The organism is Paraburkholderia sp. PAMB 6770, assembly GCF_057748135.1.
Genome location: NZ_CM173239.1, coordinates 1,999,568 through 2,451,325, shown reverse-complemented (window position 1 = coordinate 2,451,325; position 451,758 = coordinate 1,999,568). Strand labels below are relative to the sequence as shown.

Sequence of the window (451,758 nt, the reverse complement as noted above, 5' to 3'; positions counted from 1 at the left end):
AAATGGCCGTGGAGTCCGCGCCGGTGCCTTGCGCGTCCGGACCGATGGCCGTTGCATACGCGCCGGAGGCCGTCGTGTCGCTGCCGATGGCGATCGCGTGCGTGTTGCCCGCCACCGACTCGACCCCGACCGAGATCGCATTGTTGCCGAGCGCCTGCGCGCCCGGACCGCCGCTCAGGCCGCTGCCGATCGCGACCGCGCCGTTCACCGTCGCCTGCGACGACACCCCGATCGCCACGGTGTCCAGCGACGTCGCCGCCGCACTCGTGCCGACCGCGATCGCGCTTTGCCCGGAGGCGGTCGTCGCGACACCGATGCCGACGCCATAGGTGCCCGACACCACGGCCTGGCCGCCGATCGCGACGCCGTTGGCGCCCGAGGTGACCGCCTGGTTGCCGAGCGCGAACGCATTGGCTGCCGAAGCCGTCGCCTGGCTGCCGATCGCCAGCGCGTCGTCCGCCGTCGCGGACGCCTTCTGCCCGATCGCAACCGCGCCGCCGCTGGACGTGCCGTTGGCCTTCGCGCCGCTGCCGAGCGCGACGTTGTTCGCGCTATTGCCGCCCGCCACCGCCGCCGCGCCCGCCGCGCCGCCCGAGTTGGCGGCCGTGTTGCCGGTGCAGTTCGCGGCAAGGCTGGCGCTATTGGACGCGTTATCGCCAATCGCGATATTGCACGCGATCGCCTGCATGCTGGCGCCCGCCAGAACGGCGAGCGCGACGACCGTACGCACGCTCTTCGCGCCGTGCCGGCCTTTGCCCGATGCCGTGGTGTTTTCCGCCGCGGCCACCCACGTCCCGGACGCCCCGTTCCATATGGATTTAAAACTCTTGTTCATCGCTCGATTCCCGAATGCATGCCGTTCGTCGGCATCGTTAAAAAATAATCAGGCAGTGTTAAATCGGATGTTTATTTATGAATTTGCCTGGCCAGGCGAGCGGTTGAAATTTCCGCTGGTCAATACGGCTCTGCGGCCGGAAGCCCAAAAAATCGGGCAAAAATACGTCCACAGGCCTGCCGCCTGGATGCGACAGGAACTGAACGATGAAAACCTGATGGAATCGGGCGCCTACCCGCCCGATCCGTTGCGCCGGAACGGTTGCGTCCTACGCTGGCCGTGCCGGCAGCCGCCGCGCGGATGGCTCCGCCCCACAGCCGCTCGTCCCGGCAACGGGCCCGCTTTTTTTCCCGATGATACGGACAGGTCTGAATATCATGGCAGTCTCACATCCGGTTAATACCGGTATTGGGGTCTGCGGGTTTAATGCGAGCGCAGTGTAACAGCCTGATGAAAAAATGAAATCGCCCTGGCAATATTTAACATCAATTACCCGGGTGCTTAATGATTGTCCGGCCGATTTAAAGATATGAAGATAAGGCGAAAACCGGGTGCGCACCGGATTCAAAACCGGCGGATACGGCGGAAAGGGCGCAGGCGGGAAAAGGGAAAAGGGGAAAAGGGGAAAAACAGAAAAGGGAAAAACAGAAAGCAGGAAAGCAGAAGGGATGCCGGCGCGGTCGCGCCGGCATCAGAGGGCTTCGACGAGCCGCGGGTCGCTTCTTGCGCAATATTCGTGGCACGCGGCGCGCGCGGCGGTTGCCGCCGCATGGACGAGGCGCGACGCGTCCGTGCGGCGCGACATCGACACGACGATCGACGGCGGCGACGGCTGCAGCGGCAACTCGACCACCTCGCCGCTCGCGATCAGCGCATCGACGAACAGCCGCGGGATCGCGGCGACGCCGAAGCCGTCGCGCACGAGCTGCACGATCACCGAGATCGACGGCGAACCGGTGATGCGCGTCTGCGCGAGCGGCACGCCATTCGCGCGCGCGAGCGTCGTGACGATGTCCTCCAGCGCGCGATGCGGCGCGGTGCCGCGGCCGAACGTGAGGACCGGATGTTCGAGCACGCGCTTCGCGAGCCCGCTGCGCGCGAGCGGTACGAGACCCGCGCGGGCGATCCAGTGCACCGGATAATTCGCGAGCGCGTCGCAGACCACGCTCATTTCGTCGCTGCCTTCGACGCGGATGATCAGGTCGAGCTCTCCCGCCATCAGCCGGCGCTGCAGTACGACGCTCACGTCGACGTTCAGGTCGATGTCGAGCAGCGGGTAGTCGGCCGACAGCCGCGTCATGTACTGCGGCAGCCAGCTATGCACGACCGTCTCGATCACGCCGAGCCGCAGCTTGCCGCGCACGCTGCTGTCGCTCGCGGCGGCGGCCTGCAGTTCGCGCGTCGCGTCGACCACGGCCTTCGCGTAGCCGAGCAGATACTCGCCGTTCGGGGTCAGGCGGAACGTGCGGCTGTCGCGGTCCACCAGCACCGTGCCCAGTTCGTCTTCGAGCGCCTTCACGCGCTGCGAGATCGCCGCGGGCGTCGCGTGCAGCTCGGCGGCGGTCGTGCGGAAGCTGCGCAGCTTCGCGAGCGTGACGAAGGTGTCGAGAAAGCGGGTGTTCATCGGGGGCGCCCAGCGGGTCGGGTCGAAGGGAAGTGCGTGATAAAAACTTCACGAGATTCGGGAAAACCCGGTATTACGTTAAGAAATTCTATCCATTCGGCCCAATAAAAACTAGGTAGCGTCAACTTTTCGTCTTTTCTATTCTTCACCCTGTTCGATGACGGCTTCGTCATCCCCTCGTCACAGAGATAGCAGCCATGACGCCTTACGAGTTTCGTCACGCCGTGCGCAACGGCACCTTTCGCGGTCCGACGGCCGGCCATTGCGGCGAATTCGCGCAAGCCAACCTCGCGATCCTGCCCGAGGCGTATGCGCACGACTTCCTGCGCTTCTGCCATGCGAACCCGAAGGCGTGCCCGCTGCTCGGCGTCGGCGAGCCGGGCGAATACCGGATCGACGCGCTCGGCCTCGATCTCGACATCCGCACCGACGTGCCCGCGTACAACGTGTATTGCGACGGACGTCTCGTCGAACGCGTGGACTCGCTCATGTCGATCTGGAAGGACGATTTCGTCGTGTTCGCGATCGGCTGCTCGTTCTCGTTCGAGGCGATGCTCGCCCGCGAGGGCATTCCCCTGCGTCACGTCGAGGAAGGCCGCAACGTGCCGATGTACCGGACCACGATCGCGAACCGCCGGGCCGGCGTGTTCGGCGGCGAACTCGTCGTGTCGATGCGGCCGATGCGCGGCGCCGACGCGATTCGCGCGGTGCAGATCACCAGCCGCTTTCCCGGTGTGCATGGCGCGCCGGTTCATCTGGGCGCGCCGTCGGAGCTCGGTATCGCGGATCTGGCGCGGCCGGATTTCGGCGACCCGGTGACGGTGCGCGACGGCGAGCTGCCGGTGTTCTGGGCATGCGGCGTCACGCCGCAAACCGCACTGATGGCCGCGCGCCTGCCGCTGGCCATTGCCCATGCGCCGGGACACATGCTGATGACCGACATCGAGAACCGGTCGCTCGCCGTGTTCTGACCATCACGACGCGACGCCGCCTCGCATCGCGCGGCGTCCACGCTTTCATGATTGTCGCGGCTGCCGGCCGCGACCGGGGATCCGCGCGGCCCGCAGGGGTGCTTGCGTCCTCGACGCAACGCCCGCCCGCCATCGGGCGGTTCCCTCAAGCGCTTTCGACAAGGAGCGAAGCATGGACAGCAAGACTGTGACGGCGTCATCGGCCGACCTCGGGCGGCCCGAGCGGGCCGGCATGTTCGCGTGGTATGCGCACACCGGGCCGCGCGAGCGGCGCGCGTTCTGGAGCTGCAAGGTCGGCTACATGCTCGACGGCATGGATACGCAGATGCTGTCGTTCGTGATCCCGACGCTTGTCGCGAGCTGGGGGATCAGTCTCGCGGATGCGGGGTTCATCGGCACGCTCACGCTGCTGACGTCGGCGGCTGGCGGCTGGCTGGCCGGCATCCTGTCCGACCGGATCGGCCGCGTGCGCACGCTGCAGATCACCGTGCTGTGGTTCGCGGTGTTCACGGGGCTGTGCGGATTTGCTCAGAACTACGAACAGTTGCTCGCGGCGCGCGCGTTGATGGGCTTCGGCTTCGGCGGCGAATGGACGGCGGGCGCAGTGCTGATCGGCGAGGTGATCCGCGCGCGCGACCGCGGCAAGGCGGTCGGGCTGGTGCAGGCCGGCTGGGCGATCGGCTGGGGCGCCGCGGCGCTGCTGTACGCGCTCACGTTTTCGCTGCTGCCCGCCGCCAGCGCCTGGCGTGTGCTCTTTTTCGCCGGGATCGCGCCGGCGCTGCTGGTGCTCGCGATCCGCCGCTACGTCAAGGAGCCGGAAGTCTACCGGCACGCGAAGGCCGCGCAGGAAAGCGCCGGCGACACGCCGGGACTCGCGGAGATTTTCTCGCCGCGGCTGCTGTCGACGACGCTGCGCGCCGCGTTGCTCACGACCGGCGCACAGGGCGGCTACTACGCGATCACCACCTGGCTGCCGACGTTCCTGAAGAGCGAGCGCCACCTGAGCGTGATCGGCACGGGCGGCTACCTCGCGACGATCATCGTCGGCTCGTACATCGGCTATCTGTCGAGCGCGTATCTGACCGACCGCATCGGCCGCAAGCCGAACTTCATCCTGTTCGCGGCGGGCTCGATGGCGATCGCGTTCGCGTACACGTCGCTCAATCTGACCGACCGCTCGATGCTGTGGCTCGGTCTGCCGCTCGGCTTTTTTGCGTCAGGCATCTTCGCCGGCATGGGGGCATTCCTGACCGAGCTGTTTCCGACCCGCGTGCGCGGCTCCGGCCAGGGCTTCTGCTACAACGTCGGCCGCGCGGTCGGCGCGCTGTTTCCGTTCCTGATCGGCGCGCTCGCCAAACACTATGGCCTCGGGGCGAGCATCGGCCTGTTCGCGGTGATCGCGTACGGCGTGCTGATCGTCGCCGCGCTCACGCTACCGGAGACGCGCGGCCGCGAGCTCGAATCGGCCTGACGGCATGGGCCGCCGCGTGCGGCGATGGCTTCTTCTTCCTCCTCTTTTTCCTGTTTCGATTCGATCATCATGTCCGAACCTCTTTCGCATGCCGCACCCGCGGCGCCCCGCTGGCAATTCTGGATCGACCGCGGAGGCACCTTCACCGACATCGTCGCGCGCCGGCCGGACGGCTCGCTCACGACGCACAAGCTGCTATCGGAGAACCCGGAGCAGTATCGCGATGCGGCTGTCGCCGGGATCCGCCATCTGCTCGGCCTCGCGCCCGGCGAGGCGATCACGCCGGAGCAGGTCGAGATGGTGAAGATGGGCACGACGGTCGCGACCAATGCGCTGCTCGAACGCAAGGGCGAGCCCACCGCGCTCGCGACGACGCGCGGCTTTCGCGACGTGCTGCGCATTGCGTACCAGAACCGGCCGCGTCTGTTCGATCTCGACATCGTGCTGCCCGAGGCGCTGTACGGCACGGTGGTCGAAGTGGACGAGCGCGTCGGCGCGCATGGCGAGGTGGTCGAGGCGCTCGATCCCGACGCGGCGCGTACCGCGCTCCAGGCGGTCTACGACAGCGGCGTGCGCGCGCTCGCAATCGTGCTGATCCACGGCTACCGGTATGCGCAGCACGAACGCGCGCTCGTCGACCTCGCGCGGCGCATCGGCTTCACGCAGGTGTCCGCTTCGCATGAAGTCTCGCCGCTGATGAAGATGGTGTCGCGCGGCGATACGACCGTCGTCGATGCCTATCTGTCGCCGATCCTGCGCCGCTATATCGAGCAGGTGGCCGCCGAGATGCCGGGCGTGAACCTGCAGTTCATGCAGAGCAGCGGCGGCCTCACCCGCGCCGACGCCTTCCAGGGCAAGGACGCGATCCTCTCCGGGCCCGCAGGCGGGATCGTCGGGATGGTGCGCGCGGCGCAGGCCGCGGGCTTCGATGAAGTAATCGGGTTCGACATGGGCGGCACGTCGACCGACGTGTCGCACTTCAACGGCGAGTTCGAGCGCGTGTTCGAAACGCAGGTGGCTGGCGTGCGGGTGCGCGCGCCGATGATGAGCATCCATACGGTCGCGGCCGGCGGCGGGTCGGTGCTGACCTTCGACGGCAGCCGGCTGCGTGTCGGCCCCGAGTCGGCGGGGGCGAACCCGGGGCCCGCGTCGTACCGGCGCGGCGGTCCGCTTGCGGTGACCGACTGCAACGTGATGCTCGGCAAGATCCAGCCCGACTATTTTCCGCATGTGTTCGGTCCGCATGCGAACGAGGCGCTCGACCGCGACGGGGTGGTCGCACGCTTTACCGCGCTCGCGGATGAGATCGGTGCGACGACCGGCCGCCGCCACACGCCGGAATCGCTGGCGGAGGGCTTCCTTGAGATTGCGGTCGGCAGCATGGCAAACGCGATCAAGAAGATTTCGGTGCAGCGCGGTCATGACGTGTCGCGCTACGTGCTGACGACGTTCGGCGGCGCGGGCGGCCAGCATGCATGCAGCGTGGCCGACGCGCTCGGGATGACGAAGGTGTTCGCGCATCCGCTCGCGGGCGTGCTGTCCGCATACGGGATGGGCCTCGCGGACCAGACCGCGATGCGCGAGCGGGCGGTCGAAGCGCAGCTTGACGACGCAACGCTCGCGCTGCTCGACGACACGCTCGATGCGCTCGCCGCGCAGGCGGTCGCGTCGCTGCGCGAGCAGGGCGTGCCGGCCGAACGGATCGACACCGTGCGCCGCGTGCATCTGCGCTATCGCGGCACCGATGCAGCGATCGCGGTGCCGGCCGGCAGCGTCGCCGCGATGCGTGCCGCGTTCGAAAGCGCGTGGCGGCAGCGCTACGCGTTCCTGATGGAAGGCACGCCGCTGATCGCGGAACTGGCCTCGGTCGAAGCGATCGGCCGCTCGGATGCACCGCTCGACGTCGCGCGTGTCGCGCGTCGCGCGTCAGGCGCGCCGCAACCGGATGCGAACGTGCGCTTCTATTCGGGCGGCGCGTGGCACGCTGCGCCGCTGTATGTGCGCGACGGACTCTGCGCGGGCGACGTGCTGGACGGTCCGGCGATCGTCGCGGAGAAGAACGGCACCACGGTGATCGAACCGGGCTGGCGCGCGGAGCTGACCGATTCGGGCAATCTCGTGCTGGCGCGCGTCGTGCCGCTGCCGACGCGCCGCTCGCTCGGCACCGATGCGGACCCGGTCCGGCTCGAAATCTTCAACAACCTGTTCATGTCGATTGCCGAGCAGATGGGGCTGCGGCTGCAGAATACCGCCTACTCGGTCAACATCAAGGAGCGGCTCGACTTCTCGTGCGCAATCTTCGACGCACATGGCAATCTGATTGCGAATGCGCCGCACATGCCGGTGCATCTCGGTTCGATGGGCGAAAGCATTCGCACCGTGATCGAGCGCAATCGCGGGCGCATGCGCGACGGCGACGTCTTCATGCTCAACGATCCGTATCACGGCGGCACGCATCTGCCGGACGTGACCGTGATCACGCCGGTGTTTGCGAACGACGCGGCCGAGCCGCTGTTCTACGTGGGTTCGCGCGGCCATCACGCGGATATCGGCGGCATTACGCCAGGCTCGATGCCGCCTGACTCGTCGCACATCGACGAAGAGGGGGTGCTGATCGACAACTGGATGCTGGTGTCGGGCGGCGTGCTGCGCGACGCGGATACGCGCGCGCTGCTCGCGTCGGGGCGCTATCCGGCGCGCAACGTCGAGCAGAACATGGCGGACCTGCGGGCCCAGATCGCCGCGAACCAGAAGGGCGTGGACGAACTGCGCCGGATGGTCGCGCAATTCGGCGAGGACGTTGTGCTCGCGTACATGCGCCACGTGCAGGACAACGCCGAGGAAGCCGTGCGGCGCGTGATCGGCGCGCTGCAGGACGGACACTACCGCTATGCGCTCGACAACGGCGCGGCGATCGAGGTCGCTATTCGCGTCGATACGCAGGCACGCTGCGCGGTGATCGATTTCACCGGCACGTCCGCGCAATTGCCGAACAACTTCAACGCGCCGAAGGCCGTCTGCATGGCGGCGGTGCTGTACGTGTTCCGCACGCTGGTCGGCGACGACATCCCGCTGAACGCAGGCTGCCTGAAGCCGCTGACCGTGATCGTGCCGCACGGGTCGATGCTCAATCCCGTCTATCCAGCGGCGGTGGTGTCGGGCAATGTCGAGACGTCGTCGGCGATCACGAATGCGTTGTACGGCGCACTGGGGCGCGTCGCGTCGAGCCAGGGGACGATGAACAACTTCACGTTCGGCAACGAGCAGCATCAGTACTACGAAACGATTGCCGGCGGCAGCGGGGCGGGCGAGGGCTTTGCGGGCGTCGATGCGGTGCAGACGCATATGACGAACTCGCGGCTGACGGATCCCGAGGTGCTCGAATGGCGCTACCCGGTGCGGCTCGAATCGCACCGCATCCGCAGCCAGTCGGGCGGCGGCGGCCGCTGGCGCGGCGGGAACGGCGCGATCCGGCGGATCCGCTTCCTCGAACCGATGACAGCGTCGATCCTGTCGAACAACCGGGTACATGCGCCGTTCGGCGCGGCGGGCGGCGGCGCGGGCGCGCTGGGGCGCAACTACGTCGAGCGCGCGGACGGCACGATCGTGCCGATCGGGCATGTCGGCGGCGCGCAGATGGCGGCCGGGGATGTGTTCGTGGTCGAGACGCCGGGGGGCGGGGGGTTTGGGGCGGGGGAGTGATCCGGAGCGTTTGCGGCGTGACGTGAAGATGTGACGCGTCACGCACGATCTATGCCGTAGCATTTGAGATCCGGAATATATTGAGATATTCGATCCTGTTGATCGGAGGTGTTGCTTCGGTTACGCTTTCGCCTCGAAATCAACAGGAGAATTGAATGAGCAACACGTATCGGTATGGCGTACATTAAGGACTGACGCCTCCCGAGTTGTTTTTTCTTGTCGCAATTGATGAAGCATGCGAAGAGTGGGGCGTCGATGACATAGGCGCAGTCGCAGCGATTCTTGCAGGTCAGAACTGGATACCGACCCGGGCGAAGCCGCGAGGCGCGACCCCGGGTACGTCTATCGCGTCGAAATTGAGCCGCCGATATCTTGATTTTGATCTGAAATGGAGGATTCTCCCGACCTTGACTAATGCAAGCGTGAGTAGATTGAAAATCATCATGGTGCGCAACATCGGGAAATTCGTGGGCCGTGCGGTTCCCGTTGTCGGTTGGGTGATTGCGGCCCGGGACGTCACGGCGATCGGGATGAATACGGTAAGAAGCTACAATAGGCTGGTCAGAAAAGAAGATCAGGTCTTCTGATGACGAATTCTGCCTGGGAGCAGTTGGAGCCGTTTGTCAGGAAGGAGGCGGGCCTTGGAGCGGGGCAAAGCCTGAACCGGGCACTCGGCCTGGAGACCGATCTGGACATCACCGGCGATGATGCCGACGATTTCATGGGGAAATTCTTTGAAAAATTCAGTGTCGGGCACGGAGACTTTGAGTTCGACCGATATTTTTCCGGGGAAGGGCTGAATCTTTTCGTCATCGTCTGGATGATCTTCTCGAAGCGCGCGCGCAGAAAATACGACAAGGAACCTGTCACCCTCGGGATGCTTGAACGGGCAATAGAGATCGGTGTCTGGGACAGTAAAAGACTTTGTTCTCAAAGGGGCGCAAGCGGGGCGTGACATCGTGTCGAAGACCGGCGCCCCGACTATTTGCCCTGCCCCAGCAACCTGAACCCCCGCCCGTCGAACAGATCGTCATGCGGCCCCACGTCGCCGTGCTCGTTGCGCCGGCCCGATACGACCAGCAGGCGGCTATCCGCGCGATAGAAGAGGGGCTCCGTGACATCCAACGGCCAGTCGGACACGGTAAACGGTAGCGACGTCACGCGCCCGGATTGCGTGTCGATTGCCGCCGCCATCACGCATCCTGCGCCGCAGCCCCATGTCGCCAGCACATAATGTCCCGCGAAATTGACGGACTGCGTGGCCGCCGCCGCAATGACGGTTCGATAGCGCCGGCTTTCGGCGTCGGAAAATCTGAGCGGCGGCGTCTCCTGCCGACTTTCGACCCTTGCGGGGAACCGATCGAACGAAGGCAGTGAGCCGGCATGCGCGAGGCCTGCGACGAGCAACGCGAGAGTGACGAATATTATTCGGTGCATGGGTCAATACCCGTGATGTTGTCGCCAAAATGCCTTTGCTGCGTATGCTGAATGATACCGGCCGTGGATATGGCTTATGAGCGTGGAGGAACGGGCGGCTTCAAGGCATCACTCAGCTTGACTTCAACACTCAGCACGCGCTGGGATTGGGGCCGCTGACGGATGAGGTACACCGCCGGATGTTCACGGGGGAAGATAAGCCCGACGATATTGAGCGTGCATTGATATTCTGCCCTGTGGGGGCTTGCACGCCAGCCCCGGTGCGCTTTGAAAAAATTCGGACTGGAAGTAATTGTTCCAAGGCCGGGGTCGAGGTATAAAGCGAGGCGAATGTGAAAATAGTACCGCATCGCGGCCACTCTTGACTATGCAGTCCTGATGAATGAGGCCGCGCTTCTCGATATAGCCGCATTGAGCCGCGCCGGTTGCGGAGTGCGTGCAAGGAGTTGTTGCCGCGTGATTATTAGCCCCCCGTTTCTCCCGCAACTGGACCCGGCGAAGCTTGATCCCGCCAAACCCGATCCGATGATGGACGCGGTCGATCAGTTCGAACTCACACACGGCATGTATCCGATTGCCTTTGACCGACGCTGGCATTGCGGGCTACATCTCTCGCCCGACTTTCATGGTCCGGTCCATGCGATTGCAGACGGTGAGGTGGTGGCGTACCGGGTCTGCCAGCATGCGATGGATTCCGGTAGAGGCAACGCGGGCTTCGTGCTGCTCAGGCATACCGCCGAGACTGGAGAGGGGCGGACGCTGACGTTCTATTCGCTCTATATGCATCTGCTGCCGCTGGCGGAGTATCACACGTTTGGACGCGATGGGACGGGATTGCCCGAGTTCCTGCGCATGCCTTCCGGGGACGCTCCCAAAGGGGCGGTAACGCCGGCGGTTTCGGGGGGCAAGAATCTGAAGGTCAGGCGCAAGGACATCCTGGGCCTTCTCGGACGCTACGAAGACCGGCCACAGCTGCATTTCGAAATCTTCATGACGCGTGCGGATTTCGATGTGTACTTCGCTCGTACGCAGCTCGGCAAGCCTGCGCCCGCCACGCCAGAGGGGACGGAGTGGTGGGGGCGCGCATACTTCACCATTCCGGCAGGCAGCGATTTTTACAGCCTGCCGCCGGGAACTGACGGTGACAACAAGCTGCACGGGATTGAATTCAAGCCGGAGCAGACGGGCCAGAATACGCTGCCGCTGCACGTCGAGACGTATTTTAGCCAAGGCACGAAGTACACCAATGTCTGGAGCGAGGCCGCGGGCGGGACCTGCACCCTGCTGACGCCCCAGCCGGTGCCGGAAGTCGGTTACGAATATAGCCTGTATGACCGTGCTACGGCACTTTATCCGGCGTGTCCGAGCGACGGTTACGAGCTCCTGCGCGTTGGCCGGATCGTATCTCCAGCAAAAACACTGCCCGCCAATGCGCGCGCTACGTGGATGAAGGTGGCTTGGGCATCGGAAAGGTTTGGGTACATCGATATCAACGCCCAGAAGATCACGAAGCTGTCCGATGTGGATTTCCCGCATTTCATGGGCTGGCAGAAGGTGAGCGACGCCAACACCCCATTTGACCATGACGGACTGTGTGATATCGACGTGCTGAAGAAGATGCTCAGGGACGTGAGCGGTTATGATTCGCTGACCAGTCTGCAGCTTACGGGACCACGCGAGAAGGAAGAAGCCCTGCAGCGCTACCTGCTCCTGACGCCAGGGGTGCGTGAGAAGCTGCGCAGGTTCATCTGTCTCGCGCCGAGCGAATGGGACAGCACGCACAACGACACGCGCTATGCAAAGCTGCTTGACGAGGGGGAGTTCTACCACGGCGACCAGAAGGGATACGACGACTTCCAGAAGTACCTGAAGGAGGTGCAGTTCTGGGACGTGACCGGCCTACCTGCTGGCGAAAAGCTCTGGTTCTTCCATCCGCTTGGCTTCATCCGGCATTTCAGGAAGTGCGGGTGGTTGAGCGAAAACGAGCTGCTTCAGATGGTGCCCTCCAGTGCTATGCGTCCAGCGGCGTATCAGCAGTGGGTGTCCGAGAAAGTTACGCCAGATGGCCAGAATCTGGGTCAATATTACACTCGACTTAATTTGGCTGCGCGTCGTTATGGCATTGTTACACCGCCCAGGATTGCTGCTTTCTATGCAAATGCCATGGTGGAAACAATGTGGTATGGATCTGTCGCTGAGGGAGAGAACAAGCGCGATCCACAACGCTATCTGCCATGGTTGGGTCGAGGCTTTATGCAATTAACGTGGCCGGATAATTACATTAGATACTGGCGATTTATCGGCCGAAATGTGCCGGAAGATGTTGCAAACTCACTTCATGATGCTGCCAAAGAAGCCGATAAGACGCGCAACAATGCCCCGCTGGTGACTTTGGACGCACATCTTCCGGTTAATTTGAAGATCTGGCGTAATGGGTTGAGTGAGAGTCATATGGCCGCGGCGGATAGCGCCGGAGCATACTGGACATGGAGTCGCTGCCCCGAATTTGCCGATAAGCCATCGCCTAATATTTTAGTGTCGCAGCTTGCGAGAATCTCGCGAACTCAAACGGGTATGGTTGCTTACTATGTTAATGAGGCATTCGGGCGAGTGGCTGCGACAGTTAATGTTGGCCATCCTTCCACGGTTTTCCGATCTGTTCATGGTATCGTGGCACGATTTCAGGCGTATGCATGTGCGCAGGTAATTATGTTTGATGTTCCGGCGTTTCCGGATTCAAATAAAATTATGCGGGAAATACCGGCAGGTTATATTCAGAGGAATTTGTGAAATTCATAATATTGGCAATGCTGGTATTGGCTTTTACATTGGCGCCTGATTTTATTGGTGTGTGTTTCGGAGGGGGTGGCATTCCAAAAAAAGGTGCTGGCGGCATAATTTATTCGATTGATGGGTGCCGTTTTAGAATTGGAAATCTGGAGGGTGGAAATTTTAGCGTTTCATTTGGATCCCCGGCTGTAACTGGCGTATATAAGTTCTCCGATTCTGATAAATCTGCAGATTCCGCTCTCGCTGACAATCCTCCGACATTTTACTGTCTTTCCGTGGTCAGTCGGGAGGATTTAAATAATCAGCTTTCCGCTAAAAAAGTCAATGGAAAATGGGTGTCCCTTGATACTAATGAGCAATTTAAGCCGGAGCAACATGTCAGAAATTATTCTCCGGTCGGGAAAAACTGGAAAGGCGAAGGTTTTGCTTATGATGACAAATGGGGGGCGACTGGAATGGTTCGTGCGCTAAACCTCTGTCTTGTCGAAAGCGACCGAAAGCGAGCTCTTTGTGTCAATGCGCCGGTGATGGTTCTCGGTAGTCCTCGATCCGATTTGCTTCCGAAGCTCATGCAGGTGTTGCAAAGTATTGAATTTGCAAGATGAAAAATTGCTTTTTTAAAAATAATTTCCTGATTTTGAACGGATGAAGCATGAACTACCCACCGCCCGCATACATCATAATTGGGCAGCCGTGATCGAATTGTGCGGGCAGGAATCCGACTTGCTGCCGGTGTCTGTATGCACATATCTATGAGGTGGCTTATGAAAACGATGCTTACACGCGGCTTGTTGTCGTGCTGCGTTGCCGTCGCGGCATTGGGGGGCACTCAACTAGCATGGAGTGCTTCTGCAACCCCCACCGTAACACCCTGCGGCCACCTCGTCGGCGCGCAGACCCCCGGCGGCCAGCATGCCGGCTTCGTGCTGCGCAACGGCGAAGCGGTCGACTTCGTCTCTGGCGGCAAGACAACGCATGGCACGCTGCTCGTTCTGCGGGACGGCTCGCTGTATCGCGCGTATTGGCAACCCACCGGCAGTCCGGAAAAATATGTGCTGGCCAACGCGGGTACGGGCAGCGTGCGTCTGATCTCGACGCCGCCGCAAGGCGTGCCTGCCGGCGCGGGCCAGCCCGGCATCGCGGTCGGGCAGTTGCAGGTGCTGTCCTGTCCGGTGCTGTAGGGCGTCCGGCTGCGTTATCCCGGTCGCGCCCGTGGTGGACGCGACCGGCGAGCGTTCGGCGTGCGCCGCCGGCGTGCCTCAGAAGAAATGACGCAGACCCACCACACCGACGAACTGGCTCGGCCCCGAGGAAGGCGTGCCGTTCTGCGAATCGCCGACCACGGCCACCGCGTTCGTGATCGCGCTGCCGTTGGCCGTCAGGATCTGGCCGTTCGCGCGCTGATAGCCTTCGAGGAAGTAGATCGCAGTGCGCTTCGAAAACGAGTAGGTCTGCTCCATCGAAAACTGGTTATAGCTCGCCGAATCCGTGATGCCGTTCGAGCGGCTCGCGCGGGTGTAGCTGTAGCCGGCCGCCACGGCAATCGCCGGTGTGAGCTGATACGTCGAGATCAGGCCGAACGTGTTGAATACCGCGGTGTCGTGGAACGTCGATGACGCGCCCGGCCGATACAGCACGTTGGTGTAGTTCACCCCGACCATCCAGTTGCCCGAGTGGTATTGCGCAGCGGCGCCGACGATCTGGTTGCTCTGCGCGCTCGCGTAGGCAGCGTTGACAGGCGAGTTGTCGGCCACGGTGCCGATCGCGTTGCTGCCCGTCAGTTCGTTCAGGTGCACATAGCCCGCCGCGACGCTGACGTTGCCCACGTCGTAGCGCAAGCCCGCGCTCAGCGTATTGCCCTGCGCGAAGTGGCCGGCGACCCCGCCCAGGCCGTACTGCACGCCGCCTTGCAGTCCAAAAAATGTAGGAGACGTATAGGATAACGAATTATTAAATCGCAGCGTCGTATCGAGCGCGTCGAGGTCGCCCGGATGCGCGCCGGTGGCGCCGGTCAGCACGCCGGTCGGCCCCAGTGCGCCAACATAGTTAAAGTACGGCGTGTACTGGCGCCCGGCGGTGAGCGTGCCCCAGCTTTGACTGCTCATGCCCACGTAGGCCTGGCGGTTGAACTGGTATCCCGCTGACGATTGCGCGCCCGTCTGCGAGTTGAAGCCGGATTCGAGCCGGAAGATCGCCTTCAGCCCGCCACCGAGGTCCTCCGACCCGAGCAGGCCGAACTTGCTCGCGTTCAGGTTGCTCTGGCTCATGTAGAGGTTGCTGCTGCCTTTCTGGTTGCTCACATAAGACAGCGCGTTGTCGACCGCACCGTACAGCGTGACGCTGCTTTGTGCGAGCGCTGTCTGCGAGAAGCCGGCGCCGGCTGCGAACAGCAGCGCGGCCGATTGGCGGATTGCGCTGAATGGCTTGATGCTCATGTCAAGATCTCCACATTTGATTGTCATATGCAGTCCTTATTGAAAAGGAGCGTGCGCTTTATCGCAGGTACTGCGGTTGGGTTACTGCAGTCCGGGGGCGCTATGCGTCCAGCGTCAGCGTGTACCGCTGCCACGCGCCGTCAGGCTGCGGCGCGCACAGGCGACCCTGCGTGGCCTGCACGGGCCGCGTTTCGCCGGCGGGGACCAGCACGTCGATTTCCGGCGTGCGCCATTGCCGATCGCCTTCATACGTGACGGTCAGCGCAATGTGCGTGGCGAACGATTCGGCCGCGAGCTGCCAGTGCCCCTGACTGCCGGTGCGCCAGGCCTCCGACACGCCGTCGTCCTCGACGCAGCGGCCGCGTGCGATCCCCGTGCCGGCGTATGGCGCGACGAGAAAGCCGCGTCGGTCCGCGCGGTGGTCGAAGCGCTGCCCGGCGAGATTCAAGGCGATGGCGTGACCTTCGCGGAGCATCATCGGCGGCTCGCTCAGGGGTGCCGGGACGCGGACGCGCTGGCCGCCTTCGAGCGTTTCGCCGCTCCAGTACGACGTCCAGCGCGCGCCGTGCGGCAGGTAGACGTCGCGCTCGCCGCAGCCGGGTTCGACGACCGGCGCGACCAGCAGCGCCGCGCCCACCATCATGTCGTCGCCGTCCTCGTAGCAGCGCGCGTCGTGCGGAAACCCGGCGAAGGTCGGCCGCAGCACCGGCTCGTATGCATTCGCCGATTGCCACAGCAGGTCGTACAGATAGGGCAGCAGCCGGTAGCGCAGCTTGATCAGGCGGGAGACGTCGCGCGTCACTTCGGGGTGCATCCACGGCTCGTTGACGGTGCCGTCGTCGTTCCACGAATGAATGCTGAAACGCGGCATGAAGACGCCGAACGCGACCCAGCGCGCAAACAGTTCCGGCGACGGCGCGGGACCGGAGAAGCCGCCGATGTCGTGGCCGATATTGGATACCCCCGACAGCGACAGGCCGAGGCCCATCTTCAGGTTGTAGCGCAACGTCTCCCAACTGGTGAAGTTGTCGCCCGACCAGGTCTGCACGTAGCGCTGCATGCCGACGCCGCCCGAGCGCGACACGAGAAACGGCCGCAGGTGCGGCGCGTGCTCGCGCTGCGCATCGCGCGATGCGCGCATCATCAGCGTTGTCTGCAACACCTTCGCTTCGCGGGCCGGGAACGCGTGGCCGAACCCGTGTGCGATGGCGTCAGGCGTCCAGATTTCGAACTCGTTGTTGTCGTTCCAGGTCGCGGCGACGCCGAAGTCGAGCAGCGCGGCCTTCACATGATCCTTCCACCATTGCAGCGTGGCCGGATGCGTGAAGTCCAGGTAGGCGCCGACTTCGTCCCAGAACTGCACCCATGCAGGCGCGCCGTCGCGCGCGCGGACCAGCAGGCCCGCCGCCTGCGCCGCGTCGAATTCCGGGTGATCGCGCAGCAGGCACGGCTTGATGTTCGCGCACAGCTTCACGCCGTGTGCGAGATAGCTGTCCACGAAGCCGCGGATATCCGGAAACTTGTCGCGATTCCAGTTGAACACGTAGCGCTTCGCACCGATCGACGTATAGCCCGAGGACAGGTGGAACGAATCGCACAGGATGTCATGCTCGCGGCAACGCGCGATGAACTCGCCCATCCGCACGTGCGCGTCGGGGGCGTCCGTGTAGGTCATCGTCGAGCCTGAGTAGCCGAGCCCCCAGCGCGGCATCAGCGCGGGCCGGCCGGTCAGCCACGTAAAGCGTCTGACCGCGTGCAGCGGCGTATCGGGCGACGCGATGAAGTAGTAGTCGAGGTCGCCGTGCTCGGCCACGAAGTAGCGATAGGGGCCGTGATAGTTGTCGAGCTCGCGCCCCATGTCGAAGCTGCAGTCCGCGACCGTGTCGTAGAACAGGCCGTAGCCGCTCTGCGCGCCGGGCTGCCACGTCAGGTAAAACGGAATGTGCTTGTAGAGCGGATCGGTGTGGGCGGCGTCGTAGCCCATCGCGTCGATGTTGCGCATTTCGTAGCGTTGACGCGCACGGTCCAGCGAGCCGGCGCGCTCGCCGAGGCCCAGATACATCTCCCCGGCCTCGCGCTGGACGTAGTGATAGACGCGTGCGTCCCAGTAGCCGAGGTTGTACGCCTGCGTTCGCCGGTCCGCGAGGACCGTGCGCCAGCCGCCGCGCGAACGGACCTGCCAGCTCAGCAGACCGGTTGCGAGCGCAACCTCGACGCGGATCGCGCCCGTGTCGATGCGCAGATGCTCGCCGTCCTGCTCCAGCGTATAGGCGGGCTTGCTGTAGCCGTCCAGATCGCGCCGGTCGCGGCCGTCGATCGGGACATCCTCCGCGCCGGGCGCGATGGCCCACGTCTTCGGGTGGCGCCACTGACCGTCGGGCAGCACGACCACGCGCACGATGTCCTCTTCCAGCACGAACAGTTCGAGGGTTGCGCCGCATGCGCTAGCGAGACAGACGCGGTGGTCGGCGTGATCGCGCAGCACAAAGCGCGGAGATTGCAGCAGAGACATCGGCGTTCCTTTCGATCGAAATACCCAGGGCCGCGAGCGGCCCGGTTCATGGCGGGCGTCAGGCCTGCAGCGCTGCCGGCGCGACGCGCGCAACCCGGAAGTGGCCGCGCACGAGGAAGATGAGCAACGTGGCGCCGATGAGGTCGAAGCAGCCGAGCATCGCGAACAGCGGACCGTAGCCGACCGTATCGGCGAGCGCGCCGACCAGCAGCGAGAAGCCGAGACCGCCGGTCCAGGCCGCCATGCCGGCGAACCCCGATACGGTGCCGACGTCCGCCGGGTCGAACAGATCGGCGCTCAGCGTGTTGACGAGCGCGGAGATCATCTGGTGCGCGAAGCCGCCGACGCAGAACAGCGCGATCGCGGTGTATGGCGACGCGACGAGACCGATGCACGCGGGGCCGATCATCATGAACGCGCCGAGCACGACGCCGCAGACGCGCGACCAGATGAGCGGAATGCGGAAATAGCGCATCAGGAACGGCGACAGATAGCCGCCCAGCAGCCCGCCGAGGTCGGCGGCGAGGAACGGCAGCCATGCGTACAGCGCGATCTGCTTCAGGTCCATGTGGCGGGCGGTGGCCAGGTACAGCGGAATCCAGAAGCTGAAAGTCTGCCACGCGGGTTCGGCGAAAAAGCGCGGCAGCGCGACGGCCCAGAAGCCCGGTGTTTTCAGCAGCGCTTTCAGCGAGCGCTTGTGCGGGCCGGAAGTCGCGGGCACGCTCTGCCCGCTGACGATCTTCTCGCGCTCGGCGCGCGACAGGCGCGCGTGATCGCGCGGCGAACGGTAGAACGCATACCAGAGCGCGGCCCACACGAAACCGAGCGCGCTCGTCACGACAAAGGCCGAACGCCAGCCGTAGTGCAGCGAAATGCCGATCGCGAGCGGCGGCGCGATCAGCGCGCCCAGCGAGGTGCCGGCGTTGAAGTACCCGACGGCCACGGATTTCTCGCGATCAGGAAACCATTCGGCGACGGCCTTCATGCCGGACGGGATCGCGGCGGCTTCGGTCAGGCCCATGAGTCCGCGCAGACCGGCAAGCGACAGCCAGCTGCCGACGCCGCCGTGCAGGCAGCCGGCCACGGACCACAGCACCGCGAACAGCGCGAAGCCGATCCGCAGCCCGATCAGGTCGATCACGATCCCGCACACCGGTTGCATGATCGTATAGCCGATCTGGAATGCGCCCACCACGTAGGAATACTGCTGCGTGCTCATGTCGAGGTGGGTCTTCAGCTCGGAAGCGAGCACGCCCAGCGAGTTGCGCGAAATATAGTTGACGATGGTGCCGAGGCACACCAGCGCGATGATCCACCAGCGCAATCCTTTGATTGTCTTCAACGTTCGTCTCCATCGTTATGTGGGTCCGCGCCGTGGGCGCGGCGCGGACCTGGGGCATTCTTTATCAGTCGTCGTACAAGATGCGTGCGCCAATGCCGGGAAAAATGCCGGAAAACTGTCGAATCAGTGCAAATCCGGGCGGTGGCCTATCTTTATAGGATGTCTGATGTCTCAGAGTAAAGCCAAGCATATGTTCGTAAATGAGCGCAGTCAAGCAAAAAAATGTTCGTTCGAACGCCTGGCTGGTTGAATTGGAATTTCCCGGGCGCCACATCCGCGCGACAGGACAGCGGGCGGCGTGGAGAGGCGTGGAGAGGCGTGGAGAGGCCGGAGACCGTTGCGCGTTGCGCGTTGCGCGGACGGGCCGGTTTTCAGGTTCGGCCGGGCGGCGCGATCGCCGCCCCGGTTGGGCGGGCGTCAGCGATGCGGGGCGGGTCGCCGCCGCGGCGGATCAGGCGCGTGCCGGCGGCGGCCGCCTGAACCGTTCGCGATACTGCAGCGGCGTGACGCCGAGACGCTTCGCGAACACGACGCGCATGCGGTCGGCGACGCCGAACCCGCATTCCCAGGCCACCACCTTCAGCGGCGCATCGCCGCTTTCGAGCATCTGCCGGGCCGCATCGACCCGCGCGCGTTCGACGAACTCGTGCGGCGTCACCTGCGTCTGCTGGACGAAAACGCGTGCGAAATGGCGCGCGCTCATGCCGGCGACGTCCGCGAGGCGACTCACCGTGAAGCGGTCGCGGATGTGGTTCATCACGTGCGCCTGCACGCGGGCGACCGGCGACGTGTCGTCCGCGGGCGCGTTCAGGTACGGGCTGAACTGCGATTGGCCGCCCTGCCGCTGGGCGAATACGACGAGCCGCTTGGCGACGGCGAGCGCGACGTGCGCACCGTGGTCCTCCGCGACGAGCGCGAGCGAGAGATCGATGCCGGCCGTCACCCCGGCGGAGGTGACGAGCGGGCCGTCGCGCAGGTGGATCCGGTCGAGGTCGACGTGCGCCCGCGGGAAGCGGGCGGCGAGCTGGTGCGCGTGTTGCCAGTGCGTCGTCACGTGACGTCCGTCGAGCAGCCCCGCATGGCCCAGCGCAAACGCGCCGGTACAGATCGACCCGTAACGCGCGCAGTGTGACGCAACGTCCGCGAGCCACGCGGTGAGCGGCGGGTCCGCAGGCGCGTCCGGCAGCGCCGGTCCGCCGGCGACCAGCGCGAGATCGAAGCGCGGCCCGCGCGCGGCGGGGCCGGCCGCCTGATCGAACCTTGCTTCGAAGGTCGCTTCGAAGGTCGCATCGGGTACGAGCGTCATGCCGTTCGATGCGCGCAACGCGGCTGGCGTCGCCGCGATCAGCGTCACCTCGTAATGGTCCGCCGGTGCGAGAAAGCCATTGGCTTCCGAAAACACGTCGATGGGACCGGCGACGTCGAGCGCCTGCACGCCGGGAAAGATTGCAATAGCGACCGATTTCATGTCTGCGAGGGTCCGGTTCGGGGGGCGGACGGGCGCCGCGCGGAGACACGCGGCGGGTCCGGTTCGCCGTGGCAGCAAACGTCGTGCGTCTGGCCGTGTTCGACGGTCTTCGTGCGTTGCCGTGCACGGCCAGTTCGCGAATACTCGATTGCACCACAACCCCGGCGCGCCGGGGCAGCCGGCGCCGTCATCGCGGGGCCGGCTGCCGAGGCGCCGCCTTTTCGAGGCACCGTTGATCATGAGTACGACAATCGCAGGCATTACGATCCCCGACAGCGCGATGGCGCGCGCCGCCACCGAGTTCGTGCGCGACACCGAGCCGGATCTGCTCTATCACCACTCGCGGCGCGTGTTCCTGTTCGGCGCGCTGACCGGCGAGCGGGAAGGGCTGCGCTACGATCCCGAACTGCTGTATATCGGCGCGATGTTTCATGACATCGGGCTTGTCGATGCGCACAGCAGCCCGACCGAGCGCTTCGAGGTCGACGGCGCGAACGCGGCGCGCGCGTTTCTGGATCAGCATGGCGTGAACGAATACGATATCGAGCAGGTCTGGAATGCGATCGCACTTCATACGACGCCTGGCATTCCGAAACATATGAAGCCGGTGGTCTCGCTCGTGACCGCGGGCGTCGAAATGGACGTGCTCGGCATTGCCTACGATGCGTTCACGGCGGCGCAGCGCAGCCAGGTCGTCGCGGCTCATCCGCGCGTCGCGACCTTCAAGACGGATATCATCGACGCATTCGCGCACGGCACGATCCAGAAACCCGAGACGACGTTCGGCAACGTGAAAGCGGACGTCCTCGCGCTGCGCGATCCGGGCTACAGGCGGGTGAATTTCTGCGAGCTCATTCTCGGTTCGGCCTGGGACGACCGGCACGGCCACGCGCACGGCGCGGCCTGCGGGTGTCACGCACACGACGAGGCGGTCTGATGCGATGTGCGAGCGGCCGTTGCCGCGCGGCCGGTCGCGCGATCCGCCGCGGCACGTTCTGTGCGGGCGTGCGGCCGAACCGGCGACGCATCGGACGCGATGCCCGCGCGCTGCCGCTGCGCGCAGCACGCGCTCAATCGAGCCGGTAGCGGGCGAGCGCGTCGGCGTTCCAGCGCATGCCGTTGCCGGGCTGGTCGGGCACGATCGCCATGCCGTCCTCGATACGCAGCGGCTGTTCGAGCACCGTGTCCGCCCAGTCGACGTATTCGAGCCAGTGCTGGCCCGGCGTGGCCGCGAGCAGCGACGCGCTCACTTCGGGGAACAGATGCGACGACACCGGGCGGCCCGCCGCCGCCGCGAGTCCGCTCGCCATGCGCCAGCCGGTCACACCGCCGATCCGGTCGAGGTCGAACATCAGATAGTCGGCCGCGTCGACTTTCAGCGCGTCGAATAGCGGCGTCACGCCGACAAAATTTTCGCCGAGCTGCAGCGGCGTTCGCGTTGCGGCGGCGATCTTCGACAGGTGCGCGAAATCGTCGTGCCGGATCGGTTCCTCGATCCAGTACACGCCTTCGTCGTCGAGCCGCGGGCCATATTCCATCGCGCTCGCGAAGCTCAACGCCTGGTTGAAGTCCACCATCAGCGCGACGTCGCCGGGGATGCGCTTGCGCACCGCGCGCACGGCGGCGAGGTCGTCGTCGAAGCGGGGGCGCCCGACGCGCATCTTGATCGCGCGCAGGCCGTGCGCAAGCAGCGCTTCGGCTTCGTCCGCGGCCTGCGCGGGCGGCATCAGGCCGAGGCCGTTGCTGTTGTACGCGGGAATCCGCTGCGCGGTCGCGCCGAGCAGGACCGCGAGCGGCAGGTCGGCCGCGATCGCGAGCGCGTCCCACGCGGCGACGTCGATCGCCGACGCGATCATGCACAGCGGCCCATAGAGCCCGGTGAGCCTGAAGTAGCGCGCGAGCGTCTTCGCGAGTTCGACCGGCGCGACCGGCTGCCCGCGCAGAAACGTGCTGAGGTCGTGCGCGACCGGCAGCAGCGATCGCGCGACCGGTTCGAGGTAGCAGAACGCATACGCGTGCCCGCTGATGCCCTCTTCGGTGTCGAGCGTCAGCAGCAACAGCGGCGCTTGATGAATCGACTGCGCACTGGTGCCGAGCGGACGCTTCATCGGAACCGACACCGCGACGGCGGTCAGCGAGCGTATCGTGAGCGGATGAGTCGACATGATCCTGTGACCTGGGGGATGGAACGATGTGCGCCGCGCGTCAATGCGCGGCGCCGTCGGCGTACAGCGCGAGGATGTCGGCGATTGCGCTGTTGCGCGGCGTCGGAATGCCGAGTTGCGCGCCCAGTTCGGCGACGCCGCCGCTCAGCCACGGCAGTTCGAGACGATGGCCGTGCTCCAGGTCGTGATGCATCGATGCGGCCATCGTCGGCGGCAGCGTGTCACAGAACGCGAGCCGGTCCTCAGCGAAGGTCGCCGGGAGATCGACACCTTTGGCGCGTCCGATCGCCACGACCTCGCGCATCACGTCGAGCAGGAACGCGCGTGTGCGCGGGTTCTCCCGGATCGGGCCGATCGGCTTGCGGATCGATGCGGTCGCCCCCGATAGCCCGACGAGGAACACGAATTTCTCCCAGATCAGACGCCGGATATCCGTGCTGATCTCGGACGCGATACCCGCGCGCTGGCAGGCCTCGTGCAATGCCTCGACGCGTGCCGAGCGGGTACCGTCGTATTCGCCGAACACGAGCTTTTGCATCGTGCCGCTGTGCGTGATCACGCCCGGGGCGGAGATCACGGCGGCGATGTAGCTGACGCCGCCGATGATCGCGCCCGCCGGCAGATGCTGCGCGAGAATCTCGTCCTTTTGCACGCCGTTCTGGAACGACAGCACCGCGGCGCTCTGCTCGACCAGCGGCTTGAGCGTCTGCGCGACGGTCGCGGTATCCCAGAGTTTCACCGTCACCAGCACGAGATCGACTTTACCGACCTCGCGCACGTCGTCGACGGCGTTCGGGTGCGCGATCGCCACGTCGCCCAGCGGGCTCACGACACGCAGCCCGTCGCGGCGCATCGCTTCCAGATGCTTGCCGCGCGCGATGAACGTGACGTCGCTACCCGCTGCCGCGAGTCGCGCGCCGAAATATCCGCCTACCCCGCCGACGCCAAACACTGCGATTTTCATATGGAATCCTGATCAAGATGCGTTGTTTATCAACGAACGTATTTCGCGGCCGGGTCATCGCCGGCGAGTCGCGCACACGTCACACACGTGACACATGTCAATCGGCAACGGCGAGGTCCAGGAACGCACGTAACGCCGCGCGGGCCTCTTCGGCACGCGATGTTTTCATCGCGCGGCTCACCGCGAAGCTGCCCTGCACGACGGAGAGCACCATCAGCGCAATCTGCTGGGCGGGCATCGCGAGGCGCACGCGCTTCCTGCGCTGCTCGCTGCCCAGAATGTCGACCAGCCGGGTTTCCAGATGCCGGAAATACTGTTCGAGCGGGCGCCGCAAGCTGTCTTCCTGTACCGCTGCATCCCACACCAGCCGGCCCACCCGGCACCCCAGCAGCGGCTCGGTGTTCTGCGCGATGTATGCCATCAGGCGATCCTTGAACGGCATGTCGAGCGCCATCGCTTTTTCGAAATCGGCGATGCGTTCGTCCACCACCTCCTGGATCGCGATGCACGCGAGCGCTTCCTTGCTTGCGAAGTGGTGATAGAAGCTGCCCTGACCGGCGTGACTTTTCTCCTGGATGTCGCGCGGACTGGTCGCCTCGTACCCTTTCTGCCAGAGCAAGGCCTTGGTGGCCTCGATGATGTCTTCCCGCTTGCCCATGTCGTCCTGCCGCCTTTCCAATGCCGCTTTGCGCGGCTGAGGTGTACAAACTACTAGGTACAATCCGGGTTGTCAAGGCGAGCGACGCCATGCGCGTCCGGGTTCGTCACGCTTCGCCTTCGGCGAGCGCTTCACGCATCCGTTCGCCACGGTTGCGCGCCGGCAGTTCGCGATTCACGAGCCACAGCGCGATGCCGATCAACAGGCCGCCGGCCGCCTGGCGCCACGCAAGCGCCGTCCCGAGCAGCGCATACGACAGCACGACCGTGAACAGCGGCGCGAGGAACAGGTAGCCGCTCGTGCGCGTCGCGCCGCCGCGCTTGAGCGCGACGAACCACAGCCCGAACGAGCCTGTCGACGCCGGAATCGCGAGCCATGCGAACCAGCCCCACTGGAGCGCCGTCGTGCCCGCCGGCCAGTGTTCGCCGCCGGCATACGCGATGGCGAGGATCACCAGCGCGCCGGTCAGCATTTGCCAGAAGCTGAGCGCCCACGCACCGAACCGCAGGTTCGCGCGTTTGTTGACGATCGTCGCCGCCGCCCAGCACAGCGCCGACGCGACGCCGATCAATTCCCCGGCGCTGGCGCCGGACCGCGCGTGACCGGAGATCCCGATCGCCAGCGCCACGCCGGCGATGCCGAGCGCGAGTCCCGCCACGCGCCCGCCGTGCAGCGATTCGCCGAGAAACATCCGGCCCAGCACCGCAACCCAGATCGGATTCGTGAAGAGCAGGATGGCCGCCGTGGACGCCGAAATCGAGCGCATCGCGACGAACAGCAAGCCCATCACCGCGCTGGTCTGCAGCACGCCGATCAGGATCACGAGCGCCGCATCGCGCAGCGTGGTGTCCTTCGGCACGAGCGCGGCGGCCAGCGAACGATGGTCGAGACGGACCAGCGGCAGCGTGGCCAGCGCCGCGGCGAAAAACCGCCAGCCGACCAGCAGCATCGCCGGAATGCCCGCTGAAAGCAGGATCTTGCCGGCCACGAAGCTCGATCCCATCAGGAAGGTCGACGCGATCAGAATCAGAAAGAACGCCGCGTCGGTTCCGCCGCTGCGGGGTGAAGAGGGACTCATCCTGCGCTCCTTGTGTCAGTGTACATACTGATAGGTACAATTTATGGCGATCAAAAAGGCCTTTAAAAAAGCCTTCCGTGAAGCGGGGCGATGCGCCGATCTCATGATTGACCTGCGTTCGTCACCAGTTACTCGGCATACTAGTAGGTACAGAATGTCGAATCAAGCGCTTTTCAGTATCGACTGTGCTGACTTCCGGTGCGCTTCGGCGCCCGATACTCGTCGATTGCCGACCGGAGGGCGGCGCGCTCAGGCGACGTCGACCACGACCTTCTTCTGTGCCGACCCGCTCGCGAGTAGCGCGAAGGCCTGCTCCGCCGACGCGAGACCGAAGCGCTGCGAATCGACGATCGGGGCGAGCTTGCCGCTCTCCACGAGCCGCGTGGCTTCCCGCAGCATCTCCCCGTGGTGCGCGCGCCGCTTGTGCGCGAGCAGCGGATACAGCGTAAAGACGCCCGAATAGGTCGCTTCGCGAAACGAGAGCGGCGCAAGCGCATGCGTGCCCCAGCCGAGCGCGCTGACCACGTGGCCGAAGTGCCTGACCGCGGCGAACGAGGCGTCGAGCGTCGGGCCGCCTACCGTATCGACGACGACGTCGAAGCCTTCGCCGGCGGTATGGGCGGCCACGTACTCATCGACACTGTGCGCGCGGTAGTCGATCGGCGTTGCGCCGAGTGCGCGAAGCCGGTCGTGATCGCGCGCGCCGGCGGTTGCGTAGACGTGTGCGCCGAGCGCGCGCGCCAGCTGGACCGCGATGTGTCCGACCCCGCCCGCGCCGCCCTGCACGAGCACCGTCTGCCCCGCGCGCAGTTGCGCGCGATCGACGATGCCCGCATACGACGTGATGAGGGCGAGCGGCAGCGCAGCGGCTTCGCGCAGGCTGAGGTTGCGCGGCGTGCGCGCGAGCAGGTCCGCATCGACGGCGGCGTATTCGGCGAGCGACCCCTGGATACCGCCGACGCCGCCGGTCATTCCGTACACCTCGTCGCCGGGATGGAATGCGGTGACGCCCGCGCCGAGCGCGACCACCGTGCCGGCCATGTCGATGCCGGGCACGAGCGGCAGCGGATGCCGCGCATGCTCCGCGGCGCCCGCGCGAATCTTGGCGTCGAGCGGATTCAGCCCGCTCGCGGCAACCCGCACGAGCACTTCGCCGGCGGCCGGCTCGGGGCGCGCGAGGGGAGTGAGTTCGAGCGGCCCGTGATGGTGCTTCAGGACGAGAGCGAGCATGGACATGGCGACCTCCTTGTCGTTGATGCCGATACGCGTGACGATGGCGTGAGCATCGCGCATGCCGATTTGAATGTAAATTGACGTATCTGAATAATAGGCAAACAAAAATGCATGACAGCGATCCGGACTGGAGCGACCTGCGCGTGTTCCTCGCCATTGCACGCGCGGGCACGCTCGGCGGCGCGGCAAAGCGCATCGGGCAAACCCAGCCGACGATGGGGCGGCGCCTGCGCGCACTCGAAACCGCGCTCGGCCATGCGCTGTTCCAGCGCACCAGCAGCGGGTTCGTGCTTACCGAGGAAGGCCAGGCGATCCTCGCGCACGCGGAGCGGATCGAAGAGGAGGCGCTGGCGGTGACGCGCACCCTCGCCGGCGCGGACGGCCAGTTCAGCGGCCTGCTGCGCGTCACGTCGTCGGACTGGTTCGGCATGCATGTGCTGACGCCGGTCTTCGGGCGCTTTCTCGCCGACCATCCGCGCGTGTCGCTCGAACTGGTGACCGACGCGCGGCTGTACAGTCTCGCGCGGCGCGAGGCGGATCTCGCTTTTCGCATCACGCCGTTCGAGGAGCCGGACGTCGTCCAGCGCAAGCTGATGCGCCTGCGTTACGCGCTTTACGCGCACGTCGACCTCGATCCGCCGCACGCCGGCGACGGCAGCGGGGTCGCGCTGATCAGCATGGACAGCGCGTTCGGAACGTTGCCCGACGTCGCATGGATCCGGCGGATGTTGCCGGGCGCGCACGTCGCGTTTCGCAGCAATAACCGGGGCGTGCAGGCGCGCATGTGCGCCGAGGGCCGCGGGGTCGCGGTGCTGCCGTGTGCGCTCGGCGACGCCACGCCGGGGCTGCGGCGCGTCGATCTGGGCGAACCGCCGCCGGGGCGCGACGTGTGGCTCGGCTGTCATCGCGATCTGCGTCGCCTTGCGCGGCTGCGCGCGCTGATCGACTTGACGTTTGCGTGTCTCGGCGAGCGCGAGCCGGCGGCGGGAGGCCGTGCCTGAAGCCGTGCGTGAAGCGGGCAGTGGGTGGGCGGCGGGCGATGCTGGCGGCGCGCATCGTGGCCGCTGCGATTCGCCTTCATGAAGCGTCCGGCGAATGATCTACACTACTGACGCACCCCTTATCGTCCGGCTGACCCGCCATGGCGTATCTTTTTTTCGCGGCTTCGATCCAGCGGCACATCGCGACGCCCGAGCGCGAGATCGACGCGTCCACGCTCGCCGAAGCGCTCGAAGCCGCTTTTAGCGCGCAGCCCCGGCTGCGCGGCTACATCCTCGACGATCAGGGCACGCTGCGCAAACACCTGGCCGTGTTCGTCGACGGCCGGCCCGTGCGCGATCGCCGGCATCTGTCGGATGGACTCGGCGATACGAGCCGGGTCTACGTGATCCAGGCGCTGTCGGGCGGATAATCGCGTCCCAGGGGGACAAGGAGACACACGGCATGAGCGATCGTTTGCTGGTGGGTACGCGCAAGGGGCTATTCGATCTGCGGCGCGACGGCGCAGGCGGATGGGCGCTCGGCGAGCCGCAGTTCGTCGGCGAACCGGTGAGCATGGTGCTGCCGGATCCGCGCGACGGGTCGCTCTATGCCGCGCTCAACCTCGGTCATTTCGGCGTGAAACTGCATCGCCGGCGCGCAGAGGGTGCGTCATGGGAAGAGTGCGCGGTTCCCGTCTATCCGCCGCAGCCGGCGGATGCCGCCGGCGATGGCGCGCCCGCTGCGGCGGACGCGTGGTCGCTGCAGCAGATCTGGTCGCTGGAGCCCGGCGGCCCGGACGAGCCCGGCGTGCTGTGGGCGGGCACGATTCCGGGCGGCCTGTTCCGCTCCGCCGACAGCGGCGACAGCTGGGTGCTCAACCGCGCGCTGTGGGACCGTCCCGAGCGGCGCGCGTGGGTCGGCGGCGGCTATGACGCGCCGGGCATCCATTCGGTGCTGGTCGATCCGCGCGACAGCCGGCATGTGACGCTCGGCGTGTCGTGCGGCGGCGTCTGGCAGACCTTCGACGGAGGCGCATCGTGGCAGTTGAGCGCGGACGGGATGGAAGCCGACTACATGCCGCCCGAATTGCGCGGCGAGCCCAACGCGCAGGATCCGCACCGCGTCGCACAATGCGCGGCCGCGCCGGACGTGTTGTGGACGCAGCATCACTGCGCGATCTTCCGCAGCACCGACGGCGCGACCCGCTGGCGACGCATCGAAGCGCAGCCGTCGAGTTTCGGTTTCGCGGTCGCCGTGCATCCGCGCGAGCCGGACACTGCGTGGTTCGTGCCGGCCATCAAGGACCAGTACCGGATTCCGGTGGACGGGCAACTCGTCGTCACGCGCACGCGCGACGGAGGCCGGACCTTCGAGCGTTTCTCGAACGGCTTGCCGTCGGCACCTGCGTACGACCTCGTGTACCGGCACGGACTCGCGGTCGACGACTCGGGCACGCGTCTCGCGATGGGCTCGACCACCGGTGGCCTATGGGCCTCCGACGACGGCGGCGAAAACTGGCAGTTGATCTCCGCGCATTTGCCGCCGGTCTATTGCGTGCGGTTCGGCTGAGCGGCGCAGACCGCTCGTCGGCCCCCGCCGGTTCCGCTTCAGCGCGCCGGGCCGCGCGAACGGCAGGCGGCTTGCGCCTGTGCCCGGGTTTGTGCGTTGGCTTGCGCCTGCCCTTGCCCTTGCCCTTGCCTCCGCGCCCGCGCGGGCCGCCTCGCTAGCCGCCCGCCGAAGACAGCGCCGCGCGCTTGCGCTGCAAGAACCGGCGCACGGCCGGATCGCGTTCGAGGCCGATCGCGAGACCGTATGCGTCGAGCGCTTCGCTGGTCGCGCCGGCCCGCGCCAGCAGGTCGGCGCGCGCGGCCCAGTACGGTTGATAGTCGGCCAGACGCGGATCGTTCGCATACGGTGCGAGCGCGTCGAGCGCCGCTTGCGGGCCGTCGCGTTCGCCGAGCGCGAGCGCGCGGTTCACCGCGATCACCGGCGACGCGGCAATCGCGAACAGCGCATCGTAGAGCTGCACGATCTCCGCCCAGTTCGCCCGACGCGTCCGGCAGCGGTGCACGTGCGCCGACTGCAGCGCGGCTTCGAGCTGAAAGCGTCCGATCGCGTCGAATGCGCTCGCGCGCCGCAACAGCCGGTCGGCGGCGTCGAGCATCGGTGCGTCCCATGTCGCCGGATCCTGCGCGGAGAGCGGCACGTACTCGCCCGCCGCATCGCGCCGCGCGTGACGCCGCGCCTGTGCATACAGCATCAGCGCGAGCAGCCCCAGCGGCTCCGGCTCCTGCGGCAGCCACTCGACCAGCAGTTGCGCCAGAAACAGCGCCTCGCCGACGAGCGCGCGCCGCTCGGTGTCGCCGCCGACCGGGTCGCTCCATCCTTCCGCATACGCCGCATAGACCGCTTCGAGCACGGCGGCGAGCCGGCCGGGCAACGCGTCGTGCTCGGGCACGTCGAACGGAATGCCGGCTTCGCGGATCTTGTTCTTTGCCCGCACGAGGCGCTTGCCCATCGCCGCGGGGGACGTCAGGAACGCGGACGCGATCGTCTTTGCTTCGAGCCCCAGCACGACCTGCAGCATCAGCGGCGTACGGATCGCGGGGTCGAGGGCGGGATGCGTGCATGCGAACAGCAGCGCGAGCCGCCGGTCGGGCAACGCGCCTGCTTCGCGCGCGTCGATTTCGTCGGCGAGGATGGCGAGCTGGCTCGCGACATCGTCGCCGATCCGGCGATGGCGCGCGCCGTCGATTGCACGGCGGCGCGCGACCGTCATCAGCCACGCCTCGGGGTTCGCGGGGCAACCGTGCCGCGGCCAGTCGGCGAGCGCGGCGGCAAACGCGTCGGCGAGCGCGTCCTCGGCCGCGGCGACGTCGCGCGTGCGCATCGCGAGCAGCGCGACGAGCTTGCCGTAGCTGCGGCGCGCGACCGTTGCCGCCATCGCATGCGCGGCGCCGTCAGCTTCACGGCTGCCGCCGCCCGCGCTCATGTGGCCGATCGCGCATCGTACGGAGCGGTCCAGACCGGACGGACCTCCATCACGCCGTGCCCCGCGCCGGGACAGCGCGACGCCCATGCGATCGCGGCGTCCAGGTTGGGCACCTCGATCAGGTAATAGCCGGCGAGCTGCTCCTTCGAATCGGAATACGGTCCGTCAAGCACCTGCGACTTGCCGTCGACGAGCCGCACCGTCGTGCCGGTGTTCGAGTGCTGCAGCCGGTTGGCGCCCACCAGCACGCCTGCCTTGTTCAACGCTTCCGTATAGGCCTGATACGCGGCAACGCCTTGCTGTCGCTCGCCGTCCGTCATCTGGTTCCAGCCGTTCTCTTCCGAATAGATCATCAACAGGTATTGCATACGTGCCTCCGCGATGGGGTGGATTGAGGCGGCCGGTGACTGTGTGCCATCGCGCCGCCATCACAATGACGCGCAGCGTGCAGGCCGACGGACAGAGCGGGCCGAAAAAAATCGCGGACGGCGTCTGGCCGGCTGCGTCCGGCGCCAACGCAGCGCGCGCGAAACAGCGCCGCCATGCCGGCCCGTTGCGCTTTGACGCGCGGCGCGCGAGGCGCGAATCAGGCGCTCACGCAGCGAAACCCCGCGTATACGTACTGATACCGCGGCTGAAACCAGTTGCGGAAGCTCGGCCGCATCATGCATTGCGCGGTGCGCGCGGAGCCGCCCTTCAGCACGTAATGCTCGCCGTCGAAGAAGTTGGCCGAGTAGCCGGGATAGAACGGAAACGCCTCGAATCCCGGTAGCGCGTCGAAGGGGCTCGACGTCCACTCCCAGCCGTTGCCGTATTGGCCATGCACGCCGAACGCGCTGACGTTGGCCGGGTGCGCGTCGACCGCCTGCGGGTTCCACGCGCGGAAGTCGGCGTTGCCGCCGGCATCGTCGGGCACGCCGTGCGCCGCGCGCTGCCATTGCGCTTCGCTCGGCAGCGCCTTGCCCGCCCAGCGCGCGTACGCGCTCGCCTCCGCATGGCTCGCGTAGACGGGCCAGTCGAGCGGCAGCGGGCGCTCGTCGAACATCGTGCGCAGCATCCATGCGCCGTCGCTCGCGCGGCGCGACCAGCCGGCCGGATGCGCGAGATGCGCGGCCTCTTTCCAGCGCCAGTCCTTGTCGGTCCACCAGGCGCGCTGCGTGTAGCCGCCCGCTTCGATAAACGCGCGGTAGGCGCCGTTGCTGACCATGTGCCGCTCGATGTCGAAGGCCGGCACGTCGATCCTCGCTTCGCCGAACTCGTTGTCCCACCCGAAACGCGCGCCGTGGCGCGGCATGCCGAGCCGCACGTCCCCGGCCGGCACGTGGACCATCGGCGCGTCGGCCTGCGGAGGGAGCGCCGCTTCGGCGTCGGCCGCGGGGCTGGCCGGCGGGGCGCTTTTTTGCGCCAGCGGCAACTGATGCAGCATGTACGCGAGCGTTTCCGCATGCATCAGGCGGTGCTCGATCGCGACGTTCAGCAACTGCTGCGGCGAGCCCGTGCGGTTCGCGTCGCCGGCCGCATCGCCGAGGCGCACGCCGGTCAGCGCGAGATCGATCTGCGCGCGCGCCGCGCGCGCGTACGCCCGCACCGCGTCAAGCGCGGGCCAGTCGCCTGGCGCATCGGTGGGCAGGCCGCCGTCGACGGGATCGATGCCGAACGCGAACAGCCGGTCGAGCGTCGCGTCGAAGGCGGGCAGCGCGCACAGGCGTTCGTCGAACAGATTGCGGTCGAAGGCTTCGAGGTGCCCGATATAGAAGACGATCCGGTGCCGCTCGGGGATCGGCCGTTCGTACAGGAAGGCGGGCTGGACGATGCCAAACAGCGCGTCGCTGATCCGGCGCGCTTCGATCAGGCGCTGGACGAGCGGGTGATGCGGGACGGGGTCGCGATGCATGTCGCCGGTCTCCATCGGGGGACAGTGGGAAACTGTACCCGCTCGCAGAAGCCGTGCCAAGGCGTGCGCGGCACGCCGCCGCGTGGCCGCGCGCCGCGCCCGATGCGCGCTAGACCTGCTCCAGCGCGGCGCGATCGACGATGCGCACGTATTTGCCCTGCGTGTCGATCAGTCCGCGCTTTTGAAATCGCGACAGCGTGCGGCTGACGGTTTCGAGCGTCGTGCCGAGGTAGCTGCCCATGTCCTCGCGCGTCATCCGCAGGTTGAACTCGACCGGCGAATAGCCGCGCTGCGCGTTGCGCGCCGCGATGTCGAGCAGAAACGCGGCGACCCGCCCGTCCGCGGACAGCGAACCGAGCACCATCATCTGCGCCCCCTCGCGGACGATCTGCTCGCCCATCAGCCGGTGCAGGCGGTCCTGCATCGCGTCGACGTCGCGGCACAGCTTCTTCAGCGCGCGATAGGGGACGATGCAGACCGTGCTGTCCTCGAGCGCGGTCGCGCTGCACGCGTGCCGGTCGTCGCGGATGCCGTCGAAGCCGAGCGCCTCGCCCGCCAGCCGCAGGCCGGTGACCTGGTCGCGTCCGTCGCGCTGCGTCATCGTGGTTTTCAGCGAGCCGGAGCGTACCGCGTAGAGGTTTTCGAACGCGTCGCCGCCGCGGTACAGCGCCTCGCCGCGCCGCACAAGGCGCGCGCTGCAGATGAGCGCTTCGAGTTTCGGCAACTCCGTGTTCGACAGGCCCTGCGGCATGCAGAGCTGGCGCATCGCGCAGCTCGAACAGCGCGCGGCGCTGCGGGTGGCCGGGCGGCGGGGCAGCGGGGTGACGGTCCGCAAGGGCGGCCGGGGCGGCGCGACAGGCGTCAACATGATGGATCACCGCAGGTGGGAGAGCACGCAACGATTGTCCCACCGCGGCTCACCGCAGGGTTCGCGGCAAAATGACGCGTCGCGCGGCCGGTGCGCGGCCGGCGTGCGGCTGGTGCGCTCCGGCGTATGACGGCGCAGTGCGGCGCAATCCGGCGCAATCCGGCGCAATCCGGCGCAATCCGGCGCAATCCGGGGCAATCCGCCACCTCGTGCCGTTTGCCGTGCACGAGCAGGCACGCTCGCGCACGAGGCGCCGGGCCGGGCTAATACGCGGCGCGTGACGGCGTCGCGCGGCTCATGCAGCCGGTGCCGCCGGTGCCGCCGGTGCGGGCGGCTGTGCGGCGCTCGCCGGCACCAGCAGCACCGGCAGCGCGGCGTGACGCACGCAGCGTTCCGCGACGCTGCCGAGAAACAGGCGCTGCACGCCGCGCCGGCCGTGCGTGCCCATCACCAGCAGGTCGGCGCCGAAGCGGGCCGCCGCGGCGAGAATCACCGTCGACACGTCTTCGAGCGCCGACGATTCCCCGGTGGCCGTCTCGCCCGCCACGCCCTGCGCGCGCATCGCGCGATCCAGTTCGTCGGCGAGCGTCTTGCCCTGCTCGATCAGCCGGTTGCGCAGGATCGATGGGTCGTAGCCCGGCGCGTCGAAGTACATCGGCGCGCTCTCGACGACATACAGCGGCTGAAGCACCGCGCCTTCGGAGCGCGCGAGGCCGAGGGCGGCATCGAACGCGTGCCGCGAGGTCGGGCTGCCGTCTACCGCGACGAGAATGCGTGTGTACATGATGGAAATCTCCCGATGGAATGGTTCTGATAGGGGCCGTGCGCGGGGACGGCCGGCGGGCGCGGCGAGGCCGGATCGCCGGCATCAGTGTGCATGATTGCCCGAAAAACGGGTGCGCAACCTGGATGTCAATCAAACGCTTGTCAAATTTGCCGGGCGCTGTGTTGTGCGGCTTTACGCCGTCCGGCAGGGGCTTGCGCGTGACGCCGGGCGCCGGGCTGGCGAATCCGGCGCGGCGGCAGCGGCTGTTTGCCTTACAATCGAGGTCTATTCTGACAAGCCAATCCGTACTGGTGATGAACGAGCGCAAATCGACGGGCCTGCCCGACAAAATCTACGGCGACATCCTGAACCGCATCCTCGAAGGCGAGTACAAGGAGGGCGAACGGTTGCCGACCGAGCACGCGCTCGCCGAGCGCTTCGAGACTTCGCGGCCGACCGTGCGCGAGGCGCTCGCGCGCCTGCGCGCGGACGGCATCATCGTCACGCGGCACGGGTCGGGCACCACGGTCGCGCGCCGGCCGGATCCGGACGTGCGCCGCTTCGCGCCGCTCGAAACGCTGTCCGATATCCGCCGCTGCTACGAATTTCGCATCGTCACCGAGGGCGGCGCGGCCGAACTCGCGGCCGTGAAGGCGGAGGCCGAGGACATCGCGGCCATCCAGCACGCGTGGGACGAGCTGGAGCGCGTGATCGAGACGCAGGGCATCGGCGCGAAGGACGATTTCTCGTTCCACCTCGCGGTCGCGCGCGCGTCGAAGAATCCGTTCTTCATCACGGTGATGTCGTTCATCGAAGAGCAGATCGTGTTCAGCATGAACCTGTCGCGCAACCTGTCGCTCGTGAAGACGGTCGAGCGCCAGCGTCTCGTGCAGGCCGAGCATCGCGCGGTGCTCGAAGCGATTCGCCGCAAGGACGCGGCGGCTGCCGGCGAGGCGATGCGCATCCACCTGGGCAATGCGCTGCAACGCATGTTCGGTTCCTGATCCCTTCTGTCGCCGGAGCGCGCGCGGCTGGGCGCGCTCCGTTTCCCGCCCGGTCCGCGCGGCCGCGGCTGCGGTTTTTCGCGCGCCACGCGGCGCCTGCCTGAAGTGAACGCTCCCCGTCCCCTGCCGTTCCGTGCGGCGCTGCTTGCGATGCTCGGCATCGCACTCGTCAACATGCTGGTCGCGCTCGACCAGACCGTGGTCAGCACCGCGCTGCCGTCGATCGTCGCCGAACTGCGCGGCTTCGAGTATTACGCGTGGATCGCGAGCGCCTATCTGCTCGCGTCGGTGGTGACCGTGCCGGTGTTCGGGCGCCTCGGCGATTACTTCGGCCGCAAGCGCTTCGTGATCGCGGCGGTCGTCGTGTTCACGGCTGCCTCGGTGCTGTGCGGTCTCGCACCGGGCATGCTGTTTCTCGTCTTCGCGCGCGGGCTGCAGGGCGTCGGCGGCGGCATGATGGTCGGCACCGCGTTCGCGTCGATTCCCGACCTGTTCCCCGACCCGCGCGCGCGGGTGCGCTGGCAGGTGATCATGGCGGCCGCATACGGGATCGGCACGGCAGCGGGGCCGTCGCTCGGCGGCTGGCTCAGCCAGCATTTCGGCTGGCGTTCGACCTTTCTCGTGAATCTGCCGGTGGGGGTGCTCGCGCTCTACTTCATCGGCGCGCATCTGCCGGACTACCGGCGTCCGGCGACCGGCAAGGTCCGCATCGACTGGACCGGGGCCGTGCTCGTCGCGCTGGTGCTCGGCGGCCTGCAGACGGCGATCGAGGCGGTGCCGAAGTCCGGTCTGAGCGGCATGAACCTCGCGCTCATTGCGTGCGTGGCGCTCGGCGCGGCGGCGCTGCTCGTCTGCGAGCGGCGCGCGACGCATCCGATCGTGCCGCTCGACCTGTTTCGCGACGCGCAACTGGTCACGCTGTTCACGCTCTCGCTGCTGTCGGGCTTCGTGATGTTTTCGCTGATCTTCTTCGCGCCGCTGCTGCTGCAAGGCGGCTTCGGCCTGTCGCCGCAGGAGGCCGGCCTGCTCGCGACGCCGATCGCCGCGTGCATCGCGCTCGGCAGCATGATCAACACGCGCATCGTGATCCATTTGCCCAGGCCGACGCTGATCCTGTCGATCGGCTTTGCGCTGCTCGTCGCCGCGTCGCTCGGGCTCGCGCTCGCGACGCGCAGCACGCCGCATCCGCTGCTCGAACTGTCGATGGCCGCGGTCGGCGTCGGGCTCGGATTCATCCTGAACAACCTGAACGTGTTCGGCCAGGAGATCGCCGGGCGCGAGCGCTTCGGCATCACGACGGCGCTGCTGCAGTCGACGCGGATGGTGGGCGGGATGCTCGGCACCAGCATCGTCGCGACGATCGTCAACCGGCGCTATGAAACCGGTGTCGCTAACGCGCTGCAGGTGCTCGGCGAGCCGGTCGCATCGCGCTGGCTGCCGCGGCTTGCCGATCCGCGCATCCTGATCGACCCGGCGCTGCGCGACACGCTGCTCGCCGATCTGAACCGCGCGGGGCTCGCGGGCTCCGCGCTGATCGAGGCGGCACGCCAGACGCTCGTGCAGTCGATCCACCTCGGCGTCGCGCTGACCGGCATCGCGGCGCTCGTGGCGACGCTGACGGTGCGGCGGATCGCGCACATCACGTTCAGCCGCCGCGCCGGCAAATAACGACGCGACCCGACGCGCGAGCGGCAGGCACGGCGCCGCGCGGCACGCCACGGCACGGCACGGCACGGCACGGCACGGCACGGCACGGCACGGCACGGCACGGCACGGCACGGCGCGGCACGGCACGGCACGGCACGGCGCCGCGCGGGGACAGACGTCTCGCGCGTCAGGTGCGCACCTACCTACCTGGATAGGTGCGTCCGGTGGAAGGCTCAAGCAAAATTCAGACGAATAATGCCTAAACCACCTGAGAGACGCACCATGGAATTACTCGAGAATCAATGGAAATCGCCGGTCAGCATTCAAAACCGCGTGGCAGAGGTATCGGAGAAAGCGCCGGCCCCGCTCGACCGTCATCTGATCGTTGCTTTTCGCAAAATGAAACAGGAGAGCCAGCGGCGTTTCTGGGCGCGTTTTGGCGTGACGCAATCGCGCGGCAGCCGCTTCGAGTCGGGTGCGGAAATTCCGCCGCCGGTTTCGATTCTGCTCGGTCTTTACCTGACAAAGGCGGTTTCAGACAGCGATCTGGGACACGCGAGCCACGTGATTAACAGCGGCGAGGCGGCCGAACTGCTCAAGCCGGGTCAATAAGGCCCAGTTGCATCGCGAGGACGGCAGCCGCGCGGCGCGAATTCACGCCGAATTTCGCCCGGATATTTTTTACGTGAAAATTCACCGCGGCTTCCGAGCAGCTCAAAATGTGGGATATTTCCCATGTTGATTTGCCACGCGCGGTCCAGTTCAGGCATTCGCGCTCGCGTGGCGTCAATTGCGGCATCGTCGTGCGCGTGTGCGAGAGCATGTGGCGCTGCCCGGTGTCGATCACGAGGTCGCGCAACAGCACCAGTTTGGGCAGCAGCGCGTCAATCTGCAGCCAGAACAGGCTGCCGGGGTTGATGTCGTTCGCCACGCTCAGCATGCCGACTTCCCGGCCGGGGCCGTGAATCGGCAGCGCGACGCCGCAGCGCAGGCCGTACTGGCTTGCTTCTTCGTAGAGCATGCGCTGCGCGCGCGTCGCGAACAGCTCCGCCGTCCAGACGAGCGGCGTGGCGCGGGTCATGCAATGGCTCACCGTCGGGTCGATCCGCTCATACTCCGCTTCGTCGTAGCGGCGCCGCCATGCGGGCGAATATGTGCTGCGCAGGTACGCCTCCTCAAGTCTCATGCCCGCACGCGGCAGCATGGCGACCAGCACCTGGTCGAAACCCCATTCTCCGACGACATGCGTCAGCGCGCGAAACCACGCGGCCTCATCCGGCGCATTGACGAGTGACGACATTTGTTCGAGTACATGTTGCGGCACGGGTTTCTCCGTCGCAGCGGCCCACTGCGGGTTACGCCGACGCGAACTCGCGATCGGCCTGAGATTGAGCAGCAATTTATCACTATTTATTCATTCGTGAATAAAAATCCGCGCGTGACGTAAGCGGAAATCACTCGTCTTAATATCAAGATAGCGGATGATGCACATTCAAAAAGATGTCATTTAGCAAAAACAGGACAAGACGGATCGTGGTCCGACAAATCGAACGCGTAATTGTTAAATCGTTCGGTGAATTGACACAGTTGATCCGTCTTTGCGTGCCAAGCCAGTGCGCGGGGAGCGTGGGCGTTGTCAATTGTCGAAGCGGACGAAGCACACACGTGTAAAACCGCGCGCGACGCCTGTTCCGATTGCGGCGCTATGCGCATTTGGGCGCACGACCACTGATCAGGCTGAATATCTAAATACCCAAATCGGTCAATTTAACCTGATTAAAGAGTGGAAATAAGTAAAAATGACCTTATTGAATTTCCACACAGGATTTCCAGAAAGGAACGCTGGCGATTGCCCGTGCACTGCGAGCGCATCATGCGGATTCCCGGTGCTTTTCCTCTGCGGCTCGGCAGCGAAGCGGGCGGACGGGGCGGCCCGCATGGTGCCTGCCATGTTGTCATACGAAAATTACACCGATGCAAGGCTCGCGAGAACCGCTCCGACGCCTTGACTGGCGGGCCAAAGAGACCGAATTCGAGGGCCCGCAACGCGCCTTCGCCGCGCCGAGGAAGCGGGGTTGTCTTCGCTGCATGCAAATGTTGTTTGACAACATTGCAATCGGGATGCTACCTTGTCAGCAATTCATCGATTCCGTTTTGAGGTGCCATGAAAGTCTCCCCGATCCTCGACAGCGAGTTCTCTGCCACCGTGATGGCGGTGCCGCCGCTCGCCCGCCGCGCCGACTTCACGCTCGACGCCGCGGAAAACCTGAAGCTGATCCGGCACATCGAGGCAGGCGGCGTGCGCACCCTGCTGTACGGCGGCAATGCAAACCTGTACCACGTCGCGGTGAGCGAATATCGCGAACTGCTCGACATGCTGGCGGACAGCGCTGGTCCCGACACGCGGGTGATTCCGGCCATCGGCCCGGACTACGGCAAGATGCTCGACCAGGCGCGCATTCTCGCGCAGACGCCGTATCGCACGGCGATGGTGCTGCCGCTCGCCGGCTTCACGACCTCGGAAGGCGTCGAGGCGGGGCTTACCCGCATCGTCGACGCGGCGGGCATTCCGCTCACGCTGTATGTGAAGAGCGAAAACTACGTGGATGTCGACACGCTTGCCCGCATGGTCGAGCGCGGCACGCTGCTGGCGGTGAAGTACGCGATCGTCCGCGACGACCCGTCGGACGATCCGTATCTGACGCGCCTGCTGCAAAGCGTGCCGGCGTCGAAAGTAGTGTCCGGCATGGGCGAGCGGCCCGCCATCGTGCATCTGCGCGACTTCGGTCTCGCGGCGTGGACCACCGGCTCGGGCTGTATCGCGTCGAACGCGGTGACGGCGCTGCTGCATGCGATCAAGGCCGGCCGCGCCGAAGAGGCGCAGCGCCTGTACGATGCGTTCATGCCGCTCGAAACGCTGCGCGACGACATCTCGCTGATCCGCGTGCTGCACGACGCCGTGACGTTCTCGAAGATCGCCGACATGGGCCCGATCCTGCCGCTGCTGAGCGCGAGCCCGGCGGAAGATCACGCGGGCATCGATCGCGCGACGCAGGCACTCCTCGCATTCGAGCGCGCGTTCGTTGCACAGGGCGCCGCGCGCTGATCCTCTTCATTCCGACATTCGATGTCGCATGCCGAACGGCCCGACGCAAGTCGCGGCCGTTTGGCGTTTCCAAGGAGTCATTCGATGCACATCACTGGAGACATGCTGATCGGCGCCGCCGCGGTACGCGGCACGGCCGGCACGCTGCACGCGTTCGATCCGGCGGCTAACGCGGAACTCGAACCGGCCTTCGGCGCGGGCGGCGTCGCGGAGGTCGAGCGTGCCTGCCGGCTCGCCGCCGAGGCGTTCGATCCGTTCCGCAGCCAGCCGCTCGAAACGCGCGCGCGGTTTCTCGAAGCCGTGGCCGACAACATCGTCGCGCTCGGCGACGCGCTGATCGAGCGCGCGCATCTCGAGTCGGCGCTGCCGAAGGCGCGCCTCGAAGGCGAGCGCGGCCGCACGGTCGGCCAGCTCAGGCTGTTCGCGTCGCTCGTGCGCGAGGGCCGCTGGCTCACGGCGACGCTCGATTCCGCGCTGCCGGAGCGCAAGCCGCTGCCGCGTCCGGACCTGCGCCTGCAAAAGGTGCCGGTCGGGCCGGTGGCGGTGTTCGGCGCGAGCAATTTCCCGCTGGCGTTCTCGGTGGCGGGCGGCGATACCGCGTCGGCGTTCGCGGCGGGCTGTCCGGTGGTCGTCAAGGCGCACCCGGCGCATCTGGGCACGTCGGAGCTGGTGGGCCGCGCGATCCAGACGGCCGTCGCCGACCTGGGTCTGCCCGAGGGCGTGTTTTCGCTGCTGATCGGCGCGGGCAACGAGATGGGCGCCGCGCTCGTCACGCATCCGGCGATCAGGTCGGTCGGCTTCACCGGTTCGCGGCGCGGCGGCCTCGCGCTGGTCGAACTCGCGTCGAAGCGGCGCGAGCCGATTCCGGTGTTCGCCGAGATGAGCAGCATCAATCCGTTCATCGTGCTGCCGGGCGCGCTTCGGGCGCGCGGCGCGGCGCTCGCGAACGGCTTCGTGGAATCGGTCACGCTCGGCGTCGGCCAGTTCTGCACGAATCCCGGCCTCGTGCTGATGCTCGACGGCCCGGACACCCGTGCGTTCATCGACGCGGCCGCCGACGCGCTCGCGAAAAAGGGCGCGCAGACCATGCTGAGCGCGGGTATCGCCACCGCCTATGACGACGGCGTCGCGCAACGCGCGCGGCAGGACGGCGTGCGGCGCGTCGCCGACGGCGCGGCGACCGGCGCGGCGTGCGCCGCGCGGCCGGTGCTGTTCGAAACCACGGCCGCGCGCTTTCTCGGCAGCGCGGCGCTCGAAGACGAAATCTTCGGCCCGACGTCGCTGATCGTGACCTGCCGCGACATGGCCGAGATGATCGCGGTCGCCGAGCACCTCGAAGGCCAGTTGACCGCCACGCTGCAGATCGAGCCGCCGGACTATCCGCTCGCGCGGCAACTGCTGCCGACGCTCGAACGCAAGGTCGGCCGCATTCTCGCGAACGGTTTCCCGACCGGCGTCGAAGTCACGCATGCGATGGTGCACGGCGGCCCGTTCCCGGCCACCTCGGATGCGCGCGCCACCTCGGTGGGGTCGACCGCGATCGAGCGCTTCCTGCGCCCGGTCTGCTACCAGGATCTGCCGGCCGACCTGCTGCCCGCCGCGCTCGCCGACGACAATCCGCTCGCGCTCTGGCGTCTGCGCGACGGCAGGCTCGTGCAGGGCTGAGCCCGCGGCGCGCGCGTCCCGCGGGCGGAAGCCGTCCGGAGGCGGCGCGCGCGACGAACACGACAGCCGGGGCGGCGTATCCCGGCGCCCTTTCAGGAGACACGCATGACAGGCCGTTTTCGCTGGGTCGTCGCGGCGTTGCTGTTTGCCGCGGGCATGCTGAATTACCTCGACTGCGCCGCGCTGCCGGTTGCCGCGCCATTCATCGGGCGCGACCTGCATTTCGGCGCGGCCGACATGGGCCTGCCGTTCAGCCGCTTTTTCATCGGCTATTGCGTGTTCTGCTTCGTCGGCGGCTATGCGTCGGACCGCTTCGGCCCGACGCGCGTATTCCGCGTCGCGGCGGGCCTGTGGTCGATCTTCTGCGGCGCGACCGCAATCGTCACCGCCTTCGGGCAACTCGTGCTGTTTCGCGTGCTGTTCGGCATCGGCGAAGGGCCGATGGGCTCCATGACGAACAAGGCCATCAACAACGGGTTTGCGCGCCGCGAGGCCGGCCGCGTGGTCGGCCTGACGCATGCCGGGCAGCCGCTCGGCGGCGCGATCGCCGCGCCGATCGTCGGCTTTGCCGCGCGCGCGTTCGGCTCGCGCGTGTCGTTTGTCGTGATCGCGCTGCTCGCGTGCGCGAACCGCTTCCTGCCGATGGCGCCGCAGGCGTGCTGGGTGCTGATTCAGGCGATCGTGTCGCCGGAGCGGGCGGGCGCGACCGGCGGCTTCGTGCATCTGCTGGCGAATCTGTCCGGGCTGCCGGGGCCGGCGCTGACGGGCTTCATCATTCAGTACGGCGGCGGCTACCGGGCGGCGTTTGTGCGCGCGGCATTGACTGCCGCGCTCGGCATGGCGGTGGTGCTGGTCGCGATCCGCCAGCACCGGACGCCGGGCGGCGCAGGCCGACGCGCCGCTGGCGCGGCGCGCGCCGTGAGCGTGAGCGTGGGCTAGGGCTGTTGTGCTGCGACCGTGTGCCGCGACCGTGGCCGGGCCGCCTGACAGTGTGGCGAACGACACGGCAGAATACGTGAACGCCATTCGTGGCGATGCAGGCAGCGCGCACACAGGCACAACGCACGCAGGCGCAACGCACGCAGGCGCAACGCACGCACAACGCACGCACAACGCACAACGCACAACGCACAACGCACAACGCACAACGCACAACGCACAACGCACAACGCACAACGCACAACGCACAACGCGCCCCCCGCGCACGCACCACCCAAAAGGACTCCGCATGACCGATCCGAGCCGCCGCTATCCCGATCCCGCCGTCCGTATCCTCGATCCGCGCTTCAACGCGCTGCGCCTCGCCTCGGCGTCGGTCGAATGCCTGTACCAGGGGGCGCGCTGGTCGGAGGGGCCGGTGTGGTTCGGCGACGGCCGCTATCTGCTGTGGAGCGACATTCCGAACAACCGGATTCTGCGCTGGGACGAGCAGAGCGGCGCGGTGACGCCGTTTCGCCAGCCGTCGAACCATGCAAACGGCCACACGCGCGATCGCGAAGGGCGGCTCGTGAGTTGCGAGCACCTGACACGGCGCGTCACGCGCACCGAGTACGACGGTTCGATCACCGTGCTCGCCGACCGCTACGACGGCAAGCGGCTCAACTCGCCGAACGACGTGATCGTGAAGTCCGACGGCTCGATCTGGTTCAGCGATCCGACCTTCGGCATCGACAGCTTCTACGAAGGCGAACAGCAGGCGTCCGAGTTGCCCGCGTGCGTCTATCGCATCGACGGGCAGAGCGGCGCGATCACGCGGGTGATCGACGACGTGTCCGGGCCGAACGGCCTCGCGTTCTCGCCGGACGAGTCGCTGCTGTACGTGGTGGAGTCGCGCGGCGAGCCGCGCAAGATCCGCGTGTTCGACGTGCACGGCGCGACCGTCAGCGGCAACCGGGTGCTGATCGACGCGGGGCCGGGTACCCCGGACGGCTTGCGCGTCGACATTCACGGCAATCTCTGGTGCGGCTGGGGAATGGGCACCGACGAACTCGACGGCGTGCGCGTGTTCGCGCCGCAGGGGGACGCCATCGGCCATATCGCGTTGCCGGAGCGTTGCGCGAACGTGTGCTTCGGCGGCCGGCACCGCAACCGGCTCTTCATGGCGGCGAGCCACGGCCTCTATGCGCTGTATGTCAATACGCAGGGCGTGAAAGGCGGGTGACGCGCTGCGCGCGATGCCCTATAAGTTGCATGACAAGTATGCCGCCTGCAAGGCGGGCAGACCCGGTTTCAGACGGGAAAATTTCACGTAAATATATGTTTTTGAAGTAATTATTGTGTATTCATGGTGGTTTGCGAGATGCGGATCGGCGCAATAATTTGCTTGACATCAGCGGTGCGTGTTCGCTATGGTTGACCGTATCGCGTGTTCCCCTCTGCGCGACCCCGCCGCGCGACGATACGCGCGGGCGCGCCGCCCGCCGGGCGTGCGGGGAACACAAGCGCCCCGTCCGCGAGCGGCCGCCCGCACATGCGGCATGTTGAACCCCAGGTGTCGCAGCCTGAACGTTGCTGGAGAATTGTTGTGACCAAGAAGAGAAAGACCCCTGAAGAACTGCGCAGCCACCGCTGGTATGGCGTGAACGACCTGCGCTCGTTCGGGCACCGCTCGCGCACCGCGCAGATGGGGTACAGCCGCGAGGAGTATGCGGGCAAGCCGGTGATCGCGATCCTGAACACGTGGAGCGAAATGAACCCGTGCCACACGCACTTCCGTCAGCGCGCGGAGGAAGTGAAGCGGGGGATCTGGCAGGCGGGGGGCTTTCCGATCGAATTGCCGGTGCAGACGCTGTCGGAGCCGTTCCAGAAGCCCACGACCATGCTGTACCGGAACTTCCTCGCGATGGAAGCCGAAGAGACGCTGCGCTCGTACCCGGCTGACGGGGTCGTGCTGATGGGCGGCTGCGACAAGACGACGCCGGCGCTGCTGATGGGCGCGATCTCGATGGATCTGCCGACCATCTTCCTGCCGGCCGGCCCGATGCTCAACGGCAACTGGAACGGCACGACGCTCGGCTCCGGCTCGGACACGTGGAAATACTGGGCGGACCTGCGCGCGGGCAAGATCACCGAGGCCGACTGGCAGGGCGTGGAGGGCGGCATCGCGCGCTCGCCGGGGCACTGCATGACGATGGGCACCGCTTCGACGATGACGAGCGCGGCCGAAGCGCTCGGCTTCACGCTGCCGGGCTTCGCATCGATTCCCGCGCCGGATTCGCGGCACGCGCAGATGTCGGCGAAAACGGGGATGCGGATCGTCGAGATGGTGTGGGAAGACCTGAAGCCGTCGGACATCCTGACGGTCGGCTCGATCGACAACGCGGTGACCACGTGCCTCGCGCTGTCGGGTTCGACCAATGCGATCGTGCACATGATCGCGCTGGCGCGGCGCGCAGGCATCGACCTGACGCTCGCGCGCTATGACGAGATTTCGCGGCGCACGCCGGTGCTGGCGAACGTCCGGCCCACCGGCAAGTATCTGATGGAAGACTTCTACTACGCGGGCGGGCTGCCGGCGCTCCTCGCCGAACTGGGCGAGCTGATCGACCGCACGCAGAAGACGGTGAACGGGCGTACGCTGGGCGAGAACCTGGAAGGCGCGACGATCTTCAATGACGAAGTGATCCGCCGGCGCGCAACGCCGCTGCTGCCGGACAACGGGCTCGCGGTGCTGCGCGGCAACCTCGCGCCGGACGGCGCGGTGATCAAGCCGGGCGCGGCGGAGTCGCACCTGCTGGTGCACACGGGCCGCGCGGTGGTGTTCGAGGACTACAACGACATGGCCGCGCGCATCGACGACGACGCGCTGGACGTGGACGAGACGTGCGTGATCGTGCTCAAGCATGCGGGTCCGGTCGGCGCGCCGGGCATGCCGGAGTGGGGCCAGTTGCCGATTCCGAAGAAGCTGCTGCAAAAGGGCGTACGGGACATGCTGCGGATTTCGGACGCGCGCATGAGCGGGACGAGCTACGGCGCATGCGTGCTGCACGTGGCGCCGGAATCGTTCATCGGCGGCCCGCTCGCGCTGGTGCAGAACGGCGATCTGATCGAACTGGACGTGCCGCAGCGGCGCCTGAACATGCTGGTATCGGACGAGGAACTGGCGCGCCGCAAGGCGGCATGGGTGGCGCCGGCGCCGCGCTTCACGCGAGGCTATGGCGCGATGCACCAGGTGCACGTGCTGCAGGCGGACAAGGGGTGCGACTTCGACTTTCTGCTGCGCGACGGCGCGGGCGAAAGCAAAGGCGAGCCGGAGATTCACTAAGGCGGGCTGCGTCGCCGCTGTCCGGGCGACGCGTGCCGGTCAGGCAGGTTGGTTGTGGCGTGGGGCCCGCGCGTGCGCGGGCCTTTTTTTCATGACGGCGGGATCGGATCGATTCCACGCGATTCCGACAGGCTGCACGGAATAATAAGGAATCCTGTGTGAGTTGACTGCGCTCGCCGTCAATAGCCGACCCGGTACACACGTCCCGTTTGCGCGCCTTCGACGCTGCGCAGATAGGCGAGCGCGGCACGCGGCGCGTCGACGGCCTCGAAGCCGCGAAAGTACGGGGCATAGGCGTCGAGCGATTCGGTCAGCACGGTCGGGCTCACGACGTTGATGCGGATGCCGCGCGGCAGCTCGATCGCCGCACCGCGCACGAATCCTTCGAGGGCGAGATTGACCGTGGTCGCGTTCGCGCCTTCGAGAATCGGCTCGTCCGCGATGATGCCGCTCGTCAGCGTGAACGAGCCGCCGTCGTTCACGTAGGGGTGGGCGGCGAGCACCACGTTGACCTGCCCCATCAGCTTGTCGCGCAGGCCGATCCAGAACTGCGCGGGCGTCGTCTGCGCGAGCGGACCGAAATGCACCTTGCCGGTGGTGGTCACTACGCCGTCCACCTTGCCGAGTTGCGCGAACAGCTTGCCGAGCGCGTCGGGGTCGGTGCTGTCCACCTGGTAGCGGCCGCGCGTCGCGCCCACTTCGATCACCTCGTGCCGTTCGCGCAGCGCGGTGCATACCGCCTGGCCCAGCGTGCCCGTTGCGCCAATCACGACAATTTTTTTCATCTGCGACTCCTGAATGGGGAAAGCGGCCTGTATTGTCCTGCATTCGCTTCGCCGCGCATTTCAAAAAAGGCCGCGGTCTTGCGCGCGTCGCGGCACGCCGTGCGGCGCTCCGGCTAGCGGATGCGCCGCAGTTCGAGCAGGCGCGTCGGCCGCAGATGATTGAGCGCAAGGTGGGCGCGCCCGTCGTCGAGCCGCGGGTCCGCCGCGTGTGGCGTGCGGTGCGGGTCGTTCACGTCATACGCGTGTTCGGATTCGACCATGCCCTTGTCAACCGCGATATAACCCGGTTCGAGCGCAAGCAACAGATGATTGCCGCCGACGCGGCTGTCGAATCCCGCGAAGCCGTCGCTCGCTTCCGGCACGCTGTTGTCGAGCGTTGCATTGCTGGTGGTAATTTCATCCGGCCCGATCGGACTGCGACCGGCGAGGCGCGCCGCCTCGTGGTTCTTGCCGTCGGTGTCGACGGTGCTGTCGTGGGTGCGGTCGTTGTGCTGTTCTGCGCTGCGCGGTTTGCCGGCGCCCGGCGTGCGTCCGGCGAAGCGGGGCTGGGTGGTGTCAAGGCTGTTCATCATGTGTGCTCCTTCGCAGACGACTGGGGCGAACCCGGCGCCAGGACTGGTCCAGCGTGCGCGAGCGTCAGGCGGATGACGTCGCCGGAGACGCGCGCGCAACAATCACATTCTTTTACTAATTTTGCTGAACGCGCATTTTCGACAGAGTATGATTTTACTCTTACGGGAGCGTGGGGGGATTCTTGCGGCGACCGCAAGGCCGCAGCGCTGGCGCAACCCGAACGACATCATGAGGCAGTCAGGGCGGGTGACACAGATGCACTTCGACGCTGCATTCACACATCGCGGCTACTTGCTGAACTGCGCGCCGGCGCGCGCGAGCGATGGAACATGGCAACCCTACGTGGTGATCTCCCGTTCGAGCGACGGCGAGCTCGTCGCCAACCGCTTCTTTCCGACCGAGGCGCGCTTCACCGACGAAGCCGCGGCAATCGCGCACGCGCGCGACTGGGCGGTGCGCTGGATCGACGCGAGCAGCATCGCGGTCTGATGCGGTGCGCCGGCCGCGCGCGACGCGGCTTCGACGGGCTCGCGCAAAACACGGTAATCTCTGGGGACACTTCACTCTGGACCGTGCCTGCCTGATGGCCGCCGCATTTCGCCATGTCAAAGCCGCCTTTTGAGAACTGGGGTCTCGAGCAGATCGTCGCGGATCTGCGCGCGTCGCGCGAGCAACTGCATCGTACCCGCCATCCGCGCGGCATTCGCGAGCTGCCGTCGCGCGAAGCCGTCAACCAGGTCGTCAACGGCCTGCGCGCGGCGCTCTTTCCGACCCACTACGGTGCACCCGACCTGACCGACGAGACCGTCGACTACTACGTCGGCCACACGCTCGACAGCACGCTGCGGCTGCTCGCGGAGCAGATTCGCCGCGCGCTGCGGTTTCTGCCCGACCACGGGCAGACGCCGGACGCGGAACTGGGCGCGCGCGCATTCGACATCGCGCGCGCGTTCGGCGCGCAACTGGCCGGCATCCGCGCGCTGCTCGTGAGCGACATCCAGGCCGCGTATGCGGGCGATCCCGCGGCGCAGCACATCACCGAAATCCTGCTGTGCTACCCCGGTGTGCTCGCGATGACGCACCACCGTCTCGCACATGCGCTGCACCGGCTCGGCGTGCCGCTGCTCGCGCGTTTCATCAACGAGATCGCCCACTCGGCGACCGGGATCGACATTCACCCGGGCGCGCAGATCGGGCCGAGCTTCTTCATCGATCACGGCACGGGCGTCGTGATCGGCGAGACCGCGGTGATCGGCGAGCGCGTGCGCGTCTACCAGGCGGTGACGCTCGGCGCGAAGAGCTTCGCGGCGGATGCGGACGGCGCGCTCGTGAAAGGCAACGCGCGCCACCCGGTCGTCGAGGACGACGTCGTGATCTATGCGGGCGCAACCATTCTGGGCCGTGTGACGATCGGGCGCGGCTCGGTGATCGGCGGCAACGTCTGGCTCACGCACAGCGTGCCGCCGGGCAGCAGCGTGTCGCAGGGCAAGATCCGCGAGGGCGGACGCAACGACGAATCGTCCCGCTGACGCGGGGCCGCCTGGGCAGTCGCTTCGGCAGCCCGGGCTGTCGCTCCGGCCGCCTCAGGTGTTGCTCACCGAGACCGCGCTCGCGTGGCCGACGATCGACAGGAATTCGCGGCGCGTCGACGCGTCGCTGCGAAACGTGCCGAGCATGCGCGACGTGACCATCGACACGCCCGCCTTGTGCACGCCGCGCGTCGACATGCACTGGTGCGCGGCTTCGAGGATCACGCCGACGCCTTCCGGCTGCAGCACCTCGTTCAGCGTATCGGCGATCTGCACCGTCATCTTTTCCTGGATCTGCAGGCGCTTCGCGAACGCGTCGACGAGGCGCGCGAGCTTCGAGATGCCGACCACGCGGTGCCGCGGCAGATACGCGACGTGCGCGCGGCCGATGATCGGCACCATATGGTGTTCGCAATAGCTCTCGAAGCGGATGTCCTTCAGCACGATCATCTCGTCGTAGCCGTCGACCTCGGAGAACGTGCGCGCGAGGATCTCGCGCGGATCGAGCGCGTAGCCCGCGAAGAACTCCTCATACGAGCGTACGACCCGCGCCGGCGTGTCGACGAGCCCTTCGCGGCGCGGATCGTCGCCGGCCCAGCGCAGCAGCACGCGCACCGCCTCTTCGGCTTCTTCGCGCGTGGGACGGACCGCGGCGTCATGGGAGGGGGGCTGCCTCGTCTTGCTGGTCATCCTGGGCTCCTGTCGGATCGGCTCGGGGCGCGGCAGCGGGGCCGCGTGCGTCATTGTTCCACGTTTGCGCGCGCGCCGTGGCGGCCGTGCGGCGCGCGCTTCAGCGCGGCCACTCGTCCAGCGCGTCGTTGAACAGCCCGGCCACCGCGCCGCGCAGCCAGCTCACGCGCGGATCGTTGTGAAACTTGCGGTGCCAGTGCTGCCGCAGATCGAAGCGCGGCAGGTCGAGCGGCGGTTCGACCAGCGTGATCGACGCATGCTCGGTGACATAGGCGAAGCCGATCGCATGCGGCACGGTCGCGATCAGGTCGGTGCGCGCGAGGATGAACGGCAGGCTCATGAAGTGCGAAGTCTCCAGCACCGCCCGGCGCCGGATACGTTTTTTCTGCAGATAGTGTTCGAGCACCTCCTGGCTGCGCCCTTCGGCGCGCACGACGGCATGACCGCAGGCGATGAAGCGCTCGAGCGTGAGCGGCGCGCCGGCGAGCGGATGGCCGCTGCGCATCAGGCAGATGAAGCGGTGCGTGAAGAGCCGCTGCTGGAAGAAGTTGTTGCCCGACAGATCCGGGAAGTAGCCCACCGCGAGATCGACATCGCCGGTTTCGAGCCCGCGTTCGATCTGCGCGGGCGGCAGCGACACCGAACGCAGGTTCGCGTGCGGCGCGCGCTCGGCGAAGAGTTGCAGCAGGCGTGGCAGGAACACGATCTCGCCGACGTCGGAGAGCGCGATCGAAAAGGTCTGTGTGGTGGTGGCCGGCGCGAAGTCCTGCGGGTCCAGCATGCCCTGTCTGATGCGCTGCAGCGCCTCGCGCGCGGACGGAATCAGCGCGAGCGCGCGCGGCGTGGGCTCCATTCCGCGCGACGTGCGCACGAACAGCGGGTCGTCGAAATACGCGCGCAGCCGTCCGAGCGCGGTGCTCACGCGCGGCTGGCTGACGCCGAGCTGCTCGGCCGCGCGGCTCACGTTGCGCGCCTCTTCGAGGGCGACGAGATAAGGGATCAGGTTCAGATCGAGTTCGGTCATGCAAGTCCGGTCGTGCATCGCGGGCGGCATCAATATCTGCATTGCGAATACACGCTAGCGGATCCATCTTCGGATGCGATATTGGGGAAAGCGCTGACGGGCGCGCCGGCCGCGGCGCCGCGCTCGCTGCGGGCGGAACCGAAAAGGCGGATCATGGGATCGCCCGCCTTGACAAGCCGATTGCGCACCTCCGATAATGCGTCAGTGCGTTCGCTTAACGAATCAGTGTTCATGTAACGAACAATCCGCGTGCTGGCCATTGGGGTTCGCGCGCCACGGCGAGGACGGCGAGACCGTCCCGCGCGTCGTCCGGCGCGGGGTGCGCGCTCCGACGTGTCCCGACGGGTCTTTTAGGGAATCCGACATGATCAACAAGATTTTCGAGTCACTCCAGGCGGCCGTCGCCGACGTGCATGACGGCGCCACCGTCATGATCGGCGGATTCGGTACGGCCGGCATGCCCTCCGAACTGATCGACGCGCTGATCGAGCAGGGCGCGCGCGACCTGACGATCGTCAACAACAACGCCGGCAACGGCGACATCGGCCTCGCCGCGCTGCTCAAGGCGAAGCGCGTGCGCAAGATCATCTGCTCGTTTCCGCGCCAGACCGATTCGTATGTGTTCGACGCGCTGTACCGCGCCGGCGAGATCGAGCTCGAACTGGTGCCGCAGGGCAACCTCGCCGAGCGCATTCGCGCGGCGGGCGCGGGTATCGGCGGCTTCTTCACGCCGACCGGCTACGGCACGAAGCTCGCCGAGGGCAAGGAAACCCGCCTGATCGACGGCCGCCACTACGTGCTCGAAACGCCGCTGCACGCGGACTTCGCGCTGATCAAGGCGCTGCGCGGCGACCGCTGGGGCAACCTCGTCTATCGCAAGACCGCGCGCAACTTCGGCCCGATCATGGCAAGCGCGGCGAAGACGGCGATCGTGCAGGTGTCGCAGGTGGTGCCGCTCGGCGCGCTGGACCCCGAGACGATCGTCACGCCCGGCATTTTCGTGCAGCGCGTGATCGAGGTCCCGCAAGCCGTGCACGCCGCCGAACTGGCTGCTGCAAGCGCCGCCTGAGGAGACCGAGATGAAACGACTGACCCGCGATGAAATGGCCCGCCGCGTTGCCCAGGACATTCCTGAGGGCGCTTATGTGAACCTCGGCATCGGCGTGCCGACGCTGGTGGCGAACCACCTTGCCGCCGACAAGGAAATCTTCCTGCACAGCGAGAACGGCCTGCTCGGCATGGGCCCGGCGCCCGCACCCGGCGCGGAAGACGACGAACTGATCAATGCCGGCAAGCAGCACGTCACGCTGCTGACCGGCGGCGCGTATTTCCACCATGCCGACTCGTTCGCGATGATGCGCGGCGGCCATCTGGACTTCTGCGTGCTCGGCGCGTTCCAGGTGTCGGCGAGCGGCGATCTCGCGAACTGGCACACCGGCGCGCCGGACGCGATTCCGGCGGTCGGCGGCGCAATGGATCTCGCGATCGGCGCGAAGCAGGTCTACGTGATGATGGAGCACCTGACGAAGCAGGGCGAAAGCAAGATCGTCGCCGCGTGCTCGTATCCAGTGACCGGCGTCGGCTGCGTGAACCGCATCTACACGGACCTCGCAATGATCGACGTGAGCGCCGACGGCCTCGTCGTGCGCGAGATTTTCTCCGACATCGACTTCGACGCGCTGCACAAGCTGACCGGCGTGCCGATGATCGACGGCACGCGCGCCGCACGCGCCGCGTGACCTTCGCGCGGCGTTCGCGGACAATGGAGTCCGACGCCGCGCGCGGCGCGCCGCCTGTCCGGGGCGCGCGTGACGCTCCGTTCCCTTTCCCATCCGTCTTGCCGAATTCGCCATGCTCGAAGCCAGCGCCCGTCTGACCGGTCTCCTGTGCGGCACGGTGCCCATGAACGACCTCTGGTCGCCGCGCGCGACGCTGCAGAAGATGCTCGACGTCGAGGCCGCGCTCGCGCGCGCGTCGGCCGCGCACGGCGTGATCCCGCTCGCCGCGGTGGCCGCGATCGAAGCGGCCTGCGACGCCGCGCAACTCGACGCCGACGCGCTGGCGCACGACGCGGCGCTCGGCGGCAACCTCGCGATTCCGCTGGTCAGGCAGTTGACCGCGCGCGTGAAAGCCCACGATGCCGAAGCATCGAAATACGTGCATTGGGGCGCGACGAGCCAGGACATCATCGATACCGCCACCGTGCTGCAGTTGCGCGATACGTTCGCGCTGCTGGAGCGGCAGCTCGCGTCCACCTGCGCGGTGCTCGCAACGCTGACGGCCACCCATCGCACGACGCCGATGATCGGCCGCACGTGGCTGCAGCAGGCGCTGCCGATCACGCTCGGGCTGAAGTTCGCGCAATGGCTCGACGCGCTGCAGCGCCATCGCGCACGTCTTGCCGAGCTGCGTCCGCGCGTGCTGGTGCTGCAGTTCGGCGGCGCGGCGGGTACGCTCGCAAGCCTGCGCGATGCCGCATCCGCCGTCACGGCCGCGCTCGCGGCGGATCTCCAGCTGCCCGCACCGCTGCTGCCGTGGCATACGCAGCGCGACCGCATCGCCGAGTGCGCCGCGTGGTTCGGCATGCTGATCGGCACGCTCGGCAAGATCGCGCGCGACATCGCGCTGTCGATGCAGACCGAACTCGGCGAACTCGCCGAGCCGGCCGCGGCCGGCAAGGGCGGTTCGTCGACGATGCCGCACAAGCGCAATCCGGTGGGCTGCGCCGCGGTGCTGACGGCCGCCACGCGCGCACCGGGTCTCGTCGCCACGGTGCTCGCCGGCATGGTGCAGGAGCACGAGCGCGCGCTCGGCGGCTGGCAGGCCGAATGGGACGCGCTGCCGGACCTCGCGCGGCTTGCCGGCGGCGCGCTCGCGCAGATCGAACAGATCGCCGGCGGACTGGAGATCGACACCGGCCGCCTCGCGGCGAACCTCGCGGCGACGCACGGGCTCGTGCTCGGCGAGGCGGTGATGCTCGCGCTCGGCGACCGCATCGGGCGGCTCGACGCGCATCATCGGGTCGAGCACGCGTCGAAGGCCGCCGTGCAGTCGGGCCAGACGCTCTTCGACGTGCTCGCCGCGGACCCGGAGGTCACCCGTCACCTCGACGCCGCGCAATTGCGGCGCCTGCTCGACCCGGCGCATTACGTCGGCGAGGCGCATGCCTTTGTGGATGCCGTGCTCGCGCAGTACCACGCGCGCGCGGCCGGCCGTCCCCTTTCGGAGGAGTAACACCATGCCTTACGCCGCAGTCAACGGCATCGAACTGCATTACCGGATCGACGGCGACCGCCACGGCCACGCGCCGTGGCTGATCCTGTCGAACTCGCTCGGCAGCGACATGTCGATGTGGACCCCGCAGGTCGCCGCGCTGTCGCAGACGTTTCGCGTGCTGCGCTACGACACGCGCGGCCACGGTCATTCGGAGGCGCCGAAAGGACCGTACACGATCGACCAGTTGAGCAGCGACGTGATCGGTCTGATGGATGCGCTGAAGATCGATCGCGCGCACTTCTGCGGACTGTCGATGGGCGGGCTGACCGGCATCGCGCTCGCGGCGCGCCACGCGCAGCGCTTCGGCCGGGCCGTGCTGTGCAACACGGCGGCGCGCATCGGCTCGCCGGAGGTGTGGGTGCCGCGCGCGGAACGCGCCCGCAAGGAAGGGCTGCTCGCGCTCGCCGACGCGGTGCTCGCGCGCTGGTTCACCGGCGAATTCATCGCACGCGAGCCGCTCGTCTACGGTTTTATCCGCGACGTGTTCGTGCATACGGACAAGGAAGGCTACGCCAACAACTGCGATGCGATCAATGCGACCGACCTGCGTCCCGAGACGCCCGGCATCCGCTTGCCCGTGCTCGTGATTGCCGGCACGCATGATCTCGCAGCGACGCCGGCGCAAGGGCACGAGCTTGCGACGGCCATTCCGGGTGCACGCTACGTCGAACTCGACGCCGCGCACCTCTCGAACATCGAACAGGCCCACGTTTTCACGAAGGCCGTGACCGACTTCCTCACGGAGCCGCAATGAACGACGACGAACGCTACGAAGCCGGCATGCAGGTGCGCCGCGCGGTGCTCGGGGATGCGCACGTGGACCGGTCGCTCGCGAACCGCACCGAGCTGACCGAAGGGTTTCAGAACTTCATCACGCGCTATGCGTGGGGCGAGATCTGGACGCGCGAGGGGCTGCCGCGCCATACGCGCAGCCTGCTGACGATTGCGATGATGGTCGCGCTGAACCGCAGCGAAGAACTGGCGCTGCATCTGCGCGCCGCGAAGAACAACGGCGTGACGCGCGCCGAGATCGAGGAGGTGCTGATGCAGACCGCGATCTACTGCGGCGTGCCGGCGGCGAACTCGGCGTTCCATCTGGCCGACCGGCTCTTTCGCGAGGAAGATGCCGCACGCGCGGGCTGACCCGTACCGCGCCGCCCATACCGCGCGCCGCCCGGCGCGGCGGCTCAGTCCGCGGGCGCGTGCACCAGCACGGCCCGCAACACCGCATCCTTGATGACTTCGCGCCAGTGCGCGAGCGCGGCCTTGTCCATCAGCGATTCGCCGAGAAACGCGCCGAGCGTGTACTGGTTCGCGTTATAGAAGTAGCCGAGCGACGCGATCATGATGTACACGTCGCGCGCCTCGACCCCCGGCCGGAACACCCCTTGCGCGTGCCCCGCGTCGAGCAGCTTCTGCACGACGGACAGCGCATAGCCGGAAATCTCGCGCAGCTTCGACGATTTCTTCGCATGCTTGCCCTGGTGCAGGTTCTCGCTCGACAGCAGCGTGACGAACTCGGGATGATCGAGATAGTACTGCCAGACGAATTCGACCATCTGCTGCAGGCCGCGCGCGGGGTCGTCGAAGTCGAGGTCGAGGCGGCTCTCCGCCTCGTTGAACTGCATGTAGATCGTCTCCAGCACCTCGATGAACAACTGCTCCTTGCTGCCGAAGTAGTAGTAGATCATCCGGTCGTGCGAGCGGGCCGCCTTCGAGATGCTTTCGACGCGGCCGCTCGCGTAGCCCTGCTTCGCGAATACGCGGATGGCGGCCTTCAGAATCTTGGCGCGCGTGTCCTGGGCCTGTTTCGCGCGGATGCCGGTGGCGCCGGGCTTGCGGACGGCGGTAGCACTCATGGACAGCCTCGGTTCTCTCAGGGGGTGGCGGGGTCGATGACGGTTGCCCGGCGTCGCGACGCCGCGCGCGGCGGGACGCCATGCCGCCGCGCGCGGGGTTGCTGCGATGATACCGCCCCGCCGCGCTCCGACATAGCTTTGTCAACCCATGCACCTAGTCGAACACCGGCGACGCGACGCCCAATACCTTGTGCAGTTTCGTGCTGGTTGTTGTGTACTGCATAGGAATTTTCCGGTCGGGGAAAACGATCTCCGCCGCCGCGAACGCCGCCAGCGCCGCTTCGTGAAAGCCCGACAGGATCAGCTTCTTCTTGCCCGCATAGGCGTTGATGTCGCCGACCGCGAAGATGCCCGGCTCGCTGGTTTCGAAGCGCGCGGTGTCGACCTTCAGCTGCCTGCGCTCGATATCGAGCCCCCAATGCGCGATCGGGCCCAGTTGCGGCGACAGCCCGAAAAACACCAGCAGGTGATCGAGTTCCAGCGTCCGGGTGACGCCGTCGCCGCCCGTCACCTTGATACGGCGCAGTGCCTCGTGATGCTCCTCGAAACCGCTCACCTGACCGGTCAGGCACTGCATGCGCAATGCGTCGCATAGCGCATGCATTTTCGCCACCGACGCGGGCGCCGCGCGAAATGCCTCGCGCCGGTGCACGAGCACGACGCTTTGCGCGATGTCGACGAGCTTCAGCGCCCAGTCGAGCGCGGAGTCGCCGCCGCCGCAGATCACGAGGTCCCTGTCGCGGAACTGCTCGGGGTCGCGCACCCGATAAAAGAGCTGGCGGCCATGAAAGCGGTCGATGCCGGACACCTTCAGCGTGCGCGGCTGAAACGACCCGACGCCCGCCGCGATGAAGATCGTCTTCGTGACGAATTCGGTCCCCTTGCTCGTGCGCACGAAAAAGCGCCGGTCCGCGAGACGCTCGACGAACTGCACCTCCTGGCCGAGATGAAACGTTGCGCCGAACGGCGCGATCTGTTCGAGCAGATTGTCGGCAAGCTGCTGGCCGGTGCACATCGGCACTGCCGGAATGTCGTAGATCGGTTTGTCGGGATACAGCTCGACGCACTGGCCGCCGACGGCAGGCAGCGAATCGATGACGTGCGCGCGGATTTCCAGCAAGCCGAGTTCGAACACCTGGAAGAGGCCGACCGGCCCTGCACCGACGATCAGTGCGTCGGTCTCGATGGGCGATGGCGGTTCGGCAGCGGTGTCGGCGTGATGGACGGAGGTGGGGCGGTCGGCAACTTCGGTCATCGGGGGCTCCTGCAGGCGGTTGACGGACGAACAGCGAAAACAGCGAACCGGACGCGCATCGGCGCAGCGCTCAGCGCTCGAGCAGAGGCAGCTTGTCGCGCGTGTCTTTCCAGGTGTCGGCGTCGGGCGGCGGGGCTTCGCGTCTCGTCAGCACCGGAAAACGCGCCGCCAGTTCCGCGTTCAGCGCAGCGAAGGTCTGCTGGCCGGCCGGCAGGTCTTCTTCGGCGCAGATCGCATTGACCGGGCACTCGGCGATGCACACCGCGCAGTCGATGCACTCGGCGGGGTCGATCACCAGCATGTTCGGGCCCGCGTGGAAGCAGTCGACCGGGCAGACCTCGACGCAATCGGTATAGCGGCAGCGGATGCAGGCTTCAGTCACGACATGAGTCACGGCGACCCTCCTTCTGTGCGGGGCGCGGCGCATCGGATGGCGCGCCGCAACATCGGAAACGGCGAGGAAAAGACGTTGCGCTGCCGTTTTTGATCGAGTAGATTGCCAACAGAATTGATGTAGCAAATACTACACGAAAGGTGAGTGGCCGCAACATTTTTCAAAATGGCATAGCATGCGGATTGCACGAAAGTGCCCTGTAATGAGGGTGATTTCGCCTGCCGGGCAGGACCGTGACGGATGTGGTCGTAGGGAAACCCACCATGACTGAACATACGAAGGTCGATTTCGGTGCAGATGCCGTCGAGGGAGAAACCGCCTCGACGCCGGGCCCGACCGTGCTCGAAAAAGCCGCGCCGCGCAGCGAGCGGATGGCGGCGAACAAGATCGAATGCAACGCGTGCCCCGTGCTGTGCCAGATTTCGGCGGGCCGCACCGGCGCGTGCGACCGGTATGCGAACGCGGACGGGCGGCTGATCCGGGTCGACCCGGTCGTGTTCCTGTCGCCGGCGCCCGTGTCCGCGCAGTCCGGCGCTGCCGCCGATGCCGGCGCAGTGAGCTGGTTTGGTGCGGCATCCGGCGATCCCCGGTCTGGTGCAGGCGAGCACGACGAGGGTGCGTGTTTCGTGACCGGCGTGGGGGCGTCGTCGACCTATCCGGACTACAAGCCGGCGCCGTTCATCGTGTCGTCGCGGCACGACGGCGTCGACATGGTGACGGTCGTCACCGAAGGCATCTTCAGCTATTGCAGCTTCAAGGTGAAAATCGACACGGACCGCTTCCTCGGGCCGGAGCAGGCCAACGTGCGCTGCGCGGGCGAGATCGTCGGCCACGTGACGACGGCCGAGTACGGCTCGCAGATGCTGAGCCTGGGCGGCGTGCATCATCTGACCGGCGGCAGCCGGAAAGAGGGGCGCGTGACCTGCGACATGATGCTGGCGCTCGGCAACAAACAGGCGGTCGAACTCGCGATCGACGGCGGCGCGAGCCTCGTGATCCGCGCGGGCGCGGCGCCGGTGGTCGACGGCGTCGAGGAGCAGCGCATGCGCGTCGGCTGCGGCTCGGCGACGATCGGCATTTTCGCGAAGCAATGGTTCGGCCACGTCGACGAGGTCGTCGTGGTGGACGATCACATCACCGGTGTGCTGACCGAGCATCAGGCCGGACGCTGCCTCGGCATGACCGGCTCGGGCCTGAAAATCCGCGGCCGCAAGTCGACGCCGGGGCGCTATTTTCAGGTCGCCAATCCGGGCACCGGCTGGGGCGGCACCGATATCCGCGATCCGCTGTCGATCGTCGAAGGCTTCGACCCCGCGTTCGCGCGCCCAGGGCTGCGTCTGCTGATGGTGTCGACCACCGGCGAGCACGCGCAGTGGTACGAGCTCGATGCGCAGCTCGTGCCGCGTCCGGCCGGGATGCCGGACGCGGTCAGGCGTACCGTCGAGCGCATCGGCGAGAACTGCGAGCCGTCGCTTGCCACCGTGCTGTTTCTCGGCGGCGCGGGCGGCAGTCTGCGCGCCGGCGCGACCGAGAATCCGGTGCGGCTCACCCGCGCGATCAAGGCGCGGCAGGTGAACGTGACCTGCGGCGGCGCGCCGGCATACGTCTGGCCCGGCGGCGGCATTACCGTGATGGTCGACGTCGCGCGCATGCCGGACCGCGCGTTCGGCACGGTGCCGACCCCCGCGCTGGTGGCCCCGATCGAGTTCTCGATGACTTACGATACCTATCGTGACCTCGGCGGCCATCTCGACGCGGTGCGCACGCTCGACAGCGTGCTCGCGAACGGCCCCGCGCATCGCGAAGGCGCGCCGCTCGCGCGCCGCACGCTGACGCGTCACCCGGACAACCCCTGGCCGCTCGGCGACACGCCGATGCTCGGATGACGCTCATGACCGCCACACGCGCACGCCTCGACGCTCACCGCTGGCATCTGCAGCACGGGCCGATCGACCTGATCGTCGGCGCCGACGGGGACGCCGCGGCCGTTCAGGCGGCACACGACGCATGCTGGCAGCGCTTCGCACAGATCCTGCCGGAACTGGTCGCGGAACTGGCGCTGCTCAGGCGCGCGCTGAGCGCCGAGGCCCCGCGCAACCCCTGCGCAGGCCCGGTCGCCGCACGGATGTGGGACGCCTGCCGGCCATTCCGCAGCCGCTACATCACGCCGATGGCAGCGGTCGCCGGCAGCGTCGCCGACGAACTGATCGGCGTGTTTGCGCGCTCCGGCGTGACGCGTGCCTTCATCAACAACGGCGGCGATATTGCGCTTTACCTGAGCGAGGGCGAGCATTACCGGATCGGGCTGCTCGCCGATCTCGCGGCCTGCGACGTCGGCGGCGCGCCCGGGATGGCGCCGCTCGACGCGCATTGCGTGGTCGACGCGGCGATGCCGGTGCGCGGGATCGCGACGAGCGGCTGGCGCGGCCGCAGCTTCAGTCTCGGCATCGCCGACAGCGTGACCGTGTTCGCCCGCGACGGCGCACGCGCGGACGCCGCCGCGACGATGATCGCGAACGCGGTCGATCTGCCGCATCCGGGCATCGTGCGCCAGCCGGCGTCGTCGCTGAAGGACGATAGCGATCTCGGCGAATTGCGCGTGACGGTCGACGTGCCGCCGCTGCCGGCGCCGCTCATCGAATGCGCGCTCGCGAGCGGCGTCGCCGAGGCGCAACGTCTGCGCGAGGCGGGCCTGATCGAGGGCGCGGTGCTGTTCCTGCAGCGCCACGCGCGCGCGGTCGGCTGCACGGCCGCGCTGCCGCGCGCGACGAAAGAGGCGAAAGAGGCGAAAGAGGCGAAAGAGGCGAAAGAGGCGAAAGAGGCGAAAGAGGCGAAAGAGGCGGTGCCGGCGGCCGCTGCGGGCGGCGCGCGCGTCGTGGCTCATCTTCACCATCCGATGGAGGTTCCGTGTTCGAAATACGCCGCGTGCTGACGCACGTCGAAGACATTTTTCACGAGTTCGGGCCGTTGCCCGCGCAACCTCTGCGGCGCGGCGCGATTGCGGCCGTGATGACGAATCCGTTCGCGGGCCGCTACGAAGCGCAGATCCAGCCCGCGATGGAGGCGCTCAAGCCGATCGGCGTCGATCTCGCGCAGCGCCTGCTCGCCGCGCTGGCCGTGTCGCACGCGGCGATCGAGGGCTACGGCAAGGGAGCGATCGTCGGCGCGCGCGGCGAACTGGAGCACGGCGCGCTGTGGCACGTGCCCGGCGGGTACGCGATGCGCGAACTGCTCGAAAAGCACGGCGTGCCGACCAAGGCGATCGTGCCCTCCACGAAGAAGGTCGGCGCGCCGTCCACCGCGCTCGACGTGCCGATCACGCACGTGAACGCGAGCTACGTGCGCAGCCATTTCGACGCGATCGAAGTGCGCGTGCCGGGCGCGCCCGCCGCCGACGAGGTCGTCTACATCCTCGCGATGAGTACCGGTGCGCGCGTGCATGCGCGCGTCGGCGGGCTCGCGAAGGAAGCGATCGCCGGCCTCGACGGCCTGCGCTAGGCGCGGGCGAGCCGGTACCCCGCGAATCCATTGACGGAGAGCGACATGACAAGCAAGCTTCGCAAACTGATCGTGCAGGTCGACGAAACCCGCATCGAAATGGGCCAGCCGGTCGAGCCGCCGGTACGCCGCGCGGTCGCGATCGCGGTGATCGAAAACCCGTATGCGGGCCGCTACGAAGCGCAACTCGACGCGCTGATCGAGGCCGGCGAGGAACTCGGCGGCCTGCTCGGCAGGAAGTGCGTGGAGGCGCTCGGCATCGCGCCCGGCGCCGCGCACAGCTACGGCAAGGCGGCGATCGTCGGCGAGGCGGGCGAGCTCGAACACGCGGCGGCGATCCTGCATCCGAAGCTCGGCGCGCCGCTGCGCGCAGCGGTCGAAAAGGGCGCGGCGCTGGTGCCGTCCGCGAAGAAGATGGGCACGCTCGGCACGGCGATCGACGTGCCGCTCGGGCACAAGGATGCGGCTTACGTGCGCAGCCATTTCGATGCGATCGAGGCGCGCGTCGCCGACGCGCCGCGCGCCAACGAGATCGTGGTCGCGGTCGCGGTGACCGCGGCCGGCCGGCCGCTGCCGCGCATCGGCGGGCTGCAGGCAAGCGAGATCAAGGGCGAAGACGGCTTGCGATGACGCTGCCGGCCGGCCGCCGCGACCGCAGCGTGCGCTTCGCACGCTGCGTGCGCCTTGCACGGCGGCGCGCCGGCGCGATGATGCACGAATGGATTGAACGCCTCCGAGGGTGACGATGCTTTCGAATCTGCTGGTTCAACTGATCAACGGGCTCGCCGACGCGTCGACGCTGTTTCTGGTCGCCGCAGGCCTGTCGCTGATCTTCGGCGTGACGCGCATCGTCAACTTCGCGCATGGCTCGCTGTACATGTTCGGCCTGTACATTGCGTACAGTCTCGCAAGCCGCTACGGTGCGTCGACGGCAGGCTTCTGGCTGTCGGTGCTCGGCAGCGCGCTCGCGGTCGCGGTGCTGGGCGCGCTGATCGAACTGGTGGTGCTGCGCCGGATCTATCAGGCTCCCGAACTGTTTCATCTGCTGGCGACGTTTGCGCTCGTGCTGATCCTGCGCGACGCCGCGCTGTGGCTGTGGGGCCCCGACGATCTGTTCGGCCCGCGCGCGCCGCATCTGGCCGGCGCGATCCGCATTCTCGGCCATCCGCTGCCGAGCTACGACCTTGCGCTGATCGTGATCGGGCCGCTCGTGCTGCTGCTGCTGTGGTATGCGCTCACGCGCACGCGCTGGGGCACGCTCGTGCGCGCGGCGACCCAGGATCGCGAGATGCTCGGCGCGCTCGGCATCAACCAGGCGTGGCTGTTTACCGGCGTGTTCTTCGTCGGCGCGTTTCTCGCCGGGCTCGGCGGCGCGCTGCAGGGGCCGCGCGTGTCGGCCAACCTGTCGCTCGATCTGGAGACGATCGGCAACGCGTTCGTCGTGGTCGTCGTCGGCGGAATGGGCTCGATCCCCGGCGCGTTCGTCGCCGCGCTGCTGATCGCGGAGATCAAGGCGCTGTGCATCGGCATCGGCCAGGTGACGCTCTTCGGCGTGGTGTTCTCGCTGAGCCGCTTCACCCTGGTTGCGGAATTCGTCGTGATGGCGGTCGTGCTCGTCGTGCGTCCATGGGGGCTGTTCGGGCGCGCCGCAAGCGCGGTGCGCAGCCTCGCCGCGCCGGATGCCCCGCTGCGGCGCGCCGGCAAGCGCCTGAAAGTGCTGGCGGCGCTCGTGCTCGCGGTGCTGCTGCTCGCGCCGCTTGGCGCGCACGCGTTTCCGTACATGCCGATCCTGATGGTCGAGATTCTGATTGCGGTGCTGTTTGCGACGAGCCTGCACTTCATCATGGGCCCGGGGGGCATGCATTCGTTCGGTCACGCCGCGTATTTCGGGCTCGGCGCGTATGGCGCCGCGCTGTTCCTGGAGGTGCTGAGCCTGCCGATGGAAGCGGCGCTGCTGCTCGGCCCGCTGCTCGCGCTCGGCGGCGCGCTCGTGTTCGGCTGGTTCTGCGTGCGGCTCTCGGGCGTCTATCTGGCGATGCTCACGCTCGCGTTCGCGCAGATCGTCTGGTCCGTCGTGTTCCAGTGGGACGACGTGACCGGCGGCAGCAACGGCGTTCTCGGGCTATGGCCGTCGAACTGGCTGTCGTCGTCGGTCGCGTACTACTACCTGACGCTTGCCTGCGTGGCGCTGTGCGTGTGGCTGCTGCGGCGCATGCTGTTTTCGCCGCTCGGCTATGCGATGCGCGCCGGCCGCGATTCCGTGCTGCGCGCCGAGGCCATCGGCATCGACGTGAAGCGCGTGCAGTGGGCGTCATTCGTGATCGCCGCGGTGTTTTGCGGGCTCGCCGGTTCGCTGTATGCCTTCTCGAAGGGCACGATCTCGCCGGAAGTGATCAGCGTGAGCCGCTCCGTCGACGGCCTCGTGATGGTGCTGCTCGGCGGCCTGCAGACGCTTGCCGGGCCGATCGTCGGCGCTGCGGTGTTCACGTGGCTGCAGGACACCGTGTCGCGCGAGACCGATTACTGGCAGGCGCTGCTCGGCTTCACGATCCTGCTGCTCGTGATCGCGTTTCCGCAAGGCATCGTCGGCTTCATTCGCGAGCGCTTCGGCGACGACGCGCAGCCGCGCAACGGCGACGCCGGCGGTCCATCCGGCGTTTCGCGCGGCACGCCGCCGGCGCAGGCCGCGGCGGTCGAGGAGGGGCTATGAAGGAGGAGCGATGAGTCTGCTGCGCGTGCAGGGCCTGTCCAGATCGTTCGGCGGACTGAAGGCGGTCGACGACGTGTCGTTCGATCTCGAAGCCGGCCAGCTGCTGGCGCTGCTCGGCCCGAACGGTGCCGGCAAGTCGACCTGCTTCAACATGGTGAATGGCCAGCTGCGGCCGTCGTCCGGCTCGATCCGGCTCGACGGGCGCGAGCTCGTCGGCCTGCGGCCGCGCGACATCTGGCGGCTCGGCGTCGGCCGCACGTTTCAGATTGCCGCGACCTTCAACTCGATGACGGTGCTCGAAAACGTGCAGATGGCGCTGGTGTCGCGCGAGCGCAAGCTGTTCGGGCTATGGAAGCCGGCCGCCTCGTGGTACGCGGACGAAGCGATGAGCCTGCTCGATCAGGTCGGCATGGCCGACGCCGCGCAGCGCGCGTGCGGCGTGCTTGCCTATGGCGACGTGAAGCGCGTCGAGCTGGCGATCGCGCTCGCCAACCGCCCGAAGCTGCTGCTGATGGACGAGCCGACCGCCGGCATGGCGCCGCAGGAACGCAACGCGCTGATGGGGCTCACGCGCCGCCTCGTCAACGCACACGGAATCGGCGTGCTGTTCACCGAGCACAGCATGGACGTGGTGTTCAACTACGCGGACCGCATGATCGTGCTGGCGCGCGGCAAGCTGATCGCCGAAGGCGACGCCGCGACGATCCGCAACGACGCGCGCGTGCAGGCCGTTTATTTCGGCACCGGCAAGACCTTCGAGGCGCACGCGGCGTTCGGGCGCGATGGCCGCGGCCGCGATTCCAGCGGCAGCGGTGGCGGCCGTGACGGCGGCCACGACGCGCAGGAGACGCTGCAATGAGCGAGCCGATGCTGCAGGTGCGCGGACTGAATGCGTTCTACGGGCGCGCGCATATTCTCTTCGACGTGAACCTCGACGTGGGCCGCGGCGAAGTCGTCGCGCTGATGGGGCGCAACGGCGCCGGCAAGTCGACGACGATGAAAGCGGTGATGGGCCTGCTGCCGCGCCGTCACGGCGACGTGCGGTTTCGCGGCGCCGATATCTCGGCGCTGGCGCCGTACCGGATCGCGCGCCTCGGCATGGGCTTCGTGCCCGAGGACCGGCGCGTGTTCAGCGATCTCACCGTGATGGAAAACCTCGATGCGGGGCGTCAGCCGCCGCGCGAGGGCGCGCCGCAATGGACCCCGGAGAAGCTGTTCCGGCTCTTCCCGAACCTCGGCGACATGCCGCGCCGGCCCGGCGGGCACATGAGCGGCGGCGAGCAGCAGATGCTCACGGTGTCGCGCACGCTGATGGGCAATCCGTATCTCGTGCTGCTCGACGAGCCGTCGGAGGGGGTGGCGCCCGTCATCGTCGAGCAGATGGCGAACATGATCCTCGAACTGAAGCGCGAGGGGCTGTCGATCCTGTTGTCCGAGCAGAACCTGCATTTTGCGGCGCTCGTGAGCGATCGCGCGTATGTGCTGGAGAAAGGGCAGATCCGCTTCAGCGGCACGATCGGCGAACTCGCGAAGAACGAAACCGTCAGGCGCGCGTATCTGAGCGTCTGAGTCCCGCGATGCCGTGCGGCATCGGTGCGTAGTGGCAACAGGAGAAGCAGATGGCGGCAGAGACGTTGAGCGGATTGTCGGGCAAGGTGGCGGTGACGAATATCGGCTTGCTGCTGTCGGGCGATATCGACCGGCCGATTCTCGATGCGGATACGCTCGTGATCGACGACGGCGTGATCGTCGCGCTCGGCCGCGCGCAGGACTGCGACGTCGAAGGCGCGCGCACGCGGGTCGACTGCAAGGGCACGACGGTCGCGCCCGGACTGATCGATTCGCACGTGCATCCGGTGTTCGGCGACTGGACGCCGCGCCAGAACCAGCTCGGCTGGATCGAGTCGAACCTGAATGGCGGCGTGACGACGATGATCTCGGCAGGCGAAGTGCATTTGCCTGGTCGTCCGAAAGATATCGTCGGTCTGAAGGCACTGGCGATCACCGCGCAGCGCGCGTTCGAGGGGATGCGCGGCGCGGGCGTCGGCGGCGGCGTGAAGGTGCTCGCCGGCGCGCCGGTCATCGAGCAGGGAATGGTCGAGGAGGATTTCCGCGAGCTGGCGGCGGCCGGCGTGAAGCTGCTCGGCGAAGTCGGCCTCGGCAGCGTGAAGGCGGGCGAGGAGGCCGGCCAGATGGTTGCGTGGGCACGCAAATACGGCATTCAGAGCACGATTCACACGGGTGGCCCGTCGATCCCCGGCTCGGGTCTGATCGACAGGGACGTGGTGCTCGCGGCGGATGCGGACGTGATCGGCCACGTCAACGGCGGCCATACGTCGCTGTCGTACCGGCACGTGTGCGACCTGTGCGAACAGTCGTCGCGCGCACTCGAAATCGTTCACAACGGCAACGAGCGGATCGCGCTGCTGACCGCGCGCCATGCCGTCGAGCTGAAGTGTCCGCACCGGATCATCCTCGGCACCGACAGCCCGGCCGGCTCCGGCGTGCAGCCGCTCGGCATCCTGCGGATGATCGCGCTGATTGCGAGCCTGGCGGACGTGCCGGCCGAGATTGCGTTCTGCTTCGCGACCGGCAACACGGCGCGCCAGCGCAATCTGCGCCAGGGGCTGATCGAGGTGGGACGTCCCGCCGATCTCGTCTTCATGGACCGCGCGCAGCACACGGCCGGCAGCACGCTGCTGGAGAGCGTGCAGCTGGGCGACCTCCCGGGCGTGGGCATGGTGATGATCGACGGCCTGATCCGCTGCCGGCGCAGCCGCAATACGCCGCCCGCGGTCGACGTGCCGGCGGTGTCCTGACCGTTCGCCGCGGGCCGCCCCGATGAGACCCCCCGAGCCCCTGACGCTGCATGTCAACGGCGCGCTGCATGTGGTGCGCGCGGATCCGGACACGCCGCTGCTCTACTTGCTGCGCAACGACCTGGCGCTGAACGGCCCCAAATTCGGCTGTGGGCTCGGCGAGTGCGGCGCGTGCACGGTGCTGCTCGACGGCAGGCCGACGCGCGCCTGCGTGAGCACGGCGCGCGTGGCGCTCGCGCGCGAGATCACGACGCTCGAAGGGCTCGGCACGCGCGTGGCGCCGCATCCGGTGCAACAGGCGTTCATCGACGCACAGGCCGCGCAGTGCGGCTACTGCCTGAACGGGATGATCCTGACCGCGAAGGCGTTGCTCGACCGCGATCCGCACCCGTCCGGGGAGACGATCCGGCGCGAGCTGTCGCACAACTATTGCCGTTGCGGCGCGCACGTCGAGATCGTGCGCGCGGTGCAACTCGCCGCGGACCGGCTGGCCGGCGGCGCCGTGCAACCGCCGCCGTCGCCGCGCGGGGACGCCGCATGAAGGCCGCGCACGTCGTGGGCGGGGCTGCGCCGGCATCGCGCCGTGCGCTGTCCGACACGCAGGACGTGCTGCTCGTGATGCGGCCGCCGCTCGAAGCGCGGCTGCCGCGGCCGCGCGTATCCGCGCCGTCTGCGCATGCCGAACCGGTGTGCGTGCTCGCCGTCTGCGGCGACGGCCGTGTGCTCGCATTCGACGATCAGGCCGACCTTGGCGTCGGCGTGGCACGCGCGCGGATCGTTGCCGACGCGCTGGATGTACCGCTCGCGTGCGTTGCGGTCGTGCCCGTGCAGGCGAGCGGCCGAACGCGGGATCCCGTCGCGGGCGCGACCCTGCGCAGCGCCGCGGCGCAGGCGCGTCAGTATCTGCTCGCGCGCGCCGCGCAGGTGCTGGGCGCCGACCCGGCGCGGCTCGCCGTGCGCGACGGCCGTATCGTCCCGCGCGATGACGACGCGGCCGACGGCATCGGCTATGGCGAACTGATCCGCGGGCGTCGCATCGCGCTGATGCTGGCGGCCGACGCGCTGCCGCTCGCGCAGGACGCGGCGTGGCGCGACGCGCCGCCGCCTGACACGCTCGCGCAACCTGGGTGGGAGGGGAGGTGGAACGCGGCGTGGCGCGCCGGACCCGCCGACGCCGAACCCCCGAAGCCGCTCGCCGTGCCCGCCGACGCACGCCTTCCGGTTGACGGCGACGCGCACCGGACGGCGCGCCGCGCCGTAACGGACCCGGCCTCGCAGGCGTATCCGGTCCTGACGTTTCGCGAGGTGCCCGTGATCGAAATGATGACGGGGTTGCGCGACCGTGTGCCGGCGTCGCGCATCGTCGAGCGCTTTCGCTGGCTGCCGTTCACGCGCGGCGCACGCCGTGCCGCGCTCGGCTTCGCGAACGCGCCGGCGGCGCTCGCGCGCCGCCGCGTGCGCGGGCGCTTCGGCTGGCTCGGCGCGTTCGCGGCGAGCGCCGCGGGGGCGGCGGGTGCCGTGGGTGTCGCCGGCGCACTGGGGCTCGCCGGTGCGTTCGCGCTGGCGCCGCGGCCGCTCGCGCCCATCGTGCCGCCGCCGGCGGCTGCGTTCGCGCCGGAGCTGATCGCGCGCGGCCGGCAACTGGCGGCGCTCGGCGACTGCGCGGTGTGCCATACCGCGCGCAACGGCATCCCGAATGCGGGCGGCCGGCCGCTCGATACGCCCTTCGGCACGATCTACGCGACCAATATCACGCCGGACGTCGAGACCGGCATCGGCGCGTGGTCCTTCGAAGCGTTTGCGCGCGCCATGCGCGAAGGGATCGCGCGCGACGGCCATCGGCTGTATCCGGCGTTTCCGTACACGTCGTTTCGTCATGTATCCGATGCCGATCTCGAAGCGCTGTACGCGTACCTGATGACGCAAACGCCGGTGCGCGCGCACGTGCCGGCGACGCGCCTCGCGTTTCCGTTCAACCTGCGCCCGCTGCTCGCCGCCTGGAACGGCGCGTTCGTGCCGCGCGCGACGTTCGCGCCCGACCCGGCGCGCAGCGCGCAATGGAATCGCGGCGCGTACCTGGTGAACGGCCTCGGCCATTGCGGCGCGTGCCATACCCCGCGCAACCGCTTCGGCGCGGAGCGCGGCGGCGGCGCGTTTCTCGGTGGCGGGTTCGCGGAAGGCTGGGAAGCGCCGGCGCTGACGTCGCTGTCGAACGCGCCGGTACCGTGGACCGAGGACGAACTGTTCAGCTATCTGCGCTACGGCGAAGCGCCGCTGCACGGCGTCGCGGCCGGACCGATGGCGCCGGTGGTCGGCGAGCTGGCCGCGTTGCCCGATAGCGACATTCGCGCGATTGCACACTATGTCGCGTCGTTTGGTCCGGCCAGCCCGAATGCGGATCCGCAGGCGCTCGCGCGCGAATACGTCGCGGCCGCCGCGCCGGCGCCGCTCGCGCCCGGCCCCGGCGCACGGCTGTTCGACGGCGCGTGCGCCGCCTGCCATCATGCGGGCAGCGGACCGCTGCTGTTCGGCGCGCAGCCGCAGCTCGCGCTCAACACGAACCTGCATGGCGACACGCCGGATAACCTGATTCGCGTGATTCTGGACGGCATCGATATGCCGGCGCGTCCCGAACTGGGGACGATGCCCGCGTATCGCGACAGCTTCGACGACGCGCAGATCGCCGATCTGCTGCGTTATCTGCGCGCGCAATACGCCGGCGGCAGGCCGCTGTGGCCGCATCTCGAGGCGACGGTGGCGCGCATCCGTGCGGCGCCGCGCGCGCACTGAGCATCACCGGACGCGCACCGCGCGTCCCCGCCGTCCGGCGGGTTGCAGCGCCTTCGCACGCTTTCGCACGTTCTGCAGGATTTGCGGGATTTGCAGGTATCGCAGGATCTGCAGGTATCGCAGGTATCGCAGGTAACGCAGTCCGGGGCCGCAATCGTCCCGGCCATTTTCGCCACTCGCAGCATCACCGCTCACGGAGACTCGCATGACCCCACGCGCACGATGGATCGCTCGCCTGACAGTCGGTCTGACGTTGTCGCTTGCCGCGCTCGCGGCGCGCGCCGACGACACGATCAAGATTGGCGAGATCAACAGCTACAAGGCAGTGCCCGCCTTTCTCGGACCGTACCGCAACGGCTGGAATCTCGCGCTCGACCAGGTGAACGCGGCCGGCGGCGTGCTCGGCAAGAAGCTCGAAGTGATTTCGCGCGACGACAACGCGAATCCGGGCGACGCGGTGCGGGTCGCGCAGGAACTGGTCGCGGGCGAAGGCGTGAAGCTGCTGTTCGGCGGCTTCCTGTCGAACACGGGTCTCGCGCTCACCGATTACGCGAAAGAGCGGCACGTGTTCTACCTCGCCGCCGAGCCGCTCACCGACAAGATCGTCTGGGCCGACGGCAACAAGTACACGTACCGGCTGCGCCCGTCCACCTACATGCAGGTCGCGATGCTGGTTCCCGAGGCGGTGAAGCTGCACAAGAAACGCTGGGCGCTCGTGTATCCGAACTACGAGTACGGGCAGTCGGCCGTGGCGACGTTCAAGAAGCTGATGAAGGCTGCGCAGCCGGATGTCGAGTTCGTCACCGAGCAGGCGACGCCGCTCGATAACGTCGATGCGGGCGCAGTCGTGCAGGCGATCGCCGACGCGAAGCCCGACGGGATCTTCAACGTGCTGTTCGGTGCCGATCTCGCGAAGTTCGTCCGCGAGGGCAACACCACCGGGCTCTTCAAGGGCCGCACCGTGGTGTCGCTGCTGACCGGCGAGCCCGATTACCTCGACCCGCTCGGAGCCGAGGCGCCGACCGGCTGGATCGTCACGGGCTACCCGTGGTATGCGATCCACACGCCGGACAACACGAAGTTCGTGCAGCAGTACGAGGCGAAGTATCACGACTATCCGCGCCTCGGCTCGGTGGTCGGCTACTCGGCGCTGATGTCGATTGCCGACGGCCTGAAGAAAGCCGGCTCGACGGATCCGGACAAGCTCGCCGCCGCCTTCAAGGGCCTGAAGGTCGAAACGCCGTTCGGGCAGATCATGTACCGCCCGCAGGACAACCAGTCGACGATGGGCGCCTACGTGGGCGTGACCGGCCTGAAGGACGGCAAGGGCGTGATGACGTCGTTCCGCTATATCGACGGCGCGAGCGTGCAGCCGTCGGACGCCGAGGTGAAGAAGCTGCGTCCGGCGGACTGAGCGCGCGGGGCGCGGGGCCGGCGCCGTGCGGCATGCGTGCGCGTCCGCGCTCGCGCTCGCGCTCGCGCCGGGCCGCGACGCAGTAGTGCAGTAGTGCAGTAGTGCAACGGCGCAGGAATGCAGCGGTGCAGCAGTGCACCGTTGCAGCGGCAGCGCCCCGTGCTTGCGCGCCTACTCTTCGGCGTCGTGCTCGGCGACGAAGCGCCGCAGGTACGCCAGCACCGCCGCCTCCGCCGCGCGATGATCCGCGCAGCTTTTCGACCCCGCCTGCGCTTCGTCGCCGAACAGCGCAGGCGGCGCGTCGTGCACGTCGATTTCCTGTCCCTCGCGGAAGATGTGGATTTCGTGGAAGGCTTCGTCGTATTCGGCGACCCAGTGAATGCCTTCGATATGGGTGCCGGTGCGTACGGTAGGGATCTTCATGCCGCATCTCCCGGAGTGCCGGGCACAGCGCGCCCGCGCCAGTGTTTACCATACGCCGTCGGCGCGCGGTCCGCACCTGCCGGCGCGGCCGCTTTGCGCGGATCGCGCGGCAGGCCGTGCTCAGGCCACCGTGGCGAGCGCGTCGCGCACGGTGCGGAAGATCCGCGCGATCTGCGCTTCGTCGATGATGAGCGGCGGCGAAAACGCGAGGATGTCGCCGGTGAAGCGGACCAGCACGCCCGCTTCGAAGCATTTGACGAAGGTTTCGTGCGCGCGCGCACCCGGCGCGCCGTTGCGCGGTTCCAGCTCGATGCCGGCGATCATCCCGAGATTGCGGATGTCCTTCACATGCGGCGCGTCGCGCAGCGCGTGCGCGGCCTCCCCGAACGCGGGCGCGAGCGCGGCCGCGCGCTCGAACAGCCGTTCGCGCGCGTACAGGTCGAGCGTCGCGATCGCGGCGGCGGCCGCGGCCGGATGCGCGGAGTACGTGTAGCCGTGGAACAGCTCGATCGCGCCGGGCGCGCCCGCGTCGACGATCGTGTCGTGCACCGCGCGGCGCGCAGCCACCGCGCCCATCGGCACCGCTGCGTTGTTGATCGCCTTGGCCATCGTCAGCAGGTCCGGCGTGACGCCGAAGTATGCACTCGCGGTGGCCGCGCCGAGCCGCCCGAAGCCGGTGATCACCTCGTCGAAGATCAGCAGGATGCCGTGCTTCGTGCAGATTTCGCGCAGCCGCTGCAGATAGCCCTGCGGCGGAATCAGCACGCCGGTCGAACCGGCCACCGGCTCGACGATCACCGCGGCGATCGTCGACGCGTCGTGCAGCGCGACGATGCGCTCCAGTTCGTCCGCGAGATGCGCGCCCCATGCGGGCTGCCCCTTCGTGAATGCGTGGTGTTCGAGGTTGTGCGTGTGCGGCAGGTGATCGACGGCCGGCAGCAGCGCGCCGGAAAACGTCTTGCGGTTCGGCGCGATCCCGCCGACCGAGATGCCGCCGAAGCCCACTCCGTGATAGCCGCGCTCGCGGCCGATGAAGCGCGTGCGCTGGCCTTCGCCGCGCGCGCGGTGATACGCGAGCGCGATCTTCAGTGCGGTGTCGACGGATTCGGAACCCGAGTTCGTGAAGAAAATCCGGTCGAGCCCGTCCGGCATCAGCGCGGCGACCTTCGAGGCGGCTTCGAACGCGAGCGGATGGCCCATCTGGAAGGTCGGCGCGAAGTCCATCTGCGCGACCTGCGCCTGCACTGCCGCGACGATCTCGTCGCGGCAGTGGCCGGCGTTCACGCACCAGAGGCCCGCGCAGCCGTCGAGCACTTCGCGCCCGTCGGTGGTCCGGTAGAACATGCCTTTGGCCGATTCGAGCAGCCGCGGCGCGGTCTTGAACTGGCGGTTGGCGGTAAACGGCATCCAGAAGGACGACAGGTCGTCGACGACGGGGCGCGAAGTCATGGCGGTTCTCCTCGAAGTAGTGGCAAAACTGTAGCGCCCGCGGTTAAATGGCGGACATAAACAGTTGATGCACTGCGCTGCTCACTGTATTGGTGGAGTACCGCAAACTGTGCTGGTACGAACCGCCGTCTCCGCGCATACTCCGGCCACTGCCGTCTGTCCCCGTTGCCATGATCGAACTCGAACTGGATCGCGACCGCCGCACTGCGCCTACCCTCGTCGACCAGATCGTGCAGGGCTTCGCCCGCGCGATCGATGCGCAGTCGCTGCGCGCCGGCGCGCTGCTGCCGTCGGTGCGCCAGCTTGCGGCGAGCCACGGCCTCAGCACCTTCACGGTCACCGAGGCGTACAACCGGCTGGTGTCGATGGGCCTCGTCGTCGCGCGGCGCGGCTCCGGCTACCGGGTCGCGCCGCGCGCGCCGGCGCCGCGTGCGAACGCGGCCGGCTGGCAGCCGCCGAGCCTCACCGCGACGTGGCTGCTGTCGGACGTGTTTGCCGATCATTCGGTGCCGATCAAGGCGGGCGGCGGCTGGCTGCCGAACGAGTGGATCAACGAAAGCGGCCTGCAGCACGCGCTGCGCGCGCTGAGCCGGGTGCCCGGTCCGCGGCTCGGCGACTATGGCCACCCGTACGGCTTTGCGCCGCTGCGCGAGCGCGTCGCGCGGCAACTGGACCGGCACGGGCTGCCGGTCGACGTGTCGAATGTGCTGCTGACCCAGGGCGCGACCCAGGCGCTCGACCTGATCGTGCGCACGCTGCTGCGGCCGGGCGATGCGGTGATCGTCGAGGATCCCGGCTACTGCAACCTGCTGCAGATCCTCAAGCTCGCGGGGCTCGTCGTGCACGGGGTGCCGCGCACGCCTGCCGGCGTCGATACCGCGGTGCTCGAAACGCTCGTCGACGCGCATCGGCCGAAGGCGATTTTCGTCAATACGACGCTGCAGAATCCGACCGGCGCGAGCTTCGGGATGGCGGCGGCGTTCCGGCTGCTGCAGATCGCCGAGCGGGCGCGCCTGTGGGTGATCGAAGACGACGTGAACCGCGAGCTTGCCGCGAGCGGCGCGCCGCTCATCGCGGCGATGGAGGGCCTGCAGCGCGTGCTGTACGTGGGCGGCTTCTCGAAGACGGTCACGCCGGGTTTGCGCTGCGGCTACGTGGTGGCCGAGCGCGACGTGCTGCGCGAACTCGCGCGCACGAAGATGGCGGTCGGGTTGACGTCGTCGGAGACGATCGAGCGGATCGTCGACAAGGTGATGCTCGAAGGGCGCTACGCGCGCCATGTCGAGGCGGTCAACGAGCGCCTGAAGGCGGCGCACGCGCGGGTCGAGGAGCGCGTCGACGCGCTCGGTCTCGAACTGTTCCACCGGCCGCGCGCGGGGCTCTTTCTGTGGGCGCGCCTGCCGATCGATCCGGCGCGCGCGGTGGAGGTCGCGACCGCGGCGCTCGCGCACGGCATCTGGCTCGCGCCGGGCTCCTATTTCAGGCCGGACGATGCGCCGAGCGCGTGGTTCCGCTTCAACGCGCCGTACTCGACGGACGACGCGCTGTGGCGCTTCATCGAACGGGCGGGCACGCTGTGATGCGGCGCGCCGCGCGGCTCAGACGAGCGGCGCGAGCCACCTGGCGAGCACCGGGTAGAGCGTCATCACGAGCAGCGACGCCATCACCAGATTGAAGACGCGCAGCCGTTTCGGATCGGCCAGCCAGTGCCGCATCGCGGTGCCGAAGCCGGCCCACACGCAGATGCACGGAAAACCGACCACGTAGAAGAGCGCCGCCATCAGCATCACGTTGTGCGTGAAGTGCGTGCTCACGTGGATGGTCGTCGCGGCGGTGAGCACCATCATCCATGCCTTCGGGTTGACCCACTGGAATGCGATCGCCTCGACGAAGCGCATCGGCCGGCGCTCGCCGCTGCGCATGCTGAGCGCGCCGGACGTGCCGATCTTCCACGCGAGATACAGCAGGTACGCGACGCTCGCCGCTTCCAGCGCCGTATAGAGCAGCGGGAAGCGGCTGAACGCCGCGCCGAGCCCGAAGCCCACCGCCAGCATCAGCACCACGACGCCGGCGCTGATGCCGAACAGGTGCGGCAGCGTGCGGCGAAAGCCGAAATTCACGCCGGAGGCGAGCAGCATCGCGTTGTTTGGCCCCGGGGTGATCGAGGTGACGAGGGCGAACAGAATGCCGGCGGACAGCGCCGGGAGGGAATCGAAAGGCATCGGGTGCTCCGGTGTCGAGGCGTTTCGATCGAGTGTAGCGACGTTGACCGGTACAGTAACGGTACAGATTGGCGGATGCACTCCGATACAGAATGGGTGGTGGGGGGGGCGCGGGTTTCGTGCGGGTTCGCTAGAATCGCGCCCAACGGACGAGGGGACACATGGCATATCTGCTGGTGGCGGGCGTGGGTTGGCTGGCGGGGCTGGTGAGCGGCGTGATCGGGACGGGTTCGTCGATGATGCTGATGCCGGTGCTCGTGATCCTGTACGGGCCGAAGCAGGCGGTGCCGATCATGGCGATCGCGGCGATCATGGGCAATTTCGGCAAGGCGCTGTCGTGGTGGCGCGAGATCGACTGGCGGGCCTGCGCGGCCTACGCCGTCACCGCGGTGCCGGGCGCGATGCTCGGCGTGCGCACGCTGCTGGCGCTGCCCGCGCACGCGGTCGACGTCGCGCTGGGCGTGTTCTTCGTCGCGATGGTGCCGGCGCGCCACTGGCTGTCGCGGCACGCGGTGCGGTTTTCGCTCGCGCAGCTTGCCGCGCTCGGCGCGGTGGTCGGTTTCCTGACCGGCATCGTCGTTTCGACCGGACCGATCACGGTGCCGGTTTTCCTCGGGTATGGGCTCGTGAAGGGCGCGTTTCTCGCGACCGAGGCGGCTGCCTCGCTCGCGGTCTACTGCGCGAAGATCGTCGTGTTCCGCCATTTCGGCGCGCTGCCGATGCGCGTGATCGTGGACGGGCTGAGCACCGGGGCATCGGTCATGCTCGGGACGCTGGCCGCGCGGCGCATCGTCGCGCGGATGCCGCCGGCGGTGTTCCGGCTCGTCGTCGACGGGCTGATGGTGTGCTCCGGCGCGTCGCTGCTCTGGGCAGCGGTGCGGTAACGCGCGTCGCGCGGCGACCGGCCGCATCCGGGCGCGGCGCGGCGCGGCACGGCCGAGCCGGCCGGCGTCAGAGGTCTCGCGCATTTTCACCCAATCAATCGTACTTGTCTGATTGCGCTTCGTGGCGCGGACATGAGAGGCTCCTGCGTTTTGACCGCGCGCCGTGTTGCCCTGTTCGCACGCGCGCCTCTGCTGTGTCTGCATTTTCCCAAGGCAAAGGATGAACACCATCGATACGCGCGAAGCGCCTCGCTCGTCGCGCCGCGTGCGCGCCGTGCTGCACAAGTATTTCAGTTTGAGGGAAGGCCAGGCCGACCACGACTCCATCGATCGCGATCTGCGCGCCGGCATCGGCCTGCGGGGGACCAATCTCTGGATCCTGATGTCCGCGATCTTCATCGCGTCGATCGGGCTCGACGTCAACTCGACCGCCGTGATTATCGGCGCGATGCTGATCTCGCCGCTGATGGGGCCGATCATGGGGCTCGGCTACGGAATCGGCATTTACGACTTTCCGCTGATCCGCCGCTCGCTGAAGAATCTGGCGGTCGCGACGCTGATCAGCCTCGCGACCTCGACGCTGTATTTCTCGCTCAGTCCGTTGACGGGCGAACATTCGGAGCTGCTCGCGCGTACCTCGCCGAGCATCTGGGACGTGCTGATCGCGCTGTTCGGCGGCCTCGTCGGAATGGTCGGCGCGACGCGCAGCGAAAAAACCAACGTGATTCCCGGTGTCGCCATCGCCACGGCGCTGATGCCGCCGCTGTGCACCGCCGGCTATGGACTCGCTCACGGCAACCTGCATTACTTCGCCGGCGCCTTTTATCTGTTTTCGATCAATTGCGTGTTCATTGCGTTCGCAACCGTGGTCGTCACGTGGGCGATCCGTTCGCGGCTGGCCTCGCAGATCGACGCGGGGACGCAGCGGCGCGTCCGGCGCCTCGTGCTGGCCGCAGTCGTGCTGACCGCGGTGCCGAGCGTGATCCTCGCGTACCGGCTCGTGACGGAAGAGGTGTTCACCGCGCGCGCGGACCACTTCATCAACGCGGAACTCTCGTTGCCGTTTACGGTTGTCGCCAACCGGCAGATCGACGCGACGAAGCGGCGCATCGAGGTCACGCTGGTGGGCCAGCGCGCGGACCAGCAGACGCTGGATGCGCTGTCGGCGAAGCTGCCCGGGTTCGGGCTGCCGCACAGCGAGCTGGTCGTGCGGCAAGCGGGCCATGAGCAGATCGACGCGGCCGCGCTTCAGTCGTCCCTCAAGGCGAGCCTCGCCAGCGAACTGATGTCCGCCAATCAGGCGGCGCATGAGGCGGCGCGTCAGGAATTGAACAGCAAGGACCAGACGATCGCGCATCTGCGGCAGCAGATCGACGCGGCGTCGGCCGACGACGCGGAACTTGCACGCATCGCGCGCGAATTGCATGCCCAGTATCCGCAGGTCAACCGGGTGCTCTACTCGAAGGCATTCGCGTGGGACGCGAGCGCAAGCGAGCCGGATGCCGCGCGTGTCGTGACCTTCGTGGTGTCGACGCCGAAGCCGATTCCGAAAGCGGAACGCCGCCGGCTTGAAGCGTGGTTGAAGGTGCGCATGGAGCCGCAACCGGTGCAGCTCGTCACGGCGAGCTGACGCCATGCAAGGCCGGCGCGGCGCATCGCCGGATCGGCCGCGCCGGCCGCCGGCCCGCGCGGCGTTCCCGACGTGTCCCTTCATGTGTACGCCCGCGCGGCGGCGCGTCGGCAATGCCTCGCCGTGCGCGGAGCGGTGCGTTCAGAGGTCGTGCTTCAGTTCGGTCGCCATGTCCGCCTCGGACAGGTGCGGCGCGAACATCTCGATGAAGCGATACGCGTAAGCGCGCAGGAACGCGCCCTTTCTGAGCCCGACGCGCGTCGTGCTCGCTTCGAACAGATGCTGCGTGTCGAGCGCGACGAGTCCGGTGTCGCGCTCGCGATCGTAGGCCATCGCCGCGACGATGCCCACCCCCATCCCCAGTTCGACATAGGTCTTGATCACGTCCGCGTCGATCGCGCTCAGCACGACCTCGGGTGCAACGCCGGCCTGCGCGAACGCCTGGTCGATGTGCGAGCGACCCGTGAAATCGTGGTCGTACGTGATGAGCGGATAGTCGGCGATCTCGTCGAGCGTGAGGTGTTCGCGGCCCTCCAGCGGATGCCCTTTCGGCACGACCACCGTGTGATGCCACGAGTAGCACGGAAATGTCGCGATGTCCGGAAGCCGGTCGAGCGCCTCGGTCGAGATGCCGATATCGGCTTCGCCGCTCAGGATCATCTGCGCAATCTGCTGCGGGTTGCCCTGACGCAGCGCGAGGTGCACCTTCGGGTAGACGGCGGTGAACTGCCGCACGACCTTCGGCAGCGCATAACGGGCCTGCGTGTGAGTCGTCGCGACGACGAGGTGCCCGCTGTCCTCTTCCGCGTACTGGCGCGCGACGCGCCGCAGGTTATCCGCCTCCAGCAGGAGCCGCTCGATCGTCCGGTGCACCGCGCGGCCGGGGTCGGTGAGCCCGGTCAGGCGCTTGCCGCGGCGCACGAAGATGTCCACGCCGAGCTCGTCTTCGAGATCCTTGATCTGTTTCGATACCCCCGACTGCGACGTGTACAGCACGTTCGCGACCTCGGTCAGGTTCATGTTCTGGCGCACGGCCTCGCGCACGAAGCGCAGTTGCTGGAAGTTCATGGATGGATGGGGTGCGTGCCCGGAGGCGGACGAGGCTGACGACGTCGGATGAGTCTACCGACGCGGCGCGCTATGCAAAAGAAACCATTCATTATGTGGTTATATCGAAAAAAAGATAAGCGATCGGCCGCCAGGCGTCGCCGCCCGGCTGCGGAACCGTTATCGCGCGCAATAGAAACCTAAGCAGGATTCGTTGGTTTCACAACCCTGTCCCGATCCCTACACTGCGTGACCTGGCTGAACAGTATCGCGATCTCGCCGACTGTTCCTTCGGAACCCTTCCTCCGGAACCCGAACAGCAGGAGCACTTATGAAGGTTTTCTGGTTTATTCCCACGCACGGGGATAGCCGCTATCTCGGTACGTCCGAAGGCGCGCGCGCCGCGGACTACGACTACTTCAGGCAGGTCGCGACCGCCGCCGACACCCTCGGCTACGAAGGCGTGCTGCTGCCGACCGGCCGCTCGTGCGAGGACGCGTGGGTTGTCGCGTCGAGCCTGATTCCGGTGACGCAGCGCCTGAAGTTTCTCGTCGCGATCCGTCCGGGACTGTCGTCGCCCGGCCTGTCCGCGCGCATGGCGGCGACCTTCGACCGGCTGTCGGGCGGGCGCCTGCTGATCAACGTCGTCACGGGCGGCGACGCGGCCGAACTCGAAGGGGACGGCGTATTCGCCGATCACGACACACGCTACGCCATCACCGACGAATTCCTGCATATCTGGCGGGGCCTGCTCGGCGCCGCGCACGACGGCGGCAGCATCGATCGCGAGGGGCGCCATCTGACCACGAAAGGCGGCAAGCTGCTGTACCCGAGCGTGCAGCGTCCGCATCCGCCGCTGTGGTTCGGCGGTTCGTCGCGTGCCGCACACCAGATCGCGGCCGAGCACATCGACACTTACCTGACCTGGGGCGAGCCGCCTGAAGCGGTCGCGCAGAAGATCGCGGACGTGCGCGCGCTGGCGGCCGCGCGCGGCCGCCAGGTGAAGTTCGGGATCCGTTTGCACGTGATCGTCCGCGAGACCGAAGCGCAAGCATGGCAGGACGCCGAGCGTCTGATCAGCCGGCTCGACGACGCGACGATCGCGCGCGCGCAGCAGGCGTTCGCGAACATGGATTCCGAAGGACAGCGCCGCATGGCCGCGCTGCATGGCGGCCGGCGCGGCTCGCGCGAAACGCTCGAAATCTCTCCGAACCTGTGGGCGGGCGTGGGCCTCGTGCGCGGCGGCGCCGGCACGGCGCTGGTCGGCAACGCGGAGCAGGTCGCCGCGCGCATGCGCGAATATGCGGCGCTCGGGATCGAGACTTTCATCCTGTCGGGCTATCCGCATCTCGAAGAATCGTACCGGTTCGCCGAACTCGTGTTTCCGCTGATCGGCCATGGCGGACGCGACGCGGGGCGGACTGCCGCGCTGTCGGGACCGCTGTCCGGACCGTTCGGCGAGGTCGTCGGCAATCAGTATCTGCCTCAGGCAAGCCAGAGCTAAAAGCACAGGAGTCCAGATGAATGTGATCCGTTCTGCTTCAATCGATTCTGGGCGCGCCAGCTGGCACCGCAGCGGCTTGCGTGCGTTCGCGCCGTGGATCGCGCCGCTCCTGCTGCTGGCGGCGTGGGAAGTGGCGTCCCGTTCGGGGACGCTGTCCGCGCGCGTGCTGCCCGAACCGCTCGCGGTCGTGCGCGCGGCGTGGACGCTCGTCGAGTCCGGCGAAATGTGGGCGGACGTGAAGGTCAGCGCGTGTCGCGCGCTCGCGGGCTTTGCGATCGGCGGCGGGATCGGGTTCGCCCTCGGATTGCTGACCGGCGTGTCGAAGATCGCCGATCTCGTGCTCGACTCGACGATCCAGATGATCCGCAACATTCCGGCGCTCGCGACGATTCCGCTGGTGATCCTCTGGTTCGGCATCGGCGAGCCCGCCAAGCTGTTCCTTGTCGCGCTCGGCGTGTTCTTTCCGGTCTACGTCAATACCTGTCACGGGATCCGCTCGGTCGACGCGGGTCTGGTCGAGATGGCGAAGAGCTACGGCGTGCGGGGTTTCGCGCTGTACCGCGACGTGATCCTGCCCGGCGCGTTGCCATCGATTCTCGTGGGCGTGCGCTTTGCACTCGGGCTCACGTGGGTCATGCTGATCGTCGCGGAAACGATCTCGGCACAGTCCGGCATCGGCTACATGACGATGAATGCCCGCGAGTTCCTGCAGACCGATGTCGTAGTGGTCGGCATTCTGCTGTACGCGTTGCTCGGCAAACTCGCCGACCTGTCCGCCAAAGCGCTGGAGCGGGTGCTGCTGCGCTGGCATCCCGCCTGGCAATCCGGAGCAAAAGCATGATGAGAGCGATTTCGTCTTCATTGTTCGGGTTGATCCCGGACGGCGACCGCGCGGCCGAACGGGTGCGGCTGCCCGTGCACGGCGGCGATGAACGCGCAGGCATCGAGGCGGCCGCGTCGCGCGATACGCCGCTTCGCGACGGCGGCGGCGCGGCACTGACGCTGCGCGGCATCGGCAAACGCTACGGCGAGCGTACCGTGCTCGACGCGCTGGATCTGTCGATCGAGCGAGGCCATTTCGTCGCGATCGTCGGACGCAGCGGGTGCGGCAAGTCCACGCTGCTGCGACTGATCGCCGGGCTCGAAACGCCCACGAGCGGGACGCTCGTCAGCGCAGACGAAGCCGGCGACGCGCTCGATACGCGCATCATGTATCAGGACGCACGCCTGTTGCCCTGGAAGTCCGTACTGCAGAACGTGATGCTCGGGCTCGGGTCGTCGGCGCGCGACGAGGCGCGCGCGGTGCTCGACGCCGTCGGCCTGCTGGCTCGCGCACACGACTGGCCCGCGCAGCTTTCCGGCGGCCAGCGGCAGCGCGTCGCGCTGGCCCGGGCGCTGGTGCATCGGCCGCAACTGCTGCTGCTCGACGAGCCGCTCGGCGCGCTCGACGCGCTCACGCGCATCGACATGCACGCGCTCATCGAGCGGCTCCGGGAGGCATACCGCTTCACTGCCCTGCTCGTGACGCACGACGTGCAGGAGGCGGTTGCGCTGGCCGATCGCATCGTGCTGCTGGAAGCGGGCCGTGTGACGCTCGATCAGGCGGTCGCGCTCGATCGGCCCCGGACGCGGGGGTCGCCCCGGTTTGCGGAACTCGAAGATCACGTGCTTGCGCATCTGCTCAAGCGCTCCAGTGCGGCGAGCGAGCGCTGCGCCGCGTAGCAGGTGGACGCCGCCCGGCGAAACGACGCGTCGCCGGTTTCCTCTCTTTATTTCCGACCCCTATGACTGTCATCGCCATCTCGGGGAGTCCGTCCCCGCAATCCAGAACGCAGCGCCTGCTGGCGCATGTGCTGTCGCTGGTCGCGCTGCGCGGCCTCGATACGGATCTGTTATCGCTGGCCTCGCTGCCCGCGAATGCGCTGGTGCGGGCCGACAGCACGGCGCCGGAAATCGAAAGCGCATTGCTCGCGATTGCGGATGCCCGCGTCGTGATCGTCGGTACGCCGATCTACAAGGCTGCATATAGCGGACTACTGAAGGTCTTCCTCGATCTGCTGCCGCAAGACGGGCTCGACGGCAAGATCGTCCTGCCGATCGCCACCGGCGGAAGCCAGGCGCATCTGCTCGCGCTCGATTATGCGCTGCGGCCCGTGCTGCAGTCGCTGGGCGCCGATGTCGTGCTGCCGTCCGTATTCGCACTCGACCGCGACGTCGCAACGAATGCGCAGGGCGGCATCACGCTCGACGAGGCGTTGCGCGCGCGCGTGACCGACGCGTCGCGGCAGATCGGCTCCTTCGTCGAGCGCCTGTACGCCCCGGGCTATGTGGGTGCGCACGCCGGCGGTATCGAAGCGTGAGCAGCGGCGCCGAGCCGCCCCTGCGGGTTTTCCTCTCCACGCACCTGTGACGCGGCCTGACGCGCGAAACCGGTGCGCATGATTCGTTCACTCTTTTTTACAGTACTCCTTATGACAATATCGATCTCTGCAGTCCACACGTGGAAGCGCAACAAGACGTCATGGCGGGTCGCGCTGCTGGTCGCGCTATTTTTGGCCTTGTTCCACGTCTGCGCGCATGCCGCTGAGACGAGCATCCGCATCGGCTGGCAAAAAGGCAGCGACCTCGCGGTAATCAAGGCGCGCGGCCTATTCGAGCACACGCTCGGGCAACACGGCATGACGGTGCAATGGACCGAATTTCCAGCTGGTCCGCAGATGCTTGAAGCGCTGAATGTCGGCGGCATCGATCTGGGCGTCGTGGGCGAGACGCCGCCCGTGTTCGCGCAGGCCGCCAGCGGGAATCTGCTGTACGTGGGCGTCGAGCCGCCCGCGCCCGAAGGCGAGGCGCTGCTCGTGCCGAAGTCTTCGACGATCCGCACGCTCGCCGATCTGAAGGGACGGCGTATCGCGCTCAATCGCGGCTCGAATGTCCACTATCTGCTGGTGCGGCTGCTGCAGAAGGCCCATCTGAATTATGACGACGTGAAGGTTTCCTATCTGACGCCGTCCGATGCGTTTGCCGCGTTCGAGAACGGCGGCGTCGACGCATGGGTGATCTGGGATCCGTATGCGGCTGCGGCGATCGCGGAAACGGGGGCGCGCGTGCTCGCCGACGCGCGCGGCGTGGCCGACAATCACCAGTTCTACATCGGGGCACGCAGCTTCGCGCGCGCACATCCCGATACGCTGAAATTCGTGCTGGCGCAGATCAATGACGAGAGTCTCTGGATCGGCCAGCATCAGGAAGAGGCCGCGAAAATCATCGCGCCGCAGATCAACGTGCCGGTCAAGGTGGCGGAAAGCTCGCTCAGCCATGCGTCGTACGGCGTCAAGCCGCTCGATGCGAGCGTGGTCGCAAGTCAGCAGCGCATCGCCGACACGTTCTTTGCGCTGAAGCTGATTCCAAAGCGGATCGACGTCGCGGCGGCGGTCTGGCAACCGGCACACTAGGGTCTGTTTGCATTTAGGAATGTGTGTTTGCATCCTGTCTTTTGCACAGCGAGACAGGATGGCACGAACGTGACTGAGCGACGAAGTATGGGACAAGGTCCGGGCCATCCTGCCGGGCAAGGAAGGTGACCGTGGCCGAACCGCATCCAGCAATCGCCGGTTTTTCGACGCGGTGCTGTGGATTGCCCGGACTGGCAGTCCGTGGCGCGACCTGCCTGCAGGGTTCGGCCGGTAGCATACGGTAGCATACGTTGACATCCGCTTCTCGCGCTGGCGAAGCAAGGGCGTAGGGCAGCGGGTTGTGAATACACGGGCAAGCCAGGCGGAAATCGAGCACGTCCTGTCGATTCGACGATCGTACGCGCACACCAGCATTCGGCCGGGGCTTCAAAAAAGCGGACCGCAAGCGCTCGGTCGTTCCCGAGGTGGACTGAGCACCAGGCTGCATCTGGCGATCGACTCGACGGGGCGTGCGTTGCGACTGATCGTCACTAAAGGGCGGATCGCCGACATCTCGTGTGTGGCACAACGGGTTGAGCATGGGCGCACACGAGCGGTTATCGCGGAAAAGGGCACGATTCCGGTGCCTTCGTGAAAGCGATTCGGGCTACCCGCGCGAAGGCCGATCCTGCCGCGTTCGAATCGCGAGACCGGGCGCCGCCACGACCGTGTGCCGTACCGTATGCACATACCCCGCGAAGACGTTGCCGCCGACCTGATTGCACGGTCGCTTTCAGGCGGTTCTGTCATTGCACCGCCCGAAGAACCCGCGCCGAGCGCTTCGGACTTCACCCGTGCCATGTTCGCCGACGCCCGGCGTGCGAATCCGAACCTTGCCCCGCTCCTGTTGCGATTGCCCGGCGACAGGCCGGTACTGACCCGCGCCCTGGATTCGTGCAACAAAAAAGGCCGTGCGCAATCGCACGGCCTTTGATCGGTTCGGACACTCCCGACTAGCGAAAGTCCGTCGTGTCATCGACCTTCGTTATCTTCCATGCCCCGCCGATCTTTCGCATGAACACAAGAATGCTTACCTGGTCCTTCGAACCGAACGTGACTGGAACAACCGTCACGTCACCAAGCGTCACGACCGGATGCGTAGCGATGTGATTCAACCAGTCCTGTTCATCTTCGTCCTGCACCTTCAGGAAGTAATCGGCATCCGGCAAGGTGTTGTGTCGGTAGTCGGACCGCAACCTGTTGACCGTATCCTTCGCGACGTATTCAAAGATAGCGTTGTCCAGCACCGGGAAGGTCGGCTTCGAACCCGTCTTGATGTACCACGTATAGAAGGCGTTCGCCCTTGCTTCCGGCGCATCTTGCGCGCCTGATGCAAACGTCATCTGACTGAAGACAAGCGCGCATAGCGCCAGTATCGGACGTAGCCGTTTCATAGATCAATCGTGCCTGTACATCTGGTAAGACGGTCTGCGGCTTCGATATTCTGGCCCAGGGTAAAAGCCGTCCGAACCGTAGTGTTGCTTGAAGTCGGATATCCACCTGTGACCATCGTAAATCGCCATGTGCCCGTGTGGATGCCCCGGAATCGACTGAATCATCATAACGTGACCCTGTTGCGCTGGCCCGGAAGCCCGATAAAAACAAGCATGTTCGTAGTCCTTATCATCCCATGCAGGTAAGACAAGAACGCCCCCGGCTTCAATCGCTTGCCGAACGTATCGCGTGCAATTTCCTGAACTGTGTGCTCCTGGTGCGTGACTGAAAGCATAGGCCGCTGCCGCTGCTCTTGTTGCATGCCATCTATCTATACCCCCTGGAAGTGAAGAACCCCACCTCAACTGGCGAGTTGTTTTCTAGCACACGCTCGAAGACAGTCATATTGAAAAGACGGCTCACTTCCCGCTCCGCCGCGCGGGCATGCTCGCAGGAATCGGCAACTTCAGAGAAACAGCAACGCGCCGTTCAACTCGTCTTCGCGACGGGGCCGTTCGAGCCAGCCGAGCTGGACCGGCACGGCATAGAGGCGCCGCGCGCCAAAGCGCGGCCAGAAATGGCACAGACCGGGTACCGCCACCTGCACGACCGGCAGTCCGATATCGGGCCGCGTCTTGTTGACGACCAGCACATCCATCCCGCGGGCGAACAGCGTGTTCGTGACGCGTTCGAGCGCGTCCGTGAGGTGGCGCACGTCGGCCTCCTGCGGGTCGGGGGCGGTCGTGGCGGGCGGCGTCGCGGCGGAGTACAGAAACGCGCTTGAGCGGAGCTTCGCCGCGTCCCAGGGCGGCGGCGAGTCGGCCGCGACGTCGAGCAGCTGGTTCACCTCGGTCAGTGCACGCTGGATCGCGATACGCCTGTCGAGATGGCAGCCGAAGCCGATCGAGAAGCGTCCGCGCCCGGGATGCTCGGCCAGCGCGACGACGACCGGAATCGCGAGGTCGTGGGTGAGGTCGAGCGCCCACAGACGCCAGCCGAGCGATGCGTACTCGGCCACGAGCGCATCGATCCATGCGTCGCGCAGACGCGCCAGATCGATCGCGGGCCGCGGTGTCTGGTTGTACCACCAGATCGCGACGGCATCGCGCTCGATCAGCTCGAACAGCCCCTGCAGGATCGCCTCGCCGATCGATGACCCGGCGGCGCTGCCGTTCGGATTGTGCACGCAGAAGCGCAGGCCATCGATCGAATCGGGCGTGTCGGCAAAGCAATAGGCGAGCGGCAGCCAGTGGCGCGTCCCGGTAAGGAGCGACCACGCGGGCGTCCAGTCGATGACGTCGTCCGGCGAAAAGCGCTGCGGCACCTGTTTGCGCACGTCGTCGGTCAGCGCATTGATCGCATCGCGATGGTCGAACTGGTGCTCGCTGAACTGCTGCAGGTCGTTGACGTGCACCGGCACGTCGTCGCGGTACGGTTCGCCTGCACAGAGCGTGTTCATGCTCGCGCGCACCGACGCCTCGTCCCCCTGGTAGACGCCGCTGAAGCGTTCGAGCGCTTCGCACAGCGCGCTCGCGCGGGCCTGTTCGTCGGTGCGGCCTTTGCCTGAGCAGATGCGATCGAAGCGGTTGGTGCGCGGCGTACCCGGCGGCGTCACCAGATAGCCGGACACGTAGACGTTGCGCATGCCGGCATGGCGTCCGGGCATCGGGTGCAGATAGGCGATTGCTCCGCTGACCGGCGACACGAGATGCCGGTAGCGTTGCAGCACCGTCTGCGCACCGGTCGCGCGGAATCCGCCTTCCGTCGACACGATGCGCGTGCTAGCGGCGAGCGAGGGCGGCTGCATGGCCTGCTCGCGCATCCAGTCGGGCCGGCCGCAGTGCGGACATTGCGGGCGCCGCACCACGCGGTGCGACGTGCTCGCGAGCGTATCCGCCCGCCAGCACAGCACGTGCCGGCGCGCTTCGTCGCGGCGCGCGTCGTTGACGACCAGTTGCTCGACGAGCGCGGCGACGCCCGCGCTCGTCGCGGCGAGGCTCGCCGGCGTATGCGCGGCGCGCGTGTGCATTGCGGCGTCGCCGTGATGGCGCGCGAGCACGGTCCGCACCGGGCGGTTCAGCGCAATCCAGTAGCGCAGGCAGTGCAGGCACGGCACGTCGTGCGCGGAGTCCGAGATGTCGGCGGCGCTCAGCAGCGGCCCAATCAGCGTTTGCACGCCTTCGGGCATCACGGGCAGCAGCAGGCCGCCGCGTGCGAAGACGTGCGCGGCAAGCGCGTCGAGTTCGCGACGCGCGTACGAATCGACCAGCGCAACCGTGAACGCCGCATGCGGCGCCACGGCGATGCCGCCTGCGTCGAATGCCCGGCGCTGCGCGGCGGCGTCGACGCCGAACGCTTCGATTGCCACGCTCATCGACTGCAGGCGGGCGCGGGCGACATCGCCGTCGAGCCCCGTGCGCTCGAAGAAGCCGCGCGCGGCGTCGAGATCGTCGGGCGCATCGGCGCGGACATAGGCGCGGCTCGCCAGATGGTCCAGCGCAGCAAGCACCTGCCAGGCGGAGAAATCCGCCGACAGCGTGGCCATCGTGGCGGCGATCGTCAGACGGTCGCGCAGGCATGCGGCGATGCGCACGTACACCGCGCCGCGCAGCACGGCGCGCCGGAATTCGTCGACGATGAACAAGGTGTCGGGCCCGGCGTCGAGCACCAGCAGATGCGGCTTGAAGCGAAGCACGCGCGAGAAATCGTCGAGCATGGGGGCGAGGGGGGCGAGGAAAACGCGGCGTGGAGCGCACCGGCCCCGCCTGGGGGCCGGTGCGGTCATGCGCTTAACAGCAGGTGAACAGGTAGCACGGCCCTGCGTCGTTATAGGCGGCGAGCGCAATGGCTTCCTCGTCGGACTTCGACGGACGCACCGGCACGCCGAACGTCATCGCGTTCGGCGGCAGCGTCCAGCTCTGGGTAGCTGCGTTCCAGCCGGAACCCGCCGGCGCCTCGCCGATTTTCAGGTTGAGGATCCACGGGCACTGGTAATCGAAGTAGCGCGTGAGCGCGTCGTTCGGATCCTTCAGCAGCGCGGCCTTGAAGGCCGGGTCTTCCCAGGAGAGCGCGATCGCGCGCAGATAGACTTCCTGGAATTCGAGCATCGATTCCTGCGTCGGTACTGCGTTGTTCGTGGCCATGTTATGGAGTCCTTTTTTTATCAGGCGGCGGCGTCGTAGACGCTGATGTGCTTGGCGTTATACGCGGCGAGCGCGACCGCGTACTCTTCGCGCTTTTCCGGCGCCGGCGGGAGCACGAGTTCGAGCACGTTGTTTTCGAGCGTGGTCCAGCCGCCGTTGGTCGCCAGTGTCCACTTCGACGTGTCGAGCTGCACGTTCAGGCCGAGATTGAACGGATAGCGATAGCCGAAACGTTCGAGCAGGGCTTCCTTCGGATTGGCCTTCAGGCGCGCGCGAAACGCCTCGTCATGCCACGCGACCGCGATGGCCTGAATGATGACCGCGCGGTATTCGAGAAACTGGTGGTACGTGGGAAAACTGTTGTCGAGATTACTCATCGCACTCTCCGTTCATTGGAATCATATGGGCGCTGCTTACGTCGGTACTACCCCGGCTGACGAAGACGCGCGAGCAGCTCGCGCGCCTTCGTCGCGGTTCTTGACATGCCCGCCGCGCCCGCGAGGGCGAGCGCCTTGTGGCAGGCTTCGCTGGCCGCGCCATACGATGCGCGCGACGTGGTGTCGATCAGGTACTGCGCTTTCTTCAGCAGCAGTTCGGCCTCGTAGTAGCGCTCGCCGATCTCGTCGCACAGGGCGAGGCACGCGTCGATCTCGCGCAGCGCGGCGCGCGCGTCGCCGCGCGCGGCGTCGATTTCCGCCACGAGCGATGCGTAGTACGTGAGCCCGAGCACGCATCCGGAGCGCCGCAGCGCATCGATGTGCGCGACGGCGGCGTCGCGGTCGTCGTCCGCCCACGCGTGCACGACGGCCGCATAGCGCTCGACGGCGTGGAGTCCGTAAATGCGCGACAGGCGCAGGATGATCCCGGCAGTCGCGCGCGCGCCGTCGCGGTCGCCGGCGCACTGCTGCATGCGCGCGAAGTACATCAGCGTGACGCCGAGCGTCGGCAGATGTTCGGCGCAGGTCGCGCTGTGCACCGCGTCGCGCGCCATCGCGAGGGCGGGTTCGGGATCGTCCTGCATGTTCCACATTACGCTGGCAAGCGCGGACATCGACCATGCGCGGGTATCGAGGCCGAAGACGCGCCGATGGTCCGCGTCGCGCGCGATGTCGTGCGCGGCGAGCGCCGCTTCGAGCGCGGTGCGCGCCGCCGCGTAATGGCCGTCGATCCACAGGCTCATGCCCTGCATCGCGTGCGCGGCCACGCGGATGCCGGGATCCTTCGAGCTTGCCGCGAGGCCGAGCAGCTGGACGACGATGCGTTGCACCGCTTCGCGGTCGCTCGCGACGTGATGCCGCGTGGCGACGGTCCAGAGCACGCTCGCGATGAGCTGCGGGTCGTCGAGGCTGCGCACGCCGGCGTGCAGGCGTTCGGCGTGCGCGGACACCTGCGGGTCGGCCCAGCCGAAGCGGGCCATCATCGCGTGCACGAGCGTGAGGTCCGCGCGGGCCGCGTCGCGCGCCTGACCCGCATAGTCGCAGTGCGCGAGCCATTCGCGCACGGTTTGCGCGTAGCGGATCGCGTCCTCGTGCAGCGCGCGTTCGAGCGCGCGCTGCGCCGCGCGAATGCCGTGCGGGACGGCCTCTTCGAATGCCTGCGCGCGCACGAAATGCTGTGCGATGCTGAAGGTGCGCATCCCGCTGCCGCGCTCGGGCCGTATCCCGAGCGCGCGCGCGACGCGCGCATGGTTGCGGTGCAGGATCGCCGGCGGCATCGATTCGTAAGCGGCATCGCGGATCAGCGCATGACGGAACGCGTACGAGAGGCCGCCCAGCCGGTGCTGCGCGTACAGCACGCGCGCTTCGAGCAGGCGCTTCAGATGGTCTTCGAGCGCGTCGGGCTCGCAGCACGCGACTTCCGCGAGCAGTTGCGCGTCCACTTCGAGCCCGATCGTTGCCGCGAGCTGTGCGATGTCGCGCGCGCCGTCGATCCGGTCGAACGCCAGTTCGAGCATGTCGCGCAGCGTGCCGGGCAGCGGCTGCTGCTCCGGCGTGCCGGACTCGTCGCCGGGCGGACTCGCGTCGAGCGGCGCGCCGCTCACGACAAGCTCGCGCACGATCTCCTCGACGAACAGCGGAATGCCGGCGGTGCGCTTCGTGAGCGCCTCGAGGGCGCCGGTGTCGAGCCCGGGCCGGTCGAGCAGCTTCGCGATCAGCGCGCGCGTGTCGGTGTGCGACAGCCGCCGCAGCGTGGTGCGCTCGGTGCTCGCGCGCCACCGTTCGAGCGATTCGGGGCGCGACGTCATCACGATGCACACGCTGCGGCACGACGGCGCGCGCCGCAGCGATTCGAGGAAGTCCGCGCTCGCCTGGTCGATCCACTGCACGTCTTCGACGACGAACATCACCGGGCCGCCGTCGCCGAGCGAGACCACGATCGCGCGCAGCACGTCGAACAGCGCCTCCTGCTGCCGCGCGCTCGACCACGGCAGCCGGCCGGGCTCGCTCGCGAGCCCGAACCAGGCCGCGAGCGTCGCGCGCGCCGCGGCATGATTGCAGGGCAGCGGCGCGATCATCCGGTCGAGCGCGGCGAGCGCCTCGGCGACGTCGCCGTCGACGTCGATCTGTCCATGCGCGGCCACGAAGCGCAGCACCGGAAAGAGCGCCTGATTGATGCGCTCGGGCAGGCATGCGCACCACGCGAACGCATGCCCGGCCCGCCGCACGGTTTCGCAGAGATCGTAGACGAGGCGCGACTTGCCGATTCCCGGCTCGCCGACGACGAGCCGCGACGAGCGCGGGGGCATCTGCGCGCCGGGTGCGTTGGGTACATGGGGTACATCGAGCGCATCGGGTGCATCGGGCGCATCCGATGCGGCAACGACCGCGCGCCACGCGCGCAGCAGCGTTTCGCGCTCGCGCTCGCGGCCGACGAGCGGCGGGATGTCGCGTTGATCGAGCGCATCGAACGGCACATGCTCGTGACGTTCGCCGAGCAGCGCGAAGACCGGCTGCGGCGGATGTCCCGCCCGCGCGAACCGCAGCGGTGTGCCGCGATAGTGGACGTGGCGCTCGAGCGACTGCCGCGCGCTTTCGCTGAGCAGGATGCTGCCGGGCGTCGCGAGCCGCAGCAGCTTCGCGGCCGCCGCCGCCGTTGCGCCGCCGCCCGTGAGCGGCCCCTGCGCGACGACCGGGCCGACGTGAAGGGCGATCGCGACCTCCACCGGTGCCTGAATGGCCGGCGTGCCCGCGTCGTGCGGCGCGCGGCCCGCTTGCCGCATCATGTCCAGCGCCGCGCGGGCGGCGCGGCGCGCCGGACGATCGATGCCGTCCTGCGTGCCGAAGTAGAAGAGCAGCGTGTCGCCGAGCTTGCCGCAGACTTCGCCGCCGTAGCCGATGGCAATGTCGGCGCAGCGGGTGCGCCACTGCTGCTCGCGCGCTTCGAGTGCGTCGAGAAGCGCGGGGTCCGCGGCCTGCGCTTCGTATGCCGCATCGTCGGCGAAGCCGACGTGGCAGCACAGCGCGGTGACCTGGCGGTAGGCGCCCGAGGCCGCTGCGCCGCTCGCCTGCAGGCGCGCCGTCGAGCCTCGCCGATAATTGAATTCGCCGACCAGCGCCTCGAAGTGCAGCGCGCGGAAGGGCTCGGCGAGCGCTTGTGCCGAGGCGGCGCGCTGCCGCGGGTCCTTGTTCAGCGCGAGCCGCAGCACCGTGCCGAGCGGATGGGCGGCAATGGCCGGCGGCAGCGCGACGTCGACGGGGCTCAACTGCTGATAGAGGATCTCGGCGATGCTCGCGCCCTGCATCACGGCCTGGCCCGTCAGGCATTCGATGACGAGCAGTCCCCAGGCGTACAGGTCGGTGCGGATCGTCGGCGCTTCGTTGCGCAACTGCTCGGGCGCGCAGTACTGCGGCGAGCCGAGGACGTCGCCCGACTGCGTCAGCGTGCGCATGTCGGGTTGGGCCGCGTCCGGCAGCAGCGCGCCGATCCCGAAGTCGAGAATCTTCGCGCACAGGGCGCCGTCGACCGTCGTGATCATCACGTTTTGCGGCTTCAGGTCGCGATGCACGACGCGTTGCCGGTGCGCGACCGCCAGCCCTTCGAGGACCTGCGTCATCAGGTTGCCGGTCGTGACCGCGGACAGCGCGCCTTCGGCCGCGAGCACGTCGCGCAACGTCTTGCCCGCGACGAACTCGAAGACGGCGAACAGTTGTCCGTCGGGCAATTCGCCCTTGTCGAGCAGCGCGACAATGTGCGGATCGTGCAGCGATTCACACAAGCGGGTCTCGCGTGCAAAGCGAGCGCGCGCGCGCTCGCGTTCGGCGGCGCTGCGCACGCTGTCCTCGCGCATCAGCTTGATCGCAACGGTTTGCCCGGTGTCGACGCGTTCGGCCCGATACACCCAGCCGCCGCTGCCCGCGCCAAGCAGCGCGCCGAGGCGATAGCGATGCGTGCCTTGCACCTCGGCGGCCGGCGCGGGGTCGGGCGCGGCGGACGGCGGCGTGCCGGGCGCATCGAGCGTGAGGGTGCGCGTGAGCGCGTGCGAGTCGGCGGCCGTAGCCTCGGTCACGGGGGCCATGACGCGGCTACGAATGCGGCGCGCGCTGCATCAGGGTATCGGATGTCGCGTGAGGAAGGAGGCCGAACGCCGCCTTGAGCGGCAGCCACTGGCATTCGAGCTGGTCGCCGCGAAACACCCGGAACGCGACCGCGCCGAAACGCACGCTGCCGCGGCGGCGCTCGACGACCTCGGCCGTGCCGTTGCCGGGCAGCGCCGCGAACTGCGCGCGTGCGCGATGAATGTGGACATTCACATGCGGCACGTCGATGCCGAGCATGCGGGCGAGCGCATCCACTTCGAGCCAGCCTTGCGAGGTGGCGTCGTGGCCGGCCTGCACGTCCGCGAAGCGCGCGCGCGCCAGCGTGGCAAGGCAGTAGTGATGCGCGCGCTCGCCGAGATCCACGGTGCCGCCGCGCGTATGCAGGACCGCATGCACGTGCTCCTCGTCCTGGCTCACCGCGAACTCGATGCGCTGCGGCGGCGTGGCGAGGGTAGCGGGTTTGGCGAGCGCAAGCGTGAGGTCTTGCTGCGCGAGCAGCAGGCGCCAGCTCAGTTTGCCCGACGACACGAGGTCGCCGTGACGCAGCACGCGCAGCACGCCGCTTTCGTCGCTCAGCCACTCGCCCGCGGACGAGCGCACCACCGTGACCGCGGGCGCTGCGTTGCCCGGCAGCACGTGGGCGACGTCGAGCGCGATGGGGCGAGCAGGCGGGCGCACCGGCCACAGCATGTCGACCGGGTCCGCCAGGTTGTGAACCTGCCAGCCGGGACCGCCGGATTTGCCGAAGTGGATGATGTCGCCTTCGCGCAGCGGCGCATGTTCGCCGTTGCGCAGCAGCGTGCCGCACAGCAGCGTGCCGTTGCTGCTCTGGTCATGCAGTTCCCACCGTCCGTTCCTGAAGCGGATGGACGCATGGACGCGAGAGACGTGGTGGTCCGGAAGGACGGTGTCGCAGCGTGTTTCGTCTCGCCCGAAAACATGCGGCGCCCGCAACAGGCAGAACTCTCCGGACTCGCTGTTCTTTAGTGTTGCCATCGCACATCGCTGAGTGGTTTTCGCTCCATCGTCCGCAGGCGGCGGTCCGATGATCGGCGGGCCGAATGCAGTGAACCGCGGCCAGGACCGCCGTGGCTGACTGTGCTCGATCCAGCAAATTTGTTGGACGTGGATTCAGCCAGATCGCCTCGGACCGGGAATGACCACCCTGTCATCCCGGCGACTTGCTGGCAAACCCTGCGCAACTCCCGCATTCGGCGCGAACGCGGGTCGATGAGCTTCGATGCACGGGGCATAGTGCCCGAGTTTGCAAAGCGGTGCAAGCCGCCGAAAATGCCCATTGGAAAATATCTTACATTCTTTTCAATTATAGCTTCAGCGCTGCCGCCGCTGGCCCGCTTACACGTCTGCCTGCTGAATTAGCGAAACGATGACGCGAGGTCTCGCGTGCGTGTTATTGCATGTAATTGATCGCCCTGGGGCGGCCGACTACCATGCATTCACTTGTAACGCCAGCGCTGGTCTGAACGGTGCGGCGTGTGGCGCCGTTTCTGCAGCGGAGTACCGGATGCTGATGAAACGGGCGCACATGCGAGTATAAAACGCGATTGCAGGTTCGCAATCGCTAACATGGCCGCACGTTGTTTAACCGGGTCGTTTATCGCGAATCCGGCGATTGTTTTGCCAGCATGTCATTGCATGGGGATGACACTGGCTATCCGGGTGAGACTACAGGTCAAACCCACACCAGGAAGAAATACCCACGCGTTGCGCCGAGGCGATGCGATATTCCTGGGCTCATCCGGAGAGAGAAGTTTAAAGGGCCGCAAGAGCTATAACCTGAGAGAAAGCTGTACGTCATTCGAATAACAACGGGAAGTGCTGGTTCAGCCGGATGAGCCGTTCGTGGCGATCCGGTGGTGAAACGAATACGCGCTAAAAAGACACCAGCCGGCTTCCATCGAGGGTTCGGACGATTCGTCTGTCGTCACAAAAAGAACAGGGGCGCATCCGGACGAAAAGCGGGTTGGCGTGGGTGAGGGCCTGTGCGGTCCCGCTGCGGCGCGCCTCCCACGGGGGTGGGAGAGCGTGCGCAGCCGTTTTTCGGCAAAGGTGCGGCATCGCGCCGTCGGTTTTGTACCGACGGCGCGTTTGCTATGGGGCCGCGATCAGGCGCCAGGCGATCAGGCGATCGGGTCCGGTCGGCGTGGACGGGTCTGCACGCCCGGCGACGCGCGTCGACCGGCCTGCGCACATGATCGTCAGCATCCACATGTCCAGTCGGGCGGTTCCAGGCGCATCCCGTGCTGGCCGCTGTATGCCGCGACCGGCGGCGAGGACCAGCCGTCGAGGAGTGGCGGGGCAACGCGGTAGATTTCGACGCCGAGCGGCCGGCAGACGTCGAGCGGATCGCGCGCGTCCGGGCCCCACATCGGCACCGAGAGGTCGCCGCCGGGGCACGTCGACAGCGCGCATAGCAGGTCGATTTCCGCAAAAAACTCCAGATAGTCTCCCTGCTTCGCCGGGCAGGCCTTCATGAAATACTTGTCGTCCTGGTTCAGCCCCGTGCACTGGAACACGTTCAGCACGTCGTGCACGTCATATTCGGTCAAACCGTACGGGGCAATGGCGCGCGTCAGGTTCGAGTGGCAATGGAAATGGAAGTCCTCGCCGGTCAGCATCCGGTTCACGTAAGGGTCGCAGCGGGTGCCGAGCAGATCGTGCACGCGGCCGCCATGCTCGTCGATTCCGTAGTTCGCCAGGCTGTCGCCGGTGATCGTCACCATCGGACGCAGAAAAGGTAGCGTCGACCACAGGCGGTCGAACGTGCTCACATGGGCGGCCTGCAACTGCCGCGTGCGCGATGCCCAGAGCCGTTCGCGCGGATTGTGCCGGTTCCACAGGTTCAGGTCGCCGACCTGCGGGCCTTCGAGCGTGACGATCCGGAACACGTGCCCCGCCGGCACGGTCCACGCACGCCCGGTGCGGATCGGGATGACGATCGACTCGATCAGTTCGCGATCATCCTGCCCGGCGGCAATGCGGCGATAAAACGTCTTGTCGGGATCGAGCGCGGAACCTTGGGTCGCCTGATAGGCGGGAGGGTGATTCAGCATGACGTGCTCCAGTCACTGCCCATGAGGGGGGGCGAAGGGGCGTCCTGTTCCCCGCGGCAGGCTGGATGCGTAGCGGTCCCGCATGGGCGCCGGACGGGCAACCAGCGAGGACGAGGCGAACGCGTACTGCGGGGCGGCGCGGGGCAGTGACGTGCGGCGCCGCCGGGCGCGCGCCGGGCTCCGGTTGTGGCAGTCGTGCTGGTCGTGCCGATTGTGCGCTTCGCACGCGCGCCGGACAAGATGCGTGCGCATTCATGCGTGCCGCACGCTCAGACCGGCAGCGCGTGCGTGGACAGAATCTCCTTGAGCACCATGAAGCTGCGCACCTGACGCACACCGGGCAGATAAAGCAGTTGTTGCGCGTGCAGCCGGTTGAAGCTCTCGTTGTCGCGTGTGCGCACCAGCATGAAGTAATCGAACTCCCCGGTCACGACGTGACATTCCATGCAGCCGGATACCTTCTGGGCCGCTTTCTCGAATGCGGCGAATGCCTCGGGCGTGGAGCGGTCGAGTACGAAACCGATCACGACGAGCATGCCGGCGTCGAGCGCAGCAGGTTCCAGAAGCGCAACGACGCGGCGAATGAGTCCCGCTTCCTTGAGCCGCTCGACGCGCCGCAGGCAGGCGGGCGCGCTCAGCTTGACCTTTGCGGCGAGGCGCACGTTCGAGATCGACGCGTCCTGCTGCAGATGACGCAGGATGGCGCGGTCGATGCGGTCGAGTGCCATGTCGGATGCAGCGGTGGATCGCCTGTTTAATTTCATTGCGTTAAAAATTGGTCTGGCACATCAAAAGTGTGCAAGGTGAGAAAATACGGTAACCAACGTAGGCTACGCCGATTTGTTTTGCAAGCTCATTTCTTGCGATTCTCCCTATCATCGTCGGGTCGGAGTGCGAGTCGCCGGGATGCGCCGGACGCCGCGCGCGCCGATCTCACACGTCGACCTTTCCGGAGATCTTCAATGAACCTGCAACGCTTTGCCCGCTATCCGCTGACGTTCGGGCCTACGCCCATCCAGCCTCTGAAGCGCCTGAGCGATCACCTCGGCGGCAAGGTCGAGCTTTACGCGAAGCGCGAGGACTGCAACAGCGGCCTCGCGTTCGGCGGCAACAAGACACGCAAGCTCGAATACCTCGTGCCCGATGCGCTCGCGCAGGGCTGCGACACGCTGGTGTCGATCGGCGGGATCCAGTCGAACCAGACGCGCCAGGTCGCGGCGGTGGCCGCGCATCTGGGCATGAAATGCGTGCTCGTGCAGGAGAACTGGGTCAACTATCACGATGCCGTCTACGATCGCGTCGGCAACATCGAACTCTCGCGGATCATGGGGGCTGACGTGCGGCTCGTGCCGGACGGCTTCGACATCGGCATTCGCCCAAGCTGGGAGGAGGCGCTGCAAAGCGTGCGCGACGCAGGCGGCAAGCCGTATCCGATTCCTGCCGGCTGCTCCGAACATCCGCTCGGCGGTCTCGGCTTCGTCGGCTTTGCCGAAGAAGTGCGGCAGCAGGAAGCGCAACTGGGTTTCCGGTTCGATTACATCGTCGTCTGTTCGGTGACGGGCAGCACGCAGGCCGGAATGGTCGTCGGCTTCGCGGGAGACGGACGCGCGGATCGCGTGATTGGCATCGACGCATCCGCGACGCCCGAGAAGACGCGTGCGCAAATCATGCGCATCGCGCGGCATACGGCCGAACAGGTCGATCTGGGGCGCACGATCGAGGAGCAGGACGTGACGCTCGATACGCGCTACGGCGGTCCGGAGTACGGCTTGCCGAACGAGGGCACGCTGGAGGCGATCCGTCTCTGCGCACGATGTGAAGGAATGCTGACCGATCCGGTCTATGAAGGCAAGTCGATGCACGGGATGATCGACCGGGTTCGTCGTGGCGAATTCGAGCGGGGTGCGAAGGTGCTGTATGCGCATCTTGGCGGCGTGCCCGCGTTGAGCGCCTATAGCTTCATGTTCCGCAACGGATGACGGTGCGTCGGCACGGCGCGGATCCGGAAGCCCACGCACCTGCCCGGACCGGCGAGGCGCCGTTATCGCAGTGCAACAGAGACGAGCCATGACAGCACGTGTCGCGAGCGCTGTCGCCGCCGTGGCGGTGACGCTGCCCCGAAGCATGTTCGTGCTCACGCGGGACGCGCGGTTAAAAGGAAAATGTAAGAAGATTTTTGACGCGGAGTGTCTACGATTTGGCTCACTCCGAGGGCCGCTGTGCTTATAATGAGGCCCTCTCAGGTTCTAGCTCGGCCCTCGGAATGGCTAGAATCTTCTCGCCGTCCCCTCGGGGACGGCTTTTTTTATTCGTCGTGTATGACATTGGACGGCCTGTCCGCATGGGGTTCGGCTGCATGGAACACGTGTCGGAATTCGATGCATCCGGGACATGCCAGGCAGACCCAGGCAGACCCGGGCAGACCGATACCGCGCATGCGGGTGTTATTTCGCGCCGCGACGGCCGCGACGGCCGCGATCCGGCCGCACAGGTGCGCGGGCCACCATGAAGTCCACGACGCACCGCAGTTTGAGCGGGATCTGCCGGCGGCTCGGGTAATACAGATGAAAGCCGGGCAAGACGGGCACGCAGGCGGCTAGCACGCCGACGAGGCTTCCCTCGCCGCGGCCTCTAGCACGTAGGCAAGACCTAGTCCGTCGCGCGCGCACGCGAGCCTCGCGGCGGTGTCGTTGACGATGACGGGCCCGTTCACCTCCAACTCGACGGGGCGGCTGCCGTCGATGAGTTCCCGGCGAAACATCGTGCCGCTGGCCGGCATGCGGAAGCGGATGCAGTCGTGACGCGCGAGATCCGCCACGCGTGTCGGTGTGCCGCGCCGCTTCACGTAGTCGGGTGAGCCGACGACCGCGACCGGCTCGCGCTCGCTGACCCGCACGCTGATCATGTCTTTCGCGATCGCGTCGCCAAGCCGCACGTCGACGTCGAGTCCTCGCGCAACGATATCCACGAAGCCGTCCTCGAAGCTCAGCTCCAGCCGGGTCTCCGGATAGGCACGATGAAAATCGGCCAGCGCCGGCTGCAGCCAGGCGGCGAACGCAGGCCGCGACACGCCGATGCGCAGCAGGCCCACCGGCTTGTTGCGGAATGCCTGCATTCCCATCCCCGAAACGGAGCGTTGCGCATACCGGCAACGATGAAAAAAGCGGACGCGACCAGCAGCATCAGCGTGTTTCCCCAAAGGCTTCCGAACGTATCGAGCCTGGCGCTGCGCTCCGGGTTTCCTGACGCTATCGAACGATCACGCGATCCCCCGCTTCCTGGGAAATATGGCCGTTCGTGGAGAACCTGACGTTGTTTCCGTTAACGTCCGTGACGACGACATCGGGGTGATGCGGGCCGATCGGTGTCGCGACCACCGCCCCGTCCGCCGTGTGGGTCGAGCCGATATAGGCGAGCGTGCTGCAGGTGGAATACGCAGCCCCGACCGACACTGCGATGCCGACTGTCAATGCCAGGTAGTTGAACTTTGGCATGCTACTTTTCGAGGTTTTCCTTGACGTCGAACTGAGCCGTCACAGCCCCCTTTTAGTCGTTCCCAACTGACCCTGCACGGTGTATTCCTGCTTCACGCGTGCGAACGAAAGCGTCACGCGCTCCCCATACTTCCCCGCAGCCGCAGTCGGGTGGACGCCGGTAGTCACGACGTCGCCCATTGTGATCCTGAGAAATCCGAACGGTAGGCCACCGGCTGTGCGCGTGGTCGGCACGACCTTGGGAATGGGGCGACCCGTCGGACAGCAGCGCATCAGAGTGGGGTTGGCGCGATCGATCGCATGGACGAACGCCGGGTCGTCGATCGTGGCCTTGCCCGCATCGCTACCAGACCTTTAAATAATAAAGGAATGCTTACTGTTTTACCGGAGGCGGCCCGTAACATCAATCTGACCTTGATGAATGCCGTCCTGCGCCTCACCTGCAATGCCGTCAATCTTGATCAAACGTACCCACCCGTTCGGGTGATAAACAGGCGAGTGCACACCAGGCGCAGAGGAATGTCCATCGGCCGCAATCAAAATCGGATCAGTCTTGTGGGGATTTACCAGGAAGCCACTATGGCGCCATCAGCGAGTTCGTTTGACGATCCAGCCCGTCGGGCAATTCGATCCTGTGGCTTTCATAGTCGGACGTCGCGCACATGTCCTTGCTGAGACATGCGCGCGAGCAGAGTCGGCCCATCCTGTTCAGGCAGGCCGGGATCCAACTGGGCGAGCCCGTATGACGTGGTGTGCAAGGCGAGGGCGGCCGCGTTGTCATCCCGGGCCCGGTCCAGCACGAACCTCTCGCCCGGCAGCCCCTGCTGCAAGCCGCTTCCGGTCAGGTCATCGTCGTCTACCTGAAGTATCCGCATGCGGTCGTTTTGCTCGGCTCGTCGTCAGTGATGGCTGTATTCCGCATTCCAGTTGTGACGCGAGAGGGTATGGCCGGACTGCGAAGTGCCAATTGCCATGCTGCCGTAACCCGTGCCTGATTGTGTCGCCACGCGAGCTTCGGCCGCTTGAATGTCCGCAGGGTACTGCGTTTTGTTCGGCTTGTAGCCCGCATGTTCGAGCTGGATCAGTTGCCCTTCCACCTGCGCGCGGGTCAATGAATCGTTTGAGGGTTGCGCGAACGCCATGATCGGCGTGGCAATGGCGAGCGACAGGGCAAGCGCCTTGATGATGGTGTTCATGACAGATACCTCCGTAGTTGGGGCATGCTGGTCTTTGTGTTCCAGCGATTTCAGTCTAGAACGCCATGCTTAAGACGCGGTTAACACGGTGCTTGTGACGCATGGCGATGAGAGTCAATTTGCTCTGCTGAAAATATGCCGGGTCATGAAATGGGGGGGCGTATCCCCTGTCACGGATGCACAAGAGCGCCAGCCAGATCCTGTGCGATGCCTTAAGTCAATCTTAAGGCGGCGAGCATTACATTCGACATCAAGTCCCCAATCGGACTATTGCGCCATTCATATGGCAATGGATCGGTGTCGCACGGGAGAAGAGTCATGAAGACGAATGCATTACAGGCGGTGGTGACCGCGGGTCTCCTCGCGGTATCGACTGGCGCTTTAGCGGTTGAGCCGTCCACTGTGACGGTTCGACTTTCAGATGGAGGAGGCAAGGGGATGTCATTGACACTGATGCCGTCGACAATCCCTGCCGGTCCGGTCGAGTTTGCGATCACGAATGAGTCTCATGCGTTAAAGCACGAATTTTTGATCGCGCCATGGTCTGGCGCTGGCACCGCACTGCCTTACGATCAGAAGACGCAGCAGGTAAAGGAAGCGAGCTTGCGTGCTCTGCAAGGCGTGGAGGACCTCAATCCGCAGGAGACTGTCACGGCACAGTTCGTCCTCAAACCAGGTCGTTATATCGTCTTCTGTAACGAGCCGGGGCACTATCGTGATGCCATGTGGGCGAGGCTCGTAGTTGACGCGGCGAAATGATGGTGTCGAGCGGCATAGAGAATTCTGAGTGTTCGAAGAGGACGACCACACACGTCGCGCGCTGGCGAGATCCTGTGGACGAGCAACGGCATTCGCGCTTGTGAGGGTCGCATTGACCGGTACGCCGTTGGCGTCTACGAGGACGCGGTGCTTCGAACCGGGGCGTGCGCGATCCGTGCGGTTCGGATCCGTTTTCCGGCCGCCCTAACGGCTTGTACCGACGAAGAATCGACGGAGACCTAGCCCGCCTCGCGAAGTTTCGTCAACGGCAGATCGTGCGGGCAGTTCCATACGCCAGTTGTCTGCCCGTCGCGCAGTCGCTGCCAACAGGTTGCTCCTGAGCCGAATCCCAATCGCGTTGGCAAGTGGTTCCCACGTCATCCGGTCTTTGTAGCGAACCGGACGCCGTTGAGAGCCGTGCGGTGCGGCACGCACGGGCGGCCCGGATCGCTCTTCCCTGGAGGTTTCGGTTGTGGCGGTAACGGTTCGATCAGCGTCCAGAAGTCGTCGCTAATGACTGGCGCTTCCATCCTCAGGCTTCCGTTGTTCAGGTACCCAGGATTACAGCTTGCCGGGAGCGCTAATATTCCCCGCAAGGATTATTTGAACGGGTTTCAACGAAGGCGGCATCGAGGCGCTTCGTGCAAGGGCCACGAGACAGCCGGCACAACGGGATGCGGGCCGGTTCGAAGCATTGCGCGTAGCCGTGCTGCAGGGCCCGCCCCCGGCAACGGTTTATACTGCCGCGGCGTGCAACAACGACTGTCCGATGACGCGGGAAAGCGCCCTGGAAGTCCTCTCGTCTTGCATCGGGATCCGGCATCTGCCGCGCGTGATCGCGCTCGACATGTCGCACAACCTGCGCCGCCCGGCGGCGATCTGGCCATCATGATCGCGCGTTGCAACGACGATCCGCGCAACCGGATCGCACCAACAGGAGAGATACGAAGTGACCGGGATATCGCGTGCCGCGGCGAAGGCGGCCGGCAACGAACTGTTCCATCGCGAGGACGTGGCGTCGCTGCGGCGCGACCTCGCGCTCGCGCTGCGCGCTGCCGCGCATTTCGGGCTGGGCGAGGGCGTCTGCAATCATTTCAGCGTCGCGCTGCCCGGCGACGAAGGGCTGTTTTTGCTCAATCCCCGCGGGCTGATGTGGAGCGAGGTGAGGGCGCATGACATCGTCATCGTCGATGCGGCGGGCGGCGTGATCGCCGGACAGCACGCGGTGGAACCCACGGCCATGTTCATTCACGCCGCGATCCACCGGATAGCGGGCCACGCCTGCGTGCTGCACACCCACATGCCCTATGCGACCGCATTGACGCTGACGGCGGATGGCGCGCTCGACACCACGCTGTCGCAGAACGCGATGCGGTTTCACGGCCGCATTGCGCGGGATGCCGACTACAACGGTCTTGCGCTCGACGTCGCGGAAGGGGAGCGCATTGCGCGCACGCTGGCCGGCAAGGACATCGGCTTCCTCGGCAATCACGGCGTGGTGGTGTGCGGCGAGCGGATCGACTACGCGTTCGACGATCTCTACTACCTCGAACGCGCGTGCACGATGCAGGTGCTCGCCTGCTCGACCGGGCGCGCGCTGCGGCCTGCGGCAGCCGACGTCGCGCAGCGCGTGGCCGCGCAGGCGCAGCAGGAACGCCTGCAGTCGGCGCTGTTCTTTGCCGCGCTGCGGCGCACGCTCGCACAGGCGTGAGTGTCGGCGCCGGGATCGCGTCGATGTCCCGCACCGTCCCGGGGGCCGCTACGAAAACAACCGCTCCGCAGACGACCGGAACAGCGACATCCTCAGGAGAGACGAGCGCGCGGATCCGCTGGAACAGCGGCTCCGCTGCGGCGGAGTCGCGGGTACGGCGCCGGCTGGCGGCGGGTCGGAGGTTGTGCGCGCATCGGCTTCAGGTAGGCGCACCGGGCCGCGCGGCGTGGCGCGCGAGGAACCGGTCCAGTTGTCCCGCGAACGTCTTGCCGTCCTGCGACGTGTATGGCGCCGGACCGCCCGTCGCGACGCCCGCGCTGCGCAGCTGGTCCATGACGTCGCGCATCGTCAGGCGTTCCTGGATATTTTCGCGGGTCAACCAGCTTCCGCGCGGATCGAGCACGTGAGCGCCCTTGTCGAGGGCCGCGGCGGCTAGCGGTATGTCCGCGGTAATCACGAGGTCGCCGCTCCCGGCCAGCTCGACGATTCGCCTGTCGGCGGCGTCGAAGCCCGCCGGCACTTGCAGCGCCTTGATGAAACGGGAAGGCGGCGTGCGCAAATACTGGTTCGCGACCAGCGTGACGCACACTTCGGTGCGCCGCGCGGCGCGAAACAGGATGTCCTTGACGACAACCGGGCAGGCATCTGCGTCAACCAGCACTTGCATTGCGGGATTTCCAGAACGGGGGAGCCATCTTACTGCAGTCCCGCGCGCATCGCTAAACTTCGGGCGCGTGTTGCCGATAGACCTCACGTGATCGTCGGTCGGGTTTCCTGCATCGCGCATCGCGGATTTGCCATGACGAACGCCGCGCCGGCCTGCATCGGGCATTGACGTCACCCGACAAAAAAGAAAAGAAACGACAAAAAAATGCCGGATCGGCGTGCAGGCGGGCGTCCGGCGAAGGGCCGGCCCGATGCGGCGCGTCGAATAAATTTCGATATTTGTGCCGCTACACTGGGTAGCCCACTACGCACCCACGCAGGCAGGCAAGGCGATGCGCGAAGCTTCCGGGCACGTGAAGGGTCTCAACGGCGCAAGGGCAGTCGCGGTGACGCTCGTGTTCCTCGCTCACAAGGGTCACGTCGAAAGCGTCGACGTCGGCCAGCTCGGCGTGTGGCTCTTTTTTCTCATCAGCGGCTTTCTGATCATCGGCGAGCTGCATCGCAGCCGGATCCGCATCGAAGCCGCGCGCGAGACGCGGAATGCGGCGATGTGCGTCTTCTTCATGAAGCGCGGGCTGCGCATCTTCCCCGTCTATTACCTGCTGCTCGTCGCGCTCGCGATCGCGCATCGCTTCTTTTACCAGTGCGACGTGGATCTCGGCCTGCCGTGGCATTTCCTTTACCTGTCCGACTACTGGATCGGCTTCGTCCACGATGGCTGGGCGGGCACCGTGTCGCATTTCTGGAGCCTCGCGGTCGAGCAGCAGTTCTATCTGGCGGCCCCCTTCGTGCTGCTGTTTTCGCGCGCGTCGCGGCATGCGGCGCTGTGCGCGGCGTTCGTGGTCGTCGCGGCGGGCGTGCACGTCGCGCTCGATGCGCAAGGCGCGAGCGCGCCGCTCGTCTATGCGTGCTCGCCGTGGAATTTCGCGCTGATCGCGCTGGGCGGCATGAGCGCGATCCTCTGTGCACGGGGGCGCGACGCACAGAGGATCGCGGGCGCCGCGCCGCTACTGGGTCCCGGCATCGCCGGGGTCGCGGCGATTCTCGCGTGGCGCGCCTGGGCGGCGGGCCCGCGCGTCGAAGGCGCGGTGGCGGGCTGGCTCGACATTGGCCTCGCGTTCTCGCTGCTTGCCGTGTTCCTGTCGATCGTGAACCGGCAGGACAGCCGGCTCGTTGCCGTGCTCGAAACGCGGCCGCTCAATTATCTGGGTACCGTCAGCTACGGGTTCTATCTGTTCCACAACCTGATTCCGTCGAGGCTCGGCGAAGCGCCGCGGTGGTATGCGCGCTTTCACGTGCCGCATGGGGTGCAGGTCGCGTTGCCGGTTGTGCTGCAGTTCCTCGTTGCGCTGCTGCTCGCCGATCTGTCGTGGCGGCTGTTCGAAAAACGGCTGCTGGAATGGAAGAAACCGTTCGAAGCGGCGATCCGGTCCCGGCTCTCGATGCGCGCGACAGTGGATTGGCGCAAGCGCTAGCGCCTGCTTGCGCCTGTGCCTGTGCGTGCGCCTGCGCCTGCGCCGGAACGCCCGACGTTGGGCCATCCGGCCGAAGAAACGCCATGCGGCGCCTTCGGTATCCGATCAAGAAAGCCGGTCATCTTCACCACCCTTGCTCGGCGGCCACCGGATCGTAGCGCGGAACATCCGGTTTCATCCGACCGTGTGCGGCACCCGTGCAGGTTTTCGCCCAATACGGGGTGTCCGATCCCGTCACGGGACGCCGGTCGCACCGCACGCGGCCTCGTTCTCCGGGTAACCCCCTATACCCGCGGCATCGGATCGAGCACTAGCATTCGGCCATCTCATTTATAGAACGACGTTCTGTCAGATAGAATAGTCGGAAAGGCTTCCCATGATCCCGCTTCCTCTTTCGGGCGTCCGCGTGCTGGACCTGTCGAATGTCCTGTCCGGCCCGTTCTGCACGTATCAGCTTGCGTTGCTCGGCGCCGATGTCCTCAAGATCGAGAATCCCGATGGCGGCGATCTCGCGCGGCGGCTCGGCGCCGATCCGGCGGCGTCGGCGCGCAACATGGGCGCGTCGTTTGTCGCGGTGAACGCCGGCAAGGCGTCGATGACGCTGAACCTGAAGCACGAGGCCGGCAAGGACATCCTGCGCAGGCTGGCGGGCGAGGCCGACGTGCTCGTGGAGAACTTTCGCCCCGGCGTGATGGAGCGTCTCGGGCTCGGTGCGCCGTCGCTGCTCGCGCTGAATCCGCGCCTTGTCTACTGCGCGATCTCCGGCTTCGGCAACGACGGTCCGCTTGCGCATCGGCCCGCATACGACCAGATCATCCAGGGGATGTCGGGTGCGATGAGCGTCACCGGCGACAGCGACAGCACGCCGCTGCGCGTCGGCTATCCGGTTGCGGATACGGTCGGCGGAATGACCGCGGCGCTCGCGATCTGCGCGGCGGTGCTCGCCGCGCAACGCAGCGGGCAGGGGCGCATCGTCGACGTATCGATGCTCGAAGCAATGCTCTCGACGATGGGCTGGGTCGTGTCGAACTACCTGAACGCCGGCGTCGAGCCCACGCCGATGGGCAACGAGAACTTCACGGCCGCGCCGTCCGGCACCTTCGCGTGCGGGGAGGGGATGCTGAACATCGCCGCGAACGAGACCCGCCAGTTCGTCGCGCTGTGCGAACTGATCGGCCGGCCGGACCTGCCCGAGGACGCGCGCTTTCGCGAGCGCAACAACCGCAAGCTGCATCGCGCCGCGCTGAAGCGTGAAATCGAAGCGGCGCTCGCCGCCGACAGCGCAGCGCACTGGGAGGCTCGCATGATCGCGGCCGGCGTGCCCGCCGGGCTGGTGCTGAGCGTGCCCGACGCGATCGGCCAGCCGCAGATCGCGCGCCGCGCTTTCGTGCACACGTTTGCCGAAGGCGAGCGCGAGCAGCGCGTGACGCGCGCGGGCTTCCGCTTTGCCGACGCCGCCGGCGCGCCGGCGCCCGGCGCGCCGGCGGGACGCGCGCCGTATCTGTCGGAACACACGCAGGCGCGCCTGCAGGCGCTTGGCTTCGACGCGGATGCGATCGCGCAGCTGCACGCCGCCGGCACGATCTGAACGCATGAGCGTCAATGAGCCCACGAGACAGGAGGACAGTTTGAGATCATCGATTACCGCGGCGGCCGCCGATGCGCCGCGCACTTCACCCGCCGGCGCGGCCGTTCGCGAGGAAAGCAGCGAAGCGGTCGCGCGCGGGATCGTCGCGCGCCTCGACCGGCTGCCCGCCACGCGCCATATCTGGAGCATCGTGCTGCTGCTGTCGCTCGGCGGCTGCTTCGAGTTCTACGATCTGTTCATGACCGGGTATATCGCGCCGGGGCTGGTCGCAAGCGGACTCTTTGCGAAGGCGTCGACGTCGCTCTTCGTGATGAACAGCATCGCGGCCTTCGTCGCCGCGACATTCCTCGGGCTTTTCATCGGCACGATGGGGCTCGGTTTTCTCGCGGACCGCTTCGGCCGCCGGCGCATCTTCGTCGTCGCGCTGCTCGGCTATACCGCGGCGAGTGTCCTGATGGCGCTGCAGCACAGTGCGTTCGGCGTGAACCTGTGCCGGCTGCTGGCCGGCATCGGGCTCGGCGTCGAGATGGTGACGATCAACACGTACGTCGCCGAACTGATGCCGAAGGATCTGCGCGGCCGTGCGTTCGCGATCACGCAGATCGTGCCGTATTGCGCGGTGCCGGTGGTCGCGCTGATGTCGTGGTGGCTCGTGCCGCAGCGTCCGTTCGGGATCGACGGGTGGCGCTGCGTGGTGCTCGCGAGCGCGGCCGGCGCGCTGCTCGTGTGGCTGATGCGGCTCGGCATCCCGGAGAGCCCGCGCTGGCTCGTGTCGCGCGGCCGTCATGACGAGGCGGCGCGCATCACGGAGCGCATCGAGCGCATCGTCGAGCGTCAGTGCGGCCATGCGCTGCCTGCGCCCGTGCCGCACCGGCATGCGGCTCCCACCACGCAGCGGCGCTTTGCCGATATCCTGAAGGCGCCGTACCTGAAGCGCACCGTGATGATGTCGCTGTTCAACGCGGTATCGGTGATCGGCTTTTACGGCTTCAGCAACTGGATCCCCGCGCTGCTCGCGAACAAGGGCTTCAACCTCGTGCACAGCTTGCAGTATTCGTTTTTGATGTCCATGGCGCTGCCGCTCGGGCCGGCACTGTTCTTCTGCCTCGCCGACCGGGTCGAGCGCAAGTGGAGTCTGGTCGCGTCGTCCGGCGCGATTGCGGTGCTCGGGCTGCTGTTCGCGCGCCAGACCGGCTCGGCCGGGCTGATCGGATTCGGCTTCGCGATGAACCTCGCGCTGACGATCATGACGTACTCGTTCCAGACCTATCAGTCGGAACTGTATCCGACCGAGGTGCGGGCGCGCGCCATCGGTTTCGTGTATGCGTGGAGCCGCCTGAGCGCGATTTTCTCGGGCTTTCTCGTCGCGTTCTTTTTGCGCGGCTTCGGCGCGACCGGCGTGTTCTACATGATCAGCGGCTGCATGGTGTTCGTGATGCTGCTGATCGGCATCATGGGGCCTGCAACGAAGGGGCTCGCGCTCGAAGACATCAGCCGCTGAGCGGCCGCACGCATTGAATCGGCCGCGCACCGGTGCGCGGCGCGCAGGGAGAAAGCGATGACCGAAGACGAACTGGCGGCGCTGCGCCGCGCATTCCCGCAAGACCTGGAGTGGGCGCGCGAGGCCGCGGCGGCGATGTGCGCCGCGCTGCGCGAACTGGACGACTGGACGCCGCCGGCGCCCCCGCAGCCGGAGGCGCAACGATGAATCCCGACGCCTGCTCCGTGCGCGCGCTCGGCGCACAGCTTGCCGCAGGCCGGCTGAGCGCGGTCGAGCTGGTCCGTCATTACCTTGCGCGCATCGATCGCTGGGAGCGCGACATTCATGCGTTCATCGCGCTCGATCGCGACGACGTGCTCGCGCAGGCGCGCGCGTGCGACGACGCGCTGCGCCGCAGCGGTCCGCGCAGCCCGCTGCACGGCATTCCGGTGGCGCTGAAGGACATGATCGACGTGCGCGGCGTGCCGACCACGTTTCACTCGTCGCTGCTGCTCGATAACGTCGCCACGGCCGACGCCGCATGCGTCGCGCAACTGCGCGAGGCCGGCGCGATCGTGTTCGGCAAGCTCGCGACGCACGAATTCGCGCTCGGCGGCCCGAGCTTCGACAGCGCGTTTGCGCCCGCCCGCAATCCGTGGGACACGTCGCTGCATCCGGGCGGCTCGTCTTCCGGTGCGGCGGCGGGGCTTGCCGCGGGTTTCTTTCCGCTCGCGGTCGGTACCGATTCGGGCGGCTCGATTCGCGGGCCCGCCGCGGCATGCGGCGTGGTCGGCTTCAAGCCGACGCGGCACGCGGTGTCCGTCGACGGCGTGCTGCCGGTCGCGCCGTCGGTCGATCACGTCGGGCCGATGGCGCGCACGGTCGACGACGCGGCGCTGCTGTTCGACGTGCTGCGCGACCGCTCGCGCGCGTGCGATACGCCCGCTGCGCACGGCGCCATCGACGGCGCGCGCGTCGCGTATCTCGACGCGTTTCACCGCGACGACTGCGACCCCGCGATCGCCCGCGTGCTCGACGACGTGGCCGCGCGTCTCGCGGCGGCCGGCGCGCAGGTCGACCGGGTCGACACGCCGCCGCTCGCCGCGATGCGGGCTGCGAATCTCGTGATCATGAGCCGCGAATGCTGGGCGCAATACGGCGACAAGGTGCGTGCGCAACCAGGCGGCCTCTCGCAGACGAGCCGGCGCCGCATGCTGGCCGGCGCGTTTGTCGACGCGCGCGATTATGCGCGCGCGCTCGCCGCGCAACAGCGCGTGACGCAGTTCTTCGATGCGCTCGGCGCGTCGTATGACTATCTGCTTTGTGCCAATTCGATGGCGCTGCCGTGCCGGATCGACGACGCGGCCGCGCTGCACGCGACGATGCCGAAGCAGGCGCGCTCGCCGTTCAGCCTGACCGGCCAGCCCGCCATTGCGATGTGCGGCGGTTTCGCGCCGAACGGACTGCCGGTTTCGTTTCAACTGGCCGGCCGCCGCGCGCACGATTTCGGCCTGCTTGCATTCGCGCAGGCCGTCGAGCGACGGCTTGCCGTTCACCCCGCCTGGCCGCAACCGAAGGAGCCGCACTGATGCCCCCCGAACAGGATTTCACGGCGCTCGCCGCCGACTACTGGAGCACGTCGATCATCGACATTCACCCGGGCTCCATCCGCGTGCGCGGCTACCCGATCCAGGAACTGATCGGCGCCGTGAGCTTTCCGCAGATGATCTGGCTGATGCTGCGCGGCGAGCTGCCCACGGATGGCGAGGCGCGCCTGCTCGAAGCGGCGCTCGTCGCATCGGTCGATCACGGCCCGCATGCGCCGTCGATCGCGATTTCGCGGATGGCCGTGAGCTGCGGGCTGCCGCTGAACGGCGCGATGGCCTCGGCGCTCAACACGCTCGACGACGTGCACGGCGGCGCCGGGCAGCAGGCGGTCGAGCTGTTTCATGCGATCGGGCGCGCGCAGACGCAGGGCGTGTCGCTCGAACAGGCGGTCGAGACCGAGGTCGATGCGTTCGTCGCCGCGCGGGGCAAGTATCTGCCGGGCTTCGGGCATCGCTTCCATCCGGTCGACCCGCGCGCGGGACGCCTGCTCGCGATGGTCGACGAGGCCGCTGCCGCGGGCGTCGTGTCCGGCCGCTACGCGGCGACCGGCCGCGCGATCGAGGCGCTGTTGCGCGCGCGCAAGAGCCGGCCGGTGCCGATGAACATCGACGGTGCGACCGCCGTCATCTACGCGGAACTCGGCTTTGCGCCCGAGCTGGCGCGCGGGGTGTTCTGCCTGTCGCGCGCGGTCGGCATCCTGTCGCATGCGTGGGAGCAGCGCGGCCGCGCGGAGCGCAACAAGGGGCCGATGCCGCGGCAGATGCCGTATCGCTACACCGGCGCGCCGGAGCGCCATCTTCGTCAGCCGGAAGGAGACACGCCGTGAGCTGGAGTGCGCTTGCGCCGGTCGTCACGACGGTTGTTCACACAACGATGCCGGATGCGCTGCGCAGGCACGGCGTCGTGTCGGAGTGGTCGCGCGCGAACAAGGGCGGCGAGCCGGTCGACTGTTTCATCGAAGGGCCGTGCTTCGATCCGCAGGGCAACCTCTACGTCGTCGACATTCCGCACGGCCGCATCTTCCAGATCGCGTCCGATCTGCAGTGGCGCGAGATCGCGGTGTACGACGGCGAGCCGAACGGGCTCGCGTGGCACCCGGAGCACCGTCTGATCGTGGCGGACTACCGCAACGGGCTGATGCGGCTCGATCCGGCGGACGGCGTCGTGCGGCCGCTGCTCGCGCGGCGCAACAGCGAGCGCTTCAAGGGCGTGAACGACCTGATCGTCGCGCGCAACGGCGACATCTACTTCACCGACCAGGGGCAAACCGGTCTGCACGATCCGACCGGGCGTGTGTACCGGCTCACGCCGCAAGGGCGTCTCGACTGCCTGATCGGCAACGGACCGAGCCCCAACGGACTCGTGCTCGACGCCCGGCAGAAGGTGCTGTTCGTCGCGATGACGCGCGACAACGCGGTCTGGCGCGTGCCGCTGCTGCCGGACGGCAGCGCGAGCAAGGTCGGACGCTTTGCGCAGTTCTACGGCGTGAGCGGCCCCGACGGTCTGACGATGGACGAGGACGGCAACCTGTTCGTCGCCCACGCGTCGCTCGGCGCGGTGTTCGTGCTGAACGCGCACGGCGAGGGGATCGCGAAGATCGCATCGTGCGCGGGACGCACGATCACGAACGTGACCTTCGGCGGCCCGCAGCAGCGCACGCTGTTCATCACGGATTCGAGCACCGGCTCGATCCTGCGCGCCGACTGGAGCGTGCCCGGACAGGTCGGGTAAAATCGCGTTCTGTCAGGCATAACGCCGCGCGGGCGCCACGAAGGCGGTGCGCGCGGCGCGCCCGCCTTTTCGTGTGCCGTCCTCGTCATGTTCCCCGCTCATGGCCGCTAGCCGTCCCCCTGCCGCCGCCGCCGCTGCCCCCGCCGTTGCCGCTGCCGCGCCGTCGGCCTCCCCCGACGGCGTCGCCGCGCTCGACCGCGCGTTCGCGATCCTGTTCGCGTTCCGCCCCGACGACAAGGGGCTGTCGCTGGCGGAGCTCGCCGCGCGCACCGGGCTCTACAAGAGCACGATCCTGCGGCTGATCGCATCGCTGACCCATCACCGGATGCTGCTGCGCGCCGACGACGGCCGCTACTACGTCGGCCCGGCGGCGCTGCAGCTCGGCGCGCTCTATCAGCGCGGGCTCAGGCTCGCCGACGTCGTGCTGCCGCTGATGCGCGCGCTGCGCGACCGCTGCGGCGAGAGCGTGTCGTTCTATGTGAAGCAGCAGAACCTGCGCGTGTGCCTGCATCGCGTGGACTCGACCCACGCGGTGCGCGACCATGTGCGCGAGGGCGACGTGCTGCCGATGGACAAGGGCTCGGGCGGGCGCGTGCTCAGCGCGTTCAGCGGCGCGCGCGGGGCGCTCTACGAGCAGGTCCGGCGCGACTGCTGCTACCTGTCGGTCGGCGAACGCGATGCCGACACCGCCGGCGTCTCGACGCCGGTTTTCTCGGCCGCGCAGCCGCTTGCGGGGACATTCACGCTCGCGGGGCCGAGCTCGCGCGTCGACGAGGCGCTGCTGCGCCGGATGCGCCAGCCGATGCTCGAAGCGTCGATCGAGGCGAGCGAGCGGCTGGGCGGCGACGCCACGCCGCTGCGCGCCGCGCTTGCCGCGCTCGCGGGCGAACGCGCGCGCTGAACGCCGCTCCGGCGGCCGGCGGGCACGCCGTGCGCACGCTGCTTCATAATGCGGCCATCACCGTGCCCGGAGCCTGCGTGCATGAACCTGCATCGTCTCGATCTCGTCTCGCTGTCCCTGTTCGCGCTCGTCGTGCGCAGCGGCAGCATCAGCAAGGGCGCCGAGCTGGCGCATCTCGCGGTCGGCGCCGCCAGCAAGCGGATCGCGGATCTCGAAGCGGCGATCGGCACCGGGCTGTTCGAGCGGCACTCGCGCGGCATCACGCTGACCGCCGCCGGCGAGGCGCTGCAGCGCCACGCGCAGCGCATCCTGAACGACATCGACCTGATGACGGCCGACATGTCGGACTATGCGTCCGGTGTCGTCGGCGTCGTGCGGCTGTGGGCGAACACGTCGGCGGTCACGCAGTTCCTGCCCGCCGACATCGCTGCGTTCAACGCGGCCAATCCGGCCATCCGCATCGAGCTCGACGAGCAGAACAGCGAGCAGGTCGCGCTCGCGGTGGTCGACGGCGCGGCGGATTTCGGCATCATGGCCGACCAGATGCCGACCCTCGGGCTGCAGACCGCGCCGTACCGCAAGGACCGTCTGGTGCTCGTCGTGCCGGGCGGGCATCCGCTCACGCAGCGCGCGTCGGTGTCGTTCGTCGACGCGCTCGAATTCGATTTCGTCAGCCTGTCGCGCGACACCTCGCTGGCGAGGCGGCTGCAGGCCGCGACCGCGTTTTCGGGCGGCCAGCTCAAGCTGCGCATCCAGGTGCGCAGTTTCGATGCGATGTGCCTGATGGTGGCCGCCGGGCTCGGCATCGCCGTGCTGCCCGACGCCGCCGTGCAGCCGCACCTGCGCTCGATGCACCTGCACCGGATCGCGCTCGCCGAAGACTGGGCGCATCGCGCGCTGCTCATCTGCGCGCGCGATCTGCACGCACTGCCGAAGCCCGCGCGGCTGCTCGTCAATCATCTGATGCGCGCGACGCCGGATGCGGCGCCCGCGGGTTGACCGGCTGCCCGCCCGCTTTCGCGATCCACGAAGGCTAGGTTCCGCACTGTCGCATTCCGCGCGCGCGCCGGCGGGCGGACAATGCGTTCGTACCGGGAGCCGCCGCATCGTCCCGCCGGCGCTCGCCCGGACCCATGCGGCGAGCGACGCCGGGCCGGCGCGCCGTCCGCGAGCCCCGGCTCCCCGACGAGCCTCTTTTGAATCCGGCCGCAGCACAAGGAGTGTCACGATGAACGGTCCATTTTCCCTGCCGGCCTCGCCGGCCGCGCTCAAGGGCGTGCGCGTGATCGAGATGGGCCAGCTGATCGCCGGTCCGTTCGCCGGCAAGACGCTCGGCGAGTTCGGCGCGGACGTCATCAAGATCGAGCCGCCGGGGGCGGGCGACCCGCTGCGCAACTGGCGTCTGATGAAGGACGGCACGTCCGTCTGGTGGCAGGTGCAGTCGCGCAACAAGCGCTCGGTCGCGCTCGATCTGCGCAGCGCCGAAGGCCAGGAGATCGCGCGCACGCTGATCGCCGAGGCCGACGTGCTGATCGAGAACTTCCGCCCGGGCACGCTCGAAGGCTGGGGCATGAGCTACGCGCAGCTTGCCGCGGTGAATCCGCGTCTCATCATGCTGCGCATTTCCGGTTACGGTCAGAGCGGACCGTACCGCGATCTGCCGGGCTTCGGCTCGATCGGCGAGGCGATGGGCGGGCTGCGTCATCTGACCGGCGAGCCGGGCCGCGTGCCGGTGCGCTGCGGCATTTCGATCGGCGACACGCTCGCCGCGCTGCATGGCGTGATCGGCGTGCTGACCGCGCTCTATCATCGCGATGCGAACGGCGGCCAGGGGCAGGTGATCGACGTCGCGCTTCACGAGGCGGTCTTCAACGTGATGGAGAGCCTGATTCCCGAGTACAGTGCGTTTGGCGTCGTGCGCGAAGCGGCCGGCAGCGCGCTGCCCGGCATCGCGCCGTCCAGCGCGTACCGCTGCACCGACGGCTACGTGCTGATCGCCGGCAACGGCGACAGCATCTTCCGCCGGCTGATGAGCGCGATCGGCCGCTGCGATCTCGCGGACGACCCCGCGCTCGCGAACAACGCGGGCCGCGTCGAGCGGGTCGACGAGCTGGACCGCGCGATCGAAGCGTGGACCGCGCCGCGATCGACCGAGGTCGTGCTGGCCGTGCTCACCGAAGCGCGCGTGCCCGCCGGCAAGATCTACACCGCGCGCGACATTGCGGAAGACCCGCATTACCGCGCACGCGACATGATCGTGCGGCAGACGACGCGCGACGGCTACGAAGTCGACGTGCCGGGCATCGTGCCGAAGCTGATGGGCACGCCGGGGGCGGTGCGCTCGTCCGCGCCGAAGCTCGGCGACGACACCGATGCCGTGCTGCGCGAAATCGGTCTGTCCGAGAGCCGGATCGCAGAACTGCGTGAAAAAGGAGCGATTGCATGAGCATCTGGAACGGTGACGAGCGGCGTGTCTTCCTGCAGGAAGTCGGCACCCGCGACGGCTTCCAGTCCGAGGACGCGTTTGTCGACACGCGGGAAAAGATCGCGCTGATCGACGCGCTGTCCGCGACCGGCATGGCGAAGATCGAGGTGACCGCGTTCGTGTCGCCGCAGGCCATTCCCGCGCTGCGCGACGCGGAGATCGTGCTGCGCGAGATCGCGCGCAAGCCGGGTGTCGTCTACACCGCGCTCGTGCCGAACCTGCGCGGCGCGGAGCGTGCGATCGACGCGCGCGCCGACGAACTGAACCTCGTGATGTCGGCGACGGAAAGCCACAACCTCGCGAATCTCAGGATGACGCGCGAGCAGTCGTTCGCGGGTCTCACGCAGGTCGCCGCGCTCGCGCGCGGGGCCGGGCTGCCGGTCAACATCTCGCTGTCGTGCGTGTTCGGCTGCCCGATGGAGGGCGACGTGCCGAGCGCAACCGTGCTCGGCTGGGTGCAGCGCTTCGTCGATGAAGCGGGCGCGCGCGGCGTCACGCTGTGCGATACGACCGGCATGGCGTATCCGCGCCAGGTCGCGGAGCTGACTGCGCTGTGCGTTGCGCGCTGGCCGCAGACGGAATTCACGCTGCATTTTCATAACACGCGCGGCATGGGGCTCGCCAACGTGCTCGCCGCCATCGACGCGGGCGCGAACCGCTTCGACGCGTCGCTCGGCGGCATCGGCGGCTGCCCGTATGCGCCGGGTGCGAGCGGCAACGTGTGCAGCGAGGAAATCGTGCATGCGCTCGAACTGATGGGCTACGACACCGGCGTCGATCTGGCTGCGCTGCTCGACGCGGCCAGACGTCTGCCGGCGCTGATCGGCCACGATACGCCGAGCCAGATCGTGAAAGCCGGGCGCCGGCTCGATCTGCATCCGCTGCCGGCCGATTTCGCGGCCATCCGCGAGCGCGCGCTGCAGCGCGACGCCGCCGCGCGGTAGCGCGGCCGCGCATCCATCCGGCCCGGCGGAACGACAACGACAACGACAACGACAGGCACAGCGAGCGCCGGGCCTCATTCCCAGGAGACACGACCATGCAGGACACCCCCATCGCGCACACGGCAAAGACGCGCTGGACCGACGGACTGACCGGGACGCACTGGCGCGTGCTGCGCGGCGGCTTCCTCGGCTGGATTTTCGACGGCTTCGAGGCGCTTGCGCTCGTCGTCGTCCTCGCGCCGATGCTCAAATCGGTGCTGACGCCCGAGCAGGCGCTGTCGACGCCGGTCTACGCCGGCGGCGTGATCGGCATCACGCTGCTCGGCTGGGGCGTGGGCGGGCTCGTCGGCGGCATCCTGGCCGACTACGTCGGGCGCCGCCGCATGATGCTGTGGTCCGTGTTCCTGTATGCGCTGCTGTCGGGCCTGACCGCGCTGTCGACCACGTTCGCCGCGCTGTGCACGCTGCGCTTTTTGACCGGCCTCGCGATGGGCAGCGAGTGGAGCACCGGCGTCGCGCTCGTGTCGGAGACGTGGCCCGAACATGCGCGCGCCAAGGGTGCGGGTTTTCTGCAGTCGGGTTTCGGCTGGGGCACGCTGCTCGCAGCGGTGGTCTGGTACGCGCTGGCGTCGACGCATCCGCTCGGCGCGGAGACGTGGCGCCTGATGTTCGTCGTCGGCGCGCTGCCGGCGTTTTTCGTGCTTTACCTGCGGCGCGGCTTGAGCGAGTCGGAGAAGTGGCGCGAGGCGGTGCGGCAAAAGCGCTGGAACGCGACGGCCGAGAGCGCGGCGTCGTCCGCCGTGGCGGACGGCCGCGCCGGGCGGCGGCCGTTTACGCTCCGGCAGCTGTTCACGGAACGCGAAGCGCTGCGCCGCACGCTGCTGACGACGCTGCTGTCGATCGTCGCGACGACCGGCTGGTGGGCGATTTCGAGCTGGCTGCCGACCTTTACCGTGGCGCTCGCGAAGGCGACCGGCGCGGCCAGTCCGCTCGCGTGGGGCTCGCGGATCTCGATCATCTACACGGCGGGGGCGATCGTCGCGTATCTCGCGTCGGGCTTCCTCGTCGACGCATTGGGACGGCGCGCGTTCCTGTGCATGACCTTTGCCGGCTCGCTGGCCGCGACGATCATCACGTACCACTACACGGCGACGCTGGCCGGCATGATCGTGATCGCGCCGATCAACGGCTTCTTCACGCTCGGTTGCGCGTATGCATGGATGGCGATCTATCCGTGTGAGCTGTTCACGTCGACGGTGCGCTCGACGGCGATCAGCTTCGTGTTCAACGCGGCGCGTCTGATCGCGTGGGTCTTCCCGATCCTGTCCGGCTCGATGATCAAGGCGTTCGGCGGCGTGTCGCATGCGGCGCTGATCATGAGTTCGTGCTATCTGCTCGGGATCGTCCTGCCGTGGTTTTTGCCGGAGACGCGCGGCAAGGGCATGCCGGGCTGAGCGGCGCGCGGCGCGCCGGGCGCCGCCGGTTTCGCGCGATGCGTGCCTGACACCTCGCCTAGAAGCGGTAGCCGATGCCGCCGAGATAGATGTCGCTGTCCTTGTCGTAGCTCGTCATCACGCGGTTCCAGGTGGCGCGGATGCGCCAGTGCCGGGTCACCGCATACGAGGCCGACATCGACAGCAGTACCGAAACCCGTCCGCCGGTATCGGAGCCGCCCTTCACGCGGCGCGTGTCGAGCGCGTAGTAGGGACCCGCGCCCACGCCGAGACTCAGCCGGTTATCGAGGAAGCTGCGCCGCAGCCAGACTTGCGCGGCCGCGCCGGAGCGCGTGTCGAGCGGCGTGTGGCCCTCGTTGATCCAGCTGAGCGTAGCGTCGAACAGCGGGCTGAAGCCGTGCCGGTATTCGAAGCCATACGCGAACGCACCCGGCGAGCGCAGGCTGTTCAGTTCGGTATGGCCGGCCATCGCGGTGATCTGGTTGCCGCTCGACGCACGCTCATCGTCGCCGCTGCCGCCGTCGCTGCCGCCGCCCGCCAGCGGGCCGGGTCCGTTCGGCGCGTCGAGTTCGTAGCCGATTCCGAACATCGCGCTGAACGTGTTATAGGTTCGCGGGACGAGAATTTCGTTCAGCCGCACTTCGTAGAACAGGCGCGCGCTCGTGTACCACGTGGCCGATGCGCTGAAGACCGGTGCGAGGCCGTGGCTGTCGACATACGGCTGGTTGTCGGTGGCGGCGATGGTGTCGAAGAAGTAGTAGACGCCCGCGCCCGCGGCCAGCGACAGCCGCCGGTCGAAGAACGTGCCGCGCCGCCAGTATTGCAGCGCGAAGCCGTCGCGGTGGTTGTCGCGGATGTGGCCTTCGTTGAGCCACGAGTAGCTCAGGCCGTCGTGTTCGTCGAGCGCCTGCAGATACGCGAAGCCCCATGCATAGGTCGACTCGCCCGGCAGATCCGAACGCAGCCATCCGCCGAGCACCGACACTTCCTGCGCGTGAAGCGCGCCCGCAAACGCGAGGCCGCCCAGCGCGGCACACCACTTCGACGCGCGGGAGTGCGGCGCCTGCCTGCCGGTCGCCTGAGTCTGCCTGTTCAACGACGTCCCCCGCTCGTTACGCTCCGTTCGCGACGCCCGAAGTCGGGGCGTCATGCGGAGTGTATCGTCGAACAGGCGGCTTCGAGAGAAGGCGTCCGTTGCGCCGTAAACGGTTGTAACCGGATGTGGAGGGGCAAAACGGGGCGGCGGCACGGATGACCCGGGACGCGCCCGTGAGCCCGTGTGCCGCGCGGTCGTATTGTTGCGCGTGGCGAAAATATTCGGTAATCAACCGGGTCGACGGCGCGGCGGAGGGGCGGCCGCGATCGCGGCTGGCGGGCGCGCGACGGCGCTCGCGCAAGGCGTGCCGATACCGCCATGCGGCGCAATGATGAACGGGGGGCAGACGTATCATGAAATGATCTAAACCCGCTATTGGGTCGCATCGCGGGAGGCGCGGCGGCCTTCTGCGCTGTATGCGTGTACCCCTAAAGATTTTCGCGGAATCGTCCGTTATTGCTGCGCAGTGGCAAACCTAATGTGCCGACCAACCGACGGAGTGCCCGTGAAATTGTCCTTCAGCCAGAAGCTCTGGCTTCCCCTGATTCTGAGTCTCGTACTGGTTACCGTGCTGTCGGTGCTCGACGCATGGCGGATCCGCGAAGTCCGTTACGACGAACGGAAAACTGATCTGATTCATGCGACGCAACTCGGGATTGCCACCGTGAAAGCGTTTGCCGACGAAGCGGCGGCAGGCACGATCAGCGTCGACGAAGCGAAAAAGCGCGCACTCGATGCGATTCGTGCCGCGCGCTACGGCACGGACGGCACGGGCTACTTCACCGTGATGGATTTTCAGCCCGTCGTGCTGATGCATCCGTTCCACCCGGAAATGCAGGGCAAGAACGTGGACGGCTATACGGATCCCAACGGCGTGGCACTTTACCGCGAGACTGTCGCAATCGTGCGTCGCGACGGCGGCGGGTTCGTGCGTTATTCGTTTTCCAAGCCCGGCGCGAGCGGAGTCTTTCCGAAGGTATCCTATGCGGCTGCGTTCGCGCCATGGGGCTGGATCTTGCAGACCGGCGCCTACATCGACGACATCGACGCGGCGTTTCGCGCGTCGCTGTACCGCAGTCTCGGCGTGCTGTTGTTCGCCGCCGTCGTGCTCGCGGCGGTCGTGGTGTGGGTCAATCGCGGCATTCTGCGTGCGCTCGGCGGTGATCCTGCATACGCAGTCGATATCGCCAGCCGGATCGCCGACAATGATTTGAGCGTCGTGGTCGAGATCGCGCCAAACGACCAGGCCAGCCTGCTGTACTCGATGAAACGCATGCAGCAGCAACTGGGCGCAATGATCCGCGCTATCCATTTGTCGAGCGAATCGATTGCGTCCGCCGTGTCGCAGATCGCCGCGGGCAACCAGGATCTGTCGCAGCGCACGGAGCAGCAGGCTGCATCGTTGCAGGAGACGGCTTCCAGCATGGAGGAACTGACCTCGACGGTCACGCACAACGCGGACAACGCGCGCGAGGCGAGCCACATCGTGTCGGTGGCGATGGATACCGCGCAGCGCGGCGGCGGCGTCGTGCAGCAGGTGGTCGACACGATGAGCGGCATCAACGCGAGTTCGGACCGGATTGCCGACATTGTCGGCACGATCGAAAGCATTGCGTTCCAGACCAACATTCTCGCGCTGAACGCGGCCGTCGAAGCGGCACGCGCCGGAGAACAGGGGCGGGGCTTTGCCGTGGTGGCCTCCGAGGTGCGCTCGCTTGCGCAGCGCACGGCATCCGCGTCGCGGGAGATCAAGGCGTTGATCGGGGATTCGGTACAGCGTGTGAAGGAGGGCGCGCAGTTCGTCGGCATGGCCGGCACGACGATGCAGGAGATCGTGCAGTCCGTGAAGCACGTGGCCGATATTGTGAACGAGATTGCGGCGGCGTCGGCCGAGCAGAGCAAGGGCATCGGCCAGGTGAGCCAGGCGGTGACGCAGATGGATACCGTCACGCAGCAGAACGCGGCGCTCGTCGAAGAAGCGGCCGCAGCGGCGATGTCGCTCAAATCGCAGGCCGATGATCTGCGTTCGAACGTGACGCGCTTCAGGCTCGCGTAGCGGAGGGCATGGCGTGCGCGTAATGGCGTCGCGCGCAGCGGCTTGCATGGAGAATGCGCGGGGCCGCGCTGCCGCCCGGACAGCGCGTGCAGGCGAAGCACGGTGTTCCCGTTTCCCATCGCCATGTGGACGGTTCCCGTTCCGCTGACGTCAACATGGTTGAGTCAGCAACGGAACAGGACGGGACACTAGCCGTGCCGGTCCTTCTCCATGCGACGCATTCGTTTTTTCAATCTGTGGTTCTGGACCGCCAGTGCGACAAGCACAACGACTGTCGCGGCCGGAAAAAACCATCTCCCGGAGTAATGCAGCACGACCCACGCGAACGCTGCCAGGGCTAATGCCGTGGAGAGCAGCGCTACCGTATCCACAACCTTGTTCATGCCACAGCCTTTCGAGGGACGTAGGCGCGTTGCGCATAGCGTCGCGAGTGAGGCCCTGGGTTGAATACATCAGGGTACAACTGGAGCACCTCGTAAACGTTCGCGGGAATGTCCACATGGTTTCTTGCTGCCCATAGCCTGACAGACTGGCCCACTCCGGCAATGCTGGCTTTGCAGGCGATTTCCGTGCCACTGGCTACCATCAAACTACCCACTACGGCCCCTGCATAGAATGTGGCGCTGATGGCCGCCGCCACCGCCAGCAACTCAAGTCCGGTCGTCGCGCCAATCAGTTCGCCAACGGTAGCATTCGGGCCCAATGTATTGAGCGTGCCAAGGATCGTCGCCAACGTGCCGGTGGCGGTCTGCTAGACATCGAACAGCGAGGTGGGGGCGGGCAGGCCAAGCGCCTGCATGTTTTCCCTGAAGGCGCTGTAAAAGGTTGTACATGTGGCCATGCTGAATCCTGTTGAAGAAAGGAATCCCGGTTTTACCACAGGAAATTTTTGGGGCGGCACCCGGAACGTCACCGAGTGTCCCCCCGTTGTTAGCTTCTGTCCCTGCGTTTGCGCGCGCCGCGCTACCGCCCGGACATCGCGTGCAGGCGAAGCACGGTGTTCCAGTTGCGTGCGGTAGATGTGACGCCGAGCGCGCGATCGACGGCTTGCGTGGTGAACTTGCTGTCCGCGGCGCCGTCCGGCAGATGCAGGTACACCGTGTCGCCGTCCAGATGGAAGCGGTCGCGCCGCGCCGGGTATTTCGCCACGATCTGCGCGAGCGCGTCGATACCCGACGCGGCGGGCGCGGCCGACAGAAACATCGCGTGGACGCGGCTGCCGTCGGCGGCCGCCTGCGCGTCGAACGGATTGCCGGCGATCACGCGCGTCAGCGCGTCATGGGTGCGCACGACGACCGGCACCGGCGTGCCCATGTGTTCGAGCAGCGCGCGCGCCACGGCGCGCTCGACGCCTGCGGCGGCGCCGTTTGCATCGACGACGGCGTTGCCGCTCTGGATATAGGTCTCGACGTGACCATAGCCGAGCCCTTCGAGCAGACGCCGGAAGTCGGCCATCGGGAGTTTGCCGGTAGCGCCGACGTTGACGGCACGCAGCAGGATCACAAAAGCCGGCATGACGGCTCCGCGGAACGAGGATTGACTCGGGACCTTATGTGAACACGCGACCGATTGCAAGCGGGATGCGAGCGGGCTGCAAGCGGGACGACGGACCGCGAGCATGCAGAAAACGCGGCGTCAGGCGATCGCTTCCGAACAGCACGAGCGCGGGAGGCAATCCGCCCTTCGATGTGCGGACGATGCAGACGCTTCGGTCCTGCCGCCGCCAGCCAGATGACGCCGATGACGCCGATGACGCGAGGGCCCTTGTGCGGCGCACGACGAGTCTCTATAATTCGCGCCTTCGACAGGCTCGTAGCTCAGTTGGTTAGAGCACCACCTTGACATGGTGGGGGTCGTTGGTTCGAATCCAATCGAGCCTACCAACGCACATTCCCGATGGACCCAATCCGCGCACCGCTTTCGGTCAACGAAAGCGGTGCGCGGAGCGCATGCCGTCCGGCTCAGTGACGCTTGCGCAGATCCGCGAAGCGGATCGGCTGCGCGCCGCACGCATCGGTAAACGCCGTGTCGTGGCTGCAGAAAAACACCGTCCGTTGACGGCCCAGCGCGCGGAACAGATCGATCAGCGCCGGGCGGGCTGCGGCATCGAGCCCGGCGGTGGGCTCGTCGACGATCACCACCGCCGGCTGGCCGATTGTCGCGGCGCTCAGGAAGAACTTCTTGCGCGTCCCGAACGACATCTGTTCGAAGCGCTTGCTCCGGTGCGCAGCAAGCCCGAAGCGTTCGATCAGGCCGGCCGTCGCGTCGTCGAGGGGCGCGCGCCGCGCGGCGGCCACGCGTTCGAGATAGGCTTGCCCGGTTAGCGTCGGATACGCGATGCAGTCTTCCGGCACGTACGCGAGCAACGCTTTCGCGCGTTCAGACGCGGTGCGCAGCGAATGGCCGTCGATCCAGACATCGCCCGCGTCCGGCGCGCACTCGCCGGCAAGCACGGCGAGCAGTGTCGACTTGCCGCTCCCCATCTCGTCGTTGAGCGCGACGCAGCCGGCGTCTGTCCGATAGTGGAGGTCCTGAAAGACGAGGTGATCGCCGTAGCGTTTGCAGAGATGTTCGAAGCGAAGCATGACGGGCAAGGGGGCGGGTAGAGCGCGCGCCGGCAGGCGCGCGATACCGGCAAGTGTAGCAGTACGTCCGCCCGGCGAAGGCGCGCTAGAACTCCGGCGAACCCGACGCGGCGGCCCGCCCCGGCCGCATCGACATGCTGTACGCGAGCGCGAGCAGCACCAGCCACGCCATGCCGACATACAGCGCGACGCGCGTGTTCTCGAAGTAGCCGAGTACGCCGATCACGCAGACCATGAACGCGATGGCGATGCACGGTCCGAGCGGCCACATCGGCACGCGAAAGCGCAGCTTGTGCGCCTCGGCCGGCGACAGGCGGCGACGCAGCGCCACCTGCGACAGCAGGATCATCAGCCACACCCAGACCGTCGCGAAAGTCGCGATGGCCGCGATCACGAGGAACACGCGCTCCGGCATCACGACGTTCAGCACGACGCCGACGAGCAGCGCGCCCCCCATCGCGAGCACCGTGACCCAGGGCACGCCGTGCTTCGAGGTCTTGCCGAATGCGGCCGGCGCCTGTCCTTGCTGCGCCATCCCGTACATCATGCGGCCAGCGCCGAAGATGTCGCTGTTGATGGCCGAGACCGCCGCGCTGATGACGACCAGATTCAGGATCGTCGCAGCCGAGGATACGCCGAGCCCCGAGAAGATCTGCACGAACGGGCTGCCCTGGTTGCCGATCCGGTTCCACGGGAAGAGGGCCATCAGCACGACCATCGTCAGCACGTAGAACAGCAGGATGCGCCACGGCACCGTGCGGATCGCCTTTGGAATCACCTGCCCGGGGTCTTTCGCCTCACCCGCGCTCATGCCGATCACTTCGATGCCGCCATACGCGAAGATCACGACCGCCAGCGACTCCACGAGCCCCGCGCCGCCATGCGGAAAGAAGCCGCCGTGCGACCACAGGTTGTGCAGGCCGGCCGACGCGTCGATGCCCGAGCGGCCGCCGATCAGCAGCAGCGCGCCGCCGCCCGCGATCATCGCGATCACCGCGGCGACCTTGATGATCGACAGCCAGAACTCCATTTCGCCGAACACCTTCACGTTGCACAGGTTGATGCCGCAAATGATCAGCACGATGCCGAGCACCCAGATCCACTGCGGCACGCCCGGAAACCAGAAGGCCATGTAGATGCCGAATGCGGTGATGTCCGCGATCGCGACGATGACCATCTCGAACGTATAGGTCCAGCCGGTCACGAATCCCGCGAGCGGCCCGAGATTGTCGGTGGCGTATTGCCCGAACGAACCGGATACCGGCTGATGGACCGCCATTTCGCCGAGCGCGCGCATCACCATGTAGACCATCGCGCCCGCGAGCAGATAGGCGAGGATCACGCTGGGGCCGGCAAGCTGGATCGCGGATGCCGAGCCGTAGAAGAGCCCGGTGCCGATGGCCGAACCGAGCGCGAGGAAGCGGATGTGACGCGCGCCCAGATGGCGTTGCAATGCTTTCATCTTGTCTCCACGAAATAACTGTTTCTGACGGCTCGCGGTCTGCCACGGATTGCTCGCAGGCGCGATGGAGATCAAATTGTATAGACAAGATATTGTCAGGATGGCTAATGGATTACCCCTGGTGCGATGCGGGGCGCAAGCGCGGAGTGGCGCGCGCAAGCGTGGACAAGGGTCCGGCGGCCGACGCGATGCGCACTGGATCAATAAAAAGGATAACTGATCATTTTGATTGTGAAAAAATGTTAGCGTGACCGGTTGAGTTTTCGCCTGGCGAGCGGGCGTTCAGCGATGAGCGGGCGTGACGAAGGTTCACCAGGCGAGGCCTGCGGCGAAGAGCATGAACCGGGCGCCGCGCACGTCAGGCGGGCGCGTTTGGGGCGCGTTCGGGGCGCGTGTAGGGCGCGTGTGGGGCGCGCGGCCCGCGACTTTTGCGAGCCGCTCCCCGCCCCCCCTACCGCTCAGCTAGCCGGATTGTCGTCATCCGGCGGCGTCGCCGGGCCGGCCGCGGGCGAGCCGAGAATGCTGATCCGGAAAACGGACGTCGCCGCGAGCGAGATCAGGCTCGGGTCCTCGGGGACCGTCGCGAGCAGCGGCATGATCACCGAGCCGCCGATCACCGCGCGGCGGCTGTTGTCCGCGGGCCGCAGCCCCCACACGTCCTGATAGACGAGCGGCACGACCTGATGGTCGTATGTCGTGGTGCCGAGGTACAGCATCACGTGCCCGCCGATGTAGATCAGCGTGCGCATCGGCACGCCGTGGCGCACCAGATACGCGAGCCGCTCGGGCGGGGTGGCGTCGGACAGGTCGGTCATTGCGCCCGCGCTCATCTGCGTCGACGAGTGACGCGGCAGCCAGACGCCGAACGTGGCGAAGATGCTTTGCAGTTCCGACGAGCAGTCGTTGTAGAACCCGGTGTTGCCCCAGCCGTACGGGCGGCCGATCAGGTTCTTCATCAGCGTGGCCAGGTGCCGCGGCGTCGCGCTCCATGGCGCAAGCACGGCGTCGCCCGCGGCAAGCGGCGCGATGCGGGCAATCGCATGGCCGTCGACGTCGCGCGCCGGCACCATCACGTCGAGTTGCGCGGCGCTGCTGCCGGGCGCAACCGGCAGCAGCGTGCCGGCCGGCGCCGCGAAGCGGAACACGCCATCGTTGTCGCGCACCGGCGCGGATGCCGCGATCACCGCCGCGAGCTGCGCGTGGGCCGCGCCGCGCCAGGTGTCGACGAAGTCATCGCTGACGAGGCCGACCTTGCCGCTCGCCACCCAGCCTTGCACGTCCGGCGTCTGCACGTAGTCCCACGCGCCGTCGACACTGCTGCCGAGCACGTACAGCGGCGTGCCCGGCCGCGCCGCGGAAATCTGCAGGTTGTCGAACGGATAGCCTTCCCCGGCGAGCCGGTGGCTGTAGAACGACGGGTCCATCGTCGGCAGCTCGCGGATCAGCACGTTGCCGGTGGCGATTGCGCGGCGCGCAGGCCGATAGTGCGGATCGCGCTCGAACTGCGCGACATCCATGTTGCGCGCGATCGCATCGATCCAGGCCTGCGTGTGCGGGCGGAAGTTCTGACCGTAGCCGATTTCGCGCGCCGTTTTGCCGGCGTTGGTGAAGCGCTCGATCCGGCGCTGCTGCAGATCGGCGATGTCCTCGCCGTCGCTGCTGTAGACGCGCTGATCGACGTATGCAGGATTCCACGGCGAAGGATCGTGCGCGCCGGTGCCGAAGTAGCGCGCGACGAGCTCCGCATACTGGCGCTGCTGATCGGCGGCGTCGAGAAACGGCGTGTCGTAGCCGGGGCTGGCCGGGTCGAGCCAGTGGTCGACCTGCAGGTCGTCCGGGTTGAGCGGAAAGAGGCCGACCGGGTCCACATAGGGATGCACGGCGGGCGGCTGCGGCGCCGTGGTGCAGGCGGCCAGCGTCGCGGCGCCGAGCGCGGCGGCGCATAGCCGCGCGGCGAGGCGCGCGCGCGCCGTGCGGCTGGGAAAACGGAGCGAGTCGAAGCGGGACGTGGCGGCAACGGACATGAGGTGCGAGTGTGAATGACCGAGGTGCAGATGATACGACGCCGCGCGCCGTTGCCGTTCAAACCGTGCGCCGCTGCGTGCTTGCTGCCTGCTTGTCACCCGTGTGTCACCCGCGTGTTACCCGCTTGTCGCCCGCGTGTCACCTGTTTGTCGACTGTGCTGCCGGCTTGCAGCGTGCTTGCCGCGCGGCGCCTGCGGCCGCGCAAGGCGGTCGTTCGCGCGGGCCATCCGCGCGTGCGTCAACGCCTTCTGCGCACGGGCGGAATTCCCCAGAACGTGAGCAGCACCGCGAGCGCAAAGAGAAGGTAAGCGGCGGTGAACATCCAGCCGGGCAGCGCATGGAACAGCAGGCGGTCCTCCCAGCGCTGGATGCACCCTTCGGTGCCGGTTGACCCGTTGCGCAGCCAGTCTTCGAGCACGGTCAGCGGACACGGAATACCCAGTGCCGACAGCGCGGCGACGCAGCCGATCGCGACGAGGTGCACGCCGCGCAGCGTCGGCTGGCGCACCCAGCGCCAGCCGCGCGCCGCGCCGATCCACACCGCCGGCAGCATCGTCACGATGAAGCCGGCGAGCAGCGCGTGCCCGACGAGCACGGCATCGGCGAGGAGACGGTTCATGGCGGCGGCGTATCGTGGCGTATCGCGGTGTATCGCGGTGTATCGCAAGGCGGGGCAGGCCGGCGCGCACGCCGGCCTGCGTGCGCGCACGCCGCCAGGCCGCGCGGTGCGCGCCGCTACTGCGGCGTCGGCACGGCGCCCGGCGCGCCGGGCGGCGCGGCCCGCGGTGCGCGGTTCACCTCCGCGATATCTTCGCCGAGGCTCGTGCGCAGTGTCGCGATTGCCTGATCGGGGTGGGCGGGCTTCAGTTCCTCGCGCGCCAGTGCGTCATAGACGAAATGACGCAGCATCGGATCCTGCGTCCGGTTCAGCACATCATGATAGACCGCGATCATTTCGCCGTCGCGGCCTGTCATCGCGTACAGCCGGTGCAGTTGTTCGAGATCGTTGACCACCGCGAAGCGCGGGCCGTGCGGCGGCGCGAACCCCGCGCCCGGGGGCGGCGGCATGTGTTCCGGCGGCGCCGGCGGCGCGAGGGGCGCGCCCTGGGCGAAAGCGGAGGTCGCGGCGGCGACGAGAAGGGCGGCGATTGCCGCGTTGAGCAGGTGCTGTTTCATCGGTTCCATCCTGTCGATCGATGCGGGCGCAACGATGCGCCGGCATGAAGACACAATAGTCGCGATGACGGACCGTAGGGTTACCGCAGGCTGGCAGTAACTTACACTGCCTTGCACACGCGCGCGGCGGACGGATCGCGCGCGTGCACCGCGACGGCCGGCGCCGCATGGACGACGCGGTCGCGGCCCGATGTCTTCGCGGCGTACAGTGCCGCATCGGTGCGCAGCATGAAGGCGTCGAGCGTGAGGTCGTCGTCGCTGGCGGTTCCGCAGCCGATGCTCACGGTGAGCGGCGGCAACTGCGCGCCGCCGCTCGCGTGCGCATCGCCGATATCGCGGCGGATCGCCTCGGCTACGACGAATGCGCCTTGCCCGTCGGTATCCGGCAGCACCGCCACGAACTCCTCGCCGCCGTAGCGCGCGGCCGAATCGCCGGGCCGCCGCAGATGCCGCGTGAGCGTCGCGGCGATGTGCCGCAGCGCCTCGTCGCCGATCGCGTGGCCATGCTCGTCGTTATAGGCCTTGAAATGATCCGCGTCGATGAACAGCACCGACAGCGCGCGCCCGGTCCGGCGCATCCGGTGCCATTCGGTCGTGAGCGTCCGGTCGAGCGCGCGCCGGTTGTCGAGCCCGGTCAGCGCGTCGGTCTGCGCCATGTGTTCGAGGCGGGCCTGCATCGCGGTGCGGTCGCGCAGCGCGAACGCGAGCAGCCAGATCACGAGCGCGAACGCCGCGCCGACACACAGCGCCGACGCGCCGACGATCACCGCGCGCTGCCGCCACGTGCGCAGCAAGTCGGTTTCGGCCGGCGCGACGACCGCGACGAGCGGCGTGCCGGGGATGCGGGCGAACGTGAACAGATGCATCAGGCCGTCGGCCGGCGAGCGGGCGGCGAACGCGCCGCGCGGCGCCGCGAGGAGCCGCTGCGCGTCGGGCAGCGTCAGCGGCGCGAACGGACGCGGCGCCGGTACGCCCGCGGTGGCGCCGTGGCCGGCGACGACCATGCCGTCCGTGCGCAGGATGAAGCTGCAGCCATGCGGCCCGAGCGGCAGTCGCGCGAGCAGCGCGCCGAAATAGTCGAGATCCACGGCGATCACCGCAACGCCGGCGAAGCCGCCGTTCAGGCCGTCGATCCGGCGGCTGAGTGCGATCGACGGCTTGCCGCCGCGCAGCCGCGAGTGGTAGGGCCGCGATACGTAGAGCCCCGCGTGCGGATTGCGCTGGTGCACGGTGAAATAGTCGCGATCGGCGAGATTGCCGAGCGGCGGCTCGCCGGAGCCGTATTCGACGACGTCGCCGTGCGCGTTCAGCGCGGACACCGCGCTGACGTAGCGCGCGGTCGTGCTGCGGTCGAACAGCACCCGGCGGCGGATGGCGGGCGCGAGCTTCATCACCGCCGGGTCGCGAAACCCGGCCGCGACGGCTTGCAGCGACAGATCGGCGAGTTCGACGTTGCGCTGGATGTCGCTGCTCAGGATCGCGAGCACGCCGGCCGACGTGTCGCGCGCGTGATCGAGCGCGTCGTCGCGGCCCGCGGCCAGCGTGAGCAGCGTGAGTGCGCAGGCGCCGAATGCGAGCAGCGTGCCGAGCGCCCCGACCGTGAGCGGATGGCCGCCCGCCAGTATCGCCAGACGGCCGATACGTGCGTCGAAGGCACGGCGCAGGCGCGACAGCCGGGGCGCGCGCGGCGAAGGGGCGGGAGGGCGGGTTGGCATATCGTCTGAAGATCGGCGCCCCGTGCGAAGGTCGGGTGGCCGGTTCGGGCGCGGCGCGCGCCGCAGGCTAACGGGCGAGCAGTGTACCCCGGAATCCTTTCATTTCATTACTGGACGCTTTCGATGCGGGCTGCCGGCACGGCACCCTCGGCCCGCACGGTATCAAAGGCGCAATTTGCTTCGTATTGCTGATCATATGGCTTCGCCGCGCTCGGCGTCGACGGCCCGCGCTGGCGCAACCCGGCCGGAACGGGCATGATGAAAGCCTGCGCGGGCGTCGCTCCGGGGTGTGAACGGGGACGCTGCGCAGCCGCCGCCGGCCGCCCGCGGGCGGATAACCGGCCTGTGTTCACACTGAGGGAGGCATCAGCATGGAACGACCCGACGCCGCCAATCCATTTGGCGAATTCACCAGAATGCTGGAGCAGTTCAGGCTACCCGGCTTCGATGTGCCGGCCATCATGGAAGCGCGGCGCAAGGATGTCGAGGCGCTGGTCACGGCCAACCAGGCCGCGCTGCACGGCATGCAGGCGCTCGCGCAGAAGCAGGCGGAGATGCTGCGCTCGACGCTGGCCGAACTGCAGGCGCTGGCCGGCCAGATGGGCACGGCGGGCGGCGCGCCGTCCATGCAGACGGCCGAACTCGTGCAGCAGACGCTCCACAAGGCGCTCGCCGATCTGCAGCAGCTTGCGCAGGCGGCGTACCAGTCGCAGGCGGAGTCATACGCGGTGATCGCGAAGCGTGTCGAGGAAAACGTGCAGGAACTCAAGACACTGCTGCAGCCGAAGTCCTGACGCATCCCGCACGTCGTCGACGTGCGGGCGCCCGCGGACCCTGCCAGCCCGAACGGGACGGCAGGGTCTTTTTGTCTGAGGCAGCGGCGAGGACGCAAGCGGGGCCCCTGGATTTGACATTCGATACCCGTTCTTCCGGCGAAAAAATTCGTTGGGAGTCCAGATTATCTGATGAAGGATTGGCAAGTCGGCCTGGCAATCGTCGGATCAAAGCCGCTTTTTTGAGCACATTTGAAGCGTTTTTTTAAAAGCACGCGGAGTCCGCCGCCCCGGCGCGACTTTTTTTAGGGCCGTCAGCGTGTGTGCACGGGTGTTCGCTTCAAACATCATAAATAAAGAAAGCCGACGCTAAGCCGCTTCAGATGGACGTTGCAGAAGGCGTGTCAAACGGTGCAACGCGCCTGAAGCGTTCATACGCTTCGCAAACGATTGCGACGACGCGTTCTTGCTCCCTAAAGTTTTGCTTCCCCGCTCCGTAGACTGTTTCAAGCGCTCCGGCCCCGCACGCACATTCGCGTTATGCGATGAAGAGCGCGCCCCGATTCGTCGCCCGTGATGACCTTCGATGACCGTCACGGGCGGCTTCACTCCTGAAGGAACACACGTGAACACGACGCTTCAAAAACGCATCGCGCGAGCCGTGCTCGGCGCAGTGTGCGCGCTGCCGCTCGGCGCGCAGGCGGCGCTCGGCGGAAACGTCGCCAGCATCGGGACCGATGCCGCGCAAATGCAGGCCGCCGCCGGCAGCGCCATTTCGCAATCCGCGTACACCGTCTATCCGCTGACGCTGCCATCGGGCACGGTCGTGCGCGAATTCGTCGCGGCCAATGGGAACGTGTTCGGCGTCGCGTGGGCGGGGCCCACGCTGCCCGATCTGCGGGCGACGCTCGGCGCGTCGTTCGACACGTACCTGGCGTCGACCGCGACGCGCCGCGCAACGCCGCTGGCAGTGTCCAGCGACACGCTCGTGGTGTTTTCGGGCGGCCAGTTGCGTGCGTTCAGCGGCTACGCGTATCTGCCGCAGGCCGTGCCGGCCGGCGTGAACGTCAACGTGATCCAGTGAGGAGGACGTCATGGGCGAGTCCAGATCGCTGATCAGGTTCTGCACGGCGGCGCTCCTCGCGTTATGGCTGGCCGCATGCGGCGGCGGGGGCGGCGGAGGCAGCCAGGGCAGCAGCACCGCCAATGCATCGAGCCCGTCGCAGCCGTCGATTGCTGCGCCGACTGCCCAGACGCTCGCGGCCAATGCCGTGGCGGTGACGGTCGATTCGGGCGTGACCGGGGTGCCGAACATGCCGTTCGTCAGCGTGACGGTGTGCACGCCCGGTACTTCGCAGTGCCAGACGATCGATCACGTGCTCGTCGATACCGGTTCGTGGGGCTTGCGCATCTTCGCTTCGCAGTTGCCGGCGTCCGTCGCGCTGCCGCAGGAGCAGGACGGCTCGGGCAACGCGCTCGCGGAATGCATGCAGTTCTTCGACGGCTATACGTGGGGCTCCGTGCGGCTCGCGGACGTGCAGCTCGGCGGCGAGCAGGCATCGTCGCTGCCGGTCCAGGTGATCGATCCGGGCTACAGCGCGACGCCGACCGCGTGCTCCAACGTGGGCTCGGCACGCAATACGCCCGCGACGCTCGCCGCGAACGGCGTGCTCGGCATCGGCGTGTTCAAGCACGACTGCGGTGCGGATTGTGCGCAACAGGCCGTGCCGGCGACGTATTACGGCTGCTCCGGGACGACCTGCACGTCGCTCGCGGTGGCCGAGAATCTGCAGGTGGCCAATCCGATTCCGTACTTCAAGACCGATAACAACGGCTCGGTGCTGATGCTGCCCGCGGTCGATTCGCCGGGCGAGCCGTCGCTCGCCGGGCAGCTCGTATTCGGCATCGGCACCGAGAGCAACAACGGGCTCGGCAGCGCGCAGGTGATTGCGGTGAGTCCGTCCACCGGCACGTTCACGACGGTGCAGAACGGCACGACCTACGCGAGCAGCATCATCGACAGCGGCTCGACCGGCCTGTTCTTCCAGACCGGCGCGCTGCCGGACTGCGCGAGTCCGAACAGCGCGTATTACTGCCCGTCGTCGACGGAATCGCTCAGCGCGATGATCGAAGGCCTGAACGGCGTGACGAGCGCGGTGTCGTTCGATGTCGGCAACGCGACGTCGCTGTCGGAGACCTATCGCGGCGACGTCGTGCTGCCGCTGCTGGCGGGACCGGCGTTCGTCACGTCGTCGATCTTCGACTGGGGGCTGCCGTTCTTCTATGGCCGCAATGTGTACGCCGCGATCGAGCAGCAGCCGACGCCCGGCGGCACCGGACCCTACGTCGCCTATTGACGCGGATGGCCCGCGCGCGGCACGCCGGGGCCGCGCGCGCGGTCTGCGCACGCGTTGCCGTGCCCGCTAGCGTGCGCACCAGTCGCGCCACGCCTGCCGGTAGGCCGCTTCGACGTTCGCGGCGAAGCGCGCGCCGTCCATCAGCGGCGAGCGCTGCATGCGTGTGCGCAGATCGGCGCGCAGACCGGCCACGCGCGGCAGATCCGCGGCCAGCGTCGCCGCGATGCGCGCGAAGTCTTCGTCCGAAGCGGCGGCGAGCGTGCTGAGGCCGAGATTGAACAGCTGGCTGAGCCCGCCCCGGCCGACCGCGGTCGCGCCGCTGCGCGTGACGACCGGTACGCCCATCCAGAACGCGTCGAGACTGGTGGTGTGTCCGTTGTACGGAAACGTGTCGAGGCCGATGTCGATCGCGTGATAGGTGCGCAGGTAGGCGGCGCGCGGCAGGAACGGCTGGTAATCGACCCGCCGCGGGTCGATGCCGTGACGGGCGAGGCGTCCGGCGAGCCGCTGCCTCGCCTCGCCTTCGGGCGCCATCAGCAGCAGGCGCGCGCCGTCGACGGCGTCCAGCACCGGGCCCCAGAGCGCGAGCGTGCGATCGGTCAGCTTGCACGGATTGTTCAGGCATCCGAACGTTACGTACCCGTTGTGCCGCGCGGGCAGGGCGTTGGGCGCCGGCTCGCTCGCGAGCGGGTCATAGCACCAGAACGTGTCGGGCAGCCGCAGCGAACGCTCGCTGTAGGCGTCGTCGGTGCCGGGCGGGTCGAGGCGCGGGTCGGTCAGCCGGTAGTCGATCGCGTCGAGGCCGGTGGTGCCCGGGTACGCGAGCCACGCTATCTGCACCGGCGCGGGCTTGCGCGCGAACAGCGCCGGCCGGCCGTCGGCCATGTGCATCGTCAGGTCGACGAGGATATCGATGCCGTCCGCGCGGATCTGCTGCGCGAGCTGCGCGTCGTCGAGCGCGCGCACCGGATGCCAGACGTCTGCATAGCCGGCGATGCGCTGCGTCATCGCGTCCGGACGCTCGACGCTCGCATAGCCGTGGATCTCGAACTGCGCGTGATCGTGATGCGCCAGCAGCGGGACGGTGAAGAGCGCCTGGCAATGGTCGCGAAAGTCCGCGCCGACATAGCCGATCCGCAGGCGCCGCGCGGCGCTCCGCGAGTTGGCGTGGGGCGCGCGCTGCGCCGCGAGCGGTGCTTCGTGCCGCGCGGCCCAGCGGCGGCATTCGGCGAGCACGTCGGCAGCCTGCTCGGTCTGGAAGGTCAGCGCATACGCAAGATTGCTGTGCGCAACCGCGTTGTGCGGATCGCAGGCGACTGCGCGGCGATAGTGCGCGATGCCTTCGTCGAGCGCCCCGCTGTCTTTCAGCACGTTGCCCAGGTTGCTGTGCGTCACCGCGTGCTGCGGGTCGGCGCGCAGCGCCGCGCGCAGGCACGCTTCGGCGTCGCTCGTGCGGCCGAGCGTGCGCAGCAGGTTTCCAAGGTTGTTGTAAGCGGCGACGAAGCCCGGCCGCGCGGCGAGCGCGGCGTCGAACGCGGCGGCGGCCGCCTCGAATTCGCCGAGCGCCTTGCAGACGTTGCCCAGATTGTTGTGCGCGTCCGCGTGCCGCGGGTCGAGCCGCAGCGCGCGACGATACTGCGCCTGCGCGTCGCGCAGCCGGCCGAGCCCGTAGTGCGCGTTGCCCAGGTTGTACGCGGCGGCCGGGTCGTGCGGCGCGAGATCGGCGGCGCGCGCAAGCAGCGCGGCGGCATCGGTGTAGCGGTGCTGCGCGCACAGCGCAACGCCCAGGTTGACGAGGCAGGCCGGCGAGTCCGGCGCCGCCTGCGCGGCCTGCAACAGCACGTCGACGGCGTCGTCGAGCCGGCCGCGCGCCTGCAGCAGCGTGCCGAGGTTCGTCAGCGCCTGCCCATGCTGCGGCTGCAGCGCGAGCGCGCGGCGGTACGCCGCCTCGGCGGGCTCGGGCGCGCCGAGCTGGCGGCGGCAGTTGCCGAGGTTGTTCAGCGCGTCGGCGTGTTGCGGATCGAGCGCGGCGGTCGATTCGTAGGCCGCGGCGGCGGCCTGCAGATCGCCGCTTGCCTGCAGCGCGCCGCCGAGCGCGAACCACAGGTCGGCCGACGTGGCGTCGAACGCGAGCAGGTTCCGGTAGACGTCGATGGCCGCCGCGAAGCGTCCGAGCGCGGCGAGGACCTGGCCGCGCGCGAAATGGTAGCGGCTTGTCTGCGGCTCGATCGCGAGCGCGCGGTCGAGCCAGGCGAGCGCCTCGTCCGGCGTCCCGCATTGCAGCGCGAGCACGCCGAGGCGGAACATCGCGTCGGCGTGGCCGGGCTCGGCGGCGAGCGCGGCTTCGTAAAGCGCGCGCGCGCCGGCGAAGTCGCCCGCGAGGTGCCGCGCCCTGGCCTGCTCGACCGTGGAGTCGGTGCGCATCGAAGCCCTGCCTCTTTCGGAAAGGTTGCACGTTCGCGAAGCCGCGCCGCGCACGGTCCACGCGATCGGCGAAACGGTCCGCTTCGCAGTGGGTTAACGGCAGCCTGCTTACCAGGCTTTATCGAAACTTACGCGAAATCACCCGAAATTTCTCCGCTGCGATGCCGCGCGGGCGTGCCGGTTTCCGTCACCTTTCAGCGGCAGAATGACGCCGTGCGTGCGCCGCTTTGGTGCGTGAACGCCGCGCGCGGCCGCCGTCTGGCGCGGCGGCGCGGAACGGGACGCACGCTTTGTGTGCGCGAGCGCACGGCCCGCCCGCGCGCCGCCGCAAGCCGCACGTTTTCCCTGTAACGGCATGAAGCTTGCTAAATGGCGGACTGCCCCCTCTCTCGTTCAGGAGTCCGGTGTGTCGATCCGTGTCGCGTTGAATCACGTCACCCATTACCGCTACGACCGTCTCGTCGGACTGTCGCCGCAGGTCGTGCGCCTGCGGCCCGCGCCGCATTGCCGCACGCCGATCCTCTCGTACTCGATGCGGGTGGAGCCGGCGGCGCATTTCATCAACTGGCAGCAGGACGCGTTTGCGAACTATCAGGCGCGTCTCGTGTTCCCGGAGCCCACCCGCGCATTCAAGGTGACGGTCGATCTGGTCGCGGAGATGGCCGTCTACAATCCGTTCGACTTTTTTCTCGAACCCTCGGCGGAGCGCTTTCCGTTCGATTACGCGCCGGACCTCGCGGCCGAGCTCGCGCCCTACCGCGTGACGCGCGCGCGCACGCCGCGCTTTGACGCCTTCGTCGCGAGCATCGACCGCACGCCGCAGCCGACGGTCGATTTTCTGGTCGCGCTGAACCAGCGGCTGCAGCACGAGATCCGCTACCTGATCCGGATGGAGCCGGGTGTCCAGACGCCCGAGGAGACCCTTGCGAGCGGCGCGGGATCGTGCCGCGATTCGGGCTGGCTGCTGGTGCAGACGCTGCGCGAGCTCGGCCTCGCGGCGCGCTTCGTGTCGGGTTATCTGCTGCAGCTCGCCCCCGATACGAAAGCGCTCGACGGCCCGAGCGGCGCCGAGACCGATTTCACCGATCTGCACGCATGGTGCGAGGTCTACCTGCCGGGTGCGGGCTGGATCGGGCTCGATCCGACCTCGGGCCTGCTCGCGGGCGAAGGCCATCTGCCGGTTGCGTGCACGCCGGAACCCGGCAGCGCGGCGCCCATTTCCGGCGCGCTCGACGAGTGCGAGGTCGCGTTCGAGCACACGATGTCGATCGAGCGGGTGCTGGAGACGCCGCGCGTCACGCTGCCCTATACCGAGGACGTCTGGCGCGACGTGCTGGCGATGGGCGCCGGCGTCGACGCCGAACTCGACGCCCAGGACGTGCGGCTCACGATGGGCGGCGAGCCGACCTTCGTCGCCGTGCGCGATCGCGATGCGGCCGAGTGGAATACCGACGCGCTCGGACCGACCAAGCGCAGCTACGCGGTCGCGCTGCTCGACCGGCTGCGCGCGCGCTATGGCGCGAATGGTTTCGTGCACATCGGACAGGGGAAGTGGTATCCGGGCGAGCAGTTGCCGCGCTGGGCGCTGTCGCTGTACTGGCGGGCCGATGGCGAGCCGTGCTGGCAGGATCCGGCGCGCTTTGCCGACGAGCGCGAGCCGCAGCGCTACACGTCGGAGGACGCGCAGCGCTTCATCGCGCATCTGGCCGGCAAGCTCGGCCTCGACGCGCGCTTCGTCCAGCCGGGCTACGAGGACACCTGGTACTACCTGTGGCGCGAGCGGCGGCTGCCGGTCAACGTCGATCCGTTCGATGCGCGTCTCGACGACGAGCTGGAACGGGTGCGCCTGCGGCGCGTGTTCGACGCGGGGCTGTCCGCGGTGACCGGCTACGTGCTGCCGCTCGCGCGCGAGCGCGACGTGCCGCTGCAGGCCGCGCGCTGGATCAGCGGGCCGTGGCATCTCCGCGACGAACGCCTGTACCTCGTGCCGGGCGACTCGTCGATGGGCTACCGCCTGCCGCTCGACTCGCTGCCGTGGGTCGCGGCGGCCGATTATCCGTACCAGCATCCGCACGATCCGTTCGCGCCGCCCGCGCCGCTGCGCGGCGCGGCGCAGTTGCGGCAGCAATATGCGGATGCGGCGGACGCCGGCCGTGCGCAAGTCGCGGCGGGCAATGCGGGCAATGCGGGCAATGCGGGCAATGCGGGCAATGCCGCGGATGGGGACGATGAGGAAAGCGCGGTGCGCCCGGGGCGCGGCGCGGCCGGCGTCGGCGCGGCCGGCTCGGCCGGCGCGGGCGGGGTGCCCGATGCCGCCCGCGCCGCGCTGCCCCCCGCGCGCGGCGAATCGGCGGCCGGCGTGCGGCGCACTGCGCTGTGCGTCGAGGCGCGCGATCCCGCGCGCGCCGCCGGCCCGGCCGTCGAGGCCGCCCGGTTCGGCAGCGGCTGCCGGCTGCTGCACGTGTTCATGCCGCCCCTCACGGAACTCGACGACTACCTCGACCTGCTCGCCGCGGTCGAAGCGAGCGCGGCCGAACTCGACGTGAAGGTCGTGATCGAGGGCTATCCGCCGCCGCGCGACGCGCGCCTGAAGATGCTGCAGGTCACGCCCGATCCCGGCGTGATCGAAGTGAACATCCATCCGGCGTCGAACTGGGACGAGCTGGTCGAGCATACCGAGTTCCTCTATCAGGCCGCGCACGCGTCGTATCTGAGCACCGAGAAGTTCATGCTCGACGGCCGGCATACCGGCACCGGCGGCGGCAATCATTTCGTGCTCGGCGGCGCGACGCCGGCCGACAGCCCGTTCCTGCGCCGCCCCGACCTGCTCGCGAGCCTCGTCGCGTACTGGCTGAACCACCCGTCGCTGTCGTATCTGTTCTCGGGGCTCTTCATCGGGCCGACGAGCCAGGCGCCGCGCGTCGACGAGGCGCGCAACGACCAGGTCTACGAGCTGGAGATCGCGATGCGCGAGCTGCAGCGGCAGATCGACAGGCTCGGCGGGCGCGACGGCGAGCGTTTGCCGGCGTGGCTCGTCGACCGGTCGCTGCGCAACCTGCTGATCGACGTGACCGGCAACACGCATCGCGCGGAGTTCTGCATCGACAAGCTGTACTCGCCCGACGGTCCGACCGGGCGGCTCGGCCTGCTCGAACTGCGCGGCTTCGAGATGCCGCCGCACGCGCGCATGAGCCTCGTGCAGCAACTGCTGCTGCGCGCGCTCGTCGCGCGCTTCTGGCGCACGCCGTACACGACGCGGCTCACGCGCTGGGGTACCGAGCTGCACGACCGCTTCCTGCTCGGCACCTTCGTGCAGATGGATTTCGACGACGTGCTCGCCGATCTCGCGGCGGCCGGCTTCGCGTTCGACCGCGCGTGGTTCGCGCCGCACTTCGCGTTTCGCTTTCCGCTCGTCGGCGAGCTGAACGTCGACGGCGTCGCGCTGACCATCCGCCACGCGCTCGAACCGTGGCACGTGATGGGCGAGGAGGGCGCGGTGGGCGGCACCGTGCGCTATGTGGATTCGTCGGTGGAGCGGCTGGAGGTGAGCGCGCTCGGGCTGAACGGCAACCGTCACCTGGTGACCGTCAACGGCGCGCCGTTGCCGCTGCAGCCGACCGGGCGCGTCAGCGAGCACGTCGCGGGCGTGCGCTTTCGCGCGTGGCGGCAGGCCGCCGCGCTGCATCCGGCGATCGGCGTGCACGCGCCGCTCACGTTCGACCTCGTCGACACATGGACCGGCCGCTCGCTCGGCGGATGCCAGTATCATGTAGCCCATCCGGGCGGGCGCAACTATCTGACCTTCCCGGTCAACGCGTACGAGGCCGAAAGCCGGCGGCGCGCGCGCTTCTTCGCGACCGGCCACACCCCTGGGCCGCTCGCGGCCGAAGCGCCGCGGCGCAGTCTGGAATTCCCGTTCACGCTGGATTTGCGCCACGGCTGAGCCCGCCCAACGATCAACCCGATACGACCTTGGCCTTGCAATCGACCCTGCCGTTCGACGCCGCCGCGCTGCACCTGGATGCCCTCGCGCTGCTGCGGGTGCTGCCGGCGCGCGACGGGCACCGGGACGAACTGCTCGACGCGTCCGGGCTGCTGCGCGCGCCGTGGCGGCAGTTTTTCGAGCGACTCGGCGAGGACGGCATCGCGCGTCTTGACGATAGCCTCGCGTCGCTCGCGCAGCAGATCCGCGACAACGACATCAGCTACAACGTCTATGCCGACAAGGGCGAGTCGCGGCCATGGGCGCTCGACCTGCTGCCGTTCCTGATCGGCGAGGACGAGTGGGCGCCGATCGAGCGCGCGGTGATGCAGCGCGCGCATCTGCTCAATGCCGTGATGGCCGATGTCTACGGCGCGCAGAACCTGCTGACGTCGGGCCTGCTGCCGCCCGCGCTGGTGTTCGGCCACCCCGGCTATCTGCGCGCCGTGAAGGGCTACGTGCCGCCCGGCGGCCAGTACCTGCAGGTCGTCGCGGTCGATCTCGCGCGCGCGCCGGCCGGCGGCTGGAGCGTGGTCGCGCAGCGCAGCGAGGCGCCGTCGGGGCTCGGCTATGCGCTCGAAAACCGCCTGATCGTCTCCGGCCAGTTCGCCGAGCCGTTTCGCACGCTGAACGTGCGCCGGCTCGCGCCGAGCTATTCGCAACTGATCGCGACGCTCGCGCAGGCCGCGCGCGCGGCGATGCGCGACGACGAGGCGGACCGCTCGCCGCACATCGCGCTGCTCACGCCCGGCCCCTACAGCGAAACCTATTTCGAGCACGTGTTTCTCGCGCGCTACCTGGGCGTGACGCTCGTCGAAGGCAAGGACCTGACGGTGCGCGACGACCGGCTCTATCTGAAGACGCTCGGCGGGCTCGAACGCGTGCATGCGCTGCTGCGCCGCCTCGACGACGCGTTCTGCGACCCGGTCGAGCTGCGCGCCGATTCGACGATCGGCGTACCCGGCCTGCTGCAGGTGATGCGCGCGGGCAACGTGATCGTGTCGAACGTGCCGGGCTCCGGCTTCGTCGAGTCGCCGGCGCTGCACGGATTCCTGCCGGGCGTTGCGCGCGCGCTGCTCGGCGAGGAGCTGCTGCTGCCCGGCGTGCCGACCTGGTGGTGCGGCGAAGCGGCCGCGCGCGAGCAGGCGTTCGCGCAGCTCGACGAGGCGTTCGTGCTGCCCGCCTGGCCGGGCGCGATGCCCGACGGCGCGCCGGGTGCCGCGCGCGAACCCCAGCGGCTCGCCGCGTGGCGCGCGCGCATCGAAGCGACGCCGGACGCCTATGCGATCCAGGCGCCGTTGCCGTACGCCTGCACGCCGCGCTACCACGACGGCACGCTCGGCCGCCGGCCCGCCGTACTGCGCGCCTACGCGATCGCCGACGGCGGCGGCGCCTGGCATGTGATGCCGGGCAGCTTCACGCGCCTCGCCGCCGAGCGGCAGGCCACGGTGTCGATGCAGTTCGGCAGCAGCAGCGTCGATACCTGGGTGCTCGCCAGCCAGCCGGGCCCGGCTTTCACGCTGTTGCCGTCGCCGATGCAGCCCGCCGATCTCGCGCGCAAGCATCGCACCGTGTCGAGCCGCGCGGCCGAGAACCTGTTCTGGGCCGGCCGCTATGGCGAACGCGCGGAAAACGACGTGCGGCTGCTGCGGCTGATTCTCGGCTCGCTCGAAGGCAGCGACGCGACCGCGATGTTCGGCACGCTCGTCGAACTCGCGCAGCACTGCGGACTCGTCCAGTTCGGCGACCTCGCCGCCGGCGCGTCGCAGCAGGTGTTCGAGCGCACGCTGGTGGCGAACCTGCACGAGGCGACCGGCGCGGCGAGCATCGGCCAGGTGCTCGCCGCGCAGGCGCGCGCGAACGGCGAAGTCCGCGGCCGGCTGTCGAACGATCACTGGCGCACGATCCTCGCCGCACGCAACGATTTCCGCGACGCGCTGCAGCGGCTGATGCCCGCGGCTGGGTCCGCACCGTCGTCTGCCGCAGCCGGCGGCATGCGCGCCGAGCGGCCGGACCGCTACGACCGGGTGGCGCTCGTCGACGCGCTCGAACATCTGGCGACGCAGCTGTCGGCGATCAGCGGCGCGCAGGGCGACCGGATGACGCGCGACGAAGCGTGGCGGCTGCTGTTTGCGGGGCGGCACATCGAACGCGTGTCGGCGATGACCGCGCTCCTGCGCGTCGTCGCCGACGCCGGGCAACTCGCGACGCCGGCAGGCTTCGACCTGCTGCTGCAGCTGTTCGACAGCACGCTCACCTACCGGTCGCTGTATCCGGGGCGTTTCGAAGTGCCTGCGCTGATCGATCTGCTGGTCGTCGAGCCGACCAATCCGCGCGGCCTGTACGGGGTCTATGCGCGCCTGTGCACGCGGCTCGACGAAATCGCGCGCGCGGCCGGCGGCGCGCGTCACCTGCCGTTTTCCGCGCGGCTGCCGGCGCCCGCCGCGCTGCCGCCGCTCGAACGTCTGTGCGAGACCGACGCGGACGGCCGCCACGCGACGCTGATCCGCGTCTGCGACGAACTGGGCGCGGCCGTCGCCGAGGCGGCGAACGAAGTCAGCGCCCGCTATTTCAGCCATGCCGGTTCGCTCGCGGCGCAGGTGTCGTCATGAAGCCCGCGCAGACCGTGCTGTCGGTGTCGCACCGGACCACCTATCACTACTCGACCTATGTCGAGATCGCACAGCATCTGGCGACGATCCGCCCGCTCGTCTGCGCGTGGCAACGCGTCGTGTCGCATACGGAGACGATCGAGCCGCAACCGTCGTACCGGCATAGCCGCACCGATGCGTTCGGCAACGACGTGCTGTATTTCGCGCTCGACGTGCCGCACGAACGCCTGCAACTGGTAAGCGAAACCACGGTGCAGCTCGCGCCGCGCTGGAGCGGCCTCGACGCCGGGGCGACCCCGCCCTGGGAGCAGGCCGCCGACGCGCTGCGGTTTCGTGCGGGCGGCCCCTACCGGCCCGAGGTCGAGTTCTGCTTCGCCTCGCCGAACATCGCGCTGCAGCCCGCGTTTCGCGCGTATGCGCTGCAGAGCTTTGCGCCGGGCACGCCGGTGGCGGCGGGCGCGATCGATCTGATGCACCGCATTCATCGCGACTTCGCGTACCGGCCCGCGGCGACGATGTTCGACACGCCGGCGGCGCGCGCGTTCGAGATGAAAAGCGGCGTATGCCAGGACTTCGCGCAGGTGATGATCGGCTGCCTGCGCACGCTCGGCCTGCCGGCACGCTACGTGAGCGGCTATCTGCGCAACGATCCGCCGCCGGGGCAGCCGCGGCTGATCGGCGCGGACGCGTCGCACGCGTGGGTGTCGGTGCACTGTCCCGGCAGCGGCTGGATCGATCTCGATCCGACCAACGACGTGCTCGCGGACGTGGACCACGTGACGCTCGCGATCGGCCGCGACTACAGCGACGTGTCGCTGCTGCGCGGAATGATTCTCGGCGGCGGCGCGCATCGCGTCGACGTGGCGGTGACCGTGCTCGCGCTGTGAGCGCCGCGGCGCGGCGATTGCGCAATCTTTGCTACATTCCTCTCATCCAGGGCGCGCGGGCGGTGGCGATCGCGGCGCGCGCCGGCAAACGGAACCGGGATCTTCCAGAGAGGACATGATGCGAATTCTCGTAGTAGGGGCGGGGGCGGTCGGCGGCTATTTCGGCGGACGTCTCGCGGCGGCGGGCCGCGACGTGACGTTTCTCGTGCGTCCCGGGCGCGCGCGGGAACTGCGCGAGGCGGGGCTCGTCATCCGCAGTCCGCGCGGCGATCTCACGCTGCGCGACGTGACGACGCTGCAGGCGGGCGATGCGCCGCCCGCGCCGTTCGATCTCGTGGTGCTCAGTTGCAAGGCCTACCATCTCGACGATGCGATCGCGTCGTTCGCGCCGTTCGTCGGGCCCGCTACCGCGATTCTGCCGCTGCTCAACGGCATGCGGCACATCGACGTGCTCACGCAGACCTTCGGCGCCGCGCGCGTGCTCGGCGGACAGTGCGTGATCGCGGCCACGCTGGACCGCGCACGCGAGATCGTGCACCTGAACGATGCGGCCGGCGTCACGTTCGGCGAACTCGCGGGCGGCGCGTCGGCGCGCGGGCAGGCGATCGGCGCCGCGCTCGCCGGAGCCGGCTTCGACGCGTCGGCGAGCGACGCGATCCTGCTGCGCATGTGGGAGAAGTGGGTGTTCCTCGCGACGCTCGCGGCCGGCACCTGCCTGTTCCGCGGCTCGATCGGCGACATTCTGGGCGCGCCCGACGGCTTGCGCGCGATCGAAGGCCTGCTGGGCGAGTGCCGCGCGATCGCGGGCCACAACGGCTATACGATCGGGCCGTCGTTCGACGGCCGCGCCAACGCGTTTCTGTTCACGCCGTCGCCGCTCACGGCGTCGATGCTGCGCGATCTCGAAAGCGGCGCGCCGACCGAGGCGGATCACATCGTCGGCGATCTGATTGCGCGCGGCGGCGCGGTGCAACGGGACGACACCACGCTGTCGCTGCTGCGTATCGCATACACGCATCTGAAGACGTACGAGACGCGTCGCGCGCGCGGCGGGTAAGCCGCCGCGCAGGCGTGCGGTAGAATCGTGCCGGCATGCCGCCCGTGTGCGGCGCATCTGGCAGGGAGAGCGTGATGCCGAGTCCGACCGGTTCGGTGGTGGCGCTGAGTTCGGCCTCCGCCACGACGTTTTCAATCGGAATTGTCTATCTGGGCTACTGGGGGCTGCATGAACCCGTGCCGTGGCGGTTCGTGGACGGGCTCGTGGTCTTGCTCGCGCTGGCGGGCTTCGCGTGTCTGGGGCTCGTGCCGTGGTTCGCCACGCGTCCTGTCGCGTCCGAAGAGGCCGACGGCGGCATCCGTATCGCCCGGCGCTGCTTCCTCGCCGGCGTCGCGGCGATCTGGCTTGCGGTGACGCTGTCGATCCTTGCATGATCCGCGCGACGGGCGTGCGCCGGTTCGAGCGGTGCGGGGGAAATGTATCGCATTACTGAACGAAGGGCGGCGCGCAGCCGTGCCGCGTTCGAGCCGCTTTGGGACGGATTTCGCGCTGTTTTCATCCTGTTTCCATGCTGTTTCCGTGCCGTTTCCGTGCCGTTCCCCCTCTGTTTCCGGCCGTTTCATAAGCGCTGGAAGACGGCCGGCCGCCGGTCGCATCGCCAAGTGCCGGCGCAAGCGCAGTCGCCGTCTGCGGCGTTGCGCACGTGATCCGCGCGGCCCCTATTGGTGTATTCCCGGAGTGACGCGCCGCGCGCCGCTGAGGAGAATCGCCGGCGCCTGCAGGCCGAACCCCGCAGGTATTTTTTTAACCTCGCACGCAGCGATCCTGCATGCGAATTCCGGCGCGGTGTGTCCCATCCGGACCTCCGTCGCCTACCGGGATCGAACGTTGAAGTCACTTGTCCTGCCTCGTCACGCGTGCGCCTGCCGGCCACGCTGTCCGCGGCCGACCGCTGCGCGCGGACCGGCTGCCACGCCCCTCGCCGCGTCAGCGGCGTCCCTGCCGACGACATGCGCCGCGCGTTGCGGCGCTTGCACGATCGCCTCTGCCATTGCGCGAGATCAATGATGAATTCACCTGTTTCCCGGACCCGCTCGTTTTCGACGGTATTCCTGATCGAGATGTGGGAGCGTTTCGGCTACTACGGGATGGCTGCGCTGCTCGTCCTGTTCATGATCGACAAGCTCGGCTTTGCCGACGATCGCGCGACGCTCACGTGGGGCGCTTTTACGGCGCTCGTCTATGCGGCCCCGTCGGTGGGCGGCTGGATCGGCGACCAGGTGCTCGGTGCGCGCCGCACGATGGTGCTCGGCGCCTGCGTGCTGTGCGGCGGCTACCTGCTCCTCGCGATGCCCGACGACCGGCTTCTCTACCTGTATGGTTCGCTGGGCGTGATCGTGGTCGGTAACGGCCTGTTCAAGGCGAATGCCGCGAATCTCGTGCGCCGCATTTACGACGGCGACGATGCGCGCATCGACAGCGCGTTCACGATCTACTACATGGCGGTCAACATCGGCTCGACGGTGTCGATGCTCGCGACGCCGTGGATCAAGGACCACTGGGGCTGGCACGCGGCCTTCGCGGTCTGCTGCGCGGGGATGCTGCTCGCGGTGCTGAACTACTTCGTGATGTTTCGCACGCTCGCGCACGTGGGCTCCGCGCCGGACGCCGCGCCGGTGCGCTGGCGCCGCGCGATCGCGGTGGCCGCGGGCGGCGTCGCGCTGGCGGGAGCGGCGATGTTCGTGCTGCAGCATCGCGCGGTGGCGCGTGCGTGCGTCTATGCGGCCGGCGTCGCGATCCTCGCGATCTTCGGCTACATGCTCGCGCGCTGCGAGCGCAAGGAGCGCGCCGGGCTCGTGACGGCGCTGATCCTGACGCTGCAGACGATCCTGTTCTTCGTGTTCTATCAGCAGATGTCGACGTCGCTTACGCTATTCGCAGTGCACAACGTCGATCCGCGCTTTGCGCTGTTCGGCGTGCCGCTGTTCACGTGGAGCGCGGCGCAGTTCCAGGCGTTGAACCCGATCTGGATCATGCTGCTGAGCCCGCTGCTCGCGACGCTGTATACGCGGCTCGCGAAGCGCGGCAACGACGTGTCGGTGGCGGCGAAATATGCAATCGGCTTCGTCGTGGTGGCGGCGGGGTTCTTCGTGTACGCGGCGAGCGGCCGGTATGCGGTCGACGGCCGCGTGTCGTCGTGGTTCATGGTGGGCGGCTACGGCCTGTATTCGCTCGGCGAGCTGCTCGTGAGCGGCCTCGGCCTCGCGATGATCGCGCGCTACGTGCCGGCCCGCATGAGCGGTTTCCTGATGGGCGCGTATTTCGTCGCCACCGGCGTGTCCGGCTATCTCGGCAGCGTGGTCGCGAATTTCGCGCGCATGCCTGCAGGCGATCTCGATCCGCTGCAGTCGCTGCCGCTCTACACGAAGCTGTTCGCCGGACTGGGCTGGCTTGCCGCGCTCGGTGCGCTGGTGGCCGTGCTGCTGCTGCCGCTGATGAACCGCCTGTCGCGCGATCATCTGCACGCGGCAGCGGCGGCGCGCGCGGCCGAGCCGGCGGCGGGCAGGCTCGTGCCTGCCGCGGACTGATCCGACGCGAGCGCGCGCCGCGTTGCGAGCAGTGCGCATCCGGGCGCATGTTCCGCAGCGGGTCCAGTGGCGTGCGCCGCGCCGCTGACGGCATGGCGCCGGGCCGCGGCACCGTCGACTAGAATGGCTGCGGTCCGAACCCCCGAGCGCATTCCGATGGATATCCACATCACGGTCGAAGGCCGTCACGATCTGACCGGACAGATCTACCGGCAACTGCGCGCGGGGATCGTCGAAGGACGTCTCGCCGGCGGCACCCGCTTGCCCTCCACGCGCGACCTCGCGGCGCAACTCGGCGTCTCGCGCAAGACCACGCTCGACGTGTTCGAACGGCTGCTCGCCGAAGGCTATCTGAACGCGCGCCCGGGGGCCGGTACGTTTGTCGCGCCCGGACTGCAGCGCCTGCCCGCCGGCGCGCGCGCGTTGCCGGCGCTCGCCGGGCCGCCCGTGCGCGCGGCGCCGCACCCGGCGGTGCATCCCCAACCTGTCTGGACGCAGATTCCCGATGCGCTTTCGCTGCCCCGTCAAGGCGACGCGAACGAGCTGGATTTCATGGGCGGCGTCACCGACAAGACGCTGTTTCCGTTCGACGCGTGGCGCCGCTGCATCCAGCATGCGCTGCGCGTGCAGGCGCGCGGCAGGGGCCGCTATCGGGACGTCGCCGGCGAGCAGGAGCTGCGCCTCGCGATTGCGCGTTACCTTGCGTTCAGCCGCGCGCTGACGAGCCGCTGGGACGAAGTGATGGTCACGCGCGGCGCGCAGCAGGCGCTCGATCTGCTCGCTCGCGTGACGCTGCGGCCGGGCGACGTGGCGGCTGTCGAGGATCCCGGCTATCCGCCCGCGCGCGCCTGTTTTGCGGCGGCCGGCGCGCGGGTGGCGGCGGTCGCGCTCGACGCCGAAGGCATCGTTGTCGAGCGCTTGCCCGAGCAGGCGCGGCTCGTCTATGTCACGCCCGCCCATCAGTTTCCGCTCGGCATGCCGATGAGCCTCGCGCGTCGTGTTGCGCTGCTCGAATGGGCGCAAAAGCGCGGCGCGCTCATCATCGAGGACGACTACGACAGCGAATTCCGCTTCGAAGGCCGGCCGATGGAGCCGCTCAAAAGTCTCGACCGCGCCGGGCTGGTTGCGTATGTCGGCACGTTTTCGAAAACCCTGTTCCCCGAGCTGCGGGTCGGCTACGTGCTGCCGCCCGAAGCGCTCGCCGGCGCGCTGCGCAAGGCGGCGCAGATGAACGACTGGCACGGCTGCACGCTGACGCAGACCGCGCTCGCGAAGTTCATGCTCGACGGCGATTTCGCCCGTCACCTGCGCCGCATGCACAAGGCGTATGCGGCGCGCCGCGCGTGTCTCGTTGCGCATCTGCAGGGCGAACTCGGCCGCTGGTTCGAGCCGCTCGTGCCGGGCGCGGGCATTCATCTGGCCGCTTTTCTGCGCGCGCCGCTCGACGAGCAGACGGTGATCGATGCGGCCCGCGGCGCGTCGATCGGGCTCTACGGGCTGGCCGGTTTTCATCTGCGCGCGCCGGTGCAGCCGGGGTTGATATTCGGTTATGGCGGCATCGGACCGGCACAGATGGAGCGCGCGTTCGGCACGCTGGCGCACATGCTGCCCGCGCTCGCACGCTGATGCGGGTGCGCGGCAACGGCTGCCGGACGCGCGTCCGCGCGCGGCACGTGTGCGTCCATTGCCGGTTCCGAAACCACGCGACAGCGCGTTTACCCCATGAAATACGAGTCGAAATGCGTTGCGAAGTCTGCGTCGCGCAACAAACCGTAACGCTTCTACACAAAAGAGTCGCGCAAAACCGCATAGCGCTTGTAGAATCCGGCCTTGAAGCGTACGCATGACGCGAACGCTTCGTGCACTCACTGACCAACAACAGGTAGGAGAAACATGCCGACTTCCGCAAAAAAGGTGGCCAAGAAGGCTGCTACGGTCCCGACCAAGAAGGTCGCTGCAAAGAAAGTTGCTGCGAAGAAAGCTGTCGCAACCAAGAAGGTCGCCGTGAAGGCGTCCGGCGCACCGTCGCCGATCAAGGACACCTTCACGAAGGCCTCGTTGGCTGCCCACGTCGCAGAACGCGCCGCGGTTGAACCGAAGACGGCGAAGGCCGTGCTGGCCGCGCTCGAAGACACGATCCTCGGCTCGGTCCACAAGAAGGGCGCCGGCGAGTTCACGCTGTCGGGTCTTCTGAAGATCGTCGTGCAAGCGGTTCCGGCGAAGAAGAAGCGCTTCGGCAAGGATCCGTTCACGGGCCAGGAGCGCTGGTTCCCGGCCAAGCCGGCGACCGTGCGCATCAAGGCGCGCGCGCTGAAGAAGCTGAAGGACGCCGCGGCAGGGTAACGCGGACGGGCTGCGCGGCGGTTCGAACGCCGCCGCGTGCGCCCGCATGCGAGACAGCAGGCGCGGCGGGTTCGCGGTCGATGCGCAGTCGGGCCGCGCCCGTTCTGCTGCTGTCCCGCAGTGGTCCGATTGACCGAATGCGGTGTTCGCGACGTGCGATGTCGCGGCACACCCGAATCAGGAATCCTCGCGGGCTCGCGGTCCGCGAGGATTTTTTTTGCCCTTGCCCGGCGCGCGGCCGTCCGGTTGGCGCGGGCATCGATGCACCGGGCTGGCGCATCGTGCCACGCCGCTATACGATGGTGCGAACGCGGCTCGCATCGCGTGCGCCGTTTGGGTGCACGCCGCCGGCGTGGGCCGCGTCCAGCCAATGGCATAACGCTTGCTTGAATGCAGGCGAGTACCGAATGCGCAGCGCATTCGCCTTCCTTCCGACAAGAACACCGGGGCGTGACATGCGATGCTATGACGAGATGCGTGAACCCGATGAAGCCGTGCGCCCTCATTACGCGCGCTTCGAACGCTGGCTCGCGAGACAGGGCAACGAGGCGATCGCGCGCAAGCGCGCCGAGGCGGATCTGCTGTTTCGCCGGGTCGGCATCACGTTCGCGGTCAACGGCGACCTGTCCGGCACCGAGCGGCTGATTCCGTTCGACCTGATTCCGCGCATCATTCCGCGCCACGAGTGGCACACGCTCGAAGCCGGCCTGCGCCAGCGCGTCCAGGCGCTGAACCTGTTCATCCACGACGTCTATCACGAGCGCAATATCGTGCGCGCGGGGATCGTGCCCGCCGAGCAGGTGTACACGAACGCGCAGTACCGGCCGGAGATGCAGGGCGTCAGCGTGCCGCTCGGCGTGTATGCCCACATTGCGGGCGTGGACGTGGTGCGCGCGGGCGACGACGGCGCGTTCTACGTGCTCGAAGACAACCTGCGCGTGCCGTCCGGCGTGTCGTACATGCTGGAAAACCGCAAGATGATGATGCGGCTGTTTCCCGAGCTGTTCGTGCAGAACCGCATCGCCCCGGTCGCGCACTACCCGGACCTGCTGCTCGACACGCTGCGTTCGGTCGCGCCCGAAGGGGTCGACGACCCGGTCGTCGTCGTGCTGACGCCGGGCATGTACAACTCCGCGTACTTCGAGCATACGTTTCTCGCGCAGCAGATGGGCGTCGAGCTGGTCGAAGGCAAGGATCTGTTCGTCGACGACAACTACGTCTTCATGCGCACGACGCAGGGGCCGAAGCGCGTCGACGTGATCTATCGCCGCGTCGACGACGACTTTCTCGACCCGCTCGCGTTCCGCGCCGATTCGGCGCTCGGCGTGCCGGGACTGCTGACCGCGTACCGCGCCGGGCGCGTCGCGCTCGCGAACGCGATGGGCACCGGCATCGCCGACGACAAGTCGATCTACCCGTACGTGCCCGAGATGATCGCGTTTTACCTCGGCGAAAAGCCCATCCTGAACAACGTGCCGACCTACCAGTGCCGCAAGCCGGACGATCTCGCGTATACGCTCGCGCATCTGCCCGAGCTGGTGGTCAAGGAGGTGCACGGCGCGGGCGGCTACGGGATGCTGGTTGGTCCTGCCGCGAGCGCCGCCGAAATCGAGGCGTTTCGCGCGCGGCTCATGGCGCGGCCGGCCGGCTACATCGCGCAGCCGACGCTTGCGCTGTCGGCCTGTCCGACCTTCGTCGAAGCCGGCATTGCGCCGCGCCACATCGATCTGCGGCCGTTCGTGCTGTCCGGCAAGACCGTGACGATGTGCGCAGGCGGGCTCACGCGGGTCGCATTGCAGGAGGGCTCGCTCGTCGTCAATTCATCGCAGGGAGGCGGCACCAAAGACACCTGGATGGTCGACTGAACGCGTCGTGCGCGCCTGCCCGGTCGTCCCGCGGCCGGGCGCGCGCGCTCAGGAAGAGGCCGCCGGCCCGTGCGCCGGCGCCAACGGTTAACCCGCGCGGACCCTCGCGGTCGCGCGCGATCAAACTTGGAACGCTGTCATGCTAAGCCGTACCGCCGACCACCTCTTCTGGATGGCCCGCTACATGGAGCGCGCCGAAAACACCGCGCGCATGCTCGATATCAATCTGAAAGCGCTGCTGCTGCCGCAGACGCCCGAGCAGGAGGCGCGCACGCAGCGCTCGGTGCTGCGCATCTCCGAACTCGAAGCGGCCTATGCGCAGCGCTACGACGACGCGGTGCCGGTGCGCGAGCACGTCCTCGAATTCATGGTCACCGACCCGACCAATCCGTCGAGCATTCACACCTGCCTGCAGGCCGCGCGCGAAAACGCGCGCGCGGTGCGCGGCACGCTGACGACCGAATGGTGGGAGACGATCAACGACACATGGCTCGAATTCAACGAGCGCACCGCGGCGGGCCAGCTGGGCGCAAGCCCGGATTCGCTGTTCGAGTGGGTGAAGTTCCGTTCGCATCTGTCGCGCGGCGTGACGATCGGCACCGCGCTGCAGGACGATGCGTTCTTCTTCACGCAGCTCGGCACGTTTCTCGAACGCGCGGACAACACGGCGCGCATTCTCGACGTGCGCTTCGCCGACCTCGAACCGAACTCGCGCGACGCGGCGCGCCAGCTCGAAGATTTCTACTACTGGACGTCGATCCTCAGTTCGGTGTCGGCGCTGGAGATTTACCGCAAGGTGTATCGCGACGTCGTCACGCCGGCGCGCGTGGTGGAGCTGATGATCCTGAATCCCCAGATGCCGCGCTCGCTCCTCGCGTCGCTCGAAGGCGTGTGCGCGAATCTCGCGATGCTGCGCACGCAGGGCTCCAACCAGTGCGAGCGCTTTGCCGGCAAGCTGCGCGCCGAACTGCTGTATGCCGACATCCGCCAGATCTTCGAAGCGGGGCTGCATGCATGGCTCACACAGTTTCTTGGCCGCGTGTACGAACTCGGCAACCGGGTGGCGCAGACCTATCTGATGCTGCCAGTTGCCTGATGGAGCTTTTCTCATGTACCTGACGATCCGCCACGACACCGCTTATCGCTACGAAGCGAGCGTGCATTATTCGATCCAGCAATTGCGCCTTTCGCCGTCGAGCGGCGCGTCGCAGGTGGTGCGCCGCTGGACCATCGAGGCGCCGGGCAAGCTCGACGCCACCTTCGACGCGTACGGCAATACGCTGCACACGCTCGTGATGAACAAGCCGCACGACGAGATCCGCCTGTGCGTAACGGGCGAAGTCGACACGATCGCGCTCGTCGACGGCCGCCTCGCCGACGACGTCGGACCGGTGCCGCTCGAACACTACACGTGCGCGACGCGCCTGACGGACGCGGATGCGGCGGTGCGCGAGCTGGCGCAGTCGGTGCCCTCGCTCGCGACGCCGCAGGCGCTGATCCGGCTCGCCGAGGAGATCGTGCAGCGCGTGCAGTACCGCCCCGGCGTGACCGAGGTGACCAGCACCGCTGCCGAGGCGCTCGCGCTCGGCAGCGGCGTGTGTCAGGACCATGCGCATCTGATGCTCGCGTGCTGCCGCGCGCGCGGCGTGCCGGCGCGCTATGTGAGCGGCTACATCGAGCCGGGCGAGGTGCCGCACGGCGCAAGCCACGCGTGGGTCGACGTGTGGCTCGACGGCGCCGGCTGGGTGTCGGTGGACGTCACGCACGCCGGATTCGCGAGCGAGATCTATTGCCGCCTCGCCGCCGCCCGCGACTATGAGGCCGCTGCGCCGGTGCGCGGGCGCCGCATCGGCGGTCTCGAAGAAAAGCTGAACGTCGCGGTGAGCGTGAGCGCGCAGTCCATCCAGATTTCACAGTAGTCCGCACGGTTCGTCCGCACGGCGGGTGGAGCGCATTACAATAGCGGCGTTCGCAGCGCTCTGGAAACGCTTTATGACTTACTGTGTGGCGATGTGCGTGGACGAAGGGCTCGTCTTTCTGTCCGATACGCGCACGAATGCCGGTGTCGATCACATCAGCACCGCGCGCAAGATGACCGTGTTCGAGCAGCCCGGCGAGCGGATGCTGGTGCTGCTCGGCGCCGGCAACCTGTCGCTCACGCAGGCGGTGGTGCACGCGCTGAGCGAGCCCGCCGCCGCGGAGCGCCCGACGCTCTGGAACGTGCCGACCATGGCGGAGGCCGCGCGCGTCGTGGGTCAGGCGGTGCGCGACGTGCATCAGCGCGAGGCGCAGGCGCTGCAGGAATTCGGCGTCGACTTCAACTGCAGCTTCATCCTCGGCGGCCAGATCGCCGCAAGCGGGCGCCCGCACCTGTACATGGTCTATGCGGCGGGCAACTTCATCGAATCGTCGGCGGTGAATCCGTACTTCCAGATCGGCGAGTCGAAATACGGCAAGCCGATCATCGACCGCGTGCTGACGCCTGCCACGCCGCTCGACGAAGCCGCGAAGTGCGCGCTGATCTCGATGGATTCGACGCTGCGCTCGAACCTGTCGGTCGGGCTGCCGCTCGATCTGCTCGTGTACGAGCAGGACGCGCTGCGCGTCACGCGCTTCGTGTCGATCGACCAGGACAACGACTACTTCGGGATGATCCACCGGACCTGGGGTGAGCGGCTGCGCCAGGTGTTCGGCGAAATCCCGGACCCCGACTGGCGGGACGGCGCGCATGCGCCGGCGCCCGGCCGCGAGCGCGCGCTGGTGTTGCATCGCGCGCCGTCGGAGGGCGACGCCGGCGCGGCGCGGCCCGCGCAGACGCTTGCGCAGGCGGAGCGCAGCACGCCGCCGCGCTAGCGGGGCGGCGCGCCCTGTCGCGCCGCATGTTCACGCACAAAAGAAAAAACCCGCTGCCGGCGGTCGGCCGGCAGCGGGTTTCGGGGCGCGGCCGCGTCGCGTCGACGCGGCTGGCCCGTTCGATCAGAACTTGTGGCGCATGCCGAAGCTGACGATCTCTTGCGAGTTCGAGTTCGACGGGTACGCGTAGTCTGCGACGGTCGCCGTCACGCCCGTGCCGGATGCGCGCTGGTACGCGCCGACCAGGTAGATGTCGGTGCGCTTCGACAGGTTGTAGTCGCCGCCGAGCGAGATCTGGTTGTACGACGCCGACGGACCGTTGCCCGAGCCATGCGTGAACGTGTAGCCGAGACCGAGCAGCGCAGCCGGCGTCAGCTGGTAGTTCACGAAGCCGGCGCCGACGTTGTACTTCTCGGTCGAACCGAAGCTCGACAGCGCATCAGGCTTGTATTGCGCGTTGCTGTAACGCAGGCCGGCCGTGACCGGGCCGACCACGTACTGGGCCGCCACCGAAGCGATGCCCACCGACTTCGCCGACGCGTACGGCACGTTGATCGAATCGAACGTGGCGCCCGAGGTGGCGCTCGAAGCCCAGCCGCCGTCGCGGGCCGTGGCCGTGTTCGCGTTGTCCATCCGGATGTAGCCTGCCGCGACGCCGAGCGGGCCGTTCGTGTAGCTTGCCGCCAGCGACCAGGTCTGACCCGAGCCGGTCGAGCCGGCCACGCCGCCGAGCGCGTACATGGCTTCGGCCTGGAAGCCCGAGTACGTCTGCGTCGTGTACTTGATCGCGCTGTTGGTGCGCGAGCTGTTGTCGTTGTTGTCGACGTCGCCCGGGGTCGTGAAGGTCGAGCCCCAGTAGTTGTCGGCCGTGAACTGCTGGACCTGGTCGACGACCGGGTCGTACTGGCGGCCGAGCGTGACCGTGCCGAACTGGTCGCTCGCGAGGCCGACGAACGCCTGGCGGCCGAACATCAGGCTACCCTGGCCGAGCTTGCCGGTGTTCGGATCAAAGCCGTTTTCCAACTGGAAGATTGCCTTCAGGCCGCCGCCCAGGTCTTCCGTGCCCTTCATGCCGAAGCGGTTGCCCTGAAGGTTGCCCGAAACCATCCCGATGAAGTCATGGTTCTGCGCGTCGGCGTTGTGCACGTACTGGATCGAATCGTCGAGCACGCCGTACAGCGTCACGCTGCTTTGCGCCTGCGCGGCGCCGGCTGCGCCGAGCAGCGCCAGCGAGAGGGTAGACAGAGCAATTTTCTTCATACGTTTCTCCACGCAATGGTTTGTTTGGTTGTTGCGGAACGGAGAATAACGCGGGCTCGGTAGCGGAAAGAAATGAAAAAAAAGACGTGTCTCGTAAACGGTACACCGGGCTGTCACGCCTGTCTGTCAAGGCTTCGTATGATTATTTCTGATTTGGCAATTATTTTTTGAACAATTTCATTATTGTTGTTTTGTTGATGGCGTTCCGGTTCAAACACTTGATCAAAAGCGACAAACCGAAAGCAAAATGCAATGTTCTTGTCTAGTCTTTTTCCAGGAATGGGTTAGCCGGCTCGATACGCGCGCCGGCGTCCCGATGACGCAGGGACTGGACAGACGGGGCCACTTATGTGCAATTTCGGCGGCCGTCTGTTTGATGCGTTGACGGCTTGCGGGGCGCGCGTGCCGCCGGTTCCGTTCCCGCAGGCGTCGCGGCGGCGCGGCTGCGGCGCCGTCCGGTCAGCGCGGTGACGGCGAGCGCAGTGGCCGCCGCGAGCAGCACGGACTCCCACGGATGACGCCGTACATAGCGGTCCGCCGCCACGGCCTTGCGGCCGGTCTGGCGCAGCGTCTTCGCGGCCGCGCGGGTCGCCTGGGTTTGCGCACGAAGCGCGGCGACCCCCAGCGCGTTGAGCGCGCGCGCATCGACGGATGCCGTCGACGGCCCGCTGCGCGCCGTTGAGGCGCGCGCCGCGCGCGCATCGACGGGCGCCGCGGTCTGCGCGCGACCGGGCTCCGTCAACGGTTTCGCGGCGCCGTCCGCCTGCGGTGGCGGCGTGGCGTGCGACTCGCGTGTCGACACCGCGAGCAGCGACGCAAGCTTGACGCGGCTGCCGGGCGGCGGCGCGTCCGGATGCCCCCACGCGCCGCGCGGATCCTGAAGGCGTGCGCGTGCTGCCGAGAACTCCGCGCCGAGCAGCAGGACGGCGGCCGAGAAGTACAGCCACATCAGCAAGACCGCCAGCGAGCCGGCCGCGCCGAACGAGTTCGCCATGCCGGCATGCGCGAGGTAGAGCGCGAAGAGCTTTTTCCCCGCGGAGAACAGCACCGCCGCGACCGCGCCGCCCACCAGCGCGTCGTGCCAGCGCACCGGCGCGTCCGGCAGGAACTTCAGCAGCGCGGCAAACGCGAACGCGAGCACCAGCAATCCCGCGAACAGCTGCAGCAGGTTGCCGATCACCACGTAAGGCGAGTGCGCCCACAGCCACTGGCCCACGAACGTGATCACGGTATCGAGCACGAGCGACACGATCAGCAGGAACGCGACGCCGAGCACGAGGCCGAACGAGATCAGCCTCACCCGCACCAGCGCGAGCATGTTCGACGCGCGCGGCTGCGTGAGCGGCCATACGACATTCAGCGCATTGTTCAGCGAGGCGAAGGTGGCCGATGCGCCGACCGCGAGCAGCACGAACGAGATGATCGCCGCGATCCCGCCGGCGCTGCCCGCATGGCGCGCGTTCTCGACGATCGTCTGCACGCCGGTGGCGGCCTCGTCGCCGAGCAGCCCGTGGATGTGCGCGAACAGTTCGCCGCGCGCGGCTTGCGCGCCGAAAAACCAGCCGGCGACGGCGATCACCATCACGAGCGTTGGCGCAAGCGAAAACGCCGCATAGAATGCGATGCCGGCGGCGAGCGCCGCGCAGCGGTTCCCGGCGAACTGGCGAAACGCGCCGACGACCCACGACGCCTGGCGGCGCGCGGCCTGGTGCAGCTTGCCGGCGCGAAGCATGTCGATGTCCATAAGGCCTCTTGACGAAAGCGCGATGCGCGATGCATGCCGCAACGTTCGCCGCAGCGGCTGCGCGACGACTTCGTGCACCGCAGCAGGCATGGGTAGCAAACACTATACCGCGGACAGCATCGAGTCAGGGTATGTCCGATGGGTCAGCCTTCTCCCCGTTATAACGAGATATGGGAAACGTCTTATACTGATCAGTACCCCACAACTTTAATGGCCGAGGGCGATCATGCTGCATATGTCCCGGCGTCAGTTCCTGAAGGTCACGGCGTCCACGCTGGCGGGATCGAGTCTGGCCCTGATGGGCTTCTCCGCCGACACCGCGCTCGCCGAAGTCCGACAGTACAAACTGACGCGAACCACCGAAACGCGCAACACCTGCCCCTACTGCTCGGTTGGCTGCGGCATCCTGATGTACGGCCTCGGCGACGGTGCGAAGAACGCGACGGCCAGCATCATCCATATCGAAGGCGATCCGGACCATCCGGTCAACCGGGGCACGCTGTGCCCGAAGGGTGCGAGCCTGATCGACTTCATCCACAGCCCGGCGCGGCAGCAGTTTCCGGAGTATCGCGCAGCCGGCTCCGACCAGTGGCAGCGGCTGTCGTGGGACGACGCGCTCGAGCGCATCGCGAAGCTGATGAAGGCCGACCGCGACGCGAATTTCGTCGCGACCACGGCGGACGGCAAGACCGTCAACCGCTGGCTGACCACCGGCATGCTGGCGGCGTCGGCCGCGAGCAACGAGGTCGGCTATCTGACGCACAAGACCGTGCGCAGCATGGGGATGCTCGCGTTCGACAACCAGGCACGTGTCTGACACGGCCCGACGGTGGCAGGTCTTGCCCCGACGTTTGGCCGTGGCGCGATGACGAACCATTGGGTCGACATCAAGAACGCGGATGTGATTCTGGTGATGGGCGGCAATGCCGCCGAGGCGCACCCGTGCGGCTTCAAGTGGGTCGCCGAGGCGAAGGCGCACCGCAAGGCGCGCCTGATCGTCGTGGACCCGCGCTTCACGCGCACGGCGTCGGTCGCGGACTTCTACGCGCCGATCCGCACCGGCACGGATATCGTCTTCCTCGGCGGGGTCATCCATTACCTGCTGACGAACGACCGGATCCAGCACGAGTACGTGAAGAACTACACGGACATGCCGTTCATCGTCCGGTCCGACTTTGCGTTCAACGACGGTATCTACTCCGGCTACGACCCGCAGAAGCACGCCTACCCGGACCGCACGTCGTGGGACTACGAGCGCGGCGACGACGGCTTCGTGAAGGTCGACCCGACGCTGCAGGATCCGCGCTGCGTCTATCGCCTGCTCAGGCAGCATTACGCGCGCTACACGCCGGAGATGGTCGAGCGGATCTGCGGCACGCCGAAGGACGCATTCCTGAAGGTCTGCGAGATGCTGGCGTCCACCGCGGTGCCCGACCGCGCCGCAACGGTGCTGTACGCGCTCGGCTGGACTCATCATTCGGTCGGCGCGCAGATGATCCGCACCGGGGCGATGGTGCAGCTGCTGCTCGGCAACATCGGCATTGCCGGCGGCGGCATGAACGCGCTGCGCGGCCACTCGAACATCCAGGGGCTCACCGACCTCGGCCTGATGTCGAACCTGCTGCCGGGCTACATGACGCTGCCGATGGAAGCCGAGCAGGACTACACCGCGTACGTCGCGGCGCGCGCACAGCAGCCGCTGCGCCCCAACCAGCTGAGCTACTGGAAAAACTACGGCGCGTTCTTCGTGAGCTTCATGAAGTCGTGGTGGGGCGACGCCGCAACCGCGGACAACCACTGGGGCTACGACTGGCTGCCGAAGCTCGACAAGCCCTACGACCTGCTGCAGGCGGTCGAGCTGATGGACCAGGGCAAGATGAACGGCTACATCTGCCAGGGCTTCAACGTGCTCGCGTCGTCGCCGAACAAGGCGAAGACCGCCGCCGCGCTCGGCAAGCTGAAGTGGCTCGTGGTCATGGACCCGCTCGCCATCGAAACCTCCGAGTTCTGGAAGAATCACGGCGACTACAACGACGTCGACGCATCGAAGATCCAGACAGAGGTGTTTCGCCTGCCCACCACGTGCTTTGCCGAGGAGCGCGGCTCGCTCGTCAGTTCGAGCCGCGTGCTGCAATGGCACTGGCAGGGCGCCGACGCGCCCGGCGAGGCGCGCAGCGATCTCGAGATCATGTCGGGCTTGTTCCTGCGCATGCGCAGCGCCTATCAGAAGGAAGGCGGCGCGTTCCCCGACCCGATCGTCAAGCTGAGCTGGCCGTATGCGAATCCGGCGAGCCCGACGCCCGAAGAACTGGCGATGGAGTACAACGGCCGGGCGCTCGCTGACCAGACCGATCCGAAGGACGCCACGAAGGTGCTGGTGAAGAAGGGCGAGCAGCTCTCCGGCTTCGCTCAGCTGAAGGACGACGGCACCACCGCGAGCGGCTGCTGGATCTTCTGCGGCGCGTGGACGCCGGCTGGCAACCAGATGGGGCGGCGCGACAACTCGGACCCGACCGGCATCGGCCAGACGCTGAACTGGGCGTGGGCCTGGCCGGCCAATCGCCGCGTGCTGTACAACCGCGCGTCATGCGACACGAACGGCAAGCCGTTCGATCCGACCCGCAAGCTGATCGGGTGGAACGGCGCTACCTGGAGCGGCGCGGACATTCCCGACTACAAGGTCGACGAGCCGCCCGCGGACGGCATGGGGCCGTTCATCATGAACCCGGAAGGCGTGGCGCGCTTTTTCGCGCGTAACCAGATGAACGAGGGGCCGTTCCCCGAGCACTACGAGCCGTTCGAGAACCCGCTCGGCTACAACCCGCTGCATCCGAAGAACCCGCTCGCGACCAGCAATCCGGCCGCGCGCGTGTTCGCGGACGACCGCGCGGCGTTCGGCAAGCCCGATGCGTTCCCGCACACGGGCACGACTTACCGGATCACCGAGCATTTCCACTTCTGGACGAAGCACGCGCGGCTGAACGCGATCATCCAGCCGCAGCAGTTCGTCGAGATCGGCGAGGATCTGGCGAAGGAGATCGGCGTCGTCGCGGGCGACCGCGTCAAGGTGTCGTCCAATCGCGGGTATCTGATCGCGGTCGCGGTGGTGACCAAACGCATCCGCCCGCTGATGATCGACGGCCGGAAGGTCCAGACGGTCGGCGTGCCGCTGCACTGGGGCTTCAAAGGCCTGACCAGGCCGGGATATCTGACCAACACGTTGACACCCGTCGTGGGCGACGCCAATTCGCAGACGCCGGAATTCAAGTCGTTCCTCGTGAAAGTCGAGAAGGCATAAGGGGGCGCGAGAACACCATGGCACTGCAATCACTGGATATCCGGCGCGTGTCGGCGACCACCGTGCCGCCGCCGGGCGTGCGCGAGCCGGTCACCGGCGCGGTCGCGAAGCTGATCGATGTCAGCAAGTGCATCGGCTGCAAGGCGTGTCAGACCGCGTGCATGGAGTGGAACGACCTGCGCGACGAAATCGGCACCAACCACGGCGTGTACGACAACCCGATGGACCTGACCGAGCATTCGTGGACCGTGATGCGCTTCGCGGAGTACGAAAACCCGAACGGCAACCTCGAATGGCTGATCCGCAAGGACGGCTGCATGCATTGCGAGGATCCGGGCTGCCTGAAGGCGTGTCCGTCGCCGGGGGCGATCGTTCAGTACACGAACGGCATCGTCGACTTTCATGAAGAAAACTGCATCGGCTGCGGGTATTGCGTGACGGGCTGCCCGTTCAACGTGCCGCGCATCTCGAAGAAGGATCATCGCGCGTACAAGTGCACGCTGTGTTCGGACCGCGTCGCGGTCGGCCAGGAGCCGGCCTGCGTGAAAACCTGCCCGACCGGCGCGATCGTGTTCGGCACGAAGGAAGACATGAAGCAGCACGCCGTCGAGCGCATCGCGGATCTGCAGGAGCGCGGCTTCGTGCACGCGGGCCTCTACGATCCGCCGGGCGTCGGCGGCACGCACGTGATGTACGTGCTGCATCATGCGGACCAGCCGTCGCTCTATCACGGGCTGCCCGACAACCCGCGCGTGAGCCCGCTCGTGCGGCTGTGGAAGGGACTCGCGAAGCCGCTGGCGGTCGCGGGCATCGCGGTCGCGGCGCTCGCCGGCTTTTTCCACTACACGCGCGTCGGCCCGAACGAAGTGAGCGACGAAGACGAGCGCGCCGCGCAGGACGAAGCGCGGCGTCTGCGCGGCGCGCGCGAGGAGAATCGACATGAATCCCCCTGACCCGAATCGCCTCGTGCGCTACACGGCGAACGAGCGGACCAATCACTGGATCACGGCCATTACGTTCGTGCTGCTCGCGCTGTCGGGGCTTGCCCTGTTCCACCCGTCGCTGTTCTGGCTCACCGCGCTGTTCGGCGGCGGGCAGTGGACGCGCATTTTGCATCCGTTCGTCGGCGTCGTGATGTTCGTGTCGTTCCTGATCCTCGCGGTGCGCTTCTGGCATCACAATTATCTGGACCGCGACGACGTGCAGTGGCTGCGCCAGATCGGCGACGTGCTTGCCAACCGCGAAGACCGGCTGCCCGAGATCGGACGCTACAACGCCGGACAGAAGCTGCTGTTCTTCACGATGGTGCTCTGCCTGATCCTGCTGCTTGCGAGCGGAATCGTGATCTGGCGCCGGTATTTCTCGTTCTACTTCCCGATCGGCGTGATCCGTCTCGCCGCGGTCGTGCACGCGGCGGCCGCGTTCGTGCTGATCGTCGGCATCGTCGTGCATATTTACGCGGCGATCTGGATCAAGGGCTCGGTCGGCGCGATGGTGCGCGGCACCGTCACGCTCGGCTGGGCGCGCAAGCATCATCCGAAGTGGTTTCGCGAGAGCGTCAAGTGACCGCGTGCCGCGTGCGGCTGCCGCCGTCGTCGGCTGCACCCGCCTGAGCCTCGACACGCACACCAGATGCGGTATGCTCGTATCCGATGACGACGCTGGTCATCGGGCGGGCATCGCTGCATGCATGTCCCCGGCCTGCGCACAATGACCGTCGTCCGTCTGCGTGACCGATACGCTCCCGGCAAGCCGCCGGGCATGGGCGGCGCGGGCCGATCGCACGGCGCCCCCGGCCGCGCGGCAAACGAGTCCCGCAAAAAGGAACCCGACGTGGTAGACAAGATTCTGGATCCGGCGCAGATCGAAGCGCTCGATCATTCCGCGATTCCCCGCATCCGGCTGCCGGAGCGCACGGCGCTGTTCGCCGCGCGCGCGGCGCGCTTGCGCCAGCTGGCCGGGCATCATCCGATCGGCGGCTATATCCGGCTGATGGCATCGGTGGCGGACGCGCAGCATGCGCTGCTCGCGAGCTTTGCGGCGCAGCCGCCCGCGCCCGGGGCGATCGAGCGGGCGCAGCGCCATGCGATGCCGCTGGTTTCCGCGCAGGCCTCCGACGCGCGCGACCCCGCATGGCGCGACGTGCTGCTGACGCTGCTCGACCGCGTCGAAGCCGCCGGCGCGGTGACGCCGGCGCTCGCGCGCATACTCGACGCGCTGCGGCTCAAGACGCCGGATCAGCTGGATGCACAGGCCGACGCCATACTCGCGCAGCGCTACAGCGAGGTCGAGCCGGCCGGCGCGCCGTTCCTGATGGCGGCGCTGCAGATCGTCTGGACCGATCTCGCGAGCCGGCTCGACCCGCGCGCGGTGCCTTATCTCGACACGCCGGGCGTTTGCCCCGTCTGCGGCAGCCTGCCGGTGGCAAGCATCGTGCGGGTGGGCGGGCAGCAGGAGGGCTATCGCTATCTGCAATGCGGACTGTGCGCGACCGAGTGGCACATGGTGCGGGTCAAGTGCTCGAACTGCGATTCGACCAAGGGCATCGCCTATCACGGCCTCGAAGGCGGCAACGAAGCGCTCAAGGCCGAATCGTGCGACGAATGCCATACCTATCGCAAGATCGGCTATCAGCAAAAGGATCTGGAGATCGAACCGCTCGCGGACGATCTCGCGAGCCTCACGCTCGACCTGCTGATGAACGAAGCCGGCTATCGGCGCAGCGCACCCAATCCGCTGCTCTGGCCGGAAGTGCCGTCGGATACCTGAGCGGAATGAACGACGTGAGCGAAGTGCCGGATCTCGAACGCAACGCATTGCTCGCGCGCCTGCCGGCGGTGGAGCGGCTGCTGTCGGCGGCCGCGATGCAGCCGCTCGTCGGCGTCCACGGGCGCGCCCAGGTCACCGCGGCCGTGCGCGCGACACTCGATGCGGTGCGCGGCGAACTGCTGGCGTCGGCGAGTGCGCGCGACGCGCATGCGGCGAGCGCGGCCGTTGCGGCATGCGACGAGGCGCGCCTCGTCGAACGGGTCGCGGCGGAACTCGCGCGGCGCACGCAAAGCCGCTTGCGCCCGGTGTTCAATCTGACGGGCACGGTGCTGCACACGAACCTGGGCCGCGCGCTGTTGCCGGACGAAGCGGTGCGGGCGGTGGTCGAGGTGCTCACGCGTCCGGCGAATCTCGAGTTCGACCTCGCGCGCGGCGCGCGCGGCGATCGCGACGACCTGATCGACGACCTGATCTGCGAGCTGACCGGCGCGCAAGCCGCCACGGTCGTGAACAATAACGCGGCGGCCGTGCTGCTGAGCCTTGCCGCGCTGGCGGCCCGGAAAGAGGTGATCGTGTCGCGCGGCGAGCTGGTCGAGATCGGCGGCTCGTTCCGCATTCCCGACATCATGTCGCGCGCCGGCGCGAAGCTGCGCGAGGTCGGCACGACCAATCGCACGCACCTGTCCGATTACGAGAGCGCGATCGGCCCGCGCACCGCGCTGCTGATGAAGGTGCATTGCAGCAACTATGCGGTGAGCGGCTTCACGAAGAGCGTCGAGCTTGCCGAACTGGCTGCGCTTGGCCAGCGTCACGGCTTGCCGGTCGTGGTCGATCTGGGCAGCGGCACGCTCGTCGATCTGGCGCAGTGGGGGCTGCCGCGCGAGCCGACCGTGCGCGAATCGATTGCCGCCGGCGCGGATCTCGTCACGTTCAGCGGCGACAAGCTGCTGGGCGGCCCGCAGGCGGGGCTGATCGTCGGGCGGGCGGATCTGGTCCGCGCGATCAAGCGGCATCCGCTCAAGCGCGCGCTGCGCGTCGGCAAGCTGACGCTGGCCGCGCTCGAACCGGTCTTGCGGCTCTATCAGGCGCCCGAGTTCCTGCGCGAGCGGCTGACCACGCTGCGCCTCCTGACGCGTCCCGCGGCGGAGATACGCGCCGTGGCCGAACGCGTGATGCCGGTCCTGCAGCGCGCGCTCGGCGATGCGTACCACGTTGGCGCCGAACCGATGTTCAGCCAGATCGGCAGCGGCGCGCTGCCGGTCGACCAGTTGCCGAGCCTCGGACTCGTCGTGCGCGGGGCCACGGGCAAACCGGGCGGGCGTGCGCTGCTGAAGCTCGAAGCGACATTGCGCGGGTGGCCGCGCCCGGTGCTCGGCCGCATCGCCGACGGCGCGCTGCGCCTCGATCTGCGCTGTCTCGAAGCCGCCGACGAAGCCGCGTTCATCGCGCAGTGCGAGCGTGTGCGGGCATGATCGTCGGGACCGCGGGGCATATCGATCACGGCAAGACGACGCTGGTGCGCGCGCTGACCGGCGTCGACACCGACCGGCTCAAGGAAGAGAAGGCGCGCGGCATCTCCATTGAACTCGGCTACGCGTACGTGCCGCTCGAAAACGGCGACGTGCTCGGAATGATCGACGTGCCGGGCCACGAGAAGCTCGTTCATACGATGACGGCGGGCGCATCGGGCATCGACTTCGCGCTGCTCGTGATCGCCGCCGACGACGGCATCATGCCGCAGACGCGCGAGCATCTCGCGATCCTGCAACTGCTCGGCGTCACGCATGGCGCGATTGCACTGACGAAAACGGATCGCGTCGACGCGCAGCGCACCGCACAGGTGCGCGCGGACATTGCCGCGTGGCTCGCGGCGACACCGTTTGCCGGCGCGCCGCTGTTCGAGACGAACGCGACGCGGGCCGACGACCCGGGCGTCGCCGCGCTGAACGCGTGCCTGCGCGAGACCGCTTCGCGCTGGCAGGCCCGTCGCGACGACGGGCTCTTTCGTCTTGCGATCGACCGCGTCTTCACGCTCGCGGGTCAGGGAACGATCGTCACCGGCACGGTGTGCGCCGGCCGGGTCAGCGCGGGCGATGCGCTGTGGCTGGCGCCGGCCGGCATGGCGGTGCGCGTGCGCAGCGTGCACGCGCAAAACCGTCCGGCGCAGACCGGGCGGGCGGGCGAGCGCTGCGCGTTGAATCTGGCCGGAATCGGCAAGGACGAGATCGCGCGGGGCGACTGGATTGTCGATCCGCGGCTCGCCGCCAGTTCGCCGCGGCTCGACGTCGAACTCGCGCTGCTGCCGCAAGCGGGGGTCACGCTGCAGCACTGGACGCCACTGCATGTGCACCTCGGCACCACGCACCGGGTCGCGCATGTGGCGCTGCTCGACGGCGATACGCTCGTTGCCGGCGAGGTCGCGCGCGTGCAACTGGTCTTCGACGCGCCGGTGTGTGCGTTGCCGGGCGACCGTCTGATCGCGCGCAACGCGCAAGCGGACCGGACGATCGGCGGCGGCCGCGTGCTCGATCCGTTCGGCCCCGCGCGCAAGCGGCGCACGCCCCAGCGTCGTGCATGGCTCGACGCGTTGTGCGCGTGGTTCGAGCGCGGCACGCTCGAACCGCTGCTCGAACAGGCGCCGCAGGGCCTGTCGCGTGCAGTGCTGATGCAACTGACCGGCTTGCCGTCGCACGCGCTGGCCGTGCCGGCCGGCGCGTTGCAGATCGCACCGCCGGGCAGCGCGGACGACGAGGGCGTCATCATCCTGCGTGCACACTGGGCGCAACTGTGCGCGCGCGTCGTCGATGCGCTGCAGGCGTTTCATACGCGTGCGCCCGACGAGCAGGGGCCGGATGCCGCGCGGCTGCGGCGCATCGCGGCGCCGCTGCTGGCGCCGCCGCTGTGGCGCGCGCTGATCGACGCGCTCGCGGCCGACGGCGCGATCACGCGAAGCGGTCCGTGGCTGCATCTGCCCGCGCATACGGTGTCGCTCGATACGGCGGAGCAGGCGCTTGCCGCGCGCCTGTTGCCGCACGTTGCGCAGGGCCGCTTCGATCCGCCGTGGGTGCGCGATCTGGCCGAAATTGAACAGGAATCCGAAGAACGCGTGCGACAACTGCTGCGCAAGCTGGCGCGGCAGGGCGAAGCGTTTCAGGTGGTGCGCGACCTGTTCTATCATCGCGACGTCGTGCGCGAACTCGCGATGCTCGTTGCGACGCTCGCCGCGCAGCAGGGTGGCGCGCTGGGTACGTCCGCGTTTCGCGACGCTAGCGGACTCGGCCGCAAACGGGCCATCCAGATTTTGGAGTTCTTCGATCGCGTTGGGTATACTCGCTTCCATCGCGAGCGGCGTTTTCTGAGGCCCGACAGCCGTCTGCTCGACGGCCTCTGACACAGTGCGGTGCATGCTGTCGCATTGCGTGCGCGAGGACGACAAAGGAAGGCATTCGCATCGGGTGGTGCGGCTGGGCTTCAAACCCAGTAGGGGGCGTCAGACGCTCCCTGGTCGGTTCGACTCCGGCTGCCTTCCGCCATAAGGGTTTTACGGATGTTGCGCGCCCTCAAATTCAACCAAAATCTTTTCCGCAAAATCAGGTCTTTTCCGCAAAATTCTGAGGCGCCGATATCGAGATTGATTGACGCGCTGCCGAATGGCAGGCTGGAGAGGGGTGCAGCGGCATCCGTAGATGCCGCTGGAGTCAGGCTGCGGGCGCGACGCTGAGCGCAGCGATCCGCTGAACGCGGGCCTGCACCGCAGACATGTCGTGGTCGTGGGGATTGTCACCCTCGGGCCATTGCGCGCCCGGGATCATCTGGAACGCGCCGGCGTCGCTCTGCAGCCAGACGTGATCCACAAGCGGCCGGCTTTGCCAGCGCGGATCCCCCAGAGGCCCGACCTTCCACGGCCACGATGCCCACAGGTCCGCACCATTCAGCACGCACACCATGCCCGCGAGCGCCATCGCGTGCGAGACGTAGAAGTCGGCCCCCACGAACTTCGGCGCCTCGAAGCTGTGCAGTTGACCGATCCGCGCCGGCGGCAGATAGAGAGGCGTCAGATGGGTGCGCGACGCGCCGAGCGAGTGCCCGGCGACATGCACGACGTTCCCGGCCGGGACCGCCGCCAGCGCCCAGTCCCAGAGCTGCTGCATCCCCTCGCAGACGCCCGCCGTGACCGTGCCGCCGTCGACCTTCGCCGGATCCAGCGATACGTCGGCTACGACATCCATGACCCGCCACGCGCTCGCGCGCGTGCCGCTGATGCTCAGATGCGTCTCGCCCCGCGCGTCCGCCGACAAGACCGCCTGGTGGCTGTCGTTCGCATACTGGCCGATCCATGTGTCGCCGAGCGCGGCGAACGCCGCTTGAGAGGCGGCCTGGTCGATCGCATAGGCGACGTTCGCGCGGGCGGCCGCCCGCGCGCATGCTGGCCAGTCGATCATTGCAGCGGCGCGCCGGTGAGTGGCGCGGACGCCGCCGCCGGCGCCGAAGCAGCCGCGGGCGCGGAGGCGGCCGGCGCCGCGGCCGTGATGATCTGATCGATCATCTGCTGCACGATCGGACCGAACGTGTTCAGCACGAGGAGAATCGCGGTCTGGTCCGGGATCAGCGGATTTCCGTTCACGATTGCAACCGCCGCCGGCAGCAGACTGTCGTGGAACGCCTTCAGATCGGTCACGTTGAGCTGGCCGCCGGCGGCGCAAATCGCCTTGTTCGCGGTCGCTGCCTTGGCGAGCGCGGTCTGATCGGCCGAGGCGATCAGCGGCGACGTCGAGAGCGTCGTGAGATCGGCCGTCACGATCGGGCATGCTTGCGTGAACTGGGTCTGCAGGCTCGGCAACGACGTGCAACCGCCCAACGCAAAGAGAGCGAGCAGGCACAAGCCTGCGGCGATACGCAGCTTCTTCATGGTGAGTACCTTCGGGAGAGATGCCGCGATCGCGGCGAGTCAGAACTGGTGATGGACCTTCGCTGAGACCGACCAGGCGACCGGACTCTTGTGGACTTCGATGCTTCCGGATGTCGACCGGGACAACTCGAAGAAGGCGACGCAGCACGACGCGTCATCCGTCGTCGGGTTCACGACCGGCAGCAGCTGCACGTGCTCGACGATCGTGCAGCCGGACAGCGCGAGCGCCGCGAGTGCGGCGCGGATCACTGCGCGGGCGGTGCCGGTGCCGCCGGCGATGCGGGCGGCTGCGCGGCCGGTGCCGTGCGCGCCAGCCGAGCCATCAGCGCATCGAACAGCGGCGACAGCACGTTCGAGCCGAGCCAGTGAGCGCCGGCGACGATCGAGACCGCGAGCGAGCCTTCGACTTCGGGCGTCAGGTCGACGTGCACGGCCTGCGCGATACGTGCGATCACCGGCACCAGCAACAGCGTGGCGCCAGCGGCGGTCGCGGAATTCATGGGAGATGTCTGGGGCTGATTCATGCGTGTTCCTCGCGATGAATAACTTCGGTGGGAGTGAACTGGTAGCCCTCGATCGCGTACTTCTGGGCAATCCAGTCCGGAAACGGAAGCATGTGAATGCCGGCGTCCTTCGCCGTGTGGTACTGCGCGCCGAGCAGCAACCCGTTCACGGTCATGTCGTCGACGAACAGGTACGGGTCCGCCGGCACGAGGTAGGTGTAGTCGTCGTGCAGCGGCGTTTCGCCGGCGACAGTCATGGCCTTCGCGCCCGCGAAGAACGCGTCCCAGTCGAAGGCCTGCGCGTGGGCGCCCCACCGCCCCGCCTTGCAATCGGCAGCGAACGCGCTCCAGTCGATGACCTCGGCAAAGCACCGCTCGATCGGATGGTGGTGCGCCTGCAGCGGTGCGCCGAGCTCGTCAGCCGTCATGCCCGAGATGAAGCAGCGGCCGCCCTCGCGCTCGATGAGCAGCTTGCGCGTGCGCTCGAACAGCGCGGTGGTCTGCCGCTGCTCGTGCGCGGGAATATTCACGGCGACCGCGAGCGTCTCGCGTTCGGTGTGCGCCGGCGTGATCTTGCGCAGCCCTTCGGCGGTGCACTGGCTGCAAGGCTGCTCGAGCGGCATGTCGTGACTGCAACGTGTCATTTGTGGCTCCAGGAACGAAAAAGCCGCCCGAAGGCGGCTCTTTCAAAATTTCGAAAATTCGAAAACTCAGGACGACAGATCCAGCGACGTGAGGCTGTGTGTGCGAATGATCTCGGCGATCTTCTGCGCGTAGTCGGGATCGGTGGCATAGCCGGCCGCAGCGATGGCCTGCGCGAAGAGAATGCCGCTCGCGTACGCGAATGCGGGCTGGTAGCGCGGGTTCGTCATCAGGAACCGGGCGTGGTCGCTGATCGAGCCGAGCCAGTCCGGGTACGCGCGAAACTTCGCGTCGACGAACGTCCACACGCCGCTCATGAACTCGCGCGTGCGCTGCACGGTCACGGGGCCCGTCCACGAGGGATCGGCCTTGATACCGAAGAGGTTGAAGCCGGGCGCATGCGCACCCCACCCGCTCTCGAGCGCGGCCTCGGCGACCGTGAAGCTTGCCGGGATCTTCGTCGACTGCATCGACGCGCGCGCGGCCGGCGAAACCGCGGCGATGAAATCTTGAGGTGTCATGGAACGATCGCCATCAGGAACTTGAAGCAGTCCGACAACCAGGGAGGGAAGTGGTGAAACTCGGTGTAGTACCAGAAGCCGTACAGGCCGAGCGCCGGCAACCCCATCGGGATGAGGACCTGCTTCATGAGAAAACGCCACGCGGCTGCGAGGCGACAGAAAAAGCGCACGGCCGTAATGCCCTCGGCCCATGCAGCGCGGATAAAGGCAGTGTCCTCAGCGACCTGCTCGGTGATCTTCGTATTCCCGGCGATCGCGTCATCCTGCTTGTCGAGACGGGCGACGACTGCCCGTCGGAACTCCGGTTCAGGCATGTCCATCATGTCTTTCGCTTCCATGTATCCCCGGAAATGAAAAAGCCGCCTCGATGGGCGGCCTGCGATTATCATTGACGATGTTCCCTTAGGGAACTATTCTGCAGATGTTGGGCGCGCTTCCCGCGACTGCCCGCTACTCCGAAAGGATGATTACCATGAAGACCCCTTTTCGCGCGCGCGTACGGCGCCTGCTCGCCCATGCCTATTCGTTACGAGCCTCCGAGCCCGCAAGACCTGCAGAACCTCAAGAAAAGCCTGAGCTATACCGGCAAGCAGATGGCGGATCTGTTCGGCCTTGCGAGCTCGCAGCAATGGCACAAGTACTGCGGCGGTCACGACCCGCGGCCGATGAGCCTGCCGATGCTATTTCTTGCCGGAGCGCTGCTCAATCGCACCGCGACCGTCGACCAGGTGTTCGACTGGTGCAGAAGCATCGGCGCGGTTATCGACCTGGGTACCGCTGGAGAGCCGCAGCCGTAGCAATGACGCTCGGCTGCACGGCAGCCGCGCTGACGGGCTGCGGCGGCGGTGGCGGCGGCTCCGCGCCGGCCGGCACGACCGCTGCGGCTACGCCGGCCGTCCCCACGAAGCCCTTCGTAATCGCGCTCTTCGGCGATTCGATCGACCGCGGCTGTTCAGATCCAGCGAACCTCACGTGCAGCCCGACATGGGCCTACGCTCCCGCGCTCCTGCTTCAGGCAGATTTCGACCGGCATCCCGAAGTCGGGCCGGTGGTCGTACTCGATCTGGCGGTGCCGGGCAGCACCTTCGACGATCAGGTGAACGGCACGGCGCCGGCAACGCAGACGGTCGCGTCGATCCTCGCGACCGTGAAACCGGACATGGCCGTCTCGAATAGCGGCGTGAACGACCAGTACGTCGAGGGTGAGCAGCCGCCGCAGTACGCGGCCTCCGAGCTCGGTTTCGTCAGCGTCGTGCGCGCGGCCGGCTCGCTGCCCGTGGTCATCGAGCCCACACCGATCTGTCGCAGCGACGCGAACAACGCGCTGTGGACGCAGTTCGTGCAGACCGAGGACGCGACAGCGGCCGCGAACGGCTACTCCGTCATCAAGCTCGCCGCCACGTGGGCCGCAGACCCGAACTGGTGCAGCGACTACATGGGGGCTGATTTCGTGCATCCGACGGCCGCTGGCTACCAGTTCCGGGAAGCGACGATCTTTCCGCAGCTGCTCGCGCTGGTGAAGCAGCAGCGCGGGCTGTGACCGGTGCCAAAGCGGGCCGCGCGCCGACCGGTGTTATAGTCCGCTCCATCTGAGATACGTCAACGGAACGCCATGCTCGACTCAATCAGGAAGCTGGGGGCGCTATTTTCGAAGCAGCCCCAGCTTTCCCCGAACGGCGATAGTGTTGCCTTCCAGCAAGGGCAGCAGGACTTCTACGACGGGGAGCATCTGAACCGCTATCCCGCTGGAACGCAGCAACACGTCGACTGGGCGTGGGGACATGGCCGCGCGGAGCATTTCGAACGCTCCGCCTGGTAGGCTGCTCTCGCGTTGCCGCCATGACCGGCGGCGTCTCTCTTTGAATCAGGGAGTGGGGCTCGTCCATTGGATGGCCTGCACCCCGGCGAGCGTCGCGTCCGACGCGTTGACCTGCGCGAGCAGCGTCGCGAGCTGCTGCTGGCAGGCGTTCAACCAGGACACGAACGAGGCGCAGACGGCCTGCGCTTCGGCCTGCGTGTGTGCGACAAGCCCCCACGCTCCGCTGCCCGACTTGCACCACAGCAAGCCGCCTGACGCCGATGCGGCGACCGACTGCTGGTTCGCCTGATCGGTGAGCGTCGAGGGATACGAAGACGCGCTGCCGAGCGCTGCCGACGAGAATCCGGACACGATCGACGACTGGCACGCAAGAGTCAGCGCTGCGACGCTTTGCGCTTGCGCCTCGGCGAGTGTGAGCGTCGGCGCAACATAGGCGTCGACCGTCACCTCGTTCGCTGCAATGGCCGCCTCAAGCGCCGCATACGCATCCGGAGTCGCGCTCGGGTGGACATGGTATGGCAGTCCATTCCACGTGCCGTAATAGCCGTCGTCGGCTGGCGTCGCCGACGCGGCCGTGACGGTCGAGGAAAAACCCATCTGTTCAAAGGTAATCGTTTCGGTCGTCATTTAGGCAATCCTCCAACAGAAGCCCACGGAACTCGTCAAATTGGTCGGCCCCACAACCGTCGTACCGCCGGCAGAGATGCCCATCGCGCCAGAAGTGCCGCTGTTGACCGCGCACCACCATTGCCAGGTACCGCCGGCGGGCAGCGTCACCGTTCCGGAACTGCCGAGCACGACGGTCATCGTAGTCCACTGTCCGATGCCTGAAGACGTCATCGCACGAGGCGTCGAGCCAGCGCCGGCCGAGCCGCCGATGCCGTTGTACGACACACCGTCGCAGCATAGGACCGCCGTCGAGTTCGGAGGCAATACGATGGACGTACCGACTCCATAGCTGGTGTTGAAATTGCCAGCACTCAGCGTCCAGTTACCGCTGCTTGAGTTGAAGAAATAGAGGAATTTCCCCGCGTTGCCGGTTGCACTCGGCAGCGTGGATGTGAAACCACCAGCAGAGCCGGTAGGAGGCTGGAAAAGGCAACCGAATTGGCTACTCGGAATCGTTGTTGAACTGGAAATGGTGACGATGCCCTGGCTATTTCCAATCTGGCTGAACTGCGCCGCCTGATTGCTCTTCGTTCCCGGCGCAATCTGCAACGCCCCGTCCTGCGCCCACACCAGCACCCAGACGCCCACACCCGCTGACCAGCGGAATTGCGCCATGCCCCCGGCGACGAGCTCGCCTCCCTGCAACGGGACACCATAGAGCCCGTACACATTCTCCGCGCCGAGGCCGTTCAGGTTGAGCGTCGTTGCGCCCGTGTTGGAGTTCGCGATCTTGACCGTCACCGACATGCCATCGGTCAGCGCGGCCGGCGCAGGCGACAGGGCTGCGGTGATAACGTTGGCGGTGTTGCTGGTGTCGGTCGCGTAGACGAGTGAGCCGGACTGGAGTTGGGCGGCCTGAATGGCGTGCTGCGTCTTCGTGGCCGGATTTACCTGAAGGGCACCCCCTGTCTGGCTGTTCAGCACGAACTCGCCCAGAGTCGCGCTGTAGATGGCAGTGTACTGGCTGCCGGCGATGATTTCGCCGCCCTGCAATGCGCCAGCGGCGCCGGTCAGGTTGACGGAGCCACCGCCAGCATTCACCGTGCACGGGCCCGTGTTGCTGTTCGCGGCCTTGAACGTGACTTCCTGCCCATCCGTGTAAGCAGTGATGGGAGGCGTCAGCGCGAGGCTGATCGTGTTGGCGGTCGAACTGCTGTCAACGGCATAACCCGTTGAGCCCGTCTGAATCATCTGCAGCAGGCTCGTGAGTTGCGGCACGCCAGCGGGGATCGAGATGTTGCCCGACGTGACCGTCGACTGGCCGTTCGCCACCGTCACGACTGCGAGAGCCGTCCAGCCGCTGTCAACAGTAGGCGTCGTCTGCGTGCCCGTAGTGGCAGCAATACCGGCCTTGGCCTGGATGACGCAGACACCCTGACGCTCAGTGGGCAGCGTCGCTCCATTCCCGCCCTGACCGTTCAATGGTTCTTGCGGGTTGGCGCTGTTGTAGAAGGGAAGCACGACTGGAGTCGTGTCCTGATCCTGATATTGCGCCTCGATTAGGTAATTGATGCTGTAGCCGGCCGTCGACGGCGCAGGCGTCGAGATCGTCTGTGCCGACATGTTGAGGCCCTGTTTCAGGACAATGTCCGTCGTATCGGCCGGCAACGAACCCCACGAGGTCGCATCCACCTCCACCATCGTGTAAATCTCGCCGAGACCGACGAGCACATTCAGTGCTGCGGGCGAATTGGGCGACACAGCGAGCCCGCGCACGACGGTGTTGCTGCCGAATGCGGCTTGCGAGAGCTTTGCGAGGCCGATCATCGTGGCGCGTTGCGCGAACAGAAAATCGGTGCTGCGACCCTGCTCCTGTGTGTAAACGATAGGGCGATCCATTCAGGCTCCAGAAAAGCAGAAAGCCGCCCGAGGGCGGCTTGAGGTAATGGGGCAGCGGTCAGGGAGTGACCGGGTTATCAGCGATGCGCATCCAGACCACGGTGCCCTTCATGCGCGTCGACTCAACCGCCGCGATGATCGAGGCGTCAGTGACTGACGTGCCCGGTGAGTCCGACCATGCGCCGTATGAGTCCCACGACCAGCGAAACGAATCGAGTTCGCCGAGCGACTGCGCGTTTGTGATGGGCCGATAGGCCGTGACGAAGCTCTGGTAGGGCATCGGTGCGCCCCACTTGCCCACACCGGTATCCCAGTAGAAAGCGCCATCCCAGCCGCCCGAGTCCGTCGTATTGCTGGGCTCGAAGATGTCCGGTGTGCGTCCTGTGATGAGCGTCAGGACAGCCGACATGTTGGCGCGCGTCGGGCCCTTGACGAAGAGGTTCGCGAGGATGCGTGTGCGATATGCGCCGTCCGTCTCATTCGCCAGGCGCGGCAGGCTCGTGCCAAAAAAGTCGTTGGCGATGAGGTCCAGATAGCCATCGGTCGCCGTTGCGATGCGCGTCTGCAGCGTCGCGTAGGTGATCTGGGCATAGATCGTCGAGAGTGCCCACGCTGGCCCATGGAGCGTCGCGTCGAAGTTCGGTGAGAGCTTGAACCACGAACCGGGGATCTGTACCCTCAGCCTCGCGAAGAGGTCGCTGATATCTCCGGTGGCCATCAGTTCACCGTGATCGTGCCGGCCACGATTGTTCCGTTCACGCCTGCGGGCAGATCGGCATTCCCGCCATTGAGCGTCATCGTGTTAGCGACCGTGGCGACGCCCGGAACCCCCCAGATCACCGAAAAGATCTGCGTCCATTCCAGCGTGCCACCGAGCGGGATAGAGGCGATGAAATTCTGGATCGCGGTCTGAACGGCTGCCTCGACATCCGCAAGCGTGTAACCAGCGGATGCAGTGATCGTCGCCGTGACGTTCGCCGTGACCTGTGTCGCTGCGTACACCGCGAACGTGATGGATAGTCCGCGGATCGCGTTGACCGCCGCATAGACAGCGCTTGCAAGCTCCGACGTGTAGGGCGAAATCACCACGTAAAAGAAGCCGTACTGCGTCTGGCCAGCCAGTGTCTGGTTTTCGACGATCTCGTACTGGATACCCTGCTGGACGCCCTCGATCGCCGATTCAACCGCAGAAGCGATGGCCGCGCGCAGCCCCGACACATACGTCTGGAACCGCGCCTGGACCGCAGCGTCGCTTTCCTGATTCACGCCATTGGCAAACGCACTGCTGTTCGTGACCGTATCGACGCCGACGATCGCTGTGGAGATCGTCGTGATGCTTCCTGCGGCGACGTTGCCCTGCGTACCCGCGTTTTGTGCCTGCACCGTGACCTGCGCGCTCGTGACGCCGGCCGGGATGATGTAGGCATTCGCTGCGGCATTCCAGTACGTCTGCGTCGAATCGGGGATGACCTGAAACGGCTGCGTGCCGTCGGCCGTGAGCAGCATCGCGCCCCCGGAATACGATCCACCGGTGCCGCTTGCGTTCGGTGTGTACGTACCAGCCGGAATCGTCGCGGCATTCGTTGGCGTGAAGCGCGAGAATACGACCTGTCCGGTTGCCGACACCGCCGCTTCGCGCGGCGGGCATCCGAAGTCGGCGATGAATGTGTCGATATCGCTACCCGTCGAGGTTGACAGGCGCGTGACGTTCAGCAACTGCATGACGAGTGACTGCAGCCACATCGTGACGGCCGCCACGGCTTCCACGCGTGCGAGCTCGATCGAGCCCACCAGGAAGTACAGAATGCCCCCGACCGCCGTAACCGCCGACTGGATCGCCGCGACCTGCTGCTGGACGATTCGCGTGAAGCTTTGCGTGTTAAGAGCCATACGCCGGTACGTTGAAGGTGAGGGTCTGCGGGACGCTGGTCGGCGCGTAGACGTAATTGATCGTGACGCTCAGCAACCCCGTGGCGTCAGACTGATACGTGTAGGTTGGTGCAGGCTGCTTCTGGACATCAGGCTCGTCTTTCAGGACGCTCTGGATCAGCGATTTGATCTCGGCGAATTGCTCACTCGAAAGCGCGCGGCCTACAAAGCGTCCAAGGCCGGCCCCGTATGTCGGGTGCCAGATGTAGGTGCCGGGTGGCGTCAGAAGTGCGCGGACGATGCGCTGGTTTATTTCCTGAATGCCTGTCGCGAGCAAATCGTCTCCCGAGGCCGAGAACTGGATGTCCTGGCCCCACCAGTGCGAGGTATCGGTCATATTCGGCTTCAGTTCGGCGGCGTCGTAACCGCGTTTGCGCCTTGCGCAGTGTGCGTGTGGTTGTGCACGCTCTTGCCTTCGGCGATGAGGTCGTTGTTGACTGTGACAGGACCGTTGAGCGTGGCCGTACCGCCTTGCGGCCCGGTGCCTTGCGTAACCTGCCCATCCAGTTCGATCTGCGGCGCGGAGACAGTCGCTTCCGTCCCGGCCGTCAGCCCGATCGTCTGGGTTGCCTGCATGGCGATCGTCTGCGCCGAGAAGTACATGCCAGTGGCTGCATTGAAGCTGATCGTCCCGTCGTTGTTCAGCCTGACGTACGAACCTTTGCTATCGACGATCGCAGCCTGTCCCGACTGCACCACAGGCGGCAGCGCCGAATTGTTGAAAAAGCGGCCACCCACGAGCGCCGCTTCGACGCGGCCGTCAACGAAATCGAGCCGCACTGAATCGCCAATCGCCGGCCCGAACACTGCACCGAAGTTGTTGCCCACCCACGGCGCGGCGAGTGGCACAAAGCCCGTCTCCTGCATGGTCGGCATCAGCATGACCTTGACCGTGTAGTTGTCCGGGTTGTATGCGCTGATCTGGCCGTACTTCGTCGGGGTGAAGTTCGCCATGAACTCCGACACGACGCGCTTGATGTAGTCGATCACGCCAGTGTCACCGTTTGTGCGTCCGTCACCGTCTTTCCATGCACCGAGACATCGAACTTCGGTGGAGAAGCCGAGCAGCGGCGCCGGATGCGCGCAGCCTCATAGGTCGTGTCGAACGGCGTTCCCGTTCCCTGCACGACGACGGGTGTCCACGGATAGATGATCGTGTCGCCCGGCAGCACGGCTTCCATCTTCATTTCGTGCTTGCTGATCTGTTCGAGCAGCTGCTGCGCTTTCGCATCGCACTGCGCCTGCGTCAGATCCGCGAAGGTGAAGTGGTATTCCTGCACGCTCTGGGCCAGCGTCGCATCGCGTTCGACGCGCTTTTCTGTCTTGCTGGAGGTCGCGATGGAGGTGTACACCGCATTCTTCATGCCGTGATAGCTCTGGACTTTCACCGATACATCGTTCGCCAGCGTGAGGTCGTGCTCAAACTCAAGGCTCGTCGCGTTCGACTGCGGGTAGGGCGTCTGCGTGGTCGGTGGTGTGTACTGGATCAGGTACGGTTCACTGGACAGCGCACTTCCGAATGCCCCGAAGTACAGCGTGCGGCCCAGCACGAAGCACTGGACTCCCTCGTGCTGGGCCAGATACGTCAGGATCGACCACATCGACTGCTGGCGATGCAGGCTGACGTGGTCGAGCGTGAAGAAGTGCCCGACGAGGTCTTTTGTCGCCTGCACGTTCGGCGTGAGGCCTACCTGCTGCGCGAGATACGTTGCGATCTGGCTGGCCGTCTGATTCGGAAACTTGATATCGATCTTCCTGTCGATGAGCAGCGCCGTGAGATCCCGGCCGATGAGGGTAATGCGCTGCGTCATCGCATCGAGCCGGATGGAATCGATCCGGTACGTCTGTAACAGTGTCAGGTCACTCGCCGTGTAGTTCTGCGGATCCTGCGGGAAACCCACGTACACATCCACGAGGATTTCCGTCTGCTGTGTCCACCACGACCATTTCGGGAAATCACCTGCGACTTCGATCCGGATCGTGCCAGCCTCAAAAATCCCGTTGTGCCCGGCATCCCAGTTCAGCCATTTGATCGCGGTCGCCCCAATCTGCAGGATCGACCGCGGCGCGGCGAGCGTGCCGGCGGTCGGGAGGGTGTTGAGCATGTCAGGGGATTACGAGCGTGTTGATGCCGGTTAGCATCGGGTCCGTCAGGTTGTTGGCCGCCGCGATCTTCGTCCATTGAGAGGCATCCCCGTACTGTTGCGAGGCAATCGTGTACAGGTCTCCACCCCCGACCGTGATCGTTTTCGCGCTGGTCGGCGTATTCACGAGCGGCAGATTCACTTGCATCCGCGCACAAAGGCTCTGCAACTCGTAGAGTTCGGGCAACTGAACCGCCGAGTTCATCACCGCCAGCGAGTTATAGACGTTCGTCGATGCGGGCGCGCCTGCCACCACGCCGGCCGTGTTCGCAACGACGTTCTCTCCACTCGCGATGAGGCCCTGGACGCGGGAAGTGACTGCAAGCAGGGGGCTCGCCAGGGATGCCACCGCACTCTCAACCGTGTTGACAACCTGATCTGCGCAATTCGCCACCCCACTCACGAACGACGTGATTGCCTTCAGCCCGTTCGCGATTGGTTGCGTTGCCGACTGCACGGCACTCAGGGCGCTCCCGAGATCGCCGATCAGGCCGTTTAGCGTCGAATCGCCGATGCAATTCGACAGGGTGTTCATCCTCGACAGGTCAGACGAGATCGACTGCGCCGGCGTGATCGCGGGCACCGAGTCGACCGTGGCCGTCTGGTCCTCGATGACCTCGAACCGGATCCAGTACGGGATCTTGAACGGATACTTGTAGTCGGCGTGAAACTCGGCGACCACCACCGTATAGCGCAGCGCATCCCACGACAGCGTGCATTGCAGCCCTTCGCGGCGCACGCTGTCGAGGAAGCGCGCCCGGTCCAGCGCCGACGCGTACAGGAAGAGACCCGACCATTGCAGGGGCTCGTCATCGGCACCCATCGCGTTGATGCGACGCCGGCCGCCGATCATCTTCTGGACATCGAGAAGATGCGCGCCTCCGAAATTGATCCGTTCCGGAACCTCGGCGCCGGAGAACGTGAACGTGCCGTTCGGCGTTACCAGCGAAAGGGTTGCAAAAGGGTTCACGGATACATTCCCATGCTGGGCGTGTAGGTCGAAGCATCGCCGTTGAAACCGGTCGGCCCGGTCGTCTTGGCTGGCACGAGCCGCTTCTCGACATGGGCGGCGACATCGTGGCTGTCGACTTTCACTGTGACGTGCGTATCCTGCTTTGCCGCCGCCGCGGGTTTCGTGACATTCGAGCCGCCCCCAAAGAGCGGTTCTCCACCAGCAACATCCTGATAGAACTTGAGCTGGTCGCCGGACGTCATTTTCGACGTCACCTTGTCCATCGCATGCTGGATGAAATAGGCAATCCCGCCCAGGATCGCGGTGCCCAGCACGAGTTCGCCGCCGAAGGCAGCGACCGCTGCAGCACCCACTTCCTCGCCTGTGAGGGTTGTTGCCGCATCAGCGATCAGCGTCGCGCTCCCGCGTGCGATGTACTTCGACAGACCGACGATGGCCTTCTCGATGTACCCCACAGCACCCTTCGCACCCTTCCATGCACCGAGACCAGCGACGGCGCCCCCGAGCAGCATTCCGACGTCCAGCGCGCCACCGACGACTCGATGATCCTTCGTAAAGCCTGCCGTTGTACCGAAAAGCGAGCCGAGCGTGCTGAGCGCCGAATTGATGGGCCCCATGAGCGTCTGCGTTCCGTTCATCAGCGTGATGTTGGCGTTGGCGATCGTCTGATCGGCGAGGCCAACAGTGCTCACCTGGGAAATCATCCTGCCGACGTCCATCGGCGGCTGCGAGAAGTTCTTCAGGTCGGCCAGCGCATGCAGGTTGTTGATTGTCGAATCTTCACTGAAGAATGACGCGCCGCGCTGTCCCTGCGTACCAAATGCCATCTTGAGCAGGGCGTTGAATTTCAGCGGTTCCATATGCTCCCGATCACCAGCGAGGATGGCAATCAGGTGCATCAAATCCATGCTGCCGTTCTTGTAGAACATGGACTTGTTGCCGTGATAGAGCCCGAGCGCGTGGAGCGCCTCGTTCTGCTTCTTGTTCGAGAAAAGGCCACTTCCGAGCGTATTCGGCAGCGAATTCATCGCCATGGCATTAAGCCACGTGCCCGACTTCGTGTTCATGATGCCGCCTTGCATCATGGTCGCGACGAGCAGCATTACATCGCTCGAATTGGCTCCGGCCGCATGGAGGGCGGGAAGGGCGTAACTCGCCGCGCGTGCGATCTGGCCAAGCGACGCGTGCGAAGTGAGGGATGCCTGCAGCATCGACTCGTACAGCGGCCTGGCGACATCTGGCGAGTAGGCACCAGCCATGTGCGACAGACCAATAAACGCCTGCGTCGCCTCCGGCATCGACACGCCTTTCAGCTTGGACTCCAGCGCGATGTACGGCATCGCAAAGTCCATCATCTGCTTTTGCTGCGCGGCGGGGAGGGTGCGCATGAGGCGCGCGCCTTCAAGCATCGATTCGCCGAAGGGCTCGATATGCCCACCGGTGGCCCATGCATACCTGCTTGCATAGGCCATCTCGCGATTCCGGAGATCCTCGATTTTCGGCTGCCACTGGTCGAATGGAATCTGTGCGGTTGCCACCGCCTTCACGTTCTGATCGGCCAGGCGAGCATTTTCGTACGCGCCGTAAAGCATCCCGGCCGTCGCGACGCCAGTCGCCGCGCCAACGCTGTCCGAGCGAGCAGGCTCGGCAACCCCCGACGCGTTACCACCCTCGGGCACGCGACCACCCGGCACCCGCATGCCGCCCGCTTCTGTGCGCGCCGCGGCCATGTTCCGCGCCAGATCCGCACTGCTCGCCGCCATCGTGTCGAGCACATAACTCGCGCGCGTGAGACTGCCTGCGCTATCGCCGAGCGCCGTAGCAGAGGTAGCCGCCTTCTCGAAATTACGGGCCATGCCGAGGCCTGCCGACGAAGCCTTGCGCGCGCTTTCGGCAAACGCGAGCATCGCCGTATTGGCCTTGTCGGCCCACTCGGCAATGGCCATCAGACGATTGCTGACGTTATCCGTCAGTTCCGCCGTGACGGCGATCGAATAGGCGTTGATGGTCATTTCTTGCCAGCTATGGTGTCTTGTACGGCCTGACCGATGAGATTCACGACTTCGTCAGTGTCGCGATAGAGCGCTGGGCCAAGTACGGGACGTGGCGGGATCGTCGGTGTGCCCTGCTCCTGCCATTCCATGATCTCGGACTCGCTGCCTACGATGAACTGTTTGGGTCCCGAGTCGTGGTGAATGCTCTCGCGCAGATCACCCTTCACAAGCAGCGGCGTGTTTTCGCCGGCATCAGGGGCAGCTTCACCATCCACGATCGCCTGAATGTGCTGCTGCTTCGTCGCATCCTTCAATTCGGCCCACGGGTCGAATTCACCCATATTCTCGCGCTGGTAGTGGCCGAATTCGGCCTTCGCGGAGGCTTCTACCATGATGGCGCCCGCTTCCATTGCCATGCCGTACGCGACTTCCAGTTCCGCTGCGGCACGCTCCATTGCCCGCGAGAATGCCCCGAATGACTTGTAGGTCTTCATTCAGGTGCCTGCCATTCCATCTGGGACCACGACCACTTGCGGCCCTCCAGTTCGCCTACCGCGACACAGAAGCCCAGTAGTTTCGAGCGGGAGAGCTTCGTCGCGATTTCCCACGGGACGCCCGCTTTCGTCAGCATCAGCACCTGACGAAGACCGGCATCCCGGCTTATTTTTTTGCCTGATCGGCCATCTCGTTTTCGTCGCGCTCGTCGAATACCTTCACGCCGCGTTGCAGGGCTTGCAGGCCCTTGTGACCGAGGCGGCTGACAAGTCCGCGCATCTGGAGAAGCGACGTGCATGGCGAGATCGGCTGCTTGTCGATCGCACTCAGGTAGACGAGCGGCAGGAACATGCGCACGAGGCGACCGTTGTCCGCTGCCTCGGCGCCCATGGCCTGCACCATGTCGTACTGGGCGAGCGGGCCCGGATAGATGAGGGTGAGCGTGCGGCCGTCGCCGACGGGGACGGTGACCGTATCACCGCTGATGACGAGTTCCGGCTTTTCGCCGCTGGTTTCGGTAACGTTCAGTTCGGTCATGGTCAGTTCAGTTGAATGCGGGTGCTGGCAGCGAAGGAAACGCGCTGGATGACGTTCTTCTCGGCTTCGGCTTCACCGGGATCCTCGTAGTAGAGAATCACGCCCTGGAACTGGAACGTGCTCACGGTCCCGGCGACTTCCTGGATGGTTTCCTGAATTACGCCAGCCGGCAGGTTGATACCTGCGTAGTACGCCGCTTCGTTCGAAGCGAAGTAGGAGTCGAGCGTGCCGTCCGCGCGCGAGACGTCGAACGAACCCTCCCAGCCGCCCTCCTGGAAGTTCAGGTTGATCGGGAGCCCGTTGAGCGGCTTGACGGTAATCTTGTGGTTGATCTTCTTGCGCTTGAAATTCAACAGCGTCGGGAGCACGAGGAGACCGGTCGAGGTGTAGACGTCGAACTTGTAGTCGCGCCCCAGATTCAAGCCGTTCATCGGCATGGCTTACTCCAGAAATGAAAAAGCCACCGTGCGGGTGGCCTGAATGGACGAGAGAGAATTACTGTGGTGTGACGGTGACGGTCTGGCCACCTTCGATGTTCACGAGGAAATACCGGACGATGCTCAGATACGTCACCGCCACCGTCGCGACCATGTACCCGAGTGCGACCTGACTGATCGGGTTGTTGTTCGCATCGATCTGCACGGACCAGCCCGGCTGCGTCGGCGCATTGACGTTGCCGATCATGTTGTTCGCCTGCAGGTTCGCGAAGAACGCGTCCATCGCGCCCTTCACGTTACGTCGCAGGTTGATCGTCTGGACCTTCCCCGGCACGTAGCCGAACGCACTCGCGATCGTGAACGCGATGTAGTTCGTCATGCGCGTGTAGTTGTCGCCGTTCGTCGCGCTGTTGCTACTTGCATTGCGGCCGGTGCGCGCCGCGAAGATCGCGCCGGCCGGCGCTGGGTTCGTGATGACTTCGAGGCGTGAGGTCGCAGCAAGGGCAATCTCGGAATCGCTGTAGGGCGAGTTCTGCTGGCTGCGCTGCGTCGCGATGATGCCGCCCAGTGAGGCGTTCAGGATCGACTGTTCCGGGCTCGTCGCAGCCTGCTTGGCCGAGCTGAACGTGGCCGGCGAAACCATCCGGTTCACGCCGTTGACGGTGTCCTGCCAGTAGCACCAGTCCCCCACGAGGCACGCGAAACCGTAGCCATCCACGCCCGCGCTCGCGAGTGCCGCAGCGCTGTTCGTGACGCTAGTCCCCGGCGGATTGGCACCATGGAAGTAGATGCCTTCCTGCAGCCCGAAGGCGAGCTGCGCGGCCCACGTCGTTGACGTCTGGCAGTCGATCAGGTTGCCGACCTGAGCCCCGGACTTGCGAAGCGCATACATGCCGGTGCGCGTCAGGCCATCGGCACCGACCAGCGTCGTATCGGACACGCCTCCGGCACCATCCGTGCCACCCGAGAGCGCGTAGGTGTTGGTGAGGTTCGGCGCATTGACCGACGTGCCGAGCGTCGCAATGCAGTTCTGCGATGGGCCGCGAAGGCCGGTTTGACCGTTGTTCACGGCGTTGACCATGTTCAGCCAGACGCTGACGGTCAACGCGATCGAGCCGCCCGTACCTGCGCCGCCCGTGAGCGTCGCCGTGGCCGAGGTATAGCCCGAGCCGGGATTGGTCACCTTGAACGTGCCAAGACCCCACGTCAGCGTGACGGTGGCGCCTGTGCCAACACCCGACGTCGACGATGGCGCGACCGGGTTCGTCGGGATCGAGCCGGCCGTGAGGGAGCCGGCATTCGTGACCGTGAGCGCAGTGATGGCTCCTGCCGACGCCGTGACGGTGAGAATGACGCCATTGGGCAGCGTGATCGTGTCGCCCGTCACATAACCGGAGCCGGGCGCCGCGATCGCGGCAGATAGCACCTTCAGGCTGATCGAGCCGGTCGCCTGGACGCCGTTGGCCCCCTGTGGAGCGGAAATGCTCAGGCTCGGCACGGAGGTATAGCCCGTGCCAGCCGTGACTGCGCCAGCGCTCACACCCATGCCGATGTTGTCGAACACTTCCGGCGTGAGTCCCGATCGCTGGATCGAGAGCTTGTAGGTGCTCGCCGCAGTACCGGCGACGATGGATGCCGTGATGCCGTTGCCGACGACGCCGGTATAGAAACCGGTGAGCGTCATGCCCGTCGCCGGAGATCCCTGCGTGTCGACCAGATTCGCGCTCGCTGCGGTATCGGTGCCATCCGTCACGCGCACGAGGATGTAGTTCTGGACGCTGTTCTGGTCACCGATCGCAACCGCCGTCGCGATATCGTGCTGCCGGAACGTGACCGGGCCGACCATCTGCTGCGCCTGCGCGCTATTGCCGATGCCCATCATCGGGGCGTCCACCGGCCCCCACGATCCGACGCCCACCAGGCCAAGACCATCGGTCGCGACACCGTTGATGTAGGCGATGCTGGGCGGCTGGATGATGACGTAGAGGTCGGGAGCCTGCAACGCAGTGACGTTCACTTGGCCGGCCTGATAAACGGGCATGTTTTGCTCCTAAAAAGCAAAAAGCCCGCGCGCGGCGGGCCAGAAAAGAAAAAGCCGCCCGAAGGCGGCTCAGATGCGGAGGGGAGAATGGATCAGGTACTTTTCAGCATGTGCGGCGGGATGCGCACGTCAGGCCGGTGGCCGTCGATGAACCGAACCTGAATGCGCCATGCGTCCCGGGCCCAGTCCACGCCGAACTGCTCGCCCATGATCTGGATGAACGTCTTCTTGATGCGCACGCACATGGCAGGAGTGGCCTCCTGTCCGACGAAACGAGCCACGGCCAGCTTCAGTGCTGCGCCAGCGCTGTGCGTGTGATCGAAGCTCATCCGATCACCTTGTGCACGTTGCGCGGATTGCCAGCGAGCACGCGAGCGATTTCCGCCTGATCGCGGATCGCATCCCCCTTGCGGTATGCGTCGAACGCGTGGCGCACCACGAGGTAATAGCCGGGCATATTCACGGGCTGATCGTCAGCCGCGTCGGATTGCGTCTTTGCCATGAGGGCCTCAGATGTTGACGTTGAAGGTCGAGCCGTTTGCTGGCGTGGCCGACACGCCGAGATTCGTCACGGTGTTCTTGATGACCGTTTCAGTGAGTGCGTATTCAACCTCGTAGAGCAGGTTGCGGCGATAGATCTGCGATTTTTCAGCGCCGTCGCTCTGCGTTACGCCGCGGTAAAGCAGTCTGGCCCACGTGTTGTCGGGCATTGTGATGCGCGGTTGCTGTTTGAACGAGAGTTCGAGCGCGCGGGCCGCAGCGTCACGCAGCGCTTCGGTAGTTGCCCATATCGTCACCATGAAAACCTGCGTCTGCCTGCCGATTTCCTGCTGCACCTCGACCGGCACCGAGATAGCCGTCTCGATATCGAAGGCCCCATTGATCTGGATCAGGTAGCCATTCGCCGATGCGCCCGGGATCATGGCAGCCAGGGCTGCCGCTACCGTCTCGATCGTGTCCGTCGCCTGCACCGCATAGCTGTACGGCTGGTAATTCACGCGCAGCGTAGCGGCCTCGCCAGCATTGATCGAGCCGCCGACGGTCACGATGTTGGCGTAAACCGACAGGGTAAGTTTCGCTGCGGGGACGGTCGCTTGCGCATCGTCATCACCGAGAAAGCGCGTCGTGTTCTTGCCCATCCCGGGCATCCCGTAGATGGTGACCATGACATTCCCGGCCGCCATCAGAGCCTTCAATTGCTGGGGGACGGGCCACCCGGAGCGCACTACCGCGACAGTGCCCACTACACTCGGCTGGCTCGTGCCATTTGGGTACATCGCCGCACCTGCGAGACTACCCAAGGTATTGATGACATCCGAAATATCGGCCATTACGGCTCCAGACGTTCGACGAGAAGCGCGTGCCCCAGCGAGTTCCAGTAAGGGGCAGTGACCTGGTATCGTACACCCAGATCATCGGTGATCACGTCGTTGGCCTGGATCAGGCCCAGCGCAGCAGATCCGGCCGGAATGAACACCGTCCAGAATGTTTTCGCTGCAGCATCGCCCGGCAGGTCGGCATCTGGTTTGCCGCGCTCCTTCTTGATCTGGATCGATGCCGGCAAGCCACTGGCAATCGACGTTTCATTCGCAGAGTCAAGGCCGCTGTAGTCCGGCTGGTAGCCGGGCGTCATGTCGCTGGCCGGCCGCGTAACGGAAATGATGCGCGGGTACAGAAAGCTCATGCGTACAACCGTGCGCAATACGGCCGAAGGAGTGCCTTCGTGTCGTCGTCCATCACGAAACTGTTCAGGACGCCAGCCTGTGTGTTGAAACGCTGCATCACCGTATCTCCGGCCTGAAGACGCTGCATCGTACGCGGCAAGCCGGCGGTCGCAGCGATGTTGCCGACGATGTTCGCGCAAGCCTGCTTGACTTCGGCGGGGAGGGTCGCATACGTCCATCCCGCCACGTAATGCATGCGTACCTCGGTGTAGTAGGCGAGCAGGACGCCAGCCGGTACCCAGACAGTGCCCGTCTCCGGGTCGCAACTGTTCGCCTGCGGCGTCCAGACTTCCCACGCTGGCGGACCGCCAAACTTCGACATGACCGCGAGCAGGTTGTATGTATCGATGGAGCCGACGGCATCCTGGCCCCGACGCATGTAGCCATAACGACCGACACCCGAGAGAATCGCCATGATGGGCGTTTGCGCGACCATCGTAATGGGCCGGTCTTCCGGCATAGTCCGCTGCTCGACGATCGTCATCCCTGCACTTAACTGAGCGCCCTGCGCATGCGCGAACTGCACATTCGCGAATGTGATCTGCTGAGCCGTGATGGCCTGCACGACGAGCGCTTCGGTGATGTCAGATGTCGCCTGATCGGCGATGAGCACTGATCCCACCTTCAACATCCCCGTGGGACCGGTCACGTTCACGACGACATTCTGGCCGGGTGCAATCGCGCTCGCCAGAGCCAATGTCAGACTGGGATTCATCCCGGCCATATAGCACGGGTTCCCGTTGCCATCCGGTGCCCAGATCAGTCCCTCGCGGCGCGCGAGGTAGGCATCGATCTGCGTGCTCGCCTGCTGGACCTGGGCGGCTGTCGCATTCGGCACGCCATAGGCGGCAAAATCAGCGCTCTGGAGGTAGGCAGACGGCATTTAGCGGCTCGAAAACAGGCAGCCAACATTCGTCAGCGTGCCGCCGGCAATGGCGACGGTGAATGACTGGAACGGCGCGCCATCGTTGACGTTCAGGACGCCAGCGGTGCCGGCTGTGAGCGCCTGCGTCAGCGCAGGGCCTTGCGGAATGAGGCCGGCCGCGTCGATGTAGCGCTGGACAGTGATCGATCCCGTCGCAGAGCTCGTCGCGCCGATAGCAAGCTTCGGATAGCCACCCGCCATTTGAAGCGGCGACGTACCTGGTGCCGAAAGACCCAATTGTGCGCCCGTCAGGAATGCCTGGACGAGCGGCCCCGAATCAACCGGTGTGTGCGTCAGTACTTGCGACGTTTCCAGCATGGCTGTCTCTCAGTCCGGCACCACAAGGCAGCATCAGCGGCGAGCGCTGTGCGACCTCGTGATTGATCATGTATTCGCCGAGGTTGTCGGGTACCTCGGCGCACCCTGCGCGGAACTCGACCGGGAACATGCGCGCACTTCCGTCGTCGTTGAGCCATTCGGATACGGGAAATTGCCGGCCCGGCTGGACGAAGACGGTATGCCGCGGCACCTCCCGGTCTTGCGGCCGATAGACGCGCATTACGGACGCTGTACGGCCACGACGCCGTGCGCGTATCCGAATGCCTTCGCGACGATGGCGTCGAACATCACGCCAACGAACTGGCCCGATAGGTTCCCGGTCAGCCCGAGCTGGAACAGCAACGGATTCGGGTTGTCGGTCTCGCCACTGACGTATGGCATTTCGATCATGTCCTCGGTGAGGATCACGGCGAAGTAGTTCTTGTTGCCACTGGGGGGGGGCGCGAAGCCGTAGGCGGCACCCGCGGCCGGCTGCAGAAACTGGTCGCCAATGAGCGGCAGATCACCCGCCTGCGTGGCAAGCGCCTTCACCTTGACCCCGGAGACAACCTCCGTTTCGGCCAGTGTGATCTGACCAGCGCGCGCCTCGCGATCGATGTAATCGCCCAGCACCGGGTTCAGGTAGATCGCGGTCGGCTTCGCGACGTACGTCTCGCTCGCGAAGAGTTCCGCAACCGCAGCCTTCAGGCCGTCGATGATCGATGCGCCCGGGGCGATCGTGAACTGCGTCGTGATCTGCGTGAGCAGCCCCACGTATTGAACGGTGGTCGGCGACGACAGACTGGTGTCGTTACCAGCCCATACGTTGGCCGCACGCGCAACATTGATGCCGCTGATGATGTCCTCGATATCGCGCGCGATCACCTCGGCAAACTTCTTCTGTTGCTGGGTGACCATCTTGTCGAACAGGGCGATGTTCGACTGGTTCACGCACGCCTTGATGAACGCCGAGCGCTCGACGCGCGTCGGACTCGACGGGTTGGGGCTGATCGCGGAGCTGCCCTGGCCACCGGTACTCTGGAAGCCCGCGGTCGAGATGGCCGTCTGTTCGAAGTAGCGGTGCGGCTGGCCGGTCGCCGGAACCTGCTTGAAGCGCTGGAGCGCCACCGAACGGCGGCGCACGAGGTCGGTGATGACCGGCTCGTAGTCGTTGACCTCGATGGCACCCGTACCGAGATAATCGGCGGCGGCCTTGAGGGTCATCATCTGTGCTTGGGACATGGCTGGAATCCTCTGGGCAATAAAAAAGCCGCCCGAAGGCGGCTTCTGCTGTTGTGCGGGATGCGGGGCGTCAGGTGTTCGGCTGCATGCGCGACATCGTGATGGCAGCGAGGCGCGCCGTCGTGCTCGCGCCAGCCGCCCTCAGATCGGCATCCTTTGCGCGCGCGTCCGTGTGCTCGGCGTGCACGCCAGGGCGTGCCGCTGGCGCAGCCTCCGTCGGGCGAACGGGGGCGCCGGACGCATGGAAAGCCTTCCCCTTGAGCTCGTTGACCGTCGTCGTGAGTTCGTCGATCTTTGCATTCGCCGCCTTCAGCGCATCGCTCTCGCCCGTGGCGGCCGCTTCCATCCAGTCGTGGTCGCGCCAGAGATGGGGCAATTTGCCCAGCACTGCTTCCGCTTCCATCTTGTCGGCCATGCGCCGGAGCACGGCGACGTGGCCATGGCGCTCGTGACCACCCATGCCGGCGGCCTCCAAGCCATCGGCGCACGCGCGGATGCGATCCGAATGTTCCTTGACCTTGTGCAGCACGTTGGCCGCTTCGAGCTTGCCGGCACTCGCCTTGAGCTCGTTCACGTCCTTCAGGACAGGGGCCATCTCTTCTTTCACGACGTCGCGCACGGCGCCGATCAATTCCTTGATATCCATTTCGGAAATCTCCGTCGAGGCGGACGCCTCAAGTGATGTGGTGGTGTAGGCGGCCTTGTCCTTGAACAGGATCGCGGCGCCAGTAAAAACACAGCTCGTCACCTCGATCGGGTCGCTGTTCCAGTCCTTGATGCCGGTTTGGGCTTCGTACGAGAACCCCAATAGCCGTTTCTTCGACCGAATCTCAGCCACCACGGCCGGAAAGTCCGCGCCGTACAGAAAACCTTCGATGTGGATGCCATCACCTTCCACGGTTGCAGCAGTGATCACGCCGATTTTCTTCGTCGGGTCGTGCCCGCTCAGATTCGGCTGATAGTCGACGCCCATCCCAAGCAGCGATGACAGGGCCTCTTCCGCAACGGCGCGCGGAATCAGGACGCGTTTGCCGTTTGCGCCGCCCACCGGCTGATCGCTCGGCTGATCGATGCGCGTCATGACGCCCGAGAACGGCGCCTTGTTCGGATGGCCCGGCGTTTCCGGCATGTCGAGTGCCATTGCCTCGAAGCGCATTGCGCGCAGACCGCCGTCGTTCGCGCCCGCCGGTTGCATATCCATGCGGGCGGACTGGTGCGCTTCCCACTTCGATGTGTCGAGGCCCAATTCTTTCGCCCGATGCAGGATCCGGCGTCGCGCCTCGGCGCGCTCCGTATCGCTCAATCCCTTCGTGTGGTCAACCATTGACCACGCCATGCGGGTATGGTCGACGTCGTTGGGTGTATTGCGAATTGGCAACGCGCGCTTGGCGGGGACTGCGAAGTCCTCATCGGCAAGGTTGTTGCGCTGTTCGGTGGTCAGGGGCATCTCTGCCTCACAGGGACTGGATGCGATCAAGCAGCGGCGCGTATTCGGCGCGAAGATGCGCGTCGACGGTGGCGGCGCGCGCCTTGAGTTCGAGGAGAGCCGTGTTGATAGCGCTCAGCGCACCATGCGCGGGCCCGATGGGTGCCGTGCTCAGCGATTGCGCGAGCAACTCACTCAGCGATTGCTCTGCGGACGCGTCGATGTCTTCGACGGGCTTTCCGGCGATTTCTTCTTGCGCGGCCGGCGCGCGCGCGTCTTTGGCTGGGCGTCCCATGATCAGGCGACGATGACCGCGTCGAACGTGCCGGCGGCCAACGTGTTCGCGGCGAGCCGCGGTGTCAGCGTGACCTCGAAACTGTCGAACGTCTTGTTGCTGACATACCAGGTGGCATCCTGACCGGGATTGATCAGCACGCAGTAGTTCGCCGGCAGATTGGCCGACGAGGGAAGCGACACCGTTGTCGTCACGGCCGCTCCCGCGCTCCCGCCAGCAACGTTCGCAATGCCCGGGATCGAGCCGATGATCGCGCGGTCCTGATGGGCCGGCGTCGCGCCGTCCGGCGACTCGATGGTGTGTTGCAGGATGCTCATTCGGATGCTCCAGTGGATGGTTGGATGGGAGGGTCGTCGACTTCCTTCGCGCCTTGCGCGGCTTTCATGGCGATCTGCATGTCCGCATACGTCAGGTCAGCCCAGCGCGACTTCAGCGGCTCCAGGCCTTTCTGTGCGCGATACTCGTTCGGGGTGCAAGCGTTGTTCTGGTATTCCGTCTTGAAGATGTCGGCGATTGCCTTTTCATCCTCGCGATCGAGGCCGTCGAACCCGAATCGTACGTTTGTGATGCCATGGCGTGCGCGCAGTACATCGCGGTTGATGTGCGCCTGAACGCGAAGCGCCATCGGCTTGACTGCCGAATCCCAATCGCGATCCTCAGCCGTCTCCGCAGTGTTGCGGTTGACGTCGCGCTCGATGCCCAGGCTCTGGGGTGACAGCTGGAAGCCTGTCGCGATCTCGCGGATCAGGAATTCCTGCCATTTCAGGTAAAGCGCATCGTCCGTCCCGGCGTGCAGCCGGATTGCCTCCGGCTTCATCTGATTGCCGATGATTGGCGTTTGACCTTGACCCTCGACCTCGTTGCGCCAATAGGCGCGGAATGTCAGTAGTTCAGACTCATTCGTGACGGACCCGACGTAAATCAGGTTTTGCGGTTGCGCATTGCTGGCCGCACTCGATGCATATCGACCTACGCCCAGCTTCCACGAGATCGAGTCGTACGCGATCTCAAGGGGGCCATATCCGTACGGAGACTCCGTGGACGGATTCAGCCGCATGTAGATGATTTCCTCGGCCGTCAACTGCTTTGCATTGACCTCGGAGAGGATCGAACCACCCGTGTATCCCAGCGCCTGCAGGAAGCGCACCGATTTCGGATTGCCGTCCCACTTCACCACGGGACGGATGGTGGTCGCATCCACTGGCCACAACCAGATCGGCCGAACGGGGTCGGGTGAAACTGCCTGTTCCAGCGTGCCCGCACCGGTGACGAGTGCATCTTCGATCCACTGCTCAATCAGTGTCGTGAAGCTGTCCGATTCGTTCGGATTGTCCAGGCAATTCGCGACGATCTCAGCCTGACGCTGCGAAGCGCTGGATTTATCGTCGCAGATGATCTGCCACGGCATCGTCGAGATCGCATCCTTGATGCGGTTGATCGCGCGACGCGCGTACACCGTGCGGCTGAAGTAGCGCAGGTTCGTCGGCGTGGGCTTGGGCGTCCCCAGCGTCCGGTTCTGACCCATCAGGCTGATGAGTTTCGGATACGCGAGGGATTCGCGCTCCGGCTGGTACCGGCGTCGAGCGGCCCACAACCGGATGTCGTAGAAAAGTCCCATGCGTCAGGCGAAATAGAGTCCGTTGTGCACCACCGGCCAGCGGTTGGCGATGAAATAGCCAAGCGCGTCCGGCGCATGGTCCTTCCCAGAACTTTTGTCCGGCTCACCGTTTTTGTCGTACACCTGCTGTTCAAGGCATTCCGTTATCACGGGGCACTTGTCGGTGTCGATGTAAAGGCGTCGGAATCCATCGCCGTTCAAGATGGCGGCATTGACCGCGTTCACCCGGTCTTTCACGGCTGGATTCGAATTGTTCACGTGCACCTGGATGCCGTGATCGCGCAGAATCTGCAGATCCGAGAGCGACGCGTTGACCGATTTATGGCCGCGTCCACTCGCATCGGGATATGCCGTGATCGCATGTCCTTCGAAGCGCGTCACGAGTTGCTCGGCAAGCGCCGGCGTATCGCGGACACCAGTGAGTTCTGCGGCGATGATCGGGCAATCCAGGCGGATCACTGAAACGATCGCGGTGCAGTTATAGACGTTGAAGTCCACCCCGACATGTAGCGGCTCACCGGGCTCGATCTCCGCAGTGACGTGGTTCTGGAAGCGATCGAAGTCCGGATAGACCGCGCCACTCGTCAGGTTGACGAACAGCCCCTCCAGATAAGCATCGAGCAGATTCTGCGGGTAGATCGCCCGCAACTGGTCGACATACCCCTGCGGCAGATAAGGATTGCTGGCCGTCGGTGCACGGTACAGCTTATAACCTTTGGCCTCGGCATCCTTCGCCTTGTGCCATGTCTCGTAGACGAACCGGAAACCCTCCGGCGTTGTCGCGATTGCAAGCGTATTGCGCTCGCCGTCCAGCTTCTTCTTCCGGCAGCGCGCCAGACACTTGCGCCAGGCGTTCGCGGCCTTTTTCTGCTCAAGCGTATCGAATTCATCGATACCGCCATCGGAGATCTCGAAACCGACAATCCGGTCGGGATTGTCGAGCGTCCGGAAGATGACGCTCCCACCTGTGCGCAGCGAAAGTTCCTTGTCCGTCTTGTTCAGACGGTGCCGGATCTTCATCGCATCCAGGCGCTCTTCGAACTTCGGCCACGCGATGAGGCTGATCAGATCATACGTCGGAGCGAAGTAGCCGACGTTGAAGCGCGGATAAGCCAACTTCTTCAGTAGCAGGCGCGTTACCAGAGCATCTGACTTGCCGGCACCGAATCCACCCACGAACGCAGGGAACTGGAAGCCCGAAAAGACGAAGTCTTCCTGCGGCTCAGTCAGCGCGAGATCGACTTCGAGCTCACGCATCATCCTTCCTCGCGCGGCGCACCTTGATCACGATCGATTCAGGCGCATCGTCGTCTTCATCCTTCATCAGGTCGGCGCGCGCCAACTCAAGCTTTCGGATCAGGTCGATCTGGCGAATGATCAGGTCGGCATAGTCCGGCGCCGCGGCCTTGATCTCACGCTTGTCGAACTGCGCCATCTCCTTCGTTGCGTGGTCGTAGGCCAGACCTGTTTTGCGGGCCACTTCCAGAGCACCGTCAACCAGTTCCTGCAGATCCACCGAGCCAGAGAGGCGCACAAAGCGGTGCAGTTTCACGCGAGCCAGCCGGATCTCGTCGTCAAGCGAACCAGCCTCGGCGCGCTGGTACAACTTCCGCTCGTCAGGGGTCAGCGCGTCGCTATAGAAGCCGTGCTTCAGCGCGTTCGTCGCGGTGTTCGGTTTCTTTGGGCCGGTGCTCGCCCCGCCATGCAGTTTGCAGCGCTTCTTCCCTTCCATCGGGGCGCGTTTGCAAGGCGTGCCGGACCTTGTCTTAGCCCCACATGTCTTTGCCATGTGCGGCCTCAATCATGGGGTTTGTTTCCGCGATTTAGTTTTTTCCTATCGGACTCGGGCAATCGCCGGATATAAACCCGCGTTTTCGGAGACTTTCACGCCGCGTGATAGCGTCTGTCTATTGCGCGTCGGCTGATTGCTTCGCGTCATCGCCCATCACGTCCACCTCGACGTTGAACAGCGTCACACGCGCCATGCCGATGCCAGCGGCTTCGACGGACCATTCCACCTTGGTGATCAGCCCCATATCCAGCGAGCGGCCGTCGGGGTCGAGCACCTTCGTGCCGCGCGGCGTGCCGTCGCTGACGATGCGGAAGCGTTTGTTGTCCATGTCTGATCTGGTATGTGGTTGCCAGCCGCCCAGCGCCGCTTGAAATCCCGCATTGCGCGGGCAAAGGAGGGGGGCTTACGTTCTGTCGGCAGGCTGCCGCGGATGTGAGGGCTCTCACGGCCTACCCATCGAATACAAAGTGCCCGGCGCGAGGCCGGGCGAATCTCGCTCATGCGAGCGGGAGGAGACGGGTTGAGGGAAGCTTCTACCGCCAGCACGCAAAGGCGAACGCGGTCATCGAAGCGGCAACCGGTGGTTCCGACAAGCGATGCGCTCATCGCTCGGATAGGCCGCCAGGCTCTCCGAAATCGGGTCAATCCGGTTGGCTGTCACCCTCACCGAAGCGCGCAACTCGTAGGTCGCTCGGACCCGCTTGGCCATCCACGATGGCGGTCTCGCGCTTCGGTGAGGGTTTGTACCCACAAAATCATTCTTGCTTTATTTGATTTTGTTGCTACAATATCAATCAAGGAAACACGCTAACCACCGGAGACAGCCATGAGCCACCAAGTTTTCAGCCACTCGGAAATCAAGGTCCAACGACCGAACGGCGCCGTCGAAATCGTCCGCTCGGAAAAGTTCCTGACGCCCGCACTCTTTGCGCAAATGGCTTCCGCAACCAAAGCCGCTGGCCGCGGCGACCTTCTGAGCTTTGAAAATATCTCTGTTGCGCCGATCGTTTCCGCCGAGGTGCAATCCGGCATCGAAGCCGAACGCGCGGCCGCAAACGCAGCCGATGCGCAGTACAGCGCAGCCTATCGCCGCGTCGTCGATGCAATGGCGCGCAACACCTACTAACCGGGAACTCCCATGATCACCGACCAACAGATCATTGATGCCTGCACAGGAGCGGGGTCGAAGGCCGTCTACGATGCCGCTAATGCCCGCATTGCTGGCGACCATGCCGCGCTGCCGCGAGTTGGATTGCCAGACGTCAAATCTTTAGGCTATGCGTGGCGCATTGCTCGCTTCGCCTTTGATCGCCTTGGCGATGACGAGCGTGCCGCTGATTTGGCTGATACGACGATCAAAGCCGCCTCACTGCGGGGCGGGAAGCGCGCCGGTGCCGGCCGTCCTTCTGCCGGGCTAACCGAGACAATCCGTGCTCGCGTCACGCCCGACGAAAAAGCCAAACTGGAGCGTCTTGGCGGCTCTGATTGGATCAGACGGCAAATCCAGCGCGCCAAGCCCTAATCTGAAGGTGCTCGTATCGCAGAGCCAAGCGGCCGATTTCCTTCGGCGTCGTAGACGCAAATGTCCGGTGCCCACGTCTCGAACGTGCTCAACCATCACCGGACGGGTAGGGAGTCGCACCCCGACACGACCCGCGCTTACGCGCATTCACATCACGGCTGACGACTGCTGCGGCCCAACGGGGCCTGACCGCCCTTGTTTGGCACCCCGCGACGGGTCTGCGGCTAACCGGTTCGCGTCCCGGTGCAATCGTCATGCGTGAAAGGACTGCTTACGCCAGTCAGGCGTTATTGACGGGTAGCGAACAACGCCTGAGCCGCATCTGTAGGCGACAGCCCGACTCGGTAATACCCGGCGAGCGCCTCACGCATCCGGGGACTTGAGCGCCATGGTGGAACCACGTAGCCCGCAGCGACAGCCTCATCGAATGCTGCGAGAGTCCACTCCGCGAGCTTCGCGCGCTCCGGCTCGGATAAGTCGTCGGCCTGCATCGCGATCTCCGGGGCCGGAAAGCGAAAAGCCCCGCGAGCGTTTAGCTGGCGGGGCTTCAGAGGGTATTGCGGTGAGTCTGGCAAAATACTAGGGGGCTTGTCGCAAAAAGTCAATCTCTTTTCGCGCTCAATCGCACGCCAGTTCGGGCTCTCCGCGTTTCGCAACGTCGGCAACTTCGTCCTCGACGTGTACCTCAGTTTCCACGACGCCTTGCGCCTTGAATTTCGGATCGAGCCGGGCGATCGCCATCTTCTCGATCGCCGCGTAATGCTTCGTCATCCAGACCGCCGCACGCTGCATCTTGTCCTTCGTCACCTTGAACTCGTCGGCGAGATTCCTCAGCGAGAGTTCGTCGCGGTGCCGGCGCGGCAGGTAGTGCCGGGCGGTCAGCTTGGCGCACGGCTTGAGGCCGATGCCGCAACTGCGCCGCGCGTGGAGTGCGAGCCGCACGACGCCACGCTGCTGAGTTTCGCCAATCCCGAACCGGGCGAGCAGGGCGCCTGATTCCGTCGACGGCAGGCGATCAGTGACGGCGGACACGATCATGGCGCACTGGCCGCGCACTTCCATCTGGCTCAAGCCGCCGAAGTCGACGCTGCCGGAGCGCTCGCCCTTGAGTTGGTCGAGCCAGCGCTGCTGGCGCTCGTTCAAGGTTGGCGCCTGCTCGAGCACCTGAATCAGGAATTGCCGGAACTTGTTCTCGCCCATCGCCGGTACCGACAGGATGAGGAACGAAACGTGAAGGGCTTGTTCTGTGCTCTGGAAAATCGCGTTCACTTGGGTTCCTCGAGGGTGTAAATCTGACAGCGCTTGGTTTCTTCGATGCAGCGCGCCGCGGGCCGCAGACGTTTCTTGCAGGCGACTTCCGGGCCGCCAAAAGGTGATTTCAGAACGAGAGCGCATCCCTTGCAGGTGCCGCTTTCACGTTGGATCAGGATCTCGAGCGGGTCCTTGTTGCGCTCGTGCCGCGGGTCGCCGTAACGTTCGACATGACGCCTCACGCGTCTTCCTCGCCGGTCACACCGAGGAACCGATACTCGATTCGCCCAGGTTCCGGCTCGCGCGGCCCGGCGGCTAAGGCGACATCCCAGTCGGTGACGATCGGGGGGCAGACCTTCGGCTGTGCAGGCGTGTGCCCATGCCATACCGGACCGTTCCAGTCCCCTGGAACCGGCAATCCATCCAAGATGACGGCACGATCACCACGTTGGGAAAGTAGCCGTTTCAGCCAATGGATCATTTGAGAATTCCCTTCGCATGCAACCGAACGATTGAACGGATATGGCCTTCGAACCACGCAAGCACGACCTCGGCGTATGTCATGCCGGCCGGTGGTGGCCGCTGGCCGTCGTAGACCGCATCGCACGCGGTGCACGCGAATGCACCGCAAAGGTCATCCGCCTTCAGCGCGCCAGCTTTGCCGCCGGCGCCCCCGCGGTAGTGACTCCAGATCGTCGTGCGCGGATCGTGTGTGCACGCGCCGGGCAGGCGCACGAGACACTCTTCATCGCGCGCCGAGTCGCGGATGCGCTGATTGCGATAGGTGAGAGTTTTCGGGAACGAAACGCGCGCAGTCATCGGTCGAACTCATTGAGGATCGCCTCGACCATCCGCTCGCCGCTCTCCTCGTTGAGGTGCGGCCAGAGATAGCCGTAGGCGTGTGGACTACGCAGGAACTCTTTCACGCTCTCGTGCACTTCGTGAAACTCGGCATCATCGAGCGCTTCGTACGCGATCGAGCGCGGTAGCGCGACAAGCTCGCCGCCCGGGCCCGGCACGAAGTCGCAATGCCCGGCGCCGACTTCCAGCCATTTGCGCATGCGCTCCGGATCCGTGAATACCTCCTGGCATTTGAAGATCGCGGTGAGCATGACGAAGTGCAAACGGTGAAATCGCTCGCTGCGCGGAATCCGGAACTCGAAGGCGAGCGTCTGACCCGGCTGCAGCTTTCCAAGCTTGCTGCGGAACCGCGAATATGCGCGCTCATTCTTCTCGTCGACGCCAGCCAACTTGCCGCGCTGGTCGATGTGCAGGATGACCTTACTCATGCTGCCTCCCTCTCGTCGTCATGCAGATGCCTGACGATCCGGCCCGGCACCGATACCGGTGCGCGAACTGATCCGGCCGCAACGAGAAAAGGATTTCTCTGCCGCGCCGCGATTGCTGCCGCTGTGCGCCGCTTGAAGGGTGCCACTGCATCAGGCTCATCGCCGAATGCCCAGACCGTTCGCCAATGACCCTTTGGCTGGGGGCACCCAGCGGGCAATGAACAGATCTGCCCGGTGAGCGGTAATGAGCTCCGATATCCGCTGTTGCGATACCTGAAGACGCTCAACGAGTTGCGGAATGGTGAGCTGTTCCACGATGAGAATCGCTTTCATGCGATCCCATGTTGGAGTGGGGCGGAATTCGCCCTTGCGCGGGGGGCGCGACAAACCGATTGTCTTCGTCGCCCGGCAGCGGATCGCGGGCCACGTGTGGTTTGGCAGAAGGGCGCAAAGCTGTTCGCGCGACATGGCGGATTCGTAGTGCTCCTTCAGGATGCGCTCTTCGGTCGTTGTCCAGAGGACATGGGTGGTTTTCATGCAACCTCCAGATCAAGAGCCCGGGCCACCACATCAACGCGCGGCGCGCTCCCATAGCGCTTGCGCATGATGACGTCGACAATCCGGGCGTCATCCACGTAGACGACACCGTTCATACCATCCTTGAGGGCTTTGAGCACGTTGTCGGCGTCCGGCTTCTTCGTGGCACCGACCAGACCTGCGCGCGCCTTCTCCTGCTTCTTCCTTGACCAGCTCTGGGGGATCGGCAGGTAGATCGCGACGATCAGTTCAACCGCTTCATTGAACGGCACCGCGTCCCCCATCGCCTCCCGCGCGGCGAGCCGCACCAGGTTCTCGTATCGCTGGGTCTTCTCCGGCGTGTAGTGGCGCGTGAATACGCGCTGGGCACCTTTGGCGTCGGCGCCGATGCGCGAGCTCGACTTCGCGCGGCCTTTGGCGACCGGCGTGCCGGGAATCGTGAAAACGATCTGTTTCATTGCGGGCCGATCTCCGTGTAACCGGCGTCGGTCACGCCGCGGGTTTGAGCTTGTTCGCGCAGTTCGGCCTTGCGCTGGTCGGTAGCCGCACGTTGGGCCGCCGCGTCCGACGCGCGTTGAGCCGCGATACGCTCAAGCGCAGAAGGAATGGTCGCAATCAACTGGCGCACGCGATCGAGGTTCGCTCGAGCCTTCGCTGCGTCGAACGGATCAGCCTCGTCAGGGGCTGGGAGCAGTGCGGCCGCCATCGGTGCCGGCAGTCGATTCTTCGTCATAGCGCTGCGTAGCGCGCGTTCGCGCTCGTCGTTGTCCCAGCCGAGTGACGGCTGCCACACTGCCGGCCGGCGTGCCGCGCGCGCCTCGATGACCAGTCGGTTGTATGCGTCCTTGAACGCCATCCGTGCGCCGACCTCGTCGCCGCCTTCGAGAACCGGGCGTGCGATCAGGAAAGCCTCGAACGCCTCGGTCGTCCATACGACTGTCGTGCGCTCGTCGAGGGAGCGAAGCGCGATCGCCCATGCTTCGTCGGGGCCAGGGCGGTCATCGGCTCCAGCTGCAACAGCAATTTGCGCCTCGATATGTGCCGGCAGCAACGGGAACTTCCCGTTCGTCGGGTCCTTGAGATGCGAGAAAGCGGCGCGGCGTACGGCCGGAAACGGGTGTTCTGCGAGCGTGGCGAAGAACAGCGCCTTTGCTTCGGCCGAGAGAACCCGCTGCGACTGCAGGGCGTACACCTGGTCGATCAGTGCCACGAAACTGTCGAAGTCAGTCTTTTCCATCACCATCCTCTGGTCCGAAGATCAGCGCTTTCGCGCGCGCGTTGGTGTCCGCGAGTTCGGCTGGCGTCGGCGCAGTGCTTCGGCGCGCAATGCCCCCGGCGACCTTCTTTCGCTCGTTGATCGAGGCTGCAAGCCAGGCGACGGGCTCAAGCGGCTTGACTCGCATGCAGTCCTGTACAAGCAGCCACGCACCGGCCTGGGTGAGATGTTTCTCGGCTCCGCCAAGCATCGAGCGGATGCTCGATTCCTTGATGTCGGGTGCATGGCTTAGCAGCCACGGAACGCCGATCTGGAAAATCGCTTCGTGCGGAGTAAGTCCGGACGACGCGGCAGCGCCGGTTCCGTCAGGAACCGTCTTACTGGTACTGGTACTGGTACTGGTGCCGTCCCTCCCATGGGTGTCACGTTGGTGTCCGCCGTCTGTCCCGTGGGACACTCCGGGGACTCCCGCGTCTTTCCCCTGGCCTTCCGCAGCCTTTCGCTTTCGATAGTCGGCCTTCCGGTTGCGGTCCTTGTCCCGCGCGGCGAGCATTTCAGATACTCGACATGAGATGGTGTCGTGATACAGGCGACCGTCTTCTGCCTTCCAGAATCCGCGTAGTAACGCTGCCCGATGCTTGGTGAATATGGATGCCTTCATGCCGATCCGAACGGCGATCAGTGCATCATCGTCGGGCAGCGAACCGCAGGGTGTCTGGCGCCACGCAGCGGCCCAGACCATCAGCAGCCACGGGCGTAGCTCGACGGGAGCCAAAGCCCATGTATCGGACTGGTCGATCTGCTCGAGGTCGAGCTCAAACCGCCAACCCTTTGCTTTGGTGTCGGATGGATAGGGAATCGGAAGCCGCGTGCCGTCGTTCATTGCCGATACTCCGTCATGCAACCTCGACGGTGGGACGCGGATAACGTGACTTTGTGGCGCTCATGCTGCATCACTCTCTTCGGCGTGGCCTTCGAGTTGCAACTCGTCGTTCTCGCGATCGAACCGGCGCCCGTCGGCCGCAGCCGTCACATTCTTGACCGCCTGCCGGAAGTAACTCGGCTTCAGTTCTGCACCAACGCCCAGCCGTCCTAGCAGGACCGGGACGTACACTTCGCTGCCGACGCCCATGAACGGCGTGAAGACCGTTTCCCCGGGATTGCTTCGAAGCATCACACAGCGCTCGATCACGTCAAGTTGCAGCGGGTGCACATGCTTTTCGTCTTCGCTGTCGCGCGCTTCGCGGTACGGCAACACGCGGTTGAAGCGGATGTCGTCCCACATGCAGTCGGCGTACTGGCGCCAGATCCAGTGCGAGAAACGGTTCTCCGTCTGTTTGCCGGTCCAGCCGCGATAGCTCAGCACGTCCGCAGGTGGTTTGCGCTCGCCGGCATAATCGAGCATGCCAACCGGATGTGCGACAGGAACAGCGTTCTTGCCAGTGCGCCGGAACAGCAGCAGGTAGTCGCCCGACGCGATGCCGCAGTCCATCGAATCCGCGACCAGCGACGCGTGCGCGAGGTTCTTCTGCATCGTGCGCAACCGAACCTCGAGCGGCTCCTTCCAGATCATGTGACGCCCGGCGTAAGCGAAGCCCTCTTCGGCGTGCAGCCGGATGATGTCACCCGGGAAGTCGAGATAGCTGTCGGTGCCGCTGTTCGAGCGCGGAATATCCATGCAGTGCACGCACGACATGCGGCCCGGCATCGTGATCCGCGCGAGTTGGCACACCACGAAACGGTACTGCTCGAAGAACTGGTCGTAGCTGTCGCAGTTCGAGAGGTCGCGCTCGCTGCTCGAATAGACGTAGAGACCGCCTGCGCCCGAACTGGCGAAGGGCGGACTGTACACGCTCAGATGAACCGACGCCGAAGGCATATCCCGCATCACCTCGTAACAGTCGCCTTGGTAAATCGCATACTTGTCGGTGATTAGTTGGTCAGCGACTGGCATTCAATTTCTCCATCCAATGCTCTTTCATGTGAGCCGATTGATTCTGCAAAACGTCAATATTTTCTTGGCGGTTGTCACTTTTTATGCCGTTGAGGTGATGAACTACCTCTTCGGAATCAAGCGGGCGTCCAATCTTTTCCTCAGCTACCAACCGATGCTCATATACATATCCACGGCAATCAGCCAGATGATGATCGGGGTTCAGAACTTGCACATAGCCGTTGGGATCAAGGTATCGGCCTTCCTTGAAGCTGGGATTGCCCTCGCCGCGCTGCGCAAACCCGAGACAAGTCAGACTGCAAAATCGCGGCTTTCTCGCAGACGGGCTACGATAAACTTCACACGAAATTCCGCAGGCTTCGCATCGGAAACAGATCACAGCCATGCCGGCATCTCCGTTTTGTATGCGAACGTCGTTGTGCGCTCGATCGATAGGCTGTCATTCATGCAGCCAACCAAGTTATTGAACATGCGATCGGCCTGCGCGGCTTTGCGCTGCATGTTCGAGAGAATGCCGAGACCGCCTTCGGTTGTGACCAGATCCACCCGGACCTCGCGTTGCTGACCGTATCGCCAGCAACGCCGCACACCCTGGTAGTACTGTTCGTACGAGTGGCTCGGGAAATCGGTGATGTGTGCGCAGTGCTGGAAGTTCATGCCCCACGCGCCGATGCGCTTCTTCGTGATCAGGCCGCGGACCTTTCCTTCGGCGAAGGCGAGCATCTTTTCTTCTTTCGCTTCGTCCGAATCCTTGCCGGAGACTTGCACGGCGTCCGGAATCAAACGCTCGAGCGCGTCGCCTTCCTCGTTCAAGTCGCACCACGTCAGAAATGGCTCGCCGGTGTGGTTGACCAGCGATGCGACCTTTTCGCAGCGCTCGCCAATCGTGCGGCGCCGTTCGTCGCGCTGTTCCTTCAAACCTACCGCCGGCAACGCGAACAGCATCCCGTCGGCAAGCGAGTTCGTCTCGACCAGGTGCTCGGTCTCGGTGAGCGGCGGCAGCACGAAACGCGTGTCGTCGAAACCGAGGTCCGACGGTTTCCGGATGGCGCGCGCCCACGAGCACACCCAACGCCAGAACGGTTGCTCGGCGTGGCCCTTCAGGCGCCACTTGATCACCTCGCCGCGCATGCGACCCTGTGCCGAATTGTTCAGATCGTTCTTGAAAAACCGGTTCAGCATGTCCATGTGGCCGAGGTAGCCGAGCGCTTCGCTGGTCGTGCCGAGTTCGACATAGTCGTTCGGCGCGGCCGTCGCGGTCGCCAGCAGCCGGTGCGGCATCTTGCGCATGAACACCGTGATCTCGGCGCGGCGCTGGCCGGCGAACGACTTCAGGATGCTTGACTCGTCGCCCACGAACCCGACGAAGTCAGCCGCATGGAACTTGTGCAGGCACTCGTAGTTCGTGACCGTAATGCCCGGGTGGGCGAGCCCGTCGCGCGAGAGCGTGACGCTGATGTCGAACTTCTGTGCCTCGCGCACGATCTGCTGTGCGACCGCGAGCGGTGCCACGATCAGCACGCGACCGCGAGTCTTCGTCACGACGTTCTGCGCCCAGACGAGCTCCATCGGCGTCTTGCCGAGCCCGCAGTCAGCCAGCACGGCGCCGCGGCCAGTGCGCAGCGACCAGTCGACGAGTGACGCCTGAAAGTCGAACAGATAGTCAGGCATCCAGACCGGCGCGAAGCCGTTACGCGTCGCGAGTTGCGTCTTGGCCTGCAGGAATGCGGTGTAGTCGGGCGCATTCATCCCACCACCCGCGCAAGCCACTCCGCCCCACAGACAGAGAGGACGATGATAAGAATGAGGGTGCCCAAGACAATGAGGCCTTTCATGCCGCACCCGCCATGATGTTGCGGCCCCAGCGGTGATAGCCGGCATCCCACTGGACGCGCTCCGGGCTATTCCACCGGTACGGGTTGGCCCAATGGGGGGAACCCTTGCGTGCAGCTTCATAGCCCTGTTCGTAGGGGATCATGCTGCCGCCTCGTTTTCGATATCCTCGCTAAGAGGAACGCCGCCGATAGGACGCAGGACGGCGTCAGAAATCACGCGCGCCAGCACAAACACAACGGTGCCCCTGAGATGTCCGGAAATGGTCAGTACGGGCAACGGATCGTGGGCGCGACACATCCATGCAGGGGTGCCATCTCCGCGAAAAATCAGATTGCCATCGGGATGCATTTGCACGAAATCATCGTCAATACGCGAGACCACCTCGACGATGCGTCCAGCCAGCCCCGGTGTTTCGACGAACGGTGAGAAGATCACCCGCGCCAGATCACCCGCTTGGACGTTCACGTCGTTCTCCCCGCAGTGATCTGATGCAACCGGATCCGGAACGCCATGGCGATCGCCCACGATAGCGACGCGGAAACGATCGTCGCCTCATCGTCAGGAAAACGAACCTCCCAGACAGTGGTGTCGCCACTATCCACCGGACGTGCGCGAGGTTTCAGGGTCTGGAGGTTCATGCAGCAGTCCGGTCGAAATCCTGCATCGCCGCCTTTGCTTCAGCGAGACCAGTCATCGCCTGCGCATCTTCGATGCCCAGAACCCACCGAAGTGCTTTGCCGCGCTCGCCAGATGGATCGGTTTCGAGTTCGGCGAGAATCTGCTTACGGGTTTTCATCCGCGGTTTGTCATTGCCCAGTACCTCGCGCTGCTTCCTTGCGCGCTCATGGGGCGTTGCTCCGTCGCCAGCCGCGACCAGTTCCGCTACCTTCGCGCGTTGGTCGGGCGGCGACATGCCTGCCAGTTGCTTCGCGTGCGTGATGCCAATCTTTCCGGACTCGACCGCCTTCTGGACGTCAGAACAGCACTCCAGCAGAGCGAGAGTGGCGCGCACCGTCGCGGGCTTGCACCCGAACAGCATGGCAACCTCGTCTTCACCGTGGCCGAGCGCCATTGCCCGGCGCATTTTCTCGGCACGGCCTATTGGCGTGTCGCCTTCGCGCAACTCGTTCTCGCTGATGATCGCGTCGAGCGCGCGCTTCCGGTCAGCGCAATGGACGAATCCCGGTACCCGAATCGGAACCACGCCGCGCGCCTTCCGCCATTCGTTGGCGAGAAGCGCGGCCTTCGTGCGGCGGCGGCCAACCACCACCTCGACGGCGCCGGTCTCGGGATTCTTCATCACAGCAATCGGCTCAAGGACGCCTTGGTGGTCGATGTTGCGCGCGAGGTTCTCGTCGACCGGCAGATGCACGCGCGGGTCATACAGAGGCGAACTCTCGTCAGTGACGAGCGTCAACGCCTCCGGCGCAAAAAACAGCAGGTTTGTCTTCCCAGACGCGCCATACGCGTCGACCGAATTCTTTGCCATTACGCACTTACCCCCGCCTGTTTCAGGAGGGCCACCAGCTGCGGCCCGAGTTGCTGGATCTGTTCAACCGCCGCCTGCTTCGTATTGCGCCGGTCGCCGAGAAATTTTTCGACGAGGTAATACAGCGGCGTCATGTCCCCTGACGCTTCGAGATAGCGCTCAAAGGAGTCGAGCGAAAAGTGCCGCGTCGAGTCGTCGCCGAGTTGATTGCTCAGATTGCCGGGCGCCTGGTCCAACTCGGCAGCAACGCGCTTGAGGCCGCGTTGATACACGCCTTGTGCAACTGCTTCCCGGGCGTTGCGGTAGCGCTCGACAAGCCCCGCCTCGAAGTCCAGCACGAGCTGGTTCTGATCCTTACTGATCTTCATCGATAGCTTCTCGTATCAATCGTTATGCGCAGTTATCAATCGATCTGAACAAAAATGGCGTCAAATCCTTATAGGACTACTAACGCCATGCCCATCATCAGCAGCCCGCAGTCCGCGAACCGCCATTCTGTAAAAGACCCGGTCATACGACCGGGAAGACCACACGCTACCGGGATAGCGCGAGGGAGCGACCTAAAAATCCAATCCTTCGAGGAAAGCCCCGAGATCATCCGCCTTGAACACTGTTGCCGGCACTCGCTTCATTCATGCCACCATCTTCGAAAGCTTCTCGCCGCCACTGGTGCCGGCGGGAGGTTGGGTGTCGTCGCTCGCGCTCAGACGATCAACCTTGTTGTTGCCGTTCAATGGCGGCCATCCAATCAGTTCCTCGCGACTTTCGCCGGTGAGCTGGGCGAGCAGCGTGCAGTGATCGCGTGGAACCAGACCTGCTTTTCGCCATTGCTGGATGACCTGATATCCCGACAACCCAAGTTGGCGGGCCATGTCAGAAAGCGACTCGAACTGTGCAATCGCACGTTCCAGGGCTTTGTTCTTTGATTGCGGTTTGGTCGGGCTCATGAAAAATGATCGTACACAAGATTCTCTTGTATTGCAAGGTGATCTTGCATACCCGCAAGTAAACCTTGCGGGTAACATTCGCGCCATGCCGACGATTCACGAGAAAATCAAACACTTGCGGGAAATGAGAGGCCTCTCCATGGAGGCTCTGGCCGAACTCGTTGGCGTGAAATGGCAGACGGTGCAGCAATGGGAAAACGGCAAGACGGCACCGAGTCGCAAGCGCATTCCGCTCGTCGCTGATGCCCTGAATACAACCCCGGAACTTCTTCTGTTTGGACCGCCGCATCCCGCAGATGTGGAGCAGACTGATTCGCCGGATCGAGGTGATGAAGCGGTCGAAAACTCTTCTGCGCACCCGTTGCCGTTGCGCTATTCTGTAAGCGCTAAAAACTTTCGCCGCGTCTTCGTCGTTGGACGAGCGCAAGGCGGATTGCCTGAGAGAGTTTGGACGGACGGGGACTATCCGGTGGGTGCAACAGACGAATACGCAGAGTTGGCAACGACGGATGCCCACGCGTTCTTGACTCCCGTGGTTGGGACGTCAATGATCCCGAAGTTCAACCCAGGGGATTTTGTTCTGGTTGAGCCGGGTAGTGGTACCGAGCCCGGGGATGATGTACTGGTGCGGCTCAAATCAGGCGAGACCATCATCAAAAAACTCGTCTCCACCCGTGGGGGCTTGATGGAATTGCATTCATATAATGTTTCCGAGCAGGGGCCGCTTTTTGTGCCGGCGGTGGACATTACTTGGATGTACTACATTGCTCACTACGTGCAGGCGAAGAAGATCAAAACGCGCATGTAACCGCGTCATCCATCACCTACGGGGACGATATGGAGACTCTGGAACAGACGGCAAAGCGCAAAGAACGGAATGGAATTTTGGTCGCATTGTCGATTGTGGCGATCGCGGTGATTGCAGGTATAGCCTATAACAATCAGGCGCCCAATGTCACAAAGCCCTCATCGACGAACGCCGGTGCCTTATCAGGCCAGACCGGAGAACTCCCTCCGGCACCCCAGCAGATAGCGCCATCGGGTCATAACTATGCGCTTGAAGAGAATGGCGAATACGGATACGAACAGGGTTTGACCGAGGATGACATCAAGGCTGGCACTACAGCCAAGCCTCTTGTTATGGCGCGTTACATCGGGGAAAGGGACGGAACCTATACGGTATCGATTCTCCGTAATGACAGCGGCACCGTGATTGAGCAGATCTCGTGCGAAGTACCATGTGCTTTTGCTAAGGATCGCCTCATCTCTGGAGGCACCGTCTTACGAAGTCAGACTATTCCAGTTGCGCCCGACTCGCTTGCATTCGGGATGCTTTTTGACGCCATGAATGGCCAACTGCAGCCGTACAAAAAGACGGCGAGGACCGCGAACGATTAGGCACGACGCCCCGTCTTGAAAGAAGAGCCCGCCGCGCGCGGGCTTTTTTGCGGCCCATCGCACAAGAAGTTCTTGCAATGCAAGAATTGCTTGTATAAGATGAACTCCATCGCAGCACACAACACAACGCGGGAGCGGGACATGAACACCTACCTCATCACCTTCGAAGACGGCTCGAGCATGGAAGTCGAGGGCATCGGCCCGGACGGCGCGCAGGAAACCGCGGCCGATCTGTGCGACGAAGCAGGAATCGTGTTTCTCACGATCGTCAGCATCCGCCGCGTGCGCTAATTCCATCGGTCATCAGGAGAGCGTCATGATTCGGAACAGCAAGCAGTCGTGGGAAATCGGCCAGACGGTGCGCGTCGGCTTCCTGAGCCTCACGGTCATCGCGTCGCTCGAGGCAACCGGCGACGGACTGCCCGGCGCATACATCCTCACGAACGGCACGCAACTCTACGCCTTTGTCGCGCACAACGGCGTGCGCAAGATCACTGACGACGAAGCCGTCGAGTTGTGCGAGGAATCGAAGCGCATCACCGCGGCGCGCGCTACGCAGGCCGCCCGTCAGGCGCAGCGCGTGATCAGCAACGCCGCGGTGTGCGCAAAGTTGCAGGCGATCGCAGCGTAAGCGGCAGATCGACATGGACCGCCTGCACAACTGGCTCTTCGTCGGCGTGAACGCTTATGTTGAATACACGTTTATTCCGTGGCTCAACAAGAGCGTGTATCGCCGAACGGTCGATCTGGCGCACGGCGTCATCTGGTGTTGAACATGTCCTACTTTGCCGCTTGGCTTCTCGTCGTCTACATGTGCTGGGCCATCTGCGCCTAGCTAATTCCGCAGCCCAACGTCCTTTTCAAAAACTCTGGAGTCGTTCATGTCCACGAAAATCCTCGAAGCCGCACCGATCGCGTTGCCTCAACTGGCCGAAGGGGAGGTCTATCTCGGCGGCTTCATCGACGGCGCTGGCCGGATCACGCACACGATCCTGCTGCCGGGCGACAACGACGACAACAGCTGGGCTGCCCAGATGGAGTGGGCCAAGTCGATCGGTGGCGATCTGCTGACGCGTGTCGAACTCGCGGTCGCGTTCGAGAAGCATCGCGATCTGTTCCAGCGCGACTGGTACTGGTCGAATCAGGATCATGAGGACGACAGCGCCTACGCCTGGTTTCAGTACTTCGGCGACGGCGACCAGCTCAGCAACCACACGGGCTACGGCAGTTGCCGCGCGCGGGCCGTCCGCAGATTGATCATTTAGTCATTCATCAATTTATTTGGCGAATGACAGGTAATACCCCCCGAGAGGGCCGTCCTGCAGAACATCGCAGCAATCCTCGTGGTGCGCGGGCGCTGTGCATCGCGAGGTAGGCCCGCATACGAAGGCAGCTCGGCCAAGCCTCTGGCTGCACTGCTTCACCCAGTGGTGATCGCTGGGCTCCCTGGCTCAAGATGTCGCTCGCAGTACGGTAATAGCGGCTGACGAGTCGCCGGACGATGAGTAACCGGCACCCTGAAGAAAGTCGGCGTCCACTGCAAAAAGCTCTTCCCGGGGCGCGTGCATTCGGAATGGACGGACTGAGCGCCGCCATAGGGTGAGTCCCGACTTTCTTGAGGGTGGCAACACCCGGCGACAGCCAGCGCGGCTTACAGCGCCAGACGGGTTGGAAGGCCCGTCACCGATTAGGAGTGCATATGGGAAAGCATTTCAATGCCAACGTCTGGCGCAAATATGACAGCTGGCGCACGCGCGAACCCGATGATGAGCCGCTGACCGCCGAAGAACGCGAAGTGTACGCGGTTGCGGCTGAAGAGTACGGCCCGGAAGCCGAGCGCATCCGGGAAGAGTTCGGCATCCGTGTGGGATCGATGCCGCGTTCGACGCTGATCCGAAGGCCCTGATATGTCCATGTTCGGGCGGCACAAGACGGATAGACGCAGGACAGACCGGGATGCTGGGGAGGCGTCCGAGTGCGATCTGGGCCTTGCGGCACGTGTGTATGCGTTTTTAGCAACCATTTCGGCGGTGTCGCTGGTAGGCACACTGATCCTGCTGTTTCAGGGAGGCATGACATGCAGCTATTGATGGTCGACCTGCGCACTGTGGATACCGGAGTGCGCCTGACTCGAAGGGAAGTGATCGAGTCGGAGTACCGGGCATTGTGTGCACGCACGGCACGGCGCCAGCGGGACGCAAAAGCTGCACTCCAGCGTCGCGGTATCGAGCCACGGGTGCCGATCGGTGCTCTGTATGTCGCGCCGCACATCGCAAAGTACTACCTCCACAGCGATTCTGTCGGGGGTGTGCTGTGAATCGCCTGATTAGGGCCTCCGATCGTTTCTATCGCCGTCACCCGAACATTTCATTCAGCGTGATGGTGGTCCTTTGCGCGATCGTCCTTTACCTCGCGTATCAGGCTGATTCGGATAACACTGCTGCCCTGCAATGGCAGATGGCCGCTTCAAGGAGCGCAACGTGAGCGACCTCCGCATCCGTGCATCTTCGTTCGGACGATTTTTCGACTGTGCGTATGCCTGGGAAGGCGAACATCTGCTGGGCATTCGCAAGCCTGCCGGGTTGCGCGCGCTGCTTGGCACGAGTGTGCACGCAGGCACGGCCGCATTCGACTCGGCGCGCCTGAACGGTAGCGAGATCACGCCGGACGATGCCGCTGGTGCCTTCGTGGATACGTTGCACCACCCGGAGTACGACGTCGACTTCTCGAACGACAACATCAAGTTCGCGGAGGCGCAGCGCATTGGCCTGGCGCTCACGACGAAGTATTGCACGGAGATCGCGCCGCAGTTCACGTACACAGCCGTGGAAATGACGCTCGAGCCGCTGCAGATCGATTGCGGCGGCGGCACAACGATCACGCTGACGGGAACTATGGACCGGGCTCGAGTCGCATCGACGCTCGACGGCACGATCATTCCCGACGTCAAGACGGGAGCGCGCGTCGTAACGAACGGCGAAGCGAACATCAAGTCACGCTCGGCACAAACCGGCACGTATCAGCTCATGTACGAGCAGACGGCGAAGGAACGCACGGCGGGCGCGCAGATCATCGGGCTCGGCACAACGTCGAAGACGCCGATCGCGGTGAGCCCCGTATTCGATGCGCGCCGCGTGCTGATCGGCAACGACGAGACGCCGGGCCTTATCCAGTTGGCCGCCGATATGTTTCGCGCCGGCCTTTTCCCACCGAATCCTCAGTCCTATCTGTGCAGCAAGCAGTACTGCGCGCGCTGGGACAAGTGCATCTATCACGAATAAAGAGGTTATTTATGAACGCACCTGCTCAACCGCGCACGCTTGCTGAAGTTGCTCAGCCACCGGAGCGCAATCTCACCGTTGCACCGGGATTCGACAGTCTGCAGTCGTTCGATTTGATCCAGCGCGTCGCCAAAACCTTCGCATCATCGGATCTTGTGCCGGAGCAATACCGCGGTTCGATCGAGAAACGCAATCGCTTCGGCGAGGTCACGGATGTCCGCGAGAACCCGAAGGCGGTCGCGAACTGCATCGTTGCGGTGAACATGGCGTATCGCATGCGCGCCGATCCGCTGATGGTGATGCAGAACCTGTCGATCATCGAAGGTCGCCCGTCATGGTCCTCGCAATTCATTATCGCGATGATCAACAACTGCGGCCGCTTCACGCCGCTGCGCTTCGAGATCGTTGATCTTGGCGAGAAGGATGTCGAGTACATCACGTACGAATGGACGGGACCGAAGGGCGACCGGACTCGCACCGAGATCAAGACGACGGTCAAGGTTCGCGATCAACGCTGCGTTGCATGGGTGATCGAGAAGGCCACAGGCGAGCGTCTGGAATCGTCGCCGGTGTCGATCGAACTGGCTGTGAAGGAAGGCTGGTACTCGAAGAACGGCTCGAAGTGGAAGACGATGCCTGAGCAAATGCTGCGATATCGCAGTGGGGCTTTCTTCGGTCGTATCTACGCGCCCGAACTTCTCATGGGACTGCCGACCGAGGACGAAGTTCGCGACACCATCGAGTTCGAGCAAGGCCCGGACGGCAAGCTGGCCGTCGACATCGACAAGTTGCGCACGACGCAAGTGCAGGATGCGACCGCCGCCGACGAAAAGGATCGCCGCAACGATGCAACTGACGTAGACGCGAAGGAGTCGGCCGGCGCACCTGTGGCACCGATCGTCGCGCAAGGCGATGCAAGCGACTCGCCGAGCGTTCCGGCGCAGCGCGGGGAGCCTCTGCCCGAATCCGAGATCGCCGCGCGACTGAACGCCGCGAACAGCAGCGACGAGCTGAACGCCGCGATCGCGCTGATCGCTGACGTTCCTGATCCGGAAGCCGAACAGCGCCTCACCGAGCTCGCGACGAGCCTGCGCCAGAAGTTCGAGCGTGCCGGCCGGCGCGCGGCGCGCGGCAGCGGCCCGAGCGTTGAGTAACCGTCAATGGGGCGCGCGGTCGGCTGCGGCGTATGTAGCTTTCGAGCGTTGATCTACGCCACGGCCGCAGTCGAGCCCCGCCCAATCCAGAGAGACTGACATGCAGATCCAACACATCACCGTGAAGAGCTTTGTCGGCGCGCGCGCGATCGACGTCGACATCACCACGCCGGTCACCGTCTTCGCCGGGCCGAACGGCGCCGGCAAGAGCAGCCTGCGCGAAGCCGTCAGCGCCGCGCTGACGGGCGATATCTCGCGGGTCGCATACAAGAAGGAATATCAGGAGATGGTGACCGAGGGCACGAAGAAGGCGATCGTGTCGCTGGACACCGATGTCGGGCCTGCGACTCTCACGCTTCCGGACGGGCGGCATGTCGGTCTGACGGTGTACACGGGCGCGCTGCCGTACCTGCTCAATCCAGAACGCTTCGCGCAGCTAAAGGCCGATGAACGCCGCACCTTCCTGTTCGAACTGACTGGCCTGCGCGCTACGCCCGACAAGGTCAAGGGGCTGCTCGCCGAGCGCAAGTGCGATTCGTCCAAGGTCGAAAAGGTCCTTCCGATGCTGCGCTCTGGCTTTCCGGCGGCGGTGAAGTTCGCCGAGGACGAAGCCCGCGAATCGAAGGGTGCCTGGAAGTCGGTGACTGGCGAGCAGTGGGGTAGCGAGAAGGCGGGAGATTGGGAAGCCGAGATCCCGCTGTTCGACGCGGCGCGGCATGCCGAGATTGTGCGTGATATGGCGGGGGTCGAAAGCCGGGTCACGAAGGCGAACACGGATCTCGGCGCGCTTCAGGAAAAACATCGCGCCTACGTGGCGTCGCGCGACGCGGCCGAGCGCAGCAAAGAGCTCGCCCAAGGCATGACGCGCATCGAAGCGAAGCTCGCGGCCGATCGGAAGCACCTCGAGGAAGCTGAAGCGCGTCTGAAGGATGCGCAGCAGCGTGCCGGCGATGCGCCGCGCGAGGGCCTCGTGCATGATCTGGGCGCGGCTGTGCGCGAGTTCGCAGTGATCATCGCGGACACCGAAAGCCTCGTGCAGCGCGAGACGGGCGCGATCAAGCCGTGGAGCGATTACGACCTGTCCACCGTGGAGCAGGCTTATGGCGCGTACGTCGATCAGCACGGCGAGCCTGGTGCGGCCGGAGATGCCGAAGCGCGCGCCCGCGTGCCGGAACTGATCAAGGCTCGCGACTTGATGAAGCGCTCCGTCGAGAACGACGAGCGTGACCTCGCGGCGGCGCACGGCGCGATCGAAGCGCTGAAGCTGAAGGCGGACGTCGAGGTGGTGACCGAAGAGCAACTGACCGCGGCGCGCACGAGCGTGACGGCCGCAACGTCGCAGCGCGACTCACTGCGCACCGAGCTCGACCGCCTGAACACTGCGAAGCGCGCGACCGAAGCTGCCGGCGACAAGACGAAGAACGCGGCCACGCATCACACCAATATCACGCAATGGCTCGACATCGCCGCGGCGCTGTCTCCGGATGGCATCCCGGGCGACATGCTCGCGCAGGCGCTTGCACCGATCAATCACCGCCTGGCTGAACTTGCTACGTTCGCGCAATGGGCCGTGCCGTCGCTCGACACCGACATGACGATCCGCGCCGGCGGCCGCCTCTATTCGCTGCTGAGCGAGTCCGAGCGGTACCGCGTCGATGCGCTGATCGCGCTGACGATCGCGGTGCTGTCCGAGTCGCGCATCGTGTTCTTCGATCGCTTCGATGTGCTCGATCTGAAGGGGCGCGGCGATCTGCTCGCACTGCTCGACGACATGGCGGCGCAGAACGAGATCGCGACGGCGCTCGTGTTCGGCACGTTGAAAAAAGCCCCTGAAGGGCTGCCGCCAACGACGCGCGCGCATTGGCTCCAGAACGGCGAACTGCACGCCTCCCGCATGGCAGAAGCCGCGTAACTGTCCAACTCACCCAAAGGAAACCGAATGGACCTCATCCTCTTCTATGACACGGAAACGAACGGCCTGCCGCAATGGAGCCTGCCGTCCGAAGACCCGTCGCAACCGCATGTCACGCAGCTCGCGGCCGAGCTGTGCGACGAGCGTAACGGCAACATAGTCGCCACCCTCGATGTCCTGATCAGGCCCGAAGGTTGGACGATTCCGGACGACATCGCCGAGTTGACCGGCATCTCCACCGAGCGTGCACTGGCGGAAGGGATTCTGCTTGTCGAGGCACTTCAGCAATTCACCGCGCTCTGGCGGCGCTGTGCATTCCGGGTTGGTCATAACGAATCGTTCGACGCCCGCATGCTGCGCATCGAGTACTTCCGGAAGTTGCCTGTCGACGATCCGTTTCACGATCAATGGAAATTCGGTACCGCATTCTGTACGCAGGGGCGCAGCACGAAGATTCTCAATCTGCCCCCCACCGCCAAGATGCTGGCCGCTGGCCGCAAGCACGCAAAGTCGCCGAACCTCGGCGAAGCCTACGAGTACTTCACCGGCAAGAAGCTTGAGGGCGCGCACAACGCTGGAGTCGACCTGCGCGCGACGAAGGCCGTCTATTACGGCATCAAGGGCGCGACTGCCGGTAAAGGCGCCTGAGCCACTCCAGACCATCTCGCCACCACCAGAAGGAACCCTGATGAACGCACCGAACGATTTCCGCGCGATGACTGCCGAGTCCGTTGGAAAGGACCTCCTTTCCGCGCTCGTGACCGAACTGAAGTTGCTGCCCGATGTGTGGGTGAAGTTGTCCGAGCACAAGCAGAACGACATCATTGATCGCGTGCGCAACCGCGTACAGACGAATGTCGCGATGGCTGTCCACGCCCTGGCCAGCGCAGGTCGCACGGTAGTCGCCGGTGATCTCGATCAGATCACGATCAAGGATGGCGTAAAGGCAGTCATCAAGTTCGGCGCGAACGCTCCATCGCTTCACGAGCTGTATGAGGCGCAGGGTAAGGCGGTTCTGGTGGTGGTTGCGTGCGCCGAGGATCACACGTTAGGTATGGATGAAGTGAAGGGTGAAGGCGATCAGCGCGGCCTCGATCTCGGCGGTGAATATACCGCCGAAGACGGCGATGGCATGAACGGTCCACCCGACGACGTAGTTGATGCCGAGTTCACGGCGATCGAGCACCAGCCGCTGCAGGAAGAGCTTGATGCGGCTGAGAAGGCTGGTTACGACGCCGCTGCGGCAGGCGAGCCGCAGGGCGCCTGTCCGGTGATGGCTGGCGCGCTCTGCATGGAGTGGGTGAGGGGCTGGAAGCGCTGGCACGAAGAACAGGACGGGAATCTCGAATGAATCGCCCGTACCAGCAACCTCGCCGGAATGGCCGCGAGGAGCGCCGCGCGGCCCAGCGGGCAGCGACGAAACGCGCCGCTGCTAATCTGGAGCAGAGGTCACCCAACGGCCACCAGAATGCAGAAGCGTTTTGCCTTATGTGGTACGCGTGCGAGTGCGGCCACCGCGAGCGGATCTGGAACAGCCGCGATGGTGTGACGCCGTTCGGCTTCGAGTGTCCATCGTGCAAGGAACCGAAGTGCTTTCACGTGGACTGGGGGCGAGACACCTATGCACCGGATCACGTGCCAGCGCACGGCCAGCGCATGTGGATCGATCTGACGCACGAGCGTGCAAGGCAGATCGCCCAGCGAACCGTCGATCGCGTCGCGAAGACCCGGCAGGTTCCGGCCCACGATCTCGATCGCATTGCTGACGCAGTCTTCAACAGCGGAAATTCACCGGACATGGTCATCTGCGGCTACGTGGAGGCATCGTGAGAGAGCAGATCGAAAAATACCTTGGGACCGTCGCCCATTCGACGGCCAAGACGATCGCCGAGAGGATCGGCATCGACCGGCACGACGTTGCGGTGGAACTGAACCACATGATCAGCGATGGGGTGGTCGAGCGCGAGAAGCGCAGTGGTGGTGGTAACGAGTACATCTACTGGCTCTCGCAAACAAGCAGTGTACCGGGACCGGCGCAGCAGCCTGCCGAGACGCCGGGCACGGCTGACATCTCCTGTGGGAAGCCGAAAGCTCCTGCGCCGAGTGTAGAAGACATCGCGATGATCACGAAATCGGAGGAACGCCGCAGCGCACGCGAATACATGTCGGATCGTGTCGACGAACTGTTCGAGATTCTAGGGCTGCCGCCGACCATGACCGAGGCGATCCAAGCCGCTCGCGACATGGTTCAGATCGCGCGCAAAGCGGTTGAGGAACGCGACCGCCTGCAGATCGAACTCGCTGCCATGGAAGGTAAGTGCGACTCGCTGACATCGATGGTCAACCGACTGCGCGATAACAACTCGACTCTCGAACAGCGGCTTGACGAACTGACGCTCGGGAAACCGGGCGAGAAATCGCCGATTTTCATCACGGTCGGACGCTACGCGAAGCCCCAGCGGCATGCATCCATCGAAAGCGCGCAACGGCGTGCGTCTGGTCTCGTGCGCACCGAAAAGGAATCTGAAGTACTCGTCTGCGAGCCGATCGGCCGCATGGTGCGCGGAAGCGAATGGCGAAAGCGCTGAATCAAGGTTAGCCCCCGCCCGACGTCACGGTCCAGTGCGTCGGTTTATGAAGGGCGGCTCGCATAGCGCCCGTCTTTTTGAGGAGAAGTCATGCAGCAACTTCAACTGCCCCCGCTCGCTGAGGGAGAAATCTATGTCGGCGCGATCGGCGATCGCAAGGGCGATTTTTACCACGTGATCATGCTGCCCGGCGATCACGAGTGCGACACGCACGCCTCGGCACTCGAATGGGCGAAGCGTATCGGTGGCGATCTGCCGAACCGGATCGAACAGTCGATGTTGTGGGCGCATCACCGCGATCAGTTTAAAAAAGACTGGTACTGGAGCAACGAGACGTACGAGCGGAACAACGCCTACGCCTGGTGTCAGAACTTCCTCACCGGCCACCAGTACGACGGCCGCAAGGGCTACAGCATTTGCCGCGCGCGGGCCGTCCGCAGATTGCCCATTTAATCATTCATCAATTTCATAAGGTCAACCATGACGCTCACGCTCGAAGTACTCGAAGAACGGCAGTCGGAACTCGCCAGCATGATCGCGCAGCTCAGGCGGCAGTCCGAAATGACCGTAATCTCGGTCGCAGCCTCGACTATCAGGCTCGCCCCCGGCGACGTCTACGCGGGCATTTTGCTCGGCGACGATGGCAAGCCGAGCCATCACCTGATCCTGCTGTCCGGCGACGTCGCCGGCGTGCCGTGGGATCAAGCCAAAGCATGGGCCACAGAACAGGGTGGCGAACTGCCGACGCGCCGCGAACAGTCGTTGCTGTTCGCGAACCTGAAACAGCACTTCGAAAAGGACTGGTACTGGTCGGCCGAGGAGCGTCCGGATAGCGCCTACGCCTGGTATCAGTACTTCGGCGACGGCACCCAGTACGACGACCGCCTGGACCGCAACAGTTGCCGCGCGCGGGCCGTCCGCAGATTAGAAATTCAGTAATTTAGTCATTCAAGTCAGCAATGGCCACCCATACACAACTTCCGATCTACAAGGTCGCCTACGACCTGCTCGACATTGCAACGAGCCTCGTGAAGAACATGCAGCGCGATTTCAAGCGTTCGGTCGGTGAAAAGATCACCAATGAATGCATCGAGATTACGGTGCTGATCTTCCGGGCCAACGTCGCGCAGGAGAAGGCTCCGCATCTGCTCGAATTGCTCGAGCGGTTGCAGGTCGCCGAGTTGATGATTCGCCTCGCGAAGGACAAGCGCCTGATTTCCCAGGCCGGCTATGCGCAGGCGATCGAACTCACGACCAGCATCGGCAAGCAGGCCAACGGGTGGCGCAAGTCCGCACTTCGCCCGCTTCATGGAGGTCAAGGCCGCCATGACTGAGCGAACTTTTAATCTGGTCGTGCCGCTGGCTCAAAAGGCCAACGCCATGCGCAATGAGGAAACCGACCGCCGGTGTGTGGAAGGGTCCAGCGCAGTTTCCCGGCTGAGTGCTCGGTCGGGCGACGTAGAAAGCACGATTGGTACGCCTACGCCTGGTATCAGAACTTCAACAACGGCAACCAGAACAACAACCACAAGGACAACAACAATTGCCGCGCGCGGGCCGTCCGCAGATGAAACGGAACATGCTGACCTGACTTTCGGCGAGTTGGTCGCCGCCTATTTCGATTGCCGCCGTACGAAACGCAACAGTCCCAGCGCGCTCGCGTTCGAGGTGCGGCTCGAGCACAACCTGCGCGAACTGTTCGATGAGCTTCGCGCCGGCACTTACGTGCCGCGCACGTCAATCTGCTTTGTCGTAACACGTCCGAAGCCGCGCGAGGTGTGGGCTGCGGACTTCCGCGATCGTATCGTGCATCACCTGCTGTATAACCGAATCGGTCCATGTTTCGAGCGGGCATTCATCGCCGACAGCTGCGCATGCATCAAGGTGCGAGGCACGCTATACGCTGCGCAACGTCTCGAATCGAAGGTGCGCAGCATCACGCAGAACTGGAGCCGGCCGGCGTACTACCTGAAGTGCGATCTGGCGAACTTCTTCGTCAGTATCGACAAACGGATCCTGCGTGAGCTGCTCGCCGCGCGCATCACAGAACCGTGGTGGATGGCGCTCGCTGAACTCGTGCTGATGCACGACCCGCGCACCGATTTCGAGATGCGGGGCGATCCGAGCCTGATGAACCTCGTGCCGCCGCACAAGCGGCTGATGAATCAGCCAGCGCATCTCGGGTTGCCGATCGGAAACCTGTCGTCGCAGTTTTTCGCAAACGTCTATCTCGACGTGCTCGACCAGCGCGCGAAGCATGGGCTGCGGGCACGTTATTACATCAGGTACGTCGACGATTTTCTGTTTCTGCACGAGTCAGCCGACTGGCTGAACGCGGTGCTGCGCGATGTCGACGCATTTCTGCCAGAACGACTCAGTGTGCGACTGAATCCGCGCAAGACGATCCTGCAACCGGTTGCGCACGGTATCGACTTCGTTGGACAGGTGATCAAACCGTGGCACCGCACGACGCGTCGGCGCACCTTCAACGAAGCGCTCCGGCGCGTTGCTGCAGCGCCAGCTTCCGACGTTCACCAGATGGCGAACAGTTATTTCGGTCTGTTGCGGCAAGCGACGGCCAGCCATCAGGATCGCGCGCGTCTCGCCAACGTTGTGCACGATCGCGGACATGCCGTTGATGGAGCGCTCACAAAAACCTATCGCCGGAGCGCCCGATGAATGTTCAACAGCTAGATTTTCTCGCCGCTGGTGCCCAGCGCCTGCAGATGAATGAGTCGATCGAACTGACGATTCAATCGATGCAGGCCTATGGACCCGCGCATGATCACTGGGGCATCGCATGGTCTGGAGGCAAAGACAGTACGGCCACGCTCACCATCCTCTGCTGGCTGATCGACACGGCCAAGATCGTTGCACCGAAGACGCTCACGGTCTTTTACGCCGACACTCGCCAAGAACTTCCACCGCTAGCGATATCAGCGCTCATGATCATGGACGAGCTACGCGAGCGCGGCATCGCCGTCGAGGTGGTGCGCGCGCCACTCGACAAGCGTTTCATGGTCTACATCCTCGGCCGCGGCGTACCGCCGCCGAACAACAACACGCTGCGCTGGTGCACGCGCCAGATCAAGATCGATCCGATGGAGGAAGCGCTGCGCTGTCGGCTCGACGGAATAGACGGCAGCATCCTGATGATCACTGGCGTTCGTCAGGGCGAAAGCGCGATCCGCGATCGTCGCATCGAGATGAGCTGCGGCAAGGACGGCGCCGAATGCGGGCAGGGCTGGTATCAGCAGATTCTCCCGAACGCGCGCGGCCTGCGCGGCCGTATCGCAACGCTCGCGCCGCTGCTGCACTGGCGTGTGTGTCACGTCTGGGAGTGGCTTCGCCATTGGGCGCCGAAAGCTGAGTTCGGTGACTGGTCGACCGCCGCGATCGCCGATGCGTATGGCGGTGACGAAGCTGAAGAGATCAACGCTCGCACGGGCTGCATCGGTTGTGCGCTAGCGCAGGAAGAGAAAGCGCTCGAAACGGTGCTGGCGACGCCGCAATGGGCCTATCTCGCACCGCTGCGCGGAATCAAGCCGCTGTGGCGAGAACTGCGCGAGCCGCAATACAGGCTCCGCAAACCCGGTCTTGAGAAGCTCAAAGGCGGCGGCGTCGCAAAGAATCCGCAACGCCTCGGCCCGCTGACCTTCGAAGCGCGCTTGATGGCGCTGGACCGGATCCTGTCAATCCAGGAGGAATGCAACCGCGTCGCTCGCGCCACTGGCCGCCCACTGATCGATCTCATCGATGCCGAAGAAGAGGCACGCATCCGCGAGCTGATCGCCGCCGAGACATGGCCACAAGGCTGGGAAGGTGACGAGCCTACCGGCGACGTGGTTCTCGAGACGGTATATGCCAACGGCGCTGTGCAACCGCTTCTCTTCGGGAGCTAATGACATGCCCTGCACACCCTTCCGCACGCCCGACGGCTTCGCCGGCATGGTCTGCACCGCGCGCCGGCGCGCGCCGCGCTGCTCGGTTGCGGGCTGCACCGCGCCGAGCGGCTTCCAGTGCGACTACCGCGTGCGGCCCGGCAAGACGTGCGACCGGCATCTGTGCGCAGTGCACGCGCATCAGGTCGGGGCGGATGCGCACTTCTGCCCGGCGCACCTCGCGGAGTCGAGCGCGGACCATCGCGCGCAGGGCGATCTTTTTGCGACCACCCCACCCAAGGATTGAAAATGAGCGATTCCTATCAAGCCATCTATGACGCTGTCAGGAGCCGAATCCACGGCGGTGATATTGGCAACGCTGCCGAAACGGCATTGCGGGAAGCCTTTGGCAATGCAGATCATGTGATCCGCTGCGCAATGCAGGATGTCGCGGTTTCGTTCGCGGAACACGCGCGTCCCTCGGCAGTTTATCGACCTACCATCGGGCGCGACGGAAACAAATGGTGCACCCAGTACGGTTCAAATCTGATGGAGGGCGTCTGCGGCTTTGGCGATTCGCCAGCAGAAGCCATGGCGGATTTTGACGCCAACTGGCTGAAGAAAATCGACTAACGCCCCACCCAAGGATTGACCGATATGGATACGAAAGAACTGATCGAATTTCTGCGCTCTCATGCTGAATGGCGCGAACAGGGATTCGGTGCCCAAGCTCCCGAGATAGTCGAGCACGTCAAAAAACTCCGCGCGTGGGCTGACGAACTCGCCGCTCTCGCACCCGCTGCGGCGCAGGTGCCGGTCGCATGGCGCTACCAGACGCCGACCGGATGGCACGCTACGACTGATCTCGCTGCGGCTGGGCGCGTGGCTGATCACCACGAGGTGCAGCCGCTCTACGCCGCTCCCGCATCCACAGACGCAACAGCGAAAGTACATGTCGGCCCTTTCCGGCTTCCGCGATGCCCCTTGTGCGGAGACAACGACACGCAAGCATCGGAACCGGCTTGGAATGACGAGGGCATCATCGTTGGAATGCATTGTCCGCAATGCGACCACGATTGGTTGGCGACATTCGCGCTCACCGCCGCTCCCGTCGCCCCTGAAGCGGGAGCGGCGCTGACCGATGAGCAGCGCGAGGCGATCAAGAAATCCGCGTTCATGCTGAAGATTTTCGCTGGCCACGATAGCGGCGCGAACCTGCTGCACCATTTCGGGAAAGACTGGCGCGACCACGCCAACAAGCACGCCGCCACGCTTCGCGCGATTCTCGCCGCACCCACGCCCACCGTTGCCGCAGATGCGGGAGCGCTGAGCGAGGATCTTGAGCGGGTCACCGAAGAACGCAACGACGCGTGGGCGGCCGAGGAGGCGCTCTTGCAATCGCTGAAGGAAGTGCTCGGCATCGACCCGAAGACGGCGGCCACGGACTCTATCTATGAGGCTATCGAAGCATTGAAAGCTCCTGCGGGAGCACACCGCGACCAAATTGCGGACGACCGCAAATTGGTTGCGCAGCCCGACGAGCGCGCGGCGTTCGAGAAGATTGCGAATGCGCTGCACTATCCGGGGTGCTGGGACACCGCTGCATATCCGACGCTTGCCAGCGCAATCAGCGAGGCAATCGGCTGCCATAAGATCGCTTGCGCCGAATGCGCAGCCCGCGCCACCACCCCGCAACCCGGAGCGCTCACGGAAACGCGCGGGTTCAAAGAGCTTGAGGTGCTGCTCGACTGCCTCAACGACACCGGCTGGTATCACGATGACGAGGGCGAAGCTACGGCCGCGCTTGGAGAACTGCGTGACCGTATCACCATCCTCGCCTCCGCACCCACCGGGCAGCGGGAGGGGGATGCGGAGGACGCGGCGCGACTCGATTGGGTAATGCACCGGTTGAGCGGAAAGGCTCTGCGTGACATTGGCGTCGTCTACAGCGAAGGCAGTCCGCAAGCTATACGTGCCGCTATCGATGCCGCTCGCAAAGGAGCCTCTCATGACTGATATCGCGAAACTGAGAGAGGTGTGCGAACGCATGCTCTTGGTAATTGGTAATCCAGACCATGCGCTGTTTGAAGAGAGGCGCATCCAATATCGAGGCGCAACCCATCCCGAAACCATTCTCTCTCTGCTCGACCAGCTGGAAGCGGCGGAACAACCAGAGTGCGAGTGGCGACTTGACGACTTCGACAATGCCATCTGGGAATCGCAATGCGGCGAAGCGTGGTCTTTTTCTGATGGCGGACCGGAAGAAAACCGCATGCAGTTCTGTCATCGGTGTGGCGGAAAGCTGAAGATCGCCGCCCTCTCTGCAACCGACAAGGATCCGAAATGACCCAGTCCCAACGAGAGCGTTTCGAGGCGTGGTGGTTTGAGCGGGAAGCATTCGGACTGCGATGTGAACGATTCACGACACCGTCAGAGGCTGCATGGGCAGCATTTCGGTGGGCCGAAGCTCAAGGGCTAGAGCGGGCGGCGATGATTTGCGACGGTGAACTCTACGCAGAGCAAGCCGCCGAGCGTATCCACGCTCTAGCCAAAGACAAGGGAGACGCCGCCCGCAAAGGAGGTGGCGATGGCAACTGACCGCGCGATGCTCAGCGTCTGCCTTGCGGGCTGCTCGCACGACGAATTCCCGCGAGGTGCTGCGTGAGCATACGGACCCTCATTGAGATCAATCACGATCTGCTGGACAGGCTTCAGGAAAGCCCTGAGATCTTCGCGGAGATTCTCGACAGGCTCGGCACTTCCCGTTACAACGCGGAGCTCAACAACGCCAATGACGGTGGCCACCCCCTCGATATCTGGAACGGCGTGCGGATCGTTCACCAGTACCACCACACGACCAATGTCACGGTCAAAACCGAATACGCGGAGGTCAAACTGTGAGCAAGAAAATCGCCCTGGAGAACGCAAGCAGGCTCGCTAGTCTCGGCATTGCCGCCATGGAATACGAAGTAGCACGTCGACAGGCGATATCCGCACGGACCTTGTTTCGCGATGCCCGCAAGGACGATTTTGCGGAACCCGCGGATGTCGCTGAAATCGAGCGCTCCTATCAGTCTGCGGCACGTTCTCGAAAAAACGCACTCGGCCGGTTGCTTCGTGCGATTTCGCGCTATCGCGACTGGCTGGATGGAGTCAACAATGCAGTCTGACCTGTTCGCCGACGAAACGCCGGCCGCGCCGCTCGTCTCCGGGGCTACGGATTACGACGACAGGCTTGCCGCTCTGCCAGAGATCCTGCGTCCGCGTTGTGAACCAGCGCTTCCGAAACCGGATGGCGGCGCGGAACTGGACGCATGGACGCGCCACACCCAGCGGATTTATCTGCTGTACCTCGTCGGCGCGTGCCAGCGGCTCCAGTACCGCGAATCGATGAAAGCGAACATTCCGGGGGTTCTGTTCAAGCTGAATGGATTGGGAGGTGAGTGGTGAGCGAGACGTTTCTGACCGAAGAAGAGGTCGCGGAATTGACGGGAATAAAGATCGGCCGCCGCGGTAAAACGCGCGAAGAATTGCAGGTAGAGTGGCTTCGAACATCCGGCATCCCGTTCTGGCAGAATGCGCGTGGGCGCCCGATAATTCCCAGAACGGCCATCGATGGATCGAAATCAAGGGCGGAAGCGCCGCGGAAAAAATCGGTTCCGCAGGCCCTGTTAGCCGGGTGAAATCATGGGGCGCAAGCCGACTGTGAATCTGCATTTGCCGCAGCGACTGCGAGCGCGCCGCCGCGGCAAAGTGACATACTACTACTACGATCACGGTGGAAAGCCAAGGCGCGAAGAGCCTCTCGGAACGGATTTCGTTCTGGCCGTTCAAAAGTGGGCTCAGATCGAGCAGGCGGAAATGCCCAAGATGCTGTCGCCGACCATCAAGGATGCTTTCGACGCCTACATGCGAGATATTCTTCCACTCAACGCAGCACAGAATCAGCGTGACAAGATGGTTCAAATAGGGCTGCTGAAGGAGTTCTTTGGGCCGTCATTTCTGCTGGACGACATAGAGCCGACCAACGTCAAGCAATACATGCACTGGCGCCACAAGAAAGCAGCCGCATGGTATCAGGCGAAAGGAAAGATTGCGCCAGCCAATGCAGGCCATGTACGCGCGAATCGTGACGTTGAGGTGCTGAGCCATATGTTCAACTTTGCCCGAGAGATCGGCATGACGAAGGCCGCGAATCCTTGCCTTGGAATCTCGGTCAACAAGGAATCGGGCCGTGACGTCTACGTTGAGGATGACCTGTTCGGTAGGGTCTACGCACACGCTGACCAGCCGACCAAAGACGCAATGGATCTGGCGTACCTTTCTGGACAGCGGCCACAGGATACCCTCAACTATGACGAGAGGGATATTCGCGATGGCTGCCTGCATATTGACCAGGGTAAGACGCGCAAGAAATTGCGCATGGAGGTACTGGGAGAGTTGAAGGCCGTGATTGACCGTATCCGGGCGCGCAAGACTACCTACAAGGTCGTAAGCACTGCGCTTGTCGTCAACGAGAAGGGACAACGTATGACTCTTGATACGCTGCAACGGCGCTTCAGGAATGCGCGTCGCGCCGCCGGAGTGAGAGACGCCGACTTCCAGTTCCGCGATCTGCGAGCGAAGGCAGGGACGGACAAGACGGATAGTACCGGCGACATTCGACAGGCTCAGAAGCAACTCGGGCATACATCAGTGACGATGACTGAGCACTATGTCCGCAACCGGCGCGGCGACAAGGTAAAGCCCACGAAATGATACGAAATCGTTCCGCAAAAAATATTCTGGTCCATAAAACAAGGGGCTTTTATGCGCCAGAATCAGGACGTTTGCGGAACGATTTTTGAGTTAAGTTTTTGATTTTGTTTGACTAGTCTGTGGGCTTCAAACCCAGTAGGGGGCGTCAGACGCTCCCTGGTCGGTTCGACTCCGGCTGCCTTCCGCCCCAAGGGCTTGACGGATGTTGCAGGCCTGCAATGTATAGGGCGGATTCAACCGGTCGTCGCGATGTACTTGGTCTGTGCAGCGCTCCCCGTTCGAAGGCATTGGCAAGCCCGAGCCGCTGAAGGAAAACCTGACGGGTTTTGGGTCGCGCCGCGTTGATAAAACGAATTGCCTGGTCTACGAAGTCGCGAGCACGCAAATCAATATCGTTTCGTGCCGCTACCACGACTGAAAGGCAAGAAAAACGTCAAGGCATGTTCGCAACAGATGCCGAAATCGAGACGTATATCGCAGGCCTGAATGGCGGCCCCGGTGAATTTCGAGAACTGATAGGAAGCGGACGCATCGCGCTCGTCCGGCAGGCGCGCGGCCGGGAATATCTTCAACGCACGGATGCACGCGATGCCGAAGATCTGCAGCGGCCGGTACTTGATGCGACGCAGCGTGCAGCGACGGCGGCGGACGTTTCAGCGCGCGAAGCAGCGAAGCAGTCGAGATTCGCTGGTCGCTCGGCCGGAATCGCGATCGTGGGGTGCATCATCACGGCGATCGTCGGGATTGCGAGCGTGCTTGTAACTTGTTGGCACCGATAGAAAAGGATCGTCGACGTTCCGTCAGTCGAGTACTTTTCCGGTGTCGGCATGATTCACCGAAATCAAAGTCGCACGGAAGTATCGTCGGCGCACCGTGGACGAGAAACGCCAGATCGTCGAAGAGGCGCTATCCAGCGGACATTCGGCGGCAGAGATTGCGCACCGTCACGAATTGAACGCGAATCAGCCGTTCGACTGGCGCAAGCAGTATCTGGATGGACGACTTGGCGTGAACGGTCGCGAATGCGCGTTGCTGCCAGTCACCATAATTGGTTCAGTCGTTCGACGTCGAAAATCCGTGCTTGGACTACGCGAACGGAAATTATTTAAGTAATTTTCCGGAAGCCAATCGAGTTCCGTCACACTTCCGCCGATCGAAGAAGGCAGAAGCCGGCGGCGACGCCTACATGTTCGGATAATTCGGCCCGCCGCCGCCTTCGGGCGTGACCCACACGATGTTCTGCGTCGGATCCTTGATGTCGCAGGTCTTGCAGTGCACGCAGTTCTGCGCATTGATCTGCAGCCGGTCCTGGTTCGCCTCGTCCTTCACGAACTCGTACACGCCCGCCGGGCAGTAGCGGCCCTCCGGCCCCGCATATGTGTGCAGGTTCACGTTCACCGGCACGCTCGCGTCCTTCAGCGTCAGGTGCGCCGGCTGGTTTTCCTCGTGATTCGTGTTCGAGATGAACACCGACGACAGCCGGTCGAACGTCAGCTTGCCGTCCGGCTTCGGATAGACGATCGGCTTGCACTGCGACGCGGGCTTGAGCATCTCGTGGTCCCAGTGCTGGTGATGCAGCGTCCACGGCACGTTGCCGCCGAGCAGCTTCTGCTCGATGCCCACCATCAGCGTGCCCAGATAGAGCCCCTTGCTCATCCACTGCTTGAAGTTGCGCGCGCGGTACAGCTCCGTGTGCAGCCACGACGTGTTGAACGCCTCCGGGTACGCGCCCAGCTCGTCGTGCTGGCGGCCCGCCTGCACCGCATCGAACGCCGCCCCGGCGGCGAGCATCCCGGTCTTGATCGCCGCGTGGCTGCCCTTGATGCGCGACGCGTTCAGGAAGCCCGCGTCGTCGCCGACCAGCGCGCCGCCCGGGAACACCAGCTTCGGCAGCGACATCAGCCCGCCCGCGGTGATCGCGCGCGCGCCGTACGACACGCGTTTGCCGCCTTCGAGAAAGGCGCGGATCGCCGGATGCGTCTTGTAGCGCTGGAACTCCTCGAACGGCGACAGGTACGGGTTGGTGTAGCCGAGCCCCACCACGAAGCCCACCACCACCTGGTTGCCGTCCAGGTGATAGAGGAACGAGCCGCCGTAGGTGTCGGTGTCGAGCGGCCAGCCGGCCGTGTGGATCACGAGGCCCGGCTGGTGCTTCGCCGGATCGATCTCCCACAGCTCCTTGATGCCGATCCCGTAGACCTGGGGGTCGCGCCCGTCGCGCAGCCGGAAACGCTCGTGCAACTGGCGCCCGAGATGGCCGCGCGCGCCCTCGCAGAACAGCGTGTATTTCGCGTGCAGCTCCATGCCGGGCTGGAAGTTCGCGGTGGGCTCGCCGTCCTTGCCGATGCCCAGGTTGCCGGTGGCGACGCCCTTCACCGCGCCGTGTTCGTCGTAGAGGATCTCGGCGGCCGCGAAGCCGGGGAAGATCTCGACGCCGAGCGCCTCGGCCTGCTGGCCCAGCCAGCGCGTCACCGCGCCGAGGCTGATCACGTAATTGCCGTGGTTCCTGAAGTTATCGGGCAGCGCCCAGTTCGGCACCGCTTTCGCGCCGGTTTCGGACAGGAACAGGAAGCGGTCCTCGCTCACCTGGACGGTGAGCGGCGCGCCTTTTTCCTTCCAGTCGGGGATCAGTTCATTGAGCGCGCGCGGATCCATCACCGCGCCCGAGAGGATATGCGCCCCGATCTCCGAGCCTTTTTCCAGCACGCAGACGCCGATCTCGACGCCTTTCTGCGCGGCCAGCTGCTTGAGCCGGATCGCCGCGGACAGGCCCGCCGGGCCGCCGCCGACGATCACCACGTCGTATTCCATCGACTCGCGCGGGCCGTATTGCCCGATCAGACTTGCGTCTCTCATTGCTCAACGCTCCGCCGGATCGATCGCGATAGAAACGAGGCGCGCGCCCGGCCCCACCGCGCGCAAGTCGATTTCTTCACTTCGTCCATCAAACCAGATGCCGGTCATCGGCTCGAGCGACACGTCGTTGAGCAGCGCGCTCGCCGCGCTCCACTGTCCGGCGACGCACAAGACGAGATGGGTCGAAGCCACCGTGATCCGCAGCGAGTTCGACGCGACATGGACATTGACCCGCCAGGCGTCGCGCCGCGTCATGACGTTGAGCACGCCGACAGGCCGGGCGGGCACGCTCGCCCATATCAGCAGGTCGCCGGGGAACTGCACAGGCTGCCCTGGGCGCGCGAACCATGCGCCATCCTGCGAGTGCAGATCGACCGCGCCATCGTCGAGCAACAGCAGCGTCCGATCAAGGCCCGGAAACCGCGAGAACTTTGCGGGTCTGTTCAGCGTGGCGAGGCTGACACGCCACTCGACGCCGCCGTCGTCATCGGCTCGCCTGGCGATCGTGCGTGTGGTGCCGCCGCCGTTGGCCCATGCTTCGGGCACGAGCCGTGCACAGTCGAAGAAATGAATCGACTGCTGCGGCACCGGCAAGGGCTTTCCTGCGCCCGCCTTCGGGCGCGGCGGCGCACGGTGTGGATCCGGATGCAGCCGGCTCGTCATGATGCGCTCCGTGCATCGACACGCGCTTCCAGTTCGCTCATCGTCTCGAACAGATCGCCGACGAGCCCGACGTCGGCCACGGAAAAGATCGGTGCATCAGGGTCCTTGTTGACGGCGACGATGATCTTCGAGTCCTTCATCCCTGCCAGATGCTGAATCGCGCCGGAGATGCCCAATGCGAGATAGACATCGGGTGCGACCGTCTTGCCGGTCTGTCCGACCTGGGCGGCGTTGGGCGCGTAGCCGGCGTCGACAGCGGCGCGCGACGCGCCCAGCGCCGCACCGATGCGCCCGGCGAGCGCGCCGAGCCGCGCCATGTTTTCCTTCGACGCCAGGCCACGGCCGCCCGCCACGACAACGCGCGCGCTCGACAGATCGTGGCCGCTCTGTTGCGCCGTCTGGCGTTCCACGAGCCGGGTCCTTTCGAACGCGGGCGGCGCATCGAGTGTCACGATGGATGCGCTGCTGCCAGCCCGCTCGACAGGCGCAAACGACGACGCGCGAAACGTCGCGAACGTAAGCGCGCTTGCGCTTGCGACGGTCGCCAGCACGCTGCCCGCATAGAGGCCGCGCACGAAGCGGCCGTCGCTCGCGAGGCCGGTCACGTCGGCCAGGAACGCGCTGCCGGTCAGCGCGGCCGTGCGCGGAAACGCACCGCGAGCCAACCCACGGTGTGCGGCGGCGACCAGCGAATAGTCGCCGCAGACGGCGCGCAGTTGCGCGGCGAGCGTTTCCGGCACAGGCGCCGGCGTCTCCAGGCCGCCGACGCCGCAGCACAGCACGCGCTCCACGCCGGCGACCTGCGCGGCCTCGAGCGCGGTTTGGGGATCGAGCGCGAGCACGTCGATGGGCGCGCCTCGCTGCGTGACCGCACCGATCACGCGCAGCGTGGCGTCGCCGGGCACGCCCTGATCCGATTCAGCCAGTACCAGAGTTCTCATTCGAGCGCTCCTGTGTGCTCGAACACCCGATGGGCCGCGAGCGCATCGAGCAATGCAGCGGCATGCGTGACCTTGATGCCCGCGTGCCGCGCAGGCGGCTCACGCAGCTCGACAATCCGGCTTTGCGGCGCGAGTGCGACGTTCAGCGTGGCGGCATCGATTGTCGTCAGCGGCTTCTGCCGGGCCTTGACGATACTCGGCAGCGTCACATGCCGGGGTTCCGCAAGGCGCAGGTCCGCGCTGACGACCGCCGCGCCGGCGAGCAGCCAGGTTGCCGTGCCCGCGTCATCGCCGCAGGTTACGCGCCAGCCGGAACCCTCGGCTTCGATGGCGCTCGCGTCGAGCGCCTGCGGCCAGTCGAGCAGGCCGGCGAGCATCGCGGCGACGCCGCCCGTGTCGTCGTCGATGGCCTGCTTGCCGCAGATCACGAGGCCGAATGCATCGTGCGCCGACAGATACGCATGCAGCAGGCGCGCGACGGCGAGCGGGTCCAGCGTCGCGGCGGCTGCGCCCGCGTCGATGAGGATCGCGTTGTCGGCGCCCATCGCGAGCGCCGTGCGCAGCACGTCCTGGCTGCGGGCTTGCCCGCAGGTGATGACGCTTACCTGCGACGCGTGTCCGGCCTCCTTCAACTGCAATGCTTTTTCCAGCGCGCACTCGTCGAAAGGATTGAGGCAAACCTTCAGGCCGGCGGTGTCGATCGCGCCGCCGGCGCCGAGTCGCACGTGCACGTTCGGATCGACTACGCGCTTGACGGGAACGAGAATGGGGATCGTCATGAACGTCGTCTCCGCAAGTCAGGACACCGCGCCCGATCCATACTTGCCAACGAGCAGGGCACCCGTCGAGAAGCGGTCGAGCGCGTAGGGCGCGAGCGATACATCGGTCGGCTGGCCGCACGCGTGCTGTGCGAGCAGCTTGCCGATGCCCGGCGAGAGCTTGAAGCCGTGCCCGGAAAACCCGAACCCGACCACCAGCCCCTCGACGTCGCCGATATGGCCTAGCACCGGGTTCCAGTCGGGCGTCACGTCGTAGACGCCGGTCCACGACGACGCGAGCCCCGCCGTCTCATAGGCGGGGAAGCGCCCGGCGACCTGCGCGCCGACTTCGGCGACATAGTCGAGCGAGATATCGCCTTGTTCGGTTTCCGGCGCATTGAGCGTTTCACCGGCCACCCCTTCGGACACCAGCATCTGACTGCCGCCGTAGCTGCGGAAATAGAGCATGCCGGGCGAGCCGAGATCCTTGAACGCAGGCATGCCGAACGTGTACGCGCCCGCATCGCATTCGAGGGCGAGCACCGTGTGGCGCTCGGGCTTCACCGGCAGCGGCACGCCGATCCAGTCCGCGAGCTCCGGGGTCCAGATGTTTTGCGTGCTGACGAGCGTGCCGCAGCTGAAACGGCCGGCGCTCGTTTCGACGCCCGTCACACGCCGTCCCTCGCGAATCACGCCCGTTACCGTCACGCCTTCCATGATCTTCACGCCGCGGCGACGTGCGGACTTCGCGAAGCTGGTCGCGACGAGATAGGCGTCGGCGAAGCCGGCTTCCGGTTCGTAGCCGATCAGCGCAGCGTCGTCGAACTGTGCGATCGGCAGACGCGCGCGCGCTGCGTCGCGGTCAAGCAACTGCACCTCGATGCCCATCTCCATCTGTGCGGCGAGCGACGCGCGCAGCGATTCAAGCTTCTCGCCTTCGGGCGCGCAGATCATGTAGCCGCATCTGACGAGCCCGCACGATGCGTCGTCGTCGCCGACGTACTCGGCAAAGTGGTTGAAGGCCCACCACGACGAGCGTGCGAGCTCGACGTTCTGGCGAACCGAATAGTGCGTGCGCAGCAGCCCCGACGATTGCGCTGTCGTGCCCGCGCCGATCGTGCCGCGCTCAAGGACCAGCACGCGCGTCGCGCCGGACGCGGCGAGGTGGTGCGCGACCGATGTGCCGATCACACCGGCGCCGATCACGATGAAGTCATAGTGGCTCATGGGAATCCCTGACAAGTCGATGGAGCGAATTCTAGGAAGCCGAAACGCGAGGGAATTTTGTATAAGGCAAACTTATGATGCGTGTCCGAAAACGCTCATCGTGAGCACGGGCGGATTTTGAGCGCGCAGCATCCGGCCTATATCGAGAGTCACGATGAGACGAACCCAAACCCCAATCGATCTGCGCGCGCTGCAGGCTTTCGTCGCCGTGTGCGAGACGGGCTCGATGACGGCTGCGGCGAAGCAGCTCGGCGTGAGCCAGAGCGCGATCAGCCAGGCGGTGTCGGCGCTGGAGCGCGATCAGGGCATGGCGCTGTTCGACCGGGAGAGCCGTCCGCCGCGCCCGAACATTGCCGGACGCGCGTTGCTCGAACTCGCGGGGCCGCTGATCGAGCATGCGCAGATGGTCAGCACGCGGATCGGCGATGCCACGCACGCGGGCACGCTGCCGGTGCGGCTGGGCTGCGTCGATTCGTTCGCGGCGACGGTCGGGCCTGAGCTGATTCGCGCGGTGTCGAACTCGGCGCGACAGATCTCGTTGTGGTCCGGGCTCACGCCCGGGCTGTCGAAGCAGTTGCACGACCGGGAAGTCGATATCGCCGTCTGCACGCAGACGACGTTGAGCGATGCGCGCATCGTCGAAATCCCGCTGTTTTCGGAGGCGTTCGTTGCGGTCGTCGCGCGCAGCCATCTCGCCGGCCGCGCGCAGATCGACTGGCGCACGCTCAACAAGGAGCTGCCGCTGATCCGCTATACGGCGCGCTCGGTGATTGGCCAGCAGGTCGAGCGCTTCGCGCGACATCTCGGCATCGACAGTCCGCGCCGCTACGAATTCGACGCAACCGATCCACTGCTGAGCCTCGTGGCGGCGCGGCTGGGCTTCGCGATCTCGACGCCGCTGTGCCTGTGGCAGGCGCGGCACTATCTCGGCGAAATCGCCGTTTTGCCGCTACCGTCCGGGCGTCTCGGGCGGCGCGACTTTTTTTTGCTGCACCGGCAAGGCGAGTGGGACGACTTCGCGAGCGAGATCGTCACGTTGACGCGCACGGTCATCGATCGCTCGATTCAGCCAGCGCTGGCCCGTGCGTTGCCGCAGCTTCCCGAGGATGCCTTGCGTTGACCACGCCGTTTTTTTCTAAAGAGAAGTCGATGGACGATCTGGATCTGTACACGCTGCAACGCGGCGAGGCGCCCCTGCTGATTTCGATTCCGCATCTGGGCAGCCGGATTCCGCCGGAGTTGCAGCCGCTCTATACGGATGAGGCGCTCACCGTCGCCGATACCGACTGGCATCTCGACCGTCTTTACGATTTCGCTTCGGAATGGGGAGCGACCGTGCTTGGCGCGAAGCTGTCGCGCTATGTGATCGACCTGAACCGGCCGCCGAACGACGAGAGCCTGTACCCGGGACAAACCACGACGGGTCTGTGCCCGACCGGGACGTTTCGCGGCGAACCGGTGTACCGCGCTGGTTGCGAGCCGGACGAACAGCGCAAGCAGCGGCGCGTGGCAGATTACTGGCAGCCCTACCACGACCGGCTGCACGCCGAACTGACGCGCCTGCGCGAGCGACACGAGCACGTGCTGCTGTGGGAGGCCCATTCGATTGCGAGCGTGCTGCCGCGCCTGTTCGACGGCAAACTGCCGGACCTGAACCTCGGCACGCAGGACGGTCGCACCGCCGCACCCGCGCTGCAGGCCGCCGCCGAGGCCGCCGCGGCCGACAGCCCGTTCACCTGGATCGCGAACGGGCGCTTCAAGGGCGGCTACATCACGCGTCATTTCGGCGCTCCGCAACAGGGCGTGCACGCGATCCAGCTCGAGATGTGCCAGTCGGTCTATATGAGCGAGCGCGCGCCGTTTGCCTACGACGAGACGCGCGCGGCGCTCGTGCAACCGGTGCTGCGCCGGATGATGGAAGGCGTGCTGCACGCACTGGCGACGTTATAAGCGGAACTGATGCCATGTCGTAACTCGCGTTGCCGTTTCAGTGCGCCCATGCACTACATTCACGATGGGGCCGCACCGCAGGCAGGCAGCGACAGGGGAAGCAGGATGCTGGAGAAAAGCCGCAGTGGGCCGCCGATGTTTATTGACAGGAACTTTTGATTCTCATTGATAAACATGGCACGGACGTTGCATAACAGAGGTCGGCGGCGGTGCAGCTCACTCGGCGGCGGGCTGGGCGTAGACGAACACCGACAGGAACTGGATCGGGGTCTTGATCAGGCGTTCGGGGCCATGTGGAATGTCGCCGCGGAACGTGAGCGTGTCGCCGGGATGGAGGATGTAGGTTTGCTGGCCGTGGCGGTACTCGATCACGCCCTTGAGCATGTGGATGAACTCGGTGCCGGGGTGCTGGAACACGGGGAAGCGTTCCGATGCGTCGTCCATCGTAATGAGAAACGGCTCGAAGAGCTTGCGGGGGCCCTGGTCGTATGCAAGCAGATGGTAGGTGTGGCCGCGCTGCGTGCCCTTGCGGACGACCTCCATGCCGGCGCCTTTCTTGACCAGCTGCGCGCCGCCTTGCGGGACGTCGAAGTGGCGAAAGAGCGTCGACATTGAGACGCCGAGCGCCATCGCGATGCGGTTGAGCACGTCGAGCCCGGTCGCGGTCTGGGCGTTCTCGATCTTCGAGAGCATTCCGCGGCTGATGCCGGCCTGCTCGGCGACCTGCGCGATGGTCAGCCCGTGAGACTGGCGCAGTTCGCGGATCGTCGCGCCGAGATAGCGTTCGAGCGGTGATTTGCCGTCGTCCTCGTTTTGCATGGATGGCCCCGGAAAAAGGAAGCAAGGTTAGCAGATCGAGACGTTTGCCGACCCCGAAAAGAGATGGACCGATTGCGCGCAAAGAGTTTCCTGACAGGAAATATTTTTGCACATTAATAAATTGTTGCAAGGAGTGGCAATGAACCTGAACGACGCGAGCAAGCTGCCGGTCACCGCCGACGCGCTCGGCAGCGTTCCGCGCTTTGACACGGCGGAAGACGCGCAGGCCTGGCTCTCGCAGCGAGGCGTGAAATACGTGTTGGCGCAGTTCGTCGACATTCATGGCGTGGCGAAGGCGAAGTCGGTGCCGCTCGCGCATCTGAAGAGCGTGCTGACAGCCGGCGCGGGCTTTGCCGGCTTCGCGATCTGGGGCGTCGGCATCGAGCCGAACGGGCCGGACTTCATGGCCGTCGGCGATCTGTCGACGCTCACGCCGATGCCGTGGCAGCCGGGCCTCGCGCGCATCGCGTGCGATGGCCACGTTGACGGCAAGCCGTGGGTCTTCGATGCGCGCGTGACGCTGAAGAAGCAGGTCGCGCGCCTGACCGGGCGCGGCTGGAACCTCTATACGGGGCTGGAGCCGGAGTTCTCGCTGCTGCGCCGTTCGGCATCGGGCGTGCTGGAGCCGTGCGATCCGAGCGACACGCTCGCGAAGCCGTGCTACGACTACAAGGGTCTGTCGCGCACGCGCGTGTTTCTGGAAAAGCTGACCGAATCGATGCGCGCGGTGGGCATCGACGTCTATCAGATCGATCACGAAGACGCGAATGGCCAGTTCGAGATCAATTACACGTACACGGATTGCCTGACGTCGTGCGACCACTACGTGTTCTTCAAGATGGCCGCGTCCGAGATCGCGAACGAGCTCGGGATGATCTGCTCGTTCATGGCAAAGCCGTTCGCGAATCGCCCCGGCAACGGCATGCACATGCACATGTCGATCGGCGACGGCGAGCGCAACCTGTTTGCCGACCCCAGCGATTCGCTCGGTATGGGCCTCTCGACGCTCGGCTACCAGTTCACGGCCGGCCTGCTCGCCCACGCGCCGGCGCTGGCGGCGCTCTGCAACCCGACCGTCAACTCGTACAAGCGGCTTGTCGTGGGCCGCTCGCTGACCGGCGCGACGTGGGCGCCGGCCTACATCAGCTACGGCGACAACAACCGTTCGACGATGGTCCGCATGCCTGGCGAGCGCATCGAATTGCGTCTGCCGGACGGCTCGTGCAATCCGTATCTGGCGACCGCCGCCGTGATCGCGGCCGGCCTCGACGGCATCGAGCGCGAGCTGTCGCCGGGCGAACCCGCCAACGAGAACCTCTACGACTGGACCCCGCAGCAGTTGCGCGAGCACCGGATCGGCGTGCTGCCGCAGAACCTCGCGCAGGCCCTTGATGCGCTCGAAGCCGACCGCCTCATCTGCGATGCGCTTGGCCCGGTCGCCGGTGAATTCCTCAAATTGAAGCGCATGGAATGGCTCGAATACATGCGTCACGTATCGGATTGGGAGCTGAAGAGCTACCTCGAGTTTTTTTAAGGAGACGCAATATGTGCGGAATCGTAGGTCTGCTGGTGAAGACACCGGCACTACGCGAACGGCTCGGCGAACTGATGGTGCCGATGCTGACCGGCATGACCGAGCGTGGCCCCGACTCGGCGGGGCTCGCCGTGTTCGGCAAGGCCGTCGATGCTCGCCAGCGCAAGCTCAGCCTCTACTCGGGCTTTACCGAAGAGGGCGAGCGCTTCGCCTGGGCAGCGCTTGCGGATACGCTGAATGCCGCAATGGACGTCACGGCGCACATCGACGCGAGGGGCAACCACGCTGTGCTGACGCTGCAAGGCCATGCCGAGGCCGTGAAACGCTGGCTGCGCGAACACTACCCGACGCTCTATCTGCTGTCGACGGGCCGCTCGATCGACCTCTACAAGGATGTCGGCCTGCCCGCGCAGATCGCGGAGCGCTACGCCTTTGCCAACCTGAAAGGCTCGCATCTGGTTGGCCATACGCGCATGGCGACCGAGTCGGCGGTCACGCCGGATCGCGCGCACCCGTTCACGGCGGGCGAGGACTTCTGCCTCGTGCATAACGGGTCGCTCTCGAATGCGCATGGCGTGCGCCGCAAGCTGGAGCCCAAGGGGATTCGCTTCGACACCGACAACGATACCGAAGCCGCATGCCGCTTTCTCGAATGGCGCCTGCGCGAAGGCGACACGCTGCCGGACGCGTTGCAGAAGGGCTTCGAGGAACTCGACGGCTTCTACACCTTCCTGATGGGCACGACGACGGAACTCGCGCTGATCCGCGATCCGTTCGCCTGCAAGCCCGCCGTGGTCGCGGAGAACGACGACTACGTGGCGATCGCCTCCGAGTTCCGCTCGCTCGCGCATCTGCCCGACATCCGGCACGCGAAGGTCTTCGAACCCGCACCCGAGGAGATGTATGTATGGAAAGCCTGACATTCGACCTTGAGTCCACGCCGGTCCGGGCAGTGAATCAGTACCTGCATGGCGACGCGTCAGAACTGAACGGCCAGCGGATCACCGTGACGTCGCCCAATGGCGCGCACAACATTGCCGTCGGCGTCGATGCCGACGTCGCGATCACGATCGACGGCCACGCCGGCTATTACGCGGGCGGCATGAACAAGCACGCGACGATCGTCATCGAAGGCAGCGCCGGGACTGGCGTGGCTGAAAACATGATGAGCGGCAAGGTGCACGTGAAGGGCTTCGCATCGAACGGCGCGGGCGCTTCGGCGCATGGCGGGCTGCTCGTCATCGATGGCGACGCGGGTCTGCGCTGCGGGATTTCGCTGAAGGGCGGCGACATCGTCGTCGGCGGATCAGTGGGCAGCTTCTCGGCGTTCATGGCGCAGGCGGGCCGCATGGTGATCTGCGGCGACGCGGGCCATGCGCTCGGCGACTCGCTTTACGAAGCGGTGCTGTACGTGAAGGGGAAAGTGGAGTCGCTCGGCGCGGACGCGCAGTTTGAGCCGATGACCGAAGTGGACGTATCGGCGGTCGCCGCGCTGCTCGATGCTGCGGGCCTCACGCACGATCCGCGTGCATTCAGGCGCATCGCTTCGTCCCGCGCGCTCTATCACTGGAACGCCGACGCCGGCCAGGAATATTGACCCCCCGTTGAACATCCCGATTTTCGAGAACGTCCCCATGGAAAAGCCCGTTCATTTCGCCCGCTTGCAGCAGGAAGAGTCGCAAGGCTACGACCGCAAGACGATCGACTACATCCACGCGGCCGCGCAGCGCGGTCTCTATGAAATCCGCGGCCTCGGCGCGAAGCGGCGCGTGCCGCATTTCGACGATCTGCTGTTCCTTGGTGCGTCGCTGTCGCGCTATCCGCTCGAAGGCTATCGCGAGAAATGCACGACGCAGACCGTGCTTGGCGCACGATTTGCCAGCAAACCGGTCGTGCTCGACATCCCGATCACGATCGCCGGCATGAGCTTCGGCGCACTGTCGGCGAATGTGAAGGAAGCGCTGGGCCGCGCGGCCACGGCGGCCGGCACGTCAACGACGACCGGTGACGGCGGCATGACGCAGGAAGAGCGCCGCTCGTCGAAGATGCTGGTTTATCAGTGCCTGCCGTCGCGCTACGGCTTCAACCCGGACGACGTGCGCCGCGCCGACGCAATCGAGGTGGTGATCGGCCAGGGCGCGAAGCCGGGCGGCGGCGGCATGCTGCTCGGGCAGAAGGTGAATCCGCGCGTCGCTGCGATGCGCACGCTGCCGGCGGGCGTGGATCAGCGCTCGGCGAGCCGTCATCCGGACTGGACCGGTCCCGACGACCTCGCGATCAAGATTCAGGAACTGCGCGAGATCACCGATTGGGCGAAGCCGATCTACGTGAAGGTCGGTGCGACGCGCACGTTCAACGACGTGAAGCTCGCGGTGCACGCGGGCGCGGACGTTGTGGTAATCGACGGCATGCAAGGCGGCACCGCGGCGACGCAAACGTGCTTCATCGAGAACGTCGGCATTCCGACTCTGGCTGCGGTGCGGCAGGCCGTCGATGCGCTCGAAGACCTGAACATGAAGGGGCAGGTGCAACTGATCGTATCCGGCGGCATCCGCACGGGAGCGGACGTGGCGAAGGCGCTCGCGCTCGGTGCCGACGCGGTGGCGATCGGGCAGGGGGTTCTGATGGCGCTCGGCTGCAACAGCGATACCTACTTCAAGGATGGCGCGCTGCATCCGGCCGCCGCGGACTATGCGGCGCTCAATACGTCGCCGGGGTTTTGCCATCACTGTCATACCGGCAAGTGTCCCGTGGGCGTGACGACGCAGGATGAGGCGCTTGAACAACGTGTGCAGCCTGAGGAAGGCGCGCGGCGCGTACGCAATTACCTGAAGACGCTGAACATGGAGTTGACGACGATCGCGCGCGCCTGCGGCAAGCAGAACGTGCATCACCTCGAACCGGAAGATCTCGTCGCGCTGACCGTGGAGGCGGCTGCGATGGCGCGTGTACCGCTTGCCGGCACGTCGTGGATTCCAGGGTTGGTGAACAGCCGGAGCGAATAAGCCCACATTGAGCAACGTATCCTGACGACAGGAGAGTCCAGCATGAGCGTTATGCCGCAATCTACCTCGGTTTCCTCGCCATCCGCCGATCTGCGGTCGTCGAGCCTGGGTTTCATGGAGACCATCGGCCAGTCGTTGGCCAACATCTCTCCCACGTTGACGCCGTCGATCAATGTCGTGGCGGTTGCGGCGCTCGCCGGCGCGGGCAGCTGGCTCGTCTACGGACTGTCGACGCTCGGCCTCATGTTCGTCAGTCTCAACATCGCCGTGCTCGCCAGCCGCTTCGCCGCGGCCGGATCGTTCTTCATCTTTATCTCGCGCTCGCTCGGACCGATCGCGGGCGGCATCGCGGGATGGGGGCTGATCGCGGCGTATACCGGCACGGCGATGGGCGTGCTCGCGGGGGAGGCCATTTTCGTGCAGAACGCGTTCACGCCGTTCGGCATCGCCGTGCCGACCTGGCTCATCTACGTCGTCAGCGCGGCGCTGGTGTGGTTCCTCTCGTCGCACGACATCAAGCTGTCGTCGCGCCTGAGCCTCGCGATCGAGGCCGCGTCGATCACGATCGTCGGCGGCGTGCTGTTCGTGGTCTTCTATCAGCATCCGGAGCGCATCGTCGATCATGCGCAATTGTCGCTGCACGGCACGACGACGAAGGGGATGGCCGAGGCGATGGTGCTCGGTATCTTCTCGTTCGTCGGCTTCGAGAGCGCCGCGTCGCTCGGCAAGGAAACCCGGAACCCGCTAAAGGCGATACCGCGTGCGGTGATCTGGAGCATGGTGGTGGCAGGCGCCTTCTTCATGTTCGTCGCCTACTCGATGGTCGTCGCCTATGGCGGCGACGTGGCGAGGCTCGGCAACGACACCGCGCCGCTCCAGACGCTGCTCAAGGGGCTCGGTGCGCCCGCGCTGGCGCCGCTGTTCTACCTGATCGCCTCGGTGAGCGCATTCGCCTGCGTGCTGGCCTCGATCAACGCGGCGAGCCGGCTGCTGTTCTCGATGGGCCGCTATCAGTTCGTCCATCGTTCGATGGGCATGGTCCACACGAAGCACCAGACGCCGCACTACGCCGTGGCCTTTGCCGCGATCCTCTCGCTCGTCGCGGATCTCGCGCTCCTCGGCACCGGCGCGCTGAACACGTTCGGCTATACGAGCACGTTCGCGACTTTCGGCTTCATCGTGGCCTATTTCCTGATCTCGGTGTCGGCTCCGATCTACCTGAAAAAACAGGGGCACCTCAAGCTCGCCAATGTCGTGGTGGGCATCCTCGGCGCGGTCGCGATGATCGGCGGGTTCTTTGGCAGCGTCTATCCGGTTCCGGACTGGCCGTACAACCTCCTGCCTTATCTGTTCGTCGCCTACATGGCGTTCGGCATGATCTGGCTCACGATGCTGAAGAAGCGCGCGCCGCAGGTTCTCGACAAGATCGAGCACGACCTCGAATCGAGCGAGGCCGCGATTTTCGACAGGAAATGACCGGGACGCTTCGTACCGCCGATGCCCATGTCGCCGAGCGGGGCTGCATGACATTGCGGCCCGAGCGCGGCGAATGTCCCGAGCTTGACATTGCCTTCGTGTCGGAGGCGGGCCGCGGTGGGCGCAATGAGGACTATGTCGGCGTCATGCTCGGCGACGTCATGCAGCGCGCGGCGCGCGGCAGTGTGGTCGCGCTGGCCGACGGCATGAGCGGCGGCCGGGGCGGGCGCGTGGCTGCCGAACTCGCCGTGCGCAGCTTCATCGACGGTTACTACGCGCCGCCCGACACGCTCTCGCCCGAGGCCGCCGCGTCGCGCGCATTGACCGGGATCCACCGCTGGCTGCATCAGATCGGCCGCAGCGATGCCGGGCTGAACCTGGCGGCGGCGTGTTTCGCGGCGCTCGCGGTCAGAGGCGGCGCGGCGTGGCTGTTCAGCGCGGGTGACGTCCGGCTTTATCAAATGCGTGACGGCGCGCTTTCGCAGCGTGGCGGCGACGACGTCACGAACGTGCCGTTCGGCGCCTTCGTCGCCCAGGCGATCGGGTTGCAGAGCGCGCTGGTGACGCGCATCGAGAGCTGGGCGCTCCAGGCGGGCGATCGCCTGCTGGTGTGCTCCGACGGACTCTACCGGCGCGTGCCGGCGCGCGAGCTGCGAGCCGCGCTGTCGGCGCAGGCGCCGGCCGATGCGGTGGCGCAGCGCCTCGTTCAGATGGCGCGCTCACGCGGATCGAGGGACGACGTCTCGGCAGCGGTGATCGACGTGCGGCGCGTTCCGGTCCTCGATTATCGCTACCTTGAAGGCGTGCTCGGCGCACTGCCGATTCGTGCCGTGCCCGCGTGTGGGGATGTCGTCGACGGCTATGCGCTGCTTACCATTCTGAGCGACGGCCGCTACTCGCGGATCTTCATCGGACACGATCTCGCCGAGCCAGGCGGGCGGCTCGCGCTCAAATTCCCGAAGCCGCGCGTCGAAGAGGACGCCAATGTGCGCCAGTCCATCGTCAGGGAGCGGTGGCTTGCCGGAAAGATCGGCGACGCGAACGTTCTGGCGCCGAGCGCGATCGATCCGGAGCGGCAGAGCCGTCTCTATGTCGTGATGCCGTTCCTCGACGGCTTGCCGCTTGAAACACTGATTACGCCGCGCCCGATGTCCTTGACGCGCGGGCTGTCAGTCGCGCGGCAACTCGGCCATGCGATCCACGCGCTCAATCGCCAGGGCATCTTTCATCGCGACATCAAACCCGAGAACATCCTGGTTCTGGCCGACGGCAGCGTGAGGCTCCTCGATCTCGGCTTTGCCTACATGCCGGGCGTGCTCGCGCCGGGGCCGTCCACTGCCCCCGGTACACCGGCCTACATGGCCCCCGAGCTCATCAAAGGCGCGCTGGGCGATGCGCGCTCCGAGGTCTTCGCGTTCGGCGTGACCTTGTATCGCACCTTCAGCGGCGGGCGCTCGCCATACGGCTTCAATGGCCGCGTGCCGCTGCATCATCACCGGCCCGATCTGCCGGCGTGGCTCGATGTCGTGCTCGAAAAGGCGATGCAGACCGATCCGGCGCGCCGCTATCAGGACGCGCTCGAAGTCTGCGGCGACCTCGATCGTCTTGCCGCTGGATGCGGCGAGACGGAGCCGGCTAGGCCGCTGCCGCTGATCGAGCGCAGTCCGGTGGCGTTCTGGAAGACGGTGGCGTTGATTCTGCTGATCCTGCTGCTGGTATCGCTCGCGCGGGGGGTGGGGGGGACGTGAGAGGCGGCAGTACGAACGTCCTATATCGCGGTGTGCATCACGCAATAACCGGCCAGGGTGCACTAGAACAGATCCTCATGCCGGCAATTGACGAGAATTTCCGCGATGCTCGCGGAGTTAGGCATCTCGATCGTATTGGCGACCAACCGCGCGATATCCTCGGGCTGTGTCATCGCTTGCGGTTCGAGATCCGCGATGCCGACGGCCATTTCCGTGTTGACGAATCCGGGGCATATCGCCGTCGCACGCAAGCCATCGTCCCAGCCGGCACGCCGCACGGCATGCGTCAGCGCCACCGCGGCATACTTCGACATCTGATAGCCCGCGTTGAGGTTCTTCACGCGCTTGCCGGATAGCGACGCAATCTGCACCACACGAGCGTTGCCCGCGCGGCACAAATGTGGCAACGCAGCCTGAATCAGCCGGAACGGCGCTTTCACGTTGATGTCGAGTGTCTCTTCGAGCAGCGCTTCGGTGCCGTCTCTCAGGCCGACGTGCTTGCAGATGCCCGCATTGCTGACCAGTACGTCGATGCGCTCGAAGCGTTCGACCGTCGCCTCGACCCAGCGGCGGCCCGCGCCGGTGTCGCGCGCTTCATAGGGAAACGCGAACGCGTCGAAGCGGCCGTCGAGCGTCGACGGATCGCGCACGCCCAGCGACAGCGCATAGCCGCGTCGGGACAACTCGGTTGCGACCGCCAGCCCGATGCCGCGACTGGCGCCGGAAATCATCGCTACTTTTTGCATCGGCATCTCCGTGGAAGCATTGCGTTAGAAGCCCGCGTCGATCACGATTTTGGTCCCGTCGCTGAAACGGTTGAGGCGAAACGCGTGCGGATCGACGAGCGGCGTGTCGTTGGTCACCAGATCCGCCATCAGCTTTCCGGCCGCCGGGCCGATGCCGAATCCGTGCCCCGAAAAACCGGTGCCGATGAACAGGCCGCGCACCGTATCGACCCCGGAAATCACCGGAATCGCATCCGGCGTCACATCCATGTAGCCCGCCCAGCGCTGCGCGATGCGCGCGTGCGCCAGATGCGGGAAGACCCGGGTGAACTCGCGCAGACCGGCATCCGTGTACTCGGTGATCGGCTCGGGATCGAGCGTACGGACCTGTTCGAACGCGGTGGGCCGGTCGAGCGCCCAGTGACGCGGGCGGCGCAACTCGTCGAAGAAGCGCGCGCCGATACCGATGCGCAGGGAACCCAGCTGACTCTTTAGCGCTTCGATATATTTGAAAAACAGACGAAATGAATCGGGTGTGAGATCGCTATAGGTGCGGAAGCCGAATGCGACCGTATACCCGCCGTCGGCGCGCTTGCGGAACGCGAACTTCTTGTCGCTCGCGCTCACCGCCGGGCCGCCGTCGAGCGGCTCCGTGCGCAGCACGGAGGCTTTCACCAGCAGTTGCGGCACGTCGATATCCAGGTTGCCGCAAAATAGCCGCGACCACGCGCCACCCGCGACGACGACGCTGTTGCAGCGGATCGCACCGTGCTCGGTGATGACCGCGCTGACGCGCCCCGCGCTCGTTTCGATGCCGCGCGCGGCACAGGGCGTCAGTATCCTGACACCGCGTTTGCGCAACGCGTTCGCGATCGCCGGCGCGGCTTTTTGCGGTTCGGCACGGCCGTCGCCCGGCGTATAGAGTCCGCCCTTGAACGCTTTCGCCGCCCCGGGTAGCAAGGCGGCGACGGATTTCCCGTCGACCTCGCGCGTGTCGAATGCGTCGCCCGCCACGTTGCGCGCCTTGTCGAGCCACGCGCGATGCTTGTCCATCACGGCGTCTTCGGCCGTCATGTAGAGGATGCCGCATTGATTGAAGCCGGTGTCGATGCCGAGCGTCGCGTCCAGCGTCCGCCACAGCTTCAGACTTTCAATGCTCAGCTCGAATTCGCGCATGTCGCGATGCGTGACGCGCACCCAGCCCCAGTTACGGCTCGATTGCTCGCCCGCAATCGGGCCTTTCTCGCAAAGCGCGACCTGAACGCCCTTCTCGCTCAGATAAAGGGCCGTGCTTACGCCGATAATGCCGCCGCCGATGACGACGACATCGACTTGCGCAGGCAAGCGGGTGTCGTCGGCGACCGTTTCTACTTTGGGTCCCATTGTGGCTGGTGTCCTGCCTGTGAAGAGTGATGATGTTGATCCGCGATGCCGGTCCTCGCCGAGACGGCCGAATGCGCCGAAACCCGTGCCTTGCGCTGCCGGCGCGCCGATCCCGCGCTGGAATGGCCGCGCGCCGGATTCGAATGACGGTTGGTCCAGCGGTCGATGTGGTTGATCGCGTGCGTGAGCGGCACGGTCACGAGCAGATACACGACACCCGCCGCCACCAGCGGCGACAGGTTTGCGGTGTTGACCGAGGTGTTCTGGCCGATCGTGAACAGATCGCGTTGCGACGTCAGAAGGCCGAGAAAATAGACCAGGCTCGAATCCTTGACGATCGAAATGAACTGGTTCGCCAGCGCCGGCAGGATGCGCCGCACGCCTTGCGGCACGATCACGTAACGCATGCTGTTCCAGTACGTCATGCCGAGCGCCTGACACGCGGACAGTTGCCCGCGCCCCACGCTTTGAATGCCGGAGCGGAAAATCTCCGCGATATACGCGGACGAGATCAGCCCAAGTGCAACGATCGCGAGCGGGTACGGATTGGGTCCGAAGATCGCCAGTCCCACCGGCGCGAGCCCCTGGCCGACCAGCAGGATCACGAGCGCTGCCGGCAGGCCACGAAACACGTCGATGAACACCTGCGCGGGCAACATCAGCCAGCGCGTGTGCGACACGGCCATCAGCGCGAGGACCATGCCCGCGACGATCCCGAGCACGGTCGAAAACACCGACAGCACCAGCGTGTTGACGAGGCCTGTGCACAGCAGCGACGGCATCGACGAGATCAGCAACGGCCAGTCGAGAAAGTTCTGCAAGAAAGCATTCATGGTGCGCGCCTCGTTGAGCGTCCGCGGCGGGTTGAGCCGCCGGTCAGGCTTGATCAGCTACCAGTCTTCATCGCGTACGGCGGCAGCTTCGCGGGCTTCGGATAACCCGGGTGGAACTGCATGTACAACCTGACCCACGTACCGTCCGCGACCAGTTCGTCAATGGTCTTGTTCAATGCCGCCTCGAGCTTCGTGTTGCCCTTGTGCACCGGGAAGCCGGCGGGCAGATTGACGGCGGAGATATCGAGCTTGTCCGCGATGTGCATTTGCGGATACTTGCTCTGCAAGCCCTCGACGAGCGTCTTGTCCACGAAATAGCCGTCGATGTATTTCGAGCGCATCGACAGGAAGCCCGCGTTCAGGTTCGGAAAGCGCACGATCTGCGCACCCGGCAGGTAGCTGTCCGAATACGTGTCTTCGATGGTGCCCTGCACGACGCCGATCCGCTTGCCCTTCACCGACGACGGATCGCTCGTGATCGTGCTGTCCGGCAGCGTTGCGACGCTCAGCAGGCCGGTCAGATAGCCCTCCGAGAAGTCGACCATCTTCAGGCGGTCCGTGGTGATCGAAATCGACCCCGCGGCCAGATCGATCTGCCGGTTCGCGACGCTCGGCAGCAGTCCGCTGAAATCCTGTGCGCGGAATTCGACGCTCAGACCCAGTTTCGCCGCGATGGCGCGCAGCAATTCGACGTCGAAGCCCGTCATCTTGCCGTTGTCGATATACGAATACGGCTTGTTGTTCGCATCGACACCGGCGACCAGCTTGCCGGGCGTCAACGTGCCGAACTCATCGGCGCGCGCATTGCCTGCCAACGTGAACGACAGGGGCACGACAAGCGCAACGAGGCTGAGAAGATGGCGAAAACGCATGATGTTTGCTCCGTCGAAAGGACCTGCGATGGAAAGAAAATGACGTGGACTTCAATGCACTATCCTGGAGAGAAGGTCGCGGGCGCGAGCCGGGCGCGAGCCAGCAAAGAAAAGAGGATTCGTGTCGCCACCGACGATCGCACCCCGATCCATGAACACGACGCGCTCCGCAACGCGGCGTGCAAAGCCCATTCGAAACGTGATGCATTGAAATCATCCGCGGCTCCTCGGGCTTGAAGCCCATCGGCTTCGGTGTCGGTGTCGGCGTCCGTATCAGGAAAGGGCGGCGCGCGTGCGCCCGCTCCAGAGATCGTCGAACGTATAGAGCGCCGTGCCGACCGGCACGCTCAGGCGACTCGCCATGCCAGCCGGGCTGACCGGAAATGCCCCTTCGCCGAAGGCGCCCGGCTGCGCGTCGAGTCCGAGCATGTGCTTCGCGACCCGTGCGCCGAGATAGCTCATCAGCGCGACGCCGTTGCCGTTGCAGCCCAACGCGTAATGAATGCCGTCCTGCTCGCCGATATGCGCGAGCCTGTCGCCCGTCATCGCGACGTAACCCTTCCACGCGTGTGTGATGCGTACGTCGCGCAAGGCGGGCCACACCTCGATCATCCGGGCGTGCAGCATCCGCGCCGCTTCACGCTCGCTCACCTCGCGGATTGCCGGTCGCGAGCCGAATAGCATCCGCGTGCCGTCCGGCGATGGCCGCGTGTAGAACAGATTGCGCTTCGAATCGCTGATCATCCGTCGCCCCGGATTCAGCACGGCCATCAGTCCGGGCGGCAGCGGCTCCGTTGCGATCTGGTAGCTCGCGACCGGCAGCACGCGCCGCGAGAAGAACGGCAGCAGCCGCCCGGTGTAGCCGTTTGTGGCGACCAGCACCTGCTTCGCGTCGACGGTTCCCCGCGTTGTGCGAACCCGAAAACCCGCGCCAGTGCGCTCGATCCGCTCCGCGGCCGCGTGCGAATGCAGGCTCGCGCCGCAACGCCGGGCGAGATCGCGCAGCGCGCGATGATATTTGGCCGTATGCAGGCCGCCATATTCGTCGACGAGAATTCCGCCGTAGTAGTAGTCGGAACCGATCACCGCATGCTGATGCGCGCGCGGCACAACGTGCACCGTCACGCCGGTCTTGTCGCGCAACAGATCCCCCTGGCGCTGCAAACGGTCGAAGTGACGCGGCGTGAATGCGCCGAAGAAGCGGCCGGTGATCTGTAAATCGGCGTCGAGCGATTCCTCGGCGACAAGGCGCTTCAGGTAGTCGAAACTCGCCATCGATTCGTTCATCAGTCGTCCTAACCGCTCGTCCGAGACCCCACGAATCGCATGGGTCAGCGCGAGCTTCTGTCCGCTCGACACCATGCCGCCGCTGCGCGTGCTGCCGCCCGCGCCGATCTCGGCGGCGTCGAGCACGGCGACGCTCGCACCGAGCCGCGCCGCTTCGGCGGCCGCCGACAAGCCGCAATACCCGCTGCCGACAATCACCACGTCGACGCTGGACGGCAACGCATCGTGGACCGTTTCCGGCGGCGCCGCGTCCCACCAGTAGGGGGCCACACGAAAATCGTCATGAAACAGCAAGGCATCGGAGCGCATCGTGTATTCGTGTAGGGCCGGTGACAGGATCCGGACCAGTCTAGGTTTGAGTCGCCCATCCGGTCAAATACGACCAAAAACGCCTGCCATTCAATTTTGATATGGCAAGCTGGCGACCGGATCAACGAAAGCGGGCGAGGCGGGCAGATGAATCAACGTCAGATCGAAGCGTTCAGGCTGGTCATGTTGCGCGGTTCGATGACCGCCGCGGCCGAGGAACTCGGCACGTCGCAACCGAGCATCAGCCGGCTGATTGCGGAACTGGAGACGTCCACGGGGCTGGCGCTGTTCACGCGCAGCGGCGGGCGTATTCAGGCGACGGACGCGGGGAGCGCGTTCTATCGCGAAGTGGACCGGAGTTTCGTCGGCCTCGAAAAACTTGCGCATTCCGCCCGTGAGATCCGCCAGTTCGGCAGCGGCCGCTTGCGGCTCGTGGCGGCGCCGGTGCTGGCATTGTCGTTCGTGCCGATGGTGATCGAGCGCTTTCTTGCCGCGTATCCGCGCATCGCGATATCGCTGGAAATGCGCAGCGAAGGCACGATCCAGCGGTGGGCTTCGTCGGCCTACTGCGATATCGGCTTCGCCACGACGACCCCGGATGCATTTGGCGTGACGAGCGCCGAACTGTACCGGCTATCCGGCGTATGTGCGCTGCCGGCTGCGCATCCGCTCGCTGCGCGCCAGCGCATCCACGCACGCGATCTGCGCGGCGAAAGCCTGATCCTGCCGTCGTATGCGGACGACACGCGTTCCGCGCTGGACCGCGTGCTGCGTCAGGCGGACGTCAATCAGGTGCCGACCATCGAAACCCCATACGGTGCGACGATTTGCGCGATGGTGTCTCGCGGTTTGGGCGTCGGCATCGTCAATCCGCTTGCGACGTCCGATTCCAATCCCGCCAGGATCACGTTCCGGCCATTTTCGCCGGACATCGTATTTCGTGGCTTCACGGTTTGTCCGCAGCTTCAATATACGAATCCGGTCGTCGAAAGTTTTCTCAGGATCGCAGACGACGCGATGACGCTTGAAGCCAGGCACTGGGAAAAATGATGTGACGGACAGGTCTTGACGGCGGACAGGCTGTCGGCAGAGACGACTGCAGGCAACGCTGCACGGCGGCCGCGCAGTGCCGGCCTCAGGCGGAGCCGCGCTCGATCAGCGTGAAGCCCACATCGATCTTCGCCCGCTTGCTCGCGCCCGTCTCGATCTTTTCGATCAGCATGGACGCCGCGAGTTTGCCGATCTTCGTGCCGTCGATGCGGATGGTCGTCAGCGGCGGGTCCGTGTCGCCAGCGAAGTTCTGGTCGCCATAGCCGATCACCTTGAGGCGCCCCGGCACGTCGAGTTTGCGCGCGTGCGCCTCCATCAGCACGCCGAGCGCCATGATGTCGGCGCCGCAGAAAACCGCATCGATCCGCGGATGCTCGTCGAGCAGTTTCCCGAGCGCGCGGCGGCCGTCGCCAAGGTGGGCGGGCGAGGGCGTGGCCGCTACCGGAATCTCGCGCTCGCCGCCGAACGCGTCGATGAAAGCATCGGCGCGCAGCCTCGCGCGGCGGTCGCCCGGCGTGACGATGGCCGGATGGCGCGCGCCGCGCTCACGCAGATAACGCGCTGCCGCTTCGCCCACGCGCGTGTGCGAGAAGCCGATCAGCATGTCGAGCGGCGCACGCGTGATGTCCCACGTTTCGACCACCGGAATGCCGGCCGCGCGCAGCTTTTGCCGCGACGCCTCCGAATGGATCACGCCGGTGAGCACGATGCCCGCCGGGCGCCGGCCGATGATCGCGTCAAGCAGCGCCTCCTCACGCGATTCGTCGTAGCCGCTCTGGCCGAGCAGCAATTGATAGCCCGCCGTCTCCAGTTCGGCCGTCAGCGCGGCGACGGTTTCCTGGAACACGCTGCCCGCCATGGCGGGAATCAGCGCCACGACGAGGCGGCTGCGATTGGATGCGAGCGACCCCGCAATCAGATCGGGCGTGTAGCCCGTCTGCCGCACGGCTTCGCGCACGCGTTCGAGCGTTTCGGCGGAAACGAGGTCGGGATTGTTGAGCGCGCGTGAAACCGTGACCTTGGTGACGCCGGTCAGCCGGGCCAGATCGCTGAGGGTGACGCGGCCGGTGGTCTTGCGGGCGCGCCGCGCGGTCGTGCCGGCGGCGGGCGGGGTGAATGCTGTCGAGGTCTTGGTCACGGGCGCGGAAGCTCCTGCGCAAAAGGTGTTGGCAATTATCCCAAAACTGTACTAGGATGGCATTGATGTTACCGGTTACATTAACCGGTAACTATGTTTCATCATGAATGGCCGCACTCCCGGGCGTGGCCAGCAATCATCGCGCATGGGACCGGAGCAGGCGTCGGCACGCCCGCTCCGGATCGCCAGCGGAGACAGGCGAATGCTCCAGTCCAGCAAGATCTCCAGCGGGCCGCTGATCCGGCTCAACCAGAACGACAACGTCCTGATCGCGCGCGAGGCGCTGACCATTGGACATCCGGTCTCCATCGACGGCGACGCGATTCGCCTGCGCGCGCAGGTTGCGGCGGGCCACAAGGTCGCGGCGCGGCGCATTGCGGCGGGCGAACCCATCCGCAAGTACGATACCGTGATTGGCGTGGCCGCACGCGACATCGCGCCGGGCGACCACGTTCACACGCACAACATCGCCCTCGTCGATTTCCACCGCGACCCGGGCTTCGGCCTCGATGTGAAGCCCGTCGATTATGTGGCGCCCGAACAGCGCGCGACCTTCAACGGCATCGTGCGTCCCGATGGCCGCGTCGCCACGCGCAACTTCATCGGCATCATCGCGTCGGTTAACTGCTCGGCCACAGTCATTCGCCATATCGCCGACCACTTCACGCCGGACCGTCTGCGCGACTATCCCAACGTCGACGGCGTGGTCGCATTCGCGCAGACAAGCGGCTGCGGCATGTCCTCGCCGGGCGAGCACTTCGACGTACTGCGCCGGACCCTCGCAGGCTACGCGCGGCATCCGAACCTCGGCGGCGTGCTCATCGTCGGTCTCGGTTGCGAGCGCAACCAGGTGGGCGACCTGCTCGAATCGCAAGGGATCAGGACGGGCAAGGCCGTGCGTGCGCTGGTGATGCAGGACACGGGCGGCACGCGCGCCACGATCGAGGCCGGCATCCGGGCCGTGCAGGAGATGCTGCCCGCCGCGAACGACATCGTGCGCACGCCGGTGCCGGTCAGTCATCTGAAGATCGGTCTGGAATGCGGCGGCTCGGACGGCTTCTCGGGCATCACCGCGAACCCTGCGCTGGGCGCCGCGATGGACCTGCTCGTGCGGCACGGCGGTACCGCGATTCTCTCCGAGACGCCGGAGATTCACGGCGTCGAATACATGCTCACGCGCCGTGCCGTGTCGCCCGAGGTCGGTCAGAAGCTGCTCGACCGTCTCGCGTGGTGGGCGCGCTACACGCACGGCCAGAACGGTCAGTTCAACGGCGTGGTCGGGCCGGGCAACCAGCAGGGCGGTCTCGCCAACATTTTCGAAAAGTCGCTCGGCTCGGCGATGAAGGGCGGCACCACGCCGCTGCAAGCGGTGTACGAATACGCCGAGCCCATCGATCGCGCGGGCTTCGTCTTCATGGATTCGCCCGGCTACGATCCCGTCGCGGTCACGGGTCAGATCGCGAGCGGCGCGAACCTCATCTGCTTCACGACGGGGCGTGGCTCGATGTTTGGCTCGAAGCCTGCGCCGACGCTCAAGCTTGCAAGCAACACGCCCATGTTCACACGTCTCGAAGAGGACATGGACATCAACTGCGGTCTCGTGATCGACGGCGAGCGCACGATCGAGGAGATGGGGCGGGACATCTTCGCGCTGATCGTTCGCTCGGCATCGGGCGAGCGAACGAAGAGCGAACAGCTCGGACTCGGCGACAACGAATTCGTGCCCTGGCACGTGGGCATCGTGAGTTGAACACGCGCGGCGTCGCGCGCCGCATCGACATAGCTAAAACAGGCAAGGAGACGATGGATGTTGCGATCTGCTCAGCGGCAAGGCCGCTCGAAGATGCGCTGGTGGGTTGCGGGCCTCATGTGGGCCGCGATCGCGATCAATTACATCGATCGCACGGTGCTTTCGGCCGCCGCGCCGAAAATCCAGTCGGCGTTTCACCTCGACGCGATACAGATGGGCATCGTCATGTCGGCGTTCTTCTGGTCGTACGCGCTGCTGCAGTTGCCGGCCGGTTGGCTCGCCGATCGCCTTGGCCAGAAGAAGGTGCTGGGTCTGGCGGTGCTCTGGTGGTCGGCCGCGACGGCGATGACGGGCCTCGCGAGCGGCTTTCGCTCGCTCGTCGGCGTGCGCGTGGCGCTGGGCGTGGGCGAAGCGGGCGCGTACCCGAGCAACGCCGGCATTGCCGCGCGCTGGTTTCCGCACAAGGAACGCGCGACCGTCGCGGGCATTTTCGATAGCGGCTCGAAGCTGGGCGGCGCGATCGCATTGCCGCTGATCGCATGGATGCTCGCCGCGTTCGACTGGAGGATGACCTTCGCGCTCACGGGCCTGCTCGGCCTCGCGTGGTTCGCCGTGTGGCAATCGAGCTTCACCGATTCGCCGGCGATGCACCGGCGCGTGAACGCGGCGGAGCTCGCGCATATCGAAAGCGGCCGGGCCGCACACCAGGCGCGGCGCCCCATGCGTACGCAATGGCGCAAGCTCCTTGCGCATCGCAATGTATGGGCGATGTGCATCGGCTTTTTCATGATCAATTACAACTCGTACTTTTTCATCACGTGGCTGCCCACCTATCTGATGAAGGCGCGCGGCATGAGCATGCTGCAGATGGGCTGGATCGCTTCGCTACCGCTGCTCGCGTCGATCGTCGTCGAGATTTTCGCGGGCTGGGCCTCGGATCGCGTGTTCGCGAGCGGCAAGCTCTCGCTCACCGCCACCCGCAAGCTCTTTCTCGTGATCGGACTCGTGATGGCGTCGAGCATCGGACTCGCGGCATACGCGCATTCGGCGCTCCTGGCGGTGTTGCTGCTTTGCATCGCGAAGTCGGGCACCACGGTCGCGGCTTCGCAGGTCTGGGCGCTGCCCGGCGACGTTGCGCCGCCCAATGCCGTGTCGAGGGTCGCGGGCCTGCAAAACACGGTGTCGAATCTCGGCGGCGTGGTCGGCCCGATCGTCACGGGCGCGATCGTCGGAGCGACCGGTTCGTTCGTGCCCGCGCTGCTGTTTTCGTCGGCGTTGATCGGCATTGCGATCGTCAACTATCTGTTCCTCCTCGGGAAGGTGGAACCCCTTCAATGCGGCGACGCTTCGCAGGAGACGCATATTCATGAGCAAGCAGATCTCAGCGCTTAATCCGTTCAAGTCGGCGCTTGCCGCACGCAGGAAGCAGGTCGGCTTCTGGCTTTCGATGGCCGACCCGTACCTCGCCGAAGTGAGCGCGACGGCCGGCTTCGACTGGCTGCTTATCGACAGCGAGCATGCGCCCAATGACCTGCGCACGATCCTCGCGCAATTGCAGGCCGTGAGCCCGTATGCGGGCGAGCCCGTGGTGCGTCCCGTGAACGGCGACCCCGCGGTGCTCAAGCGGTTGCTCGATATCGGCGCGCGCAGTCTGCTCGTGCCGATGGTCGACAGCGCCGACGAAGCACGCGCGCTCGTCGCAGCCGTAAGCTATCCGCCGCACGGCATGCGTGGCGTGGGCAGCGCCGTGGGCCGCGCGTCGCGCTGGAGCTTGCGAGCCGACTACCTCGATGTTTCGGACAGCGAAATATGTCTTCTCGTGCAGGCCGAGACGACGACGGCATTGACCCATCTCGAAGCGATCTGCGCGGTGGAGGGCATCGATGGCGTGTTCATCGGCCCGGCGGATCTGGCGGCTTCAATGGGCTATCGCGGCAAGGCCACGCATCCCGAGGTACAGCAGGCGATCGATGGCGCGATACGCACGATCGTCGCGTCGGGCAAGGCGGCAGGCACGCTCACGTCAGACCCGGCGCTCGCGCGTCATTACCTTGAACTCGGCTGCACGTTTGTCGCGACCGGCGTGGACATCCTGATGTTCGCGAACGCGGCGCGCAAGCTCGCGCGCGATTTCGCGGACGTGCGCGAAGCGACCTGAAACGCTGCCCATCACGAGCAAGGAGGAGACGCGACAGGAACGATTTCGCAGTGGAAAGCCCCGTGAGCGTGCACTTTCAGGCGCTGCGCGACAGCTGGTGCATCGTGTTCGCGGCGACGGCCGGATGGGGGCTCGACGCATTCGACTTCACCATTCTGCTGTTCCTGATTCCGTATCTGGGCAAGACGTGGGCTTGCCCGCGATGGCGTTCGTTGTGACCGCAACCAGCTTCGCAAAGGTCGCGGGCACGATTGGCTGGGGTTCCGCCGCCGACCGGTTTGGCCGCGGGATTGTGTTTATGGCGGCGGTGTTGTGGTTCTCGTGCTCGGCCGGTCTGAGCGGCCTCGCCTGGAGCCACGCGTCGTTCATGGTGATGCGCGTGCTGTTCGGCGTCGGCTTCGACGGTGAATGGACCGCGTCGGTCGCGCCGCTGATGGAGACGGTGCCCGCGAAGATGCGTCCGCTCGCATCGGGCATCATGGTCGCCGGCTACGAGTTCGGCTATCTGCTCGCCGCGCTCACCCGATACGCGCGCGCAGGCGCGGCGTCGCGAAGTCGAGGAATGCGCGCAGCTTCAACGGGAGCGGCGCCTGTCCCGCATGCACGACATGGACGGGCAGCGGCGCTGCTTCAAACGCGTCGAGCACGATCCGCAGCGCGCCGGCGCGGACGGCGTCCGCCACCTGGTAGGACAGCACGCGGATCAGCCCCGCGCCGAGGATCGCGGCTTCGATCGCCGCGTCCGCCGTATTGACGGCAAGCCGCGAACGAACCGGCACGGACTCTTCGGACTTGCCGGACCCGAACGACCACGCGCGCATGGATGCCAGGGCCTCGAAGCTGATGCACGCATGGCCGGCGAGATCCGCAGGCCGCGTGGGCTCGCCATGCGTCGCGAGATACGCGGGGCTCGCGCAGATGACCCGGCGCACCGCGCCGACCCGCTTCGCCACCAGCGTGCTGTCGGGCAGCTCGCCGATGCGGATCGCGACGTCCGCGTGTTCGTCCATCAGATGCACCACGCGGTCGGTCAGCAGCAGATTGATGTCGATCTCCGGGTACTGCGCGAGAAATGCCGCAATCGCCGGCACCACGTGCAAGCGGCCAAACGCGATCGGCGCGGTGACCACCAGCTCGCCCCTGGGGGCCGCGTATTCGCCCGTGGCGGCGCGCTCCGCTTCATCGATTTCTTCGAGAATGCGCCGGCAGGCGGCCACATACGAGCTTCCGGCCTCCGTCAATGCAAGCGTGCGCGTCGTGCGGTGCAGCAGGCGCGTCTTCAGGTGCGCTTCCAGTTCCCCCACCTTGCGGCTGACCGTCGCGAGCGGCATGTCCAGCCGGCGCGCAGCCGCCGAGAGGCTGCCCGCCTCGGCGACGGCAACGAGAATGGACATCGCTTCGAGCCGGTTCATCGATACTCTCGAATAATGGAAGGATGAATCCCGATCGTGAGGGATTCTCTTTGCAAATGCAAGCGCGTAACGTTCGAACGTCAATCCGGGTTTGCGGCATGCCGCCACGAACACCGGCGGAATTCAACGAATCAGGAGGTTGTCTTGCGCGACTTGCCCCACTCCCCCGGAAGTCCCGCCGCGCCCGCTGTGGCGTCGCGCGGCAAGATCATCATGATGGCGGTCGTCGCCGGCGCGGTGATCACCAACATCTATTGCACGCAGCCGATCCTGCCGCTGATCGCGGCGGGGCTGCGGATCAGCGTGACGATGGTCGACCTGGTCGCCGCGGCGGCGCTGCTCGGCTTCTCGACCGGGCTCGCGTTGCTGTTGCCGCTCGGCGACCGCTTCGACCGGCGCACGCTCGTCCTCGCGCAGATCGCGCTCGCGTGCGCGCTCGCCGCGGCCGCCGCGCTCGCGCCGGGCATCGGGACGCTCGTGGCGGCGTCGTTCGGGCTCGGCATCGTGAGCTGCGTCCCGCAACAGCTGGTGCCCTTTGCGGCCGTCATGTCGTTGCCGGGCGAGCGAGGCCGCAACGTCGGCACGGTGGTGAGCGGCATCATGGTCGGCATCCTCGCCGGCCGCACGATCGCGGGCGTGATCGGCGCCGCGTATGGCTGGCGCACCGTGTACGGCGCGGAAGCCGCGTTCATGGTGCCGGTCTGGATCGCCGCCGCCGTGCTTTTGCCGAAAGGGGTGCCCTCGACGAACCTCTCCTACGGGCGCCTGCTCGCCTCGCTGTGGCCGCTCGCGCGGGACAACCGTCCGATCCGCGAGTCGATGATCATCCAGGCGTTGCTGTGGGCCTGTTTCAACGCGTTCTGGGTCAATCTCGCCGCGCTTCTGGCGAGCGGGCCGTGGCATCTGGGCAGCGCGTGGGCGGGCGGCTTCGGGATCATCGGCGCAGCCGGAGCGTTTGCGGCGTCGCTCGGCGGCCATGCGACGGACCGGATCGGGTTCCGCAAGGTGATCGGCGCGAGCATCGGCATCGTGACGCTCGCCTACCTGCTTCTCTCGGGCGCGGCGACGTCGCTGACGCTGCTGGTTGCCGGCGTGATCGTGCTCGATATCGGCGTGCAATCGGGCCTCGTGTCCAATCAGACGCGCGCGTTCGCGGTCGATCCGAAAGCGCAAGGGCGCATCAATAGTCTCTACATGACGGCGACGTTCTTCGGCGGCGCCGTGGGCGCGACCGTCAGCGGCTGGCTGATGAGCCGCTTCGGCTGGACGGGCATCGTCACGTTCGGTGTCGCGCTCGGCATCGTGGCGTCGGCGATCCACTGGATCGGCGCGCCGCGCGGGTCCGCGGGCCGCGTCCCGTCGCGGGCGGATTGATGCCCGATGCGGACGCGGTTGTTCGCACGTGATTGACTGGAGGAATGAAAAGTGAAGTTCTCGATGAAAACCGAAATTCGCGCCGACGATCGTTCGACGATCGAGCACGCGATGAAGTCCGTGGATGCCGACGCGAAAGTCGATATCGATCTGGGCGCGCAGACTGTGAGCGTCGATTCGTGGCTGATGCCCGAGGAGTTTCTGGTCGCGTTCTATGACGAGGACTACGACGTGGGCATCGCCGAGTGGTAGGGCGGGCGCTGCGGCCGCGTGGGGCGAGAACGCTACCGGGCATCGCGCGCAGTCGAGGCTTCGTTCGGCGTGTCGCGCGGGGACGATCGCGCAGGCGATTTCCGCGCAGGGCCGGCACGCGTGCGGGCCGGTTGCTCACCCTGGGCGTCCGGTCCACTGCGAAAGCGTTCCCGATACTCGGCCGGATTGATCTGCAACCGGCGCGCGAACACGCGCCGCAGCGCATCCGTATGCTCGAATCCGCAGCGCTTCGCGATCTCGCGCAGCGAAAGATCCGTGCCTTCCAGGTAGCGCCGCGCGGCGTCGATGCGCGCATTGCTCAAGAACGCGATCGGCGTGATGCCGCATTCCCTGATGAACGTGCGCGCGAGATTGCGGGCGCTCATGTGCACGCGCGCGGCGAGCGACGCCACCGTGTGATCGACCTGCAGATGGTCGAGCATGTACTGCTGCAGCACACTCGTCTGCGACCCCGGCGCGGCCTGCGATTCGAGCAGTGGGCTGAACTGCGACTGGCCTCCGGCGCGGCGCAGATAAACGATCAGATACTTCGCGACGTCGAGCGCCATCCCCTTGCCGAAGTCCTCCTCGATCAGCGCGAGCGACAGGTCGATGCCCGCGGTCACGCCGGCTGTCGTGTAGACGCGGCCGTCCTGCACGTAGATGTGATCGGGTTCGATGCGCGCCTTCGGGAAGGTCGCCGACAGCCGCGGCACGTCCATCCAGTGCGTCGTGACCACGCGATTGTCCAGCAGGCCGGCGGGGCCGAGCGCGAACAGGCCGTTGCAGATCGCGCAGACGCGCCGCGCGCGCCGGGCGTGCTGGCGCAGCCATTCGCTGAGCGCCGGGTCGTCGAACGTATCGAAGATGCCGAGCCCGCCGGGCACGATGATCGTGTCGAATTCGGGGCAGATGTCGAAGATCGTGCGCTCCGGCGTCACTGTGAGCCCGCTCGACGACTGTACGGTGCCGCGCGTCGTGCCGACCGTGAGCATCTCGTAGTCGCATTCCCCCCCGCTCAGCACGCGGACCTCCGCGAACGCGTCGCGCGGGCCCGCTATGTCGAGTAGCTGGAAGCCGGGAAACACCACCATGCCGATCTTGATACGCTTCATCGAGGTCACCTGCGAAAGGCGTGCGCCGGCTGCGCGCCGGCCAGGACGGCCGCGCGCGCCGCGGGTCAGGCCGTGGCGGCGTCGCGGTCGTATCCGTTGATTTTATAGAGCAATGCGGAGCCGATCCAACCAGCAATAAAAATGCCGATGATCGCGTAGCCGAGCAGGCCGAAGTTCTCGTTCACCGTATCGACGGCGTGCCAGAATCGCCCGGACAGGCTGAGCGTCTGGCTTGCGATGCCGAGTACCTCGATGCCGCCAATGAGCAGCGCGACGAGCGTCGAGATCAGCGTGATCGTCACGTTGTAGTAGAGCTTGCGCAGCGGCTTCACGAACGCCCAGCCGTAGGCGCCGAGCATCAGGATGCCGTCGGTGGTGTCGACCGTCAGCATGCCGGCGGCGAACAGGCATGGAAAGGCGAGGATCGTTCCCATCGAAAAGCCCGCTGAGGCTTGCGATGCCGACGTGCCGAGCAAGGCGACCTCGGTGGCGGTTTCGAAGCCGAGCCCGAACAGGATGCCGAGCGGGAACATCAGCCAGCTCGAACTGACGAGCCGGAACAGCGGCCTGAACAGGCGCGCCAGCAGGTTGCCTTCGAATTGCAGCAGGCTGGAACCGGCGGCCGGCAGCTCGTGTCCACGGCGCATTCTGCGGAACGCGCGGATCAGGTCGGCCAGCAGCACGACGTTGAGCGCGCCGATGGCAAGCAGGAACACGGCCGACACCACGGTGCCGATCATCGCCCCCGTTTCCCGGAACGCGTCGAAGTGGTGAACGAGCGCCTGGGTCGCCATCGCGACGACGACCGCGCCGACGACCACCGTCAGCGAGTGGCCCAGTGCGAAGAAGAACCCGACCGACACCGGGCGTTTGCCGTCGTTCATCAGCTTGCGGGTGACATTGTCGATGGCGGCGATATGGTCAGCGTCCACCGCGTGGCGCAGCCCGAAGCTGTATGCGAGAAACGCGGTGCCGATCAGCATCGGCGACGCGTGTATGGCGAAATACGCCCACACCCACACGATCAGGTTGATGAGCGCAAGCGCCAGATACATCGCGACGATCTTCCTGTGCGATGAAGCGACGGGGTATGCGGTTCCGGCGAGGACCGAGGTCAGGGGCGTCATGACGGGTTTTCCTGGCAGTGCGTAGCGTTGGATGTTGTGCGCCCGCGGACGGACAGCACGCATTGGAGTTCGGCGCGGGAGAGCGTGCCGCTCGACTCGATCACGCTCGTCAGTGCGTCGAGAAAGCGCGCGTAGTAGTCCCAGCGCGGCTGCTGCGCGCAGTCGCGCGTTTCCCAGCGCGCGATCGACGCGATCAGCGATTGCCGGAACGCCTCCCATTCGAAGCAGCCGGCCTTCGAGAGCGACAGCGCGAGTCCGAACACGTCGCGTTCCCAGCGGTCGGTGAAGAGCAGCTTGCCGTCGATGCGCGGCGGCGAGTCCGGCTCGCCGAGCATCGATGCGGTTGCGTATTCCTCGAATCGCGTGAACATCGCCTGCTCCTAGCGCTGCGGCGGCGCGACGAGCGCGACGCCCATCATCGATTCCGGCGTAACCAGCGCGGCGAGCGCTGCCTCGCTCATGCCCCCGGTGCCGGCCGGGCGCTCGGGGATCACGAACCAGCGGATCTGCGCGCTGCTGTCCCATACCTTCACCGTTTTCGTATCCGGGACCATGACGCCGAACTCGCGCAGCACCGCGCGCGGCTCGCGCACACCCCGTGCACGGAACACCGGGTCCTTGTACCAGTACGGCGGCAGCCCGAGCACCGGCCACGGATAGCACGAGCACAGCGTGCAGATGATCAGGTTGTGCACCTGGTCGTCGTTCGCGACGGCCGCCATATGCTCGCCTTCCGCGCCCGCCATGCCGGTGGGCAGGTCGAGCTCGGCGATCGCGCGCGGCGTATCGGCGACGAGACGCTGTTTGTACTGCGGATCGACCCACGCGCGCGCCACGATCTTCGCGCCGTTGAACGGACCCGCGACGGTTTCGAAATGGCGCAGCACGGTGTCGACCGAATCGCTGCCGATCACTCCCTTTTCGATCAGCAGCGCTTCCAGTGCACGGACTTTTGCGGCATTGTCTGCTTCGCGGTCTTGTGGAAAACCAAAGATTTCGCTCATGTCATTGTCCTGATTGCGGGTTGACGGCCTCGACGTAGGCTTCGTACAGGTCTGCGTAAAGCACGGTATCCGGTTCGCTCTTGCCCGGCCCCCAGATGTCGGCGGTGTCGAACGCGATCCGGTAGACGGGCATGGGTTCGCCGATACCGTCGACCCCGGTCGAGACGAAGTACGAGAATCGCCCCGGATAGACGAGGTCCACGGTGCCGGTCTTGTTGCGCAGGTAGCCAGGCAGGCGCGTGTGATCGACCGCCGCCGGGTCGGCGATCCGTACCTTGTCGCCCCTCGCGAAGCGCGGCGCGCGATCGGGCGCGTGATAGCCGGAATCGCCTTGCCGCAGATACGCATCGATCTGGGCGGCGAGCAGCGGAACCGGCCGGTCCGGCAATGCGGCGTCCGGATGGGCGCGATAAAACGCGCTTTTCTGCGCGAGTGCTTCCTGGTCGATGTAACCCGCGTCGACGAAGAACTGCGCGATCCCGCCGAGCCACTTCTCGTAGTAGCGGTACTTGAAGTATTCGAATGGCTGCATGTCCTCCGCGCCGGTGCGCAGCGACGCCCATGTCCAGTTGCTGGTGAAGCAGGTCGGCAGCGCCTCGACCGGATACGCGTGTCGTGCCGCGGCGAGATGCGCGCTCTCGGCCATCATCGTGGTGTGGATGCCGAAGATGCGCTGCTCCCACGGTTCGGCGAAAACGCGCGTGTCGAGATTGACGGGACCGAGGTTCTCGATCCCGCCCAGATGATGCTGTAATTTCACGGTGTGCTCCGAATGGGTAGTAAAGGGGGCGATGACGCACACAGGGTGCGGCGTGGGCGTCGGCGCGGGGCCGCCGATGCGTTGCGTTGTCCGGGCTAGCCGGGGAGGGCGGGCATGGCCTCGCGCGCGACGCGACCCGATGGCGCGGGCGGGACGTCGGCCACGCACTGGTGCAGGCCCGAGCGAAGCGCGGCCTCGTCGAGTGCCCGGCCGATCACGACGAAGCGGCTTTCGCGCGGCTCGTCCTGTTTCCATGGCTTGCCGAAGCAGGTTTCCATCAGCATGTGCACGCTGTGAAAATGCAGGCGCCGCGCTTCGCCGCGGATGTTCAGCACGCCCTTCATCCTCAGCAGCGTCGCGCCCTGCGACTGCACGAGCTGGTTCGCCCAGCGGCTGAAGCGGTCTGCGTCGAGGGCGCCGGGAATGGCGAACGCGCGGGACACGATGCTCGTGTCATGCGCATGGTTGTGTTCGCCTTCGGTGAGCAGGCCGGGCTCGACTGTCAGCAGGTTGTCGATCGAGAAACTGCGCCGGCCGAGCAGCGTGTCGATCGCGACGGCCGAGCGCGTGACGAAGTCGAGCATCGCGGCGGGATTGAGCGCGCGCAGCGCCGACGTGAGCGCGGCGAGATCGGGCGGTGCAACGAGGTCGGTCTTGTTGATCACGATGCGATCGGCGAACACGATCTGCTCGCGAGCAATCTCGTCATGCAACTGGCCGGGCGCATGCCGTGCATCGACGACCGCGATCACCGCCTCCAGTTCGACGCGCTCGCGCACGTCGGGGTCGGCAAGAAACGTCTGCAGCACGGGGGCCGGGTCCGCGAGGCCGGAGGTCTCGACGATCAGCCGCTCAAGCCTGTCGCCGTGACGCGCGAACAGGTGCAGCACGCTCGTCACGAGGTCGCTGCGAACCGTGCAGCACACACAGCCGTTGTTGATCTCGATCACCGCCTGCTCGTCCGCGACGATCAGCTGTCCGTCGATGCCGACCTCGCCGAATTCGTTGACGACGACACCGATCGGCATCGGCCGTGTGTGGTCCAGGATGTGATTGACGAGCGTCGTTTTGCCGGCGCCAAGAAAGCCGGTGACGACCGTGGTGGGGATCTTCCTGATACGCATATCGTGTCTCCGTCTTACGTCGGGCAGTGCTGATATATCAACAAGATAGCGGCTTTTCCCGGCCAGAATCGGCACTGGCGCATGGCGTGCCGACATTGTCAGGAACCGCACGCGGGGATGGCCGGAATTGTCCGAACGGATCGATGCGGACAGAATTCCGCTGTCCGGCAAGTTCATGGGGCACCCCGCCGCGTGTCGCAGCGCTAGTTGAGGCGGGCTTCGCGCCTGAATGTCAGCGCGTTGCCGAGCCGCTCGGATGCGAAGCCGAACACGGCGCCCGTCACGAGCGCGGCAGCCGCGACGAGCGCCGGGTTGGACAGCCCCGCCGTGGTAACCGGCTTGCCGCTTGCGACGGTCGTCCCGACTGTCGACGCGAAGCCCCAGACGATCGCCGGCAGGACGTCGAGCAGCTTGATCTTCGCGGCCTGCACCATTGCCGCGCTGCCCAGACCGACGCAGATTGCGATGACGAACGGTGTGTCACGGGTCGTCGCGATCGCGAGCAAGGTCAGCGCGCTGATCGCGAGACCGGTCAGATTGGAAGCGACACTCTTCAGGAGTCCTGTCGTTCCGCCGCCGAGCACGAAAAACGATGCCCAGGCGATAAACGTGACCCAGACCGGGACCGGAAAGACCGTGGCGGTCAGCCACGTATCGACGACTGCGAGCACGCCAATGCTGAGCGTGTAAGCCTCTGCCTGTTTCATGACACTTCTCCTGGGATCGATTGCGCGTCGACGAACGCGCATGGCGGTGGGTCGGTGCGTATCAAGCGATTTCTACGCCGGAGTGGCGCCGCTGTCCGTGTCGTGCAGGCGATTGGCGCTGGACGCAGCGGACGCTGTCCTGAATGAGGCGAAGCGCGTCAGACAGCCATGGGCGGCTGCGCGCGAGCGGGTGGCGGCGACGCGACGAGGGGCGGAAAAGGGCGTAAAAGGGGCATGCGGTCGCTTCGGCGTGGTGCACGTGTCACGCAAACGGTGCCCTGTGCGACGACGCCTCCTTGTGCCGCTTCGCCTCTTCCGGCCGAATGCGTACCACGCACGGGCCACGACGCGCGCGTGAAGCCGGCAATGCGCCTCTCCATCACGGCTCGGCACGCAGTGCAGCACGGACGTCGCGGCCACGTCACGTCACGCAGGCGGCGGTCATGCAGGCGGTGCGGGCGCTCCGCCACGCTTCACGCGCTACGCGGGCGTGCGCGTGCCGCCGCACCGCCGCATCGGGTAACATGGCGGCGTTCGCGGCGCGCCTCGCGCGGGCCATCGTCTGCAGGCGATCTCCCGCCCTGCCGCGGCGACGCATCGACCGCTGCATGTTGCGTTGACCGCATTGCCGCATGGAAGCGGTGCGTCGAAGCGAGGTGCACGCGAGCGCTACCGTCTGAGGAAACAAAGCCGGCCGACCGTTTTGATCGTTTTCGTCCCCCGTATGAAAATGGGCCCACGCCAGTCAACGCAACGCCGGATCAGGCTTTCGCCGGCTTCACACGACGCTCGACCCTTTCCATGAACCTTGTGCGCGCATCGCAAGCGTCAGGCAGCACCGGTGGAACGATAGCGCTTGCGCTGACCGCGCTCGGCATCGTTTTCGGCGATCTGGGAACCAGCCCGCTCTACGCCTTGCAGGCGTCTTTCGGCGGCGCGCTCGGGGTGGCGCCGACGCCCGCCAATGTCACGGGTATCGTCTCGCTGTTCCTGTGGTCGCTGATCCTGATGGTGAGCATCAAGTATGTGCTGGTGCTGATGCAGGCCGACAACCACGGCGAAGGCGGCCTGCTTGCCCTGCTGGCGCTGCTGGTCGGGGAGCGGACCGGGCGCGTGACCCGGCCCGGCGCGCTGCGCTGGGTGTTCATGGCGATATTCGGCACGGCCATGCTGTATGGCGACGGTGTCATTACGCCGGCGATCTCGGTGCTGAGCGCAATCGAGGGGGTCGAGGTGGCGACGCCCGCCTTCGCGCATTACACGGTGCCGATCACCGTCGTGATCCTCGTGGCGCTGTTCGCGGTCCAGCCGCTGGGGTCCGGCCGCGTCGGCGTCGCATTCGGCCCGATCCTCGCGGTCTGGTTCGCGGCGATTTTCGTGCTGGGCGTGGTGTCGCTCGCGCGCACGCCGGCGATCCTCGCCGCGTTCAATCCGCTCAACGGCGTCACGTTCTTCCTCCATAACGGCTTCAAGGGCTTTGTCGCGCTGGGCGCCGTGGTGCTGTGCCTCACCGGCGGCGAGGCGCTGTATGCCGATATGGGGCACTTCGGCGCGCGACCGATTCGCCTCGCCTGGTACGGCATGGCGTTGCCGGCGCTCGCGACGAACTACCTCGGGCAAGGCGCCTTGCTGCTGCGCGATGCGAGCGCGGCCGGCCGCCCGTTCTATACGACCGTGCCTTCATGGGGCCTGTATCCGATGGTGGTGCTGGCCACGCTTGCGACCATCGTCGCATCGCAGGCGCTGATCTCGGCGGTATTTTCGCTGACCCGTCAGGCGGCGCAGCTCGGGCTGTCGCCGCGCGTGACGGTCAGGCACACGTCGTCGAGCACGGCCGGGCAGATTTATCTGCCGGGCCTGAACTGGGTGCTGATGGCCGGCACCATTGCGGTGGTGCTCGGGTTCCGCACGTCGGACAGCCTCGCCGCCGCGTTCGGCATTGCGGTGTCGACCACGATGGCGATCACCACGATGCTGTTCGCCGCGTTTGCGCGCGTGCGCCTGAAGTGGCCGGTGTGGCGCATTGCGCTGGTCGCCGGCGTGTTCATGGTGGTGGACCTGGCATTCGTCGGGGCGAACGCAATGAAGTTCACCGACGGCGGCTGGCTGCCGCTCAGCATCGGCGCAGTCACGTTCCTGATCTCGACGTCCTGGCTCATCGGGCTGCGCGCGCTGCAGCAGGCGCGCCGGGACTCCGGCTTGCCGCTGGGCGCATTCGTCGCGAGCATTGCCGCCGCCCCCCCGCACCGTGTGAGCGGCACGGGGGTGTTTCTGATGGCGGCGGGCGACTCGGTGCCGGTTACGTTGCTGCATCATCTCAAGCACAACCAGGTACTTCACGAGCAGGTCGTGCTGTTGACGTTGCTGACCGAGGAAATTCCGCGCGTGGCGCCTGCCGAGCGGTTCAAGGTGGAGCGCCTCGCGCAGGGCTTCGTGCGCATCGTGGGCCGTTACGGGTATCTGGAAACGCTGGATGTGCCGCATCTGCTCGAACAGGCCCTGCCGTGTGCGGGATGTGCGGCCTACGACGGGATGACCACCACCTTCTACCTCGGGCGCGAGTCGTTCTCGGTGCACACGAGGCAGCGTCCGCTACGGCACATGCTGTTGAGCCTCTTTACCCGGTTGCGCAAAAACGAACTGGATGCGACCGCGCACCTCGGTTTGCCCCCGAACCGCGTGGTCGAAATGGGCGCGCGGCTCGACCTGGTCTAGCGGGTGAGCGCTTTCGCGTTGCGCCGGGCGTGCGCCGCCCGGCCGGCGCATCCGTGCCGCTGACGGAATCCGAACACGCCTTCCGCTCGATGCGCGAGCAGGTGTATGAGGCGGCGAAGCGGCAGATCGCGCACACCCGCACACCACGCGACCTTGACGGAATGCCTCGCGCGCACGCGGGCCGCGAAGCCGGGAGACCGACGCGGCGCGATGTGCGCCGCGTCGCGTTCCGGCCGGCATCGTCAATGGCCGTTTTGCGGCGTAGTGGGCTGCTGCGGCGGCATCGTCGCGTTGTCCGGGCTGGTGCCGGGGTTGGTGTGGTAGACGCCGCCCGGTGTCACGGAGTTGGGCGAGGCGCCCGTGCCCGTGCCTTGTCCGCCGCCGGTCGTGGTGCCCCCCGGGCTGCCATAGCCGCTCTGATCCCCGCCCGGTGCGTTGCCCGGCTGCATCATGTTGCCGCCGCCCGCTCCCACGCCATTGCCTGCGCTATTGCCGCCTGCGCCGGCTCCGCCGCCACCGCCGGCTTGTGCATACGCACCGCCGGCAAACGCCATCAACAGTGCCGAAACCATCAGGGCCTTCGTCGAGCTTTTCATCGTCGGTTCCTCCCAAAGTAAGGGTTGCATTGGCGCGAGCCGCTCGCAGCCCGCTCCTGTCGGGCCGCAAGACCCATGCCTCGGATCGCGGCAAGGCATCCGCATGCGCCGGCCCGACTGGGGGGCGCGTGCGTGTCGCGCGCCGGGGCACATGGTCGACGCGCCCAGATCGATCGGCCCTTCGCAATGCGCGCGGGTGTCGCGGGTGTCCCAACGCCCGTGAAGCGGATCCGTAGGAACGCTACGCGATGTGCTGGCGACGCGTCGCATCAGCCATGCGTCAGCGCTTCGCCCCGACGCGAGCGGTGACCGAAGCGAGCGGCAGCGAAGCGTGCCCGCGCGAGACAGGCGCGCCGGCGTCACCGACGCAAGCTTTACAAACCAGCCGTAAAGCTTGCAACGGGTCACGCATCGATGCTGCACAAAGCGCTCGCCGACGCTGATAACGGTGTGTGGAATGTTTCAGACCAGACAGGGAACAAGCGCGTATGTCCGCCATGAATTGCTGCGGATGCTGCCATGCATTGTCCATGATGTGCGGCCGTAAGGGGATGGATATATATTAAGGAATACGATGTAAAACGATGATCATGCACAGGTAGCGAAAGCGGAAAATGGGGTGGCCGCCAATCTGCCATTGCATTTCCCGGGGGCGCCGGATCGGAACGGGAACGCCCCGCCGGATCGACCGACCCGGTGGGGCGTCTGGGGCCGCGAAAACGCGTCACGTGGAGACCACGCCCCGGCGGGGACGCTCATCCGCCGCGCGTCACAACTTGACTCCGCCGGCTTCCGGCGCATCAGGATCGCGATCGACCGCACCGAACGCGTCGCGTGCATGTGGATCGCGCGGGTCGACATCCCAGTACGGATCGAGCCCGTAATACTCGTGCAGGGTCGTCGCCCAGGCCGGGTCGGCCATCATCGGCCACTGGTCCTTGTCGAAGCCTGGTGCGTTGCGCACGCGTTCGGCGGGCAGGTCGAGCAGGAAGCACTTGCGGTCGGCATCGAGCGTGAGCGCGCTCCACGGAATCGCCAGCAACTTGTCGCCGATGCCGAGAAAGCCGCCGCTCGACATCACCACATACGCAATGACACCGCTTTGCACATCGAGCATGATGTCCTTCACCTTGCCGACTTCCTCGCCGTCGGTGCAGAACACCTTGTCGCCGTCGAGCGTGCCGGCCGCCATCACCTCCGGGCCGGGCCCGGTGGCCGCCGTGCGGCCGCGGCTGACGATGCGCGCGCCCTGGCCGCCGGTCAGCGCGGGATTGGGGGGAATGCCTGTCCTGTTCATGCTGTTCTCCTTCACGTGGGTGACGGCGGCCCGGCAGACCGCAGCGCCGGCGGCATGGCTGCCGCCTTGCCCCGATGGGCACCTGTCGTGCAGCAATGGCCATGCCTTTTGCGACACGCGTATTTCGCCGTTCCGGGCATGGCGTGTGCGCGTTGTGCCGAGACGACTTGTTTTTCACATGGGGCGCGCACAGCGAAGCCCTCCGCCGGCGGCCGAGACGATGCACTCCTGCCCCCGGCGACGACACAGACCGTACAGCCACCATTCCCGTTGCTGGCGGCGCCGCGCGCCGACGACGCACGTGCGCGGCCCCATGCACTCGAATCCGGTTCGGACCCTGAGTCGTTGCAGAAGCCGGAAGTGGCACTGCGCAAACTGCACATGGTGTTCTGGACGTTTCGCCCTTTGTTCGACCGCGCAGGCGACAGGACAGGTGCGCCGCTTGCTGCGTGCCGGCATGACCCAACCCGGAGGGAGAAAGCCATGGCGTACTCAGTGAGCGATTTCATCGTCGAGCGTTTGCATGAATGGGGGGTGCGCCGCATCTACGGCTACCCTGGCGACGGCATCAACGGCATGTTCGGCGCGCTGCAGCGCAGCGGCGACAAGATCGCGTTCGTGCAGGCACGTCATGAGGAAATGGCCGCGTTCATGGCCAGCGCGCACGCGAAGTTCACCGGCGAACTGGGCGTGTGCATCGCAACCTCAGGGCCGGGCGCGGCGCATCTGCTCACGGGCCTCTACGATGCACGGCTCGATCACATGCCGGTGCTCGCAATCGCCGGACAGCAGGCGCGCGCGGCGCTCGGCGCGCATTATCAGCAGGAACTCGATCTTGCCGCGATGTTCAAGGACGTCGCGGGCGCCTTCGCGGTGCAGGCGAGCGTGCCCGCGCAGGTGCGGCACATGGTCGACCGCGCGGTGCGCATCGCGCTCTCGCGCCGCACCGTTACCGCGCTCATCCTGCCGAACGACCTGCAGGAACTCGACTATGCGCCGCCCGCCCGCAAGCATGGCACCGCGCACTCGGGGGTAGGCTATAGCGCGCCCGAGGTGGTGCCGCGCCGCGAAGACCTCGAACGCGCGGCGGCGGTGCTCAACGCGGGCCACCGCGTGGCGATGCTGGTCGGCGCGGGTGCGCTGCACGCGACCGACGAGGTGATCGCCGTGGCGGAGCGGCTCGGCGCGGGCGTGGCGAAGGCGCTGCTCGGCAAGGCCGCGGTGCCGGACGATCTGCCGTGGGTGACCGGCTCCATCGGCATGCTCGGCACGAAACCCACCGACGAGATGATGTCGGCGTGCGACACGCTGCTGATGGTCGGCTCGGGCTTTCCGTATTCGGAGTTCCTGCCGAAGGAGGGCGCCGCGCGCGGCGTGCAGATCGATCTCGACGCCGGCATGCTGAGTCTGCGGTATCCGATGGAAGTGAACCTGGTCGGCGACAGCGCCGCGACGCTGCGCGCGCTGCTGCCGCTGCTGGAGCAGAAAGACGCACGCAGCTGGCGCGATCGCATCGTGCATGCGACCGGCCGCTGGCAGCGCGTGCTCGACGAGCGCGCGCATGCGAAGACCGGCGGCGCGGTGAACCCGCAGCGCATCTTCACCGAGCTTTCGCCGCGCCTGCCCGATAACGTGATCGTCACGAGCGACTCGGGGTCTTGCGCGAACTGGTATGCGCGCGATCTGCAGATCCGGCGCGGCATGATGTGTTCGCTGTCGGGCGGTCTCGCGTCGATGGGCGCCGCGGTCCCGTATGCGATTGCCGCGAAGTTCACGCATCCGGAGCGGCCGGTGATCGCGCTGGTCGGCGATGGCGCGATGCAGATGAACAACATGGCCGAGCTGATCACCGTCGCGAAGTACTGGAAGGAATGGCGCAATCATCGCTGGATCTGCGTGGTGCTCAACAATGAAGACCTGAATCAGGTCACCTGGGAGCAGCGCGTGATGGAGGGCAACCCGAAGTTCGAAGCGTCGCAACGCATTCCGAACGTGCCGTATCACCGCTTTGCGGAGCTGCTCGGACTCGTGGGCCTCTACGTGGACGACGCGGAGCGTCTCGGTGACGCATGGGACGAAGCGCTGGCCGCGTCGCGCCCGGTCGTGCTGGAGGTCAAGACGGACCCCGAGGTGCCGCCGCTGCCGCCGCACGTCACGCTCGATCAGGCGCGTCACTTCGCGCGCACGCTGATGGAGGGAGATCCGGCCGAGAAGGGGGTGATCGCGAATACGGCGCGCCAGGTCGTGGCGAGCGTGCTGCCCGGCAAGAAGTCGTGATGTCGCATCGCGCCGGCGGAACGCGCTCCGCCGGCGCGCACCGCCGCGGTTTCACAGCTCGCCGCGCGCGGCGAGCGCCTTGATGCGGTCCGCCGTGCGGCAGGCGATCGCCTGGATCGTGAGCGACGGATTCACGCCGCCGACGGTCGGAAACACCGAGCCGTCGCAGATCCACAGGTTGGGAATGTCCCAGCTGCGGCAATCGGCGTTCACCACGCTGGTGTGCGGATCGAAACCCATGCGCGCGGTGCCGTTCAGGTGGCAGGTGTCGTCGTCCTGGGTCCAGATGTCGTGGGCGCCGGCCGCGTCGAGCGCGCGCGTCATGAAGTCGAGCGCGTGCCGCACGAGCCGGCGGTCGTTGTCGCCCATCGACCAGGTCACGCGTGCGACCGGCAGCCCGAGCGCATCCTTTTCGTCGGCGAGCGTCACGCGGTTGCGTTCGTCGGGCAGCGTCTCGCCGACGATCTTCAGTCCTGCCTGGTGATTGTATTTCGCCATTTCACGCACCAGCGCGTCGCCCCACAGGCCGCGCCCGGCCTGCGTGCCGGCCCATACGACGGGCAGCGGCCCCTGGCTCATGTAGCAGTAGCCGCCGAAGAAGTCCTTGCCGCGCTCGGTATAGTTCCAGTGCTCGGTGAGCGCGAGCGAAGGCGGCCCCTTGTACCAGCGGATTTCCTCGTCGAGCGTGCCCCATGCGGCCTGGTTGGCCTGCACCATCAGATGCTTGCCGACGAGTCCCGAGCGGTTCGCGAGCCCGTCCGGAAACTGCGCGTTCGCCGACATCAGCAGCAGGCGCGGCGTTTCGATCGCGTAGCCGGCGACCACGACGTGGCGCGCGCGCTGGAAATGCCAGCGCCCCTCGCGATGAAAATGCACGCCGCTCGCGCGGCCATCGGTATCCGTCTCGATGCGGCCGACCATCGCCAGGTCGCGAATCTCGGCGCCCGCGCGCACGGCGCGCGGAATCCACGTGACGAGCGTGCTCTGCTTCGCGTTGGTCGAGCAGCCCGTCACGCAGAAGCCGCGGTAGACGCACTGGTGCGCATCGCCGCGCGGCGCGGAAAGCGTTGCGAGCGGCGTGGGCGACCACGGTATGCCGAGCGCTTCGGCGCCGCGCGCGAGCACGAGACCGGCGCCGTTGACTTCATGTGCGCGGTACGGATAGCGAGGCCGCTTCGGCCCCCACGGGTAGTGCACGGGCCCGGCGATGCCGAGCACGCGCTCCACCTCGGTGTAGTAGCGCCACATCTCGCGCCAGTCGAGCGGCCAGTCCGCGCCGTAGCCCAGCAGCGTGCGCGACTTGAACCACTCGGGACGAAAGCGCAGCGACACCATCGCGAAGTGGACCATGCTGCCGCCCACGGCCTTGCCGCTGTTGTTGCTGCCTAACTGCAGCGGGTTGGCGCCGTCGCACAGGCGCTCGTCGGTCCAGTAGAGCTTTGCCTGATGGGTCTCGTCCGATGCGAACTCTTCGAGCGGACGCCACCACGCGCCGGCGTCGAACGCCACCACCCGAAAGCCGGCTTCCGCGAGGCGGCATGCGAGCGTCGCCCCGCCCGCGCCGGTGCCGACGATCGCGAAGTCCACGGGGTCGTCCAGCGCGTACTCGCGCATCGGCATCCAGCCGCCGCGGCGGAACACGTCGGGGGCGCGGCCGTCTTTGCCGCGCGGCGTATCGGGATGATCAGCGTACATGGGCATTCCTGCGCGATGCCGTCTGCTGCGCGGCCTCGCTGTCGTCCGCAGCCTCGACACTTTCCCATGGGTCGCGGCGGCCGGTGTACAGGCGCACGTAGCCGCGCGGATTGGCCGGCCCGCCGAAGCCGAGCGCGCTCCAGGCGGCGGGATGCGAATAGAACGCCGCACAGAGGTCGTGCAGCACGCGTTGGGCGAAGAATACGTCAGCCGGCATGCCGCGCCAGGCATCCGCGTGCAGCGCGCCGTGCTGCATGCGTGCGACGAGCGCGCGCTGCGAGACCGCGTCGAGGTCCGCGAACGGCCGTTGTGCGTCGATCTCGCTTTCCGCGTCGAGCGCGGCGAGCCCGCGCAGCCACGCGTCGCGTAACGGCGGCAGACGGCTGTCACGGAAGCCGTCGCGGCGATCGTCCTGCAGCTTCGCATCGACGAGCGCTGCCAGTGGAATCCGGACGGGGCCCTGCGCATCCTGTGCCGCCGTCACGTTTCCAGATGATTCGGTGTCCTGTGGAATGATGCAATTGCACAGCGCGACAAGGGTGCGCCAGCGTGCGGCATCGAGAAAGCGGGGAGCGTCGGGCAGTACGAGACGTGCGTCGATCACTTCGCGCGTGACGGCGTCCCACGACGGCGTGTCGCGTTTGGCCTGCACGTCGTAGCCGGGGAAGCGCGCGGCCTTCATCGCTCGGTCTCCCGCAGGCGCAGCGCGGCGAGGCCGGCGAGCGCGAGTGCGCTGAAGGCGGGCGGCGCCGGCAACGGCGGTCCCGCGAACAGATTCTGCGACAGGTTGCGCCAGCCGCCGTGCGCGCGGATCACCCCGTTCGCATGGAAGCCTGCACCCGCGAAGCCGAGTGCGGTTGTCAGCCGCAGCCACAGACGCGTGAGCCCTTGCAGGCGTCCACGACGCGCGCGTGGCGCGCACGCCGAATGCATCAGCAGCGCGGCGCCGATCGGTGCGACCGTGACCGGCGCATACATCGCCGGATGCTGCCAGGCGCCGCGAAAATGCAGCAGCGCGGCCTCGGCGGCCGTGCCGGCGAGGCCAATGCCGGCAACGAGCGCGAGCGCCTTGCCGGCGGGCATGCCGAACAGTACCGGGTCGCGCCCGGGTTCGTCGCGCAGTTGCTCGGCAACGGCGCCCAGCACGCCGGCGAGCAGCAGCGCAAAAGGCGCGCCGGCCGGCGCGCCGTAGAACAGGTTGTGCCAGCTCAGGCCGCCGGGCCGCTTCGTGACGTTGTACAGATGGAATGCGGTGCCGGCCGCGCCGGTTGCGGCGGCGCCGAGCTGGATTGCGTGCCGGAGCCGGTGCGACGTGGCGGTGCGGTCCGCGCTGCCGTGCAGGCTGGCGCCGAGCGCGGCCGCGGCGCTCGCGAGCGGCAGATACATGGCGGGATTGTCGAACGACCCGCGGTCGTGCTCCATCGCGCTGTCGCTCAGCACGGACAGCGCAAGCAGCGCGGAACCGCGATTGAACGCGCGGGCCGCGGCAATGTGGTTGCCGGTGTCGGGCGCATGGGCCGCGTCGCGCAGCCGGCGCGTGGCGAATGCCGCGAGCGCCGCGCCCGCGCCCACGCTGGCCAGGCCCGCGACGATCCGGGTCGCTTGCGTCATGGTCGATCCCTCCGCAGTGAACAGGGTGTCATGTCGTCTCGTAGCGCTTCGCGTCCGCGTGACGCAGTTCGAGGCCGCAGCCGGGGCGCGCGAGGTCGGGGGCGATCTGTCCGTCGTGGATCTGCGGCGCGCCGTCGAACAGCATCGCCTCGATCCGCGCGTGATCGTGAAACCATTCGATATGCACGAGCCGTCGCGCCGCGCAGGCGACATGCCGATGCAGCGCAGGTGCGCAGTGAGCCGAAAGCGGCATGTGCCAGGCTTCGCACAGCGCATCGGCCGCGAGAAATCCGCTGATGCCGCCACATCGTGTCGCGTCGGCCTGCAGCGTATCGACAGCATGGGTGTCCAGCAGCGCACGCAGGTCGTCGGCCGTGTACGCGTATTCGCCGGCCGCGAGCGTCATGCCCGCAGGCAGCGTCGCGCGCAGCGCGGCGAGGCCGCGCCGGTCGTCCGACGAGAGCGGCTCCTCGAACCATTCGACGCGCTCGGCCGCGAACGCGGCGGCAAGCTGCTGCGCCTCGCGCAGCGAGCAGGCGCCGTTGGCGTCGACGAACAGGCCCGCGGCGCCGATCGCTCGCCGTGCGGCCGCCACGCGGGCAGGGTCGTCGCCGCGCGACGCGCCCACTTTCATCTTGACCCAGCGGCAGCCGTCCTGTTCCACCCAGCCGCGCAGTTGCCGCGTGAGCGTGTCGACGTCGTAGCTCGTGAAGCCGCCGCTGCCGTAGACGGGCACGCTATCGCGCTGCCTGCCGAGCAGCATGGTGAGCGGCAGATCGAGCGCCTTCGCCTTCAGATCCCAGAGCGCTGCGTCGACGGCCGAGATCGCGCAGGCGGCGAGACCCGGCTGGCCGATATTGCGCACTGCGCGCTGCATCGCCAGGCGGATCCGGCCGATGTCGAAGCAGTCGTGGCGCCGCACCTCGTCGGCGAGCACGCCGCCGATCAGGCCGAGCGCGCTGGCGTGCGCGTACGTGTAGCCGAGCCCGGTCTGGCCGAGCGCGTCGATTTCGACGACCACGAGCGTCGTCGCGTGCCATGCGATCGTCCCGTCGGCCTCGGGCAGATCGGTGGGGACGGTGTAGGCATGCGCATCGACGCGGGTCGCAGCGGAACGGATGGCGGAACGGTTCATCGCGGGGCACTCCAGGGCCAAGTTGCAGCGCAGACGCTGTGGCGTAGCAAGCGGCGCGCCTTCGGCAGGTTTCTGCCGGTCCGGTTGATGCAGAAATTCAGCATCGACATCGCTGACTGCGATGGCGTGCCCTTGTGCCGGCGTCTGCGCAGCGAGACGGCCTTGAGCGAACGCGCGATGGCCTCGGGATCGTCCCGCGCGTAACGGCCTGCTTCGGGATCCATCGCGTCGATGCGTAGGTAGAGGCATGAGGGGATGCATGAGGGCGACTCGGCATGATGCGGGTTCCGGTGGACGAAAGCGGGGGCGTGTCGTTTAGCGTATGGCGGCTTCACGGGCTCGCGTCATGGCTTGAGCATCGCGCATGCCCACGTGTGCGGCCATCGCACGTGTCAGACAGGTGTCGGGCAGGTGTCAGGCATGCGATCTGCGATGCCGCGCGTACCGATACGATTGATGAACCCGCATGAACACGCGCGCGTCGCCGCGGCACGATACTGCTTCGTGCCGCCAGCGTGTCCGCGATCCAGGGAGAGCGCAATGGTTTCTGCCGTACACGATCCGTCCTCCGCATCGAGCGACCTCGCACGGGGCGACGGGCCCGATTCGGGCGACGAGACGCACACGAAGCGGTCCGATACGCAGCTATCCGATAAGCAGCTATCCGATAAGCAGCGGTCCGATAAGCAGCGGTCCGATAAGCAGCCATCCGATGCGCAGCCCGCGCGCAAGCCCGCGCGCGGCGCGCCAGGCTCGTTCGATCAGCCCGAGCCGCGGCCGGACGTCATGCCGCAAAAGGGCGGACCGCATCCCGAGCAGACCGCCGAAGTGCCGCTCGGCTCGCACGGGCGAGGCACGCCGCCGGGATCGCGCGGCCATAACCGCGCGCCGGTCGTGAAAGAGCGCCGCGACGAGCACGGCCAATAAGGCGGGCTCGCAACAGGCAGGTCACCGCTGTTGTAAAGATGACGCGTAACCGGTGAAACAATCGCGCGCAGCCTACGCTGCGCCGATTGCCCGGCAGCCGCGGACTGATTCATCACGCTGATTTACCTCGACGACGATGATTTCGAAAGCGACGGTTCTGGCTGTCCTCTCTGCCGCATGTGTCGGCACCGCCTGTGTACAGATCGGCCCTCCGCGGCTGCGGGCCGATCAGGTGGACTATGCGCGCGCCCTCGGCGACGCGAGAAAGCGCGAGATTCTCGCGACGATCGTCGGGCTGCGCTATGGCGACGCGCCGGCCTCGCTGACGGTCAGCTCGATCATCGCCGCATACCAGTTCGATTCGAACGCGGGGGCGACAGGCAATCTTGGTTCGGGATCCGAACCAAACTACGCGCTGGCAACCGGCGGCGTGTCCTACGGCAACCATCCGACGTTCACGTTCTCGCCCACCACCGGCGAGGCCTATGCGTCCGCGTACATCCGGCCGCTTGCGCCGGAACTGGTGCTGCCGCTCGCCGAAGGGGGCATCCCGGTCGATCTGCTGCTGCGCATGACCGCGCAATCGATCGGCGGCTTGCAGAACGGCAGCGCGCTCGGCGGCGAGAACAGCGCGGGCGCCCCCGGCTTTTTCGAATTGCTGAGGGTACTGCGACGCCTGCAGCTGGCGGGCGAACTCGACGTGGAGTCGCGCAGCGACAAGGGCGGCAACAGCGTGTACCTCGCATTGGGCGCGGCGGACAGCGCGCGCTCGCCCGATGTCGCGGCGGATCTCGCGCGCGTGCGTGCGCTGCTGCATCTCGCGTCGGATACGCGCACGTACCGGATCGTTTATGGGCCGTCTTCCGGGCAGGGCGATGACATTCCGATGGTGACGCGTTCGGTGCTCGGCATCCTGACGGACCTCGGCGCGCAGGTGCAGGTGCCCGCCGCGCAGGTCAGCAGCGGCGCGACCAAGCCGACCGTGGGGCTGATCGGCGGCGAAACGCGGCCGACCATCATCGTGCACGCCGGCCCGAAGCCGGCCGCGGATCCATACGTGGCGATCGCCTACGACGGTACGGCCTACTGGGTGGATCGCAGCGATTTCGATTCGAAATATGCGTTCACGGTCCTGCAGAACCTGATGGCGCTCGCCGAGAGCGACACGAGCGCCAAGGCGCCGGTCGTCACGATTCCGGCCAACTAGCGCGCGAACGCGCGTGACAGGCGGGAACGCGGCTTGCGGGACGTGAAGCGGTTCCGGGCATCCCGCCCGGCAGGGAGCGGCATTCGACATGCACAACGACAGAGCAACCCGGATCGTGGTCGTCACAGGCGCAGGCGCGGGCGTGGGCCGCGCGGTCGTGGAAGAGTTTGCGCGCGCCGGCTACGACCTCGCGCTGATCTCCCGCGACCCGGAGCGGCTCGCGCGTGCGGCGGAGCACCTGGAGCGCACCTACGGCGTGCGCGCGCTGGCGCTGCCGGCCGACGTGGCCGATGCCGAAGCACTCGATGCGGCGGCAACGCGTGTCGAGAACGAACTGGGTCCGATCGACGTGTGGATCAATGTGGCGATGGCCACCGTCTTTGCGCCGCTCTCCGCGATCGCGCCGCGGGATTTCGAACGCGCGACGCAGGTCACCTACCTCGGTCAGGTGCACGGGACGATGGCCGCGCTGTCGCGCATGCGCCGCCGCAATCGCGGCGCGATCGTCAACGTGGGTTCGGCGCTGGCGTCCCGTTCGGTGCCGCTGCAGTCTGCCTATTGCGGCGCCAAATTCGCGGTCCGGGGCTTCACGGATGCCGTGCGCTCGGAGATTCTGCACGACCGGTTGCGCGTGCATCTATCGCTCGTGGACCTGCCGGCGATCAATACGCCGCAGTTCGACTGGTCGGCGAACCGGACCGGCCGGCGGGCCCGCCCGGTCGCGCCGGTGTACCAGCCCGAAGCCGCTGCGCGGGCAATACGTTTTGCCGCCGAACACCGGCGCCGCACGCTTTGGCTGGGCGGCTCGACGGCGCGCGCGATCCTCGCCGACCTCGTGGCGCCGGGTCTGGTGGACCGCTACCTCGCGCGCGCGGGTTACCGGGGGCAACTGACCGACGAAGTGCGGCCGCCGGACACCCCGGACAACCTGTATCGCCCGGTTTCGCGCGACGTAGGCGCACACGGGCGGTTCGACCGTGAAGCGCGTGCGAGCGGTGCGCCGATGCTGTTCACGCCGCGTCATGTCGGCCTCGCGGCAGGCGGCCTCGCCGCACTCGTGTGGTTGGCGGCGAGGGCCGCGTGGCGCTGGCGTCAGTGATGTGCATACGGGAGCGGAGCGCCGATCGACGCGCCCGGCTGTCCCGACTGCGACATGCCGTCCTGCGTACCGCCGACGGCCGTATTGGCCTGCTCGGCCGCCACGCGTGCCTCGGCGGCCTGCAGGTCGCCGGGGTACTTGTTGTCCTTGCCCGATGGCCGGTAGCCGGCCTGTTCGAGCTGGACCAGTTGATGCAGGACTTCGGCCCGGGTGACGGGGGTGTTGGGTGTCTGGGCCGTTTGCGCAAACGACACGGCGGGGGTGAGAACAGCAACCGCTAGCGCGACGCATGAGATAAGCGACTTCATGATGGATACCTCCAGTTAGCGAGAAAAAAGCGCCATCGGTCCCGGATGCGCGAAGCTGCCGCGTGGGCGGCCCGGCATCGGCGACACGCTGCCGGTTGCGTGCGATGAATCGAATCCATATCGATGAATTCATCGCGCGTCCGACGTTTTTTACAGCGCCTGTTCGCTATGTTAGGTAGCCAAACTTAGGATTTGCTTATGCGTCGAACTCATCGATGGCGATCGGACGCTCGCGGGTTTTTCATGTTTTTGCTTCGACGCGCCGCGGTAGCGCAGCCGCGGCGACGAGCGCAAGTGCGTGCAGCATCGCAAGCAGCAGACATGCGCAGGTCCATGCGTTCACGTCGCGATGGCCCGTGTGCGTGTCGAGGGCCCACCCCAGCGCGACCGCGCAGATCGTGGTCAGCGTCGGTCCGCGGAGCCGCTGGAGAATGTTCAGCGCGGTGGCGGCCATCGGCAGCGTGCGCGGCTCGATCGACTCATACGCGACCGACATCGCGGGGAGCCCGACCGCCCCTTGCCCCATCCCGCGCATGAACAGTGCCGGCACGAGCACGCGGAGATCGAGTCCACGACTGGCGAGCGAAGCGAGGACGAGCGTCGCGCCGAGCGCGAGCAACGATCCCGGCACCGCGACCGTCGTGATCCTCCATACCGAAGGATCGAGCGCTCCGGTGCCGCGCGCAACGCGCTCTCCGGCGGGCGGGGTGTCGTCGCTCATGCGCGGCTCCGGTCAGGCGCCGCGCGAGTCGAGCAGATCGACGATCTGCTGCGTCGTGCCGGTTTCGCCGAGACGCGGAAAGACGTGCGACACGCTGTGCGTATGTGCTTCGTGCGTCAGATCGGTCATGGCGTCGGTGGCCAGCGTGACGTTCAGTCCCAGTGCGTAGGCTTCGCGTGCGGTCGATTCGACGCCAATGCTCGTGGCGACGCCGCACAGCACGATCTGGGTGACGCCCGCCGACTTCAGCCGGGATTCGAGGTCGGTGCCTGCAAACGCGCCCCACGTGTGTTTCGTCACCCGATGATCGCCGGGCTGCCGATCGAGGTCCGGCAGCCAGTCGGTCCAGCCCGGCGGGAGCGCCATCGGCATGCGCGACTGCTCGGTGCGCCCGGCCGGCCGACCGGCGACGTTCACCAGCACGACCGGCAGACCGCGCTGGCGAAACGCAGCGGCAAGCCTGTTGGCGTGCGCCGTTACGGCGTCGACACCGGGCAGCCCGGCGACGGCTTTCTGCAGATCGACGATGACCAGCGCCGTGTGGGGATCCAGCAGGGTAACGCTCATGATATGCACTCCTGATCATGTAAGAGAAGGCTGCGCATTCAGCCACGCATGGTGCGGCCGCGACGCAGGATGGGGGCCGCCGACCTCAGGTGTCGCCGAGCCGCCGGATGACCGGAATCGCCGCGGCGAGCGCCTCGATTTCCGCCTGGTCCAGCTTCCCGAGCGCATCGACCAGCCACGCGCGCTTGGCGAGCGTGCGCTGCCGCCGTTGCGCCCGTCCCTTTGCGGTCAGCACGAACAGGATCTGGCGGCCGTCGGTCGGATGCGGTTGACGCGCGACGCATCCCTCGTCTTCCAGAACGGCCAGAATCGCCTTCATCGACTGGGGCTTCATCACTTCGGCCCGCGCCAGATCGGCCGTCGTCATCGCGCCTTCGCGTTCCAGCCGCGCGAGCGCACTCGACTGCGACAGGTTCAGCTCGCCCGACTGGGTTTGCGCGCGCAGCTTGCGCACGAGCTGGCCAATCGCCGTGGCGAGATCGGCGACGATGGGTTCGAGCGGAGGAGCGGGCGGGCGTGAACGGGGCATGGGCGGATCATAGGCGATGACAGTTTAACTTGCAAGTTAAACTGTCTAATGAGGCATGCGGGCCGGACCGCGCGCCTGGCCGGCGGAGCCCATATCGAGCGTCTCGCGGATGGCCCGGGCGAGTTCCTCGAGCGGGTACGGCTTGCTGATCAGCGCGACGCCCTCGTCGAGCTTGCCGTCGTGGAAAATGATGTCGCGCGTGTAGCCCGACGCAAACAGCACCTGGGCGTGGTACGGCGGCCCGCTGGCGATGCGCGCCAGTTCGCTGCTGCGCACGGTGCCGGGCATCACGACGTCGGTGAACAGCAGGTCGAAGTGCTGGCGGCTCTGGATCAGCCGGAGCGCGGAATCGCCGTCCTGCGCCGAGAGCACCTTGTAGCCGAGCTGCGTGAGCATGTCGATGGCGGCCATCCGGACCTGCGCATCGTCCTCGACGACGAGGATCGTTTCGCCGCCGCGCGCCTCGCGCGCGGCCGGCGGCCGGTGCGACTCCACTTCCGTGTCGAGGCTGCGCGGAAAGTACAGGTCCACCGTCGTGCCCTGGTGTTCCGCACTGTCGATGCACACGAATCCCGCGCTCTGCGAGACGAATCCGTGCACCATGCTCAGGCCGAGGCCCGTTCCGGCCCCCTCGGCCTTGGTCGTGTAGAACGGCTCGAATGCCCGCGCCTTGACGTGCTCCGGCATGCCCTTGCCGCTGTCCGAGACCGACACGCGCACATATTCGCCGGCATGCACCCCGGCCCGCGTGGCGCGCTCGTCCGTCTGTGCGTCGATGCTCGCCACGCTGATGTGAATATGGCCCGTCCCGTCGATCGCATCGCGGGAATTGATGACCAGATTCACCAGCGCGCTTTCCAGCTGGCCGCGGTCCGCGTACACATGCCAGCCCGCGTGCCCGTCCGTGATCGAGAGGTCGATGGATTCCGGCAGCGTGCGGCGCAGCATGTCGGCCATCCCCTCGACGAGGCGAAACGGATTCAGCACGGCCGGCGCGAGCGGTTGCCGGCGCGCGAACGCGAGCAGCTGTGCGGCGAGTTTCGCGCCGCGGGACACGGCATGGCGCACCGCGATGACGCGTTTTTCGAGGAGCGGGTTGTCTTTCGTCGCGAGTTCGATCAGTTGAAGGTTGGCGGAGATGATCTGCAGCACGTTGTTGAAGTCGTGGGCGACGCCTCCGGTCAGGCTGCCGATGGCCTCCAGTTTCTGCGCCTGGCGCAACTGTCCTTCCATCGCGACGCGCGCGGCGACCTCGGTGGCGATGCGCTGTTCGAGCGTCTGGGTCAGCTGCAGCAGCGCTTCTTCGGCCGTCTTGCGCTGCATTTCGGCGAGGATCTTCGCGGTGGTTTCGAAGACGATCGCGATGACGCCGGCCGGCTGCCCGTCGTCGCCGACGACCGGGCTGTAGCTGAGATCGAGCCATACGTCCTCGGGGCGCCCCTGGCGGTACAGGACCAGTTGCTTGTCCTGATAGGTCAGCGTGCCGCCGGCAAGGCAGGTATCGACGACGTGCCGGTTGAACGAGGCGACCTCGGGCCAGCCGACTTCCACCGGCTTGCCGAGCAGAAAGGGGTGCCTGCCGCCGGCAAAGACGGCGTAGGCGTCGTTGTAGATCATCGTGCCGTCGCGGCCCCACAGCATGACGAGCGGCGAAGGCGACGCGAGCAGCAGCTTCACGGCCGCGACGAGGCTGACCGACCAGCTGTCGCGCGCGCCGAGCGCGGTGCGGCTCCAGTCGAACGCCGCGATGCGCTGCGCCATTTCGCTGTGCCAGCCGGCGCAGAGGCGCTCTGCTGCCGGGGGGAGGTCCGGGTTCATGAGGTCGTCACGCTCCTGGGAGTGTCGTTCGCGGCCGACGTTCGCACCGATGCGGCCAGCCTGCCGGCCGCCTGCGTGCCGGCCGGCCAGCCGGTTCGCGCGGCGTCGTTCGCGTGGAGCCGATTCCGCAGCAAATTCCGCTCCAGGGCCGGGCGCCGCGGCCGCAGCCGCGCGCATGGCCATGCGCCGGACCGGCCGGTTTCGATGCGATAAAAGTCGACTGACGGCCAATGGGGCAAGATTGACGATAATATGGCATTCCGTTGCGCGTGCGTCTCGCGGATGCGCGCGGAAGATCGTCACTTCCCGTATGTTCAGCCCATGTCAGATCTCAAAATCGACCGCAACGCCAAAACCTTGCGCGAACTCACGCTGGACAAACTGCGCGGCGCCATCGTCCAGGGGTATTTCCGGCCGGGCGCGCGGCTCGTCGAACGCACGCTGTGCGACGAACTCGGTGTCAGCCGGACCGTCGTGCGCGAAGTGCTGCGTCATCTGGAAACCGAAGGGCTCGTGGAAATCGTCGCGCGCCAGGGGCCGATCGTCGCGCGGCTCGACCCCGCCCAGGTCGGCGAAATCTATGAGTTGCGCGGCCTGCTCGAAGCGAACGCGGCGCGCGCATGCGCCGAGCATGCGACGCCCGAACTGATGCGGCGTCTGCGCGCGATTCGCAAGACGATCGAGGACGCGTTCAGCCGCCAGGATCTGCCGCGCGTGCTCGAATACACCGAGCAGTTCTACGAGGCGATGTTCGAAGGCGCGCAAAAGCACGTGTCGCTGACGGTCGTCAAGACGCTCAACGCGCGGATCAACCGGCTGCGCGCGTTGACCATCGCGACACCGGGGCGCGGCGACGAGTCGAATCGCGAGATGAACACGTTGCTCGACGCGATCGAGCGGCGCGACGCCGACGCTGCGTCGGCCGCGTCGATCGCGCATATCCGGCGCACCACGGCGCTGGCGCTGGGCGTGCTCGCGGAGCAGGGCGAGCGGTTCGCAAACGCCTGAGGCGCGCGTCAAGCGGATTCCAGAGGCCGCCGGGTTTCGCCCGGCGGCCTTTTTCCTGTGTGCGCCTGCCCGCCGGCGGGCGACCCGCGCCTGTCCCCATGCGCCAGAAGCAGATCAGATTGCCGTCCGACGCCAGTCGCATAAACCATATCATGGTATTCCATAATATTTGTCGCCTTTTTGTCGACCAAAATATGGAATACCATAATCTCGATGAACAGTGTTCAGACCACGAAGCCTGCCTGCCGGCGGGGAGGCGCCGTGGCCGGCGGACCGGACGCTGTTGATCGGTCGATCCGTTCGAGCGGACGCCGGGACGTTCCGGCGCTCGGCTCGCGTGGGTCGCAGGAGACCAGGACGGGGCGCCGCGCACCCGGCCCCTTCGACGTGCCGGGAACGGCCCGCGCAGCGCGCGATGACGCACCGGCGTCGCTTTCTGATACTTCCAATTGGGTGGAGACGAATGAAGAAAACAATCCGTATGCTGACGATTCCGGCCCTGCTGCTATGTGGCGGCAGCGTGTACGCGCAGAGCAGCGTGACGCTGTACGGCCTGGTGGACGAGGGGCTGAACTTCACGAACAACGCGGGCTCGGGGTCGGTGCTGAAGGTGCAGAGCGGCGACGTGGTGGGCAGCCGCTTCGGGGTGAAGGGCACGGAGGACCTGGGCGGCGGCACCTCGGCGATCTTCCTGCTGGAAAACGGTTTTAACGCGAGCAACGGGGCGCTGGGTCAGGACGGCCGGATGTTCGGTCGCCAGGCGTACGTGGGGCTGGCGTCGAAGGAGTACGGCACGGTGACGTTCGGTCGCCAGTACGATCCGACCATCGACATGTTCAGCGCGGTGAGTGCGGCGGGCAACTGGGCGGGCGACGTGGGCGCGACGCCGTTCGACAACGACAACACGGACTGGGATTTCCGGGTGAACAACTCGATCAAGTACGTGTCGCCGACGCTGTCGGGCTTCACCGGCGAGGCGATGTACGGCTTCAGCAATGCGACGGGCTTCGCGGACAACCGGCTGGTCAGTGCGGCGGGGCAGTACCAGTACGGCGGTCTGACGGCGGTGCTGGCGTACATGAACATCGACAATCCGGGCGACGGCAGCGCGGGGGCGGTGGCGGGCGACCAGGTGTTCACGGGGGCGTCGCAGGAGAACCTGGATGCGGCGCTGGCGTACAAGTGGAGCAAGCTGTTCCTGGCGGTGGACTACTCGCACACGAAGATCGACTCGCCGACGGGCAACGGGTATCTGAGCGGCTCGATCGATCCGGCCAACGGGGGCAGCTGGACGGGGTGGCAGTTCGACAACTTCGAGATCAACGGGCAGTACTACTTCCGCCCGAACTTCTGGCTGGGGGCGTCGTACACGTACACGCTGGGCAAGCTGGACACGACGGCGGGCAACTACAGCCCGAAGTGGCAGCAGGTGGCGCTTATGCTGGACTATGACGTGAGCCCGCGCACGTCGCTGTACATGCAGGCGGCGTACCAGCACGTGGACAGCGCGAACACGGGCACGCAGTTCGACGACGCGCAGCTGCTCGCGGCGGCGGGTCCGTCGTCGACGACCAACCAGGTGGTGTACCGCGTCGCGATGATTCACCATTTCTAAAGCGCTACGGCGCTACGGCGCTACGGCGCTACGGCGTCAAGGCGCTACGCGCCGTGCGGCGGCCATGCGGCCGTCGCGCGGGCAGCACGCCGGCCCGGCGTCTGGGTTCCTGTCGCTTGTCACGCCGGCACGCCCGCATGCCGGCTCCCGGACGCCGGCCTGCGCGTCTCTTTTCCCGTGATTCCTTCGTGCGCTTGCCGCGGCCTCCGCCCGGACCGGCGGTTGCCATTTGCCGCTTGCGGCAGGCACGTGAGTTCCCGTCCTCAATATCATGGTATTCCATAATACTGAAATGCTTTGTGTCGACCAAAATATGGCATACCATAATCTCATTGAACGGAACCCAGGGCCCTGTGCCCGTCGTCTGGAGAACGATATGAAGCTGGAAGTACGCAAGCTGGTCACGTATGCCGAAGACACGCTGATCGAAGGCGGCAAGGCCGCCGCACGGCCGCTGAAGCTGCTTGCCGCCGCCGCGGTGCTGCGCAACCCCTGGGCGGGGCGCGGCTTCGTCGAGGACCTGAAGCCGGAGATTCACGCGCTCGCCCCGCAACTCGGCGAGCTGCTGACCGCGCAGATCCTGGGCCTCGCCGGCTCGGGCGATGCGGTCGAGGGCTACGGGAAGGCGGCGATCGTCGGCACGTCCGGGGAAATCGAGCACGCCTCCGCGCTGATTCATACGCTGCGCTTCGGCAATCACTATCGCACCGCGGTCGGCGCGAAGAGCTATCTGAGCTTCACGAATCTGCGCGGCGGCCCGAACTGCCCGATCTCGATTCCGCTGATGCACAAGCACGACGAAGGGATGCGTTCGCACTACCTGACCGTGCAGTTCTCGATCGTCGATGCGCCGGCGCCGGATGAAATCGTCGTCGCGCTCGGTGCATCGATCGGCGGCCGGCCGCATCACCGGATCGGCGACCGCTACCAGGACCTGAAGGAACTCGCCGCCGATGAAGCCTGATTGCCTGTCCGCGCCGGCTGTCACGCACGGCGTTGTCGCGGGGACGGGCTACAGCCTGTACGCCCGCGCCGACGGCGCCGCCGCCGCGCGCGAAATGCGCGATGTGAGCGACGTCAGCGACGCGAGCGCTGCCCGCACCGAGACCGTCGTGCTGATTCACGGCGTCGGGATGAACCGCAGCGTCTGGGCGCCGCAGATCGACGCGCTGAGCGCGCGCTACCAGGTGCTCGCATACGACATGCGCGGCCACGGCGACAGCGCGCTGCCGTCCGCGACGCCGACGCTTGCCGAGTACGCGGCGCAGCTCGCGCATCTGCTCGACGCGCTGGACATCGACGCCGTGCACGTCGTCGGCCATTCGATGGGTTCGCTCGTCGCGCTGGAGTTCGCGCTCGCGTATCCGGCGCGCGCGCTGAGCGTGGCGGCGCTGAACGCGGTGTACCGGCGCTCGCCCGCGCAGCGAGAAGCGGTGCAAAGCCGTGCCGCGACGCTCGACAGCGAGCGCTCCGAGGCCAGCGTCGACGCGACGCTGTCGCGCTGGTTCGGCGATCCGGTGCCGGCCTCGCTCGTGGGCGCCGCGCGGTTCGTCCGCACGCTGCTGCTGGCGGTGAATCCGCTCGGCTACGCGCGCACGTACCGGCTGTTCGCGTGCTCGGACGACGCGCACGTCGGCCGGCTCGGCGCGCTCGCGGTACCGGCGCTGTTTCTGACCGGCGAGGGCGATCCGAATTCGAGTCCGGAGATGTCGCGCGCGATGGCCGCGCAGGCGCCGCTCGGCCGCGCCGAAATCGTTCCGGACGAGCGTCACATGATGGCGGTCACGCATCCCGATGCGGTCAACGCGCGGTTGCTGGACTTTCTCGCACAGGCCCGGCGTCGTTGCGCCGCGCCCGCGCGGCCCTGAGGAGAGCGTCATGAGTGTTCAAGTCAATGCGCAGCCGGCTACGCCGTCCGACCTGCCGGCATTCGATGTCGCCGGCTTCCGGCGCGCGCTCGGTGCGTTCGTCACCGGCGTGACCGTGGTGACGACGGTGCAGCCCGACGGTTCGCCGCGCGGCTTCACGGCGAACTCGTTCACGTCGGTGTCGCTGGATCCGCCGCTGATTCTCGTGTGCATCGCGAAGACCGCGTCGAGCTATGGGGTGTTTTCGCAGACGCGGCACTTCGCGGTGAGCGTGCTCGCCGAGGATCAGAAGACGGTGTCCGGCGTGTTCGCGTCGAAGGCACCCGACAAGTTCGCGCAGGTCGCATGGCAGCCGCGCGTCACCGGCGCGCCGGTGATGAAGGGCGCGGCCGCGAGCTTCGACTGCACGACGCACGAAGTCGTCGATGCGGGCGACCACATCATCCTGATCGGCCGCGTCGTCGACTTTCTGCATACGAGTGCGTCGCCGCTCGGCTATTGCCGCGGCGCATACGTGAACTTCAGCCTCTCGCAGGATGCGCTGACGGCCACCGGCGCACGCGCCCAGGTGGGTGCGATTCTCGAACACCGCGACGGGCTCGTCCTGCTCGATACGCCGGACGGGTTGCAGTTGCCGACCGGCATCCGGCTCGAATCGGCGGGCAACGCGGCAAGTCTGCGCGGCGTGCTCGCGAAGCTGGGCCTGAACGTCCATCTCGACTTCATCTTCGCGGTGTTCGAGTCGCGCAGCGAGCAGGGCGCCGGCGTGCAGATCTATTACCGCGGACGCGTGATCGATAGCGGCGCGGCGTGGATGGACAGCGCGATCCGCATCGTGCCGCTCGGACGCATTCCATGGGAGGCGTTGCGCGACGACGCGGTGCGCTCGATGCTGCAGCGCTACGTGCGCGAGCGCAGCGAGGACGCATTCGGCATTTATGTCGGCGATACGGAGGCGGGCAGGGTGCAGCCGCTGGCGGTGCCCCACTGACGCGCCGATGGGCGGCCGGGCGCTGCGGGCGCCATCGATGAACCCAGCTGTTTTCACGGGAAAGGAAACATCATGAAGTTTTCGCTGTTCCTGCATATGGAGCGGTACGACACGACGACATCGCATCGCACGCTCTTCGAGCAGACGACCGAATTCGTACAGATCGCCGAGCGCGGCGGATTCGAGACCGCATGGATCGGTGAGCACCACGGGATGGAGTTCACGATCGCGCCCAATCCGCTCGTCAGTCTCGCGTGGCTCGCCGCGCGCACCGAGCGCATCCGCCTCGGCACCGGCACGGTGATCGCGCCGTTCTGGCATCCGGTCGCGCTCGCCGGCGAAGCGGGCATGGTGGACGTGGCGAGCAACGGGCGGCTCGATCTGGGCATTGCGCGCGGCGCGTACACGTTCGAGTACGAGCGGCTGATGCCCGGCCTCGATGCGATGGGCGCGGGCGCGCGGATGCGCGAACTGGTGCCGGCGCTGCGCCGGCTTTTCGAAGGCGATTACGCGCATCAGGGCGAATTCTGGTCGTGGCCCTCGACGACGCCCGTCCCGCGGCCGATCCAGCAGCCGCATCCGCCGATGTGGCTCGCCGCGCGCGACCCGAACTCGCATGACTTCGCGGTCGCGAACGGCTGCAACGTCCAGGTGACCTCGCTCGCGGCGGGCGACGCCGAAGTGGCGAGCCTGATGGAGCGCTTTAACGCCGCGTGCCGCGCGCATCCCGACGTGCCGCGGCCGCAGGTGATGATGCTGATGCATACGTTCGTCGGCGCGAACCCGACCGAGGTCGACGCGGCCGTCGACAGCCTCGCCGATTTCTATCGCTACTTCAGCAAGTGGTTCAAGAACGCCCGCCCGGTCAGGCAGGGCTTCATCGAGCCGCTCACGCAGGACGACGTCGAGATGTTCCCGCAGTACTCGCGCGAATCGATCCGCAAGAACCTCGTGATCGGCGAGCCGGCCGACGTGATCGCGCGCCTGAAGCAGTACGAGGCGCTCGGCTACGACCAGTACAGCTTCTGGCTGGACAGCAACATGAGCTTCGAGCGCAAGAAGAAGTCGCTCGAACTGTTCATCTCGGACGTGATGCCGGCGTTCGCGCGATGAGCGACATGAGCGACATGAGCCCCGATGCCCGCGTCGAGCGCGGCGACGGAAACGAAACGACCAGTACGTATCCCGCGGCCGCGCCTGCTGCCCGGCGGCGGGATGCGCAGATGCCCCGGGTGGCGTAGCGAGTCCTGACATGGTGCGACAGTTCCAGCATTACATCGATGGCGCGTTCGAGGACGCGGCCGCGTATTTCGACAGCATCGACCCCGCGAGCGGCGCGGTGTGGGCGCGCATGCCGGCCGCGAGCGCAGCCGATGTCGATCGCGCGGTGCATGCCGCGCACCGCGCACTGGGCGACCCCGCGTGGGCAAACCTGAGCGCGAGCGCGCGCGGCAAGCTGCTCTACCGGCTCGCGGAGCTCGTCGCGCAGCATGCGCCGGCGCTCGCCGAACTGGAGACGCGCGACACCGGCAAGATCATCCGCGAGACGCGCAGCCAGATCGGCTATGTCGCAGAGTATTACCGCTACTACGCGGGCCTTGCCGACAAGCTCCAGGGTGCGTGGCTGCCGGTCGACAAGCCCGATATGGAAGTCACGCTGCGGCGCGAGCCGGTGGGCGTCGTCGCGGCCGTCGTGCCATGGAACTCGCAACTGTTCCTGTCGGCGGTGAAGCTCGGGCCGGCGCTCGCCGCCGGTTGCACGATCGTGCTGAAGGCGTCCGAGGACGGTCCCGCGCCGCTGCTCGAATTTGCGCGGCTCGTGCACGACGCGGGCTTTCCGCCGGGTGTCGTCAACATCGTGACCGGCTTCGGCGACGCATGCGGGCGCACGCTGACAAGCCACCCGCTGGTGTCGCGGATCGCGTTCACCGGCGGCCCGGGCACCGCGCGCCACGTGATGCGCAACGCAGCCGGGAATCTTGCCGCCGTCTCGCTGGAACTCGGCGGCAAGTCGCCGATCCTCGTGTTCGACGACGCGGATCTCGACAGCGCGAGCAATGCCGCGATCGCCGGCATCTTCGCCGCGAGCGGCCAGAGCTGCGTGGCGGGTTCGCGTCTGCTCGTGCAGCGCGGCCTGCACGATGCGCTGCTCGCTCGCCTCGTCGACAAGGCGCGCGCGATCCGGATCGGCGACCCGTCGGAGATGGCCACGGAAATGGGTCCGCTCGCGACTCGCCGGCAGCTCGAACATATCCAGCAGGTACTCGCGGCGAGCGTCGCCGCGGGCGGACGAATCGTGACGGGCGGCGCGCAGCCCGCAGGCCACGCGCACGGCCACTACTTCGAGCCGACGATCGTCGATTGCGCGCATCCGCAGGTGCCGTGCGCGGAGGAGGAACTGTTCGGCCCGGTGCTGAGCGTGCTTGCGTTCGACGACGAGCGCGACGCGATCGCGCTCGCCAACGGCTCGCCGTACGGTCTCGCGTCGGGCGTGTTCACGCGCGACCTGACGCGCGCGCACCGGCTCACGCGCGCGCTGCATGCGGGCATCGTCTGGGTCAACACGTATCGCGCGATCTCGCCGGTCGTGCCGTTCGGCGGCTACGGGCTGAGCGGTCTCGGCCGCGAAGGCGGGCTTGACGCGGTGCTGGAATACACGCGCACCAAGTCGGTCTGGATCCGCACGTCGGACGAGCCGATCGCCGATCCGTTCGTGATGCGCTGAGCACGTTTTCGGGAGCCCTGTCGCCATGTTTTACGAAATCCGCACCTACCGCATCAAAACGGGCGCCGTGCCCGCGTATCTGAAGCTGGTCGAAGAAGAAGGCATCGCATTGCAAAAGCGCTATCTGGGTCAGCTCGTCGGCTACTTCTATTCCGAAATCGGGCCGCTCAACCAGATCGTGCATATCTGGGCCTATCCGAGCCTCGACGAACGCGAGCGCCGCCGTGCGGCGCTTGCCGAGAACCCGGCATGGCAGGCATTCGCGCCGAAGATCCAGGCGCTGATGGACGAGATGGAAAACAAGATCATGAAGCCGGCGCGCTTTTCGCCTCTCGCGTGATGCGCGGTTGTTGCAGCGAACCCCAAGCACATATCCTACGGAGATAGACATGAGCAGCAGATGGACCTCGTTTGCCGTACCGTTGTTCGCCGCCTGCACGGCGCTTGCCGCGAGCGCGCCCGCGCCCGCGTATGCCGCCGATACGATCGTGTTCACCAGTTGGGGCGGCACGACGCAGGCGGCCCAGCAGAAAGACTGGGCGCAGCCGTTCACGAAGCAGACCGGTGTCAACGTGCTGATGGATGGCCCCACCGACTACGGCAAGCTCAAGGCAATGGTGGACAGCGGCAACGTGAGCTGGGACGTGGTCGACGTCGAGGGCGACTTCGCGTATGCCGCGCAGAAGGCGGGGCTCGTCGAGCCGATCGATTTCTCCGTCGTGAAGAAGGACGGGCTCGACCCGCGCTTCGTATCGCCGGGCGCGGTCGGCAGCTTCTATTATTCGTTCGTGCTCGGCTACAACAAGGCGGACTATCCGAAGGCGCAGCCGCGCACCTGGGCCGACCTGTTCGACACGAAGCGCTTTCCGGGCAAGCGCACGTTCTACAAGTGGTCCGCGCCCGGCGTGCTCGAAATCGCGCTGCTGGCCGACGGCGTGTCACCGGACAAGCTGTATCCGCTCGATCTCGACCGCGCATTCAGGAAGCTCGATACGATCAAGAAGGACATCGTCTGGTGGAGCGGCGGCGCGCAGTCGCAGCAGTTGCTTGCGTCGGGCGAGGCGCCGATCGGCATGTTCTGGAACGGCCGTTTGCACGCGCTTGCCGAAACAGGCGTGCCGGTCGGCATTTCGTGGAACCAGAACCTGACCGCGGCGGACATGCTGGTGGTGCCGAAGGGCAGCAAACACAAGGCCGACGCGATGAAATTCCTTGCGCTCGCAACGAGTCCGCAGGCGCAGGCGCAGTTCGCGGCCGAAACCGGCTATGCGCCGATCAACCTGCATTCGGCGGCGCTGATGGCCCCGGATGTCGCCAAAACGCTGCCTGACGAACACAAGACCACGCAGATCAACCTCGACATGAAGTACTGGGCGGATCATCGCGACGAGATTGCGAAGCGCTGGTACGCGTGGCAGTCGAAGTAACCGGGAAGTCCGCTACCGAAGCCGAACGGAATCGCCATGCCCAACGTTCTCAGTACCGTCGCGCCGCCTGCGGCGCCCGCCGTGCGCCGGCGCGGCGACTGGCGCAGTGTGCGCCTGCTGACCCCCGCGCTGCTGTTGCTGGTGGTCTTCTTCATGCTGCCTGTGCTGTCGCTGCTGTTGCGCAGCCTCCTCGAACCGGCGCCGGGGTTGCACAACTATGCGCAACTGCTGGGTTCGACGACCTATCTGCGCATCTTCGGCAACACCTTCCTGGTGGCGACGGTCGTGACCGCCGTGACCGTCGCGCTCGGCTTTCCGACCGCGTGGCTGCTGGCGATCGCGCCGCGCCGGGTGAGCACGCTGCTGTTCGCGATCCTGCTGCTGTCGATGTGGACGAACCTGCTCACGCGGACGTTCGCATGGATGGTGCTGCTGCAGCAGACCGGGCCGATCAACCGCGTGCTGATGGCGCTCGGCGTGATCGATGCGCCGCTGAACCTGGTGAACAACCTGGTCGGCGTCACGATCGGCATGACCTACATCATGCTGCCGTTTTTCGTGATGCCGCTGCACGCGACGCTGCGCAGCATCGACGCATCGACGCTGCGCGCCGCCGCGATCTGCGGCGCAGGCCGCTGGCAGGCATTCTGGCGCGTGCTGGTGCCGCTCGCGATGCCCGGCGTCGCGTCGGGCGCGCTGATGGTGTTCGTGATGGCGCTTGGCTACTTCGTCACGCCCGCGCTGCTCGGCGGCCCGTCGTACATGATGCTGGCGGAGCTGATCGCGCAACTGGTGCAGGAACTGCTGAACTGGGGGCTCGCGGGCGCGGCTGCGTTCGTGCTGCTGGTGGTCACGCTGGGCCTCTACGCGCTGCAGTTGCGGCTGACGGGCGGCAACCGCGCGGGTTTCGGGGGGTAAGGCCATGTTGCTCGATTTTGACCGGCTCGGCGCGCTGCGCTGGGCGCTCGTGACGGTGGGCGTGCTGGTGGCGCTGTTCCTGCTGCTGCCGATCGTCTTCATCGTCGCGCTGTCGTTCGGCAATTCGCAGTGGCTGATCTTTCCGCCGCCAGGCTGGACGCTCGAATGGTACCGGCAACTGTTCACCGATCCGGACTGGCTCAATTCGCTGCTGACCAGCACGAAGATTGCGGTGATCGTGACGGTGCTGTCGGTATCGATCGGCTTTCTGGCGTCGCTCGCACTCGTGCGCGGGCGCTTTCGCGGCCGCGCCGCGGTGCAGGCGTTCTTCATTACGCCGATGATCCTGCCGGTGGTCGTGATCGCGGTCGCGCTGTATGCGTTCTTTCTGCGGATCGGCCTGAACGGTACGCTGGTCGGCTTCGTGATCGGCCATCTGATCATCGCGCTGCCGTTCTCGATCATCGCGATCAGCAACTCGCTGCGCAGCTTCGACACGGCGCTCGAAGAGGCCGCGCTGATCTGCGGGGCGTCGCCGCTCGAAGTGAAACTGCGGGTCACGCTCCCCGCGATCCGGTTGGGCCTGTTCGCGGCGGCGGTGTTTTCGTTCCTCGCCTCGTGGGACGAGGTGGTCGTGTCGATTTTCATGGCGAGCCCCACGCTGCAGACGTTGCCTGTGCGGATCTGGTCCACGTTGCGCCAGGACCTGACGCCGGTGATTGCGGCCGCGTCGTCGCTGCTCGTCGGATTGACGGTCGTACTGATGCTGGTTAGCGCGCTGCTGCGCCGCGCGCCATCGACGGAGAATGCATGATGATGGATTCCTTTCTGCAGATTCAGCGTCTGCGCAAGACGTATGACCGGGTCGTCGCGATCGACCAGGTGTCGCTCGACGTGAAGAAGGGCGAGTTCATGACCTTTCTCGGGCCGTCGGGCTCGGGCAAGAGCACGACGCTCTATATCGTCGCCGGCTTTCAGGAGCCCACGGACGGCCGGGTGCTGCTCGACGGCAAGCCGCTTCTTTCCGTTGCGCCGAATCGCCGCAACATCGGCATGGTGTTCCAGCGCTATACGCTGTTTCCGCATCTGAGCGTGGGCGAAAACGTCGCGTTTCCGCTGCGGGTGCGCCGGACCCCGGAAGCGAAGGTCAAGGCAAAGGTCGACGAAATGCTGCGCCTCGTGCATCTGCTCGAGTGCCGCGACCGGATGCCTGCGCAACTGTCGGGCGGCCAGCAGCAGCGCGTCGCGATTGCGCGCGCGCTCGCATACGATCCGCCGCTGCTGCTGATGGACGAGCCGCTGTCGGCGCTCGACAAGAAGCTGCGCGAGGAAATCCAGCTCGAACTGCGGCGGATTCACCAGGAGACAGGCGTCACGATCCTCTACGTCACGCATGACCAGGAGGAGGCGCTGCGCCTGTCCGACCGCATCGCGGTGTTCAACCAGGGGCGTATCGAACAGGTCGGCACCGGCGAGGAACTGTATGCGAATCCGGCGTCGCGGTTTGTCGCGAGCTTCATCGGCAACTCGAATTTCCTGCCGATCCGCGTGACGGCGAAGCGCGCCGGCCGTACCGCCGCGGTGTTCCCGAACGGGCAGCCCGTGGAGGCGGACAGCCTGCACCTGTCGCTCGGCGTCGGCGACGACGCGGCGCTGATGGTCCGCCCGGAGCGCATCCGCATTCACGCGGGGCAGCAGGCGAGCGTGCCGGCGGGATTGCCGGTGACGGTGCGCGACATGACCTATCTCGGCGACGCGATGCATTACGCGGTCGCGACGCCCTGGCAGCAGGAGATCTCGATCCGTACCGCGCTGGCGCAGCACCGGCCCGACGGTCTGTCGATCGGCGCGTCCGCTGTCGTCGCGTGGGACGCGCATGACGCAAGGCTCTTTGCCGCAGCATGATGAACGCAAACGACAACGCCGTGACGCTGAAAGTCGAGCGACCCACCACGACGTTGCGGGAACTCGCGCTCGCGAAGGTCCGCAATGCGATTCTCGACGCGCATTTCGCGCCCGGCACGAGGCTCGTCGAGCGCGCGCTGTGCGACGAGCTGGGCGTGAGCCGGACCGTCGTGCGCGAAGTGCTGCGCCATCTGGAAACCGAAGGGCTGGTTGCATCGGTTCCGAACCAGGGGCCGATCGTCGCGATACTCGATGTGGACACCGCGGCGCAGATCTACGGCGTGCGCGCACTGCTGGAAGGCGATGCGGCCGCCGCGTGTGCGCAGCACGCCGAGGCGGAGGTCGTGCTGCGTCTGGACGGCCAGATCGGGCGCATTCGCGATGCGTTCGCCACCCATGATCTGCCGCTCGTGCGCGAGCTGACCACCGGGTTCTACGAAGCGATGTTCGAAGGCGGCGGCAAGACCGTGGCGTGGGAGATCGTGCAGACGCTGAATGCGCGGATCAACCGGCTGCGGGCGCTGACGATCGCGTCGGACGATCGTGGTCGTCAGGCAGTGGCCGAAATGACGCGGATTCTCGACGCGATTCGTGCGCGCGACCCGCAACGCGCGCGCGAGGCCGCGACTTCGCACGTGCAACGGGTGGCGGAGATTGCCGCGCAACAACTCGAATAGCCGCGCGCGCGAACGGGTAGCGCGGCAACAAGGACCATCATGAAACCGATTCGGGACCTGTCCATCGGGGGCAAGGCGAGCGTGGCGTTCGCGAGTGTCATCGTCGCCTTTCTCGTCAGCTCGGGCTTGTGCCTGTACAGCGTCTGGGCGATAGACCAGAAGCAGAAGGCGATTGCGGATTCGGAAGACGCACTGCTGTCGATCAAGGACGGCACCGCGGATTACCTGAATATCGTCTGGGCCGTGCTTGCGAATAATCTCGATGGGCAGACGAGCCACAAGCAATGGATCGATGCGCACGGCAACGACTTTCCCGCGCGGCTCGCGCAGCTGAAGTCGTTCGACCCGACCCCGCAGGGGACCGCGCTGGCGGCCGACGCACGCGATCAGTACCGCGCGTGGCAACGCAATGTCGTCGGGCGGCTGGTCGCGATGCGCAAGCAGGTGGACGATTTCTCCGTGGGCATCAGCGATCTGTCTGCGTTGACCGAGCACTTCGGCGCCTATCTCGGCACCGAAAAGCTGATCGGTTCGATGCAGCGCCTCGAAGATTACGAGCGCAGCCGCATCGCGCGCGGGCGGCAGCAACTCGATGCGCTGCGCAAGACGATGTACGCGAGCATTCTTGTCGCGTCGCTCGCGGCGGTGCTCGCCGCGCTGGTTGCCGGACGCTGGCTGACGCGCTCGATCCGAGTGCCGCTGCACCGCGCGGTGGAGGCCACGCGGGCCATCGCGGGCGGCCACCTCGGCGTGCATATCGATGCGCTCGCCCGCGACGAAGCCGGGCAGATGCTCAACGAACTGCGGATGATGCAGGATGCGCTCGCGGCGATCGTCGATAAGGTGCGCAGCGGATGCGAGTCGGTGAATACCGGCTCGTCGCAGATCGCCGCAGGAAGCGTCGAACTGTCCGACCGTACCGAGCAGCAGGCGGCCTCGCTGGAGGAGACCGCCTCCAGCATGGCGGAACTGACGCAGACCGTTGCGCAGACCGCTGAAAATGCGCGTCTCGCCAGCGACCTGTCGCGCGAAGCAGCGACGCTCACGCGCGACGGCAGTCATGCGGTCGAGATACTGATCGACGCGATCATGAGCATCAACGGGAACTCGGAAAAAATCGCGCAGATCACGGGGCTGATCGAATCGGTTGCATTCCAGACCAATATCCTCGCGCTCAACGCGTCGGTCGAGGCGGCGCGCGCCGGCGAGCAGGGGCGCGGCTTTGCCGTCGTGGCCGGCGAGGTGCGCAATCTCGCGCAAAGTACGGCGGCCGCCGTGAAGGAAGTGAAGGAACGGATTGCGAATTCGACGTCGCTTGCGGCGAGCGGGTCGGAGAAAGCCGGCCTCGTGCGGACCGCGATGAACGACGTGAAGCAGTCGATCGAACGGGTGGCGAGCGTGATCGGCGAAATCGCGTGTGCGGCGCAGGAGCAGCATCAGGGGATTGGACAGATCAACCGCGCGGTGTTGCAGATGGACGAAGTCACGCAGCGCAATGCGGCGCTCGTCGAGCAGACCGCGGCGACCGCGCAATCGCTCGACCGCCAGGCCGCGATGCTGCGCGACGCAGTGTCGGTGTTCCGGCTTCGGTGAGCGCCGCCGTCACCCGTCATGGTTTTATCCAGTCAGGAGCAATCGTGGAATTGACCACTGTTTTGAAGGATCCGGCGCTCTTGCGCCATCACGCGTATATCGACGGACAGTGGTGCGCGGCGGACTCGGGCGCGTGCCTCGACGTATCCGATCCCGCCACCGGCGCGGTGCTGGGCAGCGTGCCGTTGATGGGCGAGGCCGAGGCGCTGCGGGCGATCGCCGCGGCCGGCGCGGCGTGGCCCGCGTGGCGCGCGAAGACCGCCAAGGAACGCGCAGGCGTGCTGCGTCGCTGGTACGCGCTGCTGATGGAGCACGTCGACGATCTCGCGTCCATCCTGACGCACGAACAGGGCAAGCCGCTTGCCGAGGCGAAAGGCGAGATCGCGTATGCGGCGTCGTTCATCGAATGGTTCGCGGAAGAGGGCAAACGGGTGGCGGGCGACACGCTGGCCACGCCCGCGGCGGATAAGCGCCTCGTGGTGGTGAAGGAACCGGTCGGTGTGTGCGTGGCGATCACGCCGTGGAATTTCCCGGCGGCGATGATCGCGCGCAAGGTGGGGCCCGCGCTGGCGGCGGGCTGTCCGATCGTCGTGAAGCCGGCGGAAGCGACGCCTTTTACCGCGCTTGCGATGGCCGTGCTCGCCGAGCGGGCCGGTCTCCCGAAGGGTGTGCTCAACGTCGTGACCGGTGACCCGAAGGCGATCGGGCATGCGTTCACGAGCAGCCCGGTAGTGCGCAAGCTGTCGTTCACGGGGTCGACGGCGGTGGGGCGGCTGTTGATGGCGCAAAGCGCATCCACCGTGAAGAAGGTTTCGCTCGAACTGGGCGGCAACGCGCCGTTCATCGTGTTCGACGATTGCGACCTTGACGCCGCGGTGGAAGGCGCGATCGCGTCGAAGTACCGGAACAGCGGCCAGACCTGCGTCTGCACGAACCGCTTCTACGTGCACGATCGCGTGTACGACGCGTTCGTGACGCGGCTTGTCGCCGCGGTGGGACGGCTGAAGGTCGGCCGCGGCACCGAGCCCGATGTCGCGCTGGGCCCGCTGATCAACGAAGCGGCGGTTCGCAAGGTCGAGGCTCATATTGCCGACGCGCTCGACAAAGGCGCTACGCTCGCGACGGGCGGGCGGCGGCACGCGCTGGGACAGGGCTTTTTCGAACCGACGGTGCTGGCCGGCGTCACGGCCGACATGCGCGTCGCGAACGAAGAGACGTTCGGGCCGCTCGCGCCGGTCTTCCGGTTTTCGAGCGACGCAGAAGCGGTACGGCTCGCGAACGACACGGAATACGGGCTCGCCGCGTACTTCTACAGCCGCGATATCCAGCGCGTCTGGCGGGTGGCGGAGCAGCTCGAATACGGGATGGTGGGCATCAACACCGGCCTCATTTCAAACGAGGTTGCGCCGTTCGGCGGCGTGAAGCAGTCGGGACTGGGACGCGAGGGGTCGCACTACGGGATCGACGACTATCTCGTCATCAAGTATTTGTGCCTGGCGGTTTGAGGGGCCCGTTCGAGGGCCTCCGCCGCTAATACCCCCCCATTCCCTCCGCCGGCCCCGCCCCGTCCCCCGTCCCGTACGCGGCGGCCAGCTCCGCCGCCGCGCGGCTTAGCAGCCCCGTATCGGTGCCGACCGCGACGAAGGTTGCGCCCGCATCGAGGTACGCGTCGGCGATCGCGCGGTCGGTGGCCAGCACGCCGGCCTGCTTGCCGGCGTCGCGGACGGCCCGGATGCTGGCGCAGATCGCATCGCGCACCGCAGGCTCGCCGGGCCGTCCCAGGTAACCCATCGAAGCGCTCAGGTCAGCCGGGCCGAAGAACACGCCGTCGACCCCATCGACGCGCGCGATCCGCGCAAGTTGATCGAGGCCCCGGACCGACTCGACCTGGACGAGCACACACAGTTCGCGTTCGGCGCTGCCCAGATAATCGGGCACGCGGTTCCATCGCGATGCGCGCGCGAGCGCGCTGCCGACGCCGCGAATGCCGTGCGGCGGATAGCGGGTGGCGGCGACCGCGGCGCGCGCTTCGTCCGCGCTATCGATCATCGGCAGCAGCAGCGTTTGTGCGCCGACGTCGAGCAACTGCTTGATGATCGCCGCATCGCTCTTCACGGGCCGCACGACCGGATGCGAGCGATAGGCCGCAAGCGTCTGCAATTGCAGCAGGATGCTGCGCAGATCGTTCGGCGCGTGTTCGCCGTCGATCAGCAGCCAGTCGAAGCCGGCCGTCGCGAGCAGCTCGGTCGCATACGGGTCCGCAAGCGCGGCCCACAGGCCGATCTGCCGGCGGCCGGCGGCGAGCGCATGCCTGAACGGATTGGGCGGAACGGACAGGGAGGCGGGTTTCATGGCAGTCTCACAGAAAGTTCAGGCTGATGGCGCCCAGCGGCCCGTAGTCGGCATGAAAGGTGTCGCCGGCGCGCGCGACGACCGGGCTCGTGAACGAGCCGCTGAGGATCACGTCCTTTTCGCGCAGGCTTTCGCCGTGGCGGGCAATCCGGTTCGCGAGCCACGCGACGCCGGTAGCCGGATGATTCAGCACGGCAGCCGCGAGCCCGCTTTCCTCGATCGCGCCATTGCGGTATAGCAGCGCGCCGACCCAGCGCAGATCGACCTCGTGCGGCCGCACCGGACGCCCGCCGAGCACGACGCCCGCGTTCGCGGCGAAATCGGAAATCGTATCGAAGACCTTGCGCGGCGCCTTCGTTTCGCGATCGAACTGCTCGATGCGCGCGTCGATGATTTCGAGCGCGGGCGTGACCCACGCGGTCGCGTCGAGCACGTCGAACAGCGTGACATCCGGGCCCGTCAGCGGCCGGTTCAGGATGAACGCAAGCTCCACCTCGACGCGCGGCGCAATGAAGCGATCCGCGCGGACGTCCTGGCCGCTTTCGATGAACATGCTGTCGAGCAGCGGCGCGTAGTCCGGTTCGTCGATCTGCGACGCGCGCTGCATCGCACGCGACGTCAGTCCGATCTTGCGGCCCTTGATCACGTGTCCCTGTTCGAGCTTGAGCCTGAGCCACTCGCGCTGGATCGCATAGCCGTCGTCGACGGTCATCTGCGGGTAGGCGCGCGAAAAGTGGCGCAACTGCGTGCGGGTCTGCTCGGCCTGATCGAGCTGCGCAGCGAGCGCGCGGATGGTCTGCGGGTCTAGCATGGTCGACTCCGGTGCCTGGGTGTCTGCGCGGTGTGGGCAAGACGAGGGCGGCGTTGTGTGCGGTTGCGTGTGCGGTTGCGTGCGGGGTTGCGTGCGGTTAAGTGCGGGTTACCTGCATCAGGCCTTCAGGCGCGCATGCAGATTGTTGTGCTTCCACGTTCCTGCTTCGCTGAATTCGCTCAGTTCGAGCGAGAGCGCCAGGCCCTGCGTTTCGAACTGCGCCGCGAAGTGCGCGCGGATCACGTCGAATAGCGCATCGCCGGTGGCAGCGCGCACGTCGGCCGCGCGCCCGGCGCCGATCTTCAGATGCGCGTGCAGGAACGCCGCATCCGCGCGCCCGTCGGCGATGCAGTACTGATCGCAGCGCAACGCGCGCACGCGGATGCCGCCGCGCGGGTAGACCCGCGCGCCGTTCTCGCGTTGCGCGTCGAGGCAGTCGGCGAGCTGGCGGCACAGCAGCCCGATGCTCGTGTCGTCCGCGAGGTTGGCGCTGTATTCGAGTGTCAGATGCGGCATGACGTACTCCTCAGGGTTGTGCAGGCAACGGCGTGACGGGAAAGACCGCGTTGATCTGGCCCGTTCCCGAGCTGCCGAAATAAGGCGTGATGACCTCGGCCTTGCCGTCGTACCGGTCCCAGCCGAGCGCGCCGAGCAGCATCGCGGTGTCGTGCATTCCGCCTTCGCCCCAGCATTTTTCGTTATAGAGCGGCAGCATTTCGCAGAAGGTCTGCCAGTCGCCGTCCTCCCATAGCTCGACGACGCGGCGGTCCATCAGTTCGAGAAACGGATTCCAGACCCGGTGCATGTACCGGGCGGCCGTGCCGTTGTCGGCGAAGTGATGGCTGAGCGAGCCGCTGGCGAGAATCGCGACGGTCCCGTCATAGCGCTCCTCGATCGCGCGGCGCACGGCGCGGCCGAAACGGGCGCTGGTGTCGAGATCGTGCCACATGCACCAGCCCGATACCGAGACGGTCCTGAAGTGCTGGTCGGCGTTCATGTAGCGCATCGGCACCAGCGTGCCGTATTCGAGTTCGAGCGTCGTCTCGCTGTGCGCGCGGCTCGCAACGCCCATTTCGTTCGCGACGTCCGCGATCAGATGGCCGAGCGCGGGGTTGCCGGGATACGCGTAGGGCATGTTGCGGATGAAGTGCGGCAGTTCGTTGCTCGTGTAGACGCCTTCGAAGCGGGGCGCGCAATTGATGTGGTATTCGCTGTTCACGAGCCAGTGCACGTCGAACACGACGATCGTATCGACGCCGAGCGCGCGGCAGCGCCGGCCGATCTCGTGATGGCCGTCGATGGCCGCCTGCCGGCAGCCCTTGTGCGGACCGTCGAGCTCCGACAGGTACATCGACGGCACGTGGGTGATCTTTGCTGCAAGTGCGAGTTGGCCCATCGCGGTCTCCTTTCTGATGGACGATGCGGCGGAGCCTACACGCCCCAGCGCGGCACGTGATGCGAGCCGAGCGACACGCAGACGTTCTTCGGTTCGAGGAACACCTCATAGCTCCACGTTCCGCCTTCGCGGCCGACGCCGGACGCCTTGGTGCCGCCGAACGGCTGCCGCAGGTCGCGCACGTTCTGGCTGTTCACGAAGCACATGCCGGCATCGATCGCCTGCGCAACGCGATGCGCGCGCCCGGCATTCTCGGTCCACACGTAGCTCGACAGCCCGTACGCGATGTCGTTGGCGAGGCGCACCGCGTGTGCTTCGTCGTCGAACGGGATCAGGCACGCGACCGGACCGAAGATTTCTTCCTGGGCGATGCGCATGCGGTTGTCGACGTCGACGAACACGGTCGGCGCCACGTAATTGCCGCGCCTTAGCGCGTCCGGCAGAGCGGGCGCGTCGAGGCCGCCGCACGCGAGCGTCGCGCCTTCCTTCGGTCCGAGTTCGATATAGCTGCGAACCTTCGCGAGATGCGCCTGGCTGATCATCGGCCCGATGACCGTGCTGTCGCTGAGCGGGTCGCCGACCGCGAGCCGTTGCGCCCGCTCGACGAAGCGCCCGGCAAAGCGTGCATAGATGCTGCGCTGGACGAGGATGCGCGAACCCGCCGTGCAGCGCTCGCCGTTGTTCGAGAAGATCATGAAGACGGCCGCGTCGAGCGCGCGCTCGAAGTCCGCGTCGTCGAAGATCACGAACGGCGATTTGCCGCCCAGCTCCATCGAGAACTTCTTCAGCCCCGCAGCCTGAACGATCCGGTTGCCGGTGGCGGTCGAGCCGGTGAACGACACCGCGCGCACGTCGGGATGCGCGACAAGCGGCTCTCCCGCCTCCTTGCCGTAACCGTGCACGATGTTGAGCACGCCCGCGGGCACGCCTGCTTCGAGCGCGAGCGTGCCGAGCATCGACGCGGTGACCGGCGAAAGCTCGCTCATCTTCAGCACGGCGGTGTTGCCGAATGCGAGGCACGGCGCGACTTTCCACGTGGCCGTCATGAACGGCACGTTCCATGGCGAGATCAGCGCACACACGCCGACCGGATGGAACAGCGTGTAGTTCAGATGCGTGGGCGTCGGATACGTGTGGCCGTCGACCTGCGTGCAGACTTGCGCGAAGTAATGAAAATTGTCGGCCGCGCGCGGCACCAGCTGCTTGCGCGTCTGCGAGATGGTCTGGCCGGTGTCCCGCGTTTCCGCTTCGGACAGTTCGGGCACGTTGCGCGTAATCAGTTCGCCGAGGCGATGCATGATCTTCGCGCGTTCCGCGGCCGGCGTCGCGGCCCACGCGGGGAACGCGTCCTTTGCCGCGCGCACCGCGCTGTCGACTTCCGCCGCGCCGCCTTGCGCGACCTCGCCGAGCACGTCCTGGCTGGCGGGGTTGACCGTCTCGAAGTAGTCGCGGCCCGGATGGGCGCGGCCGTTGATCAGATGTTCGATTCGCATGGGGAATTCCTCTTGGTCAGATGCGCCCGAAGTCGGCGTCCGACGCGATCACGTTGACAAGACGGCCCAGGCCGTCGATCTCGCAGACCACCTCGTCGCCCGCGTTCACGTTGACGATCCCTTCCGGCGTGCCGGTCAGGATGACGTCGCCGGGCGCGAGCGTCATGAAACTGCTCAGATACTCGATCAGCGCCGCGATGCCGGTCACCATGTCGCGGGTGTTGCCGCGCTGCTGCAGCGTGCCGTTCACGTAGGTGCGCAGTTCGAGCTGCGTCACGTCCGCGACGTCCGCCGCGTCGACGAGCCACGGACCGAGCACCGTCGCGCCGTCGCGGTTCTTCACGCGCAGGTTCGGGCGATAGTAGTTTTCGAGGTAGTCGCGGATCGCGTAGTCGTTCGCGATCGTGTAGCCGGCCACGTAATCCAGCGCATCCGCGCGCGTGACGTTTTGCGCGGTGCGGCCGATCACGACCGCGAGTTCGCACTCGTAGTGCATGAACGCGACGCCGTCGGGCCGGCGCGTCACGCCGCGATGGCCGACCACGGTGCCCGGTCCCTTCAGGAACACGAGCGGCTCGTCCTGCTTCGCGAACTGCAGCTCTTTCGCATGCTCCGCGTAGTTCAGGCCGAGCGCGAAGATCGTGCCGACCTCGAACGGTGCGAGCCAGACGAGCTCGTGCTCCTCGCACACCCGGCCGTCGGCGAGGCGCACGCGGTGCGCGTCGGGGGTGGCTTCGTGAATTGCGCCGGCATAGGCGACACGTCCGCGCATCATGATTGCGCTCCTTCGTGGGGGGCGGCGTCGACGAACGACACGGCAAGCGGCGCAAAGCCGCCCATCGTCAGCACCGCGTGCTCGCCGGGCTGCGCGACGGGTGCGCCATGCGGCACGCCGAGCGTCAGCACGTCGCCGGCCCGCAGCGTCATGAAATCGGTGACGTCGGCCAGCAGGCGCGCGACGCGGCGCACCGATGTGGATGTGCTCGCAACGAAAGGCGGCTTGTCGCCGACGCGCACTCCGATCGGCAGGGCGTCCGGGTCGGCGACGTGCCGGCGCGCGACGACCGCGGGCCCGATCACGCAAAAGTTGTCGCGCGCGCGCAGACGCACCGAGGGCCGGTAGACGTTCGTGTGCGGCACGCTGATGTCGGCGACGAGCGTGTAGCCCGCGACGTGAGCGAGCGCGTCGCGCTCGCTCACGCGCGTGGCGGTGCGGCCGATCACGATGCCGAGCGACGCGCCGACCTCGACGTGGGGTACGCCGCGCGGCACCGCGACCTGCGCGCGATGGCCGGCGAGCGTGTTGCGCGGCTTCAGGTAAAGCACCGGCGCGCCGGGCGGCGCCTTGTACGGCGCGGCGTGCACGGCGTCGCCCAGCGCCGCGAGCGCGGCGCGGTCGTTCAGCAGCGTGCCATACACGGCGCCCGCGACGGGCGCGCGGCAATGCGCGCCGTCCGACAGCAGCGCCGCGAGCGTGCGCGCGTCGACGTCGCGCGGCAGGGGCTCGCCCTCGATATGTAGCAGATGATCGGTCAGCGCGAACATGATGTGCTCCTCACGCGTCTAAATACTAACATGTTAGTATTTTGCCAGCCGGTATCATCGACGGTCAACCGATTCCCCCGCTTGTGCGGGTTTTCCCTGAAGCATTCGCCGGTTCACGCTATTTGCCATGCCCGCACACGCCACCACCCGACGCCTTCACCGCAATCTGCCGATGCTGCTGCTGCGCGCGCGGGAAAAGATGATGGAGCGCTTTCGTCCGCTGATTACCGCGCATGGCCTCACCGAGCAGCAATGGCGCGTGCTGCGTGCGCTGAACGAACAGGGGCCGCTGGAGCCGCGCCAGATCTCCGATCTCTGCACGATTTCGAGCCCCAGCATGGCGGGCGTGCTGGCGCGGATGGAGAGCCTCGACCTCGTCACGAAGGAGCGCTTCGCGGACGACCAGCGGCGCGTGCTCGTCGAGATGACGCCGCGCAGCGTGAACCTCGTGCGGGTGATCTCGAAGGAACTGGAGACGTGCTACGCGGCGCTGGAGCGTGAGGTCGGCCCGGAAGTCGTCGAGCGCGTTTACCGCGCGATCGACGATCTGCTGGCCGGACTCGGCTGACACGGGCGGCGCGCGTTCATTTGAGCGCGGCGCGGCCGAGCGCGCCGGATTCCACGCGGCGCGACGCGGGCATCGCCCACAGCAGCGCGAGCATCCCGAGCGCGAGCAGCAGCGCGATCACGACGAGCCCGCTGTAGAGGCTGCCGGTGTGGGCCTTCAGCATGCCGACCAGCGACGGACTCGCGGCGCCGCCGAGCGCGCCGATGGCGGTGATCGTCGCGATGCCGCCGGCCGCGGCGCCGCCGTCGAGGTAGGCGGTCGGGATCGTCCAGAACAGGCTCAGCGTCGCGTAGATGCCGATCGACGCGGCCATCAGCAGCACCACCGTGAACGGAATGCTGTGCGCGGCGAGCGGCAGCAGCACGAAGCTGGCGGCGACCGTCAGGCCGCACAGTGCGACGTGCCAGCGCCGCTCCATCCGGCGATCGGAGCTGCGGCCGATGAGCGCGATGCCGATCGCGGTGCACACCGAAATCGCACCGCTCGTCCAGCCGATTTCGCGCACGCCGGGAATGCCGACCTGGCGCAGCAGCGTGGGAATCCAGAAGCCGATCGCGTTCAGGCCCATGAAAATGCAGAAGTAAATCGCCGACAGCAGCAGGATGCGCGGATGGCACAGCACGTCGCGCAGCCGCGCGGGCGGCGGTGCATGCGCGCGGCGCCGCTCGCGGTCGGCTTCGAGCGCGGCCTCGACCTTGCGCTTTTGCGCGGCCGTGAGCCAGCGCGCGTCGGCGGGACGGTCGTCGAGGTAGAGCAGCGCCATGATGCCGAGTCCGATCGCGGGTAGGCCTTCGCACAGGAAAAGCCATTGCCAGCCGCGCAGGCCGAGCGTGTCGTGCAGACGGCTCATGACCCAGCCGGACAGCGGCCCGCCGATCACGCCGGCAAGCGGCACCGCCATGATGAACAGGCTCAGGATGCGCCCGCGCCGGCTGTCCGGAAACCAGTACGTGAGGTACAGCACGATGCCCGGAAAGAAGCCGGCCTCGGCGGCGCCGAGCAGAAAGCGCAGCACGTAGAGCATGGTTGCGTTCTGCACGAACATCAGCAGCACGGTCAGGCTGCCCCACAGCACCATGATGCGCAGCAGCGTCTTGCGCACGCCGATGCGCGCGAGCAGCAGGTTGCTCGGCAGTTCGAACACGACATAGCCGATGAAGAACATCCCGGCCGCGATGCCGAAGATCGCATCGTTCAGCCTGAGATCCTGCAGGAATTGCAGTTTCGCGAAACCGATGTTGACCCGGTCGATAAAGTTGACGACGTAGCAGACGAACAGGAAGGGCACGATGCGGCGGGCGATCTTCCGATAGGTCGCGTCTTCGTGCGATGTGGCCGTTGAATCGTGCATCGTGTGTCTCCTCCGGGCCCGCTGGGCCGATGCGGCGGCGCCGCGGTATCGTGGTGCGGCGCGGCCTGCCGGCTTACCATTCGCCGAAAAACACGCCCCATTTCTTGTGGCTGTCGGTGCGGCTTTCGACCATCGCGTGATCGACGGTGACGCGCTGCTTCAGCGCGCCGTGCCATTGCGCGAGCTGCGCGTGCAGGCGCGTGCGGATCGCGGCATGGCTGTCGTCGGCGCCGAGGTCGACGTATTCGTCGGGATCTTCCGCGAGATCGAACAGTTGCGGGCGAAAACCTTGCCAGTACACGTATTTCCAGCGCGCATCGCGGACCATCCAGCCGCGGCATGCGTCGGGGCGGCGGCCGAGCGTCACGCGCGCGCCGCGGAAGCTGTAATCGAGCTCGGAGACGACGAACTCGCGCCAGCCCTGCGCGCGCGCCGCATCCGCGCGGGTCAGCGGCAGCAGCGACGCGCCTTCGACGCGCTCGTCGTAGGCGGGCAGCCCGAGCGCATCGAGAACCGTCGGGACGACGTCGACACCGGAGACGAAGCGCGCGTCGGCGGTGCCGCGTGTCGCGTCCGCATCGGCGCACGGATCGTGGACGATCATCGGCACGCGCTGCACGGTGTCGTAGAAGAGCTCCTTTTCGCCGAGCCAGTGATCGCCGAGGAAATCGCCATGATCGGCGGTGAAGACGATCAGCGTGTCCTGCCAGCGGCCGAGCCGCTCAAGCGTGTCCCACAGCCGGCCGAGATGGTCGTCGATCTGCTGGATCAGTCCCTGGTAGACGGGGCGCACCGTGTTCGACACTTCGTCGCGCGAGAAATTGACGCTTTCTTCATGCTGGCGGTAAGCGGCCACGACCGGATGCGCGCCATCGTGCTCCGCGCGCCGCCGCACCGGCGGCAGGCACTGGTCGAGCGAATACAGGTCGTGATACGGGCGCGGCGCGACGTAGGGCCAGTGCGGCTTCACGTACGACAAATGCAGCGCCCACGGCGTGTCGCCCTGCTGCTCGATGTAGCGGATCGCCTGATCCGTCATGTACGCGGTTTCCGAGTGCGCCTGCGCGACGCGCGCGGGCCAGCGCACGTTGCGCATCTTCCAGCCGGAGTGCACGTTGCCGCGCTCGTCCTCGACGCCGATCACGAAGTCGCTCCACGGCGTGTCGCTCGCATAGCCGTGGCGGCGCAGGTACGCCGGGTAGCCGCTTTCGCTGCCGGGTTCGTGATGGCCGTCGTAGCGGTCGAGCTCGACGAACGAGCCGCACGACAGGCGCTGGCCAAGCGCGCTCGCGCGCGCGATCTCGAGCCGCTCCAGCCCCTGCGCGTCGACCTGCACGTGGGTCTTGCCGGCGAGCGCGAGCGTGCGGCCGTGGCGCATCAGATACTCGCCGAGCGTGAGTTCGCCGATCGACATCGGCACGCGGTTCCAGTTCGCGCCGTGGCTCGTCATCGTGCGGCCGGTGTAATACGACATGCGCGACGGGCCGCAGACGCCCGAGGTCACGAACGCGTTGTCGAAGCGCACGCCGCGCGCCGCGAGCGCGTCGATGTTGCGGGTGCGCAGGTAGGGGTGCCCGTAGCAGCCGAGATGATCCCGGCGCAACTGGTCGCACATGATGAAGAGAACGTTGCGGGTCGATGTCATGCGGGTAGCGTTCATTGATCTGCGGCGCGGCGGCCGCCCAGTCACGATGTTAGGAAGCGCGCACACGTTTGACCTAATCAAACGTATGTGCAAACGCACAACGAGGCGCGCCGCTGCGCGCGTGTCCGCGCGGCGCGGCGCGGCATAATGCGCACTGATCCCCTTTCCAGCGATCCGACCGTGCCGCGTCCGAAACCTGCCTCCCCCGCGCCCGCGACGTCAGCGTTGAAGCGCCCCGTGCATATCGAGGACTTCCTGCTGTACCGGATTCACAACCTCGCGCGGGTTGCGACGCAGGGTGTCGGCCTGATGTTTCGCCGCGAAATCGGCATCAGCCGGCGCGACTGGCGCATTCTGGCGTTCGTCGGACGTTACCCGGACCTCAACCTGACGCGGCTCGCGGCGCTGGCGGCGCTCGACACGGTGGTCGCGAGCCGCTGCGTCGCCCAACTGGTCAGGAAGGGGCTGATCGCCAATACGCGGCTGCCGTCGAACAAGCGGCTCACGGTGCTGACGCTGACCGACGCCGGCAGGCTCACGTACGAGCGCGCGCGCGCGGGCGGCCAGCAGTACAACATCGAATTCCTCGCGTGCCTGAGCGACGCGGAGGCGGATCTGCTCGACGCGCTGCTCACCCGCCTCGAACAGCGCGCGGGCGAACTGACCCGGCGCGAAATCGGGCGCAGCGGCGGCGAGACGCCCGGCGACGAGACGTGACGCGCGGCGTTCGGGTTTCTTCGGGCTCGCTTTCAGGCTACTTCTCGGGTCACTTCCAGGCCTCCAGGCTTCCAGGCGTTCAGGCAGCCATGAAAACCGGGCTTTCGGGCAGCGTCGAGCCGCCGTCGACGACGATCGTCTGTCCGGTGACATACGCTGCTTCGTCGCTTGCAAGGTAAAGCAGCGCATGCGCGATGTCCTCCGGGCGGCCGAGGCGCTTGAGCGGAATGTAGCGCGTGAGCTGCGCTTCGCCGAAGCGTTCCTTGAGCGCGCTCATCGCGGGCGTGTCGATATAGCCCGGTTCGACGCCGTTGACGGTGATGCCGAACGGAGCGAATTCGAGTGCCGCCGTGCGGATGAAACCGTTCACGCCCGCCTTGCTGGCCGCGTAATGCGAGGTCGCCGGCATCGCGACGCGCGGCCCGGTGATCGACGACGTCACCAGCAGCCGCCCGCCGCCGCGCTGTTTCATGTGAGGCAGCGCGGCCTGCGCGAGATAGAAGAGGGCCTTCAGGTTCACCGATAGCACCCGCTCCAGCGCGTCGGGCGACATTGTTTCGATCGGATCGCGCGAAAAGGCCGCCGCGTTGTGCACGACGATGTCGAGACCGCCCTGCGCAGCGGCGATCTGCCCGACCGTGTGCCTGAGGGCTTCGGCGTCGCCGACATCGAGCGCGACGAAGCGCGCATCGCAGCCTCGCGCGCGCAGTTGTGCCGCGACGTCTTCGCCGGCGGCGCTGCGCGCCGCGATGACCACGCGCGCACCCTCGGCCGCGAATACCTCGGCGATCGCGCGTCCGATGCCCTGGCCGCCGCCGGTGACGAGCGCGACGCGCCCATCAAGTCGTTGCTTCATGGTTGTGTGCTCCACTGTTTTCGATGCGTGTCAGACCGCGAGTCGGCCGCCGTCGACCGCGTACTCGGCGCCCGTCGTGAACGCGCTTTCGTCGGAGGCCGCGAACAGCACCGTGCTGGCGATCTCCTCGGCGCGCCCGATGCGCCCGAGCGGCACGCGTGCACCGAACGCGGCGCGGGTCGCGGCGACGTCGCGCGTGCCGAACGTGCCCTGCTCGGCCCATTCCTCGATTTCGCGGCGCACCATCGGCGTATCGGTGACGGCGGGCAGCACCGCGTTCACCCGGATCGGCATGCCGCGTTCCGCGAACTCGATCGCTGCGCACTTCGTCAGTTGCCGCACCGCGCCTTTCGAGGTTCCGTATGCGATGTTGTCCGGGATGCCCTGTACGCCGAGCACCGACGAGAGGTTCACGATCGCCGCGCTGCCGCCGCTCGCCGCGGCGCGCGCGGCGAGCGCCGCGGCGCTGTGCCTGATGCCGAGGAACACGCCTTCGACGTTCACGCGCATCACGCCGCGAAAATCGGCGAGCGACGTATCCGCGATCGAGCGCACGAGCGCGATGCCGGCGTTGTTCACGAGCACGTCGAGGCCGCCGTGCTCGCGCTGCAGCCACGCGACGGTCTGCTGCCAGGCGGCTTCGTCGGTCACGTCGAGCGTGCAGGGGCTCGCGCGGGCGCCCGTCTCGACGAGCGCGCCGGCCACCTGCGCGGCGAGCGCCGCGTCGCGATCGGACACGATCACGTGCGCGCCTTCCTGCGCGAAGCGTTGCGCGATCGCGGCGCCGATACCCTGGCCGGCGCCCGTGACGAGCGCGATCCTGTTGTCGAGTCGCCCCATGATCAGTCTCCGGCCAGTTCCGCAACGCATTCGGAGAAGGCGCGGTTGTGTCGGTCGACGTCTTGCGGCGCGAGCTGGGGGCAGGCAAGCATCATGTTGTGGAACGGCGTGATCAGCACGCCGCGGTTCAGCAGGTACAGGTGGATCAGCGATTCGAGCGTGCCGTCGCGCCCCGCCCTGGCCTGCGAGCCGTTCAGCGGCGGCTGCGGCATGAACATGTATTCCGCGCGCGCGCCGATCTGGGTGACGTGCCACGGCAGGTCGTGTGCCGCGATGCCTTCGCGCACGCAGCGCGCGATGCGCGTGGCCATTTCGATCATGTGCGCATAGTTCCCGTCGGTCATCACGTGTTCGAGCGTCGCGCGCAGTCCGGCAATCGTCAGCTGGTTGCCGACCAGCGTGCCGCCGAAGCCCGAATGGTTGTTGCGCTTCTCGCCGCCGGCCCACACCGGCGGTTTGGCGGCCCAGACACGCTGCGCGACCGCTTCGGTCACGCCGTAGACCGCCGATGGAATGCCGCCCGCGATCGCCTTGCCGAGCACGAAGATGTCCGGTTCGAGCCCCCATGCGCGCGTGCAGCCGCCGGGGCTGGTCGAGATCGTATGTGTCTCGTCGATCAGCAGCAGCGTGCCGTAGCGGCGCGTGATCTCGCGCAGCGCCGCGTGATAGCCGGGAGCGACCGGCACCATGCCGATGTTGGTCATCATCGGTTCGGTGATCACGCATGCGACGTCGCGCTGCGAGAGCGCGCGTTCGAGCGCATCGACGTCGTTGAATTCGACGAGCCGCACAAGCCGCTCGTGATCCATGCCGTTGGCGCTCACGTTCGTGCGCGGACGCATCTTCCCTTGCGGATCGAACTCGACCTGGGTTTCGTCGACCGAGCCGTGATAGTTGCCGTTGAACACGAGCACCTTGTCGCGACCGGTGATCATCCGCGCGAGGCGCAGCGCGAAGCGGTTCGCGTCGGACGCCGACGTGGCGAGCTGCCAGTAGGGCAGGCCGAAGCGTCGCACGAGCTCCTCGCCGACCCACACGCCGTCTTCGGACGGCAGCATCGCCGAGACGCCGCGCTGCGCCTGGCGGGCGATCGCGTCGGCGATGGCCGGATGCGAGTGGCCGAACATCGAGCCGGTGTCGCCGAGGCACAGGTCGACGAACACGTTGCCGTCGACGTCGTGCAGATGCGCGCCGCGCCCTTCGCGCATGTAGACCGGGCAGGAGCCGGGCCACAGCGTCATCCAGTGCAGCGGCGTGCCGTACAGGTAGACCGCCTTGCCGCGCGCGTACAGTTCGGCGGAGCGGGGGTGGCGCTGCGCGAAGTGCTGCTGCTCGCGCGCGAGGAGATGCTGCAGATGCTGCGGATTCAGGGCCGTGGTGGGCTTCATTGCATGGATCTCTTGAGTCGGATACGGGTAGGGCGGGCGGCGCGCGCTAGCGCGTCACCTTCGCGCGCTCGTGATGCCATCCGAGCAGGCGCTGCTCGATGCGGAAAAACAGGGTTTCGATGCACAGTGCCGCGATCGCGATGATCAGGATCGTCGCGAGCCCGGCTGCGATCTCGAACTGCTGCTGGGCCTGCACGATGAAATTGCCGATCCCGTTGGTCGACAGCAGCATCTCGGCGCTCACGCTGATCAGCAGCGACAGCGCGATGCTGATGCGGATGCCGCTCACGATCTGCGGCAACGCGGCCGGCAGATCGATGTCGCGCATGATTTCCGCGCGCGACAGGCCGAGCGAGCGCCCGACGTTGACGAGCAGCGGATGCGTCGCGCGCGTCGCATCGATCGCGTTGATCAGGATCGGGAACGCCGCGCCGTAGAACACGACGAGAATCTTCGCGAGGTTGCCGGTGCCGGCGAACAGCATCACGACCGGCACGATCGCGAGCGGCGGCAGCGGGCGCACGAGGTCGATCAGCGGCTCGAAGAAACCGCCGAGCGAGCGCAGGCGGCCGAGGCAGATGCCGAGCGGCAGCATCGTCACGAGCGACAGCGCGAAGCCCGCGCCCGCGCGCACGAGCGTCACGCCGAGCGCTTGCGCAAGCGCCGGCCCGTGATGCCACAGCGCGCGCGCGACGTCGACGAAACCCGGGTAGTTCGGCGACGCGACGACACGCGCGGAGCCTTCCCACGCGCCGACGAGCAGCAGCAGGAAGACGATGCCGGGAAGATTCACGCGTTGGGAGAGGGTCTTCATGGTTGCACCATCGCAGCGAGGCTGTCGTGCCAGCCGACCAGCGCCGCGCGCACGCGCAGCACTGCCTGATTGAAGAGGAGTCCGTTGCATCCGGCGACGACGAGCAGCGCGAACGTATCGGCCGTGCGCATCGAAAATGCGCTGTCGTACAGCATGAAGCCGATGCCGTTGCTGCCGGCGAGCATTTCGGCCGCGATCGTCGCGATCAGGCAGTCGGCCACCGCGAGGCGCACGCCGGTCAGGATCGGCGGCAGCGCGGCAGGGATGCGAACCTGCCAGAGAATCGCCCACGCGCCATAGCCGAGCGTGCGCGCGCTGCGCAGCTGCACCGGCTCGCTTTCGGCGAGTGCGCCGGCCGCGCTCACGTAGACCGTCCAGACGCCGGAGAAGCAGACGATGAACAGGAAGAGGCCGAAGCCGAGGCCGAGCGCGAAGATCGACAGCGGCACGAGCGCCGCGGGCGGCAGCGAGCGCATGATGTTGACGACGGGCCGCAGTGCGTCCTCGACCACCCGGTAGCGGGCGGCGGCGATCGCGGCCGCGAGGCCGAGCGCGGAGGCCGCGACGAGTCCGACCAGCGTGCGCGTGAGCGTCAGCGCTTCGTTGTGCCAGAAGCCGGCCGACTGGAGCTCGCCGGCGAGCGCCGCGAAGATCGCGCCGATGCCGGGCATGAATTCGCGCGGGATGTGGCCGCTCAGCACGACGATCTGCCAGAGCGCGCATCCGGCGAGGAAGCCGATGTACGGCTTCATCCAAGGTTTCATTGCATCACCTGCGTGGTAGGGCGTCCGGTGGGTCCGCGCGGCGCCGGGCGAGCCGGGGCGCCGCGCGGGCGGGCTTCCGATGGGCCGGGGCGGGCTTACTTCGCGGTGCCGCTCGCGATCAGCGTGTGCGGGTCGACCTCCTTCTGCAGCAGACCGTTTTGCACGAGCGCTTCGGTCAGCGGTTGCAGCGACGCGGCGTCGGGCACGGTGCTGCCCCAGTCGAAGTAGTGCGTGACCGCGTCCGCGAGCGGCGGCGTGAGCTTGAACGCGCTCACGAGCCATTGCTGGTACAGCCCGGGATTCGCGCGGAAGTCGGCGCTCGCGCGATCGAGCACCTTGTTGAAGCGCGCGAGCACGTCCGCGTGCTGCCTGACCCAGTCGTCGCGCGCAAACAGCACGTCGAGCGCGATGCGCTGAGCGGGCTGCAGGTTCGCGACGACACCCGAGGCGAGCGTCACCGCCTGGATGTTCGGCGACAGCCGCGCAGCCGCATAGAACGGCTCGGAAATGCACGCGGCGTCCGCGTTGCCGACCTGCAGCATGCTGGCCATCTGCGGGAACGGCACGATGATCTTCTTCACCGCATCGTAAGGAATGCCCGCTTTCGCCAGATGGTCCTTCACGAGCAGCTCGCAGATCGCGCCGGTCGCGTTGATCGCGATGGTCTTGCCGCGCAGGTCCGCGAGCGTATGGATGTTCGAGCGCTTGCTCGCGATAATCCACGTGTCCTGCTTCGACGGCGTGCCGTACTCGTAGTCGAGCGTGTCGACGATCACGAACGGCTGGTTGTGCGCCTTCGCGAAGATCACCGGGATGATCCCCGAGTAGCCGATGTCGACCGCGCCGCTCGCGACCGCGGAGGCGACCGCCGGGCCGGAGCCGAGCGTGACGAGTTCGGGCGCGAGCCCTTCCTGCGCGAAGTAGCCTTTTTGCATCGCGTAGTAGATGCGGATCATCGAGTCGGCGCGTAGCTCGCCGATCCGGATCGGCGTCGCGGCGGCGGCCTGCGCGGGCGGCGCGGCGAGCGCAAGCGCGGCCGCCGTGACGAGCGTGGCCGCCGTAGCCGCCGTGGCCAGCGACCGCGCGCAGCGGGCAACACTGAAGAGCGTCTTCAGCTTCAGCATGGGGTGTCTCCTCAAACGATATGGAACGGGAAAGGGTGGGGCGTGCGGGGTGTCAGTTGCTCGCGCGCATGGCATGAATCATCGTGACAACCTGGTGGCGCAGATCGAGGAAGCCGCGCGCTTCGCGCGTGTCGAGCTGCGTGCGCGGCTTCGCGAGCGGCACCGGTATGTCCGCGGCGACCACGGTGGGCCGCTTCGACAGCACGACGATCCGGTCGGCCATGTACACGGCTTCGTCGACGTCGTGCGTGACGAGCACGCAGGTCTGCTGATAGCGCTTCGCGAGTTCGAGCAGCAGGTCCTGCATGTCGGCGCGCGTCTGCGCGTCGACGGCCGCCAACGGCTCGTCGAGCAGCAGGAGCCGCGAGCGCGCCGCGAGGCCGCGCGCGATCGCGATGCGTTGCTGCATCCCGCCGGACACCTGCCACGGATAGTGTTTCTCGAAGCCCTGCAGACCGACGCTTGCGAGCAGTTCGTGGGCGTAGTCGAGTTTCTGCGCGCGGTTCAGGTCGCGCAGGCGCTTCATGCCGAATACGACGTTATCCAGATTGTTCTTCCACGGCAGCAGCGAGCGGCTGTAGTCCTGGAACACGACGGAGATGCCGGGCGGCGGCGCGCTGACCGGCTGGCCGTCGAACGACACCGACCCGCTGTCGACCGCGTAGAGGCCGGCGAGGCACATCAGCAGCGTGGTCTTGCCGCAGCCCGACGGGCCGACGATCGACAGGAACTCGCCCGCGCGGACGTCGAACGACAGGTTGCCGATGATCGGGTTGCGCATGCCGGCGTGACCCAGCGCCTTGGCGATCCGCTGGACGCTCAGCAGCGTCGGTCGCGGCGCGCTGCCGGGGACGTTCAGCGGCGTCGAGGCGGCATCGACGAATGTGTGCGATGTGCCGATGTCGCGCTGCAGCTTCAGATGGCTGTGCACTTTTGTCTTCCTCCTTGTCTCGCGGGCGCTCAGTCGGCCGCGATCGCGGCGAAACCGGCGTGCAGTCCGTCCATGCTCTGGTCGACGTGTTCGCGCCGGAAGACGAGCGGGGGGGACAGGATGATCTTGTTGCCGGCGATCCGCACGAGCAGCCCGGCATGGCAGAGGGTCTCGTACAGCTTCCTCGACGACGGATGCGTCGGCGGCAGCGGCGCGCGGCTCGCCTTGTCGAGCACGAGCTCGATGCCGAGCATCAGGCCGCGTCCGCGCACGTCGCCGACCTGGCGGTACTGCAGCAGTTCGGCGAGGCGCGCGAGGAAGTACTCGCCCTGTTCGGCCGCGTTGCCCGGCAGGTTCTCCCGCTCGACGATGTCGAGGTTGGCGAGAGCCGCCGCGCAGGCGACCGGATGACCGGAATACGTATAGCCGTGCATGATCGACGCGAGCGGATGGTTCGACGCATCCCACGCCTGGGCGATCTTTTCGCTGAACACGGTGGCGCCGAGCGGCACGTACGCGGAATTGATCCCCTTCGCGAAGTTCATGATATCGGGGCGCACGTTCCAGTTGCGCACGCCGAACAGATGGCCGGTGCGTCCGAAGCCGGTCACGACCTCGTCGGCGATCAGCAGGATGTCGTGACGGTCGCAGATTTCGCGCACGAGCGGCCAGTACCGGGCCGGCGGCACGATCAGGCCGCCCGCGCCCTGCACCGGTTCCGCGACGAACGCGGCGACCGTGTCGGCGCCATGAAAGAGAATCTCCCGTTCGAGCGCGTCCGCGCACAGCTGCGCGAGGCGTTCGGGGTCGTCGGTCCACGGATTGCGGTACAGGTACGGCGCCTCGACCTGCACGAACCCGGGCATCATCGGTTCGTAGGCGCGGCGCCACATCACGTTGCCGCTCGCGGACATGCCGCCGAAGTGCAGCCCGTGGTAGCCGTTCTTCAGCGAGAAGATCTTCGTTTTCTCCGGCTTGCCGACGATCTTCCAGTACTGGCGCGCGAGCTTGAACGCGGTTTCGTTCGCGTCCGAGCCGCCGCTGCCGAACATCACGCGCGCCATCTTCTCCGGCGCGAGCATGCCGATCAGCCTCGCCGACAGCTCGATCGACGGCGCGTTCGACAGGTTCGCGAACGTGCCGTAGTACGCGAGCCGCTCGAGCTGCGCGGCGATCGCCTGCTTGATCTCCGGCCGGTTGTGGCCGACGTTCACGCACCAGAGGCCGGCCGTGCAGTCGAGATAGGTGCGCTCCTGCGAGTCGCGCACGAACACGCCGTCGCCCTGTTCGATGATCAGCGGCGGCGCCGCCCCGGTCGCCGCGGGCGCGGTCATCGGGTGCCAGATGTAGCGGGCGTTGTCCGCTTCGACCGCCTGGCGGTTTGCTACCGGATTGCTATGCACTTGCCAGTCTCCGTGTTGATAATATATAAACAGTATTTACATATCGTTAAAACAGTATGGTAAGCTACCCTCTGCGTGTCAAGCTGGAGACCATCAATGAAAACCCTTGCCAAGTCGCTGGACGTCCTCGTCCAGTTTGCGAATGCCAGCAGCGATCTCGGTGTGACGGAGATCAGCCAGCGAACCGGGATCGACAAGGTGATCGTGCACCGGATTCTGAAGACCTACGCGGAATACGATTTCCTCGTCCAGAACGCGACGACGCGCCGCTACCGCCTCGGCAACGCGGTGCTCAAGCTCGCGTCCGCGCAGCAGCACAGCTTTCCGCCGCTGGAAGCCGCGCGCCCGCAACTGCTGCAGCTGTGGAAGGACACGTCCGAGACCATTCATTTCACCGTGGGGCGCGGCGACGAGATGGTCGTGCTGCAGGTCTATGAGAGTCCGCTGCCGAACCGTGTCGCGGCGGATCTCGGCGAGCACGTGCCGATGTATTGCACGGCCGCGGGCAAGCAGTGGCTCGCGTACCTGAGCCCCGCCGCGCTCGACGACTATCTGGCGCGCGTGCCGCTCGTGCAGCGCACGCCGAACACGCTTGTCGGGCGCGACGCGCTCGTCGCCGAACTCGAACGCACGCGCGAGCGCGGCTATGCGCTCGACCACGCGGGCTACGAGGAGCATCTGCATGCGATTGCCGCGCCGATCGTCAACCGCCGCGGCGAACTGCTCGCGTGCGTCGCGCTCGCCGGTCCCGCGGTGCGTCTGACGAAGCGCGCAATGGCGAAGCTCGCCCCCGAACTCGTCGAACGCGCGCAGGCGATTTCGGCGGAACTGGCCCACGTGACGTCGATCGACTGAGCCGCGTCGCGACCGGATCCGCCGCCCGGGCGAGAAAGCGCGCACAGAACGCGCCGCTCGCGCTGTCCACCATCCATTGCTGTGAAGGAGACACTGTTGAATACCCCTGCTTATCCCCGGCCGCGCCAGCTGATCGGCGGCCAATGGTGCGACGGCGCGAGCGCCGTGTCGTGCACGGTGACCAACCCCGCCACCGAGGCGGTACTGGCCGAGTACGCGGCGGCCTCGGCCGACGACATCGGGCGCGCGATCGATGCGGCTGTCGCGGCATTTCGCGTGTGGTCCGCGCAGTCGCCGTTTGCGCGCAGCCAGGTGTTGCGCGCGGCGGCCGCGCACGTGCGCGCAAACAGCGACGCCGGCGCGCTGCGGCTCACGCTCGAACAGGGCAAGCCGCTCGCCGAGGCGAAGCGCGAGTTCGCGCAGGCCGCCGAGATCATCGAATGGTTCGCGGAAGAGGGCCGGCGCGCATACGGGCGCGTGATTCCCGCGCGCATGCCGGGGGTTCAGCACCTGGTCGTACAAAAGCCGGTCGGTCCGGTGGCGGCGTTCACGCCGTGGAATTTCCCGGTGATGCTGTCCGCGTGCAAGCTCGCGGCGGCGCTCGCGGCCGGCTGCACGGTGGTGCTGAAGCCGGCGGAGGAGACGCCCGCGGCGGTCGCGGTGCTCGTCGACGCGTTTGTCGAAGCGGGCGTGCCGCCCGGCGCGGTGCAGATGCTGCTCGGCAATCCGGCGCAGGTCTCGGGCGCGCTGATCGCGTCGCCCGCGATCCGCAAGATCAGCTTCACTGGCTCGACGCCGGTCGGCCGCCTGCTGGGCGAGCAGGCCGGGCGTCATCTGACGCGCGTCACGCTGGAACTGGGCGGGCACGCGCCGGCGATCGTCTGCGAGGACGCGGATTTCGACCACGCGATCGAGGCGCTGGCCGGCTTCAAGTTCCGCAACGCGGGGCAGATCTGCGCGAACCCGTCGCGCTTCTATGTGCACGCGTCGCTCTATGCGCGCTTCGTCGATGCGTTTGCGGCGCGCGCGGCGGCGCTGCGCGTCGGCGACGGACTCGATCCGCAAACCGGCATGGGACCGCTCGCGAGCCGGCGGCGCGTGGACCAGATGGCGGCGCTCGTCGCCGATGCGCGCGCGGCCGGCGCGCGCATCGCATGCGGCGGCGCGCCGCTCGCGCGTCCCGGCTTTTTCTTTGCGCCCACCGTGCTCGCGGACGTGCCCGACACGGCCCGCGTGATGAGCGAAGAGCCGTTCGGCCCGCTCGTTCCGATCGCGCCGTTCAGCGATCTCGACGACGTCATCGAGCGCGCGAACCGGTTGCCCATGGGGCTCGCCGCGTATGCGTTCACGACCTCGCTGCGCAGCGCGGACCGGCTTGCCGACGAGATCGAGGCCGGGGCGGTCGGCATCAACAGCGTGATGCTGCTGCAGGCCGAAACCCCGTTCGGCGGCATCAAGGAAAGCGGATTCGGCAGGGAAAACGGCATCGAGGGCCTGCAGGACTACCTCTGCGCGAAGTTCGTCAGCCGTAGCGCGGCATAGCGCCGCTTCGCGCGCGATCCGGCCGGCGAGCAGAGCGCTGTTCGCCGGCCTTTTGGCGTTGTACGACCGGGCCGGCGCAGGCGGAAATTCCGGCTGTCCATTTGCTTCGCACTCCATATCGATGAGTCGCACACTACACCCGGTTGAGAACGTGTGGACTGCGATCCATCTGCTCTCGTAAACCACTAAACACATGGGATGTGCTTGACACCGCATTTTGCGCTTCCGATACTGAGTCAAATAAATTAACGTAGTTGATATTATATAAACAGACTTGGAGGCGGCAGATGAAGCGGATGTCTTGCGGTATGGCGTGCCTGATGGCGTCGGTCGGCGTGGCGCACGCGCAGAGCAGCGGCGTGACGCTGGCGGGCGAAATCACCACGGGGCTTGCCTATGTGAGCAACCAGGGGAGCAGCTACAACTGGAATCCGTACGCGGCGAATCCCGGCGCCGGGCGCACGTTCCGGATGCTCGACAACAATGCGACCGGCAGCCGGTTCGTGATCAAGGGCGTCGAAGATCTGGGCGGCGGCTATGCGGCGCTCTTCACGCTGGCCGACGGTTTCAAGCCGTCGAACGGCGCCTTTGCACCCGGCGCGGGCGGACGGCTGTTCGGCGTCCAGTCGACGGTCGGCGTGCGCAGCAGCGCGTACGGCACGGTGACGCTGGGCCGCCAGTACGATCCGACCCAGGATCTGGTGGCGGCTTACGCGTCGGACAACGACTGGGCCGGCGCGATCGGCGGCCACATCGGCGATTCGGACAACTTCAACGGGTCGTTTCGCGTGAACAACTCGGTGAAGTACATGAGCCCGGTGGTGGGCGGCTTCCAGTTCGGCACGCTGTACGGCTTCAGCAATGCCACCGGTGGTTTCGCGAACAACCGTTTCTTTTCCGCGGCGCTCGGCTACCACCACGGCGGCCTCGGCCTCGGCGCGGGCTACATGCGGCTCGACAATCCCGATAGCGCGAGCAATGGCGCGGGCGCGGTCGGTGCGCTCAACGGCGTCGGCTCGACCGACGATTACGGCAATCCGTTCACCGTGAACCCGTTCGGCGCGGGTGTCGCGACGCAGCAGGTGATCGGCCTCGGCGGCGCGTATCAGATCGGCAAGGCGACGCTCGGTGCGACGTTTTCGGACGTCCAGTACGACTACCTCGACGCGACGAGCCTGCATCTGCAGAACTACGAAATCAATTTCAAGTACATGGTGACGCCCGCGCTGACGCTCGGCACCGCGTGGCTGCTGACCGAGGGCCGCTTTCCGGCGGCGGACGGCGAGTCCGGCAAGCATCCCGCATGGAACCAGATCAACCTGGGGGCGGACTATAGCCTGTCGAAGCGCACGATGCTGTATCTGGTTGGCGCGCTGCAGATGGCCAACGGCGACGCGCGCTACGCGGCGCTGCAGCCGTCGCTGTTTGCCTTTTCGTCGACCAGCCGGCAACTCGTGATCACCGCCGGCATCGATCACAGCTTCTGAGCACCCGGCGCCGTCAGTCGATCGGCCGCCCCGCGGTTTCGCGCATGAACGGCAGCGGCAGCAGCGACACCGCGCCGCAGCCGATCAGATACCACGCGGGCGCGAGCGGGTTCGCGGTGAGCTTGATGAGCCACGTCGCGAAGAACTGCGCGAATCCGCCGAAGATCGACACGCCGAGACAGTAGACGATCGACATGCCGGTCGCGCGGATCTCGCGCGGGAACATCTCCGGCAACATCACGATGTTCGGCACGGCCGTCAGCGTGACGAGCACCGCAAGTCCGGCGACGACCGCGAGCAGCACCGCCAGGCCCGACACCGCGTGGATCAGCGCGAACGCGGGGTAGATCGCGATCACGAGCAGCACGCGCGCGATGCCCAGCACCCGCTTGCGGCCGAACCGGTCGGACAGCGACCCCGCGACCGGCGAGCACAGCACGGTGACGATTGCCGCGGTCGATGCGACGAGCAGCGCGGTCGACATCGGCAGATGCAGAATGCGGATCGCGTACGTGGACAGGTAGAACACGACGATATAGTTCGCCGCAGTGCCGCCGATCGTCGTCACGACCCCTGCCGCGATCGCGCCCAGGTGAGGGCGCAGGATGTCGCCGAGCGGCTGCGCGGCGCGCGCCGGCGGGGCCGCGTGCGCCGCGCCGGCGGCGTGCGGCAGCGTTTCGTCCAGATGCCGCCGGATGTAGAGGCCGATCGGCCCCATCGCCATGCCGATCACGAACGGCACGCGCCAGCCCCAGCTTTCGAGCGACGGCGTCGAGAGGGTCGCCGCGAGCGTCACGCCGACGAGCGAGCCGAGCAGCGTGCTTAGCCCCTGGCTCACGAATTGCCAGCTGCCGTAGTAGCCGCGCGTGCGGTCGCTGCCGTATTCGAGCAGCAGCGCCGTCGACGCGCCGATTTCGCCGCCGAGCGCGAAGCCCTGCACGAGACGCGCAACGATCACGAGCGCGGGCGCCGCGATGCCGATCGACGCGTAGGCGGGCGCGAACGCGATCAGCGCGGAGCCTGCCGTCATCAGCCACAGCGTGCAGCTCATCGCCGCCTTGCGGCCCGCGCGGTCCGCGTATGCGCCGAGCACCACGCCGCCGATCGGCCGCATCACGAAGCCGACACCGAACGTGCCGACCGCGAGCATCAGCTGCGCGAGCGACCCTTCGACCGGAAAATACAGCTTGCCGATGACGATCGCGAAGAAGCTGTAGATCGTGAAGTCGAAGAATTCGAGGCCGTTGCCGAGCGTGATCGCGGCGATCGCCTTCGCGCGGCCCGCGCGCGTGGACGGCAGGGCCGGCGAAATCGCGGGGGGCAGGGCGGCAGCGGGCTCCTGCGTCGATGCAGCGTAGCGCATGCGTGTCTCCTTGATGCAGTCGTGTGAGGCAGCGTCTTTTAGCGGCGCGGCGTGGCGCGTTCAGGCGAGGAACGCTTCGGCGAGACGCACCCAGTACGCGGCGCCCGTCAGCAGGCAGTCGTCGTTGAAATCGTAGCCGGGGTTGTGGACCATGCAGCCTCCCTCGCCGTCGCCGTTGCCGATGATCAGGTAGCTGCCCGCACACCGTTCGAGCAGGAACGCGAAGTCCTCGCTGCCGGTGAGCGGCTGCATGCCGGCGATCAGGCCTGCGTCGCCGAGCCAGTCGCGTGCGACGTCCTGCGCGAAGGCGGTCATCCGCGCGTCGTTGACGAGCACCGGATAGCGCCGCTCGTAGCGAACCTCGGCGCGCGCGCCGTAGACCTGGGCCTGCGCATGCGCGACTTCGGTGATGCGCGCTTCGAGCAGATCGCGTACCTCGGGGCGCAGCGCGCGCACCGAGAGGCGCATCTGCGCGCTTTCGGGAATCACGTTCGGGGCTTCGCCCGCATGAATCGCGCCGACCGTGACGATCGCCATGTCGAGCGGCGCGACGTTGCGCGACACGATCGTCTGCAGCGCGAGCACCAGCTGCGCGCACACGACGACCGGGTCCACGGCCTTGTGCGGCACCGCGCCATGTCCGCCGCGCCCGGTCACCGTGATCGTCGCGGTGTCCGACGACGCCATGAACGGCCCCGGCAGGAAGCCGAGCTTGCCGGTCGGAAAGCCCGGCATGTTGTGCATGGCGAACACCGCATCGCACGGGAAGCGTTCGAAGAGTCCGTCTTCGAGCATCCTGCGCGCGCCGGCAAGCCCTTCTTCGGCGGGCTGGAAAATCAGGTTCAGCGTGCCGTCGAATGCGCGGGTGTGCGCGAGATGTTTCGCCGCGGCGAGCAGCATCGCGGTATGGCCGTCGTGGCCGCATGCGTGCATCTTGCCGGCGATCGTGCTCGCGTACGGCAGGCCCGTCTGCTCCTGGATCGGCAGGGCGTCCATGTCCGCGCGCAGGCCAAGCCGGCGCGTGCCGGCGCCTGCTTTCAACTGGCCGACCACGCCAGTCTCGCCGAGCCCGCGATGCACGGTATAGCCCCATGCGCTCAGGCATTGCGCGACGAGTTCGCTCGTTGCGTGCTCCTCGTACGCGAGTTCCGGATGCGCGTGGAGGCGGTGGCGCAGCGCAATCATTTCGTCGGCGAGCCCGGCGATGCCGGCGGGAATGACCATCGTGTTCATCTCGGGAAATCCTTGGCGGGACAGGTCGGATCAGCATAGCCCGCGATTTTTCCGACGGGCAGCGCTACAATCGTTGTGGTGGCAACTACTGGTTGCCGGCCTCGTGGCGATCCTTCCGATGAAACTCCATCAACTCAGTACATTGGCGGCGATCGCGGATACCGGCAGTATCCGGGCGGCGGCGCGTTCGCTAGGCCTGTCGCCGGCCGCGGTGACGAAGGCCGTGCGCGAACTGGAGGCCGATCTGCGCGTGCCGGTGGTGATCCGCAGCGCGAGCGGCGCCGTGTTCACCGAGTTCGGCCGCACGCTGGTCGTGCACGCGCGGCTCGTGCTCGGGCAGATCGCGCGCGCCGAGGCGGAGATCGACGCAATGCGCGGCGCGGGCGCGGGCAAGCTGTCGGTCGGCGTCACGCCGTGGGTCGCGCTGACCTTCCTGCCGCCGACCGTGCAGCGGTTTCGCGCGCGCATGCCGGACGTGCAGCTCGAATTCTTCGAAGGGCTGCTCGCGCTCGTGCAGCCGAGACTGCGCGACGGCAGCCTCGATTTTTCGATCGGCCGTCCCGCGCCCGCGTCGCCGGCCTCCGGGTTTCACAGCGTGCCGCTCTTTTCGACGCATTCCGCTGTCGTCGCGCGGCGCGGTCATCCGCGCGCGGACTGCCGCAGCCTGCGCGCGCTCGAAGACGCCGAGTGGGTGCTGAACTGGGACGCCGCCAGCGGCGATCCGATTGCCGACAGCCTGTTCCGGCAGCGCGGCATGCAGGTGCCGCGCACGATCCTGCTCGCGCATTCGCTCGCGATCGTGCTCGGCCTGCTCGCGCAAACGGACATGCTGAGCGTGTTTCCGTGGCCGCTCGTCGAGACGCGTCTCGCGAAAGAGAATCTGTGCGTGCTGCCGCTTGCCGAGAAGGTCGACGAAACGCTCGTGAGCGTGACGTCGCGGCGCGGCGTGCCGGCGAGTCCGGCGGCCGGCTGTTTTCTCGACTGCCTGCGCGAAGTGATCGACGAAGGCACGCGCTCGACCGAACCGGAGCGGCGCCGGCTGTTTCATTCGATCGATGTGTTGTTCTGACGCCAACGGCGCGCCCGGATCGACGCGTATCAGGCACGCGTCGTGCGCGGTTTGCGCGCGGCACAGGTGCGGCTCATGTTCGACGGCTGCGCGATGATGCGCTGCACGATCCGCGACGCGTGCACGCGCTGCGATACGCCGCGAAGCGGTGCTTTCCAGGCGATGGCGCAGCGCGTCCCCCGCGCGCGTCCTCTGTCGAAAGCTTCCGTAAGGCGCGACGCGACGGGCGCGCGCGCGAGCGGCGGCTCGCGCGCGCAGTGAAACGGCTTTGTTTCGAAGCGTAACAGTTGAGCCCGACTTCGCATGTTGCGACGCACAGATGGTATGCTTCGTCCAGCATTTCTCCCCCTGCACGAGCGAGACCACATACTTTGCGTCACTAGCGTGACCGTTCGCACCACCCGGGTGCGGATATCGACGGCAAAGCTCTCCACAGATAAGCATATGGTGCAACCGAGCGCACACGCGGTCCGATCAGGCCGTGCATGCGCGGTTTTTGCAGCTTTGGTCGGCTGCATGGAGAAAAGCATGACGTACGACGAACTCAGCGACATAGAGTGGGCACAGGTTGCCGCGCTGGTATCGGACGAACCGCCGATCCGTATCAATCGCCGCGGCCGTCCGCGCGCCGAGCCGCGCGTGGTCGCGAATGCCGTTCTCTGGATCCTGACCACCGGCGAATCGTGGTCGCGCCTGCCGGCGCGCTATCCGTCCGGTCCCACCTGCCGCCGCCGCTTCGACGACTGGCACGCAAACGGCACGCTCGCCGAACTCGTGCGCATCCTGTCCGCGTGCGGCCGCGCCTTCATCTACATTCCCGAAGCGCTGCCCGTCGAGCGCGGCGTGGTCGCGAGCGAGGCGCTCGTCGAAGACGACGGGCTGCCCGCGGTCTACTGGAAGAGTCCCGATGCCTGGCAGGCGCCCGTGCCGGCTGCCGAGCTCGCAGGCGAGCCCGTGTGGCAGGGCGACGATCCGATTGCGCGCATGACGCGGCAGCTCGCCAGCGCGGACGCAATGCCGGGCCCGGCGGACGTCGCGCCGAGCGCAGCCGGGCCCCTTTTTGCGCAGACGCAGGATGCTTCGCAGCCCGTATCGACGGACGACGAAGCGGCCGGCGCGCGCAGCACCGTCTGGATCGGCGGCGCGGCGCGGCGAACCGAGATCGCCGAATGGCGCGGCCACACGATGCACCTGGCCGTGGAAAGCGATGCGGAGCATAAATATCGCGCATCGGTCGAGATTCTGCGCGATGGCCGGCGTGTCGAACGCTCGGGCCTCGTCGGGCCGCCGCTCGACGATCGCGACGCCGCGCTGCACTATGCATTCGACTGGGCGCGCGCGTGGATCGATGGCGCCGCGCACGGCGCGGCCGCCGCGCAGGCGGCGTGGGCCGCGGCGTTGGGCGAGGCGGGTGTGGCCGGCGCGGTCGCCGTGGCCGCCGGTGCGCCGACGGCCGCAACGACACCGGCAACGACACCCGCAACATCACCCGCAACATCACCCGCAACATCACCCGCAACATCACCCGCAACATCACCCGCAACATCACCCGCAACATCACCCGCAACGACGGCGTGCGCCGATGCGCTCCCGTCCACCTCGAGCCAGGCCGATTCCCCGCCGCGCGCAGCCGTCACGCGGGCCGCGCCGCATGCGGGCGCGGCGTTGCCTGGCCCGTTCGACGCGCGTCTTGCGCCGGTGCGCCGCTTCGTTCCGTCGGACGGCCTGCCCTCCGCGTGCGCGGAGCCGGTGCGCGAGGCCGCCGGCGCCGCGGAGTGCGTGCTCGCGGCGCCGCGGCTGCGCAGCCCGGCGGGGTGACGCGCGGCCGGGCCGCGCGCCGCGGCGTGCGTGGGGTTCACCGGCGTCCGTACTGGTCGTCCAGACGCACGATGTCGTCCTCGCCGAGGTAAGCGCCCGACTGCACCTCGATGATTTCGAGCGGCATCTTGCCGGGGTTTTCGAGCCGGTGCGCAACGCCGAGCGGAATGTAGGTCGATTCGTTTTCCGACACGATGAAGCGTTCCTCGCCGCGCGTGACGAGCGCCGTGCCGCGCACGACGACCCAGTGCTCGGCGCGATGATGATGCATCTGCAGCGACAGGCGCGCGCCGGGCTCGACGACGATCCGCTTCACCTGGAAGCGCTCGCCGCCGTCGACGCAATCGTAATGGCCCCACGGCCGATACACCTTGCGGTGAACCACCGCCTCGGGTCCGTGCCGCTCGCGGATGCGGCGCACCACCTTCTTCACGTCCTGCGCGTGCGCGCGGTCGGCGACCAGCACCGCGTCCGCGGTCTCGACGACGACGAGGTCGTGCGTGCCGATGCATGCGACGAGACGTCCGTCCGAATGCACGAACGTGTCGTTCGCGTCTTCGAACATCACGTGGCCCTGGCTCACGTTGCCCGCATCGTCCTTCGGCGTGACCTGCCAGACGGTGTCCCATGAGCCGAGGTCGGTCCAGCCGGCACTGAGCGGCACGACGACGCCTTTCGCGACGCCCGGATCGGTGGCGAGGCGCTCCATCACCGCATAGTCGATCGAATTCGCCGGCGAGCGGGCGAACGCGTCGCGCTCGACGCGCAGGAAATTGCCGTCGTGCGTTCCGCGCTCGAACGCGGCGACGCACGCCGCGTGAATGTCCGGCTGAAAGCGGCGGATCGCGTCGAGCCACGTCGACGCGCGCACGATGAAGATGCCGCTGTTCCACCAGTAGCGCTGCGACGCGACGTACTGCTGCGCGAGTTCGAGGTAAGGCTTCTCGACGAAGCCTGCCAGGTGGCGGGCGCCGTGCGTGCCGGCTGCGTGCGCTGCGTCGGCGGTGTCCAGGGGCGCGCCGACCTGAATGTAGCCGTAGCCGATTTCGGCGCGCGTCGGCACGATCCCGAGCGTGGCGATATGACCGGCCGCCGCGTGGCGCACGGCCTCGGCGATGCCTGTCTGGAACGCCTGCAGGTCGGTGAGCGCATGATCGGCCGGCATCACGACGAGGATGCCGTCGCCCTGCGCGGCGAGCACCGACAGCGCGGCGAGCGTCAGCGCAGGCGCGGTGTCGCGTGCCACGGGTTCGAGGATCAGGCGCGCTTCCTTGCCGGCCGCGCGCAACTGCGCGGCCGTCATGAAGCGATGTTCCTCGTTGCAGACAACCAGCAACTGCGCCGCAAGCGGAAAATCGGTGGCGAGCGTATCGAGTCGTCCCGCCGTGTCGGCGAGCAGCGAATGATCGCCGACGAGGTTGATCATCTGCTTCGGATACTGTTCGCGCGACAACGGCCACAGGCGTGAGCCCGCGCCGCCTGCCAGCACGACCGGACATACCTGCAATGCGGTTCGCACGCGCGCGCCGGATTGCGCTGCGTGTGCGGTGGCGACGGCCGAACCCTGATCGGTCATGTCTGTCTCCTTGAGCGTCGGTGAGGGGTCTGCCGATTTGTAGCATGCATAAAATGCGTCATAAAAACGACGTCTAAACGAAAATAAAAAATATTGAAGAGATGAAGGCGAAATTTAATTTTCCGCCTGCGATCTACTGAAAATAATGGCCCGAAAAATGTCCTGGAAACCGGTAAGCGGGTTCGCCGGAATAACGCCGCCGGTGCGGAAAACCGGCAAATTGTGCGCGATTTCCCCCTGTGGCCGGCGCGTCGAGGCCCGCAAAAACGGTATCTTTTGCCATCAAAATTCAGAAATAAATCGCCGAAACGGCATCGATACATTTAGAGATATTTTTGCGCCTTGCGCGATCTATTTTTCAACGCTTTATTAGGGTTAGCTCGGATCCGGATGACTGTGCGCGAGGTGCGGCGCGCCGGATGAGCGATTCGTTTTCAATGGACCGAGGGCCCCGATATGCTGAGCGTGCTTGCCCGCATTACCGACGTCGCCGCGATCACCGCGGCCGCGTTCGTTGCCGCGCTGTTGCATCGCGGGGCGTTCGTGCCGCTCACGGACGTGGAGAGCGGCGCGCTGGTATTCAACTGCGTGCTCGCGATCTGGATGTTCCCGGCGTTCGGCATCTATCGTTCGTGGCGCGGCAAGCCTCTCTACGATCTGTTCGCACGGGTCGCGCTCGCGTGGATCGCGGTCGAGTGCACCGGCATTCTGCTCAGCTTCAGCGTGCATCGCGCCGATGCGCTGTCGCGCTTGTGGCTCGGCGGATGGGCGATCGCATCGATCGCGCTGCTGGTCGCGTCGAAAGCCGTGGTGTACGCGGTGCTGAAAGGACTGCGCCGCGAGGGCTACAACCAGAAGACCGTTGCGATTGCCGGCGACGACCGCTATGGGCGCTTTCTGATCGAGCAGATGCGCAGCCGCCCGGATGCGGGCTTCATGCCGGTGCTGCTGTTCAACGAGGATGCGCCGCGCGACGAATCCGCGCTCGACGGCGTGCCGCTCGAACACGACCTTCGCGCGATGCTGCGCTTCCTGCGTACCCATGCGACCCGCGAACTCTGGCTCGCGCTGCCGATGTCGAAGGAGCACACGATCCACCGGATCGTCACCGAGCTGCGCCACGACTTCGTGAACATCCGCTTCATCCCCGACGTGCGCAGCCTCGCGCTGTTCGGCCAGCCGGCGGTCGAACTGCTGGGCGTGCCCGCGCTGAACCTCGCCGCATCGCCGGTCACGCCGCTGCACGTGCTGCCGAAGCGCGTCTTCGACCGGCTGTTCGCGTGCGCGGTGCTCGTCTCGCTGCTGCCGCTGCTCGTCGCGATCGCGGCGGCGGTCAAGCTGTCGTCGCCGGGGCCCGTGTTTTTCCGGCAGCGCCGCAAGGGGCTCGACGGCAACGAGTTCGAGATCTACAAGTTCCGCTCGATGAAGGTGCATACCGAAGCGGCGGGCCGGGTGACCCAGGCGACTCGCAGCGATCCGCGCGTGACGCGGGTCGGCGCGTTCCTGCGGCGCACGAGTCTCGACGAACTGCCGCAGTTCATCAACGTGCTGAAGGGCGAGATGTCGGTGGTCGGGCCGCGTCCGCATGCGATCGCGCACGACGACATCTACAAGGACCTCGTGCGCGGCTACATGCAGCGCTACCGGATCAAGCCGGGCATCACGGGCTGGGCGCAGGTCAACGGCTATCGCGGCGAAACCGACTGCATCGAGAAGATGCGCGAGCGCGTGCGGTTCGATCTGCATTACATGCAGCACTGGAGCTTTGCACTCGACCTGAAGATCGTCGCGATGACGATGTGGAAGGGCTTTTCGGGCAGCAACGCCTATTGACCCACCGACGGGCGCCGCGGTGCGCCGCGCGTTCGCCGCCTCGCGAGGCGGTTCATTCAATCGAGGTGAACATGAATCTGACGATCATGGGCAGTGGTTATGTGGGGCTCGTCACCGGCGCATGCCTTGCCGACATCGGCAACGACGTGGTGTGCCTCGATGTCGACGCACACAAGATCGCCCAACTGAACGAAGGCGCGGTGCCGATCTACGAGCCGGGTCTCGCGGAGATCATCGGGCGCAACCGCCGCGCGCGCCGCCTGCGTTTTTCCACCGACGTCGCGGCGGCCGTCGCGCACGGCGATGTCGTGTTCGTCGCGGTCGGCACGCCGCCCGACGAGGACGGCGCAGCCGACCTGCAATACGTGCTCGCGGCCGCGCGCGAGATCGGCCGGCACATGGACGGCTTCAAGGTGATCGTCGACAAGTCGACGGTGCCGGTCGGCACCGCGCAGCGCGTGCGCGACGCAATCCGCGCCGAGCTGCGCGCGCGCGGCGTCGAGCCGATGTTCTCGGTCGTCTCGAACCCGGAGTTTCTGAAGGAAGGCGCGGCGGTCGACGATTTCGCGCGGCCGGACCGCATCGTGCTCGGCTGCGACGACGACGTGCCGGGCGAGCGCGCGAGAGAGACGATGACGCGTCTTTATGCGCCGTTCAACCGCAACCACGAGCGCACGCTGCATATGGACGTCCGCTCGGCCGAGTTCACGAAGTACGCGGCCAACGCGATGCTCGCCACGCGGATTTCGTTCATGAACGAACTCGCGAATCTCGCGGACCGCGTCGGCGCGGACATCGAGTCGGTGCGGCGCGGCATGGGCTCCGATCCGCGCATCGGCTACGACTTCCTGTATGCGGGCTGCGGCTACGGCGGCTCGTGCTTTCCGAAGGACGTGCAGGCGCTCGTGCACACCGCGCAGGGATGCGGCGAGCGGCTGCAGATCCTGCGCGCGGTCGAGGCGGTCAACGACGCGCAAAAGCGCGTGATGGTCCGCAAGATCGTCGCGCGCTTCGGCGAGGATCTGCGCGGCCGCACGTTCGGCGTCTGGGGGCTCGCGTTCAAGCCGAACACGGACGACATGCGCGAAGCGCCGAGCCGCGCGACGATCGCCGGACTGCTCGCGCGCGGCGCGCAGGTGCGGGCCTACGATCCGGTCGCGTCTGCCGAGGCGCAGCGCGTGTTCGCGCGCGATCTGCGCGATACGCCCGAACAGCTTGCACGCCTCGCGTTCGTCGGCGACGCGCTCGATGCGGTGCACGACGCCGACGCGCTCGTCGTGCTGACCGAGTGGAAAGTGTTCCGCTCGCCGGACTTCGATCTGCTGCGAACGCGCCTCGCGGCGCCGCTGATTTTCGACGGCCGCAATCTCTACGATCCGCCCGCGCTGCGCGAGCTCGGTTTCGAGTATCACGCGATCGGGCGGGCGGGCACGGCGTCGCGGCCGGCCGGTGCGGCCGCGCGCGCAGTGGCCGGCGCATGAGCACGCCGGGGCACGCCATGCGCGGCATGTTCGGCAAGGTGCTGATTGTCTGCCACGCGAACGTGTGCCGCTCGCCGGCGCTCGAACAGCTGTTTCGCGCGTGGCAGCCGCCGCGCGGCGCGCGTGCGGCGGCGCCCGTGTTCGGCTCGGCGGGCCTGCACGCGGTCGACGGCGCGGGCATGGATCCGGTGATGCACCGCCTGCTCGGCGAGCGCGGCGTGACGGTGTGCGCGCATCGCGCACGGCGTCTCACGCGCGATCTCGTGCGCGCCGCCGACCTCGTGCTCGTCACCGAGCGCCGCCAGGTGAGCGCGGTCGAGCGCATCGAGCCCACCGCGCGCGGCAAGGTCTATGCGCTCGGCACCCGCGAGAATGCGGACGTCGACGACCCGCACGGCGGCAACGAAGCCGAGTATCGCGCGAGTCTCGCGTTGATGGAACGTCTGGTGAAGGAATGGCTGGTACGCATATGCTGACAAAAAAACTGACACTGGTGCTGGCTCTCGGCACGCTGCTGAGCGCGTGTGCGAGCGCGCCCGGCAATTACCTCGATACGTCGGGTCTGAACGAGCAGCCGCAGTCCGGCCCGAGCCCGACCTACAACGTCCAGCTGATCACGCCGCAACTCGTGCAGCAGATGAACAGCGCGGCCGCCGCGCCGCAGGTGCTGCCGAAGCCGGCCTTCGCGGATCCGGCGGATTACGTGTATCGGCTCGAACCGCAGGACATCGTCGGCGTGACGGTCTACGACCATCCCGAACTGTCGACGCCGCAGGGCACGACGTTCTCCGCCGGGAACAACACGACGCAGACTTTCGGGCAGGCGCTCGAACAACCCTATACGAACGCGCTACCGGGCCAGTCGAACCCCTATGGGCAGACGATCGCCGCCGACGGCACGATCTATTTTCCGTTCGTCGGCCGGGTGCAGGCGGCCGGCAAGACCGTCGCGCAGGTGCGCGAAGCGATCACGCGCGGGCTCTTCGGCTATATCCGCAATCCCCAGGTCGACGTGCGGGTGCTCGCGTATCGCAGCCAGAAGGTGCAGGTGACCGGCGACGTGAAGACGCCGGGCCCGCTCGCGCTGAGCGACGTGCCGCTCACGCTGCTTGACGCGATCACGCGCTCGGGCGGCGAGACCGATAACGCGGACATCCAGCGCGTGCGCCTGATCCGCAACGGCAAGCGCTACGTGCTGAACGCGAACCGCATGCTGACGGGCGGCGACATGAGCCAGAACGTGCTGCTGCAGAACGGCGACGTCGTGTACGTGCCGGACCGCTCCGATAGCCGCGTATTCGTGCTGGGCGAGGTCAAGACGCCGGTCGAGACGAACATGATCCGCGGCAACCTGACGATTGCCGATGCGCTGACCTCGGCAGGCGGGATTCTCGATACCGACGCGAATCCGCGCCAGATCTACGTGATGCGCGACAAGCAGAACAATCCGACCCACCCGGAAATCTACCGGCTCGACATGACGAAGCCCGACGGGATCATGCTGTCGTCGCGCTTCCAGCTCAAGCCGTTCGACGTCGTGTATGTGGGCACCGCCGGCTCCGCGACATTCAACCGCCTGCTGCGCGAAGTCCTGCCGACCATCGAATCCGTGTTCTACGTGAAGGAAATCACGCAATGACGCGCGCGGCCCGACAGGACGCCGGACGCGGCCCGAGCAACCCTCCAGACAACGGAATCCCATCGTGAGCACTTCAGTGACCCCATCCGTGCGCGACGCGGCACCCGACGAAGAGGACGTGGTCCTCGGCCAGCTGCTGCGCGTGATCGTCGACGACATCGGCTGGCTCATCGCGATCGCGTGCGTCGTGATCGCGATGGCCGTGTTCTACTGCTACGTCGCGAAGCCGGTGTATACGGCCAACACCGTCGTGCGCGTCGAGCCCGAGGACAACACGTCCCAGGCGCTCACGCAGACGCCTTCGGGCGCGGCGATCAACAGCGGCCAGTCGCAGACGCTGCCGACCGACGCCGAGATCCAGATGATCGAAAGCCGCAGCGTGATCGAACCGGTCGTCAAGCAGTTCCACCTGAACTTCTTCGCGAGGCCCGACACGATCCCGGTGCTCGGCAGCCTGGCGCAGCGGCTCGCGACCCCGGGCGAACCGGCGCGACCCTGGCTGGGCCTGCGCAAGTATGCGTGGGGCGGCGAGATCGCGCAGGTGAACGACGTCGAGGTGCCGCCGTCGCTCGAAGGCAAGGAACTCACGCTGGTCGCGGGTTCCGGGGGCCGCTATGTGCTCGACGATCCCGAGGGCAACACGCTGCTGAGCGGACAGGTGGGCGAAACCGCGCAGGGCAACGGCGTGACGTTGAGCGTGGGGCAGCTGGTCGCGCGGCCCGGGACGCACTTCACGGTCGTGCGGATGAACGATCTCGACGCGATCAGCGCGTTCCAGGGTGCGATCCAGGTCGAGGAAGAGGGCAAGCAGACCGGCATCATCAGCATCTCGCTCGGCGATACGGATCCGCAGCGCGCCGCCGATATCGCGAATGCGCTCGCGCAGTCGTACCTGCGCGAGCACGTGCGCAGCAAGCAGGCCGATGCGAGCAAGATGCTCGACTTCCTGCGCGGCGAGGAACCGCGCCTGAAGGCCGATCTGCACAATGCCGAGGCCGCGCTGACCGCCTACCAGACGAAGTCCGGCTCGATCGATGCGAGCGACGAAGCGAAGATCTACCTGCAGGGCAGCGTCACCTACGAGCAGCAGATCTCCGAGCTGAGACTGCAGATCGCCTCGCTCGAACAGCGCTTCGGCGAAATGCACCCGGCGCTGATCGCCGCGCGCCAGCAGCTCGCGGAACTCGAAGACCAGCGCCAGAAATACGACACGCGCTTTCGCGATCTGCCGGCCACCGAGGTGAAGGCCGTCCAGCTGCAGCGCAACGCGAAGGTCGCCGAGGACATTTACGTGCTGCTGCTCAACCGTATCCAGGAGCTGTCGGTGCAGCGCGTCGGCACGGGCGGCAACGTGCATATCGTCGACGTGGCGCTGCGTCCGGGCACGCCGTCGAAGCCGAAGCGCGCGCTGATCGTGTCGGCGGCGGCGCTGCTCGGCCTGATCCTCGGCACGGGCTTCGTGCTGCTGCGGCGCAACCTGTTCAAGGGCATTGTCGACGCGGACCAGATCGAGCGGGCGTTCCGCCTGCCCGTCTACGGTCTCGTGCCGCTGTCGGCCGAGCAGGCGGCGCTCGAAAAGCGGCCGCCGGTCAGCGGCGGCGCGCGGATGCGCGACGTGCTCGCGAAGTGGCATCCGAAGGACCTGACCATCGAGAGTCTGCGCAGCCTGCGCACGTCGCTGCAGTTCAGCGTGATGGATGCGCCGAATCCGGTGATCGTGCTGACCGGCTCGGTGCCGCGCGTCGGCAAGAGCTTTCTGACCGCGAACCTCGGCGTGCTGCTCGCGCAGTCGGGCAAGCGCGTGCTGATGATCGACGGCGACATGCGGCGCGGCGCACTCGAACGCTATCTCGGCGGCCCGCAGGAGCGGGGCTTTTCGGAGTTGCTGTCGGGCCAGATTTCGCTGGCGGAATCGATCCGGAACACCGAGATCGACAACCTGCACTTCATCTCGTGCGGGCGCCGTCCGCCGAATCCGTCGGAGCTGCTGATGTCGCCGCGTCTCGCGCAGTATCTGCAGCACCTGTCCGGTGCCTATGACGCCGTGCTGATCGACACGCCACCGGTCCTCGCGGTCACCGACGCGGCGATCGTGGCCGGCCATGCGGGCACGACGTTCGTCGTGCTGCGCTATGGCATGCATTCGGAAGGCGAAATCGCCGACACGCTCAAGCGCCTGCGCACGGCCGGCGTGAACGTGACCGGCAGTGTGTTCAACGCGGTGCCCCAGCGCGCGCGCGGCAGCTATGGCTATGGCTATGCGGCTGCCCGCGAGTACCTCGGCACCTGAGCGTGTCACAAGGAGAAACCGCGATGAAGCTGAGCGTACTCGTGCCGACCTACCGGCGCCCCGACGACCTGTCGCGCTGCCTGTCCGCGCTGCTGCGCCAGCGGCGCGCGCCCGACCAGATCGTCGTCGTCGCGCGCGGCGACGACGCGGCCACCCACGCATGCGTGGCCGCGCACCCGGCGGCGCGTGTGCTGCGGGTCGATGTCGCGCGCGTCGACGAAGCCGGCCAGGTGGCCGCGCTGAACCGCGGGCTCGACGCGGTGGCGGGCGACGTCGTGGCGATCACCGACGACGATGCGGCGCCGCGCGCGGACTGGCTGCAGCGCATCGAGGCCGCGTTCGCGGCCGATGCCACGCTCGGTGCGCTGGGCGGCCGCGACTGGGTCCACGAAGCAGGACGCACGCTGGTGGGCGAGCGTCCGCGCGTCGGCTTGCTGCTCTCCTCCGGCAAGGTGGTCGGCAATCATCATCTGGGCGCGGGCGCCGCGCGCGAGGTCGACCTGCTCAAAGGCGCGAACATGAGCTACCGGCGCGCGGCGATCGGCGCGCTGCGCTTCGATCGCCGCCTGCGCGGCAGCGGCGCGCAGGTGCACAACGACATGGCGTTCAGCCTGAGCGTGAAGCGCGCGGGCTGGAAGCTCGTGTACGACCCGCTCGTCGCGGTCGATCATTTCCCGGCCCCGCGCCCCGGCGACGATCCGCGCAACGCGCAGACGCTCGATTCGCTGCGCAACGCCGCTTACAACCTGCATCTGATCCTGCGCGGCCATTTGCCGCCGCTGCATCGCCTGGCGGCGTGGTGGTGGTACGCACTGGTGGGCACACGCGTCTATCCGGGCCTGCTGCATGCGTCGCTCGACACGCTGCGCGGGCGCCGGACGACGCTCGCGCGCTGGCGGGCGGTCCGCCGCGGCGCGCACGAGGCCCGCCGCGCCGCCTGAATGTCAACGCCATTTCATACAGGAATCCGAATGAATGTCACGAACGTTCACGTTCACCTGTTTCACGGCGCCGATCCGCGGTATTACCGCAAGGGCGACGGCATCGGCTGCCTGTACGGCTACCATCATGCGGAGTCCGACGAGTTCGCGCTCAGCTACACGCAGGACGCGGCCGAGCGCGCGCCGGTGCGTCTCGTGCGCCGCGCGCTGAAAGCCGCGCTCGGTTTCGATTTTCTTCATACGTGGCGCAACCGCCGCGCGATACTCGACGCGGACGTGATCTGGACGCACACGGAGCAGGAACATCTGGCCGTCGCGCTGCTGCTTTTGCTGTGCGCGCGCAGCGGCGGCAGCCGGCCGCTGCTGCTCGCGCAGAGCGTGTGGCTGCTGGACCGCTGGCCGTGCTACAGCCGCCTGCGCCGCGCGCTGTATCGCAAGCTGCTCGGGCGCGCGGACCTGTTGACGACGCTCGCGCGCGAGAACGCGCTGCGCTGCGGCGAATACTTCGGGCGCGCGGCGCATCAGGTGTACTACGGTCTGAATACCGACGACTTCCCGCCGCGTCCGCCGGAGACGTGGCAGCCGCACACGCCGCTGCGCGTCGCGGCGATCGGCAACGACCGCGATCGCGACTGGCTCACGCTGGTTGCCGCGCTGGGGCGCGATGCGCGCTACAGCGTGCGCATCGCGACGCGGCGCCGGGTCGGCGCGGCGGTGCGGGTGCCGAATGTCGAGGTAGTGCGCGTATCGGGCCTCGACGCACAGCGCGCGCTGTACGCGTGGGCCGATATCGTCGTCGTCCCGTTGCGGCCGAATACGCACGCGTCCGGCATCACGGTGATGCTCGAAGCGGCCGCGCTCGGCAAGCCGATGGTCGCGACGAAAGTCGGCACCCTGGAAGACTATTTCGACGACAGCGCGGTCTCCTACGTCGGGCCTGGCGATCCGCACCGGCTGCGCGCTGCGGTGGAAGCGCTCGCGCAAGCACCCGAGCGCGCGCTCGAGCAGGCGCGCGCCGCGTATCGGCAACTGGTCGCCCGGGACCTGACGACCCGCCACTTCGCGCAGCAGCACGTGCAGCTCACGCGCGAGATGCTTCGGCGCAGCGATGCGCGCGGCGTGCGCGCGCGCTCGCCTGCGCGCCCGCAGCCGCCGTCCGGCGAAGCGGCGGGCAGGACCGGATGATGCGGACGTCTTCTCCGAACCGGCCCGCGTGGCCGCCCGCTGCGGCATCCCCGGCGTCCGCCGCGCCGCCGCGCGACGCCCGCCGCCGCGCGCGGGCGCGCGGCCTGCCCGGCAGCGACACGCTGGTGCCCGCCGCGTTCTGGCTCGTCACCGCGCTGCTGATCGCCGCGCATCAGGGCGCGCTCGTGACGCTTGCGTTTCCGGTGCTGGCGGTCGTGACGGGGCTGTGGCTCTACGTCGTGAATCCGCCGCGCTATATCGGCTTCATGTGGTGGCTGTGGTTCCTGAGCCCCGAGGTGCGACGCCTCGCCGACTGGTCGAAAGGGGCCTATACGCCGACGAGCCTGATCCAGATCGCGCCGCTTGCGGTGACGATGATCAGCGCACTGTCCGTGCTGCGTCATTACCCGGTGCTTGCACAGCGTCGCGGGTTGCCGCTGCTGCTCGCGTTTCTCGGGCTCCTGTATGCGTTTCTCGTCGGCGTGGTGGCGAGCGGGCCGCTTGCGGCGGTCTACGACCTCGCCAACTGGGCCTATCCGCTGCTTATCGGCTTTCACATCATGGCCAACGAGCGCGACTATCCGCGTTATCGCGACACGATCGTCAACACGTTCATCTACGGGATGCTGGTCATGGGCGGGTACGGGCTCGTGCAGTTCTTCGTGATGCCGGCGTGGGACGCGATGTGGATGCAAGGTGCACAAATGGACTCGCAGGGCGATCCGGTGGCGCTCGGCGTGCGCGTGTTCAGCACGATGAATTCGTCGGGCCCGTTCGCGTTCGCGATGATGGGCGCCATGGTGTTCGTGATGGCGGCGCGGCACCGGGTGCGCTGGATCGCGGCGGTGCTCGGCTTCTTCGCATTTGCGCTGTCGCTGGTGCGCTCGACGTGGGGTGGCTGGGCGATCGCGATGCTGATCCAGCTCGCGCGCTCGAACAACCGGGTGCGCGTGCGTATCGTCGCAAGCGCACTCGTGCTGGCCGGACTGTGCGTGCCGCTCTTTGCAATCGGCCCGGTTGCCGACCGGATGCAGGCGCGCCTCGACACGCTCGTCAACCTGAAGAGCGACCAGAGTTACGAAGCGCGCGACCAGTTCTATGCGGATTTCGCGAAGACCGCGTTCACCGACGTGACCGGCGAAGGGCTCGGCGCAACCGGCGCATCGACGAAGCTGTCGAGCGGCAACGGCGCGCTCGGCAAATACGGCAGCTTCGACAGCGGCGTGATGAACGTGCCGTTCGTGCTCGGCTGGCCCGGCACGCTGCTCTATCTCTCCGGCATTCTGTGGCTGCTGGTGCGTGCGCTGCGCGCGTCGCTGAAACTGCGCAAGGACCGCTACGTGACCGCGTGCCTGAGCCTCGCGCTGTCGGTCTTTGCGATGCTCGTGTTCACGAACTCGCTCGTCGGCACCGGCGGGCTGCTGTTTTTCTCGAGCGTCTTTTCCATTCTGGCGGCGCGTCACTGGCATGCCCTCGCGCGCCGCGCCGCCGTCCGCTCTACGGAGGTTCCCGATTGAGAATCGCAATCGTCACGCATGTCGTGCGCCACAACGACGGCCAGGGCCGCGTCAATCACGAGATCGCGCGCGCCGCGCTGGAGGCCGGCTTCGACGTCACGCTGATCGCGTCGCATGTCGCGCCGGATCTGCTGGCGTACCCCCGCGCGCGATGGGTATGCGTGAAGCCTTCGCGCGCGTGGCCGACCAATCTCGTGCGCCAGCAGGTGTTTGCGCTGCACAGCGCATGGTGGCTGTGGCGAAACCGTGCCGCGTACGATCTGCTGCATGTCAACGGTTTCATCACGTGGGCGCGCGCCGACGTGAACACCGCGCACTTCGTGCATGGCGGCTGGGCCCGCAGCCCGTACTATCCGTTCGCGCCGACGCGCGGCCTGTGGTCCGCGTACCAGTTCGTCTACACGCGCGCGAACGCGGTGCTCGAACGCTGGGCGTACCGCCGCTCGCGGGTCGTGGCCGCGGTGTCGCGCAAGGTCGCGGACGAGATTCGCGCGTCCGGCGGCGCGCCGGCCGAGCGGCTCGCCGTGATCTATAACGGCGTCGACGTCGCGGGCTTTGCGGCGGCGCAAGGCAGCCGCGCGGCATTCGGATTGCCCGCCGACGCGTTTCTGCTGCTGTTCGTCGGCGACCTGCGCACGCCGCGCAAGAATCTCGGCACGGTGCTGCACGCGTTGCAGCACCTGCCCGATACCGTGCATCTGGTGGTCGCGGGCTATCTGCCCGGCAGTCCCTATCCCGCGCTCGCGGACGCGCTCGGCGTCGCGCCGCGCGTGCACTTCCTCGGACTGGTCGGCGAGATGCCGACATTGATGCACTCGGTGGATACGTATGTGTTTCCGTCGCGCTACGAAGCGATGAGCCTGTCGCTGCTGGAGGCGATGGCCGCGGGGCTGCCGGTGGTAACCGCGCGCACCGCCGGCGGCGCGGAAATCATCACGCCCGAGTGCGGCATCGTGCTCGACGATCCGGACGACGTCGCTGCGTTGGCGGCCGCGCTCGCGCAACTGGCCGGCGACGGCCTGCGCCGCGCGGCGATGGGCGAGGCCGCCGCCGCGCGGGCGGCCGGTTTCGGCTGGGCGCGGATGGCGGGTCAGTACGTCGCGCTGTATCGCCGGCTCGCCGGCGATGCGGCAGCGGGCGGCGCGGCGGCGCGCACCGCCGCGCCGGCTCTTGCGCATGCGGATGCGCCCGATGTGCGCGATGTGCCCGCCGTGCCCGCCGTCTCCTCAGCAGGCGCGTCGCGCGCGATTCCGCCCGGCGCACGCTGAATGAACCGAACAGGAACCCGATCATGATGACATCTCCTTCCATCCGTTCGCTGCAGATCGGCATGCACTGGTTTCCCGAGCGCGCAGGCGGCCTCGATCGCATGTACCACTCGCTGATCGGCGCACTGCCCGCGGCCGGCGTGCAGGTGCGCGGCGTCGTGGCCGGCTCGCCGAAGGTCGAGGCCGACAGCGGCGGGGCGATCCGCAGCTTCGGACCGGCGTCGCGCGTGTTGCCGCTGCGGCTGATCGCGGTTCGGCACGCGCTGCGGCGCGAGATCGAGCGACATCGTCCCGATGTGATCTCGTCGCACTTCGCGCTCTATACGTTCCCGGGCCTCGACGTCACGCGCGGCATTCCGCAGGTGTCGCACTTTCAGGGGCCGTGGGCCGACGAGAGCCGCGTCGAGGGTTCCGTGTCGCTCAGCCAGCGGATCAAGCATGCGCTGGAGCGTTCGGTCTACGAGCGCTCGTCGCGGCTCATCGTGCTGTCGAAGGCATTCGGCGAGATTCTCACGCGCGAGTACGGCGTGCCGGCCGAGCGCGTGCGCGTGGTGCCGGGCTGCGTCGACGTCCAGCGCTTCGCGCCGGACTGCACGCGCGAGCTCGCGCGCTACCGGCTGCAACTGCCGCAGGGCCGGCCGATCGTGCTCGCGGTGCGGCGCCTCGTGCGCCGCATGGGGCTGGAGAATCTGGTCGACGCGCTCGGGCGCATCCGGCGCAGCCATCCGGACGTGCTGCTGCTGATTGCGGGCAAGGGGCGTCTTGCGCCCGAACTGCAGCAGCGCATCGACGCCGCGGGGCTGCAGGACAACGTGAAGCTGCTCGGCTTCGTGCCGGATGCGAAGCTGCCGTTGCTGTACCGCGCGGCGACGCTGTCGGTCGTGCCGACCGTCGCGCTCGAAGGCTTCGGCCTGATCACGGTGGAGTCGCTGTCGGCGGGCACGCCGGTGCTCGTGACGCCGGTCGGCGGCTTGCCCGAGGCGGTGACGGGCCTGTCGCGCGAGCTCGTGCTGGCCGGTGCGGACGCGGAGGCGATTGCCGACGGCATCGACCGCGCGCTGACATCGCGTCTCGTGCTGCCGGATGCGCGGACGTGCCACGAGTATGCGCTCGCCCACTTCGACAATGCGGTGATCGCGAAGCGCGTCGCGGCCGTCTATGGCGAAGCGATCGCGGCGGGCCGCATGCATTGAAGCGTGCGCGCAGCCGTTATGACGCGTAGCGGCTGCGTGCGGCGCGGTACATCCAGCGCAGGGTGTCGTCGAGCGGTATGCGCGCTCGCGCGCCCAGCACCTGCGCGAGCCTTGCATCGGAGCCGACCAGGCGACGCACCTCGTTCGCGCGTACAAGACGCGGGTCGACCTGCACGTCGATCGCATAACCGGCGATTCCCGCGAGCGTATCGAGCACCTCGTGCAGCGTGCGGCCCGTGCCCGAACAGACGTTGAAGGTCTCGCCGCGCGGCGCCGCCGCGAGAAGCCGCGCGTAGGTCTCGACGACGTCGCGCACGTCCGAGAAATCCCGCTCGACGTCGAGGTTGCCGAGCGCGATGGTGCGCGCGCCGCGCGCGTAATGATCGACGATCTTCGGCAACAGGAAGCCGTCGCGCTGGCCGACCCCGGTGTAGTTGAACGGCCGCGCGATCACCAGCGGCAACGCATCGCGCCAGAGGCTCGCCGCGTGTTCCATCGCGAGCTTGCTGACCGCGTAGTCGTTGGCCGGGCGAGGGGGGAGCGTTTCATCGAGCACACCCGCATCCGTATTGCCATAGACGTTCGCGCTGCTCGCGAGCAGCACCGCGCGCGGCGGCTGGGGGAGTCGGGCGAGCGCGGCGAGCAGGTTGCGCGTGCCGACGACGTTCACCAGATAGGTCTGGGCGACGTCCTCGTGCGTCACCTGGGTGATCGCCGCGAGATGCACGACCACCGCCGGTTGCACCGCGTCGAGCGCGGCCTCGAGCGCAGCGGGATCGAGCAGGTCCGCGCTGTACGCGCGCTCGGCGATTCCCGGCGCGGCGGTGCCCGGCTGCACGGTGCCGGCAATGCGGTAGCCGTCGGCGCGCAGCCGCTGCGCCATGTAGCGGCCGGTGAAGCTCGCGAGGCCGGTGATGAATGCGCTCGGGCCTGCGTCCGCCGTCGCGCGTTCGCTCGTGCGCGCGTCAGAACGTGTCATGGCGTTCGTTGCGCATCAGGTCGGCGGTCACCATCATCTGGCAGAGCTGTTCGAGCGTCGTTTGCGGCGTCCATTGCAGCGTGTCGTGTGCCTTGTGCGCGTCGCCGACCAGCAGGTCCACTTCGGCGGGCCGGTAATAGCGCGGGTTCACGCGCACGAGCGGGCGGCCCGTGGCGATGTCGAGACCGCTTTCGCGCTCGCCGCGTCCGGTCCATTCGAGCTGGAAGCCGGCTGCCGAGAAGGCCATCGTCACGAAGTCGCGCACGGTTTCGGTGCGGCCTGTCGAGAGCACGAAGGTATCGGGCGCGTCGGCCTGCAGCATGCGCCACATGCCTTCGACGTACTCGGGCGCGTAGCCCCAGTCGCGTTTCGCATCGAGGTTGCCGAGTTCGAGGACCGGCAGTTTGTCGAGCCGGATCTTCGCCACGGAGTCGGTGATCTTGCGCGTGACGAATTCGCGTCCGCGCAGCGGCGATTCGTGGTTGAAGAGAATGCCGCTCGTCGCGAAGATTCCGTACGATTCGCGATAGTTGATCGTCGACCAGTGCGCGAACAGCTTCGCAATGCCATACGGGCTGCGCGGATAGAACGGCGTGTCTTCGTTCTGCGGGATCGCGCGCACCTTGCCGAACATCTCGGAGGTCGACGCCTGATAGAAGCGGATGCCCGGGTTCACCACGCGGATCGCTTCGAGCAGGTGCAGCGCGCCGATGCCGGTGACCTCGGCCGTCGTGACCGGCTGGTCGAACGAGACGCCGACGAAGCTTTGCGCGGCGAGGTTGTACACCTCCTGCGCGCCGGCGCGCTCGACGAGCCGTAGTGTCGAGCCGGCATCGGTGAGATCGTGCTCGACGAGTTCGAGCGCCGGATGCGCGAGGATGCCGAGTTCGTTCATCCGCCAGAAATTGACGGAGCTCGTGCGCCGGTACGTGCCGACGACGTGATAGCCCTTGTCGAGCAGCAGCTTGCTGAGGTAAGCGCCGTCCTGGCCGGACACGCCGGTAATGATCGCTTTGCGTCGGTCGTTCATGGACTGGCCTCTGGGTTGGCGACGTTGTCGATATGATGCGGTGAGGTGAAAGTGTTGAAAGCGGCGCTATGAAGCAATGAGCACGCGATCCGCGCGTGTTTCAGCGCGTGCCCGACAGGCCTGGCAGCGCGCGCTCGCGCGTCGCGCGCGAACGCGGCCCGCGCGTGAGCCGCCGCTCGAACAGGAACCACGTGGCGCTCGCATACGCGAGCGTCGCGCCGAGCGCGATGCCGGCGCTTGCCCAGCGGCCATAGCCGAGCGGCCAGACCGCGTAGAGAATCGTCAGGTGGATCAGATAGATCGTGTAGCTGATCGTGCCGATATAGACGAGCACCGGATGACTGAGCACGCGCCGCACCCAGCCCTGCGAGGCGAGCGCGATTGCAACGGCCGACGTGCACAGCACGAGCGAGATGCTGTACAGCGCCGCATTCGACAGCGGTGTGTTGTCAGCGCGAAAGCGCGGGAAATGCAGGTGCAGCGCGGCGAGCACCGCGAGCGCCGCGAAGAACAGCGCGACCGCGAGCGGCTTGAAGCGCGGCAGCATCGTCGGGTCGGTGCGTACCGCGAGCGCGAGCAGCGCGCCTGCCGCGAGCAGGTCCATGCGGAACGGCGTCAGATAGTAGATCGGCCAGAACGTTGCGAACCACGGCGTGGCGATCGCGCGCAGCAGCGGTGCGGCGAGGACCAGCGCGGCGGCCGCGAGCGCGAGCCGGCGGGTCGGCAGCAGCAGGACCACGAACGGCCACACCAGGTAGAACTGCTCTTCCACCGCGAGCGACCAGAGGATATTCAGGCTGTCGTGGCCGCTTTGACCGAGCGCATCGCCGATGTTGGTCGCGAAGAACGCGTACCACGGCCAGTAGTGCACCCACGCGGTGCCGAACAGCAGCGACGATACCGCGAGCAGCAGCAGGTACGGCGGCAGGATCCGACGTGCACGCCGCGCATAAAAGTAGCCGAAATACGGCAACTGGCGTGCTTTGCGATCGAGCAGGATGCCGGTGATCAGAAAGCCGCTCAGTACAAAGAACAGATCGACGCCCATCCAGAGCGGCGCATGCACCGCGTGCTGCGCGAAGACCGCGAGCACGGCGATTGCGCGCAGGCCGTCGAGCTGTGCGATCCGGTGCGAAGACGAAGGCGGGTCCGGCGGGATGTCGTTCATCGGCAGTCGGCAGTGGGCAATAGGCAATCGGAGCAGGCGGCGGGGAAGCGGCCAGGGCAGCGCCTCGCCAACCATCGTGGCATGGCGTGTTCCGTCAAAAAAGGCCTGAATTTTTTTGAATTAATTTCGAATTTCTGCGGGAAATCGGCGCCGCGAATGTCCGGCATGATTGGGCGGATCGTGTTCATTGCCACGGGGGAACGCATTGCCTTCGTCATGCTCCATCGCGCGCCGGATCCGGCGTTTCGCCCGCCCGCTCGCCTTGACGGTGACGGGGTTCTGCGCATGCGCGTCGCTCTGGCAGGCGGCGGCCGCGCCGCAACTGCACGTGAGCACGTCGTGGATCGGCAATACGTTCGGCTTCGGCGACGGCAAGTGGGTGCAGATCAACATTACGGCCATTGCGGTGACGCCCGACGGCAAGGTGTACACGGATGCGCCGTGGGACGAAAGCGGCGCCGAGATCAGCGCGTACCAGAACGGCAACGTGCTCGGCTTCGCGGGCGGCACGCATGGCTGGGGCGGCAGCGGCGGCAACGCGGTCGCGGTGAACAGCCGCTATCTGTATGCGGCGGTCGGCGTCGGCAATGAACGCGGCAAGCTGCAGGCAAGCGGCATCTGGCCGCCGAAAGGGCGGCAATGGTATGGCGTGACGCGTCGGCCGCTCGATGCGCCGAAGCGCGCCGCTGCGTTCCAGGCGGTTGCCGATCCGCACAACCCGCACGCAGCGCTGGCCGATGCCTTTCTGAAAATCGACGACACGCCGGCCGGCCGCAAGCCCGATGCGGACGCGGGCGTGGGCGGCCTCGCCGCGTCGGACGCGCTGCTTTACGTGAGCAACACGACGATGAACCGCATCGAGGTGTATGACGCGCAGTCGATGCAGCGCAAGACGCAGTGGAGCGCGCACGAGCCTGGCCGACTGGCGCTGGCGCGCGACGGCACGCTATGGGCGCTCGTCGATACGCTCACCGGCAAGACGCCGCACGTCGTGCATTACGCGCGCGACGGCCGCGTGCTCGCGGACAGCATTCCGTTGCCCGACGGCGCGGATCCCGTCGATATCGCGCTCGATCCGGCCGGCCGTATCCTGATCGCGGACAACGGGCCGCGTCAGCAGATCCTCATCTACGCGCGCGGCGCGCACGGCTACACGCTTGCCGCGACGCTCGGCGAGCAGGGCGGAATTTTTTCGGGGGTGGCCGGCCGCCCGGGCCCGCGCCGCTTCAACGGGCTGACCGGAGTGGGCTGCGACGCGCACGGCAACGTCTACGTGTCGACCAACGGAATCGGCCCGCGCGACGACACGCCGATCGGCGCGGGCCTTGGCGCGACGCTCGAAAGCTATGCACCGTCGGGACAGCGGCGCTGGGTGCTGCAGGGGCTGCTGTTCGTCGACGGCGCGTGGATGGATCCGGCACGCCCGGACAGCGTCTATACGGGAAACAAGCGCTTCGATCTCGACCTGTCCAAACCGCCGGGGCAGGACTGGAAATATGCAGGATTCCTATCGGACAGATTCCGCTATCCGGAAGACCCGGTCTTCCTCACGGACGAGTGGCCGGGGCTGCCCACCGCGCGCGCGCTCGACGGCCACACGTTTCTGTATCTGACCGACATGTACGCGGATCATCTGAAGATCTACCGCTTCGATCCGCGGCATGACGGCGAAATTGCGATTCCATCGGGCTTTATCGCGGGCCGCGCGCGCGCGGTGCAGCGCGTCCCGGATGCGCCGCCCGGGGGCGACTGGATCTGGCGCGACAAGAACGGCAACGGCGCATTCGATGCCGGCGAATTCGAGCGCAATCCGGGCCGCGAGCCGCTCGCGGGCGGCTGGGGCTGGTGGATCGATACGCATGGCGATATCTGGCGCGCCCGCGACAGCAGACCGATCGCACGCTTTCGCTTCGGCGGGCTCGATGCACACGGCAACCCGATCTACTCGTATGCGCACGTGAGCACCTATCCGGTGCCGGCGCCCTTCACCGACGTGCATCGCGTGATCTACGAGCCTGATACGGACACGCTCTACGTGGCCGGCTATACCGCCGATGCGCCGCATCCGCCGGGCTTTCCGAAAGAAGCGGGGCGCGTGTTCGCGCGCTATGACCACTGGTCGAGCGGGACGCCGCACATGCGCTACCGGCTGTCCCTGCCGTGGGATCCCGAAGCGAAGCCGCCGCTCACGCCAGCGGGGTTGACGGTCGAGGGGCGCTACGTGTTCGTGGTCGAGCCGGCGGGAATCGTGCATGTGTACGACAAGGACACCGCGCAGGAGATCGGGACGTTCGGTCCCGACGCGCGGGTCGGCTACGCGTCGGGCTGGGTCGACGTGCCGTTCGGCATTTCCGCGCACCGGATGGCGGACGGCGAGTACCTCGTATTCGTCGAAGAGGATGCGCGCGGCAAGGTGCTGATGTACCGCTGGAAACCTGCGTAACGGAACCCGGGGCGGGCGCCGCGCGCGCCCGGCCTGAACGGACTGCTCATGGACAAACGAATACTTCGCAACGTCGGGATCAACCTGATCGGACTCGTGCTGCCGACCTTCGTGTCGCTCGTCACGGTGCCGGCGTATATCCGGCTGCTCGGCGTCGAGCGCTACGGCGTGATTGCGCTGGTCTGGACGCTGATCGGCTACTTCAGCGTGCTCGATCTCGGCATGAGCATGGCCGCGCAGAACCATATCTCGAAGGCGTACGCGTCGAACGACGCCGACGCGTGCGCGCGCGTGTTCTGGAGTGCGTTCTGGCTGAACCTGACCACCGGGGTGATCGGCGGCCTGCTGATCTATTCGGGCGGTGCGCTCTACACCGCGTATTTCACGCACGTGCCGGCCGAATTGCGCGAGGAGGTGTATCGCGCGCTGCCGTGGCTCGCGGTGGCCATCCCGCTCGCGAACGTGTCGTGGGTGTTCGCGGGCGCGATCAACGGCGCGGAGCGCTTCGGCATCTACAACGCGAACCAGACCTTCGGCACGTTCCTGTTCCAGCTGCTGCCGCTCGCCGCTGCATGGTCGATTGCGGCGAACCTGCAGACCGTGCTCGCGGCGGCGGTGCTCGCGCGCTTCGTCGCGGCGCTGCTGCTCGGCCGCTCCGCGCTGCGCGTGCTCGGCATCACCGCGCTGCGCGGCCCGCGGCTCGACACGACCCGCACGCTGTTCGGTTTCGGCGGCTGGATGCTGATTGCGAGCGTGACGACGATGATCGGCGATTCGCTCGACCGCGTGCTGCTCGGCGCGGGGCTCGGTGCGCGCTTCGTCGCGTATTACACGGTGCCGCAGAACCTCGTCACGCGGCTGAACATGGTCCCCAATGCGCTCGTGCGTACGCTGTTTCCGCGGCTCTCCGCGCTGCAGCGCGACGACGCGGGCGAGATCGCCGCGCAGTCGATGCAGTTCCTGAACGGCGCGTTCACGCCGGTGGCGATCGGCGCGATCGTTGTGCTCGCACCGTTCCTGCATCTGTGGGTCGGGCCCGTGCTCGCCGCGCACGGCGCGCCGGTCGGGCGCGTACTGATCGTCGCGGTCTGGCTGGTCGGGCAGGCGAGCGTCGCGCGCGTCCTGATCCAGGCGCGCAACGATCCGGCGGTCGCCGCGCGGGTCGGGCTCGTGGAACTGCCGGTGTTCGCGGGTGTGCTGTGGTTCGGCATCGGGCGCTTCGGGCTGCCGGGGGCGGCGGCCGCCGTGCTGGCGCGCGCGCTGTTCGATTACCTGGTGCTGCTGTACCTCGCGCGTATCCGCACCCGCACGATTCTGGCGGACATGCTCGCGCATCTGAGTTTCCTCGCCGCCGCGCTCGCGTGCGCGTGGTGGTTGCCCGGCATCGTGCAGCCGCTCGCCGCGGGCGTGCTGTTGGCGACCGCGAACGTCGCGTGGTCGGTCGCGATGACGCCCCGGTTGCGCGGCTATGCCCGTTCCCTGCTGTTCAGGTTGACGTCGAGGAGAATCGCATGAGCCACGAACTCGCTGATCCCGCGCTGCGCGACGAACGCGCGGCGCCGCTCGCCGATACCGGATCGCCGCGCACCGTGCCCGATGCGCCGCGCGAAGCGCGCGCGCACACGGGCACGCCGGCGCGCGTGCCGCGCGTGGCGATCGTGCACGACTGGCTGGTCACGTATGCCGGCGCCGAGCGCGTGCTCGAACAGATCATCGCGTGCTTTCCGCGGGCGGACCTGTTCGCGGTCGTCGACTTCGTCGAGGATCGCGCGTTCCTGTACGGCAAGCGGGTGACGACGACCTTCGTGCAGCGGCTGCCGTTTGCGCGCACCCGCTATCGGGCGTGGCTGCCGCTGATGCCGCTCGCGATCGAGCAGCTCGACCTGTCCGGCTACGACATCGTGATATCGAGCAGCCATGCGGTTGCCAAGGGCGTGCTGACCGGACCGGACCAGTTTCATCTGAGCTACGTGCACTCGCCGATCCGCTATGCGTGGGATCTCCAGCATCAGTACCTGACGGAATCGCGCCTCACGCGTGGTCTGAAATCGGCGCTCGCGCGGCTCGTTCTGCACTACATCCGTCATTGGGACGTGCGCACCGCCAACGGGGTCGACTGCTTCGTCGCGAACTCCGGTTTCATTGCGCGGCGCATCCGCAAGGTCTACGGTCGCGATGCGGCGGTGGTGTTTCCTCCGGTCGACGTCGATGCGTTCGCGCTCGAAACGCAGAAGGAGGACTTCTATCTGACCGCGTCGCGTGTCGTGCCGTACAAGAAAATCGATCTGATCGTCGAGGCGTTTGCGCGGATGCCGCAGCGCAGGCTCGTCGTGATCGGCGACGGCCCGGACCTGCACAAGGTGCGGGCCAGGGCGAGGGGTGCGCCGAACGTCGAGGTGATCGGCTATCAGCCGTTTGCGGTGCTGCGCGAACGCATGAGCCGGGCGAAAGCGTTCGTGTTTGCCGCGGAAGAAGACTTCGGCATTTCGGTGGTCGAAGCGCAGGCGTGCGGGACGCCGGTCATCGCCTACGGCAAGGGCGGCGCGCTGGAGACGGTGCGTGACGGCAGCGACGGCGCGCCGCCGACCGGACACTTCTTCGCCGAGCAGAGCGTCGCCGCGATCATGGATGCGCTCGACGCGTTCGAGCGCACGCCGGGCCGCATTCGAGCGCAGGACTGCCGCGCGAACGCGGAGCGCTTCTCGGTCGCGCGTTTTCGCGAGCGACTGATTGCGCAGGTGGTCGACGCCGTGCCCGCGGCGCTGGCGGCGACGTGGCAGCGGCCGGCCGCCGCCGCGCTGGCCGCGGCCGGCCGCGCGCGCGTGCTCGCGATCGACCAGAGCGGCGTGCTCGGCGGCGCGGAGCTGTCGTTGCTCGATGTCGTCAGCGCGCTCCGCGCACGCACCGACGTGCTGCTGTTCGCCGACGGCCCGTTTCGCGAAGCGCTCGACGCGGCGGGCGCCCGCGTGCAGGTGCTCGGCAACGACGCATTGCGCGGCGTGCGCCGCGACGGCAGCGTCGTGCCGGGGTTCCGGTTGCTGGCGGGCGTCGCGGCGCTCGTGCGCGCGACCACGCGCTGCGCGCGCGGCGCGGACGTGGTGTACGCGAACACGCAGCGCGCGATGGTGATCGGCGTCCTCGCGGGCTGGCTCGCGCGCAAGCCAGTGGTCTGGCACTTGCGCGACATCGTGAGCGCCGGGCATTTCGGCCGCATGCAGCTTTCGATCGTCAAGATCAGCGCGAAGCTCGGCCTGACGCACGTGATCGCGAACTCGCGCGCGTCCGCGCAGGCATTCCAGCAACTGACGAAGTTCGACGCGGCGCGTATCGATGTCGTGCACAACGGCGTCGACGAGGCGCCGTTCGCCGCGGTGCGCGACGTGCCGGCCATGTGGCTGCGCGAGCGCATCGGCGTGCCGCCCGATGCGTTTCTCGTCGGCGCGTTCAGCCGTCTCGCGCGCTGGAAGGGGCAGCACGTGCTGCTCGAAGCGCTGCTGCAGATGCCGGACGTGCATGCGGTGTTCGTCGGGACCGCGTTGTTCGGCGAGGAGGCATACGAAGCGGAATTGCGGGCCTGGGTCGATGCGCACGGGCTTGCCGCACGCGTGCATTTTCTCGGCTTCCGGCGCGACATCGCAACCTGCATGCGTGCGATGGATGTGATCGCGCACACGTCGATTGCGCCGGAGCCGTTTGGCCGGGTGATCGTCGAGGGCATGCTCGCGCGGCGGCCGGTGGTCGCCTCGCGCGACGGCGGCGTGACCGAGATCGTCGACGATGGCGAAAACGGCCTGCTGTGCACGCCGGGCGACGTCGATGCGCTGGTGCGCGCGATCGAATGTCTGCGCGACGATGGCGCGCTGCGCGAGCGGCTGGCGGCAAGCGGTCTCGATACCGCGCGCCGGCGCTTCGGCCGCGCGCGCTACGTGGCGGCGGTGGAGCGTCTGCTGGAGCGGGTTGCGGCAGGTGGGCGTCGTGGTGCGGCATGACGTGCGGCATGCGGCGTGTCATCGCTCGCGATCGTCAGCGCTGCGATGTCGAGCGGCGATCGAGCGCCGCCGCGTCCGCGCATTGACGCGCGCTGGGCTATCGGGCCGCGTGCGCTGCGTTGCGGTGCGTGTCCGCAGTGCGCCGGTCATGTGCCGCGCGTGGTGCGCCGTTACCGCGCGGCTGGCCGTCCAAGCCGCTGCGACATCCGCTGCGCGGGCCGCTCGATGAGCCAGTAAAAGAGCATCGCGACAGGCAGCACGCCCGCCGTGAATGCAAGCGACGGCCAGATCGACGTCTGCAGCGCCGAGCGAAACAGCAGCGACGACAGCAGCACAAAAATGGGCAGATGAATCAGGTAGAGCGAGTAGCTGAATGCGCCGAGCCGCGCGAACGTGCGCTGCAAGAGGCCGGGCGCGGAGGGCGGACGCGCGAGCGCGTTGACGAGCCAGCAGGCGAATGCGGCCGCCCAGAGCTGGAACGCACCGTACTGGCCGAAGTGAAACGCGGCGCACCCGCCGAGCGCGAGCGCCGCCGCGGCGGCATTGCCATAACGCAGGCGCGGCGGCGTACGGCGCGCGCGAAGCTCCGCGATCCACGCGCCGAGCATCCACGAGAACCAGTACGACGTGAAGAACACCAGGTCGTGCCGCTGCAGCGTGAACGCCGACACGAGATTGACAAGCGCGACGCCGACGAGCGTCGCGTTCAGCCCGAAGCGGCGGCGCAATGCGAACAGCAGCGGATAAAGCACATAGAACTGGACTTCGATCGACAGCGTCCAGAGCGCGCCATTCGATCCATACGTCTTGCCGGCGATACCCTGGAGCGACAGCAGGTTCACCCAGAACGCGTGCGGCCCGAGCGCGAGAATCTTGTGGCTGACCGGGGGCAGCGCGAGGCTCGCGGTGTCGAGCGCGAGCGTGAGCAGCAGCGCCGCGAGCAGCACCGGATAGATGCGCACGAAGCGCCGCAGCCAGAATGGCCGCGCAGCGAGCCGGTAGTGCGGATTGGCCGCGAGGCGTATCGCGCCGTTGCGATGAATGCAGTAGCCGCTGATCACGAAGAAAACCGACACGCCCGCGGAGCCCCACGCGACGGGCAGCGTGAGCCATGCCACGAGCGTGGACGGGTCCGCGAGGCTGCGGCCGAGGCGGTGAAACGCCTCCATGCCGATCCACGTCACCTGGCGGCAATGAAAATAGGCGACGAGCAGGGCCGCGCCGCCTCGCATCGCGTCGAGCAGATGTTCGTTCGTGACGGCGGCTGCGTGCGTGGCGGCCTGCGCGGGGGGCGAAGCGGGCAGCAGGGTGTCGAGGGCGGAGTCGCTCATCGTGTGGTCGCGGGATCGTGCGGATATCCGCGATCCTACCGGCAGGGAAGCCGGTAAATTAAACAGAATATTTTCAAAAATTATTCGCCCGCCGAAATGGAAAATAGAAAGATAAATGTAAAGTTGGTAAATAAATCGGCATGCCGTACAGAGTGATTTATTTGTCGAATTTGCAATGCTACTTTCATCGGGTGTGCCGTTCCTCAAGGGGGATGCCGATGAATCTGCATGTTCTTGCGGGAATTGCCGTGCTGCTGGTGCTCGTGGCCGTTTCCGCCTACCGTGAAGCATTGCGCGACGAGCCTGTGCGGCGCTTTCGCGCGCGCTCGGGCAAGTTGCCGCCGATGGACGACATCGAGTAGACTCCGAAGTCATACGGTTCCCGATCGCGCGGCCCGGCGCAAATGCTCCGGTGCAGCGCGGCTATTGCGGTGCGTATCGTGTTGCCCATGTGTTGCAAGGGCTGCCTGTCGCAGCGCGAAGCGGGCCTTGTCCGGCCGGTCGGCCGTACCCGCACCGGAGGCGTTCTTTTTCAGCATGATCGAAAAAGAGCACGCGGAAATTCCTACCTCGTCCATATAAAAACTGCTTTATAGACCATTCGGGGACGCCGGCATGGCGCGCGTCGCCATGCCGTCATTGAACAATCGAACTGGGGGAATGGACATCATGCTGAAAGTGACCAAAGCGGTATTTCCCGTCGCGGGCCTCGGAACGCGGTTTTTACCGGCGACCAAGGCGAGCCCGAAGGAAATGCTGCCGATCGTCGACAAGCCGCTGATCCAGTACGCGGTCGAAGAGGCGATCGCGGCCGGCATGACGGAGATGATCTTCGTGACCGGGCGCAGCAAGCGCGCGATCGAGGATCATTTCGACAAGTCGTACGAAATCGAGGCCGAACTCGAGGCGCGCCGCAAGGACAAGCTGCTCGAAGTCGTGCGCAGCATCAAGCCGAGCCACGTGAACTGCTTCTACGTGCGTCAGGCCGAAGCGCTCGGCCTTGGCCACGCGGTGCTGTGCGCAGAAAAGCTGGTCGGCGACGAGCCGTTTGCGGTGATTCTCGCGGACGACCTGCTGTACAGCCAGACACCGGTGATGAAGCAGCTCGTCGACGTGTTCAATCACTATCAGAGTTCGGTGGTCGGCGTCGAGGCGATTGCGCGCGAAGACACGGGTGCCTACGGCGTGATCGACGGGCGCGAATGGGAGGAGGACGTGTTCAAGCTGTCGGGCATCGTCGAGAAGCCGGCGCCGGAAGTCGCGCCGTCGAACCTCGGAGTGGTCGGCCGCTACGTGCTGACGCCGACGATCTTCGAACATATCCGCTCGCTGGAGGCGGGCGCGCTCGGCGAGCTGCAACTGACCGACGCGCTGCAGTCGTTGCTCGCGCAACAACAGGTGCTCGCGTATCGCTACGTGGGCACGCGCTTCGACTGCGGCAGCAAGCTGGGGTACCTGAAGGCGACCGTGGAGTTTGCGCTGCGTCATCCCGAGGTGAGGGATCAGTTCGAAGCGTACCTGCATACCCAGCTCGCGCCCGCCATGATCCCGGCCGCCGCATGAGGCTGCCCGCGCCCGGCCGGCGCCGCCGGGTTCGCCGCCGGATTCGCTCGATACGTCCATAATGGCGGGGCGGTAGCGATGGAATCGGGCGCGAAGGCGCTCGCGCGCGTGGGCGGCGAACACGCGCGCGCGGCGCGTCGCGGGGGACGGGGTGCATGACGCACGGGGACAGCGGGCATCATCATGAGCGATCGGAACAGCAGCGAGCGCAACGGCAACGAGCCGCCGGCAGGTTTTGCGAAGGGGCTGACGCAGTACGGAGACCGTGAATTCAGCGTCTATCTGCGGCGCACGTTTGCGAGTTCGATGGGCTATAGCCGCGAGATGCTGGACCGGCCGATTGTCGGCATCGCGCATTCGGCGAGCGGCTTCAACAATTGCCACCGGCATTTCCCCGAACTGATCGACGCGGTCAAGCGCGGGGTGCTCGCGGCCGGCGGCCTGCCGATCGAGTTTCCGACGATCTCGCTCGGCGAGACGTTCGTCGCGCCGACCAGCCTCAAATTCCGCAACCTGATGTCGATGGACGTCGAGGAGATGACGCGCGCGCAGCCGATGGACTCGGTCGTGCTGCTCGGCGGCTGCGACAAGACGGTGCCCGCGCAACTGATGGGCGCGGCGTCGGCCGACCTCCCGGCGGTCCAACTGGTCGCCGGGCCGATGTCGACGAGCCGCCATCGCGGCGAGCGGCTGGGCGCATGCACGGACTGCCGGCGCTTCTGGGCGAAGTTTCGCGCGGCCGAAATCGGCGCGCAGGAGATCGACCAGGTCGAGCGGCGTCTTGCGTCCACCGCGGGCACCTGCGCGGTGATGGGCACCGCGAGCACGATGGCGATCATCGCCGAGACGCTCGGCATGATGCCGGCGAACAGCGCCGCGTGCCCCGCCGTGGATGCGGACCGGCTGCGCATCGCGGAGCATACGGGGCGCGTCGCGTTCGATCTGATCCACAGGCCGATCCGCCCGAGCGAGATCATCACCGGGCAGTCGGTCGAGAACGCGCTGCGCGTGCTGCTCGCGATCGGCGGCTCGACCAATGCGGTGATCCACCTGACGGCGATTGCCGGGCGCCTCGGCATCAAGGTCGATCTGCACCGGCTGAACGCGCTCAGCGAGACGACGCCGGTGCTGGTGAACCTGAAGCCGACCGGCGAGCACTACATGGAAGACCTGTATGCGGCGGGCGGCGTGCCCGCGATCCTGCGCGAACTCCGTCCGCTGCTGCATCTCGATTGCCGTACCGTGACCGGCGAAACGCTCGGCGAACGGCTTCACGAGGTAAGCTGGGTCGACCACGCGGTCGTGCGGCGCGCGGCCGAGCCGGTGCGCGAGACGGGCGGGCTCGTCGCGCTGTTCGGCAACCTCGCGCCGCGCGGCGCGATCCTCAAGCGCTCGGCGGCCGATCCCGCGCTGTTCGAACAGGAAGGGCGAGCGGTCGTGTTCGACTCGCTGGAAGATCTCGCGAGCCGGATCGACAGCGACGCGCTCGATGTGCGCGCGGACGACTTCCTCGTGCTGCGCAACGCGGGCCCGACGAGCGACGCGGCGATGCCCGAGGCCGGCTATCTGCCGATTCCCAGCAAGCTCGCGAGGGCCGGCGTCAAGGACATGGTGCGGCTGTCCGACGCGCGGATGAGCGGTACCGCGTATGGGACGATCGTGCTGCACATCACGCCGGATGCCGCGTCGGGCGGCCCGCTTGCGCTGGTGCACAGCGGCGACCGGATCCGTCTGAGCGTCGCGCGGCGCGCGCTGGAACTGCTCGTGCCGGACGACGAACTCGCGCGGCGCCGCGCCGCGTTACCGCCGCGCGCGGCGCCGGCCGCGAAGCGCGGCTACGCGAAGCTCTACGAGCGCGAGATCCTACAGGCGGACGAGGGCTGCGACTTCGCGTTTCTGCAAGGATGAGCGCGCCGCTTCATGCGGTGCCGTGCGCGCCGGCCATGCCCGAGCGTGCGGCACGCACCTCACGCACCTCACGCGCCTCACGCGCCGCGCGTGCTGGCGCCGCGCCCTGTGCGGGTCATGCGAGCGGGATGTAGATGTCGGTTTGCCACTGGTGCTGAGGCGTGTCCGGGCCGATGCTCACATAGTGAAAAAACAGCGGATGGTCGCGCGGTTCCTCGCCGCTCGCGGGCAGCCAGTCGCGGTAGATCGGATAGATCGTCTCGCCGATGTGGTCGGTCGAGCCGACATGTCGAACCCGCGCGCAGCGGCCACCCGGAATCACGAACTCGCGTACGCCCCATGCATTCGCTGCGACCGGTTCATGGGTCTCCGCGCAGAGGTCGAAGCGGAAGGCGTCTGCGGGCGTCGTGTCCGGGTTGTTGCGCGGAATGCCGAAGGTCCGGCACGACGCCAACGGGGATTGCCCGCTCTGCGTGCGCCACTCGATGAACCGGCGCACGCTTTCGTTGATGAGCCCGATCGACCCGCGATGTTCGAGCGCGGCGACCCGGGTCGCGGAAAATTGGACGATGTTGACCTGCATGGACAGTTTCCTCGAAAGGTAGGGAACAACGAAGGTGGCACCCCAGACATGCCAGTTCGGGTGCCGGCGGAATGCGCCCGGCGCCATGCCGAACGCGCGCCGGAATGCGCGGCTGAACGCCTCGGGGCTGTCGAAGCCCGCTTCCAGCGCAACGTCGAGTACCGTGCCGGCCGCGCCGGATGCGAGCCGGTGGGCGGCGCGGCGCAGACGGATCAACTGCACGTAGCGCGCAACGGGGACGCCCACATACGCCGCGAACTGCCGGTGAAAATGGAACTTCGAAAAATGCGCGATGCGGCTGAGCGCCTCGACGGACAAATCGCCGTCCAGGTTCGCGGCAATGTGGGCGAGGATCGCGTCGAAGCGTTGCGTGTAGGCGGTCGTGGCGTCGGCGTGCGTGGGCATGGTCGGGATGGTGCGAGGAGGCAGCGTCGTTGCCGATTGTCGGGGATCGCGTGCCGTTGTGCCTAGCCGTGCTTGCTGGATTGGCAGGGTGGGGGGCTGCTACGTGCGGCGCGTGCAGGCGGGCGCCGGCCCGCCGACCCGGTTGAAGCTGCGCGGCTTCCGGATGCCCGAACGCCTCGTCATGCCGGCGCGCGCGGGCGCGATAGCGAGACTGCCGCCGCTGCCGCTGCCGCCGCTGCCGACCCCCACCCGCGCGCCAACCCCGCCGCGCGGATTGGTTTAGCATGGCGCAGTCGGCTCGATGGGCGGGCTGAACCTGAAATCGAGGAGCGAGACACATGACGAAGCGAGTGGTCGTAACCGGCGGTAGCGGACTGGCTGGGAAGTGGGTCGTCGAAGATCTGGTGGCGCATGGGTACGAGGTGCTGAACGTCGACCGGGTGCCGATGAAAAAGGCGACCGCCCGGACCCTGCTCACCGAGCTGACCGATGCCGGACAGGTGTTCAACGCGCTGGCCGCGAGCGTCAAGATGCATGAATTCGACGACGATCTCGAACCCCGGCCGATCGATGCGGTCGTGCATTTTGCCGCGATCCCGCGCATCTTCATTACAACGGACAACGAAGTATTTCGCGTCAACGTGATGGGCACGTACAACGTGCTCGATGCCGCATCGAAGCTCGGCATCCGCAAGGTCATCCTCGCGTCGAGCGAGACGACCTACGGTACGGTGTTTGCGCATCGCCATCGCGATCCGCTGTATTTTCCGCTCGACGAAGACTATCCGGTCGACCCGATGGACAGCTACGCGATGTCCAAGGTGATCAACGAGGTGACGGCCAAGGCGTTCCACCGCCGCACCGGCGCCGACATCTACTGTCTGCGCATCGGCAACGTGCTCGAACCGGACGATTACCGGAAATTTGCCGCGTGGAACGCCGATCCGTCGCTGCGCAAGCGCATTGCGTGGAGCTACATCGATGGCCGCGACCTGGCGGCAGCCTGCCGGCTCGGCATCGAAAAGGACGGCCTCGGCTTCCAGGTGATGAACGTCGCCGCGGACGACGTCTCGTCGGACCTGCCGAGCGCCGAACTGCTGAAGCGCTTCTACCCGGACGTCCCGCTCAGGAAGCCGCTCGGCGAGTTCGAGACGCTGCTGAGCAATGCGAAGCTCAAGCGTCTGCTCGGCTGGCAGCCGGCTTACCACTGGCGCGATCAGACCGGCTCGTGATGCGCGCGCGCCGACGCGCGGTCGCGCGTCGTCCTCCTCGCAGACCGGCAGCCTCGCGATCCGGCGATGCACGCGGCTTGACATGGATCAACGCGCGCCGCCGCGTACCCGGTTCAATACCGAAGGCGCCCGGGCGCCGTCGATCCAGCGCCCTTATTTTCCCGAGCGAGGCACACCGATGCGCGTTGACGACACCCGCCGGCACGGCGTGTTGCGCGCGCGGCTCGCGCGCCTGAAGACGCACCCGCTCGCATGGATCGGGCCGGGACTCATCACCGGCGTAGCGGACGACGACCCGAGCGGCATCGCGACGTATTCGCAGGCGGGCGCGCAGTACGGTCTCGGCATGCTGTGGACGATGCCGCTTGCGTTTCCGCTGATGGCGGCGATTCAATCGATGTGCGCGGACCTCGGCCGCGTCACCGGAAGAGGGCTCGCCGCGAACATCAAGCAGGCCTTTTCGCCGGCCGTCCTGTATGCGGTGGTGGCGCTGCTGCTGGTCGCCAACACGCTGAACATTGCCGCCGACGTCGCCGCGATGGGCGAGGTCGCGCAACTCGTGAGCGGGCTCGACCGCCATCTGATGACCGCGGTCTTCGTCGGGGTGACGCTGCTGTTGCAGGTGTTCGTGCCGTATCACCGCTACGTGTTCTTCCTGAAGTGGCTGACGCTGTCGCTACTCGCGTATGCGGGCGTCGTGTTCGTCGTGCGGGTGCCCTGGGGGGAGGTGGCGTTGCGCACGTTCTGGCCGCGTTTTACGCCGGACGCGTCGGCGGCGGCGGTGGTGCTCGGCGTGTTCGGCACGACGATCAGTCCGTATCTGTTCTTCTGGCAAGCGTCCGAGGAAGTCGAGGACATGCACGTGCATCCCGGCAGTGCGCCGCTCGTGCGCGATCCGCGCGCCGCGCGCGCGGAGCTGCGCCGGATTCGCTGGGATACGTGGAGCGGCATGCTGTACTCGGATCTCACCGCGTGGTTCATCATCCTGGCCACCGCGGTGACGCTGCACGCGGCCGGCATCACGGACATCGACACCGCCGCGCGGGCCGCCGGCGCGCTGCGGCCGCTCGCGGGCGACTTCGCGTATCTGCTGTTCGCGGCGGGGATTTTCGGCGTCGGCCTGATCGGCGTGCCGGTGCTGGCCGGCTCAGGCGCCTATGCGCTTGCCGAGGCGATGGGCTGGAACGAGGGCCTGGAGCGCCGCGTCACCGACGCGCGCGGCTTCTACGGCATCATCGCGGTCAGCGTGCTGGCCGGACTGGCGCTGCAGTATTCGCCGGTCAGCCCGATGAAAGCGCTGTTCTGGAGCGCGGTCATCAATGGCGTGGTCGCCGTGCCGTTGATGGCCGTCGTCATCGTGCTGGCGTCGCGGCATGCCGTCATGGGGCGCTTTACCGCGAGCCGTCCGGTGGTCGCGCTGGGCTGGATCGCGACCGCCGTGATGGGCGTGGCCGCACTCGCGATGCTGCTGCCGCACTAGCCGCGGCGGGCCGTGCCGCGACGCGGCCGATTGATAACCCGGTGGAAAGACTGCCTTGCGCGCCGGGGTGTTGGCAGCGGCACTCCGTCCCCGTACATTGACGACAGGCAACGCGCGACGCCCGTGCCGGAACCACCGGCCGGCCGTCGGCAACCGGCTTTGCCGCCAGCCATCCGTGCGGGAATCCGATGAACGTCGTTACGCCGTCCCCGTTGCGCACGCTCGCCGGCGACGCGCGCCATGCGATCGGCGCGTCCGCGCCGGCCGGCATGCTGCGCATCGGCACGATCGAAAGCGCAGCGGCCGCGCGCCTGCCGGCGCTGCTGGCGGCCTATCACACGCGCTGGCCGGGTGTCGGACTGGACATGCGCATCGGCACATCGCAGGCGCTCGTCGAAGACGTCGCCGCGGCGCGGCTCGACTGTGCCTTTGTCGCCCGCACGCGGACGAATCCGCGCACGCGCGACGAGGGCATCGCGGACGGACTCGCGGCGACACTCGCATTCGAAGAGGACCTGCTGCTGCTGGTGCCGCTGGATCATCCGCCGGTGCGCCGCGCGCAGGATGTGCGGTGCACGACGCTCGCCGTATTCGCGCGCGGCTGCACCTATCGCGACGTGCTCGAACGCTGGCTGGGCACACTCGCGCATCCGGCCGGGCGGTCAGGGCAGGACCGGGACGTGCGCGAATGCGCGTCGTATCCTGCGGTCGTGGCGAGCGTCGCGGCCGGCACGTGCGTTGCGCTGTGTCCGCGCTCGGTGCTCGTGCGGCAGCGCGTGCCCGCGGTCGTGCGGACGCGGCGAATCGCGACGGTCGGCACGTATCTGATCGCGCAGGCAGGGCATAGCAGCCATGCGTATGATGCCTTGCACGGCACGCTGCTCGCGCAGCGACACGCAGACCGGTCGAACGAGGCCGTTGCGCGCGGCAGTCCACCCTTTCATGTGAGTCGGGAGAAACAGAGATGAGCCAACAGACAGCAAGCGGGGCGCTCCTGCGTCTGCTCGGGATCGACCAGCCGGTCATTCAGGCGCCGATGGCCGGTGTCAGCACGCCGGCGCTTGCCGCCGCCGTGTCGAATGCGGGCGGACTCGGCTCGCTCGGCGTCGGCGCGATGCGCGCGGACGCCGCGCGCGAGACGATCCGGCAGACTCGCGCGCTGACCGGCAAGCCGTTCAACGTCAACGTGTTCTGCCACCGGCCGGCCCAGCCCGATCCGGCGCGCGAGCAGCAGTGGCTGCGCTGGCTTGCGCCGTCCTTCGACCAATATGGTGCGACGCCGCCGGCCGCGCTCCACGAGATCTATACGAGCTTCGTCGTCGATGCCGCGATGTTGCAGGTGTTCATCGAAGAGCGGCCGGCGGTCGTCAGCTTCCATTTCGGCCTGCCGCCCGCTGCGACGATCGCGGCCCTCAGGCAGGCGGGCATCCGGCTGCTGGCGAGCGCGACAAGCGTCGAAGAGGCCGCGCAGGCGGCGGCCGCGGGCGTCGATGCGCTCGTCGCGCAGGGTATCGAAGCGGGCGGTCATCGCGGGATGTTCGATCCGGACGCGTTCGACGAGGGGCTCGGCACCTTCGCGCTCACGCGCGTGCTCGTGCGCGAGTTCGACCTGCCGGTGATCGCCGCGGGCGGCATCATGGACGGCGCGGGCATCGTCGCCGCGCTGGCGCTCGGCGCGCAGGCCGCGCAACTGGGCACGGCGTTCGTCGCGTGCCCGGAAACGGCGATCGACGACGCTTACCGCCGTGCACTGCTCGGCACGTCCGCTCGTCACACGACGCTTACGTCCGCGATCTCCGGTCGGCCCGCGCGGGGCCTCGTCAACCGCTTCACGCAACTCGGCGATGCCGCCGCCGCGCCGCCGCCGCCCGACTACCCGATCGCCTACGACGCCGGCAAGGCGCTGCACGGCGCGGCGAAAGCGCGGGGCGAGTCCGGTTTCGGTGCGCAATGGGCCGGCCAGGCCGTCGCGCTCGCGCGCGCGTTGCCGGCCGCCGAACTGGTCGCGCAACTGGAACGGGAAATGCGCGAGAGCATCGCGCGGCTGCACGCGTCGGCATGATTGCGCGGCGCGCGAAGGGGCGCGCCCGTTTGCGACGGTGCCCGATTGTTCGCGATTCGATAAAAGTGATGTCGTCGGGGCGGCGTTGATGTTCGCGCGCCCGGGCGCGATGATGAACGCATCTGATGGTCAGCAGGAGGCATGAGATGAACATTCTCGAACTCGCGCGCGAATCCGGCATGACGGTGGTGCTCGATGCGCGCATCGGCCAGCAGGAATACCACTCGGTGCACAGCACGGTGGCCGCGCTGGAGCGTTTTGCGGCGCTGCTCGCCGCGGCGCGCGGCGCGCAAGCCGTGCCGTGCGAGTGATGCGGATCGTCAACCGGACCCTCGAAGGACACACGATGAAACACGACGTTTTCGAATGCCGCGCGGTCGAAGCGGCGAGCGTCGCCGCGCAGGCGGCGCATGGCAACGCGGAGTGGCGCGCACGCCGCGATGGCGCGCCGCGCAACTGGGCATGGGCGCATCAGCACGATGCGTACGACTGGATGGAGTCGGCCGCGCCGTTTTCGCTGGACGATATCGCGGCGTGACGTTCGCGCGCGCCGGCCGATGAACGCGCCGCATGACGCGTCTCGGGCCGGGTGTGCTTTGGTGTACGATGGGCGCCGCTGCCGCATCGCCGATGCGGTGACGCGGTGACGCGACGACCCTGACAGCATGTCGATGAAAGCGCGTCGCGCGGGCCGGCAGCCGGCATCCCCGGACGGGGGGCCGCGCGCGTGACCGATCTCGTCGAGGTGCCTACCATGGATGTTGCAGACCTCAAGGTCTTCGAGGCCGTCGCCCGTCATGGGAGCATGAATCGCGCGGCGGCGGAACTGCATACGGTGCAGTCGAACGTCACCGCCCGCATCCGCGCGCTGGAGCGCGAGATCGGCGTCGCGCTGTTTCAGCGTCATGTGCGCGGCGTGAGCCTGACGGCGGCGGGCGAGCGGATGTTGCCTTACGCGGCGCGTATCGCGCGGCTCGTCGGCGACGCGCGGCGCGCCGCGCTCGACGAAGGGCCGCCGGCCGGCCCGCTCGCGCTCGGCACGCTCGAAACCACTGCGGCGCTGCGGCTTGCGCCAGTGCTGAGCCGTTTTGCGCGCACGTATCCGCAGGTGCAGCTGTCGCTGACGACCGGCACGAGCGCGAGCCTGACGGCAGATATCGTCGAATGCCGTCTCGACGGCGCATTCGTTGCGGGCCCCGTCGATCATCCCGACCTCCACGCGGAAACGATTTTCCAGGAAGAGCTGGTGCTCGTCACGCCACGCACGGTGCGCGAGCTCGCTGCGTTGCGCGCGCTCAATCCGCTGAAGACGATCGTGTTCCGCCTCGGGTGCTCGTATCGGCAGCGGCTCGATGCGTGGCTGGCCGCATCGGGCGTGCTCACCGCGACGCCGCTGGAGTTCGGCTCGCTCGACGCGATCATCGCGTGCGTCGCCGCGGGCATCGGCGTGACGCTGTTGCCGCGCGGCGTCGTGTCGAATGCGGCGGCGCAGGACAGCGTCGCGATCCATACGCTCGCGCCGGAACACGCACGCGTGAGCACGCAGTTCATTCGCCGGCGCGATGCATACGTGTCGAGTGCGCTGCATGCGTTCGTCGAGATCGCGCGCGCCGACGCGGGTGCGCTGATGGCTGCCGCGTAACCGTTCCTCGCGGGATGGGCGCGCAGGACGTCCGCGCAGGACGTCCACGGAAAGTCAGTTGTTCCCGCGCGTCAACCTGGTGCGCGGATGAGCCTTCTAGAATGGTCGCCAATGACCGTTCGTGCCAGGCGACGGTCTCGCCCGCGCCGCGGCAACTCGCTCGCGGCCGGCGCCACGGGATCCCTGGGACTGCCATGGACAACGCGACCCACGCTCTCACCGAATCCGGCCTGTCGCGCGCCGGAGCGCCGACCTATGCCGCACGCAATGCGCCGTACTGGCGCCGCAATCTCGCCATCTGCGTGTTCGGCTCGTTCACCACGCTGGTGAGCCTCAGCATGCTGCTGCCGTTTCTGCCGCTCTACGTGCAGCAACTCGGCGTGACCTCGACGGCGGCGGTCGTGCAATGGTCGGGCATCGCGTTTGGCGTGACCTTCCTCGGCACTGCGCTGACCGCGCCGCTCTGGGGACAACTGGCCGATCGCTACGGCCGCAAGCCGATGCTCGTGCGCGCCGCGCTCGGGATGGCCGTCGTCATGTCGACGATCGGACTCGCGCACAACGTGTACGAACTGGTGGCGCTGCGGTTTGCCGCGGGGCTGATCGGCGGCTATGCGTCGGCATCGATCGTGATGATCGGCACCCAGGCGCCGCCCGAGCGGTCGGGCTGGGCGCTCGGCGTATTGTCGACCGGCGTGCTCGCCGGCAATCTCGTCGGGCCGCTGATCGGCGGCGTGCTGCCGGGGCTGATCGGAATTCGCGGCGCGTTTTTCGCGGCGGGGGCGATGATCGGCGTCGCGGCGGTGCTGACGATCCTGCTGGTGCGCGAGGATTTCAGCGCGCGGCCCGAACCGAAAGCGCAGGCCGCGCGCCCGGGCGCGCATACGATGCGCAACCCCACGGTGCTCGCGGCGCTGCTGGTCACCGGGATGATGGTGCTGCTGTCGAACATGTCGATCGAACCGATCATCACCGTCTATATCGGCCAGCTGGGCGTCGCGCACGACCGGCTCGCGACGGTGGCGGGCGTGGTGATGGCCTGCTCCGCGTTCGGCAGCATGCTGATGGCTGCGCGGCTCGGCGCGCTGGCGGATCGTATCGGCGGGTGGAACGTGATCGTCGGCTGTCTGCTCGCGACCGGGCTCGTGATGATTCCGCAGGCGTTCGTCACGCACTGGTGGCAGCTTGCCGCGCTGCGCGGACTGATGGGAATGACGCTGGCCGGCCTGCTGCCGTCGATCACGAAGCTCGTGCGTCATGCAGTGCACGAACGCGAATCAGGCAAGATGCTCGGCTACCTGCAGTCCGCGCAGTACGCCGGGCAGGTGATCGGTCCGCTCGTCGGCGGCGCGATCGGCGTGCATGCCGGCATGCGCGACGTGTTCTTCTTCACCGGCGCGCTGCTGATCGGCTGCGCGGTGCTCGACCGCTGGGCGCAGGCGAAAGCCGCGTCCGCCCGTTGACGGGCGAAGCGTGCGGCGCGCCCGCCGCCGCGAAGTGCGGGAACGGTGCGCTACGCGCGCACGCGCGGCATGCGACTCGCGTGGCGCACATGACGCACGTGGCGCACATGACGCACATGACGCACGTGACGCACGTGACGCACAGCGCGCACTCAGCGGGGGAAGATCGCAGCGGTGCCGCTCAGGCGGCCACGCGCTGTCGCGCGGGCGCATCGGCGGCGCATGCACCGGCGGGCAGCGTCGGAGCGCCCGGCAAGCCGGCGCGATCGTGTTCGCGAAAGAACGTCATGCAGAAATCGACAAACGTCCTGACGCGCGCAGGCAGCAGGGCGCGATGTGCGTAGAACAGGCACAGTTCGATCGCGCCGTCCGCGACCTCGCATGCGGGCAGGACGGGGACGAGGTTGCCGGCCGCGAGATCGTCGCGGATCATCGCTTCGGGCAGCGCGGCGATGCCGCTGCCGCCGAGCGCGATCGAACGCAGCAGCACGTCGTTGCCCTCGATCGACAAGGCCGGCGTGATCGGCAGCGGCTCACCGCGGACAATCAGCGTGACCGTATCCGCATCGGGCCGCTGCGGCTGCGACGGCAGAAGCAGGACGTGGGAAGACAGCTCGCCTGCCTGATTCGGCGTGCCGTGCCGGACGAGGTAGCGCGGCGCCGCTGCCAGCACGCGCGTCGTGCGGAGCAGGCTGCGCCGGATCGCCGCCGATTGCCCGACGCCCGCGGGCGGCAGGATCGCGACGTCGACGCGCCCGTCGTACAGGTTGACGGCGCTCTCCTGAATTGCCACACCGAGGTTCACGTTCGGCGCGATCGTCCGGTAGCGGCCCAGAAGCCGGCAGAGCGTGTCGCCGGCCAGCACCGGATGCACGACGAGGCGCAGCCTGCCGGCCTCCACTTCGCGCTCGCGCATGATGAGGCGGTGCGCCTCGTCGAGCTCTTCGAGCAGACGCCGGCAGCTCAGGTAATACGCTTGCGCTTCTTCGGTCAGCGTGACCGAGCGCGTCGTCCGGTGCAGCAGGCGCGTCTGCACGCTGGCTTCGAGCCGGGCGATCGCTTTCGAAACCGACCCGGTGGTGACGCCGAGCGCGTCGGCCGCCTTGCTGAAGCTGCGATGCTGCGCGGCCGCGACGAAGGCCCTCAACACGGATAGTTGTTCCATCGCGACTCTCCTGTGCGGTATGTGCGTGATTGTGCGTAATGTGCGCGATTACTGTAGCAACGCGTCGCGCGCGCGACGCGCGCTTTGTTCTGATACGGGTATCGCCGGCAGAGATACCCGCCGGGCCGCGCTGCCGCGGCGCCGCGGCGCCGCCCTTGCGGTAGACTCAAGCGCACCGCTCTTGCCGCGCAGGACAGCCTATGGACCGGATCGACGCCATGAAGGTGTTTGTCGCGACGCTCGACGAAGGCAGTCTCGCGCGCGCGGGCCGCCGGCTCGGCCGCTCGGCCGCGGCGGTGAGCCGCGCGATTGCGTTTCTCGAAGCGCACACCGGCACCCCGCTGCTGTACCGCACCACGCGCACGCTGCGTCTGAGCGAGGCGGGCGAGCAGTATGCGTCGGCGTGCCGGCGCATCCTCGCGGATCTCGACGAAGCCGACCTGCTCGTGGCCGATGCGCGCGCCGCGCCGCGCGGCGTGCTGACGCTGACCGCGCCGGTGGCGGCCGGCGAGGACGTGCTGCGGCCGATCGTCGACGCGTTCATCGAGCGCCATCCGAACGTTTCGGTGCGCGTGCAACTGCTTGACCGTCCGGTGAGCCTCGTCGACGAAGGGATCGACGTCGCGCTGCGCATTGCGCATCTCGCGGACTCGACGCTGGTCGCGATTCCGCTGGGCGAAGTGCGGCGCGTGGTCGTCGCGTCGCCCGACTATCTGGCGCGGCATCCTGCGATCCGGCAGCCGGCGGATCTGGCCGGGCACGCGATCGTCTCGATGACGCATTTCGGGCTCGATTCATGGAGTTTTCCGGCGACGGGCGCCGCCGCGCTGCCGCAGGTCGTGCAGTTTTCGCCGCGCCTCGTGATCAACACGATCCGCGGCGCGGTGGCGTCGGCGGTTGCCGGTCATGGCGTGACGCGGATGTTTTCGTATCACGTCGCGGACGAAATCGGGAACGGACGGCTGACGATCGTGCTGCGCGACAACGAACATGCGCCGTTGCCGGTCAACCTGGTCACGCCGCAGGGACGCCTCGCGGTGCCCAAGGTGCGCGCGTTCGCCGACTTTGCGGTGCCGCGCCTGCGCGAACGCTTTGCGCAGTTCCGCGCGAGTGTCGACGCCGATTGATACGCGCCGCGTAAGCATGACTTCCGTCGCGCGTGCGTTCTCGCGCGACCCGCGCCGGCCTAGACTGGGTACCGTCATCAACGGATACCCGACGGGTAGCGGCTTGCGGGAGCGATCATGCAGCATGCGGTTATGAATGCGTCGACGCGCGCGACGCCCGCCAACGTGTGGCGGGCGACCGTGGCGGGTGCGAGTGCGAGCCTCGTCGGCATCGGCCTCGCGCGTTTTGCGTATACGCCGCTTTTGCCGGCGATCATCGGCGCGCACTGGTTTCCGGCTGCGACGGCGGCCTATCTCGGCGCGGCGAATCTGGGCGGCTACCTGGCCGGGGCGCTCGCGGCGGGGCCGATGGCGCGCGCCGCGCAGCCCGCCCACGTGCTGCGCGCAATGATGCTGCTCGCGACCGTCGCCTTCGTGGCCTGCGCGGTGCCGGTGTCGTTCCTGTGGTTTTTCCTGTGGCGTTTCGCGTCGGGGCTCGCGGGCGGCGCATTGATGGTGCTGGCTGCTCCCACCGTGCTCGCGCACGTGCCGGCGGCGCGCCGCGGCTTTGCCAGCGGGGCCATCTTCACCGGGATCGGCCTCGGGATTGCGGCATCCGGCACGATCGTGCCGATTCTGCTGCGCGAAGGCCTCGCGTCGACGTGGCTCGGACTGGCGACGGTCTCGCTGCTGCTCACGCTGATCGCATGGAACGGCTGGCCGGCGCAGCAGGCGTCGCACGATGCGCCCTCTCGGGCGGGCGCGCCCGCGCACGCGACGCAGGCACGGACGCAGCGGGTGGCGGGTCTGCGTGCCCTCTACGCGGAATACGGGCTGAATGCGGTCGGCCTCGTGCCGCACATGATCTTTCTGGTGGACTTCGTCGCGCGCGGCCTGGGCAAGGGTGTGGAGGCCGGTGCGCAGTACTGGGTGCTGTACGGCCTGGGCGCGATCGTGGGGCCGCTCGCGAGCGGACATCTGGCCGACCGCGCAGGCTTCGGCCGTGCATTGCGAATGGCGTATCTGATCCAGATCGTGGCGGCCGCGCTGCCGGCGCTCCCGGTGGGGCCGGCGGGCCTGATGGTGTCGAGCGTGCTGATGGGCGCATTTACGCCGGGCATCGTGCCGCTCGTGCTCGGCCGCGTGAACGAACTGCTCGCGCATCATCCTTCGGCGGCGAAGGGGGCGTGGAGCCGCGCCACGACCAGTTTCGCGGTGCTGCAGGCGGGCGCGGCCTACGGGCTGTCGTTTCTGTTCGTCAGGAGCGGCGGCGACTACCGGCTGCTGTTCGCGATCGGCGCGCTCGCATTGGCGGTGGCGCTCGCCGTGGATCTGTGCGCGACCGCGCAAGCGCGCCGGCCGTGACGGCGCTGCCCGGCGCGCGCCGCCCGGCCTGAGCGGGCTCAGCCCGGCAGGGTTGCGGCGATCTGCATCACCACCCGCCGGCGCCGCTCGATACTTTCCGACGCGTCCTGCATGACCCGTTCGACGATCGGGCGGGGCGCCGTGTCGGGGCTGCCCGCGTCGAACGGCGGCGCGGGCGCGTATTCCAGTTCGAGCTGGATTGCCTGCGCCGTGTCTTCGCCCTGCAACTCGGCGGCGACGGTCAGTGCGAAATCGATGCCCGCCGTCACGCCGCCGCCGGTGATCAGGTTGCCGTCGCGGACCACGCGCTCGCGCACGGGGATCGCACCCAGCGGCGCCAGCAGCGCGTGAAAGGCCCAGTGGGTCGTCGCGCGCCGCCCGCGCAGCAGACCCGCCGCGCCGAGCAGCAGCGCGCCCGTGCAGACCGAGGTCACGTAGCGCGCGCGGGCGGCCTGGCGGCGCACGAATGCGAGCGTCGGCGCATCCTGCAACAGGTCGGTGACGCCCGTGCCGCCCGGCACGCAAATGACGTCGAGCGCCGCGCAGTCGTCGTAGGTGTCGGTGGGCGTCAGCACGAGGCCGCTGCTGGAGACGACGGGCTCGCGCGTTTTCCAGATCAGCCGCACCGTCGCGCCGGGCAGCGACGCCAGCACGTCGTGGGGGCCGGTCAGATCGAGCTGCTGCACGCCGGGGAATACCAGAAAGCCGATTTGCACTGTCATGAGAGGACCTCGCGAGAGGCACCGCGCGGCGCGCGATGCATGATGGACAAATCGATTCTAGCGGCGTACCGTGTGGCGAAAACGCCATATCGCAGACAGTTTCCGCCACAACCATGCCCGCCGCCCCACACCCTGCCGTCCCGCTCCGGCCGATCCACGTGCTCGCGTTTCCCGGCGCGCAACTGCTCGACGTGACCGGTCCGCTGCAGGTCTTCGCGTCCGCGAACGAATGCGCGGCGGCGCGCGGCGGCGCGCGGCCTTACGTGCCGCGCGTGATCGCGGCCGAGGCGGGGCTCGTGACGACGTCGGCGGGCGTCGCGGTGCACGCGCATGGCCTGCGCGCGGGGGGCCGCGCAGCGGACACGCTGATCGTCGCGGGTGGGCAGGGCGTGCATGCGGCGGCGCGCAACCGCGCGCTCGTCGCGTGGATCGGCCGCCAGGCCGGCCGCGTGCGGCGTCTCGCATCGGTCTGCTCGGGGGCGTTCCTGCTCGCCGAGGCGGGTGTGCTCGACGGACGCCGGGCCGTCACGCACTGGGCGCATTGCGCGGCGCTCGCGCAGCGCTACCCGCGCGTGAGCGTCGACGTCGATCCGATCTTCGTGCGCGACGGGGACGTCTGGACGTCCGCCGGCGTGACGGCCGGCATCGATCTCGCGCTGGCGCTCGTCGAGGACGACCTCGGGCGCGCGCTGGCGCTCGACGTCGCCCGCGATCTGGTGGTGTTCCTGAAGCGGCCCGGCGGGCAGGCGCAGTTCAGCGCGCTGCTGTCCGTCCAGCACGCGGCCGAGCGCTTCGGCGCGCTGCACGCGTGGATCGCGGACAATCTCAGGGCGGACCTGGCGGTGCCGGCGCTGGCCGCGCGCGTGCAGATGAGCGAGCGCAGTTTCGTGCGCCACTACCGCGCCGAAACGGGGCGCACGCCCGCGCGGATGGTCGAGCAGTTGAGGGTCGAGGCCGCCCAGCGTCTGCTCGACGAAACCGCGTGGCCGCTCAAACGGATCGCGGCGCGCTGCGGCTTCGGCGGCGAGGACACGATGCGGCGCAGTTTCGTGCGCGTGCTCGACATCACGCCGCAGCTCTACCGGCAGCGCTTCGCGCGCTGAACCGCCCGCGGGCGGTCCCGCGCGCTCACACCCCGTCGGAACCGCATACCGTCACGCCGGCGCGCGATACCGCGCGGCTGCGACGTTGCTCGACAGGTTGCCGGACATCGCCTGGCGGGCCGCTTCGAAGGCGTCCCATTGCGCGGCGTCGGCCAGCGCCGGAATCGTGACGGTCTCGCCGCGTTCGAAGCCGACCAGCGCGGCATCCACCATGTCCTCGGCGGACATCACGATGCGGCTGTCGAGGTGTTCGAGCGGCAGGCCGCCGGTTTCCCAGAATGCGGTGGCGGTGGCGCCGGGCAGCACCGCCTGGATGCGGATGCCCTGGGCGGCGAGTTCGTGATGCAGCGACTGGCTGAACGCGAGGACGAACGCCTTGGTGCCGCCATAGACTCCGTTCAGCATCTCGGGCGCGATGCCGACGATCGACGCAATGTTGATCACCGCGCCGCGGCCGCGCGCGACGAAACCGGGCACCGCCGCATACGTGAGACGCGTGAGCGCGGTGACGTTCAGGCCGATCATGCGCTCCATCTGCTCGACGTCGCTGTCGACGAGCGGCGTGTGCGTGCCGATGCCCGCGTTGTTGACGAGCAGCGTGATGCGCGCGTCGTCCCGCAGGCGGGCTTCGACGCCTTGCACGCCGGCACGCGTGTTCAGGTCCGCGACCTGCACCGCGACGTCGCGCCCTGTTTCGCTGCGGATGCGCCCGGCCAGCGCCGCGAGCCGCGCCGCATCGCGCGCGACCAGCACGAGATCGTAGCCGCGGCGTGCGAGCCGCTGCGCGTAGACTGCGCCGATGCCGGACGACGCGCCGGTGATGAGGGCCGTGCCCCCGGATACCTGGGTCATGATTGCGCTCCTGATGAGGTTGACTGGATTACCTGAATCCGTAGAGGCATTCTGGCCGGATTTGACGATGGCGGAAATGACGTATAAGGTCATCTTTCAGGACATCAGGGTTCGGGAGGCAAAACGTGCACCGGGTCGGTTATCTGCTGAGCGACGGCTTTCAGATCATGGCGCTCGCCACGCAGTCCGTGTTCGAGTATGCGAACGTCGTCGCGGGCGAGCCGTTCTACGCGCCGTGCAGTTACTCGCTCGCGGGGGGCGACGTGCATTCGTCGCTGGGCGTGAGCGTCGGCACGCGCGCGGCGCGAGGGCGCGCGGCGGTCGATACATGGATCGTCGCGGGCGTGAACGACCCGCTCGCCGCGCCGTCGCCGGCTGCGCTGCGTGCGTTCCTGCGCCGCGCGGCCGGCCGCGCGCGGCGCGTGGCCGGCATCTGCACCGGCGGCTTTGTGCTCGCCGAGGCCGGGCTGCTCGGCGGGCGGCGCGCCACCACGCACTGGGCGTTCGCGGCCGCGTTGCGCGAGCGCTATCCGGACGTGCAGGTCGAGGCGGACCGCATCTATGTGGTGGACGGGCCGGTCTGGACCTCCGCGGGGATGACGGCCGGCTTCGATCTGGCGCTCGCGATGGTCGAAAGCGATCTGGGCGAGGCGCTCGCGCGCTCGGTCGCGCACAAGCTCGTGATGCATCAGCGGCGCTCGGGCGGCCAGTCGCAGCATTCGGAAATGCTCGATCTCGCGCCCAAATCCGACCGGATCCAGACCGCGCTCGACTATGCGCGCAAGAACCTGGGCCGCGCGCTGAGCGTCGACGAACTCGCGGCGTCGGCCCATCTGAGCCCCCGTCAGTTCAGCCGGGTGTTCACCCGCGAGACCGGCCAGTCGCCCGCGAAGGCGGTCGAGGGGCTCAGGCTCGAGGCGGCGCGTCTGATGATCGAGCAAAGCCGTCATCCGCTCGACGTGGTGGCGCGCGAAACCGGCTTTCGCGACCGCCGTCATCTGCGCGCGGCGTTCGTGCGCGGGTTCGGCTTGCCGCCGCAGGCGGTGCGGCGCGACGCGCGCCGTCCCGCGTGACCCCGGCGCGCGGCGCCGTCGTCCGCGCGGGCTGGGCATAAGCGGGTTTTGTCGTACCGGTTTGGGCGGTGGCGGCGTATACTCGCTCGCACCTTTTCTGCCCGTTTTTCCGAGTATCCGCATGTCCGGAACGCCGACTACCGCCGCCTCACAGACCGCCTCACAGACCGCCTCGCAGGCCGCGTCACAGGCCGCTTCGCAGGCGTCGCGCGGCGCGCTGCCCGCCTCGTGCGAGGCGCCGGCGGACGGGCCGGCGGCGGCGCTCGGCGCACTGATGCGGCTGGCGCTGCGGCAGTTCGGCGTGGCGGCGGCGCTCGTGCTGCCCGGCGCGCGCGACATGCCGGCCGCGGGCGCGCACACGGAAGCGGCCGTGCGTGACGCGCTCCTCGCGCTGCGTTGCGACGGTGCGTTCGACGCGGTGCAGCAGCCGTTTTTCATCGCCGACCTGCACGCCGAGCCGGGCTGGCTGCAGCAGCGGCCCGCGCCGCCGCTGCGGTTTCTCGCCTGCTGGCCGCTGCGCACGCCGTCGGGCGAGCGCGGCGCGTGCCTGGTGCTGGCCGATCCGGCGCCGCGTCTCTTTGACGGCGCGGCGCGCGCCGCGCTCGACGATCTCGCGCTCGCCGCCGCCGGGCTCGCACAGGCCGTCGCCGAGCGCGCGTGGCACGACGCGGAACTCGCGGGGCTGCGCGCGCGCGAGCGGCTGCTGTCGCTGGCGATTGCCGGCAGCGGCACGGGCGTGTGGGATCGCGACGTCGTCAGCGGGGAGATCCGTTATTCGAGCGGCTGGAAGGCGCTGCTCGGCTACCGGCCGGACGAGTTGTCCGACCGTATCGAAGAGGCCTATCAGCGCCTGCACCCGGACGATCGCGACTACGTGAAAGCCGCGATGCAGGCGCATTTCGACGGCCGCACGGACGGCTACGAAGTCGAGCACCGGATCCGCTGCAAGGACGGCAGCTACAAATGGATCTGCAGCCGCGGCAAGGTCGTGAGCCGCGACGCCGAAGGGCGCGCGCTGCGCATGATCGGCACGACCACGGACATCACGTCGCTGCGCAAGATGTCCGATGCGCTGCGCGAGACCGCCCAGCTCGTCACGAACCTGACCAACGAAGTGCCGGGCCTCGTGTTCCAGTACCGGCTGCTGCCCGACGGCCGCGCGTTGTTTCCCTATGCGAGCGCGAACGTCGCCGACATCTATGAACTCGTGCCCGCGCAGCTTGCCGACGACGCCACGCTCGTCGAGCAGCGCATCCATCCGGAGGATCTCGCGCTCTATCGCGCGTCGCTCGACGCATCGGCCACGCAGCTCGCGCCGTGGCACCTCGAATACCGCGTCGTGCTGCCGCGCCAGGGGCTGTGCCGGCGCCAGGGCGACGCAAAGCCGCAGCGGCTCGCGGACGGCAGCACCGTCTGGCACGGCTTCATCACCGACGCCACCGAGCGCAAGCGCATCGAGGCCGAACTGCACGAGTTCGCCACCATCGACGCGCTGACGCGCCTGCCCAACCGCCGTCATTTCATGCGTCAGATGGAGGCGGAACTGGCGGCGCTGCGGCGCGCGGATGGCGTGGCGGCGGCGGTGCTGATGTGCGACCTCGATTTCTTCAAGTCGATCAACGACCAGTTCGGCCATGCGATCGGCGACCGCGCGCTGCGGCATTTCGCCGACATCCTGCATGCGCATCTGCGCGCCGGCGACTTCGCGGGACGCATCGGCGGCGAGGAGTTCGCGGTGCTGCTGCGCGCCGCGGACGTGAGCGCCGCCTATGCGATTGCGCGCCGCATCCAGCGGCGCATCGCCGAGGCGCCGCTCGTCGACGGCGAGCGGCCGATCGTGCTGACGGTCAGCATCGGCATCGCGCCGCTGACGCCGGCCGACCCGAACGTCGAATCCGCGCTGTCGCGCAGCGATCTCGCGCTGTATCGCGCGAAAAAGAACGGGCGCAACCGCATCGAGTGCGCGTAGGCGCCGCGTATTCCGTCCGCGCTCAGCGCGGTTGCGTCGCGCCGAACAGCAGTTGCGCGATGACGTCGTTGTCGATCGTCTCGTTGCTGAGCGAACTGGCGAGCAGTTCGCCCGCCAGCTGCTGCGGCGAGAACACCACGTCCGGCTTCAGCAGCTTGAGCCGCTGCAGGTTGCGCTGCTGGTTCACGAGCGCGATGGTGCGCACGTCCGGCGCAAGCTCCTTGATCGCCAGCACGATGAACGCGTTCTCCGCGTCGTCCGAGCGCATGATCAGTACCGCACGCGCAGTGGTGGCGCCCGCGTGGCCGAGCGTCGTGGGGTCGGTCGCGTCGCCGACGACCAGATCCGCTTCGCGCGGATAGCTGTGCTCGATGTTCGGCGGGACGATCACCGTGATCGGATAGCCGCGCTTGTGCAGCCCGGTGTAGACGCTCAGCGCGACAGGCGTCGCGCCGATGATCAGATAATGGTTCTTGCGGATCACGTTCGAAATGCCTCCCTTGACGATCCGTTTGAGATTGCCGCCGACGACCGGGCCGATGATCGCGCTGATCGACGTCGCGAACACGGTGATGCCGAACACGATCATCGATACGGTGAACAGCCGCGCCGCGCTCGAATGCGGCACGATGTCGCCGTAGCCGACCGTCGACATCGACACGATCGAGAAGTACGCGGCGGTCGCGAGGTCGCGCACGGGCGGCGCGAAGCCGTCGCCGAAATAGAGCGTGCCGAATACCGAATAGATCAGCAGCGACACGATGGCGAGAAACGCGAACAGGCCGCTGGCGGCGATGCTCGTGCGATCGAAGTGCCGCCACTCGTAGACGAGCAGCGCGACCAGCACGACCGTGAACGCGAGCACGAGATGGCCGCGGTAGCCGGCGGTCGCATCGATGGCCGCCGCGCCGGCGAGCAGCAGCAGCGTCAGGACCCAGGCGACGCGGGCGCGCAGCACGAGGCCGAGCGTCATCGTCGCGAGCCCGCCGCCAACCACCAGCCGCGGCAGCACGATCAGCGCCGACGTGTCGACGAAGCGCCAGGCGTCGACCAGCCAGTCGCCATGCCAGACGGGCCCCATGCGCGCGAGCGCCGGCTGGACGATCAACGCTGCATCGAGCGCGACGAGAATGGCCAGATAGCCGTGCGGTCCGAGCGATGTGACAACGCGGCGCAGCCACGGAGGAAGGTGTGTCATGGAACAGCGCGGGCGAATGCGGAGTTGCAACCCTATACCATCTGTCCGCGGTGTGCAATTTCGCGCGTCATGCGGCGCGGCCCATCACAGCAACGCGTCGAGTTGCTCGACCTGCTGCGCGAAGCGCCGCTTGTCGGCGCCGCGCAGCGGATCGCTTTGCGGCAGCGCCACCGTCAGCGGATTGCGCGGCACGCCGTTCACGTGCACCTCGTAGTGCAGATGCGGGCCGGTGGCCCATCCGGTGGCGCCGACGTAGCCGATCACCTGCCCTTGCCGCACGCGGCTGCCGGCTCTCAGGTGCGGTGCGAGTCGCGACAGGTGAGCGAAGGTGGTCGAATACGGTCCGACGTTTTTCATCTCGACCACCCGGCCGTATCCGGTTTGCCAGCCGGCAAACGTGACGACGCCGCGCGCGGTCGCATGGACCGGCGTGCCGGAGGGCGCCGCCAGATCGACGCCCTCATGGGCGGCCCAGCGGTGCGTGAACGGATCGAAGCGCCGCTTCGAGAACGGCGACGAGACGCGGGTGAAGCGCAGCGGATAGCGTCTGAACGATGCCGCATGACGGCGACCGTCGGGCGCGTAGTAGAAGGCCTTGCCCGCCAGGTTGCGGTAGAGGAACACCGTGTGGTCGGCCGTGCCGGTGGAGATGCGCACGGCGACCGGCCGCGGCGGGTGTGCGGCGTGCGTTGCGCGGCCTGTTGCGCCGCGCGGCGAGCGCGCGCGAAACACGAAGCGGATCGTGCTGCCCGGCGGCAGGTCGCGCCGGAAGTCGAGCTGGTCCGCGAACGCGTGCGACAGCGTGAGCGTCGTGGCGGCGTCGATGCCGAGCCGCTGCGCGGCATCCGCAAAGCTGCGCGTAATGACTGCATTCTCGACCGTCAGTCGCGCGGGCGCGGCGGCCACGTGGGTCGCGGAGGCGAGCGGTGCTGAGGGCGCTGCGGGGGCGGCGCTCGCGTTGGCCGGCGCGTCAGTCTGCAAGGGCGGGGAGGTCAACGGCGCGGGATCGTCCGTTGCGGGAGAGACGGGCTCGCGCATCGCCCACACGAAGCAGGCCGATCCGATTGCTGCCGCCACGATCGCGGCGCCCGCCATGCGGGGCGTCGCGGTCAATGCACGAAAAGCCATGTAGTCGATACCGGAGAAACGGGGCCCCGGCCCGCGCTGCGCGACCGGTCAAGGAGGGGGCAGCGTAGAGGGCTTTTCTTAAGCGAGGCTTAAAACGAGGCCTGTTTGGCCGTGCAGCGCGCGGTGCCGCGCGGCGATGTCTGGTCACCGGGAAAACCAGTGGAAAAATTTTACTTTCTGGATTTAATCAGGAATGCGACTTAAAAGTCGGATATGACCGATTGCACGGAAAATGCGGCATAAATGCGCGTGCGGCTGGACCGACGTGCCGATTCACGTTACAATTCTCACGTTTTAATCACATTATGATCCAAGCCACGTAGTGCGACGCGCTGCCCCGCTTTTGCAAGCGGTCGTGTGTTTGTCGTCGCCTCATCAAACGGGACCTCCGGTCCCTGCGGAGCGGTTCGCCTGCTCCGCAATCCTGCCGCCGCAAGGCGGTGCCTTGCTCCGGTGCCTTCGCGTTTTCGCGCAGGGCATGAAGGTCAGAGGAACGCCCGTGCGTTCACGCGTATGCGTGCCGAACCGTCAGAGGTTCGCGTACCCGCCTGCGCGCGAGCATCGTCGCCGGTCCGCGGAATCCTGTTTCCGTTTGCCCTGTCGCGGGTTCGTCCGGTCTTCGCGGTCCGTCGCGAAGCGTCCTGTGTCCTTCCCGGAGTGTCCTGCACATTCCATCGAACAGGAGGGTCATCATGATGAGAACGCGTACTGTCCGGCTGATCGGGATACCGGTCGCGCTTGCCGGACTCGCGTGGGCGCTGACGGAGGGGATCGGCGTCGCTGCGTTGAAAAGCCATGCAGGCGATCTCGCGTACTACACCGGGCGGCAATTGCTGCTGGTCGGCGATTCGATGGCGCTCGCGCTCGCTGTCGGCATCCCGGCCGGCGTGCTGCTGAGCCGGCCTGCGCTGCGGCGGCAGGCCGGGCTGCTGATGCAGCTCTTCAATATCGGCAACACGGTGCCGTCGCTTGCGGTGCTCGCGATCGCGCTCGGCCTGTTCGGCATCGGCGACGCGCCGGCCATTGCCGCGCTGTTTCTCGCATCGCTGCTGCCGATCGTGCGCAACACCTGCGAGGGGGTGAAGAACGTACCGCCTGCGCTGTGCGAGGCCGCACGCGGGATCGGCATGACCGGCGGGCAGGCGCTGCTGCGCGTCGAGTTGCCGAATGCGATGCCGGTCATCGTCGGCGGCGTGCGCACGGCGCTGGCGATCAATGTCGGCACGGCGCCGCTCGCGTATCTGATCGGCGCCGACAGTCTCGGCTCGCTGATTTTTCCGGGCATCTATCTCGACAACGATACGCTGCTGCTGATGGGGGCAGCGGCCACCGCGATGGTTGCGCTGGCGCTCGATATGCTCGTCGCGCTCGGCTCGCGTCAATGGCTCGCTCGCCACGGGGTGCCGGCATGATGCGCGCGCTGAGGTCCATCCTGATAGGGCATCTGGAGCGTGCCGCCGGCCGCGCGCGGCGTCTCGCGCGCGTGGCGGCATGCGGGGCGCTCCTCGCGGCGCTTTGCACGCCGGCCTGGGCAACGACGATCGTGCTCGGCGCGAAGAATTTCACCGAGCAATACGTGCTCGCGGAAATTACCGCGCAGTATCTGCGCGCGCGCGGCTATACGGTCGAAGTGCATGCGGGGCTCGGCAGTACGCTGCTGCGCAGCGCGCTGCGCAACGGCCAGGTCGATCTGATGTGGGACTACACCGGCACCGCCGCGCTGGTCTATGACAGGATCGGCGAGAAGCTCTCGCCGCAGCAGATGTATGCACGCGTGAAGGCGCTCGACGCGCCGCGCGGCCTGGTCTGGCTGGCCGCTTCGCCGCTGAACGATACCTACGCGCTCGGCGTGCCGGGGCGCTTCGCGCAGCGCACCGGTATCCGCACCATCTCGCAGCTCGCCGCCTATCTCGCGCACGACCCCGACGCCCGCGACGACGTGTTCGGCATGGACGCCGAATTCGCGAACCGTCCTGACGGACTGAAGCCGCTGCTCGCGACCTATGGGATGCACTTCGGCCGCGCCCAGTTGCGGCAGATGGATCCGGGCCTCGTCTACACGGCGCTGCATCATGGGCAGTTGAAGATCGGCCTCGTCTACACGACCGATGGCCGCGTGAAGGGCTTCGGCATCGTCGCGCTCGACGACGACCGGCACTTCTTCCCGCCGTACAACGCCACCCCGGTGGTGCGCGAAGCGGTGCTCGCGCGCAATCCGAAGCTGGCCGCGCAGCTCGATGCATTGTCTGCTGTGCTGAACAACGACGTGATGCAGAAAATGAACAAGGCCGTCGACCTCGACGGCGAGCCGGTGCAGGCGGTGGCCGCCGCGTTCCTGCGCGCGCATCCGCTGCCCTGAAGGAGAAACGCATGAACGTATTCGATTATCTGTCGTCGAGCTGGCCGCTGCTCTTGCACCTGACGCTGCAGCATATCGGACTCGTCGGCATGGCGGTGGGCAGCGCGATTGTCGTGGGGGTGCCGCTCGGCGTGCTGATGAGCCGCCACCCGTGGCTCGCGGCGCCGCTGCTCGGTGTGGCGACGGTGATTCTCACGCTGCCCTCGATTGCGCTGTTCGGGCTGATGATTCCGCTCTTCTCGCGGATCGGCCACGGGATCGGCGCGCTGCCCGCGGTGACGGCGGTGTTTTTGTATTCGCTGCTGCCGGTCATGCGCAACACACACGTTGCGCTGGGCCAGGTCGACGCGAGCCTCCGGGAAGCCGGCGCGGGCCTCGGGATGACGTCCTGGCAGCAGCTGCGGCGGGTGGAACTGCCGCTCGCGGTGCCCGTCATCCTCGCCGGCGTGCGGGTCGCGGTCGTGATGAATATCGGCGTGATGACGGTAGCGGCCGTGATTGGCGCGGGCGGGCTCGGTACGCTGATCCTGCGTGCGATCGGCCAGAGCAGCATGATGAAACTGCTGGTGGGCGCCGCGCTCGTCAGCCTTCTCGCGATGGTGGCCGACCTGCTGCTGCAGGCGCTGCAACGCGCATTGACGTCGGAAGGAGTGAAACGGACATGATCGAACTCGATACGCTAAGCAAGACATTTACGCAAAAAGACGGACAGATCGTGCGCGCGGTCGATGCGGTGAGCCTGTCGGTGCCGGCCGGCGAAATCTGCGTGTTTCTCGGCCCCTCGGGCTGCGGCAAGACCACGACGCTGAAGATGATCAACCGGCTCGTCGCGCCGTCGTCGGGACGCGTGCTGATCGGCGGCGAGGACACGGCGTCGCTCGACGAGGTGGACCTGCGCAGGCGGATCGGCTATGTGATCCAGCAGATCGGGCTGTTTCCGAACATGACGATCGAGGAGAACGTGACCATCGTGCCGCGGCTGCTGGGCTGGGACCGCAAGCGCTGCGCGCAGCGCGCGGCGGAACTGATGGCGATGGTCGCGCTCGACCCGAAGCGCTATCTGAAGCGCTATCCGCGCGAGCTGTCGGGCGGGCAGCAACAGCGGATCGGCGTGATTCGCGCGCTCGCCGCCGATCCGCCGGTGCTGCTGATGGACGAGCCGTTCGGCGCCGTCGATCCGGTCAATCGCGAATCGATCCAGAACGAGTTCTTCGAAATGCAGCGCCAGCTGAACAAGACGGTGATCATGGTGAGCCACGACATCGACGAGGCGATCCGGCTCGGCGACCGGATCGCGGTGTTTCGCCAGGGCCGGCTCGTGCAGTACGCGCCCCCGGATACGTTGCTCGCGCAACCAGTCGACGGATTCGTCGCGCGCTTCGTCGGCGAGGACAGCACGCTCAGGCGCCTGCTGCTGGTGCGGGCGGGCGACGCGGTCGCGCCGGCGCCGACCGCGCGCGCGGATACGCCGCTTGCGCACGCGCTCGCGGCGATGGACGACGCCGACAGCGATCACGTGATCGTGCTCGGCGACGCACAGCAGGTGCTCGGCTACGTCGGGCGCCGGGCGGCGCGCGACGCGACGGGCTGCTGCGGCGAGCGGCTCGCCGCGCTTGTGGCGGCGGCGTCGCCGGAGGACAACCTGCGCACGGTGCTGTCGCGGCTCTACCAGCATGGCGTGTCGTGGATCCCGGTGCTGGACGGGCAGGCGCGCTTGCTGGGCGAGGTGACGCAGACGTCGATCGGGGCGCGGCTGCACGGGGAGCCGCGGGTGGCGGACCGCGCCGGCGCGCTTGCTTTGGCGGCCGGTTAGGCGGGCATCGCGAATCGTCGAGTCGCGGGGGCCCTGTCGAGAGAGGGGCCCGAGACCGGCGGGAGGCAGCGGGCCAGGGACATGAGTATACCTATGGCGGTTTTGGAATCGGCATATCTCGCAGTTTTTCGTCAATGATGAGAATTTCAAGATTTTCCCTTCCCAAGGTCATCGTGAAGGGCGACGAATGGAGTGGAGCGGGATCCACGGCCGATTTTACAAGCAGGGGATGGCTTTATTTAACAGATTCTTTTAAAAATCCGGATCTTGCCGACCCAAAAATTCTTGAGGGCGGGACAATCTGTCTCGAAGGTGCAGCCGGTTATTTGCTGGGTGGAACGGGATCGTTCATGCTTCCTGGAATTCATCCGGATCTTCTTGTTTTGGGCATGGTAAAGCCGGATTTGATCGGTTTGGCAATTCGTAATGCTCCTGCGGCGTTGATCATGGGTGGGGTGAACGAAGGGTTGCAGGATGCGGTGGGATTTGCTTTTATGTTTGGGCAGATTTCATATAAGGGGCTTTATACCGGTGGCTAGAAAATGGACGTTTCACAGAAGACATTCTGCTTTGGCGTATTGCCGTACGCGTCCAGGCCGAGCCCCGCAGGTTGGCGAAATACCTCGCACAGCCGTCATCCAGCTCGCAGGAGTATGCGAGCGCACCTCGCTTTCCGTGAGTCTGCCCACTCCCCCATTCCGCGCGCCTTTGCCGCGTAAGTTTCAGGTAAGCAAGCCGGACTAACAATAAAGAAGGGGTGGATTCGCGCCCTGCGCCGCCTGCGGCCGCGTAATACATAAAAACCCGACCTGTCGCGACGCCCGTCGCCATAAAGGAGACAAGCCATGTTGGAGTCGTTGCTGCACGAACACCGCCATTTCGACCCGCCCGCCGCGCTTGCACAAGCCGCGGCCATTTCCGGCATGGACGCATACCGCGCGCTGGTATCGGAAGCGGAGCGTGACTACGAAGGATTCTGGGGGCGTCTGGCGCGCGAGGCGCTGAGCTGGCATGCGCCGTTCACGCAGGTGCTGGACGAGACGGATGCGCCGTTTTACCGGTGGTTCGGGGACGGGCGGCTGAACGCGTCGTACAACAGCCTGGACCGTCACGTGGAGGCGGGGCATGGCGAGCGGGTGGCGCTGGTGTTCGAGGCGGACGACGGGACGGTGACGAACGTCACGTATGCGCAGTTGCTGGAGCGGGTGAGCCGGTTTGCGAACGCGCTGAAGCGGCGCGGGGTGAAGAAGGGCGACCGGGTGGTGATCTACATGCCGATGTCGGTGGAGGGGATCGTGGCGATGCAGGCGTGCGCGCGCATCGGGGCGACGCACTCGGTGGTGTTCGGGGGGTTCTCGTCGAAGTCGCTGAACGAGCGGATCGTGGACGTGGGGGCGGTGGCGCTGGTGACGGCCGACGAGCAGATGCGCGGCGGCCGCGCGCTGCCGCTGAAGGCGATCGCGGACGAGGCGCTGGCGCTGGGCGGGTGCGAGGCGGTGAAGGACGTGATCGTGTACCGGCGCACGGGGGGGACGGTGGGCTGGCAGGTGGGGCGCGATCACTGGATGCACGAGCTGGCGGAGCAGGAGTCGGGGCAGTGCGCGCCGGAGTGGGTGGAGGCGGAGCATCCGCTGTTCATCCTGTACACGTCGGGCTCGACGGGCAAGCCGAAGGGGGTGCAGCACAGCACGGGGGGGTATCTGCTGTGGACGGCGCAGACGCTGAAGTGGACGTTCGACTGGAAGCCTGAGGACGTGTTCTGGTGCACGGCGGACATCGGGTGGATCACGGGTCACAGCTACATTGCGTACGGGCCGCTGACGCTGGGGGCGACGCAGGTGGTGTTCGAGGGGGTGCCGACGTACCCGGACGCGGGGCGGTTCTGGCAGATGATCGAGCGTCACGGGGTGACGCTGTTCTACACGGCGCCGACGGCGATCCGCTCGCTGATCAAGATGGCGGAGGCGGATGCGAAGGTGCATCCGCAGCGCTACGACCTGAGCTCGCTGCGGGTGATCGGCACGGTGGGCGAGCCGATCAACCCGGAGGCGTGGGTGTGGTACCACCGTCACGTGGGAGGCGGGCGCTGCCCGGTGGTGGACACGTGGTGGCAGACGGAGACGGGGGGGCACATGATCACGCCGCTGCCGGGGGCGACGCCGCTGGTGCCGGGCTCGTGCACGCTGCCGCTGCCGGGGATCATGGCGGCGGTGGTGGACGAGACGGGTCAGGAGGTGCCGGACGGCCAGGGGGGGATACTGGTGATCCGGCGGCCGTGGCCGTCGATGCTGCGCACGGTGTGGGGGGATCCGCAGCGTTACGTGAAGAGCTACTTCCCGGCGGAGCTGGGGGGGCGGCTGTACCTGGCGGGGGACGGTGCGGTGCGCGACCGGGAGACGGGGTACTTCACGATCATGGGCCGCATCGACGACGTGCTGAACGTGTCGGGCCACCGGCTGGGGACGATGGAGATCGAGTCGGCGCTGGTGGCCAACGAGCTGGTGGCGGAGGCGGCGGTGGTGGGACGCCCGGACGAGACGACGGGCGAGGCGGTGTGCGCGTTCGTGGTGCTCAAGCGGGCGCGGCCGGAAGGGGAGGAGGCGGCGCGCATCGCGAGCGAGCTGCGGGCGTGGGTGGGCAAGGAGATCGGGCCGATCGCGAAGCCGAAGGACATCCGGTTCGGCGAGAACCTGCCGAAGACGCGCTCGGGGAAGATCATGCGGCGGCTGCTGCGCTCGCTCGCGCGCGGCGAGGCGATCACCCAGGACGTGTCGACGCTGGAGAATCCGGCGATTCTCGAACAACTGACAAAAGCGACGTAACCGTAGCGGCAACGCACGCTACCTGACCAACGGGACCTCGATCCCATCATCAAGGAGACAGTAATGAGCACAGCGAACGAAGCAAAGAAGTACTCGAATCCCGCGCCGCTGGGTCTCGCCGGTTTTGCGCTGACCACGTGGCTCCTGAGCATGATCAACGCCGGCTGGTTCTCCGGCGCCGGCATGGACCTCGTGCTCGCATGCGCGCTCGCGTACGGCGGCACGGCCCAGGCGATTGCGGGCGTGATGGAGCTGCCGCGCGGCAATACCTTCGGCGCGACCGCCTTCCTGAGCTACGGCGCGTTCTGGTGGTCGTTTGCGCTGTTCGTGCTATTCCTGCACGACAAGGTGCCGGCCTCGTTCGTCGGCTGGTATCTGGCGCTGTGGGGCGTGTTCACGTTCTACATGTGGATCGGCACGTTCCGCTCGCCGAAGGCGCTGCAGGCGATTTTCCTCGCGCTGTGGATCACCTTCTTCCTGCTGGCGGCCGGCGAGTGGGCGAGCTCCGCGCTGCTGCACATGGCGGGCGGCTACATGGGGCTGTTGACGGCGGCGCTCGCGTTCTACCTGTCGGCGGCGGAAATCATCAACGAAGCGCACGGACACGAAGTGCTCCCGATCGGCCAGCGCGCCGCGAACGCGACCGCGCACGCGCACGCGGGCTGAACGCCGCACGCCGGCCTGGTCCGGAGGAACCGGCGCGCTGCGCGCCGGTTCCTGGCGCCCGCCCCGCCGGCTCGTGCCGGCGCGTGGCGGGCGTTTTGCTTGCTGGCGCGGCCGCGTCCGGCGTGTTTCCGGATGCGGCTTTCGACGCCTTGGAGCATGACTTTTTTGCGTATCTCGGCGTGAATCCGGTAGGCGCGACATCCAGTCACGCATACGCCGTCATTCTCCCCTGTCCCTGTAGGAATGGTCATCTTGGCCATTTCGGATTACCTCGGTGCGCCACCAGAAATTTTCCAGAACATGCGTTTTATGAATGTTAATCAGAAAAAATAGTCGCTTGTGACCGATCGTCGCACAGGAAAGAATGCTGTCCATGCGCCGGCGGACGACGCCCTTCGTCGCCGGCAACGCGCGGATGCGCGACGTCTTCTGGTAAAGGACCATGCGACTCGATCGGAATTTCATCAACGGCCAGTTCGTCGAACCCGCTAGCGACGAATGCATTCCCATCTGCAATCCGGCGACCGAAGCGCTGGTCGGCCATGTGTCGGCCGCGTCGCGCGACGAGGCGATCGCCGCGGTCGAGGCCGCGGCCGCCGCGCAGAAGGCATGGCGCCGGCTGACGTCGGTCGAGCGCGCCGCGTGCCTGCACCGCATCGCCGACGCGCTCGCCGAAGCGGCGCCCGCAATCGGCGCGGCGCTCGCGGCGGAATCCGGCAAGAGCGTCGCGGATGCCACCGCGGAAGCCGTCTATGCGGCCGAAATCACGCGCTATCACGCGCAATGGGCGCGCCGCATCGAAGGCGAGGTGATTCCGAGCGATTCGCCCGACGAAAACCTCGTGCTGCACCGCGAGCCGATCGGCGTCGTGGCCTGCCTGATCCCGTTCAACTACCCGGTCTACACGCTGATGCGCAAGGTCGCGCCGGCGCTGATCACCGGCAACACGGTGGTGGTGCGGCCGAGCAACCATACGCCGGGCTCGGCGTTCGAGATGGCGCGGGCCATCGCGAAAGCAGGGGTGCCGGCCGGCGTGATCAACATTCTCGCGATGAGTCATGCGAGCGCCGAGGCGCTCTGCACGCACCCGGCGGTCGGCATGATCACGCTGACGGGCAGCGTCGGCGCCGGCCGCAAGGTGCTCGAATACTGCCAGGCGAACATCGCGAAGCCGTCGCTGGAACTCGGCGGCAAGACGCCCGCGATCATCGAGCCCGATGCGGACCTCGAAGCCGCGGCGCGTGCGCTCGTCGCGTCCAGAACCACGCATTGCGGGCAACTGTGCACGGCGATCGAGCGCGTGTACGTGCACGAGAGCGTGCATGAGCGCTTTGTCGCATTGCTGCGGCAACACATGGGCGCGGTGCCGTTCGGCGATCGCGCCGGGGATCCGGCGCGGATGGGCCCGCTCGTCAGCGACGCCGCGCGCCGTGCGATTCATGCGATGGTCGAGCGCGCGGTCGTCGCCGGCGCGAAGCTCGAAACCGGCGGCCGGCTGCCGGAAGGCAAGGGCTTTTTCTACCCGCCGACGCTGCTGTCGAACTGCCGCCAGGACATGGAGATCATCCGCGAGGAAACCTTCGGTCCGATCCTGCCGGTGGTGTCCTATCGCACCCTGGACGAGGCGCTCGCCATGGCCAACGATCACCAGTTCGGCCTCGCCTCGGTGCTCTTCACCGAGAACTACCGCACGGCCATGAAAGTCGCCAACGCGATCGAAGCGGGTGAGCTGTACGTGAACCGCACCCCGGCCGACCCTTACCAGGGCTACCACGCAGGCTGGAAGCGCTCCGGTCTGGGCGGCGACGACGGCAAGCACGGCATGCTCGAATTCACGCAGACCCGCCTCGTGGTGATGAAGTACTGACGCGTTGCGCGGCGCGCCGTCCGCGCGCCGCCACACAATAACCAGATGGGAGACAACGCACGGGCGCCGCGCCGGCAGGCTCGGCCGCGTGCGTCTCCGAGGAGCACGCCGTGTCGTCCAAACCCGTATCGTTCGACGTCCCCGCCGCCGCGGCCGGGGAGGCCGCGGCGCAGGCCGGCCAGAGCCGGCATCGCTATCTGCAGCTACTGCTGCTGGTGATCGCCGCCGGGGCGATCTACCCGATTCTCTATCTGCGGCAGGTCTACCAGCCGACGATGCTCGCGGTGTTCCACATCACCGACAGCCAGCTCGGCTACCTGTACTCGTCGCTCGGCACGATTTTCCTGCTGAGCTACCTGCCGAGCGGCTGGCTCGCGGACCGCATCGCGCCGCGCCTGCTGATCTGCTTTTCGCTGATCGCCACCGGCGTGCTCGGGCTGTGGTACTCCACCGCGCCGTCGTTCGAATGCCTGATGGCGATCTACGGCGGCTGGGGGCTGACCACCGGGCTCACGTTCTGGGCCGCGGTCATCAAGCGCGTCAGCATGATCGCGCGCCACGACGAGCAGGGGCGCTTCTTCGGTTTTCTCGACGGCGGCCGCGGGCTCGTCGAGGCGCTGCTCGCGACGATCGCGATCTCGCTGTTCGCATGGGCCACGCAGACGCGCGGCGGCGCGGTGGCCACCGGCTTCCGGCTGGTCGTCTATCTGTACGCGTGCCTGTGCATCGCGCTCGGGGTGCTGCTCGCGCTGATCCGCGACGCGCGGGCGGACACGCAGGCGTGCGCGGCGCAGGCCGCCCGCCGCACGGAGCGGCCAGCGCGCAACGTGCTGGTCGAACTGCGCGCACTCGCGGCCATTCCGGAACTGTGGCTCGTCGCGGCGATCGTGTTCTGCGGCTATCAGGTGTTCTGGGCGACCTACAGCTTCTCCGCCTATCTGCACGAGGGCGCGATCGGCCTGTCCGTGGTGATGGCCGGCACGATCACGACGCTCAAGCTGTGGATGCGCCCGCTGGGCGGCATCGGCGGCGGCTTTGCCGGCGACCGTTTCCAGAAGACGTCGGTGCTGGCGCTCGCGCTGTTTCTCGCGGCGCTGTCGCTGCTCGCGCTGATCGCCGCGCCGCATCTCGGCAGCCATCTCGCGCTGGTGTTCCTCGTGCTGTTCATCGGCATCCTGACCTATGCGATCCGCGGCCTGTACTGGTCGCTGCTCGACCATTGCAACGTGCCGGCGCAGACCACCGGGCTCGCGATCGGGCTGATCTCCGTGCTCGGCTATTCGCCCGACGTATTCCTGCCGCTTCTCAACGGCTATCTGACGCAGACGTATCCGGGCGTCGCCGGATACCAGCTGTATTTCGGCTATGTGGCCGCGGTCGCGCTGCTCGGCGGCGTCGCCGCGCTGGTGCTGCGGCGCCTGCTCAACAAGAAAAAAGGGGTGTAAATGAAAGTCGTATCGCTCGAAACGCATATTGTCGCCGTCCCGCCGCCGCATCACGGCGGCATGTACTGGACCTTCGTGAAGCTGAAAACCGCGTGCGGGATCGAGGGCGTCGGGGAAATCTATTCCGCGACGTTTCACCCGCAGGCCATGACCCATATCATCGAAGACGTGTTCAGCCGCTACCTGCTCGAGCGCGACCCGCACCACATCGAGCGGCTGTGGCGCGAAGCGTATTCGAGCGGCTTCACGCAGCGCCCGGACCTGACGATGATGGGCGTGGTGAGCGGGCTCGAAATGGCGTGCTGGGACATCATCGGCAAGGCGGCCGGCAAGCCGGTCTACGAACTGCTCGGCGGCATGGTGCACGAGCGGCTGCGCTCGTACACGTACCTGTACCCGCGCAACAGCCGCGGCGAGTACGACTACGACGACGCGGACCTCGCCGCCGAATGCGCGGCGGACAACGTCCGGCGCGGCTTTACCGCGGTCAAGTTCGATCCGGCCGGGCCATATACCGCGTACTCGGGGCACCAGCTGTCGCTGGCGGTGCTCGATCGCTGCGAGACGTTCTGCCGCAAGGTGCGCGAGGCCGTCGGCAGCCACGCCGACATGCTGTTCGGCACGCATGGGCAGATGGCGCCGTCGTCGGCCATCCGGCTCGCCAAACGGCTCGAAAAATACGATCCGCTGTGGTTCGAGGAACCGGTGCCGCCGGGCCAGGAACGCGCGATGGCACAGGTCGCCGCGCACACGAGCATTCCGGTCGCGGCGGGCGAGCGCCTCACCACGAAGTACGAATTCTTCAAGCTGCTCGAAGCCGGCGGCGCATCGATCCTGCAACTGAACGTCGGGCGCGTCGGCGGCCTGCTCGAAGCGAAGAAGGTGGCGAGCATCGCGGAGGTCTATTACGCGCAGATCGCACCGCATCTGTACAACGGCCCGGTGGGCGCGGCCGCGAGCATCCAGCTGGCCGCGTGCACGCCGAACTTCCTGATTCAGGAAAGCATCGGCACCTGGGGCGGCTTTCACGCCGAGGTGCTGAAGACGCCGCTGCGCTGGGAGGACGGCTACATCATTCCGTCGCGCGAACCGGGCCTCGGCGTCGAGCTGAACATGGACGTCGTGCGGCGCCATACGCCGTATACCGGCGAACGCCTGCATCTGCAGATGCAGGCGCGGCCGGTCGACGTGAAGGACCTTGCGCCGGCCAGGGGCTGACGCGGCACCGTCACTTCCGGATCGACCCCGGGTCGATCCCGGATTCACTTCGGATTCACTGAAGCAGGCGCCGTCAGGCGGCAAACATCATGAACTACGACTACATCATCGTCGGCGCGGGCTCGGCGGGCTGCATTCTCGCGCAGCGTCTGTCGGAGTCGGGCCAGCACTCGGTGCTGCTGCTCGAAGCGGGCGGCAAGGACGACTCGTTCTGGTTCCGGATTCCGGTGGGTTTCACGAAGACCTACTACAACAAGACCTGGAACTGGATGTATTACAGCGAACCCGAGCCGGCGCTCGCGAACCGTTCGCTCTATTGCCCGCGCGGCAAGGTGCAGGGCGGCTCCGGCTCGATCAACGCCATGATCTTCGTGCGCGGTCAGCCGCAGGACTTCGACGACTGGGCGGCCGCCGGCAACTCCGGCTGGTCGTATCGCGACGTGCTGCCGTATTTCCGTCAGCTCGAATCGCACCCGCTCGGCAACACCGAACATCACGGCGCCGACGGCCCGATCCGCATCTCGCCGATGAAAGACGCCGCGCATCCGATCTGCAAGGTGTTCGTGCGCGGCTGCGAGCAGGCCGGCTACCGGCGCAGCGACGACTTCAACGGCGCGCGCTTCGAGGGCGCGGGCATCTACGACGTGAATGCCCGCAACGGCCAGCGCTCGTCGAGCAGCTTCGAGTATCTGCATCCGGCGCTCGGGCGGCGCAACCTGACCGTCGAGCATCACGTGCTGGCGACCCAGGTGCTGATCGACGCGCGGCAGCGCGCGAGCGGCGTCGTGGTCCGCCAGGACGGCCGCGAGCGCACCTTCACGGCGACGCGCGAAGTGATCCTCGCGGCGGGAGCGGTCGATACGCCCAAGCTGCTGCAGCTATCCGGCGTCGGCGATCCGGCGCTGCTCGCGCGGCACGGCATTCCGTTGCGGCACGCGCTGCCGGCGGTCGGGCGCAACCTGCAGGATCATCTGTGCGTGAGCTTCTACTATCGCGCCAACGTGAAGACGCTGAACGACGAGATGCGGCCGCTCCTCGGCAAGCTGAAGCTCGGCCTGCAGTATCTGCTGACGCGCAAGGGGCCGCTCGCGATGAGCGTGAACCAGGCGGGCGGCTTTTTCCGCGGCCGCGACGACGAGGCGCTGCCGAACCTGCAGCTGTACTTCAACCCGCTGTCGTATCGCATTCCGAAGAGCAGCCGGGCGAATCTCGAACCCGAGCCGTATTCGGGATTCCTGCTCGCGTTCAACCCGTGCCGGCCGACGAGCCGCGGCTCGATCGAGATCGCGTCGAACCGCGCCGAGGAGCCCGCGAAGATCCGCCTGAACGCGCTCGCGACAGAAAAGGACATCGACGACGTGATCCAGGGCTGCGAACTGGTGCGCAAGATCATGGCGACGCCCGCGTTGCAGGGGATCACGGTCGAGGAGGTGTCGCCGGGGCCGCAGGTCGATACGCACGACGCGCTGCTTGCCTACTTCCGCGAGCAGTCCGGCTCGATCTACCACCTGTGCGGCTCCTGCGCGATGGGCCCCGACCCGCGCACGTCGGTCGTGGACGCGCGCCTGCGCGTGCATGGCATCGCCGGGCTGCGGGTCGTCGATGCGTCGGTCTTCCCGAACATCACGTCCGGCAATATCAACGCGCCGACGATGATGGTGGCGGAAAAGGGCGCAGCGATGATCCTCGAAGACACGCGCGAGAGCGACACGGGGCGACGGTACGCCAGAACTGAGGTGGCGGCTTCCTGACGGGGTTGTCCGGGCGCCGCGCGCGTGCCGGTGACGGGGCGCTCAGTCGGCACCGGGAAACACTGCGCGCCCCTGCGTGAGATCGCGCAGCGCATCGCGCGCGGCGTCGAGCGCGGGCGCCGGCATGCGGATCGCAACGCGCACCCCGAGCCCATACGCGCTGTCCGCGAGCGCGTACTGTGCCTGCTCGATCCAGCGCCGCACGCGCGCTTCGTCTGCGTAGCCGATCTCGACGGTCAGCACGCAGTACGCAATCCGTTCGATACGCGGCGCGTCCTGCAGCACGCGGGCGATTGCATCCGTGTACGCCCGCACGAGGCCGCCCGCGCCCAGCTTCACCCCGCCGTAGTAGCGCACGACGGCGGCGAGCACGCCATCCAGGTCGTGATGCCGCAGTACTTCGAGAATGGGCCGCCCGGCGGTGCCCGAGGGCTCGCCGTCATCCGACATGCCTGACTGGCCCCCCGCCAGCAGCGCCCAGCAGACATGCGTCGCCCCCGGGTGTGCGGCGCGCAGCGCGCGCAACTCGGCCATCGCGGCCTCGCGGTCCGCGACAGGGATCGCATAGCCGATGAAGCGGCTCTTGCGGATTTCGAGTTCTGAAGAAACGGCAGTTGAAAGGGTGTGACTCACGTTGAGGGGTGTTGATTAAATCAATAGAAACAGGTGTTTAGGTGGATATTGCTGCTGCATTTGCGTTGACCCTAGTGGATCGATTACGACACAATATGCCTACATGGTGCCTACATGGACGGGCAATGAAAAGGGAAAGCTTCACAGCGGCGCGCATCGAAGCATACGCGTGTCAGCCAAATAAACAGCAGAGCATCTTCTGGGATGCGAAGGCGCCGGGCTTGGGCCTAAGGGTCACTGCGGCCGGTTCGCGTGCATATATCTTTGAATCACGACTATGCGGCAAGACCATCCGCGTCACGATTGGCAATCCTCGAGCCTGGGATCTTGGAAAGGCCCGCGTTGAAGCTGGCCGATTGAAGGCGCTGATCGACAATGGCAAGGACCCTCGCGAAGTGCGCGCCGAACAGCGCGCAGCCCATGAAGCGAAGCAGCGCGAGGAAAAGCGCAGGGCGGTGACTTTTGATGAAGCATGGAAAGCCTATCTGACGGCACGTAGGCCCCACTGGAGCGCGAGGACCTATCAGGATCATCTGCGCCATTCCGAAGTCGGTGGTCGGGAGAAGAAGATAGGCAGTGGTGTGACCGTTTCCAGCGTCCTTTCGAGCCTCAGGCCATTGCTGCTCAGCGAACTGACTTCCGCGCGCATTTCCGATTGGCTCGCTGCGGAAGTTCAAAACCGGCCGACCGTAACGAGTCTCGCGTACCGCATGCTTCGTGCATTCATCCGATGGACCGGAGAAGTGCCAGAATACGCAGGCTTGATACCGGCTGATGCCTATTCAGCCAGGTCGGTGCGGAATCTGGTCCCCGAAATAAATGTCCGGCATGGAGACTCGCTGCAACGTGAGCAGTTGAAAGCGTGGTTCTTGGGTGTCCGGTCGATGCCTAACCGTGTGTTGTCTATCTATCTTCAGGGGCTGCTGATTACCGGGGCCCGCCGCGAGGAACTGGCAGCACTTCGCTGGATCGATGTCGATCTTCAATGGCGGAGCCTGTCGATTGCCGATAAGGTGGATCAGGACAGTGGGCGCGTCATTCCTCTCACTCCCTACCTTGCGTCGCTTCTTGCCGAACTTAAGCGTCTGAATGAGATTCCTGTCATCGACCTTGAGACGGGCAAGAAATCCGAGCCTTCACCGTGGGTGTTTCCGAGCAAAGCGGCGTCTAGCGGTAGGATCACGGACCCAGGGGTTGCGCATCGGGCTGTCCTGCAAGCGGCCGGTTTGCCGTTGGTAACTCTCCATGGGTTGCGCCGCTCATTCGGCACTTTGTCAGAGTGGTGCGAGGTTCCCGTCGGTGTTGTCGCGCAGATTCAGGGGCACAAACCATCTGGCATTGCAGAGAAGCACTACCGGCGCCGGCCGCTTGATCTACTCCGGAGCTGGCACGACAAGATCGAGACATGGATGCTCGAGCAGGCTGGCATTGAGTTCAAGCCAGAAGAGGTTCGGCAGGGTCTGCACGCGGTCAGCCAGTAATGTGCAAATATAGCAAAAAAGAGATAAACTGATGTCGTGGCATGTTGAGCTGATACCCGAGGCCGAAGCCGAATTGCTTGCGCTGCCGTCCGATATGCGAGCCCGCTTCCTGCACATCGCGGAGATGCTGGCGGAGTTTGGCCCGCAGCGCGTCGGGATGCCGCACGTACGTCCGCTGGAGGGAAAGCTGTGGGAAATCCGCATGACCGGCCGCGATGGCATTGCGCGCGCGATATACGTCACACGGACTGGGCAGCGCCTGGTTGTCCTGCACGTGTTCGTGAAAAAGACGCAGAAGACGCCGCGCCGGGCCATCGAGACGGCCTATACACGGATGAAAGAGGATTGAACGATGACTGACCTTGCAACCCTGAAGAAGCGCTTGCTTGCGGACCCGGATACCCAGGCTGAATACGAAGCGCAGGCACCGGAGTTTGCCGTTGCGCGCGAGCTCATCGCTGCGCGCGTGCGTGCCGGACTGACCCAGGAACAGGTCGCCGAGAAGATGCAGACGACGCAATCGACTATCGCGCGCATGGAGAGTGGCCGCACGATGCCGTCGCTGCGCACGCTTTCCCGCTACGCCGAAGCGACGGGAAGCCGCGCCGTGGTGCGTCTGGAGGCCGCGAAGTAGTTTGACCGCGGCCTGACGATCAAGCCCCTGCCTACGCCGACGGGCGGAAAAGCCGGATACCTTCACCGGCCTGGCAGGGGCTCCCGACTGAAGGTTTGCGCATGAAGGGCGCTGATGAGTAACCCGGACCCAATCCCCGAGTGGCTAACAGTTGAAGAGGTGGCGAAGCGCTGGAGTAAGAAATTTAACGTCCCGGCGGACGTGAATTATGTCCTGAAGTGTTACGGAGAATTGCGTCTTCACTTCCCCAATCCAAAGAAGCGCTCCGAAATTGACTACGTGCCTTATTCGCGGGATGAGTTTTTGGAACTGGTTAAAGCTGAGGAAGGCTTTGCAAAATTCTTAGATTTTTTGCACGAACTCCCCCGTTTTGAGATGGCGATGCTCAGGGTCCACCGTGATGATTTGCGCGCGTTTGAAGCAGGCTCCGCGTTCACTGCGAGCACGTGGGCTAAGTCTCCGTCATTAGCTCACGCTGGCACAGTGCCGCCACCCGACGAGCCTTTCAACGGTGGTGGCTCGATATGGGTAGGCGTACGCAGTGCAGAGACTGAAAAGTTGATAGAGGAACAAGCGACCTATTGGGCGCGCCGCCGGCCCGCTCCCCTATTCACTGGCTCCGGATTCAGCGATGAGGCACTGAAGCAGACCACATTGACCCGGTATCTAGACTTCGATACATGGCGCCCGCTGCTGCCGCCATGCTTGTCTGCGGCCTGCAAGCGCCCATCGAAAACGGCCAACTTTGCACGGAGATTCCGGCCGGACGCGTAAAGGGCCTTGATGGCCTCTGGAAATCGGAGCAGAACTGTACCGCCATTGCCGACGCGAAGCGCGTGCTGGGTATCTGGCGCAGCCAGGTCAATCCGTCTGCACGGGTTCGCCCGCTCGATTTTGTCGAGTGGTGTCAGGCCAGAGGCTTCGATATTGCCTGGTTGCGTAGTATCGAGGACGATGTGTTGAGCAAGGAACGGGGAGCCATGAAAGCTGCACTGGGTTCCGGCGTTGTCGTGGTCCCCAGTGCTAATCATTTCGCCGTATGGCTCGCAGACCATATTGCTTTCTCGCTCGTGGCAATACCGAATGATGAGCGACTAACGACGGTTTTCAAGGTGACGGCGGCCAGGCAGGAGCCGGGGTCAACGCAATCGAAGTATGAGTTATTGACCAGCGATGAATGGCGCCTTGTGCGTTCGATATGCGGCAATCCGCCAGCGCCGTGCTCGCGCGCCCAGTTTGAAGAGTGGCGCGGGAAATTCAACGCGGCAGGGAACAAGCCCGATTGGTCGCTCGACGGCGATTTCTGTTGGAGTGACGAAACGGTGAAGGCGCAGGCTCGCTGGACAGACGTATCTGAGGCACACAGGCAGCAATTCGAGCAGATGGCGAAAAAAGGTGACCTATCACTCGTGACGCCCGATGGCACGCCAACGACCGACATCTCCAAGGGGCGCATGAGTCGGGACGACTTTATCCGGTACCTACAAAGCCGCAGTCTTCGGATGCAGGGCGCCGTCGCTGTATCGGTAGCGCCTGCCGTCGGCGCTCAGACTGATGTTGTGGTGCCAGCAACGGCAGGGCCGAGCACGCCGGAACCGGATAGACCCGAACAAGCTATACCGATTGAATCGCTTTTTACGCAACCAGGATTCGAGCGCAATTACCAGATGCTCGTCACTGAGCCGGGGAGCAGTCCTATCAAATCGGCGATAACCAGTGCTCTGATAGCCAGTGCAAAGGCTGGCGAGACGCTGGCGGCCTCAATCCGGACAATCAAGAAAAAGGGCGAGAAATGGTCGGACGCCGAACTGCGCACGCTGCTGGACGAGAGCAAGATGCCGGACTTCACCCAAAAAGCGGCGGGTGAAAAGTACGGCGTGAAGCCACAGCGCATCAGTAGGCTGCTTCAGCAGGCGAAAGACAAGTTTGAGGCGTCCGCGAAAGCATCGAAATTTCCGACCGCAAACCTATCAGGCCGGAAGGTGCGCGGCAGAAACTACTAAACGCTATTGCGTTGCCCTATTGCGCAAATCGGCCTGAAACCCTTACCGGATAAGGCTGCAACTGTTGCGCAACACTGATGCCGCTGTTGCGGTCCTCAGGCTGCGTTCCAAGCGATTCATGTTGAGTCGCGCAACCTTGGAGCGCACCACATGACTGTGCAACAACTTACGGCGATTCAGACGCGCCGCCCCATCACGACCGAGGAGCTGGCCGCGCTCCTGAGCATCCTCCCGCAATCAATCCGCAAACGCTACAGCCAAACGGGGTCCTACTTCGGCGTTCGTCCGATCAAGCTCCCAAACGGACGCCTTCTTTGGCCGGCAGATGCTCTCGAACAACTGAGCGAGGGCCAATAATGAAAAAGCGCCCGACTGATAAAAACCAATCGAGCGCCCAAGGACAGCGCAAGTTTACATCGATTCTCGTACAGGAGGGCAAATAATGGCCCTCTACATCGATATCAAGCCCGCAGACGATCCGGATTTCGTCCTGCTGCGCACGAGCGCGCACCCTGGCCCTGAGCGCAAGCCGCCCCTGCGCATTCGCCGCGATACGGTTGATAGCGTTCTCGTGCTTTTGCTCGGCGCCGCCAATATCGAGGTGCGATCCGCACTCCACGATATGGAGGGCGCGTGATGTATGAGCACCTCCAGAAAGAGATTCAAGGGTGCGAAGGACAAGCGGCCCGCTGGGCGGTTCTACCCGCTGCGGGCCGTTGTCCTGCAAAGTTCAGCATTCATCGCCCTGTCAGCACACGCGATCAAGCTCCTGCTGGACCTGCTAGAGGGTGTTAGGCACTTACGGTCAAACCTGGTACCCTGGCGGGATGACAGAACGCAAGCCATACCCGACGGATGTATCGGACGAGGAATGGAGCTTCGCCGCTTCGTACCTGACCTTGATGAACGAAGACGCACCACAACGCCGATATGAGCTGCGCGAGATGTTTAACGCGCTGCGCTGGATGGCGCGAGCCGGTGCATCGTGGCGAATGCTGCCGACCAACTTCCCGCCTTGGGAAATGGTCTACCAGCAAACGCAACGCTGGTTGAACGCGGGCTGCTTCGAGGCAATGGTCAGCGATCTGCGTTCGGTCATTCGGGTTGCTCAAGAGCGTCAGGGACAGCCCAGTGCGGTGATTCTGGATGGGCGCACGTTGCAGTCCACGTGCGAAAGCGGTCCGCGTGCGGGCTACGACGGTTACAAGCGCAAGCGAGGCAGCAAGGTGCATATGGCCGTCGATACGCTGGGCAACCTGCTGGCTGTGCACATTACGCCAGCCAATGAACAGGAGCGGGCACAAGTGGCCGAGCTTGCCCGTCAGGTTCAGCAGGCAACGGGCCAGACGGTGAAGCTGGCGTTTGCTGATCAGGGCTATACGGGTGAGGCCGCTGCGCAGGCCGCTCGTGACGAAGGCATCGAACTGCAGGTCATCAGGCTGCCCGAGGCGAAGAAGGGCTTCGTGCTCCTGCCTCGCCGCTGGGTGGTCGAACGCAGCTTCGGCTGGCTCAACCGGTTCCGGCGACTGGCGCGCGACTACGAGCGCTTGCCCGAAACCCTGGCCGGTCTGCACTTTGTCGTATTCGCCATGCTGATGCTTGTTCATGCCGTACCTATTATCCAAGGTGCCTAACACCCTCTAGAGCAGTACCGCGGGGACGACAACGGGCGGCTGATCTGCACGTGGGCGCATATGCACGAGAAGCGTGGCTGGAAATCTCGCGACACCCTAGACAAAGCACGAGCCGAGCTTATGGCGGCGGGCTTCCTGTTCGAGACGGTCAAAGGCCGAAGGCCCAATTGGGCGAGCTGGTACGCCCTCACTTTCTTCGCACTAGACCCCAACAACGACTACGACGTGTCGCCGCACGCGTTCCCGTATCTGGCGTTCGCGGATCTTCCGAAGGTGCCATCGAAAAACACATCGCTTACCACGCCGGGCGTGTCACTAGCGGCCTGATTGACACGCCGATCGTGTCAGAGCCCTCTTCCACTGACACGCCGGCCGTGTCAATAGAGCCTATTTTCGTTGGTCTCCCTAACACGCCGGGCGTGCACCCTCTAGATATGCCATCTATACCGCTCGTTGAAGCAAAGGAGATGCTGCGATGAATCAGCAATCCGTACTGCCCGAAATCGGGAAGCAGGATCGGCACCGATCCGAAATCACGATGGCCGAGTTCGTCGACCAGTGCAAGGCAAACGGTGAATGGTCTGTGCCGCCTGATGACCCGATCTACGCGTACGCCGAGAAGGCTGTTCGCCAATCGCCGCGCCAACCGCGTGAAGGTTCTGATTCACGACGGTTTCGGCATCTGGCTGGCCGCCCGGCGCCTGAATCAAGGTCAGTTCAGCTGGCCACCTGTCGGCAGCGAGCCGAAGCAGCACACCCTCACGCACGAACAGCTCGCGGCGCTTGTGCTGGGCCTGCCGTGGCAACGCGTCGGACCGGACAGCGTGATCCGGATCGTCTGATGGCGGCGTAAACTGTTTCGCTTCTCCGGGTTGCTGGCTTCTGGCAGACTGATTCGCATGAACCTGCCATCCGATCTCGAAGCCCTCAGCCCGGAACAACTGCGCACGCTGGCAGCGCAGCTCGCGGCTCAGGTTCAGGCAAAGGATCTGGAGATCGAGGCGAAGGCGCGTGAAGTCAGCGAGCGTGACCGCGAACTGCGCTTCCGGCAGACACGTATCGACCATCTGACGCATGAGATCTCGATTCTCAAGCGCCAGCAGTTCGGCCGTCGCAGCGAGCAGTTCAACGGTGAACAGATGAACCTGCTCGACGAGGCGATCGATGGCGATCTGGCCGCCATCGAGATCGAGCTGGAGCAACTGCAACCCGCCACAGTCACACAGCGCGAACAGCCGAAGCGATCGGTTCTGCCTGCGCAGTTACCGCGCATCGAGATCCAGCACGAGCCGGACAGCACGACCTGCCGGTGTGGTTGCGAACGTGTCCGCATTGGCGAGGACGTCAGTGAGAAGCTGGACTACACGCCGGGCGTGTTCACGGTAGAGCGGCATATCCGGGGCAAGTGGGTATGCCGCAACTGCGAGACGTTGATCCAGGCCCCCGTGCCGGCGCATGTGATCGACAAGGGCATCCCGACCACGGGGCTGCTGGCGTCGGTACTGGTCAACAAATTCGCCGACCACCTCCCGCTGTATCGTCAGGAACAGATCTTTGCGCGTGCCGGTCTCGCCATTCCGAGGTCGACGCTGGGGGCGTGGGTCGGCGCGTGCGGAGTGCAACTGCAGCCGCTGGTGGACGCGCTCCGACAGGAGATGCTGAAGCAGGCCGTGCTGCACGCAGACGAGACACCGGTACAGATGCTCAGTCCCGGCAAAGGCAAAACACATCGGGCGTACCTGTGGGCGTATACGTCCACCCAGCTCAGCGGGTTGCGCGCCGTGGTCTACGACTTCGCCAGCAGCCGTGCTGGAGAGCATGCCCGGGCGTTCCTCGATGGCTGGCATGGCAAGCTGGTATGCGACGACTTCAGCGGCTACAAGGCATCGTTCCAGCAGGGCATCACCGAGATCGGGTGCGCTGCGCACGCACGGCGCAAATTCTACGAACTGCATGCCAACCACAGCAGCGAGGTGGCGAAGCAGGCACTACCGTTCTTCGCCGCGCTCTACGATGTCGAGCGCGACGCCGCAGCACTGAACGATGACGCCCGATACCAGCTTCGACAGCATCGAGCCAGGCCAGTGTGCGATGCACTTCACGAGTGGCTGATCACACATCGCCGGATCGTCTCCGAGGGCTCGGCGATAGCGAAGGCGCTGGACTACACGCTCAACCGGTGGGAAGCGCTGACGCGCTATCTCGACGACGGGGCTGTGCCGATCGATAACAACTGGGTTGAGAACCAGATCCGCCCGTGGGCTGTCGGACGCAACAACTGGCTGTTTGCCGGATCACTTCGTGCCGGTCAACGTTCAGCCGCGATCATGAGCCTCATCCGGTCAGCGCAACTCAACGGCCATGAGCCGCAAGCGTATCTCAAGGATGTTCTCACGCGACTGCCGACACACCGGCATAGCGATATCGCCTCGTTGCTGCCGCATCGATGGCAACCGGCCGCGACCAGCTAACTCCTTCCTCGCGCGTCAAGATGGGATGGCTGGCCGCTTACAGATCAACAACGGCACTATCCCACCCTCCCGCGCACGGGAAGAAGGGGGCGTCCAGACGAACGAACTTTTGGAGCATCAGCATGGGGAATGGCTGGACGCCGGAGCGGCGGGCGAAGCAGGCCGAGGCAATCCGGCGATGGAAGCCATGGCAACGGTCCACCGGACCGAGAACTGATGCCGGCAAGGAGGCCGCCGCAGCCAATTCAACGAAACACGGCATGCGATCCGCGGAGTGGCGCGAAACGCAGCGGCAAGTCAATGAGTTCCTGCGTGAGTGCCGGAAGCGGTTGAAATATGAGGTCTAACGAAGTTGGACCGCGCAGTCGATAGCACGGCCGCGGCAACTATGGCGTGCCAAAGTTACGATACATATTCATCCGGCGCCGCGTCTTTCCAGTCTTCCGGCATTACGATCTTTGCTTCGACACCGGCATGTTCCTGCAACAGATAGAGCAGATTGCTGCCAGCTAGAAGCTCGATCGGCTTACCGTTGGCAAATTCGAATGCCGCCTTCCCGTAACCACTTGTCGTGACGAGGATGCCTTTCGACGCGCCCTCGTTCTGCATGGTCCCAAACAGGTCACGGACAGCACTCACACCGACCGTGTTCTTATAACGCTTGGCCTGGATCACCACCTTGCCGCCAAAAATTGGCCTCGGATCAAACGCAACGCAGTCGACGCCGCCGTCACGCGATGCTTGCGTCTGCCTGGTCTCCAAGCCCATCGTCTGAAAAAGGTTTGTGATCAGCGATTCAAATTCGCCTGGCGACAGATCCATGAGATTCGGCCGCTGGTCCAGGGTCGAGAGCACGTCATCTTCGATGATGAAGCGGGGATCCGACATGTTCAGTTCCAGCACCGGCCGGACCGGCGCTAGTTCTGCGGCGCTCTTCGAGACAGAAGCGTTCAAGGCCTTCAGGCACGCCGCAGGATCGACATGCTGAAGATCGATATCGTGGAAGACATCGAGGCTGGTTCTAACTGTGACGATACACGGGCGGACGGGCTTGCCGGTGCCCCGATCGATAGCGTTGACATAGCCATTGAATACGACGGTCTCCACGTGACCGACCGTATCGGCGGCGAATATCTCATGAATCGATCTCAATGCCGTCTGCGCGACGACAGACGTGTACAGCGCCCGTCGCTGCGATTCTGGCCGAGGACTTTCGGTCACCGCATCGGACGACTTGACGTATTTGAACCCCTTCTGCGTCGGAATCAGGGATTCGTAAGGTGGCAGATCATAAGCAACCACCAGTTGCTTTGATTCCTGCTGGTATTGTGCAACCGCTGTCTGCGGAAATCCTTCTGGATATGGGCTACTCCCGAAAAGCATTACAAAGTACGTTGCCACCGCCTCCGCATTCCCGCTCTCGAATGCGTCGCGGAACTGATCGATCGTCGCATTGTGCTCGGCCGCCTTCTGTTTCGCAACTTCCGTCTGGAGAGCGTGATCGTCGTGCCTTTTTTGAATGGCGGATTGTCGGGCTCGTTCCAACTCCTCGAACTTACGCTGTGCTTCGGTGAAAGTCTGCTTTGCATAGGAAAGACGTTTCTCGTAAGCGCTGCGCACCCACGGAAGTACCCCCGCTATCGCGGACGGCTTTTCCGGGTCGAAATCGGGCCAATTGGGTGAAGTGACTGTCGGAGCCAAGTCGCTGAGGTCAAGCACCGGAAAACTGGGCGTAATGCGCAATGCATGGAAGTCGATCGCTGGATTTCTCCGTAAGCCATTCGTCAATATGCTTTCCAGCGATTTGACGACGTGCTCAAGTTGCTCATTCTGGCTTTCAACGTCTGCAAGCCGAGATTCGGCGTAGAGCCGCTTCCGTTCTTTTTCGTCTGCTCTCGTCGCACGTTCGTAGGCCCGTTGAGCCCGTTCAGCCTCTCGGACCGCCCGAAGCTGTGCGCGAATCTGCTGCTCAGACATTCGCTGTTGCGCCCTCGCATTCCGTTCCATCTCGCGCGAGATCTGATTGAGCGTGCTGAAGAATCCCCTAGCCATGTTGTCCCCCGGTCGATTTTCGGCGAGTGTAGCAAAACTCTGCAGGATCTACTCTCGCGACGGCGAAGAATCACGACGATGCGTGATAACTTGCATTTGGCCCTCGTACACAAGACGCGAAGAACTCGAGTTTTGCTCGACCGATATGTTTGACTCACAATGTGCGACCAGTACGCACGCGCGCGAGGTGGTCGCAGTTGAGACTAACCGGTGTATTTGGTAATGCTTAACCATTCCTCCCCAGCCTTTGTAATTACAAAGCCTCCGAGCGCCGCATCCGATGGCAGATTTTGAGCCCGCGCGAACCCGCGAGCGAGCATCCATTCTCCGACGTCGAAGTCGACAGGCGATCCCGGCCGTTTCGATAGGGCTTAGTCTCTAGCTTCAAGTGCAACACCTTGAATCAAGTAAGGTGTTGCGATGAGGAAGTACAAGCATCTGAGCGCGGAAGAACGCGCGGTGATGATGATCGAACATCGAAACGGCAGCAGCACGAGAGCGATCGCCCGACTGCCTGGGCGAAGCGCGTCGACGGTTTCGCGCGAACTGGCACGCAACGGCGATACGGCGGCGTACTACGATGCGACGCGTGCTGCGTCGACGTACCGTGTTCGTCGTCAAGGTTGCGGGCGGAGGCGCAAGCTGCTTGCCGGCAGCGCGCTGTATCGGCATGTGCATGACCGGCTGGTCTATTGGCGCTGGTCGCCGCAGCAGATTGCTGCCAGACTCGCCGTATGTATCCCGACGATCCCGACCAGCGTGTCAGCCACGAAACGATTTACGCCGCGATATACGCTCATCCGCGAGGTGGACTCAAGCAGGCAATGATCGAAGCGTTGCGCCAGGAAAAGCCCGTGCGGGGACGCCGACGCACCACGCTCGCTGGTGGCGGCTTCGTGCCCGAGGCCCTGCGCATCGTTCACCGGCCCGAGGAGATTGAGCTGCGCCAACTGCCCGGGCATTGGGAAGGTGACCTCATCAAGGGGGCGTTCAACCGTTCCGCCGTGGGCACGCTGGTCGAGCGCAAGACGCGGTTCGTGGTGCTGTGCCGCATGGACGGCTGCACGGCCCAGGACGCCCTGGAGGGCTTCACGCGCCAGATGAAGAAACTGCCAGCCTTTCTGCGCGAGAGCCTGACCTACGATCGCGGAACGGAAATGACCTGCCATGTCGAGCTCTCCAGGCGATTGAATCTCGATATCTGGTTTGCCGATCCGCATGCGCCCTGGCAGCGCGGCAGCAACGAGAACACCAACGGTTTGCTGCGCCAGTTTCTCCCCAAAGGCATCGACCTGTCGGCAGTCACACAGATCCAGCTAAACGACATTGCCAAATTGCTCAATGGGCGCCCTCGTCAGACCCTCGGCTGGGATACGCCGGAGGAGGCAATGGCCAAGGAGTTGGAAATCAATGGATTGGCTAATCGTTGCACTTGACTCTTGAGACCGCCGCGTGATCCGCGAACTTGCAAAGATGGCGAACATTCCCGCGTTCGTTTCGCTGTACACACCCTCGCCTCGAGCTAATCCAGCCAGCCCTGCATGGCATGACATCGAGGGGTTTCGCGTTAAGCGCGTATGGCCGAGGCCGGAGCCGGCCTGGCGCACACTGTCGCCCGGCGAGTGGGCGAATGCGCTGGTGCAGATCCGCGACTGGCAGTTGCGAAAGTTTGTGTCGCGGGCGGCGGCGAACGAGCCGGTGTTCTAGTTCGTGGTTATCCTATGGTGGCATAGTACGATTATTCCGCCAACGTACGAGGAACGCCATGGACGACTCTTTTCAGATATCAGCGCCTGAATTTCTAACGACTGGCGACTATGTATCTTTTACGATTCGCGACGGCGATAGGAAACGACCGGCCCGCATCTCCGGAACTGCGCTCGCGATTCTAGGCAAAAACACGTCTCCTCGGGAGACGTTCTTGGCGAACATTCAGCGCATCCGGAGCGCAGCTTATGACATGGCTTGCCACAATCCGACGCTCGACATCATTATCTTGGGAAGCGGCAACTTCTAGCCAACCTTCGAGATCGACTCGAAAATTCCCATCGGCCGCGACGCGATGGCTTCGCCTCATAACGATGACTCGATAACGGCGACATTCATATTGACGTTCACCTGGACGCATCGCTGAGATATCCAGGATGCTCAGATCATCGTGTGCTTTCCCAAGGTGCCGCCTACCGGTTCCCAGTCATCGTAAAGCACAGTAACTGAGATACCGACATGTCGACACTTGGTCGCGAACGTTTGAACGTGCGTGGCGCCACAAATGAACAGCACGGGGGATTCTGCGTATTGGAGCCGCCGCAACCATTCGTCCTCTCGCGCCGACACATCGCCATCGATAAGCTCTAATACGGCCCGCTCTTCTTCGTCGGGATCGCAGAATAGATGGTTGATGCCTCGCTGCTCACATAACCGCCGCGCGATTGAGAAGGTCACGTCACCAAGCACCTGCTGGCTCATCTCCTCGCCGATCGTCCTGACAACATGGGTTGAGACAGCCTGCTCGAGAAGTCTCCGAAACTCGTAGTATTCGTCCTCAGGGGCCGCAAGCAATCCCTTTTGCGCGGTGTGGCGCGTACCGATGAGATAGAGTCGACGGTCCATCAAGTAAATTCCGGTGCAGAACCGGCCGTCGTTGCATGGCCGGTTTGGCTTAACCATGCCATCATGAGCGAATTAAAGTCCGATGACGCGCCGCGCCTCTCGCTCGGCAAGTTCTATTGCGGCCTCAGCGGACGGTACAGGACGCCCGCACCCGCGCCCGATGATCTCGCAGATAATCTGCCCGTTTCGATCGGTTGTGATGCGGATGTAACCTTTGAACATACCGCCGGGTGCAGGCATCACCAACGCCTCCACGGTCTTCTTGCCCTTGGTTTCCTTGAAAGCCATCGTATTTCCCCTTGGTAGAGCCATAGCATACGAAATTTTCTGGGCGATCCGCTTGCTATTGGGCCAGATAGACAGATGGCGCGTTGACCTGAAATACCTACACGGTGCCTACATGGCGGGGACGTGCTCATGTCGCGCGACTGATGGCTAGCCGGAAATCCCTGTCCAGTAAGGCTCGCGAGCTTCTTAATCGAATTGCTCGCTGGAATTTCGAGTTCCGCATTCAGCGGAGCGGGCAGCGTATAGGTCGGCAAGGGCGGGCAGGACGAAGAGCGGGGCGAAGCAAACGGGATCGACGGCACGCGCCGGGCGCGAACGCATGTTGCGATGCCGTCATCGTACCGGAAGCGCGCCGCGAGCGGCCTACCTGGCGAACAGCCTGCCGATATCCGCGAACGCCTTCAGTTCCAGCGCATTGCCGGACGGGTCCAGAAAAAACATGGTTGCCTGCTCGCCGACTTCGCCCTTGAAGCGCACGTGCGGCTCGATCACGAAGCGCACGCCGGCTGCGGCGAGGCGGTCCGCCGCGTCCTGCCACTGCGGCATCGGCAACACCACACCGAAATGACGTACCGGCACCGCATCGCCGTCGACCGCGCTGGTGGCGCGGTGACCCGCCTCGTCGGGCGCGAGGTGCGCGACGATCTGGTGCCCGTAGAAATTGAAATCGACCCAGTCCGCGGCGCTGCGGCCTTCCGGGCAGCCGAGCAGTTCGCCATAGAACGCGCGCGCGGCGGCGATGTCGTGTACCGGAAAAGCGAGGTGGAACGGGGGCACGGTTTGCGCGGGCTCGGTCATGGGGAGTGTCCTGAAGGGCGGTCTGAGAGACTGTCTGAGGGAAAACGCAGTTGTCCAGGTGAAAACGCAGTGCGAGTCTAGCAATGACAGAATTGCTTGTATAACGATATATTTTGGTTCTCAGCCATCATTTTTTCGATCAATCCAGCGATGCTGCGCGAACTGAAAACCTTCCTTGCGGTGGTGCGCTACGGCACCTTCGCGCATGCCGCGTCCCAGATCGGCCTCACGCAGTCGGCGGTGAGCGCGCAGATCCAGCGCCTCGAACAGGACCTCGGATTTGCGCTGTTCGAGCGCACCGGACGCGCGGCGGTGCTCAACGCGGCCGGCAAGCGCACGGTCGAGATGGCGGAAGAACTGCTGTCCGCCTATGCGCGCCTTGCGCAGCGCAGCGGCGCCGACGAGCAGTCCGGCTCGCTGCGTATTGGTGCGATTGCGTCGGCACAGAGCGCGTTTCTCGTCGATGCTATCCGGCGCTTTCGCGACGACGCGCCCGGCTGGCGCATCCGCGTGACGCCCGGCGTGTCGCTGAATCTGCTGGCGCAGGTCGATTCCGGCGAACTGGAGATGGCGGTGATCATCAAACCGCCGTTTGCGCTGCCCGCCGAACTGCAATGGCGTGCGCTGCGCGCGGAACCCTTTGCACTGCTCGTGCCGCGCCGGCTGGCCGGGCGTCCGTGGCGCACGCTGCTGCGGGAGCAGCCGTTCGTGCGCTACGACCGCAATTCGTTTGGCGGGCGTCTGGTCGAGCGCTTTCTGCGGCGCGTGCGCGTGACCGTGCAGGACGCCGTCGAACTGGACGAGTTGCAGGGCATCGTCGGGCTGGTCGCGCGCGGCGTGGGTGTCGCGATCGCGCCGCTCGCGGACGGGCTGGCGATACCGAAGCGGGTGGTCGCCTTGCCGCTGGGCGACGCCGGCTTCGTCCGGGAGGTGGGCCTCATCGAGCGCCGCCGCGGCGCGCGGCAGGGTGCGTCGGCGCGGTTCGCGGACTGCCTGTGCGAGGTCGCGCGCGGGTAGAGGAGTTGGCGCAGAGAGGCCCCGGCATAAATGAGCCGGCGCAGAGAGGCCAGGCATAAAGGGGCCGACGCAAAGAGGCCAGGCATAAAGGAGCCCGGCGCCGGCGGCTGAATGCGAACGCCGTGAGGCGGCTTCGGGCGTGTGCGTTTAGCGAAGCACGTGCAAGGCACGCGCGCATGATCCCTGCGCGCGCCGCTTGCGGCATGCCGTCACGACAGCGCGTCGCAGCGGAAGTGCTCGATGCTCTGCCCCGCGGCCTGTGCGCGCTGCAGCCATTCGGGCAGCGCGCCGCGGCCGTCCCACGTGTGTCCCCACGCGTCGCGATATGACACCGCCCGCTCGCGCGTGCGGTCGTCTTCGACGGATTGCGCGAGCGTATCGAGCGTGATGCCGACCTCGTCCATGCGGTGAAGCATCCAGCGGATCAGGCGATCGCGCGCTTCACCTTCGAGTCGTTCCAGGGTTGCCATACAGGGGATGGGGCGGGATAAGGTGCGACGGCGGTCCGCTCAGTTCGCCCGGCGCGGCGTGCGCCGGCCGACGGCCGAATCGAAGTAGCGCTGGGCTTGCTCCAGTTCGTCGAGCGCTTCGTCGAGTTGACGCTGTGCGAGCGAGGGGTCGACGGGCCGCGCGTGCGGCAGCGTTTCGCCGCGCACGACCCGGAACGCGAGATCGACCTGCCGGGTGGCGCGAACGAAACGCTCGGCCGCGCTGGCTTCCCGCGAGTGCGCATGGGATGACATCCGATACCTCCTGACTGCAGACAAAACGTGAACGGAAAACCGTGCGATGGCGCGCTCTTGCACGCACACGGTGACTTTACCAGGTATTTGAGCTGAATACCAGGCAATGCCAGGTAATTTAACGCGAATTTCATCATTATGTAGTCATGCCAGGCATTGTTGGAGAAATCACGCTGGACAAGCACTATTTCATCGTCCACCGCACGCGCCGGATCGTAAAGCAGCGGTGCGGCGTGCGCAGCCAGGGTAGCGGCCTTTCGCCAACCCTGCATTTTCCCGATGAAACGCTGACGTTCGCCGGCGCGGCGGTTCACCGCGATGCGCCAGCATCGTTCCTTCGCTGCCTTTAAGGTTGTTTTAACGATCGCTTCCTAAAGTCAAATCATCGCGTGACGGGAACGGTTGCGATGCGCCGTAATGCCAGCATCACGCGCGCGGACGCCTGGCGGTTCCCGCGCGCCTGAGGGAGTCGTTAAATGAGTGCGGGGAACATGAAGCGTCTGATTGTTTGCGAGTGCGTGTTGCTGGCAGTGTCGCTGGCATGCTCCGGCGCGTGCTTCGCCCAGGCCGTCGCGCTGCCGCCCGGCACGGCGGCGGCGGTGACCGTGCGGCACAGCGCGCCTACCCTCATCACGGATTTTTCGATGCTTGCGCGGATCGACGGACCCGCGGTCGTGCACCTCGACGCGTACGGAGTGCCGGATACGCAAAGTGCCCAGCCGGTCAGCCCGTCGTCCGGCGACGAAGACAGCCCGCTGTACCGCTTTTTCCAGAGCTTTTCGCCGGATGGTCCGGAGGGCGCGGGCGCGACCGCCGAGCGTCTCGGCTCAGGATTCATCGTGACCGGCAACGGCTACATCATGACGGCCTCGCAGGTGGTCGCGCACGCGAACAGGATCGAGGTGACGCTCGCCGATGGCCGCACGTTCGACGCGGCCGTCGTCGGCAACGATGCGGCGAGCGGCGTCGCGCTGCTGAAGATCGATGCGCACGGGTTGCCGCACGTGCGGATCGGCGCGTCGTCCGCCGCGAAGGCCGGGCAATGGATCGCGTCGATCGGCGCGCCCTACGGGCTGGACAATACGGTGACCGCCGGAATCGTCAGCAACACGTCGCGGGCGTTGCCGCAGGACTCGTATATTCCGCTGATCCAGACCGACATGACCGAAGATGCGGGCGACGCCGGCAGCCCGGTCGTCGACATGGACGGCAACGTGATCGGCATCGAGATTCCGCCGCAAGGCGCAAACGGCGACGTGCAGGGGCTCGCCTTCGCGATTCCGGTCGACGAGGCCATGAAGGTCGAGCGGCAGTTGCAGCTGCACCACGAGGCGGCGCACGGACGGCTTGGCATCACGATTCAGGAGGTGACGGGGCCGCTCGCGCAGTCGTTCGGACTGGATCAGCCGGTCGGGGCGCTCGTCAGCTCGGTGGCCGGCGACGGGCCGTCGGCGAAATCGGGTTTGAAGCCCGGCGACGTGATCCTGCGATTCGACGGCGCAGCGATCACCGATTCGAGCCAGTTGCCGGTCGCGGTCGCGGACCTGCGTCCCGGCACGCGCGCCTCGCTCGTCTACTGGCGCGATCACGGCACGCACGAGACGAGCGTCGTGCTCGGCCGGCTCGACGAAGCGTCGCTCGTGAGCGCCGCGTTCCGTCCGGGCGCGCTCGCCCCCGGAGGGCTCGCGGTGCGCGCGCTCACGGCCGAGGAGTGTCACGAGGCCGGCGTGCACGGCGGCGTGCGCGTCGAGCGCAGTACCGGCGCGGCCGAACTCGCGGGCATCGAGCCGGGCGATATCGTCCTGATGGTGGATCACACGCGCGTTGCCGATCCCGCGCAACTGCGCCGGGCGCTGATGCATCACGGCAAATCGGTGGCGTTGCTGGTGCAGCGTAACGGCGAGCGGAGGTTCGTGACGCTCGCCGTCGATTAACCCGTCGTGCCGCGCACCGCGTGTGCCGGCACGACTCACTGATGGAGGTCGAAATGAAGCACTCCCCCACGTTCAGGCTCGTCGCGGCCGTCGGCATACTCGCGGCAAGCAGCACGCTCGCGTTCGCCGCGCCGGGCAATCTGCCGGCGCTGCATCGCCAGGGCGACGTCGCGTATCTGTCGGGCGGCATCGGGCTCGGCCAGTCGGGCGCGATCAAGGAGGCGATGCATCGCTATCCGCTGTCGCTGGAGTTTGCGGGCAAGACGCAGGCCGGCAACGAGTACCTGGCCGACATTCCGGTGCGCATCACCGGCCCGCATGGCGACCGGCTGCTGCAGGCGACCGCGCATGGGCCGTTCATGCTCGCGTCGCTGCCGGACGGCCGTTACGATGTAAGCGCGACCTATAACGGCGAAACGCAGCACCGCAGCGTCGACATCGGACCGTCGACGCACGCGCGCGAACTGTTCCTGTGGTCGATGTGAGTGGCGCGCGCAGGCAAGGGGCGACAGCGACGGCCGCGACCGCGCGCGAGGCGATGCGGGTGCGCCGTCGCGACGGTCGGCGCGCCGGTCCGGCCACGGCCGCGCCGGCGTCCGCGCTCCGTCAACAGGCTTCGATGCGGGGCGCCGCACCTCCGGGCGCGCCGCGCGGGAGACGAACATGAGTACCGTGCTTCAGGATCCGCTGGACGCGCATCGCCGCAAGTGGCTGATCGCGACGTCGGTGGCGGGCGGCGTTGCGGGCATCGCGACGGTGATTCCCTTTGTCGAATCGTTCGCGCCGCCCGAGAGCGCGAGGGCCGCGGGCGCGCCGGTCGCCGCCGACTTCAGCGCGCTCGAACCCGGCAGCATGATGACGGTGGCCTGGCGCGGCAAGCCGGTGTTTCTCGTCAATCGCACCGCGGGCATGATGGCGGCGGTCGTGAAGGCCGATCCGATGGTGGCCGATCCGCACACCGCGCATCCGTTCTCGATGCCGCTGCCGGTGTATTGCCAGAACGAATATCGCTCGCGCGCCGAGCATCCGAATCTGCTGGTGGTGGTCGGCGTCTGCACGCACCTGGGCTGTACGCCGACCGCGCGCTTTCAGCCCGGTCCGCAGCCGAACCTGCCCGACGACTGGCCCGGCGGCTTCCTGTGCCCGTGCCACGGCTCGACCTACGATCTCGCGGGCCGCGTGTTCAGGGACAAGCCCGCGCCGCAGAATCTCGACGTGCCGCGCTACATGTACACGGGCGCGACCGAGGTCGCGATCGGCAAGGACGAGCACGGCGAGGCCTGACCGCGCGCAAGCGCAAGCGAGGCGCAGTGGCGTCGCTGCATCGTGTGTCGCTGCGTCGTGTGTCGCTGCGTCGAGCGTCGTGCGTCGAGCGTCGAGCGTCGAGCGTCGAGCGTCGAGCGTCGAGCGGCAGGTTACGTCGGGCTTACACGCGGCGCCATCGTGACGCGGCGTGCCGCGCGAGCGCCGCAGCAGGGTCGCGCATGCCGCCGCGAAGAGCAGCGCGAATCGCGTTGCAAAGCGCGATATGCGTCAAGGTATGACATATAATGCGTTGACACCCGTTCGGGAGCCCGTTCGGCGGCGTGCCCAATGCGGCATTTCTCCGGCAGAACGAAGATGGCAAGCTACAGTCGGATCCTTCTCTGTTATGACGCCACGCGCGAGGGGCATCTCGCGTTGCGCCGGGGCGCGGAACTCGCGCTTCAGCTGCAGGCGCAGACCCATCTGCTCGCAGTGCTGAACAATACCGGTTGGGGGCAAGGGTTCGAGGCGCCGCCGGTCGATCTTACAGAATTGCAGGAAACGTCCGCGCGCGACATCTTGCGCGAGGGCGTGGCCGATCTCGCCACGCTCGGTGTCTTTGCAACCGGGCATCTGGCGATCGGCAATCCGGCTGTGCAGATTCCGCGTTATGCTCACGAACTGAACGCCGATCTGATCGTGCTGGGGCATCATCGGCAAGGGCGGCTCGCCCGCTGGTGGACGGGCAATATGGACGGCCAGTTGCTCGATCGGGTTGATTGCAGCGTGCTCGTCGTCGTCGACGAGGGAGGGGGCGCTGCCCGGCACAAGGGCTGACGCCGCGGCACGCGTGGAGCGGGCAGGCTGACGGCTGGCTAATGGCTTTCTAACGGCTGGCTGACGCTGCCCCGATCGATTCAAGGGAGATCTTTCATGAAAGCAGCGAGTTTTCTGGTAGCGATTCTTTCCGCGGTCGTACTGGCCGGGTGCCATTCGGGCACGAAGATGAACACGGAGGCGACCGGCAACACGACCACCGGTGCGCAGTCGACGATGGTGGCGCCGTCGCCCGCCCAGGTCGACGAACTGAACAACCCGAACAGCCCGCTCGCGAAGCGCAGCATCTATTTCGACTTCGACAGCTACACGGTCAAGCCCGAGTACCAGTCGCTGCTCGCGGCGCACGCGCAGTACCTGCGCTCGCATCCGGATCGCCACGTGATGCTCCAGGGCAACACCGACGAGCGCGGCACCGACGAATACAACCTCGCGCTCGGCCAGAAGCGCTCGGAAGCGGTGCTGAAGGATCTCGAGGCGCTCGGCGTGCCGGACTCGCAGATGGAAGCGGTCAGCTTCGGCAAGGAGAAGCCGGTCGCGCTCGGCCATGACGAGGCGTCGTGGGCGCAGAACCGCCGCGTCGACATCGTCTACCAGTAAGTTTCCCGCGCGCGGCCGCCGCCGCAGGGCGGCGAGTCGCGCGATGCGCGCCCGTGGCGGCGCGGTGCGTCACAGGCCGATGAAGTAGGCCTGCACGTCCCTGTCTTCGGCCCACACCTGCACGTCGAGCATCTCGGCGAATTCGACCGGTTCGCCCCGGTACAGGCAGCAGAATCCGTGTGCGGTGCGGTAGACGATCACCCATTCGAGTGCGGCGTCCGCCGGGCGTTGGGCGCTGCGCTTCATCAGCGCATCGAGGTGCAGGTGCTTGCCGAGCCGTTCGCGCAGGCCGTGCAGGTCATGCGTCAGTTTCATCATGGGCTCCTTTGCGGCGGAATCGGCCGCGCCAGGGCGGGGTTGCGCGGCCCGCGGGCTTGCCGTCGCGGTCGCGGCGGGCCCGGTCGGACTGCCCCGGAAAGATCGAGATCGTGCTCGCGACGGCCTCCGCGATGTGCTCCTTCGCGATCACGCCGACCACGCGCCGCGCCGCGTGCCCTTCGGGGCGGCGGGTGACCACGGCCATCACCGCGCGCTGCCTGCGCATCCGGCTGATCACGGAAAACGCGGCATCGTTCTCGTGGACGACGATGAAGTTGCGTTGCGCAAGCTCGCCGAGCGTAATGTCCGCGACACCCTGGCTCACGGCGCGCCGCAGGCCGGTGTTGATGCGCAATACGCCATAGAGCGCGTTGTCCTTCGTGACGACGACGTGACGGAACGCCGGGCCCTCGGTGCGCGCGATCAGATCGCGAAACGGCACCTGTGCGTCGAGCACGAACACGTCGGTGTCCATCACCTGCGCGGCGCTCTGCACGAAGAACATGTTCGCGTGCAGTGCTTTCGGAATCGCGTGGCCGCGCCGCGCGAGCTTCAGCGTGTAGATGCTTTCGGGCGACAGCAGCCGGCGCACGCCGAGGCTGAACGCGACCGCAATGATCATCGGCAGCACGATGTCGTAGTCGCGCGTCATTTCGAAGATCATCGTGACCGCGGTCATCGCCGCGCCCGTGCCGCCGCCCACCATCGCGCCCATGCCGACCATCGCGAAGGCCGGCGCGGATACCGGCGCGCCCGGCAGCGCGAGCGAGACGAGCGTCGAGAACGCGGCGCCGAGCGTTGCGCCGATGAAGAGCGACGGCGAGAAGATGCCGCCGGACGAACCGGAGCCGAGGCTCACGGAGGTGGCCGCCGTCTTGCACAGCGCGAGCATCAGCAGGAACGCGCCGCCCTGCAGCTGGCCGTACAGCGTGGCCTGGATGGTCGCGTAGCCGACGCCCTCGACGTAGTAATGCCCGGCGTTGCGCATCAGCAGGTACATCAGCACGCCCACCATCAGCATGCCGAGCGCGTGCCGCACGTAGCGGCCCGGAATCTGGTCGAAGGCGTCCTCGGCCCAGTGCAGCGCGCGGATCAGCAGGGCGGCCGCCGCGCCGGTGAGCGCGCCGAGCAGCGCGTACAGCACGAGCGTGAACACGCCGCCTGGCTGGTTCGGGATGGCCGCCAACTGGTGCGGCACGAAGAACGCCGGCTCCGCGCCGAAGAACAGGCGGCCGATGAAGGTCGCGGTGCCGGTCGCCAATGCAACGGGCAGAAACGTGTTGACGCTGATTTCCGGCATCATCAGCTCGGTCGCGAACAGCACGCCGCCGATCGGCGTGTTGAAGGTCGCCGCGATGCCCGCGCCGGCACCCGCGGCGACGAGCGTGATGCGCTGGCCGGCGCTCATCTTCACGAACTGGCCGAGCGTGGAGCCGAGCGCGGAGCCGATCTGGATGATCGGCCCTTCGCGCCCGACCGCCGCGCCGGAGCCGATCGCGAGCGCGGACGCGATCGACTTGACGACCGCCACCACCGGACGGATTTCGCCGCGCTTGTAGTAGATCGCGTCCATCACTTCCGGTACGCCGTGGCCTTTGGCTTCCGGCGCGAACGTGCTGACGATCCACGTCACGACAACGCTGCCGAGCACCGGCACGAGAATCACCAGCGCGCCCCAGGGTGACGCCCCGGTGAAATGGCTCGCGTCATACGCGAACGACCAGCGGCCGAGAAAGAGCGCGTTGTGCACCAGGCCGATCAGCGCGCGAAACACCACGGCGCCCCACCCGGTGACGATGCCGACGACGAGCGCAAGCACGCACAGCCAGTACAGCGAGACTGGTTCGGGCGCATCCTCTTCGGGATGCGCGTTCATGCCCGGCTGCAGCGGCGCGACGCGTACGCGGCGCGCTTCGTCCGCATCGTGCAGGTCGGGCGCATCGTCTTGCCCGGTCGATTCTGTCGTCATGTCGGGTTTTCAGCGCAACTACATGATTGACCTCGCCAGTACGTCGTTGATGCTCTGCCGGTCCGCGCGTGTCAGCTCGTCTGGTCCATGCGCTCCATCATCTCGACGGTCTGCGGCTGCGGGATCGCGCTGCGTACCGCCAGCACCATCACGACGACGCTCCAGATCGCGACGAGCAGAATGTCCCAGCCGAAGCCGATGACGCCGCGTCCGCCGCCGATCGTGCCGAGCCACGACAGCAGCCACAGCCCGCCGAACCACGGCAGCAGCCATGCGATGTGCTTCCAGCCGAAATCGCTCGCCGACTTGTGCAGCACCAGGTGGTAGTACAGCGCGTAAATCACGAAGCCGATCGCGACCAGTGCGAACAGGAAGCTGTTGGTGTCGAAGCCGGTCCAGTAAATCACCAGATTACTGCAGATGAACGCGAGCGGTGCAAGAATCGACGCCCCCCACATGCGGAACGGCCGCGCCATGTCGGGCAGATTGCGGCGCAGCACGAGCAGCGCGATCGGCCCGAGGCCATAGGTGAGCACCGTGATGGACGTGATGTAGTTCACCATCTTCTGCCACGCCGGAAACGGCAACAGGAAGATTGCGCCGACCACCCACATCAGCGCCACCGCGACCCACGGCACCTTGTTGCCGTTCAGTCGCGTGAGCGCGCGCGGGCCCGCGCTCATCTCGCCGGCGGCGAACAGCACGCGCGAGCCGCCCGTCACGTACATGAGGCCGGTGCCGCCCGGCGAGATATACGCGTCGATATACAGCAGCGTGGCCATCCAGCCGAGACCGAGGGTGGCGGCGAGGCCCGCGAACGGCCCCATTTCGCCCTTGAAGCTCAGGTGCGACCAGCCCTGCGCGAGATCGGCCGGCGACAGCGCCCAGATGAACGCGACCTGCAGCATGATGTAGATCGCCGCGGCAAGCACCACCGCGCCGATCACCGCAAGCGGAATGTTGCGGTGCGGATTCGCGGTTTCGCCGCCCAGGTCGATCGCGGTGCGAAAGCCGAGATAGCTGAACACGATGCCGGCCGAGGGCAGCGCGGTGAACATGCCGGACAGATGGTAGGTGCCGGGCGCCGCGTGGATCACGTCCCAGTGCGTGCTCGCGACCATCAGGCCGACGATCGTCACGATCGGCACGAGGATTTTCCACCACGTGACCGTCGAATTGACGTTCAGCAGCCAGCGCACCACCATCAGGTTCAGGAGCGCGGTCACGCCGAGCAGCAGCGCGCACGCGATAAAGCCGGTGGTGCTCAGCAGCCCGTCGCTGCCGGGCTGGATGAACCAGGGCAGGTAATTGTTCGCGTAGGTGACGATGGCCTCGGTTTCGACGGCCGGCACCGGCACGTACGCGAGAAACAGCAGCCAGCACCAGATGCGCCCGAGGCCCGCGCCGTGACTCGCATGGCTCATGTGCACGAGCGCGCCGCTGCGCGGAAACATCGACGCGAGTTCGGCAAAGCACAGCGCGATCAGCATGATGATGATCGCGCCGAGCACCCAGCTGCCGATGCTGAGCGGCCCCGCGATGCGCGAGGCGTGATACGCGCCGAACAGCCAGCCCGAACCGATCATGCTGGTCGTGCTCGCGAACAGCAGTCCGATGATGCCGGCTTCGCGCCGGAGCTTGCCCGATAGCGTCAAACTGGACGTCGTGCTCATTCCCGTCTCCTTGTTGATGCCTCGCCGCCTCCGTTTGCCGGAGGATGTCTGTTCGTTTCGCAGCGAGATCCGAGGTTGGCCCGAGGGTTGCCCGATGTTTGCCCGAGGTTTGCCCGATGTTTGCCTTTCTCGCGCAAACGCACGCAGCCATGTTGATTCGACCCGATGCAAGGCCGGAAAATTCCGCCATTCGTGAATGCAGCGGGCAGATGGGGGATGTGCCGGTTTGCCGCGGACGGGCAAGCACATCGTGTGCCTCGCGGCGCCGCATGTCCGCCGGCGCCTCGCGCGGGCATCCGGTGCTTGCATCACGATGTGACAGGATCGGCCGCGCCGGCGCGGCGCGGCCGGCATCACGGCTCGGACGGGCTGTTCCAGTCGCTGGCGCTGGCGCCGGCGAGCGCGCGTACGCGCGCCTCGTCGCTGCCGAATTCGCGTGCGGACCCCGCGAACACGACGCGCCCGTCGTCGAGCACACAGGCGGTGTCCGCGATCGCGACCGCGGCCCGGACGTTCTGCTCGACCAGCAGCACGGCGACGCCCTCGGTGCGCAGCGTCGCGATGACGTCGAACATCTCCTGCACGATCAGCGGCGCGAGCCCCTGCGACGGCTCGTCGAGCAGCAGGATGCGCGGATTGAGCAGCAGCGCGCGGGCGATCGCAAGCATTTCCTGCTCGCCGCCGGACAGTTGCCGGCCGCGGCTCAGCCGCCGCTCTTCGAGACGGGGAAACAGCTTGAGCACGCGTTCGCCGGTCCACGGGCCAGGCCGCTCGAGCGGCACGAGCAGGTTTTCGCGGACCGTCAGATTGCCGAATATGCGCCGCCCCTCGGGCACGTAACCCACGCCGAGCGCGGCGATCCGGTACGGCGGCCAGCCCGCGCACGCCTTGCCGAGTATCTCGACCGTGCCTTCGCGCGGCCGGGTCAGACCCATCAGGCTGCGCATCGTCGTCGTCTTGCCGGCGCCGTTGCGGCCGAGCAGCGCGACGATTTCGCCGTCGTTCACGGTGACCGACACGCCATGCAGGATATGGCTCTTGCCATACCATGTCTGCAATCCCTCGGCGCGCAGCACGGTCATTTTTCGGTCCCCAGATAGGCGGTCTGCACGGCTTCGTTGGCGGCGATCTGCGCGGGCGTGCCCTCGGCGAGGATGCGGCCCTCGGCGAGCACCGTGATGCGCTGCGCAAGCTGGAAGACCACCCGCATGTCGTGCTCGATCAGGATCATCGTCAGCGCCTCGTCGCGGTGCAGGCGGCGAATCAGCGCGGTCACGTCGTAGGTTTCCTGGTCGCCCATGCCGGCGGTCGGCTCGTCGAGCAGCAGCAGTTTCGGGCGCAACGCGAGCGACATGAGGATTTCGGTGGCGCGCTGGTCGCCAAGCGACAGCTCGCCCGCGAGCCGGTGCGCGCGTGTGCCGAGGCCGCCGAGCGCCACGAGTTCGGCGACGCGCGCATCGATCGCGCGGCGCGCGGCGCGCGGCAGCCACGGCGAGAGCCGGTAGCCCGCGGCGAGTTCGACCGGAATGCGCAGATTGTCGGTCACCGACAGTTCCGGGAAGATTTCGGTGATCTGGAATGTACGCGCCATGCCCATTTCGACGCGGCGGTGCGGCGCGAGCGCGGTGACGTCGCGGTCCGCGAACAGGATGCGGCCGGACGTGGGCCGGAAAAATCCGCTGATCAGGTTGAAGAACGTCGTCTTGCCGGCGCCGTTGGGCCCGATGACCGCGCACAGTTCGCCGGGCTCGACCCGCATCGACACGTCGTTGACGGCGTTCAGGTTGCCGAAGCGGCGCGTCGCGTGGTCGACCACGAGCAGGCTCATGAGCGTCCCCGCCCGGACCGGATGCCGAGCACGCCGCGCGGGAAGAACAGCACGACGAGCACGAACAGCAGGCCGATGAACGACATCCAGTTCTCCGTGTGGCTCGAGATGTAGTCCTGCAGCAGCACGAAGATCGCCGCGCCCACGAGCGGTCCCCACAGCGAGCGCATCCCGCCGAGCACGGCCATGATCACGAAGTCGCCCGACTGGTCCCAGCGCAGCCCGTGCGGATCCGCGAAGTTGTTCAGCAGCGCGTACAGCGTGCCGGCAAGACTCGCGAAGAAGCACGAGATCACGAACGACAGCCAGATGTGCTGCTCGACCGGCAGGCCGAGAAAACGCGCGCGCTTTTCGTTCTCGCGCACGGCGAGCAGCGTGCGTCCGAATGGCGAACGCAACAGCGCGGCCATCAGTGCGACCGCAACCGCGAAGCACGCGAGCACGAAGTAGTAGAACGCGAGACCGTTGCCGAGGATGTCGAGCGTGTGGCCGCCAAGCCGCAGCGGCATCCGGTGCCAGCCGGACAGGCCGTCGTCGCCGCCGGTGACCGCGTTCCAGCGGAATGCGATGAAGTAGAACACCTGGCCGAACGCGATGGTCGCCATGGCGAAGTAGACGCCGCGCAGACGGATGATCAGCGCGCCGATCACGGCGCCCGCGAGCGTGCCTGTGACCATGCCGACCAGCATGCCGAGCGGCGTGTCCGGCACCAGATAGCGGATCGTCATGCCGACGCCGTAAGCGCCGAGCCCGAAATACGCGGCATGTCCGAACGACAGCACGCCGGTGAAGCCGAGCAGGAAATTCACGGCCATCGCGGCGAGCGCGAGCACGATGACCCGCGTGCCGAGCGCGGTATAGCCGCCGAGCCAGCCGATCCAGTACGGCATCGTGAGCAGCAGCAGCCACACGAGCGCATCGCGCAGCAGGGGCGGAGTGCGCCTCACTGGTTCCTCCCTTCTTCGCCGAGCAGCCCGCGCGGCCGTACCAGCAGCACGATCGCCATCATTACGTAGATCACGGCCTCGGTGGCCGACGGGAAGAACACCGCGGTGAGGCCGGATGCGACGCCGATCAGGATGCCGCCGAGCAGCGTGCCGGGCAGACTGCCGAGCCCGCCGACGATGATCGCGACGAAGCTCGGCATGATCAGCGAGTCGCCGATGGTCGGTTCGAGCCCGAGCATGCCGGCGGCCAGCACGCCGGCGAGCCCGGCGAGAAAAATGCCGAGCCCGAAATTCAGCGTGCGCAGCCTTCGCACATTGACGCCGAGCGCCGCGACCATTTCGAGGTCGCCGGTGCCCGCGCGAATGCGCATTCCACTGCGGGTGCGCTTCAGGAAAACAAACAGCGCGCCGACCACGGCCACGACCAGCACGACCATGAAGAGCCGGTAGCCGGTGATGAAGAAGAATTCCGTGGACAACGGCGCGTCCAGCCCGGCCGGAATCTGGTAGGGCAGCGTCTGCGGGCCCCAGATCGAGCGGGTGCCGTCCTGCAGGATGAACGCGAGGCCGAACGTGAGCAGCAGGCTGTAGAGCGGATCGCGCCCGTACAGACGCCGGATCAGCAGCCGCTCCAGCACGACGCCGAGCAGCGCGGTGAGCAGCGGCGCGATCAGCAGGGCGGCCCAGAAGCCCGTGTACGGCATGATCGTGTACGCCAGATAGGCGCCGACTGCGAGAAAGCCGCCGTGTGCGAAGTTGATGATGCCGCTCAGGTTCAGGATCAGCGACAGCCCGAGCGCCATCAGCGCATAGAACGCGCCGATCACGAACCCGTTGAACACGTTGAAGAGGATCAGCTGGGTCATCGCGCGGCGCCCTCCGGCACGCCGCGCACGCGCGCCGCGTCACGCGCCGTGCGTGCGCGTGCGGCGCGCGGCACCGGCTTCGCGGCGCGCATCAGGCCCATTTCATCTTGCAGCCGGTCTGCTCGACAGGCAGCGCCGCATCGACGCCCTTCACGATCTCGTCGACGTGGAACAGGTCGTCCGGCAGCGCGCCCTGCGATACCGCATGGCCCACGTACAGATCCGGCATCAGCTGGTGGTCGCCCGCGCGATAGAACGGCGTGTCCGGCATCAGACCCACTTCCGGCGGCAGCTTGAAGCCTTCGAGCGCCTTCGCGAGCTTGACCGCGTCGAGCGTCTTTTCCTGGTTGGCGACGAGCGCGAGCGTGTTGACCGCGACATAGCCGAACCAGTGGCGCGCGGTCGGCACGCGGCCGGCCTTCTTGCGGATGCCGGCCACGAATTCCGCGACGTGCGGGACCTTCGGCTGGTTCCAGTACCATTCGAACACCCACGTGCCGATGCGTGCATCCGGCGGCAATCCTTCGAGCACCTCCAGTTCCTGCTGCGCGCCGGCAATGTGAAAGCGTTTGTTCAGGCCGAACTGCACGGCCTGCTTCAACGAGTTGACCGCATCCTCGCCGGCGGTGAGAAACAGGATCACGTCCGGCTTCGCAGCCTGCGCCTTGATCAGGTAGGACGAGTAGTCGGTCGTGCCGAGCGGCGCGAGCGCGGCGCCGACCTCGGTGCCGCCGAACTGTTTCAGGCTGGCTTCGAAGCCCTGCTGCAGCGTGTGTCCGAACGCGTAGTCCGGGGTAATGAAGAACCAGCGTTTGCCGTAGCGGTCGAACAGCACCTTCGACACCGAGTTCGTTTCCATGCGCGTGGTGTTGCACACGCGAAAGACGTTCCAGTGGCAGTCGGTGCCCGTCACCGCATCGGTGTGGCCGCCTGTCACGATGAGCAGCGTCTTCAGTTCGTTCGCGACCTGGCCGATGGCGAGGGCCATCGCTGAGTTCACGTTGCCAAGCAGGAAGTCCACCTTGTCGCGCTCGATCAGCTTGCGCGCCTTCTGTACCGCGGTGCCGGTGTCCGCGCTGGTCGAATCCTCGACGAGCAGCTCGACCGGGCGGCCGAGGATGCCGCCGCTTGCGTTGAGCCGGTCGATCGCATATTCGCAGCCGACCTGCTCGTTCTTGCCGAGCTCCGCGTAGGTGCCCGTCAGCGGATCGTTCAGGCCGATCCGGATCGGCACCTCGCCGCGCGCGCTGATGATGAACGGTGCACTGAGCTGCGCTATCCCTGCCGCCGCGGCAGCCTTGAGCACGAGGCGACGTTGACGTCGTCTGGCGGGTGATCGGGTCATCATGTGTTGTCCCCTTCCAGTAGTTTCCCCTATTCGACGCATGCCGCGCATTCCTGGGGAATACGCTGCGTCGGCTTCGCAGGGTGCGCGCGTGCGTACGGCAAGCGGGCGTTCGTGCGCTGCCTGCGGTGCATCGGAGACGGACCGGCATCACACGACGGGCCGCCTGCCTGCATGAGGTCGCGCGCCGCGTGTTGCGCGGGCGCGCATGTCTGTCGCAATGTAGTCCCCGTTTCATACGCCGCGCGAACCTGCGTGCCGACCGGATGTCCCGTTGTACGTTCTTGCGTATCCGGTCCGCCTGCGCATGCGGCGATTTGCAGTACTACCGAAGAGAGACTTCATCGTAGGTCACACGATCACAGATTTCCAGATTGCATTGACGGTTGCTGTGCGACGCGACACACGAAAGCTGATTGCAATGCCGGCACATGACAGTGCTGTAAGCCGACCCGATGCCGCCGCGCGGCGCTCATCGGAACATCGCTGGAACGACGGGCGCGCGGGTCGCGTGGGCCGCGTGCGAACGGGCCCTGCGTGGCCTCGTCGGCATCGTCATGCGCGGCGGGATCGGGCGGTTTCGGGTGGGTTGGCGCGCGCAATCGCGCCGTGCTGCGCGCGGGCAGGGTGACGCACATGCTGCACGGAGGATGAATTGAATTTCCGCGCTCAAATTGATAATTCAAAACAATAAAACGTGAATGAATCGGAAATGAGTCGAAAAAATACAGTAATACGAATTCGAACGCGACTATGATTCCGATACAACGTAGATGGCAGGAGCGATATCGTGATCCCGGCTTCTGACGACACATGGCCCCGCCTGTACCGCAGCGGGGAGGCGGCGAAGCTTGCGAAGATGCCTGTCGCGACACTGCGGATCTGGGAGCGCAGGTACGGCGTCGTCGCGCCGCCGAAAAGCGATTCCGGGCAGCGTCGCTATTCGGAACCCGACGTGCATCGGCTTGCGCTGCTCAGGCGTCTCGTGCAGCGCGGACATCCGATCGGCGCGATTGCGAAGCTCGAACACGCGCAGCTCGAACAGCTCGCGGCACGCGCGCTCGACATCGGGCGAAGCGAGCAGGACAGCACGGCGGCTGCCCGCCCGGTCGACCTGACGCTCGCGGTGTGTGGCGCACTGGTCGCGCAGCGGGTGCGCGACGCAGCGTCCGAGCGCAAGGAGGCGGGCATCGCGCGCGTGATCGACTACGCGTCGCTCGAATCCGCCGCGGCGCACTGCGCGAGTGGATCGGCCGACGCGCTGCTGGTGTCGGTGGCGTCGCTGCATGAAGACGTCGCGGCGCAGATCCTGAGCCTTGCCGAAGCGCTGCAGGCGCGTGCCATTGCCGTCGTCTATGCATATGGCACCGGGCGTGTCGCGCAGATGCTGCGGCTGGCCGGGGTGCAGTTGTATCGCGAACCGGCTGGGCGGCTCGACCTGCGTCAGCTGTTCGGCGCGCTGTGCATGGCCGCGCGCAGCGAGCGCGCGATGCTGCGCGACGCGCTGTGGGCGCGCGCCGCGCGTCGCTTCGATGAAGCCGTGCTGGCCGCGCTGTCGGCGCGCTCGTCGACGATCGCATGCGAGTGTCCGCGCCATCTCGCCGAACTCGTGCTGAAGCTCGCCGCGTTCGAGGCGTACAGCGACGAATGCCGCGCGCGGACGGAAAAGGACGGCCTGTTGCACCGGCATCTGGGCGACATCGCGAATCGCTCGCTCGTGCTGTTCGAGTCGGCGTTGGCGCACATCGCGCGCGAAGAGGGCTGGCTGAGCGGTCCGCGCGAAACCTGACGCACGACCGATCGGGCCGCGGATCGCGCGACTGCATGGCGGGCGCAACGACGCGCACATCCGTGACGGACAGGATCATGACCACGAGCGAATCAGGACAGGGAATCATGGACACCGACATCGAAGCCGACATCGAAGCCGGCATCGAAGCCGCCAGCGAGCCGATGCCGTGCGGCGCCGATTCCGATTCCGGCATGCCGCTGTCGAAGCGGATCCGGCAGCGTCTGCGCCGTGCCGGCGTGCGCTTTCATGCGAACGACAACATTGCCGGCTACCTGCGCGACGGCGAGGTGGACGCATTGCAGGAGGAAGTGGCCGGACAGGTCGAGCATCTGCTGCGCGCGCTCGTGATCGACGTCGACAACGATCACAACACGCGCGATACCGCACGCCGCGTCGCGAAGATGTTCGTGCGCGAAGTGTTCGCGGGCCGCTACGAACAGGCGCCGGCCGTCACCGAGTTTCCGAACGCGGCGCGCCTCGATGAACTGATGATCGTCGGCCCGCTGCGGGTACGCAGCGCGTGCTCGCATCATCTGTGTCCAGTCATGGGACGCATCTGGGTGGGCGTGATGCCGAACGGGGGCTCGAATCTGATCGGACTGTCAAAGTACGGACGACTGATCAACTGGGTATTGAGCCGGCCGCAGATTCAGGAAGAAGCGATCCAGCAGATTGCCGATCTGCTGGAAAGCCGCCTCGAACCCGACGGCCTCGCTGTCGTGCTCGAGGCGGAGCACACCTGCATGCACTGGCGCGGCACGAAGGACGATGGCGCGAAGATGCTCAACAGCGTAATGCGCGGTGCGTTCCTGAGCGATGCCGCGTTGCGTCGCGAGTTTCTGAGCCTGCTGCCGGCGCGCGGCCAGGCGCCTGTCTGGTCGCACGTCTGACGCACTGCGTGCAGACCCGACGCTACACCGAACCGGAGGACCTTGTGTCGCACAACCTCGACCCGCGCGCCCCGGGTCGCCAGCGCTCGCTCGTCGCGCTGCTCGAACGGGTCGCCCAGCACGATGCGGCGGCGTTTCGCGATCTCTACACGCTGAGCGCGCCGGCGCTGCTCGGCGTGGCATTGCGCATCACGCGCAATCGCGCATCGGCCGAAGATGCGTTGCAGGATAGCTATCTGAAGATCTGGCGGTTCGCGTCCGCTTACCGCGCCGAACGCGCGGCGGCGATGACGTGGATGGCCGCGATCGTGCGCCATCAGGCGCTCGATCTGCTGCGTCGCGCCGCACTGACCGAACCGCTGCCGGACGACTTCGGCGCTGCCGCCGGCGTATCCGGCGACGGCCTCGACGGCGCGGAACCCGAAGCCAGCCTGCATCGCTCGCTCGACGCCGCGCGTCTCGAAGCATCGCTGCGGCAATTGCATCCGATGCAGCGTCAGGCGATCGCGCTTGCGTACTTCCGCGACCAGTCGCACGCGGAGATTGCCGACACGCTGGCCGTGCCGGCGGGCACCGTGAAGTCGTGGATCCGGCGCGGACAGCAGTTCCTGAAGGCGAGTCTCGAAGGCAGCCGCGACGGCACACCTGCACCCCGGCAGCCCACGCTGCCTGCAACGGCGCGGCCGCGGCGCGTCGCTTATCCGGCCTGACCGTTCACCGGCACGCGTTAGTCCGCGCGGCGCGTGGCCGCGGCGGGCCGCCGCGTCACGCGGTTGCACTTGGCAGGGCAATCAGGCAGGGCAATCAGGCAGGGCAATCAGGCAGGGCATGCACGGTGTCGCGGGTAAGACGTACCGGGTCAATGTCGTTTTTGCCTGGGGCAGGGCGGGCCGCGACGGGGACGATCGTGCGCGGCGGACACGTCCGGCGCGGCGTCGTGCCCGGCGCGTGTGCGTCGAACCGCCGGCCCGCGGGGCTTCCGGGCGCCGCTGCGGAGGCGGTGCACGAGATGGCCCGCAATTTGCATTGAAGGGGATAGCCGTCGCCGCACCACACCCGGCGCAGCACCTGACCCAGAGCGTGGTGCGGCGGCGCAGGAAAGCATCCGAACGAAACCGGCCTGCGCCGCGCAAGCAGCGCCGGCGCATCTCAACCTGATCGAATCAGACAAAGGAGTCCACCATGCGTCGCCGACAATTCCTCCTCACGACCAGTGCCGCGCTTGCTACCGCGAGCTTCGCGCTAGCCGGCTGCACGACGACGCCGCCCGCATCCGACACTGGCGCGTCCGTCGACGAAGGCAAGCGCCACAGCATCAACGCAGGGGTCGATTCGACACTCGACCGCCTGTATCAGACCGTGCACGGCTCGCGCGAACTGGTCGCGAAGGCACAGGGCGTGCTGGTTTTCCCGTCGGTCATTGCCGCGGGCTTCTGGGTGGGCGGCCAGTACGGGCAGGGCGCGTTGCGCACGCACGACCATACCGTCGGGTATTACAGCATCGCGGCCGGTTCGTTCGGACTGCAGATCGGTGCGCAGTCGAAGGCTATCGTGATGCTGTTCATGACGAACGACGCGCTCGACAAGTTCCGTTCGAGCCAGGGCTGGGCGGCCGGCGCCGATGCGACGGTGGCGGTGCTGAAGGTCGGTGCGAACGGCGACATCGACACGTCGACCGCGACGAGCCCGGTGGAGGCCTTCGTGCTGACCAACGCGGGCCTGATGGCCGGTGTGTCGCTGCAAGGCTCGAAGATCTCGCGCCTCGCGATCTGAGGCAGCGACGGGCGCGCCGCGCCGTGTCCCGGAAGCGGCGCAGGCGCGTCGGCGTGCGCGCATCGCGTGCATCGCGTGCATCGATTACCCGGCGTTACGCGGTCCGCGCATGCGGGGCCGGCACCGCGTCGGCGCCGGCTTGCGCATCGCACGGGAACAGGCACGCGCGCGGGTACGAGAACGTGTCGGCCGCATAGGCCGCGTAGGCCGGATGCCAGCCGCCGAGCAGCCGGTCGACCGCCTCGCGGGCTTCCTGAATGGCGGCGTCGAACGAACCGCACGAACCGCACGAACCGCGCGCCGCGCGCGCGCGGTGCGGCAACCGGCTGTCGTCACCGGCGGCGCTCGCGTGACACGACACGGTGGCGTACCGCTCGCCGAGGCGGCGCGACAGCGTGCGGCGCACGCTCACCCCGCCGGCGTCGACGATCTGCTCGACGTCGATCCGGTAGCCCCGATAGGTTTCGCCATGCCGGCGCGTCTCGCCGGCGCAGTCCGCTGCGCAGGCAGGCGGGCAGGGGGTCGCGGCGCGCGTCATCGCGGGGCGCGCCTCACGCAGCGTCCGCCGCGAGCGGGCGCTTCAGCAGCCCCACCGCAAGCGCCGTGATCGCCGTGCCGGCCGCGATCGCGAGCACGTACAGGCCCAGATGCGTGACCGCGTTCGGAATCGGCAGCACGAAGATGCCGCCGTGCGGCACCTTCAGCTCGACGCCGCTCGCCATCGAGATCGCGCCGGTGATCGCCGAGCCGATCATGCACGCCGGAATGATCCGCATCGGATCGCGCGCGGCGAACGGTATCGCGCCTTCGGTGATGAACGCGATGCCGAGTACCGCCGCCGCGTTGCCCGCTTCGCGCTCGTCGGGCACGAAGCGGTTGCGGAACAGCCACGTCGCGAGCGCGATGCCGAGCGGCGGCGTCATCCCGGCCGCCATCGTCGCGGCCATCGGCGTGTACACCTGGCTTGCGATCAGGCCGGTGCTGAACGCGTAAGCAGCCTTGTTGACCGGGCCGCCCATGTCGAACGCCATCATCGCGCCGAGCAGCAGGCCGAGCGTGACCGCGCTGCCGGTCTGCATCGAGCGCAGCCATGCTTCGAGCCCGCGCAGCGCGGAGGCGACCGGCGAGCCGACCACGTAGATCATCAGCAGCCCGACCACCAGCGTGGAGACGAGCGGAATGATCAGCACCGGCTTCAGGCCTTCGAGGTTGCGGTGCAGCTTCAGCTTGCGGCTGATCAGCAGCGCCGTGTAGCCGGCGAGGAAGCCGGAAATGATGCCGCCGAGAAAGCCCGCGCCGAGGCTCGCCGCGAGCATGCCGCCGACCATGCCGGGTGCGATGCCGGGGCGGTCGGCGATCGAGTACGCGATGTAGCCGGAGAGCACCGGCACGATCAGCGCGAACGCCGATTTCGCGCCGATCTGGAACAGCGCCCACGCGAGCGTGCCCTTGTGCGCGTCGTCGAACGCGTAAATGCCGCCGAGCGCGAACGACAGCGCGATCAGCAGCCCGCCGGCGACGACGAAAGGCAGCATGAACGACACGCCGGTCATCAGATGCCGGTAGGGGCCGCTCGCCCTGGCCGCGCGCTGTTTCTTCGCCGCCGCGACCTGGTCCGCGAGGCTTGCGCCGCTGGCGCCGCCGCCTTCGATGCCCGCCTGCGCGATTGCGTTGCCGATCAGCGCGGCGCCGTTGCCGATGGCGGCCTTCGTGCCGCTTTCGTACAGGCGCTTGCCGCGAAAGCGGCTCTTGTCGACCTGCGTGTCGGCAGCGATCACGACGAGGTCCGCCTCGGCGATCTGCTCCGGCGTCAGCGTGTTCTGCGCGCCGACCGAGCCCTGGGTTTCGACGTGAATCGCGTGGCCGAGCGACTTCGCACCCTGCGCGAGCCCTTCGGCGGCCATGAACGTATGCGCGATGCCGGTCGGGCACGACGTGATCGCGACGATTTTCAGCACGCGCGCGGGCGCCGTATCGTGACCGGGCGCGGCGGCGCGGTCGCTCGCGATGCGCGCGAGCAGCGCATCGGCGCTGCGGATCGCGTCGTCGAGCGACACGCGATGGATCGCCTTGCCTGCAAACGGCGCTTCGTCGAGGGGCGCGTCGTCGTCCGCGGCGATCAGCACCGCCTGGGCGGTGTCGATCTGCGCGGCCGTGAGCGGGTTGTGCACGCCGAGCGCGCTGCGCGTCTCGACGGCGAGCGGCGTGCCGCGCCGGTGCGCGGCGCGGATGAGCGCCGCGGCGGCAACCGCCGGGGCGGCGCCGTGCGTGGGGGACGATACCAGTCCGATCAGCTTGTCCATGGTGTTCTCGGGTTCACACGGTGTGAAAGGGGGCAGCGGGCCGCGCGTCGGCGGCGATCTCGAAGGCGGCGAGCTGCACGCGCGCGGCGAGCGCATCGAGGTGCGCGCGCTCGGGCAGATGCGGGCCGACGCGCGCGAGCTTGGCGGCGGCGAAGGCGCTCGCGCGCCGGCCCAGTTCGTCCCACGTGCGGCCCTCGACGAGGCTCGCGATCAGCCCGGCGACCAGCGCATCGCCCGCGCCGACCGTGCTCGCGACCGGCACGCGCAGCGGCGCCGCATGCCAGCCCGCGAAGGCCGCCCGGCCGCTCGCGCGCGTCACGCCGAGCGCACCGCGCTCGCCGAGCGACACCACGACCCGCCCGATGCCGCGCTCGACCAGCGCGCAGGCGCCCTGCACGAGCGCGTCCTCGTCGTCGAAGCGGCGGCCGAGCGCGGCTTCCAGCTCCGCGCGGTTCGGCTTGACGAGATCGGGCAGTTCCGCGGGCTCGGTCGCGCCGAGCACGTCCGCGAGCGGCGCGCCGCTGGTGTCGAGCGCGACGCGCGCGCCCGCCGCGTGCAGCGCGGCGCTCACGCGGCGATAGAACGACACGTCGATGCCCGGCGGCAGGCTGCCGGCCAGCACGAACCAGCGTCCCGGCGCGGCCAGCTCGACGATGCGCTGCGCGAGCGCCGCGACGTGCGCGACGTCCGGCGTCGCGGCGGCGAGGTTGACGTCGGTGGTCTGGCGGCGCGCGGGATCGACGAGCTTCACGTTGATGCGCGCGCGGCCGGGCACGCGCACGAAGCGGTCGACGATGCGCTTTTCGGCGAACAGCGCGTCGAACGGCGCGCTGTCCACGCTGCCGAGCAGGCCGGTGGCGATCGTCGCGATGCCGTAATCGGCGAGGCAGCCGGCGACGTTGACGCCCTTGCCGCCCGCGTTGAATTCGAGCGACGCGGCGTGGTTGACCTCGCCGAGCGCGAGATGCGCGACGCTCACGGTCTGGTCGAGCGCCGGGTTCGGCGTGACGGTGACGACGGTGTTCATGCGGCGGCCTCGATGTCGGCGGTATCGAGCGCGCGCACTGCCTCGACGTCCTCGCAGTCGAGCGCGTGCCGTGCGAGCGCCTGCAGTGCGTCGAGCCGCGCGCCGCGCAGCCGGGCCTTGACCGCGGGAATGTCGCGCGGGCTCATCGACAGCTCGTCGACGCCGAGGCCCGCGAGAATCGCCGCACCGAGCGGATCGCCCGCGAGGCCGCCGCACACGCCGACCCATTTGCGGTGGCGGCGCGCGCCGTCGACGGTCTGGCGGATCATCCGCAGCACCGCCGGATGCAGGCTCTCGGCCATCCGCGCAAGCTCGGGGTGCTCCCGGTCGATCGCGAGCACGTACTGGGTCAGATCGTTGGTGCCGATCGAGAAAAAGTCGACCAGCGCCGCGAAATGATCGGCGAAGGCCGCCGCCGACGGCGTTTCCACCATGATGCCGAGCGGCACCTTCGGCGCGTTCAGCTCCGCGCGCACCGACTCGGCGAGCGCGAGCGCTTCGCGCGCTTCGTCGAGCGTCGCGACCATCGGGAACATGATCCACAGCGGGCCGTGCTGCGCGGCGCGATACAGCGCGCGCAACTGCGGCATGAACAGGTCGAGCCGGCGCAGGCACAGGCGCAGGCCGCGCACGCCGAGGAACGGGTTCGCCTCGTGCGGCAGGTTCAGATACGGCACCTGCTTGTCGCCGCCGATGTCGAGCGTGCGGATGATCAGGCGCCGCCCGCCGCTCGCCTCGACCATGCGCCGGTAGCAGTCGTATTGCTCGTCCTCGCCGGGCGCGTCGTGGCGTTCGAGGAACAGGAACTCGGTGCGCATCAGCCCGACGCCGTCCGCGCCGTGCCCGAGCGCGCCGCGTACCTGCTCCGGGCGCGTCAGGTTCGCGCCGATTTCGAGCACGTGGCCGTCGAGCGTCGCGGCCGGCAGTGCGCGGGCCGCGGCGTCGCGCGCGGCCTGCTCGGCAAGCTGGCGCTGCGTGTGGCGCGCGCGTTCGAGATCGCGCGCCGACACGCCGACATGGAGGCGGCCGCTCGCGCCGTCGAGTACCGCGTCGCTGCCGTCTTCCAGTTCCATCAGCGCCGCGCCGCAGGCGAGCGCGGCGGGCACGCCGAGCGTGCGCGCGAGAATCGCGGTGTGCGAGGTCGGGCCGCCGGCCACCGTGCAGAAGCCGAGCGTCACGTGCGGGTCGAGTTGCGCGGTGTCCGACGGCGTCAGGTCGTCGGCGATCAGGAGCGCCGGCGTGTCGTGCCGCGGGGGCGCGTCGACGGCTTCGCCCAGGTGCCGCAGCACGCGGCGCGACACGTCGCGCAGGTCGATCGCGCGCGCGGCGAGCAGCGGGTCGGGCAGCGCGGCGAGCTGCGCGGCCTGCTGCGTGGCCGCTTCGTGCCACGACCACGCGAGCCCGTGGCCGTCGAGCAGCAGCGCGGCCGCATGCGCGAGCAGCGCGGGGTCGTTCAGCAACTCGCGGTGCGCGGCGAAAATCTCGCCTTCGGCGGCGCCGAGCCGCGCGGCGGTGTCGCGCGCGAGCGCGTCGAGCTCCGCGGCGGTCGCGCGCAGCGCGGCGTCGAGCCGGTGCGCTGCGTCGAGCGGCTCGTCCGGCCGGTCTTCGATGGCGAGCCGGGCCGCCCGCACGACGCGTATCGGGCCGAGCGCGAAGCCGGGACTGCCGCTCACGCCTTCGATCGTGCGCGCCGCGTCGAGCGGCGTCCATTGCGGCGGCTGCGCCTGCTCGCGACGGGCGCGCGCCGCCGCCGCGCGGGCATGTTCCTCGGCCGACAGCGCTTCGATCGTGCGCCGCAGCGCGCCCAGCGCGTCAGCCGCATCGACGCCCTGGGCGGACAGCGTGAGCGCGGCGTTCGCGCCGGCGCCAAGCTGCAGCAGGCTCACGAGGTTCTTCGGGTCCGCCGCGTGCGCGCCGTGGCGCACCCTCAGCGCGGCCTGGAAGCGCTTCGCGGTGGCGACCCACGCGCTCGCCGGACGGGCGTGCAGACCGTGCGGATAGTCGAGCACGAGTTCGACGCGCTCGGCGAGATCCGCCGGCGTGCTGGCGACGATCGCCGCCGGGCCCGCTGCGCCGCCATTCAGCGCGTCGACGATGCGCTGCGGCTCGCGCGCCTCGACGAGCGCGCGCAGTTGCGGCGCGTCGCCGATCAGCCGCGTGAGCCGCTGCAGCAGCGCGATGTGCTCGTCGGACTGCGCGGCGATCGCGACCACCAGGTGCACGCGCTCGCCGTCGTGCCACTCGACGCCCTGCGGCAGCTGCAGCACGGCGACGCCGGTGCGGCGGATCAGATGGCGGTCGTCCTGCAGGCCGTGCGGAATCGCGACGCCGCTGCCGAGATAGGTGTTCGAGACCTGCTCGCGCCCGTGCAGGCTGTCGATGTAGCCCGGCTCGATACAGCCCGCGGCGGCGAGCAGTGCGCCCGCCTGGGCGATCGCGTCGTGTTTCGAGCCGGCGGCCGCGTTGAGGCGGACCTGTTGCGCGGTAAGCAGCGACGGCATCGCGTCTCCTCGATCGGTTCATTGAAGTGAGCGTATTGGAATCGATACCACTTCCACAGTCAAGCCATGCCGACGCCGCTTCATTTCGCTGAAAAATCCGCGAACCTGGTTAGAATGCTCGGAGAGGCCCGACGAGCCGGCATGTGGGCGATTCGGTCCGGGCGGCCGGCATCCGGCAAATCCAGGGAAAATACCGAGCACGAAACGGAATCGATACCACTTTCATGACGCTACGAATCAAGGACGTCGCGCAGGCGGCGGGCGTGTCGGTCACCACGGTGTCGCGGGTGCTGTCGAACAACGGGCCGGTGCGCGACGCGGTGCGCGCGCGCGTGCTCGCGGCGATCGAGCAGCTCGGCTACCGGCCCAACGCGGCCGCGCGGCGGCTGCGCTCGGGCGATACGGCGACCATCGGGCTGATCGTTTCGGACGTGCGCAACCCGTTCTTCACCGAGGTCAGCCGGGCCGTCGAGGACGCCGCGTACCAGCAGGGGCTGCGCGTGATCCTGTGCAACACGGACGAGAATCCGGAAAAGGAGGCGATGTACCTGCGGCTGATGGAAGAGGAGCGCGTGACCGGCGTGATCTACTCGCCGACGCACGACGCCGCGCAGCGCTTCAGTGCGCAGGCGTACGACTTTCCGGTCGTGATGATCGACCGCGCGGGGCCAGCGGGCAGCGCCGACGCGGTCGTGCTCGATAACCGCGACGCCTGCGCGCGCCTCGTCGAGCATCTGGTCGCGCGCGGCTACCGGCGCATTGCCGGGCTGTTCGGCAATGCCAGCACGACGGGCCGCGAGCGGCATGCGGGCTTCGTCGAGGCGCTGCGGCGCCACGACCTGCCGGCCGAGGCGCAGTTCGTCGAGCCGAATCCCGACAGCGCGTGGCGGCATGTGAGCGCCTGGCTCGCGCAGGGCGGCCCGGCGTGCCCGGATGCGCTCGTCGCCAGCAACGGCCTGCTGCTGCTCGGCGCGTACCGGGCGCTGCGCGCGCACGCCGCGCGCACGCCCGCGGTCGTCATGGCGCTGGCGGGCTTCGACAACGACGCGTGGACGGAGCTGGTGTCGCCCGGCGTCACGGTGATCGCGCAGCCGGTCTACGAGATCGGCCGCAATGCGATGCAGTTGCTGATGCAGCGGCTTGCCGAACCGGCGATGTCGACCCGCACGCTGGTGCTGCCGGGCGAACTGGTGATCCGCGGCTCGACGGCGCCGCGCGCGGAGTGGGCAGGGGTGTGAGAAACGGGGCGAAGCCGGAAAAGCGTGGAACGTGAGAAAAGCGTGGAACGTGAGAAGCGCCTCGGCAGCGCGGCGTTAGCGCGCGCGCTCAGTGAACGATGATCAGCAGGATCGACGAACCGACGATCAGCGCGAGCAGACAGGCCGCGGTCAGCAGATTGTACGGATACCTCATTGCAGTCAGTCCCCATCGTTGCAAGCGGATGCCCCGATGATAGGCGCGTACGCCCCGGACGACTGTCAAGGATTGCAAAAGCGACCGGCGCCGGATGCGGCGGTGGGCTCAGTGGTCGCCGTCGAGGCTGAAGCGCCGTCCCGGCACGTGCGATACCAGCGCGCGCGCGATGTCGAGCGCGCTGCTTTCGGCCGGCACCACGCAGCGGCGCGCGTCGGGGGCGTGCTTGAAGGTCCACTCGACGAGCCGGTAGGAGCGGCCCCAGGGCGGCTGCAGCGCGTCGGAGACGGTGCAGGACTGGATCTGCTGGGCCCACCCGCATTCGGGCATGGCCTGCAGATGTTCGATGACCGATTGTTCAACCATGGCGTGTCTTTTCCTGGCAGCTGCACACGTTCGCGGATATGGCGTCGCGTATCTCGCCCCTTGCATCCCGGATAAAAAAACGCCGCCGGTGCACAGGCGGCTCAACAGGGGATGTTGAGCCGCATGGTTGCAGGTCAGAATTAAGCCAGCCTTAAAACGGCCCCGCACGGGCCTGTTTCGCGTGCGGCTCAGTGCTGCGCGCCGTAGCCGTCATCGAGCGTCTGCAGGAACGCGATGATGTCGCGCATGTCCGCGTCGGTCATCGCGGGCGGGTCGCCGAACTTGCGGTCGAACGGCGCGTCGGCCACGTCGATGTTTTTCCAGTACTGCTCCGGCAGGTCGTCGTACTTGCGGATGCGGCCGTCCGCGCCGCGCGGATAGACCTTCGCGGGGTCCGTGTCGCGCGCGTTGTAGAACGTCAGCACCTGCGCGAGCGTGTGATAGACGCCGTTGTGGAAAAACACGTGCCGCGTCGCCACGTTGCGCAGCGTCGGCGTGAGGAACATTCCGCAGTATTGCGTCTGGGTCTTCAGGTCGGTCCGGAAAGGTCCGCAGATGCCCATGTCGTAGAAGTGCGGATCGCGGTTCTGCGCGAGCGCGGGGTTGCGCGGCACGCCGAGCGCCTCGTACTGGGTGTCCGTGAAGAGCGGCGGCAGCCCGTCGCGGCCCGGCTGCGACAGGTGGCAGCCCGCGCAGTTGGCCTTGTTCGGGTCGTTGAACAGGCGCAGCCCGCGCAGCTCCGCGTGCGTGAGGCGCGCGCGGCCTTCGAGCCAGTAGTCATACTTGCTGTCGTACGGATGGAACGACGGGTCTTCGTATTCGTAGCGCGCGATCGCGAACATCGCTTCGGAGACCGCGAGCTGCGGGTTGTTGAACACGGCGGGGCCGAACAGCTGCATGAAGGTCTGCCGGTAGGCCGGCGTCTGCAGCTTCTTCGCGACGGCGGCGATGCTGGGGTTGGCCATCTCGACCGGGTTCAGCATCGGTCCCGACGCCTGCTGCTGCAGCGTGTCGACGCGGCCATCCCAGAACATGCCGCCCTGCGGCACCATTTGCTGCGACGGCGCCGCGGTGCCGGCGATTTTTTGCGCTTTCTGCACGTCCGCGTTCTGCGAGGCGAGCTGCACGAGGTTGATCGGCGCGTCGCTGTCCGACGGGTCGGGGCCGATGCTGAAGTTCGCCTGACGCTCCAGGTACTTCAGCGACGGCGGCGGACGGTAGCCCTGCAGCGTCAGGCTGGGGCCGCCGAACTGCGCGGGCAGCGCGTTCGGCGGGCCGTATGCGTGCGCGGGGCTGTGGCATGACGCGCACGACTGCCGCCCGGAGGCCGACAGCGACGGATCGAAGAACATCTGCTTGCCGAGCTGCGCGACGGCGCTCAGCGGCGCGGCCGGAGGCCGCAGCAGCTTGATCGGGTGGGGGTTCGCGCCCGTCAGGTCCTCGACGATCTGGCCGACCGCGGCGGGCGTGTATTGCGGCAGCGCGAGCGCGAATGCCGCGTAGCAGAGCGCCGCGGCGATCACGCCGGCGACCGCGCGGCGCGCGAACCGTTTGCCGTTGCGCGGTTCTTTGCCGGCCGCGGGAGGGGTGTTCAGGGACGGAGAGGAAAGCTCGCTCATGAGTGTGGTATCGGCAGGCAGGGCGGAGAGTACGTCGGCATCGAACCGGGCGCATCAAACGGTTGCGCCGTGTTGCGGCCGCGACGGCTGCAACACGGCGTTGTGCGGCGCGCCGCGGCCGGCCCGCTGGCCGGCGCGCGGCAGGACGCCGGCGCTTACAGGGCAGGCGGCGTCGCGACCGGCGTGCCGACCGTCTGGTCCAGGTACAGCGGCGTGGTGTTGGCCGTGCCGCTGAAGTTGAACAGGGTCATGATGCTGCCGGCGCTCGCGTCATACGCGCCGCCGCCGAGCCGCTCGCCGCCGAGCCAGTTGTCCTCGATGAAACGTACCACCGAGGTCTGGTCGATCAGCGTGTGGTCGACGTAGTTGCTCTTCGCCCACGGCGAGATCACGAGGAACGGAATGCGCGTGCCGGGGCCGCAGCGGCCGTTCACCGGCAGGCCGTCGATGCCGTTCGCCTGGGTGCCGGTGCCGCACACGCCCGCGCCGTTCAGCTGGTCCGCCTGGCTGTCGAACGACGAGTGCTGCGGCGTCGTGAACTGATGGTCGTACCAGCCGTCCGAGTCGTCATACGTGACGACCACGGCGGTGTTGACCCAGTCGGGCTGCTGTTCGAGGAAGTTGACGACCTTCGTGACGAACGCCTGCTCGTCGAGCGGATCCGAGTAGCCCGCGTGCGCATCCTGCGCGGCCGGCGCCTTCAGGAAGCTCACCGACGGGAAGTTGCCCGCCTCGACCGCGCTGAAGAAGTCGTCGGTATCGTACTCGTGGTTGGCCGGCTCCGGCGTCTTGCCGTCCGTTTCGAGGCTCGAACCGATCGCCGCGACCGAGCTCGGACGCGTGTGCTGCGGGTTCGACGTCGACTTGTAGTACTGGAACCAGTTGTGGTGCGGGATGTAGTCCGCGGTCGCCGCGCCGACTGCCGTTGCCGTCGTGCTGCGCTTGCAGCCGGTGGTGCCGTTCGGGTTGGTTTCGGCGAGGTCGAAGCCGCCCATGAAGCCGCCCCAGGTGATGTTCGCCGCATTCAGCAGGTCGCCGATGTTCTTGCCGCTCAGCAGCACCTGATCGGTCGTGCTCGAACACGTGTCATAGGCCGGATCGACGTCGCCCATCAGCGTGTAGCCGCCCTGGCCGTCGTTGATGTAGTAGGTCGGCGATGCGACCGTCGACGGCTGCTTCGTCGTCTTGACGAGCTGCACGCCGTTGTTCTGCCCGGACACCACGGCGAGCGCGCCCGGCGTCGACGGACCGTAGTCGGTCGTGTACGCGTTGTCGCTCATCGCGAAGCGCTGCGCATAGTTCCACAGCGCGGTGACGGTGTTGCCGTCGAAGTAGCCCATCACCTGGCCGGTCGTGCCGAACGCGCCCGCGCCGCCGCTCGTGCCGTTACCCGTGTACTTCGGGAACAGGTCCGCGAGGCCGTTGTCGTAGGCCTGCTGTTCGGCCGTGTACGCGTGGTTCTGGTCGGCGGTCGCCGCCTGCGTGCGATCCAGGCGGAACGGGTTGACCGCGCCCGCGCCGTTGGCGGCGTTCGTGTAGTTCGGGTTCGCGGTGAGCAGCGTGCCGCTCAGGCCGTTGACGGCCGGCGTGCCCGACGCCGCCGTGAACGCCGGTTCGCCGCTCGGGTTCGTCGCCTTCGGATAGGTGGCGAAATAGTGGTCGAACGAGACGTTCTCGTTATAGATCACGACCAGGTGCTTGATCGGCGTCGCCGTTTGCAACTGGTCCTCGGGGGTAAGCTGGACGTGATTGCTGCCGCAGGCAAACAGGGCAAGCGATAGCGCGGCGCAAGGCGCGGCAATCAAGGCTCGACGCAACATGTAACGTGACTCCCAAAGGGTGGTGATTTTCGTTGTTCAGGTCTTGTGTTTCGTACGCGGCGCCGCCTGGGCGGGCATCGTGCGGACGGGGCAGACCTTCAGGGGACGTGATGTAAGGCGAACGCATTGAACCATTCAGCCGTGAAAGTACAGAGTCGGTTTCCTTTCTCGTGAAAATGTCATAGTAATGAAAATGTAAAAATGCCGGGCGAAGCGGACGGGGCGAGCGTGCCGGCGCACTGCGCATCCGACCCTCAAGCAGCGGCCAAAACGGCCGTTATACCGGCGGTTGGGGCTGCCGCCTCCATCTTGCCTTCGGCCCGTCCGGTGCTCACGTGACACATCTTGCACACACGCCGCTGTCCGACCGCCTGCGCGTCCTCGTCGAGACCGTGCAGCACAACGAGCGCACGCTGCGGCGCTTCCAGGACGTCGAGCTGTGCCTGATCGGCGCGCAGGGGTTCGCATCGTTTCTCGACACGCTGTTCGTGCAGTTGCCGGGCGAATTCGGTTTGTCGGACGTGTGCTTGTGGCTCGACGCGCGCGTGCCGATGCTCTCCGACCTGCTCGCACCCGGCGCGCTGCGCAGTCTCGGGCGGCGCAATCTGTTGACGAGCCGCGCGGGCCGCCTGAGCGGCGCGCGGCTGTGCGCCGGCGGCCAGCCGTGGCTCGGGCGCGTGTGCACGCTCGACGCCGAGGCGCGCGACGCATTCTTCGGCGCGCGCGCGGCGCCCGCTAGCGCGATCCTGTTGCCGCTTGTGGCCGCCGGGCGCACCTCAGGCTATCTGTGCCTCGGCAGCGACGACCCGGGCCGCTTCGGCGAAGGCATGGCGACCGACATCCTGCAGCGTTTTGCGCGCATCGTCACCGCGAGCCTCGATAACGTCGCGCATCGCGAGCAGTTGCGTCACATGGGCATGACCGACGCGCTGACCGGGTTGTCGAACCGGCGCTATTTCGACGAGCGGCTGCGCGAGGAGATCCAGCGCGCGGCTCGCTATGCGGCGCCGGTCGCGTGCCTGTTCATCGATGTGGACTGCTTCAAGCAGATCAACGATACCTACGGCCATCCGACCGGCGATCGCGCGCTCGCCGCGGTTGCCGCGTGCGTGCGTCAGCACGTGCGGCTCGGCGATACGCTCGCGCGCTACGGCGGCGAGGAGTTCGCCGCGCTGCTGCAAGGCAGCCGTGACGACGCGCTGGTTGCTGCCGAGCGCGTGCGCGACGCGGTCGAACGGCTCGATCTGAGCGACGAGCGCGGCGAACGCATCGCGCTGACGGTGTCGATCGGCGTGGCGGCGCAGGTGTTCCATGCGGCGGCTGCGCCGCGCGCGGCTGCGGAAGGCGAGCGGCTGATCGACGAGGCGGACCGCGCGATGTATCGCGCCAAGCGCAACGGACGCAACCGCGTCGAAGCGGCCGTCTGCGCCGACGAGCTGCCTGCGGGCTGAAGGTGGGCTGAAGGTGGGCTGACGGTGGGCTGAAGGTGGACTGAAGGCGGGTTGATGGCGGTGCGATGATGCCCGGCGGCGCTCCGCTGTGGGCCGGCCGCATGGCGATTCCGGGTGTCCGGGGGACGGGCGTTCACGCGTCGGGCGGCACGCCGAGCAACTGCAGCGCGCCGCCTGTCACCGCGCTGAAGACCGGCCCCGCGACCGTGCCGCCGTAGTACGCGCGGCCGGCCGGATCGTCGATCATCACCGCGACGACGAGGCGCGGCGCGGCAATCGGCGCGAGGCCGACAAAGAGCGCGCGGTAGCGGCCCTGCGCGTAGCCGAGGCCGCTCTGCTTGCGCGACGTGCCGGTCTTGCCGCCGACGCGATAGCCGGGCACCGCGGCGGCCTGACCGGTTCCGCCCGGCCCGACGGCCAGTTCGAGCATTGCGCGAATCTCGCGCGCGGTTGCCGCGCTCGTCACGGCGCGCGCGGGCGGCGCCGCGGCGCCGGACCCCGGGTCGTCGCGCAGCAGCCGCACCGGCTGCAGCGTGCCGTCGCCGGCATACACCGTGTACATCTGCGCGAGCTGCAGCAGCGACGCCGACAGCCCGTAGCCGTAGGCCATCGTCGCCTGCTCGATGGGCCGCCAGCGCCGGTACGGCCGCAGGCGGCCGGCGGCGGCGCCGGGGAACGCGAGCACCGGTTTCTGCCCGATGCCGTACCGTTGATACGTTGTCCAGATCATTTCGGCCGGCAGATCCAGCGCGAGCCGCGCGAGTGCGATGTTGCTCGACTTCTGCACGGCTTCGGCGACGCTCAGCATGCCGTGGTCCGACGTGTCGTGAATCACGGCGCGCCCGATCCGGTATGCGCCGGATGACGTATCGATGAGACTGTGCGGGCCGACGCGGCCGGTGTCGAGCGACAGCGCGACCACCACCGGCTTGATCGTCGAACCCGGCTCGAACGTGTCCACCACCGCGCGGTTGCGCAGCGGCGGGCCGGCGAGGCGGCTGCGGTCGTTCGGATCGAAGCTCGGATAGTTCGCGAGCGCGAGAATCTCGCCGTTGCGTGCGTCGAGCACGACGACGCTGCCGGCCTGCGCGTGGTGCAGCCCGACCGCGCGCTTCAGTTGCGCGTACGCGAGCTGCTGGATGCGGCGGTCGATCGTCAGCTGGACGGTCGCGCCGGGCAGCGGCGGCACCGGCGGGCGCGTCTCCGAGACGGCGCGCCCGAGCCGGTCGCGGATCACCTCGCGCGTGCCGGCCAGCCCGGCGAGCTGGGCGTTCGCCGCGAGTTCGACCCCCTCCTGGCCGTGATCCGCGGCATCGGTGAAACCGACCACGTGCGCCGCCGATTCGCCTTCCGGGTAGAAGCGTTTCGAATCGGCGACCTGCGTGAGGCCGGCGAGGCCGAGCTGACCGATGCGCTGCGCGATCGCCGGTTCCACCTGGCGCTTGAGCAGCACGAAGCGCCGGTCGGTGCCGACGCGCTGGCGCAGCGCGTCGGGCGGCATGTCGAGCAGACGCGCGAGTTCGGGGAGCGCGGCGGGATCGAGCTGCTGCGGATCGGCCCAGATTTCCGCGGTCGGCAGGCTGACCGCGAGCAGCGCACCGTTGCGATCGACGATGCGGCCGCGCATCGCATCGAGCGCGATCGTGCGCTGATAGCGTTTTTGCCCCTGCATGACGTAGAAGCGATGATCGACGACCTGGATCCAGAACGCGCGCCCGGTGAGCACGCAGAAGACCGCGCTCATCAGCATGACGACGAAGCGCGAGCGCCACGCCGGCAGGCCCGGCGCGAGCAGGGGATGGCGGGCGAACGGGGCGTCGGAGCGCGGGGGCTTTTTGCGGAACATGGGCGCGAGCCGGGAAAGCAGGGCGGGAACCGGCTCGCATGCACGCGGGACCGGCGGGCATGCGAGGCATGCGTCGATCCCCGGATTGTAAATAAAGTGTAATGTATTTGCGATGCTTGCGTAAGAAATCCGGCCGGGTGCGGTGTCGAGCGGGGCGGCGCGCGGCATGGCCGCGTACCGCCCCGGCGAAGCACAGCGTGCCGCGCGCGGCGCTCAGGCCGGCAGCGCGAAGCTCGCGATCGCGTCGTGCAGCGCGCCGACCTGATCTTTCAGCGAGTGCGCGGCCGCCGCGGCCTGCTCGACGAGCGCCGCGTTCTGCTGCGTGACCTGATCCATCTCGCCGACCGCGCGGTTGACCTGCTCGATGCCCGCGCTCTGCTCGCGCGACGCGTGGCTGATTTCTTCGAGAATCTCGTTCACGCGGCGCACCGACTGCACGATCTCGCCCATCGTCGAGCCGGCGTTCGACACCAGCGTCGCGCCCGTTTCGACGGTATGCGTCGAGGTCTCGATCAGCGCCTTGATTTCCTTCGCCGCGGTTGCCGAACGCTGCGCGAGGCTGCGCACCTCGGCGGCGACGACCGCGAAGCCGCGGCCCTGCTCGCCGGCGCGCGCTGCTTCGACGGCTGCGTTCAGCGCAAGGATGTTGGTCTGGAACGCGATGCCGTCGATTACGCCGATGATGTCGCCGATCTGCCGCGAGCTGTTCGTGATTTCGCCCATCGTGCGCACCACGTCGTCCACCACGCGGCTGCCGCGCGTCGCGACGTCGGCGGCCTGGCCGGCGAGTTGCGCGGCGTGCGAGGCGCTCTCGGCGTTCTGCTTCACGTTGACCGTCATCTCGTCCATGCTCGACGCGGTCTGCACCAGCGCGGCGGCCTGCTGCTCGGTACGCTGCGACAGGTCCGTGTTGCCCGCGGCGATCTCGCTCGCGCCGACGTTGATGTTTTCGGTGCTGCTGCGCACCCGCGACATGGTCTCGACGAGGCTGCCCTGCATCGCGCGCAGCGCGTGCATCAGGCTGTGTTCGTGACGGTACTGCAGCGGCACGTCGACCGTCAGATTGCCGTGCGCCATGCGCTGCGCCGCGCCCACCGCGTCTTCGAGCGCGCCGCCGAGCGCGTGATGCACGCTGCGCAGCACGAGCAGCATCGCGCCGGTCGCGAGGCCGCCGAGCACCACGGTGATCGCCAGCCACGTCAGCAGGTTCTCGATGAACGCATGCTCCACGTCATCCATGTACATGCCGCTCACGATGTACCAGTCCCACGGCGCAAAGCGCATCGCGTAGCTGGTTTTTGCCACGGGCTTGTCGTGACCCGGCTTCGGCCACAGGTAGTTGACGAAGCCGCCATCGGGCTGCCGGCCGGCGTTGACGATGTCGAGGAACAGATGGTTGCCGGCCGGATCCGTGAACTGGCCGAGATTCTTGCCGATCAGGTCCTTCTTGAACGGATGCATCAGCATGACCGGCTGCGAATCGTTCACCGAGATGTAGCCATCCGTACCGTAGCGCAGGTCGGACAGCGTGGCGAGCGCCTGCTTTTGCGCGTCCTGCTCGCTCATCGCGTGCTGCTGCGCGAGCGTGTAGTAATGCGTGGCCACGGTGTCGGCTTCCTGGACGAGGGTCGTGATCTGCGCGCGGCGGTCGGCGATCATCGACGCGCGGTTATGCCACGCGCCGAATGCGCCGATCAGAATGAGGCCGATCCAGAGCACGATAATCATCGACCCCAGTTTTCGGTTCAAGGTCATTGTTTGCATAGCGCGTTTCCATCGGAGGGGGGTGGTCGGTCAGGACCGGGGGGCGCCGGGCGAGGGGGCGGGCGACACTCCGGGTCTGTGTGTGATTACGGCCGGCGAGGATGCGCGATGTAGCAGGGGAAACCCGTAGCGGCGGCAGGCCGCATCCGATGGCGTTTCGTATGAACAATGCGTGCACGGGGTACGGCGTACGGCGTACGGCGTACGGTGCACGGGGTACGGGGTACGGGGTACGGGGTACGGGGTACGGGGTACGGCCACCGGCAGCCTGCAGAATGGATTGAATCGCAGTACTGATTAATGGGGGCGCACGGCCGCGTGGACAGTGCGCGTTCGCACGCGGCGGCGTGACGTCAGACCGGGTCCTTGTCCGGCGGCGCCTCGGGGCGCTGAGGCTCGTCGTTGTGATGACCCGGCGCGGGCGGCGTGAGCGGATCGGCCTCCGGGTCGCGGGTCGGATCGGCGTGCGGATCGGGGATGGGCGTCGTATGGATGCGGCAGGTCATGGCGTCACCTCGCGAGTCGGACGGCGGGCCCGCGCGGCGCGCACGCGGAACGAGCGGCGCCGCGGGCCCTGACGCTGATAGCGTAGGCGAAACACGCGGCGCGTGCGTGACGCGAATCATCCATTTGCCGCTTTTTTGCTGCCGCACGGCGCGCAACGGCTCAGAGCGTCTGCAGCGCCTGCAAATCGTCAGGGGTATCGACGTCGCGCAGAATGCCCGGATCGTCGACGTCGACGCGCGTGACCGCGTGGGCGGCCAGCAGCGCGCGGGCGCCGGTGTCGCCGTCGAGCGCGATGAGCGCGTCGCGATAGCGCGCGCCGAAGCCGACCGGATGGCCGCGCTGCCCGCGATAGAACGGCGCGACGATCGATGCGCCGCCGTCGAGTGCGCGCGCGACGGCTTCGATTGTCGGTATCGCGATGCACGGCATGTCCGCCAGCGCGACGATCCAGCCTTCCGCGTCGGCGCAGGCGTCGACGCCGGCCGCGAGGCTCGCGCCCATGCCGCGCAGCGCCTGCTCGGAAAACACGACGTCGCAGCCCGCGTCGTTCAGCATGCGGGCCAGCGTCTCGTCGCCGGGACGGACCACCGCGAGCACGCGCGCGACCACGCGCAGCAAGTTGCGCGCCGCGTCGTGCGCCACCTCGTTGCCATCGGGCAGACGGGCAAGCAGCTTGTTGTGCAGGCCCGCGGGATCGAAGCGCGACCCCCGGCCGGCGGCGAGCAGCACGCCTGTGGCGAGCGAAGCGTAGGTCATCGGCGCGATCGTGGAGAGAAGGATGCGCCGATTGTGCGACGCAACGCGGGTATATGCAAGGGACGGGGGGCGTGGCTGGGCGCCGCGCGGGCGTGCCGTTTCTGCGATCTCGCAGGGATGACGTTTGCGGGAATACCTTTGAGCAGGTTGGTATCTTCCGCAGGCATCGCGATACGCGTATCGTAGTCGGCCGATTGAACGTCCGTACCATCGTCGCCCGCGCGTGTGCACGAGCGCGCGGTCAACAGGCGTCCGCATGGGCGACGGCGCGCCGGCCGTTTTGATCCGCGCCGCCTGTCCCCGCGATCCAGGCCGGCGATGCGTGCGTGCATCGTCGCGCAGGCTATGGCGCTATCCTCAACAGGGCTGAGGCGCTGGCCCTTGTCGACAGCGGGTCAACGGGGCTCCGCCCTGCGAGCGGCCCATCGGATTGATCGATCGATATCGGCGCGCCGTAAGCGGAGCGGGCATATCGCTCGCGTCCGGCACGTCGCCGGTCTTCGCGATCGCGTATCCCCGCGCGCGTGCATTCGCGTGCATTCAATCCGGATGCCTGTCCGGGTGCGTCCACGCCTCCTCAATCAATCCCATGAAACACCGCGTCGTCCGGGCCCAGATACGCCGGCGGACGCCAGGCGGCGTCGCGCATCGAATGCTGGACCAGTTTCTCGACGCCGAGCAGTACCGCGAAGATCGCCATCCGCACCGGGATGCCGTTGTCGGTCTGGCGGAAGATCGCGAGCCGCGAATCGTGATTCAGGTCGGTGCTCAGGTCGTTCGCGCCGGGGCGGCTGTCGCGCGGCAGCGGGTGCATGATCAGCGTGTCGCGGCCGCAGACGCCGTCGACGAGCGCCTGGTTGATCTGGAAGTCCGGCGTGTAGCCTTCAAACGACTCGTCGGCGAAGCGCTCCTTCTGGATACGCGTCGCGTAGACGACGTCCGCGCCGCGCAGTCCCGCGGCGAGATCGTGCGTCTGCTCCACCACGTGATCGTTGCGCGAGATCTGCTCGACGATGTACGACGGCATCTCCAGCGTGGGCGGCGCGATCAGCGTGAACTTGATGCCGCGGTACAGCGCGAGCAGCTTGACGAGCGAATGCACGGTGCGCCCGTACTTGAGGTCGCCGACCAGCGCGATGTGCGCGCCGTCGACAATCTTGTCGAGCCGGGAGAACTCGCGCTGGATCGTGTACAGGTCGAGCAGCGCCTGGCTCGGGTGCTCGCCGGGGCCGTCGCCGCCGTTGATCACCGGAATGTTGGTCGCGCGCGCGAACTCCGCGACCGAGCCCTGTTCGGGATGACGGATCACGAGCGCATCGACGTAGCCGCTCATCACGCGGCTGGTGTCGTAGATCGATTCGCCCTTGGCCATCGACGAGAACGTAAAGCCGGTGGTGTCGCACACCGACCCGCCGAGCCGGCAGAACGCGGCGCCGAAGCTCACGCGCGTGCGCGTGCTCGCTTCGAAAAACAGGTTGCCGAGCACCGCGCCTTCGAGCACGCGGGAGATTTTCCGGCGCCGCGCGATGGGTTGCATGATGTCCGCGACCCGGAACAGCGCCTCGACCGCATCGCGCGAGAACTGATCCACCGACAGCAGTTGCGGCTTGCCTTCGAACAGCATCTGGTTCGCGAGCGGCTGCGCGTCTACGCTTTGCGTATAGTTTTCGCGAGACTCGCCCTGGCCCACGATCTCCGACACGAAGCGCTCGACGATTTCCGGCATCGCCCGCGATTCCTGCGAGTCGTCGGGCAGCAGCCACGTGTCGAGCGCCCGGCGCGACACGCCGATGCGGTTTGCGAAGGTATCGCGGGTCATGTTCAGGCGGCGCATCGCGTCGCGGAGAAAGGCTTGTTGCGGGACGCTCATGCGGGCCACCTGTGGCTGAGGGTTGATGTACGCGTTGCGTATATTAGTGGGGCCCGTGCAGAAGTCAAGTCCGTTGTGAACGGCGCGCCGGAAGAGCAAATAAATTTATCTCAATCAGGCTATTTGCAAGATAGATATTGGGTTAAATTGCCCGCTCTGCGATCAGCACGCGCACCTGTCGCGCGCCGCGGATGAAGGGCCGTCGCGCACGTCTCGCCGGGCGGCGCGCGGCCGGACCATGCCCCCACGTTTGCCGGAGAAAGAATGCCTTACGTCGCCAATCTGACCACCGCGATGGGTCTCAGAGGACAACTCGTTGGAAATGGACAATGTGTTTCCTTCGTGCACGCGGTTACACTCATTCCGCCGGCATCGCTCTGGCATCGCGGCGAGGCGGTGAAGGGATCCGGCACGATCCAGCCCGGCACCGTGATCGCCACGTTCGATCCGGACGGCCGCTACGGCAACCACACCGATGGCCGCAGTCACGCGGCGGTCTACCTGGGGCAGGACGCGCATGGCATCCGGGTGCTGGATCAGTGGAACGGGCACACGAGGCAGCCGGTTCATGAGCGCGTCCTGCGTTTTCGCCACGGGCAGGGCGCGATGGTCAACGACGGGGATCAGTTCTATGTGGTGCGTTAGATCGGTCGCGCTCGGCGTTGCGTTGTGCGCGGGGCTCGCCGGCCCCGCGGCGGCGGCGCGGCCGTTCGCGTGCCCGGCGAGCCTCATGGAGGGGGGCGTCCGACACCGGCTGAACAACGCATCGCTGTACGACGGGCCGCCTGCCGGCATGGCCGATCTCGCGCCGGAACCGGGCGCGCGCTACGACCGCTGGCCGCTCGCCGGCGTCGATCCGTACCTCGTCTGCCGCTACGCCGGGACGGCGAAAACGGTGGTGCTGCGTCCGCGCGCCGCGCGGGTCTGCGAAGCCGGCGACCGGCCTTTTCGTGCGTTTTGCCGCTGACGTGAAGCGGCTGATGTCGGGCTACCTACTGCCATAGAACGACCGACATAGAGCGGCTGACTTAGGCCGGCCGACGTCAAACCGGCCGACGTTCAACCGCCGAGGTCAAACTGGCGAGGTCAAGCTGCCGACGTCAAACCGCCGACGTCAAACCGCCGAGGTCAAACCGCCGAGGTCAAACCGCCGAGGTCAAGCCGCCCGCATCCGGCGACGCGCCGTCGCGCTGGCGCGCCGCCCGCGATGCCGGTTACACTGCTGCGCATGGCATCCGGCTCGTCGCTCTCCGTCCGTGCAATCCGTTGCGCCCGCGCACAGCAGGCGCGCGCCCGCACGGCCGCGCAAGCCAAAGCCAAAAAACAGCGGCTCATCTGACCGGAGCCTGCTGTTCCGTCAGATGTGCGACGGAACAGCTCCTCGAGGCCCCCGGCCTGTCCTCTCCCGCTTTCCCTCGCGCCACTGTACGGAATCGATACGGTCGCTTTCGAGGTGAACTCATGTCTGTCTTTTCCGGTATCTGGATTCCCGTCGTCACGCCGTTTGCCGACGGCGCGCTCGACCATGCGGCGTTGCGCCGCCTCGTGCGCCGCTATGCGGAGGCGGGCGTCGCGGGGCTCGTCGCGCTCGGCACGACCGGCGAGCCCGCTGCGCTCGATGCTGCCGAGCAGCACAGCGTGCTCGCGACGATTCTCGACGAAGCCGGCAGCCTGCCGGTGCTGGCCGGCGTGTCCGGCAACGAGCCGGCCGCGTTGCGGGCGCGCGTGCGCGAACTGAACGCGCTGCCGCTCGCGGGGCTGCTGGTGAGCGCGCCGTATTACATCCGGCCCTCGCAGGCGGGGTTGATCGGGCATTTCACGATGCTGGCCGACCTGAGCGAACAGCCTGTCGTGCTGTACGACATTCCGTACCGGACCGGCGTGCGGCTCGAACTGGACACGCTGTTCGCGCTCGCCGCGCATCCGCGCATCGTTGCGGTGAAGGATTGCGCAGGCTCGCCCGACACGACGCTCGCGCTGATTCTCGACGGCCGTCTGCAGGTGCTCGCGGGCGACGACCTGCGCCTGTTCGACACGCTGTGCGTGGGCGGCAGCGGGGCGATCACGGCGTCCGCGCATCTGTATCCGGAGCGCTTCGTCGCGCTGTACCGGGCGCTCGCGCAGGGGCGTCTCGACGAGGGGCGCGCGCGGTATCACGCGCTGGTGCCGCTGCTGCGGGCGCTGTGCGCGGAGCCCAATCCGGCGCCGGTGAAGGCGGCGCTGGCTGCGCAGGGGCTCATTCGCGACGAGTTGCGCGCGCCGCTCACGCGCGCGACGCCCGCGCTGGAAGCGCGTCTGCGGCAACTGGTCGGGTAGGGGGCGGCGCTCGCGCGGGCGAACGGGCGGGTGGGCCGGCAGGCGGTCTCAGGCAGGCGGCAAGCAGGCAGCAGGCAGCAGGCAGGCAGCAGGCAGCAGGCAGGCAGCAAGCGGCAGGCCGCAGACGGTCAGGCAGTCAGGCAGTCAGGCAGTCAGGCAGTCAGGCGGGCGGGCGGCAAGCAGGCTGCAGGCCGCAGACAAACGAACAGGCGCGCCCCAGGCAATCGCCCGTGCCCACCCGCTAGACGGGCGCCATGCGCTTCTTCAGCAGCGCGCCGAATGCGTCGGCCGCGATCGGCTTGCCGAGCAGGAACCCTTGCATCTCGTCGCACATCATCGCCTTCAGCTTGTCGAGCTGCGAGGCCGTTTCGACGCCCTCGGCGACCACGTCCATGTCGAGCGAGTGCGCGAGCGCGATGATCGCCGACACGATCGCCTCGCCCTCGGGCCCCTGTCCGTCGAGGCCGTTTGTGAAGAAGCGGTCGATCTTCAGCTGCTTCACGCGAAAGCGCTGCAGGTACGCGAGGCTCGAATAGCCGGTGCCGAAATCGTCGATCGCGATCTCGAAGCCGCACGCCTGGAACTCGCGTATCGTTTCGACCGTTTTGGCCGCGTCCTGCATGGCGACCGTCTCGGTGATCTCGAACATGATCTGCGCCGCGGGCACCTGTCCGTCAGTGACGATCTCGAGCATCGTCTGCACGAGCTGCGGCTGCGCGAGCTGGCGCGGCGACAGGTTGACCGCGACCTTCACCGGCGGCAGCCCCGCGTCGCGCCAGCGGCGGATCTGCCGGCAGGTCTCGCGCACGACCCAGTAGCCGATCGGCACGATCTGCCCGGAGCGTTCGGCAATCGGGATGAATTCGAGCGGCGCGAGCGAACCGAGTTGCGGATGATCGAGCCGGATCAGCGCCTCGGCGCCGGCCAGCTCGTTGTTGTCGCCGCGGAACTTGGGCTGGAAATGCAGCGAGAAATACTGATGCGCGAGCCCCTCGTGCAGCGCGTGCTGGATCTGCAGCATGCGCGTGGCCGCTTCGTTCATGCGCGCCTCGAAGAAGCGGTAGGTGCTGCGGCCGGCGCGCTTCGCCTCGTACATCGCCGCGTCGGCGTGCTTGAGCAGCGTGTCGACCGTCTCGCCGTCCTGCGGATACATCGCAATGCCGATGCTCGGCATCACCTGCAGCGGCTCGTCGTCGCCCCAGACGCCTTCGCGCATCCGTTCGAGCACGCCTTCGGCGATGCGCCGCGCGTCGTCGGCCGACGCCAGGTTTTCCGACAGCACGACGAATTCGTCGCCGCCGAGCCGGGCAACCGTGTCCGCCTCGCGCACGCAGCGCAGCAGCCGCTGCGCGAACGCGGCGAGCACCTGGTCGCCTGCCGAGTGGCCGAGCGAGTCGTTGATGGTCTTGAAGCCGTCGAGGTCCATGAACAGGATCGCAAAGCGGTTCTGGCGGCGGTGCGCCTGCTCGATTGCCGCGTCGATGCGCTCGGTGAGCGTCGCGCGGTTCGGCAGGCCGGTCAGCGTGTCGAGCGTCGCGAGGCGCACGATCTGGCCGTTCAGGCGGGTGACCGCATTCGCGAGGAAGGTGGTCCGCGCATCGAAGCGCGACAGCATCAGCGTCACGCTCAGGATCGCGAGCGTGGACAGCGTCACCGCGGTGGCGAGCCAGACCGTGCTGATGCCGCTCGCCGCGCCGCACACCGCGCCGAACGGGAACGTCGCGGCGGCCATCCCGGCGTAGTGCATGCCGCTGATCGCCACGGCCATCACGAGCGCGGCGGCGAAGCGCGCGCGCACCACGTGGCGCACGCCGCCGCGCAGCCGGCGGGCAATCTGCAGTGCGGCGAACGAGGCGGCAATCGCAATCGCGATCGACGCCGCGAACCAGCCGGGCTGGTACTGGATCGCCGGCTGCATCCGCATGGCGGCCATCCCGGTGTAGTGCATGCCGGCGATGCCGAGCCCCATCAGCACGCTCGCGACGGTGAGATGCGCGAGCGTGACGTGCGCGCGCGTCATGCAGAACAGCGCGAAATACGACACGACCACCGCGATCGCCAGCGAGAGCGCGGTGAGCGCGATGTCGTAGCCGAGCGGGATCGGCAGCGACAGCGCGAGCATCGCGATGAAATGCATCGACCAGATGCCCACGCCCATCGCGGCGGCGCCGCCGGCGAGCCAGGCGTGACGCGCGAGCGACGGGGCGAGCAGCGAGATGCGGCCAGTCAGGTCCAGCGCCGTGTACGACGCGAGCGTCGCCACGAGGAAGGAGATTGCGACCAGCCAGAAATTGTAAGTACCGGGCATAGGGATTCCTGCCGCATATGAGATGCGGCTCCACTGGTTTACGGCCGTGCAAGCGTTTTATTGAGGGCGCTGGCGGCCGGCGCGTCAGCGCGGCGAGCGTCCGGCGGACGCGGGAGCGCGGGGACGTGGGGACGCAGGAATGCAGGAATGCAGGAATGCAGGAACGCAGGAACGCAGGAACGCAGGAACGCGAGGATATGGGAACCCCGGAACCCCGGAACCCCGGAACCCCGGAACCCCGGAACCCCGGAACCCCGGAACCCCGGAACCCCGGAACGAACGCGACGCGGGCGCGTCCGGTGCGCCGGTCCGCGGCGCAATCGGTGCTAGACTCGAATGGCCTTCAATCGCACGATTCATCCGGTGTCTTCGTGAGTGCTCCGCTTTCGACCGACGACGTGGTGTTCGGCTTGCCCTGCGGGGGCCGCGGCGCGTCCGCCCTGGCCGCGCACGAGCCCGCGCCGGCGTGCGCGGGCGCCGCGCGCACGAAAGCGCTTTCCTGTCGACCTTCCGATCACGACTGCTGCCTGCCATGCGCGCCATTTCCGTCGCCGTTGCCGCTCTCGTTCTTCTTCAACCGTTGCCGGGGGCCGCGCAGACCGCGCCGGGCGCACCGGGCCCGCCGGGCGCATCGCCTGCGCAGCGCTACCGGCATCACGCGCTCGCCGGCCGGGATGTCGAGTGCCGCACGAATGCGTCCTGCGCGGCGCTGACCGTCGACGCGCTCGACGAAGGGCGCATCGACGACGCGCGAACGCTCGTCGGGCTCGAAGCGGTTTTTGCGAACGTCGCGACGCTCGAGTCCGAGCAGGACCCAGGGCCGAATGCGCGCAACGACGCTGCGGCCCGGGTTGCGCTCGCGCTGATTCACGAGGGCGACGTGCGCGCGAAGGAGCGCGATTTCATCGCCGCGCGCGCGTACTACCGGAGTGCCGAAGACCGCGCCGGCATCGCGCCCGACGACCCGCTGCTCGGCCGCATGCTGGCGATGGCCGGCGCGCGGATCGCCGGCATCGCCGGCGAGGATGCGGTGCGGCGGCCGCCGGCCGGCGTCGCGCGCTTCGCGCGCTACGTGGACCTCGGCAGCTGGAGCACCGTCACGCTTGCGCCGGTGAAGGGCCGCCCGGGTTTGTACCGGCTCGACGCGACGTTCGTCCGCCCGGTGGTCGACGACGCCGGCGCGGTGCGCGACCAGAGCGCCGGCGTCGAGACCGAGGTGCGTTTTGCGCGCGGGGTCGCGCGGGTGCGGGTCGACGACGCGCATCGGCGCGCCGGCGCGGCGTCCGCGGGCGCAGGCGAGCACTGCGTGGCCGAACTCCATCTGATCGAACCCGATACGCTCGATGTCGCCACGCGCGGCTCCGCGCAGGCCTGCGCGCTGGGCGCGGACGTCGACGCCGCCGGCCGCTATTACCTGATGGCCGGCTCCTGATAGCGAGGCGCCGCCCGTCGCGCGCGCCGTCTCACCCCCGTTTCCCGAGGAGTCCCGGATGAAGGATGTTCCGCACGAAATCGCCGCGTTCAACGCGGCACGCGAGCCGGAGCGGCTTGCGATGAAGTACCGGCTGATGCGGACGTCGCCGTTCGTGTTCCTGCGCGGCACCTGCCACCTGTTCTACGCGCGCGTTGCCGCGCAGCGGTTGCCGGAGGCGCCGCCCGTGTGGATCTGCGGCGACTTGCATCTGGAGAATTTCGGCAGCTACAAGGGCGATAACCGCCTTGTCTATTTCGACATCAACGATTTCGACGAGGCGTGCCTTGCCCCGGCGCTGGACGAACTGATCCGGCTGCTCGCTAGCATGCTGGTGGGTGCCGCGGACCTGCGCGTGAGCCGCCCGGAGGCGCTTGCGCTGTGCCACACCGCGGTCGACGCCTATGCGGACGCGCTCGCGTTCGGCAAGGCGCGCTGGATCGAGGCGGAGACGTCGGAGGGGATGGTGCGCGACCTGTTCGAGTCGCTCGCGACGCGCACGCGTGCCGATCTGCTGAACCGGCGCAGCGAGCTGAAGGGCAAGAAGCGCGTGCTGCGCATCGACGGCAAAAAGGCGCTCGCGATCGACGACGCCGCGCGCGCGGCCGTCACCGCGTTCGTGGACGATTTCGCGCGCCATCAGGACAACCCGGCCTTCTTCCGGGTCATCGACGTCGCGCGGCGCGTCGCCGGCACCGGCAGCCTCGGCGTGGACCGCTACGTGCTGCTGGTCGAGGGCAAAGGCTCGCCGGACGGCAATTACCTGATCGATCTGAAGGAGGCGCTGCCGTCGTCGGTCAGCGTGCGCGTGGCGACGCGGCAGCCGGACTGGCCGAGCGAAGCGCACCGGGTCGTCGACGTGCAGCGGCGCTGCCAGGCGGTGTCGCAGGCGTTTCTGCACGCGGTCGAGTTTCGCGGCCGGCCGTACGTGCTGCGCAGCCTGCAGCCGTCCGAGGACCGGGTCGCGCTCGCCGACTGGCACGGCAAGCTGCCGCGCCTGGCGGCGGTGGTCGCGAGCATGGCGCAGCTCAGCGCGTGGGCGCAACTGCGCAGCAGCGGCCGCCAGGGTTCGGCGAGCGCCGACGCGCTGATTGCGTTCGGCGAGCGCAAGGACTGGCGTCTGCCGCTCGTCGAGCGTGCGGTGCAATGCGAGGCGCAGGTGATCGCCGACTGGAAGGCGTATTGCGACGCGTACGACAAGGGCTTTTTCGGCGCGCCCGCGGCCGGCGCGGCGGGCGGCAAGTAACCGGCAGCAAATCCCGGGCGGCAAATCTCGGGCGGCAAATCTCGGGCGGCAAATCCCGGGCGGCAAATCCCGGGCGGCAAGTCCCGGGCAGCAAGTCCCGGGCGGCAAGTAAGCCGCCGCGCGGCTTGTGCCTCAGCCCGCCGCGTCGCCGTTGGCGGCGTATGCGCGGCGGCCGCGCAGCCGCTCGTAGATGCGCACGAACGCGAGCGCCTGCTGCGCGAGCAGCCCGCCGCCGTAGTTGCGCGCCGCGCCGTGCGGCGCCGGCAACTGGTCGCGGATGCCGGTGGGTTCGAGTTCGCGGTTCCACGACGCGGTGCCGAACATCATGTCCCACCACGGAAACAGCACGCCGAAGTTGCAGCCGTAGCGCGTGCCTTCGTGGCCGTAGCCGACCGCATGATGGCGGCGGTGAAAGATCGGGCTCACGATGATGCGTTCGAGCAGCCACCCGTAAGGCAGGCGCGCGTTCACGTGCTGGATGCTCTGCATGAAGTTGCTGACCGCGACGAGCACGACGAACTGGGTCGGCTGCACGCCGATGAACAGCGAGAGGGCCGCGAAGAACGCCGCCTGGATCATGTCGTCGAGGAAGTGGTTGCGGTCGTCGCACCACAGCGACATCTGCTGCTGGCTGTGATGCACCGCGTGCAGTTCCCACCAGACGCCGAAGCGGTGCTGCCAGCGGTGATACCAGTAGCCGGCGAAGTCGAGCACGACGAGGTAGATCGCAAACGACACGAGCGGCTGGTCGGTGACGCCGGGCCACACGCCGTCCAGATCGATGTTCGGGATGTTGTGGATCGCGATCAGGCTTTGCCAGTGGTCGAACAGCGGCTGCAGCAGCACGAAGAACACCACGTTGATGATGCCGAGCTTCGCGATCCACGTGTAGATCACGTCCGCGCGCAGCGCCTTGCGGTTCTGCCACGGCTCGATCGGCCGTAGCGCTTCGAGCGGGCGCAGCGTCAGGTAGGTGATGACGATTTCGAGCACGCCGACGATCACCCAGTACAGCGCGTCGTAGGTGTCCTCGTCGTAGCCCATCAGGCCGAAACGGTAGAAGAACGGCTGCACGACGTCGACGTACAGCTGCGTCTGCAGCCAGGACACCACATTGTCGAGTTGCGCGACGAGTTGATGAAGCATCGTAATTCCCGTGGTTGCGTCACGATGGCCGGGCGGCGCGGGCCATGCGCCGCGCCGGCCGCGTTCAGTCCGGATTCGGCGAATACACCGGCGCGCGGTTGTCGAAGAAGATGCCGTGCGGCGAGCGGCCCACCGGGATCGTGGCGATCAGCTTGCGCGTCGTGAGGTCGATCACGCCCACGTGCCGCGCAAAGCGGAAGCCGACCCACAGGTAGCGCTTGTCGGCCGACAGCTCCATGTCGTCCGGCCCCGGCATCAGGCCGGTGATGTCGCCGGCGTTGGTGAGCGTAGTGTAGTCGATCAGGCTGATCGTGCTGTCGACGCGGTTCGTCACCGCGACGTGCCGGCCGTCGTCGAGATTGCGGAAGTTGTGCGCGCCGCGTCCGGTGTGGATCTTCTTGACCACCTGGCGCTTGTGCCAGTCGACCACCGTCACGTCGTCCTCGCCGGTCATGCCGACGAGCAGGTAGCGGTCGCCCGGAACCATCCACAGGCCCGCGGGTTCGTTGCCCACGTGCAGCTTCCACAGCACGGTCTGGGTCGGCAGGTCGATCGCGGCGAGCTCGCCCGAGTCCTGCAGCGTGACGAACACGGTGCGGTTATCCGACGAGAACGTGATGTGGCTCGGCGTCTTGCCGAGCGGAATGTGCTTGACGAGGGTCACGTTGGTGCCGTCGTAGCGGTAGATGTCGACGCGGTTCATTCGCAGCGCGGCCGTGACGAACCATTTGTGGTCCGGCGAGAAGCCAAGCTGGTACGGGTCCTCGATATCCTCGACGATGCGCTGCACCTTGCCGCTGTGCGGATCGACGAACATCAGGTTGTTCGACACCGAGTCGGCCACGATCAGCGACTTGCCGTCGGGCGTGATCATCAGATGGTGCGGCTCCTTGCCGGTGGGCTCGGTGCCGACCACCTTGTGGGTGGCCTCGTCGATCAGCGTGAGCTGGGCTTCGCCGGAGTCGAGCACGATTACGCGGTCTGCCGCGCAGGCGTTGTGCAGGGGGCCGATCAGACAGCAGGCAAGCGCGCAGGAGATGCCTGCGCGCGAAAGGAATGTAATCGGCGAGTAAGCCATGAGGTAAAACGTCCGAAGAGGGGAATTGCCCGCGAAACATGCGCCGGCAGGGCGCCGCGCGGCTGCAACAGCATAACGTCCGGCGCGGCCGTTTCGCTGACGCGCGATTCTGATAATTGTGAGAAATTAATACGTGGCGGCATTCGGCCGCATGCGAGCGCGCGGCAGCCGTCGCGCGGCCCGCTCCATTCTGGTGCGCCAGCCGGCGCCCGCAGGCCGTCCGTGCGCGGCCCGCGCGGGCCGCCCGCCGCCGCGGCGCCCTCAGGCGAGGTACCGATGGACGAACGTGTGCGCGACGACACCGCCCCGGCCGGGCTCACCGCGCGCACCCGTCGCGCGCTGCGCGAGGCGCTCGAAGGGCGCCGCCGCGGCGCCGCGCTGGTGCTGCCGTTCGCGGGGCCGGCCGTGGTCGTGTCGGTGGCGTACATGGACCCGGGCAACTTCGCGACCAACATCCAGGCCGGCGCGCGCTACGGGTACGCACTGCTGTGGGTCGTCGTGCTGGCGAACGTCGTCGCGATGCTGTTTCAGGGGCTTTCCGCGAAGCTCGGCGTCGTCACCGGGCGCAATCTCGCCGAGCTGTGCCGCAGCTATTTCCCGCTGCCGGCGGTGCTGGCGATGTGGGTCGTCAGCGAAATCGCCGCCATGGCGACCGATCTGGCGGAGTTTCTCGGCGGCGCGATCGGCCTTGCGCTGCTGTTTCATCTGCCCCTGTACGCCGGCATGGCGATCACCGCGCTCGTCACCTATGGGCTGCTGCTGTTCGAGCGCGCGGGCTTTCGGCCGCTCGAACTCGCGATCGGCGCGCTGGTCGGGCTGATCGGGTTGTGCTATCTCGCGGAGCTGTTCATTGCGCCGGTTGCGTGGCCGCACCTGCTGGGGCAACTGGTGCGCCCGCGCCTGCCGGATCTCGACGCGGTGACGATCGCGGTCGGCATCGTCGGCGCAACCGTGATGCCGCACGCGCTGTTCCTGCATTCGGGCCTCACGCAGCAGCGCGCCAGCGCGCAGAACGCGCGCGAGCAGGTGACGCTGCTGCGCTTTACGTCGATCGAAGTGGTGATTGCGCTGACGATTGCCGGCCTGATCAACATGGCGATGGTGATCATGGCGAGCGGCGCATTCCATGCGGGCCATCCGGACGTCGCCGAGATCGGCGCGGCCTATCACACGCTCGCGCCGCTGCTCGGCATCGGCGCGGCCGGCATTTTCCTGTTGTCGCTGATCGCGTCGGGCGTGTCGAGTTCGGTGGTGGGCACGCTTGCCGGGCAGATGATCATGCAGGGCTTCGTCGGCTTCCAGACTCCGCTGTGGCTGCGCCGCGTGATCACGATGGCGCC

Annotated in this window: 437 protein-coding genes, 2 tRNA genes and 5 pseudogenes (2 of these 444 only partly in view); 243 read left to right on the top strand and 201 right to left on the bottom strand. The window is 66.7% G+C overall.

All coding sequences use genetic code 11. The features are described 5' to 3' along the window. Positions 1–835, bottom strand: partial view of a YadA family autotransporter adhesin gene (locus AC3AP7_RS28485; protein WP_487363634.1) — the 5' portion only. 2,711 nt of this gene lie to the left of the window's left edge; the window shows 835 of its 3,546 coding nt (coding positions 1–835); the start codon lies at positions 833–835; its stop codon lies beyond the left edge, outside the window. Here AC3AP7_RS28485 and AC3AP7_RS28480 point away from each other — a divergent pair. Continuing rightward, positions 828–1,235: a hypothetical protein gene (locus AC3AP7_RS28480; protein WP_487363633.1), complete on the top strand. Its 408-nt coding sequence runs from the start codon at positions 828–830 to the stop codon at positions 1,233–1,235. The genes AC3AP7_RS28485 and AC3AP7_RS28480 overlap by 8 nt on opposite strands. 291 nt (positions 1,236–1,526) lie before the next feature. On the opposite strand, the gene AC3AP7_RS28475 is transcribed toward AC3AP7_RS28480, so the two are convergent. Then, the gene (locus AC3AP7_RS28475) at positions 1,527–2,459 is read right to left on the bottom strand and encodes a LysR family transcriptional regulator (protein ID WP_487363632.1); all 933 of its coding nucleotides are present in this window, start codon (positions 2,457–2,459) and stop codon (positions 1,527–1,529) included. A 197-nt stretch (positions 2,460–2,656) separates the two neighbouring features. On the opposite strand from AC3AP7_RS28475, the gene AC3AP7_RS28470 reads away from it, so the two are divergent. From AC3AP7_RS28470 to AC3AP7_RS28450, 5 genes are all read left to right on the top strand, one after another. Further along, on the top strand, positions 2,657–3,430 hold the full coding sequence (locus AC3AP7_RS28470; RefSeq protein ID WP_487363631.1) for a putative hydro-lyase: 774 nt from the start codon (positions 2,657–2,659) through the stop codon (positions 3,428–3,430). A gap of 172 nt (positions 3,431–3,602) precedes the next feature. Next, complete coding sequence (locus tag AC3AP7_RS28465; protein ID WP_487363630.1) at positions 3,603–4,901, top strand: MFS transporter; 1,299 nt, start codon at positions 3,603–3,605, stop codon at positions 4,899–4,901. Positions 4,902–4,970: 69 nt separating this feature from the next. Beyond that, positions 4,971–8,603 carry a hydantoinase B/oxoprolinase family protein gene (locus AC3AP7_RS28460; protein ID WP_487363629.1) on the top strand — a complete coding sequence of 1,211 codons (3,633 nt, stop codon included), beginning with the start codon at positions 4,971–4,973 and terminating at the stop codon, positions 8,601–8,603. Between the two features lie 191 nt (positions 8,604–8,794). After that, entirely contained in the window at positions 8,795–9,190 is a 396-nt protein-coding gene (locus AC3AP7_RS28455) for an STM2901 family protein (protein WP_487365049.1), read from the top strand. Then, positions 9,190–9,558 carry a DUF1493 family protein gene (locus AC3AP7_RS28450; RefSeq protein ID WP_487363628.1) on the top strand — a complete coding sequence of 123 codons (369 nt, stop codon included), beginning with the start codon at positions 9,190–9,192 and terminating at the stop codon, positions 9,556–9,558. The genes AC3AP7_RS28455 and AC3AP7_RS28450 overlap by 1 nt, the downstream gene beginning before the upstream one ends. 26 nt (positions 9,559–9,584) lie before the next feature. Here AC3AP7_RS28450 and AC3AP7_RS28445 read toward each other — a convergent pair whose 3' ends face one another. After that, entirely contained in the window at positions 9,585–10,040 is a 456-nt protein-coding gene (locus AC3AP7_RS28445) for a hypothetical protein (RefSeq protein ID WP_487363627.1), read from the bottom strand. Between the two features lie 456 nt (positions 10,041–10,496). On the opposite strand from AC3AP7_RS28445, the gene AC3AP7_RS28440 reads away from it, so the two are divergent. The 3 genes from AC3AP7_RS28440 (at position 10,497) to AC3AP7_RS28430 (ending at position 14,011) form a co-directional block, all read left to right on the top strand. Continuing rightward, a complete protein-coding gene (locus tag AC3AP7_RS28440; protein ID WP_487363626.1) occupies positions 10,497–12,830 on the top strand; it encodes a hypothetical protein in 2,334 nt (777 codons plus the stop codon). Continuing rightward, positions 12,827–13,435, top strand: a complete 609-nt coding sequence (locus tag AC3AP7_RS28435) for a hypothetical protein (RefSeq protein ID WP_487363625.1) — start codon at positions 12,827–12,829, stop codon at positions 13,433–13,435. The genes AC3AP7_RS28440 and AC3AP7_RS28435 overlap by 4 nt, the downstream gene beginning before the upstream one ends. Before the next feature lie 168 nt (positions 13,436–13,603). Then, on the top strand, positions 13,604–14,011 hold the full coding sequence (locus AC3AP7_RS28430) for a hypothetical protein (RefSeq protein WP_487365048.1): 408 nt from the start codon (positions 13,604–13,606) through the stop codon (positions 14,009–14,011). A gap of 78 nt (positions 14,012–14,089) precedes the next feature. Here the strand turns inward: AC3AP7_RS28430 and AC3AP7_RS28425 are convergent, their stop codons facing one another. The 4 genes from AC3AP7_RS28425 to AC3AP7_RS28410 form a co-directional block, all read right to left on the bottom strand. After that, entirely contained in the window at positions 14,090–15,265 is a 1,176-nt protein-coding gene (locus AC3AP7_RS28425; protein WP_487363624.1) for a porin, read from the bottom strand. Positions 15,266–15,365: 100 nt separating this feature from the next. Continuing rightward, on the bottom strand, positions 15,366–17,777 hold the full coding sequence (locus AC3AP7_RS28420; RefSeq protein WP_487363623.1) for a TIM-barrel domain-containing protein: 2,412 nt from the start codon (positions 17,775–17,777) through the stop codon (positions 15,366–15,368). Positions 17,778–17,835: 58 nt separating this feature from the next. After that, entirely contained in the window at positions 17,836–19,119 is a 1,284-nt protein-coding gene (locus AC3AP7_RS28415; RefSeq protein ID WP_487363622.1) for an MFS transporter, read from the bottom strand. A 451-nt stretch (positions 19,120–19,570) separates the two neighbouring features. Beyond that, entirely contained in the window at positions 19,571–20,587 is a 1,017-nt protein-coding gene (locus AC3AP7_RS28410; protein ID WP_487363621.1) for a GlxA family transcriptional regulator, read from the bottom strand. 238 nt (positions 20,588–20,825) lie between these two features. On the opposite strand from AC3AP7_RS28410, the gene AC3AP7_RS28405 reads away from it, so the two are divergent. Next, the gene (locus AC3AP7_RS28405; RefSeq protein ID WP_487363620.1) at positions 20,826–21,524 is read left to right on the top strand and encodes an HD domain-containing protein; all 699 of its coding nucleotides are present in this window, start codon (positions 20,826–20,828) and stop codon (positions 21,522–21,524) included. Between the two features lie 133 nt (positions 21,525–21,657). Here the strand turns inward: AC3AP7_RS28405 and AC3AP7_RS28400 are convergent, their stop codons facing one another. The 5 genes from AC3AP7_RS28400 to AC3AP7_RS28380 form a co-directional block, all read right to left on the bottom strand. Then, positions 21,658–22,752, bottom strand: coding sequence for an enolase C-terminal domain-like protein (locus tag AC3AP7_RS28400; protein ID WP_487363619.1), 1,095 nt, complete (start codon positions 22,750–22,752; stop codon positions 21,658–21,660). A 40-nt stretch (positions 22,753–22,792) separates the two neighbouring features. After that, positions 22,793–23,716, bottom strand: coding sequence for a ketopantoate reductase family protein (locus AC3AP7_RS28395; protein WP_487363618.1), 924 nt, complete (start codon positions 23,714–23,716; stop codon positions 22,793–22,795). A gap of 97 nt (positions 23,717–23,813) precedes the next feature. Next, a complete protein-coding gene (locus AC3AP7_RS28390) occupies positions 23,814–24,437 on the bottom strand; it encodes a TetR/AcrR family transcriptional regulator (protein WP_487363617.1) in 624 nt (207 codons plus the stop codon). Between the two features lie 43 nt (positions 24,438–24,480). Continuing rightward, positions 24,481–25,452 carry a DMT family transporter gene (locus AC3AP7_RS28385; protein WP_487363616.1) on the bottom strand — a complete coding sequence of 324 codons (972 nt, stop codon included), beginning with the start codon at positions 25,450–25,452 and terminating at the stop codon, positions 24,481–24,483. A 249-nt stretch (positions 25,453–25,701) separates the two neighbouring features. After that, a complete protein-coding gene (locus tag AC3AP7_RS28380) occupies positions 25,702–26,688 on the bottom strand; it encodes a zinc-dependent alcohol dehydrogenase family protein (RefSeq protein ID WP_487363615.1) in 987 nt (328 codons plus the stop codon). Positions 26,689–26,792: 104 nt separating this feature from the next. On the opposite strand from AC3AP7_RS28380, the gene AC3AP7_RS28375 reads away from it, so the two are divergent. The 3 genes from AC3AP7_RS28375 to AC3AP7_RS28365 all read left to right on the top strand — a co-directional run bounded on the left by AC3AP7_RS28375 (position 26,793) and on the right by AC3AP7_RS28365 (position 29,235). After that, positions 26,793–27,686, top strand: coding sequence for a LysR family transcriptional regulator (locus AC3AP7_RS28375; RefSeq protein ID WP_487363614.1), 894 nt, complete (start codon positions 26,793–26,795; stop codon positions 27,684–27,686). 140 nt (positions 27,687–27,826) lie between these two features. Further along, a complete protein-coding gene (locus tag AC3AP7_RS28370) occupies positions 27,827–28,096 on the top strand; it encodes a MoaD/ThiS family protein (protein ID WP_487363613.1) in 270 nt (89 codons plus the stop codon). A 32-nt stretch (positions 28,097–28,128) separates the two neighbouring features. Beyond that, positions 28,129–29,235: a WD40/YVTN/BNR-like repeat-containing protein gene (locus AC3AP7_RS28365; RefSeq protein WP_487363612.1), complete on the top strand. Its 1,107-nt coding sequence runs from the start codon at positions 28,129–28,131 to the stop codon at positions 29,233–29,235. A gap of 154 nt (positions 29,236–29,389) precedes the next feature. Here the strand turns inward: AC3AP7_RS28365 and AC3AP7_RS28360 are convergent, their stop codons facing one another. From AC3AP7_RS28360 to AC3AP7_RS28345, 4 genes are all read right to left on the bottom strand, one after another. Beyond that, the gene (locus tag AC3AP7_RS28360) at positions 29,390–30,658 is read right to left on the bottom strand and encodes an RNA polymerase sigma factor (protein WP_487363611.1); all 1,269 of its coding nucleotides are present in this window, start codon (positions 30,656–30,658) and stop codon (positions 29,390–29,392) included. Further along, on the bottom strand, positions 30,655–31,026 hold the full coding sequence (locus AC3AP7_RS28355; protein WP_487363610.1) for a YciI family protein: 372 nt from the start codon (positions 31,024–31,026) through the stop codon (positions 30,655–30,657). The genes AC3AP7_RS28360 and AC3AP7_RS28355 overlap by 4 nt, the downstream gene beginning before the upstream one ends. Positions 31,027–31,244: 218 nt before the next feature. Beyond that, the gene (locus AC3AP7_RS28350) at positions 31,245–32,552 is read right to left on the bottom strand and encodes an SUMF1/EgtB/PvdO family nonheme iron enzyme (protein WP_487363609.1); all 1,308 of its coding nucleotides are present in this window, start codon (positions 32,550–32,552) and stop codon (positions 31,245–31,247) included. Positions 32,553–32,661: 109 nt separating this feature from the next. Then, positions 32,662–33,318, bottom strand: coding sequence for a helix-turn-helix domain-containing protein (locus AC3AP7_RS28345; RefSeq protein ID WP_487363608.1), 657 nt, complete (start codon positions 33,316–33,318; stop codon positions 32,662–32,664). On the opposite strand from AC3AP7_RS28345, the gene AC3AP7_RS28340 reads away from it, so the two are divergent. Next, a complete protein-coding gene (locus AC3AP7_RS28340) occupies positions 33,302–33,550 on the top strand; it encodes a hypothetical protein (protein ID WP_487363607.1) in 249 nt (82 codons plus the stop codon). The two genes, AC3AP7_RS28345 and AC3AP7_RS28340, sit on opposite strands and share 17 nt — an antisense overlap. Before the next feature lie 165 nt (positions 33,551–33,715). On the opposite strand, the gene AC3AP7_RS28335 is transcribed toward AC3AP7_RS28340, so the two are convergent. Then, positions 33,716–34,204 carry a universal stress protein gene (locus AC3AP7_RS28335; RefSeq protein WP_487363606.1) on the bottom strand — a complete coding sequence of 163 codons (489 nt, stop codon included), beginning with the start codon at positions 34,202–34,204 and terminating at the stop codon, positions 33,716–33,718. Between the two features lie 296 nt (positions 34,205–34,500). Between AC3AP7_RS28335 and AC3AP7_RS28330 the strand changes: the two genes are divergently transcribed. From AC3AP7_RS28330 to AC3AP7_RS28320, 3 genes are all read left to right on the top strand, one after another. Then, a complete protein-coding gene (locus AC3AP7_RS28330; RefSeq protein WP_487363605.1) occupies positions 34,501–35,190 on the top strand; it encodes a FadR/GntR family transcriptional regulator in 690 nt (229 codons plus the stop codon). A gap of 150 nt (positions 35,191–35,340) precedes the next feature. After that, entirely contained in the window at positions 35,341–36,858 is a 1,518-nt protein-coding gene (locus AC3AP7_RS28325) for an MFS transporter (protein WP_487365047.1), read from the top strand. A gap of 261 nt (positions 36,859–37,119) precedes the next feature. Continuing rightward, positions 37,120–37,449 (top strand): helix-turn-helix domain-containing protein, encoded by a 330-nt coding sequence (locus tag AC3AP7_RS28320; RefSeq protein ID WP_487363604.1) that lies wholly within the window; start codon positions 37,120–37,122, stop codon positions 37,447–37,449. Here AC3AP7_RS28320 and AC3AP7_RS28315 read toward each other — a convergent pair. Continuing rightward, the gene (locus tag AC3AP7_RS28315; protein ID WP_487365046.1) at positions 37,433–38,137 is read right to left on the bottom strand and encodes an autoinducer binding domain-containing protein; all 705 of its coding nucleotides are present in this window, start codon (positions 38,135–38,137) and stop codon (positions 37,433–37,435) included. The genes AC3AP7_RS28320 and AC3AP7_RS28315 overlap by 17 nt on opposite strands. An 864-nt stretch (positions 38,138–39,001) precedes the next feature. On the opposite strand from AC3AP7_RS28315, the gene AC3AP7_RS28310 reads away from it, so the two are divergent. The 5 genes from AC3AP7_RS28310 (at position 39,002) to araD (ending at position 45,872) form a co-directional block, all read left to right on the top strand. After that, complete coding sequence (locus AC3AP7_RS28310; protein ID WP_487363603.1) at positions 39,002–39,943, top strand: dihydrodipicolinate synthase family protein; 942 nt, start codon at positions 39,002–39,004, stop codon at positions 39,941–39,943. 84 nt (positions 39,944–40,027) lie between these two features. Continuing rightward, complete coding sequence (locus AC3AP7_RS28305; RefSeq protein WP_487363602.1) at positions 40,028–41,608, top strand: aldehyde dehydrogenase (NADP(+)); 1,581 nt, start codon at positions 40,028–40,030, stop codon at positions 41,606–41,608. Between the two features lie 105 nt (positions 41,609–41,713). Next, complete coding sequence (locus AC3AP7_RS28300) at positions 41,714–42,547, top strand: MFS transporter (protein WP_487363601.1); 834 nt, start codon at positions 41,714–41,716, stop codon at positions 42,545–42,547. Positions 42,548–42,836: 289 nt separating this feature from the next. Then, positions 42,837–43,769, top strand: a complete 933-nt coding sequence (locus tag AC3AP7_RS28295; RefSeq protein WP_487363600.1) for an SMP-30/gluconolactonase/LRE family protein — start codon at positions 42,837–42,839, stop codon at positions 43,767–43,769. 363 nt (positions 43,770–44,132) lie between these two features. After that, positions 44,133–45,872: an L-arabinonate dehydratase gene (araD, locus tag AC3AP7_RS28290; protein ID WP_487363599.1), complete on the top strand. Its 1,740-nt coding sequence runs from the start codon at positions 44,133–44,135 to the stop codon at positions 45,870–45,872. 179 nt (positions 45,873–46,051) lie between these two features. On the opposite strand, the gene AC3AP7_RS28285 is transcribed toward araD, so the two are convergent. After that, complete coding sequence (locus tag AC3AP7_RS28285) at positions 46,052–46,657, bottom strand: short chain dehydrogenase (RefSeq protein WP_487363598.1); 606 nt, start codon at positions 46,655–46,657, stop codon at positions 46,052–46,054. 113 nt (positions 46,658–46,770) lie between these two features. Next, entirely contained in the window at positions 46,771–47,226 is a 456-nt protein-coding gene (locus AC3AP7_RS28280) for a DUF3005 domain-containing protein (protein WP_487365045.1), read from the bottom strand. Positions 47,227–47,485: 259 nt separating this feature from the next. Here AC3AP7_RS28280 and AC3AP7_RS28275 point away from each other — a divergent pair, with 259 nt between their 5' ends. Next, the gene (locus AC3AP7_RS28275) at positions 47,486–47,719 is read left to right on the top strand and encodes a DUF6566 family protein (protein ID WP_487363597.1); all 234 of its coding nucleotides are present in this window, start codon (positions 47,486–47,488) and stop codon (positions 47,717–47,719) included. A gap of 113 nt (positions 47,720–47,832) precedes the next feature. Beyond that, positions 47,833–48,759: a serine O-acetyltransferase EpsC gene (gene epsC, locus AC3AP7_RS28270; protein ID WP_487363596.1), complete on the top strand. Its 927-nt coding sequence runs from the start codon at positions 47,833–47,835 to the stop codon at positions 48,757–48,759. Between the two features lie 54 nt (positions 48,760–48,813). Here epsC and folE (AC3AP7_RS28265) read toward each other — a convergent pair whose 3' ends face one another. The 3 genes from folE (AC3AP7_RS28265) to AC3AP7_RS28255 all read right to left on the bottom strand — a co-directional run bounded on the left by folE (AC3AP7_RS28265) (position 48,814) and on the right by AC3AP7_RS28255 (position 50,706). Continuing rightward, a complete protein-coding gene (gene folE, locus AC3AP7_RS28265; RefSeq protein WP_487363595.1) occupies positions 48,814–49,449 on the bottom strand; it encodes a GTP cyclohydrolase I FolE in 636 nt (211 codons plus the stop codon). Positions 49,450–49,549: 100 nt separating this feature from the next. Beyond that, a complete protein-coding gene (locus tag AC3AP7_RS28260; protein WP_487363594.1) occupies positions 49,550–50,473 on the bottom strand; it encodes a LysR family transcriptional regulator in 924 nt (307 codons plus the stop codon). A 29-nt stretch (positions 50,474–50,502) separates the two neighbouring features. Next, entirely contained in the window at positions 50,503–50,706 is a 204-nt protein-coding gene (locus AC3AP7_RS28255) for a hypothetical protein (RefSeq protein ID WP_487363593.1), read from the bottom strand. A gap of 131 nt (positions 50,707–50,837) precedes the next feature. On the opposite strand from AC3AP7_RS28255, the gene AC3AP7_RS28250 reads away from it, so the two are divergent. The 5 genes from AC3AP7_RS28250 (at position 50,838) to pcaC (ending at position 54,892) form a co-directional block, all read left to right on the top strand. Continuing rightward, positions 50,838–51,542, top strand: a complete 705-nt coding sequence (locus tag AC3AP7_RS28250) for a 3-oxoacid CoA-transferase subunit A (protein WP_487363592.1) — start codon at positions 50,838–50,840, stop codon at positions 51,540–51,542. A gap of 10 nt (positions 51,543–51,552) precedes the next feature. After that, the gene (locus AC3AP7_RS28245; protein ID WP_487363591.1) at positions 51,553–52,212 is read left to right on the top strand and encodes a 3-oxoacid CoA-transferase subunit B; all 660 of its coding nucleotides are present in this window, start codon (positions 51,553–51,555) and stop codon (positions 52,210–52,212) included. A 112-nt stretch (positions 52,213–52,324) separates the two neighbouring features. Then, entirely contained in the window at positions 52,325–53,707 is a 1,383-nt protein-coding gene (locus AC3AP7_RS28240; RefSeq protein WP_487363590.1) for a 3-carboxy-cis,cis-muconate cycloisomerase, read from the top strand. 4 nt (positions 53,708–53,711) lie between these two features. Further along, positions 53,712–54,503, top strand: a complete 792-nt coding sequence (gene pcaD, locus AC3AP7_RS28235; RefSeq protein WP_487363589.1) for a 3-oxoadipate enol-lactonase — start codon at positions 53,712–53,714, stop codon at positions 54,501–54,503. Beyond that, positions 54,500–54,892 (top strand): 4-carboxymuconolactone decarboxylase, encoded by a 393-nt coding sequence (gene pcaC, locus AC3AP7_RS28230; RefSeq protein ID WP_487363588.1) that lies wholly within the window; start codon positions 54,500–54,502, stop codon positions 54,890–54,892. The genes pcaD and pcaC overlap by 4 nt, the downstream gene beginning before the upstream one ends. Before the next feature lie 44 nt (positions 54,893–54,936). Here the strand turns inward: pcaC and AC3AP7_RS28225 are convergent, their stop codons facing one another. The 3 genes from AC3AP7_RS28225 to fdxA all read right to left on the bottom strand — a co-directional run bounded on the left by AC3AP7_RS28225 (position 54,937) and on the right by fdxA (position 57,257). Continuing rightward, positions 54,937–55,608, bottom strand: coding sequence for a TetR family transcriptional regulator (locus AC3AP7_RS28225; RefSeq protein ID WP_487363587.1), 672 nt, complete (start codon positions 55,606–55,608; stop codon positions 54,937–54,939). Positions 55,609–55,762: 154 nt separating this feature from the next. Further along, positions 55,763–56,863, bottom strand: coding sequence for an NAD(P)/FAD-dependent oxidoreductase (locus AC3AP7_RS28220; RefSeq protein WP_487363586.1), 1,101 nt, complete (start codon positions 56,861–56,863; stop codon positions 55,763–55,765). Positions 56,864–56,933: 70 nt separating this feature from the next. Next, the gene (fdxA, locus tag AC3AP7_RS28215; RefSeq protein ID WP_487363585.1) at positions 56,934–57,257 is read right to left on the bottom strand and encodes a ferredoxin FdxA; all 324 of its coding nucleotides are present in this window, start codon (positions 57,255–57,257) and stop codon (positions 56,934–56,936) included. Positions 57,258–57,520: 263 nt separating this feature from the next. Here fdxA and AC3AP7_RS28210 point away from each other — a divergent pair, with 263 nt between their 5' ends. The 11 genes from AC3AP7_RS28210 to AC3AP7_RS28160 all read left to right on the top strand — a co-directional run bounded on the left by AC3AP7_RS28210 (position 57,521) and on the right by AC3AP7_RS28160 (position 70,488). Continuing rightward, the gene (locus AC3AP7_RS28210) at positions 57,521–59,143 is read left to right on the top strand and encodes a 6-hydroxynicotinate reductase (protein ID WP_487363584.1); all 1,623 of its coding nucleotides are present in this window, start codon (positions 57,521–57,523) and stop codon (positions 59,141–59,143) included. Between the two features lie 5 nt (positions 59,144–59,148). Then, complete coding sequence (locus tag AC3AP7_RS28205; RefSeq protein WP_487363583.1) at positions 59,149–60,189, top strand: UPF0280 family protein; 1,041 nt, start codon at positions 59,149–59,151, stop codon at positions 60,187–60,189. Beyond that, the gene (locus tag AC3AP7_RS28200) at positions 60,165–60,755 is read left to right on the top strand and encodes an amino acid synthesis family protein (RefSeq protein WP_487363582.1); all 591 of its coding nucleotides are present in this window, start codon (positions 60,165–60,167) and stop codon (positions 60,753–60,755) included. The genes AC3AP7_RS28205 and AC3AP7_RS28200 overlap by 25 nt, the downstream gene beginning before the upstream one ends. 45 nt (positions 60,756–60,800) lie before the next feature. Further along, on the top strand, positions 60,801–61,385 hold the full coding sequence (locus AC3AP7_RS28195) for an amino acid synthesis family protein (RefSeq protein WP_487363581.1): 585 nt from the start codon (positions 60,801–60,803) through the stop codon (positions 61,383–61,385). 115 nt (positions 61,386–61,500) lie between these two features. Then, positions 61,501–63,465, top strand: a complete 1,965-nt coding sequence (locus AC3AP7_RS28190) for an ABC transporter permease (RefSeq protein ID WP_487363580.1) — start codon at positions 61,501–61,503, stop codon at positions 63,463–63,465. 10 nt (positions 63,466–63,475) lie between these two features. After that, positions 63,476–64,324: an ABC transporter ATP-binding protein gene (locus AC3AP7_RS28185; RefSeq protein ID WP_487363579.1), complete on the top strand. Its 849-nt coding sequence runs from the start codon at positions 63,476–63,478 to the stop codon at positions 64,322–64,324. Beyond that, on the top strand, positions 64,321–65,034 hold the full coding sequence (locus tag AC3AP7_RS28180; protein WP_487363578.1) for an ABC transporter ATP-binding protein: 714 nt from the start codon (positions 64,321–64,323) through the stop codon (positions 65,032–65,034). Before AC3AP7_RS28185 ends, AC3AP7_RS28180 begins: the two co-directional genes overlap by 4 nt. Before the next feature lie 50 nt (positions 65,035–65,084). Beyond that, complete coding sequence (locus AC3AP7_RS28175; RefSeq protein ID WP_487363577.1) at positions 65,085–66,284, top strand: amidohydrolase family protein; 1,200 nt, start codon at positions 65,085–65,087, stop codon at positions 66,282–66,284. A gap of 22 nt (positions 66,285–66,306) precedes the next feature. Beyond that, positions 66,307–66,825, top strand: coding sequence for a (2Fe-2S)-binding protein (locus tag AC3AP7_RS28170; RefSeq protein WP_487363576.1), 519 nt, complete (start codon positions 66,307–66,309; stop codon positions 66,823–66,825). Beyond that, positions 66,822–69,074 carry a c-type cytochrome gene (locus tag AC3AP7_RS28165; RefSeq protein ID WP_488324841.1) on the top strand — a complete coding sequence of 751 codons (2,253 nt, stop codon included), beginning with the start codon at positions 66,822–66,824 and terminating at the stop codon, positions 69,072–69,074. The genes AC3AP7_RS28170 and AC3AP7_RS28165 overlap by 4 nt, the downstream gene beginning before the upstream one ends. Positions 69,075–69,279: 205 nt before the next feature. Next, positions 69,280–70,488: an ABC transporter substrate-binding protein gene (locus tag AC3AP7_RS28160; RefSeq protein WP_487363575.1), complete on the top strand. Its 1,209-nt coding sequence runs from the start codon at positions 69,280–69,282 to the stop codon at positions 70,486–70,488. 171 nt (positions 70,489–70,659) lie between these two features. Here the strand turns inward: AC3AP7_RS28160 and AC3AP7_RS28155 are convergent, their stop codons facing one another. Further along, positions 70,660–70,911: a hypothetical protein gene (locus AC3AP7_RS28155; RefSeq protein WP_487363574.1), complete on the bottom strand. Its 252-nt coding sequence runs from the start codon at positions 70,909–70,911 to the stop codon at positions 70,660–70,662. A 120-nt stretch (positions 70,912–71,031) separates the two neighbouring features. Continuing rightward, on the bottom strand, positions 71,032–72,360 hold the full coding sequence (gene aptA, locus AC3AP7_RS28150; protein WP_487363573.1) for an omega-aminotransferase AptA: 1,329 nt from the start codon (positions 72,358–72,360) through the stop codon (positions 71,032–71,034). Positions 72,361–72,530: 170 nt separating this feature from the next. On the opposite strand from aptA, the gene AC3AP7_RS28145 reads away from it, so the two are divergent. Beyond that, a complete protein-coding gene (locus tag AC3AP7_RS28145; RefSeq protein WP_487363572.1) occupies positions 72,531–73,940 on the top strand; it encodes an aminotransferase-like domain-containing protein in 1,410 nt (469 codons plus the stop codon). Positions 73,941–73,958: 18 nt separating this feature from the next. Here AC3AP7_RS28145 and AC3AP7_RS28140 read toward each other — a convergent pair whose 3' ends face one another. After that, positions 73,959–74,582 carry a LysE family translocator gene (locus tag AC3AP7_RS28140; RefSeq protein WP_487363571.1) on the bottom strand — a complete coding sequence of 208 codons (624 nt, stop codon included), beginning with the start codon at positions 74,580–74,582 and terminating at the stop codon, positions 73,959–73,961. A 161-nt stretch (positions 74,583–74,743) separates the two neighbouring features. Here AC3AP7_RS28140 and AC3AP7_RS28135 point away from each other — a divergent pair, with 161 nt between their 5' ends. Together AC3AP7_RS28135 and AC3AP7_RS28130 are read left to right on the top strand one after the other, a co-directional pair. Beyond that, positions 74,744–75,466 (top strand): sulfite exporter TauE/SafE family protein, encoded by a 723-nt coding sequence (locus tag AC3AP7_RS28135; RefSeq protein WP_487363570.1) that lies wholly within the window; start codon positions 74,744–74,746, stop codon positions 75,464–75,466. A gap of 220 nt (positions 75,467–75,686) precedes the next feature. Then, complete coding sequence (locus tag AC3AP7_RS28130; protein ID WP_487363569.1) at positions 75,687–77,096, top strand: DUF389 domain-containing protein; 1,410 nt, start codon at positions 75,687–75,689, stop codon at positions 77,094–77,096. A 141-nt stretch (positions 77,097–77,237) separates the two neighbouring features. Here the strand turns inward: AC3AP7_RS28130 and AC3AP7_RS28125 are convergent, their stop codons facing one another. Next, positions 77,238–78,164, bottom strand: a complete 927-nt coding sequence (locus tag AC3AP7_RS28125; protein ID WP_487363568.1) for a CysB family HTH-type transcriptional regulator — start codon at positions 78,162–78,164, stop codon at positions 77,238–77,240. A 310-nt stretch (positions 78,165–78,474) separates the two neighbouring features. Here AC3AP7_RS28125 and ssuD point away from each other — a divergent pair, with 310 nt between their 5' ends. From ssuD to AC3AP7_RS28095, 6 genes and pseudogenes are all read left to right on the top strand, one after another. Next, a complete protein-coding gene (gene ssuD / locus AC3AP7_RS28120) occupies positions 78,475–79,647 on the top strand; it encodes an FMNH2-dependent alkanesulfonate monooxygenase (protein WP_487363567.1) in 1,173 nt (390 codons plus the stop codon). Between the two features lie 16 nt (positions 79,648–79,663). Further along, positions 79,664–80,488 (top strand): aliphatic sulfonate ABC transporter permease SsuC, encoded by an 825-nt coding sequence (gene ssuC / locus AC3AP7_RS28115; RefSeq protein WP_487363566.1) that lies wholly within the window; start codon positions 79,664–79,666, stop codon positions 80,486–80,488. Beyond that, a complete protein-coding gene (locus AC3AP7_RS28110) occupies positions 80,485–81,369 on the top strand; it encodes an ATP-binding cassette domain-containing protein (RefSeq protein WP_487363565.1) in 885 nt (294 codons plus the stop codon). The genes ssuC and AC3AP7_RS28110 overlap by 4 nt, the downstream gene beginning before the upstream one ends. 62 nt (positions 81,370–81,431) lie before the next feature. Then, positions 81,432–82,007, top strand: coding sequence for an NADPH-dependent FMN reductase (gene ssuE, locus AC3AP7_RS28105; protein ID WP_487363564.1), 576 nt, complete (start codon positions 81,432–81,434; stop codon positions 82,005–82,007). A 111-nt stretch (positions 82,008–82,118) separates the two neighbouring features. Continuing rightward, entirely contained in the window at positions 82,119–83,099 is a 981-nt protein-coding gene (locus tag AC3AP7_RS28100) for a sulfonate ABC transporter substrate-binding protein (protein ID WP_487363563.1), read from the top strand. A gap of 73 nt (positions 83,100–83,172) precedes the next feature. Further along, a pseudogene (locus AC3AP7_RS28095) lies at positions 83,173–83,781 on the top strand (IS5 family transposase); the annotation flags it as partial. Between the two features lie 271 nt (positions 83,782–84,052). On the opposite strand, the gene AC3AP7_RS28090 reads toward AC3AP7_RS28095, so the two are convergent. From AC3AP7_RS28090 to AC3AP7_RS28055, 8 genes are all read right to left on the bottom strand, one after another. Next, a complete protein-coding gene (locus tag AC3AP7_RS28090) occupies positions 84,053–84,493 on the bottom strand; it encodes a DUF3828 domain-containing protein (RefSeq protein WP_487363562.1) in 441 nt (146 codons plus the stop codon). Between the two features lie 506 nt (positions 84,494–84,999). After that, on the bottom strand, positions 85,000–87,249 hold the full coding sequence (locus tag AC3AP7_RS28085) for a TOMM precursor leader peptide-binding protein (protein ID WP_487363561.1): 2,250 nt from the start codon (positions 87,247–87,249) through the stop codon (positions 85,000–85,002). A gap of 73 nt (positions 87,250–87,322) precedes the next feature. After that, positions 87,323–87,676: a BMA_0021/BMA_0022 family TOMM bacteriocin gene (locus AC3AP7_RS28080; protein WP_487363560.1), complete on the bottom strand. Its 354-nt coding sequence runs from the start codon at positions 87,674–87,676 to the stop codon at positions 87,323–87,325. Between the two features lie 20 nt (positions 87,677–87,696). Then, entirely contained in the window at positions 87,697–88,053 is a 357-nt protein-coding gene (locus AC3AP7_RS28075; protein ID WP_487363559.1) for a BMA_0021/BMA_0022 family TOMM bacteriocin, read from the bottom strand. A gap of 47 nt (positions 88,054–88,100) precedes the next feature. Then, positions 88,101–92,192, bottom strand: a complete 4,092-nt coding sequence (locus AC3AP7_RS28070; protein WP_487363558.1) for a TOMM system kinase/cyclase fusion protein — start codon at positions 92,190–92,192, stop codon at positions 88,101–88,103. A 7-nt stretch (positions 92,193–92,199) separates the two neighbouring features. Then, complete coding sequence (locus tag AC3AP7_RS28065; RefSeq protein ID WP_487363557.1) at positions 92,200–93,210, bottom strand: FHA domain-containing protein; 1,011 nt, start codon at positions 93,208–93,210, stop codon at positions 92,200–92,202. Between the two features lie 1,223 nt (positions 93,211–94,433). Next, the gene (locus AC3AP7_RS28060) at positions 94,434–95,288 is read right to left on the bottom strand and encodes an urea carboxylase-associated family protein (RefSeq protein ID WP_487363556.1); all 855 of its coding nucleotides are present in this window, start codon (positions 95,286–95,288) and stop codon (positions 94,434–94,436) included. Positions 95,289–95,557: 269 nt separating this feature from the next. Further along, positions 95,558–96,052, bottom strand: a complete 495-nt coding sequence (locus tag AC3AP7_RS28055; protein WP_487363555.1) for an Lrp/AsnC family transcriptional regulator — start codon at positions 96,050–96,052, stop codon at positions 95,558–95,560. Positions 96,053–96,250: 198 nt separating this feature from the next. On the opposite strand from AC3AP7_RS28055, the gene AC3AP7_RS28050 reads away from it, so the two are divergent. Then, the gene (locus tag AC3AP7_RS28050) at positions 96,251–97,267 is read left to right on the top strand and encodes a 1-aminocyclopropane-1-carboxylate deaminase (protein WP_487363554.1); all 1,017 of its coding nucleotides are present in this window, start codon (positions 96,251–96,253) and stop codon (positions 97,265–97,267) included. 617 nt (positions 97,268–97,884) lie between these two features. Here the strand turns inward: AC3AP7_RS28050 and AC3AP7_RS28045 are convergent. From AC3AP7_RS28045 to AC3AP7_RS28025, 5 genes are all read right to left on the bottom strand, one after another. After that, complete coding sequence (locus AC3AP7_RS28045) at positions 97,885–98,403, bottom strand: LysR substrate-binding domain-containing protein (RefSeq protein ID WP_487363553.1); 519 nt, start codon at positions 98,401–98,403, stop codon at positions 97,885–97,887. A 133-nt stretch (positions 98,404–98,536) separates the two neighbouring features. Beyond that, a complete protein-coding gene (locus tag AC3AP7_RS28040) occupies positions 98,537–98,782 on the bottom strand; it encodes a hypothetical protein (RefSeq protein ID WP_487363552.1) in 246 nt (81 codons plus the stop codon). Between the two features lie 39 nt (positions 98,783–98,821). Continuing rightward, complete coding sequence (locus AC3AP7_RS28035; RefSeq protein WP_487365044.1) at positions 98,822–99,079, bottom strand: type VI secretion system tube protein Hcp; 258 nt, start codon at positions 99,077–99,079, stop codon at positions 98,822–98,824. A gap of 344 nt (positions 99,080–99,423) precedes the next feature. Continuing rightward, complete coding sequence (locus AC3AP7_RS28030; protein WP_487363551.1) at positions 99,424–99,657, bottom strand: hypothetical protein; 234 nt, start codon at positions 99,655–99,657, stop codon at positions 99,424–99,426. 24 nt (positions 99,658–99,681) lie between these two features. Next, positions 99,682–99,978: a DUF4148 domain-containing protein gene (locus AC3AP7_RS28025; RefSeq protein WP_487363550.1), complete on the bottom strand. Its 297-nt coding sequence runs from the start codon at positions 99,976–99,978 to the stop codon at positions 99,682–99,684. A 318-nt stretch (positions 99,979–100,296) separates the two neighbouring features. Between AC3AP7_RS28025 and AC3AP7_RS28020 the strand changes: the two genes are divergently transcribed. Continuing rightward, the gene (locus tag AC3AP7_RS28020; protein ID WP_487363549.1) at positions 100,297–100,737 is read left to right on the top strand and encodes a hypothetical protein; all 441 of its coding nucleotides are present in this window, start codon (positions 100,297–100,299) and stop codon (positions 100,735–100,737) included. 5 nt (positions 100,738–100,742) lie between these two features. Here AC3AP7_RS28020 and AC3AP7_RS28015 read toward each other — a convergent pair. Next, positions 100,743–101,267 (bottom strand): annotated as a pseudogene (locus AC3AP7_RS28015) (transposase); the annotation flags it as partial. 239 nt (positions 101,268–101,506) lie between these two features. On the opposite strand from AC3AP7_RS28015, the gene AC3AP7_RS28010 reads away from it, so the two are divergent. Further along, a complete protein-coding gene (locus tag AC3AP7_RS28010; protein WP_487363548.1) occupies positions 101,507–101,629 on the top strand; it encodes a hypothetical protein in 123 nt (40 codons plus the stop codon). 66 nt (positions 101,630–101,695) lie between these two features. Continuing rightward, a complete protein-coding gene (locus AC3AP7_RS28005) occupies positions 101,696–102,448 on the top strand; it encodes an aldolase (protein ID WP_487365043.1) in 753 nt (250 codons plus the stop codon). Between the two features lie 199 nt (positions 102,449–102,647). Here the strand turns inward: AC3AP7_RS28005 and AC3AP7_RS28000 are convergent, their stop codons facing one another. Next, positions 102,648–103,115 (bottom strand): YaiI/YqxD family protein, encoded by a 468-nt coding sequence (locus tag AC3AP7_RS28000; RefSeq protein ID WP_487363547.1) that lies wholly within the window; start codon positions 103,113–103,115, stop codon positions 102,648–102,650. 331 nt (positions 103,116–103,446) lie between these two features. Here AC3AP7_RS28000 and AC3AP7_RS27995 point away from each other — a divergent pair, with 331 nt between their 5' ends. The 12 genes from AC3AP7_RS27995 (at position 103,447) to AC3AP7_RS27940 (ending at position 116,780) form a co-directional block, all read left to right on the top strand. Beyond that, positions 103,447–104,589 (top strand): acyltransferase family protein, encoded by a 1,143-nt coding sequence (locus AC3AP7_RS27995; RefSeq protein WP_487363546.1) that lies wholly within the window; start codon positions 103,447–103,449, stop codon positions 104,587–104,589. Positions 104,590–104,965: 376 nt separating this feature from the next. Continuing rightward, entirely contained in the window at positions 104,966–106,177 is a 1,212-nt protein-coding gene (locus AC3AP7_RS27990) for a CaiB/BaiF CoA transferase family protein (protein WP_487363545.1), read from the top strand. 4 nt (positions 106,178–106,181) lie between these two features. Continuing rightward, the gene (locus AC3AP7_RS27985) at positions 106,182–107,678 is read left to right on the top strand and encodes an MFS transporter (RefSeq protein WP_487363544.1); all 1,497 of its coding nucleotides are present in this window, start codon (positions 106,182–106,184) and stop codon (positions 107,676–107,678) included. Positions 107,679–107,735: 57 nt separating this feature from the next. After that, positions 107,736–107,885: a hypothetical protein gene (locus AC3AP7_RS27980; protein WP_487363543.1), complete on the top strand. Its 150-nt coding sequence runs from the start codon at positions 107,736–107,738 to the stop codon at positions 107,883–107,885. Beyond that, on the top strand, positions 107,882–109,246 hold the full coding sequence (locus AC3AP7_RS27975; protein ID WP_487363542.1) for an amidase: 1,365 nt from the start codon (positions 107,882–107,884) through the stop codon (positions 109,244–109,246). Before AC3AP7_RS27980 ends, AC3AP7_RS27975 begins: the two co-directional genes overlap by 4 nt. After that, the gene (locus tag AC3AP7_RS27970) at positions 109,246–110,091 is read left to right on the top strand and encodes a citryl-CoA lyase (protein ID WP_487363541.1); all 846 of its coding nucleotides are present in this window, start codon (positions 109,246–109,248) and stop codon (positions 110,089–110,091) included. Before AC3AP7_RS27975 ends, AC3AP7_RS27970 begins: the two co-directional genes overlap by 1 nt. A gap of 47 nt (positions 110,092–110,138) precedes the next feature. Continuing rightward, positions 110,139–110,996 carry an SMP-30/gluconolactonase/LRE family protein gene (locus tag AC3AP7_RS27965; protein ID WP_487365042.1) on the top strand — a complete coding sequence of 286 codons (858 nt, stop codon included), beginning with the start codon at positions 110,139–110,141 and terminating at the stop codon, positions 110,994–110,996. Between the two features lie 100 nt (positions 110,997–111,096). Beyond that, entirely contained in the window at positions 111,097–111,897 is an 801-nt protein-coding gene (locus AC3AP7_RS27960) for an IclR family transcriptional regulator (protein WP_487363540.1), read from the top strand. Between the two features lie 81 nt (positions 111,898–111,978). Beyond that, positions 111,979–112,896, top strand: coding sequence for a LysR substrate-binding domain-containing protein (locus AC3AP7_RS27955; protein ID WP_487363539.1), 918 nt, complete (start codon positions 111,979–111,981; stop codon positions 112,894–112,896). Between the two features lie 229 nt (positions 112,897–113,125). Beyond that, positions 113,126–114,343: a CaiB/BaiF CoA transferase family protein gene (locus tag AC3AP7_RS27950; protein ID WP_487363538.1), complete on the top strand. Its 1,218-nt coding sequence runs from the start codon at positions 113,126–113,128 to the stop codon at positions 114,341–114,343. Beyond that, positions 114,340–115,326: a hydroxymethylglutaryl-CoA lyase gene (locus AC3AP7_RS27945; RefSeq protein WP_487363537.1), complete on the top strand. Its 987-nt coding sequence runs from the start codon at positions 114,340–114,342 to the stop codon at positions 115,324–115,326. Before AC3AP7_RS27950 ends, AC3AP7_RS27945 begins: the two co-directional genes overlap by 4 nt. A gap of 95 nt (positions 115,327–115,421) precedes the next feature. Beyond that, positions 115,422–116,780 (top strand): MFS transporter, encoded by a 1,359-nt coding sequence (locus AC3AP7_RS27940; protein ID WP_487363536.1) that lies wholly within the window; start codon positions 115,422–115,424, stop codon positions 116,778–116,780. 58 nt (positions 116,781–116,838) lie between these two features. Here AC3AP7_RS27940 and AC3AP7_RS27935 read toward each other — a convergent pair whose 3' ends face one another. After that, positions 116,839–117,876 carry a hypothetical protein gene (locus AC3AP7_RS27935; protein ID WP_487363535.1) on the bottom strand — a complete coding sequence of 346 codons (1,038 nt, stop codon included), beginning with the start codon at positions 117,874–117,876 and terminating at the stop codon, positions 116,839–116,841. Positions 117,877–118,381: 505 nt separating this feature from the next. On the opposite strand from AC3AP7_RS27935, the gene AC3AP7_RS27930 reads away from it, so the two are divergent. Next, positions 118,382–119,932, top strand: a complete 1,551-nt coding sequence (locus tag AC3AP7_RS27930; protein ID WP_487363534.1) for a methyl-accepting chemotaxis protein — start codon at positions 118,382–118,384, stop codon at positions 119,930–119,932. Positions 119,933–120,120: 188 nt separating this feature from the next. On the opposite strand, the gene AC3AP7_RS27925 is transcribed toward AC3AP7_RS27930, so the two are convergent. The 3 genes from AC3AP7_RS27925 to AC3AP7_RS27915 all read right to left on the bottom strand — a co-directional run bounded on the left by AC3AP7_RS27925 (position 120,121) and on the right by AC3AP7_RS27915 (position 121,447). After that, complete coding sequence (locus AC3AP7_RS27925) at positions 120,121–120,315, bottom strand: hypothetical protein (RefSeq protein ID WP_487363533.1); 195 nt, start codon at positions 120,313–120,315, stop codon at positions 120,121–120,123. Then, positions 120,312–120,665: a hypothetical protein gene (locus AC3AP7_RS27920; RefSeq protein ID WP_488324840.1), complete on the bottom strand. Its 354-nt coding sequence runs from the start codon at positions 120,663–120,665 to the stop codon at positions 120,312–120,314. The genes AC3AP7_RS27925 and AC3AP7_RS27920 overlap by 4 nt, the downstream gene beginning before the upstream one ends. A gap of 230 nt (positions 120,666–120,895) precedes the next feature. Further along, the gene (locus AC3AP7_RS27915; protein WP_487363532.1) at positions 120,896–121,447 is read right to left on the bottom strand and encodes a DUF1697 domain-containing protein; all 552 of its coding nucleotides are present in this window, start codon (positions 121,445–121,447) and stop codon (positions 120,896–120,898) included. 291 nt (positions 121,448–121,738) lie between these two features. Here AC3AP7_RS27915 and AC3AP7_RS27910 point away from each other — a divergent pair. Beyond that, positions 121,739–121,815: transfer RNA gene (locus AC3AP7_RS27910), tRNA-Val, on the top strand. 78 nt (positions 121,816–121,893) lie between these two features. On the opposite strand, the gene AC3AP7_RS27905 is transcribed toward AC3AP7_RS27910, so the two are convergent. The 6 genes from AC3AP7_RS27905 to AC3AP7_RS27880 form a co-directional block, all read right to left on the bottom strand. Further along, positions 121,894–122,517, bottom strand: a complete 624-nt coding sequence (locus tag AC3AP7_RS27905; RefSeq protein ID WP_487363531.1) for an ATP-binding cassette domain-containing protein — start codon at positions 122,515–122,517, stop codon at positions 121,894–121,896. A gap of 85 nt (positions 122,518–122,602) precedes the next feature. Beyond that, the gene (locus tag AC3AP7_RS27900) at positions 122,603–123,979 is read right to left on the bottom strand and encodes an amino acid permease (protein ID WP_487363530.1); all 1,377 of its coding nucleotides are present in this window, start codon (positions 123,977–123,979) and stop codon (positions 122,603–122,605) included. A gap of 458 nt (positions 123,980–124,437) precedes the next feature. Continuing rightward, positions 124,438–126,003 carry an SH3 domain-containing protein gene (locus AC3AP7_RS27895; RefSeq protein ID WP_487363529.1) on the bottom strand — a complete coding sequence of 522 codons (1,566 nt, stop codon included), beginning with the start codon at positions 126,001–126,003 and terminating at the stop codon, positions 124,438–124,440. Between the two features lie 239 nt (positions 126,004–126,242). Then, a complete protein-coding gene (locus AC3AP7_RS27890) occupies positions 126,243–126,623 on the bottom strand; it encodes a DUF2784 domain-containing protein (protein WP_487363528.1) in 381 nt (126 codons plus the stop codon). A gap of 116 nt (positions 126,624–126,739) precedes the next feature. Further along, positions 126,740–127,180, bottom strand: coding sequence for a hypothetical protein (locus AC3AP7_RS27885; protein ID WP_487363527.1), 441 nt, complete (start codon positions 127,178–127,180; stop codon positions 126,740–126,742). A 101-nt stretch (positions 127,181–127,281) separates the two neighbouring features. Further along, a complete protein-coding gene (locus tag AC3AP7_RS27880; RefSeq protein ID WP_487363526.1) occupies positions 127,282–128,895 on the bottom strand; it encodes a sensor domain-containing diguanylate cyclase in 1,614 nt (537 codons plus the stop codon). Between the two features lie 371 nt (positions 128,896–129,266). On the opposite strand from AC3AP7_RS27880, the gene phaP reads away from it, so the two are divergent. The 3 genes from phaP to AC3AP7_RS27865 all read left to right on the top strand — a co-directional run bounded on the left by phaP (position 129,267) and on the right by AC3AP7_RS27865 (position 132,025). After that, positions 129,267–129,689 carry a TIGR01841 family phasin gene (phaP, locus tag AC3AP7_RS27875; RefSeq protein ID WP_487363525.1) on the top strand — a complete coding sequence of 141 codons (423 nt, stop codon included), beginning with the start codon at positions 129,267–129,269 and terminating at the stop codon, positions 129,687–129,689. Between the two features lie 604 nt (positions 129,690–130,293). Then, positions 130,294–130,752 carry a DUF2844 domain-containing protein gene (locus AC3AP7_RS27870; RefSeq protein ID WP_487363524.1) on the top strand — a complete coding sequence of 153 codons (459 nt, stop codon included), beginning with the start codon at positions 130,294–130,296 and terminating at the stop codon, positions 130,750–130,752. 10 nt (positions 130,753–130,762) lie between these two features. Then, positions 130,763–132,025, top strand: coding sequence for a DUF3443 domain-containing protein (locus tag AC3AP7_RS27865; protein ID WP_487363523.1), 1,263 nt, complete (start codon positions 130,763–130,765; stop codon positions 132,023–132,025). A 66-nt stretch (positions 132,026–132,091) separates the two neighbouring features. Here the strand turns inward: AC3AP7_RS27865 and AC3AP7_RS27860 are convergent, their stop codons facing one another. After that, entirely contained in the window at positions 132,092–134,449 is a 2,358-nt protein-coding gene (locus AC3AP7_RS27860) for a tetratricopeptide repeat protein (protein WP_487363522.1), read from the bottom strand. 406 nt (positions 134,450–134,855) lie between these two features. Between AC3AP7_RS27860 and AC3AP7_RS27855 the strand changes: the two genes are divergently transcribed. The 12 genes from AC3AP7_RS27855 (at position 134,856) to AC3AP7_RS27800 (ending at position 152,576) form a co-directional block, all read left to right on the top strand. Continuing rightward, positions 134,856–138,392 carry a transglutaminase family protein gene (locus AC3AP7_RS27855; RefSeq protein ID WP_487363521.1) on the top strand — a complete coding sequence of 1,179 codons (3,537 nt, stop codon included), beginning with the start codon at positions 134,856–134,858 and terminating at the stop codon, positions 138,390–138,392. Positions 138,393–138,421: 29 nt separating this feature from the next. Next, positions 138,422–141,043, top strand: coding sequence for a circularly permuted type 2 ATP-grasp protein (locus AC3AP7_RS27850; protein WP_487363520.1), 2,622 nt, complete (start codon positions 138,422–138,424; stop codon positions 141,041–141,043). Then, on the top strand, positions 141,040–141,930 hold the full coding sequence (locus AC3AP7_RS27845; protein ID WP_487363519.1) for a transglutaminase family protein: 891 nt from the start codon (positions 141,040–141,042) through the stop codon (positions 141,928–141,930). The genes AC3AP7_RS27850 and AC3AP7_RS27845 overlap by 4 nt, the downstream gene beginning before the upstream one ends. A gap of 118 nt (positions 141,931–142,048) precedes the next feature. Then, positions 142,049–142,987: a 2-dehydropantoate 2-reductase gene (gene panE / locus AC3AP7_RS27840; protein WP_487365041.1), complete on the top strand. Its 939-nt coding sequence runs from the start codon at positions 142,049–142,051 to the stop codon at positions 142,985–142,987. 74 nt (positions 142,988–143,061) lie between these two features. Continuing rightward, positions 143,062–143,361: a hypothetical protein gene (locus tag AC3AP7_RS27835; protein WP_487363518.1), complete on the top strand. Its 300-nt coding sequence runs from the start codon at positions 143,062–143,064 to the stop codon at positions 143,359–143,361. Positions 143,362–143,994: 633 nt separating this feature from the next. Next, the gene (locus AC3AP7_RS27830) at positions 143,995–145,515 is read left to right on the top strand and encodes a peptide MFS transporter (protein ID WP_487363517.1); all 1,521 of its coding nucleotides are present in this window, start codon (positions 143,995–143,997) and stop codon (positions 145,513–145,515) included. A 156-nt stretch (positions 145,516–145,671) separates the two neighbouring features. Further along, positions 145,672–147,141 carry a MocR-like pyridoxine biosynthesis transcription factor PdxR gene (gene pdxR / locus AC3AP7_RS27825; protein ID WP_487363516.1) on the top strand — a complete coding sequence of 490 codons (1,470 nt, stop codon included), beginning with the start codon at positions 145,672–145,674 and terminating at the stop codon, positions 147,139–147,141. A gap of 267 nt (positions 147,142–147,408) precedes the next feature. Further along, a complete protein-coding gene (locus AC3AP7_RS27820) occupies positions 147,409–147,858 on the top strand; it encodes an HU family DNA-binding protein (RefSeq protein ID WP_487363515.1) in 450 nt (149 codons plus the stop codon). A 455-nt stretch (positions 147,859–148,313) separates the two neighbouring features. Next, on the top strand, positions 148,314–149,723 hold the full coding sequence (locus AC3AP7_RS27815; RefSeq protein WP_487363514.1) for a circularly permuted type 2 ATP-grasp protein: 1,410 nt from the start codon (positions 148,314–148,316) through the stop codon (positions 149,721–149,723). 139 nt (positions 149,724–149,862) lie between these two features. Beyond that, on the top strand, positions 149,863–150,819 hold the full coding sequence (locus AC3AP7_RS27810; protein ID WP_487363513.1) for an alpha-E domain-containing protein: 957 nt from the start codon (positions 149,863–149,865) through the stop codon (positions 150,817–150,819). Positions 150,820–150,832: 13 nt separating this feature from the next. Further along, positions 150,833–151,642, top strand: coding sequence for a transglutaminase family protein (locus tag AC3AP7_RS27805; protein WP_487363512.1), 810 nt, complete (start codon positions 150,833–150,835; stop codon positions 151,640–151,642). A 73-nt stretch (positions 151,643–151,715) separates the two neighbouring features. Beyond that, a complete protein-coding gene (locus AC3AP7_RS27800) occupies positions 151,716–152,576 on the top strand; it encodes a proteasome-type protease (RefSeq protein ID WP_487363511.1) in 861 nt (286 codons plus the stop codon). Between the two features lie 123 nt (positions 152,577–152,699). Here the strand turns inward: AC3AP7_RS27800 and AC3AP7_RS27795 are convergent, their stop codons facing one another. Beyond that, positions 152,700–153,836 carry a porin gene (locus AC3AP7_RS27795; protein ID WP_487363510.1) on the bottom strand — a complete coding sequence of 379 codons (1,137 nt, stop codon included), beginning with the start codon at positions 153,834–153,836 and terminating at the stop codon, positions 152,700–152,702. Positions 153,837–154,182: 346 nt separating this feature from the next. Continuing rightward, positions 154,183–155,580: a YihY/virulence factor BrkB family protein gene (locus tag AC3AP7_RS27790; RefSeq protein ID WP_487363509.1), complete on the bottom strand. Its 1,398-nt coding sequence runs from the start codon at positions 155,578–155,580 to the stop codon at positions 154,183–154,185. Between the two features lie 226 nt (positions 155,581–155,806). Between AC3AP7_RS27790 and fdnG the strand changes: the two genes are divergently transcribed. From fdnG to AC3AP7_RS27755, 7 genes are all read left to right on the top strand, one after another. After that, a complete protein-coding gene (gene fdnG / locus AC3AP7_RS27785; RefSeq protein ID WP_487363508.1) occupies positions 155,807–158,878 on the top strand; it encodes a formate dehydrogenase-N subunit alpha in 3,072 nt (1,023 codons plus the stop codon). A gap of 17 nt (positions 158,879–158,895) precedes the next feature. After that, positions 158,896–159,831, top strand: a complete 936-nt coding sequence (gene fdxH / locus AC3AP7_RS27780) for a formate dehydrogenase subunit beta (RefSeq protein WP_487363507.1) — start codon at positions 158,896–158,898, stop codon at positions 159,829–159,831. Further along, positions 159,818–160,444, top strand: a complete 627-nt coding sequence (locus AC3AP7_RS27775; RefSeq protein WP_487363506.1) for a formate dehydrogenase subunit gamma — start codon at positions 159,818–159,820, stop codon at positions 160,442–160,444. The genes fdxH and AC3AP7_RS27775 overlap by 14 nt, the downstream gene beginning before the upstream one ends. Before the next feature lie 267 nt (positions 160,445–160,711). Continuing rightward, positions 160,712–161,647: a formate dehydrogenase accessory protein FdhE gene (gene fdhE / locus AC3AP7_RS27770; RefSeq protein WP_487363505.1), complete on the top strand. Its 936-nt coding sequence runs from the start codon at positions 160,712–160,714 to the stop codon at positions 161,645–161,647. A 5-nt stretch (positions 161,648–161,652) separates the two neighbouring features. Further along, positions 161,653–163,119 carry an L-seryl-tRNA(Sec) selenium transferase gene (gene selA / locus AC3AP7_RS27765; protein ID WP_487363504.1) on the top strand — a complete coding sequence of 489 codons (1,467 nt, stop codon included), beginning with the start codon at positions 161,653–161,655 and terminating at the stop codon, positions 163,117–163,119. Beyond that, positions 163,116–165,038 carry a selenocysteine-specific translation elongation factor gene (selB, locus tag AC3AP7_RS27760; protein WP_487363503.1) on the top strand — a complete coding sequence of 641 codons (1,923 nt, stop codon included), beginning with the start codon at positions 163,116–163,118 and terminating at the stop codon, positions 165,036–165,038. Before selA ends, selB begins: the two co-directional genes overlap by 4 nt. Before the next feature lie 46 nt (positions 165,039–165,084). After that, positions 165,085–165,180, top strand: a tRNA-Sec gene (locus AC3AP7_RS27755). A gap of 165 nt (positions 165,181–165,345) precedes the next feature. Here AC3AP7_RS27755 and AC3AP7_RS27750 read toward each other — a convergent pair. The 7 genes from AC3AP7_RS27750 to AC3AP7_RS27720 form a co-directional block, all read right to left on the bottom strand. After that, entirely contained in the window at positions 165,346–166,089 is a 744-nt protein-coding gene (locus AC3AP7_RS27750) for a hypothetical protein (RefSeq protein WP_487363502.1), read from the bottom strand. Next, positions 166,086–166,556, bottom strand: coding sequence for a hypothetical protein (locus AC3AP7_RS27745; RefSeq protein WP_487363501.1), 471 nt, complete (start codon positions 166,554–166,556; stop codon positions 166,086–166,088). The genes AC3AP7_RS27750 and AC3AP7_RS27745 overlap by 4 nt, the downstream gene beginning before the upstream one ends. Positions 166,557–166,595: 39 nt before the next feature. Then, the gene (locus AC3AP7_RS27740; protein ID WP_487363500.1) at positions 166,596–166,805 is read right to left on the bottom strand and encodes a hypothetical protein; all 210 of its coding nucleotides are present in this window, start codon (positions 166,803–166,805) and stop codon (positions 166,596–166,598) included. Beyond that, on the bottom strand, positions 166,802–167,056 hold the full coding sequence (locus AC3AP7_RS27735; protein ID WP_487363499.1) for a hypothetical protein: 255 nt from the start codon (positions 167,054–167,056) through the stop codon (positions 166,802–166,804). Before AC3AP7_RS27735 ends, AC3AP7_RS27740 begins: the two co-directional genes overlap by 4 nt. A gap of 20 nt (positions 167,057–167,076) precedes the next feature. Then, on the bottom strand, positions 167,077–167,703 hold the full coding sequence (locus AC3AP7_RS27730; RefSeq protein WP_487363498.1) for a hypothetical protein: 627 nt from the start codon (positions 167,701–167,703) through the stop codon (positions 167,077–167,079). A 66-nt stretch (positions 167,704–167,769) separates the two neighbouring features. Further along, entirely contained in the window at positions 167,770–168,222 is a 453-nt protein-coding gene (locus AC3AP7_RS27725; protein WP_487363497.1) for a glycoside hydrolase family 73 protein, read from the bottom strand. Further along, positions 168,219–168,560: a hypothetical protein gene (locus AC3AP7_RS27720; RefSeq protein ID WP_487363496.1), complete on the bottom strand. Its 342-nt coding sequence runs from the start codon at positions 168,558–168,560 to the stop codon at positions 168,219–168,221. The genes AC3AP7_RS27725 and AC3AP7_RS27720 overlap by 4 nt, the downstream gene beginning before the upstream one ends. A gap of 177 nt (positions 168,561–168,737) precedes the next feature. Between AC3AP7_RS27720 and AC3AP7_RS27715 the strand changes: the two genes are divergently transcribed. From AC3AP7_RS27715 to AC3AP7_RS27705, 3 genes are all read left to right on the top strand, one after another. Then, positions 168,738–169,019, top strand: a complete 282-nt coding sequence (locus tag AC3AP7_RS27715; RefSeq protein WP_487363495.1) for an XRE family transcriptional regulator — start codon at positions 168,738–168,740, stop codon at positions 169,017–169,019. 2 nt (positions 169,020–169,021) lie between these two features. Continuing rightward, a complete protein-coding gene (locus AC3AP7_RS27710) occupies positions 169,022–169,762 on the top strand; it encodes an SGNH/GDSL hydrolase family protein (RefSeq protein ID WP_487363494.1) in 741 nt (246 codons plus the stop codon). A 72-nt stretch (positions 169,763–169,834) separates the two neighbouring features. Next, positions 169,835–170,041: a hypothetical protein gene (locus AC3AP7_RS27705; protein WP_487363493.1), complete on the top strand. Its 207-nt coding sequence runs from the start codon at positions 169,835–169,837 to the stop codon at positions 170,039–170,041. Between the two features lie 45 nt (positions 170,042–170,086). Here AC3AP7_RS27705 and AC3AP7_RS27700 read toward each other — a convergent pair whose 3' ends face one another. The 27 genes from AC3AP7_RS27700 to AC3AP7_RS27570 all read right to left on the bottom strand — a co-directional run bounded on the left by AC3AP7_RS27700 (position 170,087) and on the right by AC3AP7_RS27570 (position 192,767). After that, complete coding sequence (locus AC3AP7_RS27700) at positions 170,087–170,668, bottom strand: DUF4376 domain-containing protein (RefSeq protein WP_487363492.1); 582 nt, start codon at positions 170,666–170,668, stop codon at positions 170,087–170,089. Then, entirely contained in the window at positions 170,669–172,549 is a 1,881-nt protein-coding gene (locus AC3AP7_RS27695; protein ID WP_487363491.1) for a hypothetical protein, read from the bottom strand. 58 nt (positions 172,550–172,607) lie between these two features. Further along, positions 172,608–173,267, bottom strand: a complete 660-nt coding sequence (locus AC3AP7_RS27690; protein WP_487363490.1) for a hypothetical protein — start codon at positions 173,265–173,267, stop codon at positions 172,608–172,610. Beyond that, a complete protein-coding gene (locus AC3AP7_RS27685; protein ID WP_487363489.1) occupies positions 173,267–174,439 on the bottom strand; it encodes a baseplate J/gp47 family protein in 1,173 nt (390 codons plus the stop codon). The genes AC3AP7_RS27690 and AC3AP7_RS27685 overlap by 1 nt, the downstream gene beginning before the upstream one ends. Continuing rightward, on the bottom strand, positions 174,429–174,815 hold the full coding sequence (locus tag AC3AP7_RS27680; protein ID WP_487363488.1) for a phage tail protein: 387 nt from the start codon (positions 174,813–174,815) through the stop codon (positions 174,429–174,431). Before AC3AP7_RS27680 ends, AC3AP7_RS27685 begins: the two co-directional genes overlap by 11 nt. Before the next feature lie 8 nt (positions 174,816–174,823). Beyond that, complete coding sequence (locus AC3AP7_RS27675) at positions 174,824–175,468, bottom strand: phage baseplate assembly protein V (protein WP_487363487.1); 645 nt, start codon at positions 175,466–175,468, stop codon at positions 174,824–174,826. Then, complete coding sequence (locus AC3AP7_RS27670; protein WP_487363486.1) at positions 175,465–176,583, bottom strand: hypothetical protein; 1,119 nt, start codon at positions 176,581–176,583, stop codon at positions 175,465–175,467. The genes AC3AP7_RS27675 and AC3AP7_RS27670 overlap by 4 nt, the downstream gene beginning before the upstream one ends. A gap of 1 nt (position 176,584) precedes the next feature. Next, on the bottom strand, positions 176,585–177,592 hold the full coding sequence (locus AC3AP7_RS27665; RefSeq protein WP_487363485.1) for a hypothetical protein: 1,008 nt from the start codon (positions 177,590–177,592) through the stop codon (positions 176,585–176,587). After that, complete coding sequence (locus AC3AP7_RS27660; protein ID WP_487363484.1) at positions 177,589–179,607, bottom strand: phage tail tape measure protein; 2,019 nt, start codon at positions 179,605–179,607, stop codon at positions 177,589–177,591. The genes AC3AP7_RS27665 and AC3AP7_RS27660 overlap by 4 nt, the downstream gene beginning before the upstream one ends. Further along, positions 179,604–180,083 (bottom strand): phage virion morphogenesis protein, encoded by a 480-nt coding sequence (locus AC3AP7_RS27655; protein WP_487363483.1) that lies wholly within the window; start codon positions 180,081–180,083, stop codon positions 179,604–179,606. The genes AC3AP7_RS27660 and AC3AP7_RS27655 overlap by 4 nt, the downstream gene beginning before the upstream one ends. A 166-nt stretch (positions 180,084–180,249) precedes the next feature. Next, positions 180,250–180,621 carry a hypothetical protein gene (locus AC3AP7_RS27650; protein WP_487363482.1) on the bottom strand — a complete coding sequence of 124 codons (372 nt, stop codon included), beginning with the start codon at positions 180,619–180,621 and terminating at the stop codon, positions 180,250–180,252. Positions 180,622–180,623: 2 nt separating this feature from the next. Continuing rightward, entirely contained in the window at positions 180,624–181,058 is a 435-nt protein-coding gene (locus AC3AP7_RS27645) for a hypothetical protein (RefSeq protein ID WP_487363481.1), read from the bottom strand. Between the two features lie 58 nt (positions 181,059–181,116). Next, positions 181,117–183,099 carry a hypothetical protein gene (locus AC3AP7_RS27640; RefSeq protein ID WP_487363480.1) on the bottom strand — a complete coding sequence of 661 codons (1,983 nt, stop codon included), beginning with the start codon at positions 183,097–183,099 and terminating at the stop codon, positions 181,117–181,119. Between the two features lie 92 nt (positions 183,100–183,191). Beyond that, positions 183,192–183,428, bottom strand: a complete 237-nt coding sequence (locus AC3AP7_RS27635; RefSeq protein WP_487363479.1) for a hypothetical protein — start codon at positions 183,426–183,428, stop codon at positions 183,192–183,194. After that, positions 183,425–183,601, bottom strand: a complete 177-nt coding sequence (locus AC3AP7_RS27630; RefSeq protein WP_487363478.1) for a hypothetical protein — start codon at positions 183,599–183,601, stop codon at positions 183,425–183,427. The genes AC3AP7_RS27635 and AC3AP7_RS27630 overlap by 4 nt, the downstream gene beginning before the upstream one ends. Positions 183,602–183,608: 7 nt before the next feature. Further along, positions 183,609–184,430: a hypothetical protein gene (locus AC3AP7_RS27625; protein WP_487363477.1), complete on the bottom strand. Its 822-nt coding sequence runs from the start codon at positions 184,428–184,430 to the stop codon at positions 183,609–183,611. Beyond that, on the bottom strand, positions 184,430–184,783 hold the full coding sequence (locus AC3AP7_RS27620; protein ID WP_487363476.1) for a hypothetical protein: 354 nt from the start codon (positions 184,781–184,783) through the stop codon (positions 184,430–184,432). The genes AC3AP7_RS27625 and AC3AP7_RS27620 overlap by 1 nt, the downstream gene beginning before the upstream one ends. Next, positions 184,780–185,706: a hypothetical protein gene (locus tag AC3AP7_RS27615; protein ID WP_487363475.1), complete on the bottom strand. Its 927-nt coding sequence runs from the start codon at positions 185,704–185,706 to the stop codon at positions 184,780–184,782. Before AC3AP7_RS27615 ends, AC3AP7_RS27620 begins: the two co-directional genes overlap by 4 nt. Then, positions 185,707–186,066, bottom strand: a complete 360-nt coding sequence (locus AC3AP7_RS27610) for a hypothetical protein (RefSeq protein ID WP_487363474.1) — start codon at positions 186,064–186,066, stop codon at positions 185,707–185,709. It abuts the gene before it with no gap. A 240-nt stretch (positions 186,067–186,306) separates the two neighbouring features. Further along, positions 186,307–187,308, bottom strand: a complete 1,002-nt coding sequence (locus tag AC3AP7_RS27605) for a hypothetical protein (RefSeq protein ID WP_487363473.1) — start codon at positions 187,306–187,308, stop codon at positions 186,307–186,309. A gap of 70 nt (positions 187,309–187,378) precedes the next feature. Then, a complete protein-coding gene (locus tag AC3AP7_RS27600) occupies positions 187,379–188,755 on the bottom strand; it encodes a DUF6582 domain-containing protein (RefSeq protein ID WP_487363472.1) in 1,377 nt (458 codons plus the stop codon). Between the two features lie 7 nt (positions 188,756–188,762). Beyond that, positions 188,763–189,029, bottom strand: coding sequence for a hypothetical protein (locus AC3AP7_RS27595; RefSeq protein ID WP_487363471.1), 267 nt, complete (start codon positions 189,027–189,029; stop codon positions 188,763–188,765). Positions 189,030–189,031: 2 nt separating this feature from the next. Further along, on the bottom strand, positions 189,032–189,346 hold the full coding sequence (locus AC3AP7_RS27590; RefSeq protein ID WP_487363470.1) for a hypothetical protein: 315 nt from the start codon (positions 189,344–189,346) through the stop codon (positions 189,032–189,034). After that, positions 189,343–190,647 carry a phage portal protein gene (locus AC3AP7_RS27585; protein WP_487363469.1) on the bottom strand — a complete coding sequence of 435 codons (1,305 nt, stop codon included), beginning with the start codon at positions 190,645–190,647 and terminating at the stop codon, positions 189,343–189,345. Before AC3AP7_RS27585 ends, AC3AP7_RS27590 begins: the two co-directional genes overlap by 4 nt. 3 nt (positions 190,648–190,650) lie before the next feature. Then, positions 190,651–191,904, bottom strand: a complete 1,254-nt coding sequence (locus AC3AP7_RS27580; RefSeq protein WP_487363468.1) for a phage terminase large subunit — start codon at positions 191,902–191,904, stop codon at positions 190,651–190,653. Continuing rightward, a complete protein-coding gene (locus tag AC3AP7_RS27575) occupies positions 191,897–192,379 on the bottom strand; it encodes an HGGxSTG domain-containing protein (protein ID WP_488324839.1) in 483 nt (160 codons plus the stop codon). The genes AC3AP7_RS27580 and AC3AP7_RS27575 overlap by 8 nt, the downstream gene beginning before the upstream one ends. A 175-nt stretch (positions 192,380–192,554) precedes the next feature. Beyond that, positions 192,555–192,767 (bottom strand): hypothetical protein, encoded by a 213-nt coding sequence (locus AC3AP7_RS27570; RefSeq protein ID WP_487363466.1) that lies wholly within the window; start codon positions 192,765–192,767, stop codon positions 192,555–192,557. Between the two features lie 498 nt (positions 192,768–193,265). Between AC3AP7_RS27570 and AC3AP7_RS27565 the strand changes: the two genes are divergently transcribed. Both AC3AP7_RS27565 and AC3AP7_RS27560 read left to right on the top strand, forming a co-directional pair. Continuing rightward, the gene (locus AC3AP7_RS27565) at positions 193,266–193,565 is read left to right on the top strand and encodes a hypothetical protein (protein ID WP_487363465.1); all 300 of its coding nucleotides are present in this window, start codon (positions 193,266–193,268) and stop codon (positions 193,563–193,565) included. Between the two features lie 12 nt (positions 193,566–193,577). Beyond that, positions 193,578–193,961, top strand: a complete 384-nt coding sequence (locus AC3AP7_RS27560) for a hypothetical protein (protein ID WP_487363464.1) — start codon at positions 193,578–193,580, stop codon at positions 193,959–193,961. A 618-nt stretch (positions 193,962–194,579) separates the two neighbouring features. Here AC3AP7_RS27560 and AC3AP7_RS27555 read toward each other — a convergent pair. The 16 genes from AC3AP7_RS27555 to AC3AP7_RS27480 form a co-directional block, all read right to left on the bottom strand. Further along, a complete protein-coding gene (locus tag AC3AP7_RS27555) occupies positions 194,580–195,230 on the bottom strand; it encodes a hypothetical protein (protein ID WP_487363463.1) in 651 nt (216 codons plus the stop codon). Then, positions 195,227–195,454, bottom strand: a complete 228-nt coding sequence (locus tag AC3AP7_RS27550; protein ID WP_487363462.1) for a hypothetical protein — start codon at positions 195,452–195,454, stop codon at positions 195,227–195,229. Before AC3AP7_RS27550 ends, AC3AP7_RS27555 begins: the two co-directional genes overlap by 4 nt. Before the next feature lie 235 nt (positions 195,455–195,689). Further along, positions 195,690–196,031: a nuclease domain-containing protein gene (locus tag AC3AP7_RS27545; RefSeq protein WP_487363460.1), complete on the bottom strand. Its 342-nt coding sequence runs from the start codon at positions 196,029–196,031 to the stop codon at positions 195,690–195,692. After that, complete coding sequence (locus AC3AP7_RS27540) at positions 196,028–196,501, bottom strand: DUF1367 family protein (protein ID WP_487363459.1); 474 nt, start codon at positions 196,499–196,501, stop codon at positions 196,028–196,030. Before AC3AP7_RS27540 ends, AC3AP7_RS27545 begins: the two co-directional genes overlap by 4 nt. Positions 196,502–196,657: 156 nt before the next feature. Beyond that, positions 196,658–197,038, bottom strand: a complete 381-nt coding sequence (locus tag AC3AP7_RS27535) for a hypothetical protein (RefSeq protein ID WP_487363458.1) — start codon at positions 197,036–197,038, stop codon at positions 196,658–196,660. Further along, positions 197,035–197,496: a RusA family crossover junction endodeoxyribonuclease gene (locus tag AC3AP7_RS27530; protein WP_487363457.1), complete on the bottom strand. Its 462-nt coding sequence runs from the start codon at positions 197,494–197,496 to the stop codon at positions 197,035–197,037. Before AC3AP7_RS27530 ends, AC3AP7_RS27535 begins: the two co-directional genes overlap by 4 nt. Further along, positions 197,493–198,275 (bottom strand): hypothetical protein, encoded by a 783-nt coding sequence (locus tag AC3AP7_RS27525; RefSeq protein WP_487363456.1) that lies wholly within the window; start codon positions 198,273–198,275, stop codon positions 197,493–197,495. Before AC3AP7_RS27525 ends, AC3AP7_RS27530 begins: the two co-directional genes overlap by 4 nt. Then, the gene (locus AC3AP7_RS27520; protein ID WP_487363455.1) at positions 198,262–199,137 is read right to left on the bottom strand and encodes a hypothetical protein; all 876 of its coding nucleotides are present in this window, start codon (positions 199,135–199,137) and stop codon (positions 198,262–198,264) included. The genes AC3AP7_RS27525 and AC3AP7_RS27520 overlap by 14 nt, the downstream gene beginning before the upstream one ends. 60 nt (positions 199,138–199,197) lie before the next feature. After that, the gene (locus AC3AP7_RS27515) at positions 199,198–200,208 is read right to left on the bottom strand and encodes a DNA-methyltransferase (RefSeq protein ID WP_487363454.1); all 1,011 of its coding nucleotides are present in this window, start codon (positions 200,206–200,208) and stop codon (positions 199,198–199,200) included. After that, entirely contained in the window at positions 200,195–200,593 is a 399-nt protein-coding gene (locus AC3AP7_RS27510; RefSeq protein ID WP_487363453.1) for an HNH endonuclease, read from the bottom strand. The genes AC3AP7_RS27515 and AC3AP7_RS27510 overlap by 14 nt, the downstream gene beginning before the upstream one ends. After that, positions 200,584–202,089, bottom strand: a complete 1,506-nt coding sequence (locus tag AC3AP7_RS27505; protein WP_487363452.1) for a DEAD/DEAH box helicase — start codon at positions 202,087–202,089, stop codon at positions 200,584–200,586. Before AC3AP7_RS27505 ends, AC3AP7_RS27510 begins: the two co-directional genes overlap by 10 nt. Before the next feature lie 93 nt (positions 202,090–202,182). Beyond that, positions 202,183–202,509: a hypothetical protein gene (locus AC3AP7_RS27500; protein ID WP_487363450.1), complete on the bottom strand. Its 327-nt coding sequence runs from the start codon at positions 202,507–202,509 to the stop codon at positions 202,183–202,185. Beyond that, a complete protein-coding gene (locus AC3AP7_RS27495; RefSeq protein WP_487363449.1) occupies positions 202,506–202,682 on the bottom strand; it encodes a hypothetical protein in 177 nt (58 codons plus the stop codon). Before AC3AP7_RS27495 ends, AC3AP7_RS27500 begins: the two co-directional genes overlap by 4 nt. Next, positions 202,679–203,533, bottom strand: coding sequence for a ParB/RepB/Spo0J family partition protein (locus AC3AP7_RS27490; RefSeq protein ID WP_487363448.1), 855 nt, complete (start codon positions 203,531–203,533; stop codon positions 202,679–202,681). Before AC3AP7_RS27490 ends, AC3AP7_RS27495 begins: the two co-directional genes overlap by 4 nt. Further along, on the bottom strand, positions 203,533–203,901 hold the full coding sequence (locus AC3AP7_RS27485) for a hypothetical protein (RefSeq protein WP_487363447.1): 369 nt from the start codon (positions 203,899–203,901) through the stop codon (positions 203,533–203,535). Before AC3AP7_RS27485 ends, AC3AP7_RS27490 begins: the two co-directional genes overlap by 1 nt. A gap of 264 nt (positions 203,902–204,165) precedes the next feature. Beyond that, positions 204,166–204,480 carry a hypothetical protein gene (locus AC3AP7_RS27480; protein ID WP_487363446.1) on the bottom strand — a complete coding sequence of 105 codons (315 nt, stop codon included), beginning with the start codon at positions 204,478–204,480 and terminating at the stop codon, positions 204,166–204,168. Here AC3AP7_RS27480 and AC3AP7_RS27475 point away from each other — a divergent pair. The 33 genes and pseudogenes from AC3AP7_RS27475 (at position 204,479) to AC3AP7_RS27315 (ending at position 224,565) form a co-directional block, all read left to right on the top strand. After that, the gene (locus AC3AP7_RS27475) at positions 204,479–205,288 is read left to right on the top strand and encodes an XRE family transcriptional regulator (protein WP_487363445.1); all 810 of its coding nucleotides are present in this window, start codon (positions 204,479–204,481) and stop codon (positions 205,286–205,288) included. The genes AC3AP7_RS27480 and AC3AP7_RS27475 overlap by 2 nt on opposite strands. Before the next feature lie 29 nt (positions 205,289–205,317). After that, positions 205,318–205,878, top strand: a complete 561-nt coding sequence (locus tag AC3AP7_RS27470) for a hypothetical protein (RefSeq protein WP_487363444.1) — start codon at positions 205,318–205,320, stop codon at positions 205,876–205,878. Between the two features lie 141 nt (positions 205,879–206,019). After that, positions 206,020–206,169, top strand: coding sequence for a hypothetical protein (locus AC3AP7_RS27465; protein WP_487363443.1), 150 nt, complete (start codon positions 206,020–206,022; stop codon positions 206,167–206,169). 25 nt (positions 206,170–206,194) lie between these two features. Further along, positions 206,195–206,509, top strand: coding sequence for a hypothetical protein (locus AC3AP7_RS27460; RefSeq protein ID WP_487363442.1), 315 nt, complete (start codon positions 206,195–206,197; stop codon positions 206,507–206,509). A 13-nt stretch (positions 206,510–206,522) separates the two neighbouring features. After that, a complete protein-coding gene (locus AC3AP7_RS27455) occupies positions 206,523–206,651 on the top strand; it encodes a hypothetical protein (RefSeq protein ID WP_487363441.1) in 129 nt (42 codons plus the stop codon). Between the two features lie 108 nt (positions 206,652–206,759). Then, positions 206,760–207,143 carry an Lcl C-terminal domain-containing protein gene (locus AC3AP7_RS27450; RefSeq protein WP_487363440.1) on the top strand — a complete coding sequence of 128 codons (384 nt, stop codon included), beginning with the start codon at positions 206,760–206,762 and terminating at the stop codon, positions 207,141–207,143. Between the two features lie 434 nt (positions 207,144–207,577). Beyond that, on the top strand, positions 207,578–207,784 hold the full coding sequence (locus AC3AP7_RS27445) for a hypothetical protein (RefSeq protein ID WP_487363439.1): 207 nt from the start codon (positions 207,578–207,580) through the stop codon (positions 207,782–207,784). 171 nt (positions 207,785–207,955) lie between these two features. Next, positions 207,956–208,195 (top strand): hypothetical protein, encoded by a 240-nt coding sequence (locus AC3AP7_RS27440; protein ID WP_487363438.1) that lies wholly within the window; start codon positions 207,956–207,958, stop codon positions 208,193–208,195. A gap of 163 nt (positions 208,196–208,358) precedes the next feature. Continuing rightward, on the top strand, positions 208,359–209,159 hold the full coding sequence (locus tag AC3AP7_RS27435) for a PD-(D/E)XK nuclease family protein (protein WP_487363437.1): 801 nt from the start codon (positions 208,359–208,361) through the stop codon (positions 209,157–209,159). Between the two features lie 11 nt (positions 209,160–209,170). Next, positions 209,171–210,313: a recombinase family protein gene (locus tag AC3AP7_RS27430; protein ID WP_487363436.1), complete on the top strand. Its 1,143-nt coding sequence runs from the start codon at positions 209,171–209,173 to the stop codon at positions 210,311–210,313. 100 nt (positions 210,314–210,413) lie between these two features. Further along, positions 210,414–212,225, top strand: a complete 1,812-nt coding sequence (locus AC3AP7_RS27425) for an AAA family ATPase (protein WP_488324838.1) — start codon at positions 210,414–210,416, stop codon at positions 212,223–212,225. Between the two features lie 27 nt (positions 212,226–212,252). Beyond that, positions 212,253–212,873 (top strand): 3'-5' exonuclease, encoded by a 621-nt coding sequence (locus AC3AP7_RS27420; RefSeq protein ID WP_487363435.1) that lies wholly within the window; start codon positions 212,253–212,255, stop codon positions 212,871–212,873. A 40-nt stretch (positions 212,874–212,913) separates the two neighbouring features. Continuing rightward, positions 212,914–213,576 (top strand): cell division protein FtsK, encoded by a 663-nt coding sequence (locus AC3AP7_RS27415; RefSeq protein ID WP_487363434.1) that lies wholly within the window; start codon positions 212,914–212,916, stop codon positions 213,574–213,576. Then, positions 213,573–214,055 carry a hypothetical protein gene (locus tag AC3AP7_RS27410; RefSeq protein WP_487363433.1) on the top strand — a complete coding sequence of 161 codons (483 nt, stop codon included), beginning with the start codon at positions 213,573–213,575 and terminating at the stop codon, positions 214,053–214,055. The genes AC3AP7_RS27415 and AC3AP7_RS27410 overlap by 4 nt, the downstream gene beginning before the upstream one ends. Continuing rightward, positions 214,052–214,813, top strand: a complete 762-nt coding sequence (locus tag AC3AP7_RS27405) for a PspA/IM30 family protein (protein WP_487363432.1) — start codon at positions 214,052–214,054, stop codon at positions 214,811–214,813. Before AC3AP7_RS27410 ends, AC3AP7_RS27405 begins: the two co-directional genes overlap by 4 nt. Before the next feature lie 90 nt (positions 214,814–214,903). After that, the gene (locus AC3AP7_RS27400) at positions 214,904–215,266 is read left to right on the top strand and encodes an Lcl C-terminal domain-containing protein (RefSeq protein ID WP_487363431.1); all 363 of its coding nucleotides are present in this window, start codon (positions 214,904–214,906) and stop codon (positions 215,264–215,266) included. Positions 215,267–215,293: 27 nt separating this feature from the next. Then, on the top strand, positions 215,294–215,752 hold the full coding sequence (locus tag AC3AP7_RS27395) for an Lcl C-terminal domain-containing protein (RefSeq protein ID WP_487363430.1): 459 nt from the start codon (positions 215,294–215,296) through the stop codon (positions 215,750–215,752). A 20-nt stretch (positions 215,753–215,772) separates the two neighbouring features. After that, positions 215,773–216,147 (top strand): four helix bundle protein, encoded by a 375-nt coding sequence (locus AC3AP7_RS27390; RefSeq protein WP_487363429.1) that lies wholly within the window; start codon positions 215,773–215,775, stop codon positions 216,145–216,147. Beyond that, entirely contained in the window at positions 216,140–217,492 is a 1,353-nt protein-coding gene (locus tag AC3AP7_RS27385) for a reverse transcriptase domain-containing protein (RefSeq protein WP_487363428.1), read from the top strand. The genes AC3AP7_RS27390 and AC3AP7_RS27385 overlap by 8 nt, the downstream gene beginning before the upstream one ends. Continuing rightward, on the top strand, positions 217,489–218,715 hold the full coding sequence (locus tag AC3AP7_RS27380) for a phosphoadenosine phosphosulfate reductase domain-containing protein (protein ID WP_487363427.1): 1,227 nt from the start codon (positions 217,489–217,491) through the stop codon (positions 218,713–218,715). Before AC3AP7_RS27385 ends, AC3AP7_RS27380 begins: the two co-directional genes overlap by 4 nt. A 4-nt stretch (positions 218,716–218,719) precedes the next feature. Then, positions 218,720–219,001 carry a hypothetical protein gene (locus tag AC3AP7_RS27375; RefSeq protein WP_487363426.1) on the top strand — a complete coding sequence of 94 codons (282 nt, stop codon included), beginning with the start codon at positions 218,720–218,722 and terminating at the stop codon, positions 218,999–219,001. A gap of 2 nt (positions 219,002–219,003) precedes the next feature. After that, positions 219,004–219,327, top strand: a complete 324-nt coding sequence (locus tag AC3AP7_RS27370; RefSeq protein WP_487363425.1) for a hypothetical protein — start codon at positions 219,004–219,006, stop codon at positions 219,325–219,327. Between the two features lie 24 nt (positions 219,328–219,351). Further along, positions 219,352–220,710: a hypothetical protein gene (locus AC3AP7_RS27365; RefSeq protein WP_487363424.1), complete on the top strand. Its 1,359-nt coding sequence runs from the start codon at positions 219,352–219,354 to the stop codon at positions 220,708–220,710. Beyond that, positions 220,703–221,041 carry a hypothetical protein gene (locus tag AC3AP7_RS27360; RefSeq protein ID WP_487363423.1) on the top strand — a complete coding sequence of 113 codons (339 nt, stop codon included), beginning with the start codon at positions 220,703–220,705 and terminating at the stop codon, positions 221,039–221,041. Before AC3AP7_RS27365 ends, AC3AP7_RS27360 begins: the two co-directional genes overlap by 8 nt. After that, positions 221,038–221,292, top strand: a complete 255-nt coding sequence (locus AC3AP7_RS27355) for a hypothetical protein (protein WP_487363422.1) — start codon at positions 221,038–221,040, stop codon at positions 221,290–221,292. The genes AC3AP7_RS27360 and AC3AP7_RS27355 overlap by 4 nt, the downstream gene beginning before the upstream one ends. A gap of 63 nt (positions 221,293–221,355) precedes the next feature. After that, positions 221,356–221,595 carry a hypothetical protein gene (locus tag AC3AP7_RS27350; RefSeq protein ID WP_487363421.1) on the top strand — a complete coding sequence of 80 codons (240 nt, stop codon included), beginning with the start codon at positions 221,356–221,358 and terminating at the stop codon, positions 221,593–221,595. Beyond that, complete coding sequence (locus tag AC3AP7_RS27345) at positions 221,592–221,864, top strand: hypothetical protein (RefSeq protein ID WP_487363420.1); 273 nt, start codon at positions 221,592–221,594, stop codon at positions 221,862–221,864. Before AC3AP7_RS27350 ends, AC3AP7_RS27345 begins: the two co-directional genes overlap by 4 nt. After that, complete coding sequence (locus tag AC3AP7_RS27340) at positions 221,854–222,144, top strand: hypothetical protein (RefSeq protein WP_487363419.1); 291 nt, start codon at positions 221,854–221,856, stop codon at positions 222,142–222,144. The genes AC3AP7_RS27345 and AC3AP7_RS27340 overlap by 11 nt, the downstream gene beginning before the upstream one ends. Continuing rightward, positions 222,141–222,377 (top strand): DUF4224 domain-containing protein, encoded by a 237-nt coding sequence (locus tag AC3AP7_RS27335; protein WP_487363418.1) that lies wholly within the window; start codon positions 222,141–222,143, stop codon positions 222,375–222,377. Before AC3AP7_RS27340 ends, AC3AP7_RS27335 begins: the two co-directional genes overlap by 4 nt. Positions 222,378–222,381: 4 nt before the next feature. Continuing rightward, positions 222,382–223,452 (top strand): tyrosine-type recombinase/integrase, encoded by a 1,071-nt coding sequence (locus AC3AP7_RS27330; protein ID WP_487363417.1) that lies wholly within the window; start codon positions 222,382–222,384, stop codon positions 223,450–223,452. Positions 223,453–223,717: 265 nt separating this feature from the next. Beyond that, positions 223,718–223,870: pseudogene (locus AC3AP7_RS27325) on the top strand (Txe/YoeB family addiction module toxin); the annotation flags it as partial. A gap of 22 nt (positions 223,871–223,892) precedes the next feature. After that, positions 223,893–224,231: a hypothetical protein gene (locus AC3AP7_RS27320; protein WP_487363416.1), complete on the top strand. Its 339-nt coding sequence runs from the start codon at positions 223,893–223,895 to the stop codon at positions 224,229–224,231. A gap of 94 nt (positions 224,232–224,325) precedes the next feature. Beyond that, on the top strand, positions 224,326–224,565 hold the full coding sequence (locus AC3AP7_RS27315; RefSeq protein ID WP_488324837.1) for a transposase: 240 nt from the start codon (positions 224,326–224,328) through the stop codon (positions 224,563–224,565). 69 nt (positions 224,566–224,634) lie between these two features. Here the strand turns inward: AC3AP7_RS27315 and AC3AP7_RS27310 are convergent, their stop codons facing one another. From AC3AP7_RS27310 to AC3AP7_RS27290, 5 genes are read right to left on the bottom strand one after another with little or no spacing between them, the layout of a single operon-like run. After that, a complete protein-coding gene (locus AC3AP7_RS27310) occupies positions 224,635–226,308 on the bottom strand; it encodes an electron transfer flavoprotein-ubiquinone oxidoreductase (protein ID WP_487363415.1) in 1,674 nt (557 codons plus the stop codon). Positions 226,309–226,311: 3 nt separating this feature from the next. Next, a complete protein-coding gene (locus AC3AP7_RS27305) occupies positions 226,312–226,971 on the bottom strand; it encodes a HutD/Ves family protein (RefSeq protein WP_487363414.1) in 660 nt (219 codons plus the stop codon). Continuing rightward, positions 226,968–227,912 carry an electron transfer flavoprotein subunit alpha/FixB family protein gene (locus tag AC3AP7_RS27300; RefSeq protein ID WP_487363413.1) on the bottom strand — a complete coding sequence of 315 codons (945 nt, stop codon included), beginning with the start codon at positions 227,910–227,912 and terminating at the stop codon, positions 226,968–226,970. Before AC3AP7_RS27300 ends, AC3AP7_RS27305 begins: the two co-directional genes overlap by 4 nt. Continuing rightward, the gene (locus AC3AP7_RS27295; RefSeq protein WP_487363412.1) at positions 227,909–228,691 is read right to left on the bottom strand and encodes an electron transfer flavoprotein subunit beta/FixA family protein; all 783 of its coding nucleotides are present in this window, start codon (positions 228,689–228,691) and stop codon (positions 227,909–227,911) included. Before AC3AP7_RS27295 ends, AC3AP7_RS27300 begins: the two co-directional genes overlap by 4 nt. Positions 228,692–228,709: 18 nt before the next feature. Further along, positions 228,710–229,897, bottom strand: coding sequence for an NAD(P)/FAD-dependent oxidoreductase (locus tag AC3AP7_RS27290; RefSeq protein WP_487363411.1), 1,188 nt, complete (start codon positions 229,895–229,897; stop codon positions 228,710–228,712). A gap of 154 nt (positions 229,898–230,051) precedes the next feature. On the opposite strand from AC3AP7_RS27290, the gene AC3AP7_RS27285 reads away from it, so the two are divergent. Together AC3AP7_RS27285 and hutG are read left to right on the top strand one after the other, a co-directional pair. Further along, complete coding sequence (locus AC3AP7_RS27285; RefSeq protein ID WP_487363410.1) at positions 230,052–231,017, top strand: LysR family transcriptional regulator; 966 nt, start codon at positions 230,052–230,054, stop codon at positions 231,015–231,017. A gap of 29 nt (positions 231,018–231,046) precedes the next feature. Continuing rightward, positions 231,047–231,847, top strand: a complete 801-nt coding sequence (gene hutG / locus AC3AP7_RS27280; RefSeq protein ID WP_487363409.1) for an N-formylglutamate deformylase — start codon at positions 231,047–231,049, stop codon at positions 231,845–231,847. A gap of 216 nt (positions 231,848–232,063) precedes the next feature. Here the strand turns inward: hutG and AC3AP7_RS27275 are convergent, their stop codons facing one another. After that, on the bottom strand, positions 232,064–232,666 hold the full coding sequence (locus tag AC3AP7_RS27275) for a helix-turn-helix domain-containing protein (protein WP_487363408.1): 603 nt from the start codon (positions 232,664–232,666) through the stop codon (positions 232,064–232,066). 139 nt (positions 232,667–232,805) lie between these two features. Here AC3AP7_RS27275 and glnT point away from each other — a divergent pair, with 139 nt between their 5' ends. Genes glnT through AC3AP7_RS27245 form a run of 6 tightly spaced genes read left to right on the top strand, consistent with a single transcriptional unit; the run spans position 232,806 to position 240,429 of the window. Further along, entirely contained in the window at positions 232,806–234,200 is a 1,395-nt protein-coding gene (gene glnT, locus AC3AP7_RS27270; RefSeq protein WP_487363407.1) for a type III glutamate--ammonia ligase, read from the top strand. Between the two features lie 11 nt (positions 234,201–234,211). Continuing rightward, entirely contained in the window at positions 234,212–235,120 is a 909-nt protein-coding gene (locus AC3AP7_RS27265) for a class II glutamine amidotransferase (RefSeq protein WP_487363406.1), read from the top strand. Beyond that, positions 235,108–235,797 (top strand): protein glxC, encoded by a 690-nt coding sequence (locus AC3AP7_RS27260; protein WP_487363405.1) that lies wholly within the window; start codon positions 235,108–235,110, stop codon positions 235,795–235,797. Before AC3AP7_RS27265 ends, AC3AP7_RS27260 begins: the two co-directional genes overlap by 13 nt. A gap of 37 nt (positions 235,798–235,834) precedes the next feature. Next, the gene (locus AC3AP7_RS27255; RefSeq protein WP_487363404.1) at positions 235,835–237,205 is read left to right on the top strand and encodes an FMN-binding glutamate synthase family protein; all 1,371 of its coding nucleotides are present in this window, start codon (positions 235,835–235,837) and stop codon (positions 237,203–237,205) included. A 42-nt stretch (positions 237,206–237,247) separates the two neighbouring features. Beyond that, positions 237,248–238,681 carry an APC family permease gene (locus AC3AP7_RS27250; RefSeq protein ID WP_487363403.1) on the top strand — a complete coding sequence of 478 codons (1,434 nt, stop codon included), beginning with the start codon at positions 237,248–237,250 and terminating at the stop codon, positions 238,679–238,681. Further along, positions 238,678–240,429, top strand: coding sequence for a bifunctional protein-serine/threonine kinase/phosphatase (locus AC3AP7_RS27245; protein WP_487363402.1), 1,752 nt, complete (start codon positions 238,678–238,680; stop codon positions 240,427–240,429). The genes AC3AP7_RS27250 and AC3AP7_RS27245 overlap by 4 nt, the downstream gene beginning before the upstream one ends. A gap of 62 nt (positions 240,430–240,491) precedes the next feature. Here the strand turns inward: AC3AP7_RS27245 and AC3AP7_RS27240 are convergent, their stop codons facing one another. From AC3AP7_RS27240 to AC3AP7_RS27220, 5 genes are all read right to left on the bottom strand, one after another. Next, the gene (locus tag AC3AP7_RS27240) at positions 240,492–241,175 is read right to left on the bottom strand and encodes an SDR family NAD(P)-dependent oxidoreductase (RefSeq protein WP_487363401.1); all 684 of its coding nucleotides are present in this window, start codon (positions 241,173–241,175) and stop codon (positions 240,492–240,494) included. A gap of 24 nt (positions 241,176–241,199) precedes the next feature. Further along, on the bottom strand, positions 241,200–242,537 hold the full coding sequence (locus AC3AP7_RS27235; RefSeq protein ID WP_487363400.1) for an NAD(P)/FAD-dependent oxidoreductase: 1,338 nt from the start codon (positions 242,535–242,537) through the stop codon (positions 241,200–241,202). Then, positions 242,522–243,370: an amino acid ABC transporter permease gene (locus AC3AP7_RS27230; RefSeq protein ID WP_487363399.1), complete on the bottom strand. Its 849-nt coding sequence runs from the start codon at positions 243,368–243,370 to the stop codon at positions 242,522–242,524. The genes AC3AP7_RS27235 and AC3AP7_RS27230 overlap by 16 nt, the downstream gene beginning before the upstream one ends. Before the next feature lie 53 nt (positions 243,371–243,423). Next, the gene (locus tag AC3AP7_RS27225) at positions 243,424–244,242 is read right to left on the bottom strand and encodes a substrate-binding periplasmic protein (protein ID WP_487363398.1); all 819 of its coding nucleotides are present in this window, start codon (positions 244,240–244,242) and stop codon (positions 243,424–243,426) included. 273 nt (positions 244,243–244,515) lie between these two features. Next, entirely contained in the window at positions 244,516–245,838 is a 1,323-nt protein-coding gene (locus tag AC3AP7_RS27220) for an NAD(P)/FAD-dependent oxidoreductase (RefSeq protein WP_487363397.1), read from the bottom strand. A 147-nt stretch (positions 245,839–245,985) separates the two neighbouring features. Here AC3AP7_RS27220 and AC3AP7_RS27215 point away from each other — a divergent pair, with 147 nt between their 5' ends. Beyond that, entirely contained in the window at positions 245,986–246,888 is a 903-nt protein-coding gene (locus AC3AP7_RS27215) for a LysR substrate-binding domain-containing protein (RefSeq protein WP_487363396.1), read from the top strand. 85 nt (positions 246,889–246,973) lie between these two features. Here the strand turns inward: AC3AP7_RS27215 and AC3AP7_RS27210 are convergent, their stop codons facing one another. Continuing rightward, entirely contained in the window at positions 246,974–248,026 is a 1,053-nt protein-coding gene (locus AC3AP7_RS27210) for a LacI family DNA-binding transcriptional regulator (protein WP_487363395.1), read from the bottom strand. Positions 248,027–248,228: 202 nt separating this feature from the next. Here AC3AP7_RS27210 and AC3AP7_RS27205 point away from each other — a divergent pair, with 202 nt between their 5' ends. The 5 genes and pseudogenes from AC3AP7_RS27205 to AC3AP7_RS27185 form a co-directional block, all read left to right on the top strand. Further along, the gene (locus tag AC3AP7_RS27205) at positions 248,229–249,776 is read left to right on the top strand and encodes a UxaA family hydrolase (protein ID WP_487363394.1); all 1,548 of its coding nucleotides are present in this window, start codon (positions 248,229–248,231) and stop codon (positions 249,774–249,776) included. Between the two features lie 57 nt (positions 249,777–249,833). Further along, positions 249,834–251,168: an MFS transporter gene (locus tag AC3AP7_RS27200; protein ID WP_487363393.1), complete on the top strand. Its 1,335-nt coding sequence runs from the start codon at positions 249,834–249,836 to the stop codon at positions 251,166–251,168. Further along, positions 251,143–251,934 (top strand): aldolase/citrate lyase family protein, encoded by a 792-nt coding sequence (locus AC3AP7_RS27195; protein WP_487363392.1) that lies wholly within the window; start codon positions 251,143–251,145, stop codon positions 251,932–251,934. The genes AC3AP7_RS27200 and AC3AP7_RS27195 overlap by 26 nt, the downstream gene beginning before the upstream one ends. Before the next feature lie 62 nt (positions 251,935–251,996). Further along, entirely contained in the window at positions 251,997–252,152 is a 156-nt protein-coding gene (locus AC3AP7_RS27190; protein WP_488324836.1) for a hypothetical protein, read from the top strand. Beyond that, positions 252,137–252,409: pseudogene (locus AC3AP7_RS27185) on the top strand (MFS transporter); the annotation flags it as partial. The gene AC3AP7_RS27190 and the pseudogene AC3AP7_RS27185, both read left to right, overlap by 16 nt. Before the next feature lie 43 nt (positions 252,410–252,452). Here AC3AP7_RS27185 and AC3AP7_RS27180 read toward each other — a convergent pair. Further along, positions 252,453–253,346 (bottom strand): LysR family transcriptional regulator, encoded by an 894-nt coding sequence (locus tag AC3AP7_RS27180; RefSeq protein ID WP_487363390.1) that lies wholly within the window; start codon positions 253,344–253,346, stop codon positions 252,453–252,455. 144 nt (positions 253,347–253,490) lie between these two features. On the opposite strand from AC3AP7_RS27180, the gene AC3AP7_RS27175 reads away from it, so the two are divergent. Further along, positions 253,491–254,720: an MFS transporter gene (locus tag AC3AP7_RS27175; protein WP_487363389.1), complete on the top strand. Its 1,230-nt coding sequence runs from the start codon at positions 253,491–253,493 to the stop codon at positions 254,718–254,720. Positions 254,721–254,771: 51 nt separating this feature from the next. Further along, a complete protein-coding gene (locus tag AC3AP7_RS27170) occupies positions 254,772–254,972 on the top strand; it encodes a copper chaperone (protein ID WP_487363388.1) in 201 nt (66 codons plus the stop codon). Between the two features lie 32 nt (positions 254,973–255,004). On the opposite strand, the gene AC3AP7_RS27165 is transcribed toward AC3AP7_RS27170, so the two are convergent. The 7 genes from AC3AP7_RS27165 to AC3AP7_RS27135 all read right to left on the bottom strand — a co-directional run bounded on the left by AC3AP7_RS27165 (position 255,005) and on the right by AC3AP7_RS27135 (position 260,809). Continuing rightward, a complete protein-coding gene (locus tag AC3AP7_RS27165) occupies positions 255,005–256,087 on the bottom strand; it encodes a GlxA family transcriptional regulator (RefSeq protein ID WP_487363387.1) in 1,083 nt (360 codons plus the stop codon). A 65-nt stretch (positions 256,088–256,152) separates the two neighbouring features. Further along, positions 256,153–257,214, bottom strand: a complete 1,062-nt coding sequence (locus AC3AP7_RS27160) for a HoxN/HupN/NixA family nickel/cobalt transporter (RefSeq protein ID WP_487363386.1) — start codon at positions 257,212–257,214, stop codon at positions 256,153–256,155. Next, complete coding sequence (locus AC3AP7_RS27155; protein WP_487363385.1) at positions 257,211–257,585, bottom strand: nitrile hydratase accessory protein; 375 nt, start codon at positions 257,583–257,585, stop codon at positions 257,211–257,213. The genes AC3AP7_RS27160 and AC3AP7_RS27155 overlap by 4 nt, the downstream gene beginning before the upstream one ends. Before the next feature lie 9 nt (positions 257,586–257,594). After that, positions 257,595–258,218 carry a nitrile hydratase subunit alpha gene (gene nthA / locus AC3AP7_RS27150; RefSeq protein WP_487363384.1) on the bottom strand — a complete coding sequence of 208 codons (624 nt, stop codon included), beginning with the start codon at positions 258,216–258,218 and terminating at the stop codon, positions 257,595–257,597. Position 258,219: 1 nt separating this feature from the next. Continuing rightward, positions 258,220–258,978 (bottom strand): nitrile hydratase subunit beta, encoded by a 759-nt coding sequence (nthB, locus tag AC3AP7_RS27145; protein WP_487363383.1) that lies wholly within the window; start codon positions 258,976–258,978, stop codon positions 258,220–258,222. 95 nt (positions 258,979–259,073) lie between these two features. Next, positions 259,074–260,279, bottom strand: coding sequence for a CobW family GTP-binding protein (locus tag AC3AP7_RS27140; protein WP_487363382.1), 1,206 nt, complete (start codon positions 260,277–260,279; stop codon positions 259,074–259,076). A 26-nt stretch (positions 260,280–260,305) separates the two neighbouring features. Continuing rightward, a complete protein-coding gene (locus AC3AP7_RS27135; protein ID WP_487363381.1) occupies positions 260,306–260,809 on the bottom strand; it encodes a DUF1097 domain-containing protein in 504 nt (167 codons plus the stop codon). An 801-nt stretch (positions 260,810–261,610) separates the two neighbouring features. On the opposite strand from AC3AP7_RS27135, the gene AC3AP7_RS27130 reads away from it, so the two are divergent. Next, the gene (locus tag AC3AP7_RS27130; protein WP_487363380.1) at positions 261,611–263,524 is read left to right on the top strand and encodes a potassium transporter Kup; all 1,914 of its coding nucleotides are present in this window, start codon (positions 261,611–261,613) and stop codon (positions 263,522–263,524) included. Positions 263,525–263,766: 242 nt separating this feature from the next. Here AC3AP7_RS27130 and AC3AP7_RS27125 read toward each other — a convergent pair whose 3' ends face one another. Both AC3AP7_RS27125 and AC3AP7_RS27120 read right to left on the bottom strand, forming a co-directional pair. Then, positions 263,767–264,120 (bottom strand): hypothetical protein, encoded by a 354-nt coding sequence (locus AC3AP7_RS27125; protein ID WP_487363379.1) that lies wholly within the window; start codon positions 264,118–264,120, stop codon positions 263,767–263,769. Between the two features lie 769 nt (positions 264,121–264,889). Further along, entirely contained in the window at positions 264,890–265,417 is a 528-nt protein-coding gene (locus AC3AP7_RS27120) for a PRC-barrel domain-containing protein (protein WP_487363378.1), read from the bottom strand. Between the two features lie 483 nt (positions 265,418–265,900). Between AC3AP7_RS27120 and AC3AP7_RS27115 the strand changes: the two genes are divergently transcribed. Continuing rightward, positions 265,901–267,694 carry a thiamine pyrophosphate-requiring protein gene (locus AC3AP7_RS27115; RefSeq protein WP_487363377.1) on the top strand — a complete coding sequence of 598 codons (1,794 nt, stop codon included), beginning with the start codon at positions 265,901–265,903 and terminating at the stop codon, positions 267,692–267,694. 51 nt (positions 267,695–267,745) lie between these two features. Here the strand turns inward: AC3AP7_RS27115 and AC3AP7_RS27110 are convergent, their stop codons facing one another. The 5 genes from AC3AP7_RS27110 to AC3AP7_RS27090 are packed head-to-tail and all read right to left on the bottom strand — an operon-like array spanning position 267,746 to position 272,470. Then, entirely contained in the window at positions 267,746–269,389 is a 1,644-nt protein-coding gene (locus tag AC3AP7_RS27110) for a GMC family oxidoreductase (RefSeq protein WP_487363376.1), read from the bottom strand. Then, positions 269,379–270,071, bottom strand: coding sequence for a gluconate 2-dehydrogenase subunit 3 family protein (locus AC3AP7_RS27105; protein ID WP_487363375.1), 693 nt, complete (start codon positions 270,069–270,071; stop codon positions 269,379–269,381). The genes AC3AP7_RS27110 and AC3AP7_RS27105 overlap by 11 nt, the downstream gene beginning before the upstream one ends. Continuing rightward, positions 270,068–271,000, bottom strand: a complete 933-nt coding sequence (locus tag AC3AP7_RS27100; RefSeq protein WP_487363374.1) for a hypothetical protein — start codon at positions 270,998–271,000, stop codon at positions 270,068–270,070. Before AC3AP7_RS27100 ends, AC3AP7_RS27105 begins: the two co-directional genes overlap by 4 nt. Before the next feature lie 28 nt (positions 271,001–271,028). Further along, positions 271,029–272,135, bottom strand: coding sequence for an enolase C-terminal domain-like protein (locus AC3AP7_RS27095; RefSeq protein ID WP_487363373.1), 1,107 nt, complete (start codon positions 272,133–272,135; stop codon positions 271,029–271,031). Beyond that, positions 272,132–272,470, bottom strand: a complete 339-nt coding sequence (locus tag AC3AP7_RS27090; RefSeq protein ID WP_487363372.1) for a DUF3175 domain-containing protein — start codon at positions 272,468–272,470, stop codon at positions 272,132–272,134. Before AC3AP7_RS27090 ends, AC3AP7_RS27095 begins: the two co-directional genes overlap by 4 nt. Positions 272,471–272,555: 85 nt before the next feature. Between AC3AP7_RS27090 and AC3AP7_RS27085 the strand changes: the two genes are divergently transcribed. The 3 genes from AC3AP7_RS27085 (at position 272,556) to AC3AP7_RS27075 (ending at position 275,368) form a co-directional block, all read left to right on the top strand. Next, positions 272,556–273,062 carry a hypothetical protein gene (locus tag AC3AP7_RS27085; RefSeq protein ID WP_488324835.1) on the top strand — a complete coding sequence of 169 codons (507 nt, stop codon included), beginning with the start codon at positions 272,556–272,558 and terminating at the stop codon, positions 273,060–273,062. Between the two features lie 136 nt (positions 273,063–273,198). Then, on the top strand, positions 273,199–274,269 hold the full coding sequence (locus tag AC3AP7_RS27080; RefSeq protein ID WP_487363370.1) for a hypothetical protein: 1,071 nt from the start codon (positions 273,199–273,201) through the stop codon (positions 274,267–274,269). Positions 274,270–274,357: 88 nt separating this feature from the next. Beyond that, entirely contained in the window at positions 274,358–275,368 is a 1,011-nt protein-coding gene (locus AC3AP7_RS27075) for an SDR family oxidoreductase (protein WP_487363369.1), read from the top strand. Here AC3AP7_RS27075 and AC3AP7_RS27070 read toward each other — a convergent pair. The 5 genes from AC3AP7_RS27070 to AC3AP7_RS27050 form a co-directional block, all read right to left on the bottom strand. Then, the gene (locus AC3AP7_RS27070; RefSeq protein ID WP_487363368.1) at positions 275,362–275,676 is read right to left on the bottom strand and encodes a DUF4148 domain-containing protein; all 315 of its coding nucleotides are present in this window, start codon (positions 275,674–275,676) and stop codon (positions 275,362–275,364) included. The genes AC3AP7_RS27075 and AC3AP7_RS27070 overlap by 7 nt on opposite strands. Before the next feature lie 241 nt (positions 275,677–275,917). Next, positions 275,918–276,397, bottom strand: a complete 480-nt coding sequence (locus AC3AP7_RS27065) for a hypothetical protein (protein ID WP_487363367.1) — start codon at positions 276,395–276,397, stop codon at positions 275,918–275,920. Positions 276,398–276,409: 12 nt separating this feature from the next. Further along, positions 276,410–276,964: an isochorismatase family protein gene (locus tag AC3AP7_RS27060; RefSeq protein ID WP_487363366.1), complete on the bottom strand. Its 555-nt coding sequence runs from the start codon at positions 276,962–276,964 to the stop codon at positions 276,410–276,412. 85 nt (positions 276,965–277,049) lie between these two features. Further along, a complete protein-coding gene (locus tag AC3AP7_RS27055; RefSeq protein WP_487363365.1) occupies positions 277,050–277,493 on the bottom strand; it encodes a MarR family winged helix-turn-helix transcriptional regulator in 444 nt (147 codons plus the stop codon). Between the two features lie 45 nt (positions 277,494–277,538). Then, positions 277,539–279,311 carry an ATP-binding protein gene (locus AC3AP7_RS27050; RefSeq protein ID WP_487363364.1) on the bottom strand — a complete coding sequence of 591 codons (1,773 nt, stop codon included), beginning with the start codon at positions 279,309–279,311 and terminating at the stop codon, positions 277,539–277,541. A gap of 321 nt (positions 279,312–279,632) precedes the next feature. Between AC3AP7_RS27050 and AC3AP7_RS27045 the strand changes: the two genes are divergently transcribed. From AC3AP7_RS27045 to AC3AP7_RS26975, 15 genes are all read left to right on the top strand, one after another. Then, positions 279,633–280,319, top strand: a complete 687-nt coding sequence (locus tag AC3AP7_RS27045; RefSeq protein ID WP_487363363.1) for a GntR family transcriptional regulator — start codon at positions 279,633–279,635, stop codon at positions 280,317–280,319. A 463-nt stretch (positions 280,320–280,782) separates the two neighbouring features. Further along, positions 280,783–281,934 (top strand): porin, encoded by a 1,152-nt coding sequence (locus tag AC3AP7_RS27040; RefSeq protein WP_487363362.1) that lies wholly within the window; start codon positions 280,783–280,785, stop codon positions 281,932–281,934. A 376-nt stretch (positions 281,935–282,310) separates the two neighbouring features. Continuing rightward, positions 282,311–282,898 carry an amino acid synthesis family protein gene (locus AC3AP7_RS27035; RefSeq protein WP_487363361.1) on the top strand — a complete coding sequence of 196 codons (588 nt, stop codon included), beginning with the start codon at positions 282,311–282,313 and terminating at the stop codon, positions 282,896–282,898. Positions 282,899–282,992: 94 nt separating this feature from the next. Then, positions 282,993–283,802, top strand: a complete 810-nt coding sequence (locus AC3AP7_RS27030) for an alpha/beta fold hydrolase (RefSeq protein WP_487365039.1) — start codon at positions 282,993–282,995, stop codon at positions 283,800–283,802. A gap of 10 nt (positions 283,803–283,812) precedes the next feature. Beyond that, a complete protein-coding gene (locus tag AC3AP7_RS27025) occupies positions 283,813–284,793 on the top strand; it encodes a flavin reductase family protein (protein ID WP_487363360.1) in 981 nt (326 codons plus the stop codon). Between the two features lie 72 nt (positions 284,794–284,865). Further along, positions 284,866–285,906: an LLM class flavin-dependent oxidoreductase gene (locus AC3AP7_RS27020; RefSeq protein WP_487363359.1), complete on the top strand. Its 1,041-nt coding sequence runs from the start codon at positions 284,866–284,868 to the stop codon at positions 285,904–285,906. A gap of 139 nt (positions 285,907–286,045) precedes the next feature. Continuing rightward, positions 286,046–287,518, top strand: a complete 1,473-nt coding sequence (locus AC3AP7_RS27015; RefSeq protein ID WP_487363358.1) for an aldehyde dehydrogenase — start codon at positions 286,046–286,048, stop codon at positions 287,516–287,518. Positions 287,519–287,543: 25 nt separating this feature from the next. Beyond that, on the top strand, positions 287,544–287,858 hold the full coding sequence (locus AC3AP7_RS27010) for an NIPSNAP family protein (protein ID WP_487363357.1): 315 nt from the start codon (positions 287,544–287,546) through the stop codon (positions 287,856–287,858). Between the two features lie 49 nt (positions 287,859–287,907). After that, positions 287,908–288,945, top strand: coding sequence for an ABC transporter substrate-binding protein (locus AC3AP7_RS27005; protein ID WP_487363356.1), 1,038 nt, complete (start codon positions 287,908–287,910; stop codon positions 288,943–288,945). A 36-nt stretch (positions 288,946–288,981) separates the two neighbouring features. Continuing rightward, on the top strand, positions 288,982–289,863 hold the full coding sequence (locus AC3AP7_RS27000; protein WP_487363355.1) for an ABC transporter permease: 882 nt from the start codon (positions 288,982–288,984) through the stop codon (positions 289,861–289,863). 4 nt (positions 289,864–289,867) lie between these two features. Next, positions 289,868–290,677 (top strand): ABC transporter permease, encoded by an 810-nt coding sequence (locus tag AC3AP7_RS26995; RefSeq protein WP_487363354.1) that lies wholly within the window; start codon positions 289,868–289,870, stop codon positions 290,675–290,677. Beyond that, entirely contained in the window at positions 290,677–291,768 is a 1,092-nt protein-coding gene (locus AC3AP7_RS26990) for an ABC transporter ATP-binding protein (RefSeq protein ID WP_487365038.1), read from the top strand. Before AC3AP7_RS26995 ends, AC3AP7_RS26990 begins: the two co-directional genes overlap by 1 nt. After that, complete coding sequence (locus tag AC3AP7_RS26985; protein WP_487363353.1) at positions 291,765–292,445, top strand: GntR family transcriptional regulator; 681 nt, start codon at positions 291,765–291,767, stop codon at positions 292,443–292,445. Before AC3AP7_RS26990 ends, AC3AP7_RS26985 begins: the two co-directional genes overlap by 4 nt. A 39-nt stretch (positions 292,446–292,484) precedes the next feature. Then, positions 292,485–294,038: a methyl-accepting chemotaxis protein gene (locus tag AC3AP7_RS26980; RefSeq protein ID WP_487363352.1), complete on the top strand. Its 1,554-nt coding sequence runs from the start codon at positions 292,485–292,487 to the stop codon at positions 294,036–294,038. Between the two features lie 44 nt (positions 294,039–294,082). After that, positions 294,083–295,543: an NAD-dependent succinate-semialdehyde dehydrogenase gene (locus AC3AP7_RS26975; protein WP_487363351.1), complete on the top strand. Its 1,461-nt coding sequence runs from the start codon at positions 294,083–294,085 to the stop codon at positions 295,541–295,543. A gap of 25 nt (positions 295,544–295,568) precedes the next feature. On the opposite strand, the gene hpaI is transcribed toward AC3AP7_RS26975, so the two are convergent. The 7 genes from hpaI to AC3AP7_RS26940 form a co-directional block, all read right to left on the bottom strand. After that, the gene (gene hpaI, locus AC3AP7_RS26970; RefSeq protein ID WP_487365037.1) at positions 295,569–296,375 is read right to left on the bottom strand and encodes a 4-hydroxy-2-oxoheptanedioate aldolase; all 807 of its coding nucleotides are present in this window, start codon (positions 296,373–296,375) and stop codon (positions 295,569–295,571) included. A gap of 22 nt (positions 296,376–296,397) precedes the next feature. Beyond that, positions 296,398–297,201: a 2-oxo-hept-4-ene-1,7-dioate hydratase gene (gene hpaH / locus AC3AP7_RS26965; protein ID WP_487363350.1), complete on the bottom strand. Its 804-nt coding sequence runs from the start codon at positions 297,199–297,201 to the stop codon at positions 296,398–296,400. A gap of 117 nt (positions 297,202–297,318) precedes the next feature. Continuing rightward, positions 297,319–297,717 carry a 5-carboxymethyl-2-hydroxymuconate Delta-isomerase gene (locus AC3AP7_RS26960; protein ID WP_487363349.1) on the bottom strand — a complete coding sequence of 133 codons (399 nt, stop codon included), beginning with the start codon at positions 297,715–297,717 and terminating at the stop codon, positions 297,319–297,321. A 10-nt stretch (positions 297,718–297,727) separates the two neighbouring features. Next, a complete protein-coding gene (gene hpaD / locus AC3AP7_RS26955) occupies positions 297,728–298,597 on the bottom strand; it encodes a 3,4-dihydroxyphenylacetate 2,3-dioxygenase (protein ID WP_487363348.1) in 870 nt (289 codons plus the stop codon). 35 nt (positions 298,598–298,632) lie between these two features. Next, positions 298,633–300,090: a 5-carboxymethyl-2-hydroxymuconate semialdehyde dehydrogenase gene (hpaE, locus tag AC3AP7_RS26950; protein WP_487363347.1), complete on the bottom strand. Its 1,458-nt coding sequence runs from the start codon at positions 300,088–300,090 to the stop codon at positions 298,633–298,635. A gap of 16 nt (positions 300,091–300,106) precedes the next feature. Further along, the gene (locus AC3AP7_RS26945; protein WP_487363346.1) at positions 300,107–300,865 is read right to left on the bottom strand and encodes a fumarylacetoacetate hydrolase family protein; all 759 of its coding nucleotides are present in this window, start codon (positions 300,863–300,865) and stop codon (positions 300,107–300,109) included. After that, on the bottom strand, positions 300,862–301,635 hold the full coding sequence (locus AC3AP7_RS26940) for a fumarylacetoacetate hydrolase family protein (RefSeq protein ID WP_487363345.1): 774 nt from the start codon (positions 301,633–301,635) through the stop codon (positions 300,862–300,864). The genes AC3AP7_RS26945 and AC3AP7_RS26940 overlap by 4 nt, the downstream gene beginning before the upstream one ends. 172 nt (positions 301,636–301,807) lie before the next feature. Here AC3AP7_RS26940 and hpaR point away from each other — a divergent pair, with 172 nt between their 5' ends. Then, positions 301,808–302,203 carry a homoprotocatechuate degradation operon regulator HpaR gene (gene hpaR / locus AC3AP7_RS26935; RefSeq protein WP_487365036.1) on the top strand — a complete coding sequence of 132 codons (396 nt, stop codon included), beginning with the start codon at positions 301,808–301,810 and terminating at the stop codon, positions 302,201–302,203. A 16-nt stretch (positions 302,204–302,219) separates the two neighbouring features. On the opposite strand, the gene AC3AP7_RS26930 is transcribed toward hpaR, so the two are convergent. Together AC3AP7_RS26930 and AC3AP7_RS26925 are read right to left on the bottom strand one after the other, a co-directional pair. Continuing rightward, positions 302,220–303,554 carry an MFS transporter gene (locus AC3AP7_RS26930; RefSeq protein ID WP_487363344.1) on the bottom strand — a complete coding sequence of 445 codons (1,335 nt, stop codon included), beginning with the start codon at positions 303,552–303,554 and terminating at the stop codon, positions 302,220–302,222. A gap of 73 nt (positions 303,555–303,627) precedes the next feature. Beyond that, a complete protein-coding gene (locus AC3AP7_RS26925) occupies positions 303,628–305,199 on the bottom strand; it encodes a sulfatase-like hydrolase/transferase (protein ID WP_487363343.1) in 1,572 nt (523 codons plus the stop codon). Positions 305,200–305,436: 237 nt separating this feature from the next. Here AC3AP7_RS26925 and AC3AP7_RS26920 point away from each other — a divergent pair, with 237 nt between their 5' ends. After that, on the top strand, positions 305,437–305,916 hold the full coding sequence (locus AC3AP7_RS26920; RefSeq protein WP_488324834.1) for a MarR family winged helix-turn-helix transcriptional regulator: 480 nt from the start codon (positions 305,437–305,439) through the stop codon (positions 305,914–305,916). 79 nt (positions 305,917–305,995) lie between these two features. On the opposite strand, the gene AC3AP7_RS26915 is transcribed toward AC3AP7_RS26920, so the two are convergent. The 8 genes from AC3AP7_RS26915 to AC3AP7_RS26880 all read right to left on the bottom strand — a co-directional run bounded on the left by AC3AP7_RS26915 (position 305,996) and on the right by AC3AP7_RS26880 (position 313,967). Then, the gene (locus AC3AP7_RS26915; protein WP_487363341.1) at positions 305,996–306,772 is read right to left on the bottom strand and encodes an SDR family oxidoreductase; all 777 of its coding nucleotides are present in this window, start codon (positions 306,770–306,772) and stop codon (positions 305,996–305,998) included. 30 nt (positions 306,773–306,802) lie between these two features. Then, on the bottom strand, positions 306,803–307,612 hold the full coding sequence (locus tag AC3AP7_RS26910) for an SDR family NAD(P)-dependent oxidoreductase (protein WP_487363340.1): 810 nt from the start codon (positions 307,610–307,612) through the stop codon (positions 306,803–306,805). Positions 307,613–307,614: 2 nt separating this feature from the next. Further along, the gene (locus tag AC3AP7_RS26905) at positions 307,615–309,000 is read right to left on the bottom strand and encodes an aspartate aminotransferase family protein (RefSeq protein WP_487363339.1); all 1,386 of its coding nucleotides are present in this window, start codon (positions 308,998–309,000) and stop codon (positions 307,615–307,617) included. 46 nt (positions 309,001–309,046) lie between these two features. Then, positions 309,047–309,814 (bottom strand): ABC transporter permease, encoded by a 768-nt coding sequence (locus tag AC3AP7_RS26900; protein WP_487363338.1) that lies wholly within the window; start codon positions 309,812–309,814, stop codon positions 309,047–309,049. Further along, positions 309,811–310,566 (bottom strand): ABC transporter permease, encoded by a 756-nt coding sequence (locus AC3AP7_RS26895; RefSeq protein ID WP_487363337.1) that lies wholly within the window; start codon positions 310,564–310,566, stop codon positions 309,811–309,813. Before AC3AP7_RS26895 ends, AC3AP7_RS26900 begins: the two co-directional genes overlap by 4 nt. 107 nt (positions 310,567–310,673) lie before the next feature. Then, positions 310,674–311,702, bottom strand: coding sequence for an ABC transporter substrate-binding protein (locus AC3AP7_RS26890; RefSeq protein ID WP_487363336.1), 1,029 nt, complete (start codon positions 311,700–311,702; stop codon positions 310,674–310,676). A gap of 52 nt (positions 311,703–311,754) precedes the next feature. Next, a complete protein-coding gene (locus AC3AP7_RS26885) occupies positions 311,755–312,633 on the bottom strand; it encodes an ABC transporter ATP-binding protein (RefSeq protein WP_487363335.1) in 879 nt (292 codons plus the stop codon). A 29-nt stretch (positions 312,634–312,662) separates the two neighbouring features. Beyond that, entirely contained in the window at positions 312,663–313,967 is a 1,305-nt protein-coding gene (locus AC3AP7_RS26880; protein ID WP_488324881.1) for an aminotransferase class III-fold pyridoxal phosphate-dependent enzyme, read from the bottom strand. Between the two features lie 165 nt (positions 313,968–314,132). Between AC3AP7_RS26880 and AC3AP7_RS26875 the strand changes: the two genes are divergently transcribed. The 3 genes from AC3AP7_RS26875 (at position 314,133) to AC3AP7_RS26865 (ending at position 317,920) form a co-directional block, all read left to right on the top strand. After that, the gene (locus AC3AP7_RS26875; protein WP_487363333.1) at positions 314,133–314,891 is read left to right on the top strand and encodes an IclR family transcriptional regulator; all 759 of its coding nucleotides are present in this window, start codon (positions 314,133–314,135) and stop codon (positions 314,889–314,891) included. 96 nt (positions 314,892–314,987) lie between these two features. Beyond that, entirely contained in the window at positions 314,988–316,433 is a 1,446-nt protein-coding gene (locus tag AC3AP7_RS26870) for an NAD-dependent succinate-semialdehyde dehydrogenase (protein ID WP_487363332.1), read from the top strand. A 287-nt stretch (positions 316,434–316,720) separates the two neighbouring features. Further along, on the top strand, positions 316,721–317,920 hold the full coding sequence (locus AC3AP7_RS26865; protein ID WP_487363331.1) for a porin: 1,200 nt from the start codon (positions 316,721–316,723) through the stop codon (positions 317,918–317,920). A 13-nt stretch (positions 317,921–317,933) separates the two neighbouring features. On the opposite strand, the gene AC3AP7_RS26860 is transcribed toward AC3AP7_RS26865, so the two are convergent. Both AC3AP7_RS26860 and AC3AP7_RS26855 read right to left on the bottom strand, forming a co-directional pair. Next, a complete protein-coding gene (locus AC3AP7_RS26860) occupies positions 317,934–319,283 on the bottom strand; it encodes an MFS transporter (protein ID WP_487363330.1) in 1,350 nt (449 codons plus the stop codon). Positions 319,284–319,343: 60 nt separating this feature from the next. Further along, entirely contained in the window at positions 319,344–320,516 is a 1,173-nt protein-coding gene (locus tag AC3AP7_RS26855; protein WP_487363329.1) for a M20 aminoacylase family protein, read from the bottom strand. Between the two features lie 118 nt (positions 320,517–320,634). Here AC3AP7_RS26855 and AC3AP7_RS26850 point away from each other — a divergent pair, with 118 nt between their 5' ends. Further along, positions 320,635–321,585: a LysR family transcriptional regulator gene (locus tag AC3AP7_RS26850; protein ID WP_487363328.1), complete on the top strand. Its 951-nt coding sequence runs from the start codon at positions 320,635–320,637 to the stop codon at positions 321,583–321,585. A gap of 528 nt (positions 321,586–322,113) precedes the next feature. Further along, complete coding sequence (locus AC3AP7_RS26845) at positions 322,114–323,403, top strand: transposase (protein WP_487363327.1); 1,290 nt, start codon at positions 322,114–322,116, stop codon at positions 323,401–323,403. Positions 323,404–323,440: 37 nt separating this feature from the next. Here the strand turns inward: AC3AP7_RS26845 and AC3AP7_RS26840 are convergent, their stop codons facing one another. Continuing rightward, on the bottom strand, positions 323,441–324,979 hold the full coding sequence (locus AC3AP7_RS26840) for a mannose-1-phosphate guanylyltransferase/mannose-6-phosphate isomerase (protein WP_487363326.1): 1,539 nt from the start codon (positions 324,977–324,979) through the stop codon (positions 323,441–323,443). Positions 324,980–325,435: 456 nt separating this feature from the next. Here AC3AP7_RS26840 and AC3AP7_RS26835 point away from each other — a divergent pair, with 456 nt between their 5' ends. The 10 genes from AC3AP7_RS26835 (at position 325,436) to AC3AP7_RS26790 (ending at position 338,326) form a co-directional block, all read left to right on the top strand. Beyond that, complete coding sequence (locus AC3AP7_RS26835; RefSeq protein WP_487363325.1) at positions 325,436–326,812, top strand: undecaprenyl-phosphate glucose phosphotransferase; 1,377 nt, start codon at positions 325,436–325,438, stop codon at positions 326,810–326,812. Between the two features lie 71 nt (positions 326,813–326,883). Next, the gene (locus AC3AP7_RS26830; RefSeq protein ID WP_487363324.1) at positions 326,884–328,293 is read left to right on the top strand and encodes a UDP-glucose dehydrogenase family protein; all 1,410 of its coding nucleotides are present in this window, start codon (positions 326,884–326,886) and stop codon (positions 328,291–328,293) included. A 26-nt stretch (positions 328,294–328,319) separates the two neighbouring features. Further along, positions 328,320–328,769 carry an arsenate reductase/protein-tyrosine-phosphatase family protein gene (locus AC3AP7_RS26825; RefSeq protein WP_487365035.1) on the top strand — a complete coding sequence of 150 codons (450 nt, stop codon included), beginning with the start codon at positions 328,320–328,322 and terminating at the stop codon, positions 328,767–328,769. Beyond that, positions 328,763–329,932, top strand: coding sequence for a polysaccharide biosynthesis/export family protein (locus tag AC3AP7_RS26820; protein WP_487363323.1), 1,170 nt, complete (start codon positions 328,763–328,765; stop codon positions 329,930–329,932). The genes AC3AP7_RS26825 and AC3AP7_RS26820 overlap by 7 nt, the downstream gene beginning before the upstream one ends. A 61-nt stretch (positions 329,933–329,993) precedes the next feature. After that, entirely contained in the window at positions 329,994–332,222 is a 2,229-nt protein-coding gene (locus AC3AP7_RS26815; protein ID WP_487365034.1) for a polysaccharide biosynthesis tyrosine autokinase, read from the top strand. A gap of 23 nt (positions 332,223–332,245) precedes the next feature. Then, positions 332,246–333,163, top strand: a complete 918-nt coding sequence (locus AC3AP7_RS26810; protein WP_487363322.1) for a glycosyltransferase family 2 protein — start codon at positions 332,246–332,248, stop codon at positions 333,161–333,163. Positions 333,164–333,193: 30 nt separating this feature from the next. Then, positions 333,194–334,348 carry a glycosyltransferase gene (locus tag AC3AP7_RS26805; RefSeq protein ID WP_487363321.1) on the top strand — a complete coding sequence of 385 codons (1,155 nt, stop codon included), beginning with the start codon at positions 333,194–333,196 and terminating at the stop codon, positions 334,346–334,348. Next, on the top strand, positions 334,348–335,865 hold the full coding sequence (locus tag AC3AP7_RS26800; protein ID WP_487363320.1) for a glucose-6-phosphate isomerase: 1,518 nt from the start codon (positions 334,348–334,350) through the stop codon (positions 335,863–335,865). The genes AC3AP7_RS26805 and AC3AP7_RS26800 overlap by 1 nt, the downstream gene beginning before the upstream one ends. Further along, on the top strand, positions 335,862–337,133 hold the full coding sequence (locus AC3AP7_RS26795) for a glycosyltransferase family 4 protein (RefSeq protein ID WP_487363319.1): 1,272 nt from the start codon (positions 335,862–335,864) through the stop codon (positions 337,131–337,133). The genes AC3AP7_RS26800 and AC3AP7_RS26795 overlap by 4 nt, the downstream gene beginning before the upstream one ends. A gap of 26 nt (positions 337,134–337,159) precedes the next feature. After that, complete coding sequence (locus tag AC3AP7_RS26790; protein WP_487365033.1) at positions 337,160–338,326, top strand: glycosyltransferase family 4 protein; 1,167 nt, start codon at positions 337,160–337,162, stop codon at positions 338,324–338,326. Positions 338,327–338,342: 16 nt separating this feature from the next. Here the strand turns inward: AC3AP7_RS26790 and AC3AP7_RS26785 are convergent, their stop codons facing one another. The 3 genes from AC3AP7_RS26785 to AC3AP7_RS26775 form a co-directional block, all read right to left on the bottom strand. Further along, the gene (locus AC3AP7_RS26785; RefSeq protein ID WP_487363318.1) at positions 338,343–339,305 is read right to left on the bottom strand and encodes an NAD-dependent epimerase/dehydratase family protein; all 963 of its coding nucleotides are present in this window, start codon (positions 339,303–339,305) and stop codon (positions 338,343–338,345) included. Beyond that, entirely contained in the window at positions 339,292–340,335 is a 1,044-nt protein-coding gene (gene gmd / locus AC3AP7_RS26780) for a GDP-mannose 4,6-dehydratase (protein ID WP_487363317.1), read from the bottom strand. Before gmd ends, AC3AP7_RS26785 begins: the two co-directional genes overlap by 14 nt. A gap of 100 nt (positions 340,336–340,435) precedes the next feature. Next, positions 340,436–341,503: an acyltransferase family protein gene (locus AC3AP7_RS26775; protein WP_487363316.1), complete on the bottom strand. Its 1,068-nt coding sequence runs from the start codon at positions 341,501–341,503 to the stop codon at positions 340,436–340,438. 235 nt (positions 341,504–341,738) lie between these two features. On the opposite strand from AC3AP7_RS26775, the gene AC3AP7_RS26770 reads away from it, so the two are divergent. The 3 genes from AC3AP7_RS26770 to AC3AP7_RS26760 are packed head-to-tail and all read left to right on the top strand — an operon-like array spanning position 341,739 to position 347,935. After that, positions 341,739–343,946, top strand: coding sequence for a hypothetical protein (locus AC3AP7_RS26770; RefSeq protein WP_488324880.1), 2,208 nt, complete (start codon positions 341,739–341,741; stop codon positions 343,944–343,946). A gap of 48 nt (positions 343,947–343,994) precedes the next feature. After that, positions 343,995–345,461 carry an oligosaccharide flippase family protein gene (locus AC3AP7_RS26765; protein WP_487363315.1) on the top strand — a complete coding sequence of 489 codons (1,467 nt, stop codon included), beginning with the start codon at positions 343,995–343,997 and terminating at the stop codon, positions 345,459–345,461. Beyond that, complete coding sequence (locus AC3AP7_RS26760) at positions 345,458–347,935, top strand: glycosyltransferase family 4 protein (RefSeq protein ID WP_487363314.1); 2,478 nt, start codon at positions 345,458–345,460, stop codon at positions 347,933–347,935. Before AC3AP7_RS26765 ends, AC3AP7_RS26760 begins: the two co-directional genes overlap by 4 nt. 170 nt (positions 347,936–348,105) lie before the next feature. On the opposite strand, the gene AC3AP7_RS26755 is transcribed toward AC3AP7_RS26760, so the two are convergent. Then, positions 348,106–349,266: an acyltransferase family protein gene (locus AC3AP7_RS26755; protein ID WP_487363313.1), complete on the bottom strand. Its 1,161-nt coding sequence runs from the start codon at positions 349,264–349,266 to the stop codon at positions 348,106–348,108. A gap of 218 nt (positions 349,267–349,484) precedes the next feature. On the opposite strand from AC3AP7_RS26755, the gene AC3AP7_RS26750 reads away from it, so the two are divergent. Further along, the gene (locus AC3AP7_RS26750; protein ID WP_487363312.1) at positions 349,485–349,628 is read left to right on the top strand and encodes a hypothetical protein; all 144 of its coding nucleotides are present in this window, start codon (positions 349,485–349,487) and stop codon (positions 349,626–349,628) included. 9 nt (positions 349,629–349,637) lie between these two features. On the opposite strand, the gene AC3AP7_RS26745 is transcribed toward AC3AP7_RS26750, so the two are convergent. Then, positions 349,638–349,844, bottom strand: coding sequence for a hypothetical protein (locus tag AC3AP7_RS26745; protein ID WP_487363311.1), 207 nt, complete (start codon positions 349,842–349,844; stop codon positions 349,638–349,640). A gap of 91 nt (positions 349,845–349,935) precedes the next feature. Here AC3AP7_RS26745 and galU point away from each other — a divergent pair, with 91 nt between their 5' ends. Next, positions 349,936–350,829: a UTP--glucose-1-phosphate uridylyltransferase GalU gene (gene galU / locus AC3AP7_RS26740; protein WP_487363310.1), complete on the top strand. Its 894-nt coding sequence runs from the start codon at positions 349,936–349,938 to the stop codon at positions 350,827–350,829. A 183-nt stretch (positions 350,830–351,012) separates the two neighbouring features. After that, positions 351,013–352,737 (top strand): dihydroxy-acid dehydratase, encoded by a 1,725-nt coding sequence (locus tag AC3AP7_RS26735; protein ID WP_487363309.1) that lies wholly within the window; start codon positions 351,013–351,015, stop codon positions 352,735–352,737. 115 nt (positions 352,738–352,852) lie between these two features. Here the strand turns inward: AC3AP7_RS26735 and AC3AP7_RS26730 are convergent, their stop codons facing one another. Further along, positions 352,853–353,725, bottom strand: coding sequence for an AraC family transcriptional regulator (locus AC3AP7_RS26730; protein WP_487363308.1), 873 nt, complete (start codon positions 353,723–353,725; stop codon positions 352,853–352,855). 338 nt (positions 353,726–354,063) lie between these two features. On the opposite strand from AC3AP7_RS26730, the gene AC3AP7_RS26725 reads away from it, so the two are divergent. The 8 genes from AC3AP7_RS26725 to AC3AP7_RS26690 all read left to right on the top strand — a co-directional run bounded on the left by AC3AP7_RS26725 (position 354,064) and on the right by AC3AP7_RS26690 (position 361,604). After that, a complete protein-coding gene (locus AC3AP7_RS26725; protein WP_487363307.1) occupies positions 354,064–354,957 on the top strand; it encodes an NAD-dependent epimerase/dehydratase family protein in 894 nt (297 codons plus the stop codon). 178 nt (positions 354,958–355,135) lie between these two features. Beyond that, the gene (locus tag AC3AP7_RS26720) at positions 355,136–356,437 is read left to right on the top strand and encodes an NRAMP family divalent metal transporter (RefSeq protein ID WP_487363306.1); all 1,302 of its coding nucleotides are present in this window, start codon (positions 355,136–355,138) and stop codon (positions 356,435–356,437) included. A 188-nt stretch (positions 356,438–356,625) separates the two neighbouring features. Beyond that, positions 356,626–357,405 carry a LysR substrate-binding domain-containing protein gene (locus AC3AP7_RS26715; RefSeq protein WP_487363305.1) on the top strand — a complete coding sequence of 260 codons (780 nt, stop codon included), beginning with the start codon at positions 356,626–356,628 and terminating at the stop codon, positions 357,403–357,405. Continuing rightward, entirely contained in the window at positions 357,402–358,499 is a 1,098-nt protein-coding gene (locus AC3AP7_RS26710; RefSeq protein WP_487363304.1) for an NAD(P)H-dependent flavin oxidoreductase, read from the top strand. Before AC3AP7_RS26715 ends, AC3AP7_RS26710 begins: the two co-directional genes overlap by 4 nt. Before the next feature lie 146 nt (positions 358,500–358,645). Next, positions 358,646–358,810 carry a hypothetical protein gene (locus AC3AP7_RS26705; protein WP_487363303.1) on the top strand — a complete coding sequence of 55 codons (165 nt, stop codon included), beginning with the start codon at positions 358,646–358,648 and terminating at the stop codon, positions 358,808–358,810. Between the two features lie 35 nt (positions 358,811–358,845). After that, positions 358,846–359,037 carry a hypothetical protein gene (locus AC3AP7_RS26700; RefSeq protein WP_487363302.1) on the top strand — a complete coding sequence of 64 codons (192 nt, stop codon included), beginning with the start codon at positions 358,846–358,848 and terminating at the stop codon, positions 359,035–359,037. A gap of 216 nt (positions 359,038–359,253) precedes the next feature. Further along, positions 359,254–360,141: a LysR family transcriptional regulator gene (locus tag AC3AP7_RS26695; RefSeq protein ID WP_487363301.1), complete on the top strand. Its 888-nt coding sequence runs from the start codon at positions 359,254–359,256 to the stop codon at positions 360,139–360,141. Between the two features lie 194 nt (positions 360,142–360,335). Continuing rightward, entirely contained in the window at positions 360,336–361,604 is a 1,269-nt protein-coding gene (locus AC3AP7_RS26690) for an MFS transporter (RefSeq protein ID WP_487363300.1), read from the top strand. A 181-nt stretch (positions 361,605–361,785) separates the two neighbouring features. On the opposite strand, the gene AC3AP7_RS26685 is transcribed toward AC3AP7_RS26690, so the two are convergent. Beyond that, positions 361,786–362,769: a LysR family transcriptional regulator gene (locus tag AC3AP7_RS26685; RefSeq protein WP_487363299.1), complete on the bottom strand. Its 984-nt coding sequence runs from the start codon at positions 362,767–362,769 to the stop codon at positions 361,786–361,788. A 200-nt stretch (positions 362,770–362,969) separates the two neighbouring features. Between AC3AP7_RS26685 and AC3AP7_RS26680 the strand changes: the two genes are divergently transcribed. Both AC3AP7_RS26680 and AC3AP7_RS26675 read left to right on the top strand, forming a co-directional pair. Then, positions 362,970–363,896: a LysR family transcriptional regulator gene (locus AC3AP7_RS26680; protein WP_487363298.1), complete on the top strand. Its 927-nt coding sequence runs from the start codon at positions 362,970–362,972 to the stop codon at positions 363,894–363,896. Positions 363,897–364,013: 117 nt separating this feature from the next. Continuing rightward, entirely contained in the window at positions 364,014–365,240 is a 1,227-nt protein-coding gene (locus AC3AP7_RS26675; RefSeq protein WP_487363297.1) for a YbfB/YjiJ family MFS transporter, read from the top strand. A 38-nt stretch (positions 365,241–365,278) separates the two neighbouring features. Here the strand turns inward: AC3AP7_RS26675 and AC3AP7_RS26670 are convergent, their stop codons facing one another. Then, the gene (locus tag AC3AP7_RS26670; protein ID WP_487363296.1) at positions 365,279–365,962 is read right to left on the bottom strand and encodes a DJ-1/PfpI family protein; all 684 of its coding nucleotides are present in this window, start codon (positions 365,960–365,962) and stop codon (positions 365,279–365,281) included. Positions 365,963–366,075: 113 nt separating this feature from the next. Here AC3AP7_RS26670 and AC3AP7_RS26665 point away from each other — a divergent pair, with 113 nt between their 5' ends. Further along, positions 366,076–367,065 carry a GlxA family transcriptional regulator gene (locus tag AC3AP7_RS26665; RefSeq protein WP_487363295.1) on the top strand — a complete coding sequence of 330 codons (990 nt, stop codon included), beginning with the start codon at positions 366,076–366,078 and terminating at the stop codon, positions 367,063–367,065. 51 nt (positions 367,066–367,116) lie between these two features. Here AC3AP7_RS26665 and AC3AP7_RS26660 read toward each other — a convergent pair whose 3' ends face one another. After that, positions 367,117–367,917 (bottom strand): SDR family NAD(P)-dependent oxidoreductase, encoded by an 801-nt coding sequence (locus AC3AP7_RS26660; protein WP_487363294.1) that lies wholly within the window; start codon positions 367,915–367,917, stop codon positions 367,117–367,119. 125 nt (positions 367,918–368,042) lie between these two features. Here AC3AP7_RS26660 and AC3AP7_RS26655 point away from each other — a divergent pair, with 125 nt between their 5' ends. Further along, positions 368,043–368,990, top strand: a complete 948-nt coding sequence (locus AC3AP7_RS26655) for a GlxA family transcriptional regulator (RefSeq protein ID WP_487363293.1) — start codon at positions 368,043–368,045, stop codon at positions 368,988–368,990. Positions 368,991–369,111: 121 nt separating this feature from the next. Continuing rightward, the gene (locus AC3AP7_RS26650) at positions 369,112–370,959 is read left to right on the top strand and encodes a sensor domain-containing diguanylate cyclase (protein WP_487363292.1); all 1,848 of its coding nucleotides are present in this window, start codon (positions 369,112–369,114) and stop codon (positions 370,957–370,959) included. Positions 370,960–370,981: 22 nt separating this feature from the next. Here the strand turns inward: AC3AP7_RS26650 and kch are convergent, their stop codons facing one another. Both kch and AC3AP7_RS26640 read right to left on the bottom strand, forming a co-directional pair. Beyond that, the gene (gene kch / locus AC3AP7_RS26645) at positions 370,982–372,157 is read right to left on the bottom strand and encodes a voltage-gated potassium channel protein (protein ID WP_487363291.1); all 1,176 of its coding nucleotides are present in this window, start codon (positions 372,155–372,157) and stop codon (positions 370,982–370,984) included. 84 nt (positions 372,158–372,241) lie between these two features. Continuing rightward, a complete protein-coding gene (locus AC3AP7_RS26640; RefSeq protein ID WP_487363290.1) occupies positions 372,242–373,285 on the bottom strand; it encodes a M23 family metallopeptidase in 1,044 nt (347 codons plus the stop codon). A 695-nt stretch (positions 373,286–373,980) separates the two neighbouring features. Here AC3AP7_RS26640 and AC3AP7_RS26635 point away from each other — a divergent pair. From AC3AP7_RS26635 to AC3AP7_RS26585, 11 genes are all read left to right on the top strand, one after another. Continuing rightward, positions 373,981–374,697 carry an ABC transporter permease gene (locus AC3AP7_RS26635; protein ID WP_487365031.1) on the top strand — a complete coding sequence of 239 codons (717 nt, stop codon included), beginning with the start codon at positions 373,981–373,983 and terminating at the stop codon, positions 374,695–374,697. Then, a complete protein-coding gene (locus tag AC3AP7_RS26630; protein WP_487363289.1) occupies positions 374,694–375,644 on the top strand; it encodes a glycine betaine ABC transporter substrate-binding protein in 951 nt (316 codons plus the stop codon). The genes AC3AP7_RS26635 and AC3AP7_RS26630 overlap by 4 nt, the downstream gene beginning before the upstream one ends. An 11-nt stretch (positions 375,645–375,655) precedes the next feature. Beyond that, positions 375,656–376,309 (top strand): ABC transporter permease, encoded by a 654-nt coding sequence (locus AC3AP7_RS26625; protein WP_487363288.1) that lies wholly within the window; start codon positions 375,656–375,658, stop codon positions 376,307–376,309. Further along, entirely contained in the window at positions 376,306–377,457 is a 1,152-nt protein-coding gene (locus AC3AP7_RS26620; RefSeq protein ID WP_487363287.1) for an ABC transporter ATP-binding protein, read from the top strand. Before AC3AP7_RS26625 ends, AC3AP7_RS26620 begins: the two co-directional genes overlap by 4 nt. A 134-nt stretch (positions 377,458–377,591) precedes the next feature. After that, positions 377,592–377,996: a hypothetical protein gene (locus AC3AP7_RS26615; RefSeq protein WP_487363286.1), complete on the top strand. Its 405-nt coding sequence runs from the start codon at positions 377,592–377,594 to the stop codon at positions 377,994–377,996. 306 nt (positions 377,997–378,302) lie between these two features. After that, positions 378,303–380,279, top strand: coding sequence for an acetate--CoA ligase (acs, locus tag AC3AP7_RS26610; RefSeq protein WP_487363285.1), 1,977 nt, complete (start codon positions 378,303–378,305; stop codon positions 380,277–380,279). Between the two features lie 63 nt (positions 380,280–380,342). Continuing rightward, a complete protein-coding gene (locus AC3AP7_RS26605; protein ID WP_487363284.1) occupies positions 380,343–380,945 on the top strand; it encodes an acetate uptake transporter in 603 nt (200 codons plus the stop codon). A 442-nt stretch (positions 380,946–381,387) separates the two neighbouring features. Further along, complete coding sequence (gene aldA, locus AC3AP7_RS26600) at positions 381,388–382,812, top strand: aldehyde dehydrogenase (RefSeq protein WP_487363282.1); 1,425 nt, start codon at positions 381,388–381,390, stop codon at positions 382,810–382,812. Positions 382,813–382,922: 110 nt separating this feature from the next. Then, the gene (locus tag AC3AP7_RS26595; RefSeq protein ID WP_487363281.1) at positions 382,923–384,257 is read left to right on the top strand and encodes an MFS transporter; all 1,335 of its coding nucleotides are present in this window, start codon (positions 382,923–382,925) and stop codon (positions 384,255–384,257) included. Next, a complete protein-coding gene (locus tag AC3AP7_RS26590) occupies positions 384,258–385,475 on the top strand; it encodes a mandelate racemase/muconate lactonizing enzyme family protein (RefSeq protein ID WP_487363280.1) in 1,218 nt (405 codons plus the stop codon). 89 nt (positions 385,476–385,564) lie between these two features. Then, positions 385,565–387,226 carry a GMC family oxidoreductase gene (locus AC3AP7_RS26585; protein WP_487363279.1) on the top strand — a complete coding sequence of 554 codons (1,662 nt, stop codon included), beginning with the start codon at positions 385,565–385,567 and terminating at the stop codon, positions 387,224–387,226. Positions 387,227–387,268: 42 nt separating this feature from the next. On the opposite strand, the gene AC3AP7_RS26580 is transcribed toward AC3AP7_RS26585, so the two are convergent. Further along, positions 387,269–387,859 carry an IMPACT family protein gene (locus AC3AP7_RS26580; protein ID WP_487363278.1) on the bottom strand — a complete coding sequence of 197 codons (591 nt, stop codon included), beginning with the start codon at positions 387,857–387,859 and terminating at the stop codon, positions 387,269–387,271. Positions 387,860–387,984: 125 nt separating this feature from the next. Between AC3AP7_RS26580 and AC3AP7_RS26575 the strand changes: the two genes are divergently transcribed. The 11 genes from AC3AP7_RS26575 (at position 387,985) to tnpC (ending at position 396,082) form a co-directional block, all read left to right on the top strand. Continuing rightward, on the top strand, positions 387,985–389,340 hold the full coding sequence (locus AC3AP7_RS26575) for a tyrosine-type recombinase/integrase (RefSeq protein ID WP_487363277.1): 1,356 nt from the start codon (positions 387,985–387,987) through the stop codon (positions 389,338–389,340). 31 nt (positions 389,341–389,371) lie between these two features. Further along, on the top strand, positions 389,372–389,689 hold the full coding sequence (locus AC3AP7_RS26570) for a type II toxin-antitoxin system RelE/ParE family toxin (protein WP_487363276.1): 318 nt from the start codon (positions 389,372–389,374) through the stop codon (positions 389,687–389,689). A 3-nt stretch (positions 389,690–389,692) separates the two neighbouring features. Then, the gene (locus AC3AP7_RS26565) at positions 389,693–389,974 is read left to right on the top strand and encodes a helix-turn-helix domain-containing protein (protein WP_487363275.1); all 282 of its coding nucleotides are present in this window, start codon (positions 389,693–389,695) and stop codon (positions 389,972–389,974) included. A gap of 114 nt (positions 389,975–390,088) precedes the next feature. Then, positions 390,089–390,748 carry a hypothetical protein gene (locus AC3AP7_RS26560; protein WP_487363274.1) on the top strand — a complete coding sequence of 220 codons (660 nt, stop codon included), beginning with the start codon at positions 390,089–390,091 and terminating at the stop codon, positions 390,746–390,748. Further along, positions 390,655–391,977 carry a hypothetical protein gene (locus AC3AP7_RS26555; RefSeq protein ID WP_487363273.1) on the top strand — a complete coding sequence of 441 codons (1,323 nt, stop codon included), beginning with the start codon at positions 390,655–390,657 and terminating at the stop codon, positions 391,975–391,977. The genes AC3AP7_RS26560 and AC3AP7_RS26555 overlap by 94 nt, the downstream gene beginning before the upstream one ends. 150 nt (positions 391,978–392,127) lie before the next feature. Then, positions 392,128–392,334 carry a DNA-binding protein gene (locus AC3AP7_RS26550; RefSeq protein ID WP_487363272.1) on the top strand — a complete coding sequence of 69 codons (207 nt, stop codon included), beginning with the start codon at positions 392,128–392,130 and terminating at the stop codon, positions 392,332–392,334. 85 nt (positions 392,335–392,419) lie between these two features. After that, positions 392,420–392,614, top strand: a complete 195-nt coding sequence (locus AC3AP7_RS26545) for a hypothetical protein (protein ID WP_487363271.1) — start codon at positions 392,420–392,422, stop codon at positions 392,612–392,614. Positions 392,615–392,804: 190 nt separating this feature from the next. Then, entirely contained in the window at positions 392,805–393,611 is an 807-nt protein-coding gene (locus tag AC3AP7_RS26540) for an IS5 family transposase (protein ID WP_487363270.1), read from the top strand. A gap of 60 nt (positions 393,612–393,671) precedes the next feature. After that, entirely contained in the window at positions 393,672–393,938 is a 267-nt protein-coding gene (locus tag AC3AP7_RS26535) for a hypothetical protein (protein ID WP_487363269.1), read from the top strand. Positions 393,939–394,204: 266 nt separating this feature from the next. After that, positions 394,205–394,453 (top strand): IS66 family insertion sequence element accessory protein TnpB, encoded by a 249-nt coding sequence (gene tnpB / locus AC3AP7_RS26530; protein WP_488324833.1) that lies wholly within the window; start codon positions 394,205–394,207, stop codon positions 394,451–394,453. 57 nt (positions 394,454–394,510) lie between these two features. Then, entirely contained in the window at positions 394,511–396,082 is a 1,572-nt protein-coding gene (tnpC, locus tag AC3AP7_RS26525) for an IS66 family transposase (RefSeq protein WP_475763207.1), read from the top strand. Positions 396,083–396,484: 402 nt separating this feature from the next. Here tnpC and AC3AP7_RS26520 read toward each other — a convergent pair whose 3' ends face one another. After that, positions 396,485–398,134: a restriction endonuclease gene (locus AC3AP7_RS26520; RefSeq protein ID WP_487363268.1), complete on the bottom strand. Its 1,650-nt coding sequence runs from the start codon at positions 398,132–398,134 to the stop codon at positions 396,485–396,487. A gap of 420 nt (positions 398,135–398,554) precedes the next feature. On the opposite strand from AC3AP7_RS26520, the pseudogene AC3AP7_RS26515 reads away from it, so the two are divergent. The 3 genes and pseudogenes from AC3AP7_RS26515 (at position 398,555) to AC3AP7_RS26505 (ending at position 400,151) form a co-directional block, all read left to right on the top strand. Continuing rightward, positions 398,555–399,570, top strand: a pseudogene (locus tag AC3AP7_RS26515) (IS30 family transposase). 16 nt (positions 399,571–399,586) lie between these two features. Then, a complete protein-coding gene (locus tag AC3AP7_RS26510) occupies positions 399,587–399,841 on the top strand; it encodes a hypothetical protein (protein ID WP_487363267.1) in 255 nt (84 codons plus the stop codon). 58 nt (positions 399,842–399,899) lie between these two features. Next, a complete protein-coding gene (locus AC3AP7_RS26505; RefSeq protein ID WP_487363266.1) occupies positions 399,900–400,151 on the top strand; it encodes a hypothetical protein in 252 nt (83 codons plus the stop codon). A gap of 131 nt (positions 400,152–400,282) precedes the next feature. On the opposite strand, the gene AC3AP7_RS26500 is transcribed toward AC3AP7_RS26505, so the two are convergent. The 3 genes from AC3AP7_RS26500 to AC3AP7_RS26490 form a co-directional block, all read right to left on the bottom strand. After that, a complete protein-coding gene (locus tag AC3AP7_RS26500; RefSeq protein WP_487363265.1) occupies positions 400,283–400,747 on the bottom strand; it encodes a hypothetical protein in 465 nt (154 codons plus the stop codon). Between the two features lie 72 nt (positions 400,748–400,819). Continuing rightward, complete coding sequence (locus AC3AP7_RS26495; RefSeq protein ID WP_487363264.1) at positions 400,820–401,035, bottom strand: hypothetical protein; 216 nt, start codon at positions 401,033–401,035, stop codon at positions 400,820–400,822. Between the two features lie 363 nt (positions 401,036–401,398). Further along, positions 401,399–401,833: a VOC family protein gene (locus tag AC3AP7_RS26490; RefSeq protein WP_487363263.1), complete on the bottom strand. Its 435-nt coding sequence runs from the start codon at positions 401,831–401,833 to the stop codon at positions 401,399–401,401. A gap of 150 nt (positions 401,834–401,983) precedes the next feature. On the opposite strand from AC3AP7_RS26490, the gene AC3AP7_RS26485 reads away from it, so the two are divergent. Next, positions 401,984–402,850 (top strand): LysR family transcriptional regulator, encoded by an 867-nt coding sequence (locus AC3AP7_RS26485; RefSeq protein WP_487363262.1) that lies wholly within the window; start codon positions 401,984–401,986, stop codon positions 402,848–402,850. A gap of 209 nt (positions 402,851–403,059) precedes the next feature. Here the strand turns inward: AC3AP7_RS26485 and AC3AP7_RS26480 are convergent, their stop codons facing one another. Further along, a complete protein-coding gene (locus AC3AP7_RS26480; RefSeq protein ID WP_487363261.1) occupies positions 403,060–403,320 on the bottom strand; it encodes an H-NS family nucleoid-associated regulatory protein in 261 nt (86 codons plus the stop codon). A gap of 39 nt (positions 403,321–403,359) precedes the next feature. After that, entirely contained in the window at positions 403,360–403,593 is a 234-nt protein-coding gene (locus AC3AP7_RS26475) for a hypothetical protein (RefSeq protein ID WP_487363260.1), read from the bottom strand. 146 nt (positions 403,594–403,739) lie between these two features. Here AC3AP7_RS26475 and AC3AP7_RS26470 point away from each other — a divergent pair, with 146 nt between their 5' ends. The 6 genes from AC3AP7_RS26470 (at position 403,740) to pal (ending at position 408,209) form a co-directional block, all read left to right on the top strand. After that, a complete protein-coding gene (locus tag AC3AP7_RS26470; RefSeq protein WP_487363259.1) occupies positions 403,740–403,943 on the top strand; it encodes a hypothetical protein in 204 nt (67 codons plus the stop codon). Between the two features lie 141 nt (positions 403,944–404,084). After that, on the top strand, positions 404,085–405,527 hold the full coding sequence (locus tag AC3AP7_RS26465; protein ID WP_487363258.1) for a trypsin-like peptidase domain-containing protein: 1,443 nt from the start codon (positions 404,085–404,087) through the stop codon (positions 405,525–405,527). Positions 405,528–405,580: 53 nt separating this feature from the next. After that, entirely contained in the window at positions 405,581–406,012 is a 432-nt protein-coding gene (locus AC3AP7_RS26460) for a carboxypeptidase regulatory-like domain-containing protein (protein WP_487363257.1), read from the top strand. 178 nt (positions 406,013–406,190) lie between these two features. Beyond that, on the top strand, positions 406,191–406,811 hold the full coding sequence (gene petA / locus AC3AP7_RS26455; RefSeq protein ID WP_487363256.1) for a ubiquinol-cytochrome c reductase iron-sulfur subunit: 621 nt from the start codon (positions 406,191–406,193) through the stop codon (positions 406,809–406,811). A gap of 309 nt (positions 406,812–407,120) precedes the next feature. Then, positions 407,121–407,609 carry a universal stress protein gene (locus tag AC3AP7_RS26450; RefSeq protein WP_487363255.1) on the top strand — a complete coding sequence of 163 codons (489 nt, stop codon included), beginning with the start codon at positions 407,121–407,123 and terminating at the stop codon, positions 407,607–407,609. 96 nt (positions 407,610–407,705) lie between these two features. Continuing rightward, positions 407,706–408,209 (top strand): peptidoglycan-associated lipoprotein Pal, encoded by a 504-nt coding sequence (gene pal / locus AC3AP7_RS26445; protein WP_487363254.1) that lies wholly within the window; start codon positions 407,706–407,708, stop codon positions 408,207–408,209. 69 nt (positions 408,210–408,278) lie between these two features. Here the strand turns inward: pal and AC3AP7_RS26440 are convergent, their stop codons facing one another. The 8 genes from AC3AP7_RS26440 to AC3AP7_RS26405 all read right to left on the bottom strand — a co-directional run bounded on the left by AC3AP7_RS26440 (position 408,279) and on the right by AC3AP7_RS26405 (position 417,155). Further along, entirely contained in the window at positions 408,279–408,524 is a 246-nt protein-coding gene (locus AC3AP7_RS26440; protein ID WP_487363253.1) for a hypothetical protein, read from the bottom strand. Next, positions 408,508–410,496 (bottom strand): chloride channel protein, encoded by a 1,989-nt coding sequence (locus AC3AP7_RS26435; protein ID WP_487363252.1) that lies wholly within the window; start codon positions 410,494–410,496, stop codon positions 408,508–408,510. Before AC3AP7_RS26435 ends, AC3AP7_RS26440 begins: the two co-directional genes overlap by 17 nt. Before the next feature lie 71 nt (positions 410,497–410,567). After that, on the bottom strand, positions 410,568–412,169 hold the full coding sequence (locus AC3AP7_RS26430) for an APC family permease (protein ID WP_487363251.1): 1,602 nt from the start codon (positions 412,167–412,169) through the stop codon (positions 410,568–410,570). Positions 412,170–412,522: 353 nt separating this feature from the next. Beyond that, positions 412,523–413,251, bottom strand: coding sequence for an ABC transporter ATP-binding protein (locus tag AC3AP7_RS26425; RefSeq protein ID WP_487363250.1), 729 nt, complete (start codon positions 413,249–413,251; stop codon positions 412,523–412,525). After that, positions 413,248–413,997 carry an ABC transporter ATP-binding protein gene (locus AC3AP7_RS26420; protein WP_487363249.1) on the bottom strand — a complete coding sequence of 250 codons (750 nt, stop codon included), beginning with the start codon at positions 413,995–413,997 and terminating at the stop codon, positions 413,248–413,250. The genes AC3AP7_RS26425 and AC3AP7_RS26420 overlap by 4 nt, the downstream gene beginning before the upstream one ends. Beyond that, the gene (locus AC3AP7_RS26415) at positions 413,994–414,887 is read right to left on the bottom strand and encodes a branched-chain amino acid ABC transporter permease (RefSeq protein ID WP_487365029.1); all 894 of its coding nucleotides are present in this window, start codon (positions 414,885–414,887) and stop codon (positions 413,994–413,996) included. The genes AC3AP7_RS26420 and AC3AP7_RS26415 overlap by 4 nt, the downstream gene beginning before the upstream one ends. 53 nt (positions 414,888–414,940) lie before the next feature. Continuing rightward, positions 414,941–415,810 (bottom strand): branched-chain amino acid ABC transporter permease, encoded by an 870-nt coding sequence (locus tag AC3AP7_RS26410; RefSeq protein WP_487363248.1) that lies wholly within the window; start codon positions 415,808–415,810, stop codon positions 414,941–414,943. Between the two features lie 91 nt (positions 415,811–415,901). After that, the gene (locus AC3AP7_RS26405; protein WP_487365028.1) at positions 415,902–417,155 is read right to left on the bottom strand and encodes an ABC transporter substrate-binding protein; all 1,254 of its coding nucleotides are present in this window, start codon (positions 417,153–417,155) and stop codon (positions 415,902–415,904) included. Between the two features lie 790 nt (positions 417,156–417,945). Between AC3AP7_RS26405 and AC3AP7_RS26400 the strand changes: the two genes are divergently transcribed. The 4 genes from AC3AP7_RS26400 to AC3AP7_RS26385 all read left to right on the top strand — a co-directional run bounded on the left by AC3AP7_RS26400 (position 417,946) and on the right by AC3AP7_RS26385 (position 421,610). Beyond that, a complete protein-coding gene (locus AC3AP7_RS26400; RefSeq protein WP_487363247.1) occupies positions 417,946–418,944 on the top strand; it encodes a MerR family transcriptional regulator in 999 nt (332 codons plus the stop codon). 164 nt (positions 418,945–419,108) lie between these two features. Continuing rightward, a complete protein-coding gene (gene folE / locus AC3AP7_RS26395; RefSeq protein ID WP_487365027.1) occupies positions 419,109–419,837 on the top strand; it encodes a GTP cyclohydrolase I in 729 nt (242 codons plus the stop codon). A gap of 8 nt (positions 419,838–419,845) precedes the next feature. Beyond that, complete coding sequence (locus AC3AP7_RS26390) at positions 419,846–420,547, top strand: RNA polymerase sigma factor (protein ID WP_488324832.1); 702 nt, start codon at positions 419,846–419,848, stop codon at positions 420,545–420,547. A 472-nt stretch (positions 420,548–421,019) separates the two neighbouring features. Continuing rightward, positions 421,020–421,610 carry a BPSL1445 family SYLF domain-containing lipoprotein gene (locus tag AC3AP7_RS26385; RefSeq protein ID WP_487363245.1) on the top strand — a complete coding sequence of 197 codons (591 nt, stop codon included), beginning with the start codon at positions 421,020–421,022 and terminating at the stop codon, positions 421,608–421,610. 94 nt (positions 421,611–421,704) lie between these two features. Here AC3AP7_RS26385 and AC3AP7_RS26380 read toward each other — a convergent pair whose 3' ends face one another. Genes AC3AP7_RS26380 through ptsP form a run of 4 tightly spaced genes read right to left on the bottom strand, consistent with a single transcriptional unit; the run spans position 421,705 to position 427,441 of the window. Then, positions 421,705–422,148, bottom strand: a complete 444-nt coding sequence (locus AC3AP7_RS26380; RefSeq protein WP_487363244.1) for a hypothetical protein — start codon at positions 422,146–422,148, stop codon at positions 421,705–421,707. 13 nt (positions 422,149–422,161) lie between these two features. Beyond that, on the bottom strand, positions 422,162–423,913 hold the full coding sequence (locus tag AC3AP7_RS26375; RefSeq protein ID WP_487363243.1) for a PTS fructose-like transporter subunit IIB: 1,752 nt from the start codon (positions 423,911–423,913) through the stop codon (positions 422,162–422,164). A gap of 13 nt (positions 423,914–423,926) precedes the next feature. Further along, the gene (locus tag AC3AP7_RS26370; protein WP_487363242.1) at positions 423,927–424,940 is read right to left on the bottom strand and encodes a 1-phosphofructokinase family hexose kinase; all 1,014 of its coding nucleotides are present in this window, start codon (positions 424,938–424,940) and stop codon (positions 423,927–423,929) included. Further along, positions 424,937–427,441 (bottom strand): phosphoenolpyruvate--protein phosphotransferase, encoded by a 2,505-nt coding sequence (gene ptsP, locus AC3AP7_RS26365; protein WP_487363241.1) that lies wholly within the window; start codon positions 427,439–427,441, stop codon positions 424,937–424,939. The genes AC3AP7_RS26370 and ptsP overlap by 4 nt, the downstream gene beginning before the upstream one ends. A 224-nt stretch (positions 427,442–427,665) precedes the next feature. On the opposite strand from ptsP, the gene AC3AP7_RS26360 reads away from it, so the two are divergent. Further along, on the top strand, positions 427,666–428,679 hold the full coding sequence (locus tag AC3AP7_RS26360; protein WP_487363240.1) for a LacI family DNA-binding transcriptional regulator: 1,014 nt from the start codon (positions 427,666–427,668) through the stop codon (positions 428,677–428,679). 283 nt (positions 428,680–428,962) lie between these two features. Here AC3AP7_RS26360 and AC3AP7_RS26355 read toward each other — a convergent pair whose 3' ends face one another. The 3 genes from AC3AP7_RS26355 to AC3AP7_RS26345 form a co-directional block, all read right to left on the bottom strand. Continuing rightward, complete coding sequence (locus AC3AP7_RS26355; RefSeq protein ID WP_487363239.1) at positions 428,963–429,220, bottom strand: DUF2866 domain-containing protein; 258 nt, start codon at positions 429,218–429,220, stop codon at positions 428,963–428,965. 188 nt (positions 429,221–429,408) lie between these two features. Then, positions 429,409–430,839, bottom strand: a complete 1,431-nt coding sequence (locus AC3AP7_RS26350) for a cytochrome-c peroxidase (protein ID WP_487363238.1) — start codon at positions 430,837–430,839, stop codon at positions 429,409–429,411. A 155-nt stretch (positions 430,840–430,994) separates the two neighbouring features. After that, positions 430,995–432,659 carry a phospholipase C gene (locus AC3AP7_RS26345; RefSeq protein WP_487363237.1) on the bottom strand — a complete coding sequence of 555 codons (1,665 nt, stop codon included), beginning with the start codon at positions 432,657–432,659 and terminating at the stop codon, positions 430,995–430,997. A 335-nt stretch (positions 432,660–432,994) separates the two neighbouring features. Between AC3AP7_RS26345 and AC3AP7_RS26340 the strand changes: the two genes are divergently transcribed. Then, complete coding sequence (locus AC3AP7_RS26340; RefSeq protein ID WP_487363236.1) at positions 432,995–434,110, top strand: GGDEF domain-containing protein; 1,116 nt, start codon at positions 432,995–432,997, stop codon at positions 434,108–434,110. 133 nt (positions 434,111–434,243) lie between these two features. Here the strand turns inward: AC3AP7_RS26340 and AC3AP7_RS26335 are convergent, their stop codons facing one another. The 5 genes from AC3AP7_RS26335 to AC3AP7_RS26315 all read right to left on the bottom strand — a co-directional run bounded on the left by AC3AP7_RS26335 (position 434,244) and on the right by AC3AP7_RS26315 (position 440,853). Then, complete coding sequence (locus AC3AP7_RS26335) at positions 434,244–435,956, bottom strand: peptidoglycan D,D-transpeptidase FtsI family protein (RefSeq protein ID WP_487363235.1); 1,713 nt, start codon at positions 435,954–435,956, stop codon at positions 434,244–434,246. A gap of 213 nt (positions 435,957–436,169) precedes the next feature. Next, on the bottom strand, positions 436,170–437,711 hold the full coding sequence (locus AC3AP7_RS26330; RefSeq protein WP_487365026.1) for a methyl-accepting chemotaxis protein: 1,542 nt from the start codon (positions 437,709–437,711) through the stop codon (positions 436,170–436,172). A 362-nt stretch (positions 437,712–438,073) separates the two neighbouring features. Continuing rightward, positions 438,074–438,226 (bottom strand): hypothetical protein, encoded by a 153-nt coding sequence (locus tag AC3AP7_RS26325; RefSeq protein WP_487363234.1) that lies wholly within the window; start codon positions 438,224–438,226, stop codon positions 438,074–438,076. Between the two features lie 160 nt (positions 438,227–438,386). Beyond that, the gene (locus AC3AP7_RS26320) at positions 438,387–438,983 is read right to left on the bottom strand and encodes a nucleotidyltransferase family protein (RefSeq protein WP_487363233.1); all 597 of its coding nucleotides are present in this window, start codon (positions 438,981–438,983) and stop codon (positions 438,387–438,389) included. A 577-nt stretch (positions 438,984–439,560) separates the two neighbouring features. Further along, the gene (locus AC3AP7_RS26315; protein WP_487363232.1) at positions 439,561–440,853 is read right to left on the bottom strand and encodes an aspartate carbamoyltransferase; all 1,293 of its coding nucleotides are present in this window, start codon (positions 440,851–440,853) and stop codon (positions 439,561–439,563) included. 264 nt (positions 440,854–441,117) lie between these two features. On the opposite strand from AC3AP7_RS26315, the gene AC3AP7_RS26310 reads away from it, so the two are divergent. The 3 genes from AC3AP7_RS26310 (at position 441,118) to dapA (ending at position 443,169) form a co-directional block, all read left to right on the top strand. Beyond that, complete coding sequence (locus AC3AP7_RS26310) at positions 441,118–441,498, top strand: BPSL0067 family protein (protein WP_487363231.1); 381 nt, start codon at positions 441,118–441,120, stop codon at positions 441,496–441,498. Then, the gene (locus AC3AP7_RS26305; protein ID WP_487363230.1) at positions 441,485–441,820 is read left to right on the top strand and encodes an STY0301 family protein; all 336 of its coding nucleotides are present in this window, start codon (positions 441,485–441,487) and stop codon (positions 441,818–441,820) included. Before AC3AP7_RS26310 ends, AC3AP7_RS26305 begins: the two co-directional genes overlap by 14 nt. 494 nt (positions 441,821–442,314) lie before the next feature. Next, on the top strand, positions 442,315–443,169 hold the full coding sequence (gene dapA / locus AC3AP7_RS26300; RefSeq protein ID WP_487363229.1) for a 4-hydroxy-tetrahydrodipicolinate synthase: 855 nt from the start codon (positions 442,315–442,317) through the stop codon (positions 443,167–443,169). Between the two features lie 241 nt (positions 443,170–443,410). Here dapA and AC3AP7_RS26295 read toward each other — a convergent pair whose 3' ends face one another. Beyond that, positions 443,411–445,477 carry a putative bifunctional diguanylate cyclase/phosphodiesterase gene (locus tag AC3AP7_RS26295; RefSeq protein WP_488324831.1) on the bottom strand — a complete coding sequence of 689 codons (2,067 nt, stop codon included), beginning with the start codon at positions 445,475–445,477 and terminating at the stop codon, positions 443,411–443,413. 532 nt (positions 445,478–446,009) lie between these two features. Between AC3AP7_RS26295 and AC3AP7_RS26290 the strand changes: the two genes are divergently transcribed. Next, positions 446,010–446,909: a hypothetical protein gene (locus tag AC3AP7_RS26290; RefSeq protein WP_487363228.1), complete on the top strand. Its 900-nt coding sequence runs from the start codon at positions 446,010–446,012 to the stop codon at positions 446,907–446,909. Between the two features lie 58 nt (positions 446,910–446,967). Continuing rightward, positions 446,968–448,194: a DUF2252 domain-containing protein gene (locus AC3AP7_RS26285; RefSeq protein WP_487363227.1), complete on the top strand. Its 1,227-nt coding sequence runs from the start codon at positions 446,968–446,970 to the stop codon at positions 448,192–448,194. A gap of 132 nt (positions 448,195–448,326) precedes the next feature. Here AC3AP7_RS26285 and AC3AP7_RS26280 read toward each other — a convergent pair whose 3' ends face one another. Together AC3AP7_RS26280 and AC3AP7_RS26275 are read right to left on the bottom strand one after the other, a co-directional pair. Then, positions 448,327–449,340, bottom strand: coding sequence for a sterol desaturase family protein (locus tag AC3AP7_RS26280; RefSeq protein ID WP_487363226.1), 1,014 nt, complete (start codon positions 449,338–449,340; stop codon positions 448,327–448,329). Positions 449,341–449,404: 64 nt separating this feature from the next. Then, positions 449,405–450,418 carry a YVTN family beta-propeller repeat protein gene (locus tag AC3AP7_RS26275; protein WP_487363225.1) on the bottom strand — a complete coding sequence of 338 codons (1,014 nt, stop codon included), beginning with the start codon at positions 450,416–450,418 and terminating at the stop codon, positions 449,405–449,407. A gap of 276 nt (positions 450,419–450,694) precedes the next feature. Here AC3AP7_RS26275 and AC3AP7_RS26270 point away from each other — a divergent pair, with 276 nt between their 5' ends. Next, positions 450,695–451,758 carry the 5' portion of an Nramp family divalent metal transporter gene (locus AC3AP7_RS26270; RefSeq protein WP_487363224.1) on the top strand. The gene runs 256 nt beyond the window's last position, so the window shows 1,064 of its 1,320 coding nt (coding positions 1–1,064); the start codon lies at positions 450,695–450,697; its stop codon lies off the right edge, out of view.

Coding starts and splice junctions, on each gene's coding strand:
- AC3AP7_RS28475 (WP_487363632.1), bottom strand. CDS start 2,459: ATGAACACCCGCTTTCTCGACACCTTCGTCACGCTCGCGAAGCTGCGC.
- AC3AP7_RS28470 (WP_487363631.1), top strand. CDS start 2,657: ATGACGCCTTACGAGTTTCGTCACGCCGTGCGCAACGGCACCTTTCGC.
- AC3AP7_RS28465 (WP_487363630.1), top strand. CDS start 3,603: ATGGACAGCAAGACTGTGACGGCGTCATCGGCCGACCTCGGGCGGCCC.
- AC3AP7_RS28460 (WP_487363629.1), top strand. CDS start 4,971: ATGTCCGAACCTCTTTCGCATGCCGCACCCGCGGCGCCCCGCTGGCAA.
- AC3AP7_RS28450 (WP_487363628.1), top strand. CDS start 9,190: ATGACGAATTCTGCCTGGGAGCAGTTGGAGCCGTTTGTCAGGAAGGAG.
- AC3AP7_RS28445 (WP_487363627.1), bottom strand. CDS start 10,040: ATGCACCGAATAATATTCGTCACTCTCGCGTTGCTCGTCGCAGGCCTC.
- AC3AP7_RS28430 (WP_487365048.1), top strand. CDS start 13,604: ATGCTTACACGCGGCTTGTTGTCGTGCTGCGTTGCCGTCGCGGCATTG.
- AC3AP7_RS28425 (WP_487363624.1), bottom strand. CDS start 15,265: ATGAGCATCAAGCCATTCAGCGCAATCCGCCAATCGGCCGCGCTGCTG.
- AC3AP7_RS28420 (WP_487363623.1), bottom strand. CDS start 17,777: ATGTCTCTGCTGCAATCTCCGCGCTTTGTGCTGCGCGATCACGCCGAC.
- AC3AP7_RS28410 (WP_487363621.1), bottom strand. CDS start 20,587: ATGAAATCGGTCGCTATTGCAATCTTTCCCGGCGTGCAGGCGCTCGAC.
- AC3AP7_RS28405 (WP_487363620.1), top strand. CDS start 20,826: ATGAGTACGACAATCGCAGGCATTACGATCCCCGACAGCGCGATGGCG.
- AC3AP7_RS28400 (WP_487363619.1), bottom strand. CDS start 22,752: ATGTCGACTCATCCGCTCACGATACGCTCGCTGACCGCCGTCGCGGTG.
- AC3AP7_RS28395 (WP_487363618.1), bottom strand. CDS start 23,716: ATGAAAATCGCAGTGTTTGGCGTCGGCGGGGTAGGCGGATATTTCGGC.
- AC3AP7_RS28385 (WP_487363616.1), bottom strand. CDS start 25,452: ATGAGTCCCTCTTCACCCCGCAGCGGCGGAACCGACGCGGCGTTCTTT.
- AC3AP7_RS28380 (WP_487363615.1), bottom strand. CDS start 26,688: ATGTCCATGCTCGCTCTCGTCCTGAAGCACCATCACGGGCCGCTCGAA.
- AC3AP7_RS28375 (WP_487363614.1), top strand. CDS start 26,793: ATGCATGACAGCGATCCGGACTGGAGCGACCTGCGCGTGTTCCTCGCC.
- AC3AP7_RS28370 (WP_487363613.1), top strand. CDS start 27,827: ATGGCGTATCTTTTTTTCGCGGCTTCGATCCAGCGGCACATCGCGACG.
- AC3AP7_RS28365 (WP_487363612.1), top strand. CDS start 28,129: ATGAGCGATCGTTTGCTGGTGGGTACGCGCAAGGGGCTATTCGATCTG.
- AC3AP7_RS28360 (WP_487363611.1), bottom strand. CDS start 30,658: ATGAGCGCGGGCGGCGGCAGCCGTGAAGCTGACGGCGCCGCGCATGCG.
- AC3AP7_RS28355 (WP_487363610.1), bottom strand. CDS start 31,026: ATGCAATACCTGTTGATGATCTATTCGGAAGAGAACGGCTGGAACCAG.
- AC3AP7_RS28350 (WP_487363609.1), bottom strand. CDS start 32,552: ATGCATCGCGACCCCGTCCCGCATCACCCGCTCGTCCAGCGCCTGATC.
- AC3AP7_RS28340 (WP_487363607.1), top strand. CDS start 33,302: ATGCAGAGCTGGCGCATCGCGCAGCTCGAACAGCGCGCGGCGCTGCGG.
- AC3AP7_RS28345 (WP_487363608.1), bottom strand. CDS start 33,318: ATGCGCCAGCTCTGCATGCCGCAGGGCCTGTCGAACACGGAGTTGCCG.
- AC3AP7_RS28335 (WP_487363606.1), bottom strand. CDS start 34,204: ATGTACACACGCATTCTCGTCGCGGTAGACGGCAGCCCGACCTCGCGG.
- AC3AP7_RS28330 (WP_487363605.1), top strand. CDS start 34,501: ATGAACGAGCGCAAATCGACGGGCCTGCCCGACAAAATCTACGGCGAC.
- AC3AP7_RS28325 (WP_487365047.1), top strand. CDS start 35,341: ATGCTCGGCATCGCACTCGTCAACATGCTGGTCGCGCTCGACCAGACC.
- AC3AP7_RS28320 (WP_487363604.1), top strand. CDS start 37,120: ATGGAATTACTCGAGAATCAATGGAAATCGCCGGTCAGCATTCAAAAC.
- AC3AP7_RS28315 (WP_487365046.1), bottom strand. CDS start 38,137: ATGTCGTCACTCGTCAATGCGCCGGATGAGGCCGCGTGGTTTCGCGCG.
- AC3AP7_RS28310 (WP_487363603.1), top strand. CDS start 39,002: ATGAAAGTCTCCCCGATCCTCGACAGCGAGTTCTCTGCCACCGTGATG.
- AC3AP7_RS28305 (WP_487363602.1), top strand. CDS start 40,028: ATGCACATCACTGGAGACATGCTGATCGGCGCCGCCGCGGTACGCGGC.
- AC3AP7_RS28300 (WP_487363601.1), top strand. CDS start 41,714: ATGACAGGCCGTTTTCGCTGGGTCGTCGCGGCGTTGCTGTTTGCCGCG.
- AC3AP7_RS28295 (WP_487363600.1), top strand. CDS start 42,837: ATGACCGATCCGAGCCGCCGCTATCCCGATCCCGCCGTCCGTATCCTC.
- AC3AP7_RS28285 (WP_487363598.1), bottom strand. CDS start 46,657: ATGAAAAAAATTGTCGTGATTGGCGCAACGGGCACGCTGGGCCAGGCG.
- AC3AP7_RS28280 (WP_487365045.1), bottom strand. CDS start 47,226: ATGAACAGCCTTGACACCACCCAGCCCCGCTTCGCCGGACGCACGCCG.
- AC3AP7_RS28275 (WP_487363597.1), top strand. CDS start 47,486: ATGCACTTCGACGCTGCATTCACACATCGCGGCTACTTGCTGAACTGC.
- epsC (WP_487363596.1), top strand. CDS start 47,833: ATGTCAAAGCCGCCTTTTGAGAACTGGGGTCTCGAGCAGATCGTCGCG.
- folE (WP_487363595.1), bottom strand. CDS start 49,449: ATGACCAGCAAGACGAGGCAGCCCCCCTCCCATGACGCCGCGGTCCGT.
- AC3AP7_RS28260 (WP_487363594.1), bottom strand. CDS start 50,473: ATGACCGAACTCGATCTGAACCTGATCCCTTATCTCGTCGCCCTCGAA.
- AC3AP7_RS28255 (WP_487363593.1), bottom strand. CDS start 50,706: ATGAACACTGATTCGTTAAGCGAACGCACTGACGCATTATCGGAGGTG.
- AC3AP7_RS28250 (WP_487363592.1), top strand. CDS start 50,838: ATGATCAACAAGATTTTCGAGTCACTCCAGGCGGCCGTCGCCGACGTG.
- AC3AP7_RS28245 (WP_487363591.1), top strand. CDS start 51,553: ATGAAACGACTGACCCGCGATGAAATGGCCCGCCGCGTTGCCCAGGAC.
- AC3AP7_RS28240 (WP_487363590.1), top strand. CDS start 52,325: ATGCTCGAAGCCAGCGCCCGTCTGACCGGTCTCCTGTGCGGCACGGTG.
- pcaD (WP_487363589.1), top strand. CDS start 53,712: ATGCCTTACGCCGCAGTCAACGGCATCGAACTGCATTACCGGATCGAC.
- pcaC (WP_487363588.1), top strand. CDS start 54,500: ATGAACGACGACGAACGCTACGAAGCCGGCATGCAGGTGCGCCGCGCG.
- AC3AP7_RS28225 (WP_487363587.1), bottom strand. CDS start 55,608: ATGAGTGCTACCGCCGTCCGCAAGCCCGGCGCCACCGGCATCCGCGCG.
- AC3AP7_RS28220 (WP_487363586.1), bottom strand. CDS start 56,863: ATGACCGAAGTTGCCGACCGCCCCACCTCCGTCCATCACGCCGACACC.
- AC3AP7_RS28210 (WP_487363584.1), top strand. CDS start 57,521: ATGACTGAACATACGAAGGTCGATTTCGGTGCAGATGCCGTCGAGGGA.
- AC3AP7_RS28205 (WP_487363583.1), top strand. CDS start 59,149: ATGACCGCCACACGCGCACGCCTCGACGCTCACCGCTGGCATCTGCAG.
- AC3AP7_RS28195 (WP_487363581.1), top strand. CDS start 60,801: ATGACAAGCAAGCTTCGCAAACTGATCGTGCAGGTCGACGAAACCCGC.
- AC3AP7_RS28190 (WP_487363580.1), top strand. CDS start 61,501: ATGCTTTCGAATCTGCTGGTTCAACTGATCAACGGGCTCGCCGACGCG.
- AC3AP7_RS28185 (WP_487363579.1), top strand. CDS start 63,476: ATGAGTCTGCTGCGCGTGCAGGGCCTGTCCAGATCGTTCGGCGGACTG.
- AC3AP7_RS28180 (WP_487363578.1), top strand. CDS start 64,321: ATGAGCGAGCCGATGCTGCAGGTGCGCGGACTGAATGCGTTCTACGGG.
- AC3AP7_RS28175 (WP_487363577.1), top strand. CDS start 65,085: ATGGCGGCAGAGACGTTGAGCGGATTGTCGGGCAAGGTGGCGGTGACG.
- AC3AP7_RS28170 (WP_487363576.1), top strand. CDS start 66,307: ATGAGACCCCCCGAGCCCCTGACGCTGCATGTCAACGGCGCGCTGCAT.
- AC3AP7_RS28165 (WP_488324841.1), top strand. CDS start 66,822: ATGAAGGCCGCGCACGTCGTGGGCGGGGCTGCGCCGGCATCGCGCCGT.
- AC3AP7_RS28160 (WP_487363575.1), top strand. CDS start 69,280: ATGACCCCACGCGCACGATGGATCGCTCGCCTGACAGTCGGTCTGACG.
- AC3AP7_RS28155 (WP_487363574.1), bottom strand. CDS start 70,911: ATGAAGATCCCTACCGTACGCACCGGCACCCATATCGAAGGCATTCAC.
- aptA (WP_487363573.1), bottom strand. CDS start 72,360: ATGACTTCGCGCCCCGTCGTCGACGACCTGTCGTCCTTCTGGATGCCG.
- AC3AP7_RS28145 (WP_487363572.1), top strand. CDS start 72,531: ATGATCGAACTCGAACTGGATCGCGACCGCCGCACTGCGCCTACCCTC.
- AC3AP7_RS28140 (WP_487363571.1), bottom strand. CDS start 74,582: ATGCCTTTCGATTCCCTCCCGGCGCTGTCCGCCGGCATTCTGTTCGCC.
- AC3AP7_RS28135 (WP_487363570.1), top strand. CDS start 74,744: ATGGCATATCTGCTGGTGGCGGGCGTGGGTTGGCTGGCGGGGCTGGTG.
- AC3AP7_RS28130 (WP_487363569.1), top strand. CDS start 75,687: ATGAACACCATCGATACGCGCGAAGCGCCTCGCTCGTCGCGCCGCGTG.
- AC3AP7_RS28125 (WP_487363568.1), bottom strand. CDS start 78,164: ATGAACTTCCAGCAACTGCGCTTCGTGCGCGAGGCCGTGCGCCAGAAC.
- ssuD (WP_487363567.1), top strand. CDS start 78,475: ATGAAGGTTTTCTGGTTTATTCCCACGCACGGGGATAGCCGCTATCTC.
- ssuC (WP_487363566.1), top strand. CDS start 79,664: ATGAATGTGATCCGTTCTGCTTCAATCGATTCTGGGCGCGCCAGCTGG.
- AC3AP7_RS28110 (WP_487363565.1), top strand. CDS start 80,485: ATGATGAGAGCGATTTCGTCTTCATTGTTCGGGTTGATCCCGGACGGC.
- ssuE (WP_487363564.1), top strand. CDS start 81,432: ATGACTGTCATCGCCATCTCGGGGAGTCCGTCCCCGCAATCCAGAACG.
- AC3AP7_RS28100 (WP_487363563.1), top strand. CDS start 82,119: ATGACAATATCGATCTCTGCAGTCCACACGTGGAAGCGCAACAAGACG.
- AC3AP7_RS28090 (WP_487363562.1), bottom strand. CDS start 84,493: ATGAAACGGCTACGTCCGATACTGGCGCTATGCGCGCTTGTCTTCAGT.
- AC3AP7_RS28085 (WP_487363561.1), bottom strand. CDS start 87,249: ATGCTCGACGATTTCTCGCGCGTGCTTCGCTTCAAGCCGCATCTGCTG.
- AC3AP7_RS28080 (WP_487363560.1), bottom strand. CDS start 87,676: ATGGCCACGAACAACGCAGTACCGACGCAGGAATCGATGCTCGAATTC.
- AC3AP7_RS28075 (WP_487363559.1), bottom strand. CDS start 88,053: ATGAGTAATCTCGACAACAGTTTTCCCACGTACCACCAGTTTCTCGAA.
- AC3AP7_RS28070 (WP_487363558.1), bottom strand. CDS start 92,192: ATGGCCCCCGTGACCGAGGCTACGGCCGCCGACTCGCACGCGCTCACG.
- AC3AP7_RS28065 (WP_487363557.1), bottom strand. CDS start 93,210: ATGGCAACACTAAAGAACAGCGAGTCCGGAGAGTTCTGCCTGTTGCGG.
- AC3AP7_RS28060 (WP_487363556.1), bottom strand. CDS start 95,288: ATGCTGAATCACCCTCCCGCCTATCAGGCGACCCAAGGTTCCGCGCTC.
- AC3AP7_RS28055 (WP_487363555.1), bottom strand. CDS start 96,052: ATGAAATTAAACAGGCGATCCACCGCTGCATCCGACATGGCACTCGAC.
- AC3AP7_RS28050 (WP_487363554.1), top strand. CDS start 96,251: ATGAACCTGCAACGCTTTGCCCGCTATCCGCTGACGTTCGGGCCTACG.
- AC3AP7_RS28045 (WP_487363553.1), bottom strand. CDS start 98,403: ATGCAGGCATTCCGCAACAAGCCGGTGGGCCTGCTGCGCATCGGCGTG.
- AC3AP7_RS28040 (WP_487363552.1), bottom strand. CDS start 98,782: ATGCCAAAGTTCAACTACCTGGCATTGACAGTCGGCATCGCAGTGTCG.
- AC3AP7_RS28030 (WP_487363551.1), bottom strand. CDS start 99,657: ATGCGGATACTTCAGGTAGACGACGATGACCTGACCGGAAGCGGCTTG.
- AC3AP7_RS28025 (WP_487363550.1), bottom strand. CDS start 99,978: ATGAACACCATCATCAAGGCGCTTGCCCTGTCGCTCGCCATTGCCACG.
- AC3AP7_RS28020 (WP_487363549.1), top strand. CDS start 100,297: ATGAAGACGAATGCATTACAGGCGGTGGTGACCGCGGGTCTCCTCGCG.
- AC3AP7_RS28010 (WP_487363548.1), top strand. CDS start 101,507: ATGACGCGGGAAAGCGCCCTGGAAGTCCTCTCGTCTTGCATCGGGATC.
- AC3AP7_RS28000 (WP_487363547.1), bottom strand. CDS start 103,115: ATGCAAGTGCTGGTTGACGCAGATGCCTGCCCGGTTGTCGTCAAGGAC.
- AC3AP7_RS27995 (WP_487363546.1), top strand. CDS start 103,447: ATGCGCGAAGCTTCCGGGCACGTGAAGGGTCTCAACGGCGCAAGGGCA.
- AC3AP7_RS27990 (WP_487363545.1), top strand. CDS start 104,966: ATGATCCCGCTTCCTCTTTCGGGCGTCCGCGTGCTGGACCTGTCGAAT.
- AC3AP7_RS27985 (WP_487363544.1), top strand. CDS start 106,182: ATGAGCGTCAATGAGCCCACGAGACAGGAGGACAGTTTGAGATCATCG.
- AC3AP7_RS27980 (WP_487363543.1), top strand. CDS start 107,736: ATGACCGAAGACGAACTGGCGGCGCTGCGCCGCGCATTCCCGCAAGAC.
- AC3AP7_RS27975 (WP_487363542.1), top strand. CDS start 107,882: ATGAATCCCGACGCCTGCTCCGTGCGCGCGCTCGGCGCACAGCTTGCC.
- AC3AP7_RS27970 (WP_487363541.1), top strand. CDS start 109,246: ATGCCCCCCGAACAGGATTTCACGGCGCTCGCCGCCGACTACTGGAGC.
- AC3AP7_RS27965 (WP_487365042.1), top strand. CDS start 110,139: ATGCCGGATGCGCTGCGCAGGCACGGCGTCGTGTCGGAGTGGTCGCGC.
- AC3AP7_RS27960 (WP_487363540.1), top strand. CDS start 111,097: ATGGCCGCTAGCCGTCCCCCTGCCGCCGCCGCCGCTGCCCCCGCCGTT.
- AC3AP7_RS27955 (WP_487363539.1), top strand. CDS start 111,979: ATGAACCTGCATCGTCTCGATCTCGTCTCGCTGTCCCTGTTCGCGCTC.
- AC3AP7_RS27950 (WP_487363538.1), top strand. CDS start 113,126: ATGAACGGTCCATTTTCCCTGCCGGCCTCGCCGGCCGCGCTCAAGGGC.
- AC3AP7_RS27945 (WP_487363537.1), top strand. CDS start 114,340: ATGAGCATCTGGAACGGTGACGAGCGGCGTGTCTTCCTGCAGGAAGTC.
- AC3AP7_RS27940 (WP_487363536.1), top strand. CDS start 115,422: ATGCAGGACACCCCCATCGCGCACACGGCAAAGACGCGCTGGACCGAC.
- AC3AP7_RS27925 (WP_487363533.1), bottom strand. CDS start 120,315: ATGAACAAGGTTGTGGATACGGTAGCGCTGCTCTCCACGGCATTAGCC.
- AC3AP7_RS27915 (WP_487363532.1), bottom strand. CDS start 121,447: ATGCCGGCTTTTGTGATCCTGCTGCGTGCCGTCAACGTCGGCGCTACC.
- AC3AP7_RS27905 (WP_487363531.1), bottom strand. CDS start 122,517: ATGCTTCGCTTCGAACATCTCTGCAAACGCTACGGCGATCACCTCGTC.
- AC3AP7_RS27900 (WP_487363530.1), bottom strand. CDS start 123,979: ATGAAAGCATTGCAACGCCATCTGGGCGCGCGTCACATCCGCTTCCTC.
- AC3AP7_RS27895 (WP_487363529.1), bottom strand. CDS start 126,003: ATGTCCGTTGCCGCCACGTCCCGCTTCGACTCGCTCCGTTTTCCCAGC.
- AC3AP7_RS27890 (WP_487363528.1), bottom strand. CDS start 126,623: ATGAACCGTCTCCTCGCCGATGCCGTGCTCGTCGGGCACGCGCTGCTC.
- AC3AP7_RS27885 (WP_487363527.1), bottom strand. CDS start 127,180: ATGAAACAGCACCTGCTCAACGCGGCAATCGCCGCCCTTCTCGTCGCC.
- AC3AP7_RS27880 (WP_487363526.1), bottom strand. CDS start 128,895: ATGCCAACCCGCCCTCCCGCCCCTTCGCCGCGCGCGCCCCGGCTGTCG.
- phaP (WP_487363525.1), top strand. CDS start 129,267: ATGGAACGACCCGACGCCGCCAATCCATTTGGCGAATTCACCAGAATG.
- AC3AP7_RS27865 (WP_487363523.1), top strand. CDS start 130,763: ATGGGCGAGTCCAGATCGCTGATCAGGTTCTGCACGGCGGCGCTCCTC.
- AC3AP7_RS27860 (WP_487363522.1), bottom strand. CDS start 134,449: ATGCGCACCGACTCCACGGTCGAGCAGGCCAGGGCGCGGCACCTCGCG.
- AC3AP7_RS27845 (WP_487363519.1), top strand. CDS start 141,040: ATGAAGCCCGCGCAGACCGTGCTGTCGGTGTCGCACCGGACCACCTAT.
- panE (WP_487365041.1), top strand. CDS start 142,049: ATGCGAATTCTCGTAGTAGGGGCGGGGGCGGTCGGCGGCTATTTCGGC.
- AC3AP7_RS27835 (WP_487363518.1), top strand. CDS start 143,062: ATGCCGAGTCCGACCGGTTCGGTGGTGGCGCTGAGTTCGGCCTCCGCC.
- AC3AP7_RS27830 (WP_487363517.1), top strand. CDS start 143,995: ATGAATTCACCTGTTTCCCGGACCCGCTCGTTTTCGACGGTATTCCTG.
- pdxR (WP_487363516.1), top strand. CDS start 145,672: ATGGATATCCACATCACGGTCGAAGGCCGTCACGATCTGACCGGACAG.
- AC3AP7_RS27820 (WP_487363515.1), top strand. CDS start 147,409: ATGCCGACTTCCGCAAAAAAGGTGGCCAAGAAGGCTGCTACGGTCCCG.
- AC3AP7_RS27815 (WP_487363514.1), top strand. CDS start 148,314: ATGCGATGCTATGACGAGATGCGTGAACCCGATGAAGCCGTGCGCCCT.
- AC3AP7_RS27810 (WP_487363513.1), top strand. CDS start 149,863: ATGCTAAGCCGTACCGCCGACCACCTCTTCTGGATGGCCCGCTACATG.
- AC3AP7_RS27805 (WP_487363512.1), top strand. CDS start 150,833: ATGTACCTGACGATCCGCCACGACACCGCTTATCGCTACGAAGCGAGC.
- AC3AP7_RS27800 (WP_487363511.1), top strand. CDS start 151,716: ATGACTTACTGTGTGGCGATGTGCGTGGACGAAGGGCTCGTCTTTCTG.
- AC3AP7_RS27795 (WP_487363510.1), bottom strand. CDS start 153,836: ATGAAGAAAATTGCTCTGTCTACCCTCTCGCTGGCGCTGCTCGGCGCA.
- AC3AP7_RS27790 (WP_487363509.1), bottom strand. CDS start 155,580: ATGGACATCGACATGCTTCGCGCCGGCAAGCTGCACCAGGCCGCGCGC.
- fdxH (WP_487363507.1), top strand. CDS start 158,896: ATGGCACTGCAATCACTGGATATCCGGCGCGTGTCGGCGACCACCGTG.
- AC3AP7_RS27775 (WP_487363506.1), top strand. CDS start 159,818: ATGAATCCCCCTGACCCGAATCGCCTCGTGCGCTACACGGCGAACGAG.
- selA (WP_487363504.1), top strand. CDS start 161,653: ATGAACGACGTGAGCGAAGTGCCGGATCTCGAACGCAACGCATTGCTC.
- selB (WP_487363503.1), top strand. CDS start 163,116: ATGATCGTCGGGACCGCGGGGCATATCGATCACGGCAAGACGACGCTG.
- AC3AP7_RS27750 (WP_487363502.1), bottom strand. CDS start 166,089: ATGATCGACTGGCCAGCATGCGCGCGGGCGGCCGCCCGCGCGAACGTC.
- AC3AP7_RS27745 (WP_487363501.1), bottom strand. CDS start 166,556: ATGAAGAAGCTGCGTATCGCCGCAGGCTTGTGCCTGCTCGCTCTCTTT.
- AC3AP7_RS27735 (WP_487363499.1), bottom strand. CDS start 167,056: ATGAATTCCGCGACCGCCGCTGGCGCCACGCTGTTGCTGGTGCCGGTG.
- AC3AP7_RS27730 (WP_487363498.1), bottom strand. CDS start 167,703: ATGACACGTTGCAGTCACGACATGCCGCTCGAGCAGCCTTGCAGCCAG.
- AC3AP7_RS27725 (WP_487363497.1), bottom strand. CDS start 168,222: ATGACACCTCAAGATTTCATCGCCGCGGTTTCGCCGGCCGCGCGCGCG.
- AC3AP7_RS27720 (WP_487363496.1), bottom strand. CDS start 168,560: ATGGAAGCGAAAGACATGATGGACATGCCTGAACCGGAGTTCCGACGG.
- AC3AP7_RS27715 (WP_487363495.1), top strand. CDS start 168,738: ATGCCTATTCGTTACGAGCCTCCGAGCCCGCAAGACCTGCAGAACCTC.
- AC3AP7_RS27710 (WP_487363494.1), top strand. CDS start 169,022: ATGACGCTCGGCTGCACGGCAGCCGCGCTGACGGGCTGCGGCGGCGGT.
- AC3AP7_RS27705 (WP_487363493.1), top strand. CDS start 169,835: ATGCTCGACTCAATCAGGAAGCTGGGGGCGCTATTTTCGAAGCAGCCC.
- AC3AP7_RS27700 (WP_487363492.1), bottom strand. CDS start 170,668: ATGACGACCGAAACGATTACCTTTGAACAGATGGGTTTTTCCTCGACC.
- AC3AP7_RS27695 (WP_487363491.1), bottom strand. CDS start 172,549: ATGGATCGCCCTATCGTTTACACACAGGAGCAGGGTCGCAGCACCGAT.
- AC3AP7_RS27690 (WP_487363490.1), bottom strand. CDS start 173,267: ATGGCCACCGGAGATATCAGCGACCTCTTCGCGAGGCTGAGGGTACAG.
- AC3AP7_RS27685 (WP_487363489.1), bottom strand. CDS start 174,439: ATGGCTCTTAACACGCAAAGCTTCACGCGAATCGTCCAGCAGCAGGTC.
- AC3AP7_RS27680 (WP_487363488.1), bottom strand. CDS start 174,815: ATGACCGATACCTCGCACTGGTGGGGCCAGGACATCCAGTTCTCGGCC.
- AC3AP7_RS27670 (WP_487363486.1), bottom strand. CDS start 176,583: ATGCTCAACACCCTCCCGACCGCCGGCACGCTCGCCGCGCCGCGGTCG.
- AC3AP7_RS27660 (WP_487363484.1), bottom strand. CDS start 179,607: ATGACCATCAACGCCTATTCGATCGCCGTCACGGCGGAACTGACGGAT.
- AC3AP7_RS27655 (WP_487363483.1), bottom strand. CDS start 180,083: ATGAAGACCTACAAGTCATTCGGGGCATTCTCGCGGGCAATGGAGCGT.
- AC3AP7_RS27650 (WP_487363482.1), bottom strand. CDS start 180,621: ATGACCGAACTGAACGTTACCGAAACCAGCGGCGAAAAGCCGGAACTC.
- AC3AP7_RS27645 (WP_487363481.1), bottom strand. CDS start 181,058: ATGCCGATGAACGGCTTGAATCTGGGGCGCGACTACAAGTTCGACGTC.
- AC3AP7_RS27640 (WP_487363480.1), bottom strand. CDS start 183,099: ATGCCCGTTTATCAGGCCGGCCAAGTGAACGTCACTGCGTTGCAGGCT.
- AC3AP7_RS27635 (WP_487363479.1), bottom strand. CDS start 183,428: ATGAGCTTCGATCACACGCACAGCGCTGGCGCAGCACTGAAGCTGGCC.
- AC3AP7_RS27630 (WP_487363478.1), bottom strand. CDS start 183,601: ATGGCAAAGACGCAATCCGACGCGGCTGACGATCAGCCCGTGAATATG.
- AC3AP7_RS27625 (WP_487363477.1), bottom strand. CDS start 184,430: ATGGCCGATATTTCGGATGTCATCAATACCTTGGGTAGTCTCGCAGGT.
- AC3AP7_RS27620 (WP_487363476.1), bottom strand. CDS start 184,783: ATGAGCTTTCTGTACCCGCGCATCATTTCCGTTACGCGGCCGGCCAGC.
- AC3AP7_RS27615 (WP_487363475.1), bottom strand. CDS start 185,706: ATGCCGTCTGCCTACCTCCAGAGCGCTGATTTTGCCGCCTATGGCGTG.
- AC3AP7_RS27610 (WP_487363474.1), bottom strand. CDS start 186,066: ATGCTGGAAACGTCGCAAGTACTGACGCACACACCGGTTGATTCGGGG.
- AC3AP7_RS27605 (WP_487363473.1), bottom strand. CDS start 187,308: ATGTCCCAAGCACAGATGATGACCCTCAAGGCCGCCGCCGATTATCTC.
- AC3AP7_RS27600 (WP_487363472.1), bottom strand. CDS start 188,755: ATGCCCCTGACCACCGAACAGCGCAACAACCTTGCCGATGAGGACTTC.
- AC3AP7_RS27595 (WP_487363471.1), bottom strand. CDS start 189,029: ATGGGACGCCCAGCCAAAGACGCGCGCGCGCCGGCCGCGCAAGAAGAA.
- AC3AP7_RS27590 (WP_487363470.1), bottom strand. CDS start 189,346: ATGAGCATCCTGCAACACACCATCGAGTCGCCGGACGGCGCGACGCCG.
- AC3AP7_RS27585 (WP_487363469.1), bottom strand. CDS start 190,647: ATGGGACTTTTCTACGACATCCGGTTGTGGGCCGCTCGACGCCGGTAC.
- AC3AP7_RS27580 (WP_487363468.1), bottom strand. CDS start 191,904: ATGCGTGAGCTCGAAGTCGATCTCGCGCTGACTGAGCCGCAGGAAGAC.
- AC3AP7_RS27575 (WP_488324839.1), bottom strand. CDS start 192,379: ATGGAAGGGAAGAAGCGCTGCAAACTGCATGGCGGGGCGAGCACCGGC.
- AC3AP7_RS27570 (WP_487363466.1), bottom strand. CDS start 192,767: ATGGACAACAAACGCTTCCGCATCGTCAGCGACGGCACGCCGCGCGGC.
- AC3AP7_RS27565 (WP_487363465.1), top strand. CDS start 193,266: ATGAGCCACCAAGTTTTCAGCCACTCGGAAATCAAGGTCCAACGACCG.
- AC3AP7_RS27560 (WP_487363464.1), top strand. CDS start 193,578: ATGATCACCGACCAACAGATCATTGATGCCTGCACAGGAGCGGGGTCG.
- AC3AP7_RS27545 (WP_487363460.1), bottom strand. CDS start 196,031: ATGACTGCGCGCGTTTCGTTCCCGAAAACTCTCACCTATCGCAATCAG.
- AC3AP7_RS27540 (WP_487363459.1), bottom strand. CDS start 196,501: ATGAGTAAGGTCATCCTGCACATCGACCAGCGCGGCAAGTTGGCTGGC.
- AC3AP7_RS27535 (WP_487363458.1), bottom strand. CDS start 197,038: ATGAAAACCACCCATGTCCTCTGGACAACGACCGAAGAGCGCATCCTG.
- AC3AP7_RS27530 (WP_487363457.1), bottom strand. CDS start 197,496: ATGAAACAGATCGTTTTCACGATTCCCGGCACGCCGGTCGCCAAAGGC.
- AC3AP7_RS27525 (WP_487363456.1), bottom strand. CDS start 198,275: ATGGAAAAGACTGACTTCGACAGTTTCGTGGCACTGATCGACCAGGTG.
- AC3AP7_RS27520 (WP_487363455.1), bottom strand. CDS start 199,137: ATGAACGACGGCACGCGGCTTCCGATTCCCTATCCATCCGACACCAAA.
- AC3AP7_RS27515 (WP_487363454.1), bottom strand. CDS start 200,208: ATGCCAGTCGCTGACCAACTAATCACCGACAAGTATGCGATTTACCAA.
- AC3AP7_RS27510 (WP_487363453.1), bottom strand. CDS start 200,593: ATGGCTGTGATCTGTTTCCGATGCGAAGCCTGCGGAATTTCGTGTGAA.
- AC3AP7_RS27505 (WP_487363452.1), bottom strand. CDS start 202,089: ATGCCGGCTATCACCGCTGGGGCCGCAACATCATGGCGGGTGCGGCAT.
- AC3AP7_RS27495 (WP_487363449.1), bottom strand. CDS start 202,682: ATGAACCTCCAGACCCTGAAACCTCGCGCACGTCCGGTGGATAGTGGC.
- AC3AP7_RS27490 (WP_487363448.1), bottom strand. CDS start 203,533: ATGGCAAAGAATTCGGTCGACGCGTATGGCGCGTCTGGGAAGACAAAC.
- AC3AP7_RS27485 (WP_487363447.1), bottom strand. CDS start 203,901: ATGAAGATCAGTAAGGATCAGAACCAGCTCGTGCTGGACTTCGAGGCG.
- AC3AP7_RS27475 (WP_487363445.1), top strand. CDS start 204,479: ATGAAAAATGATCGTACACAAGATTCTCTTGTATTGCAAGGTGATCTT.
- AC3AP7_RS27480 (WP_487363446.1), bottom strand. CDS start 204,480: ATGAGCCCGACCAAACCGCAATCAAAGAACAAAGCCCTGGAACGTGCG.
- AC3AP7_RS27470 (WP_487363444.1), top strand. CDS start 205,318: ATGGAGACTCTGGAACAGACGGCAAAGCGCAAAGAACGGAATGGAATT.
- AC3AP7_RS27465 (WP_487363443.1), top strand. CDS start 206,020: ATGAACACCTACCTCATCACCTTCGAAGACGGCTCGAGCATGGAAGTC.
- AC3AP7_RS27460 (WP_487363442.1), top strand. CDS start 206,195: ATGATTCGGAACAGCAAGCAGTCGTGGGAAATCGGCCAGACGGTGCGC.
- AC3AP7_RS27455 (WP_487363441.1), top strand. CDS start 206,523: ATGGACCGCCTGCACAACTGGCTCTTCGTCGGCGTGAACGCTTATGTT.
- AC3AP7_RS27450 (WP_487363440.1), top strand. CDS start 206,760: ATGTCCACGAAAATCCTCGAAGCCGCACCGATCGCGTTGCCTCAACTG.
- AC3AP7_RS27445 (WP_487363439.1), top strand. CDS start 207,578: ATGGGAAAGCATTTCAATGCCAACGTCTGGCGCAAATATGACAGCTGG.
- AC3AP7_RS27440 (WP_487363438.1), top strand. CDS start 207,956: ATGCAGCTATTGATGGTCGACCTGCGCACTGTGGATACCGGAGTGCGC.
- AC3AP7_RS27430 (WP_487363436.1), top strand. CDS start 209,171: ATGAACGCACCTGCTCAACCGCGCACGCTTGCTGAAGTTGCTCAGCCA.
- AC3AP7_RS27425 (WP_488324838.1), top strand. CDS start 210,414: ATGCAGATCCAACACATCACCGTGAAGAGCTTTGTCGGCGCGCGCGCG.
- AC3AP7_RS27420 (WP_487363435.1), top strand. CDS start 212,253: ATGGACCTCATCCTCTTCTATGACACGGAAACGAACGGCCTGCCGCAA.
- AC3AP7_RS27415 (WP_487363434.1), top strand. CDS start 212,914: ATGAACGCACCGAACGATTTCCGCGCGATGACTGCCGAGTCCGTTGGA.
- AC3AP7_RS27410 (WP_487363433.1), top strand. CDS start 213,573: ATGAATCGCCCGTACCAGCAACCTCGCCGGAATGGCCGCGAGGAGCGC.
- AC3AP7_RS27400 (WP_487363431.1), top strand. CDS start 214,904: ATGCAGCAACTTCAACTGCCCCCGCTCGCTGAGGGAGAAATCTATGTC.
- AC3AP7_RS27395 (WP_487363430.1), top strand. CDS start 215,294: ATGACGCTCACGCTCGAAGTACTCGAAGAACGGCAGTCGGAACTCGCC.
- AC3AP7_RS27390 (WP_487363429.1), top strand. CDS start 215,773: ATGGCCACCCATACACAACTTCCGATCTACAAGGTCGCCTACGACCTG.
- AC3AP7_RS27385 (WP_487363428.1), top strand. CDS start 216,140: ATGACTGAGCGAACTTTTAATCTGGTCGTGCCGCTGGCTCAAAAGGCC.
- AC3AP7_RS27380 (WP_487363427.1), top strand. CDS start 217,489: ATGAATGTTCAACAGCTAGATTTTCTCGCCGCTGGTGCCCAGCGCCTG.
- AC3AP7_RS27375 (WP_487363426.1), top strand. CDS start 218,720: ATGCCCTGCACACCCTTCCGCACGCCCGACGGCTTCGCCGGCATGGTC.
- AC3AP7_RS27370 (WP_487363425.1), top strand. CDS start 219,004: ATGAGCGATTCCTATCAAGCCATCTATGACGCTGTCAGGAGCCGAATC.
- AC3AP7_RS27365 (WP_487363424.1), top strand. CDS start 219,352: ATGGATACGAAAGAACTGATCGAATTTCTGCGCTCTCATGCTGAATGG.
- AC3AP7_RS27360 (WP_487363423.1), top strand. CDS start 220,703: ATGACTGATATCGCGAAACTGAGAGAGGTGTGCGAACGCATGCTCTTG.
- AC3AP7_RS27355 (WP_487363422.1), top strand. CDS start 221,038: ATGACCCAGTCCCAACGAGAGCGTTTCGAGGCGTGGTGGTTTGAGCGG.
- AC3AP7_RS27340 (WP_487363419.1), top strand. CDS start 221,854: ATGCAGTCTGACCTGTTCGCCGACGAAACGCCGGCCGCGCCGCTCGTC.
- AC3AP7_RS27330 (WP_487363417.1), top strand. CDS start 222,382: ATGGGGCGCAAGCCGACTGTGAATCTGCATTTGCCGCAGCGACTGCGA.
- AC3AP7_RS27320 (WP_487363416.1), top strand. CDS start 223,893: ATGTTCGCAACAGATGCCGAAATCGAGACGTATATCGCAGGCCTGAAT.
- AC3AP7_RS27310 (WP_487363415.1), bottom strand. CDS start 226,308: ATGAGAGACGCAAGTCTGATCGGGCAATACGGCCCGCGCGAGTCGATG.
- AC3AP7_RS27305 (WP_487363414.1), bottom strand. CDS start 226,971: ATGACGAGCCGGCTGCATCCGGATCCACACCGTGCGCCGCCGCGCCCG.
- AC3AP7_RS27300 (WP_487363413.1), bottom strand. CDS start 227,912: ATGAGAACTCTGGTACTGGCTGAATCGGATCAGGGCGTGCCCGGCGAC.
- AC3AP7_RS27295 (WP_487363412.1), bottom strand. CDS start 228,691: ATGACGATCCCCATTCTCGTTCCCGTCAAGCGCGTAGTCGATCCGAAC.
- AC3AP7_RS27290 (WP_487363411.1), bottom strand. CDS start 229,897: ATGAGCCACTATGACTTCATCGTGATCGGCGCCGGTGTGATCGGCACA.
- AC3AP7_RS27285 (WP_487363410.1), top strand. CDS start 230,052: ATGAGACGAACCCAAACCCCAATCGATCTGCGCGCGCTGCAGGCTTTC.
- hutG (WP_487363409.1), top strand. CDS start 231,047: ATGGACGATCTGGATCTGTACACGCTGCAACGCGGCGAGGCGCCCCTG.
- AC3AP7_RS27275 (WP_487363408.1), bottom strand. CDS start 232,666: ATGCAAAACGAGGACGACGGCAAATCACCGCTCGAACGCTATCTCGGC.
- glnT (WP_487363407.1), top strand. CDS start 232,806: ATGAACCTGAACGACGCGAGCAAGCTGCCGGTCACCGCCGACGCGCTC.
- AC3AP7_RS27265 (WP_487363406.1), top strand. CDS start 234,212: ATGTGCGGAATCGTAGGTCTGCTGGTGAAGACACCGGCACTACGCGAA.
- AC3AP7_RS27260 (WP_487363405.1), top strand. CDS start 235,108: ATGGAAAGCCTGACATTCGACCTTGAGTCCACGCCGGTCCGGGCAGTG.
- AC3AP7_RS27255 (WP_487363404.1), top strand. CDS start 235,835: ATGGAAAAGCCCGTTCATTTCGCCCGCTTGCAGCAGGAAGAGTCGCAA.
- AC3AP7_RS27250 (WP_487363403.1), top strand. CDS start 237,248: ATGAGCGTTATGCCGCAATCTACCTCGGTTTCCTCGCCATCCGCCGAT.
- AC3AP7_RS27245 (WP_487363402.1), top strand. CDS start 238,678: ATGACCGGGACGCTTCGTACCGCCGATGCCCATGTCGCCGAGCGGGGC.
- AC3AP7_RS27240 (WP_487363401.1), bottom strand. CDS start 241,175: ATGCAAAAAGTAGCGATGATTTCCGGCGCCAGTCGCGGCATCGGGCTG.
- AC3AP7_RS27235 (WP_487363400.1), bottom strand. CDS start 242,537: ATGGGACCCAAAGTAGAAACGGTCGCCGACGACACCCGCTTGCCTGCG.
- AC3AP7_RS27230 (WP_487363399.1), bottom strand. CDS start 243,370: ATGAATGCTTTCTTGCAGAACTTTCTCGACTGGCCGTTGCTGATCTCG.
- AC3AP7_RS27225 (WP_487363398.1), bottom strand. CDS start 244,242: ATGCGTTTTCGCCATCTTCTCAGCCTCGTTGCGCTTGTCGTGCCCCTG.
- AC3AP7_RS27220 (WP_487363397.1), bottom strand. CDS start 245,838: ATGCGCTCCGATGCCTTGCTGTTTCATGACGATTTTCGTGTGGCCCCC.
- AC3AP7_RS27215 (WP_487363396.1), top strand. CDS start 245,986: ATGAATCAACGTCAGATCGAAGCGTTCAGGCTGGTCATGTTGCGCGGT.
- AC3AP7_RS27205 (WP_487363394.1), top strand. CDS start 248,229: ATGCTCCAGTCCAGCAAGATCTCCAGCGGGCCGCTGATCCGGCTCAAC.
- AC3AP7_RS27200 (WP_487363393.1), top strand. CDS start 249,834: ATGTTGCGATCTGCTCAGCGGCAAGGCCGCTCGAAGATGCGCTGGTGG.
- AC3AP7_RS27195 (WP_487363392.1), top strand. CDS start 251,143: ATGAGCAAGCAGATCTCAGCGCTTAATCCGTTCAAGTCGGCGCTTGCC.
- AC3AP7_RS27180 (WP_487363390.1), bottom strand. CDS start 253,346: ATGAACCGGCTCGAAGCGATGTCCATTCTCGTTGCCGTCGCCGAGGCG.
- AC3AP7_RS27165 (WP_487363387.1), bottom strand. CDS start 256,087: ATGAAGCGTATCAAGATCGGCATGGTGGTGTTTCCCGGCTTCCAGCTA.
- AC3AP7_RS27160 (WP_487363386.1), bottom strand. CDS start 257,214: ATGACGCCCCTGACCTCGGTCCTCGCCGGAACCGCATACCCCGTCGCT.
- AC3AP7_RS27155 (WP_487363385.1), bottom strand. CDS start 257,585: ATGTTCACGCGATTCGAGGAATACGCAACCGCATCGATGCTCGGCGAG.
- nthA (WP_487363384.1), bottom strand. CDS start 258,218: ATGAGCGAAATCTTTGGTTTTCCACAAGACCGCGAAGCAGACAATGCC.
- AC3AP7_RS27140 (WP_487363382.1), bottom strand. CDS start 260,279: ATGAACTTGCCGGACAGCGGAATTCTGTCCGCATCGATCCGTTCGGAC.
- AC3AP7_RS27135 (WP_487363381.1), bottom strand. CDS start 260,809: ATGAAACAGGCAGAGGCTTACACGCTCAGCATTGGCGTGCTCGCAGTC.
- AC3AP7_RS27130 (WP_487363380.1), top strand. CDS start 261,611: ATGAACCTTGTGCGCGCATCGCAAGCGTCAGGCAGCACCGGTGGAACG.
- AC3AP7_RS27125 (WP_487363379.1), bottom strand. CDS start 264,120: ATGAAAAGCTCGACGAAGGCCCTGATGGTTTCGGCACTGTTGATGGCG.
- AC3AP7_RS27120 (WP_487363378.1), bottom strand. CDS start 265,417: ATGAACAGGACAGGCATTCCCCCCAATCCCGCGCTGACCGGCGGCCAG.
- AC3AP7_RS27115 (WP_487363377.1), top strand. CDS start 265,901: ATGGCGTACTCAGTGAGCGATTTCATCGTCGAGCGTTTGCATGAATGG.
- AC3AP7_RS27110 (WP_487363376.1), bottom strand. CDS start 269,389: ATGTACGCTGATCATCCCGATACGCCGCGCGGCAAAGACGGCCGCGCC.
- AC3AP7_RS27105 (WP_487363375.1), bottom strand. CDS start 270,071: ATGAAGGCCGCGCGCTTCCCCGGCTACGACGTGCAGGCCAAACGCGAC.
- AC3AP7_RS27100 (WP_487363374.1), bottom strand. CDS start 271,000: ATGACGCAAGCGACCCGGATCGTCGCGGGCCTGGCCAGCGTGGGCGCG.
- AC3AP7_RS27095 (WP_487363373.1), bottom strand. CDS start 272,135: ATGAACCGTTCCGCCATCCGTTCCGCTGCGACCCGCGTCGATGCGCAT.
- AC3AP7_RS27085 (WP_488324835.1), top strand. CDS start 272,556: ATGCGATCTGCGATGCCGCGCGTACCGATACGATTGATGAACCCGCAT.
- AC3AP7_RS27080 (WP_487363370.1), top strand. CDS start 273,199: ATGATTTCGAAAGCGACGGTTCTGGCTGTCCTCTCTGCCGCATGTGTC.
- AC3AP7_RS27075 (WP_487363369.1), top strand. CDS start 274,358: ATGCACAACGACAGAGCAACCCGGATCGTGGTCGTCACAGGCGCAGGC.
- AC3AP7_RS27070 (WP_487363368.1), bottom strand. CDS start 275,676: ATGAAGTCGCTTATCTCATGCGTCGCGCTAGCGGTTGCTGTTCTCACC.
- AC3AP7_RS27065 (WP_487363367.1), bottom strand. CDS start 276,397: ATGAGCGACGACACCCCGCCCGCCGGAGAGCGCGTTGCGCGCGGCACC.
- AC3AP7_RS27060 (WP_487363366.1), bottom strand. CDS start 276,964: ATGAGCGTTACCCTGCTGGATCCCCACACGGCGCTGGTCATCGTCGAT.
- AC3AP7_RS27055 (WP_487363365.1), bottom strand. CDS start 277,493: ATGCCCCGTTCACGCCCGCCCGCTCCTCCGCTCGAACCCATCGTCGCC.
- AC3AP7_RS27050 (WP_487363364.1), bottom strand. CDS start 279,311: ATGAACCCGGACCTCCCCCCGGCAGCAGAGCGCCTCTGCGCCGGCTGG.
- AC3AP7_RS27045 (WP_487363363.1), top strand. CDS start 279,633: ATGTCAGATCTCAAAATCGACCGCAACGCCAAAACCTTGCGCGAACTC.
- AC3AP7_RS27040 (WP_487363362.1), top strand. CDS start 280,783: ATGAAGAAAACAATCCGTATGCTGACGATTCCGGCCCTGCTGCTATGT.
- AC3AP7_RS27035 (WP_487363361.1), top strand. CDS start 282,311: ATGAAGCTGGAAGTACGCAAGCTGGTCACGTATGCCGAAGACACGCTG.
- AC3AP7_RS27030 (WP_487365039.1), top strand. CDS start 282,993: ATGCGCGATGTGAGCGACGTCAGCGACGCGAGCGCTGCCCGCACCGAG.
- AC3AP7_RS27025 (WP_487363360.1), top strand. CDS start 283,813: ATGAGTGTTCAAGTCAATGCGCAGCCGGCTACGCCGTCCGACCTGCCG.
- AC3AP7_RS27020 (WP_487363359.1), top strand. CDS start 284,866: ATGAAGTTTTCGCTGTTCCTGCATATGGAGCGGTACGACACGACGACA.
- AC3AP7_RS27015 (WP_487363358.1), top strand. CDS start 286,046: ATGGTGCGACAGTTCCAGCATTACATCGATGGCGCGTTCGAGGACGCG.
- AC3AP7_RS27010 (WP_487363357.1), top strand. CDS start 287,544: ATGTTTTACGAAATCCGCACCTACCGCATCAAAACGGGCGCCGTGCCC.
- AC3AP7_RS27005 (WP_487363356.1), top strand. CDS start 287,908: ATGAGCAGCAGATGGACCTCGTTTGCCGTACCGTTGTTCGCCGCCTGC.
- AC3AP7_RS27000 (WP_487363355.1), top strand. CDS start 288,982: ATGCCCAACGTTCTCAGTACCGTCGCGCCGCCTGCGGCGCCCGCCGTG.
- AC3AP7_RS26995 (WP_487363354.1), top strand. CDS start 289,868: ATGTTGCTCGATTTTGACCGGCTCGGCGCGCTGCGCTGGGCGCTCGTG.
- AC3AP7_RS26990 (WP_487365038.1), top strand. CDS start 290,677: ATGATGGATTCCTTTCTGCAGATTCAGCGTCTGCGCAAGACGTATGAC.
- AC3AP7_RS26985 (WP_487363353.1), top strand. CDS start 291,765: ATGATGAACGCAAACGACAACGCCGTGACGCTGAAAGTCGAGCGACCC.
- AC3AP7_RS26980 (WP_487363352.1), top strand. CDS start 292,485: ATGAAACCGATTCGGGACCTGTCCATCGGGGGCAAGGCGAGCGTGGCG.
- hpaH (WP_487363350.1), bottom strand. CDS start 297,201: ATGCTAGACCCGCAGACCATCCGCGCGCTCGCTGCGCAGCTCGATCAG.
- AC3AP7_RS26960 (WP_487363349.1), bottom strand. CDS start 297,717: ATGCCGCATCTGACACTCGAATACAGCGCCAACCTCGCGGACGACACG.
- hpaD (WP_487363348.1), bottom strand. CDS start 298,597: ATGGGCCAACTCGCACTTGCAGCAAAGATCACCCACGTGCCGTCGATG.
- hpaE (WP_487363347.1), bottom strand. CDS start 300,090: ATGCGAATCGAACATCTGATCAACGGCCGCGCCCATCCGGGCCGCGAC.
- AC3AP7_RS26945 (WP_487363346.1), bottom strand. CDS start 300,865: ATGATGCGCGGACGTGTCGCCTATGCCGGCGCAATTCACGAAGCCACC.
- AC3AP7_RS26940 (WP_487363345.1), bottom strand. CDS start 301,635: ATGTTCGCGCTGACCGATCATCTGCTACATATCGAGGGCGAGCCCCTG.
- hpaR (WP_487365036.1), top strand. CDS start 301,808: ATGCTGCTGCTGCGCGCGCGGGAAAAGATGATGGAGCGCTTTCGTCCG.
- AC3AP7_RS26930 (WP_487363344.1), bottom strand. CDS start 303,554: ATGCACGATTCAACGGCCACATCGCACGAAGACGCGACCTATCGGAAG.
- AC3AP7_RS26925 (WP_487363343.1), bottom strand. CDS start 305,199: ATGACATCGACCCGCAACGTTCTCTTCATCATGTGCGACCAGTTGCGC.
- AC3AP7_RS26915 (WP_487363341.1), bottom strand. CDS start 306,772: ATGAAGCAACGACTTGATGGGCGCGTCGCGCTCGTCACCGGCGGCGGC.
- AC3AP7_RS26910 (WP_487363340.1), bottom strand. CDS start 307,612: ATGGGGCGACTCGACAACAGGATCGCGCTCGTCACGGGCGCCGGCCAG.
- AC3AP7_RS26905 (WP_487363339.1), bottom strand. CDS start 309,000: ATGAAGCCCACCACGGCCCTGAATCCGCAGCATCTGCAGCATCTCCTC.
- AC3AP7_RS26900 (WP_487363338.1), bottom strand. CDS start 309,814: ATGAAGACCCTCTCCCAACGCGTGAATCTTCCCGGCATCGTCTTCCTG.
- AC3AP7_RS26895 (WP_487363337.1), bottom strand. CDS start 310,566: ATGAAGCCGTACATCGGCTTCCTCGCCGGATGCGCGCTCTGGCAGATC.
- AC3AP7_RS26890 (WP_487363336.1), bottom strand. CDS start 311,702: ATGCTGAAGCTGAAGACGCTCTTCAGTGTTGCCCGCTGCGCGCGGTCG.
- AC3AP7_RS26880 (WP_488324881.1), bottom strand. CDS start 313,967: ATGACCGCGCCCGCGGCGACCGGGGCGGCGCCGCCGCTGATCATCGAA.
- AC3AP7_RS26875 (WP_487363333.1), top strand. CDS start 314,133: ATGAAAACCCTTGCCAAGTCGCTGGACGTCCTCGTCCAGTTTGCGAAT.
- AC3AP7_RS26865 (WP_487363331.1), top strand. CDS start 316,721: ATGAAGCGGATGTCTTGCGGTATGGCGTGCCTGATGGCGTCGGTCGGC.
- AC3AP7_RS26860 (WP_487363330.1), bottom strand. CDS start 319,283: ATGCGCTACGCTGCATCGACGCAGGAGCCCGCTGCCGCCCTGCCCCCC.
- AC3AP7_RS26855 (WP_487363329.1), bottom strand. CDS start 320,516: ATGAACACGATGGTCATTCCCGCCGGCATCGCCGGGCTCGCCGACGAA.
- AC3AP7_RS26850 (WP_487363328.1), top strand. CDS start 320,635: ATGAAACTCCATCAACTCAGTACATTGGCGGCGATCGCGGATACCGGC.
- AC3AP7_RS26845 (WP_487363327.1), top strand. CDS start 322,114: ATGACGTACGACGAACTCAGCGACATAGAGTGGGCACAGGTTGCCGCG.
- AC3AP7_RS26840 (WP_487363326.1), bottom strand. CDS start 324,979: ATGACCGATCAGGGTTCGGCCGTCGCCACCGCACACGCAGCGCAATCC.
- AC3AP7_RS26835 (WP_487363325.1), top strand. CDS start 325,436: ATGCTGAGCGTGCTTGCCCGCATTACCGACGTCGCCGCGATCACCGCG.
- AC3AP7_RS26830 (WP_487363324.1), top strand. CDS start 326,884: ATGAATCTGACGATCATGGGCAGTGGTTATGTGGGGCTCGTCACCGGC.
- AC3AP7_RS26825 (WP_487365035.1), top strand. CDS start 328,320: ATGTTCGGCAAGGTGCTGATTGTCTGCCACGCGAACGTGTGCCGCTCG.
- AC3AP7_RS26820 (WP_487363323.1), top strand. CDS start 328,763: ATGCTGACAAAAAAACTGACACTGGTGCTGGCTCTCGGCACGCTGCTG.
- AC3AP7_RS26810 (WP_487363322.1), top strand. CDS start 332,246: ATGAAGCTGAGCGTACTCGTGCCGACCTACCGGCGCCCCGACGACCTG.
- AC3AP7_RS26805 (WP_487363321.1), top strand. CDS start 333,194: ATGAATGTCACGAACGTTCACGTTCACCTGTTTCACGGCGCCGATCCG.
- AC3AP7_RS26800 (WP_487363320.1), top strand. CDS start 334,348: ATGCGGACGTCTTCTCCGAACCGGCCCGCGTGGCCGCCCGCTGCGGCA.
- AC3AP7_RS26790 (WP_487365033.1), top strand. CDS start 337,160: ATGACATCTCCTTCCATCCGTTCGCTGCAGATCGGCATGCACTGGTTT.
- AC3AP7_RS26785 (WP_487363318.1), bottom strand. CDS start 339,305: ATGACACGTTCTGACGCGCGCACGAGCGAACGCGCGACGGCGGACGCA.
- gmd (WP_487363317.1), bottom strand. CDS start 340,335: ATGAACGACCGACGCAAAGCGATCATTACCGGCGTGTCCGGCCAGGAC.
- AC3AP7_RS26775 (WP_487363316.1), bottom strand. CDS start 341,503: ATGAACGACATCCCGCCGGACCCGCCTTCGTCTTCGCACCGGATCGCA.
- AC3AP7_RS26765 (WP_487363315.1), top strand. CDS start 343,995: ATGGACAAACGAATACTTCGCAACGTCGGGATCAACCTGATCGGACTC.
- AC3AP7_RS26760 (WP_487363314.1), top strand. CDS start 345,458: ATGAGCCACGAACTCGCTGATCCCGCGCTGCGCGACGAACGCGCGGCG.
- AC3AP7_RS26755 (WP_487363313.1), bottom strand. CDS start 349,266: ATGAGCGACTCCGCCCTCGACACCCTGCTGCCCGCTTCGCCCCCCGCG.
- AC3AP7_RS26750 (WP_487363312.1), top strand. CDS start 349,485: ATGAATCTGCATGTTCTTGCGGGAATTGCCGTGCTGCTGGTGCTCGTG.
- AC3AP7_RS26745 (WP_487363311.1), bottom strand. CDS start 349,844: ATGGACGAGGTAGGAATTTCCGCGTGCTCTTTTTCGATCATGCTGAAA.
- galU (WP_487363310.1), top strand. CDS start 349,936: ATGCTGAAAGTGACCAAAGCGGTATTTCCCGTCGCGGGCCTCGGAACG.
- AC3AP7_RS26735 (WP_487363309.1), top strand. CDS start 351,013: ATGAGCGATCGGAACAGCAGCGAGCGCAACGGCAACGAGCCGCCGGCA.
- AC3AP7_RS26730 (WP_487363308.1), bottom strand. CDS start 353,725: ATGCCCACGCACGCCGACGCCACGACCGCCTACACGCAACGCTTCGAC.
- AC3AP7_RS26725 (WP_487363307.1), top strand. CDS start 354,064: ATGACGAAGCGAGTGGTCGTAACCGGCGGTAGCGGACTGGCTGGGAAG.
- AC3AP7_RS26720 (WP_487363306.1), top strand. CDS start 355,136: ATGCGCGTTGACGACACCCGCCGGCACGGCGTGTTGCGCGCGCGGCTC.
- AC3AP7_RS26715 (WP_487363305.1), top strand. CDS start 356,626: ATGAACGTCGTTACGCCGTCCCCGTTGCGCACGCTCGCCGGCGACGCG.
- AC3AP7_RS26710 (WP_487363304.1), top strand. CDS start 357,402: ATGAGCCAACAGACAGCAAGCGGGGCGCTCCTGCGTCTGCTCGGGATC.
- AC3AP7_RS26705 (WP_487363303.1), top strand. CDS start 358,646: ATGAACATTCTCGAACTCGCGCGCGAATCCGGCATGACGGTGGTGCTC.
- AC3AP7_RS26700 (WP_487363302.1), top strand. CDS start 358,846: ATGAAACACGACGTTTTCGAATGCCGCGCGGTCGAAGCGGCGAGCGTC.
- AC3AP7_RS26695 (WP_487363301.1), top strand. CDS start 359,254: ATGGATGTTGCAGACCTCAAGGTCTTCGAGGCCGTCGCCCGTCATGGG.
- AC3AP7_RS26690 (WP_487363300.1), top strand. CDS start 360,336: ATGGACAACGCGACCCACGCTCTCACCGAATCCGGCCTGTCGCGCGCC.
- AC3AP7_RS26685 (WP_487363299.1), bottom strand. CDS start 362,769: ATGGAACAACTATCCGTGTTGAGGGCCTTCGTCGCGGCCGCGCAGCAT.
- AC3AP7_RS26680 (WP_487363298.1), top strand. CDS start 362,970: ATGGACCGGATCGACGCCATGAAGGTGTTTGTCGCGACGCTCGACGAA.
- AC3AP7_RS26675 (WP_487363297.1), top strand. CDS start 364,014: ATGCAGCATGCGGTTATGAATGCGTCGACGCGCGCGACGCCCGCCAAC.
- AC3AP7_RS26670 (WP_487363296.1), bottom strand. CDS start 365,962: ATGACAGTGCAAATCGGCTTTCTGGTATTCCCCGGCGTGCAGCAGCTC.
- AC3AP7_RS26665 (WP_487363295.1), top strand. CDS start 366,076: ATGCCCGCCGCCCCACACCCTGCCGTCCCGCTCCGGCCGATCCACGTG.
- AC3AP7_RS26660 (WP_487363294.1), bottom strand. CDS start 367,917: ATGACCCAGGTATCCGGGGGCACGGCCCTCATCACCGGCGCGTCGTCC.
- AC3AP7_RS26650 (WP_487363292.1), top strand. CDS start 369,112: ATGTCCGGAACGCCGACTACCGCCGCCTCACAGACCGCCTCACAGACC.
- kch (WP_487363291.1), bottom strand. CDS start 372,157: ATGACACACCTTCCTCCGTGGCTGCGCCGCGTTGTCACATCGCTCGGA.
- AC3AP7_RS26640 (WP_487363290.1), bottom strand. CDS start 373,285: ATGGCTTTTCGTGCATTGACCGCGACGCCCCGCATGGCGGGCGCCGCG.
- AC3AP7_RS26635 (WP_487365031.1), top strand. CDS start 373,981: ATGAGAACGCGTACTGTCCGGCTGATCGGGATACCGGTCGCGCTTGCC.
- AC3AP7_RS26630 (WP_487363289.1), top strand. CDS start 374,694: ATGATGCGCGCGCTGAGGTCCATCCTGATAGGGCATCTGGAGCGTGCC.
- AC3AP7_RS26625 (WP_487363288.1), top strand. CDS start 375,656: ATGAACGTATTCGATTATCTGTCGTCGAGCTGGCCGCTGCTCTTGCAC.
- AC3AP7_RS26620 (WP_487363287.1), top strand. CDS start 376,306: ATGATCGAACTCGATACGCTAAGCAAGACATTTACGCAAAAAGACGGA.
- AC3AP7_RS26615 (WP_487363286.1), top strand. CDS start 377,592: ATGATGAGAATTTCAAGATTTTCCCTTCCCAAGGTCATCGTGAAGGGC.
- acs (WP_487363285.1), top strand. CDS start 378,303: ATGTTGGAGTCGTTGCTGCACGAACACCGCCATTTCGACCCGCCCGCC.
- AC3AP7_RS26605 (WP_487363284.1), top strand. CDS start 380,343: ATGAGCACAGCGAACGAAGCAAAGAAGTACTCGAATCCCGCGCCGCTG.
- aldA (WP_487363282.1), top strand. CDS start 381,388: ATGCGACTCGATCGGAATTTCATCAACGGCCAGTTCGTCGAACCCGCT.
- AC3AP7_RS26590 (WP_487363280.1), top strand. CDS start 384,258: ATGAAAGTCGTATCGCTCGAAACGCATATTGTCGCCGTCCCGCCGCCG.
- AC3AP7_RS26585 (WP_487363279.1), top strand. CDS start 385,565: ATGAACTACGACTACATCATCGTCGGCGCGGGCTCGGCGGGCTGCATT.
- AC3AP7_RS26575 (WP_487363277.1), top strand. CDS start 387,985: ATGAAAAGGGAAAGCTTCACAGCGGCGCGCATCGAAGCATACGCGTGT.
- AC3AP7_RS26570 (WP_487363276.1), top strand. CDS start 389,372: ATGTCGTGGCATGTTGAGCTGATACCCGAGGCCGAAGCCGAATTGCTT.
- AC3AP7_RS26565 (WP_487363275.1), top strand. CDS start 389,693: ATGACTGACCTTGCAACCCTGAAGAAGCGCTTGCTTGCGGACCCGGAT.
- AC3AP7_RS26560 (WP_487363274.1), top strand. CDS start 390,089: ATGAGTAACCCGGACCCAATCCCCGAGTGGCTAACAGTTGAAGAGGTG.
- AC3AP7_RS26555 (WP_487363273.1), top strand. CDS start 390,655: ATGGCGCCCGCTGCTGCCGCCATGCTTGTCTGCGGCCTGCAAGCGCCC.
- AC3AP7_RS26550 (WP_487363272.1), top strand. CDS start 392,128: ATGACTGTGCAACAACTTACGGCGATTCAGACGCGCCGCCCCATCACG.
- AC3AP7_RS26545 (WP_487363271.1), top strand. CDS start 392,420: ATGGCCCTCTACATCGATATCAAGCCCGCAGACGATCCGGATTTCGTC.
- AC3AP7_RS26540 (WP_487363270.1), top strand. CDS start 392,805: ATGACAGAACGCAAGCCATACCCGACGGATGTATCGGACGAGGAATGG.
- AC3AP7_RS26535 (WP_487363269.1), top strand. CDS start 393,672: ATGCACGAGAAGCGTGGCTGGAAATCTCGCGACACCCTAGACAAAGCA.
- tnpB (WP_488324833.1), top strand. CDS start 394,205: ATGACCCGATCTACGCGTACGCCGAGAAGGCTGTTCGCCAATCGCCGC.
- tnpC (WP_475763207.1), top strand. CDS start 394,511: ATGAACCTGCCATCCGATCTCGAAGCCCTCAGCCCGGAACAACTGCGC.
- AC3AP7_RS26520 (WP_487363268.1), bottom strand. CDS start 398,134: ATGGCTAGGGGATTCTTCAGCACGCTCAATCAGATCTCGCGCGAGATG.
- AC3AP7_RS26505 (WP_487363266.1), top strand. CDS start 399,900: ATGGACGACTCTTTTCAGATATCAGCGCCTGAATTTCTAACGACTGGC.
- AC3AP7_RS26500 (WP_487363265.1), bottom strand. CDS start 400,747: ATGGACCGTCGACTCTATCTCATCGGTACGCGCCACACCGCGCAAAAG.
- AC3AP7_RS26495 (WP_487363264.1), bottom strand. CDS start 401,035: ATGGCTTTCAAGGAAACCAAGGGCAAGAAGACCGTGGAGGCGTTGGTG.
- AC3AP7_RS26490 (WP_487363263.1), bottom strand. CDS start 401,833: ATGACCGAGCCCGCGCAAACCGTGCCCCCGTTCCACCTCGCTTTTCCG.
- AC3AP7_RS26485 (WP_487363262.1), top strand. CDS start 401,984: ATGCTGCGCGAACTGAAAACCTTCCTTGCGGTGGTGCGCTACGGCACC.
- AC3AP7_RS26480 (WP_487363261.1), bottom strand. CDS start 403,320: ATGGCAACCCTGGAACGACTCGAAGGTGAAGCGCGCGATCGCCTGATC.
- AC3AP7_RS26475 (WP_487363260.1), bottom strand. CDS start 403,593: ATGTCATCCCATGCGCACTCGCGGGAAGCCAGCGCGGCCGAGCGTTTC.
- AC3AP7_RS26470 (WP_487363259.1), top strand. CDS start 403,740: ATGCCAGGCATTGTTGGAGAAATCACGCTGGACAAGCACTATTTCATC.
- AC3AP7_RS26465 (WP_487363258.1), top strand. CDS start 404,085: ATGAAGCGTCTGATTGTTTGCGAGTGCGTGTTGCTGGCAGTGTCGCTG.
- AC3AP7_RS26460 (WP_487363257.1), top strand. CDS start 405,581: ATGAAGCACTCCCCCACGTTCAGGCTCGTCGCGGCCGTCGGCATACTC.
- petA (WP_487363256.1), top strand. CDS start 406,191: ATGAGTACCGTGCTTCAGGATCCGCTGGACGCGCATCGCCGCAAGTGG.
- AC3AP7_RS26450 (WP_487363255.1), top strand. CDS start 407,121: ATGCGGCATTTCTCCGGCAGAACGAAGATGGCAAGCTACAGTCGGATC.
- pal (WP_487363254.1), top strand. CDS start 407,706: ATGAAAGCAGCGAGTTTTCTGGTAGCGATTCTTTCCGCGGTCGTACTG.
- AC3AP7_RS26440 (WP_487363253.1), bottom strand. CDS start 408,524: ATGAAACTGACGCATGACCTGCACGGCCTGCGCGAACGGCTCGGCAAG.
- AC3AP7_RS26435 (WP_487363252.1), bottom strand. CDS start 410,496: ATGACGACAGAATCGACCGGGCAAGACGATGCGCCCGACCTGCACGAT.
- AC3AP7_RS26430 (WP_487363251.1), bottom strand. CDS start 412,169: ATGAGCACGACGTCCAGTTTGACGCTATCGGGCAAGCTCCGGCGCGAA.
- AC3AP7_RS26425 (WP_487363250.1), bottom strand. CDS start 413,251: ATGACCGTGCTGCGCGCCGAGGGATTGCAGACATGGTATGGCAAGAGC.
- AC3AP7_RS26420 (WP_487363249.1), bottom strand. CDS start 413,997: ATGAGCCTGCTCGTGGTCGACCACGCGACGCGCCGCTTCGGCAACCTG.
- AC3AP7_RS26415 (WP_487365029.1), bottom strand. CDS start 414,887: ATGCCGTACTGGATCGGCTGGCTCGGCGGCTATACCGCGCTCGGCACG.
- AC3AP7_RS26410 (WP_487363248.1), bottom strand. CDS start 415,810: ATGACCCAGCTGATCCTCTTCAACGTGTTCAACGGGTTCGTGATCGGC.
- AC3AP7_RS26405 (WP_487365028.1), bottom strand. CDS start 417,155: ATGACCCGATCACCCGCCAGACGACGTCAACGTCGCCTCGTGCTCAAG.
- folE (WP_487365027.1), top strand. CDS start 419,109: ATGCCGTGCGGCGCCGATTCCGATTCCGGCATGCCGCTGTCGAAGCGG.
- AC3AP7_RS26385 (WP_487363245.1), top strand. CDS start 421,020: ATGCGTCGCCGACAATTCCTCCTCACGACCAGTGCCGCGCTTGCTACC.
- AC3AP7_RS26380 (WP_487363244.1), bottom strand. CDS start 422,148: ATGACGCGCGCCGCGACCCCCTGCCCGCCTGCCTGCGCAGCGGACTGC.
- AC3AP7_RS26375 (WP_487363243.1), bottom strand. CDS start 423,913: ATGGACAAGCTGATCGGACTGGTATCGTCCCCCACGCACGGCGCCGCC.
- AC3AP7_RS26370 (WP_487363242.1), bottom strand. CDS start 424,940: ATGAACACCGTCGTCACCGTCACGCCGAACCCGGCGCTCGACCAGACC.
- ptsP (WP_487363241.1), bottom strand. CDS start 427,441: ATGCCGTCGCTGCTTACCGCGCAACAGGTCCGCCTCAACGCGGCCGCC.
- AC3AP7_RS26360 (WP_487363240.1), top strand. CDS start 427,666: ATGACGCTACGAATCAAGGACGTCGCGCAGGCGGCGGGCGTGTCGGTC.
- AC3AP7_RS26355 (WP_487363239.1), bottom strand. CDS start 429,220: ATGGTTGAACAATCGGTCATCGAACATCTGCAGGCCATGCCCGAATGC.
- AC3AP7_RS26350 (WP_487363238.1), bottom strand. CDS start 430,839: ATGAGCGAGCTTTCCTCTCCGTCCCTGAACACCCCTCCCGCGGCCGGC.
- AC3AP7_RS26345 (WP_487363237.1), bottom strand. CDS start 432,659: ATGTTGCGTCGAGCCTTGATTGCCGCGCCTTGCGCCGCGCTATCGCTT.
- AC3AP7_RS26335 (WP_487363235.1), bottom strand. CDS start 435,956: ATGTTCCGCAAAAAGCCCCCGCGCTCCGACGCCCCGTTCGCCCGCCAT.
- AC3AP7_RS26330 (WP_487365026.1), bottom strand. CDS start 437,711: ATGACCTTGAACCGAAAACTGGGGTCGATGATTATCGTGCTCTGGATC.
- AC3AP7_RS26325 (WP_487363234.1), bottom strand. CDS start 438,226: ATGACCTGCCGCATCCATACGACGCCCATCCCCGATCCGCACGCCGAT.
- AC3AP7_RS26320 (WP_487363233.1), bottom strand. CDS start 438,983: ATGACCTACGCTTCGCTCGCCACAGGCGTGCTGCTCGCCGCCGGCCGG.
- AC3AP7_RS26315 (WP_487363232.1), bottom strand. CDS start 440,853: ATGAGCGTCCCGCAACAAGCCTTTCTCCGCGACGCGATGCGCCGCCTG.
- AC3AP7_RS26310 (WP_487363231.1), top strand. CDS start 441,118: ATGCCTTACGTCGCCAATCTGACCACCGCGATGGGTCTCAGAGGACAA.
- AC3AP7_RS26305 (WP_487363230.1), top strand. CDS start 441,485: ATGTGGTGCGTTAGATCGGTCGCGCTCGGCGTTGCGTTGTGCGCGGGG.
- dapA (WP_487363229.1), top strand. CDS start 442,315: ATGTCTGTCTTTTCCGGTATCTGGATTCCCGTCGTCACGCCGTTTGCC.
- AC3AP7_RS26295 (WP_488324831.1), bottom strand. CDS start 445,477: ATGCCCGGTACTTACAATTTCTGGCTGGTCGCAATCTCCTTCCTCGTG.
- AC3AP7_RS26290 (WP_487363228.1), top strand. CDS start 446,010: ATGCGCGCCATTTCCGTCGCCGTTGCCGCTCTCGTTCTTCTTCAACCG.
- AC3AP7_RS26285 (WP_487363227.1), top strand. CDS start 446,968: ATGAAGGATGTTCCGCACGAAATCGCCGCGTTCAACGCGGCACGCGAG.
- AC3AP7_RS26280 (WP_487363226.1), bottom strand. CDS start 449,340: ATGCTTCATCAACTCGTCGCGCAACTCGACAATGTGGTGTCCTGGCTG.
- AC3AP7_RS26275 (WP_487363225.1), bottom strand. CDS start 450,418: ATGGCTTACTCGCCGATTACATTCCTTTCGCGCGCAGGCATCTCCTGC.